The following is a 461,373-nucleotide window of genomic DNA, read 5'->3' on the forward strand; positions in this document are numbered from 1 at the left end:
ATATCAATTACCAGACGACGCTGAAATATTTAGCTTTATGGTTGCACTTGATGATGAGGTGGGCACTGCAGATGTTCAGTTTTCGGTATGGGGTGATGGAAAATTACTCTGGCAATCTAATCCTATTTACGGTTATGAACGAAACATACCGACCCAAAAAATCGACATTAGTGGAGTACAGATGTTGAATTTAAAAGTTGCGCCACTGAAAGATGACAAGTGGGATCATGCCAACTGGGTAAATACAGTTATTCACTTAAAAGAAGCAGATACAGAATAAAATATTAGCTTTTGTAGCATCAAAAATAAACGTTACTAATTAGAGTAACCACATTAAAACCTTATTAGCAGCGACATAGATAGGAATAAAAATAAATGAAACAGCAGATTTTATGTATGTTTAGATCAAAAACTGTTTATTTTTTAATACTTATAGCTGCACTTTTTTTATCAATAATAAAAACTATTCAGCCTGACTTAACAAATTTTTCAATAACCACGCCATCAGGAAAAACCCAACAACTGGAGCGCCCAAGCTTTATACAATCTACCGAAAGTGGCATCTATCGTTTATCAGGCAACCTCGATATGGGAAAGTATTCCAGCCCAATTCTACGGATAATACCTGATGATGAAATTTTATCCCTAAGTGTTAATGACAAACCCATCAATTTGAACAGTATTCCGCACCACCTACGCAAAGATTACAACCGCGGCTTCACTTATGATCTACGCGATTACCTGAAGGAAGGTAACAATAAAATTGAAATCGTGTACTCAGACCAAGGCGGTTTAATGGGGATTGTTATCAGCGGCGAAGCGGAAGGCTACACAATCGTATTGTTATATTTACTAGGCAGCATTTTTGCTCTCATCATTTCGCTCAAGGCGCTAAGTACACTTAGAGTATCGACACCCATTAAGTTTTTGTTTATCGGCGCTTTACTAATTCGTATTTTCTATTTTTCAGTAACACCTGCCGATATTCGCGATCATGATCTGGGCGATCATATAGGTTACAGCGAATACTTAAGCACAAGATGGATGCCGCCGCCTGTGGATTATGCTACTGGTGGTGCCTTTTTTCACCCCCCTCTTTACTACTACACAGGCGCCTTGGTTTATCGTGCCACTCAATGGTTTGAACCAGATAATAAAGTAACCATCTATCGTACACAGCAACTACTCAGCCTTACTTACTCTATGGGATTTGTATTGTTTGGATTGTTGATTTTGAATGAACTTTTAAACAAGTATCACCATGGGCGCAATCAAGATCTTGAAACAAAAAGCCACGGTGTTTACATAAATCATCAATCTGAGCAGCCATCTGCCATTACTACCACGCAATCATCACTCTTTTGGTTAATAGGTTCGCTCTTTGCATTCTGGCCGGTATCGATCATTCACTCAGTGCGGATTGGAAACGATCCGATGCTCTATTTTTTATTTACTGCCAGCTTGTATTTTATTATTCGCTGGTATCGTCAAGATCAAAAACGTCACTTAATGCTGGCAAGTATTCTTGGCGCCGCTGCAATATTGACCAAAGCGAACGGAGAAATATTGATTGTAGTTTTGGGAATCATTGGTTTGATAAAGATGATAAAAAGTCGGGACTGGCCACATTACTTAAAAATAGCGATAGCACCATGCTTAATCATGTTGGTGGCAACAGCAATTACTGTGGGCCCAGGATTAATTCTGAAGCTGGAGGGTAAACGCGACAAACTCTACATCGATAATATTGACGGACTTTCAAAAGCCAATTTGGTGGGCAATACCGCATCTAACTATTTTTGGTTTGACGCAAAAATTTTTATCACCGAACCATTCACAGACCCCTACGATGATCGAATGGGGCGTCAATTCTTCTGGAATTATCTCGGTAAAACAGGGTTATTTGGAGAGTTTAAATACCCCAGCCCTCTTTCGGTAAATATGGCAGTAATTTGCAGCTTCTTTGCCGTACTCATGCTGATTTATTGTATTGCTGGCTTGTACCGCATGAGCAGGGATGATCTCAAATTTATGGCTCCTATTTTACTCTCGGGATTCTTTCTCTGGGCTGGTGTAACCTATATGCGCATGACTTTTCCAGCTAATATTGATTTCCGCTACATAGTGCCAATTTTAATTACATTCTGTGGCTTTTATGCCGCAAGTATTTTGAGCTTTGAACGTCACGGAATTAAACGCATGGCGACTATAGGCAAAGCTATGGCTTGGATGTTTACTGCATCCGGGATTCTATTTATTTTAGGTATTTCGTAAATTGGTCTTTGTTATGCAGCGCGCGCTTCGCGCGCTGCAATTCCAGTATGCATCCATTTCCCCTGCTTCCAGCGCCAACCTTTTATTAGAGCACGCAATAACTCATCAAGTATGGCTGCTATTAATAATCCATAAAGCCCAAACCCCAAGGGTATAGCCAATGCATAAGCAAGCGGGACAGAGAACAACCAAATTACTGCAATACTGGAAACCGACGTAAAGGTTGCATCACCCGCACAGCGCAAGGCACCTCCCACAACAATATTTACCGTACGCCATGGCTCGGCCAAAAAACTCAATGCAAATGCCCATACACCGATCGCAATAACCTCTGGGTCATTGCTAAACATTTTCAAAATAGATTGATTGAATACCAACCACATAAGCGCCAAGGTTGTTGTGCCTATAAGTGCTATTTTCAAACTCTGTTTTAGTTGCTTATCAACCAAATCGAATTCTTTGCGCCCTACTCGCTGAGCAATAATGGCTTCGGTCGCCATGCCTAGTGCAATGGAAATCATTAAACAAAAGAGAAATGTATTGTAGGCATAGACTTTTACTTTTAACGCGAGATCGCCCACCTCCGCTGCAATCCAGTTGAGTGCAATCATATAAGCCTGAAATGACATAGGTTCAAGTACAGAGGGGGCGGCAATCATAAGTACAGGAGCCATTAGTACTGAAAAGTTTTTCCAGCCCTCATGTAGCGGGATATGAATACGCAACTTGAAATGCACAATCACAACGACAAATAATAAACTCGCCCCTGCTGCAACAATACTGGCAATAGCAACACCCACAACACCGCTAGGCGGAATCCCCATAAACCCATACACCGCAATCGCATTGCCGATTATATTCACTCCAAATAAAATAATATTGCTGTAGGTGTTCCATTGCGGCTCACCATATATATTCAAAATTGTTTGATAGATAACACGGCAACCCCACAGCGCCACCATCCACCCGATAATCGACAAGTAGGTGCGCGCGTGCTGCTCGACCTCACCGCTTAATGACATAGCAGAGGCAACCCATGGGCCGCCATGGTTCACCGCTAATGCGGCGATTAAGGCAAGTACCACAACAAAAATTGCATAGGCAGCGATAGTGGCATTACCGCGAAGGTAATCATTCGCTCCGATACGCTGGCTTGCGATGCTAGCACCAGCAAACGCGCTCACAATTAAAAAAGCATTAGCCACAAACACCAGAGGCGTGATTGCACCAACAGCCGCCGCTGCACTATCTGAAATACGACTTAGAAAATACATATCGATCAGCGGAATCGTGTAAGTCACTGCCTGATCGAGAAACATAGGGCGACTCATGCCCCAAATGCCTTTATCTAATACTCGGCTTTGCGGCATGGGTTTATGTGCAGGTTTCATAGTGATTAACTACAAGAGATGTACGTAAATAGCTAAACCCGGCGCACCGGGTTTAGAGTTGAAGTAACTATTGTATGACGCGCGTTGTTGCAGAGTATTACTAGAAAACAATCATTACGCCGCTTCGCGCAAAACAACTGCCGGTGGTGTTGTAACTGTGTGGCGGCAACAGATATAGCCCAATGCTGAAACAAATACCGCGCCACTCAGCGGCGATATCAACCAGTAAATATAGTGGGGCTGCATCGGAGTTTCCAGAACGAAAGTCTGCAGGCTAATTAATAATATTTCGGTACCAATAATAGCAATCAGCCCTGCCAGAAAACCGAGTATGGCGAACTCCGCACAAATACTGCCCACAATCATACTCCGGGGGCTACCCAAGGCTCGCAACAATCCTGCCTGCTGTTTACGCGCAGCAATACTCCCCATCACTGCCGCGAGCAATACCAAACAGCCGCCGATCAGCGTTAACCAGAGCACCAGTAAAACACCATCACTTACCTGATTAATGATACTGCGGATTTGGCCAATAATGCGATCCAACTCCATTACCAAAATAGTAGGATGATCCAACAACAACTTGTTAATGACCGATTTCTGATCAGCCGGCAAATAAATACTGGTGATAAACGTTGGTGAATAGGCATCTAATGACCCTGGCTCAAAGATGAAAAAGAAATTGGGCCTCATGCTGCGCCAATCCAAACTACGAAAACTGGCAACTTCTGCGTCGAGCAATAATCCACCAAATGAAAACTGTAATTTATCGCCGATGTTTAGCCCTATTTCTTTAGCGGTATCTACCTCTACTGACACACCCGGCAAATTAGCTGCACTGCGCTGCCATTTATCCCACCACAAACCAGTGATAATTTTATTATCCTCTGCCAAAGTGTCTGACCAAGTGACATTTAATTCACGCCGCAATGCGTTTGCAACCGAGCGCTGCTCCTCTGTTGTTTCTACGCCGTTGATATGAGTCAAGCGCGCACGCATCATTGGGTAAAGTGGTTCGGGGCGAACCTGATTTTCAGCCAGAATCGCTTGCACATCTTGCAATTCAGAAGGGGGAATATTGACGAGAAAATGATTGGGCGCTTCATCTGGTACTTGCACCTTCCACTCCTCAATCAAGGAGGTGCGTACAATCGTTAGTGTAAACAACAGCATAATCGCAATAGAAAACACCAAAATCTGTACCAGGCTTTGGCCACGCTGACGCTGTAAATTGGCAAATGCCAAACGCCAGAAACCACCCAAGCGCAATACCATTTTTTTACTCAGCAACAACAACCCATAAGCCGCGGCAATGGTAACAAGAATCACGGCCAGCAATGCGCCGCTAATACTTAATGCCAACTCGATATCACGACTAAATAAAATTACCAACACCAATACAGCCAACAGTGCAAGCAATGCTTGCAACCAAACCTGCGGCATGTTGACCGCCAATTCACGGCGAAGAATTTTGAGCGGCGGGATAGTTGGTAAATGCCAGAGCGCAGGCAATGCAAAAAAAATCAAACACAATATTCCGCTAAAAAAACTCAACCCATAGGGATAAAAACTTGCCGCACCCAAGCGTATTTGATAAACCTGCTGTAGGCTGACAGCCACAGAGCGTTGCAAAAACTCGCCAATAAATAAACCAATCAGCGACGCGATAATGCCAAGAAAAATAAGCTGCGATACATAAAGTGAACGAATACGACCGGCACTCGCACCGAGACTTTTCATAAGCGCCACTTGATCAGTATGGCGCGCCGAAAACTGACGCGCGGTTATTGCAATCGCAACTCCCGCCAGCAATACCGCAATAACCGCCGATAGTAATAAAAATTGGCGGCTAGTATCTAATGTACGCCCCACCCGTTCTTGAGCGGAGTTAATATCCACCAGTCGTTGATGTTTACTTAGCTGCGGCTTTAAATCATCAATAAAACTTTTTAAGCGATTGTTATCATCCGAGGCAACCAACCATTGATAGTCAACCCGGCTTCCCGGCTGCACAACTTGAGTTTTTTCCAAATCGGCAATGTTCATTATCAGCCGCGCACCAGTCATGCTAAATGGATTGGCACTGTCAGGCTCACGAATCAAAACACGGGTAATACGCAATTCGTATTCGCCTACCGCAACCTTATCGCCCAATTCAATTTTTAATAGTGGTAACAATCGTGAGTCAACCCAGGCTTCACCGGGTTGTGGAATTGCAGTAGCAATTTCAATATCAGTAGCATTCATCGCAAACGGAATTTTGCTAACTTCAAATTGACCGCGCAGTGGGTAACCTTGGTCTACCGCTTTTACCGAAGCAAGATGCATTTCATCGCCAGCAAATACCATAGACGAAAACAATGCCGAACGAGTGTGTTTAATCTCCGCCTGCTCCGCAACTGTATTCCAAGCGTTGTCGTGTGGTTTAGAACCACGCACAATGTAATCTGCACCCAGCACACTATTGCTTTCACTGATCAGGGTGGTTTCCAGCCTGTCAGTAAAAATAGCGATGCCGCTCAAGACCGCAACGGCGAGCATTAATGAAAACCCTAAGAGTTTTAATTCGCCGCTACGCCAGTTGCGTCGTAATAAATTAATTGCCAATTTCATCGTTATTACTCCCGCCCGGAAACCAAAGCACCGGCCGCCAACTCAATACGGCTTTGACACAACTGCGCCAAACGCTCCTCATGGGTGATAAAAACCAGCGTCGTTCCCTGCGCCTTATTCAAGTCAAATAAAAGTTCAATAATGCGTGCGCCAGTTGCGCTGTCCAAATTTCCGGTTGGCTCATCGGCAAATAACACTTTAGGCTCACTCGCAAAAGCACGGGCAATTGCCACCCGCTGCTGCTCACCACCCGACAACTGTTGCGGGTAATGTTGCAAGCGCTGCTCCAGACCAACACGCTGCAAGAACTCGCGTGCTTTACTGCTCGCCGCTTTATCGCCGCGCAGCTCCAGCGGCAGCATTACATTTTCATGAGCACTTAATCCGGGCAATAACTGAAATGATTGAAATATAAATCCCACGTTGCCGGCACGAACTTTTGCACGCCCTTCCTCGTCTAACAGAGAGAGGTTGTGCCCATTAAGAATTACTTCACCTGTACTCGGCACATCCAAACCGGCAAGGATGCCCAATAAAGTTGACTTGCCAGAACCTGAGGCACCGGTTATCGCCAGCGATTCACCAGCATTTACAGTAATTGAGATGGGATGAAGAATCCTTAAGGTTCCTTCTTGCGTATTAACTTCTTTGGTAACTGAATTTGCTTGAACCATAGCAACAGCAGACATAATTAAGTAACCTTTATCCGATGAGTAGTCTGGATGGTTGTTTAACCCAGATGAGAGAACGTTCAGAAACACCAATAAGTCCATTCTATGGGCATAGGATTTTGATAACCATGAACAAACTGAAGATTTACCTGTTTTTACTCCTGACAATTGTCATCAGTGATGCATATGCGCAACACCCGACTAAAGTTTTGGTCATGGGTGACAGCTTAAGTGCGGGTTATGGCATAGACATTGAGAAAAGCTGGGTCAGCTTGCTAGAGAAAGAACTAACGAAAAAAAATGATGTACAGATCATTAATGCCAGTGTGAGTGGCGAAACAAGTTCTGGCGGTAACAGTCGCTTAGCCGCGCTGCTAAATGAACATCAACCTGACATAGTTATTTTAGAGCTGGGAGGCAATGATGCGCTACGTGGTCAACCACTAAAACTGCTCGAAAAGAATTTACAATCCATGATTGATTCCAGTAAAAAAAATAATGCAGAAGTATTACTGACTGGCATGCAAATTCCCCCTAACTACGGAGCGCGCTACAGTAATCATTTTAAAGAGCTTTACCCGAAACTGGCGGAGAAAAATAACATCGCACTGGTGCCATTTTTGCTTGAAGGTATTGGCGGTAGACCAGAGCTGATGCAGCGAGATGGCATTCATCCCACCGCTGAAGCACAACCCATTATCGTAAATAATGTAAAACCAGCACTGGAAAAAATGTTGCAGTAGCTGCTATTCAGCTAGCATAGCTTTCAATTCTTTTTATGGTGCAATAGGCTCAAGATAATCGACCAGCAACTGCAAATTGGATTTACCGCGAAACTCATTGATATCCAATTTAAACGCCGCCCGTACTTTTTGTAGATGGGTATTGGGCCAAAGCGCTGGATCAATATTAAAGGCGATAGCATCAATCAGTTGTTGCCCCTGTGCGTCAACCGCAAGCGTCATTTTTAAGTGATTGGCGCCCACCAATTTTTGTTGCAGCAGATAAAACTCACCATCAAAGGTTGGCTCAGGGAAATGCTGCCCCCATGGGCCAGCGTCGCGCAACTGACCAGCCAATTGCAGTGAAAAGTCTGGTGCGGTCAATTCACCGTCACTCATAACAATTGCTTGTAAATCGTCATCATCCAAGTGGCGACGAACTTCCGCATCAAACGCTTGGGCAAAATCATCAAAGTGTTCACGCAACAAACTCATACCTGCCGCCATTGCGTGACCACCAAATTTTTGCAACAAATGAGGATGGCGAGCAGCGACTGCATCCAATGCATCACGAATATGAAAACCGGGCACCGAGCGCGCAGAACCTTTAATTTGACCGTCACCAACATCGGCAAAAACAATTGTGGGGCGATGGTATTTATCTTTGATACGCGACGCCAAAATACCAATAACACCTTGATGCCAAGTCTCATCAAATAAACACAAACCCCAAGGTAAACTCGCCGCATCCGCCTGCAAGATTTTTTGCAGCATAGTCATCGCTTCTTGCTGCATACCTGTTTCAATTGCTTTGCGATCGCGGTTCAATTCATCCAATTGCGCCGCCATTTCACGCGCGAGATTTTCGCTCTCACACATCAAACACTGAATACCGAGCGACATATCATCCAAGCGCCCCGCCGCATTTAAGCGCGGCCCTAACGCGAAACCAAAATCACTCGCAACCAATTTATGCGCTTGTTTACCCGCGACTTCCAACATAGCTTTTATCCCGGGGCGACAAACTCCGGCGCGAATACGCTGCAAGCCCTGAGCGACCAGAATGCGGTTGTTGTAATCCAATGGCACTACATCCGCGACAGTACCCAGTGCGACCAAATCCAAAAAACTCGCCATATTAGGTTCTGTAAAGCCACTTTCTTCAAACCAACCCATTTGCCGTAACTCGCCTCGCAAGGCATTCATTACATAAAAAATAACGCCAACACCGGCAAGATTTTTACTGGGAAACTCACAACCGGGCTGATTGGGATTCACAATCGCATCGGCATCAGGCAACTCAGCCCCAGGCAAATGGTGATCAGTAACGATTACGGCAATCCCCAATTCACGCGCGGCATTTACACCATCGATACTGGAAATGCCGTTATCCACCGTGATAATAATATCCGGCTGCTGCGCAGCCGCAACGGCAACAATTTCTGGCGTCAAGCCGTAACCATATTCAAAACGATTGGGCACCAGAAAATCCACATCCGGCAAGCCCATGGCTTTTAATGCCAACACCGCCAGCGCACTGCTGGTAGCGCCGTCCGCATCAAAGTCACCCACAATGATTATTTTGGCTTGTGCCACAACGGCATCGGCCAAAATACTTACCGCCTCAGGTAAACCTTTGAAATTAGGCTTATGTAAATTCAACAAGGGATATTGCAGCTCGCGCTCACTCAGTACTCCGCGCGCCGCATAAATACGTTGCAACAAAGGATGTACTGCTGCAGTAAATTCAATAGTGGGCGACAGCTCTCGACGACGGATAGCTTTTTGCATAAGTACTTTTTTAACTCAGATAATTAATTAAAGTTTGATTCGCAACAATAAAAAAACGCCGCAGAGACTGCTCCCTGCGGCGTTTGTTAGCACGATAAATAAAAATTATTTGCGCACATTGGCAGCAACAAACTCTTGCACTTTGGCAAGATCTTGCGGCAATACCGTGTAGCGCTCTTCGCGCTCAAATAAATCTTGCATATGGTGAGGCAATACCGGATCTGCGCCCTGCCCTGCTTTACGTACCGCTTCCGGGAATTTTGCCGGATGTGCTGTAGCCAAAATAACCATCGGAATATCCTGACGACGACGGGTTTTACGCGCCGCATCAACACCAATCGCAGTGTGTGGATCGAGCAAATATTCGGTGCGGTCAAACACCGAGCGAATCACATCGATAGTGACTTCATCGGTCACACCATGGCTGGTGAACAATTCGCGCGCGCGCGCCAATGCTGATTCTTTCAGGGTCATGCTGCCGGATTTAAAATCTTCCATCAGCTGACGAATTGCATTGCCATCGCGGTCATACAAATCAAACAACATACGCTCGAAGTTGCTCGACACCATAATGTCCATACTCGGCGACAAGGTGTGTTGCAATTGGTTTTTGCTGTGATCATTACTGCTAATGCAACGATGCAAAATATCATTGCTGTTAGTCGCAATCACTAACTGATCAATTGGCAGCCCCATTTGTTTCGCGAGATAACCAGCAAAAATATCGCCAAAGTTACCCGTGGGAACTGAAAATGCGATGGGACGATGCGGTGCACCCAATGCCAAGCCTGCATAAAAGTAATACACGATTTGCGCCATGATACGCGCCCAGTTAATCGAGTTTACGGCAACCAGTTGGCGGCCTTCAGACAGGAATGATTGATCGCCGAAACTGGCTTTCACCATATTCTGGCAATCATCAAAATTACCTTCGAGCGCGATGTTAAATACATTCGGCGCAAGCACGGTGGTCATTTGGCGACGCTGGACGTTCGATACTCTATTGTTCGGGTGCATAATGAAAATATCGATGTTGTCGCAACGGCGGCAGCCTTCGATTGCGGCCGAACCGGTATCACCGGAGGTTGCGCCCATCACCACTACTTTTTGGTTGCGCTTTTTCAACAAATGATCGAGCAAGTGACCTAAAAACTGTAACGCAAAATCTTTAAACGCAAGTGTTGGCCCCTGGAACAATTCCAGAATCCACTCGTTGTGACCGGTTTGTACCAGCGGTGCAATCGCATCGTGGCGGAACGTTGCGTAAGAATCCGCGATAATTTTTTTGAAATCTTCATCGCTAACAGCACCAGCAATAAATGGTTTCATCACGTTAAACGCGAGTTCTTGATAAGACAAACCTGCCCAGGAAGCAATTTCTTCTTTGGTAAATTTTGGCAGGGTTTCGGGCACATACAAACCGCCATCAGGTGCGAGGCCGGTGAGTACCACTTCTTCAAAACTGAGTGCGGGCGCTAGGCCGCGGGTGCTTATGTATTTCAAGATTAGGCCCCTTAATTATTTCAATGCTTCAACACGGATGCGCTGTACCGCACCACTAATTGAGTCCAGCGCTTCAATGCCGCGAATCGCTGCTGTGAGCTTTTTGTCTTGCACTTTATTAGTGAGCAAGATGAGCGGCACAGTAGACTCGCCCTCTGTTGCCTCACGCTGAATCATCGCTTCAATACTGATACCGGAATCACTCAAAATGGTCGCAATCTTTGACAGTACGCCAGGCTTATCCTGCGCCGACATGCGCAGATAATTAGCAGTCTCCACCTCTTCAATAGGCAGAATTGGCTGTGCAGACACAAATTCTGCACCGAAGCCTAAATAGGGAACACGGTGTTCCGGGGATGCAGTCAAGGTGCGCGCCACATCGACAATATCACCGACAATTGATGAACCGGTTGGCTCTGCGCCAGCACCGGCCCCGTAATACAAGGTAGCCCCCACTGCATCCCCCTTGACCAATACCGCATTCATCACACCATCAACATTGGCAATCAAACGCTTTTCGGGAATCAGCGTGGGATGAACACGCAACTCAATACCTTTATCAGTACGACGAGCAATACCAAGGTTTTTAATGCGATATCCCAACTCTTCTGCGTAAGTTACGTCTTCGGTGGCAATCTTGGTGATGCCCTCGGTGAATACCTTGTTAATTTCCAAAGGAATACCAAACGCGAGCGACGCCAGAATCACCAACTTATGTGCCGCATCGATCCCCTCAACATCAAAGGTAGGATCAGCTTCGGCATAACCCAATGCCTGGGCTTCAGCAAGCACATCTTCAAAGGAGCGACCTTTGTCACGCATCTCTGTAAGAATGAAGTTTCCGGTGCCATTGATGATGCCGGCCAACCATTCGATATTGTTAGCTGCCAAGCCTTCGCGGATTGCTTTGATGATGGGAATACCACCAGCAACAGCCGCCTCAAATGCAACCGTTACACCTTTGGCTTTTGCGGCCGCAAAAATTTCATTGCCATGATGGGCGATGAGCGCCTTGTTGGCAGTGATGATGTGCTTACCGTTTTCAATCGCTTTAAGAATCAAATCCTTAGCAACCGTAGTACCCCCCATGACCTCAACCAGAACATCAACATCCGGGTTGTTGGCCACATCAAATACATCACGTGTCACATTGTATTTTGAGGTATCACAGTTTGGATTATCGCGGCGCGCACCAATTTGTACGATGGTAATGTCGCAACCGGCACGGGCATCAATCAGCGCTTTATTGCGCGTGAGAATATTTACTGTACCACTGCCCACGGTGCCCAGACCGCAGATGCCAATTCTTACCGGTTTCAAGGTGAATTCCTCGTCAAATGCTAGTGAAAATTACGCCAATACTAAAAAAGACGGCCACCATACTCATGGTGGCCGTCAGTGTCAATTGCGCGGTGAAGGCCGGGTAAAAGAAGTCCCGACCGACCTTCAAAATCTCCGCAAGCGCTTATATACCCAAGGTTTTTGCCAACTCCTCTGGCGGCAAATAGCCAGGCATTAACTTACCATCTGGTAAAAATAATGCCGGTGTTCCGTTAACACCTAATTGGCCACCCAACTGGAATTGTTTTGCAACTGGATTATCACAAGTTGCGTTAGCTACCGTCTGACCTGCCTTCAGTTTTGTCATAGCATCCAGCTTGTCTTTCGCACACCAGGTTGAAACCAACTTATCTGCCGATGGACTGGGAATTCCTGCACGAGGATAAGCCAAGTAACGTATCTCTATACCCAGATCGTTGTACCCTGGTTTTTCCTGACCACCCTCATTATAAGTATGCATTTGACTGTGCAATTTACGGCAATAACCACAATCAATATCCGTAAAAACATAAACAACTGCTTTGGCCTTACCTTTTGGTTTGAAGTTAATACTGTCTTTTGAACTTAAACTTGCCAGCGCTTTTTTACGCTCCTCAATGACATAAGGATCTTCAATTTTCGAAAAACCTGTCGCATCAATCCCAAAAATCTCACCTGCTATAAACTTGTCACCTTCAGGTGTCACAAACAACAACGGACCACCGGGAACTTGTACTTGATAAAGCCCTTTAATAACAGCAGGACGTGGCTCGCCAAAATTAATGTCGGGACGCGCTTGGCGCAGTTTTTCCAGAATGGTTTCCTCTGTGGTTTTGCGCTTTAAGAGGTCACCTTGAGCAGACGCTAAAGGTATTGCAACAAATGCACCCAGCGAAAAACCAGCCAAGGCGATAAAACCGAGTTTTTTTAATATTTTTATCATCTATATATCTCTTAAAAAAGTGAAAATAATATGAGGTTAAACCACACCTATTATCAGTCAACCGCGCGGATGGTGCTCAGCATGCTGCTGCTTCATACGAACCTTTGCGATATGGGTATAAATTTGGGTCGTTGATAGATCACTATGACCGAGCAGCAACTGTACCACACGCAAATCCGCCCCGTGATTCAATAAATGTGTCGCAAAAGCATGGCGCAGGGTATGAGGGGACAAATCTTTTTGAATTCCAGCCATCATCGCCCAATGCTTGATGCGATACCAAAAGGTCTGACGCGTCATAGGCTGCGCGCGCGTACTAGGGAATACTATCTCATCAGGCACATTATTCAGTAACACAGGTCGCGCTTCTCGTAAATAGCGAGCCAACCATGCAGAAGCTTCCTCCCCCATCGGGATTAATCGCTCCTTGCTACCCTTACCCAATACCCTAATCACATTTTGGCGAAGGTTAATCTGTGACATGGTCAAATCTACCAGTTCACTAACACGCAAACCACACGCATAAAGCACTTCAAGCATAGTGCGGTCGCGCAGACCAACAGGGTCACCAAGGTCAGGCGCAGCCAGCAATGCTTCGACATCAGCTTCACTCAAAGATTTCGGCAAAGAACGCGATAATTTAGGATTATCAATAAGCGTTAATGGATTTTCTGCCACTTTATTTTCGCGCAACAAATAGCGATAAAACCCACGCACACAAGATAGAAAACGAGCCGCTGTACGACTGGATAAATTCGCCTGTAAGCGCTCACCCAAATACTGCTGCACTAACATGGTATTTACACCGACCAGATCAGCCCCCACGTTTGATAACCAAGAAGCAAATTGCTCAAGATCGCGTCGGTACGATTCCTGAGTATTGCCACTCAATCCTTTTTCCATCCAAATAGCATCTAGATACTCCGCTATCAATTGAGTATCTGCCCCAGATATTTCTGCTTTAACTCCATCACTCATATTCCGACACCACACACCGAAGCACTTTCTTAAAGGACTGTAACGGTTTAAATGATCTCCAGCAACGAATAACATGCCCATAAAAATGCAAAAAGCCGGAGCAGTTTCCTGTCCGGCTTTTTACGTACGATGTATTTAACCCACAGGCTAAGTGCACCGAAATAAATCTTATACCAGCTTCTCTTTGATACGAGCAGCCTTACCAGTAAGGTCACGCAGGTAGTAAAGTTTGGCTTGACGCACATCACCACGACGCTTCAGGGTTACGCTGTCGATCATCGGGCTGTGAGTTTGGAAGGTACGCTCAACACCTACACCGTGAGAAATTTTACGCACAGTGAATGCAGAGTTAAGACCACGGTTACGAATGGCAATTACAACACCTTCGTAAGCCTGTACACGTTCGCGATCACCTTCTTTTACTTTCACGTTTACAACAACAGTGTCGCCTGGTGAAAACTCGGTGAGATTTGCTTTCAGTTGTTCGTTTTCCAACGCCTGAATAATTGGGTTACTCATTGATATTCTCCTAAGAGTCTATAGCTTCACAGCTAGAGTTTGTCGTATCAAGGTCACGACGATATTCCGTCAACAGCTTTTGCTGCTCCTCGGTTAAATTTATTGCACGCAATAAATCGGGCCTTCTCAGCCACGTTCGCCCTAACGCTTGTTTCAAGCGCCAGCGCCGAATCAGTTCGTGATTACCGGATACCAACACCTCCGGCACACGCATTCCTTCAAAATCTTCCGGACGGGTGTAATGGGGGCAATCCAATAAACCATCCGTAAATGAATCTTGCTCTGCTGAAAGTGCGTGCCCAAGAGCACCTGGAATCAGCCGTGTTACTGCATCGATCAGCACCATTGCTGGCAGCTCACCACCACTTAACACGTAATCACCGATGGACCATTCTTCATCGATAACTGTTTGTATCAATCGCTCATCGATACCTTCGTAACGCCCCGCCACCAACACCATATTGCTGTAGCTTGCCAACTCAGCTACACCAGATTGATCCAGCGTGCGCCCCTGGGGTGAGAGATAGATGACTTTTGCATCATCACCTGCCCAAGTTTTGGCGGCAGCTATAGCATCGCGCAGTGGCTGCACCATCATCACCATACCGGGACCGCCGCCAAAGGGGCGATCGTCTACCGTTGAATGACGATCATGCGCAAAATCACGCGGAGTTAGTGTTTTTAACTCCACTAAACCTTGCTTGATTGCGCGGCTGGTTATCCCAAAACCGGCAATCGCGTTAAACATGTCAGGAAAAATGGAAACAACCGCAATTTTAAGCAATTGACGATTACTCCTCTCGCCTTACAGCGTTTACGCCAAAATTTTGAGTTTTAAGATAATTTAAAACTCAGGATCCCAATCCACCAGCATTTCGCCAGCATCGAGATCAACAGCCAAAACAAACTGTTCGGGCACGTAAGGTATCAAACGCTCGCGCTGATCAATACTCTGTGCATCTGCCGCAACAACTAATACATCGTTTGCGCCAGTTTCCATTAATTTGGAAATTACCCCGAGACGCTGACGCTCACCACTAAACCGGGTAAACACTACCAAACCCTCAAGCTGGCTCCAGTAATACTCACCATCATCTAACTCAGGTAAGAGGTCACGCTCTACTGCAATATCGACTGCAGTGTACTGTGCTGCTAAATCACGATCATCAATACCGACAATATGAGCGACATACGCGTCACCATGAGGTCGGGCCTCATCGATCTCAATTTTTTTAACACCGTGCTTGGTTTTTAAAAACCAGGGCTGGTACTCAAATAAATTATCTTGCGGCTCAGTGTAAGAGTGGATTTTCACCCACCCCTTTACACCATAAACAGCGGTAATTCGCCCAACATTAACTAAATTAGATTCCGCAGACATCAGGCGCCTTCAACTATTTATTTGGCGAGGCAATTAAGCCGCTTTTTTGCTTTCTTTAACCAGCTGTTCAGCGCGTTCAGAGAATTGTGCGCCTTGACCAACCCAGTATTGCAAACGATCCGCATCAATACGCAGACGCTCTTCTTGACCACGGGCAACCGGGTTGAAGAAACCAATGCGCTCAATGAAACGACCATTACGGGCGCTGCGGCTGTTGGTTACGGTCAGATGATAAAAAGGGCGCTTTTTAGAGCCACCACGAGACAGACGAATAGTTACCATTGAGGTCTTCTTCCTGTGTTTACTGGTAAGGGAAAGGCAAGCTTTCCGGTTAAAAATCGTTAGTCGCACAATAAGCTATGCGAAAGGCGCGGCATTTTAAGGGAAAGATATTACTTTGTATAGGGCAATAAACTAATCCAGAGAATTAACCCACCCCATTAGCTATGGGGCGGCAGTAATTCAACCACTAGATCTAGACAAACATATCCGCAAAACGATTAGTGAAAGACAAATCAATCGGCTGGGCAAACCCGGGCAAACACAGCTTATCCAGATCCACAGTAATCAGCGACTCATCAATTAAACCTTCACCAAAATGGTAGATGGTCGCAAAATCACCCTTAAGCGCAGCGGCGTCGTAGGCGACCGAGGCCGCACGCACTGATGCGCGCTTGAGCTGATATTCAGCGAACTTTTCCGCCCCATAACGACAAGCCAGCATCGACTCCACAACGTGAGGCGCAAACACGCTGGCGGTAGCATTATTACCACCAAAGCCTTTTGAGTTCAGAAAAGCAACATCAACCGGCTCATTACGCACCACATCGACCGTCGAAATAGCGAGACGATCCGCAAAAACATCATCAGCAACCTTATCGATAGTCTTAATACCAGGAACAATGCCGTACTTAAAAACACCCAAACTAGTGATCAGCTGCTCACCACTGGCTGCCGATAACGAGTGCCCAACGTAAGCCTTTACCGCAGCCACAGGCCACTTGGTAATGCCAAACACTTGTGCAATCTGATCAAAAATTTGCGATTCGGTCACACGGTTCTGCGGTGTACTCGACCCATGCGCCTGCACCAAAGAGCGTTTTTGAACAGCCTCATCACCAAGAATTGCGCGCACCGATGCCACCGCTTTGGCCATGGTGATGTAATTGCCTGGACCAGGCGCTGAGATAGACTTTTTAAAACCATCCGCATTGATAAACACATCACCCACGGCGCCGTGCACATCAGCCCCCAACTCCATTACCAATGCATCATCCATCAAGACAACATATTGGCTCGCCTCTGCCATAGTAAAACCAGCATTTTCACCAAACGGGCGACTGGTACGACGAGGATCTACCTCATCAACACCGTCCAATTTCTTGAGCTTATCTTCGCTTGCCAGTGCACCCATAGTGGCATAACCGTCGATAATCTCGGCAACAATAGGGGCTTCGGCACAACCAACCAGCGCAACGCGGCATTTACCCGAAGCAATATCATCCGCCGCCGCTTGCAGGTTGTAGAGGAAAGAGGCGCAAGCACCAGTAATGGCGCCGGTCTGCCCTACACTTCCCAGAATGTAGGCGTTCACAAAATCCGCCGGCATAGTATTTAAACCGAGCGGACACTGCTTGGCACTGACACGCCCCCCCTTGAGCCGTGATTGCAATAAACCACCAAAACCATTTTCATCCATCTGACTCATAACATTGCTGGCATAGACACCAACCTGGTCAGGTTTTACCGAATCGATAATTACCTGCCAATCCAAACCGGTTGACTGCAGAGCATCGGAGGCACCAATCACAGCAAGCTGCAGCGCACGCGGATGATAATGGGAGTTGTAGAGTGCGCCAGGATTAAAACCGCGAGGCATTTGACCGGCCGACTTAACCGGTAAATCCCGGTAGCTGTCAAATTTAACACTCAACCCAGTTGGAGAAGTAACGCGAACACGATCAGCGTCAACCTCCTCCACCAACCAATCTGCAGGAACAGGTTCTGGCAGATCGCGCTTACGCATCTCAACGATGAGTGGCGCATCGCCCGCCCCCAAGGTGGCAGACTTCTGCCAATGGGCAGCATCAACATCAAAAAAAGTCTTGTCGATACGGCGAATTAAAGTGCCATCGAGAATTTCTGCGCCAAAACGTGACTCTATGGTAGCAAGATCAATTGGTTCATCGTTTTGGTCGCGATAGCTGCCTTCTACAAAACTAATCAGCCCCATCATGACGGCTAAACCAGCCAGAGTTTCCTGCCGCTCATGAGCATCAAGACTCTCTATTACCATGCGACGATAGGCGTGATGCCCCGAACTGCGACCCGCAGCATTAAATCCACCAAACCCCACAATAATCGGTAGGCGCGCAAGAGACATACAAACTCCAATATCCACAATCAAGAAATTAGCGAGAAGTGTATGGTGATCCCTATACAAGATCACCTTCTTATTTAGTCATTTTTACTGCTAAATTAGCCATGCATACACAAACCCATTCAGATATAGCGGTACCCCAAGCCTTATGAACAATATCCCACCAATAAAAATTCACTTTTTGCTGTGCGAACACATGCTTGCCACCAGCAGTACCCTACCCATGGAGATGCTGTTAGCAGCAGAAAGCGCTGTACGAACCATGTTGGAACCGGAGCAACGGCGAGATATTGAGATACACACCCTCGCGATCACCAATGAACCCATACTGACGCGAACCGGAATGCACTGGCGACCAGACCTGACCATCAATCAGGTTTCACAGAGCGATTTAATTTACATTCCAGGCTTATGGCGCAACCCACGCCCCATTATCAAAAAAAATGCTGCGATAGTGGCATGGCTGCAACAGCAGCATCAAAACGGCGCCATCATTAGCGCAGTAGGCACTGGCTGCTGCTTTCTCGCCGAGGCAGGTTTACTCGACGGCAAAGCAGCCACAACCCATTGGCATTATTTTGACCAGTTTCAAAAGGACTACCCGCAAGTTCAACTCAAACGACAATATTTTATTACTCAAGCGGGCAGTCTCTACTGTGCTGCAAGTGTCAACTCTCTTGCCGACTTGACCATTCACTTTATCCAACGTTTTTTTGGAAAGGAAATAGCCAGCCATGTTGAGCGCCACTTTTCCCATGAGATCAGAAAGTCTTACGAGAGTAGCGGTTTTTTTGAGGCCAACAAAAATCCGCACCCAGATGAACAAATCACCCAGATACAAATCTGGCTTGAAGACAATTATTATCGTGAAATTTTATTTCCGCAGGTATGCGAACGTTTTGGTATGAGCGTGCGTACACTTAACCGCCGCTTCAAAAATGCACTGGGGCAAACACCACTTGAATATCTTCAAAATATTCGCATCAATACCGCCATAGATTTACTAAAAACCAGCAATTTATCAATAGCAGAAATCGCTGATAAAGTCGGCTATCAAGACACCAATTACTTCACCACTTTATTTAAAAAACATCTTGCAACAACACCCAATGCCTATCGCGAAACAGTGCGGGCAAAATTATTCCGCACATAAAAAAACCTCGCCATCGATGGATAGCGAGGTTTTTACTCTTAATTATAAAACTATTTAGACCAAAGAAAAATCAAGCCGCACTCACAGTTGCATCCTCGGGAATACCAGATCCAGCCTGCACAACAGTAAGCTTATCTGCTTCGCGAACACCAATAGGAATAGTGCGTGGCTTCATAGACTCAGGAATAACGCGCTGCAAATCTATGTGCAAAAGCCCATTCTCGTAGTGCGCCGACTTTACTTGCACATGGTCAGCCAACTGGAAGCGACGCTCAAAACTACGCGCAGCTATTCCTTGATGCAAATAAGTACGCTGCTGCTCATCACCCGCCTTGTTTGCAGATATTGTCAGGTTATTTTGATTCACTTCTATGGTTAATTCAGCCTGATCAAAACCGGCAACTGCCATAGTAATTCGGTACTTATCCTCCCCCGTTAATTCAATATTATAGGGAGGGTAACTGGGCTGGTTTTGTTCTGCGCGAGAAAGATTGTCCAGCAGATTCGCCATGCGATCAAAACCAATTGCTGAACGATAAAGTGGGGTGAAGTCAAAATTACGCATATCCGATATCCTCAAATGAGCAATACAAATGTAGCGGCTTATCTATGATCAAGCCATTTCAAAATAGTGATTCTCTATCATCGAGCCATCACGTAACTGAAATGAGGATGTAGAAACAATTTTCAAGGCAACCAATAAATTATTTTCCAAAAATTTTTTCAAATGCCGTTTGTAGCCGAGGATATTCAAATGAGAAACCTGACTGCAGAATTCGCTCAGGCATTACTCGCTGGCTTGCCAACAACAGAGCATCCGCCATTTCGCCAAATAATAACCGCAGCAGCATCGCAGGCATAGGTAACAACGCGGGACGATTTAACTGCTCCGCCAAACGCGCCGTAAACTCACTGTTAGTGACAGGCTCTGGGGCGACAGCATTGTATACGCCGGATGCATCACCATGCTCCAGCAAATAAATAAACAAGCGAATCAAATCATGGCGAGAAATCCACGACATATAATGCTCGCCAGCTCCCATCCACCCCCCAAATCCCCATCTGAACGCAGGCAGCATTTGTTTTAGCGCACCGCCATGACTATCGAGCACGACACCAATTCGGACTATACAAAGACGGGTAAAGTTAGACGCAAACTGCCGTGCAGCCAACTCCCAATCACGACACAACTGAGCAGCAAAACCATCACCAACGGCTGCCGATTCATTCAAGATGGAGCTTCCCGCATCACCATAAATACCTATGGCACTAGCATTAATCACTACAGCAGGGAAAAGCTGCTGATCTGCAAAAAAACGGTACAGTGTGTTCGTAAAATCTATTCTGCTCTGCCGGAATAGTTGCTTTGATTGCTCATTCCAGCGCCTGCCTCCCAGCGACTCCCCCGCCAAATTAATTAAGGCCACAAATGCCACACCTGCAAGTTCGCTTAAGCCACTTACAAGACGAACCTGTTTATTCAAATAACGCGACGCACGCGGCACGTCACGGGTCAGCACCCAAACTTCATATCCATGATCGATGAGCTCAAGACACAGCGCACCACCAATAAATCCACTCCCGCCGGTCACCAATACACGACCCTTATCCAATGAATCATTTTTCATAACAAAGCCTCCACTGCATATCACCCTAATTTAAGCCTTAAGCCTTTGATTTTTATTACCTCAAAACAAATCAAAACGATCACCCTACGCCACCATCTTAAGCACTATATGGCACTAAGATCACAAAGCTCTATAAGAGAGACCAAAATGTTATTAAGAAAATGAGCAGAAAACTTGATATTTATATCAGGATGATCAATATAAGAAGTGAGGGCAACTGAAACCTGCCTAGGCAGTAACAAACCCTCTCAACATAAACGTTAAGGAGCTTTACGATGAAACCTGCTGTCGACGTTGTATATCGTGATTTGGATTCTTCTGCTGCACTCAACGACATCATTACCAAGAAACTCGAAAAACTCAGCCGCTACACCGACCAAATAATTCACAGCCGCGTCGTCCTGGATGCCCCACACCAACACAAACACAAAGGAAAACAATACCGAGCCTCCATTGAGCTCGATATCAAAGGCCATCCTGTGGCGATTACTCAGGATGATGAATCGATTCATGTTGCTGTACGTGATGCTTTTTCCAGCGCTGAACGCAAAGTTAAACAACTTGCCGCACGCCACCGCGATCGCTGAAAAAACAAGCTGAGCCACTGGAACTTTATCTACCTGAAATAAAAAAGGCCGAAATCAATTAAGATTTCGGCCTTTCAGAAAACCTACAAATTATTATTTTGTGGCTTCAAGTTGTGCAGATTTTTTGCCGATCAACACATTCAAGTTGGATAAAGACTGGATGTGACTGTAGATCAATTCCAAGCCATCCTTTTTGAACAAATCCAAAGCATCTGCATCACTAAGTGCTTTAAGCTTTTCACGCTTAACCACATAAAAACCCATTAGGTTCATATTGGCATCTTCACGCCCCTTAAAGGTAATATTGGCTTGCATAGGCTCAAGTAAATCGAGTTCATGCAGACGCTTACAAAATACCTTGGTCATTTCAGCGCGATATTGATAATCCTTAAGGAACTCCACAACCTCTTTCAAATGCGCGCTTTGCTCACCATTCTCTTCAAACAGCTTACGTCCCTTGCTGCCGTCTTTGATCACTGTTGCGCTATCCGCATCAATGCAAAGCGCCATAGTATCAGCTGCTTTATCGCCCCCCAATACAAATGGATAGCGACGAATGAATGCAGGAATGTAGCGAGAAGTAAATTGATTCTTTTCATTTAGAACCAGATTTTCGCCCTCTTTCAGCCCCATAATAGCTAGAGGAATATACTCACCTTCATTGGCGGTTGCCGAAAAAACAATAGGGAATTCAGCGGCAGCAAAAGGAATTTCTGTGGCCAGAACCGGCACAGAAATCATGTGCGATACAAAAGAATAATCTTCAACTTGTACCGACCAGTTACGATGAACTTCAGATGACAGTGGTTGAATGTTGTCATAAATCATTAATTGCTTTGCCACGAGAATACCTCTATTTATTTTCTATGCAGGGAGTTAGCGATAAACAATACGAGAATGCATGTTAGCACTTTGAGGAAAGACTGCCACTAGAATTGGCACAGTGAAGCACGGCTATAACAGGAGAAGAAAATTCTGACAATAAAAAAGCCGCTTATAAGCGGCTTTTTTATAAAACTAATTGGTCGGAACGGCGGGATTTGAACCCACGACCCCTACACCCCCAGTATAGTGCGCTACCTGACTGCGCTACGCTCCGATATTTTCTGTCGCCCCAGCAGTTCAAGCCGTCACGAAGAGGATCGGCATAATACCCGAATTTATTACCAATGCAATCGTAGTTTTAATAATTAGCATTGGCATTGGTGAAATCAGATATTTCACAATCAAAACGATTATGAATTCACCAAATAGATAAGTTTGAAGTACTTTATTTAACCTTCAATAAATCAAGCAAGTGCTCCAAATCATCGATCATGCGCACTACTAACTGATTGAGCTGGCCAGAGCTGGAGCCATTATCCTCATTAGTCATCTGCAGCCGGGCACCACCAATAGTAAAACCCTGATCATATAAAAGACTGCGAATTTGGCGGATAGTTAATACGTCCTGCCGTTGATAATAGCGACGATTACCGCGCCGTTTAACCGGATTTAATTGCGGGAACTCTTGCTCCCAGTATCTTAAAACATGCGGTTTAACTGCACATAACTCACTGACTTCACCAATAGTGAAGTAGCGCTTACCGGGTATTACGGGAAGTTCGTCGTTATGACTCGGTTCCAACATAAGCTTCTACTCGTGCCTTAAGTTTTTGTCCTGGGCGGAAAGTGACCACACGCCGAGCGCTAATAGGAATTTCCTCGCCCGTCTTGGGGTTCCTACCAGGACGCTGACTTTTATCGCGCAATTCAAAATTGCCGAAGCCAGAAAGTTTGACCTGCTCGTTATTTTCCAAAGCATGGCGGATCTCTTCAAAGAAGAGCTCCACCAATTCTTTGGCTTCACGCTTATTGAGTCCGAGATCCTCATAAAGTTTCTCGGCCAAGTCTGCTTTGGTCAGAGCACCGTCCGACATAGTTATTATTCCCTATCTGAGGGTGGCGGAAAAATTCGCCCCCAGATACTGAACAATCGAGTCAATGGAGGCGTTGATCTCATCTTCATTAAGAGTGCGTGAAGGATGCTGAAAGGTCAACCCCATAGCGACACTTTTTCTATGTGGATCAATACCTTTGCCCATATATACGTCAAAAACCTTTAAGTCGATAAGGTGTTCACCCGCCTGCTCTTTAACCGCCGCCAAGAGCTTGTCAGCAGCCAAATCGCGATCGACCAACAGCGCCAGATCGCGGCGCACCTCAGGGAACTTGGACAGGGAAGTAAAGGCCGGGATTCGCGCCTTTAACAACGAACTGAGACGCACTTCAAACAAATACACCGACTGAGGTATATCCAGCTGCCGCTGCAAGCTTGGATGCAATGCCCCGACTACCCCCTGCCACTCGCCATCGCGATAAATCGCTGCCGTCTGGCCAGGGTGTAATGCGGAATGATTGCCCGGCTTAACAGTGAATGCTGATTCATCACCTGTTAGTGCCAGCAGTGATTCAAGATCCCCCTTGAGATCAAAGAAATCCACTAGCTCGGCAGCATTAGACCAGGACTCAGGCGCGCGACTGCCATAGATCAAACCAGCAAGCATAGCCTCCTGTTTAAGACCATCTGCTGACGGAACAAAACGCAACCCCGATTCAAACAAACGCACACGGTTCTGTTGGCGATTGAGGTTGTTGCGCAACACGCTGACCAAACCTGGCATCAAACTGGTGCGCATTGCTGCCATATCAGCGCTGATGGGGTTACGCAACACAACCGGTGACGTTTCCGGATCAAACAATGCGGATAACTTCGGCTCGATAAAGCTGTAGGTAATCGCCTCTTGATAACCGCGTGCGATCAGCTGATTGCGCAGAGCTGGCAACCCCATTTTCGCTTCGGGGTGAGGTTCGATATCCAGAGGTGCAGCAAGGCTTCTTGTTGGCAAACGGTTGTAGCCATATACGCGCGCCAGCTCTTCAAGCAAATCTGCTTCGATGGAAATATCAAAGCGGTAGCTGGGAACAGCAAACACCCAGCCTTCTGCGTTTTGCAACAGCAAAGTCAAACCTAACCGGGCAAGAATATCGACGACCTCGTTGTCCGCCATCTCCAGACTCAGGCCACTAAAAATGCGGGCTTTACGTAAGGTGACCTGGCGCTCTTGTGGCAAATGCTCGTTGGTGACATGAACAACAGGACCCGCTTCACCACCAACAATTTCCAGCAGCAAAGCGGTGGCACGCTCAATAGCATCCAACTGCAAGCTGTAATCCACACCGCGCTCAAAGCGATGCGAGGAATCGGTGTGCAAACCGTAAGAACGAGCACGGCCAGCTATCGCCAGCGGATTAAAGAAGGCACTTTCCAAAAAGATATCGCGCGTAGTTCCTCCTACCGCACTTTGCTTACCACCCATAATGCCAGCAATAGCCAAGGCTTTTTGTTGGTCGGCGATAACCATGGTATCGGCATTGAGTTTGATCTCCTGCCCATCCAATAATTGAATCGATTCACCCTGCTGCGCCAACCGCACATGAATGGCACTGCCGAGTTTGGATAAATCAAATGCGTGCATAGGCTGGCCCAATTCGAGCAGCACATAGTTGGTCACATCAACCACGGCGTCGATACTGCGCAACCCTGAGCGAAACAACTTATCTTGCAGCCAAGCCGGACTTGGGCGAGTGATATCAATATTGCGGATGACACGGCCGACGTAGCGGCTACAAGCGAACCCCGCTTCAAGATGCACGGGGAAACTGTCGGTAATGGATGCAGCTACAGCAGGGATTGCCGGCGCAGTGACGGGAGCGCGATTCAATACACCAACCTCGCGTGCAACACCTTTAACACTCAAGCAATCGCTGCGATTGGGAGTCAAATCGACTTCGATCAGTTTGTCATCAAGATTTAAGTACTCGCGCAGGTTAACGCCCACAGGAGCATCGGGAGCCAACTCCCACAAACCGGTGTCATCATCACCCGCTTTAAGTTCGGTTTGACCGCAGAGCATGCCAAAGGATTCAACGCCGCGCAGCTTCGCCTTCTTAATCTGGAAGTCGCCCGGTAATTGCGCACCTATAATGGCAAAAGGGACTTTGATTCCGACGCGCGCATTAGCCGCACCGCATACAACTTGACTCAGACCATCGGGCAGACCGGCCACTTGGCAAACCCGCAATTTGTCGGCATCAGGATGCTGTTCGCAGCCAACAATCTCACCCACTATTACGCCGGTAAAATCGCCAGCAACGGATTCAACAGCATCCACCTCAAGCCCAGCCATGGTCAGTTGGGCGACTAATTCATCGGTACCTATGGCTGGATTAACCCACTCGCGCAGCCAGGATTCACTGATTTTCATATCTTTATCTCTGTAGCCCGTATGGAGCGCAACGCAATACGGGACTTAACTCTGGTTAAACTGTTACTCCCGCATTCCGCTTTGCTTCATAACGGGCTACGGCTAGATACAAATTTAGAATTGCTTTAAGAAACGCAGGTCGTTTTCAAAGAACAAACGTAGGTCATTGACCCCGTAGCGCAACATAGCCAAACGCTCTACCCCCATACCAAAGGCAAAACCGGTATAGGTTTCAGGATCGACACCGCTGGACTTAAACACTTCAGGATGCACCATGCCGCAGCCCCCCACTTCCAACCACCCAGTGTTTTTGCACATGCGGCAGCCTTTGCCACGGCATTGGGTGCACTGGATGTCCATCTCAGCCGATGGCTCGGTAAAGGGAAAATAAGATGGGCGAAAACGCACCGGAACATCGGCCTCAAAGAAGGCTTTCAGGAATTGGTCCATGGTGCCTTTAAGATCGGCAAAACTGATATTTTTATCGACCACCAAACCCTCGACCTGATGGAACATCGGTGAGTGAGTCACATCGGAATCGCAGCGATAAACACGACCAGGGCAGATCACCCGGATCGGTGGCTGCTTGTTTTCCATGGTACGCACTTGCACTGGAGAGGTGTGGGTGCGCAGTACGTGGGTATCATCCACGTAAAAGGTATCGTGCATCGCCCGCGCGGGGTGATGGGAAGGAATATTGAGCGCTTCGAAGTTATGGTAGTCATCTTCAATTTCAGGACCCACTTCAACGCTATAACCGACAGCCGCAAAGATCTCTTCGATGCGCTGCAATGTACGGGTTACTGGATGCAAACCACCGGTGTGCTGACCACGGCCAGGCAGGGTTACATCAACCACTTCGCTAGCAAGCTTGGCGTTAATCGCCGCTTGCTCAAGTAATTCTTTGCGCACATTAAGTGCGTCTTGTACCGCATCTTTGGCTTTATTGATTTCAGCACCGGCAGCGGGACGCTCCTCTGCCGATAATTTACCCAACGTTTTCATCAACGCGGTGATGCTGCCATTTTTGCCGAGATAGTTCACACGTACTGCATCAAGTGCAGTCAGATCTTGGGCATCGGCGACGAGTTTGAGCGCTTCTTGGGTAAGCGCAGCGAGATTTTCCATCTGCTTTTCCAGTTCGAATCGTTAACTATCAATAAATACAGCCATAAAAAAAAGGGAAGAACCCTAAAGCCCTTCCCCTTTTCATCGCGTTCACACAAGCCCTTGCGAGCCTGAGGTTGTTGGACGATTAAGCAGCCAGAGCTGATTTAGCCTTCGCAACAACAGCAGCAAAAGCTGCTTTGTCGTATACAGCCAGATCAGCCAGCACACGACGGTCGAGAACGATGCTCGCCTTTTTCAAGCCAGCAATCAATTGACTGTAGGACATGCCTTCAGCGCGTGATTGAGCATTGATACGAGTGATCCACAAAGCACGGAAATTACGCTTTTTAACGCGACGATCGCGGTAAGCATATTGACCAGCTTTGATAACCGCTTGTTTGGCAACACGGAATGTACGCGAACGTGCACCGTAGTAACCTTTAGCAGCTTTTAATACTTTCTTGTGACGACGACGCGCCTCTACACCACGCTTAACACGGGCCATATTACAATCCTCTCAAAATTAATAAGCACTATTAGATAGCACGGAACAAACGTTTTACGCGTGGTACATCGGCTGCATCAACGATGCTAGTGCCGCGCAATTGGCGCTTACGCTTGGTCGTCATTTTGGTCAGGATGTGGCTCTTGTTAGCGTGCTTGAATTTGAAGCCAGCGCCGGTTTTTTTGAAGCGCTTTGACGCGCCGCTATGTACTTTAGCTTTGGTTGCCATGTGATAGAACTCCACACATATAGGTAAATAATATAAATAATCAAGGCAGCTAAAAGCCCGACTATTTTCTCTTTTTGGGGGCGATCACCATGGTGAGCTGCTTACCTTCCATTTTGGCAGCCTGCTCTACGGTGCCCATTTCAGCCAAGTCGGTCTCGATGCGTTGCATCATTTCCATCCCCAGCTCTTGGTGGGCGAGTTCGCGACCGCGGAACTTTAAAGTTACCTTGGCCTTGTCCCCATGCTCAAGGAAGCGCATCAAAGCCTTTAATTTGACTTGATAATCCGCTTCCTCCGTCCCTGGGCGAAATTTCATTTCCTTCACCAGCTGCTGCTTTTGTTTCTTTTTCGCAGCGGCTTTGGTTTTCTTGATTTCAAACAGATGCTTGCCGTAATCCATAATCTTACAGACTATTGGATCGCTATCAGCAACGATCTCCACCAAGTCAAGGGTAGCGGCTTGCGCCTGCGCCAGTGCATCGCTCAATGCGACGATACCGACCTGCTCACCCTCTGCGTTGATTAAACGAACCTGCTTGGCTTCGATCTGATCGTTGATCCGCGCTTTCTTAGAATTGCCTTTGGCCGCGGGAGCGTTATCTCGTTTGATAGTTGTATCTCCAGTAAATTAATAGAAATAAATCTTTTTTCGCTTTCGCCGTCTTTTAGTCAAAAAACTTTCTTTTAAGCAGAAATATTTCGACCTCGACGCGCTATATCGGCGGTCAAGTGCGCGATGAAAGCATCCAGATTCATTACACCCAAATCTTGTCCGTCCCTTGTGCGAATCGCAAGTGATTGATTTTCAACCTCTTTATCGCCAATGACGAGCAGGTAGGGAACCCGCTGAATTGTGTGCTCGCGGATTTTAAAGCCGATCTTCTCATTTCTCAAGTCCGGAATGACGCGGAAGCCCTTTTCACGTAAGACTTTTTCGATCATTTTGACGTAATCGGCCTGATTATCGGTGATATTCATGACCGCCACCTGAGCTGGTGCCAACCAGGTTGGGAAGGAGCCTTCATAGTGCTCGATCAAAATCCCCAGAAATCGTTCGAAAGAACCGAGAATAGCGCGATGTAACATCACCGGACGTTTACGCTGATTGTCTTCTGCGACATATTCCGCATCCAGACGCTCGGGCAATACATAATCGAGCTGGATAGTGCCGCACTGCCATGAACGGCCAAGTGCATCTTTGATCTGATATTCGATCTTCGGACCATAGAAAGCACCTTCACCCGGTAACTCCTCCCATTCCAGACCAGCAGCGCGCAACGCCGTGCGCAACCCCTCTTCCGCCTTATTCCAGGTTTCCAAAGTACCGGCGTACTTTTCGGGACGAAGGGACAGTTTCACCGCGATATCGGTAAAACCAAAATCGTCATAGATGGACTTGAGCATCTGGTTAAAAGAGGCAACCTCAGAGACGACTTGCTCTTCAGTGCAGAAGATATGCGCATCATCCTGCACAAAACCGCGCACACGCATAATGCCGTGCAATGCACCCGAAGCTTCATTGCGATGGCAAGAACCAAACTCTGCCAGACGCAGTGGCAAGTCTTTGTGTGAACGCAAGCCGTGGTTGAAGATCTGGATATGACCGGGACAGTTCATCGGCTTAACCGCAAAATCGCGCTTTTCCGATTCAGTGGTAAACATGTTGTCGCGATAGTTTTCCCAGTGGCCGGATTTCTCCCACAGGGTGCGATCCATAATCATTGGGGTTTTTACTTCCTGATAACCCCAATCATTTTGTTTGGTGCGCATGTACTGTTCGATTTGCTGCCACAGAGTCCAGCCCTTGGGGTGCCAAAACACCATGCCCGGTGCTTCATCTTGCAGATGGAACAGATCAAATTTCTTTGCCAGTTTGCGGTGATCGCGTTTGGCTGCTTCTTCGAGCAAGTTCAAATAGGCTTTTAATTGTTTGGCATCGGCAAATGCAGTTCCGTAGATGCGCTGCAACATTTTGTTGTTGGAGTCGCCGCGCCAGTAAGCGCCGGAGGTGCGCATCAATTTAAAGTTCAGGCAGAAACGCATGTTGGGCACGTGGGGGCCACGGCACATATCAACGTATTCTTCGTGGTGATACAAACCCGGCGTTGCATCTTTAGGCACGTCGCGGTCCAGGATCTCAAGCTTGTAAGTCTCGCCACGCGCTGAGAAAACATCATAGGCTTCTTGCCAGCTGACTTTCTTTTTCACTACGTCGTATTCGGTTTTAGCCAATTCCAGCATGCGCGCTTCCAGACGGGCAATATCCTCGTCGGTCAGCTTCTGCTCAAGGTCGATGTCGTAATAAAAACCGCTGTCGATGGTTGGGCCGATGGCCATTTTCACATCGGGAAACAGTTGCTTGATTGCATGACCAAGCAAGTGCGCGCAAGAGTGACGAATAATTTCCAAACCGTCTTCGTCTTTCGGGGTGAAAATCACCAGATCCGCATCTTCAGTGATCAAGTCATGGGCATCGACACGCTGACCATTCACACGGCCACCGAGTGTGGCTTTAGCCAGACCAGCGCCGATAGAAGCAGCAACTTCATAAACAGAGACGGGATTATCGAAAGGACGTTTGGAACCGTCGGGGAGAGTAATTACAGGCATGGTAGATCCTTGTCAGTGGTGGCCCCTACGAAAGGTCACGTGATTTTAAGAAAGTAAAAAGTAGGCAAAAACTAAACCCCGCACCTACGATTGTGCGGGGCGACGAGTATAGGGGAGCTTAAGGAGCAGAGGCAACCTCAGCGGGATGACAAGACCAGCCAGCGATTGCGCCATTTAAGTGCTGCAACGCATAGTGTGAACAGTAAGCAGGCAGCCAAGGCGATAAGCACTTCGCGCAGATGCGGTGAAAAAATCACCGTATAGCCCTGCCCTTTGATAAGCGATGAAAAACTGGATACTGCAAAAGGCATCCAGAATAGACGAAATGTTTGCCACGGATTGGCGAGCGGCGATTGGCCATTGCTGACACTCAACATCAACGCAATACCAATCACCACACTGATTCCCAACGCATTAATCCAGATTTTGGGATTGGGATCAAAATGGAAATAGACGGTAACGAAATACCAGATGAGGTAATACCAAAGCACCATTTTCCCGAACGGTAAACGAGAAAAATAACACAATAACGCCGACATATGCCCAATAACCTCCTCTGGATTTATAGCTGCTATTCGTAGCACCTAAAAATACCAGCAGAAAAAGTGCCAGTTCATCCTTAAATTAAAGATTCCAACCACCACCAAGGGATTTATACAATTCCACTGCGGCATTTAAACGGGACAATCGCTGTTGCACCAGAGAATCCTGTGCCTGAAACAAACTGCGCTGAGCCTCAAGAAGTGATAGCAAATCATCTGTTCCTGCACGGTAACGTGCTTCAGACAAACGCAAACTGCGTGCGGCATTGGTGACTATTTCCTGCTGGCTGACCTCCTGCCTGGCACTGATATCAGTGGAAACCAAAGCGTTATCTACCTCTTGCAATGCAACTAAAATCGCTTTGTGGTACTGCAAAACCAACTCCGCGCGACGAGCTTCGCTCAAACGCCTTTGATTGACCAAGCGCCCCCCGTTAAAAATAGTTTGCGCTAGCGACAGCGTCCATCCAGAGGCTTGTGTTGCCGGGTTAAGCGCAAATAATTCACTCGCTGATTTACTCGCACTGACACTAAAACTAATACCTGGCAATAGCGCTGCACGTGCCGCATGAATATCTGCATCAGCCGCTGCCAAATCAGCTTCGCGCGCGGCCAAATCCGGGCGACGCGCAATCAACTCTGCCGGTGTACCGGGTGTAATTTGCGGCACAGCTACTGCGAGTAAATTTTCTGCAATCAGCACAAATTCTTGTGGCGTTTTTCCCAACAAAATTGCAAGGGCTGATTGCGTTTGCCGCGCTTGCAATTCAAGCGGAAAAAGTGCTGCTCGCTGCGTTAACAGGTTGTTTTTTTGTTGCGCCACATCAGCAGCAGTGGCTGCACCATTGCGAAAACGTGCATCAACTATGCGCTGCACACGCTCGGCAATAACGATATTTTTTTGCGCCGTCACGATCCGCTCCTGCAAGGCCAACCATTGAAACCAACCGCTGGCGATAGCCGCTTTTATGCTCAGCGCAGCCGCATCCTGATCATAACGTGTTGCGTCAAAACCCGCTTTAACAGCAGACCTATTGGCAGCCAACCCACCCCATAAATCCACCTCGTAATTCACACCAATACTGGCACGTGTGGATTCACCACGTTCACTTCCCTGCCCATCCGCTTTAGTGCGCGACTCACCGGAAGATGCAGTGGCAGTTAATGACGGAAACAAAGTCGCGTTGGCAATGCGCATTTGCAATTCAGCTTGACGCACACGCTCGGCAGAGATCAGTAAGTCGGGGCTTTGTTGCTGCGCAAGCTGGATTAATTCATTTAGTGTTGGCGATGCAAATGCCTGCCACCAATCACTGTCGCCTTGGATTGCGGCGGCATTATTAAGGGTTGCAGAATAAGCATTAGCATAATTAATGACTGGCTTTTCTGATGGGGCAGCACTGCATGCTGACAACAGAATCATGCAGGAAGCCAGTGCAATTTTTTTACTGAACAAGTACATAAACTACTCCGAAGCCAAAGCGGTAACAGGATCAAGCCGAGCCGCTTTCCGCGCAGGTAAATAGCCGAACAGCAAACCAGTTAAAAAAGCACAGCTAAATGCCATCACAATCGGTGTCAATGAATAGGCAACGGTTGTACCCAAATAACTTACCAACATGGCCACACCCAAGCCCAGTGCCACACCCAGCACTCCACCAAGCGCAGACACCACCAATGCTTCAATTAAAAATTGTTGCATTATGTGGCGGGTGCGCGCACCGGTGGCCATGCGAATACCAATTTCGCGAGTACGCTCGGTTACACTAACTAGCATGATATTCATTACACCAATGCCACCTACCAGCAGTGAAATAGCGGCGATAGAACCCAACAAAACTGTCATGGTATTTTGTGTTTCAGAGACCATATCAATCAGCGATGACATACTGCGAATTTGGAAATCTTCAGTGCCGTGCCGTTCCATCAATAACGCATGTACACGAGTTTGCACAGCCTCCATATTTTTCTCATCATCAACCGAGATTGTTATGTTGCGCAAAAAGCGCTGACCAATCACCCTTAAGCTACCGGTTTTAAACGGCACAAAAACCTTATCATCCTGATCCTGGCCACCAGGATCAGCGCCACGCTCACTCATAACACCTATGACTTGAAATAACACATTATTGATAATAATAAATTTGCCAATCGCATCTTGTTGTGGAAATAATTTAGTAGCTACTGTTTTTCCCAACACCACCACTGTCGCATAATTTCTATCATCTTCTTCGCTAAAGAAAGTTCCTTGGGCAACATCCCATTTTCGCGCGTGAGGGAATTGTGCCGCCGTAGCATTTACTTCTGTGGTGTGATCCACATTGCCATAACGCAAGGTAAACTGACCGTTTAGCTCAGGCAATGCAGCGGCAATATTAGGCAGTGCTGCAATCGCATCCACATCTTCCGGCACCAAGGTTACCGAGTCCCAGCGGAAACGTTGTGTCGGCCCACCCGGCCTCACCAATAACAAATTGCTACCCATTGCGCTAATACTGTCTACCACGGATTTTTTAGCACCATCACCAATGGCCATCAAAGTAATTACCGAGGCAACGCCAATTACAATGCCTAGCAGAGTTAACACGGTGCGAAAAATATTGCTGTGCAGGGAGCGAAATGCCGTTTTAGTTGCCTCAAACAATTCATTGCGCAGGCTGGATTCACCGCGCAACGCATGCTCTTCCAGTGGTGGTTGCGATGGAATTTTTGGTCCGGCATCAGCAATAATTTCGCCATCGCGGATTTCAATCAAGCGCTGGGCATGATGTGCCACTTCCGCATCGTGGGTAATTAAAATAATAGTGTGACCTTGCGCCGATAATTCTTTCAGCAAGCGCATTACTTCTTTGCCGCTGTGACTATCCAACGCGCCGGTTGGCTCATCCGCTAAAATTATCTGGCCACCATTCATCAGTGCACGTGCGATAGATACACGCTGCTGTTGCCCGCCGGACAACTGACCAGGGCGATGATGCAAACGTTCGTGCAACCCGAGTGAACCTAATAATGCAGTTGCCCGTGTGCGGCGCGCAGTAGGCGACAAGCCCGAATAGGTTGCAGGCATTTCCACATTTTCACAGGCGGTTGCACCGGCCAACAAATTGTAACTTTGAAACACAAAACCGAAGGCTTCGCGCCGCAACTGGGCAAGGTCATCAGTACCCAACTCGTTAATATTTTTTCCATCAAAAAAATAATCGCCAGTGGTTGCCCGGTCCAGGCAACCGAGAATATTCATGAGAGTGGATTTGCCCGAACCCGATTGCCCCATGATGGCAACAAATTCACCGGGGTAAATTTCCAGGTCTATGCCGTGCAATACTTGCGTAGCAAGCTCGCCATTGCGAAAAGTTTTGGTGATACCCGTTAATTTAATCAGCGGTTGAATAGCATTAGGCGTTGTCATTAACGTCTACCCATGCCCATACCAGGGCCACCCATGCGCATACCAGCTGCCGCTTTTGGTTGTGAGGGGCGCGAGCTGCCACTGACCACTTGCTCGCCCTCCGCAACACCTTCAATAATTTCTGCCTGCACACGATTGGTAACACCGACTAACACCTTGCGCTCTTCAAGGCTGCCGTCGCTTTTCATAATATTCACCAGCGCCGGGCGCGGAGAATGCACCGCCTTATCGGTATTTTGGCTTCTCTTATCGATGCTTTCTTTTATTTCAGCACGACGTTTTTTCCACTCGGCTTTTTGTTGTTCCGTGGGCTCAGGGCGATTGGCAGTTTGCGCTTGTGGGCGATCGCCCCGCGGCGATATAAAACTCACTGCCGACATAGGTACTAACAACACATCTTTTGCTTGGGATTCAATAAAAAATACCTGCGTACTCATTTGTGTCATCAGCAAACGATTTTCGTTGGGCACATCAAACAGTGCGTTATACAACACCACGTTATTGAGAATTTCCGGCGTCGGTTGAATGCGATCCAACTTGCTATACCAGCGGCGCCCCTGACTGCCGAGTGTGGTGAAATAAACCGGCATAGTTTTACGCAGTTTGCCGATGTCTGCTTCCGACACCTGCGTCTGCACGGTCATGGTTGAGAGATCGGCGATACGCATAATGGTGGGCGCCATTTGATTGGTATTCAATGTCTGCCCTTGGCGCGAGGTAATTGACACCACGGTGCCATCGATAGGTGCGTAAATGGTGGCATAAGTTAAATTAGCGGCTTCTACACGCAAGGTAGATTCCGTTTGTTCAATTTGCGCTTGTAAGGCTTTTAGTTGCGCCTGCGCCGATTTCAAATTGGCTTCTGCCGTTTGCAACGACTCGTTGGTGGTCGCATCTTCTTTGAAAAGATTTTTTTCGCGCTGGTATTTTATATTTGCCAGCGTTAATTGCGCTTCGCGATCCAACAATTGCGCCTGCTGGGTGCGCAGCGAAGCGCGGGTTGCATCCACGCGCGCGGCATAAACCGTTGCATCGATTTCCGCCAATAGATCGCCGGCTTTTACTTCCGAGCCCACATCAACATGCAATTTCTCCAACTGACCGGATACCTGCGCACCAACATCAACATAATCCTGCGGCTGCAAAGTACCTGTAGCAGTGACCAGGTTTTCAATATCCCCGCGCGTTACCGCCTCTGTTGTATAAATGACCGCCTCGTCGTCGCTTGCCCACAGGCTACGCCACAAGCCAAAAACCACTAGCAATATCAGTAAAAGTGCAACGGCAATATTGCGCCAGGAGTTAAATACTTTTTTAATTGAGGTTTTAACAAGGGAAGGTTTAGCCATGGAAAACAGCATCCGTTAAATGAGTAAGCGGCTTTATTGGTATGAAAACAAAAGGAAAAGGCGTGTAAAAATAAAAGAAAATTATAACCTGCACGCGCCGACAGAATAGCCGGCAAAGGGAGGGTTTAACAGTTGTTCCACAATCGTCACGGGTGATCGAACATGTTGTGAACAGTTGTTAATAAACGTCGCGACAGTAGCGCTGTTGATCTGCAAGCTGCTCTACTTGCGCGGCCCCCAGAATAGCCACCAAGGCATCATCTACTGCTTGTGCCATGCCTTGTAAGCTGCCGCACACATAAATAGCTGCGCCCGCTGCAACCCACTCACGGATTGCCTCGGCATGATAGGGCAATAAATCTTGCACGTAACGCGCCTCACCAGACGCTGCGTCACGTGAAAAAACTTTGTTAACCCGGGTCAATAAACCGGTTTCCAACCAATGTTGAATGTCCGCGCTGAAAAAATCATCGGCAAAGTGGCTGCGCTCACCAAAAAACAACCAGTGTTTACCTGTCGCGCGCGCCGGGTTGGCCAAATGCGAACGCAACCCGGCAATACCCGTTCCGTTACCAATTAAAATTAGTGGCACCTGTGCTGGCGGCGAATGAAAATGGGGATTAGAGCGCACACGTAAATGGATGATGCTATTTAATTCCGTCTGGGCGGTTAACCAACCCGACCCCAAACCTAACTCGCCACCGGGCGCACGTACCTGACGCACCAATAAATCGAGTGAGCCCTCACTGGGCACGGAAGCGATAGAATATTCGCGATGAGGCAAATCGGAAGAATTGCGCGGGCCTATCTCCACAATATCTCCCGCACACCATAAAGCAGCACCGGATTGCGGTTGTGTCAACACAACTCCATTGGTAGGTTGTAATTGTAAATGATAGGCAGGCGCACCGGGGCTTGCAGGATTTATACATTCGCGCGCGATTAATCGCCATTCTTCGTAGGCCGGTTTACTCCAATCGCTAAAATAAGAATTGCCGGAAATTTGCCCCAAATAATATTGCCAATGGCGCAGTGCGCTTTCATCCAGCTTATCCACGCTAATCATGTCTGCCATTGCGTGGGCACCACAATGGTGGAGTGCATTATGCAGCTGCTGCGCAAAACCACAAAAATGCAGGTAACTGGAATCACCCAAGCCTAGGACCAGATATTCCAGTGAACTGAGCGCAGTGGGATTTAACGATTCAAGTGTGCGCGCTATAAACCGATTGCCGTTATCGGGCGCTTCACCTTCACCGTAAGTGCTGGCAATAATTAATAGCTGACGGGTTCGCGTTAAGTGTTCAGTATTGAGATTATTGAGCGTAATTAATTGAGTGTTTTTACCAGAAGCATTTAATTGCTGCGCCGTTTGCCGGGCGATACGCGCAGCGTTTCCGGTTTGGCTGGCGTAGGCAATTAGAATTACTGCATCATCGGACGAAGGAACAGCAAGCACCTGTTGTTGCTGTAGCTGACGGCGATGTTTTTGCCAGCAAAACCAACAGAACAACAGGTAAATAAAAACTAACGCACTTGCTGCTAAATAACGCACAACTTATTCCGGCAATACTTCAAAAGTAGCAACGTAACTGCCAGCGCGAACGGTGGCTGGTTTTTTAGCTTTATCATCGCGATAGCTGGCGCTTAACCAGTACATTCCCGCCTGCGGCCAGGTTACAGAAATATTGCCTTTTTTATCGGATTCCACGTCGATGGCGGCTTGATCATTGCGATAGCGCATACCACCAGGGATGATGGTGGCTTTTACACCAGCAACGGGTTTGCCATCCATTTGAAATTGAAAGGTCGCCACTTCACCAGCAAACAAATCATTCGGGTGGGTTACTGGCACCAATTCCAAACCTTGCTTGGTCGCTTTTAATACTGACTCAGTTGGTGAGCCGGCGGTAACAAACGTTTCCATGCGCCGCGAGAATTGCGACACTTCCAAGTTCTTGGCTTTTTTAGGCACCATTTTGTCAAAATCGGCGGGATTAGCGCGCTCACCACGACCTGGCCACATTTTGCGCTCACCGGTTTCTGTTTCCCAACGCGCCATTAAACCGCTGGATGCCACTGCAATTTTATAAGTACCTTTTTGCGGTAATTGCACATCAAACGTGCTGCGGTATTTTCCGGTCATCGCATTTTGTACTTGCAGTGTGGCGCCATCTGGTGCAGTAACCACAACACTTTCTGCACGCATAGGTGCGTGATCGGCATGGAAAATATCGTTAGATACCGCGGCATCAATACTCACCCAGGCGTCATCACTGGAAAGCACAGTAGCGCTTGGCAATAACCATGCACGATGGGCTTGTGCTGATATCGGTAAGCAGAGAACGAGCGCAGTACAGAGCGTGGTTTTTAGTAAACTATTCATCATTATTCCTCTTAAAAAATCCAGTTAATAAAGTCTCTGATACAAAAACACTCAGAGTGAAGGCGTGATTTTTACTTCACCCAATTCTTTTTTTCCGGCAGCCGTTTGCACGCCAGCAATCGGCCAAGTGAAAGGCACTTTTACCAATTCACGACCACCCACTTCACGCGCTGCTTCCACCATAAGCACATAATTACCGGGTTTTAATGTGCCCAGAGGTGCGCTGCCTTCAGTAAAAGTCACTGAATGTTTTCCCGGCGCGCGGGTTGCGCCACTGACACCATCAACGGGCATGTCGGTATCGCGACCAATACGACGCCACCACTGGCGCATATCTTTAAGCCACTCTTCACCCTTATCACTTTTTTCGCCGCGCGATTCCAACTGATACCACACCGCCAAATTAGTGCTCTCGCCTTTTTCATTCTCCAACCAAAGCGCCACATAGGGTTTGTGATACTCGGCAACGTCGAGTGCGGGAATCTCTACCGACACATTTAAATCTGCAGCCATGGCGGAGGAAATACTGACTACTGACAACAGCGAACTTAGTGCATAACGCAAACGCATAATTAACTCCCTCACTTCACATCATTTTTAATGGATAAATAATAAAATCAGCACCCAAGGTGCTACCAAACCCAAGCCCACCATCGGCCAGGTTGCGGGGCGGCCACTCGCGTAGCGTTTTAACAACAGCAAACCTGTTATACAAAAAATAATGCAGGCAATTGCAAAAAAATCGAGGAACCAGCTCCATATCACTGGCGTATTTCGCCCTTTGTGTAAATCGTTGAAATAGGAAACCCAACCGCGATCGGTAAGTTCATACAACAATTCACCGCTGGTTAAATCCATACTCAACCAAGCATCACCACCGGGGCGCGGTAGCGAGAGATAAATTTCGTCCTCACTCCACTCTGCTAATTGATTGCGAACTTCAATTTTCTGCGTATCCGCCAACCAAGCGCGCAGCGTTTCTGGCAAGGGTGCTTTTTCTGCGTCCGGCACAGAAATAGCATCCAGTATTTCTGCCGGCAGCTGCGCTTCTTTGGTGATAATTTCTGGTGTGGCTTTAATATCCGCCGCGTGATTCAACGTAATGCCGGTAATCGCAAATAGCAGCATGCCGATTAAACAAATCGCCGAGCTGATCCAATGCCATTCGCGCACACTACCCACATATTTTTTCATGCTGACTATTTTTGCCTTTCAACAATTGTGCTATTCACGGTTTATCTTTTTAAAAGAGACACCACCTACCCTCGCTGCAACGAGGGCACTGGTGAAGTGAATAACGGATTAAAATTTGACGTTCACACCCAGCCAAATGTTGCGCGCTTTGTCTTTGTTGTTGTAATGATCCAGCACCGTTGCCAAATAACCGTCCGCATCACCTGCAGCGACGATACAGTTGGTATCACCCGCAACACATTCAGTAAACGTAACATCGTAATCGGTAAAGTCACGATCAAATAAGTTGTTGATACGCGCATTAAAAGTGACTGCCGGGCTTGCGCGGAAGGATGCACCCAAGTGAAAAATTTCATAGCTCTTGTAATACAGCGCCTCATCAGTATTCACATCCCATGAGCGATAACGATCCGAGTTCAGTTGCGCGGTAAAGAACACATTTAAGTCTGCCGTTACATCCCAATCCAGCGTGGCATTCGCCATATGTTTGGCAGGGCTTTGACTGCTATCACCTACCGGGCGACCTTTATTCACGCCACTTTTTTGCTCGCTATCGGTGTAAGTGTAATTGGTGCGCAATGCTAAACCGGGCACTAGTTGAATGCGCCCTGCCAACTCCAGACCTTGAATAACCGCTTTATCGATATTGACGGTTTTGCTGCTGGTGGCATAACCCAAATCAGCGTACTCACCGGTTTCTGCACAGCTAATATTGGTGGTAGCACCGCAGGGTTGGGAGGCTAACTTATCGTCAAAATCGTTGTGGAAAATCGTCGCGTTAAAATTGTGGCCAGCGGCGTGTTGCCAATAAACCGCAAACTCTGTGCTAGTCGTGGTTTCGGGTTTCAGATCGGGGTTGCCGTACATGGGTGAAGTCCCCTGCCCGCCAAAACCAACCACACCATCATACAACTGGGTGGTTTTCGGGGTTTTAAAACCAGTGCTCACGCCACCTTTAAAAGTCCATTGTTCGCTTAGCGTGTATACGCCATATAAGCGTGGGCTCACCTGATCGCCAAACACCTCATGATCGTCATAACGCAAACCAGCGGTAATCGCCAAGGGGCTGATGACATACCAGGTATCTTCAGCAAACAAGGAGTACATATTGTGTTCTTGCACACCACCGGGCGTGCCGCTTTCCATGCCAAATACACCGTCCTCCAATTCACCTTGAATAACTTGGGCACCTACGACGGTCACATGCTGCTGGCCAGCCAATTCAAAAGGCATGTCCAGTTTGGCGTCCAGGGTGTATTGGTTACTGGATAAGGTGCGTTTTCCGCGCGGCAGGAAAGTGCTAGCCGCCAGTGCTTTCCGTTCGGCTTCACTCATCCCGGCATAAGCGCCAGTACCGTCGAACATCGCCAATAGTTGTTCACGTTCAGCCACGGTGAACGGCAAGGTGCGGCCTTCGTTATTAGTATCCACATACGCCAGGGACACAAAGCTATTGCCGATATCCCATTTTCCTTCGTGGGTTAACGACCAGGTGTCGCGGGTGAATTCCTGGATGGCGCTGTAGCCGACACGCGGGTTGGCGCGGCGCGACCAAGTGCCCCCATTGGCAACACACACATTTTCGCGGGTGCCTGCTGCGTCTTTACAGTAATTGGCCGCACTCCAAATACTGTCGATTCCATCCACCGTACCCACCGGATATTCCTGTACGCCGGAGTCATTGATGCGCGGGGAGTTATCGTATTGCTGCTGCGAGGTTTCGATATCAAACGCGATACTTTGATTGTCGGTTGGCGTCCAGGAAAGACGCGCCCCCAGGACTTCGTTTTCGTTATCCACGGTTTTACCGCCGCCACCGAAACCCAAGGGGCGATTACGCACTTCACCATTGGGGTAAACGATATCCGCATAGGTGGGGTTTGAAGCCAAACGGTTGTAAGAACTGCCACGAACAGCCAGACCCAATTTGCCAGGAATGAGGGGCCCCATCACGTTGAAGTCGGTGGTGATATCTTCACCAAAGCTGTCGTCTGTCTGTTGGGTACGGCTATGGCTTACCGACCCCTGCCACTTATCGGTCACTTTTTTAGTGATGATGTTAATCACACCACCCATGGCATCCGAACCGTACAAAGTAGAGGCTGGGCCGCGAATCACTTCGATACGCTCGATGGCATCCAGCGGCGGCATATGGCCAAACTGGTTGCCACCAAAACTGTTGGGGTAAATATCACCGTGATTGTTTTGACGTTTTCCATCCACCAGAATCAGGGTGTAATCCGAGCCCATCCCCCGCATAGAGATGGTGCCCTGCCCGGTTTTATCGCGGGTTTCGCCAATATCCACACCTTCCAGATCGCGCACGGCGTCCAACAGTGTGGTGTAGGGGCGTTTACTCAATTCTTCCGCAGTGACTACAGAAATACTGGCGGGTGCATCGGTAATTTTCTGTTCAAAACCAGCTGCAGAAACCACAACTTTTTGCAATACGGGTGCCGCTGATGTGGCGGTTTGTGCTGTCGTGCTGGCTTGGGCAAAGGCATGGGTGGATGCCATAAATGCACCCAGCACCACCATTGATGATGCGGTTAACGGAAGAGAAAAACGGCCAGCCCTGTTGTTTTTTGGGTACATCTGCAATCACCTTATCAATAAAAATACGCAAAAAGTAATAATGCGCGCATGTTATCGATAAGTATTTACATTTACAATGATAACAATTCCTATTTACATAAATTAAATCGGATTACTCAGACATCAGCCCACTGGCGCAACAGGTTGTGATAATGGCCTGTCAAACCCAATATTTCGGCGCTATCACCCAGCCTTTGGCGCAGGGACTGGATATTGCAATCCAACTCGTGGAGCAAATTGCGCTGCCAATCGTCGCGTACCATGCTTTGCGTCCAGAAGAAACTGCACACTCGCTCGCCTTGGGTGACGGGAGCTACCTGGTGCAAGCTGGTGGAGGGATACAAAATCAAATCGCCTGCGGGCAATTTCACTTCGTGACTGCCGTAGGTGTCTTGCACGATTAACTCGCCACCCTCGTACTCGTCTGGCTCGGATAAAAACAAGGTGGATGACACATCGGTACGCAAGCTGAGGTTAGTGCCCGGCACTAAACGAATCGCACCATCCACATGAAAACCGTAATGTTCGCCACCGGCGTATGCATTAAATAGTGGTGGCACGATTCGCAATGGCAACGCGGCCGACATAAACAGTGGGTTGGCGTAAAGCGCCGTTAAAATCATTTCGCCCAACGCGCGCGCGACGGGGCCATCCACCGGCAATTGGCGATTGCGTTTAACCTGAGCCCCCTGCTGCCCTACTGTGGCTTTGCCATCCACCCACTGCGCCTCCTGTAAGCGGGCGCGGCACTCGGCAACTTGTTGTTTGGTTAATACTTCTGGAATGTGGATTAGCATCATATCCCCCGCATGCGCGCAATAAATAAAGGGCGCGATAAATCGCGCCCTTACAAATGACCAAACAATTAATTAGAAGCTGAAATTCACACCCAACCGTGCCGACAAAGGCGCCCCAGGATAATAGCGTGAACCACCATTATTCAGGCTGGCCACATAATCCTCATCGGTAATATTGAGCAGATTAAGTTGCACACTCAGGTTTTGGTTAATCGGATAGGACGCCATAGCATCAAATACCCAATAATCACCAAATTCGTACATAGAGCGGGTGCTCAGGGCAGTTGTATTCACCACACTGGAGCTGACCATAGTATCCACGTAGCGTGCACCGCCACCAATCAACAAGCCGCTGTCAAAGGTATAGCTGTTCCAGAGGGTAAATGTAGTTTTTGGCGACCATTGGATAGCACCACCCTCGTTATTGCCAGAGGCTTCATTGGCCGGGGTATTCGGGTTATCCACCGTGCGGTTACCGCGCGTGATTTCGTTGTCCATAAACGCAAGACCAGCGCTGATTTGCCACTTGTCGGTCAATGAACCCACCGCACCAAACTCCACACCTTCCACTTGCTTTTCACCCAAAGCAACGGAAGAGCCGTCGGGGTTAGTGGCGATTTCGTTTTCATTGGTACTGCGGAACAGGGCTGCCGTCAGGAACAGTTTGTTATCCAGCACATTCCATTTAGTGCCCAGCTCGGCGTTAGTACCCTTTTGTGGATCGAGATTAGGGTTATTAATGTTGTTCGCAGCATTGGTAGTGTTGAGCGCAAAGTTCGCTCCACCCGGTGGCAACTCGGACGTGGCGTAGCTGACATACACAGAGCCATTAGCCGCGGGCTTATACACGCCACCCAATTTCCAGCCAAACAATTCATCGGTGAGATGCGCATCGCTCGCAAGCAATGTACCCACTGGAACAGTTTGCACCGCTGGTGCAGTCACTGCCGCCTGACGGGTGATAACGTCAGTCTTGGTATGGAAGCGATCTGCGCGAACACCGGCGCTTAACTCCCATTGATCATTCAGCGTCACTGTGTCCTGCGCATAGAAGGCGTAGGTAGTGGTTTCACCATCGGTTTTAGCACCGGTGCGCAACACCGGCTGGAACACATCGCCCGTGCTTGGATTGTAGAGGTTGGCATTAGCCTGCTGCACAGTGGTCGATGAAGTCGAAGCGGTAAATGGAAGGCCCAAGGTGTAGTTCAGCTGACTCTCATAGGTGAATTCAACACCGGATACCAAATCGTGTTTGATACCACCCGCCTCAAATGAGGCAGACAAATTAGTCTGATTGGTGAGGATCTGGTTAGTTTGATCCTTACCCTGACGCGAGCGGGAAATTGTCCAGGACGCTGGCTCACTCGGGGTTGTAAAAGTGACCGCATTCACCCCCGTCAAGAGTTGATCCTGATTGGTTCGACCATAGCGCGAGGTATTGCGCAAGGTAACACCCTCGGCCAAATCCTGTTCGATGCGCACTGTCACCATACTGGCTTTGACATCGTTAAAGTCATTGGTGGAGCCGTAGAAATTTTCAGTATCAACACGTTCGGGAGTTTGACCGGCCAGTACACCAGTCGCAAAAATCGCGTTGTAATAACCATCCAATCCGATAGTAGACACACCACCATCCGGCACACCGGATTGCTCCGCTGCAAGAACATTAATGTAGGTGCGAGTATCGGTTCCCAACCCCAACCCGAGAGAGGCGGCAAAACCTTGGGCATTGTTTTCAACCTGGTCACGGCCATCAACACCGGCGTCTTGCTTCATCAGGTTAACGCGTAACGCTGAAGTCGTAGACAGGGTTTTATTCACATCGACAGTTGCACGTTTGTAATCACCGGTACCGCCAGTCACGCTGCCGCTGATGGCATCCTCCTGATTGGCCAGCTTACTGCTGAGGTTTACATAACCGGACGCTGCACCACGGCCGTTATCCACCCCTGCCGGGCCTTTCGCAATTTCCACTTGTTCGGTATTAAAGGTATCGCGGCTGATGCTACCTAAATCGCGGATACCATCCACAAAAATACTGCCCTGGGTATCAAACCCGCGCATAAAAATAGAATCGCCGGTAGAGGTATTACCGTTTTCACCCATCAACATAGTGATACCGGGCGTATTGCGCAGTGCTTCACTTAGGGTGGTCGCGGCCTGTTGCTGGAACAATTCCTTTTTTACTACCGCGATGGTTTGTGGAGTATCCACCAATGGCTGGGTAAATTTAGGGGAGCTTACCTGCTCGGCCTTGTAGCTCTCTATCGCCTCTGCTTCAACTCTTACGGTATTCAACTTCTTGGTTGTTTTTGCTGCCTCTTGCGCCACAACCCCAGACGAAGCCAGCAGCAATGCAGAAGACAGTGCCGTTGCCCCAAGCTGTAACGCCTTCACGTGCTTTTTGGACACTATAGGTAAGTGAGTAGATTTTCCGATGGTCATGACAAGCCCTTGTAATAGAAATAAACGGAGCGCCTAGCGCTCGCGCATACTAACGAGAATCATTATCGATAACAATGATAATAATTCTTGTTTCTTTTTGTTAATTTTACTTATTACGGCTTTTTTACACGCCACTCAGGAGGGAGGTCATTTGACTTATTGACATATAACTAAAAGCGATTAATCTTCATTATCTATATTACAATATGCACCAATATTGGAGCTATTAACCCATGCACGTCCCCTCTCGCCCCGTCTTGCTCGTGTTGTATTGCCTGACCGCGTTATTGGTCGGGGCGAGCAGCGGGAGCAATGCGGAACAAAAGGCCCCGGTGACAGAGGCAGCGGGTGCAGCCGCATCCGTGGATGGTGTACACCTACGCCTCGGCGCCGAAAACTCCTGGCCACCTTATAGTGATGAACAGGGGCAAGGCATTTCTACCGATCTCATCAAAGCCGCCTTTGCCAATCGTGGAGTAGTACTCAGCTTCCAGGTACTTCCCTATGCGCGCGTCCTGCACGATTTGGCCTCCGGTAAAATTGATGGCGGTTTTAACGTAAGTCGCCAAGCCACCACCGAAAACAAATATATTTTTGGTGAGGTGCCGCTACTCAGCGTCAAGGCTTATTGGTTTTTTATGGCAGGCACTCACAGCAACATCAAATCTTTTAATGATCTGCCGGATAATTTTCGCGTTGGCGTAATCCGCGACTACGAATACGGGGATGATTACGAAATTCATCGCCACCGGTTTAACGAGATACGAGTATCCCAACAGTCGCAAATTATTCGCATGCTAAAACAAGGGCGTATCGATGCAGGAATCATGTTTGAACGCGAAGCCGAATTTGCCATGCGACAAATGCAACTCAAAAGCAGCGTGTTTGATAAACGTTTTTTAAATCACGAGGGCGATGTATACGTCGCCTTCTCACACAAAAGCCCCAGGGCACGGTGGATGGCACAAGAGTTGGACAAAGGGCTGTTGATGCTCAAGGAGACGGGGGAGTATGATCGCATGCTCTCAGACACCAGCAAGGAGCCATGATGCAAAAAGCCATTCACTTACTCACTAGCATTCTGCTAATGCTAATAACCGCTTGTTCCACACCACCTCAGCCTGAGTCAACGATAATCGAACACCCCAATTCAAGCGATTTGCTAGAGCCGATAATGCTCGGCAACAACACCACAGTAATCAAATTCACTATACCCATGTATGCCGAAGCAAATTTTCGGTTACTCGATACAAAGCATTACCGCCACAAATTTGATTATGTAGCGAATATAAATTTTAACGATAAGGATTGTATAAATGGCCATAATGCTGCACTGGAATACAAACAAAACCTCAACGATCATTACGCCAGATATTTTGATAATCCCGCCAAATGGAATCAGCAGAACATCCTTTTACTCAAGCTAAGCCAAAATAAAAAAGAGCTAACCGCAACACTCAACAATGAAACGATCACGATTAACACAATCAAACCTATCCGTTTTTTACATATCACGAGTGAACCGGAGCACCTAAAACTCCAAAGCGTTCAGGTACTTAACAACAAGGAATAACGTTTATGCCTAAAAAAAATATAACCCTCTATTTGTTAATTCTACTTACATCAATAGCAACTCATTTCGCACATGCTGATTTCAATAAAGGAATGGATCATTATGTAAAGGGCGAGTATGAGTTTGCATTCAAGGAGTTTATGAGTGTTGCTCAATACGGTGATCATGATGCCCAACAAAATATTGGCGCCATGTACTTCCGTGGTGAGCATGTTGAAAAAAATACCATCGAAGCCTACGCATGGTTCGCGTTAGCAGCACAAGACCCGACAATTAACCAGAACAAAATCCATTTAAAAATCCTGAAACAACTTAATGAAACACAACAATCGGCAGCAAAAAAACGTTATGAGTCGTTACTGGATGAATATGCGAATGATGTAGTTATTGCTAAATTAACGCCAAAATTTATTGGTAAAAATGCCGGTTTTAAAGAGCGTCGTGCAATTAAAAAAGTGGCGCCCCAATACCCTACTGACATGTTGCGACAAGGAAAAGCGGGATTTGTTGATGTGATTTTTACTGTTGATAAATACGGCTTCACCAGAGATCACATGGTTTATTACTCGCCTTCACAATCATTTACTGATGCCGCAATAGCAGCCTTGCGAAAATTCCAATATGAGCCGGCAAAAATCGATGGAAAGCCTATAGATATCAACGGCTATAAAACAAGACATAATTTCTATATTGATGGACACAGAATAAATAACGAAAAACTTGGCAATATTGTTGATGATTTACGTAAAAAAGCAAAAGTGGGAAATTCCAGCGATCAACTTGCTTATGCTTATTTTTTAGAGGCCATCCCCTCATTCACTAGTGACTTCGAATTAACTGACAACCCAAATGAATGGTATATGCAATCCGCCAAAAATGGTAATGGCGCTGCAAGCTACTTTTTAGGGCGCAATATTTTGTATGGAAATATGTGCGAACAAGATACCAATCAAAGCATGGCATGGCTGTTGAAAGCTGCAAAGCAAGGAATACCCGAAGCGCAGTACATGCTCGCACTGGAGTCATTCAGCGGTGCTCACTTTGCGAAGGACGAAAAAAAGGGCTTTTACTGGCTGGAACAAGCGGCAGCTCGGAATAACCAGGCAAAAGTGAGATTGGCCTGGATACTGGCAACTCATCCGGATGCCACAAAGCGCAACGGTAAAGTTGGCGAGAGTCATGTCAATCAGGTACCCGATGACTACTTAGATAAACAGAATTATTTCCAAACGAAAGCGGCAATCGCTGCTGAGAATGGCGATTTTAAATCGGCAATTAAATGGCAGAAAAAGGCTGTAAAAGATGCTAAAAAACTGGAACTACCGCTGGAGATAATCGAACAACGGCTTGCAAGTTATTCCACGAAAAAGCCGTGGCGAGAAGAAATTTAATCGCTAATAAATCAATTACACAGAGAATAAAAAAATCCCGCTCCGGAACACCGCAGCGGGATTTTTTATGCCCTTAACAATACGCAATGAATTACATATACGCGTTGGAGCGATCCGTATGGTCAGTCACATCGCGAATGCCTTTCAACTCGGGCAACTTGTCCATCAACTGCACTTCAATGCCCTGCTTGAGGGTAATTGCCACTGAGCCACAACCCTGACAACCGCCACCAAACTTTAATACGGCAATCATATCTTCAGTGATTTCCACCAAGCTCACGTTGCCGCCGTGGGAAGCGAGACTGGGGTTTACATCGTTGTAAAGCACGTAGTTGATACGGTCTTCCAGCGGGCTATCGTCGGTAACACGCGGCATTTTGGAATTGGGAGCACGAATAGTGAGCTGGCCACCCATGCGATCAGGGGAGTAGTCCACCTTGGCATCTTCCAAAAATGGCAAGCTGCGCTCTTCAAAGTGAGCGTTAAAACCCTTGAGCGGCACAATCACATCACCTTCTTTTTCCTCGCCGGGGCGACAATAAGCAATGCAAGTTTCCGCATTGGGTGTACCCGGGTTGGCCACAAACATACGAATGCCTATGCCGTCGTTGTCTTTTTGCTTGTCGAGCAGTTCTTTCAAGTAGTCTTGAGCGGATTCGGTGATATCGACGTTGACCATATAAACCTTTCTACAGAATCTGTGGGAGTCACCACTACATACGCTTAAACGTATATAAAAGGACAAATAATACCCGATTAAATTACTCAGGTATTCTACTGCAAAGTCGCGGCACAGGCACTAGCCAAGCCTGAAAAGAAGCCGCTAAATTTTTATCGGCGCCATAGCCAAACCCTACAACACCCCCTAATGCCGCACACAAGCAGGCCAAAACGGGCGCCCTTTGGCTGCTTTTCTGCTAGAATTCGCGCCAATTTTCTATATCAATCTTTTTTGATATTGCTTCAGCAATTCTTATTCTATTCAAGCCTTTTAGCGAAAGGTTTCACATGACAGACAGGTTTCCCATGACTGCACCAGCCGCCCTGCAAGCCCGCATTGACTCACTGCACACCGCCATTAAAGAACGCATCCTGATTCTGGATGGCGGCATGGGCACCATGATCCAAAGCTATAAGCTGCAGGAGACGGATTATCGCGGCGCGCGTTTTGCCGATTACCACATGGATATCGCGGGCAACAACGATTTGCTCAGCATTACCAAACCAGAAGTGATCCGCGAGATCCAGCGCGCCTACCTTGAAGCCGGCGCCGACATTCTGGAAACCAACACCTTTAACTCCACGCGCATCTCCATGGCCGACTACGACATGGAAGATCTGAGCCATGAACTCAATTTCGCCTCTGCGCGTTTGGCGAGAGAACTGTGCGATGAAATGACCGCGCAGAATCCGGCCAAGCCGCGTTTTGTTGCCGGTGTGCTCGGGCCAACCAGTCGCACCTGTTCTATTTCGCCGGATGTAAATGACCCTGGCGCGCGCAACGTGACCTTTGATCAGCTGGTAGAAAACTATCTGGAATCAATGGATGGTTTGGTCAAAGGCGGCGCCGATATTATTTTAATCGAAACTATTTTCGATACGCTCAACGCCAAAGCTGCGGTTTTCGCGGTAAAACAATATTTTGACAATGTCGGTTTTGAATTACCGATTATGATTTCCGGCACCATTACCGATGCCTCTGGTCGCACGCTGTCCGGCCAAACGACTGAAGCATTTTACAATTCACTCGCACACGCCCGCCCACTCAGCATGGGTTTGAACTGCGCACTGGGCGCCAAAGAATTGCGCCAGTACGTGCAAGAACTTTCACGTGTCGCCAACTGTTTTGTGAGCGCGCATCCCAACGCCGGTTTGCCAAATGAATTTGGTGAATACGATCAAACCGCGCAAGAGATGGTCGATATTGTTGAAGAATTTGCCGCAAGCGGATTTTTAAATATTATCGGCGGCTGCTGCGGTACTACGCCCGCGCATATCAAAGCTCTCGCTGATGTAATGAGCAAATATGCTCCGCGCAAAATTCCTGATATCGAACCAGCTTGCCGTCTCTCCGGTTTAGAGCCGTTCAACATCACCAAAGATTCGTTATTTGTAAACGTCGGCGAGCGCTGTAACGTTACCGGTTCTGCGCGCTTTAAAAAATTAATTGTGGAAGAAGATTATTCCACTGCACTGGAAGTTGCTTTAGAGCAAGTTGAAAATGGTGCGCAGGTAATCGACATCAACATGGATGAAGGCATGCTCGATGCTGAAAAAGCCATGGTGCGCTTTTTGAATTTAATTGCTGGCGAACCGGATATCGCCCGTGTACCAATTATGGTGGACTCATCCAAATGGGATGTTATCGAAGCCGGTTTGAAATGTATTCAAGGCAAACCGATTGTAAACTCCATCAGTTTGAAAGAAGGCGAAGAAGAGTTTTTACAAAAAGCCAAACTCTGCATGCGCTACGGTGCTGCTGTAGTCGTAATGGCATTTGATGAAACCGGCCAAGCCGATACCATGGCGCGCAAAAAAGAAATTTGCGAGCGCTCTTATCGCACATTGGTAGATAAACTGAATTGCCCACCGGAAGATATTATTTTCGATCCAAACATTTTTGCGGTCGCAACCGGCATTGAAGAACACAACAATTACGCGGTAGATTTTATTGAAGCCACACGCTGGATTCGCACCAACCTGCCTCACGCTGGCGTCAGCGGCGGCGTATCCAACGTGTCCTTCTCCTTCCGTGGCAACAACCCGGTGCGTGAAGCAATCCACTCAGTATTTTTGTACCACGCGATTAAAGCCGGTATGAATATGGGCATCGTTAACGCCAGCCAATTGGCGGTGTACGACGATTTACCGCAAGAATTAAAAGACAAAGTTGAAGATGTTATTCTCAACCGTCACAGCGGCGGCACTGAAGCGTTGCTTGATATCGCTGAAAAATATCGCGGTGATGGCTCGACGGGTGAAGTCAAAGAAGACGCTGAATGGCGCTCACTGCCGATTGCAAAACGTATTGAACACTCGCTGGTAAAAGGTATTTCAACCCATATCGTCGAAGATACCGAAGAAGCACGCCAACATTATCCTCGCCCGCTCGATGTAATCGAAGGCCCACTCATGGACGGCATGAATGTGGTGGGTGATTTATTCGGTGCCGGTAAAATGTTTTTGCCGCAAGTAGTTAAATCCGCGCGCGTAATGAAACAATCAGTAGCCTATTTGCAACCGTTTATTGAAGCCGAGAAAACCGAAGCTTCAAAACCCAATGGCAAAATCCTGATGGCGACCGTAAAAGGCGATGTACACGACATCGGCAAAAATATTGTCGGCGTGGTATTGCAGTGCAATAACTTTGAAGTGGTTGACCTTGGGGTAATGGTGCCCTGCGATAAAATTATCGACACCGCCATCGAGCAAAACTGCGACATTATCGGACTCTCGGGTTTGATCACACCGTCGCTGGATGAAATGGTGTTTGTCGGCCGCGAAATGGAACGCCGTGGTATTAATAAGCCGCTGATGATCGGCGGCGCAACCACCTCCAAAGCGCATACCGCGGTAAAAATTGATCCGGTGTTTAAACTCAATCAAGTGGTTTACGTTGCCGATGCCTCGCGCGCCGTAGGTGTCGCCAGCACACTACTGTCCGACGAATTGCGCCCCAAATTTGTGGAAGACCTCAGACAAGAATATATAGATGTACGCGAGCGCAACGCCAACCGCAAACCACGCGGCACCGTGCGCTCCTACCCCGAAGCTATCGCCAAAGGTTTAAAACTGGATTGGGATAATTACACCCCACCAGCGCCCGCATTTACCGGTGTAAAAGTATTTGAAGATTACGATTTAAATACGCTAGTTGATTTTATTGACTGGACACCTTTCTTTATCAGCTGGGATCTCGCCGGAAAATATCCAAAAATTCTGGAAGATGAAATCGTCGGTGAAGCAGCACGCAATTTATTTGCCGATGCACAACAGATGCTGCATAAATTGATCGATGAAAAACTTATCCGCGCCAACGGCGTGATCGGCTTCTGGCCAGCGAATACGGTCAACAGCGATGACATCGCCGTATATGATGCGGATGGAAAGCAAATAAATACTTTGCACCACATCCGCCAGCAGCATTTAAAACAAGGCATGGAATCGCGCCCGCATTATTCACTCGCGGATTTTGTTGCACCGAAAGAAACCGGCAAACAGGATTACATCGGCGGCTTTGCGGTCACTACCGGCATAGGCGCAGAAGAACTCGCCAAGCAATATCAAGACGCGGGCGATGACTACAACAGCATCATGGTAAAAGCCCTCGCCGACCGTTTGGCTGAAGCCTTTGCAGAACACATGCATCAACGCGTGCGCAAAGAATTCTGGGGTTACGACCGCGATGAAAATCTATCCAACGAAGATTTAATCAAAGAACAATACAAAGGCATCCGCCCTGCTCCCGGTTATCCAGCCTGCCCCGATCACACTGAAAAAACTCAGTTATTTGCGTTGTTAGATGGCGAGAAAAATACTGGTATCACGCTGACCGAACATTTTGCGATGTTGCCAACTGCTGCGGTTTCCGGCTGGTATTTTGCACATCCGCAAGCGGAGTATTTTAATACTGGGAAGATTGAGAAAGATCAGGTGGAGAGTTTGGCGCAGCGCAAGGGGGTTAGTGTGCAGGAGATTGAAAGATGGATGAGTCCGGTGTTGGCGTATGAGCCTGGGGTTGTTGCTGAGTAAGTTTGGAATTTTGTAGGGCGGGTTCGCGGAGCAACTCGCCGCAATCATAAACCAACCATATGAAATATTACCTACTTCAATTCCTTCAAATAAGTGGACTTGACTATGGATAACCTTTTATACAAATACAGAAGTGTTGATAAGAATGGCCTAGATATTCTAATTAATAGTGCATTATATTTCCCAACGACGAGTACATTCAATGATCCATTTGATGGCCAATTGCTACCAGTGGACTTTGAAAATGAACTTAAAGATCTGGGGCTCCATCCAGGCCCCATCAAATTATCATCTGCAAATGAGCATATAAAAGAAGAAATTAATAGAGTAGGCGTATTTTGTCTATGTAAAACACCTGACGATATATTAATGTGGTCGCACTATGCAGATTCACACCAAGGTTTTTGTCTTGGTTTTAAACCAGATTTAAAACGCAAAATTGAAACCAACGGGATACCTATAAACCAATACCCTATAGCTTACGAAGCAGATCATCCTTTTAAAGAAATATACGAAAACTACCCAGATATTAATTCTTTTGAAGATTTTATTAACCTTTGTGAAAATTTTAAAAAAGCTGCCTTAACTGTAAAACATGAGCACTGGCGTTACGAAGCAGAAGAAAGATTAATATCTAGAGAATCCGGTTTATATTTATTTCAGCCCGAGGCATTGGATTGTGTGATCTTAGGGATGAACATCTCCAACAAAGATACATTTACAATTAAAAACCTATTAAATCGCGCAGAATGGAAACACGTTCGTTTATTAAAGGCTTTCCGAGGAAAGGCAGCCTTAAAACTTGAAATCAGAGAAGAGACAAAGTTTCAGCCGATATAACGCTAAACACCACATCAACAAATAATCACCCATGTTGGGCATAACTGCCCAACCTACCGAACGATAAATAATTTAATTATTTTGCTGCCCTGAGAAACCGCTGTTGCGGTTCGTTCCTCACCAGCAACCTACAGATATGGAGAACGCCATGAGCGATGCAACAAATGACGAGCTGATTCAAGCGTTAAAAATTGCCTTTTGTTATATGCCAAAAGCTATAGAGGTGAACAAGTACGAATACGGTGATAGATACCAAACCGTGCTCGACCATATTCAAACGGTGCGAGAGACTTTACTCATTAATGAGATAGACCCGGAAGAAGTGTATGGTGAGATTAATCCCGACAGCACACCGAACTCTTCTTATTAAGCGTTGCGTAAAAACAATACGCAGCCGGTTAAATAACCACCTATGAAAATGATTGGACTTGGATCGCACCACAGTAGCATCAAATTTTATATCGCCAATCGCCCACCGATTGATGATTATCCGGTAATGGATGAATTGCATGGCTTGGCTTGGCGATGGGGGAGCTTACACATATTGTGAAACACACCAGTAACCACTGGCGAAAAGTGTTTAATGTGTACGCCAAGTTATTATTTGATTGGTATCAATTGCAGCAACTGAAAAATTTACCCGATACCTGGCAAGCTTATCGTGACCTTGAATTATTTCAGGCACACTCACAAGAGGTACTGTTGTTTAGTGCACCGCAGTTTGAATCGGATGGAAACGCCATCCATATCATTGCCGGTAAAACCTACGCGGCGCAGCTAGCATTACCACCACTGGTTTGGCTGGATGCTTATTTTGCGGTTAATAAAGAACAGCGCGTGATTGTTGCACCTTACCCGGATTATCGTCAGCTTTCCAATGAGCGAATTGCGCGCCTGCTTGAGCTGATGCGATTCAGTTGAAATATAGAGCGAAATTCCCACCTCCCCCATATCATGCTTTTCAATCACTCTGTTAAATCAAGCACCTTTTCGATTTTAAGTTAATCTTTTGAATCTGAATGTACGCTAAATAACATAATAAAAAATATAAATTTCACCAAAAAACCATGGTTGTAAATTTTACTTTTTTTGTAAAAAAATAATTACAAATTAATAAAAATTAATTTTATTAATTCAAGAAAATCGCTTAAAAGCTACGCAACAACTCACCTTAAGCTGATTGGCACAAGCATTGCTCCACTTACTCTGTAGGTTCAGTCAATCACAGAAAATGGAGATTTAATTATGTTTACTAAAACATCTGCCATCCTAAGTATTGCTATGATTTCATCAGCAGCCGTAGCGCAATCAGACAACCAGGAAAACAACAACTGGCGCTTGCATCCGGAATTTTCTATTGGTGCTGGCTACGGCTTTACCAAATTAAAAGATGATGAATTTAAAGAAGATGAGGCCGCTAAAAAAATATTTGCCTTGGTAAAATTTAATGAATACATCGGAGTGGAGGCCTCTTATATTGACTTTGATGAAGCCGGAAATGATGTATTAACTCTGGATGCGGACGGTAGATCACTAGCCGTTATTTTTGAAGCCCCGCTCAGCGAATCATTTTCTCTTTACGCCAAGGGCGGGCAATTATGGTGGGATGCAGATGCTGCAATAACATCAATTAATGCCAGCGACAATTACGATGGCGATGAGGCGTTTTGGGGTGGTGGTGCAAAAATTCGCTTATCTGAAAACCTTGATTTGCGCATCGAATATGAACGCTTTGATTTCAATATCTCGCGGGACGAAATCGATGTATTGCAACAAGACGACATTGATATGGATGTGGATTTTGCCAGTGTAAATCTGCAGTTTACTTTTTAACGCATCACTTCTCCGCTAAACGCAAACCTTATTAGCGGGAGCCTTGTGCTCTCGCTACTATGCCTGCTCTATCCAGTCCCCTTTTACCAGCAAACGAACACCAACCTCAGCACCAAAAACTCTGTTTATAACGTAATATGGCCGTCATTTACGCCACCATTACATTATTATCAGGGACACAAAATGCGCCAAACCCCATTATCACTGCTGGTATTTATGCTTATCGCCACAGGCATAGCTTTAATCGCCTCCGGCTGGCAGCCCTATGACCGCGCCACCTGGTTAATGGAGGTGATGCCGGTATTAATCGCGATTCCAATTTTGTGGGCAACATACAAAAAATTCCCGCTTACTACACTGCTCTACTGGTGTATTTTTTTGCACGGTTTGATTTTAATTCTGGGCGGGGCTTACACCTATGCGCGGGTTCCAGTGGGTTTTATGGTGCAAGACTGGTTTGAATTGTCACGCAACCCTTACGACAAACTTGGCCACTTTTTTCAGGGCTTTGCCCCCGCATTAATTGCGCGGGAAATTCTTATCCGCCACCAGATTGTCAAAGGCGCAAAAATGCTCGCCTTTATTATCGTGTGTATTGTGCTGGCAATTAGTGCCACTTATGAGCTGATCGAGTGGGCCGCTGCGCTGATTATGGGGCAAGGCGCGGATGAGTTTTTGGGCACCCAGGGCGACCAGTGGGATACCCAATCGGATATGTTTTTTGCCTTTATCGGAGCAATCAGTGCCTTGCTACTACTATCGCGCTGGCACGACATCCAACTTCAAAAGATTAAAGGGTATTAAAATACCTATAAAAATAAAAAATCGCATTAAAAGATATTTATTTACCTGAAATTTGCAAAATAACATTAATGAGTATAAATTTACTCTTAATTGATTATTTTCACCTATTAGGGGTAGATAAATATCTATTATGAACTATCACTCAATGACCAATAGCGCCATTGCTACCGAGCTGGGCGAACGCCTTGAACGTTTGCGGCTGGCGCAAAACCTGACCCAACAAATGCTGGCAGATGAAATAGGCATTACTGCCAAAAGTTATCGCCAATTGGTGGCGGGCGGCGGCAAGCTGGAAAATATGATTGCCGCCTTACGCGCGCTCAATGCCTTGGAGCAACTGGATAACTTCCTACCCGATACGCCACCCAGCCCACTCGAACAATTAAAACTGCGCGGTAAACAGCGCCAGCGCGCACGGACTAGTAACTATAAAGCAGCCGAGGCGCGCACTTCCGAGAGCATAAAAGAACCGGGGTTGGACTGGTAATGCTAAACCTCGCTGAAGTGTGGCTATGGGACAAATTGGTCGGCGCCCTTGCCTGGGCACCCGACACCGCAACCGCGACCTTTGAATATACGCCCGAATGGATAAAAACCGGGGTGCAAATCGCCCCACTGCACATGCCTAGCCACGCAGACGGCACACATATTTTTCATTTCCCCCAACTCAACCGCGACACCTATAAAGGGCTGCCCGCGTGTTTTGCAGATACCTTGCCGGATGATTTTGGCAACGCGGTAATCAATGCCTGGCTCGCACGCAACGGCCGGGACGCGCAGAGTTTTAACCCACTCGAACGCCTGCTTTACAGCGGCAACCGCGGTATGGGGGCGCTGGAATACGCCCCTGCCCTGCGGCAAACTCAACAGACCAATAGCAAGCTGGAGCTGGAATCGCTGATCGCTATGGCGCAACAAGTACTGGATCAACGTGCCGGCCTAAACGGTTCGCTCCAACACAGGGGGAATGACGATCTCACAGCGATACTGCAAGTGGGTACATCCGCTGGTGGCGCGCGCGCCAAGGCCTTGGTTGCGCTCAATAAAACGCGCACTGAAATCCGCTCAGGGCAAGTAGATGCACCTGAGGGCTTTGAACATTATCTGTTGAAATTTGATGGAGTCATTGAACAGGGTAATAGCCGCGAAACCTTTGGCGACCCACAGGGTTTTGGCCGTATGGAATACGCCTATTATTTAATGGCAAAAGCGGCGGGCATTCGTATGGCGCCTTGCGAATTATTAATGGATGGTGAGCGCGCGCATTTTCTGACGCAGCGCTTTGATCGCATTGGCAATCACAAGGTGCACTATCAATCACTTTGTGCCATGGATCACGCCGATTTCAAAAAGCCGGGCTATTACAGCTATGAGCAACTATTTGCCGTAGCGCGCCAACTGCGTTTAACGCGCGCTGAAGCGGTGGAAATTTATCGCCGCATGGTGTTTAACATAGTGGCGCGCAACCATGACGATCACAGTAAAAATATCGGTTTTATTCTGCCCGGCCCGCGTATGCAGTGGCAATTAGCGCCCGCGTTTGATATAGCCTACAGCTACAAACCCGGCTCACCCTGGGTGAATTCGCACCAACTGAATTTAAATGGTAAACGCGATAATTTTACCCGCCGTGATTTATTAAGTGCTGCAACCTTAATTAGTAATTTCACCAAAGAAGCAAAACTGATTATTGAAGAGGTGCTTGATGTTGTCGGCCAGTGGCCAACCTATGCAAGCACGGCGGGTGTATCGCCGGAGTTTACACGCGAGATAAATAACAACTTACGCCTTTCGCTTTAAACACTGAGTTACCAACAGTCGATAGCCAAACAAGTCACCACAACTTTTATTGAATAAGGAATTGGCAATGCAAATCACCACCCTGGTATTTTTTGCGCTACTTATTTTTTTCACCTGGCGCGGTTATCAAAAAGGGTTTATTGGCTCTATTACGCGCATTTTGAGTTGGATAGTCGCCTACCCTGCCGCACTTATTTTTACTCCAACAGTTGCCACGCTGTTAATGCAACACACGGCATTAACGGGTTTGATTGTTTATTTTATTGCCGGTGCAGGGATTTTTTTGCTGGTCAGTTTTATTGTTTCATTATTGCTAAGCAGTGTTGGAAAATTGGTACCGGAAAACCATGCTACTAATACCGGCTCAAAAATAGGCGGTGCAGGTGTGGGTGTACTGATAGGTGCACTGGCCGGTTTACTCGCGGTTTATGTGTTAGGGCTAGTCTTAACACCGAAGCAAAATACCATCACCGAAAACCTCACTACCGACACAACAACCAACGCTCCGCTCACCCATACCCCTGCTAACAGTTCAACGAATCCCCCCGTTCCAACGCTACGCAATTTACAAAGCGCTAACGATTCATTTATTGAAGCAAGCGCTAAAAAATTAATGGGTGCCGCCGCCGCAACCGCGGTGGATTTGGCGGTGGAAGATAAAACCGCCAGCCAGGTAGCCAAAGCCTTTGTACAAGACCCACAAACCATGCTTGGCCATGTGCAGCAGATGACCAACAGCGGCCAAATGCAAACGCTGATGGCCGATGAAAAAATCCAATCGCTACTCACCACGGGCGATACCCACGCACTAATGCGCGACCCGGAATTTAAAGCCTTAATTGATAACCCAAGCATGCAGGCGCTAATGGCGCAAGCTGATGTGAACACCGATGCGGGCGCGAAGGCAGCGGCAGAAAAAATGGTTTTTGCGTGGAATCGGGTGCAGATAATTAAACATGACCCGCGGGTGATTGCGATAGTGACCGACCCGGAGTTTCAACAGCAATTAAATTCACCCAATAAATTGCCACTGATGCTGAACCCAAAATTAAACCAGCTCACGCAGATTATTTTTAGTCAGGAAACTATCGCGGCAAATGGTACGAATAATTACGAGGTGATAGAGGTAAAACAAAACAATACCGGCAGCCAAACAACGGAGGAAACACCGAGAACACCTACCCAAATTTATCGCTGGACCGATGAAAATGGGCAAGTGCATTATTCTGACCAGCCAACAAACCCGGCTGCAAAACCTCAGTAAACTTTTGCCAAGCCCTCGGGCCGCGTTTTGAAACGCGGCTGGGCCCACAAATACTGCTCCGGTGCTTTTAGGATTTCCTGCTCTACAAATTCATTTACCCGGCGCGCATCAGCCAGCTCATCCCCTGTGGGGTAGTTTTCAAAGGGCGGGTGAACCACCACATCATAACCACTGCCATCGGCACGGCGGTATTGGGAGAAAGGAATAATTTTAGCGCGCCCCATGCGAGCAAATGTTGCCGTGGCAGTCACGGTCGCGGCGGGCACACCAAAAAAAGGCACAAATACTGACACTTTTGCACCCAGGTCGCGGTCAGGGGCATACCAAATCATTCGCCCTTTGCGCAGCTGTGTCACCATTCCGCGCACGTTGTCACGGCTAAGGGCAATACCTTCTTTTACATAGGCTTCACGACGCTTTTTTTGCACATAATCAAACACTTTGTTTTTATGCGGGCTGTACATCCCATCATAATTTATACACGCCCCCAGCATCGCACTGCCTATATCCAGTGTGGTGAAATGTAAACTAAGCAAGAGCGCGCCCTCGCCATCTGCCTTGGCTTTTTCAATGTGCTCAAGCCCGGTGATGGAGAATAATTTACGCAACCGCGGTTTTGACCAAAAATAACCAATCCCGGTCTCAAAAGCTGCCATCGCAGTGGATTGCAAATTGGCATTTAATAATTGGTCAATTTCCGCGGTTGTTTTTTCCGGAAAACAAAGTTGCAAATTAGTGCGCGCCATTTTCACCCGCTTTTTATTCAGGTGAAGCAAAGGTGCCGCGCGGCGAGCCAACGCCATCTGCCAGGAATAAGGTAATTGCGCAATCAAAAACCAAACCCCAAAACCAATCCAGGTAGGCCAATGACGAGGAGCCAGTAAAGCACGATCAAATTGCGATGAAGCCATAGTGATAAATAATCTAGATTGAATTAGCCAATATCGGCAATAACTTAAAAACTATAAACCAGATTGATAAAGGTGGTGGTGTCGGTTTTTTCTTTACCGTCTGCCACATCCGAGTCATTCGCAATTGCCACGCCCACTTTCATTTTCATGTGCGCATTAATACTTGTTGCCAGCGAGGTTTCGCTTTGGGTACGAGTATTGTCTGCACCGGATTCAACGCTAATTAATTGTTTGAAGGTGGCGTTGTCGCTAATTTTCCATTCCAGTGCGGTAGCTGCACGCAACATCGCACCACTTTCATCGGTGATGGTATCCGGCAACAAAGGATCAGTGCTTTCGGTCACTTTTTCACCTTCAAAATAACCAGGACCCGCTTCTATAAACCAGTTAAACGTAGGGCTGTAGTACAACCAGTTACCATAACCCAAAGCCAGGGTTGCATAAGTACGATAAGCACCAAACTTATCTTCGGTGTAGGAGCCATAACTAAATAGATAAGACTCTTCCACTCCAATCAAATAGGCAAACTTGGCAGAACCAAAATATTTTTCCGCCGTTTTCTCTCTCTGACTGGTGTTGTCGTCTTGTTTGACACTGTCCTCTTTGAACAGTGAATTAAAAATGTATTGGTTTTCCCATTTCTCCAAATTCTGCTTGGCATCCACTTTAAATTGGAGACTGGTAGTGTCGGTATTACCCGAAGTAGCGATAGCACCTATATCCACTTCTACTTCCCAAGGTTTTTTTGCATCCTCGGCAAAACTGGCAGTGGCACATGTGGTGAGAACAAAAGCAGCGGTCAATTTATACATAGTCAATCCTGTTACCTCTATCTAGGGAGGTGGAACCATAACATAGAAAAGCTGACTCCCAAATGAAAACGACCGGCCAATGGCCGGTCGTTTCTGTTAGGGGTGATAAGCGCTTAGTCGCGCAACAAACAGTTCAGCTCATCCACAACTTCAGCCCAATCAGAGTACTCCTGTCGAGCCTCACGCAGGAATGCCGCTTGTTCGGCAGTCCAAAAGGTGGCGCTCGCCAAGGGTTCGGCTTGCGGTAGCGGGCGATGCTTTTCAATAAAAGCCTCTATCGCGGCGGGAGAGTTGGGTAGACCTAATTTGGCAAAAAGATCATTCAGCGTGTAGAACATGCGGCCCTCCTGTCGATGTTATGGAACAATTCCACTCAAATATTCCACCACTAGGATAGCGGCAAGACAAGCAGTCTCCTAGCTTAATTTTCTATCGCCTTTTTTCCTCGGCCATCATTGCATGCAGTAGCTCGTCTTTTTCCTGCCAGAGTTGGTTGACCCAGAGCTGAAAACGCGCACGAAACGCAGCATCCTCACTGTAGTCCCCAATAAGTTCAGGTGGGATGGGCAATTGGCGAATGTGTACACAAATACGCTTCACCCGCCCACAGGCGTATTCCCAGTAAGTGGGAATCCCCTCCGGGTAATAGATGGTGACGTCCAACAAGCGATGCAACTGCCCACCCATGGCAGCGAGCGTAAAGGCCAAACCACCGGCTTTAGGCGGCAATAAGTGGCGATAAGGCGACTGCAACTGGGTATGTTTGGTCTCTGTAAAACGCGTGCCTTCCAGAAAATTAATAATCGTGACCGGGTGATGGCGAAAACGCTCGCAGGCCTTGCGCGTCTGCTCTATATCCTTCCCCTTGAGTTCAGGGTGTCGCTCAAGCTTGGCTTTGGAGTAGCGACGCATGGAGGGGAAATCCAGCCCCCAGAGCGCCAACCCCAATACCGGCACCCATAACAAGCTGCGCTTGAAAAAGAACTTTACCCCGGGAATACGCGCATTAAAGGCACGCACCAATACCAGAATATCGGGCCAGGACTGATGGTTGGCAATCAACATATACCACTCAGCACGGCTCAAATTGCCCAGCCCTTCCACTTCCACCTGAGTGGGCAAGGTATGCTCTTGCTGCCAGGTATTAAAGGTAATCCACAGGTTGGAGGCCGAATCCAACAGACGGTCAATCGCGCGCCGCAAGGCGGTTACAGGAATCAATAATTTCACCAGCCCCAGCACCACTACCGGAACAGAAATCATAATAATGGTGATGGAGAAAATCGCAGTGACTAGCACCGCACGCAGATGATTGAATAATTGCATATTACCAACCTGTGAACTTGCCTGAGACCCTAGTGTCATAAAAGCTGCGCATTTTTGTGCATTACCCACACAGGATCAAGAGAGGGACAATGAATGAAACGTTTTTGGATGGAAAACCGTTCACTGTTTATATTTTTAGCACTGATGTTTTGCTTCCGCAGTGCTGTCGCTGATTGGAATCATGTACCCAGCGGTTCAATGAAACCCACAATTATTGAAGGCGATCGCATAGGCCTGAATAAGATGGCTTACGATCTACGCGTCCCTTTCACCCATATTTCACTTTATAAAATAACTGATCCACAACGCGGTGACATTGCAATATTTGATTCAAAGGTCGCCAATAAACGCTTGGTTAAACGCGTGATTGGCATACCCGGTGATACAGTCGCAATGCAGAACAATCGCCTTTATATCAATGGCGAGGCAATTACCTACACGCCCGCTGCTAATGGCGACTGGTTGGAGCACTTACAGGGCAAAAACCATATAGTTCGAATTGACCCGAATACAAAAACCTATGCGAATTTTGCCCCGGTAAAAGTACCCGCAGACCATTATTTGATGCTTGGCGATAACCGCGATAATAGCGCCGACTCGCGCGTAATAGGTTTTGTGCCACGTAGCGAATTTGTCGGCCGTTCCCGCAGCGTTATTATGTCCTTCGATTATGAAGACAATTTTTTACCGCGCGCAGACCGTTTTTTTCATAGCCTTGAATAGCCACTGAACGCTAGCGCACTTATTGCCACAAGAAATTAGCGTAAAAAATAATTGCGCACATCCAACCAATCATTCATACGCACCGCTGCAGCCTCTTCCATATTATGCGCTGCAGAAAACAGTAGGCCCTGCCCCACAAAACCTTCAAAGTGACGCGAGCTGTCATCAATTAAATAATCTGCTTGCACCACATTTTTCTTACCGCAAAAAATAAAATTCATGGGCGACAAAAATGGCAAATGTTTTACCAACCACTGGTATTTGGGTGTAAAGGATGTGGGATGCTCCATAGCGGCGGTGGCGATGACTATTTCATAGTGTTCATGCAACTCCCGAATCACCTCGATTGCATTTTCATAAGGAGGGATATCCTCAAAAAACGCCGGAATATCAGGGTAAGCTCTCACTCGCGCGACATGGGCTTCAGGCACAGCCTTATAAATCTTGGTTGCATATAAATCAGCCTTGGTTAGCTTTTGCTGAAACTCGCTGTTGTACCAATCAAGGTGACGGGCCAAGGTGTCGCAGATGGTTTCATCCATATCAATGGCAATACGTTTACGCATTTTTGCTCCCGAAACAATAGACCTACAAAACAATATACCGAAAACAATAGCTTGATAAAAAAATCCCCCGCCAAGGCGAGGGATTTTAGTGCAATCAACCTTAGAAGTTAGTTGGCACTAGAGGTGTCGTTTCTGCATCGTAGTCCACACCGTCGATACCGAAACCAAACAGACGCAAGAACTCGGCCTTGTAGCCTTCAAAGTCAGTCAGTTCAAACAGGTTTTCTTCAGTGACTAAATCCCACAGCTCTTCCACTTTGGTTTGCACCGATGGGTCTAATTCCAACTCGTCAACGCGGTAACGATTGGCATCGTCCAGACGCGGTGTGGCGGAGTACAAACACTCTTTGAATAAACGTTGGATCTGCTCGATACAACCTTCGTGGGTACCCTGTGCCTTCATCACTTTAAACAGGATTGCCAAATACAGCGGCATTACTGGAATCGCGGAGCTCGCTTGGGTCACAACGGCTTTTAATACGGCAACGCGTGCATTGCCACCGTGTTTTGCGCTCAGGGTTTTTGCCGCGCGATCCAAATCTTCTTTGGCTTTACCAATAGTCGCTTTACCATAAATTGGCCAGGTTAATTTGTCGCCAAGGTAGGTGTAGGCAACGGTTTGGAAATTGTCAGCGAGCAGATCTGCGCCTTTGAGTGCATCGATCCACATTTCCCAGTCTTCACCGCCCATTACCTTAACGGTATTGGCGATCTCTTCGTCGGAGGCCGGCTCGATAGTGACATCAGAAATTTTCAGCGTGTCAGTATTGAGGTTTTTAGAGGTGTACTCCTTACCGATGGGTTTTAAGACCGAGTTAAACACTTCGCCTGTTTTAGGGTCGGTACGGCGTGGTGACGCAAGGCTGTAAATCACCAAATCCACTTTGCCCATGCTGTTTTTCAGCTCAGCAATAACTTTGTCTTTACAGGCATCGGAAAAGGCATCGCCATTAATAGTGTGGGCGTACAAACCTTCGGCTTTGGCTGCATCGTGAAATGCAGAGGTGTTGTAATAACCAGCGGTTGCCGTTTTAGCTTCCGACGGCTCTTTCTCAAAACACACACCCAAGGTATCTGCACCACCGCCAAAGGCGGCAGTAATCCGTGAAGCCAAACCAAAACCGGTTGAACAACCCAGCACCAGCACCTTTTTTGGCGCACCGGCAACGGGGCCTTTGGCTTTGGTGAAAGCGATTTGCTCTTGAACATTGGCAGCACAACCCTGTGGATGCGCATTGGTACAAATAAAACCGCGGACTTTTGGCTTGATAATCATGAATCTACCTTGTGGTGATGTTTATGAATTAGCGGGTGAATCAAACGGAAATGAGCACCAGAGGTGGCTCGCAAAGGCCGCCATTATAGTGCCAGAAAGCGCGAATGTCCCCTGCGCCCGCTGCAACTCATCAGCAAGTCCACAGCTACTCGCTCAAGCCGCAACAAATCTGCACAGGATTTGAACTATAGTTGAATCAATTCCCCACAGGATCAAGGAGCAATTTCATGATTTACCCCATGTTCGCCATGGTTCTACTGACTTTTTTGGTCGCCTTTCGCTTGCTTTTTTTGCGCCTCAAGGCGATTAAAACAGGCAGCGTTAAGCTGAGCCAATTTCGCCTGAATACCGGTGAGATGCCCGATGAAATAGCCCAAACCGCACGTAACTACAGCAATCTATTTGAAATACCCGTACTTTTTTACGCAGCGGGCGCCACCGCGATCGCCATGGGAACAGAAAGTACAGCCATGATGGTCGCCGCCTGGTTGTTTGTGTTCGCGCGCACAGCCCATAGCATCATCCACTTAACGATCAACGATGTAATCAACCGCTTTCGTACCTATGCCTTCGGTAATCTCTGTGTATTGGCGATTTGGGGTATATTGCTAATTGATCATGCCACTCACTATGTGGGGTAAATTGCACCAATAGCAGCACTTTTGTGTCGCCATATGCGCTGGCGCACCGAATTAACACCATCGAGAGGCTAAGCTAAACGCTGTTTTACTACCCAGAGGTACTACATTGTGAACAAAAAATTTATCGCCAGTTTATTACTCAGCTTGAGTGCCCTGCCGGGCTTGCCCGCCATGGCCGACGATCTGGGCATTAATGTGATATTGGAAGGTGAAGTTGCCCCCGGCGTTTATGGCCGGGTCGAATTGGGCAATGACTCGCGCCCGGACATTTACTACCGCGAGCCCATGATCATCGTCAGCGATTCAAAATATGCACGCAGCCGACCTGTGTATTTACATGTCCCGCCGGGCCATGCAAAAAATTGGGGTAAACACTGCAGTAAATATCGTGCATGCGACCGTCCGGTGTATTTTGTGCGTTCAGCAGAATATGACGAGCACTACACTGACGATCATGGTCATGATGAACACAAGCATGAAAAAAATGATCGCCCAGGCAAGGGCAAGGGACAAGGAAACGGCAAAGGAAAAGGCAACAATCACTAAACACTGTGTTTTCGCCACCCAGACAATTGCAGCACAACCTTTGCGCTGCTTGATCCCCGCCAGCGTGCGGGGATTTTTTTATCTACTGCAAAAAAACCAGCCACCTTTCTTTACACTCCCGCCACACGGATTTACTGCTTTTCAGGTAAAATCCGGTAATAAATTTAATGCTTATCGGTTTCACTCTCCAACACTACACATTCGGCAGGAATACGCATGATTACCCACGAACCCAATCCGCTTTACGTTGCCCACCCCGATCGTTACAAAACCATGAAATATCAACGCTGCGGCAAAAGCGGCCTGCGCTTATCGCGCTTATCGCTGGGTTTATGGCAAAACTTCGGCGCGGTGGATTCACAAGCCAACGCGCGTAACATGCTGCGCCGTGCGTTTGATTTAGGTATTACCCATTTTGATTTGGCAAATAATTACGGCCCCAATTTCGGCTCGGCGGAATCCACTTTTGGCAATATTTTTAAACAGGATTTTGCGCACTACCGCGATGAATTAATTATCTCCAGCAAAGCGGGTTACGACATGTGGCCAGGCCCTTATGGCATTGGTGGTTCACGCAAATATTTGGTGAGCAGTTGCGATCAAAGCCTGAAACGTACCGGTTTGGATTATTTTGATATTTTTTATCATCACTGCATGGACCCGGAAACACCGCTGGAAGAAACCATGCAAGCGCTGGATTATATTGTGCGTTCAGGTCGCGCACTTTATGTTGGTATTTCCAATTACCAACCCGAGCAGACCAAAGAAGCTGCGCGTATTTTGCGCGCATTGGGCACACCACTACTCATTCATCAACCGCGTTACAACATGTTTGATCGCTGGATTGAAAATGGTTTAACCGACGTTTTAAAAGAGGAAGGTATTGGCTCGATCGTATTCTCCCCACTTGCACAAGGTGTGTTAACCAACAAATATTTGAATGGTATTCCCGCCGATTCACGCGCAGCGCGCCCCGAATTAATCTACCTGAACAACAAAGACATCACGCCGGAAAAATTACAAAAAGTACAAGCCTTGAATGCGATTGCAGAATCACGCGGTCAATCACTGGCACAAATGGCCATCGCCTGGACTTTGCATAATGATGCGGTGACCACCTGTTTGATTGGCGCCAGCCGCCCCGCGCAAATTGATGACTCGGTTGCTGCCTTAAACAACCTTGATTTCAGTGCAGATGAGCTTGCAAAAATTGAAACCATTTTAAAATAAACCACACCGTAGGTTGGGTTAGAGGCGAGCAGCGCGAGCCTCGTAACCCAACAGCAGTGTCGCCGCCCACCGAATGTTGGGTTACGGGACTCGTTAAACTCGCCGCTAACCCAACCTACGATTTAACAACCAACATTCCATTTATGCTATCAACTAATAACCCGCGCATAATTCTCCTTCAATTGTTTCTGCGGATACTTCAACGCATAAACCTCTGCCCCCATCAACAACACCACAGCAAACAAAATTATCCGCGCTCGCCAGCCCCGACTCCACAAACAATAAGTGAATAACACTGCTAACAATACGGGCAGCCCCACAATCAAAAACGATGCAATAAGCTCAATCATTTTAGTGTTCCTTCACTGTCGCACTGGCGGCTTTACTACTAGCGCCCAATGAATACCAATCCACCTTGCGTGTAAGCAACATAAATGCGCCAAGCACAACAAACAATAACAATGCGCCCATTAACAATGCGTAATCCTCCGCGCTTAACAGGCCATATAACAACAGGTATAAAAACCCCAAGCCCAAGCTAAATCCCGCACCGCGTATAAAACTTTGCAGCACATAGGACACGTAAAAACCAATCAGCACCACGCAGGCAAATGAGGAAATAGCGTAAGCCGCAACAAAAGCGATATGTTCAGATAACGCCAGCAGCAATAAGTAGAAAAATGCCAATGCCAACCCCACCAAACCGTATTGAACCGGGTGAACCTGCAAGCGTTTTAACACTTCAAATAAAAAGAAACTGGCAAAGGTGAGCGCAATAAATAACAACGCATATTTAATCGCCCGATCACTTTTTACATACAAATTGACCGGCTCAACCAAGCTCACACCAAATTGCCGCTGTTGGTATTGATCACACTGTGTGGTGCGAATACAGGCAGTAAAATATTCTGCAAAATTGGTGGAAAAATAGGATGTCTGCCAACGCGCAGTAAATCCGGTGTTATCAATACTGCGCTCCGCCGGTAAAAAATCGCCCAGAAAACGCGGGTGCGGCCAATCGGAGTGCAATTCAACATGGGTTTCCTTACCCAAGGGCGCTATATTGAATTGCTCCGTGCCTTGCAACATCAACTTGAAAGAAAAAGGTACTGACTGCGCTTGTGAATGGATATCTGAAAAAACAGTTGGCGATAACCGTGCATGCACACCATCACCCAGAATTTTTAATTGCGAGCCAGGTTCAAAGTCATAGGTTTGGTGATTCAGCTGTAACTGGAGGGAATTTTTAATGCCGCGGATATCGCTAATACCCACCGCCACAAAGGGACTGTTAAAGGTGTAATCGGCCAGATTGGTTTTAATGCCGTAATTGAGCGGCAAGGTAAAGTGCCCGTCGATACTATTGTCTGCATGGTAAAGCCGCGCAGTGTAAATACCCAACTGGCGCGACTCGGTAGTCATATCACCACTCAAACGAAAGCGGTCAGGTAAAAAGTAGAGATTGTCTTCAATTACCCGCTCATGAAATACTTTTTCCTTAGCCTCATTCAGCGTCCAATAGCGCTCCTTTTTAGAATATGGGACAACTAATACGGGGCCCACCAGAGTTTGGCTATAGGCTGAGCTGCGCGCTATATCGCGCACAACTTGCTCGCTATAGTCGCGACGCTCATCAATGGAGTTGCCAATCATTACCAGTGGAATAAGTAACAACAACATTAAACAGCCAATAGCTAAAAATTTGAACAATAGTGAACGATTCATGGTGATCTCCTTGGATTAATTAGGGATCACTATGCCGATGCTACATGGATTCTTTATGGAGAGTTGGCGGTGCTGTATGGAGATTATGTGAATTTTTCGAGGAGATTGTGCGAAGCTGACGAGCGCCCTGCCACTTTGCGCAACTGCAGAGCGCTCGTAGTAACAGTAAACTACCGGCGGTTAAATACCACCTGATTTTTACTCGGGAAGATAGTGCGGAACTTTTTCATAAATTCATCATTAAACTTGCGCATCCGTTTGGATAATAGCAAATTACCCGAGGTAAAACTGGCAGCACAAAGCTCCAAAGTCTGGCTACACAGGTTTTTAGTATTCATTGGCGATGCAAAAAAATAATCCGCAAAGTGTTGTTCAAATTTGTCCATCTGCGCGGGTGATACACGTAAATTCTCATTGTTGACTGCGGCACCAAACAGCATATACACCGGAGTTTCAGAGTTCACGACAGGACGCCCGTTAATCCGCACACTGACTAAATCAACATTAAATACCATGCGCTGTTTAAAGTAAGACACCACAAAACGCCCTTCCGTTTTTTTGGCTTCTTCCGTGTAACGAAAGCTATACCAGCCCTGATTACCCGCCTTGGTAATGCTTAACTGCTTGCTGCCATCTTCACTTAACCAGTCACCGGCTACTGGGCGGGGAGTATCCGGCACATTGGCGCTAGCAAGTGGTTTGGACAAAAGATCTTTACAGGCAGTGAGCGACAAGAGAACAACACAACACAAAAGCTTGAGCGGCGACAACATTCTTTTAACTCCAGCGACAATCGGTATTTTAGTAGGCACTTACAGAGCCATTTTTTAAAACCCGGAGCTTATTTTTTTACCGTCGCCAGAGCTGTAAATAATTGTACTTTCATGCAGCCTTTCACACACTAGGGAATTCCAATATCACACTTACACCAGTTGTGGCTAGCGATTGCGCAAGCGGGACATTGGGGGATAAATCCTGAAGCTGGGTGTTCATAATCGATAATTTTCCAGCGTGTAAATCCATTACCTCCTGCACAAAACTCAACCCCAATCCGGTACTTTTTTTGCCCGTTTGCGGGCGTGGCAGTGAGAAGAATCGCTCGGTTAAACGCGCAAAAGCAAATTCGGGGATTGACTCACCCTGATTGAAAATAGATACCTGTAAATGTTCGCCTTGTTTAATTGTCTGCACAAAAATAATGCCCCCACGGGGCGTAAAATCAAGTGCGTTTTCAAGCAAGTTATTGAGTGCTTGATGCAATAAAAACACTTCACCAACCACCACTGCAGAGGGCGTATAGTCTTTGTGGATTTGAATCGACTGTTGGGCAATACGCGCCATCTGGTTATCCAGCAACTCATCGCACAGTCTATTAAGATCGATAGATTTTGGATCATGCAGGCTCTGCTGCTGTTCAACCAAAGCAAGGTTCAATAATCGCTCGATTAGATGTTGCAAACGCAGACTTTCAGTATCGATATTGACGATAAAGCGCTGCCGCTGTTGCTGGTTTTCAAGTGTTTGCAACAGCGGTGTCTGCAATAATTCAGCGGCTGCACGAATACCCGCCAGCGGGCTTTTTAATTCGTGTGCCAATGTTTGCACATAGCGCTCAATATAGGCTTTACCATCCAATTCACTACGCATGGACTCCAACGCCTGCGCAAGTTGGCGCAATTCACCGCTGGCAATTTTGCTTTCAGGAATTATTGCTCGCTCGCCCTGGCTAACACTCACCGCATACTCGCGCAACTTGCGCAGTTCGCGGCTCAACCACCAGGAAAATACTGCACCGCTGAGCAAGCCCAGCAAAATTAAACTGCCCCCCAAAATACCCAAACGCTGTTGGGTGCGATCAATAAAGGGTTGCACACTGCGGTTCGGTTTGGCTACCGACACCACACCGATAATGTCATCGCCATTTTTAATGGGCGCGGCCACATACATAATGCTGGAACTTTCATCGCCCTCCTGCTCATGGGAAGAGCGCGCACCGTACTTACCTTGCAAGGTTAAATACACGTCATTCCAGCGCGAGTAATCTTGCCCTACCGCAATATTATTGGAGTCCAACAACACAATGCCATTGCGGTCAGTAACATAAATACGGTGGTTAACCGCAAATTTATTCACGCCCCAAATATTGGCATTGGGCGTTCGCTGACCATAGGCACGAAAAATATCCGCATAAAAATCTTTGTTGATTTGATTATTTAACATTGGTTCGCGCAAGAATTCCGCCAGCAAATTGGCAGTATCAACCAGTGTTTCCTCGGTTGATTGACGCACGCCTGGGCGAATTTCTTCCATCACCGTGCGCAATACAAAGTAACTGCACAACGCCACAAACAGCATGTAAATAATAAATATGCGTAAACTCAGCGACATCAATGAGCATCCGGTTGATAGCAATAACCAAAACCACGTTGGGTTTTAATAGGCTCTGCAGCAGGGTTTACACTGCGTAATTTGGCGCGCAGGCTTTTTATATGGCTATCGATGCTGCGATCGTAACCTGCATCCACCGTAACCCCCACCGCTGTGAGCAACTGTTCGCGGCTAAATACCCGCCCCGGCTGCGCCAACAGGGTTTCCAACAAACAAAATTCAAAGCGGGTTAGTTGCAACAATTGTTGGTGGTAGTGAATAGTTTTACGTTCATGATCTATCGTGAATTCAGCTGAAGTCGAGGTGCGGGCCGAACTAACCGCAACCGTCGGCACCTCCTGCTGCGGCACGCGTGTGCGCTTTAAAATAGCTTTAACGCGGGCAGCCACTTCCCGCGGGCTGAAAGGTTTTACCACATAATCATCTGCACCAATTTCAAGCCCCACTACCCGATCCAGTTCATCGCCACGGGCGGTTAAAAACATCACCGGAACTTCGGAAAATTTTCGCAGTTGCTTGCAGGCTTCAAAACCGGTCATGTCGGGCAGCCCCACATCCATAATAATCAGATCGACCGGTTGCTCCTTAGCGTGAACCAATGCCTTGCTCGCCAGACTTTCCCAATGGGTGGTAAAGCTCTCTGCCTGCAATACAAATACCAGGCTTTCAGCGATGCTGGGCTCGTCCTCAAGAATCAAAATATGGGGCATGAAGTCAATCCGTAAATAGATAAGGGCTGGGGCGATTCTACAAGAAAGCCGTGATTTAACGTATTGCAATAGCGAGAAAACCGCCCTACCCTCCAAACATATTCCCGTTTCCGGTCAGAGATTATGTCTTCACACAATTCAACACCTGCCGAGCCTATTAGCATTGTAGGCGGCGGCCCTAAAAAAGTGCTCTACACCTTAAAAACCGTGGCGCGTATCGGCCTGCTTAACTCAGCTAAAGCGCTCAATAGCAAAAACACCTGCAAAGCCTGCGGATTGGGCATGGGCGGCCAACGCGGCGGTATGACCAATGAAAAGGACGAATTTCCCTCGGTGTGCAACAAAAGTATTCAAGCGCAATCCACCGACATTCAAGCGCCCATCCCCGAGGATTTATTTACTCACACGCTGGACGATTTCAAACAATTGAGCGCCTACGAAATTGAACATTTGGGGCGGTTAAATACCCCGCTGTTTAAATCTGCCGATGGCAATAAATACACGCCAGTAAGTTGGGAATTTGCACTGGATAAAATGGCACGCAGTTTTGCAGCCACCCACGCGGAGCGCACATTTTTTTATTCATCGGGCCGCTCCTCCAACGAAGCGGGTTTTGTGCTGCAATTACTCGCGCGTTTGTACGGCACCAATAACGTCAACAACTGCTCCTTCTACTGCCATCAAGCTACCGGCGTTGGTTTATACAATGTAATCGGCACAAGTACAGCGACAGTGTCATTAGAAGATGTGGGCAACTGCGATTGTATTTTTGTGATAGGTGCAAACCCATCCTCCAATCATCCACGCTTCGTGCATCAATTAAAAAATTGTCGCGAACGCGGCGGACAAGTGATTGTTATCAATCCGGCTAAAGAACCGGGTTTAGTACGTTTTGCGGTACCCAAGAGCGCTAAATCCATGTTCAGCGGCGGAACCTGGATTGCATCAGAATATGTGCAACCCAAAATCGGCAGCGACCTTGCGTTACTCAAAGGTATCGCCAAAGCATTGTTGGAAGCGCAACACATCGATGAACAATTTATCGCACAGCACACCGATAATTTTTTAGTGTTTAAACAGGATATTGATAATACGTCGTGGCAAACCATCACCACTCATTGCGGTATTGATCAGGAAGTAATTCAACAGCTCGCACAGGCATACGCCAAAGCAGAGCGCGCTATTTTTGCCTGGGGCATGGGCATTACCCATCATTTACACGGTGTTGAAAATGTGGAGGCGATTGCCAACCTTGCGTTGCTGCGCGGCATGTTAGGCAAGCCCGCCGCCGGCTTATTACCGCTGCGCGGTCACAGCAATGTGCAGGGCATTGGCACCGTGGGTGTTAAACCCATTTTAGCGGAAGATGTTTTATTACAACTGGAAAAACACACCGGTGCACAATTACCGCGTAGCGCAGGCATGGATACCCTTGCCTGTTTGACTGCAGCACACGAAGGAAAAATAGATGCTGCAATGGTTATGGGCGGCAATTTATTTGCCGCAACACCGAATAGCCACTGGGCGCAACAAGCGCTGGATAAAATCCCCTTTAAAGTGTACTTGACCACTACACTCAACCTGGGTCACGTGACTGGCATGGAAACCAGTGAAGCATTAATTTTACCGGTCACCGCGCGGGATGAAGAGTGGCAACCCACCACCCAGGAATCCATGTTTAATTATGTGCGTTTAAGTGATGGAGGTATAAATCGCTTGCACAATGTAAAACCGGAAGTAGAAATTCTGTGCGAATTAGGCAAACGCTTATTACCTGAATGCCCACTCGATTTTAATCAACTGAAACAACACGACTCTATTCGCGCGGCGATTGCCGCGACCATTCCCGGCTTGAGTGAATTAAAAGATATCGCACACACCAAACAAGAATTCACGATTCAAAATCGCTTACTGAGCACACCGGAATTTGCCACGAAAAACGGCAAAGCCCAATTTCAAACCAACGTATTACCCGAGACTATCACCAACAATGATTTCCCGTTTGTATTAGCGAGTATTCGCAGCGAAGGTCAATTTAATTCGATTATTTACGAAGAGACGGACTCTTATCGCGGGACTAATACCCGCTGGTCGGTATTGATGAACAAGGAAGATATTCAAGCGCTGGGAGTTGCCGCCGGTGACGCCGTAACCTTGCGTTCGGCGCAAGGTGAAATGAAAGCCGTCACTGTTTTTGCGTTTGATGTGCCGCGCGGTAATGTCCTGGCTTATTACCCGGAAGCCAATGTCCTGATTGCCACCACTTACGACCCGCGCAGTAAAACACCGGCCTTTAAATCGGTGCCAGTACAAGTGACTCCATGCAAATAGTTTGTTAGATAGAAATATTGATGGTGGTTTTCGGGGCTTTGCGGCGGTCGCGCCCTGCGCGGGTTTCAACAATGGTCTGGTCTGCTTTATGGCGACGATCCTGCTTGCGACGCTCAACTCCACCGGGTGGACCTATAGCATCCAGGCCAGCAGAACGCTGTTGCTGCTGATTTTCATTGGCATAGGGGCTCACCGCCGTAGTCGCTGAAGGACGACTGGGCGCTTTAACCGATACCGGTCGAGGCTGGATTGGTCCAAGGTAAACCATGATTGCACCTGAATTCGCAAGTTACAGTCAATTTATCGGCAGCATTCAATCGCCCTTTAACCTTAAGTGCCCAAGATACGTAAAACTGACACCAAGGTCACATTTTAACCAAAAACTCGGTCAGATTTCCGCCTAAAGAAACACTTGACCATCCATTTCAGTCTTTTATACTCGCTTTACGAAGGGGAGTAGTTATTACCGCGCAGGTCGTCAATACGAGTCAAAGCTCCGGTCGCGCGGGCAAGGTAATACCTTGTAAACGAGACCTTTGTCGCAATGACAAAGGCTTTCGTATATCTCCAATTTGCCCGTCATTGCGTCATTTAACCGACTTTGACGGAGCCTTTCATGCTAAACATCCTTTCTTTTTCATCGCTACCAAGCGCCGAAACCGGGCAGCTTGCTGCAGCAATCCAAACTGCAAATGACACAACGACATCTCTCCAATCTATTGGCACCTGGTGGATGTGGCTGGCTTTTTTCACAATTGTGCTTGTAGTACTCGCTATTGATTTGATTTTTGTTGGTGGCGGAAAACAACACCGCGTTTCACTTAAAGAAGCAGGCAGTTGGTCACTGGTGTGGGTTAGCCTTGCATTAAGTTTTGGGGCAGGCTTATGGTTTTATCTGGACGCCCACTACACCCGTGAATTTGCAAACACCAAAACTATGGAGTATTTGACCGGTTATCTGATTGAAAAATCATTGGCCGTGGACAATGTGTTTGTTTGGTTAATGCTATTTAACTTTTTTGCCATACCGCTCGAATTACAAAAACGAGTGTTAACCTATGGAGTGCTCGGCGCAATTATTCTGCGCACTATTATGATTTTTGCTGGAGTTTGGTTAATCGCACATTTCCATTGGTTACTGTATGTATTTGGTGCGTTTTTATTACTGACTGGTATAAAAATGTGGTGGATGGCAGACAAACAAATAGACCTTAACAATAACCCTCTACTTAACTGGTTTAAGCGGCATTTTGCCATTAGCGATCACTTGGAAGGCGAGCGCTTTTTTGTTGTCGTCAATGGTGTGAAACTCATGACACCATTATTTTTGGCATTAATTATGGTGGAAATCTCGGATATTATTTTTGCAGTGGATTCGATTCCGGCTATTTTCGCGATTACTTCTGATCCATTTATCGTACTCACATCCAATATCTTTGCAATTCTTGGTCTGCGTGCCATGTATTTTTTGCTGGCTGATATTGCAGATCGCTTCGCTTACATTAAATATGGTTTAGCCTTGGTGCTCATTTTTATTGGAGTAAAAATGTTGTTGATCGACATTTATAAAATTCCAATTGGCGTATCACTTACCACTGTTGCTTTATTAATTGGGGGATCAGTGCTGATTTCCTGGATAAAAACCAAGCCCGCAGCTTCGGGAACCGAGTAACAAAAACGCCTCCCTCGCATGTAGCAAGGGAGGCGTTTACTGGTTTATCACGCCGGATTAAACCATTTTAAACTATCATGCAATTTTACTACTTCACCCACAATAAACAGGGTTGGAGCATGCACATCATTTGCTGCCACTACATCGGCAATCGACTGTAAGTCGGCAATCAAAACACGCTGCTCCTGAGTCGTACCTTTTTCAATCAAAGCAACCGGTGTTTGTGGTGAACGACCATGACTGATGAGCGATTCACAAATCTCTTTTAATCCAACCAAACCCATATAAAAAACCAACGTCTGTGTTGGGTTGGCCAACTCCGGCCATTGCAAATTGGTATTGTCGGACTTTAAGTGCCCTGTTACAAAACGCACCGATTGGGCGTAATCGCGATGTGTCAGTGGAATCCCTGCATAGGCAGAACAACCCGATGCCGCAGTAATACCCGGCACCACTTGAAATGGAATATTGTTTTGCGCAAGTAATTCAATTTCTTCACCGCCACGCCCAAAAATAAACGGATCGCCCCCTTTCAAGCGCAACACCCGCTTACCTTCTTTGGCTAAATCAACCAACAGCTGATTGATATTTTCCTGCTCCATTGCATGTTCGCTGCGACGTTTGCCCACATAAATCCGCTCGGCATCGCGGCGCACTAGCTCCATTACACCATCTGATACCAAACGATCGTAAAGCACCACATCGGCTTGTTGCATTAAACGTAGCGCGCGCAAGGTTAATAACTCTGGATCGCCAGGGCCGCCACCGACCAAATAAACTTCGCCTTGAGTAATGGTCTGATCTTCTTTGGCAATTTCAGTGGCGATAATATTTTCTGCCGCTGTTTCCTGACCATTCAAGGCTAACTCCGCTGCCGGGCCTTGCAGAATTTTCTCCCAAAAGCGACGCCGACTATCACCATCATCAAAACGCGCCTTAACACGGTCGCGCCAACTGCTCGCTATTTGCGCGAGGCGACCGTAGCTAGTGGGAATCAGTGTTTCAAGCTTCGCGCGAATTAAACGCGCCAATACCGGCGATTCACCACCACTGGAAATTGCAATCACCAAGGGAGAGCGGTCAATAATTGCAGGAGTGATGTAAGTGCAAAGCGCAGGGCTGTCCACCACATTCACCGGTAAGTTACGCGCTTGGGCATCCGCGGAAATCTGCTCATTGAGTGTTTCGATATCCGTCGCGGCAATGGCAATGACACAATCATTTAAATCACTGGTTTGATATTCACGCTCATGCAACTCGCCATTATTTTGCGCAACCAGTTCGCGTAATTCGCTGGAAATTTCCGGCGCAACCACCCTCAAACGCGCCCCCGCCTTGGAGAGCAATCGCCCTTTGCGCGTTGCAATATCGCCACCACCGACTAACAGGCAGAGGCGGTTCTTTAAATCGAGAAAGACGGGAAAATATTCCATAAATTACTGCTTAATACCTAAGGCAAAAAAATAGGGTTCAAAACTTTTTTCAACCACTTCAATTATCAACTCAATAAAAGGCTGGTAATCGCCTTTTACATGCGCATTATCTAACGCTTGGTAATATCTCAGCCGCTGCTCAACTGGAATCACAACGGGAGGGAAACCCGCTTTCATTAGCTCCAAATTCATCAACAACCGCGAAGTGCGGCCATTGCCATCCACAAACGGGTGAATACCCACAAAATCCACATGCACCCGTGCAGCATATTCAACCGGATGTAAATCAGGATTTAATGAAGCGACAAAACGAGCCATTTGCTCTGGCACAAGAACATGATCTGGCGGAGTATGGGTTGCACCGGAAATTAACACGTTCAGGTTGCGATAACGCCCGGCATTTTGTTCATCAATATTTTTAAGAATTAATTGGTGAATATTGCGAATCTGCCATTCAGATAAAACCTCGCGTTGCTGCACCAATTCTTCCACAAACATAATCGCATCGCGATGATTAATCGCTTCAAAATGTTCGCGAAGGCTTTTACCGCCCACCGTAATACCTTCCAGCACCACTTTGGTTTCCATCAAGGTAAGGGTATTGCCTTCGATGGCGTTGGAGTTATACGTCCAGCGCAACACCAGATCTTCATGCAGGTTTTTGACAACTGTTTCCGGCAAGGGGCGATGGGCATCGAGAGTTGCTTTTAGGTGATCGATTTTTGTGAACATCTAATTATCCTTCTCTCAAAAACAAAAGGTGGGTATCGCTTGCGCTCCACCCACCCTACAAATCCACACGAGTGAATATTGCAATTACTTTTTGACGGGCAACAACACTTCTTGCCCACCCATATAAGGGCGTAATACTTCAGGAATAATTACACTACCATCTTCTTGCTGATAATTTTCTAACACAGCTAACAAGGTGCGGCCAATGGCCAAACCGGAACCGTTGAGGGTGTGCAGCAGTTCAGGTTTGCCGCTTTCTTTGTTGCGGTAGCGCGCCATCATGCGGCGGGCCTGGAAATCGCGGAAGCTGCTACAGGAAGAAATTTCGCGATACTTATCCTGTGAAGGCACCCATACTTCTATGTCGTAAGTTTTGGCAGAGGAAAAACCGATATCACCACCGCACAAAATAACGGTGCGATGGGGCAAGCCGAGTTGTTGCAAAATCGTTTCTGCATGGCCAACCAAGGCTTCCAGCGCTGCATCGGATTCTTCCGGGCGCACAAACTTAACCAGTTCCACTTTTTCAAACTGGTGTTGACGAATCATGCCGCGGGTATCACGACCATAGCTGCCCGCCTCTGAGCGGAAGCAGGGAGAGTGGCAAACCAATTTGATCGGCAGCTGGGTTTCGTCAACAATTTCATCGCGGTAAATATTAGTGACTGGCACTTCGGCAGTGGGAATTAAATAAAATTCACGGTCGTCGGTCAGTTTAAACAAGTCTTCTTCAAACTTGGGTAATTGGCCTGTGCCAAACAGTGAATCGCGATTCACAATAAACGGCACGTTAACTTCTTCGTAGCCGTGTTGATTGATGTGAGTATCCAACATAAATTGCGCAAGAGCGCGATGCAAACGCGCTACGCCGCCACGCAAAACCGCAAAACGAGTGCCGGTAATTTTGGTGGCCACTTCAAAATCCAAACCGCCTAATTCTGCCCCCAGATCAACGTGATCCTTGATGGGAAAATGGAAACTACGCGGCATACCCCAGCGGCGAACTTCAACGTTATCCTCTTCACTTTTACCATTGGGCACTTCATCGGCAGGAATATTGGGAATTGCCTTTACAAAATCATCCCACTCAGCTTGTACTTTTGCCAATTCAGCTTCGGCGCCTACCAATTCCTGTTTGATGTTTTCTACTGCTTGCATCATAGGTGCAACATCTTCACCGGCTTGTTTGGCTTTGCCAATGCCCTTGGAAATAGAGTTGCGTTCACTTTGCAAATTTTCCGTTTTTATTTGAATCGCTTTGCGGGTTTCTTCCAGAGCCTGAATTTTAGCAACATCTAACTCATAGCCACGTTTGGCCAAACCCTGGGCAACTTGTTCGGTAGCGGTGCGAAGTAACTTTGAATCTAACATGATGAGTAATTTTCTATTTGAAGTTGAAGAACATGAATAATTAATAACTAAAATATTTTTTGGGTTAATGCCATACCAACAAAGGCCATTAATAAACCCAGAATCACCGAGCTGCTGGCATACACAAGCGCGTTTAACACGTGCCCTTCTTGCCACAGCTGTAAAATTTCCAGCGAAAAAGCTGAGAAGGTGGTGAAGCCCCCTAAAATTCCGGTGATAAAAAATAAACGCCATTCGACAGGCAAGGTGGTTTTTTCTACCAGCAGTACATAAGCCACGCCAATCAAAAATGACCCGACAATATTCACCACAAAGGTGCCGAGTGGAAACCGGTAATTCAATAGCGGCGTTAAATAACCGACGGCAGCGAATCTAAGCACTGAGCCAAGAGCACCACCTAATGCGATTGCTAACCACTGCATATTATTTTCCGGGCGATTTTTTGTAGCGTTTCTTTTTACTTTGCTTATCCAACTCGCGTAGATGGGCAAGCTTTTCCTGAATTTTTAATTCCAAACCACGTTCGACCGGTTGGTAGTAACGCGCTTGGGCGATCTCTTCCGGCAAATAATTTTCACCTGCCGCATAGGCGCCGGGTTCGTCGTGGGCGTAGCGATATTCCGCACCGTAATCCATGCTTTTCATCAGCTTGGTCGGTGCATTGCGTAAATGCATGGGAACATCAAATGCGGGTTGGGAGCGAACATCAGCCATGACCTGATTGAACGCATTATACACAGCATTACTTTTGGGTGCGCAGGCCAAATACACCACGGCTTGGGCGATGGCCAACTGCCCTTCCGGGCTACCTAAACGTTCCTGTACATCCCATGCGGATAAACAGAGCGGCAACGCGCGTGGGTCAGCATTCCCTATATCCTCACTTGCCATACGCACCACCCGGCGGGCGATATAAAGTGGATCGCAGCCACCATCAAGCATTCTGGCAAGCCAGTAAAGTGCGCCGTCGGGCGATGAGCCGCGCACGGATTTATGCAGGGCGGAGATTTGCTCGTAGAAAATATCGCCGCCCTTATCGAAGCGACGCACATCGGACGCCAAGACTTCAGCAATCACTTGTTCATTGATGATTTTGTGATCGCCGGCGTCTTCGGCGAGATCAGCGGAAATTTCCAGCAAGTTAAGCGCTTTGCGTGCATCGCCATCGGCGGCTTGCGCGAGAGTCATTAGCGTATCCTTATCGATACGAATGTCCTGCCCGCCCAGGCCGCGTTCATTATCGTCGAGCGCCTGCTGTAATACGTCTTTTAATTGCTCGGGCTGCAGACCGCGCAGCACATACACACGGCACCGTGAGAGCAGTGCGTTGTTTAATTCAAACGAGGGATTTTCAGTGGTTGCACCGATAAAAATAAAAGTGCCGTCTTCCACATAAGGCAGAAATGCATCCTGTTGGGATTTGTTGAAGCGATGTACTTCATCGACAAATAAAATGGTTTTGCGACGACTGGAGATGCGCTCTTGCTGCGCGGTTGCGACAGCGGCACGAATTTCTTTTACGCCGGACAAAACCGCTGACAAGGATTCAAACCGCGCATCTGCCTGCTCGGCGAATAATTTGGCAAGCGAGGTTTTACCCACACCAGGTGGGCCCCACAAAATCATCGAGTGCAGTTGACCGCGAGTGATAGCTTCGCGCAGCGGTTTGCCCACACTGAGCAGGTGCTCCTGACCAATATAATCATCCAGATTGCGCGGGCGCATGCGCGCAGCAAGCGGTTGATATGCAGGGGCACTGCTGGCAAAAAGATCCATGGGCTTACATCTTTATAGGGTTAGATCCGATCAGTGTTTAATCCCTCAGGATCTCAACACCTTCGGGCGGCACAAAGAAAAAGTTTTCTTCCGGCAGTGCTTTGTTGCGCTGCACATTGCTCAATACACAGCGGGTCAACTGGCCCAGGCTGTCTTGAATCGCAAACTCGCTCAGCTGTCCGCTTTTAAACACCAGAATTAAATGCTGGAACATGCCCTCAGTCACCTTGGGTGTGAGGGTATATTTTTCTGCACTGCCATCCTGTTGATCGCGTGCGACAGAAAAGTTTTTACGCAACTGTTCGATGTCCGCACTCAACAATAATGCAGGCGTTTCGCGCAGGTCATCGGTAAATTCGCGGATATTCACCGTTTCCAAATCCGGATCGTAGAGCCAAATAGTTTTATTGTTGGATACCAACAGCTGCGGCATAGGCTCCAGGGTTTTCCAATAAAATTTACCTGGGCGCATCAACATAAAATTGCCGCTACTGGATTCTTGCTCGACGCCAGCCTTGTCGTAAGTGGTCTGTACAAAATCACCTTGCAAGGTGTTCATGGCATCGAGTTGTTTGCGGAGCTGTGCAGCCGCCTGATCGTCAGCCGCATGAGCGGTAACCGACAACACCAACAGCAAACCAGTAAAAATGCGTGCAAAAACGTTCATATAAATTCCAACAAGAGTATTAAGTTACTGACACCGGAATCCTATCGGGTGCAGATGAACCTGAGATAAATCAATCGCGCCCGCCCGGCACCAAAACTTCACGGTTTCCGTTGTGACCCGCCGCGGAAACAACACCCGCCATTTCCATGGTTTCAATTAGACGTGCGGCACGGTTATAACCGATGCGCAATTTTCGCTGTACCGAGGAAATGGAAGCCTTGCGCGATTCGATCACAAAAGCCACGGCTTCATCGTACAGCGCATCACTTTCATTATCGCCGCCCTCTTCACCACCTTCGCTCGGCATGCCTGGCACTGGAATCGAATTATTGCTGTCATCGGTAATGCCATCGATATAGTTGGGTTCACCACGTTTTTTCCAATCGGCCACCACGCGGTGAACCTCGTGGTCATCCACAAAAGCGCCATGGACACGGACTGGCACGCTGGTGCCGGGTGGCAAATAAAGCATATCGCCATGCCCCAGTAACTGCTCTGCCCCGCCCTGGTCGAGAATGGTACGCGAATCGATTTTGGACGAAACCTGGAACGCCATACGCGTCGGGACATTGGCCTTAATCAAGCCGGTGATTACATCTACCGATGGGCGCTGGGTAGCCAAAATCAGGTGGATACCCGCTGCACGGGCTTTTTGCGCAATACGGGCGATGAGCTGCTCTACCTTTTTGCCGACAATCATCATCATATCGGCAAATTCGTCGATCACGACCACAACGGCTGGCAGGGTTTCCAGATCGGGCGCAGTGGCCACTTCAGCACCGGGCTCAAAGTTCTCTTCCGGTTTGAATAGTGGGTCTTTAATTGGCTCACCGGCTTTGATGGCATCGTCCACCTTGCGGTTAAAACCAGCGAGGTTACGTACCCCCATGGCGGCCATGAGCTTATAGCGACGCTCCATTTCCCCCACACACCAGCGCAGCCCGTTGGCCGCGTCTTTCATGTCAGTAATAACCGGCGTAAGCAAATGTGGGATACCTTCGTAAACCGACAACTCCAGCATTTTCGGGTCGACCAACATCAAGCGCACTTCTTTGGGCGTGGATTTATACAGCAGGCTGAGCAACATCACGTTTACACCCACAGACTTACCAGAGCCGGTAGTACCTGCGACCAACAAGTGCGGCATTTTGGCAAGATCAGCCACCACCGGCTCCCCGGAGATGTCGTGACCCAACGCCATGGTAAGCACTGATTTAGAGTTCTCGTAGAGTTCAGATGAAATCACTTCCGACAGGCGCACCATTTCGCGGTGTGCGTTCGGGATTTCAATCCCCATCACTGATTTGCCGGGAATAACCTCTACCACCCGCACTGAGACTACCGCCAGCGAACGCGCCAGGTCTTTGGCAAGCCCGGAAATACGGCTGGCTTTAATACCTGGCGCAGGTTGGATCTCAAACCGGGTCACCACCGGGCCGGGCTGTACCGACACCACCTCAATCTCGATACCAAAGTCTTTGAGTTTGAGTTCCAGCATGCGCGACATGGCTTCCAACGACTCTTTGGAATAGCCTTTGTCACTGCGCTTATCGGCAGGATCAAGCAAGTTCAATGGCGGTAAAGTACCCACAGCCGGCTCGATAGATTCAAAGAGCGACGGCTGCTTTTCCTTTTCAATGCGCGGACTGGGCGCAGGCTTCTTTTTGGGTGGCTCGGTGATAATTACCGGGGCCACGCGCTTGGCTTCCTGTTTAACGTGCTGCTCCACCACTTCGCGGCGATGCTCCTGCGCTTTTACGGCGATTTGCTTTTCCGCCCGCTCACGCTGGTAAACCTGCCATTTTTCCAGCCCACGATTGACGCCGATGCTAATCCATCGCCCAATATCCTCAGCGAGCTTAAGCCAGGAGAGATCGGTAAAAATTGTCATGCCCACCAAAAACATACTGAGCATCAACAATGTGCCGCCGGTGTAGTTGAACGCGTCAAAAATACCGTCAGAGACAGCAGCACCTAACAAGCCACCATTGGAATAAGGTAATACCGAGGCACCGTCGCTGTAATGCATGGCAGCGATGCCAGTACCGGCAACCATAACCAATACCAACCCCACCGCACGTAAACCAAAAAACAACCAATCGATAGCATCCTGACGGGTGCGATCCTTGAGCACTAACCAGGCTCGATAGGCAATCATCACCGGAAACAAATATGCGAGGTAACCAAACAGCGAGAAAAATACATCGGCAATCCAGGCGCCGAAGGAGCCACCCGCATTTTGTACCTGGGTATTTTCGCCCGTTTTGGACCAACCCGGATCCAGAGGGTCATAGCTGACCATGGCGATCAATAGGTACAGACAGATCGCGCCCAAACCAATGAGCGCCCCCTCTTTCAGCAGGCGAACGAGCAAGCTGGAAGCTTGTTCAGATGCAGGAGTACGGCGTTGCGGAGTTACTGATTTCAATGGAAATGTCCCGATTGAGATACAAAGGCACTAATTAATAAACGAGGGCTATTGTAATTACTGGCGGCAGATTTACCACCGGCAAGATCACTCTGCGGGGAAATGAATGAAAAAACCCGCACAAGTGCGGGTATTCATGGTTGTTTTGCGAGCAACCAAGGGAATTTAATGCTGCGTTTCAGCAATCAGGCTTTCCATACCGGGTGCCCAACGAGTCACCTGATTGCGCCCATGTTGTTTGGAGTAATAAAGAGCCTCGTCTGCCTGCTGGATGAGCTGACTGGAACTTATCGCCCCCATACGCATGGAGGTCACACCAAAACTGCCGGTTACGCTGACACCGTTGGTGACTTGTGAAGCGATTTTTTCGCGGCAGCGCTCCGCAATCATCTGCGCTTGTTCAATAGGGGCACCGGGTAAAATCACACAGAATTCTTCACCGCCAAAACGCGCTACCATATCCATATCGCGCACTACTTCGCGCAAACTGTTAGCAGCCATTTTAATCACTTCATCGCCCACGGCATGACCATAGGTATCATTCACTTTTTTGAAAAAATCGATATCAGCCATGATGCAACTAAACTCGGCATCGGAAGCGCGTGCACCGTCAAATTTACCATTGAGATGTTCGTAGAGCGCGCGGCGATTAAAACAATTAGTCAGTGGATCCCGTGTTGCGAGGTAGGTAAGCTCTTTATTTTTGGTTTCAATCGCTGCCTGGCTCGCGGCCAGTTGCTGCACCATATCCTCCAACAAACGGTTTTTCCCCTCCAGCTCTGTAATATCCTCAAATACCGCAATAGTGCCTTGTATTGCGCCTTTGGCATCCAGAATTGGCACGGCATTTACATGAAAGATTTTTTCGCCATCATCGCCCATAGGTAATAAAACGCGAACCCCGGTTTGTTTGATGCCCTCAGCGATAGCACGCATCCAGGGGTATTCGTTATCAACACTCTTGGGATCGACAAACCAACCCAAGTTACTGGCTTTTTTGCCTAGCAAAAATTCCTCCGTGCGGCGCAAATTTTCTAGTAAAGCAGTATTAGCCAGAACTATCTGTTCGCGCCGATCCAAAATTAACACGCCCTCCGCCAAAATATTTAATGCATTGCGCACTCGCGCTGGCACCACTGCACTCGGGTCCAAATGTTTGAGTGCACGTTTGATGTAAAACCAAAACCCCACAAAACCACTGAGTGAAATAAAAATAATCAGCAGTACAAAAGTAGGCACACCAAAAATAGGGTGTCGGTCATGCAACAATGGCTCAAAACTAATTTCAAATTCGGCACGTTTTGCGCCATTGGTCATTACCGGGAAACGAATATGCGTGGGTGTGGATTCATGTTCTTTTGCATCAGCCCAAAATTTTTCATGCGCATTGGTTTTCGCCACCAGGTTTCCATTATTGTGCCTGACGGCTACCGATAAGATCTCCGGATTGCGCTCCACAGAGGACTCAAGTAAATACTGTAGCAATAACTCATCGCCCCGCATAATCGCCACGCTGACTTGGGACGCCAGAGTTTCAGCTAAACGTTTGCGCACATCCAACTGCTGACGCTCAGCACCGGGCGCCAAACCAATCGCTTGCGCGAGAATCAATAAAGAGACGGTGAGAATCACCAACCCCACACTCAACCTCACGGCAGGTGTAATAGTAAACATTCAAATTCCTTAACAGCGTTGAGTAGAAAAATAATTACACATCTTTGGTTTTTTGTTGGGCGTGATCAAAAAGATACCCCACTTCTTTAGCATTTTTATCTTCATGTTTACGATCTTTGCGCTGTTGCTCCAATTCTTTTTTGCGCTTATTCACTTCATCAAGAATAGGCAGCGGATCCAAGCCGCGCCACAGAGGCAGCATAGAAACCATTGCCAGCAATAAACTGCTGGCACGCAGCGACCAAATCAACAAACCGGTAGTCAATGAAAAACTAATGCCAGCAATCAGTGCTTTACGATCATGCTCTTCCTCTAGTGCCTCATCCATTTGCGCACGAATACGCCGCACTTCACTATCAAACTCCGCGGCTTCCCATGGCGCAAAACCGGCATCGGGTACAATCAAACTGACCAGCGATGTGGACGCCGTTAAGCTAGACACCTGCAGTGCATTAGAATTAAGTAGTTGCACTACACGTTCATAATCCTGTGCAGATTTATCCTCCACCACATTGTATGGAGAGTCATACTCATCCCCATTCACCAGTAGCTCCTGGTCAACCACTTCGCTTGTAATATCGGGTTCATCCGGCAAAGCAGGCGAAAGTGTTGACTCGTCTCCATGTGTTGGCGGAATAACGCCGGGATTTTGAGTTTCAGGCAACACAACAACAGGAGGAATAATGGGATCAGGGATTGTCGGCGGTGTAGTTTCATCAACATCCGGAGTAATAATAGGCGGGGCGACAATCACGGGCGGAATAATTACTGGAGGCGCAACTGGCGGCTCTTTAGCAGACACAGTGACTTTAAAACTGGACTCGACCCACGCGCCATCAGAATCAATTGCTCGCAAGCGAATAATTGATTCACCCGCATTCTCGGATGACACCACAATCGTCATCATCCCGGTATTCTGATCCATCTGGACATCAATTACCGCGTCAGGATTACTATTCCCCATTAATTCAAAATTAAGCGTTACTACATCTTCGATATCAAAAAATTTATTTCGCAAATCAATTTGTTGCGGTGCTTCACCTGCAACCATCGTCATATTATTAATTGTAATTGCCGTGGGCGCATCATTCACATTTACGACAGTAATCATAAACGTATCAGTCACTGCGCTATTACCATCATTGGCAATAACATCAATCAATATGGCCCCAACATCACCATTCGTTGGTGTACCGCTAAAAGTCCGAGTAACAGGATCAAAACTCAGCCATGCAGGTAATGCTCCCCCGCCAGCTAATTGCGCGGTGTAAGTTAAAGTGTCGCCAACATCAGAATCCGCAAATGTATTACTGTTGAACTGGAAATTAAACGCAGAATCTTCCGTCGCGTTTTGATCAGGAATAACATTCGCGACAGTGGGTGCATCGTTAGTATTAGCGACAACAATATTGAACGTGTCCGTCGCTGTACCACCATTACCATCATCAGCAATAACATCAATTGATACCGTTCCAATATCACCATTCGTTGGTATACCACTGAAAGTACGGGTTACTGGATCATAACTCAGCCATGCAGGTAATGCTCCGCCGCCAGCTAATTGCGCGGTGTAAGTTAAAGTGTCGCCAACATCAGAATCCGCAAATGTATTACTGTTGAATTGGAAATTAAACGCAGAGTCTTCCGTCGCGTTTTGATCAGGAATTACATTCGCGACAGCGGGTGCATCGTTAGTATTAGCGACACTAATATTGAACGTGTCCGTTACGATACCGCCATTGCCATCATCAGCAATAACATCAATTGATACCGTTCCAACATCGCCATTTGCGGGTGTGCCGCTGAAGGTGCGAGTAACGGGATCAAAACTCAGCCATGCAGGTAATGCTCCGCCGCCAGCTAACTGAGCGGTGTAAGTTAAAGTGTCGCCAACATCGGCATCTGCAAATGTATTACTGTTGAACTGGAAATTAAACGCAGAATCTTCGGCTGTGTTTTGATTGGGGATGGTATTCGCAACTATAGGGGCATCGTTAGTATTAGCGACAACAACATTGAACGTGTCCGTTACAGTACCGCCATTGCCATCATCAGCAATAACATCAATCGATACCGCTCCAACATCGCCATTTGCGGGTGTGCCGCTAAAAGTGCGAGTAAGGGGATCAAAATTCAGCCATGCAGGTAATGCTCCGCCGCCAGCTAATTGCGCGGTGTAAGTTAAAGTATCTCCAACATCGGCATCTGCAAATGTATTACTGTTGAACTGGAAATTAAACGCAGAATCTTCCGTCGCGTTTTGATCAGGAATCACATTCGCGACAGTGGGTGCATCGTTAGTATTAGCGACAACAATATTGAACGTATCCGTCGCTGTACCGCCATTACCATCATTAGTAATAACATCAATTGATACCGTTCCAACATCGCCATTTGCAGGAGTTCCACTGAAGGTACGAGTAACAGGATCAAAACTCAACCATGCAGGTAATGCTCCGCCGCCAGCTAACTGCGCGGTATAAGTTAAAGTGTCGCCAACATCAGAATCCGCAAATGTATTGATATTGAATTGGAAGTTAAACGTAGAATCTTCGGCTGTGTTTTGATTGGGGATGGTATTCGCAACTATAGGGGCATCGTTAGTATTAGCGACAACAATATTGAACGTGTCCGTTACAGTACCGCCATTACCATCATCGGCAATAACATCAATCGATACCGTTCCAACATCGCCATTTGCAGGTGTGCCGCTAAAAGTGCGAGTAAGGGGATCAAAATTCAGCCATGCAGGTAATGCTCCGCCGCCAGCTAATTGCGCGGTGTAAGTTAAAGTGTCGCCAACATCAGAATCCGCAAACGTATTGCTGTTGAATTGGAAATTAAACGCAGAATCTTCGGCTGTGTTTTGATTGGGGACAGTATTCGCAACTGTGGGGGCATCATTTACGGCGGTGATAGTGATATTAACTATGTCGCTGTCTATCAAAACTCCACCGCTACCACTATTACCTAAATCGCTTGTAGTAATTGCTAATACCGCAGTGCCGTTGTAACCCGTTGTTGGGTTAAATGTCAGAATTGAAAGTGCATTATTAATATCAGTTTTAGTGCCACTAAATACCAGACTGCTATCGTTGGTGCCATCGCCAGTGGTAAAAATTAAACCTGTAGTACCACCAAGTGTTAATGTGCCATTCGTTACCGAAAGAGTAACCTGTAAATTACCCGCACCAACATCCAGATCATCTATTTGAATTCTATTGCCATTTACTGAGCTGAAAACCAGTGATGTATCTTCACTCGTGACTTGTCCACCGGGCACAGTATTTTCAGGTGCATCATTCAGCGCGGTTATATTTATCGTGGCTGTGTCACTGCCCGACAAACTGCCATCATTGGCGCTAATGGTAAGCATGCGTGTTACAACAGGGGTATCGCCTGAAAGGCGATACGTAAGTGTGCTACCGCCATTGCCTGCAAACAAATCGTTGAGTTGTGCAGCGGTACCTGTGAGTACCAACGTATTCGTATTCACGCCCGATACAATTACCACACCTGTAGTGCCAACTGTTGCAGCAAGATTACTATTGCTACCCTCAGCGGTCAGCGTGATTGTTAATGCATCGCCATCTACATCAGCAACACTAATTCCAGTTCCGTGCAAATCAATCGGGGTTTGTTCATCTGCAAAATAATCAGTGGCAGTAATGGTGACGCTGGGGGCGTCATTAGTGTTTGCAACCGTAATAGTAAATGTATCCGTTACACTACCGCCGTTGCCGTCATCGGCAATTACCTCGATAGATACAGTACCAACATGCGCATTCAGCGGCGTGCCACTAAAGGTGCGCGTAACGGGGTCAAAACTCAACCACGCAGGTAAGGCACTGCCGCCAGCTAACTGCGCGCTGTAGGTCAATGTATCGCTCACATCCACATCGGAAAAGGTATTGCTGTTAAATTGGAAATTAAATGCAGAATCTTCCGTTGCATTTTGATTGGGAATTGCGTTGGCAAGGATAGGCACATCGTTAGTGTTAGCAACAGTGATAGAAAAAGTATCTGTGACTGTGCCACCATTTCCATCATTGGCAATCACATCAATAGATATAGCACCCACATGAGCATTCGTAGGCGTGCCACTAAAAGTTCGCGTAGCTCCGTCAAAATTCAACCATACCGGTAATGCACCGCCACCGCCAGTTTGTGCGCTGTAGGTGAGTGCATTACCTACATCCTGGTCCGCGAATGTATTTGCTGCAAAAGTAAAATTAAATGCAGCATCTTCGGTTGCGTTTGCATTGGGGATTGGATTGGCAACAGTTGGAGCATCGTTAGTGTTGGCAACAACTAAATCAAAAGTATCTGTTGCGGGTGTCCCACCGTTACCATCATCAGCGGTCACTCTAATTGAAATTGTACCCACATCAGCATTGGCTGGTGTGCCTGAAAAAGTACGTGTAACCGCATCAAAACTTAGCCATGCTGGCAGTGCACTTCCATCCGCCATAGTGGCAGTATAAGTTAGCGTATCGCCAGCATCCGGATCATCAAAGGTTGCATTATCAAACTGAAAATTAAATGCAGCATCTTCAGTTGCATTTTGATTGGGGATGGGCGTAATTAAAAAAGGGAAATTGTCTACATTGCCGATAACTACATCAAATGTATCTGACACAGTCGCTTCGCCATCATCGGCAGTTACGCTAATACTAATTGTGCCCACGTCACCATTGGATGGAGTACCACTGAAAGTACGCGTCGCTGAATCAAAACTCAACCATCCCGGTAGTGCACCGCCACCTGCCAAGGTGGCCGAATAAGTCAGACTATCACCAAGGTCCTGATCACTGAAAGCGTTAATTGGAAAGGTGTAGTTAAACAGTGCACTTTCGGTGGCCGTTTGATTTCCAATAGGATTCGCCACTGTGGGCGCATCATTGGTATTGGCAATTACAACATCAAAAACATCGTTAGCGGTTCCGCCTGCACCATCATTTGCAATTAATTTAACTGAAATAGTTCCTACATCACTGTTAGTAGGTGTACCACTAAAAGTACGTGTTGCCGAATCAAAATTTAACCACGCAGGTAATGCACCACCATCAGCCAATTCTGCAGTGTAGCTAAAGGTCGCGCCCACATCGCCGTCACCAAAGGTATTGGCGGGAAAGATATAAGTGAACACAGAATCTTCTGTGGCGTTTTGATTGGGAACGGGAATATTGACGAAAGGATCGTCGTTGACGCCGTTAATCGTAATATCAAAGGTATCATCTGCTGTTGAACCATTTCCGTCATTAGCCGTGACTTTAACGCTAATAAAACCTACATCCCCATCGTCAGGAACTCCACTAAACGTGCGTGTGCCTGCATTAAAATGCAACCATGCGGGAAGCGCATCGCCATTTGCTAAAGTAGCAGTGTAAGTGAGTAGATCCCCATCAACATCAGCGAAAGTATCTGCGGCAAAAGTGAAACTAAATAGTGATTCCTCGGTAGCAATTTGATTGACGATTGGATTCGCAAGTGTAACGGGGTCATTAATCGCAGTGATATTAATTAATGCCGAATCATTTGCACTCAAGCTTCCATCGCTGGCAGAAATGGTTAGCTGTTGCGTTGCCGAAGGTGTATCTCCAGCCAAGCGATAAGTCAGCGTGCCGCCATTATTACCGGCAAACAAATTATTCAATTGTGTTGATGTGCCAGTGAGGGTTAATACATTGGTAGTATTGCCAGATGAAATAATCACGCCCGTAGTGCCAACTAGCGCAGTGAGTTGACTATAAGTTGATGGCGCTTCGACAGTCACAGTTAACGTATCACCATCCGAATCATTGATCACTATGCCGGTACCATGCAAATCTAATAGTGCCTGCTCATCAACAGCATAACTAGTTTCAGCAATAACAACTGTTGGGGCATCATTAACATTATTAATAGTGATTGCAATATTATCTGTGTCTTGTAAGCCACCGCTTAACCCCAGATCTTTTGTCGTAATACTAAAAGTATCGCCACCAACAAAATTATTTACCGGTGTATAAGTAATGGTGGATAAGGCCGCATTAATTTCAGCTACTGAGCCACGGAATAACATATAAAAATCATTGGTGCCATCACCACCAATGAATGTTAAGCCTGTGGTTTGTGCAAGGCTGAACGAACCCTGCGCCGCATTGAGAGTCACTTCAAGATCGTTGGGGAATGCATCGGCATCGGCTACTTGAATTTGATTGCCGTAAATTGAGCTAAAAATTAACGGCGTATTTTGATTGGTAGATTGCGCACCCGGCACGGTATTCACCGGAGCCTGATTACTGCCATTATTGTATGAAAGCAAAAAATTCAAATCGGCACTGCTATTACCTGTGCCGTTTACAATCATTTCCGAGTTATTCCAGGCATCGCTTTTGTAGGCGACAGAAACTTTCCCATCGGCATTATTGGTAGTTATTTTGATAATGTAGGTTTGATTATCGTTAAGTACAACATCACCAAAATTAAAGGTTTTCCAACCAAAAGTGCTGTCTAACTGATCGGAATTAATCGTTTGTGTAGCCAGCGGTGATGCATCATTCCACCCGCCATCCAATAATTGAATCGTGATGTCCTGATTGGCAGCACCAGATTCCACACGCAGCTGCACACTGATCTGGTTAACGGTATAAGTTGCACCGGGGCTATCATAAAGAAAAGATTGACCTACACCACTAACCGACGACACTGATTGAACGCTAGTTCCCCCTTGAATATTAATATAATGAGTAGACGCTAAAACGCCAAGCCACGCCTCTTGCACCGCCGTACTTACAACAACAGTTTGTTCAATATTACCTACTGAAAACTCTAAATCCCAATCACCACTTAATGTGTTATGGCCCGTTGCATCATCACTTGCAGCGACATCTGCGTCGGTTAGCGCTGCAAGTTCTGCAATAAATTCGCGCCCCTGCACAGTCGCGGCCACATCGCAGCCGTAAATTAAAATATCGGCATTTTCACCCAATGCAGTGCGCCAAGCGATCAACTCATCTTCATACTCAAACAGATTATTGGTGCTGAGCAATGTACTGCCCAGTGCAACAGAACCATTCGCGCCGTGAGAAATTATGTGCAGCGAATCAAGCTGGGAAAATTGTGTCAGCTGTTGAGCAATTTGAACGACGCCATCACTGTTGGCATCAAGGTAAACAATTTCCAAATCACCTGTCGAATGTTGTTGGCGAATATCCTCCACTAACTGCTTATAATTTTCGACAGCAGTATCCACAACCACCAAGCTCGTGATTCGTTGGGCAGCGGTTTGTTCATCCAATAACGAATCTGCAGGTGGCAGATAGATGGCGGTCAAATCGAGTTTGGCAGCAGCTTCCGATAACTGCGTTATATCTGCACTGCCATCGTCAAATACGGCGATATCGGCAGTTGCAGAAAATAGCAACCGGGGTTCAAGCGTTTCAATCAGGGGGCGCTTGTGGCGCGACAACTTGGACATGAGCAGTATCGAGTCTTGTTATTTGTACCCGCCTCTTGCATAGGTACAAACAGGGTTAAGGTGTGGTTCTCACCAACTTGCATCCCTGTGGCAGAGCGATGGATTCCAAGCCATGGAAAACATCAACTATTACCATCGTAAAACTATCGTCAGCTCTTCTAGAAACGGAGTGCGTTTTCGCACTTTTATAATATTTATCTTCTTGAATTTTTTTCTTATGTAGTTTGAGGATCAATCATGGCACATATTTTTAAAAATCACCCTGCTCACAACTAAATAATATAAGGAAAGCAAAAATTAAAAAATTTAACCTTAATCGAAACATCGTTTACGTGATTCACGGCAAGCTTTGGGTATCCAATAAATTTAACGTGACGCCTTCAAAGGTAACACGGCATTTTAAACCACTGGGTAAACGGTTACCCGGATTGGGAAATGCCAAGCGAATACCAAAAGTATTACTCGGCCCATCAATCACTTGATCCACCAGAATCACTTTAGCGTCATAACTTTTAGTGGATGCACCCAGCTCTGGTACCACTGTAGCCGTCATACCTGCTTGTACCTTGCCGTAAAGGCTTGCAGGCGCAAATACTTCCACACGCAGTGGATCAAGCTGGGCAAGTTTAAGCACTGGTTCAAAATCAATGTGTTCACCGGGCTGTTTGTAACGCTCTACCACCACCCCATCAATAGGGCTCGCCAATGTGCGACGCTTGAGATCAGCCAGCGCACGATTGTGTTCAAGTTCGGCTTGGCGTTTGCGATCGAGCGCCTGCTGTAATTGTTGTTGGGCAATTGCATATTCAGTTTTGAGTTTATCCAGCTCTGAAAAAGAAGCGGCTTTTTTCTCGTAAAGATCGGTAACACGCTCCAGCGAGCGTTTGCTAAATTCAACTGCCAGCTGCTGGGCTTGTACATCGCTTATCAATTCCGCTTGCACACGACGCAATTCAGCGGTGGCCATTTCCAAACCGGCATCCAGGCGGGCCACTACCTCCCCTTTTTTTACTGAATCGTTTTTATCCACTAATACTTCACTGATTACGCCCTCAACCGCGCTGCTCATTTCCACTACTACCGAAGGTTCAATCCGGCAATTTAATTGTGCCGGCTCAGAGGTTTGCGCGCTGGCGTAGCTACTCACAACACTGCATAACGCCAGTAGAGGCAAGCAACCAGAACCACTAGTGCGAACGGACATATTTAGGATAGATCTGAACATAGTTGACTCGTTATAAAAAATTATTTGTATATAAATATAGTTCAAAAGAACATTAAGAGAAATGACGAATGAATACTTGTTGCAAAGTACTGTACCACTGCGCTAACAAGGGCCGTGCCGGGTGTGAAAACTTCACATAGGTACGCTCACCATAATGTCCCATTTGCTGAAAATCATGCAGCACTATATCCAACAAAAATACTTGCTCAGTCACACGGGTTCCGCTGGGTTGCTGCGCATCTACCGCAAGCCTGCCTCCGCCCTGTGCCCCCAGCACTTGACTCGGCAATTCGAAAGTGGCGATTGGCAGTTGCTGCAAAAGCTCACCATGAATATGGCGTGAAGGGTTACTCGCTAAACGAACTGAAACATGACGTGTGGCCTGACGCACCAAACCTATCTCTTCTTGTAACAAGGCAGTGCGCACGCGCACCTTGTCTGCGCGCTCAATAATCGCCAGTTCATCGCCTTGTGTAAAAAAGCTGCCCGGCAAATGGTGCTGACGCAATAGGCGTACTGTTCCGGCGGTGGGGCTACGCACCACCAGACTGTTCACTCGCGATTGCAACAATTCGATTTCAGCACTGATGGCATCGATATCCTGCTGTAGTAATTGCGCCTGGGTGCGATCACTGACCCATGCCTGTTGATAACGCGCTTCAAATTCGCGGAGATGCGCTTGCTGCACTGCTAAATTGGTAGTGAGCGCAGGATTGTGTAAACGCACCAGCACCTGCCCCTGCGTAACCTGATCGCCGTTATTAACCAACACCTCCTGCACTTCCCCGCTGGATTCCACTTTTACCCGCGCCTCTTCCGGCAACCAGATAACAGCTTCAACAGAAGTCGATTCCGGCATAGGAACCCACAAGAGAAAAGAGAAAAAAGCCAACACAAAGGCACCGGTGATTGTCACCGCGCGCTGACGCACCGCCAATAATTGTTTATCAGCCATTAAAAAACGTATCGCTTTTATTAGCGGCCAACACAATTGAAAGAAAATCAGCCAAGCGCCAACAATCAAACCCGCCAGGGGGAAATAACTCGCCACCAATAAAATAATAAAAAACAAAATAAACAGGCGATAACCAAATGCGGCAATGCTGTAGCACGTGAGCACCGCTGCTTCACGATTTGTCTGTGCCGGGGAGAAAATCTCGCTTACACCATAGGCATAGCGGCGCAACAAATAACTCACTTGTTGATTGGCGCGGGTAGCAAGGTTAGGTAAATCAAATGCATCAGTGAGCAGGTGGTAACCGTCAAAACGCATGAGCGGATTGCCATTAAAAAACAATGTGGACACGCTGCCGATAATAATGATGTTGTATAAAAAATCACTGAAAAAACCGGAGGGAACTTGGATCCACAATAACAGTGCAAGCGACGCTAAAAATATTTCCACCGCCATACCAGCGGCGCCCACCATTAGTCGCTGGCGTTTGGATTGAAATCCGGTCGCGGCACTCGCATCCACGTAGGGTAAGGGTGTACCCACCACAAATACCACCCCGCAATCATTCACCTGGCCACCCCATACTTTGGTAAATAATCCGTGACCCAACTCATGCAGCACTTTAAAAAATGGATAGGTAAGCCAGAGCAACAACAAATTTCCCGGCGACAGCAAACGCTGCAACTGCCCTTGCGTGAGTTCACTCCAATGATTACCGGCCTGCAATAATGCGTAAGCCACTACAACCAACCACGAGATTCCCATGGTCCTGCTCGCCGACAATCGCGCTAGGGGCATGAGCTTATTGAGCAAGCGATCCGGGTTGCCGAGTGGTAGGTGCCAGGTGAGCGGGTTCATTAATAAGCGCAGCCAGCGCTGCTGCTTTTTTTGTTCTTGTCGTGCAAATAATTCGCGCGTGCTGGGCGGTAAATCGCACACCAATAAATCGGCCACATGCAAATATTGCAACAGGTGAATTAAATCATCCTGCGTGGGCACATCCTCCGCACAGGTATAAAACTCTGGTTTGGCAGCAGCGGATAAAACCTGCGTTAAATTATTTCGCCCATCCATCGCGCTAATTAAACGCCACGCTGGTGGGCTCAAGCGATGAAAGCGACCATTACTTTTATCTTGCAATAAATACCAGCGCTCACCGTTGTAATCGCGGCGTTGGATATGGATATGTCGCGGCAGTGAGGGACGTAATGATTCGAGCCGCTGCCACGCAGGATTAATATCATGTGATTGGGCGTCATTCATAATGTCACCACCATAAACTTAAACGCAGCCAGTGCCAGAGATCGTGAAACCAAATCCAGCCCAGCGCGCGCTTACCAACAGTAATTTTGCCTGAGCCGGTCATGCCGGGGCGCAGCAGATTTTTTATACTGTCGTCATCACTTGCTGCATCAGCCATCAACAACAATTCCACGCGAAAGTAATTGCGCCCTTCTCGCACTTCACTGATCGGCGTAATGGTTTTTACAAGCGCAGAGAAAAGTTGATTAGGTAAACTAGACAATTTCACTTGGCCTTCCTGACCGGGCACAAGCGCTGCGATATCGCGCTCATCCACGAAAAGCTGCACGATAAAATCGTTCGCCGCCGCCAACTCAAATAACACATCACCCTGTTTTACCGGGGCCCCCTGTTTTTGCGAAATATCATCTGACACGATAATGCCGTCGATAGGCGCAAGCAGCTGGGTGCGCTGCAATTGTTGCTCGATTAAACGCAATTGAATGGCCGCCTGATCCATTTGTGCGTTGGCAATTGCCGCTTCAACACGATCAGAATTCGCCAGAGCCGCATCATAGGCTTGGCGATAGCGCTGTACCTGACTCGCCAGTTTGCGTCGCTCCAGCAGTAAATCCTCATCCTTTAAGGATGCGAGCAACGCTGCTTTAGTCACACTGTCGCCGGGGCGCACCAATACCTCGCCCAAATAACCGTCCTGTGGGGATACCACCAGATATTTTTCGCTGGTCTGTAACCTGGCATCAGCAGTAATGCGATAGCTGATCGGCACAAATAACCCCATCAGTAACAGCAGTGCAGCGGCTAATGCCACACGACTGCGCCAAGCATCTACCCCAAACCAGCGCTGCATACGTTGGCCAATACTGCGTGCCACCAGTTGTTTAAACCCGGCGCCCGCATCCTGCCGTAACGCGATAAGACCGCCAGCAAAATGCAGCGCCGCCTGAATAAACAACTGTTGTGTCTGACTAAGTTTTGTCTGTTTATCCAACTCGATTGTAAGCACGCCCAGCAGGCGATCACCTTTACGAATTGGAAAGCTGGAAACCGATTGCAATTGTTGTGATTGTTGCAATTGCTGATGAGCGCGAGTAATCGCCACCGCCAATGTCTCGTCCGCAGGTTCCACCGGGGAGTAGCTAATCCTAAGCCCCTGCTCCAGCGCTTCATTCATCGCTTCAGTCACTGCCTGCATTGCTTGGGTGCGCGGATCAAAGTGTGCCGAGTAAGACACCGCTTGCAGGCGCAGTGTTTGTTTGTGCAATAAACCCAAACTCACGCGCGTAGCCCCCAACTGCGACGCAACCATATTGACCAAACTAATCGCCACTTCTTGCAGGGAATTTTCTTTTAATAAAATGGTGCCCAGCTGTAAGGCGGCGAGTTGATAGTCAGCAGCTGGTGTGGTTGCTGGCACCTCTTGCACTTCCCGTTCCAGTGCGGGCGAATCACTCTGCTGATGCAACAAAAATTGCAACCAGAACTGCCCCAACTTGAGTTCTTTGAGCATTCCGGTGAGTGCTTTTTTATCGGCGACACTCACTTCCAATGCCACCACTCCCCAAAAGTTACCATCGATAATTAACGGATGCGCAAGGCGGTAATGATGCTCATCCACCTGCTCCAACTGTAAGCGCTGTTTTATCACCACCTGTGCCAATAGCATGCGCAGCGGCTCGCTTATCGCGTCCGCACCCGGCCACCTGGCAAGTAAATGTTGGGTTCCATTATTGACCTGAACCAGCATGGCGGCACTGACGCCACCGAGCATTTGGCATTGGGTTGCCAGCCAGGTTTTGAGCTTATTGTTGAACGATTGCATGGAGTTAACTGCTTTATCGATCCTGCGGTGCAGGAACCACTGTGTTTTTGTTATTAACTGTTTTACTGAATGGGCAGCTGAAATCGATACAGTGAGAATTAACCATAACAACAAAAACCACACTTGTCGTCAATTTCAACATTAAAAGCGAAGATTAAGTCCTTAAATTTCACTACTTCCCAAGCTTATACCAACTTATTGCAGTTTGATTGAAAACAACTGCCAGATTGTTATTAAGCTGAGAAAAATATCTCTTTTTTATCGCTACAAAATATATAAAACGATAAATACTAATTATTTTTTTATGCTCACAACTTTCGAGAGTATTTCTCATTACCTGAACTAGACTCTAGCCTTATAGCTGGAGGTTTTTTCACTTGTCATCGTATTAAACATACAAGTTGGGGAATTTTTAAAGAGTAACGGACTAAGCAACCATGTACGGAATTTTTAACCTTTTGAAGGAGCGCCCGGTGGTAATGCTGGGCTCAGCAAGCCTACTAATACTTGTGGGAGTAACCGTGCTCGCCACCTGGCACGCCCCTCGCCTGCTGGATGCAATTCACCCCTTTGCCACGCTGATGGCATACAACACTGCATTGGGATTTATCGCCTGCGGCTTGGGCTTACTCGCTATTGTTAAAAAATGGCAGCGAACTTTGGTGTACAGCGTTGTTGTGCTGTGGGGCATTGGGTTACTCACCCTGCTCGATTTACTCACTAGCATGGAGTTACACACTACTGATTGGTTTGAGATTTTTCTGAGTGACTCACCCATTCACCACCAGCCCATATCACCCACCACCAGCAGCGCATTTTTATTAGCCGGCGCCGCATTGTTATTAGGGCGCGCGACGGATGGTATTGCAACGTTAATTGCCACGTTGATTTGCTTGTTATTAATTTTAATTGCCACTGCCGCAGTACTCGGACAGGGTTTTGGCTTGTTACCCAATTACGTATGGCTGGGAATTAAATTAGCGCCTCACACAGTTATTGGGTTAATTGCATTTGCATTGGCAATTATTACGCTGCGCTATTCAGCAGCAATCAATGCATTTAACCGGCTTAATTTTTTTAACCGGTTAGTGACCGGTTTTATTTTTATGAGCCTGTTATTTGTCGCTATAGGCTCTATTGCCATGCTGCAAATAAATAGTGTGGCGACTATTTCGCAACAACTTTATTCCGGGCCAGTGCAAGTAAACAATGCAATGTTGCGCATCAAAGCCCATGTGAGCAAGCTGAATCGTGGCATCAAAGATGTAGCGGTAGCGCCAGAGTTAATGGAAGAACGTAATTTGCCTGATTTTATAACTAGCTCCGGGCAAAAAATTGTGGCTGAACTGGTACAGCTTGAACAACAACCGCAGCACCTAATTGCCAGCGCACAACTGCGCAGCACATTAAAGGATTGGCAAGAGTTATTACTGGATACTTATCAACAATTGGCCGCAGGCAATGTCGACTATTATCGCAAAATTGCTCTGGAAGACAGCCAAGCCCACACCCAGAAAATTGAAAATTTATGTGATGAAATCATTGCGCAGGCGCAGACCGAAATGCATGCGTTAAACGATCAGGCACTGCTCACCAAGCAACATGCAGGCAATTTAATGCTGGTAGTTATGCTAGGCTTTTTGTTAGCGGGAGTTTTGGTCGCCGCACTTATTACCCGCAGTTTAAGCTGGCAGCTGCAAAAAATTCGCGTTGCTATGCTCGAGCTGGCACAGGGCAATGCCAACATTCAGATTCCCTTTCTGGATCACCCCCGAGATGTTGGTGACATGGCCAGAACACTCAAAGTATTCGCACAAAATATTGACGAGCGCAACAAATCAACAGCACTACTGGCCAGTCACCAAAAAATACTGGAGAAAATCAATTTACAACTTGCACAGACAAATAAAGAACTTGAAACATTTGCCTATGTTGCTTCACACGATTTGAAATCGCCGCTGCGGGGCATTGCCCAATTATCCACCTGGATTGAAGAAGATCTTGAGGAAAAACAATTTTCCGAGGTGAATAAACACACCACCATGTTGCGCAATCGCATTCAGCGCATGGAAAAACTACTGGATGATTTGCTCACCTTTTATCGCGCAGGCAAAACCGATGGCAATCTGGCTGAGGTAGATGTTGCGCAAATGGCCAGGGAGTTATTTGACATCCAAAACACCAAAGCCGGGCTGCGCCTTGAATTGGCAGAGAACCTGCCCTGTTTCAGCACTTTGAGCACGCCCTTTGAACAAGTGCTACGCAATTTATTTTCCAATGCAATTAAACATCACGATCGCGATGAAGGTGTTATTCGTATCAATTACCAACTACTGCCTAATCAATATTATGAATTCAGTGTATGTGATGATGGCCCCGGCATCCCCGAGAAATTTCAGCAGCGAGTATTTGGTATGTTTCAAACGCTGAAACCACGCGATGAATTGGAAGGTAGCGGCATGGGCCTCGCACTGATAAAAAAAATTGTCGCCACCTACGGCGGTCACATCAAACTTGTGTCAGAAGGACGTGGCTGCTGTTTTTATTTCAGCTGGCCGCAACACATAGACAAAGGCGTAAAAGATGACTGATAACTTCTATCCGAATTTAAACCCAAGCCAGTTTAAAACTGTCAGTCTTCTTATCATCGACGACGATGATATAGACGCAACGGCGTTGCGGCGTGCATTACATAAACTGAAATTGCTTAACCCGCTCTACCGTGCCAAAGATGGTGTGGAGGCCCTTGAAATGTTGCGTAATGGCAATGTGCCAAGCCCTTACATTATTCTGTTGGATATCAATATGCCGCGCATGAACGGTATTGAATTTTTGGAGGTATTACGCGCCGATCCGGAACTAACCCATGCGATCGTTTTTGTACTGACCACCTCCAAATCGGACGAAGATATTTTGGCAGCCTACCGTGAACATGTGGCCGGCTATTTACTTAAACAGCGTATGGACAGCGATTTTATGCAGGTGATTGGGTTGCTTGATCACTATTGGCGTGTGATTGAGCTACCACATCCCGAACAATAGCCCCCTAGCTTTAGCACCAGGGTTTAATAACGGGCATTAAGAATAGGAGACCTAATCTGCATGAAGCTATTACTGATTGATGACAACGAATTGGATCGCCTGGCGATCATTCGAACGTTTAAAAAAACCGAGTGGGATATCACTATTGCTCAGGCCTGCTCCGCGAGCGAGGGCCTCGCGCAATTTGATAGCGAAGATTTTGACGCTGTCCTGCTTGACTATCGCCTGCCCGATATCGACGGTATGGAAGTGCTGCAACTTCTCGCCAAACACCCCAATCACCACGCTGCCGTAATTATCCTCACCGGCGCCAGCGCCGACGAAGATCTGGAGCGCGAATTTATTGAGGCCGGTGCCCAGGACGTACTGTTCAAATCGGAGATTGCTCACAAACACCTGACCCGCGCCATCACCCATGCACGCACACGTCATGAATTGGAACATCAGTTACAAGAGAGTCACCAGCGCCTGCGTGCGCTGGCCGAGAATGACTCACTCACCGGGCTTGCCAATCGCTACTATTTTGATGAGAGCCTGCGTGCTGCAATTCAGCGCACCAAACGCCAGCAAGATCAACTTGCCCTGCTCTTTCTGGATTTGGATAACTTCAAATTTATCAATGACGGCCTAGGCCATTTAATTGGTGATCAGGTTTTGATGGAAGTGGCTAAACGTTTGGTTGATGTGGTGCGCGCGGGCGATGTGGTGTGCCGTTTGGGTGGCGATGAATTTGCGATTTTAGCGCATAACTTTGAAACCCACGAAGCCATCAGCCAGCTTGCGCAACGCATTTTAGAGGACCTGCGCCGCCCCATTATTGTGGGCAATTATGAGCACAGCATCTCCTCCAGTATTGGCATTGCCACCTACCCGGAAGCCGGTGACAGCGCCAGCGATCTGCTCAAAGCCGCGGATATGGCCATGTATCGCGCCAAGCAAGACGGGCGCGACAATTACCAATTTTTTTCACCGGCGATGCAAGCGCAAATGCAGGAGCGCATTCACCTCGAAAAAGAATTACGCGCACTGATTCCTACCGATCACTTTATTTTGTTCTACCAACCCATTGTCGATGCGCAAACCTTTGAAGTTTGCGGCGCCGAAGGCCTGATTCGCTGGGATCACCCCGAGCGCGGCATACTGCCACCAAGCGAATTCATCACCCTCGCTGAGGAGATTGGCCTGATTGGTGAAATTGACTCCCGCAGCCGTTTAAATGCCTGCAAACAACTGGCGAAATGGCGCAAAGACGGATTGGTGGATGAGCAGTTCAACATGAAATTTAATGTCTGCGCCCAACTGCTGACTGACGATGATCTCTATCGCGCTATTATTGCAGACCTTACTGCTACCGGCCTGCCCGGACATTGCGTCAGCCTGGAGATTACCGAATCAATCCTGATTGAAAACCTGGGGCGCACCGCAGAAAAACTGCAGATGATTCGCGACTACGGCATCGATATCGCGGTAGATGATTTTGGCACCGGCTATTCCTCCATCGCCTACCTGAAAGAATTACCCGCACGCACCCTGAAGATTGATCGCAAGTTTGTGCAGGACGTGCCCACTAATCTGGCTGATTGCCGGATTCTGCGCGCCATGATTGTGTTTGCCAAAAGCCTGGATCTGATTGTGGTCGTGGAAGGCGTAGAAACCCGCGAGCAGGCGCGTCTTTGCCGCGATTATGGTGCCGACTTACTGCAGGGATATTTATTCTCCAAACCCCTTCCACCCGCCGCATTTGAGCAATTCTTACGCGATCACAATGCAGCCGAGTGGAATAAGCGTCTCTCGGTATTGGGCGCACTCACCGGCTAAGGGTGCGCTGCTCCGGCGGCGCACCACTCAACAACAGCCAAGCACAGCCCCACCTGACCTGGTCAACAGACAGTCAGCTCCAGCAAATAGCCAAACCCAATACGACAGATTGAACCAGACAATTTTGCGCCGCCATTGCGATTCGCCTATCATGCCCCCACATTGCAAAGACCCTTTGGTTTGACCTCCTGTTTTGTTTTAATTTCAAGGATTACCTATGAGTGACGTACAACACCACCGTTTAATTATTCTCGGCTCCGGCCCTGCCGGTTACACCGCTGCTATTTACGCCGCCCGTGCGAACCTCAAACCCGTTGTGATCACTGGCATGCAACAAGGTGGTCAATTAACTACCACCACTGAGGTGGAAAACTGGCCCGGCGGTGTTCACGACCTGCAAGGCCCGGATTTGATGGTGCAAATGCAGCAACACGCCGAGCGTTTTGACACCCAAATAGTATTCGACCACATTCACGAAACTATTCTGACCGAGCGCCCATTCAAACTGATCGGTTCCAATACCTACACCTGTGATGCGCTGATTATCTCTACCGGCGCTTCAGCTCAATACCTCGGCTTGCCTTCCGAAGAAGCCTTTATGGGCAAAGGTGTGAGCGCCTGTGCCACCTGTGATGGTTTCTTCTATCGCGGTCAAAAAGTTGCCGTGGTCGGTGGTGGTAATACCGCCGTGGAAGAAGCGCTGTATTTGTCTAACATCGCCAGTGAAGTAACGCTGATTCACCGTCGCGACAAACTGAAATCAGAAAAAATTCTGCAAGACAAGCTGATGGCCAAAGTCGCTAATGGCAACATCAAAGTGATTTGGAATCATCAACTGGAAGAAGTTTTGGGTAACGACTCCGGCGTGACCGGTCTGCGCTTGAAGAGCACTCAAGACGGCGCAACGCAAGAGATTGATGTCGCTGGTGTATTCATCGCCATTGGCCACAAACCCAACACTGACATCTTTGAAGGCCAATTGGATATGCACAATGGCTACATCAAGGTAAAAAGTGGCCTGGAAGGTAATGCGACATCAACCAATATTCCCGGTGTATTTGCTGCCGGCGATGTGGCTGACCACATTTACCGTCAGGCGATTACTTCCTCTGGGGCTGGCTGTATGGCTGCGCTGGATGCCGAGAAGTATCTGGACGATCTGTAACAGCCGGCACGTAGCATCGGCAGCTAAATAAAAAGGGGAAGGTCAGCGATGACCTTCCCCTTTTTAATTGCCCGTGTGGTTTATTTAGCAGCCAGACGATCCAACTCAGTGCGCAAATTGCGCAGCCATTGGTTAAACGCCAGACGGATCTGAACATTATTAGTCACGCGATTGTTCTCCTCCCAAATACGTCCCAAATCGCGACGATCAGTAATAATCGCCAGCACATCGCCTGACACTGAATCCACCAGTGTCAGCTCCAACGTCATAGTCCCCATGCCTTCGCTGTACACTTTCATCATCGTCGGGCGACCTTTGGAGTCGTCTTTACTCGCCAATGGCGCAATCTCCAGCACTTTTGCTTTTACTTGCAATACATCCGCGCCCGTCTGTAAGGATGTCGCAAAACGGCCATCGACAATCAGGTTCGTCATTAACGCCTCGGTATAACGCTCCTGATAATAGCGGCGATCGGCATCGCTCAGCTCCCACGGCGTGTCGTTAATCTTGTCCGTGGACTGCTTGCGGATTTTGACCTCACTCAAATCCAACTGCTCGACCAATAATTTACTGTATTGCGCAAATTGCGCATTGGGCGCAACAAAGGTGCCATCAAAACGGCTGTCTTCCACCGCACTCAACCCCGCTTGATCTGCTTTCAGCGCCGCGTCTTTTTCATGGGGCTTAGTCATTGAACAACCACCAATCACACCAGTAGCCAGTGCAATTAGCACCAGTTTGACACTGAGATTTTTCATTAAACGTTTCATCACATTACCTGCCTGTAGTTCGGGGGACTGAAACTGTATGCTAGCCGCGGCAGTCACAGTCATTGGTTGTACCGCATGTTTATAAGACGTTATTCGCAATCAAGGGTTCATTGGTTGCATAACCCGCAACCTTATTGGTGGCATAAGGCCAAACTGCCCAGTGACTCCAAGTTATTGAAGCACAAAAGCAAACCGGGAAGCAGAGGCCTCCCGGTCAAGTTTGTAATATTTTGTAGTTTGACAGCAACCCTACTGGATTACCAAGGCTGTAACAAGGTTACCTTCGACCATTCAACATCCAACCGATTGGCGTCCAACGCACCAGCACCAAATAACTCGCCATGCCCACCACAAAAGTTGCTGCCAGCGTCAGCCCATACTCCGCCCACACACCCCAATTTTTATCCATCAAAGGGTACTGCAGGGCAAAAATAATCGGCAAATGAATGATGTAAATCCAGTAAGAGCTATCGGCGATAAGCCGCATCCAACGGTGATGGGAATCCAGAAATTGTCTAGCATAAATTAAACACACCAATGTCATCCACAGCGCAATATAAACTTCACACACTGCCAGAAGTAATTTCTTCCACAACGCTAAAGGGGGAGCCATCAAATCCATCTGCACGGGTAAGTGATAATAATAAAGCGCAAATAACGCAGTGCTGGCAAGAAGAATCCTGAAGGCATAAACATTGAAGCGCGCAATAAAATTTTCCTGAGTGAAAATCCAATAACCCAACACAAAAAATAATCCGAAAAAGCCAAAAGACCATAATTGGGGTATAAAACTTTCCGGGGCGGGCTTGGGCGAAGCAATCAACAATGCACCGGGCAATAGTACCAAGGGTATGATTAAGAGAAATAACCCGGGTGTTAAACGAGCCAAAAAATTGCTCGCCCACTGCCAGTTAACAATGCGCAACAACCACACCAATACACAAAAATAAATCAGGTTATATAAAAACCACAAATGCATCGTAGTGGGTGGTGGGCGCGGGGCATCTGGGTTTTGCATTGCCTCCAGAATCATCAGCATAATTGCTGACTTATTTTCAACCTCATTGGTAGCCGTTAACAAAGGAATGAAAGTGGCGACCATACACAGCGGCAGAAAAATAATAAACGGCAATAAAATTCGCAGCGCGCGATTTTTTAACATACCAACCACCCCGCGCCGCGCCACTAAATAAGCCACAAAAAAACCGGCGATCAGAAAAAACAAAGGCATTCTGAATAGATGTGAAAACCAGGAAAACCAATCCAGCAGCAATGATTGCTCAGTATTTGCCGCTGGCCAGAGTGCCTGTAATTTGGGGCTATAGGCCAACGCCGCATGAAAAAATACACCCGTCAACATCGCCAGTGCGCGCAGGTTATCCATATAATAAAGCCGTGTAGTTACCATCGCTTTCACCTCCCTTTTTAATTATCGCTATTCATTACAGCTATTTATAAAAACGTTTCCTTGCGCGCTTGCCACACAAATGCAACCAGCAATGCAACTGCTAAAAAGGACAACTGCACAGCAATAATACCCAGTGCCTCACTACTCCATACCGCCTGCGAACTAAATAAGTGTGTGCGAATACTCTCTATCCGGGCAACCATATAAATCATCGGACCAATCATGCAGTTTAAAAAAATCATTACAAATAACACCATGCCATCCGACTCACTAATCATCCCCGTAGCCCACGTCAGGCAGTAACTCAATAAAAAATACAACGCCAAAATTAAACACAGTGGTAGCAATCCATCGGGTATTGGGCTAGCACTAAATACAAATATGGTCGCAGCTACAATCAACAACCAAGGAAAAACAAACAGCGTCATACAGGCAATTAATTTAGCCAGTGCGTAGTCAACGGGTGTAACAGGTAAACTCATAATAAAAGGCAGGGTATGTTCCTTTCGCTCATTAATAATAGTGCTGCTAATTTGATGATTCCCCATGCCAATAACAGCGCTCATTAACAAAGTGGAGCCCATTACGAACTGCCACTCGCCAAGGCTGATAAAACTCAACGCAGCGATGCCAGCCAAGGTATACAACACGATAAATTTCCGCTGCAGATACCAATCCTTGGCAACTAATTGTTTAACCACCGGTAAGTTCAGTGTGTAACTCATGAATTCACTCCTGCTTTTACTGTAGCGACAAAAATTTTCTCCAGCGTCATAGGCTCTACACTGGTTACATTGACACCTTGCGCACTCAAATGGGCAAGCGTGGATTCTGTAAATTGATTAACAATAATTTCTTGCAAGGAACCGTTATGTTTGACGCGCACCAAACCTGATAATTCGAGACCGGTAGGATCCATACTGCTGGTACAAAGAATTCTTCGCCAGCGCTCCAGATAGGTCTCTTTATCTTGCGAGTCCAGCAACTTCCCTTTGTGCACAAAACTAATCGAATCAGAAAGCTGTTCTATATCTTGCGTATTGTGTGATGAAAACAAAACGCTGCGATCTTCATCGCGCAGAATAGCGGCAAGCTCCGTTAATACTTCTTCACGGGCAACGGGATCAAGCCCAGTTGTAGGCTCATCCAAGACCACAAGTTTGGGGCGCCGCGCCAGCACCAGTAGCAAGCCCGCTTTAACACGCTGCCCGTGTGAAAAACCTTTCATTTTTTGGTCCACACGCAAATCAAATATTTTTAATAAATGGGCTGCGTATGTTGGATCCCATGAGGGATAAATTGACTGGATGAACTGCATGTGCCAGCGCAGGGTTTCACTTTTGTAAAGCCGCATATCATCAGAAGCAAAACCGATTTGCTGTTTTACCGCTACCTGCTGCTCCGGTAACTTCTGGCCCAAGACATGCACGCTGCCACTGTCTGGCTGAATCAATCCCATGACTAAACGCAAAGTAGTAGATTTGCCGGCGCCATTAACCCCCACCAACCCCATCACCTGCCCGACCGGTAATTGCAGACTCAGATTATCCAAATAAAAATCCGGATAACGCTTGCACACATTTTGAAGTTCAATTGCATTTTCCATAATCAGACCTTTTAAAAACCCTCGCCTAAAAAATCACAGTCATTTATTAACTTATTTGCGTGCCGCTATAGCCTGCTGAATAAGTGCAATAATTCCTGCTTCATCCAAACCCAGTGCAAGAGCATTGTTTACCAGCTCATTAATTTGCAGCGTTAATTCATGCTGCGCTAATACACCGGGCAAATCAGCCTGCGCGGCAACAAAAGATCCCCGTCCCGGCTGGGTGACTATCACCCGCTCCATTTCAAGTTCGCTGTAAGCGCGCTTGACCGTAATTACACTTACTTTGGTTTGCGCACTCAGTTCACGAATAGACGGCAATGGGTGCCCTGCAGGCCAATCGCCCACACGGATTTTTTGTTTAATCTGCGCCATGATTTGCAAGTACATGGGGCGACTATCGTTTTGCGAGAGAAACAGCTCCTCAGTCACGCACACCTCTATCTGTATATATTTGATATACACAGTATATGCACAGATATACACAGACAGCAAGCGAGAAAAGAGAAAAGAGAAAAGAGAAAAGAGAAAAGAGAAAAGAGAAAAGAGAAAAGAGTTTTTCAGGAAGGGAAATAAAAATAACGCCATCAGAAATGACAAAGGAGGCCGAAGCCCCCTTTGTTTTTTTGCAGCAGTGGAAATTAGCCCACAAACACCCGTGCATTGCGGAACAGACGCAACCAGGCGCCATCGTCTTGCCAATCGTCCGGTTTCCAGGAGTTGGTGACGGAACGGAATACCCGCTCCGGGTGCGGCATCATAATCGTCACGCGACCATCCTTACTGGCCACACTGGTGATACCCAGCGGTGAACCGTTGGGGTTGGCCGGATAGGTTTCGGTGGCGTTTAAGTGGTTGTCGATAAAACGCATCGCCACTGTGCCACTCTCGTTGCAACGTTTGAGTGCGTCAGCGTTGGCAAATTCGGCATAGCCTTCACCGTGCGCCACAGCGACCGGCATATGGGAACCCGCCATACCCTTAAACAATACCGAAGACGACTCCTGCACCTGCACTAAGCTAAAACGCGCTTCAAATTGTTCAGAAAGGTTGCGCACAAAACGCGGCCAATGATCGGCACCGGGAATCAGATTTTTCAAATTCGACATCATCTGGCAACCGTTACACACACCTAAGCTGAAAGTGTCATTGCGGTGGAAGAAAGACTCGAACTCATCACGTACTTTGTTGTTGAACAAAATGGTTTTGGACCAACCTTCGCCAGCACCCAGTACGTCGCCGTAAGAGAAACCACCGCAAGCCACCAAACCTTTGAACGCTGCAAGCGATACCCGGCCAGAAAGTAAATCACTCATGTGTACATCAACGGCGTTGAAACCAGCGCGATCAAACGCCGCAGCCATTTCCACATGACCGTTTACGCCCTGCTCACGCAGTACCGCAATGCTGGGGCGCACGCCAGTGTTGATAAAAGGTGCGGCAACGTCTTCGTTTTGATCGAAACTGAGTTTTACGCTTAGACCGGGATCTGACTTGAGGATGCCGTCGAATTCAGATTGCGCGCAGGCAGGGTTATCGCGCAGCGCTTGAATGCGGTAGCTGGTTTCCGCCCAGAGGCTTTGCAGTGCAGCGCGAGCCTGATCAAAAATCACCGCGTTGTTGGCACTGATACGCAATGTATCTTCGTCGTTTAATTGGCCAATCACACGCACATGGCTGATGCCGGCGGCGGTAAAACGCGCTTGTACCGCGGCGGATTTATCCCGTGCCACTTGCAACACAGCGCCCGCCTCTTCGCTGAACAGAACGGCGAGTGCATCATCGCCCAGACCATCCAGTGAAATATCCACACCGGTATGACCGGCAAAAGCCATTTCCGCCACAGTGGCAAACAAACCGCCATCACTGCGATCGTGGTACGCGAGGATTTCATTGGCGGCAAGGCTCGCTTGCATCGCATTAAAGAAACCTTTGAGCTGGGCACCGGAATCCAGGTCAGCGGCTACATCACCCATTTGGTTGTAAACCTGCGTCAGGATCGAACCACCCAAGCGGTTTTTGCCATTACCCAGGTCAACCAGAATTAGGTCGGTAGCGCCCTTGTCGGTACGCAGCTGGGGCGTGAGGGTTTGACGTACATCCACCACCGGCGCAAACGCCGAAATCACCAGCGAGAGCGGAGCGGTAACAGCTTTGTCTTGACTACCGTCTTTCCACGCGGTGCGCATGGACATGGAGTCTTTACCTACCGGGATAGTAATACCCAGCTCAGGGCAGAGCTCCATTCCCACGGCTTGTACAGTGCGATAGAGTTTTTCGTCTTCACCTTTATGGCCCGCCGCACACATCCAGTTGGCTGACAACTTCACATCAGAAAGTTTTTCAATGCGAGTCGCAGCGATATTGGTAATGGCTTCGGCAATTGCCATACGGCCAGACGCAGGCGCATCAAGCAGTGCCAGCGGGGTGCGCTCGCCCATGCTCATGGCTTCGCCTTTGATGCTGTCGTAACTCACGGTAGTCACGGCGCAGTCAGCTACCGGAACCTGCCAGGGGCCAACCATTTGATCGCGCACCACCATGCCGGTAACCGAGCGGTCGCCGATGGTAATCAGGAAGTTTTTGCTCGCCACAGCCGGGTGTTTAAGTACACGTTCGGCGGCGTCGTTGATATTGATATCTTCAGTCGAGAAAGGCGCTACAGCGGCGCTATGGGAGTGCGCCGTGCGGTGCATTTTGGGCGGCTTGCCAAACAACACAGACATAGGCAGATCGACGGGTTTGGCGTCGAAGTGTTTGTCGTTGACCAGCAGGTGTTTCTCATCGGTCGCCTCGCCCACTACGGCGTAGGGTGCGCGCTCGCGTTGACAAATGGTTTCAAAACGCGCCAGATCCTGCGGTTTAATCGCCAATACATAGCGCTCTTGCGATTCGTTACACCAGATCGCCAGCGGGCTCATGCCCGGTTCGTCATTAGGCACATTGCGCAGCTCAAATTTGCCGCCGGTGCCGCCGTCTTTTACCAGCTCAGGGAAAGCGTTGGATAAACCACCCGCACCCACATCGTGAATAAAGGCGATAGGGTTGTTGTCGCCCTGTTGCCAGCAGGCGTCGATCACTTCCTGACAGCGGCGTTCGATTTCGGGGTTTTGGCGTTGCACCGAGGCGAAATCCAGATCTTCCGAGGAAGAGCCAGATGCCATGGAAGATGCCGCTCCACCACCCAAACCAATTAGCATCGCCGGGCCGCCGAGCACCACCAATTTTGAACCCGCGGCAAAGGGCGGTTTTTCGATATGTTCAGCCTTGATGTTGCCATAGCCGCCCGCCAACATGATGGGCTTGTGGTAACCGCGACGCTCGCCGTCGAAGTCTTCTTCAAAGGTGCGGAAGTAGCCGCAAATATTCGGGCGACCAAACTCGTTGTTAAACGCCGCACCACCGAGTGGGCCGTCAATCATGATATCCAGCGCAGTCACGATGCGACCGGGTTTGCCGTAGTTCTGTTCCCACGGTTGCTCAAAACCGGGGATCTGCAGGTTGGATACAGTGAAACCATTCAAACCCACTTTGGGTTTGGAGCCGCGGCCTACCGCACCTTCATCGCGAATCTCACCGCCGGAGCCAGTACCGGCGCCCGAGAAAGGCGAAATCGCCGTGGGGTGATTGTGAGTCTCCACCTTCATTAATAGATGAATAGGTTCTTGATGGTATTCGTAGGCTTTGGTAGCTGGATTGGGGTAGAAGCGCCCTGCTTCGTGACCAACCACTACCGCGGCGTTATCGGCATAGGCCGAGAGCACATCTTCACCACCCACTTCATTGGTGTTTTTGATCATCTTGAACAGGCTGCGCTCCTGCTCAACACCGTCGATAGTCCAGGAGGCATTAAAGATTTTGTGGCGGCAGTGTTCGGAGTTTGCCTGTGCAAACATCATCAACTCTACATCGACGGGGTTGCGGCCGAGGGTATTAAAGGCATCAACCAGATAATCAATTTCGTCATCGGCGAGAGCCAAACCGAGTGATTTATTGGCAGCAACCAAAGCGTCGCGCCCACCGCCAAGAATATCCACGCTGGTTTGTGGTGCAGGCTGTTGCGCGGTAAAAATTTGCTCTGCGGCTTCCAGGCTAGCAAACACGGTTTCCACCATACGATCGTGCAGTACCGCAATAATGGCGGCGCGATCAGACGGCGAAATAGCGCCCTGCACATAATAGGCAACACCGCGTTCAACCCGCTTTACGGTATCCAGACCGGTATTTTTGGCGATATCGGTCGCCTTGGAAGCCCAAGGTGAAATAGTACCCAAGCGCGGCACTACCAAAAATAACTCACCTTCGTGATTCACTTCCCCTTCGACTTTCGGGCCGTAGGTTAATAGTTGCTGCAATACCTGCAATTGCTCCGCACTCAACGGCGCAGATAGGTTGGCGAAGTGCACAAATTCGGAGCTGACACCAGTGACTGCAGGCACGCGCTGTTGCAGGGTGGTCAGGAGTTTTTGTGTACGGAAACTGGAAAGAGCGGGAGCGCCACGCAGAATCAGCATAGTGGGAAGAGCCTCAGCATCGGGGGATGGGAAAAAAGGCCGCCATTGTACTGGATTTAGCAGTAAATCAGACAGGTTTTTCATCCCGGCTATCAGGCTTGGGTAAGCAAGCAATATAGGGGCATCCACTAGCGCCGTCGTAAAGCATATATATAGAAGGATGAACAGGGCACCTGAAATCCCGGTAAGTCCCTTAACGGTACAAAAATGATCTCGCAGAAAGCACTTAAGACGCCAAAAAAAACCAAGCGAAATAAGAGCCTTATAACTAAAAAATCTGATTTTTGAAGATTATTTGCGCAGATTTTTAACAAAAATTTACGACTACAAGCCTATTTGTGCGCTGCCCAAGAGCAAAAATGGCATCCAAAACACCATTTTTGTGCTTTTTTTTCGCCGCTCGTCGGCTTTTACACAGCGCCTTAAATCCGCCAGAACCCTTGTCAACAGAGGAATTGAGGCAAAATAGGTCAAATTATCGCCAGCGAGCTAACCTATGTATGATCAAAAAACAAGCTAGGCACACCTAAAAACTGGCTATACCATGGTCGGGTATTTGCACGGGTCATTAATGGATTTGGATTCGGCATGAATGCGCACACACGAAATAGAACACCCTTTCGGGCGATGCAGTTCAGAAACCGGAGTAACCCCCTTATGGAAATTCGCAAACCTTTTGTGTTAGTGATTAAGTCCATGGTGACGAGCCTGATCATCGGTTCGTTACTGATTGCCGGCAGTTTTGTGCTGGTTCGTAGTACCCCACCTACTCAGTTGGAGCAGGTTCTTGAAGCAGGCGAATTGCGCGTAGTATCGAGCAACGGCCCTACTACCTATTATGAAGGCCCTAATGGCCTTACCGGCTTTGAATACAGCTTGGTGAAAGGCTTCGCCGATTCACTCGGTGTACGCTTGGTTATTGAAGACGAATCCAATCTGGAACTCATGCTCACCGGCGTTGAAAGTAAAAAATATCACTTTGCTGCGGCGGGTTTGACGGCGCTGGAAAGTCGCCACAAAAACCTGAGCTTTGCCGACCCATTTATGCAGATCACACAGCAGCTGGTTTATAACAGCCGCTTGCGCCAGCCCTCCAGTATTGAAGCATTGAGGGGGAAAGAAGTTCTGGTGATTGCCAACTCATCGCACACCAAGCGTTTAGATGCACTACGGGCCCAATATCCGGATTTGCTGTGGCGTGAAGTAGATGCCGAAATGATCGACCTACTAGAGCTGGTCAATAAAGGGGAAGCGGATTACGCCGTAGTGGATTCGAGCGCTTATGACCTGAATCGCTACTCTTACCCCAAAGCCAAATTAGCCTTTGACGTCAGTGACCCGCAGGATTTGGCGTGGGCTTTCCCTGCCCTGCAGGATGACACGCTGTTTTCGGTTGCCCAGCGTTATTTAAGCAGTATCAAAACAGATGGCACCCTGGCAAAAGTCACTGAAGAGTTTTTTGATCGTCACATCCAGGAAGTCACCACAGGCGAAGCCATGGCGCTTACCTACAGACTGGAACAACGTTTGCCGCAATGGTTGGAAGACATGAAGGCTTCCGCTGCCGAATTTGATTTGGACTGGCAATTATTGGCGGCAATTAGTTATCAGGAATCGCACTGGAAGGCTGATGCCCGCTCTCACACGGGTGTACGCGGCTTGATGATGCTGACCAAAAATACGGCTAAAGCCATGGGCATTAAGGATCGCGAAGATCCACAACAAAGCATTTATGGTGGCGCCAAATATCTGCGCCTCTTGCTTGATCGCCTGCCGCAACGGATTGAGAGTGATGAGCGCTTATATTTCGCCTTGGCCGCCTACAATCAGGGCCTAGGTCATTTGGAAGATGCACGTGTACTCACCGAGCGCATGGGGGGCAACCCAAGTAAATGGGACGATGTGCGCAAACACATGCCACTGCTCTCCAAACACCAGTATTACAGCCGTGCGAAACACGGCTATATGCGCGGTTGGGAGCCGGTGAAGTTTGTAGACAACGTGCTCAACTACCACAAGATTATCGCTTGGCACCAACAACAGGAAGAATTCCGCATAGCTACGACGGGTGCAGGCAATCGCATATCGCTGAATACCCCCTCCAAGAGCGATGACAGCAAAGACAACCAGACAGATAACGGGGCACGCAACCTCTCTGTACTCTGATCGATATTGTTTAACGCACCTCTCCTGACACTGCCGCTATTGCGGCAGTGTTTATTTTTGCCCATCACTTCTTGCATTCCCCCTACCGGCTACTGCTGCCGATTGAGAGCGATTCTTCAGGCTACAACGTATCAAGGGCAGCGTTCAATAACAGGGACTTTGCGCAGGCAAGGGAGTAGAATGCCGCCCCATGATTAGCTGCTGATTGATGATCACTCCATGATTCCACGTATAGACCAAACCTCACCCGTTCAAGCCCTGTATTTGAGTTTTATCAACGCCCTGCGCGACAGGGGTTTCACCGGTGACCTGAGCCCGGACTACGCCAATCGCACCGTCCTGGCGACGGATAACTCCATTTATCAAGTGCTGCCCCAAGGGGTGCTCTACCCGCGTGATACGGCCGACCTGGTACGCATTGCCAAGCTCAGTCAGGAGCCCCAATTCCAAGGCATAGTTCTCAGCCCTCGTGGCGGCGGCACCGGCACCAATGGTCAATCACTCACTGATGGTTTGGTGGTAGACACGTCCAAGTACATGAACCAGATTCTGGAGATCAACGCCGAAGAGCGCTGGGTGCGTGTGCAATGTGGCGTAGTGAAGGATCAACTCAATGTAGCGATTAAACCACACGGTCTATTTTTTGCTCCGGAACTCTCCACCAGTAACCGCGCCACCATTGGCGGCATGATTAATACCGATGCCTCCGGCCAAGGCTCCTGCCGCTATGGCAAAACCCGCGATCATGTATTGGAATTAACCACGGTACTGCTCGATGGCAGTGAGTGGACATCCGCCGCGATAAGCGAAGACGAGCTGGAAAATCTGTGGAAGCGCGAAGACCGTGTCGGCGATATTCATCGCGTTATTGATGCGATTCAACGCGAGCATCACGCCTTGATCGATAGCAAATTTCCCAAGCTAAACCGCTGCCTGACCGGCTACGACCTGGCGCATATTCGCGATGAACAAGGCCGTTTTAATCTCAACAATATTTTGTGTGGCAGTGAAGGTACGCTGGGTTTCATCACCGAAGCCAAAATCAGCTTACTGTCCATTCCAAAATGCAGTGCGCTCATTAACGTGAATTATCGCGACTTTAACGTCGCCCTGCGCGATGCCACCCAATTGATGAAGGCTGAGCCAACTTCCATCGAAACCGTCGATTCCAAAGTGTTGAACCTGGCGATGAACGATATTGTCTGGCACAGCGTGGCCGAGTTTTTCCCTGCGCCGCAAAGCGGTGAAAAAATCCAGGGGATTAATCTGGTGGAATACACGGCTGATTCGGAAGACGATTTAAAAGCAGATGTAAAAAAACTGACAGACATGCTGGATAAGGCCGCACAAGATACCACCACAGGCCGCATAAGCTATTCCATCGCCTGGGGCAGCGATGCGGTGAATAAAATTTGGGGCATGCGCAAAAAAGCCGTGGGTTTGCTCGGCAACGTGGAAGGTGAAATTCGCCCGGTGCCTTTTGTAGAGGACACCGCCGTGCCGCCGGAAAACCTCGCCGATTTTATCGCCGAATTCCGTGCCGTTTTGGATGAATACAAACTTACCTACGGCATGTTTGGTCATGTAGATGCCGGTGTATTGCACGTGCGCCCAGCTCTGGACATGAAAGATCCCGCGCAAGAAAAAATGGTGCGTATCATCACTGATCGCGTTGTTGCACTGACACAAAAGTATAACGGTCTATTATGGGGCGAACATGGCAAAGGCGTGCGCTCCGAATATGCGCCAGCATTTTTTGGCGAGCTGTACCCACAAATCCAGCGCATTAAAGCGGTGTTTGATCCCCGCAACCAATTAAACCCCGGCAAAATCGCCACGCCAGCGGCGGACATTCCATTATTAAAAATTGATGGTGTCACAACTCGCGGGCAACAAGACCGAAAAATCCCAGTACAAGTATGGGAAGGTTATAGCGAAGGCATGCACTGCAACGGCAATGGTTTGTGTTACAGCTGGAACCCTAACGATGCCATGTGCCCCAGCTGGAAAGGTACGCGCGAACGCAAGCACTCGCCCAAAGGTCGCGCTTCCTTAATGCGTGAATGGCTCAAACAAATGAGCGAGCGTGGCGTGAATGCAGTCGAGGAAAGTAAAAAAATAAAACGCGCAAGTTTTCTATTTAATTTACCCGGCCGCGTCATTAACACTATAGGTAAACGCAAAGGCGACTATGATTTTTCACACGAAGTGCATGAGTCCATGGTTGGCTGTCTCGCTTGCAAATCCTGCGTTGCGCAATGTCCGATTAAAGTAGATGTACCCGAATTTCGTGCGAAATTTTTAGAGTTGTACTACAGCCGTTACCTGCGCCCGCTCAAGGATTATTTTATTGGCGGTTTGGAATTTATGATTCCAACCCTTGCCAAAATGCCCTGGGCTTACAACTTGGCAATGAAACCGAAATTCATGCAGAAATTTATGGCGCGTGCCATTGGCATGGTGGACAGCCCGTTGTTAACTGGCATTAACCTACACAAAGCCGCCGAAAAACTCGGCGTGAATTACGCCACGCTGGAAAATATCGCACAGCTCACGCCAGCCGAAAAAAACAAGGCTGTGATTTTGGTGCAGGATGCTTTCACCAGTTATTTTGAAACACCACTGGTGATAGACACCCTCAAACTGCTTAAAAAATTGGGCTTTGTGCCCTTGCTAGCACCGTTCAAACCCAACGGAAAACCGCTGCAGGTACACGGATTTTTGCAAGCCTTCGCCAAGGCTGCCGATGCCAACGCCACACAATTAAATGGCATTGCCTCGTCCGGTATCGCCCTCATTGGTATTGAGCCCGCAATGACCTTGGCCTATCGCGCGGAATATAAAAAAGTGCTGGGCGATAACGCACCAAAAGTGCAATTGCTGCAAGAGTGGCTCGCCAAACAAGCCGAAGCCCTGGAAAGCAACAACAAGCAATTTAAAGCAGCAGATTTTTCGCTGTTGGCACACTGCACCGAAAAAACCAATGCGGTCAGCTCAGTCAAAGATTGGCAAACTGTATTTGGCAAACTCGGCCAACAACTGAAAGTCATTGAGACTGGATGCTGCGGCATGGCGGGCACCTATGGCCATGAAACCAGCAACCTTGAAACCTCTAAAAAAATCTATGCGCTCTCTTGGGCACAAGTGGTAAATAATCCGGTTAACACCGGCAAGTTGACTGCAACGGGTTATTCCTGCCGCAGCCAAACCAAACGGATCGACAATGTTAAATTGCCGCATCCAGTACAAGTTTTGTTGCAACAATCTATTTAAAGCGTGTCGCAACAATACCTGACACAGCGGCACGCAGCGCTGTGTCACTAACCTACCAATTCACTGACTGACGAAATCACGATTATGAAACTATTACGCAAACTGTTTGGTGCAAAAAATAAAGTAGAACCCATCAAGGCCGCCCCCATAGTAGTTGCCGAAGTAAAACCACCCAAGCCAGTTATTACCCTGGATGTGGTTGAGCAAACCAATGATGAAAACGAATTATTAAAACTTGCCAGCGATGGCACCACCAGCCCTTTACGCCAAGCCGCTGCTGAAAAAATTCATAGCCGTGAACTACTCGAACAACTGGCTAAAACCGCCAAAACCAAAGACAAAAATGTCTTTAAAATTGTTAAAGCCAAACTCGATGTATTTAAAGCGGAAGATGCCAAATTAGCTGAGCTGGAAATTAGCGCCGCACGTATTTGCGAAAAACTTGAACGCCATGTTCACCAGGAAGCAGACGCACTGTTCAAAGCCAAATTAAGCGTACTGGAAAGTGAATGGGCGGCACTGGGTCAAGTATCCACCGACATTCAAAACCGCTACCAAGTAGCTCTCAACGCTTGTGAAAATAAAATGGCCGCGCGCGCGCAAGCTATCGCCGATGAAGAGGAAAAAATCACGCTTGACCAGCAAGCACTACAGCTCGCGCAGGAGGCTTACAATAATCTTAAAGCCATGGCGCAAGATATTTATCGCGCCGCGCATATCGACGATTTAGTCAATGCAAATTATGAAGCAAAAATTCAGGAACTGGGCAACGCTATACGTCTGGCTGCCAATCGCCAATTACCGCTGGAAAACCTCACCAAAGAATTCGAACAGCGCAAGCAGCAAACACTGAATTTAATCGACCAAATTAAGACCTCCGGCACCGCACAACAAATTGCCGATATGCTGCAACAAGCGGAAGACAGTGAAACGATTAAAAATGCCCAGCAAAAGTTACAGCAATTTGCTAAATCTGCCCGTGAGCTGGGTGAAGAACTACCGGAAACCTTACACGCTGCCAAAGCAAAACTAGATGCAATCTGGGCGGAGCGCCATCAAGCAGAACAAGCGGCTAAAAATAGTTTGCGTGAATTTAGTGAACTGGCACGCAAAGGTTTGTGGGCGGCTGAACAGGGCTTCGTGCGGAAAGCACGCGCCATTCAAAAAGAACTGGAAGAAAAACGTGTGCAATTGGTAGCTGCCACCCAGGAATTACCCAAAGGAATTCAAGCCAAACTGGACGACTTTGAAGCGCAACTTGCAAAACTGGGCGACTGGCATGAATTTGCAGTAACCCCCAAAAAAGAAGCGCTTATCAGCCAAATGCAAGCTCTGGCCAGCAGCAGTATCGACCCTGAAGTTCTCGCCACAAAAATTCACGAATTACAGGATAGCTGGAAAGAGGTAAGCAAAGGCGCACAACAGCAAGACGATGATCTCTGGCAACAATTCCAGCAAGCATCGGCTGTAGCCTATGCTCCTTGCAAAGAGTTTTTTGAAGCGCAAAGTGCCGCACGCGAGGCGAATTTAACCAAACGCCGTGAATTGGTTAATCAGCTGACAGCCTATTTAAACGGTTACGATTTTACTAACGCGGTGTGGAAAGACGTAGAGCAAACCTTAAAAACTGCGCGTGCAGAATGGCAAACTTACTGGCCGGTTCCACGCAAAGCTGGCAACGAACTACAAAAAGAGTTTGAAACCTTAATGGAACAACTCTTTGGCAAAATCACCCAGGAGTATGAAAACAACAAAGCCGCCAAACAACAGCTGATTGAACAAGCGCAAACCTTATTGGATAACGCTGACCTGCGCGCTGCGACAGAATCGGTGAAACAACTACAAGCTCAATGGAAAACGATTGGCAAGAGTTGGCACAAAGAGGATCAACAACTCTGGCAAGAATTTCGCAAACACTGCGATGCCATTTTTGCTCGCCGCAGCGAAGCGTTCGAAGCTGCCAAGGCCGCACGCGATGCTGTGGTACAACAGGCCGACGCCTTAATTACACAACTCGCTGATTTTGCTACTCGCTCAGTGGAAGAGCTAAAAGCTGCAAAAACTGAGATAGAAGCAATTCAAGCGAGCTTTTTGGCACTGGATCTTCCCAAGGAAGCGGCTAAATCTTTACAGCAAAAGTTCGCCGCCGGCCTCAGCGCAATCGCCACCAAGCGCGACAGCGCCCGTGCACAAGCGGCAGAACAAAGCTGGAAGGATTTATTCAATGCGCTGGATGCTATACGCAATTATGAGTTGGCAGTGATCGCGCAAAAGCCCGCTGAACAATTGGCGACTGAAAAAGATGCACTGGAAACACTTATCGCCAATACCCCACGCTGGCCAAACGGTTGCTTCAACAGTTTGCAGCTCCGTTTGGCAAAAGCAGACGCCATTACAGCGGCGGATCAAACCACAAATACCCAAGCCATGAAAATACTGACCATTCGCGCCGAAATTCTGGCGGGACAAGAAAGCCCTGCCAGTGATAAACAAGCACGTATGGCTTATCAAGTACAACTCATGCAACAAGGTTTTGGACAGCGTGATACCAGCTTTGAACCGCTGTTGACCGAGTGGATTTTGTTGTCAGGTGTCAGTAATGCAGATTACGCCACTCTGCTCGCTCGTTTTAACCACTGCCGAGAACAAATGATGGCTTAATGCAGCAGGCAATTCGGACCGCAAAATCCGGCTAAAGGTATATTGATAAAGGGCAGATTTTTCTGCCCTTTTTTTATAGATAAAAATATAGATGGAAAATTGATAAATAAAAAATCACAGGTAAAAAAAAGCAGCAAGCCTAAGGATTGCTGCTCAATGGGAGAGGTCAAAAAAATCGGAACAAGTGATACCCAACGGTTGTGGAAAAAACTGGCAGACGCAGTTTGCATCTGCCAGAAAAAGGTCAAACACAACCCCTGTCCAGTATCTCCCGACGAGAAAACACTGAACATTGATGCTATCCTATACCTTGTATACTAGTGGGTCAACCTTTTTGTCACATTGACTTTATCATAAATTTGCACTTTTCATATTTGCATAGAGTTTTATCCTTAAAGTAAACTCTGCGGCTAAATCAACATAAGGAGACACCCGTGGCTAAACAGCCTGTGATAAGCATGCGTACCGATGCCAAAGGCTTGTCTTATGACCGCCCGGCCGCCAGCCAAATATTCGGATTTATTCGCGATGCGATTATTAGCATGGAACTATTACCCGGCCAGATGATTTCCGAAACCGCTCTTGCGCAACAATTCGGGGTGAGCAGAACCCCCGTGCGCGAAGCGCTGATTCAATTGTCCAATATTGGATTTGTAGAGGTGTTGCCCCAACGTGGCACTTATGTATCCAAATTCAGCATGGATAAAATTCTGGAAGCGCGTTTTATTCGCGAAGCGCTGGAAGTTGCGGTAGTGAGCCACCTCGCCACCAATACTGATGATGCCACCCGTTTGGAGGCCGTAGCCACCTGCGAAAAAATTATCGCCGACCAGAAGGTCGCCGCCGCAGACGATGACGCCCTCGCCTTTCAAACGCTGGATGACAACTTTCACCAGACATTGGCAGGGTTCACCCATTACGCCCGTGTAGCTGCTTTTATCGAGGCAGAAAAAGCCCACATGGACAGAGTTCGCTGCCTTAGCCTGCACGTCAGCGGTCAGTACAAACGTATCCTCAGCCAGCACTCGGGTATTATTAAAGCGATCAAGTCCGGCTCAGCGGAAAAATCGGCGGCAGCCATGAGCGTTCACTTAAAAGATGTTTACAATATTTTGGAAGTGATTCCGCAGGAACATCCGGAATATTTTGAATAGAAACTTTACGTACCGGCGCTAACAAAAAAGCAGCTTAGGCTGCTTTTTTGTTAGCGGAAGGCATACGCATCACATCAATGCGAACGCTTTAATACCGCAATCACACCTTGCGGAGCCCCCATGAAAATCGCCGGGCAAATGCTCACCAACTCCCAGCCATCGCGCCCCAATGCATTAATTTCCTGATTCAATTCATCTGTATCCAAAGAACCTGAAAAAAAACTACGCTTTTTAAATTTGATCGTTTTATATTCCCAACGCATTTGTTTTATTCCTCTTGAGGGTCATCCGATTGCAGCAACTCCACATCAGTTACTACTTTCTGGGTTAGCTTGACGCGTCCACTTTTTACTAACGCTTCACGCAGCACGAATTCAATTTGCGCATTTAAACTGCGCAAATCATCATCAGCCCAGCGCTGCATGGCAGCGATAACCTGTTCATTGATTCGCAGCGGAAATGATTTTTTCGTCACTATTAATGGCCTGCAGTTATCGACATAAATTGCGATATTGGTTAGGAATAAATAGTGCCAGTATTAATCACCGGTTTAGCCTGCTGATCACCGCAGAGCACCACCAGCAAATTACTGACCATAGCTGCCTTGCGCTCACCATCCAACTCCACTACACCTTGTAGCTTTAATTGTTCGATAGCATCAGCCACCATGCCCACCGCACCCTGCACAATTATCTTGCGCGCGGCCAACACTGCACTCGCCTGCTGCCGCTGCAACATTGCTTGTGCAATTTCCGGTGAATAAGCCAGGTGACTCAAGCGCGCTTCCAAGACTTCTACACCCGCTTTTTGCAATCGGTCCTGCACTTCACTTTTTAATTTCAACGCGATGGTATTTGCATCGCTGCGCAGCGATAAACGCTCGTCATCCTGATCATGCTCATAAGGGTAAGTGGTCGCCAAATTACGCAGCGCTGCTTCGCTTTGAATGGTGACATAGTTTTCGTAATCATCGACTTCAAAAACCGCCTCTGCCGTATCCACCACTCGCCATACCACTACCGCCGCAATTTCAATAGGGTTACCGTTGGAATCGTTAACCTTCAAACGACCCGATTCAAAATTGCGCACCCGCAGACTGACCGACTTTTTACTGTAGAGCGGATTCGCCCAACGCAAACCAGTGGTGCGATCAGTTCCCGCATATTGACCGAATAACTGCAGCACTTTGCCTTGATTAGGCTGCACCATGTAAAAACCGAACCAGCAAATAAAAACCAATAAGGCAACAAGCCCTAACAGCACTTTTAGCAACAGCGGCATAAATACTACTCCCGCCACCGTTGCTACCTGCAACACCAGCAAAACCACCAGTAACAAATACCCTGAACCGCTGCGGGCTTCCACTTCTTGAACCATGATGTGCTCCTTGATTGATCGATTAAAAAATTATTTTGATATCATATTGATATCAAAATAACACACAAAAACCCAACTGACAATTGTCATTGCGCACTAATGACTTTCACAGCTGGCACAAATTTGTCGCAACAAGCAAACTGATCGTTGACAATAAAGAGCAACTATCGCGCGTATTTTGGTTAATCACCCTATCGGACAATTGGCTCACCATGCACAAACCTAGTAACGATTGCGGCGGCTCCGTCTACTCAGCCAAGTCATGGGTCTGGCTTTTTTTTAGCCTGTATTATTTTGTCCCCCTCTACTACATGCCATTTGAGGGGCTGCAACTGCTCATTTTGATTGGTGTTTACTGCGTATTTGTCGGCTTATACCTCTGGGCAATCACCCTCAGTGCGGCGCAAGCATGGAAAGCTATTCTCGCGCTCAGCCTTTTATCCATAACCACCACCGCCTATACCCCTGGCGCCAGCACTTTTTTCTCTTATGTCGGTTTTTTGATTGGCTTTTCCTACCGCACCAAAATTTGGCTGAATTTGCTGGCGCTCCATGCGATGGTAATTGTGGCAATGCACTACACCTTCAATTATCCGGTGCCATTTTTTGCACTACCGGCACTTTCAGGGTTAATCACCATCAGCATTATTGGCTACGTGGAACGCGTGCGTCTTGAAGCGCGTATTAGCCAACAGAAGAGCCATGAGGAAATAGAGCAATTGGCGGTGATTGCCGAGCGCGAACGTATCGCCCGCGACCTTCACGACATTCTCGGCCACACCCTCTCCAGCATTGCATTGAAAGCCGAATTGGCCGAGAAGTTACTGGCACAGGACAAGCAGGATCGCGCCAGGGAGCAAGTATCCGAACTGCATCAAATTGCACGCAATACCCTGAGTCTGGTCCGCCAAACGGTGTCCGGCTATAAACATCGCGGGCTTTCCGGTGAAGTGATGGAGCTCTGCGAAAAATTGCGGCAAAACGGCTTCGTGGTTGAACTCATGGGGGAAATTCCGCAATTAAGCGCCCGCGCCGAGACTGCACTTATTCTGGCACTCACCGAATTGACGACCAATGTCCTACGCCACAGTAATGGCAATCACTGCCAAATTGAATTTCGCCACAGCTGCGACAAAATCGTGGTGAGTATGCGCGACAACGGCAGAGTGAGCGCACTAATGCCTGGCAATGGCTTGCAGGGCATTCAAGAGCGCCTCAATGCATTGGCGGGCGACATGCAATCGTCCATTCATAAAGGCTGCGAGTTTGTTATTTCACTGCCGCGCCGCGAACTACACCAGTAATTCGGCATATCCAAACGAGAATGTAATAGCGATGAAAATTTTGTTAGCGGAAGATCAATCCATGGTGCGCGGCGCGTTAGCTGCCCTGCTCGGCATGGAAGATGGCTTTGAGATTACTCAGGCAGAAGATGGCGACCGCGCCTGGCTGCTGATGAAACAACACAGCTACGATATTTTGCTTACCGATATTGAAATGCCCGGCCGCTCAGGTTTGGAGTTGGCACAATGGGTGTTGCAACAAAAAATCCCTACAAAAACCATCATCATCACCACCTTTGGTCGCGCCGGTTATATCCGTCGTGCAATCGATATGGGCGTAGCCGGTTTTCTTTTAAAAGATGCGCCCTCTGAACAATTAATTGAATCCATCTACAAAGTAATGGATGGCAAGCGCGTCATTGACGGCGAGCTTGCCATGATGGCACTGGGCGAGGCAGATCCGCTTAACGATAAAGAACGTCGAGCATTGCGCCTTGCAGCCGAAGGTAAAACTACCGCCGAAATTGCCACCGTACTCTGCTTATCGGAAGGCACTGTGCGCAATTATCTCTCCGAAGCGATTGCCAAATTACATGCCGCCAATCGTGTGGACGCCGCGCGTATCGCTCGCCAAAAAGGCTGGATTTAACCCGCAACGGAATTAGATCAAGTTTAGTAATTTAATCCCTCCAACTGTTTCTGAATGGTCAGAATGACTGTTAGAATCCCGCTGCGCCTGCGGCTGCTCAGCCGCTAGGCACGTAAAAACTACAACAATATCAACACGATCAAATAGCATCACCGCTACTAATAACCAACAAAAACACGGAAACCCAGCTAATGCATACTGATACTATCCGGCAGCTGCCGGAGTACGCGGCCCTGACCCGCGCGCGCAAAAGAATTATGTGGCCTCTCTCACTGGCCACAATCCTCGCTTATTTCGCACTTATCCTGACTATTGCGTTTAACCCCGGTGCATTGGGTGAGCCCATTGGTGAGGGTGTTACCTCTATAGGTATGGTGCTCGGCCTGGGTGTCATTCTATTTTGCATGGTAGTCACCGGAATTTACGTGTATTACGCCAACCGCGTGCTGGAACCGCTTACTCGCGCCATCGTCAATAAAGCAGGAGCAAAATAATGAAAGTTCATGCTCCACTCGCCGTATTACTTTCCGCTATGGCCACCTGCGCCTGGGCACAAGCATCCAGCAGTTCCGCCATCAATGTCACCGCGGTGGCGATGTTTCTAGCCTTCGTATTAATCACGCTCGGCATCACCTACTGGGCCGCCGGTCGCACCAAAACTGCCAGCGACTTTTACGCCGCAGGCGGTGGTATTAGCGGCTTCCAAAATGGCTTAGCAATTGCGGGCGATTACATGTCTGCCGCCTCCTTCCTGGGTATTGCCGGCTTGGTATACACCTCGGGTTTTGATGGCTTGATTTACGCCATCGGCTTTTTGGTGGGTTGGCCGATTGTATTGGTACTGATCGCCGAGCCACTGCGCAATTTGGGTAAATACACCTTTGCCGATGTTGCCTCGTTTCGCTTGCAACAAAAACCCATTCGCATCCTCGCCGCCAGTGGTTCGCTGGTAACAGTAATTTTTTATCTGATCGCACAGATGGTGGGCGCGGGTAAATTAATTGAACTGTTGTTTGGCCTACCCTACGAAGCCGCTGTGGTCATTGTTGGTGTGTTGATGACACTCTACGTCACCTTTGGCGGCATGATTGCAACTACGTGGGTACAGCTCATCAAAGCCGTTTTATTGCTCTCTGGTGCATCACTCATGGCGTTTTTAGTGATGATGCAATTTGGTTTCAGTTTTGAAAATTTATTTGCCGAAGCAGTGAAAGTTCACACCAAAGCCAACGCCATCATGGCACCGGGCACCTTAGTGAGCGATCCGATCTCTGCCATTTCGCTCGGTATCGCGCTCATGTTTGGTACCGCAGGTTTGCCACATATCTTGATGCGCTTTTTTACCGTGAAAGATGCCGTACAAGCGCGTCGCTCGGTATTTTATGCAACCGGATTTATCGGTTATTTCTACATCCTCACCTTTATTATTGGTTTTGGCGCCATCATTTTATTGCTGAAAAATCCGGCCTATTTCACCGATGGTGCGTTGATTGGCGGCGCCAATATGGCCGCGATTCATTTATCCCAAGCCTTGGGTGGTGACATTTTATTAGGTTTTATTTCAGCAGTCGCTTTCGCCACGATTCTCGCCGTGGTATCAGGTTTAACACTCGCAGGTTCCAGTGCCATCTCCCACGACCTTTACGCCACGCTGGTATTAAAAGGTAACCGCGATGAGAAAAAAGAAATTCGCGCATCGCGCATCGCTACGGTGTGCTTGGGAGTGATTGCGGTATTGCTCGGCATAGTGTTTGAAAAACAAAACGTGGCGTTTATGGTTGGGCTCGCATTTTGTGTAGCGGCCAGCGCCAACTTCCCGATTTTGTTGCTGAGTATGTACTGGCGCAAACTCACCACTCGCGGTGCAGTAATGGGCGGTGGATTGGGCTTATTTACCGCGGTGATTTTAGTGGTGATTGGCCCCACGGTATGGGTGGATGCGTTTGGTTTTGAGCAGGCGATTTTTCCCTACAAATATCCCGCAATTTTCTCCGTGAGCGCTGCGTTTATTGGTATCTGGTTTTTCTCAATTACGGATAAATCAGCCTCGGCAGCAAAAGAACAAGCCGCGTTTGATGCACAGTTCGTTCGCTCACAAACCGGTATTGGCGCCTCGGAGGCAGCGAAGCACTAAGAAGCTTCAAAACCGATTTGAAAGCCCATGCAAATTAGTTATTTGCGTGGGCTTTTATTTATAAGCCCAAAGGACAGGTAAGCCTATGCAAAGATTCACTGCAAAAATATATAGCACTTTATTGCTAACACTCTTGTTTTTATCTGCCCCAGTAATCGCAAATAAAGAGGAAGAATTTGACTACAGGCAATCTGTCGCTCTAATTTTGCAAACAAAAAATGGCGGGCACATACTGCAACGCCCTGATTATGACGAACCAAAAAATGTATTTCGCATTGCATTTGGTGCCATTGATAATTATTTGGGGGAAATGCACCGCAAACACTCGGGGCTTGAGCTTGACATCAGCTCTCTGGTGGCTGAATACAGTTTTATCTTAGTGAACCATGAAAATACTAAATTGTTTTATCTCGGAGATCACTGGCTGGGTGATGGGAGCAGTTTTGCAATAATGGATCATGAAGATTATGTAACAATTAAAGATGTTTTTGATTCAACAAACCGACACAGAAACGATGAAACCCCTAAAAACTTTTTGGATAATTATATAAAAAATATTCAGCAACTCTGGCAACAGGATACAGAAGAGTACTTTCGCGAATATCATTTTCCAGAACGAGGGAATACATCGCCTGTTGATTCAATTCCTAGCAACAAACCCATCATAAGAACCAATAAAAGTACTAATTTTTCTTCCAATCAAACATCTAACAATGAACCATTAAGACTCATATTGGAATCGAAACGTCAAAAAACAACTGAAAGCAAAACACCAATTGTCTCAAATTCATTAATGAAAGAAACATTATCTGACAATTCGTTTAATACTGAAAATACTGAGAAAGACTTGAACGCTGAGCAAACTGCAAGCATCAAGACCACACACTGGTTTTGGACTATAGGGTTGATCGTATTATTGTTAATCGGATATTTGTGGTGGAAAGGCAGGACATAAACCTCACTAACAGTGGTAACCGACCGAACCCTATTCACTTGCATCAGTTTGATACCACACTTACACGTTCGAAGAGTCTAATTCCCCGGAGAATTAGACGCCATCAAAAAACCATTTTTCAACTTGCGCATCCTTGCGCTCAAGCCGTAATAACAGCCGATTAAAGCCCGCAGGGCGATGGCAGAGCCGGGTTTTGCTCTTTCACATCATCCACGTATTCCACTCCGGTAGTCTGTAAATGAGTAACTTGCCCTTCAAGTTCAGCAGGCGTCAGCGCAACACCTTCCTGGAAAAATACCCAATCAATATCTTGCTGATACTCGCGCAACTCCGGTGAATCAACCGGCCCGATTGAACCGTCAGCACCCTTGGGCATAAACCACAGATTAAAGTTAATCGACATAAAATCTTCGGGGTAGACCGCACTGCTGTGCTCCGAAAATAATTTGCCATCGACGTAGTAGGTCAGCTTGTTATCGGTGATGGTCAACATCAAGGTGCGCCAACCTGCATAGCTGCCCTCTACGCGGGTATTTTCATTAACCTTAGTCCAAGGCTCTAACTGAAAAGTATCCCAACTGGTTGTCCACATCGCCGGTTTTGCATTTGCGCCCCAACCGCCATTAGGCAGGTATTCAAAATCTGCCTCGCTGTAATCCTTATCCATAGGCGCCTTAAGCGGGCTGATGGTGTAAAAGGTTTGGATCACTTCATCACCGTCCGGACCATAGGTTGGTTCATCGCGGAAGAATACCCGTGCGGCATAGGTACCCTCGCGGTATTTGCGGGCATGACAAAACTGGGTGTGACGGGTGTTCTCGCCCTGCCCGGCCGTTACCGAACTCATACGCACAGCGCCAGCGTGAGTTGCAGGGATATCTTGATGGAAACTGATGCCCTCCGCTGACCAACTCGCCCCTTTAATACCCGGATGGCCAGTTTCAGTTCTCACCCGCCAGCCGTTGCGATTAAAGTCCTCTAGCGAGCTGTAATTAAAATCATCAAAGAAAACAGCGGGAGCCGAAACCTCGCTCGGCGGTGCAGAGACACTGTGCTGTACCGCATTGACTGCACTGGTTGCTACTGTTGGTGATGTTGTTGTTTCATTTTTTGCACCGCATGCAACAAGCAAAGATGTTGCCGCGATGGTGCCAATAAAAACTAACTCTTTGTGTTTCATTGTTGTTATCCGTGGTGGTTGATTGAAAGCTCACTCTCGTTAATTGGGACAACGTTGTCAATAATTGATAGGTGCAGAAATCGCTAGATTAACCCCTGTTAACAAAAGTTGATGCAAAGTGAAATTGTCTTTAACACTCTATGGGTGCTAGCACACCTGAAACTTAAAAAGGTGGCGCGACGTCGATGAATACCGGTTCAGTGGTATGCGGATGCAAAAAAGCCAGATCCGTTGCATGCAATAACAAACGATTGGCGGCGCTCGCCCACTCGCCCCCATAAAACTCACAGCCCAGAATCGGGTGGCCTATGGTCTGCAAATGCAAGCGCAACTGATGGGAACGACCGGTGATAGGGTGCAGCAAAACCCTTGTGGTACACGCCTGTTCATCGCGCGCCAACACCTGGTATTCAGTGACCGAGGGCTTACCGGTCTGCTGACAAATTTTATACTTTGGCCCTGTATCCGCTGCGATGGGCAAATCGATAATACCTTCATCCTGCGCCATCAACCCAGCCACTACAGCGGTGTAGTGTTTACTGACACTGCGCGCCTGAAACTGTTTACTGATGTTCGACAAGGCCGCCTTATTGAGCGGCACCACCATCACACCCGAGGTATCAAAATCCAGACGATGCACAATAGTTGCGCTCGGGTACTCCACTTGCAGGCGACTAATCACAGAATCGCGATTCTGTGGGTGGCGACCCGGTACACTGAGCAGGCGAGTGGGTTTGTTAATCAGCAGAAAATCCCTATCCACCTGCACTATCTGCAGGTTTTCGGTACAGGCGGGCAGGATAAACAAATCGTCGATAGGCGCAGACATAGGCGTAAGATAGAGGCTGTGGGCAAGGGCTGCCATCATAACCAGATGGAACAAGCTTAGCGATAAACAGTCGTTCACTTCCCTGCCCTCGCCTGCTAAGGTGCCGGCGCTTATTTAGTGCAAAAATTCACCAGAAGGATCTCACACCGAGGTCGCCGAAATGCCGCTTTTCCTGTATCCTGCGCGCCTCTATTTTTCGCCCTAATGCCATTTTTATGGCCTTTATCCTGATGCCATTTGTGATGGCTTTTATCCTGGTAATAGGTATCTAGCTACATGTATATCTACGATGAGTACGACAACAGCATTCTGCGCCAGCGTATCGCCCAGTTTCGCGACCAGACCGAACGCTTCCTCGCCGGTGACTTGAAACCCGAACAGTTCCTGCCCCTGCGTTTGCAGAATGGCCTGTATGTACAGCGCTTGGCGCCCATGCTGCGTATCAACGTGCCCTACGGCATGGTGAACTCCACGCAACTGCGCAAGCTGGCCCATATCGCCCGTCATTACGATAAAGGCTACTGCCACGTCAGTACCCGTCAGAATATCCAATACAACTGGCCAGACCTGACCGAAGTGCCGGACATTCTCGCCGAACTGGCTGAGGTGGGCATGCACGGCACCCAATCCAGTGGTAACTGCATCCGCAATACCACCTCTGACCAGTTCGCCGGTGTTGCCCCCGACGAAATGATTGACCCGCGCCCCTACTGTGAAATTATTCGCCAGTGGTCCAGCTTCCACCCTGAATTTGCGTTTTTACCGCGCAAATTCAAAATCGCTGTCACCGGTTCAACGCAAGATCGCGCCGCCGTACAAGTGCACGATATCGGCCTGCAATTGGTGCATAACGCACAAGGCGACGTGGGCTTTAAAGTTTACGTGGGCGGCGGTTTGGGCCGCACCCCGGTTATAGGCGTGGCGATTCGCGACTTCCTGCCCGAAGAAGATTTGCTGTCGTACCTGGAAGCTATTTTGCGGGTGTACAACCTTTTTGGTCGTCGCGACAACAAATACAAAGCGCGGATCAAAATTTTAGTGCGCGCCTTAACCCCTGAAGTCTTTGCCCAAAAAGTGGAAGACGAATGGCAGCATTTGAAAGACGGATATAACAAGCTGACGCAAGAAGAGATCGCCCGCGCCAAAGGTTTCTTCACCGCTCCGGCTTACGAAACCATTGATAACGCAGCGGCGCAAGCAAAGCTTGATGCACAAGCTGCCGAGAGCATTGCTTTTGGTAAGTGGTTGCAGCGCAATGTGCGCGAACACAAAATTGCCGGTTACGCCTCAGTGACACTCTCGCTCAAGCCAACCGGTGTTGCACCAGGCGATATCACCGACAGCCAACTGGAAGTGATTGCCGATCTCGCCGATAAATACAGTTTTGGCGAAGCGCGCACTACGCATGAACAAAATATTGTGTTGGCCGATGTGAAAAAAGCCGATCTGTTTGCACTCTGGCAGGAATGTAAAACCGCCGGTTTTGCCACGCCCAACATCGGCACCATTACCGACATTATTTGCTGCCCCGGCGGCGACTTCTGTTCACTCGCCAATGCCAAATCCATTCCGATTGCTGAAGCTATCCAGCGTCAGTTTGAAGACCTGGATTACGTTTATGATCTGGGTGACATCGACCTGAACATTTCCGGTTGTATGAATGCCTGTGGTCACCACCATGTGGGTCACATTGGTATTCTGGGCGTGGATAAATCCGGCAAAGAATTTTATCAAGTGCAACTCGGTGGCAGCGCCAGTAACGATGCTTCGCTCGGCGATGTACTTGGCCCCTCTTTCGGCGCCGATGACATGCCCGCCGTGATTCAAAAAATCGTCGATGTGTATGTTGCCAATCGCACCGATGAAGAATTGTTTATCGACACCTATCGCCGTATAGGCGCAGCTCCCTTCAAGGAGAAAGTTTATGCAAAAGCTCATTAAAGACGGCCAGATTGTAGAAAATACCTGGACGCTCATCGCCAAAACTGAAGGTGATGCGGCAGCAGTGGAAGTCCCTGCCGGTCAGGTAATTATTCCGCTAGCAGTATGGAATGCGCAAAAAGACACATTGCAAAACCGCACTGATATTGGTGTGTGGTTGGACAGCGATGAAGGTGCAGAACTGATTGGTGCAGACGTCAATCGTTTTGCTGTGATTGGTGTTAACTTCCCGCTGTTTATGGATGGCCGCGCATTTTCTACTGCGCGTCTGCTGCGCGAGCGCTATGGTTTTACCGGTGAGTTGCGCGCCGTAGGTAACTTTATGCGCGACCAACTCTGCTACTTGCGCCGCTGCGGTGTTAATGCGTTTGCGTTTGCCGATGCAGAAGCCAATTTGGAAGAGGCGGTAAAATCCCTCAGCGATTTACAGGAATATTATCAAGCCGCGGTTGATCAACCCCTGCCGTTATTCCGCCGCCGCGCTTAATAGTTTCAAGCTAACCAATAAAAAAACGCCGCAACGATCCACTCATTGCGGCGTTTTTTATTGGTCAAATTTTATAATTGCGCTGTCGTAAAAAACCGTAGAATATCCTCCGACTGCAACAAAGTATCTTTACGCCCAAGCTCCATGAGCTCATTAATAAATTCATTAGAAAAAAGCAGATAACTCGCAGCCGTCGCGCCCCCACCTTTTGCGGTAGAACCTGTCGCACGCATAAAAAAGCGCAAGCTTTTAGGTAGATAACGCACGTTGCGCCCCGCTATACCATCGATGGGGTAACTGGGTGAGATCACCATATTATTGACGGGTCGCAATTGGATTCCTTGCTGATTACGAACATCCTCGGGAATCAACTTCAACAGCTCATTCATGCGTTGCATATGCTCCAAATCCCCCTCGAGGGCATCCACGAATGCACTGTTAAACAAATGACCAACGATCTGCCCCATGGAGGGCGAATGACGATGGGGCACGCGACGATTTGCCTTGGCAGCCGTGCGGTTGCCACTCACCCCGATAACAAACAATGACTCTGCACCCAGATGTAACGCCGGACTAATCGGTGCCAGCTGGCGCAGAGCGCCATCACCAAAATATTCGCGATTAATTCGCACGGCGGGAAATACCGTTGGAATTGCCGAAGACGCCAACAAGTGTTCCAAGCGCAGCTCAGTAGCAACGCCACTGCGTCTATGCCGGTTCCAACTTTGCAGGTCGGGATGTCCCTGAAAAAAACTCACCGTATGACCAGAGGTATACCCCATGGCCGATACACTCACCGCATGAAGCTTGCCTTTATCAATCGCGTGGCTAATATTTTCAAAATGGATGACTGACCCCAACAAATTCCACAGAGGGGAATTATCCAATAATGACAGCGGACGACGATGGCCCATACCTTCATTAAACAAAGACAAACCTAATAAACTCAGACCTTTAAAAAGATCCCACCAGCCGTGCAAATACACCTGACCTATATCCAGGTTTTGCCAGACATAAGCCAAAGCGTTTACCGCTGATTTAAAATTACCCTTATGCGCCGCCAGTGCCAGTGCGTTAATTGCTCCGGCAGATGTACCACAAATTATAGGAAAGGGGTTTTCAATATCATCAGGCAGAATTTCAACCAGCGCCTGCAATACACCCACTTGATATGCCGCGCGAGCGCCACCACCAGAAAGAACCAAAGCTGTTTTCATAAATTGTTCTAATGAAGTAATAGTGCTTATAGATGCGAATCACTATTCACAAAGCAACAATTAAAATTTAGTTATCGTTTTTAGACTAGCAGCTATTAATAGCAGTGACACGGATTATTGTTTTTAGAATGAATAACAGCATCCGGTAACGGATGCTGCCGATAAAAATAAATATTACTCAGCTTGCACTAACAATAGAGAACCGTCGACCGCCAACACCCGTACGTGCATTCCAACCGGCACTGGCTCAACGGCTTCTTTTAACCGCACTTGCCATTCCGTACCCGAATAACTAACCGCACCTTGATCGCGAGTCACGAGCTGCGTCACGGGTAGAACCCTACCAATCATATCGCTACTGGTATCTGGCACTACGGCAGCATTTTGAAAACGCTTAAACGGTTTCCACAATATCAGCGCACTTATCGCAGTCAGTAAACCGAGTGACAATATCGCCATTTCCCAACCATTAATTACGCCAAGGGAAATCATCACACCAGTCAATAGCGACCCCAAGGCGACAAATAATAATGGGCCACTCATGCCCAATACGCCTAACTCTAATATCAGGCACAGACCGGTAAGCGTGTAAAAAAGATGCGCAGGATTTTGTACAAAATAATCAACGATATTTGTCACCATTAATCCCTCTTAGGCATTGCGTGGGTGATGCGACAAATTAATTGCCGATGACACTGCCATAGCCTGCGCTACCGTACTCACAATGTTATCGCTGGTTTTACCATCTGAAAGCACAACTGTGCCCTCATGAGCGATGGCTTTGTGCGCAGCAATAGCACCTTGTGCCAAGTTCAGTGCGATTGCTTTTTGGCCTTCGTCAGTTGCTGCTGACTTACCGATAGTTGTCAGCGCTTCTGCTTCAGCAATCGCCACCAAACGAATAGCTTCAGCCTTACCTGTAGCCTCCAAAATTTGTGCTTCTTTGCTTGCCTCTGCGGCTAATACTTGCTCTGCCTTGGCTGCTTCCGCATCCAACACACGCGCTTGTTTTTGCCCCTCGGCGGTGGTAATTGCCGCAATTTTTTCACCCTCGGCGGTTAAAATTGCCGAGCGTTTCTGCCGCTCTGCGGTCATTTGTTTTTCCATGTCTTCTTTAATCGACGGTGGAATAGCAATTTCCAGTAATTCAAAACGCAACACAATCAAACCCCAAGGCTGGGTAGCCAGCAACATTGCCTCTTGAATTTTGGCATTGATGGCAGAGCGATTTTGAAAACAATCGTCCAGCTCCATTGAGCCGATCGCATTACGCATAGAAGTCATGGCCAATTGGGTACAGGCCAGTTTGTAGTCAGTGATATTGTTAGTTGCTGCCGCTGCGTCGATTACTTTAATAAACAACACTCCATCAATCATGATCGCAATATTGTCCTTGGTAATTGCTGACTGCTGCGGAATAACCAAGGTCTGCTCTTTCAAATTGCGGTCTGCCTCAACCGACTCGACAAAGGGAACAATAAAATTCAAACCGGAACTTAATGTTTTTGTATATTTCCCAAAACGATAAATCACATAACCCCTATTTTGCGGCACAAAATGAATACCTTTTTTAAGGGTATAAAGCAGTACCAATGCAATCCAAAATGCCGGGCTTGTTACGATTGAAAAAAGCGAATCCATATTATTTTCCTATTTGGTTAAGTTATTCCTGCACAAGTTAACACTCGAGCCTGGTTTTATTTTTTAATATCCTGATCACGCAATTCACGACGCAAAATTTTACCCACGTTAGTTTTTGGCAACTCTTTGCGAAACTCGATTTGATGCGGCACTTTATAAGCAGTGAGTGTTTGCTTGGCAAATTTTCGCAACTCTTCTACGGTCAAATTTTCATTGGCGCTCACAATAAAGGCCTTAACTATTTCACTTCCCTCGCCATCAGGCACACCCACAACTGCAGCCTCAATAACATCGGGATGACTACTCAGCACATCCTCCACTTCGTTAGGGAACACTTTAAAACCACTGACATTAATCATGTCTTTTTTGCGGTCGACAATCTTGATAAAACCATCAGGTTGGATAATGGCAATATCTCCGGTTTTAAACCAACCCTCATCATCCATTACTTCTGCGGTAGCATCGGGGCGCTGCCAGTAACCTTTCATCACCTGCGGACCGCGTACACAAAGCTCGCCCGCTTCGCCGCTGGGTAAATTCTTATTGTGTTCATCAATGACTTTGCATTCGGTATCGGGCAAGGGCAAACCTACAGTCCCCATTTGCACATTATCAATGGGGTTATTGGACACTACCGGCGAAGTTTCGGTTAATCCATAACCTTCACTAATAGGCGCCTTGGTTAATTCCAACCAGTGTTTTGTAGTTTCTGCAGTAAGCGCCATTCCACCTGAGCAGGTGAGACGCAAATGACTAAAATCCAAATTGCAGAAATCGGGGTTGCGCATTAATGCATTAAACAAGGTGTTTAAACCGACAAAAAAAGTAAAGGGAACACCCTGTAAGGTTTTAACAAAACCAGGAATATCGCGTGGATTGGGAATTAATAAACTGTGATTACCAAGCGCCACCGCCGAGGTGCAATGAATGGTAAAAGAGTAAATGTGATAAAGCGGTAGCGGCGCGACATAGAGCTCCTGCGCAGGACGAAACACATCCTTCATGCGCTCATTAAGTTGCATCATATTGGCAACCAGGTTGCGGTGCGTCAGCATCGCCCCTTTGGCAACACCTGTAGTACCACCGGTGTATTGTAAAACTGCTACATCTTCTGGCACTTGGGTTACCGGCTGCCAAGGTAGTGATGCCGCAGCCAATGCTTGGTTAAAGCCTATCTGATTTGGAAAAGAAAATGGCGGCACCATTTTTTTGACGTATTTCACTACTGCGTTAATTAGCGTACGCTTGAAAAACGGATGCAAATCGGCAAGTTCGGTTACTATTACCTGCTCCACGCTCGTTTCTTGAATAATGGAGGCTGCATTTTTGGCGATATTCGCTAACACCACCAATGCCTTTGCACCGGAATCGTTAAGTTGGTGTTTTATTTCATGAGCCGTGTAAAGCGGGTTGGTATTGACTATCACCAACCCTGCGCGCAACGCACCGAATATAACAACGGGATACTGCAGAACATTCGGCAATTGAACCGCAATTCTATCGCCTGGCTTCAGCGATGTTTTCTGCTGTAAATAAGCTGCAAACTGCCCGGCAAGATGATCGAGTTCCGAATAGGTAAGCGATTGCCCCATACAGCTAAACGCTTTTTTGTCAGCAAACTTTTTACAGGAATCCGAGAAAACCTCTGCAAGCGTTCTGTTGTATTGCAACGACATCTGACATTCTCCATATTTGTTATTGTGCAAAATTGAAACAGCAAGAAAACCGGCAAGGTATTCCTGATTAATATCCTGATTGTAGCCAATTACACCACGCTACGCGTTGTTAGCGAAGTGCACGGTCGATCAATAATAACAACTGAGCAGTAATGGCAGCGGTAAAGCCCCATATCTCATAACCTTGGTAATGATATACAGGCACACGCAAGGTACGGCCATGCCGCACAAAACAGTCCTCACGCACCTGCAATCCGGATCTGAAATCCGCAATCGGCACCATAAAAATACCGTCCAATTCATCCGGCGAAGGCTGTAATGGGGTGGCCGCATCAAAATGAGCAACAAACGGGGTTACTGCAGTACCGGCACGCGTATGCGATTGAGGCAGAGAGCCTAACAACTGAATATGACGAGCAGGTAAACCAATTTCTTCACGAACCTCCCGCTGGGCGGTAACCAAAAGATTGTCATCGCCCGGCTCCCACATACCACCGGGAAAACAGACCTCACCGGGGTGCTGACGTAAATGTGCAGCACGCTTGGTAAATAAAATGGAGGGATTGTCGCCGCGGCTAATCAGCACCAGCACCGCTGCTTGAGGCGTATTGACTGGATCCAGAGGAGTATTTGTCAGTTGTTGCGCAAGCCCGTCAAATAGCCAGGAAGTCACTGAAAATCCTCGGGGTTAACTAAGAGGGACAGATCAAATGCGGGCTCTTGGTAAGGGTGAGCGGCGCGCAACGCTGTAATAGTGGCTTGAATATACTCATCAGCACAAACCATTTCAACACGATATTCCGGCAGGCATTCAAGCTCACCGATTTTACCAATATAGGGTTTAGCGTCAGCGAGGGGCCGAAACTGGCCTTGCCCCAACACCTGCCAACAACATTGATCATAATTGCCAAGCTTGCCGGCACCCGCGGCAAACACCGCGGTTTTGACTTGTTCAAGATGAGACACGGGAACAAAGAAGACCAATTTATACATCGACTTTGCCCCCAGTAGCTCAGGTTTGTTAAATCACCCGCACCGCAATCACGTGTTCCACTTTGGCCAGCGCATCAATCACTGCCGCTGAAGGTGCCGCTTCAACATCGATAATGTTGTAGGCCACATCGCCGCGGCTTTTGTTGACCATATCTACCACGTTGACTTTGTGGTCAGCCAATACCGAGAGCACATGCCCCAAAACCCCAGAGACATTCTGGTTGGAGAAGGTGATACGCGCACCAATGCCGGGGTTGCGGTCCATAGACACAGCGGGAAAATTCACCGAGTTTTTGATATTGCCATTTTCAAGATAATCGACCAGCTGATCGGCCGCCATAATGGCGCAATTCTCTTCCGCCTCTTCGGTGCTGGCGCCAATGTGCGGCATAGCATAGACATCCTTGCGATTGAGCAGGATCGGCTCGGGGAAATCGCAAATGTATTTACCCAAATGACCGGCATCCAGGCTCTCCACTACCGCATGGGCATCCACAATCGCCTCGCGCGCAAAGTTGAGCAGGGTTGCACCCTTTTTGGTGACTTTCAGGGTGTCAGCATTAATCAGGTGTTTGGTCTGCGGAATGGCCGGCACATGCAGGGTGATATAGTCAGAGCGCGCCAGCAGCGATTGCAGGTTTTCCATACGGCCCACCTGACTGGGCAAACGCCATGCGGCTTCTACCGACAGCGCCGGGTCAAAACCAACCACATTCATACCCAGCGCCAGAGCGGCGTCGGCTATGAGCGAGCCAATGGCGCCCAAACCGACAATACCCAGGGTTTTACCGGCCAGCTCAAAACCAGCAAAGTTGGATTTTTCTTTTTCCAACAATTTGGACATCTCATCGGCATCGGTCATGTGGGTCAAGGTGCTCACGTACTCCATGCCCGGCAGAATGCCGCGCGAGCCGAGCAGCATACCGGCCAGCACCAATTCTTTTACCGCGTTGGCGTTGGCGCCGGGTGAGTTAAACACCACTACGCCTTTTTTGGTGTACTCCTCCACCGGCACATTGTTAGTGCCTGCACCGGCGCGGGCCACGGCTTTTACCGACTCAGGCAACGGCTCACCCTGCAGTTTATGGCTGCGCAATATATAGGCGTCAGGGTGGCCTATGTCGCTGGCGACTTCGTAGTTTTCGCGCGGAAAACGATTCAAGCCTTTGACTGAAATGGCATTGTAGGTTTTGATTTTGAACATGGTTGTTATTCCTCAAATCGGCTAACAAAAAGGCCGTGTAAAAACACGGCCTTAAGAACATTAATTGGCAAATCAGGCCGCGGTCGCTTGCTCGTAAGCCCAGCTCAACCAGGGCAGCAAGGCCTCCAGGTCAACCGCGCTCACAGTGGCGCCACACCAGATACGCAGGCCGGGTGGTGCATCACGGTAAGCGCCAATGTCGTAAGCAACACCTTCTTTATCGAGCAACTTGATCATGGCTTTTACCTGATCGGGGGTGGCCTTCAGGGTGAAGCACACGCTGGTATTGGACAGGGTTTCAGGGGTCTTCGCCAGGAAATCAATCCAATCATTAGCCGCTACAAATTTTTTCAATACGTCGAGATTGGCGTTGGAGCGGGCGATAGTTTCTTTCACGCCGCCGATTGCACGCACCCAATCCAGCGCGTCTAAATAATCGGCAACTGCCAACATGGATGGGGTATTGATGGTATCGCCCTTGAAGATGCCCTCGACCAGTTTGCCGCCGCTGGTCATACGGAACAGTTTGGGCATAGGCCAGCTGGGTTTGTAAGTTTCCAAACGCTCAACCGCGCGCGGGCTTAGGATCAACATACCGTGGGCGCCCTCACCGCCGAGCACTTTTTGCCAGCTGTAGGTGATCACGTCGAGTTTGTCCCAGGGCATATCCATCGCAAATACCGCCGAGGTAGCATCACAAATGGTCAAGCCTTTACGGTCGGCTGGAATCCAGTCGCCATTGGGCACTTTTACTCCAGAAGTGGTGCCGTTCCAAGTGAAGATTACATCGTTGTCAAAGTTCACTTTGGATAAATCCGGCAGCAGGCCGTAATCCGCCTCATGAGCGTTAACCGTCAATTTCAACTCTTTGGTGGCATCGCTCAGCCAGCCTTTACCAAAGGATTCCCACTGCAGAATATCCACACCGCGCGCCCCGAGCAGCGACCACATGGCCATTTCTACCGCACCGGTATCTGAACCTGGCACCACACCAACACGGTAGCCTTCCGGCAGACCCAGCAATTCAGCGGTGTCTTCACAGGCCCGCTGTAACGCAGCCTTACCAATGGTTGAACGGTGTGAGCGGCCCAGAGTGGAGATATCCAACTGCTCCAAACTGTAACCCGGGCGCTTGCTGCAGGGGCCAGATGAAAAATTGGGGTTATTGGGTTTTACTGCTGGCTTCATGGTAATCCTCTAGCTGACAGGAACAGTGCGCCTTGCGATAAGTACTCAGTTGCGATAGGTATCGCCAAAACGCACCAAAGAGGGCTCGCCCTTGAGCAACGATAATCGGGCAAACCCGTAAAATTCGGGGCGTCGATTATGCCAGCTCGCTTGCAAATAACCTAGCCAGAGAGGTGGCGATGAAAGGTCAAAATGAAACTTCAGGCAAAAAAAAGCCCTCTAAAACTCAGAGGGCGCAGGGAGACGTCGATGCATCAACCAGACATCGACGGTGAGAGAACCTAAATGCTCGAAACCAACAGCGCAGCTCCTTCGCCAACCAAGCATTTCAATTAACTGGCTCTACTTTATGGGCAAATGACAGCGCTGTCAACAATAATTTAACTGCATCACGTGAATCAACCCACAAGTTCAGCATTGTTCACAGAAAGTAGCGTTGAGGAATAAGGAGGGAGCAAGCAAATCAGTAGCCATAGACTACTGATTTGCCAATACTTGATTCAGAGGGAACAAACCAGAGAAAAATAAAACAACTAAATCAATGGCATTCCATGCTTCATGACATGGTCTATCAGTGCGCGGTTAGAGGGCAAGCCAGACAAATACTTGCGGGTCTTCTCCACCGTCTCACGAATACGCGCTGTCGCCATAGGTAAATTATCAGAAGTACGCGGCAACCTGGATGCATCCATGCTAAAGCCCATACCATAGAGCACGTATTGATAACTGGCGGACGGAAAAATCTCCTCTACCTGAATAAAATCGCTGCGATGTGGTGGGCGATGTTTCCACAGCAATAATAATTCGCGTAGATGCTCAGGCAGCGCCTCTGGCGCTGACATATCGCGCCAATAATCGGAGTCGTTCCGCTCAGTCAGCGCATAATGCAATTTTAAAAAATCAATAATGCGATCCCAGCGGTAACTAAACACTTCATTGAAACGTTTCGCCACAATTTTCATTGCAACTTTATCTGCGGGAAACTCTTCGCAAATCATATTCATCGATAACTCAACCAAAGCTAACGCTGACGCCTCCAGTGGCTCGATGAATCCGGCAGACATGCCAACAGCAACACAATTCCTATGCCAAAACTCTTGCCTATGCCCCGCCCTGATCGATAGTTTTTTGCTGCTTAAAGAATTCGCTACGGATTGCCCAACACTTTTGGCGATATGAGCACGCAACTCCATTTCTGCTTTTTCTTCAGAGAGATAACTGCTGGAAAATACATAACCCACACCACGACGCGAAGACAAGCCTATATCCCAAGTCCAGCCAGCAGACTGAGCCGTGGCAACAGTACAAGATTCAATTGGGCTGGACTGCTCGGGATAAGGCACTTGCATTGCAAGCGCAGTGTCGTTTAATGACAAGTGCTTTTTATCTACAAAAGGCACACCAAAGTGCTGCCCCAGCAATAGACAACTTAGACCGGAACAATCGACAAAAAGATCACCGTAAATTACACCTGATGCCTTGGTATCAACCCCGGCAATATCGCCGCTATCGTCGGCAACAACTTGAGTCACATGATCCAGAATATGAATGACCCCCAGTGCTGTTGTGCAATGCCGCTGCAATAATGCAGCAAATTTCCCGGCATCGAGGTGATACCCGTAATTAAGCACGCCGGCATATTCCGGTGTTGTTATTTGTTTTGGCGCGCAGCCCTGCTCCGCCACGACAAATTGCGATGAAACAACTTCAGCAAAGGGGCGATCCGCAAATTGCGCTTGCCACGCAGCAGCTAAATTACATTCAGCATAACCATGCGGAATACTGAACGGATGATGGTAAATATCGTCAGCCGCCCCCGTTTTCCAACCGACAAATTTTGACCCTTGTTTAAAAGACGCAAAACACTCACGAATCAAATCTGTTTCGGAAATACCAATCTTGCGCAGGGTCGCCCGCATGGATGGCCAAGTACCTTCACCAACCCCAATCGTATTCACATCAGGCGACTCAATCAGGGTAATACTGACCCCCGCCTCATTGTGCCTGAACTCTGCCGCTAACAACCCCGCCGCCAGCCAACCAGCAGTACCGCCACCAACAATGATTATTTTTTTTATGGATTCGCTCATAGTGATTTTCTTTTAGTAATGATCTATTAAACACGGCTATCGGTTCCTATCCTAGTTACCGCACGATTCAGCGCGAAAACCAAAACAGCACCGCTTGATGGGTGCCGAGTATATTACTTGGCTTAATAGCAAGTCGATCATGTTTAACTGACATCAAATCACTTTTCCATAGCGCAGTACTGGGCAATAAATTGCTCATGGCTTGGCAACAACGCGAGATTCCTTGATATGTGATCACGAAATCCAGTCATATACTGGCTAAACTCAGTATTTGACATATTATCTACAATAGGCTGGTAATTGGCAGGCGCAAAACCCTGACCAATCAAGACCTGTGTCCAACCATTGGTTCTGAATAATTCATCTCCCCCCAGAAATACCATGCCGCTTTGGGTGAACATATCCATACGATGACGCAAGGTATCTGGTATTTGCATGGTTCGTACGTAATTCCAGAACTCCGTATCACTACGACGTGTTGCGTGATAATGAAGGATAATAAAGTCGCGAATACTTTCAGCCTCCTCCTTAGATTGGCGGTTATATTCATCTACCAACACTGGCTGAACACCGCGCAGAGGAAATAAGCGCAAAAAGCGAATCAAGCCAGAAGTTACCATGTGAATACTGGTCGACTCCAAAGGCTCAAGAAAACCCGATGCCAGCCCCAATGCTATACAGTTTTTATTCCAACCGAACTTACGCCGCCCAGTGGTAAATTGTATTAGGCGCGGGTTATTTAACATCGTACCTTCGACATTATTGGTTAATGTTTTTTCCGCCCAGGTTTGATCCGTAAATTGACTGGAATAAACGAGGCCATTACCCGTGCGATTTTGTAGCGGGATTCGCCACTGCCAACCAAATTCACGCGCAGTAGAAGTCGTGTAAGGAGTGGCAGGTTTCACCTTGGCTGTTTGTACTGCCAGTGCGGAATCGCAAGGTAACCAATGCTGCCAATTCTCATAACCGGTTTGTAATGCTTGCTCAATCAGCAAACCGCGAAAACCACTACAATCAATAAAAAAATCTGCCTCAATCTTCATGCCGCCATGAAGATGTAAACACTCAATAAAACCAGTATCAGGGTTTAGTTCGACATGCTCGATTTTTCCCTCGTGACGAACCACTCCCAACCCTTCGCTAAACTGACGTAAAAATTTTGCGTAAAGTCCAGCATCAAAATGAAAGGCATAGTTCAGTGCAGGGCTTTCGCTAATCCCAAATCGCTCTGCCCGTGCGGCTTCATGCTCAAGACAATAGGCACCAAAAGGAATATCCAACCCTAATGCTTTTGCACGCGCCCAAAAATGCTGAAATTCTCCAGCCCAAAAAATACGACCAACTTGACCAAATGCATGAATGTAATCCTCACCAATTTCCCCCCAATTCTTAAAATTTATTCCCAACTTAAATGTTGCATGGGTGGCTCGCATCATGTCCGCTTCATTAATACCGATTAATTTATGAAACGCCAGCATAGTGGGTATTGTTGCTTCGCCAACGCCGACCACACCAATCTCTTCGGATTCGACCAACGTTACATTTACTTTTCCCTGATATATCTTTCCAATCGCCGCCGCAGCCAACCACCCTGCCGTTCCACCACCAACAATTACAAGATTTTTAACCAGCCGCATGCTCAGCCCTCCTATCTTTATAGACTTGGAAAATCATCTTAGTCGCGTGAAAGTTGAGTATTTTTAAGATCTACCAACGATTGGATATTAGTAAATGATCCGATGATTAAATAGGCATATCGCAATAAGCCAGTGCGATGCAAATTGGCAACCTCTGCATCAGGCAGTGATAATAAACGTGCCTTATTAATGGTTGCATAACTGCTATTTTTATACTTTTTCCCATTTGAAAAATCGATTTCAATCGTGACTTTCTCAATTAAATCCAACCTTTCAAATTCTGCCATCATCCACTCCGCCTCAGCTACACCTTCGTGTAGAACGGATAAAACGTTGGTCATCCTTTCCAAAAAAGGTGAATTTCCCCCATGAGGTAAAAAAAGTAACTCTCCTTGCTGCTCAAAAGAAACACGCGGGCTATCCAAATCAATATTAACAACAGCCTCAACATTACCATTGGTGTGCTCTTGCATCCCGATTACAAAAGGCTCTCGCTCGATCACCGCGGGAACATAGGGAACACGCCACGAATCTCCAGTCAAAAACAGATTTTCATTCGCATCAAAACCAAATAATGCAATTGTCAGCCAGCGATCACTCTCCATTTGCTGAAATAGAATGGGGTAGTATTTTTGGACTTCGTTAAATTCACTCGGATATACCGCGCAGCCGGCAACTGCATCGCCAAACTCTGATCCACGCTGTGTAATAACACGTAGGTTTTTGTGGGCAATATTATTAAGCACTTCATATTTCGCCATTTATTTTTCCTTCTCAAAACTTACAAAAAAACAAAGCCGCTGTCTCCAGCGGCTTTGTTTATTGGTTGCCAATAACGCTATAACTTAAAAAGTATAACGCAAGCCAACCTGGTAACGAGCCCCCAAATCTTCCAGGGATAACAACTGAGCCTTTGAGCGACCATGAGTTCGATAGTTTTCACCAGTTACGTTGATACCTTCAGCTGTGACGCTCAAGTTATCATTGATTTCGTAACCAATAGAGACATCGATTTGTGCATAGTCCTCAACATATTCAGGTTGATTGCCGCCGCCTGCAGTCCGACTTTCAAGGAAGCTGTCACGCCAGTTGTAAGCAACGCGTACTTGCCATGCATCGCGATCGAAGAAACCAACGAAGTTAGCAGTATCTGACAAGCCTGTCATAGCAAACTGACCTTCGGTAGTCAGGTTATCAAACTCCACATCCGCATCAACCATAGTGTAGTTTGCTTGTACCCCAAAACCTGAATCACCAAACCAGTGTTGTACTGCGAATTCAAGACCATCAATCACTGTAGCCTTGTCATTAACAGGTTTGTTGACTTTCCACATCAGTAGCGGATCATCTCCATCAGCGCGAACCCAACGTCCATTGTCAGAAATAAAGGCCGAATCAGAATTTTCCAACACATAAGTGTGCAATGCTAATTCGTTAGCTTGTGGTATTCCGCTACCTACAGCCAATTGACCTAAACGCACGTCACGCAATCCGTAAGCAGACTCTTCAACAATTTGCGTACCAATGAAGTTATCAACGTCCTTGCGGAAATAACCCAAGGATACATAACTATCCTCGGTATAATACCATTCAGCAGAAACATCGGTATTAAAGGACTCCATTGGCTTCAAGTTTGGCACACCAGCGTTCGCAGTGCGGTTATACAAATCGTTCAAACCAACATCTGGACGCAAATCAACATAACTTGGACGACCAATAGTTTCGCTTAAAGAAAGACGCAATTTCAACGAATCAGTTGGGCTAATATCGAAGTCAATATTTGGCAACAAATAGTCATAAGAGCCTGAACCGGTTTGTAATGTTTTTTCACTTTCATAACGTACAGACCAGTCGTTGTCACCTTCCCACCAAAGTATTTCAGGCTCATTTACCAATGAGCGAGAGCTTACGTCGGTTTCTTCGTAGCGAACACCAACAAGTACATTTGATTCCATGCCGCCAAGTTCAAAATTAGAGTTAAATTGAACGTAAGCTGATTTAGATTCTTCTTCAATAGTACGATTAGTGGTGTAAATATTGTTCCATTGGATTTTGCCATTTACGAAATCATAGAAATCCGCTGGATAGGCTCCACTTGCATTAATTGCTTCGGCAGTTTCTATAATTTTTGGCAAATTAGCATCAACACCGATAAAAAATAATGGGTCATTGGTGGTTGAACCGTAATCGGGGAAGTCTTTACCAAAATCGCGCAACTCAAAATACTGGTCAGGATATGCAGCTGGATCTATACCATCCCAGTTACCAACACCTTGACGGTTATCACCTGACGCAAGACTTTCATTTGAGTCCTTACGCTGCTCAATACCAAATCTAAGTGCTGCATTTTCAAAGAAGCCGGAACCATTAAATTGAAATTCACCAGACAATTGCGTCTGTTCAATTTCAGTGCGGTTGCGCGAGCGTGGGTTATTGGTCATAGCGCCGCTAACATCGCCACCATCAAGTACGCCATTACAGTTACCACTACGGTATGGATCTCGCGGGGCGCGATTACGTAAAATACAATCATCAAAAGTCACACTCATCAAAGGCATGCTTTTGGACCAATCAACGTATTCACCAGTAACAACGTTGGCATTCATGCCAACATCAACACCATCACTAGCATTTTTTGCGCTAGAGCTGTGATGATCAAGTGCCAATGAGAATTGATCATTCACTTCAAATGCAAGATTGAGACCGACTGAATTATTATCGGTGTAAGATTCAACATGAGCACCAGCGAAGGACACATCTTTCAAGCGACTAACGCCGTTAGTAAGATAGGACTCACGGTAAATAACCGGAGTGCGAACAGCGCCATTGTCGAAGGTTAATTCTGAAATTGCATCGACATTAAACCAAACTGATTGTTGTGAGCGATCTGAAGTACGATCCAAACCGGAGTATGTGTAATCCAGAGTCGCAGTCAAACGCTCAGTTGGTTTGAATTGAAATACTGCTTGAGCATTGGTGCGCTCGCGCTCATTGTCTTGGACTTCATAACGCAAATCGGTTGGCAAGGCGTACAAATCGCCGTGATTTGGAGCATTATTGATTACTACACCATCTTTGAAGCGTTCCACTGAGCGCTTGGTAAGATCTGGATTAGTTGAATCCCAAGTATTAATGTTTGCCCAGTTGTTTACAAAGTTGTTCGCGTTTGAATTGTCCCGGCGCTGATAAGAACCGGTAATAGCAACACCAAAGGTATCGTCATCGTTAACCCAGGAATACAACCCTGAAATTTCTGGTGTAATTTCATCACCTACACCCGAGCGCACAGTTTCATCTTGCGTTGCTTTCACGCCAATACTAGCGCGACTACCTGCTTCCAGCGGGCGAAGTGTTTTGATATTGATGGTGGCGCCAAGCCCACCTGTAGCTATATCCGCGCGGCCGGTTTTGTAAACCTCAACACCGAATACTGATTCTGATGCAAGATTGGCAAAATCATAGGCACGAGTTGATGAGTCGCCAGTATTGTTATTAGCAACTGCAGGCATTACGCGACCATTTAAGGTCACCATGTTCAACTCAGCACCAATACCACGAGCAGTTACTTGCGAGCCCTCACCATCAGAGCGATTGATGGATAAACCAGTGATACGCTGCAAAGACTCTGCGAGGTTTGTATCGGGCATTTTACCGATATCTTCTGCAGAAATTGCATCCACAACACCCACTGCATTGCGCTTGGTATCCATCGACTGCATTACCGATGCACGAATACCAGTAACCATCACCTCTTCGAGTTGACTGTCCTGTTGCGCCAACGCCATTCCGCTTACCCCAGCCGCCACTGAAGCAACTGCTGTGGTTAAAAGTTTCTTCTTAAAGCTTATTGTTTTGTACATGGAGCCCTCTCCTTTATTATCGTCGGGATTATATTTCCGGTACTGCTATGCCTGAAGCACGGCCCAAAAAAAGGCAACGCCTCAAGCATTTTCGCTCCAAACCCTGCAAGCGAATTCGCTCTCGCCTATCGCTGTCGTTATTAAAACGATTGCATGACTTTAGCCGAGATAATTAAACATAAACGTTAGAGTCGATATCTTTTTCTTGCCAAACACTCAGAATGAAAAGTCAGGTGCCACTGATTTATTTTTTTGTTAACTGGAGCCAAAATTACCCCCATGTGACAGCGCTGTCAATCGATTAAAAATTAACTTTACACATATTATTTAACGAGACATGCAGAACACCTTATTGTCAAAAAGACACAAATAAGGAGTTTTCAGCTACTACAACTGCCAATCAATAGGAGATTTTCCTTGGGAGTGTAAGTAGTGATTTGCTTGGGAAAAATGTCCGCAGCCGATGAAACCGCGGTGTGCAGATAAGGGAGATGGGTGTGGTGCCTTGAGTACTAAATGCTTTTGTGGGTCAATAAAGGCAGCTTTTTTCTGGGCGTAACTTCCCCATAAGAGGAAAACAACACCAGCACATTGCTGATTTACCAGCTGAATCGCCTTGTCAGTAAATTGTTCCCAGCCCCGCCCTTGATGCGAACCGGCGGCAGCCTGTTGGACAGTCAATGTGGCATTGAGCATGAGCACACCTTGATTAGCCCATGCTTGTAAACATCCATGTCCTGGATGCTTAAAACCTATATCGCGCTGCAGCTCCTTAAACATATTTTGCAACGACGGCGGCACTTGAACACCCTGTTGCACCGAGAAGCATAGGCCATGAGCTTGATTGGGGCCGTGATAAGGATCTTGCCCAAGGATTACAACTTTGACCTGATCTAACGGCGTACTGTTGAATGCATTGAAAATATTCCTGGACTCCGGATAAATAACTTTACCCAGTTGCTTTTCCGCCAGCAGAAAGGCTTTTAACTGCTGCATGTAAGGCTGCTCAAACTCTGGCGCCAAATGAAGTAACCAGCTGGGATGAATATCTATCTTTTTAGCAGTCGCCATGATTTAACAGCCTCAGAATACTTACAAAAACACACAAGCAGAACTTTCAGGCAATAAAAAGCCCGACACCAGGCCGGGCTTTTTACAAGACTTACTGTGAAAAGTAAAACTTAGAGCTTGTCGCCGTGCTCAGCCAGATATTTAGCAACACCTGCTGGCGATGCGTCCATACCTGCGTCACCTTCTTTCCAGCCCGCAGGGCATACTTCGCCGTGTTGCTCATGGAAAATCAATGCATCAACAGTGCGAATGGTATCGTCAATGTTACGGCCAATTGGCAAGTCGTTAACGATTTGAGAGCGTACTACACCCGCTTCGTCGATGATGAAAGTACCACGGAAAGCTACACCATCAGCAGACTCTACATCGAATGCTTTAGCAATTGAGTGCGTAATGTCAGCAACCAGAGTGTAACGAACTGGACCAATACCACCTTCGTTTACTGGAGTATTACGCCATGCGTTGTGGGTGAATTGTGAATCGATAGAAACACCAATCACTTCTACATTGCGCTTTTTGAACTCTTCTACGCGGTGATCAAATGCCAACAGCTCTGATGGACATACAAAGGTGAAGTCCAATGGATAGAAAAATACAACAGCTTTTTTGCCTTTGGTGGCTTCAGCAAAGTTGTAACCGTCTACGATTTCACCATTTGCCAATACGGCTGATGCGGTGAAGTCAGGTGCTTTTTTACCAACTAATACGCCCATGTTTAATCTCCTGATAGTTAAGACTGAGGGTTGAGGTTCAAAAATAAGGACAACAGCAATCGGATACCAAATCTATTCACTGAATGTGATGATTGGATGGTCAGTTATTGATTGCCTATTCTTCGTCGATAGTGCGTGGCTATCATACACAGGCCTAGCCCTATGTCCCATTGATTTTCTATATGACAATTCCAAAACTAAGACTATTGGCCAACAACTGGCACCAAAATATGTAAACAAGTTATAAGAAATAATAGCAATGCATTCCAAATAAGAATTTATCTCACAACTTGTTGACATAACTTCTCATTAGACTTAGAGTTTCATTCGTAATCATATTGAAGCCGCCTCTGCGACTTTGAGATCATTTCCTGAACAATCTGTGGAACTGTGCTATGTACGTTTGTGTATGCAAAGGCATAACTGATAGACAAATCAAAGCCGCTATTGATGATGGCGCCAATTCCTTGGGGCAGCTGCGCAAAGCATTGGGTGTTGCTAGCCAATGCGGTAAATGTTCAGTAATGACGCGCGAAATTCTGAATGAAGCGGTCAACGATACCCCTATGATCAACGGCTTACCGCAATTCTACGCCCTAGCCTAACTCCTGCTGCACCGAATCAAGCACTAAAAAGAATCTAAATCATTTCGATTTTTAGTGCTTTTTCCTTCTCCATCAAATACTTAGATAAAATCCTCCGCTTGACACTGAGCCGTTCGGCGACCAGACTCTCCTTTTGTTATTTGACGCATTAAGGAGAACTCCATGAAAGGCGATCCACAAGTCATCGCAGTATTGAACAAGGTTCTGGGCAACGAGCTGGTTGCGATTAATCAATACTTCTTGCACGCACGCATGTACAAAGACTGGGGCTTAAAAGAGCTGGCCGATCACGAATATCACGAATCTATTGATGAAATGAAACACGCGGATGCATTGGTCGAGCGTATTCTGTTTTTAGAAGGGCTTCCCAACTTGCAAGACCTGGGTAAATTGCACATTGGTGAAGATACGCCGGAAATGCTCAAGTCTGACTTAAAACTCGAATTGAAAGCGATTCCTGACCTGCGCGACGGCATCATCATCTGCGAAGGTGTGCGTGATTTTGTAAGCCGCGACCTGTTAAAAAGTATCCTCGAATCCGAGGAAGAGCATGTTGATTGGCTGGAGACCCAGCTGTCATTGATTGATACTGTCGGTCTGCAGAATTATCTGCAGTCCAAAATGGGCTCAACCACTTGATTCTGAATAGCTGCCTGGAAAGGTATTAAAAGATAGTAAAAAGGAGCCTGCTGGCTCCTTTTTACTGTTGTGCTCGCGAGGGTTAAACCCACCCATTCCCTAATCTACATATTGATCCAACCATTTAATGCCCGCAATTTGAATACCCGGTCACCATGTTTTAGTACTACACCATCGACCAAAATATCCTGCACCACAAATTGACCGGTAGCGACTATATTGCCCACACCCAAGGTCTGCCCGTTGATAACCACGCTGCTAATGCCACCGGCCAGATAATCATGACGCTGGTAGCTGATGGTCGGCATCTTCTGTTTGGTATTCCAGGGCAGCTCGTTAAAGTCCTGGACATGAGTCATGGAGTCAAAGGTGCGCGCAGGCTCACGCACAACCTCTGCAGGTGGCAACGCCGCTTGGGCCACTGAAGGACTAGCAAAAGGATCTACTACCGATTCCGAACCCGTCGCTTCTTCAGGGGCATAGAGTTGACTTACATCAGCCTCCATTGTTGGTTCTGGCGCAGCATCTTCCGCATAGAGATCTTTTATATCAGTCGCAGCAACTCCACTGCTATCCGGCCGGACAGCAACAGCACTCGCCAAGCTGGCGGCAGATTGAGAGGGCAACGGTTGCTGCGGTTGGACTGGAGTCACTACCGCCGGTGTTACAGGTTGACTAACCGGAGGTTGCACCTTGGCGGGCGCGGGCTGAACGGGCGAAATAGCAGTTGCTGTCGGCGAGGTATTGGTTGTTTGCCAGCGCCAGATAATGACCGCCACTAGTACAATAATTAGCGCAGCCGCAACCCACCAATACCATGCACGGGAAGACTGCTCCGGTTCCAGCGCCAATGGCCGATGTTGGGTATTCAAATCCGGTACCGGTGTTTGATTTTTACGCTCGGTATCGGCGCGATTGAGGGCATCCAAAATTAACGACATAGAACTACAGCCCTTGTGCTTCTGAGCCCTGCACATTTAAAAGCGCAGGTATTTTTTGTTCATCCAACTGGACCAGTGGTTTATCCACCCCCAGCACTTCATTGAGGCGACGCAAGGTTTGAGCGCCTATAACACCATCCGGCAGAATGTTTTGCGTGCGCTGAAAAAGCTCTACCCGTTTTTTAAGTTTTTCAGTGTAAAACTGGCGCGTCAGGGGTGCAGGTTGCTGATCAAGCTGGGCAAACTGTTCTGCCACCCAAGTGACCAAATCGTTTTTATCGCCCAGCTGCAAACTTTTTTCGAACCCTTGCGGGCGCGACCAGACATAATAAAAGTCGCCCGTCCACAGTGGCGCTATATCGCGCCAAGGGATAATCCGCTCCACCCCATTTTCGATAATAAGCACATAGTTTTCACTCAACCCGGCCAACAACAGATAAACCCACTTTTTATCGCTGGTCGCCAAGGTCATCAAACCTGGGCGATTGATATCCTTTAATTCATCCCAGGAAGCGAGGCGCACTTTTTCGCAACTGTAGTTCACCGCAACCGACGCAAGGCACGGGTTGGTGCTATCGCCTACTGCAAGGGAAAGATGATCAAACAGTACCAATTGCGCCGCTACTAAATCCCTTGTCGCCATCGCAATCAGTGGTGATTGTTCGTTCACGACACTGGCTGACGCTGCACTACTTGAACTTGCGAATAATGAAGAGGATTGCGTTGACCCATTTACCGCTCCCGCATTGGCCAAAGGTGCAGAGCCGGTTGAGAGCTCATCCGGCAACAAAAACCATACTGCCACCATCACCGCTGCAACAACTGCAACCAATAAGGCATGCCAGGAGGTGCGGGCAGCAGCAACTTTCTCCTCCTGGTGGGTAGCCGTACCCGCGACTTCTTTGGCGGCAGAAGCAAAAATCTGTTTATCGATGTTGTGCTGATTTTGCGCATAGGCGCCAAGCAATAAACGCTCGCAGAGCACGTTGATTAAGCGTGGAATGCCACCGCTAAACTCGTGAATTTTTTTAATGATGGCATCGCTAAACGGGCGCTGATGATCGGGTAAACCAGCAACTTTCAGGCGGTGATGGATGTATGCTTTGGTTTCAGCCGGCGTAAGTGCTTCCAGATGAAAGCGGGCGGTAATACGCTGGGATAATTGCCGCAATGCAGGGCGCGCTAATAGTTTTTTCAGCTCAGGCTGCCCCACCAGCATAATTTGCAGCAGCTTTTCAGTGGTAGTTTCAAGGTTGGTAAGCAGGCGAATCTGCTCTAGCACCGGAACTTTTAACAGCTGCGCCTCATCTATCAGCAATACGGTTTTACGACCTTTGCGATGATTATCCAGCAGGAACTCATTGAGCGCGTCAGTCAGGTTTTTAACCGTTAACTCGTCGCTGATGTAACTCACCCCCAGCTCATCACAAATTGTGCAGAGCAGCTCGGGCGCATTGGCCGTGGGGTTAAGGATAATCGCGATATCGGTATTTTCCGGCAGCTGCTCCAGCAGACAGCGAATAATCGTAGTTTTACCCGTGCCCACCTCGCCGGTGAGCATTACAAAACCACCGTTTTGGATGCCGTATAACAGGTGCGCCAACGCTTCCCGATGCTGATCGCTCATAAAGAGATAGCGCGGGTTAACGGCGATAGAAAAAGCTGGCTCTTTTAGCCCAAAAAATTCGTGATACATAGACGCAGCGGGACACAGTTATTATGAATGGCTAGGCAGGCCGGAATCATAACAGGCCGTGTCGGATACAGGCAGCCTCTTATTAGGTTGACGCACGCAAGCAACACCAGAATTGCCTAACACCGATCTCAAAAATGCACCCCCGCACCACGAGTAGCAACTACCGCTTCAATTTGATGCTGACTCCACAGGGCTTTGGCCAAAGCTTGCAGAGCATCCGGCTCGCCGTGTACTAAATAAAAGCGCGGGCTATCCACAAAACCGACGGCCCAATCCAGCAATTGCTGCTGCCCGGCATGGGCGGAAAAACCGCCCAAGGTGTGAACTTTGGCGCGCACCATAATCTCCTGGCCAAAGAGTTTTATCTTCTTCACCCCATTTACCAGAATGCGCCCCAATGTGCCTTGGGCTTGGAAGCCCACAAACACTAGATGAGTGTTTTTCTGCCAGAGGCGATGTTTGAAGTGATGGCGAATACGCCCGCCGGTACACATTCCGCTGCCCGCAATAATGATCGCCCCCGCTTTGACATGATTGAGCGCCATGGATTCCTCCACACTGGCAGTAATAGTCAGACAAGGCAGAAACTCACTCAATGTGCGGCTGCGATACTCACTCATCACGGCGCGATCTTTGGCGTGCCAGTCATGGCGCATCTGCTCATAGACCTCAGTCACCGCGCCGCCCATGGGGCTATCCAGATAAACCCGCCAACCCTGCAACTTCCCTTGGTGATACATCACCCCTAACTGGAATAGCAGTTCCTGGGTGCGGCCGATAGCAAATGCAGGAATCAAAATATTGCCGTTATCTGCCGAAGCTGCCGCCAGCACCTCCTCAAATTCAGCGATAGTGTCATCAAATGAGCGATGGTTACGGTCGCCATAAGTGCCCTCCATCAACACTACGTCGGCATGACGCAGTTGCGTGGGCTCAGGCATTAAGGAGGTGTCGGGATTACCCAAATCGCCGGAAAAAACCAGTGTTTTAGTGCTTTCTCCCGCCCCCAAATGCAACTCAACAATCGCGGAACCAAGGATATGTCCTGCATCGTGAAACACCAGATTCACGTCAGCCCCGATTGCCTGAAGCACACCATAGGTGGAGGGTTCACAGAGAGCGAGGGCACGCTCCACATCCAAATCATCATATTCCGGCCGCAGCAATTCCTTGCCGGCACGTTCACGGCGCAGGTTTTCGTAATCCAGATCGCGCAGATATAAACTCAGGGCATCTTTTAGCAAGATGGGCAATAAGCGTGCGGTGCCCTCGGTGCAGTGAATACTGCCGCGAAAGCCACCGCGCACTAATCGCGGCAAGCGGCCACTATGATCCAAATGCACATGGGACAAAATTACTGCATCAATAGCTGCCGGATCAAAGCTGAATGCCTGCTCTTCGCTGCCCTCTCCTTGCAGAATTCCACAATCAAGCAGGTAGCGTTTGCCGGCCGTTTCCAACAAATGACAGGAGCCGGTGACTTCCTGAGCCGCCCCCAAAAAAATGAGTTGATGCGCTTTGGCGTTATTCATACCGACTCCTTTATTGTTTTGACTTTTGTGTGCTCTCTATGGAGCTTAGCAGCTAAAGCGCCGCGCCGACTTGTCAGCTGGCGTTCCATTTTTCTGCACCTATCCCATGTTTAAAAGCCGCCTCAAACTGGCACACATTTCACCTTATGCTGTGCAACTATAGGTGGGTAGTTACTGCTGTCGGGACAATAAAGAGACCAGAGGAATTTATGATAAAAACCCTAACCACCAAACACCTCCCAATACTGCCAGCTGGTTTGGTATTACTAGCGAGCTATCACGCACAGAGTGAGAATGCGTTAATCGCCTACCCCGGTTACACCGGCGAATATCCAGGTTACACCCTGAAAGTCGATGAGCGTTTTGATCGTCTGGATAACATGCTATGGCGAGTAGGCGACGGCGCGGTGGGTCATGAGTCGGCGTGCCGTTTTACGCCACAAGGTGCGCAAGTAGAAAAGGGCTTACTGCATTTAATCGTCAACCAGGAAAAAGTACCCGCCAGCTGGTCAGAGGATCATCAACAGGAAAAGCGACCCTATGAGTATTCCTGCGGCGAATTGCGTACCGCACCCACTAAAACCATCAAATACGGGCGTTTTGAAACACGTATGAAAGCCCCTGCTCGTAGCGCTGCCAGCGGTTATATCTCTTCTTTGTTCACCTATACCAATAGCGGTTCACCGCGCGAGTGGGAGGAGATTGATGTGGAGCTGGAAGGCGGCCGCCCTGACAAGTTCCAAGCCAATTTGATTTATGGTTTGGATACCCCCAATTGGGTTGCTACCCGCGAATGGGGTGCATGGGAAGATAAAATTGAAGTAGGCCCGGTTGATGACTGGCGGGTATTTGCCATCGAGTGGGCACCCACTTTTATCAAATGGTATGTAGACGGCAAACTGGTCAAAACACTCGATCAGAGCCAGCTGGACTGCAAACCCGAATGTGCGCCCGGGCAGAAAAAGCCAACACCGATTCCCGATAACCTGACATCACTCATGATGAACTTCTGGATCCCCAACGATGAGATTCAGGATGTATTTGGCGGCAACAAAAAGCACAACACCTACCCCATGGTGACTCAATACGACTGGATCAGAATCTACCAGTTGGATTCAGCACCACTCGCGAATTATTGATGGCGGTTTTTTATCTCCCGCCAAACGCATCTGCTCGACCACCCATTCCCCTCCAGCCGACTGCTCCAAGGTCGGCTTTTTTACGTATAAGTGCTGGCTTCTGGTGCAAAGCGCGGCAGGTTAGATTGCCCGCCAAGCCCCAAATTGATACCATTGCGGCCTTTTTAAGCAGGGGCCCTTTTTTTACAGGCAACTCCTGGTAAGCAGCCCCCCTCGGCCGCAACCCTCTCCCGCCTTTATTATTGATTTCCTTACACAGAGAGTTTCTATGTCAGTTGATTTTCGTTCAGCTCCGCTATCCGCTTTGGCCAATCACGACGAGTTTGTACAGCGTCATATCGGCCCGGATGCCCAACAAACTGCCGCTATGCTGGCAACCCTGGGCGTCAGCTCAGTCAAGGAGCTGATCGACAAAACGGTGCCGGACAATATCCGCCTGAAAAACGAACTCAATCTGGGCGATGCGGTCAGCGAAGCCAATGCACTGGCCCAACTCAAAGCCATCGCCAGTAAGAACAAGATCTTCAAAAACTACATCGGCATGGGCTACCACGACACCCACGTGCCACTGGTGGTTCTGCGCAACGTATTGGAAAACCCGGGTTGGTACACGGCTTACACGCCCTACCAACCCGAAATCGCCCAAGGCCGTTTGGAGGCATTGCTCAACTACCAGCAAATGATCATCGACCTGACCGGGATGGAAATGGCCAACGCTTCGGTATTGGATGAAGGTACCGCCGCCGCTGAAGCCATGGCGATGTGTAAGCGTCAAAACAAGAAAAGTAAATCCGACGTGTTTTTTGTGGATGCAGATACTCACCCGCAAACCATCGCTGTGGTGAAAACCCGCGCCGAACATTTCGGTTTTGAAGTTTTTGTCGCCAAGGCCGATGAACTTATCAATGGCGACTACTTCGGCGCCCTGCTCTCTTACCCAGGCTCTAGCGGTCAGGTACGCGATTTAACCGCGCTAATTGAAACCGCCCATAACAACAATGCACTGGTAACAGTTGCATCGGACTTAATGGCGTTGATGCTACTCAAATCTCCCGGCGCTATGGGCGCCGATGTGGTGGTCGGCACCAGCCAACGCTTCGGTGTGCCTATGGGTTTTGGCGGCCCGCACGCCGGCTTCTTCGCTTTCCGCGATGCTTACAAACGCTCCGCTCCCGGCCGCATTATTGGTGTGTCAATTGACGCGCGCGGCAAACAAGCACTGCGTATGGCGATGCAAACCCGCGAGCAACATATCCGTCGCGAAAAAGCCAACTCCAATATTTGTACCTCGCAGGTATTGCTCGCGGTGATGAGCGTGTTCTACGCGATTTACCACGGCCCCGACGGCCTGAAACGTATCGCCAACCGCATTCACCGCTTGACCGCGATTGCTGCAGCTGCATTAAAAGCCAAAGGTTTCGGCATTACCAACAACCAGTTCTTCGACACTATTACCGTCAATGTTGGCGACAATCAAAAAGCGATTTATCAAGCCGCATTAAACGCCGAAATTAATTTGCGTTTGGTGGGCAGCGATTCATTGGGCATCAGCCTGAATGAAACAACGTCTGCTGCTGATCTGGAGGCATTGCTTGCTGTATTTGGCGTAACCGGAATTGAACTGACGTCATTTGATGAGCAAGTGCTTGCCGGAAAAAATATCACCGCCAACAACGCGATCCCGGCCGATTTGTTGCGTAGCGATGCGGTATTGTCCCATCCGATATTCAATACCTATCACAGCGAAACCGAAATGCTGCGCTATTTAAAGCGCCTGGAATCAAGAGACATCGCGCTCAATAACGCGATGATTCCACTCGGCTCTTGCACCATGAAATTAAATGCAACTGCCGAGATGATTCCCGTCACCTGGCCGGAATTTGGCAAGTTGCATCCCTTTGCGCCGGTTGACCAAGCCGAAGGCTACAAAGAATTATTCGAAGAGTTACAAGAGATGCTCAAAGCCTGCACCGGCTACGATGCCATCAGCTTGCAACCTAACGCTGGCTCACAAGGCGAGTACGCCGGCCTTGTTGCGATCAAAAAATATTTTGAAAGCAAAGGTGAAACCCAGCGCGATATTTGTTTGATTCCCGCGTCTGCCCACGGCACCAATCCCGCATCAGCACAAATGGTGAGTTACAAAGTAGTCGTAGTTGCCTGTGATAACAAAGGCAACGTCGATCTTGCTGACCTCGCAGAGAAAATCGCCACTTACAATAATCAAATCGCCTGCATCATGGTGACTTACCCATCCACGCACGGTGTATTTGAAGAAGGCATTACGCAATTGTGCGATATGGTTCATGCAGTAGGCGGCCAGGTCTATATCGACGGCGCCAACATGAACGCACTCGTCGGCGTTGCCGCACCCGGTAAATTCGGTGGCGATGTGTCGCATTTGAATTTGCACAAAACTTTCTGTATTCCACATGGCGGCGGCGGCCCGGGCATGGGGCCCATCGGCGTTGGCAAACATTTGGAGCCCTTCCTCGCGGCGCATCCCGTGCAAGCAGTTCCGGGCACCGATGTAAACAACGGCACTATTTCTGCTGCACCTTGGGGTTCCGCCAGTATCCTGCCAATCAGCTGGATGTACATCAAAATGATGGGCGCTGTGGGTATGCGCCAGGCGACTGAATTTGCGATGCTGAATGCAAACTACGTAGCGAAAAAATTGGAAGCCGCTTATCCGATTTTGTACAAAGGCACCAACGGTTTTGTTGCGCACGAATGCTTATTGGATTTGCGTCCCTTAAAAGAAGCCAGCGGCATCAGCGAAGAAGACATCGCCAAACGTTTGATGGACTTCGGTTTCCACGCGCCAACCATGTCGTTCCCGGTTGCGGGCACATTGATGATCGAACCAACCGAATCCGAATCCAAAATCGAATTGGATAAATTCATCGAAGCGATGCTGATTATCCGCAATGAAATCGATCAGGTCATCAACGGTGAAATTGCCGCTGAAGCCAGTGCCCTGCACAATGCACCCCATACCCAGGACGATGTACTGGAAGAAAACTGGACACGCGCCTACTCACGTGAAGTTGCCGGCCGCCCTGCCAGCTGGTTGAAAAACCACAAGGTATGGCCAACGGTAAACCGTATCGACAACGTGTATGGGGATCGGAATTTGGTTTGCTCATGCCCGAGTATCGACAGCTATATGGAGTAATAACAGCGCACGCACCATTATTTTTGACTCAAAATTGTAAAAGGAGCTGGTTAAGCTCCTTTTTCTTTGGGCATTTTTGGATAACTTCCTGTATATTACGCCGCTATTTTCCAACCCTGCATTTTCTAACCTTGCATAACATTAAGAGAGTCCTATGGCTGACTTATCCCTTTACAGAAACATCGGTATCTTCGCTCACGTGGACGCCGGTAAAACCACTACCACCGAGCGTATCCTCAAGCTCACTGGCCGTATCCACAAGCTTGGTGAAGTTCACGAAGGTGAATCCACTACTGACTTTATGGAACAGGAAGCTGAGCGCGGTATTACCATTCAGTCAGCAGCGGTAAGCTGTTTCTGGAAGGGTCACCGCTTCAACGTTATCGATACCCCCGGACACGTTGACTTCACTGTGGAAGTATATCGTTCATTGAAAGTACTCGATGGCGGTATCGGCGTATTCTGTGGCTCAGGCGGCGTAGAGCCTCAGTCTGAAACCAACTGGCGCTATGCCAACGACGCCAAAGTATCGCGTCTGATTTTTGTTAACAAACTTGACCGTATCGGCGCTGACTTCCTGCGCGTTACCGATCAAGTGAAAAAAGTTCTGGGCGCCAAGCCTTTGATCATGACGTTGCCAATCGGCCGCGAAGATACCTTCGTTGGTGTTGTAGATTTGTTGACTCGCAAAGCTTACGTATGGGATGAATCTGGCCAACCAGAAAACTACACCATTACCGACGTACCAGCCGATATGGTTGACGACGTAGAAATGTACCGCGACCAAATGGTTGAAAATGCGGTAGAAATGGACGACGACCTGTTGATGGCCTACATGGAAGGTGAACAACCTTCGGTGGAAGACATCAAACGTTGCATCCGTAAGGGTACTCGCGACCTGGCTTTCTTCCCCACTTTCTGTGGTTCAGCCTTTAAAAACAAAGGCATGCAGCTGGTACTGGATGCGGTAGTTGATTACCTGCCAGCACCACAAGAAGTTAACCCGCAGCCTTTGACTGACGAAGAAGGTAATCCAAACGGTCAATTCGCCCTCGTGGATGCGAATGAGCCGTTCCGCGCGCTGGCGTTCAAAATCATGGACGACCGTTTCGGCGCCCTGACTTTCGTGCGTATCTACTCAGGCGTACTGAACAAAGGCGATACCATCCTTAACTCTTTCACTGGCAAAAGTGAACGTGTTGGCCGGATGGTTGAAATGCAAGCGAACGAGCGTACCGATCTGACCACCGCGCAAGCCGGTGACATTATTGCGCTAGTAGGCTTGAAGAACGTACAAACCGGTCACACCCTGTGTGATCCAAAGCACCCTTGTACCCTTGAACCCATGATCTTCCCTGAGCCAGTAATCTCGATTTCTGTTACTCCGAAAGACAAAGCCGGCGTAGAGAAAATGGGTATTGCGATCGGTAAGATGGTTGCAGAAGATCCTACATTCCGCGTTGAAACGGATCAGGATTCAGGCGAAACCATCCTGAAAGGTATGGGTGAATTGCACCTGGATATTAAAGTAGACATCCTGAAGCGTACTTACGGTGTTGAGCTGATCGTTGGCCAACCACAGGTTGCCTACCGCGAAACCATTACCCGTGAGATCGAAGACAGCTACACCCACAAGAAGCAATCAGGCGGTTCTGGTCAATACGGTAAGATCGACTACCGCATCAAGCCGGGCGAGCCAAACACCGGCTTTGTATTCAAAACCTCATGTGTTGGCGGTAGCGTTCCAAAAGAATTCTACCCAGCGATCGAAAAAGGCTTCAAGTCAATGATGGACACCGGTCCATTAGCTGGCTTCCCGGTATTGGACGTTGAAGTTGACCTGTTCGACGGTGCGTTCCACGCCGTTGACTCCTCGGCAATTGCGTTTGAAATCGCTGCAAAAGGCGCTTTCCGTCAATCTATGCCAAAAGCAGGTCCACAACTGCTTGAGCCAATCATGAAAGTTGACGTTTACGCTCCCGAAGATCACGTAGGTGATGTTATCGGCGACCTGAACCGTCGTCGCGGCATGATCTCTGGCCAAGAAGCCAACGTGACTGGCGTGCGTATCAAGGCTGACGTACCCCTTTCAGAAATGTTTGGTTACATCAGCACCCTGCGTACCATGACTTCAGGTCGCGGTCAGTTCTCTATGGAATTCTCTCACTACTCCGCATGCCCTGCGAACGTAGCTGAAGCAGTAATTGCCAAAGAGAAAGAAAAGAAAGCTGCCGCTGCTAAAAACTAAGGTTTAAGCAAACGCAAATAAGAAAGCCCCGCCAGTGCAAGTTGGCGGGGCTTTTTTATGCAGTGAATTATTGTTTTGAAAAATTAGATTGGTCGCCGCAAGATTCGGGTCGCACTAACCAACATGCTTATTCATACTAAGAGCGACCATCCGGCAAATCCCCTTGGCGAGCTTAATTGTGATGCAACAACACGATATTGATTATGCCCGTATTGCAGCGGCCATTAATTTTATTAAAGATCATTTACAAGATCAGCCATCGCTGGATGAAATTGCGACTGCAGTGGAACTAAGTCCATTCCATTTTCAAAAGCTGTTTACCGAATGGGCTGGTGTAAGCCCCAAAAAATTCATGCAATATTTGACCTTGGAATACGCCAAATCCCTGCTCAGAAACGCTGATGCCACTCTGCTTGATACAGCACATGCAACCGGGCTATCGGGCACAAGTAGGCTACACGATCTATTCATTAGCCTTGAGGGAATGACACCGGGTGAATTTAAAAATGGTGGCACAGGGCTACAAATTAATTACCATTTTGCAGAAAGTCCGTTCGGGCAACTGATAGTAGCCTCTACCCACAAAGGTATCTGTCATTTGTTTTTTGTAACGGATAAACAACAAGCTATCGATAATTTAATTGCACGCTTTCCTAAAGCGTCGTTTAAGAACACAACGGATAAACTCCAACAAGATGCACTTAGCTTTTTTCAGAAAGATTGGCACCAACCGGATAAAATTAAACTCCACTTATCCGGCAGCCCCTTTCAACTAAAAGTATGGGAAAGTTTGCTCAAGATTCCGATGGGAGCATTGGTAACTTATGGCACTATCGCAAAAAACATCGATAAACCCAGCGCCACCAGAGCGGTGGGTACAGCGATTGGAAGTAACCCAATCGCATTTTTAATCCCCTGCCATCGCGTGATTCAAAATACAGGGCGGCTGGGTGGATATATGTGGGGAGAGACGCGAAAATCAGCCATTATTGGCTGGGAAGCCGCACAGAAAAATAGTTAAGCGAAGAGCAGCAGTATGGATCTTTTTGAACACCTGAATAGTGAACCGCACAATTTATTGCCCTACAACGGCGAGGTTTTTTACTACGGAAAAATCCTGACACAGGAACAAGCTAATTATTATTTTCACGCGCTCATGGAAAAAATAGCTTGGGAGAATGATAAGGCGATGATCATAGGCAAAGAAATTATCACCAGGCGCAAAGTGGCATGGTATGGCGATACCCCCTTCAGCTATACCTATTCCGGCACAACTAAAACCGCCCTGCCCTGGATCAATGAACTACTGGAACTCAAACAACTGGCCGAAACCGAAAGTAAAGAGTCATACAACTCCTGTCTGCTCAACCTGTATCACACTGGCGAAGAAGGTATGACATGGCACAGCGATGCTGAAATCGCCCTGAAGAAAAATGGGGCTATAGGTTCATTCAGCTTGGGCGCTGAACGAAAATTTTCTTTCAAACATAAAAAAACCAAACACCCTGTGGCAGTTATACTCGAGCACGGCAGCCTATTGGTTATGAAGGGCGAAACCCAAGCCCATTGGCTGCACAGTTTACCCACCACAAAAAAAGTATTTACACCGCGCATCAACCTCACCTTTCGCTGTATCGTCCAACCTTGACGCACTAACCTTATTGAATGCTTTCTGTTGCCGATCAAATACGCCAATTGCCTGTGCCCAACAGACCGTAATTTGTATGCAAAGCAATAATATCCAAATCGCAAACTTCTGCACGGTGAAGTACATTTGTCACCTCCTCCCTATAGATTGATTACTGAAACTCCCATGTTATTAATAAAGGTGACAGAATATGGCACCAAATAATGGGAATTCAGTATGGGCAAAAATAATCGCTATTCACAAATAGACCGCCACGACCAATTGCTCGGATTACTGCGATCAGCTGACAGCCATAAGGTGGATGATCTTGCCTTCTCACTCACGGTCAGTCGGCGCACACTATTGCGGGATTTGGATTTACTCAAACAGCGTGGTTATCCCATCGAAACCGAAGCGGGTCGCGGTGGCGGTGTGCGACTGTATAAACACTGGGGAATTGGGCGGCTACAATTAAACTATCAGGAAGTAATAGACCTTCTACTTTCAATATCCATTATGGAAAAACTGAACTCACCTATTTTTCTCACCCACTTAAACAGCGTCAAAAATAAGCTCTTTGCCAGTTTCCCTACAGAACAGCAAGCGCGCATTAAAAAAGTCAGGGAGCGTTTATTGATTGGCGAACTAGCGTCTGATTTTGTCACTAGCAGTTACCAAACCATTTCCAGCAACGCCACCACACAACAAATAAGCACCGCATTCTTCGAACAAAAATCGCTCTATATAGAATATTGCGATGAAAAGAAAAACCACAGCAAGCGCCGCATAGAACCGCATTATCTATTTTTGAATTGGCCCGTCTGGTACATACTGGCATGGGATACTGATAAAGATGCTTCGCGTTGTTTCAGACTGGATCGCGTTCAAAAAGCAACAGCGGAAAAAGAAGGGTTTCGCTTGAAAAAGGCGAATATATTAATGGAAGAAGCCGAGAAATATGCGAAAAAACTTTAGCGTGAAAATAATATAAATAAAGGAGATTATTAATCTCGCGGTTGCCACACCTCATTTACTATCGCCCAACGCTCGTGATCCTTCCACTCAACCCCACCAATTCGCAAATAATTGCGAGAAAATCCCTCTTTTACAAACCCCGCTTTCGCAACTAACGCAATTGATGCAGCATTTTCCGGTTGAACATTGGCTTCCAGGCGATGTAAATTCAACACCTCAAATGCCTCTTTCAATAATAAAGCCAAGCCGCTGCGCATATGGCCTCTACCATGATGTGGATGAAATACTTCATATCCCAAATAGGCAGACTGAAAGTTGCCACGAATAATACCGGAGATATTAAAGGTACCAATAATTTCATTAGTACCACGTTTACACAAAAAATAACGTCCTTCCTGCTGCAGGTAGGAGTTAAAATCGCTCGGCGCACACACCCAAGGGTGATGGATAGATAAACTACGCGCATAAGCGAGCCTTATTTCGTGCAAATCACCAAGTGCAGGCTTTCTTAAATAGACCATAAAAAACTCCTGAAAACCGTGCCCTCAATTACACCCTTAGCAAACCACGAAAACCTCTGACAGCATAATAGGACTCAGCGCCGTTATGGTAGACAAATACCTGGTTGTAACGGCGATCACAAAAAAGTGCGCCACCAAGCTCGCGGATAGACTCAGGGGTTTTCACCCAGTTTGAAGATTTCTTATCAAATTCTCCAAGCATTTGTAACTCGCGATATTGCTGTTCCGAGAGCAACTCAATACCCATAGACTCCGCCATTTCAACCGCGCTGCCATCAGGCTTGTGCTGTTTGCGCGATTCAAGTGCTTTACGGTCATAACAAATACTGCGCCGCCCAGTGGGGCTTTCTATTGAGCAATCGCAAAAAATAAATTCGCCCGTCGCATTATCACAGCCAATAACATCTGGCTCACCACCCGTGCGCTCCATTTCAAAAAGCACAGACAATTTTTCCACGTTTACCACTAATTTCGCCGCCACCGCCGCCCAATCAATCCCCACATGGCGACGAGTATTTTTCTCAAATCGAGTTTTAAGAACATGTATAAGTTCATTTATCTGTGTATCTTGCATAAGCTCCCTCCAGTCGTTAACTAAGCATAATTGTTATAGTGCAATAACCGTGCAGTACAATAAAATAACATATGAAAATATTAGTAAGCCATAGATGGCAACTCATACCGGGAAACCAATAAGTGCGATTAGGCAAGCGATTAACACAAATTGAGTCCTTGGTGGGCGCAGGCTACACCCACATATGGGACTGCTGCTGCGACCATGGTTTGTTGGGCGCCGCACTGCTATCACGTCAGGCAGCAGCACATATCCATTTCGTCGATATAGTGCCTGAGTTAATGCACGAGCTGAAAAATAAATTGCAACGGTTTTTTCCCGCCGATGCCTTAACCGCGAATAAAAGTACAAATTCCCGGTGGCATATTCACTGCTTGGATGTGGCATTGCTGCCATTAGATCACGTCGTTGGTAAGCAGTTAGTGATTATTGCGGGAGTGGGCGGTGATTTAATGACTGACTTCATCGAGGCAATCTGCAAGCGTCACCCGACACTTGCAATAGATTTTTTACTCTGCCCAGTACACCATAACTTCACGCTTAGGCAGCAATTGATAAACCATGGTTTTGATTTACAACGCGAAGTATTAATAGAAGAGAACCAGCGGTTTTACGAGATTTTATTAGTCACCAGAAATCCACACAGAAAAGCACTATGTTGTCCCGTGAACCCTGTCGGCGATCAGCTGTGGCATTGCGCTGACACCGAACAAATCACTATTGTCCATCAGTATTTGCAGAAAACCATCGCCCATTATCAACGTATGCAACTGCGACCGAATGTAGATGTGCAGCATATAATTGATGCTTACAATGCAGTCAATGTGACTAGCGATTGAAACACTAAAAATACTTAACCCAGCGCCAACTGCTTTTACGCTTGAGCAACGCAAATTGTTTAGTTGGCCAATATAAAAGCACCGCGAGCACCACTGCAATTAGCCACACCCACCCCATATGCGCTACGCCAAAATAACCGCCGTGATTTTTTCCGTACAGCAATACGCACACCTCATAAATAACCAATAACACGTATAGGTGTAACAGGTAAAAGAACATGGGCGCTGCGCCATAGTGAGCGAGAAGATTACTGATTTTTTTCATTCGCCCTGCTTCTAACCAGCGCAGCAGAAAAAACATCACACCCAAGGTCAATAATAAAAAATCCAGCGAGGGTGGATATTTGGTGAGGTTTAAAAATGACATTACCGTTTGCAGCGGGTTTTGCATCACCTGCCAAGGCAAGGTTTCTCCATAACAATTGGTGACGCGAAGTAACATAAATGCCGCCAGACACACACCACCCAAGCCGATTAACTTCGTAGCACGTTGGCTGCTGGAAAAAATATGGGCGTAGAGTGGCCCCGCCAAATAGCCAAGAATAATTACACCAATCCAGGGCAATACCGGGTAACTGGCTTTGAGTCGCACTGGACCTTCAGCGATTAAAAAGTTACGGTCATGCAATATAGTCCAGAGGGAATAACCCCATTCGCCGGGAGAAAATTGTATCGGCCCGAGAGCATTGTGGCCACAGACTATTAACAATCCTAATGCGAGTAACACGTATTTGTGCCAATGGGCGATTAACCCCAGCACTACCATACTCACGCCTATGGCCCAGATAACCTGCAACCAAATAGTGTGGTAGCTGCCCATCCATGAAAATGTGACCAGCGTAAATTCCAGCGCAATTAAAATCAGGCCACGCGTGATTAAAAACTCGCGCACTGGCCGCTGGCTGCCATCGTTTTTGTGTTGATAAAGCCATGCCGATAAACCTGTTAAAAACACAAAGGTTGGTGCACATAAATGCGCCAACAAGCGGCTAAAAAAAAGTACCGGCGACGTTGTTTCTACATCCATGGGGTCACTAATTTGATGATGATAAAATACGCGCTCACGCACATGATCCAACAACATAATTAGCATCACCAAGCCGCGCATCGCATCGATACTATTAATACGTACAGAGAGATTCATCGCGGCTAGCGGCCCGGTTTTATTCAGCATGGTTAACAACGTCCGTTAAAAATCGTACCGAAGGCTCACGCGCACACTGCGCGGCTCACCCGGCTGCGTCCAAAGCGGCGAATAGGAATTGAGTACATAATTTTCATCAAATAAATTATCTACCACCGCCTCCACTTGCCAGCGCGGAGTAATGGCAAAGGAACCAAATACCGACATCAATGTATAGGCAGGCAGTTGATAATTTGGGTTGACGGTATCGCCCAAACGCTCGCTGATATAGCGCACCCGCACACCAATATTGGCATCGCGATTATAAATACGCAGCTGTTGCTTAAGCATTGCGCTCACACTGTGATCCGGCACATTGGAGATCGGACTACCAGCAGGCACTAACACACCCCACTCTATATTGACTGAATCAACTGCTGTGCCTGTATCCAAATAAGTATAAGAAATTTGTGCCTCAAGGCTGTCAGTGAGTGCACCACTTACATCGATTTCAATACCGCGACTATTTACCGCACCGAGGGTTGCAGAGAAGCCGGCATTCACGGGATCAGTGGTGAGCATATTGGTTTTTTCTGCATCAAAAAGTGCGATGGTTAACGCCCAGTCCGCAAGATTTATTTTGGTACCGACTTCAATCGATTCACTCAATTCCGGCTTAAAAGCATTGCCAGCATAATTAGTGCCGCTGAGCGGCACAAAACCTTCGGAATAACTCGAATAAATCGTCATGGCGGGATTCACCACAAACACCACACCAATGCGTGGCGACACCTGGGTATCATCCGCGTGCGACACAACATTTTTTAATTGCTCATGAATTTCCTGATCATAAGTATCCACTCGCCCCCCCACAAGCGCGCGCCAGCGATCGGTTAATTCAATTTGATCTTGCAGATAAACACCAGTTGCCTGCTGGTGTTCCAAATTGGCATAAAGGGTTGCCGGTGTTCCCGCAACCGCTACTCCATACACGGGGTCATTGATATTGATTGCGTAACTGCCTTTGGCACCACGATAGCGTCCGAGCAATGTAAATAATTCGTAATCATAAGCATCGGCGCCGATTAATAAATTATGTGTCATCCCCGCCAGCGAAAGCTCACCGCTGAATTCAGCGCGTAGGGTTGTGTCTTTTGAATAATAATCGCGATAGCGACGCTGCCGCGTGAGCGTGACACCATCGTCGTAGAGTGATTGTCGGCCTGCGGCTAATTCTGCATCCGACGAGAAACCATTTAACTCGGATTCGCGATAACCCACACCAGTGTTAAATGACCAATCGCTCGACAATTGTTGTTGATAGGTTAACTGATGCCCTGTGGATTCAATCGTCGTCGGGCCATCACCCGGCTCACCCAAATAACGGCTGCGTGGCACCGTTTTAAAATCGTTATTCAACACCACATAACCGCGATCAAATAATTGCTCCTGCTTTAAATATTCAAACTCATACAGAAGCGATGCGTCGTCGTTCAGCTTATAAAGCAATGAAGGTGTGATGACCTGTTTATCGCTCGTCACGTAATCGCGGAAACTACCATAATCTTGCACGGCACCATTGACCCGCAGTGCGAGCTGATCACTAATAGCTTGTGTGTAATCGCCTTCTACACGCTGCTGCTCAAAACTACCGCGGGTTACTTTTACATAACCCTCACTCGTGAATTGCGGTTTGCGTGTGACGATATTGATGGTGCCGCCGGGCTCGGAGCGACCGTAAAGTGCTGAGCCGGGGCCTTTTAGAATTTCAATTTGTTCGATATTGGAAACATCGCGGTGGCCACTAAAACCGCGCCCGCCATTAAACCCATTAATCAAATAGCTGGAGGGCATATTTTCATTGCCGGGAAATCCGCGCAGCGAAAAACTATCCCATAAACCGCCACCATCGTTCTGACGCGCGATGCTGGCAGAGAAATCCAGTACATCCTGAAAACGCGTAAGCGCCAGATCCTGAAAGGTCGATTTTTCGATAACTTGAATTGCTTGCGGCAACTCGGCACGGGGAATATTGCCGCGATAGGCTTGGTGTTGATGAGTAACCAACACCTGCTCAATTACCTCACCGCCCCTACTTTCTTGCCCGTCTACCGCAAGAGAAAAGCCACTCCACGACAAAATAAATCCTAACAAATTGATTTTAAAAGATTTTCTCATAGCAAACAGCTTCACATACCAATAAAACGTTATAATATAACATTATCTGTATGGCATACAAATCATTCAGCTTGAGCTCACCTGATAATGAGGTACAGAGAGCCGCGCAACAGGAACAAAGCGGATCAACAAAAAAGGAGCCAATTACTGGCTCCTTTTTCGACACGTTTGTTGTGAAGCGTAAATATTAAGGTTGGGGATTCCACCCGCTGCCATTACCAAAATTACTGAAAATAGCGGCGCGGCTGCTGTAATCGCTCATCACCTCCTCCTCAGTCAACGAGTAAAAATGTGTCCAGCCACTTATGTCTAACGGCGAACCACTCAGTGTTTGTGTATTGAACTGACGCAACCCGGAGTTTGCCGAACCCACAACCGAAGGTGTATCGGTAAACGCATTACTTTTAATGTGCGCATCCACTTTGCAGTTAATTAACGCGATGCTGTCGAAACTGCTGCTACCACCGGTGCGCCCAATCACAGATTGCCCATCGGGAATGTTGTGCCCAAGTGGGCCGGGGCCACGAGTAAAGTTGGAGTTTAAAAACACATAACCTTTATCGTTTACCGTAGGTGTGCGCGCTTGTAGTACATACCCTCCGCCACCATTGCCACGGGAATCACCGAGTGAACGAATTTCGCTTTCTTCAAACAGCGACACACGATTACCACCCCAAATAAAATCCACATTGCCAGCAATTAATGAACGATAGAACCAGTTATAACCTTTGAGCGAAATTGTGTCCTGCTCGCTGATTAAACTGATGTACTTGCCAATTAAACGCCCTTGGTCGCTATTAAAATAAATAGTTTCCGCTTGGCCGCCCTCACCAATCAACGTGGTGTTAGTGAGCGTGAAATGTTCAAGCACTAAATTATCCACCGATTCAATTAACCAAACCGCGCGGCCACCCAAAGCGCCGTCGGCAGTGCCGGTACCACCCGCACCTGGGTTGAGTGTATTGTTATTTTTATAGCGGATTTGTACACCCTGTTGCGATTCACCGCTAATCGTCAGGTTGTTTTTATTGCGCAGCAATAACGGCTCTTCATAGATTCCATTTTTAATGTGGATTTGCGTTTCAGTATTGATTGGAATATTTGCCATTACATAATTCAGCGCGCCTTGCAGCGTGCTGAAATCGGCAGGTGCATCATCATCCACCGTGATCACCGTACCGCTGGGTGCGTTTGGTTTGGTGGTAAAAATCCAACCGGCGGCTTTGCCCAAGCCATCAAATACGAGACCACCAATCGCTGCATTAGTAATTGCACCCGGGCTGATACTGACGTAATAACTGGTGCCGTAATCCAGTGTTTTGTGGGGAGTGATATAAAGGCTGTTGCCCTCCACTTCCACCAACGGCGCATTGATGGTACGCAAGCGGGTTGGATCTGAACCTATATAGAGCTTTTCATCCACCAACTTGATGGTATCCACTACCGAGTCATCACTGAGCTTATAAATACGAATCGAACCTGCAGATGCAAGAGTTGGCGGCGAATCAAAGGTGATGCGCAATTTTCCATCCACCTGCGATTCCACGGCATTCACCGCAGGTTGTGTTAAACCATTCAAGTTATACACAGTGGGCGATTGCACAAATTGCGGCGCAATACTGGCAATAATACTGCGTGTTAAATTTGGTTCACTGTTACTGATAAAAGTAATAGTTGCACTACCCGCACCTACCGGCACCAAATTTACCTGATTGCCCGAGCGATTAATTGCTACTACGTTAGTATCGCTACTCACTACCGAAAATTCATCTTCACTCAGGTCTGGCTTTTTGGCGCTCACCATGACCACATAGGGCGCGTTGTTTACTTCGCTGGCATAACTGACCGCGGCGGGAGAAATATTTAATTGCGGTGGTTTGTCATTGGCATTACCGATTTTTATATCGTCAATTTCAAAGGATTTATTTTTGGTATACAAACCTATAAAACCTTTTCCGCTATAGGTAGCGTCGGTAAAGTTGCTACCGACTTTTTCGCCATTTAAATAAATTACATGCTGATTGCCGGTCAATTCATAACGCACGGTGTACCACTGGCCACCGCAATTACTGCCACAAGAATCAAAACGAATTGCCTGTTCAATAGGGGTGTTAAACCGCGTCATTTGCGTGACAGCACCATTAATGCGTTTGGCATTTTCCACACGGGTGCTGGTAGTAGCATTTTGTACATTTAAACCGCCGCCGTACCAATTGTTATCATCCACATACCGCGCCAACATATACAGATGCTTATCACTGGTGGTGCTGTTGGTACGTGGGCGAATTTTTGCCTCGATAAAATAATCTGCCGAGGGAATGCTATTCATTACTGATTGATTCAACAGCAACAAAACACCACCGCTACTGCTAGCGGTAAAACGTAGACTTTTATTGCCCTGCTCTTCATAAATATCGAACACACCATTGGCTTGAGGCGCGACATTATTTGCAGCAGCTTTCACATCCCAGTTAGCAGTATTTAATCCACCGGAAAAATCATCGCAAAAATAAAGGCCAGTTGCCGGGCAGCTAAACACTGTGGCAATACTGGATTGTGCGCTGCTGCTGGCAACACTGCTGGACGATGAACTCACGGGCACTATCACAGCGCTGCTTGCGCTACTGGAAGAAAGCGATGCAAGTGAAGATAAAAACTCTGCACTGGAAGCAATAGATGAACTCGATGAACTGGAAGGAATATAAACCGCCGCCTCCACGCCAGCACCAGGAATGTGTTTTACCAGGCTATACCAATAAACTTCGGCATTGCTGTACAAACCCTTTACTTCGGGATACAGCCCGTGCAAGTCAGTAAACATTTCCCAATTGTCGGCAGCACTGTGCGGATTTAATCCATTCGCTAATTCCCACGCATCCGGCATACCATCAAGGTCGGTATCCAAAGGCGCAGCTGCAGAATTTAACGTGGGGTAACCGCCAACATCATTTGGTGAATCAATAATGCCGTTGCCCGATGCACCATTAGTGCCGGTACCATTAACAACATCACTTACCACACGGCTGTCGATAGCATCGCGACGCAGACTCGCACCGGAGGATTGCACCACCAGACCAAACGCATCATCCGGCGAATGGGTATTTACCTTGGCGTGATCTGCCATCACAAAGGCGGTGGATTGAATGATTAACTCTTTTAAACTTGCATCATCGTAACGCACACCGTCTACATTGTTGGTAGTGACCTGCGGATTACCCTGTAAGAAATTGCCCTCCACAAAAACACGCCCAACCGGTTTTGCTACCGCACCATTTACCAGAAATTTCGGATCGAGTGTGCCTGCTGCTAATTGTGCATTGTAATCATTCAAGGTGGCGGTGCGATCTTCTTCATACAGTGGGCGACGGCCGCTCGCTAATACAATAAAATTTTTCACGCCGGACGCAACCGTCGCCGGGCCCGGCTTGTAATAGTTATTAATAAATTGCACATCGCGCCCTTCAGCGCCGTAAGGAGGATATTGCACATTGTTATAGATAATATTGTTGCGAATGTCCGCTACGCCATCCACACTCGGAATCGTTTTATTCGCAGTCCATTTATCCAAAATACCATCGATACGTGGATTACGGCTTTTATGATGAGCTAACATATTGTGGTGAAAACTGGTATTCACACCGCCCCAGTTACCACCATAACCATGTGACCCTTTTTCATGCCCGGAATTATTTAAACTTTCGCTCACAATATTCCATTGAAAGGTCACATTGTTGCTGGCATAAAGCGATGCAGTTTCATCTATTGCCCAACTGAAACTGCTGTGATCTACGATAATATTATTCAAATAACGCCCATCCAGCGCATCCACTTCTTGCGGCACCTGACCGGGGCGCGAGCGGATAAAACGAATCACCACATTATTAGTACCTTCTTTAATCCGGAGTGCTGCACCGCGCAACGTAATGCCATCCCCCGGCGCAGTTTGCCCGAGAATACTCACATCCCCATTGACGATTTCCAAATTTTTAGTGAGCTGAATATAACCACTTACCGCAAATAAAATAGTGCGCTTACCGGTTCTGTTTACGGCATAGCGCAAAGTGCCGGGGGTATCGGTATCCGCCAAACTTGTCACGTAATAAATATCGCCGCCGCGCCCACCCGTTGTTTTTGCACCAAATCCTTCCGCACCAGGAAACGCACGCGCAATTGTATTGAGGCTATAAAAAACTTCGCCGCTCGCCTGCCAAACCATTGATGATTGATTAAAAGGATGACTGCGATTGTGCCTGATGGTGATGGTATCGCTACTGGTGATGGTTTGATGCGGTGTTAAGTTGCCGATTGCAACGTCGCCATCAATAATTTGAGTGCCCTGCCCCGCTGCTATTAATTTTTGCGCCGCGTTTTTTAATGGCACTTCACCATTGCTCAGTGCGAGCTTAAACACATAATCGTATTCAGTACGATTGATGCGGGTTTCGCTCACTTTTATTAGCGACGTAACATTGATATCAACCACTTCACTGGCACTAACTGATCCAGTAGCGGCGAGCACGACACCAAAAATCGCTGCCCATACATACCTGAAAATAGAACTACAAATAATTTTATTAAACATTTTCATCAGAATTTCCTCACACATTATTGTTTATTGTTGAAGGCCATAAGCTAAACAATGACTGTCGCTAGCTGCTTACTTTTTCTGGTAAGCGCTAATGCCATACAACCGAGCAATAACAACATCAAAGTGGAGGATTCAGGAACAGCCTGGGTCACAACGCGTGTTTGGCCTTCGCCAAGCGGACTAAAATCAGCGTCATAGACTAAAAAATCGAGCGCTCCGGGTGCGTCAAAGCCTGCGTAACTAAACGCAATTTTGAAACCGGACAGTGCATCGCCAAATGCTAGACCGGTGAATGAATAACTATCCAAAAAACCATCACCCAATAGCGCATCTGGCTGCACCACCAAACTATCCCAAGTGAAAGGGCTGGCAACAATTGTCAGATCGGCAAAAAGCTCGGGGGCAAAAAATACCGTGAATTCATGAATGAATTGATCGGGCTGATCATTGTGAATCGTTAAATCCATCGTCCACAGATTGCTATCCACTTGTTCATAACGTGTATCAATCACGACCGCATTGCTCTGCATAGCCAACAAGATCACACACAGCGCGAACAGATATTTACAGGGATTATTAATAGTCATTTTCCTTACCTCAAAGTTAACGTTGTTATTAGTCGCACCGGAAATTTGAAAAAAACCTGACCCTCAAGCGCTGATTGGCCTGATTAACATGCCGGCCTACTGCTGCCGGGTTGAGGGAAACTGGCTTTTATCAGCCTGATGGTGCCATTGGGGCGGTTGATCCCTCACCTGAGGTGCGGAAACAGCCAGGTAATACCGAAAATAACCTTTGCCTAACTCAAAACTGCTTATTGTTTTTATCTCTCACCACATATGGTTAGTTAAACCATATGACATTATGGTAATTGTGACCATAATTTATATCTAGTATGCTAAGTCGAAATAGCAAGGGATTTTGTCGTCAGATTCATCAAAAGACCCGAAATAATAGAGAGGGCAACAACCAACACTTTTACATACGGATAATGTTTTTATCGGCAAAAAAAATCCCAAAGATAAAACCACAAAAGGTAAACCGATGAACAAATCGCTTATTCAGCGCCTCGCTTTTTATACCAGTTGCCTGTTAACGGCTGGCCTGCTCGGCTGCAACACAACCGCTACCAACACTCTGACCTCTGCAGCCAACTCGCCCTGGCAGGCGGATTTAGGCAATGGTTTTTACAAAAATCCGCTGATTCATGCCGATTATTCCGACCCTGATGTGATTCGGGTCGGCAAGCGCTATTACATGACCTCCTCCAGCTTTAACAACTCTCCGGGGCTGCCACTACTGCAATCGGAGGACATGGTGAATTGGGAGTTGGTGGGCCACGCGCTGCCCCAACAAGTGCCAGCCGAGGTATTTGCCAAACCACAACATGGCAAAGGCGTGTGGGCGCCCTGTTTGCGTTATCACAACAATAAATTCTGGATTTTTTACCCAGATCCGGATTTTGGTATTTACGTCATGACTGCGGAGAATTTTGCAGGCCCCTGGAGCGCACCGCATTTGTTGTTGGCAGGCAAAGGGGTTATCGACCCCACCCCACTCTGGGACGAGGATGGCAATGCCTACCTGATGCATGCCTGGGCTAAAAGTCGTGCAGGCATTAACAATATGCTGACACTGCGCAAAATGTCACCCGATGGAAAAACCTTGTTGGATGACAAAGGTGAAGTGGTGATTGATGGCAATAAAATTCCCGGCTACATAACGCTGGAGGGACCAAAACTGTATAAACACAATGGCTACTACTATGTGTTTGCGCCATCAGGTGGTGTGGAGCATGGCTGGCAATCCGTATTTCGCGCAAAAAATATTAATGGCCCCTATGAACACAGAACCGTATTGGAACAGGGTTATACCTCAGTGAATGGCCCTCACCAGGGCGCTTGGGTACAAACGCCAGAAGGTAGCGATTGGTTTTTTCATTTTCAGGAACTGCGCGTCTATGGTCGCATAGTGCACTTACAACCCATGCACTGGGTAAACGATTGGCCGGTAATTGGCAAAGATGCGGATAACAACGGCACCGGCATGCCGGTACTGCGCCATAAAAAGCCCATCGCCGGAAACTTTGCGATTAAAAACCCCGCAACTACCGATGAATTTTCCAGTGAGCAACTCGGGTTTCAGTGGCAATGGAACGCTAACTGGAAAAGTGATTGGTATTCATTAAGCGCCAACAAAGGTTCCTTGCGTTTATACGCCGTAAATGATGAAGGCTACAGGCAGCAGCAAAACCTGTGGCATACACCATCACTCTTGTTACAAAAATTACCCGCCGATGAATTTGTAGTTGAAACCAAACTTGCATTGGAAAATTTAGCCGTTGGCGATACTGCCGGTTTGATTGTTTATGGTTTTGATTACCAGTGGCTTGGTATTAAAAAAACAGAAGCAGGACAAGAACTCATCTTAATGAACTGCACCAACGCCGAAGCTAATTGCAAAGAAACTCTGCTATCCCGCACCACTTACAAATCAGCGAAAATTTACTTGCGTATGACGCTTGAGCGCGGTGGTGTAGTGCAATTTTCCTACGGGGAAACTGCTAACTCCATAAAAAATATAGGCGAAACCTTTACCGCCATCCGCGGCCGCTGGGTAGGTGCACAAATGGGCCTGTTTACCTTAGGAAAAGCTAAGAGCTCGTTTGTGGATGTGGATTATTTCAGGGTGAAAGCGTTGTAGGTTCGTTAATTTTTACACCATAAAAAACGCCATTAAAGAGAAGCTTTGATGGCGTTTTTTATGATGAAAAAGAAAGATTAATCTGGCTGATAAATACTAATGGCATCGCGTCCGCTGGCTTTGCTCATATACAGCGCTTCGTCGGCGAAACGAATTAACTCTTCTCCAGCTCCGTGACGCGAACAGGCGATACCGATACTGAGCGAACAGGCGCGCTGTAATTTATTACTGTGAAGTTTTACGTAACCACTCAAACGCTCTGCCAATAACTTTAACCCATCGCTGTCGGTATTCAGGGCGGCAAGAATAAATTCATCACCGCCGACACGACAAGGGATGTCAGTGCTGCGCGCGATATGTTTAAGCCCGTCACTGACGATTTTGATAATCGTATCGCCAGTTTCGTGGCCAAACTCATCGTTGAATTGTTTAAAGTCGTCGATATCAATCATCATTACCGACAAGGGTTGTTTGTTGCGTCGACTGAGTTTGATGGCAAATTCGTAGCGATGCTGGAACGCGCGGCGATTGAGCAACCCCGTTAAGGGATCGGTATTGGCAAGCGTGGCAAGGTTTTCAATTTGATCGCGCAGCGAATCCACTTTTGCTTCGGCGTTGCGCGCATCTAGCATGAGTTTTAGTTGTAGCGCGAGGGCGTCGGCAATATAACTGAGGCTTTCTATTTGATGGTTGCTCAGTTCAACTTTGTCATCGCTGGCACCGCACAGCGTACCAATCATTTGGTCGGCAATTTTAATCGGGAGCACCACAAAACTTTGCATCCCCAGAAGCGCTCCACCACTTTCGGGGAACCGTACTTGCACTTCCGCCGTTGCGGTAAGCTGTTCAGAGAGCATGAGCTGGCACATAGAGTCAGTCCAGGCTACCTGCGAACCTGACTCTACTTGCAAACTGCCCGTATTTTGGGCGAGCACCACAGTTTGCTGCTGCGCCTGCCAGTCAATGGTGGTTACAAAAGATGTTTTAAGCCCGGTGATATGGGTAATCAATTTCAGTAACGGGGTTGCCGCACTGATAAACGCATCTTGCTCTATTACTTCCAAACTGTTCATTAGTGGTGTCTCATAAACTCAACCCACAGTGTAGTGTAACTACGGGCAAAGGCAACAAAACACCACTGCTCACACTGGATTAAAAATGCTTATTTTGCCAGCCAGATTTCATCCAATTTTTTGCGCGACGAAGGAACCTCTTTTGCACGCAACGGTTCGGGTAAAGCGTCTGTATTTCCGTGTTTGCCAATCACAAAAGCCATAATCACTTCCTCGCTGTTGTCATCCAACGTAAAGAATGTTCTTGCGGCGTCTTTGTGGATGCCTGCCATACCATGGCAATGCAAACCTTCCTGTTGGGCTTGCAATACCATACTCATCCACGCCGCACCCGAATCAAAAGCGCTATGGGCATTAGGTTTGCCGTTATGTTCAAAATTCTTTTTGGCAGCCAGAAAACCAATCACCGCTGCATCTTTAGCCCAGACTTGGTTGGCATCAACCAGCAAGGCCAGATAATCGGCAAACGTCGAGTCGTTAGACGTGTAAAAGCGCCAGGGTTGAGCATTAAAACAGGAAGGGGCAAAACGCGCAGCATCAATAATGCGCGCAAGCACTTCAGGTTCGATACTGGTCTTGGTAAAAGCGCGTGGCGACCAGCGGTGTGAAAGCTGCTCCATAACCCCGGGTAGTGGATCGCGTAAGGAAAAATCAGTCGACATATAACATCCTCCCAGATTGAACACAGTGAATTAAACCAGAAGCTACGATACACGCAATCGACGATTGACGTATAGCCTTGTGATATACAAACCCGGAATAAGATTCGATTACTAGAAGCACCACCGAGGATAAGAGAAATGCTATGTGCGCGAGCCAACAGAAAAAAAATCCTCACAATGATAAAAATACCTCATGCCTCCAATTAAATAGAAACATAGCCAACCAACTAACACAGGTCTCAGCATTGCGATGCAGCCTATTGAACCGAAATTATCCTCTGCGGAAAAACACCTAACCGAACTAATGCAAACCAAACCTGCTATACAAAAATTGCGCATTCTCACACTGAATATGCATAAAGGATTTACGCCTTTTAACCGATTTATTTTGCCGGAGTTACGTGAGGCGATACGCTCGCTATCCACTGAAATTGTATTTCTCCAGGAAGTGCACGGTAGTCATAAACAACAAGCAAAGCGCCACGCTACTTGGCCCGAGACATCACAATATGAATATCTAGCAGACACTATTTGGCCAGAGTTTTCTTACGGACGTAACGCGGTATACCCGCATGGAGATCACGGCAACGCAATACTTAGCAAGTATCCAATTATTCGCTTCCAGAATCTGGATGTTTCAGTAGGCAAAATCGAGCAACGCGGGATTTTACATACAGTGTTGAAAGTTCCGGGCCACGATGAAGTGCATGCAATTTGTGTACACATGGGGCTGCGCGAACACTACCGCACACAACAGTTACAGATGTTATGCAATTTGATTGAGCGTATCCCACCAACGGCACCTATAATTATCGCTGGCGATTTTAATGATTGGCGCAAGCGTGCCGATAAAATTCTGGCGCGGTGCAACTTGTATGAAGCCTTCGTTAGTGAATATCAGCAACCCGCAAAAAGTTTTCCCGCAAGTTGGCCGTTACTTTGCTTGGATAGGATTTATGTACGCAATGTCACCACAAAAAATGCCCAGGTTCTATTTCAACGCCCCTGGTCTCACCTTTCCGACCATGCGCCTTTGACGGTGGACATTCAGCTATGAAAAATAATTGGCGTGATGGTAATGACCTTACACTGCTTATTAATGGTGAGGAGTTTTTCCCGCGCGTCTTTGAAAGTCTACGAAACGCTCACACAGAAATTTTGCTAGAAACTTTTATTATCAAAGATGACTGTATAGGCCAAACGCTTCAACGGGAATTAATAGCGGCTGCGCAACGGGGAGTGAAAGTCAATATCACGATAGACGGTTATGGCAGTGGCGATTTAACTGAGGATTTTACAGCGGCACTGATGGCGGCCGGGGTGCGGTTACATATATTTAATCCGCAACCAAAACGCTGGGGAGTGCACCTGAACGTGTTCAGACGCTTGCATCGTAAACTCATCGTCATTGATCAGAAACTGGCATTTATTGGTGGAATCAATTTTTGTTTTGATCACATTAGCAACTCCGGCCCCGATGCCAAACAGGATTATGCCGTTGCAGTACAAGGCCCGGTAGTCGCAGACATTCACCAAACCTGTATGCATCTGTTAGTCACTGCCGCGGGCTACAACGAAAAAAACAACCCTATTCAACACACCACGACCACCGAGTCACCCGCTGCCGGTAGCCTACGTGCAATTGCTGCCGGTAGCGTCCGTGCAATTGTAGTACAGCGTGATAATGCTCAACACCGCCGGGACATAGAACGGCAATATTTATTGGCTGCACGCACCGCGCAAAAGCGCCTGGTTATTGCCAATGCGTATTTTTTTCCCGGCTATAGATTATTGCGAGAATTGCGCCGGGCGGCGCGGCGCAAAGTAGAAGTGATTTTAATTTTGCAGGGCCAATCCGACGTTCCCTTGGCCTGTGCGTTGTCGCGTTTACTTTACAATTATTTACTGCGTGCAGACATCACAATCTATGAGTACTGCAAACGACAATTCCATGGCAAAGTAGCCGTTATGGATGAACACTGGGCTACGATTGGATCGAGCAATTTGGACCCGTTGAGCTTGTCATTAAATTTGGAAGCAAATCTTGTTATCGAAGATGAAGCGTTTAATCAACAGCTTTACCAAAACCTCATTACCCTCGCTGAACACAGTTGTGAAAAGTTAACACTAAAAAACACCTTGCGTGGCTTGTGGTGGCGAGCACCACTGATTTTTTTGAGCTTTCATTTCTTGCGTAAATTTCCCACTATCCTGGGCTGGCTACCGGGGCACGCGCATCATTTACAACTCGCGACACGCGCCGAACCAAATCCTTGAGGGTAGCCTAGAACTTTAAGGCCAGTTTAGAATTTTAAGGATAGTTCAGAACTTTTTTAATGTGCTGGATATTCTCACCTACCCACACCGGATTCACAGCGCCCCAACTCTGAATAGAATAAACACCGTGGGTATTTTGCAGTTGAATATCCAATTCATGAATCGCGGCGAAGGTATCTTGCGCGGTGCGCCGAGGCATACCGGTAGCCGCGATAATGTTGGGAACAGTGTTAATACCCTGTTCCACCAGATAAGCAACGTAAATCCGGCGATAAAAGCTGGTTTTGGTTTTGCTGTGTTCACTCATCATATTAAGCAATGTTAAAACTCCTGAAAAATTCAAAAGAACCCACCTGATGCAGGCTCTTTTGATTTGATTACCTATATCAATCAGCCATCGTCGGGTAATCAGTATAACCGACAGCATCGGCGGTATAAAAAGTAGATGAGTCAGGTGCATTGAGCGATGCGCCCAGTTTAAAGCGGGCAGGTAAATCCGGATTCGCAAGAAACGGAACGCCGAATGCAATTGCATCTACTTTTCCCGCAGCAATGGCCGCCGCGGCTTCGTCGGCTGAATAGCCCATATTGCCTACTAACACCCCTTTATAATGCTCACGCGCCGGTGTCATAACATCACCTTGCTGCGCCTGAAAAAAATCACCGCGCATCATATGCAAATACCCGAGATTAAAATCATTCAAACGTTTTGCCAACCAGGTGGTAAGTGCGATGGGATCGCTGTCGATCATGCTGTTGTAACTATTGAGGGGCGACAAACGCAAACCAACCTGCTTGCTATCCCACACTTCGCATACAGCGGCAATCACTTCCAGCAGCAAACGTGCCCGATTCTCAATCGGTCCACCATAGGCACCGCTACGCTTGTTCGAACCATCGCGCAGGAATTGATCCAACAGATAGCCATTAGCACCATGCACCTCTACGCCATCAAAACCAGCTGCTTTTGCATTGATCGCCGCTTGTTTAAACCCGGCAACAATCCCCGGCAATTCGTCATCTGTTAAGGCGCGCGGTTCGGTATAGGGTAATTTACCTTCAGGCGTATGCACTTCATCCTCAATCGCAATAGCACTCGGCGCAACGGGTTGTTTTCCATCGTTAAGGGCGGGATGACAAGCGCGACCGCCATGCCATATTTGCAAGAAGATCCTGCCACCTTTGGCGTGAACCGCATCGGTCACTAAACGCCAACCATCAATCTGGGCCTGCGAGTGAACTCCCGGCTCTTGCCAAAAAGCCGAGTTTCCCTCCATCGCCATAGTGGCTTCGGCTATGATTAAACCGGCGCTAGCACGCTGGGCATAATATTCAGCCATCAGTGCATTGGGCTGATGTTCAAGACCGGCGCGGCAGCGAGTAAGGGGTGCCATCCAGACGCGATTAGGAAACTCAAGGCTGCCCATCTTCAAGGGGCGAAAAAGGATTTCGATAGTGCTCATAAAAACTCCGGTTAGCAGGTTGTTGAATAAGTTGTAAGCGATTCGGTACGCTTAAGCTGATTGAAACGATCAACCTGAGAGGGATAAGGTGTTTTATCACTACCTTAACACCCGGTAATCAATTTCACGCATTTTTTACGGAGAATTGCACATGCTCATCAACTGCGTCGCTTATCAAGAGGGGAAAAAGCTTTGCAGTATTCCCGTCGAAGAAATAAGTGATTATGTGAAAAAAACCGACTGTTTTGTATGGGTAGCCTTAAAGGATGCAGAGCCTACGGAATTGCAACAAATGCAGCAGGAATTTTGCTTGCATGAACTAGCAGTAGAAGATGCCCATACAGGTCATCAACGTCCTAAAATTGAAGAGTATGGCGATTCGTTGTTTGCGGTGATGCACACTGTGGAATTTGTTGACGGTGAATTAAATGTTGGCGAAGTGGATGTATTTGTCGGTGAAAATTATGTGCTCTCTACCCGCAACCGTACCCAACAAGGTTTTCTCGGGGTGCGCGCCCGTTGCGAGCGCGAGCAGCATCACCTTGTGCAGGGTTCGGCATTTGTATTTTATGCCTTGATGGATGCCGTAGTAGATCGCTACTTTCCGATAGTCGTCGCATTTGAAACCGAATTGGAAACGATTGAAGACCAAATATTTACCAAAGGCTCCCAACGTACCAACATCGAGCGGCTGTATGAATTAAAACGGAAAGTAACCATTTTAAAACACGCAGTGGCACCACTCATGGAAGCCGTAGGCAAATTGGATGGTGGACGAGTGCCGCCCATTGTTGCCAATACCAAAGATTATTTCCGCGATGTACACGATCACCTTTACCGTATCAATACGTCTATCGATGCCATCCGCGACACTATAGGCACTGCCATTCAGGTGAACTTATCCATGGTGAGCATCGACGAAAGTGAAGTAAATAAACGTCTCGCCGCCTGGGCCGCCATATTTGCAGTAGCCACTGCATTTGTAGGTATCTGGGGGATGAACTTTGAGCACATGCCGGAACTAAAATGGAAATACGGCTATCCGGTGTCATTGGGCATTGTCTCGGTAATTTGTGTGTACTTGTATTACCGGTTTAAAAAATCGGGCTGGCTGTAATAAAAAATCACCGCGCAAGGCGGTGATTTTTTCGACGAACAAGCTCATTTCAGCTTATAGCTTCCTGCAGGTTTTTAATCGCCTCAACGGCAAAGCACTCAATGTACTCACCCTGCGCAATTGCGCCTATGGATTTTTTCAAGGGTACACGACGTGGGGTGAATTCAAATAATTCACTGCGCTCGGCGTAGTGGCGCACGCGCTGGCTCACCAATACCTCGCCCGGTTCAGCCGCAGCTTCCATACGCGCCGCCATGCTCACAGCGACGCCTTCCAAATCGGGAATATCGGTCACTTCGTTGTGCACCACTAACACTTCACCCAACTCAACACCAATGCGCAGCTCAAAACCAGCGGCACGCAATACGTTGCGGATCATGCACGCGCAGGATAGACCGGCGGTGGCATTTTTAAAGGTGACGCGCAATGAGTCCCCCTCCATGTTCGGGTGCCCAGCGGCGAATTTTTTCAGGATGGGTTTTACCAAACCGCGAAACAGCGACAACTTTTCCGAGAGTTCACCATCCGACCATTTGGAAAACCCTTTGAGATCCATAAACAAAATGGTGAGGTTTCGCACCTGCTCGTGTTCATGATCTACCGCCAATTCCAATAAGCGCGGCCAAAATTCTTCGCGAATCGCCGCAACTTTTTCTTTGAGTTGAAAATGTAACTGGGTATTGTTGCGCAACATTAGCTGCGCCAATTGAATACGCTCTGCTTCTGCCTGCAATTGGTTTTTTAATTCCGTGGGGTTGTGACTACCCACCTCCTCCACCACAAATTTAACCAGCGCGCCACCAGCCACATCACTGATGGATTTCAAACGCAAAATAGTACCCCAATGCACTGCCGCCAAATGCTCGATAAAAATAGGCAAGGTGGCCAATTCATGATCCGCCAGGCGATAGGGGTAACGCAATTCAATAGTAATTGCCTCGGCAAAAATACGCTCAAATTCATGGGGCCGATACGTTGTTTTTTGTTTTGCGGATTTATCCCAAAAACTGTGGGTGCAACGAATATTATTAATTACCCAATTGGCCATATTGGCGTTCCAGAGCTTGGCACCACTGAGCTGGGTATTAATTAATTTTGCTTTGGCTAAGTTTGCTTCGCGCAAATCGCAATTACTGAGATCGGCATTAGTAAAATCGACTTTGTTCAAATCCATCCCGCGTAAACTTACGCCGGCTAAATTGACTGATTTACATTGTGCGCCCGTTAAATTGGCATCTTGTAGATCGCAATCCTGTAAACAGGCACCAACCAACAAAGCACCGGATAAATCCGCACCGCGCAAATTGGCACCGGTTAAATCGGTGTTGGTTAAATCCACACGCGCCAACTGTTGGCCTTCCAAATTACTGCCAGCTAACGAAACATCGCGCAGCATTAAACCGCTAATGTCCTGACCGCGAAAATCAATGTGCTCTAAAGTGGCATTTGTGGTGTTCGCAGTGAGTAAATTTGCAAGGCGCAACTGTGAATAACTTAAATCGCAGCGGGTTAAATTGGTCGCAATTAATTTTGCCTGTGAAAAATCATTGTGCTGCAACTGCGAGCTATCACAATTGGCCCAAATTAAGTCCGCCTGTTTAAACACGCAGTGGGTAATAGTGGCATTACGTAACGACACTTTGGAAAGATCGTAATGGCTCAAATCCATTGCTGTTAATTCAACACCGTCTAAATTGATGGTGGCTGGTGCGCCTTTTTTGCGCCACTGGTTCCAGGCGCTCGCGCCCTGTCTCAGTTCATGTAGTATCCGTTCTTGATTCATGTATTCCGTCTGGATCGTCTGTAGATGGTGGATGTTATGGCGCGTTCAGTGTGAAAGCACGAGGCTCACAACAGGCGCTCTGGATTAATTATCAAGTACTGCAGGCTGGGCATTTTACGTTCAATTGCCCTACAGAGTCATGTACTTGTATACACCCACTAACCCAAGGTGTTAGCAACTGTACGACTCCCCCCGCAACCAGCATCCAATCGGGCGTTTTCCGGGGAATGCTTTAACTCGGGGGAGGCTTTCTTTATAGTACGCCCGCTGAAAAAATTCTCCCGTTATTGGCCCTGGCCGATGACTTTTTCTACCGAGGTTTAGCCCCATGGCTCAATACGTATACAGCATGCACCGGCTTGGCAAAGTTGTGCCACCCAAGCGTGAAATTTTGAAAGACATCTCCCTGTCATTTTTCCCCGGCGCCAAAATCGGTGTGCTCGGCCTGAACGGCTCGGGAAAATCTACCCTGCTGCGCATTATGGCGGGTGTGGATCAGGATTTTAACGGCGAAGCCCGCCCTATGCCGGGTATCAAAATCGGCTACTTGCCGCAGGAACCACAGCTAGACCCAGCCAAAGACGTGCTGGGCAACGTGCAGGACGGTGTGCGCGAAGCGGTAGATGCGCTGGCCGAGCTGGATGCCATCTACGCCGCCTACGCCGAACCCGATGCCGACTTTGATGAACTCGCCAAAAAGCAAGCCAAGTGCGAAGACATCATCCAGGCGTGGGATGCGCACAACCTGCAGCACACGTTGGAAGTTGCGGCCGATGCCTTGCGCCTGCCGCCGTGGGATGCAGACGTGACCGTCCTCTCCGGTGGTGAACGTCGCCGTGTGGCGCTCTGCCGCCTCTTGCTGTCGCGCCCCGACATGCTCTTGCTCGACGAACCTACCAACCACCTGGATGCTGAATCCGTTTACTGGTTGGAACAATTCCTTCACAGCTTCGCTGGCACCGTAGTGGCCATTACCCACGACCGCTACTTCCTCGATAACGCCGCCGGTTGGATTCTGGAACTCGACCGCGGCCACGGCATTCCCTACGAGGGCAACTACACCAGCTGGCTGGAACAGAAAGATGCCCGTTTGGAGCAGGAACAACGTGCGGAAGCTGCGCACCAGAAAGCCCTGAAAACCGAATTGGAATGGGTACGCCAAAACCCCAAAGGCCGCCAAGCCAAGAGCAAGGCGCGTCTGGCGCGTTTTGATGAATTGCAATCGCAAGAATTCCAGGCCCGTAACGAAACCAACGAGATCTACATTCCGCCGGGTGAGCGTTTGGGCGACAAAGTCATCGTGCTGGAAAACGTGAGCAAGGGTTATGGCGATCGCTTGTTGATCGACAACTTGTCACTGAGCATCCCTAAAGGTGCTGTGGTGGGTATTGTCGGTGGTAACGGTGCGGGTAAATCTACCCTGTTCCGCATGATTGCAGGCACTGAAAAACCCGATAGCGGTACTGTGACTATTGGCGACACCGTAAAAGTGGCCTACGTAGAACAGAGCCGTGAAAATCTGGACGATAAAAAATCGGTATGGGAAGCGGTATCCGACGGTTTGGATATTTTGAAAATCGGCAACTACGAAGTTAGCTCGCGCTCCTACTTGGGTCGTTTTAACTTCAAGGGTGGCGATCAACAAAAACGTGTGGGTGAACTCTCCGGTGGTGAGCGCGGCCGCTTGCACTTGGCCAACACATTGAAGCAAGGCGCCAACGTACTCCTGCTCGACGAACCGTCAAACGATTTGGATATCGAAACCCTGCGCGCGCTGGAAGATGCGATCCTCGCCTTCCCCGGCTGCGTATTGGTGATCTCGCATGACCGCTGGTTCCTCGATCGTATCGCAACGCATATCCTCGCTTACGAAGGTGATTCCGATATTGTTTTCTTTGAAGGCAACTACACGGAATACCACGAGGATTTCGTCAAACGTAAGGGGCATGATTCACAGCCGAAGCGGATGAAGTACAAACCGCTCAAGGCGTAAAAAGAAAGCAAAAGGCAGCCGTAAAAAGCTGCCTTTTTTTTCGCCTGTGTCACACTCCACCAAACCTGCACGCTCAATAAATACAACGACAATCACCACAACACTTGGGGAGTTTCCATGATCCAACAACGCCTGTTAATGATGCTACTGCTACTTGGCTGGTGCGCTGCGGCCAACGCCGAATCTGCCGGGTTAAACCTGACCAATACCTTTGCGGGCTGGTTCTGTGTGGGGCTCTTTGTAATAGCCTATGCATTTGTGATGCTCGAAGAGAAGTTCCACCTGCGCAAATCCAAACCGGTACTGGCAGCAGCGGGCATCATTTGGGTGATTATTGGTTGGATCTACACCCAACACGAACAGTCTGCCCTGGCTGAAGCCGCGTTTCGACACACCTTGCTGGAATTCGCAGAGTTGATGTTATTTCTGCTGGTAGCCATGACCTACATTAACGCCATGGATGAGCGCGGACTATTTAATGCACTGCGCGGTTGGATGATTAAAAAAGGCTTCACCTACAGACAGCTCTTTTGGATCACCGGCCTAATGGCGTTTTTCATCTCCCCCATTGCCGATAACCTCACCACTGCGTTATTGATGTGTGCAGTAGTATTAAAAATTGCTGAAAACGAAAAAGCGTTTATCAACATGTGCTGCGTCAATATTATTGTCGCCGCCAATGCAGGTGGCGCGTTTAGTCCTTTTGGTGACATAACCACATTGATGGTTTGGCAGGCCGGTAAAGTGGACTTTTTTACCTTCTTTAATTTGTTCATTCCATCGCTGGTAAATTTTATTGTACCCGCAGCGATTATGAGTTTTTTCATTAAAAACAAACCCTCACACAAGGATGCAGAAGATCTATTTTTAGAAACCCTCACTTACAAAGAGGGTGCGTTTCCAATCCTGTTTTTATTCCTTGCCACTATCGCCAGCGCGGTTCTTGGTCATGTAATCATTCACATGCCGCCGGTATTGGGCATGATGTTGGGTTTAGCCTATTTAAAAATCTATGGTTTCTATTTACGCAAAAAAGGCATAGTGGATTTAAAAAATGCCGAACAAATGCATACCGACTTTATGCCCAACAAAGATGAAAACCCCATCACCAAAGTGCCACTGCCGTTTGATGTATTTCAACCTTTGGCGCGTCTGGAGTGGGACACACTGTTATTTTTCTACGGCGTGATTATGTGTGTGGGCGGTTTGGGTTTTATGGGGTATTTAACCTTGCTGTCCGAATCGCTCTACGGCAATTTCAGCCACACCGTATCCAACGTAAGTTTGGGTTTGATCTCAGCGGTTATCGACAATATCCCGGTGATGTACGCCGTATTAACCATGGCACCCGATTTCTCTCAAGGGCAATGGCTATTAATTACCCTCACCACCGGTGTCGGCGGCAGTATGCTATCAATCGGTTCGGCGGCGGGTGTGGCACTCATGGGGCAAGCTCGCGGCTATTACAGCTTCCTCGGCCACCTGAAATGGACACCTGTAGTAGTGCTCGGTTACTTCACCAGCATTTATGTACACATTTGGTTAAATGCTGCGCTGATGTAAATAAACACGCCACACGAAAAAATAAACAACTAACCGCAACGCAGATTAGCATTACTAATCTGCGTTTTTTTATTCGCGCAAATGCGATTTGCCATCTACATTCATCCCGGTGCGGCAATATTTTTGCTGCGCTGCATAAACGATGCACAGTGTCGGCAAATTCAACCGCCAGCATGTACATCCGTAATATCGCGTAATACCCACTGGATTATCACGCCAGATATTATGATCAGTGATTACTCATTGTTTGATTTTTATTATTCAACGAGTAATCGATTCACCGCTAAACAGGGAGTTGATAACTATGCGGAACCTTCTAAAAAAACTTGCAACCAAAATAAGGATTCGTTATGACAAACCTCACACCACCCACCCAAGTATTAATTGATACCGACGCCGATTTTGATGATTACCTGGCGATGTTGTATTTACTCAAACATCCCGCCATTCAAGTTACTGGCATTACCGTCACCGGCACTGGCGACGTGCATTTAACTCCCGGGGTGCGCAATGTCAGCAATATGCTCACCTTGCTTGATGATCCCGCGGCACTAAAAATTCCTGTTGCACGCGGGGCACAAGCGCCGATGATTTACAGCAACACCTTTCCCGGCAGTGACCGCACCGCGGCCAACGAACATTACAACGCCGAATTTCCATCCATTAATTCCACACCCACTATTGATTGCGCACAAACTTTTTTGCGCGAGTATTTTATTAATAGCACTACCCCCACCACGGTATTGTGTATTGGTGGCGGCTCCAATTATGGGAAGCTATTTGAATCAGCCAAAAGCGATCCGCAATTGCGCGCGGCGCTGCAGAAAAATATAACCAGCATTGTGATGATGGGCGGCAATTTATTACCAGAATTTACCCCGCCCGGTTTTGAAGGCGCACAGGGAAACATTCAGGCCACCATGCAACCCACGCCCTACTACACCAACAAAGTAGCGGAGTGGAATATTTTTGTGGATGTACGTGGCGCCGAAGAAATTTTTGCCAGTGGTATTCCCATCACCCTGGTTGCCTTAAATGCAACCCAACAAGTGCCAATTACCGATGCGTTTGTTGCACAAATAAAACAAATCAATAACCCCGCTACCAACTTTCTCTACGCGGTATTAACCAGCAGCACTATTAAAGGCGGTATAGGCAAATACCTGGATTTTTGGGATCCCCTCGCCGCCTGTGTATTAACTACCCCTTCACTAGTCACGACACAAACCTTGTCGCTGCGCGTTGAGCAACAACTCAATGAGGAAGACGATAAGTCCGGCATGATCATTGTAGACAACCAGCGCGGCCATCCGCTTGACGTTGCACTCAGCGCCAATGCCGATGCGGTGTACAACACCTATTTGGAAATTATCGCGCGCTAAAAGTCCTGATCATTCTTATCCAAATATTTTAATGACTAGCGAATATTTTTATTATCAATAAGGACCGTGTTATGAAACGTACTTTATTTGCACTGGCCTGCATTTTTGCAGCCAATATCACTCTCGCCGAAAACGCCAAAACCGAAGCCTATCGCGATGCTGCCATTTCCGCGCCAAAAGACTGGCAAGGCCCTAAATTTAGCCTGAGCCACAATTATCCCAAACAGCAACCTGCTCCTTGTACTGCCACTGAATGCCCCTGGCTTGCGATTGATTTAAATATGCAAACCGATTTTTCCGCCGCCGGGGTGCCCTCCTGGGAAAAAAATTCGGTATATAACCAATACATCATGAGTATTTTAAATTATGTGAAACAAGGTCAAACCCTGGACCTGAATAATGCAGAAGGTTTAAAGACTCAGGTCGATGGCAAAGATAAATGGTTTCACATTCCCTGGATGGCATTTGACCAACACACCGGGCGCGAATTTGTGCACGGCTTAACCAACGAACGCACCGCGGTAATCAGCGATTTTTACGGCGAAGAGCGTCAGGGTTTACACGGGCTGCCCAACGCCAAAACGGGCACTCAAGCCGGTTTTGAAACCTGGGCGGTCGGCATGTACAACAACTATGGCGGCTACACCATCGGCCAAAGTTGGAGCAAAAAAGGCACGCCCAATATCGAAACCATTAATGGCATTACCTCAACCAAAGGCATGCCGTTTATGCAAGGCACTGTGGTGGTGAAATTTTTATTTACCACTGCAACACCAACAGATGTTCCCTATTTGACGGGCAGCCCGACATGGCAGGCGGATCGCCATGTAGAAACCAACCACAAATTTTCCTGTGAACGTAAAGTGCAAGAAGTGCGTTTGGTGCAAGTGGATGTAGCAGTAGTAGATGAACGCTCACCCAGCCGCTGGGTGTATGGCACCTTTGCCTATATCAACGGCCCAGGTAAAACAGTGTGGGACAATTTACAGCCAGTTGGTTTGCAATGGGGTATGGATCCTTGGACATTCCCCGCCGTACCGAAAGCGGAATCCATTGCACCACGCCAGAGTGTGTTGAATGAATCCATTAGCGCCTTTGAACATTTTGGTTGTAATGGTCGCCTCGCTGGCCCAGTAGATAACAAACTCAGTTCCTGCATGTCCTGTCACGGTGGCGCTTTTGCTAACACCGCAGGTAATACTTTTGCCACTGGCGCTTACGGCCCACCTATTTTTGGTTTCCCTGGCATCTGTGAGCAATACAGTCAGGACAATGTGGAATATTTCCAAACCATTCAATTTCCACAGGGTTATACCGGTGGCAATTATCCAGACGCCATGAACCTGGACACCTCACTGCAAATGCAAATCGCACTGCAAGAGTGGTCACTGTTTAAAGCAAAAGGCAAAGCTGCTGCCGCCTGTGAGGTGCAATAATGAAAAAATTATTATTGGCAGTTAGTGTCTTGGCCATTGCCAGTGGCGGCGCAGTTGCGCAAGAAAATATTTATAAAAATCTGCAACCCACCATTAGCGGCACACCACTCAATGAAGTGCCAGCGCAACCTTTTGCCGCCTCGGGTGTAGTGAAGCGCCCCTTCTTTGATTATTTTAATTGGCAAAATTTTATTGCGTTAATGTGGCCAAGCAAGGTGCAATCCCACGGCATTCCCTACAAACCGCAGGATGCAAAAGTCTTTGGTAAATACACGAAAGATTTACAACCAGTGTGGCTGGGGTGGAAATCGGCGTTTGATTTATTCCCGCAAAATGGCGACAAACCTATCGCTTGGGAGCAAAACAACGGCACCGCCGTATGTCGCAATATTAAAGCGGGTGACACACGCCCGGTATTAATTACCGGCTCTAAATTTACCTCAGTAGCAGACGAACTGGATCAAGCCTTTGGCGGCCCGCTGCCAGATCAAACCGGTTTATTTACGCGCTATGAAGTGCGCATGAATAAAGTGGAATACGATTTTGTGCGCAGCAATGGCTATTACAACAAAAGTAACTGGCCAGCCGATGGCATTACCCTGCCCGCTGGCAATGGTGAAGAGGTTGCAGGTGTAATAGAAGTTAAAGCGGCTTGGCGGGATTTACGCAAAGTGGATAAAAAATTCCACTCGCGTTTTTTCACCTTGGAAAATGCACTGGTTTCTATTCCAAACACTTGCACTGACAAACCCAACAGCATGATTGTGTGCGATTGCGAACCGACTACTGTTGGTCTGGTAGGCTTTCACATAGCACAAAAAACACCGGATTTTCCGCAGTGGGTTTGGGCTACCTTTGAACAGGTGGATAATTTGGGCGAGGACGCAAGCACACCCAAGGACATGCAACCCTCTTATTACGATCCGGAGCTTTATAGAAAGTATCCGCATGTATTGCGCGCAAATCCGGCGGCTCACCCGGGTTCCAATCGTGTACCTGATGCTACCGATTTTAATCCTGAGCCAATTAACGTCGTGCGTTTGAGCCAAATTCCCGATACCCCCAAACCCGCCGCCGGTGAACAGGATTACTCCACCACTGGCATGAACAACATGTATCGCGAAATGCTCAAAGGCACTGTGTGGGAGCACTATCAACTGATTGGCAGCCAATGGCCGCAATTGCCTTCTATTTCACCCAAAACCCCTACCGATGGCGATTTTGGTTGTGAGGACGGCACCGAAGTACAAGCCGGTGGCATGCCTTTCCCGCAATGCCAATTGGCGAACGTGACAATGGAAACCTATCACCAATACGACAGCTGCATGAACTGCCACCAAGGTGCACAACGCGCCGGTGCAGATTTCAGCTGGCTACTCGCCACACGTGCTTATATAGAGCCTACCGGCGAACTTAAAAAATAATTTCCCCCGTTAACACACAATACTGACTGCTACTTATGAGTCAGTATTGTGTGGCTTTTAATAAGTATTTGCATAAATAATCCTCACGAGCATGAGGCACTGGTACAGAGTTATAGTTTTGTCTGCCGCTTTGGAAACAAGCTATACCACAAAGGCCAGCACACCAACCAAATTGCTAAAACCCAAAAAATATAGCTAAACCAGTCATCCAGTTGAACGGTTTTTTCTGGCTCATCAACATATAAAATCGCGGCAAGCAGTAAACAAGAAGCAATACCGCCCGCTAAAACGCCCTTAAACCATTGGCGCCATTCATAAAGGGCATAACTCCAACCATACAGCTCAATCTTTTCCCTTTTATTTGTTGATGCAAACCGCCCTGCAGCTAATTCATCCAACCATTTAATGACCCCAGAACCATAAACCACAGTAAACCCGAGATATACAGTAGCAAGCCCATGTGCAAATTCAGCCACAGCCCCATTATGCAGATCAATTGCAGTTGCCAAAAGCAGAATGAGATCAAGCAAAGGAACACAAAGTAAAACTGCCGTTCCGGTTTTTGGGAGTTTTAAAATGTAACGAAAAAATAAACCTAAAAACAGAAATATCCAAAACCCAACTTCACATCCGATAATTAACCACAAAAGCATTTTCAGTAATCCTTACTCTTTGAAACTATAAATGTCACGACCAAGGGTAGTTACTACTTTATTGATTAAAGGTATTGATTTTTTACCACAGTCACTTGTTAGCTTTTTACCTTAAATAGAAAACCACAATGCAAAACCAATTATTGGCAATATAACAAACCCAAGTAAAGCTGGGATAGTGAGACCTGTGGGACCACGGAACATGCTAGCTGCAATACCAGTAGCAATTAGGCAACCTAGCCACAATAGTATGGGATGCCACCAAAGATGTTTATACCCAAGGAATATTAAAAATGCTATGCCGTTAATACGGACTAAAATCAAAAAACCTCGTAAATAAAGACTAACCCAATATATAGACTCAAAGACATTTACTTTAGTGACGAAAGCTAACAGTTTATTAGACGACCACAGCCGTATATCTTTCCGCCGCATATCATTTCTTGTGCGAGTTTGGGGCGACTTATAATTGCATAAATATCAGACAGTTAAAATTGGTTTAGGATTTTAAAAAATTGGTATTTCGGCGGTACCTTATATAACGCCCCTTCAAAACATATCGGTAATTCCCTACCTGTTGGCGGCCGCTTCGCGAGGCAGTCATACAAATCAAAGTTAATTAAAGACTAGTGCAGGATTAAGTACTATCTGGAATTACATCTTATTAATGAGCCGATTAGATGATCCCAATTCGCCATATTGCCTTCATGCCCCAGAGTAATGCGGATCAGCATTAACGACAGCCCAAGCAGAATGCAAAGTACAAGATTCCATGGCAGGTTAACGATGGTGATAAGTTCATCTAGCGAATAAGGTATTTGAATTAACATCGACGCATCAGGTTCTATGGAGCTGATTTCATCAATTTTGTTGGAGGAATTTGGAATGGAAGTGGAAATAGTTGGCGCGATTTTTTTATTTTCCCGTTTCATCGTGTGGCGCATCCACCGGTTTGGATTCGGGAGATCCTTTTTGCCGCAAGTAAATAGAAAAAACACAATGGCAGCCAGCGAAAGAAACTCACTGTGCCAGTTTTAAATGATTAAAACCAAAAACGATTTTCCGCAAAGACTTGCAGATTAGTAAGTTGCGCAACTCCTTCACTATTAACATCTTTCATCGTCCCAAATAGCCATTGCGACACCCGAAAAATCACCATTTGGTTGATCACAATGCCATTTCACGGCAGCTCTCAGAGCATTTTGTACATGCCATTACACAGACGAAACTAAACAATAATTCCAAATTAACGTTTAGTCCGTTCGCTTCCGCACCATAAATATAAATTGGCCTCAATGTGTGTTACCAAACATTCAAATAAAATTTCTACGCTTAGACTGCCCACAGCAGGTTGCAAATTGGCGGCCGCTCATTCACTACGGGAGATAAATGATGCAAACATCAATAAAACTATTGGGACTTGCTCTTGTGCTCAGCAGCGCAACAGCAATGGCGGCGAATAACGTTACTTATAATTCATCATCTATGTCGTCTGCGATGTCATCAGTGATGAAAGGTACAGCAACAAAAAATGCTGACAATACGGATTTGAACGCCCGTGATAAAAGTGGGGCCACCTTAACCCCACAAAATCAATCGAACGCTGAGCCAGATATTGAGGTTTTAGCGGCTGTGCGCAGTGCAATTGTAGAGGACGACGATCTCTCGACTGCGGCTCACAATGTAAAAATTATGGTGGAGGAAGGCGTAGTTACCTTGCGAGGCCCAGTAAAGAATGCAAATGAAAAAAAACGAGTAGAAGTACTCGCGCGCAACGTCGCGGGAGTTGTGAGTATTGATAACCGATTAGATATCGACACCAACTAAACCTTTGGAGATTTATTATGAAAAATGCAGTTTATTGTATTGCTCAAACTCGCGAACAAGCTGAAACCATCGTCGGTGGTTTAAAGAATGCTGGTTTTCTTAACACAGAAATTTCCGTACTTTTTGCCGACAAATCAGGCACGCGGGATTTCGCCCATGAACAAAATACCAAAATGCCTGAAGGTGCCGCTACCGGTGGCATTGCGGGAATGGGCGCAGGTGCTGCACTGGGTTGGCTAGCAGGTATCGGCAGCTTGGCTATTCCGGGTGTGGGCCCATTTATTGCTGCAGGCCCTATAATGGCGGCGCTCGGAGGCGCGGCTGTTGGTGGTGCTACTGGTGGAGTGATCGGTGGTTTAATCGGAATGGGCATACCTGAGTATGAAGCCAAATTGTACGATGGCAAAATTCAAGGTGGTAATTCACTGATCTCTGTTCACACAGACAATTCTGACCAGGTAGACTCGGTGAAAGATATCTATAAACGTGCCGGTGCCGAAGACATTCATTCCACCTCTGAAGGAAGCGCACAGCGCAAAGCGTCTTGAACCTAGTGCGAAGTTATTTAAATGGATTTAAATATTAGTAAATCCAAATAAAAAAGCGCGACGTTAATCGCGCTTTTTTTAACTATCTTTTCCAGAAAAATCTATACACGTCATTTTCGTTTTATAGAAAAGATACAGGTGACCTAAGTGCGCGGGGTAACTCACCTAAGTTATGCACCATATTCTTAGTTACCGCGTGTAAATCAGGGTTGTGTGCTATAGAATCACCTTGTGGCGCAGGTATTAATTTTTTACCACAGTGGCTTGTTATGGCTTTATTTTTTCTTCAACATACAACAACCATTTGTCTTTATTGTGGTAAATTATTTCAAAACTTTTAACGTGGTATGGCTTACCCATAAAAACAAGATACTTAAGACCTACAGAAAATCCAGGATGAATCTCACAGTCAGTCCAACCATATACCCTACCGCCATAGTTGGTCCAAAATTCTTCACTATTGTGATGATCAAAACTCGTTATTTCTTCCTCAAATAACGGATACCCTAGAATTTCGAAAAATTCTATAGGGCTCCCTTTAAGCACCTTGATAGTTTCAAATTTATAATTTACTTCGTTACCGTTTTCGCTAATTGAAGCGCTTACTACCTTAGCCAAGACGATTTGACTAGTTCATGAAATTAGTTCGTCGGGATGTACCGAGTGTATAGTCGGTTGCTCATCGCAAGAAAATGAAAAATGAGAAAATAATGCAAACAATAAAAATAATAGTCGGTTCATTCTATTTCCATAATGTTTAGCACAACGGCAGTTTGTAAGTTGTGGTTTTGGGGGTTACTTTTTCGCAGCAAAACCACAAAGCCGTAAGTCGAGTAAACCAAGGAAAATTACCCGTCAGCCCCTCACAGAACCGTACGTGACACTCTCGAGTCATATGGCTTTTGTTATTCCAATTATCAGTAATTGCTAAGAGATACGCGATAAAACTATTTACTCTTGGCACTCCTTGAAAACTGTTCAGCAGCACAGTGGCTTGTTAGGCGTGCGATAAAAGTTAAGCTGACTGAACATGGCTTGTTGTAACTTCCGCTATTAACTTACCAGATGTGTCAGTAACCGTTGTTTTAACCACACTAACAATACGACCCTTTTTGACATAATTTGATTTTGCCACAAACGCTCCAGCCGTATTATTCCCTAGCAAATTGGCATTAATGTTTATTGCCAAAGGAAAGCCTTTCATACCTTGCTCAGGATTAACACCCTCAAGAACAAGTACAGATGCGTTTACATCAGCGAGCCACAACGTAGCGCCAGCATTAACAGTACCAAAAGGATTCAATATACCTGGTTGTATTGGCATTTCAGATATAACTTCTTCTGATGACCTTTCAATAACCGTAAATTTAATATGACCTTGAACTTCCATGCTTATACCTTAAAAGTAAATTTATATATTATTGACCTAACAGCTTATTCAACGACATAGGCCGTATATCTAGAGAACAGATCTGAACATCCGCTTTGGGCACGAATTCGACCCTCATGATTTCGATTGTCGCAAACCGGCCATTAGCAGGCATCAAGAAACAGCTCAACTAATAGGTTCAATCTGCGCAGATAGAATAATGCAATTCTCCATTTTCAACCGCGCTATAACAGCCAAAACGATCATGCTCACTGCGCTCACATATGGCTGTGGCTGCTGTATTTTCAGGGCTAAAACACATACCCTCACAGTCGCTATCTGACCTACAAGGTTTTCCTCCGTCTTGGTAGTACACCACGCAGGAGGGAATTCCAAATATACCTACTCCTTCAATTTTTCCGACAGATCTTTTACACGCATCAACGTCAATTTTTTTTAGTGCTTCTGCGCGCATTTTCTTCACATCCTTATCCGTTCTCCACTCATCGTATGCTGCACATCCTGAAAAAAGCATTAAATGTAATACTAAAAGTAATAGTTTCATTAGGTGGACTCAATCAACCAGTTACAAGTAAGGATGGGGCAACTTTCGGCCATTAGCGGACCTTGGCGACGGGATACTCAGCAAGAGAAAAGACTGATTTTGATGCCGCACTTACCTAATTTTTACCACAGTCGTTTGTTATGTGAATTTGGTAAAACTACAGGCGATTGCTTTTGGCAAACGACTTTAAAGGTGCACGGTAGACCCAAATGAATATAGGCGCTATAAATAGAAAACAGAATAAAAATACTTTTAGGCCTATCCAATAGCTCCCAAGCTCAAGTCCCTTTACCACACCTAAAAAAATAGACCCAAAAAATGGGAGTGCTAGCACATACCCTAATACTTGAAAGAATTGTTTTTTATACATTCTTGATGCTCATTTCACATTTGGAACACTTTGTTATACTTTTTAAAATTTCGCTTTTACTTTTCTTCTTTATAGCCATATTTATCTGAAACTTCATACAACTGATTAATTGCATCCCGGTATTCATAGTATTCTTCCAGTGCTCTGGTTTGTTCATCCATAAATTCATCAAAAGTTTGCCCATGCTCAGAGGCTTGCTGCTGTAGAAATGTGTAAGCGAATGATGGTTTGTCGTCTTCTATATTCTTTTTATCAAAAGATAGGAGCTGAGCGTATATCTCAGCCATTCCCATTCTGAGTCCTTTACTTATGCCATCAATTTTTGCTTCTAAAACTGCATCATCATTTGAGTTCATTTAGTTTTCCATAAGTGTTTTTGGCACATAACATAACTCGGTTGCCTAACGCAGTGGTGAACGGCATAATTTTAGTTGCGGTTTTGTGGAATACTTTTGCGCAGCAAAACCACAAAACTGCGACTTAAAAACTGTCCAGCCACGAAGTGGCGATGCTTGAGCGATTTGTTAAATTTTTTCCAGAAAGCCAAACGAAGCCAAAATAACCCCACCAATAAAAGCGAACACGGAAATAACAATTAATGTGACCGCTGCATATCCCCACGGCGTGCCAGCTGGCTCGCCGGGCCTTTCAGATTTTAGTTGGTTAAGATGCTTAATTTGCGCTATGTAAGCAAAGACATTACCAAACGCCGCTAAAGCAATACCACCGCACATTAAGAACATGGAAGAGACAAACCAAGCCAAACCCTGCTGGTCTTTCTGGTTTCCCAGGAATGCGAGTAAAGCTATGACTCCACCGCCGTTTATTAGTATCGCGCTTTTCAATGCAGATGCACCTATAGCGATTACGGAGCGGAATTGTTCGAGCTGTGCTTCTTCTTTAAATTCCATTTGAGACCTTCTAGATGATTAGCCAATTTAACGTTTGGTTAAGGGGCGGGCTTTAGCCCGTCCCAGCGAGCGGAGCGAGCGATTTGAACCACTTGTTAGGGCATTAGTTGCCAAGCTTAATAAGCTCATCTAGCTCGGCTTGTAGCCGTGCGGTTCTTTCATTGGTTAGCGATTCTAGCTCTGAGAAATATATCAGGGGATAAATACTGCCATCTCGGTAACTGGCAGCGGCAGCCTCAGCTTGACTTACACTGTAGCGCTCCCACTCTGTTTGACTATTCATGAGTGATTGGCTTTCAAAGTCACCAACTCGACTATCTATTCCAGCAAGTGCTTCCTGCATTTTGAGTTTTGCCTTTTCAAGACTCTGTGCTGCTCGGGAGTTTAACTCTGTCTGAGTTAGGTCTTTCGACTGATTTTCACCTATTAGCGGTGCCGACTCTGATTGCAGAATCATGGCCTTGCTATGAATGGCTGCAGCTTTGCCGGTTAGCTTTGCTTCTAATTCCCGGAGCCCCTCAATATCTATACCTTGCTCATTCATTTGCTTGTGTATATCAAGCAATTTCTTATGTTTGTCGAGGGATTCTATTTGAGGCTTGTTCTCGATTCTTCGCTTAATCAGATAGCCAATGCCGCTAATGATTACGCCAAGTAGTATTAATCCAATTTTCTCGATCATAAGTATGGCTTCGATTTTTGGCCTTGCCCTAACAGTTTATTAAATTGCACCAACTATATAACCCACAGAACCTTATTCCAACTAATTTGGTGGGGTGCTGTATAACTCCAAAAGTAGATGAATCTTCATTCGATTTAGTTCGCGCCAAATCAAAGGGTTAACAGTCACTCCGAATTAATTATGGAGTTATACAGCACAAACAATCTCAATTAGTTACTGCGCTCATTTGGCTTAATTTCCGCTTTGGGCACGTTACTGCCCTTAAAAGCCGTTGCGGTTCGTAAACTCATTAGCAACCTACCTTGATTATGCCATTGGTTAAAAATGGGTACTGATCCGCTAACCCCAAAGGCCAAGTAAAGACTATTACACAACCCTGCGCCAACAATAATTACAGCTTATTACCGCCCTACTCATTTATGACTGAAAAAATTCCAAAAAAAAGCCCAGCATATAGCTGGGCAAAGGTGGGGTTTACGACTAACAGCGGGTTTAAAATTGGCTGATAAATCTCCAAGCTTCTTGTGGAATCCAACTTTCGGGTTGGCCTGCGTCGTGTTGTGATGGCCAGTGGCCGCCGCATTTTTTTCAAATCATTTTTGAAACATTTTGATCTGAAATTCTAAAGCCCAGCCATACCGCAGCCACTAAACCGAGACGCCTCACGGCAATTAGAACCGATTAAAGAAGTTCCATGCTCCAGAGCTATAGAATGAAGGCTGCGAATGCCCACCATTGAACGAACACCAGACAACAGGTTTACCTGCTGAACAGTTTTGGTACTCCACACAGGGAGATGGCTGCACCGGCACAGTCGTGTTAGAGCAACCGTTAGCTCTGAGATAAGCATCACGAGCTTGAGCGCCAGAGCTCTGGCTTACCACAGTGTCGTTATTGCCGTGCGCAATCCAGGCCGCAGTAGCTGAACCGCTATCCACATGAGGCGTCAAGAATGCACCTGATACAGGCGCGATAGCACGGAAGGTGGTTGGCAACTCGCGGCCCACTGCAAATGACATCATGCCACCGTAACTCCAACCGGTAGAGAAAATACGGCTTTCGTCGATACACAGGGATGACTTCAGTTGGGTTAGCATCGACTGCAAGAAAGCTATGTCGCGGCCATTGGCATTTGTCCATCCGTCGGTGCCGGCGGCACGATCAGGCGCCACGAAAATCGCAGTGTTATTAGAGAGGCTTTTCATACCGTAGTAGCCTTGACCTACAACATCGTTCGCACTACCACCACGCCAATGCCAACCAAAGACCAACTTGTAGGGATTGTTCTGGTTGTAGTTGCTTGGTATATCCAATACGTATTCGCGGTTCAATCCGTTAACGTTAATGGTACGACGGCCATTGGTTAATTTTGCCGGGGCACCACAGCCAGCGGAACCGACACCAGTACCACCAGCTGATGACGAACTGCTGGAGACCGAAGAACTGCTTGAACGAGGCTCGCCAGTGACGCTACCGAAATTGATGTAACCTTCGCAATGCAACCATTCGCTGGGCGCACCGCCACCGCAACGGTTATTCCCCCAAGCTCCAGTATTTTCTGTTTGCACTTCTGCTTGACGGGTTACGCCATTGACGTTGACGTAATCGATACGTACATCGGCATTGCCGCCATCATCATTAGTAAATGCAACAATTACATCGCCAACCAGAGCCGTTTCTACCGTGTAATTGTTCATGACGGTGCTCAAGGTCCAGGACTGCACTTCAGTACCACCTACGCTGAGAGTGATGGACTCGGTCGCTGTTGTGCCAAGTGCACGCACGGTAATAGCGTTACGAGCACCTGTCGGAATAGATGAAGCAGCGCGTGATGATGAACCCAATGCAACGGATGAGCTGGAGCGCGAAGAACTCACCACCGCTGTGCTGCTTGCCGCAGAACTTGCCGGTGCGGCTGAACAAAGAGTGCCATTAATTTGCGGGCGCTCGGCGGTAGCGCCATTTTTTACCCCTTGAAAACCGAATGACACAGTCTGCCCTGCGGCAATGTTGCCATTCCAGGAGACGTTGGATGCGGTGTAAGGATTGCTGCCTGTGAGATTTGCATTCCAACTATTGGTCACACGGTTATTGGCGTACTGCCAATTCACACTCCAATTATTGACTGAAGCCGCTGTGTCATTTTTTATTTGGATACTGGCGACGAAACCATTGCTCCATTCGTTATCGATTTGATAGGTACAAGCAGCTGATGCAGTCTGTGCCGCTGCAGCCATTGCAGTTGCCATACCGAGAAATACAAGTGGTCGTTTTAAATGTTGCAGCCGCTGATATGCGCTGGATTTACATGCGTTCATGGTTTTATTCCTTCATAAAAGGTACTAGAAAATCGCGAGTGCCGAACAATAATTCGCGATACCGAAGTAGGGTTGGCTGACGATAGTAAATTTTTATTTTTTTATTCTGATCGTTATTGTTGTTCGTTGATGAATACTAAAAAACACAGTCATTGTCGGTATTTGTGGGAACCGAACCCCCGCTTTGGGGTTTACCAAAGCGGGGAAAAACTTACCGGGTAGCCGCAAACATTATTTCTTTAAGCGTAACAAACCGAGTTTGTATGGAATGGTGTTGTAATTGCCGTCTGGGCTAGGACCTGCTTCGCCTTGATAAAGGAATTCTAAATTACAAGGATCAACAGTCAGACGCTCGTCGTAACCTGAACGAATCAACTCGCCATGGCTAATACCGTTAGCCCATTTTCCAGTCGGCCATTCCACATTGTTGTTGCCCGCAAATGGATTGGCATCGGTATCCGCCAGTGGTGTCCAGGGGCCATCCAAACTGGTAGATGTCCAGGAACGGAACATGCGTGGGCCGCTCGGCCAAGCTTCCACTAATAATAAATATTTGTTTTGTCCATCCAACTTGTACACGTTGGGTGCTTCAAATAAATATTGGTTGCCATTGCCGCGATGATCCTCCATCACAATTGAATAACCGGAGAAGTTGGGGAAATTGGCGATAGTGGTTTTGGACATGTACAACACACCGTCGTCACGCGAGAAATACAAATAGCAGTGTGTCGCGTTACAAATCACCCAGAAATCCAATGATCCCGCTGGCTCACCTTGCAACAATTTCCGCTTGGCAGTCCAATTAGGCCTACTAATATCGTCGGTAGTTGAATAAGCACCAGCCCACTGGGTAATCAAATACCATTTATTGTGCGGACGGAAATAAAATACTTGCGGTGCAACAGCATTACCTACCGTAGTTCCATTCATTGAAATATGCGGAGCTTGTTGCGCCGTGTTCCAATCGGTAAAGCTGGTGTACATGGATTTATAAGAGGTGTCGTAGTAAGTCGCGTACACATGGTATGTGCCGTTGTATTTCACTACCGACGGATCTTTAATGGATTTCCAATTTGCGTTTTTCGGGCTAATTAATGGCCCGGTAGAAGTCCAGCGAAGCGGCGCTTTTAATTCACAAGTTTGTGCCGAGCTACTACTTGAACTACTGCTCGAACTGCTGGGTATTTGTGTCACCTGCCCGGCCACTGAAAAATCATCGGCGTAATAACTGATGCTGGTGTCCGTTGCTTCAATAATAAAATGTTGGAAAGCGGTCGCACCTAACTGGGTGTAATAACCTTGCAGCAAACGCCACTCACTGGATGACGCAGTAATGGTTGCAACATGGGTATACTCGTTGTAGGTGGATGTGTCCGAGTCATCCAAACGTTTTGCAGTAAGAGTGATTACTGAATCCGGTGTACCGGGTGCGAGTTTTACCCACACGGCAGCGTCGTACTGATTGCCGCTGGTAAGTGAACCCACGGCAAAGGTCAAGCCATGCCATGCGGCGGTGCGGCCGGAAATTAATGCACTGGCCGAACCGCTGCGTTTATCTGCCGTTGAACGAGTGACAGTGGCGGCAGTAGTTCCCCAATTGGTCAAGCCAGATTCCACACCACCATTTTGTGCAAAATTATTGGCGGGAGCTGACGAAACGGCAGCGCTGCTGGAAGGTGAACTGCTTGCAGGTATTGAACTGGGTGCAACACTTGCGCGCGATGATGAACTGGCTACCGCACCACCACACAAGCTGCCATTGATGGTTGGGCGCTCGGCGCTGCCACCATTTTTATTCACCTGAAACCCGAAGGAAACCGATTGCCCAGCGGCAATATTTCCATTCCAACTCATATTGGTGGCAGTGTAAGGATTACTGCCAGAGAGATTGGCGTTCCAACTATTCGTTATGCGATTGCTACCGTACTGCCAGTTCACACTCCAATTGTTCACCGCTGCATTAGTATCATTTTTTACGGTGATGCTGGCGGTATAACCCGTTGACCATTCATTGTCCACTGTGTATGTACAGGCAGCGGAGGCCAGATTAGTCATCGCGAGCAGGCTTGCGCCCAAACCAATTACACCGCAACTTTTGCGCAATAATTGCGACAAGGTTGGCGGCAATAAATGGACGGAGTTATTTTGCTTATTCATCATTAGTCTCCATTGATTAATAAAGTTCTTTTGAGCATTCTTTGTTAAAAAGTGCTTTGTTAATAAGTGCTTTGGTAAAAGCACCGTGTTAAACAGCATTTCTGATTGTGATCAGATATTTTTTGATTGACCGAGCCGATATTTCTATAATTTGATTGGATAAGTTTATAAATTGATTAAATGGCTTTATGGATTAATTCGATAATAATCAAAATCCACATAACCCCCGGTAGCTTGGGTGGCATAATTAAATAACGCAAAGCGATAGCCCATAAAATGCTTGAGGTCGTAAGTCATGCGTAGGGTGTTGCCGATTACCGTCCAGTTATTGCCATCCAGGCTGTAATAAAATTTCGCCTGATCTGTTTGATTGCGAAAATCCATGTCGATACGGAAATAAACACGATCCTGATACAAACCAATACGCGTAATTTCCTGTGGTGTACCTGACGTGGTATCCACCATCACAATGGATTTATTGCCGTTGGATTTATTCACACCCACAAAACCATAACGCGCTTGCAGTGCACCCAAGCCTGCGTAATCGCCATCTTTCATCGCTGCCGTTTCCAGTGCGATACGCGCGGAACTCTGTGGGCCGAAAGTGCGCTGCGTAAGCGTGTTGCGTGTAAACTCAAAAGTGGAATCCAGACGCTTATTGGTGATGCGCAAAAAACCCGGGCGCGCGAGCAGTGACCAAGCGGAATTATCCGGGTTGTGATTCCATTGCCATTGCAGTGGCAATGTTGCTGAACCCTGCGAGCCCTGATTGAACTCATCGCTGGTTACAATGCCGTTTAGGGCTTTATTTTCGACAGTGAAGCCCAACTTTTGCGGCACTTTTCCACTCACACCTATTACCGGCCAACCGTCTTGCCAGCTCACGGGCACCAAATAAGGAATACGCCCTACTGCGCCGCTATCGCGAAATAAATAGGCGTACCAATTACCAGTAGGAGTGTCGATTAACCCACCCTGCGCCACACCTTGATCCTGTAAGGCGACACGCCCTTCATAAGGCCCGGTTAAATTTGTGGCACGGAAAATTAATTGTGTGCGCGATTTTCCCGAGGGCCAGGTGATTAATGAAATGTAATAGCGGCCATTGATTTTTTGCAGGTGCGTACCTTCGGGGCGCACAATAAAATTGGTTCCTGCCACCGCAGAGGATTTAGCAATAATGGTTTGATTTAAACCGCCTGTTTTAATTGCCGAAGCATCCGCCGTGAGTTCAATAATTTTTATATCATCAATACCGTAAGCCAAAAATGCGCGACCATTTTCAAAAAATAACGAGGCGTCGTGATACACACCATTCAAGGCGGAAACCGACCAAGGGCCGCGTTCAATATTATTGGTTTTGTAGATATAGGTTTTATTGGTGGTATAAGAAAAGGTGCTCACATAATAAATGCCGTTCACGTAGCGGATACTGCTTGCCCATGAACCCTTGCTGTAGGCGTTTTGGCCATTTTCCAAATTGAGCGCGCTGGTGTTATCCAATGTGGTGTAGGCGTAATTTACCAATGACCAATTCACCAGATCAGTGGATTTCATAATCGGTACACCAGGGCTCATGTGCATGGTGGTACTGCTCATGTAATAGGTATTACCGACACGAATTACCGATGGATCGGGAATATCGGCCCAAATATTCGGATTGCTCGCTTCAATCAAACTAATAGCGGAATACGAACTGCTAGTGACCACCGACGAGAGTGTGGATGATGCAACAGAAGTGACAACTGAAGAATTTACTGATGAGCGCAGTGACGATATTGCAGAGGAAGCAGCGGATGACACTGGTACAGAATTGCCACAGAGCGCTCCGCTAACCTGCGGAATTTCTGCGGCCGCCGAACCCTTGGTGCCTTGAAAACCAAACTCTACGGTTTGATTCGGTTGAATACTGCTGTTCCAACTTAACTGTGTTGCTGAATAAGGGTTACTGCCCGAGACATTGGCATTCCAACTGTTACTGATGCGGTTATCACCAGCGTATTGCCAATTCACTGCCCAGCCATTGATAGCAGCTGTCGTATTATTGGTAATTTTTATCGCCGCTGTAAAACCGTTGTTCCATTGATTGGTAACTTGGTATTGGCAGCTTGCGTTTGCATTCCACGCAAAAAATAATGCACATAAACTGCTAGAAATTTTTGCAAATTGCGCCGCATGGCGAACACTTGCCTTGATAGTAGTAAACATGGGAATTCACCCTGATTATTGTTAAATGGGCGTGGTTTAACCAAGGGTGTGATCCACAAAATCCATTTTATGGATCACAGCAAAGCTGGTTTACTTGTTAGCCTGGTTATTTATTAATGTAATTGTTTAGCAACCAGGTCATTGCAGGGCGTGGCGTACCGTTTTCGGAAATCAAGCCGGAGCCTTCAATCCAGGTTCTGCCGTTGACATAGCCCCAAATGGTGATGCCCTTAACCTGTGGGTGATCCCAAAATACCGGGAAGTGCGCCTGGAAGTTCTGCAGCTGAACCTGGTCATTGGTATCGCCAATATCGTATTCAGAAATATAAATAGGCTTACCTACTTGATTCCAAATATTGTCGATTGCCGTTTTCACTTGCGCGGCGGTCATCCCCTTCAATTCGTGCGCTTGCAGGCCGACTGCATCTATGTAGTTGCCTTGCGCTTTGGCGAGCGCAATAAACTCATTGTGCTGCCAGCGAATATTGTTGTAGTCGTTGAGGATAAGAATGGAGTTGGGGCAATATTGGCGCGCTAATTGGAATACACGTTGAATCCAGTTATTGCCATACGCCCGCTGTGCATAACCCGCTGGTTGATGGCCGGGCACTGCTTCGTTCACCACATCGATCATTGCGGTATCCGGGTAGCGGGCGCAGTAATCGCGAATCCACTCTTCAATTTCTGCAGCAGTTTCCGTCGCACTCAAATTGTTGAGCCATGAAGGCGACTGCGCACCCCATATAAAGGTGTGTGCTTTTACTGGGATATTGTGTTGGCGTGCGTAGGCATAAATGCGATCAACCGGCGCCCAGTTGTACACATCGCGGGTACCTTCCACTGAGCCCCACTTGCCTTCATTTTCGCCGGTAATTTGATTCCAGTAATTAATGAAGTCAGAGCGAACTGCACCTGAGGTGGTGATATTGCCGATAAATTTGCGTGTGGTGCCGCCCGTTGAGCTGCTGCTGGAACTGCTACTGGACGAAGCCGCTTGCCCACCGATGGAGAAATCATCCGCGTAGTAACTTACCGTGGTGCTTTCGCCTTCAATAATAAAATGTTGGAACCCGGTGGTGCCGCTTTGGGTGTAATAACCTTGCAACAAACGCCACTCAGTGGATGATGCCGTCACGGTAGAGACACGGGTGTATTCGTTGTAGGTTGTGCTGTCGCTATCATCCAGACGTTTGCCGGTGAGGTGGATAACACTGTCAGGTGTGCCCGGTGCCAATTTCACCCACACCGCTACATCGTACTGGTTGCCACTGACCAATGAACCCACATTGAAGGTAATGCCGTGCCAGTTGGCAGTGCGGCCGGAAATTAACGCACTCGCAGCACCGCTGCGTTTGTCTTGTGTGCTGCGCGTAACTGTTGCTGCGGTACTGCCCCAATTGGTCAAATTATTTTCCACACCGCCATTTTGCGCAAAATTGTTCGCAGGAACGGTATAACCACCGGATGAAGATGAACTGCTGGAAGTGCCTGGCATAGAACTGGGCACTGAGCTTGAAGACGGCGGCACTGAGCTGGGTGCTGAACTTGCCGATGAAGTTGTTGCACCACCACAGGCGGCGCCATTTACACTGGGGCGCTCGGCAGGTGCACCATTTTTATTACCCTGAAAACCGAAGGTGACAGATTGGCCCACGGCGATGCTGCCGTTCCATGCCATGTTGGTTGCTGAATAAGGGTTGGAGCCAGAAAAATTGGCATTCCAGCCACTGGCCATACGGTTGTTCACATATTGCCAATTCACATTCCAATTATTAATGGGCGCACCCGTATCATTTTTAATAGTGATGTTGGCAACAAAACCGGTATTCCATTCACTTTCAATGGCGTAGGTACATGCCGCCATACTGGTTTGCGACAGCGCCGCAAGTGCGACACCAGCACCAATCAGCGCACAGGAGCGCTTGACTGTGTGGGTAATAAAGTTTGTTTTGTACATAGTGTTAATCTCCGCTTTTTATTAGTCGAATACCCGGTGCACATGTAAAAAAACCTGCGCAAAAAAACAGGCTGTGCACTAGCTCCTTGATGTTAATCACAATGAGTAAAATAGAGCTGCTCAGCAGTAACCCAAGGCTATTGCTGAAGCGCGAGAATAGGTAAGCGGAGCAGAAAAAAATGGAATTATTGAAAGATTTTTTAAGAAATGTAAAAAGTTGAAGGTTTGCTGTAATTATTTTAATGTAAATTTAAACGACAAATTGCAAAATGATAACTAGTTTGTAGTGCATTTCCTTGCTGTGAAACGACGCATCTGTTACAGCTGTCTGTTACAGAATATTTATAAAAAATATCGAAAAAAATAAAACCAACATCACATCAACGTGAAACTAATATCAAGACAGCTCTTTAATGGGATACAAGGCTTTAAAGGTTTTAGGCACACAACCATATTCCGCTTTAAATAATTTATTGAAATAAGACACATTGTTGTAACCCACCAAATACGCAATTTCCGATACGTTCGCCTCTTCATTTTCCGACAGCAAGCGCGCCGCCTCGGTCAAACGTAATTTATTTAAATAAGCGGTGAAGGTAAGCCCCAACTCCTCTTTTAAAATGTCATTAATTTTGGTGCGGTTGGTTCCCAGCGTGGTTGCCGCGATTTCCAAACTCAACTCAGGGTTGGCGTATTCCGTTGCCATAAACCGCAACACTGCACTTTTTTCTTTATCTTTTTGTGGCGCTATAGATAGTTTTTTATACGCCATCAAGGGCTGATCCAACCTGACCCTTTCGCGAATATCCACGGTTAATACCGCCACATAGCGACGCAATAAAACAATCAAGAACACAACCCACAACAGCACTACCAGCGCTATCGCTACATAGAGATAGGTAAAATTATTACCGAGCAACTGCACATCGGTTATTTTTACGTAGGAAGGAGTATTGAGCGGGCTTTGCAGCGAATTTACCCAGGCGAACCCCATGGTTTTATCCAAGCGGTAGCCGGTATCACTGTGCTCAAAGCCATAGCGCCCCAACCACCAATAAGGAGTGTCCAATTCATCAAATTGGATATTGATGGTGGCCCAATCATGACTGCATGAGAAAGCCGTAGAGGACACGCGGCGGGTTATGGGTTTATTAATATCGGTGACTTTGTCATCAAAACTAAACAGGGCAAATAGCAGCACATTTTTGGGGTCGCACAACACCTTAAACGACACGCTGCTGAATTGTGTAAGGTCAACCACTTTTTGGGGCTGTGCAGAATCCATAAACGCAATGGTGTAATGGGTATAGGGAAAGGGTTTGTGCGGGTCAAGAAAAAACTCGTATTCAACAGTCCCTACTTCATTCTTAAGGGAGAGACGGGTTTTGCCATCGGGGACTTTGGGCTCCACTGCGGAATGCCATAAATAATTGCCATCGCGCGCGGGAAACAGTGATGCCGTCAACTGTGATTTGGAGGCGCCCAGCTGCAACAACGCAGCCGAAAGCAGAAGCAGTGCAATAAAAGCGGCGAGTGCATTTTTATAAAACGTCAACATGATTAAAAGTGGCCATTAAGTTTATGCAAAATACCCCAGCGCTATTTCCATAGCTGCTGCAAACAGTGGGTGCGCGCCTCACCCATTACCACAACCCACAGCCAGCTACTGTGATAACACAGGCCAGCAGCGACAGGCGGTAATAAATTGTTATGGGAATCAATGCAATTAAACGAAAACTTTTATTATGTTGACCGAATAAAAACCAGCCGAATTTACCTATGAAAGAATTACTTTGCCTATAAAAAGAATGAACCGCGTATAGGCAACTGCGCAGGCAGGAGTGCATAGGATTTTATCGCGAGGCAAAGGTACCACCGATACCAGAGCAAATGCACCCACTGGGTAAATATTTTTTAACTAACAAAAATCACCGGAGCGACTTACTGCACTTGGGACAATACTTTTTCCACATCAACACCAAAAATCATTACCCCCAATGGTTCAAATTTTTGGATGGTGTAAAGCGGCACACTCAGCTGTAATTGGAAGCGCTTGGTGGATTCATCGTAACTAATATCGCCAAAAATAAGGCTGTTGGCCGGCTTGTTGTAAGCGCGAATAAATTTCTCTTCATCGCCCTGCCAGTAATCCGAGGTCATATCGCTAATCGCCACATTAAGGCCGCGCTTGTCGGTCACTATGACCTCGGTGATCATATCCGGCGCCTGTTTTTTCATTTCGCGCAGCTCCGCAGAGAGCGGTTGATTGACCAATTCAATAGAGTAGGCAAAATCATTTTCTGCGAAAGCGTGTATCCATTGTTTATCGCGCGCATTAATTTCCTGCTGGCTCAATTTCGCGCTGGTTTTATTCGCCGCAACCAGCGCAGGCTCCAAACTGGGCAAGCGTTTCCAGCGCTCAATTTTTCGCCCGAGTAATTCTTTTATTTGTAACTGCTCGTAATCGGTTACTACAAAATTAACCGATGAGCAGCGCGTGATATGGCGATTGAATTCCACCAAAAAGCCTGGGTTCTGGTTTAAAAACTGTTCATTAAAGTAAACACCGAGCGGCACATAGCGAAAGAAGCGCGACTGGAAGTGATTCACATCCATATTCAGCTCTTTGCTCGCCTGTATAAAATGTTCACGGTCAGCAAGAATCACATCAATACGTTTGGACTGTAGCATTTTGATGAGCTGGGGCAGATTATTGCCACTCATCTCCACCTTGTAACCCGCCTCGGCGAGCCAGGTCTCCTGCTGGCTGCCCAAAATGGAACCCAGCCTGTACCCCTCACGCCAGGATTCGGGAGCGATAGTGTCATTGCGCCAAAACCAGTACCAATTTTCCAATACCAAAGGCGATGACAATACCGCATAAGGGTCAATTTGACGCATGGGAATGGCGGTGAAAAAGCCATCAATACGGTTGCTTTTTACATCCTGATAGGCGCGCCGCCAGGGCATGATTTGTACCGCATATTCGCGCTGCATATGGTTAAAAATACACTGTAAGTGTGGCAGCAGGTTCTGCTCATAACCCGTGGCCGAGTCAGCACTAAAGGCAGAGGAGATATTAGTGGCTAAATTAATAACCGCGTCGGGTTTTCCGGGAGAGTCCAGCGGGGTATCGGCGGCAATACTTGATTCAGCCAATGCACCACCTGCCCACAGGGAAATCGCGATGAATACCAACAACAGTGACCGCATAACAAAGCTCCCGCCCATTCTGTCGCCATCCGCACAGTAATGATAATACCCAGAGAAAAGATTATAGATTGGATGTGCCGCTATGCCATTCTGATGACTGGCGCAACTAGGGGACAGAAGAGAACTGCTGCAAAAAGTCGCTGCGCAGTGCCGTTTCGGTGGCGCTCGCAAGGCGGGCGATGGAGTCCTCGCGCTGCTGATTGATGTCCAACCTGGTTGCAGATTCTGCACCAGCCCACGCCAGCAGTTTCTGCAGTGCAGCGGGCTGATCAAATAATCCGTGCAAGTAGGTGCCCATAATCGCACCGTCGTCACTGAAAGCACCATCGGGTACTTGTTTGTCGGCGCCATCATTAGAGCAATTGAAATAACACGCCGGTTGCAATAACGCGGCACCGCGACTGATGCCAGTGTGAATTTCATAACCGGCGAGCACAGTGTGTTTGTCCCACAATACACCGGTGCGCTGTTGCAATATTTTTTCTTCGGTCAGTTCAGTGCTGAGCGCCAAATACCCCAACCCGAGGGATGTACCCGGTGCAGATTCCACACCTTTGGGGTCGGCAATCGTTTCGCCCAGCATTTGAAAACCACCGCAAATACCGATTAGCTTTCCGCCATAACGCAGGTGTTTTTGAAGTTGTACATCCCAACCTTGCGCGCGCAAAAACTGCAAATCGGCACGGGTATTTTTGCTGCCGGGAATAATTACCAAGTCGCACGCAGGAATGGGTTGATTGGGCCCAACCCAGTGAAAATTAATCTGTGGGTGCAAACGCAGTGCGTCAAAATCGGTGTGATTGGAAATACGCGGCAACGCGAGCACTGCTACCTTTAATTGCGCCGCGGTTTTAGGGGCAGATGCGGTGAGCGCGTCCTCCGCATCCAAATACAAACCCTGCAAATAAGGGATCACCCCTAATACCGGTTTACCGGTTTTTTGCTCCAGCCAATCCAACCCGGATTGCAATAAACCTAAATCGCCGCGAAAGCGATTAATTACAAAACCTATCACTCGTGCTCGCTCGGATTCACTTAATAATTCCAGTGTGCCGACCAAATGCGCAAACACACCGCCACGATCGATATCCGCAATTAAAATCACCGGGCAATCCACCGCTTCGGCAAAACCCATATTGGCAATATCGCGGTCGCGCAAATTAATTTCCGCCGGGCTGCCCGCACCTTCTACCAAAATCACATCGTATTGCTGCTGCAAGCGTGCGTAGGAATCCAATACATAACCCATCGCCTCGGTTTTGTAATCGTGATAAACCGCCGCTTCCATATCGGTGACTGCTTTTCCCTGCACGATTATTTGCGCACGGGTATCACTGGTGGGTTTGATTAAAATCGGGTTCATATCCGTATGCGGTTCAAGCCCCGCCGCTTGCGCTTGCAGCGCTTGCGCACGGCCAATCTCACCACCATCAGTTGTGACAGCGGAATTGAGAGCCATATTTTGCGGTTTAAATGGCACTACCGAAATGCCGCGATTTTTTAAAATACGACACAAAGCCGCCACCAACGTGGTTTTACCCGCATCGGAGGTGGTGCCTTGCACCATTAAGGTCTTAGCGCCTTGGATCATTAGGGTTTTGCTAGAGAGGCTTACCACTCAATACCCTTCTGTGCTTTTACGCCGGCGTTAAAGGCGTGTTTGATGGCTTTGACTTCGCTAAAAGTATCAGCCAAGTCTTCCAGATATTTTTTAGCACCGCGCCCGGTGATGATTACGTTTTGGTTGCGCGGGCGATTTTGAATTGCAGCAATGACTTTATCTTTATCCAGATATTTGTAGTTGAGCATGTAGGTTAATTCATCCAGCAATACCAAATGAATATCCGGATCGCGGAATACATGTTCACATTCTTCCCAGACTTTTTCGGCAGCGGCTTTATCTTGTTCGGCGCTTTGGGTTTCCCAAGTAAAACCGGTGCCCATCACAAAATATTCCAACTGCGCATTCTCGCCGCGAAAAATACTTTCAGTTAAAAAGTTTTTTTCGCCACATTCCCAAGTGCCTTTAATAAATTGCACGATTGCCACTTTGTAGCCGTGCCCTAAACAGCGTAGCGCGGTACCAAAACCAGACGAGCTTTTCCCCTTACCGTCACCGGTTAATACAATGACTACACCGCGCTCCTCATCGGCACGGGCGATAGCGGCATCAACAATTTCTTTGCGCTGCTGCATACGTTCTTGATGGCGTTTGGCTTTGTCGTCGCTTTGGTTATGGTCGTCGGTCATGATGCGGCTCGCTAGTAAGTTAAGTGGCGGATATTTAGCGTCATACCCGCACATGCGGGTATCCAGAGTTTTAAACTTTGGACTCCTGCTTGCGCAGGAGTGACGAAGATTAAATTCCTCCCGTTACAGGAGGAATGGGTTTAATTAAACCATTAAAAACGATAAGTGATGCTAGCTTCGTAATTGCGTTCTGGTTGTGGGTACTGCCCCCAGCTTGCTTGCAGGCCAGCATAACGCTCGTTCGTCAGGTTTTTAATGCGGCCAGCCAACTCCAATTGTTTGTATTCCCAAATTACATTCAAGTTAAACAACTGCAGTGCACTGACTTTTTCCATCGCGTTGGCGTCATCGTCATTTAAATAACGTGTACCGAGGTAAATGGATTCCAGGTTTACGATAAGCGATTCCGTCGGCACAAAGTTAATAGCAAAGTTCAGGGTATTTTCGCTCACATAGGGTACAGCATTGCCTTTATTAACACCTTCGCTCAGCTCTGCATCAGTGTAGGTGTAATTAGCGCGCAGGCCAATTTCGTCACTCAGCTGCAATTGCCCTTCAAAAATAAAACCTTGACGCTCGGAATCAGGCAAGTTGATGTTTGCATAAGCAAAACTGTCAAAGGTGATTTCGTCATTCAAGGCCATATGGTAAAGCGAGTAAGTCACACTGGCTTTTTCGCCCGCCCATGCAGCACCAGCCTCGTAGGATTGACTGGTTTGCACCTCCAAAAATTCAACACCGGGTAACACCGCACCATTTTCATCTGCATTGGCGAAACGGAAACCGTCTGCATAGCGGGCAAAGAGTCGCCACTGGGGATCAATTTGGTAATTCAAACCCAATTCACTCGCGTTGACTTTATCGTCGTGTGCGGTTCCCAGTGCAAAATTTTCATCATCCACTGTGCTGTAGCGTACGCCAGTGGAAACGTTGAGTTTTTCCGTAATGGGATAAACCAACTGCGCATAGACACCTTCTACTTTTTGCGCAATATTGGTAAAGCCATCTTTAGTGGTGTAATCCGCATCCGTGTGATCGTAGCCCATAGTAACCACCGCCACACCATTGCTGGTTGCAATATTGCCTACTACACGCGGAGTAATATTTTTTACTCGCAAATTACTGTCAGAACGCCAAGGCGAGTAGCCGTCCACCAAATAGTAATCATCATAAAAGGCGATACTGTCTTCATCGCGGTCAGCATATTCAGCAAGGAATTGCCAAGCCTCGGTAATATCTATACCGGTACCAACACGGATTAAATCGGTTTGCTGATCACCGTAGTTATTCGGCGAGTAGGTAACGCGAGCATCCACCGCCGCTTGCGCATTACTAATCGCACCAGGTAAACGCAGCTCATCATCAATCGCCTGCCCTTCAACAAACACAAAGCCTTTTGCAAAATCGTAACGCACATTTCCCAGTACGTTTTCATAGGCATTTTGGTTGTTATCGCGGTAGTTATCTGCATTGCGCTTTTGTGCGGAGACACTGTAACTCAAACCATTTTCAAAACCCTGACGCACACTGGCGGTGTAGTCTTCCAAATTATCGGTGCCACTGGTGGCGCTAATGGTGCCGTCGGTTTCGCCGACTGCTGCACGTTTGGTAATGATGTTGATTACACCACCGACTGCCTGATCGCCGTACAACACACCCGCACTACCCTGCACAATTTCAATGCGCTCTACATCTTTTAACGAGACAGTGTTTAATGCCGGTGCTGCGAGGCTTGGGTTATTTAATTTGCGGCCATCCACCAATACCAACACGTTGTTGGCGCCTGACAAACCGCGCATTGATGCAGTGACATTACGCGCGCCGCTACCATCTGAATCGGTGAGTTGAATACCCGCTTGGGTACGCAGTACTTCCGACAATAATTTTGCGCCGCTCACGCGAATTTCTTCTTCGCTAATGACTTTGATTTGCGTCGCAACCGGCATGGTTGCGGTTTCGCTGCGGGTTGCACTCACATACACGGTATCTAGTTTTTTCTCGGCGGCGATAGACACCGGCGCGACAATAGAAATAATCGCGGCACTGAGGCCACTCAGTAAAAACACGGTTGATTTGCTAGACATGAGATTCCTCAATCCAAAATGGGATGAGGGAGGGAAAGCGGAAAAAGAGGTATGAGCCATAGCCCAAAACGCACACAGATTTCCACCGATGTTGCCCTCCGCGACATCGTGAACAAAAAGGAGCAAATGCTCCGGTTTGAGGCTGGTATCGGACTCATTCACGCGGGATTAACACAGCGCAAATACACCGTTGCGGGGGCAGTGTCGGGATTGCATCGCCGTTAATAACGCAGGCGATACGCACCGACTTCCCATTGACTCTGATCCTGGCTTGCTCTGGTTAAAGAGCGATTACCCATCAGACACCTCGGGCGCGCAAGGTAAAGGCGCGCGCCATGCAAGTCAATCAATTCCTGCCAGCGGTACATCATGTAAATCACTACCCTTTAAAACAATATTACAATTGATATTATTTATCATTTGAGAATAAAATGGCGTCATTTACATCAGCCCCGAGAGCCAGACACCATGACCCACACCAAAACCCTGCTTGCCAGTGTTATCGCCAGCCTGTTATTGGCACCTGCTACCAGTTTTGCTGCAGAGCAACCGGGCAAACTCAAAACCGTAAAAGTGGAAGCCGACGCACTGGGCAATACCACGGAACAGACCGACGCCTATACCACCGGCAGCATGAGCACCGCGACCAAACTGGATTTGAGCATCCGCGAGACACCGCAATCGGTGTCGGTGATTACCAGCCAACAAATTGAAGACTTGAACATCACCACTATTAATGAAGCTCTCGATACCGCAACCGGTGTGAGCGTGAAGCGTTCGGAAACCGACCGCACCTACTTTGAAGCGCGCGGCTTTAACATCAACAACTTCCAAATGGATGGCGTAGGCATTCCCTTGCACTGGGGTTTGCTGGAAGGCGATATCGATATGGCCACCTATGACCGCGTGGAAATAGTGCGCGGCGCCAGTGGTTTGATGAGCGGTTTAGGCAGCCCCGCAGCCACCGTCAACCTGATCCGTAAACGCCCTACGGCGGAAACCCAAGCCAGTGCCAGCCTGACCCAGGCGCGCTGGGATGACACCCGCCTGCAAGCCGATGTGTCCGGCCAGGTAGCAGAACCCATTCGCGCCCGTGTGGTGGTAAGCGAACAGAGCCGCGACTCCTATTTGCAGGATTACCACAAAGACCTGAGCAGCACCTATGGTGTGGTGGAGGCCGATTTGGGCCTGAACACCCTGCTCACCGCCGGTATCAGCCGCCAAAAAAGCGAAGCCGACAGCCCTATGTGGGGCGCCCTCACCCTGACTTATCTGGCCGATGATGGCAGCAGTCGCCCCACCAACTTCCGTCGCTCTATGAACAGCTCGGCCGACTGGGCTTATTGGGATGTAAAAGACACCCGCAGTTTTGTGGAGCTGGACCACACCTGGGCCAACGGCTGGAATACCAAAGCCACCTACAACCGCACCAAAACCCAGGGCGCACAAGAGCTGCTTTATGTATACGGCACACTCAATGAAGATATGTCTGGCCTGGGTGGCTGGGCGGGCAAATTTGACCGCGAAACTGACATCAAACTCTTTGATGTCGCCACCAGCGGCGAATTTAAAACCGGTGACTTAACCCACAAATTGGTAGTGGGTTTCAATCAAGCCGACAACGAGGTGGATGAGTACGCTCTATATGACTACACCACCGGCAACGGTTTTCCGGCCATTACCAATATGGCCGAATGGACGGGCGATACCCCATACCCCACCTTTGCCGACATGCCCAATGGTGAAATCACCAGCGACAAACAAACCGGTGTTTACGTGGCGGGCCAGTTCAGTTTGAGCGACGACTTGAAACTGCTAACCGGCGCCCGTTCAGCGCGCTATGAAAGCGACAGCGTCAGCTACGGCGCCAATCTGAGTAAAAAAGATGATGTAGTGGTGCCCTACGCTGGCCTGACTTACGACCTGAGCAAACAACTCACGCTCTACACCAGCTACACCGAAACTTTTACCCCGCAAAGCGAGAGCAAGCTGTCCGGCGAGCGCCTTGATCCGGTGACAGGTGTAAATAAAGAAGTGGGTTTAAAAGGCGAATTCTTTGAAGGCAAACTCAACACCAGTTTCGCGGTGTTTGAAACGGCGCAAGAAGGTTTGGCGACAGTTGCCGGTTTTAATACCGACCCCACCCAGGGTGAAACCGGTAATTATTACGAGGGCGATAACTATGAATCGCGCGGTTTTGAATTTGAAATCGCCGGTGAACTGACCGAGCAAATCAACCTGGTGCTGGGTTACACCAACCTCACTATCGACGATAACAAGGGCGAAGTCTCGCGCACCTTTACGCCCAAACAATCCGCCAAATTTACCGTCAATTACTACCCGCAATTTGCGCCAGGTTTGAAGTTGGGAAGTTTTGTGGAATACCGTTCAGATACCTATCTGCGCGGCACAGTGATCGAGCAGGATGCATTGACGTTGGTGGATCTCTTTGCCAGCTACGAATTCAACGACAACTGGTCGGCATCACTCAACCTGAGCAATATCACCGACGAAACCTACCTGACCAGCTTCGAATACAGTCAGGCTTACTACGCCGAACCACGCAACATCAGCGCGACGATTCGTTGGCAATACTAATAAAAAATCCCGCCGGGCCAGTTCCGGCGTTAGACCCGGCGGGATTTTTGTTTTTTTAGATCACATTCGTTTTTAACTTCCGATCTTCCCTCATCGCCTCATTCACTGACCTAACTTACTGCCCCAACTCACTAGCCGTATAGGGTTGGTTGCGGTTTGCGGTTTGTGCACGAACCTTGGCGACTTCATCAGCGCTGATTGCCTGTGCGGCATTGCCCCAGTTGTTGCGAATGTAGGTGGCTATGTCGGCAGTGTCCTGATCGCTGAAATTTGGATTAGCGCCCAAGCCCGGCATCATCATCGGTAATTGGTAATGCACACCATTTACGGTAATCGGGCCATTTAAACCGTGCAGTAATATTTTGATTAACCGCTCCGGCTCACCGGTAACCCATTCACTCTGTGCCAGTGGCGGTGCCATGCCGTCCATTCCCTGCCCTTGTTTGCCGTGGCAACCAAAACAGGCTGCGCCACCGTCAAATAACGCCTGACCACGGTAGTATTGGTTTTGCTGCTGGGTAACAAGTTTGTTGAAATTACTTTCGATAATTTTTTGTTTGCCCACCAAATCCAACAACGCAATTAATTCCTGACTGGCATCAGCGCCTAACAATGTTTTTAACGCTTGTTCGCGACCCGCGATACCACTGACTACCGCCTGATTGATCAACGGCTGATCGCCATAATTCGCCAACAGGGTTTTGATCAGCGCCAAACTGGAATCGATTTTTAATTCACCGGCGCTAAGTGCAATTTGCAGGGCGACTTCATAGTCGCTCTTGGCCAGCTCTGTCAAACGCGGGGCAAATTGTTGCTGCTCGGCTTTGGACAAATGCATTAGCAACGCGATTGCTGAAATTTGAACCTTGGGGTGAGAAGAATGCAAGCCGGCGCGGATGCTGTTGGCATTAACAGCATTTAATCCCTCCAGCGTCCAGAGTGCATTGATTTGTGCGCGGTGATCGCGGCTTTGTTGCACAAGGCGACTAATCGCCTCAGTCACACTTTTATCGTTCTGTTGGATGATCAAGCGTCTGGCGGTATCGCGATACCAACCATTGGCGTGCGCCAAATAGGGAACAAATTGCGCAGTGGTTTTACCCTCCAATTGTGGCTTGGGAGCCAAAGGGTTAGTAGCCCAACGCAGGCGATAAATGCGCCCCAGCGTGCTGTTATGTTTATGGAGTTGCCGGCTTTCTGATTGCTCACGCAAATAGCTGGTTAAATATTCTTTATGCTGGATAACACCGTGGTACATATCGAGAATATAAAGTGAACCATCGGGTGCGGTGTATAAATTTACCGGGCGGAATCGTTCATCGGTGGAGGCAAGAATTTCACCTTGCGGATAAATCTCCTCGCCGCGAAATTGCCCTTGCTCCTCGATAATACGTCTGGCCGAGATTAAATTGGCCGCTGGTTCCGGGGTAAAAGCAACGCCATAAAATTCAGCGGGAAATTGATCCCCGCGATAAACCACACTGCCGCTTGCCGCAGTGAAATTAATTAATTTGCCTTTATTTGGCCCTGTAGCAACCAGGGTCTCCGGCAGATAAGCGCGGTTCACGCCCGGGTTAATTCGCGCTGGATATATTTGGTTGCCACCAATGCTCTGCGCTTTTATTTCCTGCACCAAACCGGGGTTTTTATTCAATGAATTAGGGCGCAAATATTCGCCCTGCGCTGGCGCACTGTTCCAGGTGTGAAACAGGCGGCCATAGTCATCCATGCTCATGCCCCACTGGCCGCGATATTCAGTCGTGGCGCTCGCCATTTTCCAGTAACGGTTGCGATAAATTTCTTCCGCACCCGCAGGCAATTCACTATCGAGTGGCAATATTTTGTAACGGCGATCACTTTTGGCGTTGTAGTACCAATTGTCCAACCCAAACAACATGCCATTGGCTTTGTGCTCAACACTGCCGCCTTGGGCATAGGTTGGATCAACCACTTCACGCACGCCCAATTTATCACCTGCCAGAACTTCGGCAAAATACAATTGAGTTTGATCCGCGTAGAGAATACCGCCTTTAACCAACACAATGGTGCGCGGTAAAATCAAATCATTTAAAAATACTTTGCGCTTATCAACTTTACCGTCGCCGTTTGTATCCTCAAGGATGGCGATATTACCTTTAGGGATTTCTTCATTATTGCCATCTAAATCCGGCATAAAGGTATTCATCTCCGCCACCCACATACGCCCGTTGCCATCAAAACTCATGGCTACCGGGCTAAAAACATGGGGTTCGGCAGCAACATTTTCTATGACAAAACCAGGCTGCAACTGCATGGATTGCAATGCTTGTGGCACCGCTAAAACCGGCGCGGGAGGAATTTCATCTGCCGCAATCGGTGGCGTCATATCCTCGCCATTGCGATCACCGAGATTTCTTACCGGCGTGCTTTTTGTTGCATCAGGTTTTGTTGCTTCGTTTTTTTGGGCATCAGGCGCGGCGCTTTTTTCTGAATGTAAATTATCTGTACTGCAGCTGACTATTGATAAACCCAGCAGTGCACAAATCAACAGATGTGCGTTTGATTTTTTGAAATTTATTCTTGGTTTTTTGAAATCTATTGACGTAGACAAAATTTATTCCAGTTCAGTGATAAATACATTGCGAAAGCGAACGATGTTATTGGTGGTGCCTGTGGTTTTCAGCAATTCACTGCCGTGGTGCTGCAAGCCAATAAAACCCTGGGTGTCTTTGTTATCTTTGACGTGAGTAGTGAGCACACCGTTGAGATAAATTTTAATATCACTACCGCGGCATTCAATGCGGTACTGGTTCCACTGCAAATGGCGATAGGCATTTGCCATTTCAGTAGTCCATGCGCCCAGGTAACTTTTTTCAAAATCAGCATCGGGGAACGAGCGTGTTGCATGTACGGGATGCAACCATTCACGCCGCGCCTGATCATACAAACCGCCGCTCCACTTGCGCTCGCTCGGGTCCACTTCGGCCTGATAACCCATCGCTTGCTGACGATTGTTATCGGTTTTGATCTGACCGCGAAACATGATGCCGGAATTACTGTATTCACTCACATCCGGCATCAAGACTTCAGCCGTCAGAATAAAATTCTTATAGGTTTTTTTGGTGGTTAAAAACCAATTGTCGGTAGAGTTAAGAATCAACTCACCCGCTTTGACCTGGGCACTGCCATAGTCATAAATATTGTTAAATTGACTTAATTTATCGTCAATCAAATTAACCGGTTGGGGCTCTTGTGGCCCTGCACAGGCAGTAATAGGCATGAGTAACAAAAGGGAAATTATTGTATTTTTTAGCATGGCAAATGAGACTCAAGGGAACAATGAGAAAATCTTAGGGCGCTTTTTTAAATCGAACATAATACAAATAAGACTTAAATGACACTTGGTTTGCATAAGTTTAAATTTACTTTTGATGTAAATAGTTCCTGTTTGCTATAGTGCCGCATCTGAAAAATAATGCTTTGCGTATTTGATTGCCATAATCACTTGCCGTGAAGCACATATACCATTGCAACCCACTGTTAACCGAAGGAACTTCACATGCGTCACTCTGCTCTGCCTGCTGCACACGCAGTCAAATTTTTACCAAAACCATTGGCCATGGGTATCGCGCTGGCCTTGAGTGGCGGTGCTTTTATGTCATTGCCTGCTATTGCTGAAACCAAAGCCCTGCCGAAAGTGGTAGTGGTAGGAACGGAATTGGGCGATGCCGAGCGTCAACCCGGTTCGGTAGGGATTGTCACCGAAGAAGAATTAGAGCTGCGCCAACCCCGCTCGACCGAAGAAGCGCTCCGCTCCGTACCCGGTGTGGCGATTAAACCCGAAGAAGAAAGCGCGATTGTGGCCAATATTGGTATTCGCGGCTTAAGCTCTGCCGATTACAAAACCCTGATCCTGGAAGACGGCGTGCCCATCGCACCCGGCCTGTTTGTGGGCAATGGCCGCTACTACAACCCGCGTATCCAGCGCATGGAAACCATTGAAGTATTAAAAGGCGCTGCTTCATTGCGCTACGGCCCCAGCACCATCGGTGGCGTGATCAACTACATCACCAAACAACCGGAAGACGGCGTGCAGTTAGAAGCCCGCGCTGGCTCCTTTAATAGCCGCGAAGCGACTCTGGAAGTGGGTGGCTCCAGCCCATCACAAGAGGCCCAGTTTGGCGCGTTCATTACCCATGCCAGCAGCGATGGTTTTATGGACAAAGGCTATGACATGACCGATGTGATGATCAAAACCGGCATGGCAATAGGCGATAACCAATGGCTGGGAGTGAAAATCAGCGATTACGATAGCGAAGCTAATATTTCCTATCGCGGGGTGTTCCTGCAGCAATATAAGGATGGCGTGGACGAAAACCCGGCACCGGACGACTACTTCATCAGCGGCCGCCGTGGTGTAGATATCAACCACGAGTGGGATATCAACGCCACCACAAAACTCACCACCTTGGTATTTGGCAGCGAAACCTATCGCGATTACTGGCGTTACAACACGGACAACACCGCTTCTGCCGCTGCTGGTCAGTGGGTTTATCTGGACACACTCAACGGCAACAACCGCAGCTTTGAACGTTTTGGTGTAGATAGCCGCCTCAAGCTGCAACACCAATTGTTTGGCATCGCCAACGAAGCCGAATTTGGTGTGCGTTTGATGAATGAATCCATGGATGACGTGACTGTCGCCGCTATTCGCGCTACCCCGCGCACCGGCACCATCAACAAAGACCAGGTTGAATCTGCCGATAGCCTGGCGCTGTATGCGCAAAACCGTTTTGTGGTTACTGAACGGTTAGCGGTTACTGCTGGTCTGCGCGTGGAAAGTTACGAGCAAACCACTAAAAACAAACGCGCCGCGACCAACAACGAAGCGGACACCTCCAACACCGAAGTGCTGCCCGGTTTAGGTGCCACCTACCAAATCAACAGCGCCTTGCAAGGTTTCGCCAGTGTTTATGAGGCCTTCTCACCCGCACTGAATGGCGATGCATTGAATGGTTTGGAAGACCAGAAGTTGGATGCCGAGCGCTCAGTCAACGTTGAGGCTGGCCTGCGCGGCGCGCGCGACAAGGTGAACTACGAGTTAACCTTCTTCCGCATGGATTTCGACAACCAGATCATCCCCGCCAACTCCAACAGCCAGTTCCAACGCACCAATGGCGGTGAAACTCTGCACCAAGGTCTTGAAGCGGCACTGGGCTGGGATTTGGGTGCTGGTTTTAGCCTGAACTCAAGCGCCACCTATATCCCGGATGCAGAATTTGTCGGCGCACGCCGCGATGCCAACGGCAATATCACCACCCCCGATGGCAACCGTGTGACCTATGTTCCTGAGTGGGTAACCAACCTGAGCCTGGAATACAAAACCGGCAAACTGCGCACCGCAATCAGCTTGCACCACACCGGTGAGCAATACACCGACGTGCAAAATACCAAGCCGATCACCGAAAGCACCTCAGGTTTCTTCACCGGCCAAATCGACAGCTACACCTTGGTGGATTTGAATGCTATCTATGAATTCAGCAAAGACCTGAGCATCAGCGCCAGCGCCAAAAACCTGACCGATGAAAACTACATCGCCAGCCTGCGCCAAGGTATCTACGTGGGTACTGAACGCACTATCGATGTGGGAGTGAAGTTTAAGTTCTAACATCAGCACTGCTGCAGTAAATAAAACCAAAAAGCCACCCTCGCGGTGGCTTTTTGGTTTTATGGCTACGCACAAAAGGTTGCCTCATCAAATTGTTATAGTATAACATCACCCAAAATTTGAGAGACTCGGTATATCGCGCTGGGTTGATGGCTTTCTGATGTTGGTGAGGATGTTATGACGATGAACAAATCCCTTTTGTGGTTGGCGCTGGCGGCGGCGAGTGGTTCGGCCTTAGCGCAAGTTGAAGGTGTGGTGCGTGACCCGGCGGGGATGCCGATTGCGGGGGCGACGATTGAGGTGGTGGGTACCAAAATCCGTACTACCGCGAATGAGCGCGGTGAGTTTCAGTTGCCGCAGGTGAAGGATAAACACGTCGAGCTGCATGTGCGTGCGCCCGACTACACCCACAGAACCTTGCATGTGCATGAAGGCGATGGCCCGGTGGAGCTGGTACTCACCAGCACCACGCTGGAAATTGTGAATGTGGTGGGCCTGCCTTGGCATGCGTCCAATATGGAATCGGCCCAGCCGGTGAATGTGCTCGGCGGCGAGACGTTGCGCGAGCGTCAGGCATCTACTCTGGGTGAAACCCTGAAGCATGAAGTGGGTGTGCATTCCAGCTATTACGGCCCGGTGGCAAGCAGCCCGATTATTCGCGGCTTGGAAGGCCCACGGGTATTAGTCACCCAAAATGGTTTGGATGCGGGCGATGCCTCCCGTGTTGGCCCCGACCATGCAGTCGCGGCGGAAGCCTCTACCGCGCGCCAAATTGAAATTCTGCGCGGCCCGGCGACGTTGTTTTACGGCAGTGGCGCGATCGGCGGGGTAGTGAATGTGGTGGATGACCGCGTTCCGCAAAGCACCGATACCTTTGGTGAGTGGCGCTTGCAACAGGATTCCGTCGCCGATGACCAACTCGTCTCTGCCAGTGGTAATACCGGCATGGGCAGTATGGGTTTGCATTTGGATGGTTTCTGGCGCGAGGCGGATAACTACAAAATCCCCGGTGCTGCAGAAGTAGAAACCCACGAAGAGCATGAAGAAGAAGGCCACGACGAGCACAGCGATGATCGCCTTGCCAACTCCTGGAGCGAAGCCAAGGGTTTTAATGCTGGTGTCAGTCAGGTAATGGATGAAGGATTTGTTGGCCTGTCCTACGGTTTGTTGGATCGCCAATACGGCATTCCCGGTCATGGCCACGGTGGCGACGAAGAAGTGGACGTGTACGCCGATGTGAAACAACATCGCCTGCAGTTTTTGAGCGAGTTGAATCTGGATCACGAATTTTTTAGCGCCAGCAATACACGTTTTGGTTTTACCGATTACGAGCACAGCGAAATCGAAAACGGTGAAGTGGGAACAACCTTCCGCAATGAAACCGCTGAAGCGCGCTGGGAATTATTCCATCACCCGATTGCCGAATGGCGCGGCGCATTGAGCCTGCATTACAAACACAGCGATTTTGAAGCGATTGGTGAAGAGGCATTCACACCGCCGAGCGAAACCGGAACGCTCGCGCTCGGTTTGATGGAAGAGCGTCACTTTGGCGATGTGTTAGTGCAGCTCGGTGCACGTATCGAGCAGGTAAAAATTACGGCGGATAATTTGCAGGTTGATCTGAATGAACACGATCACGCCGATGAAGATGAGGACGCTGAAGAATACCTGCGCGTATTTTCCATCAACCAGGAAGCAACGCCTTTTAGTGCATCAGCGGGTGTGGTATGGGATTTCACTCCCGGTTACAACATCGGTGTTTCTTATACTCACGCCGAACGCACGCCCTCTGCTGCCGAATTATTATCCTTCGGCCCACATATTGGTTCCGGTTTGTACGAAGTGGGTGCGCTGTTGCAATTAGTGAATGATGAAGACGGCGAATTCCATTTTGATTTAGCGCGCTCCGATTTGGAATTGGAAACCTCTAACAATATCGATATTTCCCTGCGCAAATTTGAAGGCGATTTTGGTTTTATCCTCAACGCCTTTTACAACCGCATCGGCGATTATTATTACCTCGCCGACACCGGTTTAACCCGTGAAAGTGGTGATGCGCACGATCATGGCGCGGAAGATGAGCACGATCACAGCAGCGAATTACCGGTGTTTATTTATCAAGCGCGCGATGCCGAACTCTACGGTTTTGAAACCGAATTTGTGTGGCAATTAGCCGCGCCGTTAAAGCTCAGCCTCACTAGCGATTACATTCGCGCGCAATTAGTGGACGGCGGCGATTTACCGCGCATTCCACCGCTGCGTGTGGGCGTGCGTGCAGAATATGAGGTAGGTAACTGGCGCGCGGAATTAAGCAGCCAACATTATTTTGAGCAGGACAACATCGATTCATTTGAAACCACTACCGACGCTTACACCCTGGTGGATATGCAAGTGAGTTATGCGCTGAGTGACGGCTTAAAAATTTATGTGAAAGGTAACAACCTCACCGACGAATACGCGCGCGTCCATGCGTCATTCCTTAAAGACAAAGCTCCCCTGCCCGCACGCTCCTTTGCGCTGGGTGTGAGCGGTAGTTTTTAGCGCTCACGCTTCCTAAACCACTGGCTTGAACTCAAGCATGCCCGCTAATGCGGGCGTGACGGGACAGCTTTTACCATTAGTTTTTATTTACAGATGAATATTTAAAAGGGCAATTTAAATGATGAAAAAGAACGCCGTTTCCAGCCTAACGCTAATCATGATCGCCGCCTTGTTGGGCGGCTGTGGTGGCAGCGACACTAAAATAGTTGAGCGCGAACCCGTGCCCATCGAAGACGATCATGACCATGACGACGACCATGATCACGACGATGAGCTGACGCAAGGCCGTTTGCTGATCAGCGCAAAAGACCAAGCCAAAGTCAGCATCATCGACATTAAAGAAAAACAATTGCTGGAGGAATTTACCTTCACCGAAGCGCCCAGTGCGATTTACGCCAGCCCAAGTTATCGCTACGGTTATGTTATTCAACGCACAGCGGATTTGGTGAATGTGATTGACAGCGGCTTGTCGCAAGAAGATCACGGCGACCATAAAGACGACGTGATTGAAGCACCGATGCAAATGAGTTTTAACGCGAATGGTTCGCGCCCAACCCACTTCACCGGCAACCACACCCAATCGGTTATTTTTTACGATGGCAATGCCACCACTGCCACACCAGCGAGCGTTGCTGTGTATACCGAAAGCGATATCGCCAACAACACGGCGGGCACGCGTTTGCAATACACCACTCACATGCACGGTGCTGCACAAGGGCGCGGTGATTATTTAATTTCCACGGTGCGCGATGCCGCAACAGAAAGCACACTGCCCGATCGCGTTGCAGTTTATAAAGCAGAAGCAGGTGTATTTACTGAGCAAGAAATATTTACCGAAACCTGCCCCGGTTTGCACGGCAGCGCACAAAATGAAAATCAAATCGCCTTTGGTTGCACTGACGGTGTGTTAGTTATCACCCAAAATGGCGACAACTTTACTGCCGCAAAAATTACCAACCCCACCAGTTTTACCGGCACTACCCGCATTGGCACAGTGCTGGGCGATGAAGCGCTAGAGCAGTTTGTGGGCATAGCAGCAGGGCAATTTTTTGCACTGGATACAACGGCCGCCAGCATCACCGCCATTAACTGGTTGGACACCAGCCTTGCTACACCACCCACTGCACTGGCCTATGGTTTTGCCGATGCCGGTGAACTGTTTGTGATTTTGGACAACCAAGGCGGCCTGACCGTTATTCACACCCATGATTGGGTCGTGGTGGATCGCCTGCAAGTGATCACCAGCAACATCGCCGCCCTGCCCACGGGCAGCCGCTTTGAACTGGCAATCACACCGGGCCACCATATTTATGTGAGCGATCCAATCGCCAACCAAATTAAACAGGTGGATCTGGATTCATTAAATGTGACAGATAGCATCCAGTTGGATTTTGTACCCAACAAATTTACCTGGCTGGGTATCGCCGAACCCGAGGGTAATCACCACTAACGTGAACCACGCCTAACCCCTCAGGGGTTCACGCCTTGCAGCGGTGCCTTTTGGCACCGCTTTTTTTTGCCCACGCACAGCCACAATCCCCAGAGTTTTTCAGCCGGTTTCATTGCAGTAAGTTAATTTTCATCCACACTCAACTTTTAGAGGGCGGGCGACGTGCTGACACTGAATGTGCGATAACACCGCCGCAACACAGGAACATCATCTGAGTGCCGTTGGAATGAAAGGAGTTTGGCTATGATCGGTCGCACCAACAAAACCTTTAAACGCCATGTGCTGGTGGTTGAAGATCAGCTGGCTAATTTGGATAGCACGCGCGGCCGTGCCTTGCATGATTTGGTGAGCGAATTCCAACAGCGGCAAGTAGAGCTGGTGCAAGCGCGCTCCTATGATGACGGCCATGCAGCCATTATTTCGGATGCGGGTTTTCACTGCATTTTTGTGGATTGGACCCTGGGCGACAACGAAGCGGAGAGCCATGCTGAAGTGATGGAGCTACTGCGCACCATTCGCCAACGCAACGCCAATGTGCCCATCTTTTTAATGGCGGATCGCGCCGCTAAACAAACTCTGACCGTGGAAGCCATGGAGCTGGCCGATGAATTTGTATGGACACTGGAGGACACTGCCCCCTTTATCGTGGGCCGTGCGCTGGCTGCAGTGGATCGCTACCTGGATAACCTCTTACCGCCCTTTACCGACGCCCTGTTGCGCTACAGCCAAAAAGACGAACACTCCTGGGCAGCGCCCGGCCACCAAGGCGGCATTGCTTTTACCAAGTCAGCAGTAGGCCGGGTATTTTTTGATTTTTTTGGCGAGAATTTATTTCGCACCGATGGCGGCATAGAGCGCGGCAGCCTCGGTTCGGTGCTCGACCATACCGGCCCGGTAGAGGCATCGGAAAAATTTGCCGCACGGGTATTTGGTGCCCATGAATCCTACGCGGTACTCAATGGCACCTCCGGCTCCAATCGCGCCATTTTTATGGCCTGCGTCGGTGAAAACCAGTTTGCCCTGTGCGATCGCAATTGCCACAAATCTATTGAGCAGGGGCTGGTATTGTCAGGCGGTATTCCGGTGTATTTCACCCCCACCCGCAATCGCTACGGCATCATTGGGCCAATCCCGGCCGATAGGTTCAACCCCCATGCCGTAGCCCAAGCGATTCAGCAGCACCCGCTGCACGCGCAGGCCAGCAGCGACAAACCCGTCTACGCCGTAGTCACCAACTGTACCTACGACGGCATGTGCCTGGATGCCGCTCGCGCCGAGGCGGTGCTCGCGCAGTCGGTAGACCGTATTCATTTTGATGAAGCCTGGTATGGCTATGCGCGCTTCAACCCTATGTACGAAGGCCGCTATGCCATGCGTGGCGACCCGCGCGACCACACCGAACCGGCGCCCACTGTTTTTGCCACCCACTCCACTCACAAGCTGCTCGCGGCGCTGTCGCAATCCTCCTATATTCATGTGCGCAATGGCCGCAACCCTATCGAACACAGCCGTTTTAATGAATCGTTTGTGATTCAGGCGACAACATCGCCGCTCTATACGCTGTTTGCCTCTAATGAAATTGGCGCCGCGATGATGGAGGGCAGCAGCGGCTATAGCCTGACGCAGGATGTAATTCGCGAAGCAGTGGATTTCCGTCAGGCGCTGGCACGGGCGCACCGGGAGTTTGCGCAAAAAGGCGATTGGTTTTTTCAGCCCTGGAACTCACCGGAAATTCGCGACGCACAAAGCGGAAAATGGGTTGCTTTTGCCGATGCCGACCCGGAACAACTGGCCACTGACCCAAGCTGCTGGGTACTGGAACCAGGCGCGGCCTGGCACGGTTTTGGCGGTCTGGAAAAACACTGGTGCCTACTCGACCCGATGAAAGCCGGCATTATGGTGCCGGGCATGGGGCTGGATGGGCAGATGGAAGCGGTGGGCATTCCCGCCCCCGTGTTAAGCGCGTTTCTTTATCGCAACAATATTATTCCCTCGCGCACCACCGATTTTATGGTGCTCTGCCTGTTCAGCATCGGCATTACCAAAGGCAAGTGGGGCACCTTGATCAACGTGCTGCTCGCCTTCAAACGCCACTACGACAACAACACTCTGCTGGAGCAGGTATTACCAGACTTGGTGGATTTAGCCCCCGCCCGCTACCGCGCCATGGGTTTACAAGACTTGGCCACCGAAATGTTCAACTACATGCGCACCAGCCACATGGATGCATTACAGGCCGAAGCATTTAGCAACTTGCCACAAATTGCCTGCACGCCGCGCAAAGCGTTTCAACAACTGCAAGCGGGTGCGGCGGAGTTACTGCCGCTGGTACAAACGGCCAACCGCGTTACCGGTGTGGGCATCATGCCCTATCCACCGGGTATTCCCATTGTCATGCCCGGTGAAAACCTCGGCCCACTCGACGGCCCTTGGCTGAGTTACATCACCGCCCTGCAGGATTGGAGCAAACGCTTTCCGGGCTTTGAAAAAGAAGTTGAAGGCGCAGTACACAAAGACGACGGCTATCATTTTTGGTGTTTGAAATAAAACGTTCAATAGATGCTCGCCATACTGGGTGAGTACCGAAATATCCCCCTAACAAGAGACGGAGTTTATGCTGAAAACAAGACCCACACTTTCATTTATCCAGTCACCTACCGAACCTCGCCGCACCACTTACCTGCGGCGCACAACCCTCGCCCGGCTGATGGGGGCAGTGCTACTGGGGTGCATTGCCCTGCCCGCGGCCGCGAGTAACTTCGGCTTTATGAAAAACACCCTGCCCAGCCAATTGTCTGACAGCGACATGCAGCAATTGAAAGTGGAAATTAGTACCGTACTGGAGCAAACGCCCGACAAAAAAAATCACCCAATGGCAAGCACCGCAATCCAAACTCAGCGTAAAAATCCTGCCTAAACTCAGTTACACCGAAGCGGGAATTCCCTGTCGTCGCACGCTGTTAAATTTCTCTTCTGCGCCCAAAAACACTGAAACCTATGGCTTCACCATTTGCAAAAATGCACAAGGTCAATGGCAGATTAGCCAATCGCGCCTGCAAACCCTGGGCAACGAGGATTTGGCCCTGATCGAAACTCACGCCCTGCAAGCGCTGAATGACAATAACATCGGCACCCCTATCACCTGGTTTAACCCCAATTCCAAAATCAACGGCACAGTGGTGCTGGTGAGTGCAGCGCAAAAAAATCAACAGCCCTGTAAAACCCTCGCCATCAGTTTATTTGATGCCGAAGGTGTATCGCTCGAAGGGCAGTATTTGTTGTGCAACGGCGCAGAGGGTTGGAAGCGCGCCAGTTTCTAAGATTGTTAAGCGTTGCGTTTTTATCAAAATCTATCGATCAATATTGTGCTTAGTCCTATGGAGAAAATGGCAATGATTGTTCGCAACAGCTACACCAAAACCGACATTAAAACCAAAATCGATTTCATTTTTTTAAAAGGTTTGAGCCTGGCGATACCGTTAATAATTAGCAGTGTTTTTTTCACTGGTTCTGCCGCCGCACAAACTCCGTCACCAACCACCGTGTTATTTGAAAATGTGAAAGTGTTCGACGGCAAAAGCAGCAAACTTTCTGCACCCACCAATGTATTGGTCCGCGGCAATAAAATAGAAAGTATTTCTGCTACACCTATCCCCGTAAATAAACGTGCAGACACGCTGATTATTAATGGCGAGGGGCGCACCCTCATGCCGGGGTTAATTGATGCGCACTTTCACATGATGATGACAGCAACACCCCTGCAGGTGGCGCTAAACGGTGAGCCGGGGTATTTGAATTTAATTGCTGCGCGCGAAGCAAAAAAAACATTGCTGCGTGGTTTTACCAGTGTGCGCGATTTGGCCGGGCCAGTGTTCAGCATCAAACGGGCGATAGATGAAAGTTTGATTGAAGGGCCGCGCATTTGGCCTTCGGGGGCGATGATTTCGCAAACCAGTGGCCACGCGGATTATCGCAGCCTGAATGAATTACCGCGCACCGCCAACAGCCATTTACATCATTCAGAAGTCACCGGTGGTGCCGCGATTGCCGATGGCGCCGACGAAGTTTTACGCCGCACCCGCGAACAATTAATGCTCGGCGCATCGCAAATAAAATTAGCGGCAGGCGGTGGTGTTTCCTCCAATTACGACCCACTGGATGTTGCGCAATATACCGAAGCGGAATTTCGCGCAGCGGTGGATGCTGCAGAAAATTGGGGTACATATGTCACCGTGCATGCCTACACACCGCGCGCTATTCAAACTGCCATTAATGCGGGCGTAAAAGTGATAGACCACGCGCAATTAATTGATGAAGCCACCGCAAAACTCGCGGCAAAAAAAGGCGTGTGGCTCAGCTTACAACCCTTTCTGGATGATGAAGATGCCAACCCGCAACCAGAAGGTTCCGCCAATCGGGCGAAACAATTGCAAGTCACCCAGGGTACCGACACTGCATTTGCCTTGGCAAAAAAATACAACATCAAGGTCGCTTGGGGCACCGACAGTTTATTCGACGCCAAACTCACCGCACGCCAGGGTGCGCAGCTCGCCAAAATGATCCGCTGGTACACACCCGCCGAGGTATTAATGATGGCCACCAGTGGCAATGCCGAACTGCTGGCGCTCTCCGGCCCACGCAACCCCTACCCCGGTAAATTAGGGGTAATCGAACCGGGAGCATTGGCAGACCTGTTACTGGTTGATGGCGACCCGCTGGCCGATATCAATTTGGTGGCAGACCCGGAGAAAAATTTTCTGGTGATTATGAAAGACGGAAAAATTGCGAAACAAATAATGCGCTAATCCCTAGCCAGAACTATCGCCCACCACCTCAAAAGGATCGCCGCCATGCAGACCCGTGCTCTTATTGCTGCCGTGTTTTGTTTAGCTTTAGTTGGTTGTGACAAACCCGCTCCGGCGGGCCCAAGCCCGGTGCAAGTCAGTGCTCAACAACCGGAGCGACGTGCGATAGAAATTGAGCGGGATTTTATCGGCGAGGTAGCGGCCGTTGAGGAGGCGGAAATTCGCTCCAAAGTGAATGGCCGTGTGCTTTCGGTAGAGTTTGAGGAAGGCAGTTTGGTGCAGCAGGGGCAGCCGCTGTTTCGTATCGACAGCGACAGTTTACTCGCGGCCCTGAACGAGGCCAAAGCCAATGTGAGCAAGGCGCAAGCCGACCAAACCAAGGTGCTGGCCGATCAAACGCGCTATAAAACCCTGGTGGAGAAAGGCACTATTTCCCGCCAGGCTTACGACGACATTATCAACAAAGTCGCGCAAGCCAAAGCCGCACTGGACGCAGCGCAGGCACAATTAAATCAGGCACAAACCATGATGCAGGAGTCCGCGATTGTGTCGCCCTACAATGGTCGCATCGGGCGGGCACAAGTCAAAATTGGCGAATTGGTGACGGCCAACCAAACGCTGATGGCGACGGTATCCACCACCGAAAGTGTGCGCGTGGATTTCGCCCTGAGCGAGCGCGATTATCTGCAACTGGTGCGCCCGATTCTGGAATCCAACCAACCCCGCCCGCTGCTTCCGGTCAAACTTCTTTTGGCCGACGGCAGCCTCTACCCCGAGAGCGGTTTAATCACCTTTTCTGACCGCACCATCTCCAGCGATACCGGCACTTTTGCCGTGGCCGCCACCTTCCCCAACCCGCAGGAAGTATTACGCCCGGGCATGTTTGGGCGCATTCGCGCCGTGGTAAAACAAATTGATGACGCCCTGTTAATTCCCAACCGCGCCGTGCAGGAAGTGCTGGATAGAAATTTTATTAGCCTGGTGGATAGCAGCGGCACGGTAGAACAGCGGGAAGTCAAACTGGGTGCCCAGGCCAATGGTTTTGTGCAAATCATCAGTGGCCTGAGTGAAGGTGAACAGGTGATTGTGGATGGTCACCATAAAGCGCGCCCCGGCATGCAGGTTAAGGCCATCGCCATCGATAGCGCAGCTGTTATTGAGAGCCACACTGTTATTGAGAGCGCCGGCCCCGACGCTGCAGTCAACGCTGCACAGGGGGATTAACCATGGCGCACTTTTTTATTGATCGCCCCGTGTTTGCAATTGTGCTGTCGCTGTTTATTTCACTCTGCGGCGCATTGGCGCTGATTGTGTTGCCCATTGCCCAATACCCGCAAATCACCTTGCCCACCATCAACGTCAGTACCGCTTATGTGGGCGCCAATGCCGAGGTAGTGCAGGAAAGTGTGGCGCAGGTGATTGAGGATAAGGTCAACGGTGTGGAGGGCATGCTGTATATGGATTCGCAATCCAACGGCAGTGGGCTCTATTCACTCAACGTCACTTTTGGGCTGGAACGCAACGCCGATATGGCCGCGGTACTCACCCAAAACCGTGCCGCTACCGCCAACCCGAGTTTGCCCGGCGAAGTGACTCAAGCGGGCGTCACCATTCGCAAACAGACACCCGATGTACTCATGTACTACGCCCTGCATTCCCCCAAGGGCAGTTACGACCAGTTGTTCCTGAAAAACTACGGCAGCATCTACATTACCGATGTGCTCAAACGTATTCCCGGTGTAGGTAACGTGAATGAATACGGCGCCGATTTTGGCATGCGTATTTGGCTCGAGCCCACTCAAATGGCCAAACACGGGGTGACCGCCAACGATGTAAGCCAAGCCCTGCGCGAACAAAATACCCAGGTGCCAGCCGGAACCTTTGGCCAATACCCGGCGCCCGCCACCCAAAGTTCACAATACTCAGCGCTGGTACAAGGGCGATTGGTGCAACCAGAAGAATTCTGTGCGGTGATCCTGAAAAGCAACAGCAAAGGCGATTTTGTGCGCTTGGGCGATGTCGCCCGCTGTGAATTAACCGCAAAAGATTTCCTCTACTTCGGCTCCTTCAAAGGCAATCCGGCCGCTATTTACGCCATCAACCTCACACCGGATGCCAATGCACTGGACGTTGCCGAGCAAATCCGCGCGGAACTGGCCCGCGTGCAAGGCGATTTCCCGCCCGATCTGGCGCTGGATATAGTCACCGACAACACCATTTTTGTGACTGAATCCATGCGCGAGGTACTCAAAACCTTTGTGGAGGCCATGCTATTGGTGCTGGTGGTCGTCACGTTATTTTTGCAAAGCTGGCGCGCCACGCTGATTCCCATGCTCGCCGTACCGGTGAGCCTGATTGGTACTCTGGCGGTATTTGTGGCCTTGGGTTTTTCCATCAATACCCTCACCCTGTTTGCGCTGGTATTGGCGATAGGCATAGTGGTGGACGATGCCATCGTCGTGGTGGAAGCGGTTGAACATCACATGGAACACAATCGCTTAACCGCACGGGACGCTACTGTCCGCGCCATGCGCGAAGTCTCGGGACCGGTGATTGCCATCGCCCTGGTGCTCTGTGCGGTGTTTGTGCCGGTGGCACTGTTGGGGGGAATATCGGGTGTGATGTTTCGCCAGTTTGGTTTGACGGTCGCGGTCGCGGTGTTGATCTCGGCGCTGGTCGCCCTGACCCTCACCCCCGCCCTGTGCGCCATGCTGTTACGCCACAAAGACCCCAAAGATAACAGCCTGATCCAACGCTTTTTTGCCGGATTCAACCGCCAGTTTGACGCCATCACCACCCGCTATGGGCGCGGTGTAGCGCTGGGTATTCGCCGCAGTACCCTCGCATTGCTGCTACTGGTTGGGCTGGTGATCGCCACCGGCGGGTTATTCAAACAAGTGCCCACCACCTTTGTGCCGGATGAAGATCAGGGTTACTTTTTAGCCGCTGTCACCCTGCCGGAAGCGGCCACCTTGGCGCGCACGCAAGAAACCATGCGCCGGGTGGAAGCCCTGGCACTGCAAATTCCGGGGGTGGATAAAACCATTGGCGTCAGTGGTGTGAACCTGTTGGTCGGGGCGCCGCAATCCAACGCGGGGTTATTGGTGATCCGGCTTAAGGATTGGTCAGAGCGCACCACGGCGGAGACCTCACTGCGCGCGATTATCGGCAGTTTCTACGCCCAGGCGCAGGCGATTACCGAGGCACAGGTACTGCCGTTTAACCCACCGGCCATTCCCGGGCTATCAGCCACCGGCGGCTTTAGCATGATGCTGCAGGATAAATCCGGTAAAGGTGCCAAAGCGCTGGAAGAGGTCGCCAATAATTTTGTGGCAGCGGCGCAACAGCGGCCGGAAATTGGCTCGGTATTCTCCAAACTGCAAACCTCCACCCCGGCCATTCGTATTCATGTGGATCGCGAAAAAGCAAAAAAACTGGGCGTTCCGCTCTCGGAAGTGTTCTCCACCCTGCAGGCCATGCTCGGCGGTTTACAGGTGAACGACTTCTCGCAGTTTGGTCGCACCTATAAGGTCACCTTGCAAGCCGACAGCGCCTTTCGCGACAACACCGAAGCACTGGGGTTGCTATTTGTGCGCAGCAACCAAGGCCATATGGTGCCGCTCTCCACGCTGGTGAGCACCGAAAAAACCGGCACGCCGTTTGTGCTGAAACGCTTTAACGGTTACACCGCCGCCGAGATTGGCGGGAAGCCAGCTACAGGTTTCAGCTCTGGAGAAACCCTGGCAGCACTGGCCGCCGTAGCGGCGGAAACCCTACCCGAGGGCTATGGTTTTGAATGGGCGGGGCTGTCGCGGCAAGAGCAGGAAAGTGCGGGGCAAACCGCACCTATTTTGGCCCTGGCGCTGGTGGTGGTATTTCTGTTCCTCGCGGCACTCTATGAGAGCTGGGCGATTCCCTTTGCAGTGCTCTTGTCCCTACCCTTCGGAATTTTTGGTGCCATGTTTACCCTGTGGATTACCGGCGCGCCGGGGTCGGTTTACACCCAAATCGGTTTGGTATTGGTGATTGGCCTCGCCGCCAAGAACGCCATTTTGATTGTGGAGTTTGCCAAAATGAAATACGAACAAGGCCAAGCCCTGCGTGATGCGGCACTGGAAGCAGCACTGCTGCGCCTGCGTCCAATACTTATGACCTCCTTCGCATTTATCCTCGGGGTAGTGCCTTTGGTTCTGGCCTCCGGTGCCGGTGCTGGCGCGCGGGTAACATTGGGGTTAACAGTATTTGGTGGGATGTTGGTTGCGACCCTGCTGGCGATTTTTATGGTGCCCCTGCTCTACTGCCTGGTGCAGGGACTGGCAGAAAAAATCAGCGGAAAACCGAGGTTAGCTAAATCCGCGACAGCGGAGCATTAAAGAATAAGCGCGCCGCGCAGATGAAAAAATCCGCGCGGCGCACATGAATCGCTGAAAACCTTTTAGAAATTATCGCCCGCTGTTTTGTTCAATCACCCGCGGTTCGGCCACGGGAATTAATTTGCCATCGCGCAATTCAATCGCCTGTGAAGCACCCATGCGCGACCAGACTTTCAGGTTGTGGCCTTTTTCCTGCAACGCTTCCTGTACCGGTTGCGGCATGCGCGCTTCCACAAATAATTGATTCGGGTTCCACTGCTGGTGAATACGTGGCTGTGCCATGGCTTCCGCCAGTGGCATATTGTCCTGCAGGCGATACAGCAGCGTTTGCACTACTTGCGAGATAATCGTGGGCCCACCCGCCGCGCCGAGCGTCATCACCGGTTGGTCGCCTTTAAATACCAGCGTCGGGCTCATGCTGGACAATGGGCGTTTTTTTGCAGCAACTGCGTTCGCATCTGACCCCACCAAACCAAACGCATTGGCTGCACCCACCTGCGCAGAAAAATCATCCATTTGGTTGTTGAGCACCACACCGGTACCGGGAATAACGACCTTGCTACCAAAACTGGTGTTTACCGTTGAGGTAATGGCAACCCAATTGCCGTGCAAATCCGCCGCCGCAATATGGGTGGTGTGTTTGTTCATCAGGTGCTGGATATCCACTTCAGGATTGCCGTGGGTAATCGCGGCCGTGGTTTTTTCCAAACTGATTTTTTGGGCAATGCTGCGCGCGTAATTTTTATCGGTAAGGCCGCGCGGCACACGGGTGAAATCCGCATCGCCCAACCAATGGGCGCGATCGGCAAAGGCAAATTTCATCGCCTCGGCAATCAGGTGATAACGCTCGCTGGTGGTGGTTTTTTCCAAATCAAATTGTTCAAGAATATTCAGGATTTGCGCCACATGGGTGCCGCCGGAACTGGGTAGCGGAAAACCATAAAGGGTGTAACCGGCAAATTCGGAAACGATTGGTTTGCGCATTTTGATTTGGTAATTGGAAAAATCTTTGCGGGTGATCAAACCACCATTTTGCTGCATCCAGCGCTCGGTTTTGCGCGCAAAATCGCCCTGATAAAAATAGGCTGACCCTTGTTTCGCAATAGAGCGATAAGTATCTGCCAAATCTTTCTGACGCAGCTCACTGCCAGCCACCCAAGGCTGTTGTTTAGCGTCCAGATAAATCGCGGCGCTGGCAGGGAATTTCGCCAAATTAGGTGCGGTTGCCGCCAATCGCTCCGCAAGGCTATGGGACACCACAAACCCCTCATCCGCCAATTCGGCGGAGGGCAAAATTAAATCCCGCCAGCGCAACGCAGCACCCAATTGCCGCAACTTATCCAGCGCCAATACCGAACCGGGAACTCCCACTGCCAACGCACCGGTGCGGCTCAACTCCGCATCGGCCTTGCCATCCATCAAAAACATATCGCGTGTTGCCGCCGCTGGCGCCATCTCACGCCCATCAATCGCAAGCACCCGCCCATCGGCCAAACGCACCAGAATAAAACAGCCACCACCAATGCCCGAGTTATGGCCATCCACCACACCCAGTGCAAAGGTTGCTGCAATCGCCGCATCCAACGCATTACCACCGCGCGCCACCGTATCCATCGCAATCTGCGTGGCATAGGGGTTCACCGTCGCCACCGCCACCTTGCCGTCAGCACTGACGCGGGCGTAGTCATTTTCCGTAGAGTGTGATGGTAATTTTGTTTCAGCGGTACTTGCGGCTGCCGCAGAGGCGTAAATCAGACAACTCAGGGCAGCAAAGGTAAATAGCCAGTTCTTCATCATTATTTCCTGGGCAATAACAAACAATCAGAGGTGAAAAGCCGACCCAGCATACAAGCATGCCAACAACGACGGCAAATAAGAAAAGTTAATACCAAGAAATACCGCGCAATAAACAACGGTAACGCGTAGAAGTGAGGCAGGAAAGAAAAATATAAGGTAGGCGAAATAACTCGGTCTAAACAACTGGATCTAAACCATTCAATCTAAACAATTCAACCTAAACAACGCAGCCTAAACAACAAGCGCAGAATTTTTTTTATGAATTCTGCGCCCGAGAAAAAATTAAAAAATCAACGCCTCCGCCGGTTGTAAGGTAATGCGTTCAGTCAGGTTGATTTCTTTACCGCTGAGTTTTTCGGTGCGTGCACCTTGCAGTGCGTTGGGGATTTGTACTTCGGCGGCTGTGCTTGAATTTAAATTAATCACTACCCACAGGCTGCCGGTCTCGCCAATTTTTTCTACCAGCCAAACATCCTGATTATCCACCGGGTAATAACGGATTTCGTCCGGTTGTTTGAGGGTTGGGTTGTTGTTGCGCACGGCGATTAAACGTTTGTAGTGATTGAGCAGGGAATTTGCGTCGGCACTTTGCGCCGCGACTGATAAGCCTTTGCCTTGCAGCCCTTGCCAATAATTGGCAAACCAGCCTTCGTGGTTTTGCACCCAGGGGAACCACTTGCCTTGATCCAACCAAAAATTGGCGGTGCTATTAAAACCGGCGGAGGGCTCGTCGTTCCATTGCATAATCGCGCGGCGGTATTGATCATCGCCGGTTTTGTATTGCGACATACCAATTTCTTCGCCGTAATACAGGTACAAAGTGCCAGGAGTTGTCATTAATAAACTCGCGGCAATTTTTGCTTTGTTCATATCGCCGTTGAGCGACAACATGATGCGGTTTTGATCGTGATTGGTGAGGAAGGGTGAAAAATAATTCATCGGTGCGGCCGCTTTGCGCGCTTGCAAATTGGCCCACAGGTTTTCGCGATTTTGTTGCATTGTATTGTTGCCGAGGGTGCCGAAATCTGCGCTTTGTTTAACCGCGGGGTTGAGGATATCAACCACCATGGTGCCAAAATCAAAATCAAAAGCGGAGTCCAAACCTTTGCCGTTATCGCGGTATTTGCCGATGGTATTTAGATCCGCCCAAGCTTCGGCGACTAACATGGCATCCGGTTTTATGGATTTCACGTGTTGGGTAAAAATAGTCCAGTAGTCGATTGTGCCTTGGGTATCCGCTTGTAATGGATAACCGCCCTCTTCCACCGCATAACGCACTGCATCCAAACGGAAACCATCCACACCTTTTTCTAACCAGAAAGTGGCGAGTTTATTTAATTCATCGATCACGACTTGTTTGGTGAGATTTAAATCCGGCTGGCTGCCACCGAAGGCGCCGTAATAATAGGCTTTGCGTGTTTCATTCCAATGCCATACCGCCGCAGGGTTGGATTCGCTCGACCAGGGCTGGCCCCAACCGCTTTCGGGGCGGTCGTCGCGCCAAATAAAATAATCCTCGTAACCCGCTTCTTTATTGGCAGATTTAATAAACCAATCGTGTTTATCGGAGATGTGATTGAGCACTAAATCCAGAATCACTTTGATGTCGCGCTTGTGGGCTTCGGCGATAAAGTTTTCAAACTCTGCCATGGTGCCGTAGTCGGATTCGACGTTGTAAAAATCCTGAAAGTCGTAACCGTGATAAGAAGGCGCTTCAAACACCGGCGTCAGCCAAATACCGTTCACCCCCAACCCTTTCAGGTAATCCAGCTTGCTGGTCATGCCGTTGAAATCACCGCTGCCATCGCCGTCGGCGTCCTGAAAAGAGCGCGGCCAGATCTCGTAAATAATGGCGTTATGCCACCAGGCATTGGCATCTTCATTAATCACAAGGGATTGATAAGCCGCACTGCTGGCATTTGCACTGGTGGGCGTTTGGTTGAGAAGTTGGTTTTGATTGGGGGGAGTGGAAGTACCGGATTCGGAACAACCAGCGAGCAGGCTCGCAGCAATAAACAGGGAAAGCAGGCGTTTCATGAAGTGGGCTCCATTGGGTATTAGCATTATGAGAATGAACTTTGTGAGTAAAGCCCATTCATAACACCAGTGCCAAGCCCTGCTTTGCCCCTGCGCCCATGAATACGTATGCGTCAGCTTAATTATCGTCTTCCTGATCGATTTTACAGGCGAGCACCTTGTCGATGCGGCGGCCATCCATATCCACAATTTCCAGCTGCCAGCCTTGCAATTGGGCTTTGTCGCCCGTAGCGGGCATGCGCCCAATCAGCAACATCATCAGCCCGTTAAGGGTTTGGTAATCACCCTCGTCCGGCAGTTCGGCAAGCTCAAGGCAGTCTTTAATATCCAGCACTGGCAGCATGCCATCGAGCAGGAAGGAGCCGTCATCGCGGCGAATAATAAACGCATCCTGATCATCTTCACTGATAAATTCACCGGTGAGTGCTTCCAGCAAATCCTGCAAGGTGACTATGCCTTTCATATCGCCATATTCATCCACGACAAACACCATTTGGCTGCGCGAGGAACGGAAGAACTCCAATAACTCCATCGCCGTGAGCGATTCCGGCACTACCTGGCAGGGTTGCGCCATAGTCGCCAAATCCACTTGATTGCCGCGAATGGCTTCAGCCAATAACTCTTTGGCGTTGATGATGCCAATCACATTGTCATTTTGTTTGGTGCACACCGGAAACCGCGTATGGGGCGATTGCATAACACGCGCATAGTTGTCCTCCAGCGACAAAGCAGTATCCAGATAGATGACATCCGCGCGCGGCACCATCAGTGACACAATGCTGCGCGCTTCAAGACGCAGTACATTTTTCACCATGGTGTGCTCTTGCTCCTCCAATATGCCCGAGCTTGAGCCCTCATCCAGCATCGCGTGAATATCCTCTTCAGTAACCTGATGCCCCTGCATTTGGTGAAAACCCATAATGCGCATTAAATAACGGGTGGACATAGAAAGCAGCGCGACAAAGGGTTTGGTGAGGATCGCCAATAACTGCATGGGTCTTGCCATCACGCAGGCGATGCGCTCGGCACTGAGTTGACCGATACGCTTGGGCACTAACTCGCCCACCACAATGGATAAATAAGTGACCACCACTACCACCAAAATGGTGGCGAAATTATCGCTAATATTGGTGGGCACACCGAGGGTTTGCAGCCACAGGGCAAAGGGTTCGGCGAATACAGACTCCCCAAAAATACCGTTCATGATACCGATAGAGGTAATACCGATCTGGACAGTGGAGAGGAACTGGGTGGGCTCTTCCGCGAGTTTTAATGCAGCCGCCGCCGATTGGCTGCCCTTAGCCGCCAGAGCAGTAAGGCGGGACTTTTTTGCCGTCACTATGGCAATTTCCGACATGGCAAATACGCCGTTAAGCACAATAAGACCCAGCAGTACAAAAAATTCCATAAATGCCTACTAAAATATTCATAAATAGTGGAGCCTTTGGCGCCACTCTGTTACAAGAGCGGGCGAGTATAGCACTCATCAATTTAATCGATGCAGTGCTACGCTGTAGCCATTTCCCGTTGATTCACTATTCCCGTGCCAAGGATTTTATGAAGACGCAAGCATTGCCCAGCCAGCCGTTAGAGCCGCAAGCTACCCCTACAGACACAAGTGCACCAATCACCAATAAAAACCCCGCCGGAGCGATTGACCGCGAAGATGCCATGGCAATTGCCAAGCACTTCTCGCAGTACCTAACGCCACAATTGGCGCTGAGCGAGACCCTGAAGCACGAGGTTTATCAATTGCGCCACAAAGTCTATTGCGAAGAGTTGCATTTCGAGGACACCAAACCCGAACAAATCGAGCAGGATGAATTTGACCAGCGCTCGGTTCACTGCGCCATTCGCCATATCAAAAGCGAACAACTGGCAGGTACAGTGCGTGTCATCACCACCAAAAGCAGCGATGATTTACTGCCACTGCAAAAATACTGTGCACAGGCTGTAACCCACGAAAGCCTTGCCCCCCACAACTTTTTACCTCATCAAATTTGTGAGTTGTCGCGCCTGGCCGTGCCCGCGCTGTTTCGCAAACGCCAATCCGACCAGCAGGAAGGTGCAGCGACCGGGGTAATCAATGAAGAGACTTTCTCCGCCCACGAAATGCGCGCGTTTCCCTACATTGCGGTGAGCCTGTACTTATCTGCCATGGCGCTGTGTCACAAAACCCGCCGGGTGCATATTTATTTGATGATGGAGCCGCGCCTGGCGCGCAGCCTCAAATTTGTAGGGATTCACTGCACCCAGCTGGGGCCGGTGGTGGAATATCACGGTCAGCGTGCCGCCTATTATGTGGATGTACGCGAAGCGCGCCGCACACTAAACCCCGGCTACCGTAAACTGCTCAGTTTTATCGAAGCCGAGCTGTTTAATCACACACTGGTTAACACCTGAATATTTTAGGAAGAACAGCGACACAACCGTATCAACCAGCGCTCCATCCGCTCAAATGCGGTTGGGTGATATACCACCCAACCGCCAATCAGCCCCAGCAAACTACCCAAGACAATATCCAACAAGCGCGCCCGCAATAGCACCTCAGGCACCCAATTCACAGCAGTCGCCTCTGCAAAGAGTACGGTCAACGGCGTGATAAAAATCACCGCGAGGCCGTAATTGCGCATCACTAAAAACTCCACAACAAAGGTCAACAGCATTATTAAGAGTGCAATAGCTACAGGGGTAAGTGGCAGCGTGAATAACAGTGCAGCCAAAACCAGCCCGAGCGCCGTTCCAAACACCCGATGCAGCTTGCGCTGCACCACCATGCGGAAACTGGCACCCTGCATAACTGCAGCACAGGAAATAGGTACCCAATAGGGGTTATCCAGCGACAAGGCAATTGCAATCACATACGAAGTGGCGACAAAAAAGGCGATGACACCCGCTTCCAGTATCAGCGCAAAAGGGCGCACCACAGTGGCTGCAGCGGGAGCCTCCTGCGGCGGATAAGCGCGCGGAAGAAGGCTGTAAAGCAACGCCAAAAAGCAGGAAAACCCCGCACCGGCAGCGACCAACCCCGCGCGCAGAGGCAACTGGGCAACCCCTAAGGGTTGAATAATGCCAATCACCGTCACCAGGATAAAAAAGAAACTACCCGGCGGTGCTACAGCGTAAAACCGGGTGATAAGTGTGGCGCCAAACACCGCCACAAAAAGCGCCGCTGTCCCCGTATAAACGCTAAAACTGGCACCGAGCCCCAAGGCAAAACAGGCAACTAATCCCAGAGAACACCAAAATAAGCGACGCATGCGTTGCAACAATGGCAGCGGTTGGATATACAAAAACACCATGGCCCCCATCGCCGCCAAAATAGCCAGATCCACGCGCCCAAGCAGTGCCCCAACCAGCGCAGGAACACCCGCCCCCAGCGCGACCATAAACGGAATATGCCAAGGGCGATTGGCGGTTTTTATCTGGATCAAGGTTTGCAGCTGGGAGGGGAAACCGGGCACATAAACTCCTTAGTCGAGGAAGCTGGGCACCTTTTGCAGGTGGGCGGGCAGCAGCGGGTTGTGCAGCACAAAGTAGTCCCCCTGCTGCTGTTTGATCAAGGCGATTTCAGCGGCAAAGGTGCGCGTAAACAACTCATCAAATGAACCATCGGACTGGGCAATGCGCAACCCCTCCTCCAGGCGCTGGGCCAATTCCGACTCATGAATGCTCACATAAAACACAAAAGGCAAAGGAAAATAGAGCAAAGGGCGCTGTGCCACTACCATCTTGTAGCCCCGTTCAGCCTGACTCTCCAGTAGCAGTGGCGCCTCCACAATACTCATGGGGACATAGTCATAGCGCTTGGCGTTTAACATCGCCAGTACATTGCTGATATTGGAGCTGTCTTGCACCTGATAGCCATTGGCGCGATAAACATCCGTATCCACCCAGCCACGCACTTGCCCCGCCACGAGACGTTTTAAGGCAGATACCTGGGTGATGGCGGCAAAACGAGCCTGATCCTCGCTCCGGACAATCAAGTGACGATAGCCCAGCAAGCCTTTATAAAGCGGGATATCAATCCGGATAGCAGGATCAGCGCTTCGCCCCACCGACTGACTCACCCGCCGCCAAGGGCCAACCTGCACATTGATTATTTTCCCCCGGCTCAGCTCGCGTCGCACACGGGGCGTGGAGAATTCGGCTTTTACGCGCAGGATTTTGAATGCACCATGACTGCTACGGGTTTTATCCAGCGCCAGCCGTAACAGCTGCACCTGATAATCATCGCGCTTGGGGGTTACTCCCCAATCCCAATAGCGGTATTCCATGGTTTCTTTGGTGCCCGGCTCGGTATTCGGCTGGGCGCTGACCAAGGGCGCGCCCAGTGCCAACAGCACTAACAGGCCGTAGCCGACAAGGGCATGGTTAGAGAAAAAATGCTCTCGATTGATTTGACTCATAACGGCAAACACAATTTTTTATTAGCTTTATATACAAACACAGGGGGCAAGCACTGATCGCGACTGCTGGGTAGGTTAACACCCGCAGGCCGCATTTACCCTTGGCTGGATGGTTTTTTATTTCTTAAAAATCCCGCTAAATCAAGCTTTTAGGAATAAGAACAGCCAGAGCCTTCACCGGTAACCCAGCCAATTGTTCAGGCAATCGCTCGCTTTCTTTGACTAAACAGGAGTTTATATTGCCTTTACATTTGAGAAGAATTATCATTAACACTGTTTTGTTATTTAACCCTTGCCAAGGCTAGTGCTTCGTTGATGTCGTCCAAACACAGCTCACTGATTTCTCTTCTGCTCGTTGCTGGTGTGCATCTGGGAGCATTAGCGGCAATCGTTTTGTCCGCGCCTGAACCCGCGCCGGTGGAGATAGTTCAACCCACTATTCAAGGTGTGATTGTGATGGCGGAACCAGAGCCAACGCCACCACCGCCCGAACCGCTCCCGCCACCACCACCCCCGGAAAAAAAGCCGGAACCAACGCCCAAGCCAAAACCCAAACCGCTGCCCAAAGCACCGCCGTCCGAGCGGGCAGTAAAGGCACCCGAACCAGAACCACTACCGACTCCACCGGTCGCACAACCGGCTGAACCCAAACCGGCAGCACCTGCACCCGTAGTGCCACCGCGCGCCGATGCCGGGCAAATCAGCAACCCCGCACCAGCCTACCCCAGCCTCTCGCGGCGTTTACGGGAAGAAGGGCTGGTGGTGCTTGAAATTCTCATTCGCGCCGACGGCAGCGTCGGCGAGATAAAACTGAAAGCCAGCAGTGGTTTCAAACGGCTGGATGAAGCGGCGATCAATGCTGTGAAACGTTGGCGTTACCAACCCGCCACCCAGGGCGGCCAAGCCATCGATTTCTGGTACGAACAGCCACTCGAATTTAATTTGCACTGATTGTTTTACTCGGATTGCCACAACTGATTTTTACTTCTACCGCTACAACGAGGTTTTTATGGATTCACCTTACGGCATAGCTTCCATCTGGGCACAGGGCGACGCACTGATCAAAGGTGTCGCAATTATTTTGCTCGTCATGTCCATCGCCAGCTGGTGGGTAATTGTGGTGCGCGCCTGGGGCCTGTGGCGCCTGCGCAGCTCGGCTCAGGGCTTAAACGATTTCTGGCACGCCCAAAGTTTTGCCGAGGGTTTGCGCACCTTGGGGGAAGATCGCACCACTCCATTTCGCCATTTAGCCGAAGAAGGTCAGGCGGCGCTGGATCACCACAGCAACCACAAAGATGACTTGCACGGTCACTTGCCGCTCGCCGAATGGCTCACTGCCTGCTTGCGTGGTTCTATCGATGAAAGCGCCGAACGTTTACAGCGTGGTTTGGCGGTGTTGGCGTCAGTGGGATCTACCGCGCCGTTTGTAGGTTTGTTTGGCACCGTGTGGGGTATTTACCATGCGTTGGTTGGCATTGGTGTATCGGGTCAGGCGAGTATCGACAAAGTAGCCGGCCCGGTAGGTGAAGCATTGATCATGACCGCCTTTGGTTTGGCCGTCGCCATTCCAGCGGTGCTGGGCTACAACGCCTTAAACCGCGCCAATAAAGGTGTACTCAACAAGCTCAACCGTTTTGCCCATCAGCTGCACGCTTATTTCATCACCGGCAGCCCAATGCAAAACAAAGGCACCATCACCAAACTTACTCCGCGCAAAGAGGGTTAAGCCATGGCATTTGGTGGAGGTCTCGACGACGATAGCGAAGTCATGAGCGAAATCAACATGACGCCCTTGGTGGATGTCATGTTGGTATTGCTGATTATTTTTATTATCACCGTGCCGGTATTAACCCATTCGGTAAAAGTGGATTTACCGCGTGCCGACAATACCCCCAATGAATTAAAACCGGAAACTATCAGCCTTGCCGTCAATGCCGACGGGGCGATTTTCTGGAACGAAACCCAAGTCAGTTTTGAGGATTTGGAAGCCCGCCTCACCGCTGAAGCAAGCAAACAACCGCAACCGGAAATTCACATTCGCGGCGATAAAGCGGCGGCCTACGAACATGTGATACAAACCATGGCGGCGGTGCAGCGAGCGGGTATTTTAAAATTAGGATTTGTCACCGAACCCGGCAATTAGCCGGGTTTTTTATTTTTAGCGGGCTTAATGCTGTGCGGGGCTAATGCGGTGCGGGTTTTGGCTGTCCATCGTCACGCCAGGGTTTGCCATCGCAAGTGGCATAGTGCGGGCAAGTGTCCATACAACCCCGGCAGGGCAAATGCACCGGGGTATTATTTTCGGTGGGGCTGACTGGCTGCGACATATTCTCTCCATTATCTATTTAGGTGGGTTATCCGGTTATACGCAAGTCGCCGCCTTTTAGGCGCATATCCATGCAGTTATTCTTCGCCCAACTGATATATTCACTCGACTCCCTATCAATAACTCACCATCCCGTTGAATAACTTCTTACCCAATGAATAACACCACCACTTCAGATCACCCACAGCCAGCCCCGCTGGTTAATACCCGTCACAGCGCGATTATTCGCTTGGCGATTCCGATTATTCTCGCCAATGCCGCCGTGCCCTTGCTCGGTTTGGTGGATACCGCCGTGATCGGCCACAGCGGCACCGCTGCAGATTTGGGCGCAATTGCGCTGGGTTCGCTGATTTTCAGTTTTCTCTTCTGGGGTTTTGGTTTTTTGCGCATGGGCACCAGCGGTTTTACCGCCCAGGCGGCGGGCGCCGGTGATTACCGCGAAGTGCGCACGGCTTATGGACGAGCGCTGCTGCTGGGCGTTGCAATTGGGTTGCTACTGATCTTGCTGCAGTACCCGTTAAATCTGCTCGCGTTTTGGTTGTTGGATGGCAGTGTTGCCGTTGAGCAAGCCGCGCAGGTTTATATGCATACGCGCATTTGGGGCGCACCAGCCACACTCGCCACCTACGCGATTATGGGCACGCTGATTGGCCTTGGGCACACCCGGCAATTACTCTGGTTACAACTACTGCTGAATGGCGTGAACTTAATTCTGGATGTGGTTTTTGTTGTGGGGTTTGACTGGGGGGTGCGCGGCATAGCGTTAGGTACGGTTATCGCCGAATGGACTTGTGTGCTAGTGGGCGCGCGGGTTCTTTATCGGCTGCTACGCAAACCGCAGGCGGAATCTTTTTTTATTTGGTCCCATATTTTTCAGCGCAGCGCATTAGTCAGTACCTTAAAAACCAATAGTGACATCATGTGGCGCACGCTGTTTATGCTCACCGGTTTTGGCTGGTTCGCTAATCAAGGGGCGCAATTTGGCGATACGGTGCTCGCGGCCAACCATATCCTGTTACAGTTTTTGTCCTTTGCGGCGTTTTTTCTGGATGGTTTTGCTTTTGCGTTGGAGTCGCTGGTAGGTAAAGCCATAGGTGCGCGCAATCGCCAGTTGTTTGATCGCGTGATTGTGGTCTCCACCCAAATTGCTGCTGCCTGTGCCGCCGGATTAATGCTTTTATTGTTGCTGTTTGGACCGCTGGCGATTAACGCATTGAACCCGCATCCAGCCATCCAACTGCAAGCGCAAACTTACCTGCCCTATGCCGCTACTTATGTGTTGTTGTCATTTATGGCATTTCAGCTGGACGGGATTTTTATTGGCGCCACCGCCAGCCGCGCCATGCGTAACGCGGCGCTGGTATCGCTGCTGATATTCCTCGCTGCCGCGTGGCTGCTCGTTGAATGGGCGGGCAACCAGGGTCTGTGGTTGGCATTTATTCTCTACGTTATCGCCCGCGCACTTGCGCTCGGGGCTTATTTACCGGCGTTGCGTCGGCAGTTGCCACCCACCGCAAGCACCGGCTAACGAGCCCGACTAACAAACTCGGTTAACGATCTCGACTAAAAAGTTACGCTTTATAAAAAATACGCATCAACTACTGACTTGATGCTTTTGCAGGTGTTTCTCCAACAACTGCATAAAGCGCGGCTCGGGGCCGATATCCTCATACAGCGGATCACCCATTTCATCGGTGGCGATCACTCGATTGCCCTGCACATAGGGAAAACTTTCCTCCACCATATTTAACGCGGCGGATAAAAGTTCACGAATTAATTGCTCCTTGGTGCGTTTGGGGTACATCTCCGCCAAAGCATCAATACGCGCCGCATCTTCAATGGTGAGATGCACATTGTAGGTATCCTTGGTCAGAATCCCCTGCGCCTGTTTTTCCCACTCGCTAACCAAACCTTTTAACGACATATATCTGCTCCTTTTACTGCAATTAAGAGAGAAACAATTGTTCGCTGCCCAGACTGAACGGTAAATGAACTGTGAGGCGCAATGTGAGGTGTACCCTGCGTTGTGTCATGTATTGAGTGTAGTCCACCGATTGTCATTAACGCCCTGCGCACGTAAAAAATCCTTACAAATATTCACATTAGCCCAGTGACAAAATGGCAACCTACCGTAGCAAATTCAACCTACAGCAGCTATGGTTAGCAACACAAAAACAATAATCGCCATCCGTTAAATAGGTTCAGCCGCACCCACAAAAACAATCACCTTAGAAACATTCACAATAGAAACAACAGAGACAAAAACAATGACGAAAAAAATAATTCCTTTAGTTGTCAGTCTGGGGCTGGCTTTCGGCAGCCAACTCACTCTCGCGGCAGACAAAACTTTCAAATGGCCAAACGGTGCCAAGGCGGCAATAAACCTGGCCTATGACGATGCCCTACCCTCGCAGTTGGATAACGCGATCCCGGCGCTGGACAAATACGGCTTAAAAGGTAGTTTTTATTTAACGCTGGGGGCAGACACAGTTGCTACGCGCATGGCTGACTGGCGCAAAGCAGCGGTGAATGGCCATGAGCTTGCCAACCACACACTGTTTCACCAGTGCTCACGTAAAGGTGCCGGGCGCGAATGGGTTCATCCGGAAAATGATTTGGACAAGGTCAGCGCTACCCAACTCGCCGCACAAATTCGCGTAGGCAATATTATGCTGCATGCGATTGATGGCAAAACCGAGCGTACTTTCACGACTCCCTGCGGCGATTTAAACGCAGCCGGCACGCCCTATTTACCCTTGGTAAAAAGTGAATTTGTTGCGGCCAAAGCCGCGTTTGGTACTGTGGTGCCGGACATGAAAACCCTTGACCCCTACGCGGTAGTAGTGGCTACCCCGGCCGAGGTAAGTGGTAAGGAATTAATTGCACTGGTAAAAGAAGCGGCTGCAAAAGGCACCATGATGAATTTCACCCTTCATGGTATTGGCGGCGATCACCTGAGTATTTCTAATGAGGCGCACGAAGAATTGTTAAAGTATCTCGCGGACAATAAAGATATTTATTGGACCGATACTTTTATCAATATTATGAAGTACGTGAAAGAACAACAGAAAACCCTGAATTAAATTCTATCATCCACCACATCCGCTACAGCGAAATCGCGCACACCAAACAGATTGACTCTACTGGTGTTCGCGACTGAAAAAACACACTTACTTCATCGTCCTACCCGCGAACGCGGGTATCCATAAAAATCAAGAGCTTAATTAAACTTCCAAAAATAACTTTTCTTTGCTGGCAATTAATAATTCATGCACCGCGCTGCGTTGATTATTGGCATTGAGCTTTTTCATCAACTCGGCATATTCCTGTAAGCGCCTGTCACCATATTCATAAGCTTCACGCTCAACTAATTTATAATTTTCAAACTGCTGACGCTCGGTTTCTTTATTGACTTCTTGTTCCATCCAGAGATTATTCACCCGGTCACCCGTCATGGATAAAATGCGGCTATTATCTGCAGTTTTACGCTCATGCACATAGGTGTAATTAGCACCCAACATATCCAGCGAGTCATTAGGGGTATGTTCAAATTTGCTGTAACTAAAGTCGTAACGGGTATTTTGTTTTATCAACAAATTATCACCGTTTTGCTCGGTACGAGTCTGTTGCTCCAGTGTCAAACTCATCGCGGCCACTTGTGAGTAATAACCCGGGTTGTGATACACCGGAGAGCGAAAGCTGGCCGTAAAATCCGGCATGCCGGAATCAAATGCGGCGATGGCTTCTTGCGCAGCATCACTCTCCGTATCCCCTTCAGCAATAACAGATTTTAAAAAACTGCCAAACACTGAATTAAACGCATCCAACATAAACCGCTTGGAAGCATTGGGAGCTGCACTTTCGTCGCTTGCCTGCGCGATTAAATCCAGGTATTGCTGTAGCACATCGCGTTCAAGGTTTGGTGTGCCCGCCAAACTTTGCAACTGGCTGGTGATATTGACGCTATAACCCTTTACATCCTCTGCGCGCAGGGTTTGGGTTTGCGCGACCTCATCCACACTGAATTCATAACTGTGTTCAACGTAGGTATCCGTCGCAGGATTGAAGCGCTGCAAGGTGAAATTGAACCCGGTAATAAATTGGGTATCAACATCTTTTAAGCCGCGCAGTTGGGTAGTGTCGGCGCGAAAAAATTCATCGCCCATAGCCCCCAATTTTTCCATTAAGGCGGCCAGCGCTTTTTGTTCGCCTTCTGACAAATCGCCATCCACAACCAATGAAAACTCCATCACTGAAGTGCCATCGCGAATATTATTGCGGCTGAATTGGATATTGATGCTATCGCCATCTTTCGTGCGCAGATTCAAAAATACTGACTCAATGCGCTTGCCTTTCGCGGCGGAGAAATCCGGGGAAAACTTATCGACAGCTACCTTGGGTGGTACGCGAAATTGACGAACCTCATTGCGATATTCACTGGTTTCGCGGCTCAGTGCCGCAACCTGACTAAACAGGCTGCTCACGGAAAATTTGGCTTTGTTGTCTTTGATTTGCGCCAGTGAATTCACCAGCGCCTGGTTCGCGGCCTGGGCGGCAGCACCGGTGTGGGATTTGTCGCGTACATAGGTCGCAACTACCATGGGCTCGGAATAAACCGGCGGTGGGTCAATCACCGGATTAATGGTGACAATCGCAGCGGGCGAGCCTACCGCTTCAGGTGAGACAGGCGCCGGGGTTGGGGCCAATGGCGCCGTGGTAACGGGGCTGTTACGGGATATAGCATCAGTCAGATTCAGGACAGAAATTTCCATGGGATAGCATCTCCATTAATTCCCTATGCTTATCGGCAGATATCCCAAAAACTTTTGCCTTATTCCGCCAACAATGCCAATAACACGCCATTCGTCCAGCCAAAACCGTCCTGCAACTCGTATTCGCCGCCGCCGCCGGGTAGGTGAATATCGTAAACGTTATATTTCTCTACCAACTTACCGGTAGTGTGGTAGACCTCGCGATTTAAATTTACCCAGCGGGATTTAACCTGATCCGCAGTGTCGTAGTGTTGGTAATGACGCAGACCTTGAATCGCCAACCACTGCAGGGGTGCCCAGCCGTTGGGGGCGTCCCACTGCTGACCGGTGTTGGCCAGTGTGGTGGTGAGGCCACCGGCTTGTAAAAAATCCTGCGCGATTTTTTGTGCAACTTGATCGGCCATGGACTGATCCACCATGCCGAAATACAGTGGAAAAATGGCTGCGAGCGACAGCACTGGCGTTTGTTGTTGCGCGCTAACATCGTAGTCGTGAAAGAAACCGGTTGTTTCATTCCAAAAATATTTCAATACAGCCTGCTGACGCTGCCCAGCCAAACGCAAAAATTTATCGGCTTCAGCGCGATTACCTTCCAATGCATAAATGTGCGCTAACATTTTTTCCATATTAAACAGCAGCGCATTGAGATCCACCGGGACTATGTCAGTGGTGTGAATAGTTTTCATGTCCGCAGGATTTTTAAACCAGCGGCTGCTGAAATCCCACCCGGATTCCGCTGCCGCGCGCACATGGCGATAAAGCTCTGCTTTGTTCGCACCCGCCCCTTCCGCCAGTTCATAGTCTTCTTTGAATGATTCCGGCCGCGGTGCGGCTATATCGTCCCAGTAGCGATTCAATACACTGCCATCGGCCATTCGCACCACGCGGCGATGAGCAGGTGCCGCTGCCGTTAATTGCAACGCTCCGCTCATCCAGAATTCATATTCTTTAACAAGCGATGGCAAATACTGCGCATAGATTTTTTCGCCTTTATGCTGCGCCAATAACTCGACCATCAATGCAAAAAAGGGTGGTTGTGAACGGCCTTCGTAGTATGTGCGGTTGCCATTGGGAATAAACCCACGGCTATTAATCAGGTAAGAAAAGTTATTCACCATGCCTTCAATTAAATCCCAGCGACCAGAAACCTGCAGGCCAAGCATAGTGAAATAACTATCCCAATAATAAACTTCGCGAAAGCGCCCACCGGGCACCACATAGGCATTGGGTAGGGGAATTAAACTGCCATTGGTATTCACGGCAGTATGGGGTTGGCGCGTCAGCAAATCCCAGAGCTGGCTAATATGCTGTTCCACCGGTTGATGGATATCACTTTTAAAATCAGCGGCAACCCCATGGGGTAATTCAAAATGTTCACGCACGAATTTTTCCAAATCAAAATCCGGTTGTGTTTTTTGAGTTTGGTACAGCGCCGCAATTTGCACCATGGGCTGATGGGGAATGCTATCCACAAAGGTTTTGGAGTCGGGAAACAAATTGGATAGCTGAATTTCTTTAAACATAATTGCTTGGTTGCCATCGACAGAAGTGAAAAGAATGGACGATGTGGCGCTTGTCTGCTGGGTAGAATTTTGCGCTGATGGGATTTCATTGTTGTCACTACAGGCCATCAGCAATAGTGCCAGTAGCAAGCCGATAATTGCTGGTTTCATCGACCACTCCGTGAAGTCAAAAAGGGAGCCGGCCTTGGGCGCGGCTCCAAAGGCTATAGCGCGGATTAGAAGTTGTAACCCAGGCTCAGCTTCACATTGCGCGGCAGAATGTAACGGCCATTAGCCGATGCACCAGTCGCACGAGGGTCACTTTCGGTCAGCGCCAACTCATCGGTGGCATTGTCTACCGCTAACTGGATATTCAGGTTGTCGATATTCACTTGCACACCGAGATCCAATTTAGTGTAGCTGTCCAACGTATTGGTGTTGGCATTATCACCATAGCGATCACTGATCACACTGTAAGTCGCGTAGAGCGATGTCTCCACATTGCCGCCCAACGTGAGGTTATAGCTCGGGGTTAAGCGCATCATGTGGGTTGGCTGACGCAATACTTGATTGCCCGCCAGTGGTCCGTTGTCGATCTCTGGTTCTTGTACCGTCGCGTTTAAATCCAGCGTGAAATCTCCCAAGTACAATTTACCATCCAGCTCCACACCAATCGCTTTGGTTTCCAAACGAGTACAGCTGGCCGCGCCCACATCACAGAAAGGTTGGCCTTTGGTTTTGTTGGAAAAACCGGTGGCATAAAGTGAGTAGTTATCGCGCGACAATTTGTAACCCAACTCCAACTGACTGACATCAATAATCAAATCCGAGCCGTTGTTAAAATCGCCACGGAAATCGCGGTAGGCATCAAAGTCCGGATATTTAAAACCGTCGTTGATACGCACAAACACGCCCATGTCATCGCGGAAATTCCAGTTGGCGGCGGCGGTATAAGCGGTGTTACTTTCATCGGCATCGACAAAAAAATCATCGCGGCCATCCAGCGCGCCGTCATCTACCGCGTAACTGGTTTTGCGATTCGCAAGGCGCACACCGGCGTCCAACGTTACATCGCCAATGTAGGTTTCACCGGCGATATAAAACGCATTTTCACGGGCGTCGCCGCGGGCATCCACATCGTATTTCCAACCACAGGTGGCAACATCAGCCCCCTGGCAGGGATCACTAATACTCGCCGCACTGACTTGCTCGCCGTTGTGACCCAGTTGATACCATTTTTGGTTGCCGATGGACCATTGCTCACTGACATCCCACGCGGAACTGTAATAACCTAGGGTGAGTTTAAAATCGTCCCAGCGTTTGCCCAGGCTTAAATCGTTGTTAAACGCACTGATATCTTTTTTCACCACCCAGGGGCCAAATTGTTGCACCAGTTGGTTGGCTGCAAGGGGTGCACCGGTCACCGTCTCACCCGCTACGCCGCCGTTCAAACTGCCCAAGGTCACTGCTGCGCCCTGAGGCACAAAACCAAAAGTATCGGCATCACCTTTGGTCAAACTGAAGCGATCGATAAAGGTCCAGTCGTTGGCCAGGTTTAATTCCAGCGAGCCGCCGGTCACACTGCCATCCCAACCGCGCCCTTCGCCCATATCCATGGATTCCCAATTGATCGCCGAACCGCCGTTGCCATCCGCGCCAGACATAGGCACTAATACGTGGCGATTACGTTGGCCGACCTGGGTGTAACCCGCATCCAACCCGGTTTCAACACCGTTTACATCCAGCGCCACCGGCAAATACCAGGTGCCGTGGTCGTCGGTGCTGCGATGGAACAGATTGGCTTTGCCGTTATCGAGGATTTTGGTGAGGTTGACGGTGAACTGATGACCCTCTTCCGCATTAAAACCGGCATCGCGCACACCGGGCGATGAGCTGACATAACCGCCGATCATGTAATACAAATCATCGTCCAATTTGCCGCTGACCATACCGTCGATGCGCTGCAAATCGTAATCCGAGGTGGTGTAACGCAGCGCGCCTTCCGTTTCTTCACCACCCTCTTTCAAAATAAAGTTAGTGGTTAAACCGACCTGGCCGTTGGAGTACACGGGGTTGGGGCCACCGCGCAAACCCTCCAGCCGCTCAATGGTTTCATCCACCCGGAACAGGGTGGAGTTCTCCATAAACGACAAAGTCGGTGCAGGGAAAATTGCCAGGCCATTAATCGCTACGGTGACAAAATCCGCATCGCCACCACTGGGCAGGCCACGCACAAAAATATTGGCGCCGGACACACCGCCCGAACTCTCCACCCACACACCGGGGATGGTTTTTAACAAATCGGCAGTACTGGCCGGCGATACTTGTTTGATCTCTGCATCGTCCACCGTGGAAATCGCGAAGCTGGCATCAAAGCGCTTCACGCTGGCGCCGCCCGGTGTACCGGTAACGATCAACTCTTCAATTGTGTCACCGCCGTCCTGCGCCATAACCGGCGCCTGCACCAAACCCAGCGCAACCGCACCAAGGGCAAGGTTCAGGCAGGATTTACGGTGATGATTAACCTTAATAATGGCTCGTGTAAGTAGATTGATTTTCATGGGTTCTCCCCTGTCGTGGGCTAGTTATTGTTGGATTGCTATCGTTCTGTGTTGATTGTGTTGCCTCTTGCCGCAGGAAATTCACCCTTACAAAGCCCCTGTCCAAATAATATTAGAACCCAAAAAAACAAATTGCAATCGTTTGCAATATATTTTGCAAACGATTGCGAAAAAATCTGCAAACGATTGCCAAAGGAAAAATAGGTGATTAGACTCATTTCTCGGGCGATACTTAACGCCGTTAATAACAATGGCGCGACAAAAAACACAATAACGAGAACAGTGTTATGGCAATCACCAACCGACACCTGATGATTCTGGTGCTCATGTGCAACTACTTCCTGTTCGGCTTACTGCTGAACAGCGTCGGCATAGTCATCTTGCAATCCATCAACAGCTTTGGCGTAAGCAAAGAAAACGCAGCGCTGCTGGAAGGTTTTAAGGATTTACCCATCGCCATAGTGTCGTTTTTTGTCGCCTCGCTCCTGCCTCGTCTCGGCTACCGCAAGGCAATGCTGATTGCTGTATCACTGGTATTGTTGGCCTGCCTCGCCATGCCGGTGATTGCCAGTTTTTGGGCGACTAAATTATTTTTTCTCTGCGTAGGCTCGGCATTTGCGCTGATTAAAGTCTCGGTCTATGCCAGTGTCGGGCTGCTCACTAACAGCAAACAAAACCATGCCAGCCTGCTCAATAGCATTGAAGGGATTTTTATGTGCGGGGTGTTATCGGGCTATTGGATTTTCAGTGCGTTTATCGATGACCAGAACCCGGCCAGCAGCGCGTGGCTTAATGTGTATTGGCTGATTTCCGGGCTCTGCGCCTTCAACCTGTTGCTTATGTTCGCGGTTAAATTTGATGATCGCCCAGCTACTGATTCCACAACTGAACTCACTACCGAACCCACTAGCAAACTCACTACCAACACCAACCCAGCATCACCGGTAACCAGTCCCTTTGAAGACTTTATTGCCATGCTCAAGTTGGTATTGCGGCCCTTGGTATACAGCTTTATGGGCGCGATGTTTTTGTACGTACTGATCGAACAAGGCATAGGTACCTGGCTTCCCACTTTTAACAGTGAAGTGCTCAGACTACCCGCGAGTATCGCCGTGCAGATCACCAGTTTATTTGCGCTCAGCCTGGCTTTGGGGCGTTTGGGTGCGGGCTGGCTGCTGCGTTTTATTCCCTGGCACCTGTTTCTCGCCGGCTGTATTTTGGCTATGGCAACGCTGGTTATTCTCACCCTGCCCCTCGCCCACAATGTGGAAGCCAAGGCCGACAGCCACTGGTTTAACCTGCCGTTGGCGGCTTATATTTTCCCGCTGATTGGTTTGTTTATGGCGCCCATCTACCCGCTGCTTAATTCGCTGGTGCTCAGCTCCCTGCCCCAGCGCCAACAATCATCCATGACGGGTTTGATTATTATTTTCTCCGCTTTGGGCGGCACGACCGGCTCGATTATCACCGGCACGGTGTTTAATCAGTTCAGCGGTCAAACCGCGTTTTACTTGGCGCTGGTGCCTATGGCTTGTATTTTTCTGCTTATTTTTCATTTAAAACGCATAAGCAAATAACGTAAACCGGCGCGCGGTTGTATAAAACAAACGACTTACATACCATGCACCCAACAGAATCAGGGTGTTGTTATCTCATGAGTAAAATGTCATCGCCGCCAGTCTCCATTGCCGACATCGCACGACGCGCCGGAGTGGCGGAATCTACCGTCTCCCGCGCACTGAATAACAACCCGATTATCAACGAACAAACGCGGGAAAAAATTCAGGCGCTCGCGCGCGAAATGAATTACAAACTCAACACCGGCGCCCGCAATTTACGCCTGCAACGCAGCCATGCAATCTCTGTCGTAATTAACGCCCAAACCCACGACGGCCAAAAATTTTCTGACCCGTTTATGATGGATATGATCGGCGCAATTGCCGATGAATTACATCAGCATAATTACAGCTTATTGTTTTCCAGCCCCGCCATTACCAGCGACGATTGGCATTCCCATCTGCTCAGCTCCAAACGTTCCGATGGCATTATTGTGATAGGCACAGGGCGCGACGATACGCCGCTGCAAAAACTGCACGCTATGGGTGATGCACTGGTGGTATGGGGCGCCGCAACACCGGATACGCAATATTGCGTGGTGGGCAGCGATAATTATCAGGGCGGCCAAATTGCGGCGCAGCATTTACTCCAACGCGGCTGTAAACGTTTGGTTTTTTTAGGCGATATTGCCCACCCGGAAATTAACCAGCGCTTTCAAGGTTATTTTGATGTACTCAAAAAAGCGGGATTAGCAACTCAGGAGCGCCACGTGCAAGCGGCGTTTTCCATTGAATCCGGTTTTAATCACGTGAATGAATTACTGCAAGGCGAATTGGATTTTGATGGCATTTTTGCCGCAAGCGACAACATCGCCATGGGTGCGATTAACGCTCTGCAACAACAAGGTTATCGCGTACCAGAGGATGTTTCAGTCGTAGGTTTTGACGATATTCCTATCGCCCCGTTCTTTAGCCCACCGCTGACAACCATTCGCCAGAATATTCACGCGGGCGGAAAATTATTGGTAGAAAAAATTCTTAAACAAATTAACGGCGATGAAACCGTGAGCTCGCAAATGCTCGCCACGGAATTAGTCGTACGCAGCTCTTAATATTGAAAATAATCTTGGGACTGATACCGAGAATGAAGCTGAACTTGATGGGCAACGCGTAATGCGTAATGCGCATCAAGATTTGATTACCCTTTAAATCCCTTACCCACCACATACACTTCGCGCGAACGTGGGCGCGATGCATCGGGCTTACGAATCACCACTTTTTCAAATGAAGTACGCACTTCTTTCACGTAATCATCGTAGCCTTCACCGTGAAAAACCTTGGCGACAAAATCCCCTTTAGGTTTTAACACGCTGCGCGCCATATCCAACGCAAGCTCAACCAAGTACATGGACGATGCCTGATCCACCGCATCCACCCCGCTGATGTTGGGCGCCATATCGGAGATCACCACATCAGCGCGGTTACCGCCGAGCTTCTCCATGATTTGATTAAACACCACCTCTTCCGTGAAATCACCCTGAATAAAATCCACGTGCTCCAATGAATCCATCGGCAAAATATCCGACGCGATCACCCGCCCTTTTACCCCGACCAAACGCCCAGCGATTTGCGACCAGCTACCCGGAGCCGACCCCAAATCCACCACCATCATAGCGGGGCGAATCAGCTTATCTTTTTCATTCAACTCCAGCAGCTTATAAGCCGCGCGCGCTCGATAGCCATCCACTTGCGCCTTTTTAACATAGGGATCGTTGACGTGTTCTTCCAACCAACGGTTACTGCTTTTGGATCGAGCCATAAATATCACAAGTGTTCTGGAGAGATGGGCGTAGGCTCAAAGAAAATGAGCCCAAAAGGGTTGCTATTGTATGCCCTAAGGAACGATAAAACAAAAGCACTCAGCTACAGCCAGTGACGCATCGGTAGAAACCAGCGTAAAATACGCGCCACTCCATTGCTCTATTATTCTTTTACCTATCCCTTTGCCGGAAAGTTACCGGCCAGGAGCCATTATGATTCGCATTACCGAACTCCAACTGCCGTTGGACCACCCTACCGAAGCCCTGCGCACTGCCATCGTTAAACGCCTGAAAATCAAAGACGCAGATTTACTTGATTTCACCGTATTTAAACGCAGTTACGATGCGCGCAAAAAAAATAGCGAGATCATGTTTGTTTACATCATCGATTTGAATGTAACCAACGAAGAGAAAATTCTCAGCCGTTTTGCCGACGACAAAAATATTCGCCCCGCGCCGGACACTAATTACTACCCCGTTGCGGAAGCGCCCACCGATTTAAGCGAGCGCCCGCTGGTGATAGGTTTTGGCCCCTGCGGTTTATTCGCCGCACTCACTCTTGCGCAAATGGGTTTTAAACCGATTGTGTTGGAGCGCGGTAAAGATGTGCGCAGCCGCACCAAGGACACCTGGGCGCTGTGGCGCAACAAGGTACTAACACCCGAATCCAACGTACAGTTCGGTGAAGGTGGTGCCGGTTTATTTTCTGACGGAAAACTCTATAGCCAAATTAAAGATCCAAAATTTTACGGTCGCAAAGTGATGCACGAATTTGTGCGCGCCGGTGCGCCGGAAGAAATTATGTATGTGAGCAAACCGCACATAGGTACTTTCCGTTTGACCGGCGTAGTTGCCGCGATGCGCGAAGAAATTAAAAGCCTCGGCGGTGAAGTGCGCTTTGAAAGTAGAGTCACTGATTTTCTGATCGAAAATGGCCGCATTGAAGGGGTAACACTGGCCGATGGTGAAACACTGCGCAGCCGTTATGTAGTACTCGCACTCGGCCACAGCTCACGCGATACTTTTCGCAAATTACATGAACGCGGTGTGTATGTAGAAGCAAAACCGTTTGCGGTTGGCTTTCGTATCGAACACCCACAATCATTAATTGATGAGGCGCGTTTGGGCAAATACGCAGGCCACCCTGAACTCGGCGCCGCCGATTATAAAGTTGTCCATCACGCTAAAAATGGCCGCGCGGTGTACAGTTTTTGTATGTGCCCCGGTGGAACCGTGGTAGCCGCCACTTCGGAACCCAATCGCGTTGTTACCAACGGCATGAGCCAATATTCGCGCAACGAGCGCAATGCAAACTCAGGCATAGTCGTGGGTATTAATCCCGCAGAAGATTTCCCCGGTGGTCCACTCGCTGGTGTCGAGTTGCAAGAAAAATTGGAATCACACGCATTTGAATTGGGCGGAAAAGATTACTGCGCACCTGGGCAATTGGTCGGCGATTTTATTCGCGGCAAAGCGTCAACTGAATTCGGTGAAGTTGAACCGTCCTACAAACCCGGCGTGCTACTGGGCGACCTCGCCTCTTCACTGCCTGATTATGTTATCGAAGCGATCCGCGAAGCCCTGCCCGCATTTGGCAAACAAATTCGCGGCTTTGATCGTGACGATGCCATTCTCACCGGCATTGAAACCCGCACCTCATCACCTGTGCGTATTACCCGTGAGCATGAATCGCTACAAAGTTTAAACACTCGCGGTTTATACCCCGCCGGAGAAGGTGCTGGTTATGCTGGTGGTATTTTGTCGGCAGGTGTCGATGGTATTAAAGTTGCCGAAGCCGTTGCTAAAGCCATGCTCGCCGATTTACAAGGTGAATAACATGCATTTAAAAATCGACGATGCAAAAAAACTCCATCAAAAAAAATATCGCACGGAATTCGGCTATTTTTTGGTGGAAGGTGAGCACCTGATTTTGGAACTGGAGAAAGCTGCAGAAACAAACGCAGCTTTGCAAGACTGTGAATTATTTGTAACTGAAAACTATCAACACTTTGCCAGCCGGTTTAAAAAGAATCTGGTCAGCGAAAAAAATATGGCACAGCTATCGGACACCAAAACTCCGCAAGGTATTATCGCCGTCGCACCGCTGTTGCCATCTGCAAAAACCAGCAACCAAAACGAACGTGCGATTTACCTGCATGAAGTGCAAGACCCGGGCAACCTCGGGACTATTTTGCGCAGCCTCGCCTGGTTCGGCAATTTTCGCTGCCTGCTAAGCCCTGGCTCGGTAGACCCCTACAATCCCAAAGTGGTTCGTTCCAGTATGGGCGCGATTTTTCATGTACCAACGGAATTGGATGTAACGCTAGAGTCTATCGCGTCGCGCTTTCAATCCATCGCCACCCTAGACATGAACGGCAAATCGCTCGGCGATAACAGCTTCAAACATTTTGATTGTTACGTGTTTGGCAACGAAGCACGCGGTATACCGCGTGAAGATTTGCAGACCATGAATGCACAGCCATTTACGATTTCTGGTTGCGGTGCAATTGAATCGCTGAATTTAGCGTCTGCGGTAAATATGTGTGTATATGAGCTGATGCGTTAACAACACAAGGCGCAACGCAAATGTGTTGCGTACCTTATTTCCCCCTGACATCTACTTTTTAAGCGGGATTGCCGCCATCAAACCACGAGATAATAATCCGGGAAATACACTGTGATGATTTTCTCCTTTTATAATTTCAACCTGCAAATCCAGCCCGGCATAATTACGCGAGCGCAAGACTTTTTCAAAAGCCAATACATCATCAGCCATTTGTTTATTATTCAAGCTGCTATCATTTTGATCAGCATAAATCATTGCATGTGCACTTAAGGATTTATTTTTTTCTGCGTATCGCTTCTCCATCTCAAAAATCACTTTGTTGTCATACCACAATGAAGGACTGCCAATAATATAGTGATCAAATATCTCAGGCCTGTTGACCAAAATATAGCAACCTAACAAGCCACTAAATGAATGACCAACGAAAATTTTATTATTAGCATCGACACGATAAGAATTTTTCAATAACGGAATAACCTGATCAGCAAGAAAAACAGTGTACTCTTTCGCATGACCAGAGGCTTTACGTGCTGCTGATGAATGACCCTTAGACTCCTCAGGGGAATAGGTTGGAGTATAATCCCGCGTACGACTGATCGTGCGATCATCACCCTTTGAATAAGAAACACCTACAACAATAGCCTCTTTTACTACATTCCCACCCATTAGAGCCATAGCACCATTGGTAATCGGAAAGCCCCAACTAGTGTCATTAACGATGATTAGCGGATAAGCAGTTTTAGTGTCCCAATAAGACTTTGGCAGCTGTATATAAAGCTCATAATCCTTATTATTACTATTTGCATGAATACTTCTTGTTTCATACGCAGGATAACCAAAAGGCGGTATTTCGCTGGCATAAACATTAGTTGCAAAACTATTAGCTCCTAAAATGCAGGACAACAAAAACACCTTCTTGAATGACATTTAATTTCCTTAGTTATTGGTGATTAGCAATTATTGATTGGTTATTTCGATTTACTGACTAGAGATCAACAAGCACACCCGCTTTCGCAAAAGCCTGATCAAGATACTGTTCATTTTCCGATGGATGACGCAATTCAGACTCAGGAACACCTTTGCTATTGGCGATAGCAGCAACTCGACCCTGCTTGTGAAATACAGTATTGGGAAAGTTACGGGCGATAGGATCCTCATAGGCTTTTTGAGGAGCAATAATTTTCCAACCTTTAGCGCGCAAATGCGCAATAAGATCACCGACAAACAATGCTGCCGCATCGTTTTCGTGTAAAAGCATTACATGCCGTGGCGAACGCCCGAGAGTTTTTTTAGCGATTGCGTCATAAAACTCGATGGATTCATACAGCGTATCCACATAAAATTTTCGCGCGTTATCGTAATTGAGTGTTTTTTTATCTTCTGCGGCTTTAGTTAGCAGCGAACTAATGTACCAATCAAAATTATCAATAGTAACGTAACCATCTTTATACCCCAGATCAGTAAGCGACTGCTGCAAAGCAATGATAGCCGCCAAGTCTTTACCGTAATGCAAGTACGGAAAACGATGGTAAGGTAAAACATTTCTTTGTGACTTCAATAATAAATGCGCTTTATAAACATCGGCAGGGTAATCCAGCAATCCCAGCTCACTGGCTGATTGATGGCTATAGCTGTGATTGGCAAGATGGAAACCAGCAGCGGCGTACTGTTCCAAACGTTGTTGCGTATCTTTATTTATGTAGTCCGCTTTCACGAAAAATAATGTATCTGGAACTTTGGCTTTCACCAATATATCGATCAGCTTTCGGGTTCGCTCGGCGCCGGTCATTAATGCTGAATCGGGTGTTGGCGCATCGTCAAAGGTAAGGGCGATTTCACGAGCATGGCAAAGTGAGCTAGCAAACAGCAGCACGAGGGCTGTTAGGAGAAAATAGTTCATCGCTGATCCAGATTATTATTGGTTATTCCAAAAAGGCACGAGTAACTGACACGAACAGTAATAATAAGTTCCATTACAGCGAAATTCAGGTTTTAGCCTTTAAAACACCGTAGAATGATGTTCTCGCCAAGCGCCCCAGTCTTTCGCATGAGTTGCTTTGTATCACTTTTTATAGGCAAATCATGACAACCCTTCGCGTTCGCTACCAAACCCTTGAGTTTGGCACCACTGATATCCATATTCGTAGCCTGCGTGATAATCAGGAATTTTCTGATGATGAGGGTGCTGCCGCTGCCTTGGGTATTTCGTCGGCATCCTGGCCGATATTTGGCATTGTATGGCCATCGGGTGAAGTGTTGGCGCATTTAATGGCGGAATTTGATTTCGCAGGAAAACGAATTTTAGAAGTGGGCTGTGGCATCGCGCTGGCGAGTTTAATCCTTAATCATCGCCGTGCCGATATTACGGCTACAGATTATCACCCTGGCGCGGCAGATTTTCTCAACAAAAATACCCAGCTAAATAAAGATCGTTTGATTCCATTTGTACGCACAGGTTGGAGTGATGCGCTGAGCGACCTGGGCTTGTTTGATGTGATTATTGGCAGCGATTTGCTCTATGAAGCAGAGCATGTTGAATTGCTGGCAGGATTTATCAATCAACATGCAGCAGCCCAATGCGAAGTTATTCTGATTGATCCAGGTCGCGGCCATCACGCCAAATTCAGTAAAAAAATGCTCTCACTGGGTTACTCACACAGCCAAAACAAGGTGCAGGTACACACTCAAGAAGGGCGCCAAAACTTTAGCGGTCAAATTCTTCGCTACCAGCGCATTTGAATCAATTTCCCTAGTCAGGTTTTTGCAGCGGACAGTGATAACTTTGTTTTATCTCACCACCATCCACCGAATGCAAATGCACATCAAACCCCCACAAACGGTGCAAATGTTTTAGCACTTCATGGGTTGAGCCAGCCAATGGACGGCGATTATGCATGTAGTGATGTAGGGTCAACGACCTGTCGCCGCGCACATCAACACTGTAAACCTGGATATTGGGTTCTCGATTACCTAAATTGTATTGTCCCGCCAAATTTTCGCGCAGCTTCTTAAAGCCTTTTTCGTTGTGGATTGCATCCACCCGGATTTTTTCTTGTTCGTCATCATCGACAATACTGAACAGTTTCAAATCACGCATTACTTTGGGCGACAGAAATTGCAAAATAAAACTTTCATCTTTGAAATTTTTCATCGCAAACTGCAATGTCTCTTTCCAATTGGAGCCGGCAATTTCCGGGAACCAGTGCCTGTCTTCGTCCGTAGGATTTTCGCAGATGCGGCGAATATCGCTCATCATCGCAAAACCCAGTGCGTAAGGATTAATCCCACTGAAATAAGGATGATCATAAGCAGGCTGGGCCACTACACTGGTATGGGATTGTAAAAACTCCAGAATAAACCCATCAGTTACATAACCGCGCGTATAAAGTTCATTCAATAAAGTGTAATGCCAAAAGGTTGCCCAGCCTTCATTCATGACCTGAGTTTGCCGTTGGGGGTAAAAATACTGGGCAATTTTACGCACTATGCGGATAATTTCCCGCTGCCATGGCTCAAGTAGCGGTGAATTTTTTTCCAGAAAATATAAAATATTCTCTTGGGGTTCAGGGGGGTACCGTGGTACGCTTTTTTCAGGATCTTGCACGGCCGACTTGGGAATGGTGCGCCACAAATCATTGACATGTTTTTGTAAATACTCCTCACGTTCACTTTGGCGGCGCTCCTCTTCATGTGCCGAAATGGGCGATGGACGTTTATAGCGATCGACCCCATAATTCATAAGCGCATGACACGAGTCCAGAATATTTTCCACTTCACTAACACCATAACGCTCTTCACACTTACTGATATAATTTTTAGCAAACACTAGATAATCAATAATCGAGCTGGCATCAGTCCAGGTACGAAATAAATAGTTTCCCTTAAAAAAAGAATTGTGCCCATAACAGGCATGAGCAATGACCAGTGTCTGCATGGTCATGGTATTTTCTTCCATTAAATAGGCAATGCAGGGGTTGGAGTTAATCACAATCTCATAAGCCAGCCCCATTTGACCACGTTTATAGGAGTGCTCCGTACTTAACAGTTGTTTACCATAGGACCAATGGTGGTAGCCAATTGGCATACCTACCGATGAATAGGCATCCATCATTTGCTCAGAGCTAATCACTTCAATTTGATTGGGGTAAGTATCCAAACCAAATTCGGCAGCCAGCTCACTCAGCACTGCATCGACATCCCGAATTAAATCAAAACTCCATTCTGATGTGGTAAACAGTGGTTTACTCATGCGACCTTCTTATGAAAAAGTTCACGAAACACCGGGTAGATATCACTCGCATCGCGAATATGCTGCAGCGCAAAACGCTCAGGATATTCTGCATGAATGGTATCGTAGGTTTCCCAGAGCGCTTGATGTTGGTTTTGAGTAATTTCTATGTAGGAAAAATATTGGCAATTGGGCAATAACTCATCAATCAAAATATCGCGGCAAAGATCTGAATCCTCTCCCCAGTTATCACCATCTGACGCTTGTGCGCCATAAATATTCCAAATTTCGGGAGAGTAACGATCCTGAATAATTTCCTGCATTAAACGCAGTGCGCTGGATACGACTGTGCCGCCTGTTTCACGCGAATGGAAAAAATCGTCTTCATTAACTTCTTTGGCAATGGTGTGATGGCGGATAAAAACTATTTCAGTTTTTTCGTAATTTCGCTGCAAAAATAAATACAACAAAATAAAAAAACGTTTTGCAATATCTTTGGTGCCTTGATCCATGGAGCCAGATACATCCATCAAACAAAACATCACAGCTTTGGAACGTGGAATAGGCTGTTTGATATGCAAGTTGTATTTGAGGTCAAAGGTATCCAACCAGGGAATACGGCCAATCGCCTTTTCTAGCTTGGCAACAGCTTCCAATAATTCACTCATGCGGGCTTTTTTTGCAGGGGAATCGGGTTGTTTATCCAGAGCGACCAACTCAGCATGCAATTCATCTAACTGGCGCCGCTTGCCCGCGGTTAAGGCGATACGGCGCATGTTCGCCGAGCGTAAAGAGCGCACAATATTAATACGCCCCGGCTGGCCTTCATTGGCGATACCAGCGCGCACGGTTTTAAATTCTTCAAGACCAGACAACTGGCGCTTAACCAGATTAGGTAATTCCAGTCCTTCAAACATAAAGTCCAGAAACTCCTCTTGCGATAAGGTAAACGAAAAGTCGTCCTCCCCCTCACCGGAGTCGCTGGCTTGGCCGCCGCTGCCCTGCCCTTCACCACCCTGCGGGCGCGCAATTTTATCGCCTTCGGAATACTGCTTATTGCCTGGCAATACGCGCTCGTTATACCCACCTTGACCGTGATAAATAGTGGGCTCATTGATATCCCGTGTGGGAATACTAACCTTGCCCCCCTTATCTATGTCGGTAATGGAGCGTTGATTAACCGCATCAGACACGGCTTTTTGAATTTGTTGGCGATAGCGCTGTAAAAATCGCTGACGATTTACCGCGCTTTTATTTTTGGCATTGAGGCGTCGATCAATAATGTAACTCATATTTCAACCTTAAGGTTTACTCACCCACTCCGGCGGCTATTGATGCGAAAACACACATCAATAACCGCCCGATAATCAGTTACTGGGATTTTCTTACTCTCAAATACCACTCAGATAGCAAGCGCACTTGTTTTTCGGTATAGCCGCGCTCCACCATGCGCTGTACAAAGTCCTGATGTTTTTTCTTGTCCTGCACCGAGGCTTTGGCATTGAAAGAAATAACCGGCAGTAGATCCTCGGTATTGGAGAACATTTTTTTCTCAATCACTATGCGCAATTTTTCATAGCTACGCCAATCCGGGTTTTTACCGGCGTTATTGGCTTTGGCACGCAACACAAAATTGACAATTTCGTTGCGGAAATCCTTGGGGTTACTAATGCCCGCTGGTTTTTCAATTTTCTCCAGCTCGTCGTTTAATGAAGCGCGATTAAGAATTTCACCGGTTTCATGATCGCGATACTCTTGATCCTGAATCCAGAAATCCGCATAGGTAACATAGCGATCAAAAATATTTTGCCCATACTCCGCGTAGGACTCCAGATAGGCGGTTTGAATCTCTTTACCGATAAAGTCCACGTACTTGGGCGAAATGTATTCTTTTAAGGCATTGAGATATTTGTCTTGCACCTCTTTGGGGAATTGTTCCTGTTCAATTTGCTGCTCCAACACATACATTAAATGTACTGGGTTAGCGGCAATTTCTGTTGGATCAAAATTAAACACTTTGGATAAAATCTTAAACGCAAAGCGGGTAGACAAACCTGTCATACCTTCGTCCACACCAGCAGCGTCTTTGTACTCCTGCAAAGATTTTGCGCGCGGATCTGTATCCTTTAAATTTTCCCCGTCATAAATTCGCATTTTGGAGAAAATATTGGAGTTCTCCGGTTCTTTAATACGAGACAACACCGTAAATTGCGCAAGCATACGCAAGGTATCAGGAGCACAGGGCGCTTTGGAGAGCGAACTGTTTTGCAACAATTTCTCGTAAATTTTCATCTCCTCCGTCACACGCAAACAATAAGGCACTTTGACGATATAAACCCGATCGATAAAGGCCTCATTGTTTTTGTTGTTGCGGAAGTTTTGCCACTCGGATTCGTTGGAGTGCGCCAGAATAATGCCATCAAATGGAATAGCGCCCAGCCCTTCGGTACTATTGAAGTTACCCTCTTGCGTTGCGGTTAAAAGTGGATGCAAGACCTTGATGGGTGCCTTGAACATTTCCACAAATTCCATCAAACCTTGATTGGCGCGACACAAGCCGCCGCTGAAGCTGTAGGCATCCGGATCGTTCTGCGGAAATTCTTCGAGCTGACGAATATCCACCTTACCTACGAGCGATGAAATATCCTGATTGTTTTCATCGCCTGGTTCGGTTTTAGTAATCGCAATTTGTTCAAGAATAGAGGGGTAAACCTTCACTACTTTGAATTGGGTAATATCGCCATTAAACTCCCGCAGCCGTTTGGCGGCCCAAGGCGACATAATAGTTTTTAAATAGCGCCGCTGGATACCGTAATCCTCTTGCAGGATTTTTCCATCCTCATCGGCGTTAAACAAACCTAAGGGCGATTCAAAAACCGGCGAACCCTTGATGCAATAGATGGGCATTTTTTCCATTAAGGATTTAAGCATTTCTGCCAGCGAGGATTTACCGCCGCCCACCGGACCAAGCAAATACAAAATTTGCTTTTTCTCCTCCAAACCTTGTGCAGCGTGCTTGAAAAACGAGACTATCTGCTGAATAGCCTCTTCCATACCGTAGAATTCATTAAAGACCTTATACCGCTTCATTATCTTGTTAGAAAAAATTCGACTGAGACGCGGGTCTTGTGAGGTGTCAACCATCTCGGGTTCACCGATGGCCATTAACATACGCTCCGCAGCGGACGCGTAGACACTGGGGTCTTTTTTGCAGAGCTCCAAATATTCCTGAATTGATAATTCTTCCTGCTGTGTCGTTTCGAAACGCTCGCGGTAATGACTAAAAATACTCATGATCTACCTCGGGTTAGCAACTTAAGCGGCAAAAGACAGACAATCAAACCATTAACAAAATTCCACCCTAAAACGCATTTAAATATTAGGTTCATTCATACTACTAAGCATAGCCCTAAAATTTACAAGCACTCAATGCAATAACAATTTATTGACTCGTATCTCACTGGAAATTTACACTCAAAAAACGCGCCAACTACGGATAAAAATGCGCGATTATTTTTATCCGAGCGTGACTTGAACACACTTATTGATATAGCCACCGCTTATCTATAAACCTATTCATATATACGTAAGTTTTTCAAAATAGGATTGCATGACTTCACTTAGCTGGTTAGATACTAACAACCTCTGGTTTCCCGACCCGTCGCAAGCATTAGAAGATCCGGATGGCCTAGTCGCTGCTGGGGGCGATCTATCACCCGAACGGATTTTGGCGGCTTATCGCAAAGGAATATTTCCCTGGTTTAATCCCGGCGATCCTATTCTTTGGTGGAGCCCCAACCCGCGCACGGTCATCTTTCCCGAACAATTGCACCTATCCAAAAGCTTGAGCAAAACCCTGCGCAAGGGAATATACCGGGTGACTTTTGATCATTGTTTTGAAGCGGTAATGCGCGCCTGCGCTGCGCCGCGCAGTTATGCCGACGGCACCTGGATCAGCGAAGAGATTATTGCGGGCTATTGCGCGTTACATAAACGGGGTTTTGCTCACTCGGTGGAAGTTTGGCAGAACAATGAATTAGTAGGCGGGTTGTATGGCATTGCTTTAGGACGGGTATTTTTTGGGGAATCCATGTTCAGCCGTGCCGATAATGCATCAAAAGTAGGCTTTGCTCATTTGGTGCGGCAGTTACGCCATTGGGATTTTCAATTAATCGACTGCCAAGTGGCTAACGATCATTTATTTAGTTTGGGGGCAATTGAAATCCCGCGTGAAGAATTTCAGCAAATACTGATAAACTTTACTCAGGAACCTGCAGTGTATTCTTTGCCTTGGTCAAGCCTTACGATTGAACCCTGGGCATAACACGGATCTGCGCGAGGCAATCATGTCCGATCTATCTACCCTCAAGTTATTTGCCACCCAACCTCACCCCTGTAGCTATTTGGATGGGCAAGAGGCAACGACGGTTTTTGTGGATCCGGCAGCCGAAATAGACCCTTCGCTTTATACCCAATTGTCACAACTTGGCTTTCGTCGTAGCGGCGCACATTTGTATCGTCCGCAATGCCTGCGTTGTCAGGCTTGCGTGTCCTGCCGTATTCCAGTCAGGTTATTTAAACCTAATCGTTCACAGCGCCGCTGTTTACAGCAGAACAGCGATATTTCACTAAATATAACTAACAACATAAATACCGAAGAACACTACAGCCTCTATGCGCGCTACATCGAAAACCGCCACCAAAGCGGTGATATGTATCCGCCCTCGGAAGAGCAATACAAGGCATTTTTAACCAGTGAATGGGGAATCACCCAGTTTATTGAGCTGCGGTTAGGTGAAAAACTTATTGGGGTTTGTGTTTGCGACCAACTGGGGGACGGATTGTCAGCGGTTTACACCTTCTACGAGGCTGGGCTTGATCAGCGCAGCTTGGGCAAGTTCGCCATACTGGCGCAGATTGAAAAAGCACGCAGCATGAATCTGGATTATGTCTATTTGGGTTATTGGATAAAGGAATGCGACAAGATGAAATACAAGATCCAATACCGCCCGCTGGAACTATTGGTCAACCGCCGCTGGATGCGACTTAACTAGACCATTACCGCAGCCGCACAGATCACCGCACGATCTGTGCTCATATTTGCAGCGAAGTTACTGCATAATTCACTCAAAAACTGCCTTTTATGGGCTTTCCCCTTGGCGCCGCTGGTTAATTAAGGCACAATTCACGCCTATTTTTTTACCCCCTCCTGTCGCACCCTGCAACAGGCAAGAACTATTGAAAACCTGAGGAAACTGCCGCATGGCAAAAGACGATTGCATTGAATTTGAAGGCGAAGTGGTTGATACACTGCCCAACACTACCTTCCGCGTAAAATTGGAAAATGGACATGTGGTTATCGCACACATCTCCGGCAAGATGCGCAAAAACTATATCCGTATTCTTACTGGCGACAAGGTCAAGGTTGAGATGACTCCCTATGACCTGACTAAAGGTCGTATTACTTACCGCGCTCGTTAATCCCCCAAGCCCTGTTGAAATAGCAGGACTGATAGACAAATACCGCGAGTAAGCAACAAAAAAGCCGCAATTAGCGGCTTTTTTGTTTTTTCCCTTTTTCGAATCAGAGCAGATCAAGCTGGTTGTGCGTGCTTGGCATTAACCTCAATAGTGAGCTTATCTTCCACCGCATCCACATCCACCGTGACCGTTCCACCACCGTGAGATAGAGAACCAAACAGTATCTCCTCTGCCATTGGTTTTTTCAGTTTGTCCTGAATCAAACGCGCCATAGGGCGAGCCCCCATTTTTACGTCGTAACCGTGAATTGCCAGCCACTCACGCGCCGCATCACTAATGTCGAGTGTTACGTGCTTATCGTCCAACTGGGTTTGCAATTCCATCAAGAACTTATCAACTACCGTTTTGATGGTATTCAAGGTTAGCGATGCAAACTGCACAATCGCATCCAGGCGGTTGCGGAACTCCGGCGTAAACATCTTTTTAATCGCTTCCATACCATCGCTGGTGTGGTCTTGATGGGTAAAGCCGATGGAGGCCCGGCTCATCACTTCAGCACCCGCGTTGGTGGTCATAATCAAAATGACATTGCGGAAATCTGCTTTGCGCCCATTGTTATCGGTCAGACTACCGTGATCCATAACCTGCAACAGTAAGTTAAAGACTTCTGGATGCGCCTTTTCAATTTCATCTAACAACAACACGCAATGGGGTTGTTTGGTGATGGCATCCGTCAACAAACCACCCTGATCAAAACCGACATAACCCGGTGGGGCACCAATCAAACGCGATACTGTATGGCGCTCCATATATTCGGACATATCGAAGCGAATTAACTCCATACCCATACATTGCGCCAACTGGCGGCAGACTTCGGTTTTACCTACCCCGGTGGGGCCTGCAAACAGGAAGGAACCAATAGGTTTCTCCGCTGAACCCAAACCGGCGCGCGACAGCTTAATCGCGGTGGACAAGGTATCGATGGCCTCATCCTGACCAAATACGGTCATCTTCAGATTCTGATCCAGCTTACGCAGCTGTTCTTTATCAGAAGACGACACACTTTTTGGAGGAATGCGCGCAATTTTGGCCACCACGTTTTCCACATCGGTAACACCGATGGTTTTTTTGCGTTTGCTAGGCGTTTGCAATTGTTGATATGCACCGGCTTCATCAATTACATCGATTGCCTTATCAGGCAGGAAGCGATCGTTAATATAACGCTCTGCCAACTCAGCCGCCGCGCGTAAGGCTGCATCGGTGTAACGCAAGTTGTGATGCTTCTCGAAACGGCTCTTTAACCCTTTCAATATTTGGTATGTTTCGTCGACAGTCGGCTCATTAACGTCCACTTTTTGGAAACGACGGGAAAGCGCGCGATCCTTATCAAAAATACCGCGGTATTCCTGATAAGTGGTTGAGCCCATGCAGCGGATTTCGCCGGATGACAATAGTGGCTTAAGCAAATTGGAAGCATCCATTACCCCGCCCGATGCAGCGCCTGCACCGATAATGGTGTGAATTTCATCGATAAACAAAATAGAGTTCTTTTGCTTTTTTAGTTCATTCAGCAAACTTTTGAAGCGCTTTTCAAAATCACCGCGATATTTGGTACCGGCCAATAAAGCACCCAAGTCCAGCGAATAGACAACACTATCCGCCAAGGTCTCGGGCACATCACCATCCACAATGCGCTTTGCCAAACCTTCTGCAATAGCGGTTTTACCCACACCGGATTCACCCACCAACAGGGGGTTATTTTTGCGGCGACGAGCGAGAATTTGACAGACACGCTCCACTTCAAATTCACGACCAACCAACGGGTCGATGCGCCCCTGCATTGCGGCTTCGTTTAAATTACTGGCGAAATTTTCCAGTGGGCTTTGTGAACTTGATTCGCCACTAACGGATTCTTCATCCTGATTTTCTTGCGGAGCTTGATGATCGTGGCTGTGATCGCTACTGCCACTTACTTTGTGAATACCATGGGTGATGTAATTCACCACATCGATACGCGCAATGCTTTGTTGTTTGAGGTAGTAAACAGCCTGGCTTTCCTGTTCACTGAAAATCGCAACCAGCACATTCGCGCCAGTAACTTCTTGTTTGCCAGAAGACTGCACATGAAACACGGCGCGTTGTAATACACGCTGAAAACCGAGCGTAGGTTGGGTTTCCCGCTCAGAGTCGTGTTCGGGGATTAAAGGGGTGGTGGAATCGACAAATTCGATCAGCTCTTTACGTAAACTGATTAAGTCTGCCCCACACGCACGCAACACATTCGCAGCCGAATCATTATCGATGAGCGCCAGAAGTAAATGCTCAACAGTCATAAATTCGTGACGCTTGGAGCGCGCACCTTTGAAAGCAAGATTTAAGGTTACTTCCAGATCTTTACTTAACATTGCGCATACCCTCTTCTAACCAACAAATTTAAAATCTCTTCGCACTGCAGTGACCTTATCTAAACCGTCAACAGCTGAACAACATCTGAACAATCCCATAAGCAATCGATATTACAGCCCTAAAAAGATTGTCAAACTGCTTTAGTCACTATCTTCTACCGCTTCTATTTCACACAGCAGCGGGTGCTGATTCTCTCTTGCATATTGATTCACTTGCGCGGCTTTAGTTTCAGCTATATCCCGAGTATAGATGCCACAAACCGCTTTGCCGTGAACATGTACCGTTAACATCACATGTGTTGCTTTCTCGCGCGACATGGAAAAAAACACTTCCAATATTTCCACCACAAAATCCATTGGGGTGTAATCGTCATTTAGCAACATCACCTTGTACATAGGTGGTCGTTTTAGCTTCGGCTTTTCCGTTAGAACAGCAAGGCCGCCATCCGACTCATCAGCAGAATGATCATCGTCTTTAGCTAAGGTTAGTTGAAGGTTTTGGAGATTGCCCATAGAGATTCAATACAAAATAAAAATGATTGGTCGACAAGCCGCATTGTACCCCATTGGCATAACAAGCCCTAATGGGCGTTGATACGGATGAATGCTTGACTTTGGGTCAAATGTTGGATAAAAAAAGACCGCCGACGTACACAAATACGTCATATTGTGCAGATTGCGCCTAAATCGTTTTAGTAGGCCGCACAATGAGCATGCTTCACCTGGAGTAGAGCACCAAGTCCATACCCCCGAGTTGTTATAACACTTGGGAAAATAATAACGATAGCGATACCAATTTTTCCTGGTATCGCGCGGACAAAAGGATTCAATCATGCCTACAGGCACAGTTAAGTGGTTCAATAACGCAAAAGGTTATGGCTTTATTCTGGCGGACGAAGGTGGCGAAGATCTATTTGCACACTATTCGGCCATCGCGATGGAAGGTTATAAAACCTTGAAAGCCGGACAGGCCGTTAGCTTTGAGATTACCAAGGGCGACAAAGGCTTGCATGCCGTCGAGATCAAAGTACCTGAAACCACCGCACAGCCAATTAGCCATCACACCAAGGCTGTCCCTGCCTAGCTAATAAAAAAGGCATCAAGAAAAAAGCCCCCCGTATCACTACGGAGGGCTTTTCGCGTTGTTCAAACTTAATGCAACGCTTGAGAGCTATTACACCAAGCTGGCCAATACCGCATTAAAGGTTGCACTTGGGCGCAAAGCCGCAGAGGCTTTGGCCACATCGGGACGGTAGTAACCACCCAAATCAACCGGCTTGCCAGAAGCAGCTTTGAGTTCATCCACAATCTTGGCTTCGTTTTCAGTCAAGGTTTTGGCTACCGGTGCAAATTGCGCTTGCAATGCAGCATCTTCAGTTTGGGCAGCCAAGGCTTGCGCCCAATAGAGCGCCAGGTAGAAGTGACTGCCACGGTTATCCAATTCACCCGCCGCACGGCCAGGAGACTTGTTTTCATCGAGGAACTTGCCGTTAGCTTGATCCAAGGTCTTGGCGAATACTTTGGCTTTGGCGTTGTGAGTCACATTGCCAAAGTGATCCAGCGACTCAGCCAGAGCCAGGAACTCACCCAGTGAATCCCAGCGCAGATGGCCTTCCTCTACAAACTGTTGCACGTGCTTCGGTGCGGAACCACCAGCGCCAGTTTCAAACAGACCGCCGCCGTTCATTAAGGGAACAATCGACAACATTTTTGCAGATGTGCCCAGTTCCATAATCGGGAACAGATCGGTGAGGTAATCGCGTAATACGTTACCAGTCACAGAGATGGTGTCTTTACCGGCACGGATACGGTCGAGCGAGTATTGAATCGCCTCTTCCGGGGTTTTGATGTAAATCTCAAGTCCGTTGGTATCGTGGTCTTTCAGGTAGGTAGTTACCTTGGCGATCAGTTGGGCGTCGTGCGCGCGTTTTGGATCCAACCAGAACACCGCTGGAGTGCCTGATGCGCGGGCGCGATTAACGGCCAGTTTTACCCAATCCTGGATGGGTGCATCTTTCACTTGGCACATACGGAAGATATCGCCCTGCTCAACCGCTTGTTCAATCAACACTTTGCCCGCTGCATCTACTACACGTATAACACCGTCAGCAGCGATTTGGAAAGTTTTGTCATGTGAACCGTATTCCTCAGCGGCTTGCGCCATCAGGCCTACGTTAGGCACGCTGCCCATAGTGGTTGGGCTAAACGCACCGTGTTTTTTACAATCGTCGATAACCACTTGGTAGATACCGGCGTAGCAGCGATCAGGAATACAGGCTTTGGTATCTTGCAGTTTGCCTTCGGTATTCCACATTTTGCCGGAATCGCGAATCATCGCTGGCATGGAGGCATCTACAATCACGTCGCTCGGTACGTGCAGGTTGGTGATGCCCTTGTCGGAATTCACCATCGCCAATGCGGGGCGAGTGGCGTACAGCGCTTTAATGTCGCCTTCAATTTCCGCTTGTTTATCCGCTGGCAGGGATTTGATTTTAGCGTAGAGATCGCCCAAACCGTTGTTCAGGTCTACGCCCAACTCGCTCAATACCGCCGCGTGTTTTTCCAACACTGGCGCGTAGAACACCGAGACAAAGTGACCGAAGATAATCGGGTCAGACACTTTCATCATGGTGGCTTTCAGGTGTACAGAGAGCAATACACCTTGGTTTTTAGCGTCTTCGATTTGCGCGGCGATATAGCTGCGCAGTGCTTTTTTGCTCAGTACCGAGGCATCAATAATTTCGCCAGCGAGAACTTTTACTGTCTCTTTCAATACTTTAGTGCTGCCATCGTTGGCAACCAATTCGATTTTTACACTGCCCGCCTCAGCGATCAGCGCTGACTTTTCGCTGCCGTAGAAATCACCCGCCGTCATGTGCGCCACGTGAGATTTGGAGTCAGCCGCCCAAGCACCCATTTTGTGCGGGTTTTTGCGCGCGTAGTTTTTTACTGACAGTGGTGCACGGCGATCCGAGTTACCTTCACGCAATACCGGGTTTACCGCAGAACCTTTAATTTTGTCGTAACGCGCTTTGGCGTCTTTTTCATCGTCATTCGATGGCACTTCAGGGTAATCAGGCAGGTTGTAACCCTGTGATTGTAATTCTTTAATCGCGGCCTTCAGCTGCGGAATAGACGCACTGATGTTCGGCAGCTTGATAATGTTGGCTTCCGGCGTAGTCGCCAGTGTGCCGAGCTCAGCCAGGTGATCGCCAATACGCTGGGCTTCGGTCAAACGCTCGGGGAATGCAGCAATGATGCGGCCAGAGAGCGAAATGTCGCGAGTCTCGATGGCAATGCCGGCGGTTTTGGTGAAGGATTGGACTATGGGGAGTAAAGAGTAAGTTGCTAGGGCTGGGGCTTCGTCAGTTTGGGTATAGATAATTTTTGAATCAGTCATTTACAGATGGCTCCATCAATTCATGCGGCTCGGCCTTGTGAGCTCTACCATTAACAGTATGAAAATTTAGAAAAAGAGCCCCGCCACAGGGAACTCCCCCTTGCCAGAGCGCGGCGATTCTACACCTCCGCCGCTTTTTATGCATGGATTAGTTGCTATGGCAGTGGGCGCGATCTCGGATAGAATCGCGTTTTTGGTTGATGCCCCGCTCGTTCCCTGTCAATTGTGTAGTGATTTATGGCCACCCTGATTCTGTTCAATAAGCCCTTTGGCGTGCTCTCGCAATTCACCGATGGTGAAGGCCGCGCCACACTCAAAGACTATATCAACGTACCTCAGGTCTATCCCGCCGGGCGGCTCGACCATGATTCCGAGGGCTTGCTACTGCTCACCGACGATGGCGATTTGCAGCACTACATTAGCCACCCCACCCACAAACAGCCCAAAACCTACTGGGTGCAAGTCGAGGGAGCGCCCAACAGCTATGCCCTGACTAAACTGCGCCAGGGTGTTGAACTGAACGATGGCATGACCCAACCCGCCGAAGTGCGCTTGATTGCCACCCCCAAGCTCTGGGAGCGTGTTCCGCCGATCCGCACACGGGTAAATATTCCCACCCAATGGTTGGAAATTGTGATCACTGAAGGGCGCAATCGCCAAGTGCGACGTATGACAGCCGCGGTCGGTCACCCTACCCTGCGTTTGGTGCGGGTAAAAATTGGCAACTGGACACTGGAGGGAATCGAACAAGGTAAATACAAGACTGAAACCGTCAATGTGCCCGCATCGGCGATTAAATCCATTGGGCGAGCAGTGCCGCGCAACAAATCGCAGCGCCCTGCGCACAATAAACCAGCGGGCAACCAACAGCGGCCAGAAGCTAATCACCGGAGTGATAAACCCGCTCGCTCGAGCACCAAAACTGGCGCGGGCAAGAATCCCAGCAGTAAACTGGCCGGACAAAAACCCGCCACCCCCAAACCGGCGGTTAAAACTCTAGTGATCCAAAAACCCAAGCGCAAATTGGATACAGACCAATAACGAAAACACCAACAAAAAAGGCGCCAGAGAGGCGCCTTTTTTGTTACTAATCTAACTACCGCTTTGTGCCGCGAACCGCAGCTACTGCTGTTTTGCCTCATCCCAGAGCAGATTCATTTCATCAATCGTCGCGTCGGTTAAGGGTTTGGGCGAATGCGTTTCGATATAGTGAAAACGCTGCTCAAACTTGTGATTGGCGCGACGCAATGCCTGTTCCGGGTCGATTTTTTGGTAGCGGGCAATGTTTACTACCGCAAACAATAAATCACCCAGCTCTTCTTCCAGCGCCTGTTGATCACCCGAGTCCAACTCGGCTTCCACTTCCAGCAATTCTTCACGCACTTTCGCGATGGGGCCGTACACATCATCCCAATCAAAACCCACACTCGCGGCGCGTTTTTGCAGTTTGGCCGCACGGCTCAGCGAGGGAAGATTTAACGGCACATCGGCCAGTAAACCCTGCGCACCTTTGGCAGCACGCTCCTGCTGTTTGATTGCCTCCCAGCGCGCTTTGACATCGACCGGCAAGGTATGGCGATTGTCTACGCGGCTGTGCAAGGTTCCATCGGGAAAGACATGTGGGTGGCGACGAATCAGTTTGGCGACCAAATCCGATACTACGCTCGCAAACTCAAAACGCTGCTCCTCTTTGCCCAACTGACTGTAGAAAATTACCTGAAACAGTAAATCACCCAACTCTTCTTTTAAGTGGACAAAATCCTGCTTTTCAATCGCATCAACCACTTCATAGGCCTCTTCCAACGTGGAGGGGGCGATGCTGGCGTAGTCCTGTTTGATATCCCAGGGGCAGCCGGCTTCAGGGTCGCGCAGGCGCGCCATTAAATAGAGCAAATCGTCGATGCTGTATTGACTCACAAGTTATTCCTGATGTTTGCAGCGCGCCTAGTGTTTACGGCGCGCGGAGGCGATGTTGGGCAGCTGATTGAGTTTGGTGAGTATGCGACTCAACTCATCAAAGCCGCGAATCTCCACGGTCACCTGCATATCCACGGTATTTTTGCGTTTATCCGACAAGGTTTGCATAGCAACAATATTGATGCGCTCGGTATCCAGCAACACGGTGATGTCTTTGAGCAGACCATAGCGGTCGTAAGCTTCAATCACTATATCCACCGAGTAGAGGCTCTGCGGTGTTTCGCCCCACTCCACTTTGATAATGCGCTGGGGTTCATCGGCCTGCAGCTGCAGAATGTTGTTGCAATCCTGACGGTGAATGGACACACCTTTGCCCAGGGTGATGTAGCCAGTGATGGCATCACCCGGCACCGGATTACAACAGTTGGCGATTTGGGTAAGCAAGTTGCCCACACCTTCGATGTAAAAATCCGAATCCTTTTTCTGGCGCGTCGCCTTACTGCTTTTAAACGGAATCAGCGGCTGCTGCGGATTGGCGTCATCCAGTTGTTTTTGCGCGGCATTTAATACCTGACCGACACCAATATCGCTGGCGCCAACGGCGGCGTACAGGTCATCAAGGCTATTGAAATGCAGCTTTTGCGCCAGCGCTTCGAAGTCCAAATCCAGCAGCGCCAGACGTTTGAATTCGCGATCCAGCAGCGCCTGACCTTCGGCGATGTTTTTATCGCGCGCCTGCTGTTTAAACCAATGCTGGATTTTGGCGCGGGCGCGCCCCGTATTCACATAACCCAAGGCCATGTTGAGCCAGTCGCGGCTGGGCGATTCCAGCTTACCGGTAAGAATTTCCACCTGATCGGCATTGGTGAGCTGGTAATTAAGCGGCACTATGCGGTTGTTGACCTTGGCGCCGCGGCAGCGATGGCCGACATCGGTGTGGATTTTGTAAGCAAAATCGAGCGGCGTGGCGGTGCGCGGTAAATCCACCACATGGCCTTCCGGCGTAAAGACGTAGATACGATCCTGATTCACCGCGCGCAGGTCGTCCTGCAGATGGGATGGATCGCCCCCCAGCTCCTCGTGCCACTCCAGAACTTGGCGCAGCCAGGCGATTTTCTGCTCGTAGCCATCCTGGGTCGCTTTGGTGTCGGTGCCCTTATAGCGCCAGTGAGCGCACACCCCGAGTTCAGATTCCTCGTGCATTTCCTGGGTGCGGATCTGGATTTCCAACACCTTGTTTTCCGGCCCCCACACGGCGGTATGCAGCGAGCGGTAGCCGTTCTCTTTGGGCGAAGCGATGTAGTCGTCAAACTCGTGGGGAATATTGCGCCAGAGGCTATGAACTATACCCAGCACGGCGTAACAATCGCGCACTGTCGGCACCAAAATACGCACCGCGCGAATATCGTACACCTGTGAAAAGGGAATGCCCTTGCGCTGCATTTTGCGCCAGATGCTGTAAATGTGTTTGGCCCGCCCGCCCACCGAACCTTCAATACCGGCTTTTTTCAACTCGCTGCGCAGCCGCTCCAACAGCTTGTCGATATATTCCTGGCGCGCTAACCGGCGCTCGTCCAACAACTTGGCGATGCGTTTGTAATCTTCGGGTTGCAGGTAGCGGAAGGACAAATCCTCCAGCTCCCATTTGATATGACCAATACCCAAGCGATGGGCGAGCGGCGCATAAATATCCGCCACTTCACGCGCCACCTGGCGACGGCGGTCTGCTTCAGCGTTTTTCACCGAGCGGATGGCACAAGTGCGCTCGGCCAATTTGATCAGCGCAACACGCACATCATCCACCATGGACACCAGCATTTTGCGGATCTTTTCCGCCTGCTCGACTGCCTGTGAACCTAATACCCGGTCTTCGTGTTCATTGCGCTGATAACTGATGGCCGCCATACGCAGCACACCTTTCACCAGCTTGGCCACGGTTTCACCAAAGCGGTTTTGCAATTCCACCAGCGTAATTTTGTGTTCGCGCACGGCGCGGTAGAGAATCGCGGCCACCAGAGCATCTTGATCCAGCTGTAAATCCGCGAGGATTTCCGCCATCTCCAAGCCGATGCGAAAACAGGAGAAATCCTCGCCCCAGTTGTGATCGTCTTCGGCGTGGATGTCCACCAGCGATAAACTGAGCTCCGCCGCACGGCGCAGCTCGGCGCGACTGGTATCGGATTGCAGGGAGGATTTATTCAAGCGGTCGATCCAGGCATCTATGTCCACCTGGCCATCGGCGGCTATAGGGTGATCTGCTCTGACTTTAACCATGAGGTTCGCCTTACTTATTCTTGCGTGCCACCGGCCGCGCAGGCCGGTCAACACTTAAATTCAATCGAGGTTTGCATGCCCTTCGCTAACAACAGGCGAATGGGTAGTTTTATTTCTTCAGCAAGAACAGCGCCATAGACTCAACATGACTGGTGTGCGGGAACATATCCAGCACACCCACCGCATCCAGCGCATAACCCACCTCGGCGAGCAGCGCTGAATCCCGCGCCAAAGTCGCCGGGTTGCAACTGACGTAGACAATTCGCTTGGGTGAAAGTTGCTTACCTATTACCCAGCGCTGAATGCTGGTAATAATGTCTTTTGCACCATCGCGGGGCGGGTCTAACAAGAGCGCATTAATGTTGCCCCCCAAGCGCTGCAATTGAGTATGGGTCATATCCGTCAGGTTCGCGGCGATAAATTTTGCGTTGCCGATATGCAAGGCCTCCGCATTTTCGCGCCCACGCAACACCATGGATTCGACCGCCTCAATGCCCACTACCTCCGCGCACTGGCGCGCCATGGGCAGGGTGAAGTTACCTATGCCGCAGAAGAGATCGAGCGCGCGGTCGTCCGGTTTCAGTGCCAATAATTCCAGCGCTTGGGCAACCATCAACTGGTTAACGTGCGGGTTAACCTGGGTGAAATCCTGCGGGTGATAGGCGAGCTCCAGGCCCGCCACTTCATAATGCAAACGTGGGTCGCAGCTATTGCCCTGCAGATCCGTGAGCCCCAGATTGCCATTCGGCTCAAGCCAGACAGTCACCTGCTGTTGCGCCGCCAGCTGTGCCAGCGAGTGCAGATCCGCCTCGGCCAGTTTTTTAGTGTGACGAATAATAATCGCGCTATTACTGAGCGCATCATCGGCCTGCCCTTTAACCAGTTCGACATGGGTGACCGCTTTGGCCGCGCGCAATTGGGTGAGCCACACACGCAGTGGCGCGAGCAATTGGTTCAACTCGGGCGCCAATACCAAACACTGATCGACCTGGGTAATTTGGTTGCTGTAGTGCTGACGAAAGCCAAGGCTCACACTGCCATCATCTTCATACCAAACGCCCAAACGCGCACGGCTGCGATAACCGGTATCCGCCAAGGTAATCGGCGCAAGCACACGTTTCGGTTCTACCCCGCCCCAGCGTTTTAATTGCTGCAGCAACGAATCCTGTTTCATTAGCAACTGCTGGGCCGGTTGCATATGTTGCAACTGACAGCCGCCGCACTGTGCGTAATGCACGCAAGGTGGCGCAACCCGCTCAGGCGATGCCTCAATCAGCTGATCAACCCGTGCATCGATAAAACGCGCATGTTCTTCAACCAAGCGTGCACTGACTTTTTCATTCACCAATGCACCGGCGATAAAAATGGTTTTTCCGTCCAGATCGGCCACACCTCGACCATCGTGACTTAAACGGTCGATAGTGAATTCACCCAGGCGTTTATTAAATTGTGGCAACACCTTTTCCGCCGCGCGCGGTTGATTGCGGCGCGGTGCGTCATCGCGCACATAGACTTTGCCATCCGCTTTTTTGGGACGCGGCTTTTTGCCTAATAAACTAGCGCCTTTTTTAGGCGTACCGCCTTTGGATGAGCTGCTATTTTTACCACTGCGATTGGACATTAAAAATTCCCGGTATTACAGAAAGTGACGGGGCGTTGTGCACCGTCGACATAATTACTGACTGAATTGTTCATCAATCCATTCATAACGCTCTCGCTGCCAGCGAATCAACTCATTGACTTCAGTCTCATAGCTGCCCGTGGCGCGAGAGGGATGCATAATCCACGACTCAAAATCAGTGATATCCCAGATTGAATAGTTTTTCTCTTGTGGCTTATCCAACCAGGTCGCACGGGCTTGTGCGTACTGAAAAATTTCTTCCAGCTTGCCTTGGGTTTTTAACAACTGCCATTGCGCTTTGACTTTTGCTTCAAATGCGGGGTCTTGAAATAAACGGTTAAACCAGGGAGCCGGACGGATATGCCAGCCCTCGGTTTTATCAACATTGTCATAACCGGCGTTGCCCATGGCTAAATCGAAATCCCAAATCGGGCCAAAAAATAATTTGCCGTTGCGCTTTTTATACAGATAAAAACTCGCCACAGCGCCATCGGGATTTTTAAACAATTCGTTCACTAAAAAATACTGAATAGCAGAATCGACATCGATATAAGCCGCATAGCCAGTATTCGGGTCAGCAAAATTATCACCAAATAATGCAGTTTCAGTATCAGTGATGTATTGCTCAATATAATTGCGCTGTGCAGCCCACGCTGGCTCCAGCAAAGCTTCCGGTGTATCAAGGCAGAAAGGATTCATGCCATGAGCCGAATCCACACAGAAGGTTTCTTCACGCGCTAAATTAACGCCATTTACGCAGTAGCTTTCCCAGAATGCGGTTTGGCAATAATCCCTATGCATACGGAAATCCACTTCCAACAAGTAGCCGCCGGTAATATTGGGAGTCGCTGTATCGCTGTCTTTTAATTCAACAATATTCACGCGATCCCTGGCGACGCGAATATGCTCAGTCAGTTGATAAATACCTTGATACTGACCATTCAAATGCAATTCAACATATTGATTACGCGGGCTGTACTCCATACCCAAACTACGCCCAAAACGAAAGGCAATATCATTGCGCATCAGTGTTTTGTCGGCGTAGTTCGCTAACAAGACCCAGTGCCTGCTCGCCGGCATTCCCAATAATTGGGCGGAGCTGGTTAATTTGAGTCGATAAGGCTTTTTAACCCATGACCAGGTGGAATTACCGCGCCCGCGAATTTCCAACTCACCACTCAGGGTATTTTGTTCATCGCCCGAGAGCGAAAAATTACCAGTGAGGTAATTCTCTTTGGACACAATTGGCGCAGCTCCTGTGGTGGTAATGTCCAAGACCGGCAAGGCCTCCGCTGTCCCCACCGGAAAGTCAGTCGGAATACTGGACTGACTGGCGCTGCTCGTTGACTCAACGGATGACACCGATGCCGAAGTCGCCGCCGAGCTGGTTTGCTCGCTGCTCGACGATGCCAGACTGATCGACAAACTACTGGAGGACAGCACCACACTGCTCTGCTGACTACTTGATGAGAGCGTCGCAGTACTACTTTGCTGGCTGCTAGTGGCTACCGGCGCAGTTGATCCGGAACCGCCACCGCATGCTTGCAACACACACATAAAAATACTGAGTGAAACCCAACGCATTACCGTCGTCATTGCCGTCATAGTTTTATCCTGATTTATTATTGTTTAACAAATGTATGATTATTTAACGAATGACATCCGGGTGCATTCCATGTGTTGCGATCAGCTACCAACCACATCCATATCACTGATTAAACAATCCGGACGATAAATAACGGTCACCGCGATCACAAATAATCGCGACTATCACGGCATTTTCCACCTGTTGGCTCAGTTCCAATGCCGCCGCCACTGAGCCACCGGATGACACGCCGCAAAAAATACCTTCTTTGCGCGCCAGCTCGCGCATGGTTTGCTCTGCCAAGGCTTGGGGCATATTTACAATGCCATCCACGCGGTCGCGCTCGTAAATTTTGGGCAGATAGGCTTCTGGCCAGCGGCGAATGCCAGGAATTTGCGCCCCTTCAGACGGCTGCAAACCAATAATCTGAATAGCCGGATTTTTTTCTTTGAGAAAACGCGAGGTCCCCATAATAGTACCGGTGGTGCCCATGGAGCTGACAAAATGGGTGATGGTGCCACCGGTCTGTTGCCACAATTCCGGGCCAGTAGTGGTGTAGTGGGCAAGCGGATTATCGGCGTTACCAAATTGATCGAGCACCTTGCCCTTACCCTCTGCTTGCATTTTTAGGGCGAGATCACGCGCGCCTTCCATGCCCGCTTCTTTGCTGACTAAAATTAGCTCCGCACCATAAGCCAACATGGAGGCCTTGCGCTCCGCAGTGGAATTGTCGGGCATGATTAAAATCATGCGGTAGCCTTTGATCGCCGCCACCATCGCCAGGGCGATGCCGGTATTGCCGCTGGTTGCTTCAATTAAGGTATCGCCTGGCTTGATGTCGCCGCGCAATTCGGCGCGACTGATCATGGACAGTGCGGGACGATCTTTTACCGAGCCCGCTGGATTATTGCCCTCCAGCTTCACCAGCAAGGTATTGCTGGTCACACCGGGCAGGCGCTGCAAGCGCACCAGCGGAGTATTACCAACAAATGCTTCAATGGTGGGGAATTCCATACTGACCTCGGAGTGGTTAAATCAGGTTACAAGCCGGCTTTTATTTCGCGGAAGGAGCTATGCTTTTCCACGCTACCGTTGCGCAGCCGCGCGGGAGGCGGCTATTCTACCCGCGATCACCCTGCCTGCGAACACTTGGTGTTAAAACTTACTGCTCGCCACTGGACTATTAGCCAATTTCCGGATTACCACAAAAATAAGGCCCGCGTTGTTATGAATCCTGTCAGCAAAAATAAACACAGCAATATTAAATCTGATGTCTGGCGCCTGATTTTTATCCCCTCGTTTATCATCATTATTCTCATCGCCACCAGCCTGACCTATTTGTGTATCTCGCAAATTAATAAATTTATCGATTTACGCGGGAGCTTGCTTGCACAAAAGACTGCGCACCTGCTGCACAAACCCATCCTTGAAAACAATGCCGAATTAATCCAGCACATTTTGGATGCCTCGATTGAAGAACCTTATATACGTGCAATACGCGCTTACCATGCAGATGCCAAACAACATTTTCATAGCGGCCCACAATTTATGGGGGGCGATGATGCAAGTGCCCCGAGTATGGATGCTCCCACCGAATACCGTACCTATCGCACCCTGCGTTTTTCTCACCCACTGGTCAGTCGCGACAATACCAATCCCATCGGCTGGGTTGAGCTGGAATTATTAACCGCACCGTTTGCGGTGGTGCGCTACGAAGCCATCGTACTCACTATTGCCATCACTATTTTATGTTTGATTATCGGCGCTTACTTTGCGATCTCACTCTACTACCGTATTACTGAACCATTGGAACACATCAATAATGTGGTGCAGGGCTTGGCGCGCGGTCGACTCAATGAGCGGGTTGAGCAACAACACTCGCGCGAGTTTTTAGGGCTTGCTGAATCAATCAATACCATGGCGGATTACATGGAAGCGGCGCAAGCGGATATGCAATCGCATATCGACCACGCGATTGAAGACCTGCGCGAAACATTGGAAACCATTGAAATTCAAAACGTGGAATTGGACCTTGCGCGCAAAGAAGCCTTGGAAGCCAGCCGAGTGAAATCCGAATTCCTTGCCAATACCAGCCATGAAATTCGCACGCCGCTCAATGGCATTTTAGGGTTTATCAACCTTGCGTTAAAAACGGACCTTAATGAACAGCAGCGCGAATATATGGAAACGATTCGCGACTCTGCGCAAAACCTGTTGACTGTGATTAACGGTATTCTCGATTTCTCCAAGATTGAGTCCGGTAAGCTCACACTGGATTACGCACCGCTGCCGATTCGCCACTCCATCGATGAAGTGCTACATATTTTTGCACCGGATGCCCACGATAAAAATTTGGAATTGATAAATTATGTAGAGCGCTGCATCCCTAAAAACTTATTGGGTGATGCATTACGCTTTAAACAAGTGCTATCCAATTTGGTGAGCAATGCTATCAAATACAGTACGTCAGGTAACATCATCATTGATGTCAGTATTTTGCAGCGTCAGGAAACACAAATCACGCTCAAGATCTGTGTAAGCGATGAAGGCATAGGGCTGTCGCGCGAAGAGCAGGAGCAATTGTTTAGCCCCTTTATTCAAGCCGATTCCTCCAGCAGTCGCGAGCACGAAGGCACCGGACTTGGCCTCGCGATTTGCAAAGGTTTGGTAGAGCGCATGAACGGCGAAATAGGCGTAGTGAGCGAGCCAGATAAGGGTTCCACCTTTTGGTTTACGGCACGCCTTGGCATAGACAAACGCCAACCTGCCCCCAATCAATTGGCCAACCTGAGCGAATATCGCATTTTGTTGTGTGGCGAAAATCCCGCATCCATCAAACAATTAAATAACTTATTGCACGAGTGGAATGCCAATACGCAGAGCATTCCCGCCATACATGACTGCTTCCCTATGCTGCGCAGTGCCCGCGATGAACATAAAAGTTTTGATTTGTTGATTTTGGATATCCCACCCAACGAGCGCAAAATCCCACCCATTTTATTAAATAATCTCGCTGAGCAACTGCATACTGAATTTAACTGCACACTCATTGCCTGCTGCACCACAGCGCATCAACGATTGTTCCGCTCCTATGCAGAAAAATCCCGCGTATTATTTATTAACAAACCTACATCCTATGATGCACTGCTGCAAACGCTCGGGCGACAACTGGATTTGCACATTAAAGATCTGCGCGAGCAGGATGACGAAGAAGCGCTGCGCCCTAGCGCCAGCGTGTTATTGGTGGATGATAATCCGGCCAATTTGCAGTTGGCTTCAGAATTATTGCGCGGCTTAAATACTCAGGTAGTGCAAGCAAACAGCGGCAAGCAAGCGATTGAAGCCTGCAGCGAACACGAATTCGATGTGATTTTTATGGACATCCAAATGCCCGGCATGGATGGCATGGAAGCGACACGCCATATTCGCGCACTCGAACAAGGTAAACGTCGCACGCCAATTATTGCGCTAACAGCACATACCATTACTGAGCAAAAAGCGGAACTATTAATTGCGGGCATGGATGACTGCATCAGTAAACCCGTCAACGAATCACAACTGGCGCACATTATTAATCGCTGGGCCACGCTTACCGGCAAAAAAGAAGTCGTCATCCAGATCGAAGAAAAAAGCACTAACAAACCAGGAATTCCCACAGAGGATCACACTGGCTCAGTAGATATAAACCTGTGCTTAAAACTCGCCAACAATAAACCGGCGCTGGCACGCGACATGTTAAGTATGCTGTTGGCGGGATTAGAAAGTGAAAAACAACAAATTAATGATGCTCTTAACAACGGTGATTTTGATGAGGCTGGGGAATTGATTCACCGTCTCTATGGCAGTAGCTGTTATTGCGGCGTGCCCCGGTTAAAGCACATCAGTGGTCTACTGGATAAATTATTTCAAAGCACACAATACGAACAGGCACGCGATGCAATTCCCGCACTGAATCACGCATTGGATGATTTAATTCGCTGGGGAACCAATAAAGATATAGACGCGCTTTTTGGTTTGGAGAAAACACTCGCCTGATCAATTCAGACAGCATTCTGACCTGTAGTCACCTGACCGCTACGCGGTTTTACTCTGTAGGCTTGTGCTGAACAAATAATTCGCGACTATTGAGTGGACGACTACCAAGCAGTGGTTTGAGTAAGCGTCGCGCTAGTTGTTTGGCAGTAAGGCGAGTGATAGAGCTGGAATAGTCACCGACAGCAATTGCCAATAGCGCTTCACCTTTTAGTAAAAAGTGTTCAGGAATATCAGGAGCCGCACTAAAAAAACCCTCTTGAATATGACACTCATACCACCCTTCCGGCACTATAGCGCAATGGTTACGTGCATCCTGGGTGAAATCCAAGCCATAACCCAACTCCTCCAGCAATCTAAATTCAAAGGCACGCAACAAGGGCTCTATATCCTCACCCATTTGGAGCGCCTGCAAACTATGCTCATAAGCATGATAAATGCCATTATGGCTATCCATCTCTGGCAACAAACGCACCAGTAATTCATTCAGGTAAAAACCCGAATACAAGTGATTCGCCGTGAGTGAGAGGAAAAGGTTGTCCGATTCAAAACTAGTCAGCAACTTCATATCCGTTTTGCCCTGCCATGATACGAGCAGACGGCTAAAAGGATTGAGCAGTTGACGCTTGGGGGTTTTATTTTTACGCACACCACGCGCTACAGCGGTGACACGCCCATAATCGGGCGTGAGCAAATCGATAAGCAAACTGGTATCGCGATAGGGACGCGTGTGAAGGATATATGCGAGCTGCAGATCAACACGCATAAGCAGGCGTTAAAACTCGTTATAACCGAGACTGCGCAAGGCGCGCTCATCATCTGACCAACCGGATTTTACCTTGACCCACAATTTGAGCATGACTTTCATCTCAAATAGCTTTTCCATATCAACACGCGCTTCGGTGCCGATTAATTTGATACGTGCACCCTTATCGCCAATCAGAATTTTTTTCTGGCCGTCGCGCTCCACCAAAATAAGCGCAGAGATATTGAGCAAATTACCTTCTTGTTTGAACTCTTCAATCTCAACTGCCATTTCATAGGGCAATTCATCGCCCAATTGACGGGTAATTTTTTCACGCACAATTTCTGCCGCCATAAAGCGCGAGCTGCGATCGGTAATCTGGTCATCCGGGTACATATGCACACCTTCGGGCAAACGCTCGGTGATCAGCGCCTGCAAACGATCCAAATTGGTATTGCGCAGCGCAGACATGGGTACAATTTCCGCGACGTTGAGTTTTTCTGACAGGGTTTGCAAGTGAGGAAGAAGGCTTTCTTTGTCTTCAATTTGATCCACTTTGTTAACGGCCAAAATAATCGGGCAAGGCAAGTGCTGCAATTTTTCAGCAACCGCTTCATCCTCTTCCGTCCAGATAAAACGATCCACAACAAACACCACTACATCGACATCTTTTATCGCGCTGGTGGCCGCTTTGTTCATGTAACGGTTAATCGCTTTCTGTTGCCCAAGGTGCATGCCAGGAGTATCGACAAAAATAATCTGTACATCGCCTTCGGTTTTAATTCCCACCACCGCATTACGCGTTGTTTGTGGTTTGCGCGAGGTAATACTGATTTTTTGCCCAAGTATATGATTGAGCAATGTCGACTTACCCACATTAGGACGACCGACAATGGCGACATAACCGCAGCGACTGGCCGATGAATGTTCTGTATCTGAAGTGAAGGTCATAGAATTACTAAATAAGGGGTTAGTTGTAAAAAAGCGCGTAGGTGAACAGGAAGAATCAATGGATTTTTAATTGCGCTAACATTAACGCAGCTGCTTGTTTTTCGGCTTCACGGCGGTTTGATGCTATAGCGCGGGTCGGTTGTTTAGCGAGCACAACGCGGCATTCAATAGTAAACACCTGAGCATGTCCTTCACCACCTACTTCAGCAACTACGTATTCAGGCAAGGGTTGGCGCTGTGACTGCAAATATTCCTGCAAACGGGATTTGGAGTCTTTAGCGCTGGTATTTGCGCTCAACTCATTGAGCCGTGGAGCAAACCAGGTGAGCACTCGCTCGCGGCAAAGATCCAGACCGCTCTCCAAATAGATTGCACCAATAATAGCTTCTACACTATCGGCCAAAATGGAATCGCGGCTCTTGCCACCGGACTTAAGTTCACCTTCACCTAAAATCAGGCAATCACCCAACTCAAACTCTCGCGCCAATAAGGCAAGTGTATCGCCCTTTACAATTTGTGAGCGCAAGCGACTTAACTGACCTTCACGCGCCTCGGGCAAACGTGTAAATAAAGCTTCACCAATAATAAAATTCAGAATGGAGTCGCCCAGGAATTCAAGGCGTTCATTATTGGTAGCGCCGTAACTGCGATGGGTTAGCGCCAGCTGTAACTGGCGCTGGTCTTTAAAAGAGTAGCCGAGACGTTGTTCAAGGCGTTGGTATTTAAGTGTTAACACAAGTTATTTGGTCGCTGTAGCAGGCTTACAACATTGACCGGGACGGGAGCTGTCCAGATGATTTTGGAAACTCAACACCAAATCAATATTATAAAAAAGAGGAACACGGGTTTCGTAGTCAATTGTAATCAGCAGGTCTTCACTACGACGGTCAATTTTGATGTTTTTGGTCGGACCTTCACTGCGTACATTGTTGATCATATAAAAATTACCGAGCTTCTTTTTAATTTCAGCATCGGTCATTTGTTCTACTTTTTCGCCACCCGTTTCCAGCGAACGTAAGGCGGATTCAACGTAACGATTCTCCGCGTAGAGCGGGACCACTTTAAATGCAAACAACAAAAAGAAACCAGCAACCGCAATCACCAGCGCCCACTGCAACATACCTAAACCGCGCTGGCGTTTAATCGTTTTATATTGATTGGCTCGCATCAGGTTTAACTCCGGAGTTGAAAGGATAATAAATTATTGAATTACGCCCGCACGATCAAACGAGGGAATACTGAAGAACGAATCCCAATGCATCCAGACTGCAAAGGCTTTACCCACAATCGCGTCTTCCGACACCATACCCCATTCACGACTATCCAAGCTGTTATCGCGATTATCACCCATCATAAAGTAGTGCCCCGCCGGTACTACCCATGAACCCTGCATGCTTAACCGGCTGGGCCTTAGATATTTATGGGTGGTGAATGTCTTATCGTCAATTTTTTCGCTCGTCATTTTCAACACTGGTGCGCCGGCAGGCAACTGAGCGATGAGCTTTTCTTCCACAACCGTGCCATTAATAGTTAGCTGATGATTGTTGTAAGTGATGTGATCCCCGGGGATACCGATCACCCGCTTAATATAGTATGTCTCTGGCGCATGGGGAGGAAAGAACACCATCACATCGCCACGCTGCGGTTTACCGATGGGGATTATTTCTTTATTTAATACCGGTGCGCGCACGCCATAAGCGAATTTATTCACCAGAATAAAATCGCCTACTTCCAAGGTCGGAATCATGGAGCCGGAGGGAATTTGAAAAGGCTCAACCAAAAACGAACGCAGAAAGAAAACAATAAACAGTACCGGAAAAAACGATTTGGAATACTCAACCAGCATCGGCTCTTTGGCAGCAACCGCTTTGGCCTCCTCGTAAGCAGTTTTTTGCTGCTCGGATTCCAACACCATACCGCCAAATTGTTTTTCAACAGCCGCCACTTTTTGCTTGCGCGGGCGAGATAACACCAAGGCATCAAACAACCACACCAGACCAGTAATCAATACCGCGAGCGTGAGGATCAGAGGAAGGTTAATACTGCTCATCAAGTTTCCTTAGTGGGTTATTGGTCTGCGATGACTATTATCGATATTTACTAGCTATCAATTTTCAGTACAGCAAAGAAAGCGGCTTGCGGAATTTCAACACTGCCCACTTGCTTCATGCGCTTCTTACCGGCTTTTTGTTTTTCCAACAGCTTTTTCTTACGCGTAGCATCGCCACCGTAACACTTGGCGGTTACATCTTTACGCAAGGCTTTCACCGTTGAACGCGCAACGATTTGTCCACCAATAGCGGCCTGGATCGCAACGTCATACATCTGACGCGGAATCAGCTCTTTCATTTTCTCGGTGAGTGAACGGCCCATACTGTGGGCTTTATCGCGATGCACAATAATCGCCAAAGCATCAACTTTTTCACTGTTGATCAATACGTCCAAACGCACGAGACTCGCGGCCTGGAAGCGAATAAAACTATAATCCAACGAGGCATAACCACGACTCACTGATTTCAGTCGGTCAAAGAAATCGGTGACCACTTCATTCATCGGCAACTCATAGCGCACGCGCACTTGGGAACCGGTGAACTGTAAATCTTTCTGCACGCCGCGCTTTTCGATACACAGGGTGATCACGTTACCCAAATGTTCTTGCGGCACGAGGATGTTGGCTTCAACAATCGGCTCACGCATTTCTTCGATAGAACCCGGATCCGGCAATTTGGATGGGTTATCAACAAAGATCACTTCGCCACCACGCTTCACCACCTCAAATACTACCGTTGGCGCGGTAGTAATCAGGTCGAGATCGTATTCACGCTCCAAACGCTCCTGAATGATCTCCATGTGCAACATGCCCAGGAAGCCAACACGGAAACCAAAACCCAGCGCATCTGAACTTTCGGGTTCGTAAAACAAGGAAGCATCGTTCAATGTCAGCTTAGCCAAGGCTTCGCGGAAGTCTTCGAAGTCGTCGGAGCTGATCGGGAACATACCGGCATAAACTTGCGGCTTGATCTTCTGGAAACCTTCCAGTGCTTCAACGTCAGGAGTTTGCGCATGAGTGATGGTATCGCCTACAGGTGCGCCATGAATGTCTTTGATACCAGCAACCACAAAGCCTACTTCACCGGCTTTAAGTTCTTTTAACTGGGTAGGTTTGGGGCTGAATACGCCCACACCGTCAACAATCTGCGCTTTGCCGATGGTTTTGGTAATGATTTTGTCTTTCAGGCGCAGGGTGCCCTGCTTTACGCGTACCAATGAGACAACGCCTAGGTAGTTGTCGAACCAGGAATCGATAATCAATGCTTGCAGCGGTGCATCCACATCGCCAACCGGTGGCGGGACCAAGCGCACCAACTCTTCCAGCACGTCTTCCATGCCTAAGCCGGACTTGGCCGAGCAGCGCACGGCTTCTGTGGCATCAATGCCGATAATGTCTTCAATTTCCTGAGCAACGCGGTCTGGCTCTGCCTGCGGCAAATCCATTTTGTTCAAGACCGGAATTACTTCCAGGCCCTGCTCGATGGCGGTGTAGCAGTTGGCAACTGACTGGGCTTCTACACCCTGCCCGGCATCCACAACCAGCAACGCACCTTCACAAGCCGCCAACGAGCGGGATACTTCATAGGTGAAGTCCACATGGCCGGGGGTATCAATGAAGTTGAGCTGGTAGGTTTTGCCATCGCGCGCACTGTAGTAAAGCGTCACGCTGTGGGCTTTGATAGTGATACCACGTTCGCGCTCCAAGTCCATGGAATCAAGCACTTGCGCTTCCATTTCACGGTCACTCAGGCCACCGCACATCTGGATGAAGCGGTCGGCGATGGTGGATTTTCCGTGGTCAATGTGGGCGATGATGGAAAAGTTACGGATATGGCTCAGGTCAGTCACAGGCGCTTAACTACTTTAAGATGATTAAAAAGATGAACCCCAACCAGGTTGGGACATGAAAAGAATGGGCGGCATTCTAGCCTATTTGCAGGGTGGGTGCTACGCGACCACTGGACGAGCCGTGACTTATGTTAAACCGCTGCCGGGCGCCGTTATTCGCCCGACAGAGGTAGGCAACCGCCAAGGTTTATTTGATGATAATTGACCTGAATACCGGGCGATTTTCGCGATAGAAGCGAATCGCTTGCGGTTCATTTTTAGGCAAACCTTTAACAATTTTGGCGTAATCACCCGTGGATTTGATATCGCTAAATGCCAACTGGGTAATGATATCCCCAACCTGCAATCCGGCTTCTGCCGCAGGGCTGCCCGCTTTTACCTGCTGCACCACTACCCCGGCCTCAGCGCCACGGCGCTGGGTACGATCCAAAGGTGCAACAATCAAGCCCAAACTATCCACTGTATTTTGGACAGGTGCTGATGCAGGGCGGCTCGCGGCTTCCTGAGGCGATACCGGCAAAATACCCACAGTAACGTTAAGTGACTGCTGTTTACCCTTGCGCATAATTACCACTGGCACTTTGGATTTTGGCGCAGTGCGCCCGACCAAATAGGGCAAATCGCTGGATGTATTTACCGCCTGGCCGTTGAATTTAATGATCAGGTCACCGGCTTCCAAGCCCGATTTGGCCGCGGGACCGTCGGGGTCAACCTCACTGATGAGGGCACCTATCGGCTTGTCCATCCCCAGCGAACTGGCGAGGTTTTTATCCACATCCTGAATCATCACCCCCAACCAACCGCGATCCACCCGGCCTTTATCTTTCAACTGGGCAACCACATCGATAGCCAATGACGCCGGAATCGCAAAGGACAAACCGACCGAACCACCACTGGGTGAGTAGATCTGGGAGTTAATACCCACTACCTCGCCATCCATATTAAATAGCGGGCCACCGGAGTTGCCGGGGTTGATGGCAACATCCGTTTGGATAAACGGCACATAATTGCTCTCGCTATGCGCCGAGGGAATGCTGCGCCCGATAGCACTGACAATGCCAGCGCTGGCCGAGTAGTCCAAACCAAAAGGCGAACCAATCGCCACCACCCACTGACCTACTTTCAAGGTTTCGTCTTTTGCCAAGGCCAGGGTCGGTAAATTTTTAGCATCGATTTTAAGTAGCGCCAAATCCGAGCGTTCGTCGCTACCGACCAACGTCGCGCTGTACTCGCGCTGGTCATTTAGGATCACGGTGATACTGTCCATTTTGTCGACCACATGGTCATTGGTCAGCACATAGCCATCGGCAGAAATAATAAAACCAGACCCCAATGAACCGCGATCACGCGGCGCTTGGCGGCGCTCCAACAGTTCGCGGAAAATATCTGGCAAGCCTTGCATATCAGGTGGTAAGGCGCGCTGGGGTTCAACAGCCAGACCTTTAGACACAGCGGTAATTTTTACCACCGCCGGTGAATGCTGCTCAATAAGCTGGGTGAAATCCGGCAACTCCGCCGCCTGACTCACCAACGAAACAACACTGATACTCGCGATTGCAATAACTGTTTTGATGCCGGACGCCCATTTGGCAGTCAATGTGTGCATGGATGGCTCCTTAGATAAAATGAATTCAGGTCGCAAAGACACTGGCTCGCACATTGAGACTAATGGCAGATAAAATAATTCCAACCCGATCCTGAAAACCGGGTTAAGAATGATTTGGGAATTGTGGTTAAAAAATGCAAGTCCGCGCGCAGCGAGGTGAGGAAAAATTACAGATCAGGCTGTTTGCCGTTATTGAGGTTTTGCTGCTCCACCAACTCTTCCAGCTGACTGGTAGTGACGGACGACGCCCCACTCGCCGCTTGTTTTTCCGCCTCCGCTGCCGCTTTTGCTGCCTGTTCTGCAGCGGCTTTTTCCTCCGCTGCTTTTCGTGCAGCAACACGACGCTCTATGTCCTTGCGGGTAGATTCATTTTCAAGGCGCAGGGTGATGCGGCGATTTTTCGCTTGACCTGCCTTGTGTTGATTATCGGCAATTGGAAACTGATCGCCGTGCCAGCGTGTGGTGATGGATGCGGCGGGCAAGCCTTTATCAATTAAATAATCCGTCACTAATTCCGCTTGCTGTTGCGACAACTGCTCTGCCGCTTCAGCAGTTTCACGCCTGTCGCTATGCGCATCCACCAAAATACCCAGAACTTTATTGTCGGCTTTAGTGTAACGCACAATTTTGTCCAATTGAGCTTTGGCTGCAGAGCTTAAGGTTGATGCATCGCCCGCGTAATAAATTACCGTACGCGACAGCTGACCAAAAGTATAAGGAATTAAATTGGCAAGGCAGCGCTTATAAGTGGTGTAGCTGGCGGCAAAATTGCGCGCATCAACTATCACCCGCACACTGGTGCCATCCTCATTGGTGCCGGCGCTGCTGAATACCAGATTGGTACCACTTTCGAGTGAAGCAACCATAGTCTTGAGCTGCTCCGCATTTAATCGTACTGGCGTTGTTTGCACGGTAAACAGGGTTTGCGGTGCAACATCGCTACGCCACAAGGGTGGCACTGATTCCAGTTTTACTGCACCCGCAGGAAAGCCTTTTTTAACGCCACGAAACTCAAAAAAACCGGCTGACCCGGCGTTTTGGCCAAAATAAGCGGTGCCAAAAGCGGGAATGTCATGACTGAGACTGCAAGCAAAGGGACCTGACTTGGTACTCCACTCGGCATCCGCAAAGCCAGAGGCATAAGTCTGCGCCTGGCTGAAAGCTGCAGCCAAGGAAGACAAAACGACAAAAACAGCGAGGGTCGTGCATCTGGAGAACAAAAACATGCAATCTCAGCTCAAGCAAAGGGACAGTGTTTGCAGTATAGCCAGCAAGCTACCAATTGCCGATCAGAATTAGGGCTGCGGAGATATGCCGTTTTTGGTAGCATGCGGCCACTTTTCTGCTGTTTATTGCTCACCGCTAGGGAATCACCACTCATGACCCAAACACTGACGCTCACCCGCCCCGACGATTGGCACATTCACTTGCGCGATGGCGCTGCACTGGGCCGCACAGTAGGCGATGCCGCCGGGCAATTTGCGCGGGCGATAGTGATGCCCAATCTGGTGCCACCGGTAATGAATGCGGAGCAAGCGCTGGATTACAAAGCGCGTATTTTGGCAGCACGCCCAGCCGGGAGTCATTTTGAGCCGCTGATGGTGCTCTACCTCACCGACAATACTGACCCAGCCGAAATCGCGCGCGCCAAAGCGGCGGGCGTAAAAGCCTGCAAACTCTACCCTGCTGGCGCCACCACCAATTCGGCCTCGGGTGTGACGGATTTAAACAAGATTTACCCGGTGCTGGAGGCCATGCAAAAAGAAGGTATGCACTTTTTATTGCACGGCGAAGTGACCGACAGTGCGATTGATATTTTTGATCGCGAAAAAGTATTTTTGGATCGCACTTTTAGCCAGGTAGTGCGCGACTTTCCTGCGTTGAAGATGGTGCTGGAGCACATTACCACCGCCGATGCTGCGGAATTTGTTGCCGCCGCCCCCGCCAATGTTGCGGCGACCATCACCGCACATCACTTGCTCTACAATCGCAACCACATGCTCGCCGGTGGTATTCGCCCGCATTATTACTGTCTGCCGATTTTGAAACGCGGCACCCACCAGCAAGCGCTGATCAAAGCCGCTACCGGTGGCAGCCCGAAATTCTTTTTGGGAACCGATTCGGCTCCGCACGCCAAAGACAAAAAAGAAGCCGCCTGTGGTTGCGCCGGCAGCTACACCGCGTTTGCCGCGATCGAACTTTATGCCGAAGCCTTTGAAGATGCAGGCGCACTCGACAAACTGGAAGGTTTTGCCAGCCATTTTGGCGCAGACTTTTACAACTTGCCGCGCAACAGCGACAAGATCACGCTGGCAAAACAAGACTGGCAAGTACCCGATAGCCTGATCATGGGCGACCAACCACTGGTGCCGCTGCGCGCCGGTGAAACCCTGCGCTGGAAACTCCAATCCGGCACGACTACCAGCCAGTTGCACACGGCTTAAGGCGATACAGTGAATCCACCTGAAAACTCTCGCGACCCCGACTCTCCACTGGCACAGCGCTTTCGCGGCTTTTTGCCCGTGATTGTGGATGTAGAAACCGGCGGTTTTAACGCCCAGAGCGATGCCCTGCTGGAAATTGCTGCTGTCACTATCCGTATGGATCAGGATGGTTTTTTACATCGCCACGAAACTTTCTCTTTCCATGTTGAGCCCTTTGAAGGTGCCAACATTGAGCAGGCGGCGCTGGATTTTACCGGCATTGATCTGGACAGCCCCGACCGCATGGCAGAACCGGAATTAATGGTGATGACCGACTTGCTTGCCGCCGTGCGCCGTGCAGTCAAAGAAAACGGTTGCACCCGCGCCGTGATTGTCGGCCACAACGCGCATTTTGATTTGAACTTTGTAAATGCCGCGGTGGATCGTTGTCACATAAAACGCAGCCCATTCCACCCTTTCTCGGTGTTCGACACAGCTACCCTTGCCGGTCTCGCCTTTGGCCAAACCGTTCTGGCCAAGGCCTGTAAAGCAGCGGGATTAGAATTCAGTAACAGCGCCGCTCATTCCGCTGCGTACGATGCCGAAAAAACTGCTGATTTATTTTGCTTGATAGCAAACCGTTGGAAAGAGCTGGGAGGTTGGAACCCGGGACTGGATGAGGAGGATGAATAGTCGCAAATCGCGCAGATATTGCCCCCGGTAGGTAAAGAAAATTAAACACACTGGCCTCACCTGATCGAGGCCAGCTAGTGTCGCGTAATGAGCACATGCCATCACTAACGCTGGAAACCTGCCTATGTACAACCGCTCAAATCACTTCGCACGCCTCACCAATCAACACTGCAATCACCTACTAGTCAGCACCCTTATCGCCCTGAGTGCGGGTACGGCCTTTGCCGCGGAACCGGCCACCGCACCGGCCACTGTAGGGCCGCAAGAGCTGATCCAAACATTTGAGGCAGTTTCAGGCGTTCACAAAGGCGTGAGGCGAGGTCATGCCAAGGGCTTTTGTGCAAAAGGCGCTTTTACGGGGTTAGCGGGAGCAAATACATACTCCACATCGCCGATTTTTAATGGCAAAACACATCCCGTGACAGTGCGCTTCTCTCTGGGCGGTGGCAACCCCGCCGCCAGTGACTCTGCCCGTGGCCCTAGGGGTATGGCACTGCAAATCAAATTACCTGATGGCCAATTGCACAATATGGCCATGCTAAGCACCCCCATGTTTCCAGCCAAAAACCCTGCAGTATTTAACGGCCTGCTGCAAACCTTTATCCCTGACCCCAAAACTGGCAAACCTGACCCGGCCAAAACCGCAGCCTATCGCGCGGCAAACCCGGATACCCAGGCCCAAGCTGCATGGCTTGCAAGCCACAACCCCTCGTGGAGCTATGGATCAACCAGTTATTACGGTATTCACACCTTCTTTTTTACTGGTAGCGACTCACAGCGCCACAAAGTGCGCTGGCAATTTACGCCAACAGCAGGTGAAAGATTGCTGAGTGATGACGCGCTCGCCAGCGCAGACACTGACTTTTTGATGAACAACCTGCGCGAACAACTCACGCAGGGCGCCGTCGGCTGGGAAATGGAGATCAGTTTGGGAGAGGCAAGCGATAGCGAAGTTGATCCCTCGCAAACCTGGCCCGACACGCGCACCAAAGTCAAAGTGGCGCGATTGGAGATCAGCGCTGCTGATGTCAATGATAGAGATTGTGATGGCGTAAACTTTGACCCCAACCGGGTGACCGCAGGGGCAGGGGTATCGCCGAGTGCAGATCCAGTGCTGCAAATGCGCTCGGCAGCCTATGCCATTTCATTTGGAAAACGCCTGAGCGGTCAATAAAACCGGCAAAAGCCTGTCGAGGTCGGATAATCAAGTGCTTAGCTGAATCTCCGGTATATACCCTGGCGCCAGCGATTGCTTTAACGCTGGCGCTATGACTTCGGCAACACCCTTGGCGATTAATTTTCCGTCCTGATTGTGCGCCTCGCAGTCCAGCGTCACTAACTTAATCTTTTCTTTTATTTCCGCTACCGTCAAAGTTACCGTCACCGTATCGCCAATTTTTACCGGGTGTTTAAAGCTCAAACTTTGGCTGCGATACACGGAACCAGGGCCAGGCAAGCGGGTTGCAATGGCTGCAGAAACCAAGGCACCCGTCCACATTCCATGGCCAATTGGCTCACCAAACTGGGTGGTCGCAGCATAGGTTTTATCCAGATGCACAGGATTTACATCACCGGAACAGGCGGCGAACAGGATTACATCGCGCTCCGTTAAGGTCTTGCTATAGGTCGCTGTCTGGCCAATAGCGATCGCATCGATTGGGTGGTTTTCAAGCAAATTCATAGTCTTATCCAAAGCGCCGTGTAAAAAAGGCGTACAGTTTAATCCATATCAACTTTATTTAACCGCTATCGCCTGTAGCAGGTGGCTTTCGCGCTGTAAAAACCCCATGGGGGTTGCTATGCTAGCCCCAACGAAAAAATAACAACCTAACTTTTTAGGGAACCAGTAGGAGCCAGTATGTCAAAGTCACAAAAGCTGTTTGTTGTTGTTGACCCCAACGACACCCATCACATCGCACTTGAGCGCGCCATTATTGTTTCTTCCTTAATCCAAGGCACCAAGCCCAAGGTTCACGCCTTTGTCGCTGTGGATGGCGATGCGGTAGATACTCGCTCCGTTAACGATAACCTGTTCCGCGACCTGACCTGGTTCGAACAAAACATCAAGAGCCCGCTGGCCAATGCCGGTATCGAGTACACATTGGAAGTCTCATGGTCGAGCGAGTGGCAAAAATCCATCATGGAATCCGCCAAACGTTTTGATGCCGATTTGATTTACCTGCCAGTACACGCCAAAACCAACAACAGCCGCTTCAGTTTCTCTGAATCCAAGTGGGAACTGTTAAAAGGCGCTTACTGCCCTGTGGTATTGATCCGTCCGGGCGCAAAAGCACAGCGTAAAGTGATTCTTGCTGCCGTGAATATGCAAGCACAGCGCGATGTACAAATTGAGCTGAACAAAAAAATCATTGAACAAGCCAAATTCTATGCGGATACCTACGGCGCCGATTTGCACGTCATCAATGGTTATCTGGACTCGCTGAGCTACCCGGATCGCGGCCGTCTGGTTGCACTGACTGGTTTGCCCAACGACAAGATCCATGTGGAAAATGGCTATACCTCTGATGTAGTGTCTGCCCTGGCAGAAGAAATCAGCGCTGACCTGATTGTAATGGGTACTCTGGGTCAAAATGGTATGACCAAAACCCGTCGCGGTAATACCGCCGAGCGCTTGATCGCCGCTGTTGATACCGATGTGATGGTTATCAACCACGGCTAAGTTTTATCCGCTTAATAAAAAACCCGATTATCAAAAGATAATCGGGTTTTTTATTGGCCAGAGATAATCACACTATGATTATTTTAGCCTCATAAAAGTGGCGACCACACCGGCCGCCATTTTTTCAATTACATGGACTCGATCAGGATTAGTGCATTGATTCGCCAATCACATTGATCAATTCACCATTACTGGTATCACCACTTAATTCCCAGAAGAAAGTACCGCCCAGGTTTTGTTGATGTACATAGTCCATTTTACCGACCATGGTTTGCGGGGTGTCGTAACTCCACCAATTGCCACCACAGAAAGCGTATGCGGTGCCACCAACAATTCCCGTCGCCGGGCAGGTATTTTTCAATACTTTGTAGTCTTCAATGCCCGCCTCATAACTACCGGTTGCCGCACCAGTCGCTGCACCACCGGGAGCTGCCTGGGTTACACCGGACCAGCCGCGGCCATAAAAACCTACACCCAACAGAATCTTACTGGCAGGAATACCTTTGGCTTTCAGCAATTGTACTGCCGCGTCCGAGTAGAACTCCGCGGCGGGAATACCAGAGTAACCATAGAGCGCTGAATGCGGGGCAGTTGGCCCTTTAGCCGCAAATGCGCCGAAATAGTCATAGGTCATGGGCATGATGAAATCCAGGTATTGCGCAGCACCGGCATAATCAGCGGCGTTGATTTTTGAAGGCGCTGCCCCAATTGCGGAGGTGACCAGTGCATTGGCACCAAACCGGGTACGCAGTGCCTGAATCAGGTTTTTGTAGGCCGAGAAACCGCTGGTATCGCAGGTCAGACCGCAGTCATTGGGGTATTCCCAATCTATGTCGATACCATCAAATACATCGGCCCAACGTGGATCTTCCACCAAGTTGTAGCAAGAATTGGCGAATGCAGTTGGGTTAGCGGCTGCTTGACCAAAACCACCAGACCAGGTCCAACCACCGAATGACCAGATAACCTTAATGTTGGGATAGGCTTTTTTCAGTTTACGCAGCTGGTTGAAGCTACCGCGCAAGGGTTGGTCCCAGGTATCCGCAACACCATCAACACTCAAATTGGCGTCGTAGGCGCGCTCATAATCCGCGTAAGCGTCACCAATTACGCACTGGCCATTCTGCACATTACCGAACGCGTACAGAATATGGGTGAGTTGTGCCGCTGAACCACTAGTCGCAATATTTTTCACATGGTAGTTCCGGGCATAAGTCCCCCACTGTGCAAAATAGCCCACTACTTTTTTACCGCCCTCTGAGCCTACTGAACTGCTTGAAACGCTGGATGCAATAGAGCTAGCCACAGAGCTGGAGGATGACGTAGTGATTGAACTTGCTACAGACGAGCTACCCACAGAACTGGTCACCGACGAGGCAGAAGACGTTGAGCACTGACCTTTGTTTGCCCATACACCATCCGCTGAGGAATTTGTTACAGGGTCCTGGCCTTGAGTCCACCACTTGGCTTGATACTTGACGCCATTGCGCGATACCTCGTTGCCACCGGTATAAACCGCCGTGCTATTCCAGGCAGATAAACCCGCACAACCGGCAACCGACGTTACTGATGAGGCAACCGAGGACACCTGACTCACTGCAGAGCTGGCGACTGAACTTGGCGCCACGCTGGATACCGATGAAGAGCTTTCAGTACCACCAGAACAAGCACCCAGACCGCTCCAGGCATTTGTCCATGCCCAACCAGTTCCCGGGGCATAGGGGCCACCGACCGTACACCAACCACCAACAGTACACGAATATGCACTGCCACCATTTTGTACTACAGCACCCGTTGCGTAGGTACTGCCCGCTTGATAAGGCGCCACACCTGCGCAGTTATACGCCTGTGCCTGAGCAGCAAACAGACCTGCGGTTGATAGCAACCCGACAGTTGATAATAGTTTTAATACCTTAGGGGATTTCATTGACACTTTCCTCAGCATAATTTTTTATTACGCCGTTTGGTAATTACTGCCCTACCAAACGGACGCCCGATATACCCTCACAGTGATGCGCTCAACACTTATTGCGATGCACACTAAAAACCACATCAGCAAAAAGTCGCGCTCCTTGTAGTATTTTTTTCGTCCGCTAACCGCATCCTGCACACCCTCGTCCGCACCAATTTCACTCACAAAAAACGCCTTAAAATGCGCTTTTTATGGGCAAAACAATTCCTTCAGGCGATAACAAGCCCTGAGCAAAATCTCAAAAACAGAAAATAAAATTTGGAGAAAAACGCGCCCAACCCTGTAAAAAACAGAGCAAAAAAAAGCACAGAAACAGCAAAAAACAAACGAACTACAGCTGAAAATAACAGCAGATTTTTTAAAACCTGTGTTTTTTATCGATCCCTGGTTTTCTACCTCATTGTTATCGTTGTTATAGCAATAGCAAAACCAACATACGCTCGAAAAATACACCCAACAGGACAACGTTGTCAACAGGTTGTCATAAAGTTGTTTTATGAATCACAGTTTTATTGGCTACAGCATTTTGAATGGAAGACTAGGCAGAATGCAGCGATTATCACTGCTTATAATTTTTGCGCGGAATGAATCACAAAAATAACGGTTACATCCCACAAGAGGCTATAACCGTTTGCAAAGGAATAGAAAATTACTGGCGGGATTTTTTAATCAGATCGTAAGCAGCTTGTATTTCCTGGGAGCGCTCGGTAGCGGCTTTGATCATATCTTCAGGCATGCCCTGCCCGATAAGTTTGTCGGGGTGGTACTCACTCATTAATTTACGATAGGCTTTTTTTAATTCCGCATCACTCGCGCTTTTATCAACTCCCAAGGCTTGATACGCGAGCGTTAGCTCATCGCCACGCACTGCTTCACCGTAGCTGCCACGTTCGCGATTAAATGCATCCTGCGCATTTAACATTCTCAATAATTGTTCAAAAGCAAAACGCGAAAAACCAATGCGCTCGGCTAATTGACGTAACACCTGCACTTCTTGTTCATCAAGCACACCATCCGCCATGGCCAAATTCACCAAATTGACCAATAACATGTTATTCAAGTTAGGGCTTACACCGCAGACCTGTTTAAATTCGGCAACTGTCGCAGCAAAATCAAAACCGGCTGCGGCCCCCTGTTTAAATAAACGAATGGCTTCGCGACGATGCTCCGGCGTCAGGCCCATTTTTACCATCAACGCTTCTGTTAGTTGCACTTCCGTTTCACTGACTCGACCATCCGATTTGGCAAGGTGACCGAGCAGTAAAAAGACACTATTAAAAAAAGTGGTTTGAATGTGTTCGCGTTGCTGCGCAGTGAGGTTCGGTGTACTTTTATAGCGCCGCCACAACAGAAATACTGCACCGAACACAGCGCCCAGTAATACCCCAACCAAACCAACTAGCAGCAAAATGCCGCGTAACACTATGCGCAACACCGCGCCTAATACTTTAATCATGTTTCTCTCGCGAGGGTTAAAAGGAATTATATAAATAGGGAGTTTGCAGTGCGGCTTTTTGAATTGCAGTGTTACGAACTGCAAGACAGCATGGAACAACCGGCCTTGTGCCGCGCCCACTCAGGTCGCTTGGCATAATAGGATTCAAATTCAGGCTGCTCAGCGTAGGGGTTGCGCAACAGCTGTAACAATCGCTCAATTTCAGAGGCATCACCAAGGGTCGCCTTATCGATTGCCTGCTGTGCCAAATAATTGCGCAACACATATTTGGGATTTGTGCGATTCATGAGCGCGCGCCGCGCTTCGTCCGACACATTATGTAACACCGCATCCTGCTGTAAACGCTGCCCATACGCACGCAACCAACTGATCATCGTGCTTTTGGCATCCCCAGTCGGCTCTTGATAATAGGCGAATGCCACTTTATCAAACCATTGTTGATCGCTGTACTGATCAATGTCATCCACTGAATATTGCGCAAGCTGGCGATAAAAAATTGTCATATCAATTTCTACGGTTTGCAGCGCGAGCAATAAATTGTCTGTTAGAGTTTCGTCCTGTGCGGGGTCAAATTGATATAAACCTAATTTGCTCGCCATGTCGCGCTGGGCACAGCGCTCATACTCAATACGGTATTGCTCTAATGCAATTTGCAAAGGTTCGACAGCATTGATGAGCGGATAAATAGCATTGGCCAATTGCGTTAAATTCCACAGCGCAATCCGCGGTTGATTGCCAAAGCGATAACGGCGACCTTGCGCATCGGTAGTATTGGGAGTCCAATCGGGGTCATAACCTTCCAGCCAACCGTAAGGGCCGTAATCAATCGTCAATCCAAGAATCGACATATTGTCTGTATTCATCACACCATGAACAAAACCAACGCGCATCCAGTGCGCGATTAATTGCGCTGTAGCAATACAGACTTCAGTAAACCACTGCACATATATATCGACACCAATGTCATTATTTTTGGCAGACAATAAATGCGGAAAATCGGTGCGGATGGTGAAATCTGCCAAACGTTTTAATAATTGATTGTCACCGCGCGAGGATAAAATTTCAAAATTACCAAAGCGGGTAAAACTGGGCGCAACACGGCATACAATCGCACCTGGCTCAAATTCAGGGTTGCCGTCGTAAAACATATCGCGCCTGACTTTTTCACCAGTAGTCACCAAACTGAGTGCACGGGTGGTGGGAACACCCAAGTGAAACATAGCTTCACTGCATAAAAATTCGCGCACCGATGAGCGTAATACTGCCAAGCCATCCGCACTGCGCGAGTAAGGAGTGGGGCCGGCGCCTTTTAATTGCAGTGTCCAGTGCTCGCCTTTGCTATTGATCACTTCACCCAAATTAATCGCGCGCCCATCGCCCAACTGCCCTGCCCAATTCCCAAATTGATGACCACCGTAGCAACAGGCGTGAGGCTCCATCCCAGCGAGCAATTGATTGCCCGCAAATACCTGCGCGAATTCCGCTTGTTGAAATATAGCGGCAGGCAAATCTACTAACGCTGCCACTTCTGCTGCGCCCGCCAGAAGTTGCGGATTAGTTACCGATGTAGGATTTACTCGCGAATAAATGGCGCCAACAACCTGACGACGAAAATTTTCAGTTTCCGGATCAGCGGGTAATTGATGCACCAGACGATTATCGAACAGTAGATCATGCAGGGAAGATTTCATAAGGGTTTACGCAAGAAGCGCCCGGCTCCAGACAAGTATTAATTTAAAAAATGAGATTAAAACCGAAGCGAAACTTGATGTAGCGAGTGATAAAAAAATAATTACTTTATGCCAAGTAATTCAATTTTGTAGCCATCCGGGTCTTCAACAAACGCGAGGATTGTTGTGCCGTGCATCATGGGGCCCGGTTCACGCACAATTTTTCCACCGCTCGCACGGATTTTGTCGCAAGTGGCATAAACATCATCGCACCCTAAAGCAATATGACCATAGCCCTTACCCAGATCATAACTTTCCACACCATAGTTATAGGTTAGCTCGATCACGCTATTGTTTGCTTCATCGCCATAACCAACAAACGCAAGGGTAAATTTTCCTTCCGGATAATCATGCTGACGCAATAATTTCATGCCCAACACTTGAGTATAAAAGTCGATTGATTTTTGCAAGTTACCCACTCGCAACATGGTGTGAAGAATACGCATCAGATTACCTTTTCATAAACGACATAAAAATGTTAAAAGCGTTGCTTCGCACCGATGGTAATTTGATATTTGCCCAAACCTTCGCGCGCGGTAGTGGGGGTCGCCACATCAATATGCACAACGTTCCCAATACGCACTTTGCTGGAACTTAAACGCAGACCAAAACCGACATTGCTCAGCAGCGGGCTGTAACCATATTGTTCAATGCCCCACGCCTTGCCCATATCAAAAAACACCACGGTGCCGACCCGCATCAGGTTGAAAATGTGGAGATCTGAGAAGTAGCGATGCTCCACGGTAAACACATAGCTTTCATTGCCGCGCTGGTAATCGGTGGGATAGCCGCGCAAGCCCGTAATATCACCCAAGGTTATCTCTTCGTATTGGGCGAGATCCTGCCCCAAATCGTAACGAAGGCCCATGTACCAACGGCGCTTTTCATCCTGAAAGTAGTTGTAGTTAACATTGAAGCTGACAATGGTGGTATTGACGTCATCCAAACTCGAATAGTGGCGACCGTCCAGAGTAAGGCCAGCTTCCAGAATGTGATGTTTACTCACCTCCATCACGTTGGTGTAAGTGCCTATATAGCGAATGACATCAGCACTATTGTCTAGTGTGCGGCCGCCATAACCTACACGCATGGTCATATTTTGCCCGAGCGCAATATCTTCCGGGCGCTGGATTTGGTTTACGTTTTTGAAGACACCGAAACGATTTTCCAGAAATTGGTATTCAACCCAGGGGTAAACCGCTTTGCGTTGTTCGGGAATAGTCTGCAGGGTTTCAGGCGAGGGATAAAAGTTATCTTCCTCGTTAGAAAAACCCACCAACCAGCGCTGGGTATAGTTGGTGCTTATATCACTCGCAATACCAAAATAAACCTGATTGTTCATGGTTTGGTGTTGGAATTCGTTGATCTCGACATCCATATGTCGGATGGTTTCTTCGAGTGTTACATCCTGGGTATAAAAACCAGCAGACCACGGACTCTTCAGTGAATAGAAAGGGCGAGAGACATCGATAATCATATCGCTGCCATCACTGGTATCGGCGTAATAAAACTTGACTGCAATTTGGGAATTGAAGATATGCGGGTTGCGGAAGTCGTAATTCACTAAATTTCGCTGGGCGTTTTCTTCATAGCCCACAGTCAGGCTATTGCCCGACCCCAGAATGTTGCCGTCGGAAATAGCAAAACCCGAGTTAGTTCCCTCGGACTCCTTACTGACCGAAAATTGCGGCTCTAATGCCCAGGCGTCTTGAGTGACGACCACCAAATCGACCTGCTCATCGCACACACTGAGCGGCAAAATATAGGCATTGGTTAAGTAGGGGCGCTTGCGCAGAATACGCTCGCTCTCTTGTACCTGCGATACATCCAAAGGCTGCCCCTCTTCAAAGAGCAGCTGCGCTTCAATTACATGAGGGCGTGTATTGACGTGTAGTTTATTCAGGAAGAGATAGAGGCTGTTATTTTCACGCGGGTCATCCTTATCAAAAATCGACAGGCTGTTGTATTGAATATGGCGAATCCGCTTGCCTTCCATGCCGGCAAATACATTCGTTTCGACACGGGCATGGGCATCGGTAATAGCAAGTTTTTTAGCGCGACTTGAATCAAATGGTACACAGCTGGAATCATCTGCCATAGCAGGCTTATCCGCTTCTGCACTGGCAGCCACTGATAAGGTGGCCAATACCGCCAAGCACCAACATCCAGTTGTACTCAATAACCCTTTACCCGGGGTTTTGCTCATCATAGTGTCTCAGACGCTCGCTTTAGATGACGACAGACAGGTAAACCTTGGACTCAGCAATCACTAGTTAAGTTCAGGATAACAGGCGCGCACCTTAGCATAGGGTAATTCAGGCGCCTAGCAACGCGCTGTAAAGGCTTGTTAGTGATGGTGATGTTCGTGCGTGTCAGTGTCTTCTGCGGCAGATGATGACTGCTGGTGATGTTCATGGGATGGTGAATCGGTAGCCGCAGGTTCCTGGTGGTTGTGATGGTGCCCATGCCCTCCGGCGCCCCAGAGCGTCCAGAGACCAAAGAGGATAATCATAATCGCCATAGCCCAACGCAGATGACGCAGTTGCAGCAGCCTATTAAGCTGTTGGGCTGCCAACCCCGCGAGCAGTAAACTCGGCAAGGTTCCAGCGCCAAATGCCAACATGGTGAAGCCACTCAGTGCCCAGTGCCCCTGCGCCATGCTGTAAGCCAGTGCGGAGTAAACCAAACCACACGGCAACCACCCCCAAAGCGCGCCGAGCAATAAGCCTTTGCCGGGATGATTAACAGGCATCAGTCTTTTACCAATAGGCTGCAGATAAGCCCATAGATAGCGGCCAGCAGACTCCAGATAGGTTAATCCATGCCACCAGTTGGCTAAATACAGCCCCATGGCAATCAATAATAACCCTGCCAGCCAACGCAACCACGCAGCACCTCCCGAGGCGGTAATTTGCTGGGCAAACACACCGACCAAAACCCCCATCAGTACATAACTCAGCAGGCGGCCAATATTGTAGGAGCAGAGGATAATAAAACGACGTCGCGACTCTTGTGCAGGCACCGCCATACTCAAAGCGCCCATGATGCCGCCACACATACCAATGCAATGGGCACTGCTAAACAGCCCCAATAAAAATGCAGTGACCATGACCGACCAATCAATACTCATTCCGCTGTTTTCTCTGCGTCAGTTTTGGCAGAGTCATCTTTTTTAGGCTGTTCAGCATCAAACAGTATGCGATGAGCTTCGGTATCCAGATTGTCGTACTGGCCATTATTGATCGCCCAAAACAGCGCTTTTACCGCCAGCGCGATAAATACAAGCGCACAGGGAACCAAAAAATACAGACTTTCCATCAATAGACCCAGAGTAAAGACACTCGTTTTAAAGGACGTTAATCCATCAAACGCAGTGCGTTGAAAATCACCACTAGCGAACTGGCAGTCATGCCAATTGCTGCCAACCAGGGCGGAATCATACCCGCCGCGGCCAAGGGTAACGCGAGCAGATTATAGACAAGCGAGTAGCGCAAATTCTGGCGAATAATACCTTTAGTGCGCCGCGCTATATCCAAAGCCTCGGCCAACACCGCCAGACGATCATTGAGCAATACCGCATCGGCACGGGTTTGCGCCAAATCCGACGCGGAAGCCATAGCGACCGACACATCGGCCCCGGATAACACCGGTATATCGTTGATGCCATCGCCAATCATCAGCACTTTATCACCTGCCGCTTGACGCTGGCTCAAGTGCGACAATTTGTCGCCCGGTTTGGCACCCGCCATAAACTCATCAATACCGAGATTCCGTGCAAGCTGGGCAACAGCGCCGCTCTGGTCACCGCTGAGCAACTCCACCGCAATCCCACGCGACTTGAGGCTGGTGATAAGCGCCGCTGCATCGGGCCGCACTTCATCGACCAAACCTATCCAGGCCAAGGGTTGTTGTTCGCTGGCAAGCAACAACCAAAGATGTTGATCGTCAGGTAAGGCCAATGGGGGCGTCCCTACAGCAGAACCAAACTGACCGGCAAACTCAATAGTACCCAAGCGATAACCCACACCATCAATTTGCCCTTCCACGCCAGCCGCGGTGGTTTGTTTCACCGCTGTTGCGGTGTAGACATCTTGCCAAGGCATAAACGCCGCCGCCAGCGGATGGTTAGAGCCGGCCTCCAATGCCGCTGCTATGCCAAGTAATCTATCGCGCGGCAGCGCCACTGATTCAAATATCCGCACCTCCGCCAAGGTAAACTGGCCTTTGGTGAGGGTGCCGGTTTTATCAAAAATAACGCGATTCACACTGTTCAGCGTTTCTATAACGTGGCCGCGCGCTACCAAAAACCCGCGTTTACGCAGGTTAGCAGTTGCTGCCGATAGTGCGGCGGGCATCGCCAAAGCCAAAGCACAGGGGCAAGTCACCACCAATACCGATAGTGTCACCCAAAGGGCATGCTCGGGGCGATACCAGAGCCAAAACGCAAATACGGCGGCACACACCACCAATAAGCGGGCAATAAAAAAGCGCGCGATACGGTCAGCACTCAGCACTTGCAGTGGTTTATCGTCAGCGGCCTGGCTGGCCAAGCGCTCAATGGCCGACAACTGGGTCGCAGCACCAAGCGCAGTTACTTCAACTTTCAATGGACTGTGATTATTCAAGGTGCCAGCAATCACCGAATCACCCGGTTTTTTAGTGACGGGCTGGGACTCACCGGTAAGTAACGCCTCAACTACTGCACTTTCACCGGCAACCACCCGGCCATCGCAGGGAAACGTGTCACCCGCTTTAACTAAAATAAGGTCGCCCAACTGCAGGGTTTTGATGGGCATTGACTCTTCAATTTCACAGCCATTTTCCGTGCGCAAACAGCAGGCGGTTAACGGCATGAGTTGGGCGAGATTGCCAAACGCCAACCGGTTGCGATGACGCGCGCGCAACTCCACATAACGCCCCACCAACAAAAACAGGGTGAACATGGATACCGATTCAAAATACACCTCGCCGGTGCTGGTGACGGTGGCCCAAACACTCGCCAGATAGGCAAGGCCAATCGCCAGCGCGACCGGTACATCCATCACTAAATGACACATTTGGATGCTGCGCCAAGCCGCTTGAAAAAAAGGCCAAGCCGAGAAAAACACCACAGGCGTGGCCACTAACATGGACAGCCAGCGCAAAAAATCCAACCAGAAATCCGTCGCGCCGGTGTACATACCCACCGCCACCATCATCGCCTGCATGGTGCCAAAACCGGCGACACCAATACGGAACAAGGCGATGCGGTTTTCTTTTTTAATTAATTGTTGCTGTTGGTCGTCCGTTGCCGGGCGCGGCACATAACCAATGGCATGGAGCGCAGCGAAGATCTCGCTCAAAGGCGCCTGTTCATCCCAAATCACCATGCAGCGATGTGTAGTGAGGTTCACCGTAACTGATTTAACCGCCGGATTTAGTTTGAGATGGGTTTCGATTAACCAGCTACAGGCCGCACAGGTTATACCTTCCAGCAGCAAGTTAGCCTGTTTGAGGCCGCCCGCTAACGGCAGCACAAACTCGGATTGCACTTCAGGTAAGTCATAAATTTCCCAGCGCTGGGCTACCCCTTGTGGTGATTCGCCGAAGGCTTCCGGGCGCTCACTGGTGGAAGTCCGAAACTGATAAAAACTATCCAAACCGCCATCCACAATCGCCATCGCCACCGCCTGACAGCCGGGACAACACATGAGGCGTGTCTCACCTTGAATTTGTACGGGATAATAACTGGCAGCAGGAACCGGCAAGCCGCAGTGATAGCAAGCCTGAGCAGAAGTCGCTGAGGAGGCTGGTGACGCCATGAATGACTCGACTATTTGACGCGTGGCGCCAACCCGGTTTTGTCACTAATACGAAAATCAATTTCTCCACTGAGGGTCCAGGGAGCTTCTTTACGCAGGGCAATATCGCCGATGGGATAAAGCGTCAGATACCAGGAATACTGGGGCTCAGTAGCCAAGGTGCCACGATATTGGCCTGGCGCAATGGCCTTGAGGTGGATAATTTGATCCTTTTCCTCCTTAACCGGATGTCCCATCATTAGCAGGATAGTATCTGGCAAGGACGCAGTATCGCCAACAGCACGGGTAAGGCTAATCATCACATCGCCACTGGTGCGATCAAAACGCAAATCCGCGAGCAACTCTAAATCCCGTGCGCGCTGATCCTGCTCCAGTGCCTGGTTGATCATGCGCCCTTCCTTGTAGTAATTATCGATAATCACATCGTCTGCCCCCTTGAGGGCAATGGTAACGGTGATGCTGCACATGATGATGATGTAAATCAGCGGGCTGAATACAAACCAAAACCAAAACTCCCGATACCAGGGCTTGGCATTTTCTGCGACTAATTCACTCATAACAAAATACCTGTTAAATCTGGTTAAAGGCCGCTGCCCAATAAGGGATTAAGGCCCAATAAAAGTAGTGGTGTTAATGGCCGTAAGCTCGGGGTTCTCACGTGCACGCACGCGGAAACGAATTTCGCTTTTTCGCGTTTTTAATTCAGATTTGGGAATAGTGACACGTACCGGTACGGTTAGCACCTCCCCTTCCAGCGCAGGCATTGCCCGATACCCCTCAATCACAAAAGGATAATCACCCTCAACTTCCAGGTCGTAAGTATGGGTACTGCGATCCATATTACTGATTTTGATGGTGTAGACGTTCTGGATATCGCTACCCACTACTCGATACATGCGCACACCGCGATCACGTTGGGCTTCAAGCCCGACCGGCACGCGGGTTGCAATCGAATAAACAAAAAGCGAGATCATGATGGTTAACATCAAACCATAGCCCAGCAGCCGCGGCCGGAAGACTTTGGTTTTGCCATTTTGAATTGCATCCTCGGTGGTGAAACTGATCAGACCGCGCGGATAATCCATCTTATCCATCACGCTGTTACAGGCGTCCACGCAGAGGCCGCAATCGATACATTCAGCCTGCAGACCATCGCGAATATCGATATCTACTGGGCACACCTGCACACACCAGGAACAGTCAATACAATCGCCCAATCCCTGCGCCTTATAGTCATCACCCACTTTACGGGGGCCGCGCTTTTCTCCACGCAGCGGATTGTAGGAAACAGTGAGGGTATCCTGATCGTACATGACCGCTTGAAAACGCGCATAGGGGCAGATGTATTTACAAAACTGCTCGCGCATAAAACCGGCGTTCATATAGGTAGCACCAACAAATAATGCAACCCAGAAAAAAGGGACCAGATCCAAATTAAAGGTGAAGAAACTCACTACAAGCTCGCGAATTGGAGTGAAGTAGCCCACAAATGTCAGGGAAGTGATAATGCTAATCGCGATCCAAATAAATTGTTTGGCGCCCTTGCGCCACAACTTCTCAAAACCCCAGGGCTTGGCATCCAGTTTGATGCGCTTGTTACGATCGCCCTCGCAGACAAATTCCGCCCAGATAAACATTTGGGTCCATACCGTTTGTGGGCAGGTAAAACCACACCATACACGCCCCACCAGCACGGTTACCGTAAACAATAAAAAGGCGGCGATTACCAGTAGCCAAGCGAGATACATCGCATCCTGCGGCCAAAATGTCAGCCACAAAATGTGGAACTTGCGCTCAGGCAAATCAAATAACATGGCCGGGCGACCATCAATCACCAACCAGGGTAATAACAAGAAACCCAGCATCAGGGGTACGCCTGTGTAACGGCGCAGGCGCTGGTAAAAACCGGTGATACGGCGCATGTAAATTTTGTCATCCGCCTCGTAGAGATTTACATAGCGGATAACTGGCTCGGACGGCTTATTGTCAGGGGAATTGCTGGCAGGTTTTTCACTCAAGGGAACCACCTCATTGGCTAGCCTCCCGGATAATCCGGGCGAGCTAAACAGATATCAAAAAAAACAGGGCGAAAAAAAAGGCAGGCCTGGGCCCGCCTTCCTTGTATAACAACCAGTTCGCCGGAATCTAGTTGTTGTCTTCTAACGACAAGCTGTACACATAGGCCGCTAGCAAATGGATACGGTCTTCTTTCAGCAGATCTTTCTGCGCCGGCATTACACCATTGCGGCCATGGCGCAAGGTCTGGCGGATAGTGGCAGGCTCGCCACCGTAAAGCCAAATATCATCCGTCAGGTTGGGAGCACCCAGCAATTGGTTGCCCTTACCATCCAGACCATGGCAAGCCGCACAATTCACATCAAAGTGCTTTTTACCTGCATCCGCTTTGGTTGCATCATGCTCAGCACCGGACAAACTCAATACATATTCAGTGGTTTCCGCGATGCCTTTTTCACCCAACAAGGCAGACCATGCAGGCATTGCTGCTTTACGGCCATGATTCAAGGTTTCCAGAATTTTGTCTGGTGTGCCGCCATAGAGCCAGTCTTTATCAGTCAAATTCGGAAAGCCTGGGTTGCCACCACCGTCTGAACCGTGGCAAACAGCACAGTTATTAACAAACAAACGGAAGCCCATTTTGAGCGCATCAGGGTTTCTGGCGAGTTCTTCAATCGGCATTTTTGAGTAGACGCCATACGTTTCGGCATAGACTTTTTCCGCCTCAGCCTGATCCCCACGCAACTCCCCTACTGAGGTCCAAGCTCCGGTATCTTTCCACTCTATACCTTTATAAGAACCCAAGCCTGGGTAAATAACCAAATAGACAGCACTGAATATAAATGTCAGCAAGAACATATAGAACCACCACCGAGGCAGAGGGTTGTCATACTCCTCAATACCATCGTATTCGTGGCCGGTAGTTTTTGCTTCCGTGCTCTCTTCACCCACCACCGCGCGCTTGCGATTGGCAAAAAGAATCCATAACAGCAACACCAGATTGGTGACTGTCAGGATAATGATCCAAAGACTCCAAAAAGTACTCATAGTTAAATCCGCCCTAATCGATGATTACTTGTGATCATCAGTCTGCTTGTTGTCTGGCTGCTTGGTGTTAGGCTCATCGTCCGCAAAAGGTAACTTTGCATCCTCTTCAAAGCGCTTTTTGAGCTTGGGCGAAAAAGCCCAAAAGCACACGCCGAAGAAGGCGATGGTAACTAACACGGTTGAAATAGCACCAAGTGTACCCGTATCCATTAACGCTTCTCTTTGAGCAAAATGCCCAGGTTCTGTAAGTAAGCAACCAATGCATCCATCTCAGTCACGCCTTTAACTGCAGCTTCAGCACCAGCAATATCTTCCTCTGTATAAGGAACTCCCACTGAGGCTAAAGCACGCATTTTGGCGGCAGTATGTTTGCCATCGAGCTTGTTGTCATACAGCCAAGGGTAAGCAGGCATGATCGACTCAGGCACAACAATACGTGGGTTAAACAAATGCACTTTATGCCAGTCATCGGAATAACGGCCACCTACGCGCGCCAAATCCGGACCGGTTCTCTTGGAACCCCACAGGAACGGGTGCTCGTACACAGACTCACCGGCGACCGAATAGTGGCCATAACGCTCAACTTCAGCGCGTAGCGGACGTACCATCTGGGTGTGGCAAACGTGGCAACCCTCACGAATGTAGATATCACGACCTTCCAACTGCACGGCGGTGTAAGGCTTCAAACCTTCGATCGGGGTGGTAGTCTCTTTCAAGAAGAACTGCGGAACAATCTCCACCAAACCACCGAAGCTAATAGCGACGACCATAAATACAGTCATCAAACCAATATTTTTCTCAACTATTTCATGACCTTTCATGGCATTCCCCTTAAACAGCTGGTGCCTGAACAGGCTGGGTAGCATTTGCAGCTGCTTCTTTTTTGGAAGCGCTTACAGTGCGATAAGTGTTGTAGGCCATCACGAGCATACCGGTCAGGAAGAAAGCACCACCAATAAGACGCATGATGTAACCCCCTTTACTGAACACGACGGTTTCAATAAAGCTGTAGGTCAAAGAACCATCGGGGTTGAATGCACGCCACATCAAACCTTGACCGATACCGTTAATCCACATAGCCACTACATAAAGAACAGTACCCACAGTGGCCAACCAGAAGTGCATATTGATCAATTTAACGCTGTGCATTTCTTCACGATTAAAGAGTTTCGGAATCATGTGGTACAGGGCACCGATAGAAATCATTGCCACCCAACCGAGTGCGCCAGAGTGAACGTGACCCACAGTCCAGTCAGTGTTGTGAGAGAGTGCGTTTACGTTTTTAATGGCCATCATTGGGCCTTCGAAGGTAGACATACCGTAAAAGGACAAAGCAACAACGAGGAAGCGCAGGGTTGGGTCAGTGCGCAGCTTATGCCAAGCGCCAGACAGGGTCATAATACCGTTGATCATACCGCCCCAGCTTGGTGCCAACAGAATCAATGACATCACCATACCTAATGATTGAGTCCAATCCGGTAAAGCAGAGTAATGCAAATGGTGAGAACCAGCCCATATGTAAAGGGAGATCAACGCCCAGAAATGCACGATAGACAACTGATATGAGTAAACAGGGCGACCCGCTTGTTTGGGTACAAAGTAGTACATCATGCCAAGGAAGCCAGCGGTCAAGAAGAAACCTACTGCGTTGTGACCGTACCACCATTGGACCATAGCATCGGCAGCACCGGCATAGGCAGAGTAAGATTTGGTCAGAGTTACTGGCACTGCAGCACTGTTGACAATATGCAGCACGGCAACGGTAAGAATGAAGCCGCCGTAGAACCAGTTAGCTACATAAATATGGGAAGTTTTACGCTTAACAATGGTGCCGAAGAACACAATCGCATAAGAAATCCAAACGAGTGCAATAAGAATATCAATTGGCCATTCCAGCTCCGCATACTCTTTAGAGGAGGTCATGCCCAGCGGCAAAGTAATTACGGCCAATACAATAACGGCTTGCCAACCCCAGAAAGTAAATGGCACTAACCAACCACCAAACAAACTGGTCTGACAGGTACGTTGCACAACGTAGTAAGAAGTCGCAAACAGCGCACAGCCACCAAACGCAAAAATTACTGCATTAGTGTGCAGGGGGCGCAAACGGCCGAAATGTGTGTAGGGTTGCAGCAAGTCATTCAAACCTGGCCACACCAATTGTGATGCGATAAGCACACCAACGCCCATACCCACTATGCCCCATACAATGGTCATAATGGAGAACTTGCGTACTATATCGAAGTCGTATACTGGAGGATCCCCAGCTACAGTCGCATGACTACCCATAGGACTTTCCTGTTACTTAAAGAGAAATGAAAACTTGTTTGTCTCTGGCCGTGCAACTTACCGCACGGAGCTTCACGGCAATCATCAAGCCTATAACCCTACTGAAGGTGCGGCATTTTGCCTCATGTGTGGCATTTTGTCCCACGCAAGTAGTTACAGGATTGATATTTATCAAATTATTTATACGGAATTAACCCGAACACTTTATTTACCCAGGTAAATAAAGTACCTGCGCTCACAGGAGCGCAGGTTAAAAAGGAAATTACTTCAGCATACGGCCCTTGTTAGCAGCAATACGCATACGCAGTGCATTCAGTTTAATGAAACCTTCTGCATCTTTTTGGTTGTATGCACCAGCATCATCTTCAAAAGTCGCTATTTTTTCATCAAACAAGCTGTCGGGAGAACGACGTCCAACAACACTCACTGAGCCTTTGTAAAGCTTCACGCGTACATCACCGTTTACATGAGCTTGTGACTGATCGATCATCGCCTGCATCATCAGACGCTCAGGACTCCACCAGTAACCGTTGTAAATCATGTCCGCATACTTGGGAATCAAGCTGTCCTTCAAATGGGCAACTTCGCGATCCAGAGTAATAGATTCAATTGCACGGTGCGCACGCATCATGATGGTGCCACCAGGGGTTTCATAGCAGCCGCGAGATTTCATACCCACATAGCGGTTTTCCACGATATCCAGACGACCAACACCGTTCTCACCACCAACCTTATTCAGGTAAGCCAGTACGGTAGCCGGAGACATTGGCTTGCCATCAATAGCAACTATGTCGCCTTTCTCGTAGGTCAACTCAAGGTAAGTCGGTTTATCAGGAGCGGCTTCAGGGGCAACAGTCCAGCGCCACATATCTTCTTCGGCTTCAGTCCACGGGTTCTCCAGAACCTTGCCTTCGTAAGAGATATGCAGCAGGTTGGCATCCATAGAGTAAGGTGATTTTTTCTTCTTGGAGTAATCAACCGGAATATTGTGCTTCTCGCAATACGCCATCAAGGTTTCGCGGGAGGTCAAATCCCACTCGCGCCATGGGGCGATTACTTTGATACCTGGTTTCAATGCATAGGCACCCAATTCAAAACGCACCTGGTCGTTACCTTTACCGGTAGCGCCGTGGGAAATGGCATCTGCACCTACTTCATTGGCGATTTCAATCAAACGCTTGGCAATCAAAGGGCGGGCAATAGAGGTGCCGAGCAGGTACTCACCTTCATAGATGGTATTAGCGCGGAACATAGGGAATACGAAATCGCGGACAAACTCTTCGCGCAGATCGTCAATGTAAATTTGCTTAACGCCTAGCGCCTCAGCTTTAGCGCGGGCCGGCTCAACTTCTTCGCCCTGACCAATGTCAGCGGTAAAGGTGATCACTTCACAGTTGTAGTTTTCCTGCAACCACTTAACGATTACAGACGTGTCAAGGCCACCGGAATAGGCCAACACTACTTTTTTGATAGATGACATGGGGACTCCCGCTAACACTCGTTGACAATTCACAGGGCACGATCACGAGTCGCAATCCGCAGACCGGTACCTTCTTGGGCGCGGGATTGTACTCGCAAGCAGACCAAATTCCCACACTTGCGGCCGTTAAAACCCTGTGCAAAGTCAAATTGAACCCTGTTTTACCCAGCTGCCATCAACTGCTTGCCATACGCGGCTAATTGCTGCAAAAGCAGACGCTGCTCAGCACTGGTGGACTCCGCCTCACTGAGCGTTTTTATCCGCAGATCAAACTCCATCAAGGTCAGAGAAGATTGCGCCTCAGGTGAAGTCAGCCGCCAACGGCAGAATTCCCGCCAGCGCTGCAGCTCTTCGGCACTGAGGCTGGCAGGAAAATTGCGGGCGCGATAGCGAAACAACATTTCCCCCAACCGCGGGTCATTGAATGGAAAGGCGGTATTAGCCAATGTTTCAGGATCAGCATTGCGCACGCGGGTCATTAAACGCTTGTCGTGATCATCAAAAAAACCGCTGTAAAGCAGTTGCTCAGGATCTGTTTTTTCCGCAAAAGAGTTGCTCGAATACAATTGATATAAACGCTGCAGCAAGGATTCGCGCTCACTTAACGTCAGATTGCGCAGAACTTGCCAATGCGCCTCGCAGCGCTGCTTATCAATGTGCAAACGCTGGGCAGTGGCATCATCCAGCATCGCTGCCGGTAGTAGCATCGGGGTTTTATTCATGTGCACTTCTTTGAGCGCCAAGCGCTCTACCCCTTCGGGTAAATCCTCGGTGCGGGTATAAAGCCGCAGCTGTAATTCCTCGACCGGCAAACTGAGCAAGGCTTGCGGATCGGCGCTCAGATTGTAAGCGATCACCGAATTCTTATTGGTGGGGTGCATAGCTAAAGGCACAATCAACGCCGCGTTGCCGTTCTCACCGGGAAAACGGGAGGAAATGTGCAGCAGCGGTTTGGCAGCATCGATATCAATCATACTTGCGGCAAAACGTTTGTCGCGCAGACGATAAGCGTAATCATAGAGTTTAGGCTGGCGGGTTTTAATCAGCTTGGCCACAGCGATGGTGGCATAGACGTCTGAGAGCGCATCATGTGCAGCCTCGTGTTTGAGATTGTTCGCCTGGCTCAGCATTTCCAGCTTGAAGCAAGGACGACCATCCTCATAATTAGGCCATTCGATCCCTTCCGGTCGCAACGCACGGGTCATACGCACCATATCGATAATGTCCCAGCGCGAATTACCGTTGCGCCACTCGCGCTCATATGGATCATAAAAGTTGCGATAGAGAGTATAACGCGTTACTTCATCATCAAAACGGATCGAGTTATACCCCACACCGCAAGTCCCCGGACGCGCGAGCTGACGATGAATAGCGGCAATAAATTCGCACTCTGGCAAGCCCTTGCTCTGGGCGACTTGCGGCAACAGTCCTGTAATTAAACAAGCTTCCGGTTTTGGCAATACATCAGGCGCTGGCTGACAATAAATCATTAAAGGCTCGTCGATCACATTGAGCGACTCATCCGTGCGCACACCGGCAAACTGCGAAGGGCGATCAATCGCCGGCACCTCGCCCCAGGTTTCGTAATCGTGCCAATAGAGACTAACTGACGATTCATTCTTCATATTATTTATTCCACAATTTTGCCAGACACTCACAGCACCTCACTGCACCAACAGCGGGCAATCTAACACCTCCCAAGCAGTTTCCCCTATACTGCCGCCTGATTTTTGTGACCGGATTTTTTTAATTACAAAACCTGTTTTTGATCTGAAATCCCGTCTTTCATTTAACCGCAAAGTCCCGCCTTGGAGCCACTATGAGTGATTTAGATAGCCTGTTTGCCAGCAATGTAAAATGGGCCGAAGATATCAAACGCAAAGAGCCTGACTTTTTTTCCAACCTGGCCAAACAGCAAGCGCCAGAGTATTTATGGATAGGCTGCTCGGATAGCCGCGTACCCGCCAACCAAATTGTTGACCTCGCCCCCGGTGAATTATTTGTACACCGCAATGTGGCCAACGTGGTCATTCACACCGACCTCAACTGCATGACTGTACTTAATTACGCCGTTGAGTTTCTCAAAGTAAAACATGTAATGGTAACCGGCCACTATGGCTGCGGCGGTGTAAAAGCAGCACTGGAAAATCGCAAACTGGGGCTAATTGATTACTGGTTGCGCAATATTCGCGATGTTTATTACAACAACAAAGAAATCATGGATCAAATCAGTGATCCCGATGAACGAGTCAACCGCTTGTGCGAGTTAAATGTAGTGCAACAAGTAGAAAATATTGCGCGCAGCAACATAGTCCAAAATGCCTGGGCGCGCGGTCAGGAACTGAGCATTCACGGTTGGATTTACGATATTCACGACGGCATTCTGCACAAACTGATGCCGCCGGTTGATTCAGTAGAACAAATTCCCGAGCAGTATCGCCTCTACTAAATAGTAAAGACGCCCGTCTTTACTGAGCACTACCTGCATCACTGTGTTTAGCGGCGATGCAGTAATCCCCCGTAATACCCTGCCATAAAACCTATTGTTAGAATCTTTTCCATCGCCCTAGAAAGCCTTGGGTGCTGATCTATACTTGAACCGACTACCACCTCACCCGCAACTGACGAGATAAGCGATGCCCGACGATTCACTGCCCTCCGGCCATCAAAACTCAGCCACACATGTTGTCCGGGAGTCTTCGCCCTATTCATTTGAACGCGAACACCTTGAACCGGAACAGGTGCGCCAACTCTACAAAGGTTTTCCACTTTCGCTGATCGCCTCTTTGGTTATAGCGCTTATGCTCAGCGTATCCCAGTGGAAAGTAATCGCCCACGCCGACATTATTTTGTGGAATCTGATTTTGAGTAGCGTGTTATTAGCACGCCTCGTGCTCTGGCTCAGCTGGAATAATCTGCATCAGCTCTATTCGACACGTTTTTGGTTAAACAGCTTTCGTGTGGGCGCTTGGCTTACCGGTCTGGCATGGGGTTCAGCCGCTTTTTTATTATTTGCGACCGAAGCCAGTATTTATCAGGCGCTACTAGCATTTACGCTTGCAGGTATTGCAACCGGCTCTATTACTTCACTCACTGTCGACAAATATTGCAGCATCGGTTTTGTGATACTGGCTATCAGCCCACTCAGCGTGGTGATGTTATTACAAGACGGCCCCACGGCCTTTTTCATGTCAGGCATGACGGTCATTTTTATATTTTTTGTCATTGCTGGCACAGCGCGCACTCGCAACACAATGATTGACCAACTCACCAAACAATTTGATTTGCTACGCCTAAGCGAAGCACTGGACAAAAAACAACGGCTCGATCAAATTGTTAACAGCGCACAATCTATCTTTATCAATGAAAATAAAATTCAGGCCGCACTGGAAAATTTATTGCGTGATACGCTGCCATTATGCGATAGCAAACTCGGCTTTATAGGTCAGGTAAATAAAGATGAACAAGGGCAGCCCTATATGCGGGCACTGGTATTTTCCAGCAGCAAAAGCAACGACCTACAGCTGAGTTTGTTTCGTGAAAAAAACCTGCCCACAAATGGAGAGTATCGCAATCTCACCACCATGTTTGGCAGCATAATGCTATCGGGAAAACCGCTGATTACCAGTCACTTGGGGCGCGACTTGCGTGCAGCAGTTCTCCCCCCCGGTCACCCTGCTATTGAAAGTTTTATTGGCATTCCCATTTTTAATGGCAAAGAACAGGTTGCCATGCTCGGGCTGGCCAACGCCCCTGCGGGCTACAGCAGCGACACCATTACCGATCTTGAGCCCATTCTGAAAAGTATCGCCCAATTTGTGCAAACGCTTAATCACCAACAACAGCATGAACAAGATCAAGCCGCACTGGAGGCGAGCAACCAACAGCATCAAACCATTTTGAATGACATTGCAGATGGTGTAGTTATCATTAATAAATTGGGCATTATTGAAAGTTTTAATCACGCTGCGGAAACCATCTTTGGTTATCGCGCCCCGCAAATTATTGGAAAAAATGTCAGCGTGCTCATGCCCGAACCCTATCAATCCATGCACGATGGCTATTTAAAAAATCACCTGCATACCGGCAAGAAAAATATTATTGGTATTGGCCGTGAAGTACGGGGGCTACGTCGCAACGGCCAGGAGTTTCCGATGGATCTCATGGTGTCGCGGGTCTATCAACAAGGCGAACCGGTATTTATCGGAATTGTTCGCGATATTACTGAAAAAAAACGTATCGACGATTTACGCACTCAATTTATCAGCGCTGCCAGCCGCGAAATTCTTGGGCCGCTCAACCTTATTAGCGAAGCTATTACACTATTACGCAAACGCGCCGTAGAGGAATTGCCCGAACACATTGCCAACCTCACTGAAATCGCACAAACCAATAGCTATCAACTGCAAAAGCTTATGGGTGATTTGATTGAAATGCAGAATCTTTCCCGTGGAGATATGCCCTTTAATTTAAGCCATCAAGCAGCTTTGCCATTAGTTCGCGCAGCGATAAGCCAGCAGCAGACCTTTAGTGATATTTACCAGAGTAAAGCGATTATTACCGAAAACCTGAACAATCCAATGATCCACACCGATGCGCACCGTTTTGAGCAAGCAATTGGTCATATATTGCAATTCTTGTTAAAAGTATCAGGTCGCCATGGTGTGGTGCCGATTGCGCTGTCGGAAGAGCGCGGGCATATAAAAATAGAAATGCGAAGTAATAATCACAAACTGGATACAGATGCGCGCAGCAATCTGCAACAACAACTGGGCAAACGCCCAGGCATTACCCACAGCAATTACAACAACGGCAGCGAATTAGGCCTAACAATAGCCAAAGAAATTATTGAAAAAATGCACGGAAAAATCGAATTGCAGGATTCAGCAGAGGTATTAAATTTCGCGCTAACCTTCCCTCAAGCACCGCAATCCTATTAAAGGCGGTTGCCACTGCCCATGGTTTTTATTTTCTCCAGCAATAGTGCACCCATTTTATCCAAGGCAACTACCTGATCCACACCACCAATTTGCACGGCTTCTTTCGGCATACCATAAACCACACAGCTCGCCTCATCCTGTGCGAGCGTATAACCACCCTGCTGACGAATCGCCAACATACCCTTGGCACCGTCTTTGCCCATACCAGTCAGTAAAACTCCCACTACATTTTTACCGCCCGCGAGCGCTACCGATTCCATCATTACATCCACCGCCGGGCGATGGCGGTGTACCGGCTCTGCATCAGAAAGTTTGACCACATAATCAGCTCCAGAACGCGCCACAATTAAATGATGCCCACCGGGTGCAAGAAACGCATGCCCCGGCAAAATGCGCTCACCGCCCTTGGCCTCAACAACATGCAACCGTGTCAGCTTATTTAATCGCTCGGCAAAAGTGCGTGTAAATCCCGGCGGCATATGTTGGGTCATCACAATACCGGACATAGCAGCAGGCAACTGCATTAATAAATCCTTAATCGCTTCGGTGCCGCCAGTCGAAGCACCAATTGCGATTATTTTTTCCGTGCTTTGCAAACGTCCGGCAATAGCTATTTTCTGTTCCGGCTTGACGTTGGGGCTTGCATCGCCCTTAAACGGTTTAACTTTTATGGTGGCAGCCGTTTTAATCTTTTCTACAATCAGCTCGGCATATTCACGAATACCACTGGCGATTCCCAATTTTGGCTTGGGAATAAAATCCACTGCTCCCAACTCCAACGCCTGTAAGGTCGCCTCTGCACCGACTTCAGTTAAGGTGGAAATCATAATCACCGGTGTCGGGCGCGCCCGCATCAGCTTTTCCAAAAAACTCAATCCATCCATGCGTGGCATTTCTATATCAAGCGTAATCACATCGGGCACAAACTGCTTTACCATATCCCGTGCAACATAAGCATCGGGTGCCAAACCAACCAACTCAAGACCAGGCGCGGCGCGAATAATTTCCGCCAGCAAACTGCGCACTAGTGCGGAGTCGTCAACAACAAGTACCTTTATCGCCAAAACTATCACCCCATAAAAAAACACTAGGTAAACAATTCGACATCACCGCTTTTGGGTGTGTATTTAACGCGCATACGGTATTCACTTTCACGATCAAGAATAGTGGAGTTGTGAATAGATTTAATTTTCTTAATAAGCACTTTTCCGGTCTGTGGGAAAAAATATACTTTGCGTGGATAAGGCCCAAGCAGGTCCTGCGCCACGATTGGAATACCTTCGTTATGCAAATAATCCAATACAAACTCCGCATTGCGTTCGCCCACATTATTAATTGTTAGGCCGCGCAGCACATTTCCCCCGCCAAATACTTTGGCCTCAAGCCTATTGCGATTGGCGCCAATTTTAAGCAAATGGTTAATTAACAACTCCATAGCGTAACTGCCATAGCGAGCCGACTCAGTTAGCAGGCCGGTTTGGTTACTCTCATCATTCGGCAATAAAAAATGATTCATGCCCCCTGACCCCGAGTAGCGATCACGCAAACAAACGGCGACACAGGAGCCCAGCACAGTAACAATCATTTTATTGGCGGCAGTCACACAATATTCGCCAGGTAAAATTTTTACCGCGTCGCAATCGAAATAACGGTCGTAATAGACATTGGGAGCGAAATGGACATTCTGTTCAAAGTTCATGCCCAACACCTTCAGCCATAGTCCTTGCTGGCTGATAGGTGGTTTTATTCACCAATTTCACCAAGTGACTAGCCTGCGCAAAACTTTCAGAGTGCCCGGCAATATACAAACCATTCGGTCGCAGTAAGCGAACCATACGTTCCAGCAAACTTAGCTGGGTCGGTTTATCAAAATAAATCATTACATTGCGGCAAAAAATAACATCAAACACACCCTGTAATGGCCAATGCCGCTCGAGTAAATTAATTTTTTTAAATTCAACCAAACGCCGCAAAGGCTCAATAACTTTAGCCTTGCCAGCATTGCCACCTTTACCGCGAAGAAAAAACTGTTTTTTTTGCTGTAGCGATAAAGAGTCAATGCGATCCATGGAATAAATTCCACGACTCGCTTCAGCCAATACATTGCTATCTATATCTGAGGCGATAATTTCAACCGGAGGATCGTAACGGCCAAATGCCTCAACCAGCGTAATCGCAATGGAATAAGGTTCTTCACCGGTACTGGATGCAGCACACCACACCCGCAATTTGGGTGAACCACTGCGATGTGTTTTGGCATAATCAGCCAGTATATTGAAATGATGGGATTCGCGAAAAAATGCCGTCAGGTTTGTTGTCAGTGCATTAACAAACTCTTCCTGCTCGGCAGGTGTTTGCTCTAGATGATTTAAATAAACGGCAAAATCAACCAGCCCCAACACCCGCAAACGACGCGCCAAACGGCTATAGACCAACTGTTTTTTGCTATCCCCCAAATGAATGCCAGCCTTACGATAAATAATCGCTTTGATTCGCTCAAAATCAGCGTCGCGATAATTAAACTCGCGGTCACGCATTAAAACTCTTCCCATTCATCTTCCTGAGCTGCTTTGGGCGGTGCGAGTTTTCTTGCAGGAGCAGCTTTAACAGGTTTCTTACCGGGCGCACTTAACCGTTTTTTTGGCGCAGGCTCTACAGCGCTATCTACTGCAAGATGAAACTGTGCAACACTTTGGGTTAACTGATCCGCTTGTGCTTGCAAGCTTTCGGCTGCCGCTGCTGCCTGTTCCACTAGCGCCGCATTCTGCTGAGTCATTTCATCCATTTGTGATACAGCAGTAGAAACCTCCTCAATACCAGTGGACTGCTCAGCCGAAGCAGCGGCAATCTCAGCCATAATGTCATTCACACGTTTTATCGCATTCACAATTTCTTTCATGGTATCGCCGGATTTTCCAACCAACTGATTACCACTATCAATTTTTTGTACTGAATCCGATATCAGCGCTTTAATATCTTTTGCTGCATTAGCCGAGCGCTGCGCCAGGGTTCGCACCTCGGATGCAACCACTGCAAAACCACGCCCCTGATCGCCGGCACGCGCCGCCTCTACCGCTGCATTGAGCGCAAGAATGTTAGTCTGGAACGCGATACCATCAATAACACCAATAATGTCAGAGATTTTCCGCGCCGATTCATTAATTGCATTCATGGTGGTGACAACTTGCTGAATCAAAGTACCGCCATCTGTCGCAACTGCCGATGCCTGTTCCGCCAGTACGTTAGCCTGTTTGGCGTTATCGGCATTTAATTTAACGGTGGAGGTTAATTCTTCCATAGAGGAAGCCGTCTCTTCCAAATTTGCCGCTTGCTGTTCAGTGCGGCTGGAAAGATCGGCATTGCCTTGGGCAATTTCACTGGAGGCAGTGAAAATAGTATCCGCTGCCATACGAATTTCACCGAGCATACTGGTGAGACTGGAGGTTGTTTCATTACAATAATTTTTCAAATCGCCAAAGGTGCCCGAATAATCAGCATCAATAGTCTCGGTAAGATTGCCCTGTGCAATCGCGCCCAACACCCGAGCTACGTCTTTCAGGCCTTTATCAGCAGTGGTGACCAAACTATTTAGCCCTTCCGCCAGCTTGAGGAAAAAACCATTTTTACCTTCGGTTTTCAGTCGCACACTAAAATCGCCTGCAGCCGCAGCTTCAACCAAATGATTAACTTCCTGCTCAACCGCAACTTCTTCAGTGCGATCCAACCATTCAACGACAGATCCGAGGCGCGCACCATCTTTGGAAAAAATGGGGTTGGCAACCAACCGAAATGAACGCTTGCCAACAACAATATTGCCGGTGTACGTAGTGGTTAAATTTTCTAGCAACTTCATTTGATGTGCGGGGTTTTTATGGAATATATCCATATTACTACCAACGATTTTATCCACAGAAAAATGCGGTAACACGGACTTAATATCTGCCTCTGCAATACGCAGCATCATCTCCACCGATTTATTCATGTAAATAATTTTTCGTTCCGGGTCGGCGATCATCACATTGGTAGTCGTGGTTTCAAGCGCACCAAGAATCCGGCTCATTTCATGCTCGGCAGCCACCTCTTTGGTTCTGTCTATCCATTCCACAACGGAACCCAAACGCTCGCCAGAATCCGAAAAGATAGGATTGGCAATCAAGCGAAAACTGCAGCCAGCCACTACTATATTACCCACATAGGTATCACGGAGATTGGCGAGCAATTGACTTTGATGTGCAGGGTTGCGATGAAAAATATCCATATTACTGCCCAGCACTTTATCCACCGAAAAATGTGGCAATGCTTTGCGTAATTCGTTTTCTACTGCGCGCAACATTTTTTCGACAGCCTTGTTCATGTAAATAATAGTGCGATCATTATCAGCAACCATGACATTGGAAGAGGTTGAATCAAGCGCACTTAAAATACGATCCATCTCGCGCTGCGCATTGACATTCTTAATAGCGTTTTGGGTGATATCAGTCGCGTATTTCACAACCTTAATCACTCGCCCATCGGTATCAAGGATTGGATTGTAACTAGCCTGAATCCATACTTCTTTGCCGCCCTTGCCGATGCGTTTATATTGGCCAGCCTCAAAATCGCCGCGCGCCAAACATTCCCAAAACTTTCGGTAGGCATCACTCGCACGATATTCAGAATCTACAAACATACTGTGATGGCGACCTTTAACTTCATCCAAACTATATCCGGTTAACGCCAGAAAATTTTGATTGGCATTGAGGATGGTGCCATCCAATGCAAATTCAATAACCGCTTGCACGCGATGAATCGCCGCCAATTGGCCGCGAACATTCTCCAATTCTTGTGCGTTGACTTTAATCAGATCTTTATCGCCAGCAAATAATTCAAATAGTTTCATGGGTAATTTTCCTTAGTTTTTTGTCGCCGGTGCGTCTGCTGTATCGAATAATCCCAACTCTTCGCTGGATATAAGTTCGTTAATATCAACCAAAATAATCATCTGCTCATTAACACTTGCCAGCCCCAACAAATAACGGCTGTTAAACGCCACGCCAAAATCGGGTGGCGGTCGCAACTGTTCCTTACTCAAACCGACAACATCTGATACGCCGTCTACCACAATGCCCACAATGCGGCTGCGAATATGCAGCACTATCACAATCGTAAATTCGTCGTAAGTTACCTGTCCTACGTTGAATTTAATGCGCAAATCAACAATTGGAACTATATCGCCACGCAGATTAATCACCCCCTTAATAAAGGGCGGTGCATTAGCAATTTTTGTTACCGACTCATAACCGCGAATTTCTTTTACGGTCAGAATATCAATTGCATAATTTTCATCACCCAAACTAAAAGTGAGGAATTCCTGCACGGTACTCGCAGAAATTGATTGCGACAGTTGATCCATACACACGCACTCCCAAACAGAGGTATTGCTAAAGTTTAGCTAGCAGCAGCCAAATGCACCGATTGATTAATCGATAGCGCCAGGGATTCCACATCCAAAATCAATGCAACACTGCCATCGCCTAAAATGGTGGCACCGGCAACACCCTCAACGCGTTTGTAATGCTGCTCCAGGCTTTTAATGACCACTTGCTGTTGGCCAACCAAGGCATCCACAAACAATGCAAACCGATGTTTCGCAGTTTCAACCAATACCACAATGCCTTTGGAAACTTCGCTAAAAACAGGCTCCAATTGCATAATGCTGTGCAGCCGTAAGATGGGCCAATATTCATTGCGCACCTGCAGTAACTGATCGTTACTACCCAAGGTTTTAATGTCCTTTTGCGCTGGTTGAATGGATTCCACAATAGAAACCAGTGGAATAATAAATGTTTGATCGCCAACAGATACGCACATGCCATCCACAATGGCCAAGGTCAATGGCAAATGAATAGTAAAACTGGAACCCTGTCCCGCGCGGGATTCAATGTGAATGCGCCCACCTAAACTTTGCACATTGCGCTTCACCACATCCATTCCCACTCCGCGCCCGGAAATATCAGTCACAGCGGCAGCAGTTGAAAAACCTGGCGCAAAAATTAATTGCCATACCTCTTCATCTTTTGGGTTGTCACTAACAGGGATATTATTTTCATAGGCTTTTTCCAGAATGCGCTCGCGATTCAAACCGCCACCATCATCGCTGATACTGATAACAATATTACCGCCCTGCTGCGCGGCGCGAAGCGTCACCTTACCTGCCGGATCTTTACCGCGTTCGCGGCGCACCTCGGGTGATTCAATGCCGTGATCAATACTATTGCGCACCAAATGCGTCAGTGGGTCCACTAACTTTTCGGTTAGGCCTTTATCCAATTCGGTATCGCCGCCCTCGATAATTAACTCAATTTGTTTTCCCAACTTACCGGCAAGGTCGCGCACAACACGCGGGAAACGATTAAACACAAAGGATACTGGCAACATGCGGATTGACATAACCGCTTCCTGAATTTCCCGCGTGTTACGCTCCAATTCACTGGCAACTGCTTGAAATTTTTCAGCAATCGCCCCCTCAAGGCTTTGCCCTAACAAGTTCATCATGGATTGGGTGATAACAATTTCACCCACGAGATTAATGAGCTGATCAACCTTGGCAACATCTACACGAATGGATGAACTCTCTACCGCCACCGATTCTGCGGTTTTATGTTTTACCGGTTTGTGAGAGAGTTCAGTATTTTTTTCTGCAACAGGAATTGCAGCAGATCCTGGCGCTATCACTGGTGGTATTGCAGGAACTACTATTGGCGCCGCCGGGACGGATGGAATTTCGTCAAAAAAACCAAAACCTTCATCATCACTAGCAGCCAACAAGCTATCAACAAAACCAAACACCGTATCTTTGTTTTCTGGCACTGATGACTCATCAAAAAAACCAAAGGATTCATCGTCGGAAACGGTCGCCGACTCTTCAAAAAAACCATAAGCTTCACTTTCGGACGCAGGAGAGGTTTCGGTAAAAAAACCATAGGCGGGGTTTTCATTTACCGAAGGGTTTGGAAGTGTAGCAGCGCCCGAGGTCACTACTTCAAGCTGTTCAGTGAGTTGATGTACGCCAGCCCAATCGATTGCGTCACCATGGCGATAAGCGAGCAGAATTTCTTTTAGTTTATCGACAGCCTGTAAAAATAAATCAACCATGGCTGCAGTAATGGCGAGATTGCCTTTGCGGATTTTATCCAGCAACCCTTCCATAATATGTGTTGCACTGGTTAGCGCATCAAAACCAAAAATTCCACTACCGCCTTTTATCGAGTGAGCGGCACGAAAGATGCTGTTAAGCATTTCAGCGTCAGGGCTTGTGATATCAAGCTCCAACAGCAGCTGCTCCATCTCATCCAAGTGCTCTTGGCTCTCGTCAAAAAAGACAGTGTGAAATTGTTTCATGTCTATCGACATTTCTCACATCCTTCGCAATACCTTCAGTATTTCCGTAAAGGCGCCGTTTGCTGCGCCCTGGTTATTCACCGCAATAGTGCCCCTACCCCATCACTTTTTTAGCAATTTCCAACAATTTATTGGGATCAAAAGGTTTTACCATCCAACCTGTTGCGCCAGCGGCTCGCCCTTGTGCTTTCATGGCATCGCTAGCTTCAGTGGTGAGCACGACAATCGGTGTGCGGATGTGAGCAGGTAAGGTACGTAAGGATTTAATCAGCGTTAAACCATCCATATTCGGCATGTTCTGATCGGTTAACACAAAGTCATAGCTTTTTGTTTTGCACAAATTCAACGCTTCCAAACCATCTTTCGCAGCAGTAACCGTATAACCGGCGGATTTTAATGTTGCCTCTACCATTTGCCTTACCGATACTGAATCATCGACGATCAACACATGTTTACTCATAGCGCTAGCCCCAAATACATTTCCATTAAAAAGAACTAATTACTGCCCGAATCAAATTACCGGGCGGCACAATCTCCACTGATTGCGCCAAGCCGCGAATTAAGTACAAACCGCGCCCGGAAAGTTGATCATCATTATTTTTATCTAACACGGCGGGATCATAACCAACCCCGGTGTCTTTTACGGTGATCATCAAGCTCGGGGTGATGGCATCTTTTAGCCATTCAAGCGATAAGGAAATCGTATCTTTTTCGGTTAATCGCTTTAACCGGCGCTCGCGCTCCTGAAAATAAAACTCAAAGCCATCGGCATTTTCTTTAAACTCAGAGTCAAGCCGTAAAATGCCATGATCAATTGCATTGCTAACCATTTCACTCACAATTAAAAATACTATCTGGCAGACATTTTGATCGACACCCAAATATTGCAGAAACTTATTTACAAGTGGAGGAATTTCACATTCTGCAATCTTGCGCCCGGACAGCTCCACCGCCCAGGAAAAATGGCCAATTCCCGGCTCAATTCGTCGATGCAAAATACCGTCTGTGAGTAGCCGCGAACTGCCCAGGAGCATTGCTGCAGGTGTTAAAGTGCACATGGAGACATCATCACTGTAAGTCGCACATCCTGTGTGGGCATGTAGCGCTGCCACCAATTGCGCATGCAAATCAGCAGGTTCAGACTCGATAACATCCACCACCCGCTGCATGGAAAAACAATCTCCAGCCGGGTTTCTCTCTTCTAGCAAACCGTCGGTACAGGCGAAAAAAAATCCGCTTTTAGGAAAACGATAGGTTTCAACAGTTGCTTCAAACTGGTCATCATCAAGAATACCCAACGCCATGTGACGCGAGCGAAAAGTTTGCTGAATTACACCATCGCTAACCCAGTGCGCAGTTGGCATTCCACCATTCCACACGTGGAGTTCACCTTGATCTTTTTGTACCTGCACAATAATGGCAGCAACAAATCGATCAGGAGGGGTATCGCGGCAGAGTTTTTTATTGAGTTCAGTCACTATGGGTTGCAGATGAAACCCCTTGGCCACCATGCTATTAAAGATGGATACCGCTGGCATTATAGTAATTGCCGCCGAGAGACCATGACCGGTCGCATCTGCCAGCATAAAATATAAATCGCCACCGGGAGAGGTGCGCGCCATTGCGATATCGCCACTGAATGAAGCAGAGGATTGCAACCAGGTTTCAACACCTTGAACTTTTTGACTGTTTTGCCCGAGCAAATATTCATAAATGAATTTAGCAATTGCCTCTTCGCGCTCAGCTTCTTTTTTAAACCGCGCCAATTCGGCATTTTGCAAGCTGATGAGTTTTTGCATGGACACCGAATTAATAAGTGCCCTTACTTTTAAAGCCAACAACGACAAATTGATGGGCTTGATAATGTAATCGGCAATACCGCACGCAAAACAATTTTGCAGAAAATCCGGATCCTCATTGACACTAATCATAATGACCGGTGGTATTGAAATATTTTCATTGGCCAGATCGCGCATCAAATTCAGGCCAGTACCATCACCCAACTCGTAATCCAGCAATACCAAATCGATTACAGAGTTATTACTTAGCTCGCGCTTGGCATCGGAAAAGCTGAACGCAGAATGGGTTTGCAGATCCTTACTGTGCAAAAATTCGCATAGCAGTTCATTTAGCAGTTGATCATCGTCAACAACTAAAATACGCAGCGTTTTGTCCGACAGTAATTCAGTCATAAGCTTCCAGTGCAGGCAACCATAAAAACAGTAACAACACCAAGTGTTGAGTGAGCAAAATCTACGGCAAGAACACTATATGTAGTCGAAAATGCGCTGCATGTTGGCCATCGCTAATATTTGTGCAGTAGCTCCCTTTGCACCCTTGATATACATTTTCTTATTAGAGGCCGCAGCGCGACGCTGCCACATCATCATCATGCCCAAGGCAGCACTATCTAAATACTCGACGGCACCAAAGTCGAACACAATTTTGGTGATTCCATTGCCTTCCAGACACTCGGTACACTTTCGTTGGAATTCTTTGTGATAGCCGTAATCAAAACGATTAGGTAGTATCACAACAGCTTGATCAGTCATAACTACTCCAGTTAAAAGCGCCAAATAAATAAATTAATCAATATCAATAATTTTTTGAATATTTGCCAACCCAAGAATCTCTTTGGGTGCTGATTTCAGATTTTGCATAATTAGCTTGGCATTTTTTGCCTGTACTTTTTTATGCGACATAACCAGCAAGCCAATGCCTGCACTGTCGATATACTCCATTTCAATACAGTCCAATGTCACATTGCCACCAAAATCCAGGGCAGCAGCAATAGCAGCGTTGAATTCACTGCTGGATGAATAATCAAAACGTTTTGGCATGCGAATTACAGCGGCTGACTGAGTCATTGTTAACTCCCGGATAATTTAAAAAAGATCTACAGAACCGCTTTCTATCGAGGAAGCAGATACTGGATTGTGTTTTTGGCGCGCACCGCTATTCCTGTAGTTAGCAACTTCTTTTTCAAGCCGCTCAGGAAAATTTGCTGCTTGTGTTAACTGTGCAACCAGAGGTTTCAGATCATTTAATTGCGAAATACTGTAATCGATGTTTTGTCGCGACATATCTTCAAATTGCAAGGCACGGGTTGCATTGTTCAACGCCACAACCAATTGCGCCAAAATGCCTTCCATTTGATGTGTTATCGCTTGATCCGCATCCGCCTTTTGGATTAATTGGGAGCTGATTCTTTGCATTTCTGCCTTGGCCAGTAACACATAGGTCATGTCCTGGGAGGCAACTTGCCCAACCACTTGATCAAGCTCTGCAATTGCCGTAGCAATAGCTCTTAGCTGTTGCTGTATATCGCGACTGAAACCTGCTGAGCGATTGGAAAGTGCGCGTACTTCGTCGGCAACCACGGCAAAGCCACGCCCGGCTTCACCGGCACGCGCAGCCTCAATCGCAGCATTAAGTGCCAGCAAATTAGTTTGGGAGGCTATTTGATCTATGTCTTTTAGCGCACGGATAACGGTAGGCATTTGCTCGGCAATGGCGCCCACTTTTTCCACTAGTTCCATAGACGAAGCGCTAATTTCAACCGTGGTATCTACAAAGCGGTTGAGCAGATCATAGGTATTTTCTGCAAACAAACTCATGCGCGCTGAAATGGTATTTTTATCCGTTTCATTATCATAAAGCAGGTTATGGATATGGTTTTGCTGTTCATCCAGCAAGGTTTTAATGGCATCAAAAGACTGGACTAACAAGCCAATTGCGTCGGCTTGAATCGCAATTTGTGCGTGTAAACTTTTCTGGGTTTCTGCAACAACCTCGCCCATTATCAGGCTGGCATCCTGCAGGGGGGCGGCGTTGTCTTGCCGTTGGGTGTGGCTGTCGCCACCGCCAACCAATTCAGGCCTGGCATATGAATTGAGCGACAAAACCAATACCACCATAACCAAGGTACTAAATACTGCCGCTAATAAAGGATGAACCCAAACTCCAAGTGCTCCACCGCCAACAAAGGCTGCAGCAATAACGATAATCTGCTTGGTTGGCATAACGGTGGAGATCCCCTGCTTGCTTGCAAAAGAAATGGCGACAGCCGCTGTCACCCCGGTCAATATGATTTAAAAGTAGCAGGTTTATTTTTAGATGCGCGATTCAGCAAGAAACTGAAACAAAATTAATAACGCAAACGATGAGATGGGTAATTCAATACAAGATAAAAACTTAAAAAATATTATTTATATAGCGAAAAACAATTTAAACAGTAGCTCTAAAAAAAACGGCAACTTGATAGCTGCCGTTTTTTCATTTGAGAAGTAATTGCACTTGGGATAATTATTGAACCGCAAGTACACCTTCTTCAATTTTGGCCTTCCAGATTTTCGGCCCGGTGTTATGTACCGATTCTCCGCGCGAATCCACCGCGACAGTTACCGGCATATCTTTTACGTCGAACTCATAAATGGCTTCCATCCCCAACTCAGGAAAGCCGAGCACCTTGGCAGACTTAATCGCCTGGGCTACTAAATAGGCGGCGCCGCCCACGGCCATCAAGTACACCGACTTGTTATCGCGGATTGCTTCTATCGCCGCCGGGCCGCGCTCGGATTTACCGATCATGCCAAGCAAACCAGTTTGTTCGAGCATGGTGCGAGTGAATTTATCCATACGCGTGGCGGTGGTGGGGCCTGCCGGGCCAACCACTTCATCGCGGATTGGATCAACCGGGCCGACGTAATAAATGAAGCGGCCTTTCATGCTCACCGGTAATTCTTCACCCTTGGCGAGCATATCGGTCATTTTCTTGTGCGCGGCATCGCGGCCAGTGAGCATCTTGCCGGAGAGCAAAATCGTCTCACCGGTTTTCCAATCCAACACGTCTTCTGGCTTCACTGTATCCAGATTTACGCGGCGCACGCTGTCGCCCACTTCCCAGGTGATATCTGGATAGTCTTCCAACGCTGGTGGCGTTTGGAAGGCGGGGCCGGAGCCATCCAGTACAAAGTGGGCGTGACGGGTTGCCGCGCAGTTGGGAATAATAGCGATGGCTTTGTTGGCCGCGTGGGTTGGATAGTCTTTGACTTTAATGTCCACTACGGTGGTCAAGCCACCCAGGCCTTGTGCACCAATCCCCAGGCGATTCACTTTGTCGTACAGCTCAATGCGCAATTCTTCCGCGCGATTACTCGCCCCGCGCGCTTGCAACTCTTGGATATCCACTGGCTCCAGCAAAGCTTCTTTCGCCAGCAGCATGGCTTTTTCGGCAGTACCGCCAATGCCGATACCCAACATGCCCGGTGGGCACCAACCAGCCCCCATTTCCGGCACGACTTTTAATACCCAGTCCACTACTGAATCAGACGGGTTCAACATGGCAAATTTGGTTTTGGCTTCTGAACCACCACCCTTGGCGGCCACATGCACATCAACTGTATTACCGGGAACGATGTTGTAGTGAATTATCGCAGGCGTGTTATCGCCAGTATTTTTACGGGCACCATCCGGGTCGGCGAGAATTGAAGCGCGCAGCACGTTATCGGGGTTCATATAAGCGCGGCGCACGCCTTCGTTGACCATATCGGTCAGGCTCATTTGCGCGTCCCATTGCACATCCATACCCACGGTGACAAACACGGTAACTATGCCGGTGTCCTGGCAAATGGGGCGATGGCCCATGGCACACATGCGCGAGTTAATCAGGATTTGCGCCATCGCATCTTTAGCGGCTTTGCTCTCTTCGCGCTCGTAGGCTTTGTGGATGGCCTGGATGAAATCAACGGGATGGTAGTAGGAAATAAATTGCAGCGCATCGGCGACGCTGTCGATCAGATCTTGCTGGCGAATCACGGTTGGCATAAGCGCATCTCTTGTTGTAGATAAAAAAGTGGCGCCAATTCTACACCATCAACTCCACAACAGGCGCTCGGGTAAATGACTTTATCAGCTTAAAAATTGTGCAATTTGCCAACTAACAACTAGGCTGAATTTAGCGCCACCCTTTAAGGAAGCACCACCTATGAATGCCCTATCACTCCGTTTCAAGCTCAGCCTGAGTATTGCGCTGATCCTCGCATTTAGCATGGGCACCTTGAGTTTCGTCGCCTGGCGTTCGATGTCGAACAACGCGCAAGAATCCATTGCGCGCAGCGCGGAATCCATGAAGGCGACTATTGATAACCGCCTGTTGGAAATCGCCCAGGTGAGCGCGCTGGAAACCAGCTCACTGCTCAATCGCAACTTTGATGTGGCACTGCACCTGGCCAGTATTTTGAGTGGCACCGCCCACGGCAGTGGCACACCCTACACGCGTGTACAAGTTAAAAAAATGACTTATGACATGTTGGTTGCCACACCGTCGGCATCATCCATTTACGCCCAGTTTGATAGCAACGGCTACGACAACCTCGACAGTGAATTTTTGGGCGATGCCGAGTACAGCTCGGAAACAGGCAGCCTGGGAATTTACTGGGTCGCAAACCCCCAAGGCCCAGTCTCCAGCCAAGTCAGTTACGCCGATCAATACGATGCCACCATTGACACCAATGGCCTGCGTAAAGCCGAGTGGTATTTATGCAGCCGCGACACACGTAAACCCTGCCTAATGGAACCTTATCTTTACGAGGTAACTCCGGGCAATAAAGTTTTACTTACCTCACTGGTTGCACCGGTTTTAGTGAACAATGAATTTCGCGGTGTTGCCGGTATCGATATAGACCTGCCGGTGTTACAAAAAAATATTCTCGCGCAATCTGCCAATTTATATGACGGCAAAACCAGTATGTATTTACTGAGCGAACGCAATAATGTGGTAGCCAGCAGTATGCACCCTGAGTTTGTTGGCAAAGCACTTGTGGCCAGTGATAAAGACTTATTTGATGCACTCGCCGCCAGTAACAAAAACCAATTTATTTACAAGGATCAAATTATCACTGTACAACCCATTAAAGCCGATGCTGTGCGTAGCGAGTGGAAAATGGTGATAGTTACGCCCTCCGTTATCGCGTACGACGTGGTGGATGAACTGAGCCAATCACTGCAGGAAAGTAGCTTATCTACGGCAACCAATATGATTGGTCTGGCGTTAATTCTGCTGGTAGTTTTTGTTGGTGTGGTGTCGCTGTGGATTAAACAATCGACCAAACCTATCGTCAACATGAGCAATATGATGCGCGAGCTCGCCAGTTCCGACGGTGATTTAACACGCAAATTAATTCCCTCGAATGACAAGGAATTAATTGATATGGCAGATGGCTTTAATAACTTCACTGAAAAATTACGCGCAATGATTCTCGCCTTAAAACAGGATTCCATTCGCCTCAAAGAGCAAAGTAACAGCCTGACCGGAACCTCCAAAAATACACGCTCGGCAACGGAAATACAGGTGGAGCAAATTCAAAATATTATGACGGCGATTCACCAAATGTCAGCTACCGCCAATGAAGTTGCCAAACTCGCCAGTAATACTTCCAGCGATTCACAAGCTTCAGTAAAAGAGATCAATAACGCGCGGGATTTATTCCAACGCACCGTAGAAGAATTTAAAGGCGTAGCGACCGACTTCTCCAACTCCAGTCAAAAAATTCAGCTGGTAGCCGAAAGTAGCAATAAAATCAGTGGCATTACCGATGTTATTCAAAGCATTGCCGCACAAACCAATCTACTCGCATTAAATGCAGCGATTGAAGCGGCGCGCGCCGGTGAACAAGGGCGTGGTTTTGCGGTAGTAGCCGATGAAGTGCGTTCACTCGCGGCGCGCACTCAACAATCCACCGAGGAAATTAAAAATTTAATTCAGGGTTTACAACAACAAGTTGATCAAACCGTTGTGCAAATAAACCAAAACACCCAGCGGGTTGGTGACACGCTCGTGGAAGCGGAACATGCCTACGAGCGCCTGACGACAGCTACTCAAGGTATTAATTCGATTACTGATAGCGCCTATCAAGTCGCGGCCGCCGCGGAAGAGCAAAATCAGGTTACAGAAGAAATTAATCGCAACATCTCCGCCATTGGCGATGCAACGCAAGAACTTGAACGCTTGTCGCACAGCGTATTTTCCGCGAGTGGCAATGTGGACAAAATCACGCAGGATATTGACGGGCATTTGTCGCAACTACGCTGCTAGCAATAGCTATTGCCGTGCATTAAATAAATCACCACCGGACAGGAGATTGACCGTGAAGCTTATTGGTACTTATCAGCTGGCGGCATTGTGTTTAGCAACCGTAAATCTGGCGGCACCAGTGCAAGCAGAGGTATCAGGCAAAGTCTCGTTTGTTAGCAATTATCTCTCCTATGGTTTATCACAAACACAGGATGACCCGGCACTGCAATTCACCACCACCTGGTCGGGCGAATCAGGTTTATATCTAAGCGGTTGGGCATCACAAGTAGATTTTGGAGAGGAGACCGATACCGAAATCGGCGTCTATGCCGGGTACTACAACACATTTTCCGACACACTATCGCTTGACGCAGGCATCGCCCAATTTTTGTATGAGGGCGCAGATATCAGTGACGATTACAGCTACAACGAAGTTTATGCCACCTTACACACTTCACTATTAAGCCTCGGGTTTCATTACGCATGGGATTATTTTGGTAGCGGAGCCGAGTACACCGTAGTGCAAGTTTCCAAACAATTTCCGCTTAACGATTGGTTCAACTTAACTCTGGGAGCTGACTATGCAGTCACGGGCGATGAAAATAAATATTCAATTCTGGGGGAATCTGATTATTTGCATTATTTTCTTCGTGCAGAAAAAGACTGGCTTGGTTTGCAGTGGAGTTTGAGCGTACATGAAACCACTATGCCTGAAACAGAAACCGATGAGGCGCGCGCAGTTGCAGGTATTGGTTGGGCTTTTTAAAGAAAAATAGCGAAGAAAATAAGCAAAGTAAAAGCGCCCCGGTAAAAAACCCGGGGCACTGGTGTGGGTGTTTAGGGCTTGGCGGTTAGCTGTTGTTTAATCTGCAACAGCTCGCGATTGGTGCTGCGACGGAAGTCATCAATAGCCGCAATCGCCTCATCATGATTGCGGATACGTGTCGCCAAGCTATCCAACGCTGTCATTTCCAGCGACATTTTGTCCAACTGCTCTTTCAGCTGCTGAACACTTTGGGTTTGCTGGCTAACACTGGTAGCCATGCCATCAATTTTTGCAGCCGCGCCATCGGCAACAGTTTTATTAGCCGCTAGCTCTTGCTTGAGGGAGGCCGCCGTTGTTTTTGCATCTGTTGCGGTTTTTTGTGCATTGGCAGCATCTCGCCCCACCGCCGTCGTTTTTTCTGTATTGGCAGCGATTGCTTTGCGATTGGTTTCAACCAAACCAGCGATACGACGCACTTCACCGTCTATTTTCTTCAAGTTGGACTGCAGCGTCACTACCGATGCACTGGACTCCTCAGACGTCATACTCAACTGCTGTTCCAAGCCCTGGATACGTGCATCCGCCTGTTTCAACATGGCTTGCGCTTGAAATAGCTGCCACCCTAAAAAACCTGCACCCGCTGCCGCAACCAACGCAATAACCAGAGCAACGGCTGGCAAACTGCTGGATGGCGCTTGAGTGTAAACCGGGGCCGATGCCGCTTTACGTGCAGGGCGAGCAGATGCAGGCTCGTCATCATGATCGCGAAGCGGCGCTTGCGGGCGACGCGATGTAGATTCCGCTGGTTCAGACACAGCGCCAGTGGACAATGTGGGTTCTCTGCGTTCCATAACAACAGCTACCTTAACGATGAGTCAGTGAAATAAATGGGTAATAAGTGCGCGCATTTTATAGCAGCAGCCCGCACAAACATAGGCTGCGATTTTTATTTCACGCAATAAAAAAACGGGCCCGCAGGCCCGTTTCCAGTGCAAACAACTAATTACTTGGCGTAGTTAGCGTTCACAAATTCCCAGTTCACCAACGCCCAGAAAGCGTTCATGTAGGTTGGGCGCGCATTGCGGTAGTCGATGTAGTAAGCGTGTTCCCACAAATCCACAGTCAGAATGGGGGTCACAGACGCGTCAGTCAATGGAGTAGCTGCGTTGCTAGTGTTAACAATAGCTACTGAACCATCGGCTTTTTTCACCAACCAGGTCCAGCTTGAACCGAAATTGTTGATGGCAGAGTTAGTGAACTCTTCTTTAAATTTGTCGAATGAACCAAAGGCTGCATTGATTGCATCTGCTACTGCGCCAGTTGCTGCGCCGCCACCGTTGGGGCTCAGGCAGTGCCAGTAGAAGGTGTGGTTCCAAATTTGCGCAGCATTATTGAATACACCGCCAGAAGAAGTTTTGATCACATCTTCCAGGCTTTTGCCTTCAAATTCGGTGCCGGGAACCAAACCGTTCAACTTATCAACATAAGTTTTATGGTGCTTGCCGTGGTGAAATTCCAGAGTTTCTTTAGAAATGTGAGGAGCCAGAGCGTCAATTGCGTAAGGCAATGCGGGTAATTCAAAAGCCATGATGTTTCTCCTAATTCACGGTTGTGTAAATTTAGCGTTGTTCAAAATCCGGGGCAAATAATACCAACTAAATGATTTTGGCATTATTAAAAATTTGCTATCGCTATTTAAAAAAGAGTAGAGGCCGAAAACAATTGCGGCCCACTAGGGGCCGCAACTATCGATGGGTCGATTTACATCATACCGCCCATACCACCCATACCGCCCATGTCTGGTGCAGCAGGTTTATCTTCTGGCAAATCAGCAACCATTGCTTCGGTAGTGATCATCAAACCAGCGATAGAACCAGCAGCTTGCAAGGCTGAACGGGTTACTTTGGCTGGGTCGAGAATACCCATTTCCAGCATATCGCCGTATACACCAGTCGCGGCGTTGTAACCGTAGTTACCAGTACCTTTCTTCACCTGGTCGGCAACAACAGACGGCTCATCACCGGCGTTGGCAACGATTTGACGCAGTGGAGCTTCCATTGCACGACGAGCAATACCGATACCGGCATTTTGATCTTCGTTGTCACCTTTCAGGTCAGCGATAGCCGCAACAGCACGGATCAGTGCAGTACCACCGCCGGGAACCACGCCTTCTTCTACCGCTGCACGAGTTGCATGCAGAGCATCTTCAACGCGTGCTTTTTTCTCTTTCATTTCAACTTCAGTCGCTGCGCCCACTTTAATTACCGCAACACCGCCAGCCAATTTTGCTACGCGCTCTTGCAGTTTTTCACGGTCGTAGTCAGAAGAAGTTTCTTCGATTTGTACGCGAATTTGTTGAACGCGTGATTTGATTTCATCCGCGTTACCAGCACCGTCAACAATTACGGTGTTGTCTTTGTTCATGGTTACGCGTTTTGCAGTACCCAAGTGCTCGATGGTAGCGCTTTCCAAATCCAGACCAACTTCTTCTGAAATCACAGTACCGCCGGTCAATACAGCGATGTCTTGCAACATAGCTTTACGGCGGTCACCGAAACCAGGTGCCTTAACAGCAGCTACTTTCACGATACCGCGAATGTTGTTCACGACTAAAGTTGCCAACGCTTCGCCTTCAACGTCTTCAGCAACGATTACCAGTGGCTTGCCTGACTTGGCAACGCCTTCCAGCACGGGCAGCAATTCGCGGATGTTGGAGATTTTTTTGTCAACCAACAGGATGAACGGATGATCGTGCTCAACGCTCATGTTGTCCTGGTTGTTGATGAAGTAAGGAGACAAGTAGCCACGGTCAAACTGCATACCTTCTACTACGTCCAACTCGTTGTCGAGGCTGGTGCCTTCTTCAACGGTGATCACACCTTCTTTACCTACTTTTTCCATTGCTTCAGCAATCAACTCACCCACAGAAGTATCGCTGTTAGCAGAGATGCTACCGACTTGAGAGATAGACTTGGTATCAACGCATGGCTGGGCGATAGATTTAACGTGAGCAACTGCAGCAGTGATTGCTTTGTCGATCCCGCGCTTCAAATCCATTGGGTTCATACCCGCCGCAACAGATTTCAAACCTTCGTTCACAATAGCTTGTGCCAATACAGTAGCGGTGGTGGTACCGTCACCGGCGTCGTCAGAAGCGCGAGAAGCTACTTCTTTCAACATTTGTGCACCCATATTTTCAAACTTGTCTTTCAGGCTGATTTCTTTGGCAACTGATACGCCGTCTTTAGTGATGGTGGGAGCACCGAAGGACTTCTCCAACACCACGTTGCGGCCTTTAGGGCCAAGCGTCGCTTTAACTGCATCGGCCAGAATGTTTACACCGGCCAACATGCGTTGACGTGCGTTATCACCAAATTTCACTTCTTTAGCTGACATATTTTCAATTCCTACAAACTTTTGTTAACCCAAGGAGATCGACGCAATGCGACCTCACCTTACATTTTTGCAGCGTCTGGTTTACACCAATACGGCTTTGATATCTGACTCGTTGAGGATAACCAACTCTTCGCCATCAATAGTGATAGTGTCGCTACCGGCATATTTACCGAATACCACTACGTCACCTACTTTTACATCCAATGGGCGCAGCTCACCGCTCGCCAGTACGCGGCCATTACCTACAGCAACCACTTCGCCTTGATTAGGCTTTTCTTTCGCAGCGCCAGACAAAATGATGCCACCGGCAGTTTTGGTTTCTTCTTCTTTGCGACGAATAACAACGCGATCGTGTAACGGACGAATTTTCATGAACATTTGTCTCCTAAACAAACAGGTTAAACGAGCGAAGAGCCAGACTCTTGATCACAAGAGCGCATGGCTCAGGCTTGATGACATATAGGGATGGTCTTGAAGGTTTCAAGGCCCATCAGTAAGGCCACCGATCTACAGGATCAACCCGGAAACCGGTAGCCAATAAAGCGGTGAAACCTATGTGGGGTTAGCAATGGGGATTTCAACCTGAGGGGGCAAAAAATCTTGCAATAAAAGTGGTTTCTTTCATTTACGGCAGAAATCAGGGCATCTTTGGCCCTATTGAGCGAAAGGTTATTTAGCAGGGAGCTGTATTAGTTAGAGGGACGCTTATCGTCAGGTGATGCTTCGGCTGGCTGATCGATCAATAGACCTTGGTGTTTGGGGTCGCTCTCATCATCGCGGGCAGCAGGCCCTTGATGCTCATAGACAGTGCCCCGCCCAGCAGCAGTGGCGTCACGCTTAAAACCTGCCGAGGTAAAACCCGCCGTGTAAAAGCCACTTGCCGAGGCGCGCATCGCCATTTTGGCCAACCAACGTTTTAACAGCAACTGCCGAACCAGCGGAATAAAACAGAGCACCGCCAAAAGATCGGTGAGGAAACCAGGGATTATCAACAGCACTGCACCCACCGCTTTAAACAGATTGCCGGCCAACGCCTGCGCGGGCAACTCGCCCTCCATTCGCATGTTTTGCGCGGTGCGCAGCATGCTGGAGGCTCCCAGGTAGCGAAGCAGGTTCACACCAAGTACGATCATCAATGCCAACCAGCCAATCACTGCCAAAGCGCCCACTTCACTGCCGATTTCAATCATCAACCAGAGTTCGATAATGGGCAGTAACAGAATTAGCAGTGGCAGACGCATAACAGATTTCCAATACACAAGGCCGGGCAGTTTACCACTTGTAACTCACCCCCAGCGACATTCGCGTGTCCTTGTCCTGACGGGTGGGTTGCGGATCGGTATCCAACCAGTAATCAATTTTAAATTCAGAATAAATCCGCTCAAGAATCTTGGAACTTAGGCCGGTCGAGGTTTTTAACTGTAGGTTAGGGTCTTGTTCGGTCGACTGCAGCAGTTCGTTATTGTGAAAAAAACCAACCCCCCAAGGAAGGTTGTAACGAAAATCCAGCGCCATGCCCAAGGCCATAAAGTCATCCTCAAGGGCATAGTCGCCCACCAAATCGGCAGGTAATTGGTAGGATTCCTGATGCAACGCTAAACCCGACCTCAGTGATAACGCCATCGTTTTGTTATCAAAGAACTGATAGCCCGTGCCAGAACCAAAGCGCTGGTAGGTACGCATGCCCCGCTGTGGGTCGGCACCGGCAAGCACACTGTTGTACCAAAACCAATGCTCCCCAAAAAACCAATCCAGGGCGTAACGGCTATTCCAGCGCTTTTGGGGGCGCGAGTAGTTCCATGAGGCCCGCGAGAACTCGCCGCCAAACAGGTGGCGAAAATCGTTGCGGCGCAGACTGAATTCCCCTTGGGCATTCCATTCATCTCGCACTTCATTACCGCGCGAGTATGCCCCCCACAGGTTGATCCGCCCCTGATGGGTATAGCTGCCTTTTTTAAACTCTTCATAAGGCATGAGTGTTTTTATGCGTAGCAGAGATGCACGCTTGATGCGGTTGGGATCACCACAGTGATAACGCAAAAACTCCGCATCCATTGGTTGCAAATGACAAGGTAACTTGTTGCCATTGATTTTTAATGCAACGTCGCTCTGGATATTTTTGATATTGGTCTTTTTAATCTGCTGCTCGCCAAAGTTGGTGGAACGCCACAGCAGATGCTCCTCATCAATACTCACTAACTCGCCTTCCAATCGGTCGCCGTTGAGTAGCTCAACAACGCCGGCAAGGGCAACATCAACCTGCAGCAACAACAGCAAAACAATAAGTGATGTGGTTTTTTTCACAGCGAGACCTTTTACAAGGAATGGTTTATTGGACGGCTAATTATCATTAAAGTGACGCCACACCAGCACTGCAATGCCAGAAATGTTAATAGTGTTAACTTAAGTTTCCTCGGGTTTATTGATGTAAATTCAATATTCACTTGAGCAAAATAGCGAGCCAACTACGCCCCATGAGTAATTCCAGCCAACACAAGGAAGCCATCTACCTTGCATTAATGACCATTCCCGCCGGAAAAGTGGTGACTTATGGCGAATTGGCCAGGCTCGCAGGCTTGCCTGGCGCCGCTCGTCTTGCAGGTACACTCATGGCAGGTTTGAGCGAGAACACCGCCCTGCCCTGGCACAGGGTTATAAATGCCCAGGGGCGAATTTCACTACCGGAAAATTCCCCCGCACGAAACATGCAACAGACGCGGTTAGAAGCAGAGGGCGTGATATTTGAGCGAGGGAAAATTAATCTGCGGATTTACAGTTACAATGCTGAGCCAACCCGCTCAAACACTCACAAAAAATGAACACCCGCCCTATGAATTCACCCCAACAAAGCAGTTCCAGTAATACCAATTACAAAGGCTGGCGCGGTATCAAACGCGCCTTTGCTACGCCCTCGGCACTCACTATGCTGTTTTTGGGTTTTGGCTCGGGCTTACCGTTTTTATTGGTGGGCGCCACGCTCTCCACCTGGTTGCGCGATACGGGTGTAGCACTGAGTGTGATTGGCCTGATCAGTTATGCCAGTTTTTTTTACGTGCTGAAATTTTTGTGGGCCCCCTTGGTTGACCGCTACCCGCTGCCATTTTTAGGGCGCCGAAAAGGTTGGCTCGCGCTGTCGCAATTACTGCTAATGGGTGCGCTCGCGGGCATGGCACTAATGGGCCCGCAATCGTCGCTACTATTATTTGTTGTACTGGCGGGACTAGTTGCGTTTGCCGGCGCTACACAAGACATAGTGGTTGATGCTTATCGCATTGAAGTAGCTCCGGTGGAATCGCAAGCGGCGCTCGCGGCAACCTATATTTTGGGCTATCGCTTCGGGTTGATTTTATCAGGCGCCATCGCATTGTATTTAGCAGAACTCACTGGTTGGACGGTTGCTTATTTAATAATGGCCGCCTGTGTTTTGCTGCCGCTCTTTGCAGGGCTTTTATCCAAAGAACCGGCTGCACAGGAATTAATTGTGCGCGAAATTCGTTTGTGGGATGCATTTATAAAACCGTTTCAGGAGTTTTTCTCGCGCAACGGAATTTGGCTCGGATTGGCTTTATTAGCGTTCGTCGGGCTATTCAAACTACCGGATCAAATGATTGGCGTCTTGGCCGGGCCATTTTATTTAGACTCGGGCTACACCAAAGCCGATATAGCGACAGTCTCAAAAATTTACGGTGTTTGGATTGGTATCGCAGGCGCATTTCTGGGTGGGATTTGTATAGCCGCATTTAGTTTGCGCTCAATGCTAGTGGTAGCGGCACTTGCGGTATCTATTTCTAACATCACTTATCTATTGATGGCTTACAACCCCGGCCAAAGCTGGGCTTTCTTTGCCACGATCAGTGCCGACAATTTATCGCAAGGCTTTGCGGGTGTTGTGTTAGTCGCGTTTATGTCGAGCCTCACAAATCGCAACTTCACGGCAACGCAGTATGCGTTACTCGTTTCTCTCGCACATTTACCGGGTAAATTTATTGGCGGTTTGTCAGGCTATATCGTGGAAGCCAGCAGCTATTCCGCCTTTTTTATCCTGAGTACTTTTTCGGTCGTACCTACCCTGCTACTGCTTGCGTGGATATGGCATCGCATCAAAGACGATAACCAGCAGTAAATCAGGGCATACAGCAATAAAAAGGCCGCCGGATTTCTCCGGCGGCCTTTCAGTTTACAAACAATGTTTTTCGAAAACATTTTAGTTCTATGAAGCTAGTCCCTGAAGTTTTCAAACTGCAATGGCATATCTATATCTTCTGCAGCACGCAACATGGCTATTGCCTCTTGCAGGTCGTCGCGCTTCTTGCCGGTAATACGCACTTGATCGCCCTGAATAGAAGCCTGCACTTTTAGCTTGCCATCTTTAACCATGCGCACAATTTTTTTCGCCAATTCAGTTTCCACGCCAGTGCGCACCACAATATCTTTTTTTACTTGCTTGCCTGAGGTTTTAACCGGCTTAACTTCCAAACATGAAACCCCGATACCATTTTTGTGCAAAGCACTGCGCAGAGAATCCAACATTGCATCAAGCTGATATTCATTATCCGCCGTAATCGTAATTTCATATTCTTTGCGATCAAACTTGGCATCGACACCCTTGAAATCATAGCGACTAGTAATCACTTTACTTGCCTGATCCACCGCGTTGGTAAGCGCATGTTTATCAACTTCGGAAACCACATCAAATGACGGCATAACTAACCTCTTCCATACAAAATTAAATCATTAATAAACCAACAACGGTCACACAACCAGCGTTGCAAACGCAATCGCACAAATCCAGAACAATAGCGAACGCGAATAGAGCGGTAAGCTCGATTTCACCAAGGCAAAAGAATAAGCGGGCTCGGTATGGGTGGTGATTACGTCGCCAGTAAGATCCTCGATAATATCCTGCGTCTCTTCCGCCATTTCCTCTTCCATTTCGGCTTTTTCTTCACTGTTCATTTGTGCCATAGCCGCTGTTGAGCAGTCCGTTGGGGCACCCAGTGCACCGCGCAAACATTCATTCAAGACATAGTCGGATGGACTTTGGGTATCCAATAAATTTTTGCGCAAAGGGCAGGTTTCAAAATTACCAACAAACGCCCAGGTTACGCCCATTAAACGTACCGCCGGCAGTTCAAGTAACCACAACCACTTGCTCGCTGTACCGAAAGCATCACTTTCCAGTGGCGAAAAATCGCGATAGAGCACACTTAAACGATAGAGCAAAGCACCAAATGGTCCCGCGATAAAAAACCAGAAAAGTACAGCAAAACTGCGCTCAAACCCGCGATAGGCAATGACCTTCAATGCCTCCGTATGCAATTCGCGCCAATCTGAAACTTCAGCGCTGTTATGATCCGCCGGAGTATTGCCGCGTAGACGATCAATCAACTGCGCCGCCGCCACACCATCACCCCGTGTTGCAAGTGCAATATATTCGCGTGCATCAACCAAAATGTTGCCGCGCCCCAAGCTATACAACAACACCGGCACATAGAGGAAAAACAACCAGTGTTTACCTGCAAATTCATTGATCAGCAAGAAAATAAATATCAACGCTACCAATGGAATTAGCAGCGCCAAGAGTAGCGGAGGAATGGGCGATGCGGAAAATCCGGGGATTTTTTGCAGGCGGTTGATTAGCCATTTAAACCAGCCATCGTAATGAATGAAGCTGGCAGAGCCGAGCCAGTAAACGATTGCAAGAACAACAACCAAGCTGAGAAAAATCATTGTGTTTTATCACTCATCGGTCAATAAATGTGAAGCGAGGGCTTTATTCAAGCGCTCTGCGAAAACGCTGCCAATCAAAGGCGGGGCCCGGGTCGGTCTTGCGTCCGGGCGCTATATGCTCATGACCAGTGATGCGCTCAGGCGTTAGTTTAGGATAAGTCAGCATCAACTGGCGAGTAACTTTCTCCAGCGCGCGATATTGGGCATCGCTGTAAGGCAGCTCATCGGTGCCCTCCAGCTCTATGCCAATACTGTAATCATTACAGTTGGGAACCCCGTCAAAACTGGAGGCACCCGCGTGCCAGGCGCGCGCAGTAAATGGGGCAAATTGGGTAATTGCACCATCGCGCTCAATAAATAAATGTGCAGAAACCGCTAAACCAGCAATAGTCGAAAAATAAGGATGTTCATTCGCATCGAGCTTATTTTGAAAAAATGCCTGCACATAACCACCCCCAAATTCACCCGGCGGCAAACTGATATTGTGCACCACGAGCAAACTGATATCCGCCGTCTCCGGTCGCTCATTAATATTGGGCGATGGACAAATGCGGGCACCACTTAGCCAACCATCGCAAATCTCAAAAGCATTATTTATCGTCATGATGCACCTGTTTATGCGGGAATGGTGCGATCTTCCGCCCAGCGCCGCAATTGTGAAATCTGCTCAGCCATGACCACCGACAAGGGGCTAGTAGCCGCGATTTCACCTAACAAAATATCAGTGGTCAGCGCCCGCGCTTCTGCGGCTGCAGAATAAAGCGCCGCGATAATCGCCTGCTCAATTTCTGAACCGGAGAAACCGTCACTCGCATCCGCCAAACGCAGCAAATCAAATTGCTGTGGGTCGCAGCCGCGTTTGCGCAAGTGAATAGAAAAAATATCCTGCCGCACGGCTGCCTCTGGCAAATCCACGAAAAAGATTTCATCCAACCGACCTTTGCGGATCAACTCCGGCGGTAAACGCGAAATATCATTACTGGTGGCAACAATAAACACCCGCGAACGACGCTCTGCCATCCAGGTCAATAATGTGCCCAATAAACGTTGCGACACGCCATTATCGTTGCCGTCTTGCGCCATGCCTTTTTCAATTTCATCCAACCAGAGCACACAGGGCGACATGGCATCCGCCAATTTGAGCGCCTCGCGTAGGTTGCGCTCGGTTTCTCCGTGAAATTTATTGTAGAGCGCACCAACATCCATACGCATTAATGGCAACCCCCAAAGCCCCGCTACAGCTTTGGCGGCGAGACTTTTACCACCACCCTGTATACCGAGTAGCAAAATGCCCTTAGGGCGATCAAGTTTGGAATCTTCATCATTAAAGGCGCCGCGTCGCGTGAGTAGCCAGCGCTTTAGGTTCTGTAAACCGCCGACATTGGAGAAATCCTCCGTCTGCTGCTCAAAGCTGACCACGCCCTCCATATCCAGTAGCGCAAATTTGGATTTATTGATTTTGGGCAAGTCGTCTTCATTGAGCGAACCATCATTCCAAATCGCGCTGCGCACGAGACGACGCACATCACTGATACTCATGCCCTGCAGATTGTTCACCACTTTTTTGAGGGTGATATTATCGGTTTTCACCCGCGCACCCGCGTGGCGATCCGACCAGTCTTTGGCTTCCTCTCGAATGATCTCCATAATTTTGTCGTCACTCGGCAACGTCAATGCATAGGACGCACTGTAGCGTGACAACTCCGGCGGCAAGCGCAGTTGATAGCTCAGCAGTACCAGCGTATGGGGCACCGCAAAATGATTGAGCGCGATATCTTTTAGCAGGCGCACCACTTGCGCGTTATCCGCCAGAAATGGATGCAAATCGCACAAGGCGAACATAGCGGGCTGGTGCAATTGCTTGATATGACGCAGCATTTCCTCAGGGTCATTTAACGCGCTGGCCTTGGGCACCAACTGCGGGCCAAAACTCAAACGAGCCAAACCATCGGTGAGCGACCAGCGATGCAAATCTTTGCCCTGGGTATTTGCTACTTTCAGCAATACATCCAGTGCTTTTTTCTCTTCGAAGGTTTCTATCACTACCAATGGGATACGGGCATCCAACAGCAGTTTTATTTCGTTTACATCTTGCACGCTTGTCTCCTTCGAGCAGGAAATGAATTCAAGGCGCAAGCATGCAGTGCGACATGCCGGCTTGCAATGGTTTGATGCAACGCAAACAAATGCACCAAGGCATAAGTGCCGAGCCGGACGATTTCTGTTTAAATAGCCTTATTATTGTTTCAAGGTGACGCACCATGCCCCAGATTAGACACAGTTTCATCGACAACCTGATTATTAATGCCGACCGCGCCCTACGCACTCTCGCAGCCGGAAGTGACATGTCATGCGAGCGCCCATCACCGGCACAACCCCTGAATGAAGCGGCGCTATCAGAGGCCGAGCGAAAAAAATCTGCAGCACTGATGCGCGTAAATCACACCGGTGAAGTCTGCGCCCAAGCGCTCTATCAAGGGCAAGCTCTCACCGCCAAGCTGCCCCATGTGCGCGCTGAAATGGAGCATGCTGCCGCCGAGGAAATTGATCATTTAGTCTGGTGCCAGCAACGTATCGACGCTTTAGGTAGCCATACCAGTTATTTAAATCCAGTATGGTACGGCCTCTCATTCATGATTGGCGCAGGTGCAGGTTTGGTCAGCGACAAGGTGAGTTTAGGCTTTGTCGCCGCAACGGAAGATCAGGTTTGTAAGCATCTGCAACATCACTTAGCCGAGCTACCGCAGGAAGATCTGCGCAGCCGAGCAGTAGTAGAACAAATGCTGGAAGATGAAGCGCGCCATGCCGATATGGCACTCAGCGCTGGCGGTTATCGTTTCCCGGCGCCGGTAAAAGGAGTGATGACACTGGTATCCAAACTGATGACCAGCACCAGCTATCGCATTTAGCTGCCTATCAAACAAAGCTCCTCTACCACCCTGTCAAAAACAACAATGCCCGCACTAAGCGGGCATTGTTGTTTTTTGATTTCAGAGCCGCAGTGCGGAAGAAAATCAGGCCTCACGAATCTCATAGGAATGGGTAATTTCCACGCCCCCCGCTTCCAACATGATAGAAGCAGAGCAATATTTGGTCGCCGATAACTCAACCGCACGTTTCACTTGCGCTTCTTTAAGCTCTTTTCCTGTCACCAAAAACTTCATATGAATTTTGGTAAAGGGTGAAGGAACGCCCTCAGCACGCTCGGCTTCCAGTTCACAACGGCAGTCGGTGACTTGCTGACGCGCTTTGGTGAGAATACTCATCACATCGAACGAAGAGCAGCCACCCAAGCCAATCAACAACATTTCCATTGGGCGCACACCGGTATTACGTCCACCGTGATCGGGAGGACCATCCATTAATACTGCGTGACCACTACCTGACTCACCTAAAAATTGAGCACCATCTACCCACTTAACTACTGCTTGCATAGGATTGTACCGCCAGAAAAATCGTGTTTAAAAATAGGCGCTTAGCGTAACACAGCGACCATAGAAATCGAAAATGTCACGAAAATCAACGTACAGCACAGATTTAGCGTTTTTTTGTAGACAATTCATTTGTCTGAGCTTATAACTGCATCACAAATTTTAAGGTTGTTTTGGCATATCTCTAGCTGTACTTTAAGCCTGTGTCATAATAAATTTTATATCCGAAATAGTGATATAAATACTAACTAATTATTACCTTTTATCATTGGAGCCACACCTTGGTCGCTGTCTCACTCACACCGCACATTAAGAATGTGGAAGAATTTCTGGTTCATTGTCATCGCCGTCGTTATCCAGCCAAGAGTACTATTATCTACGCCGGCGACAAAAGCGACTCGCTCTACTACATAGTCAAAGGTTCAGTGACCGTACTGATTGAAGACGATGAGGGCCACGAAATGATCGTTGCCTATCTCAATGACGGTGACTTTTTTGGCGAAATGGGGTTGTTCGATGACAAAGACTCCCGCAGCGCTTGGGTGCGTGCAAAATCGGAATGTGAAGTCGCTGAAATCAGCTATGCCAAATTTCAGGAGATTTCTGAAGACCATCCTGAGTTTTTGTTTGCACTTGGCAGCCAAATGGCGCGCCGCTTGCGCGCAACTACGCGTAAAGTGGGCGATTTAGCATTTTTGGATGTAACCGGTCGCGTTGCACGTACGCTGCTGGAGCTGTGTAAGGAACCAGACGCAATGACCCACCCCGACGGCATGCAAATTAAAATCACGCGTCAGGAAATTGGTCGCATAGTGGGCTGTTCGCGCGAAATGGTTGGCCGCGTACTCAAGACCTTAGAAGAACAAGGCTTGGTGATGGTGAAAGGCAAAACCATGGTGGTTTACGGTACTCGCTAATACTTTTGCTTAGCTAAAAAACAAAGCCCGCTGAATGCGGGCTTTGTTTTTTCTACTACCGGAAAATCGGCCAATCAATGTAATGCAGTTAAGCGAAAAACTCCGCAAGTGCTACACCCGGCTCATCCGCACGCATAAATGCCTCACCCACCAAAAATGCATTTACATTCTTGCAGCGCATAGCCTGTACATCGGCTGGAGCGAGAATTCCGCTTTCTGTTACCACGATACGGTCGCTACCGATTTTATCCAGCAACTTATATGTCGTTTCCAGTGTTACATCAAAGGTATGCAAATTGCGGTTGTTAATACCGATTAATTTATTCGGCAATTCCAGCGCGACATCCAGCTCGGCTTCATCGTGGACTTCCACCAAGACATCCAACCCGATTGATTGTGCCAGCGTATTAAGCTCTGTTAACTTCTCAGGAGTGAGCGCTGCAACAATCAACAATACGCAATCTGCACCCATGGCTCTGGCTTCGTAGATCTGGTACTCATCCACCAGGAAGTCTTTACGAATCACGGGCAAACTCACTGCAGCGCGAGCTTGTTGCAAATATTCATCAGCCCCTTGGAAAAAATCCACATCGGTTAAGATCGACAAACAGGCAGCACCGCCCTGCTCATAGGAACGAGCGAGTTCGGCGGGCACAAAGTGCTCGCGAATCACACCTTTACTAGGTGATGCTTTTTTAATTTCTGCAATCACACCGGCTTTGCCTTGTGCGATTTTGCTTTCGATCGCTTTTACAAAACCACGCGCAGGCGCTTGTAATGCAGCCTTTGCCTTTAATTGCTCCAGTGAAACCTGCGCTTTGCGCTCCGCAATTTCTTCCCACTTTCGCGCAATAATTTTACGTAGTACGGTTGGTGTGTCGGACATGAATAATTTCCAGAGACAATCGATAAGGTTATTGCAAATATTGGGTAAAAGCAGCGAGCTCACGGATCTTTTCGCCAGCCAAACTGCTGCCAATCGCATCGCGCGCCATTTCCACGCCATCCGACAAGCTGCTCGCCACACCGCTAACATAAATCGCCGCGCCGGCATTGAGCGCAATGATATCCGCCGCTTTTTCAGCATATTGGCCGCGCCGATTACCCAGCGCATCGCGGATCAACAGGAGTGAATCTTCAGCATTGCTCACACTTAAGCCAATCAAACTTTTGGACTGCATACCAAAATCTTCCGGCTTAATAATGTACTCACGAATCTCGCCATTTTTTAATTCGGCGATTTGGGTTTCGGTAGCAAGGCTAATCTCATCCAAGCCATCTTTAGCATGCACCACCATCACATGCTCGCTGCCTAAACGACCCAACACTTCCGCCATAGGTTTGCAAAGCTCGCCATTGAATACACCAATTACCTGACGCTTTACATTGGCAGGATTTGTCATTGGGCCGAGCATATTAAAAATAGTGCGCATTCCCAGTTCTTTGCGCGGACCAATGGCATGACGCATTGCGCTGTGATGAGCAGGCGCGAACATAAAACCCACACCAATTTCACGCACGCAGCGCGCAACTTGCTCGGCAGTAATATCCAATTTAATGCCTGCTGCCTCCAATACATCAGCACTACCGGTGGAGCTGGATACCGAACGATTGCCATGCTTAGCCACGCGACCACCCGCTGCCGCCACTACAAATGCACTCGCGGTTGAGACGTTGAATAAATTGGCTCCATCACCGCCAGTGCCACAGGTATCAACCAGGAAATCGACATTAATATCTACCGGTGTTGCCAACTCGCGCATAACCATAGCCGCGCCGGTGATTTCATCCAGGGTTTCACCCTTCATACGCAGGGCAACCAAAAAACCACCAATTTGGGCGGGCGTGGCTCCGCCAGTCATCACAATACGCATCACGGAAATCATTTCTTCCGTGGTCAAATCGATTCGCGCCACCAGTTTTGTTAAGGCTTGTTTGATATCCATTGCCATTACCCCTTTTAGAATGAGCACAGACTTAAAGAATGCGCTGTTTTTGTAGTCAGTAAGTCAGGAGCGATAAATTCAATTTTAATATGCCGTTAAAAAATTGCGCAGCATATCGTGACCATGTTCGGTCAAGATGGATTCAGGGTGAAACTGTACCCCTTCCACAGCCAGAGTTTTATGTTTAACACCCATAATTTCCGCGATGCTGCCGTCATCGTTTTGGGTCCAGGCGGTAATTTCCAAACAATCGGGCAGCGATTCTTTTTCAATAACCAACGAGTGATAACGCGTTGCTTGAAATGGATTACTCAAACCCTTAAAAACGCCGATATTGCTGTGGTACACAGGCGAAGTTTTGCCATGCATCACATAGGGCGCACGGATTACCTTGCCGCCAAACGCCTGGCCAATGCTCTGGTGCCCAAGACAAACACCCAATAAGGGAATTTTACCCGCAAAAGTTTTTATGGTTTCAACCGATATCCCAGCCTCAGTGGGTGTGCAAGGGCCGGGAGAAATGACGATTTTTTCTGGCGCTAAAACAGCTATCTCGGCTACGGTAATTTCATCATTGCGCACCACTTTGATATCAGCACCAAGCTCACCAAAATATTGCACCAGGTTGTAGGTAAAGGAGTCGTAGTTATCAATCATCAAAATCATTTTGTTTCACCTTTCACCGCAGACTCACCCACCATATCAACAGCTTTAAATATAGCACGCGCTTTGTTCATGGTTTCTTTCCACTCCAGTGCCGGCACCGAGTCAGCGACTACACCCGCCCCTGCCTGCACATAGAGCTTGCCGCTTTTAATCACGGCCGTGCGGATAGCAATCGCAGTATCCATATTGCCGTTCCAGGAGATATAACCTACTGCGCCACCATAAATACCGCGCTTTTCAGTTTCCAATTCGTCGATAATTTCCATCGCGCGGATTTTGGGGGCGCCACTCAATGTGCCTGCTGGTAGTGCCGCACGCAATACATCCATTGCCCGCAATCCGTCTTTCAGTTTTCCAGTAACGTTAGAAGTGATGTGCATTACATGGGAATAGCGCTCCACTACCATCTTATCGGTTAGTTTCACACTGCCGATTTTCGCTACACGGCCCACATCATTGCGCCCCAAATCAATCAGCATTAAATGCTCAGCAATTTCTTTGGGGTCATTGACCAATTCAATTTCCAGCGCTTTATCTTCTTCCAGCGTGCGACCGCGGCGACGGGTTCCGGCAATGGGGCGCACAGTCACTTCACCGTCTTCAAGACGGGCGAGAATTTCCGGACTGGAGCCAACAACATGATGATCACCCAAATCCATAAAATACATGTAGGGCGACGGATTCAAATTACGCAGCGCACGGTAGAGATTGATTGGCTCGCCTGCAAAATCAATCGACATACGCTGGGATACAACCACCTGCATGGTGTCGCCCGCCAAAATATAGTCTTTAATTTTATTGACGTGATTGTGAAAGTTTTCTTCGCCACAATTAGAAGTGAACAGCGGCTCGCTATTGCGATTATTACCGAGCGATAAATCAGGCGTCACTGGAATTTCGCCGCGCAGTTTTTGCTCCAACTCATCTAACCGCGCACTTGCTTTTACAAACGCATTTTCCACTTCGGGATTGGCATGAATCACAAAAATTAATTTGCCTGCCAGATTATCGAACACCAGCACTTCATCGGACACGCTCAATAAAATATCCGGTGTACCTATGACATCTTTGGGCGAACTCGCTTTTAAATGCGGTTCCACATAACGCACGCAATCATAAGCAAAGTAACCGACCAAACCACCGGTGAACCGTGGTAAGCCAGGCAGTTCCGGTGCTCGATAACGCTCTTTAAAGGCTTCCACAAAAGCAAGTGCATCGGCGCACTCATGGATTTCAATGACTTGGCCATCACGCTCGACCGTAATCTTATCGCCCAGCGCTTTCAATACCGTGCGCGCTGGCAAACCGATCATGGAGTAACGCCCCCACTTTTCGCCACCTTGTACAGATTCGAATAAATAAGAGTATGGGCCAGCTGCGAGTTTGAGGTAAGACGAGAGTGGTGTATCCAAATCGGCAAGGACTTCGCGCATCACCGGAATACGGTTGTAACCTTGCGCAGCTAATTGAGCAAACTGTTCGGAGTTCATGGGATTACCTTTTGCTTGTCACCCAAGCGAGGACAAGACTTTATCGTTATCGGAAATTCGATTTTTTACTGAGCGCTTAGCTCCATTAACAGGAGCTCGTTACGCAAACAGAGAGAAGGCAGGCCGTAAATCAGCAAAAATGACATACGACTAGATGAACTAGCGGCGCCATCGGGCGGCAAGGTAGGTAGCGCACTCTGTAATGAAGAAAGTAGCGTTGTTCACGAGGATGATTCCTGTTGATCGTGAGGGCAAGTGTACTGAATTAATCTGCACGTGCCTACCCTCATTCCACGCAAGAATCTGGAAATTAAACCTGCGCTAATTGCGCGCGCATCTCGGTAATCACCGCATGGTAGTCAGGGGCGTTAAAGATCGCAGATCCAGCCACAAAAGTATCTGCACCCGCCTCCGCCACCTCACGAATATTGGTAAGTCCAACACCACCATCCACTTCTAACCGAATCGGGTACCCGCTGGCATCGATTAATGAACGCGCCGCGCGCAGCTTATCAAGCACATAGGGAATAAACTTCTGCCCGCCAAAACCGGGGTTTACCGACATCAGCAACAACATATCCAGCTTATCCATCACATAATGAAGCTGCTCAAGAGAACTGGCAGGATTAAGTACTAAACCCGCCTTGCAGCCCTTGTCTTTAATTAACTGCAATGAGCGATCCACATGGCGGGATGCTTCAGGATGAAAGGTAATATATGTCGCACCTGCATCAGCAAACTGTACGATAAGGTCATCAACAGGCTCGACCATTAAATGCACATCAATCGGCGCTGTTACACCATAGTTACGCAGTGCCTTACACACCATGGGGCCAACTGTTAAATTGGGCACATAGTGGTTATCCATCACGTCAAAATGGATAAAGTCAGCGCCTGCTTCAAGCACAGCATCAACCTCTGCCCCTAAACGCGCAAAGTCAGCCGAGAGAATTGAAGGTGCAATTTTGTAATCCCGTTTAAAGTTCTGCATAAATATCCCGATATGAATCAATAGCGGACGACATTCTAGGCGAAAAGCCTGACAACCTACAGCATGCAAGGTCAAACCATGCCATTAGCACGGAATCAAAAACCAATTAGTTTTGCCAATCACAGTGGCTGGCTGCTCATCACGCTGATATTTATGATAACGAATGTCTATAGCCAAGAACCCGAGAGCGACAAACAGCAAATCAATGAACAACAAGTCGAAGCACAGGCCAGCAACTCCTCAGTGGAAGCAGCGCCTTATGCATCGCGTGCCATACGCGACAAGACCCTCATTGCAAATGCCCTGCAAGACGAAAGCATATGGCTAGACACCGAATACGGAAAAATACTGGCATTGCATCGAATCACAGAGGCAAAGTCGACCTTTGGCGTATTGATATTGCTCCATGCAGCAGAAGATCCACAGCACTGGCCACCCGCCCTGGAAAATTTACGCGCAAACCTGCCACGCTACGGATGGGAAACATTGGCACTGGCAATGCCACCACAAATACCTATGTCAATTCCCGCAAGACCATCTTCTTCATCGTCGAGTGAGTACAACAATGAAAATATCGACAGCACAACGAATGATAACGACAAGCCAAACCAAACAGCTGAAAACAACTCCGTACCAAGCGCATCAAGCTCAAGCTCAAGCTCAAGCTCAGCAAGTATTTCCCGCGAACTTTTGATCTCTGCCTACATAGATGCCGCCATTACGTATTTATCGCAGAAGAACCAATTCAATGTGGTTGTACTTACTGACAACAGCAGTGCCTATTACAGCTTGGGCAAGTTACTGCCGATGATTAAGGACAACCCAAAAGATCCAAATACCATTGATGGCCCACTTCAGGCTCTCATAATTGCCAACCTGCAACAGCAGGAACCGCTAACCAAAACCGAGCTGGAAAGTATATTTAACAACGCTCAACTACCGGTAATGGATATATTTTTTGCGGCCGACTATTCAGAACAACAAACAGCACGCAATCTTCACCGGGCGGTTGCTATGCGCCAAAAACTAAACGACTACCAACAACTGAAACTTAACAATCAGCCAACCGTTACCGAAACAGATTTTCAAAGTTTTTTATTGGGGCGAGTGCGCGGCTTTATGCAGAAAAAGGCTAGTGGCGTAGAACTGAAAAAAGAAGAAGATTGATTGGAATGACAAAGAAATACCGCGAAATAAAAAAGCGGTATCAGCATACGCCAATACCGCCTTTCATTACTCACTCGATAGCGAACATCCTGTCCACATCGAGTAATTCCCTCTCCCTACTCATTGAGTGAGTGCTCGCATTAGGCGCTTCCCTTGACCCTGCTTGGCCAACCTACCTTCCCTGACGACCTCCTTGTTAGATGCCATTGTCCAGCAAGCAACCATTTCAGAACAGTCGCAAAGTTCACTGTTTTTTGTAGGATATTGCCGCCAATGGTTAGCCGCCATTAGCGCTTTTTTGCGCGATATTAGCACCACACATTATCGGTAATTCAGCATACGCAGATGTAACTCACCGATAATCGGGGGCTGTGTCGCACGAGTTGCCAGATAATGGAGGTTAAATAACTGAAAATAATCAATTAGTGCATCTGCCACACGTGGTTCGCGCGCCATTTGCAAACATAGACCCGCCGCCTCAGCAGTTGACAAATAATGCTCCTGATGTGACTTGCGCACCGCATAACCTCGCACCAGAACATCCGGCAACTGGACACAGGGCACAGCATCCAACCAACGACTGAGATGAAACATTCTGCCACTTTGCTTCCAGGTGCCATCCAACAGAATAAACGTTGTAATTTTGCCATCCTCAGGCAACGTATAAATTACCTCATGGGGCTTGGAAGCAGAACTTGCCGCCTCCGCTGGAAATACCAAAACACAACGCCGACGCTCATCATTCAACAGCGCCAACAAGTCTTCAGCAGGCTCAGTTCTGCTCCAACAAAACACATGGGTTTGACCCGGCAAAATATCTGCAATAAGCCGCCCGGTATTAGTAGGTTTGAAAATTTCATCACTGTGCATCAGGAGCAAAAACTCACAATTTGTTGACATAGTCGGGCGCCATGGACAAATACAAGCAAATTGCGCCAACTGACATGACTCACAGCGCAAAACAGATTTTCCTCTGGCGAGAAATTCACGGGTTGACCGCGCCAATCGCTGTGCACGCAAATGCAAATATTGATTCGCATATTCACTCACCATATCATCCACTCCAACCAAGTTAAATCAAAACTCTGGCATTACCCAAAAAATAACAGACGAAAAAAAAGCGCTCAATAAGAGCGCTTTTTTGTTTGGTGCCCTGGGCCGGACTCGAACCGGCACAGCTTTCGCCACTACGACCTCAACATAGCGTGTCTACCAATTCCACCACCGGGGCAAATACGTTAATTACTCTTTTTCTCTTCAACCTGATTAGTACTTGGAGCAGCTTCATTTTGTACTGCAGGCACATCAGAAGGAGCAGGTGCTACGGGAATCTCGCTAGCAGGAACATCAGATGCTGCAGGGATATCTTGCTGCTGTACTGTAGCCGGAACAACCAAACCTTGGGTTGCGACTTGTGACTGATTTTTTGCAATAACTGCCAAACCAAAGCTTGTGCAAAAGAAAATTGTTGCGATTATTGCTGTAGCACGCGTAAAAAAGTTACCACTACCTTCACTTCCAAAAACTGTTTGTGAAGCACCAGCACCAAATGATGCACCAGCGGCAGCCCCTTTACCTTGTTGCAACAAAATCAGACCAATGATTGCAATTGCAGCAAGTGAATGAATAATAAGTACTAATTTTTCCATTGCAAAGCTCTCTTGAGCGTTTGATGTAAAGCAACTATTCAGCAGCTTTACAGATTGCTAAAAACTCGTCGGCATCAAGTGAAGCGCCGCCAAGCAAGGCACCGTCAATATCAGCTAATGCGAATAAATCTTTTGCATTGTGCGCTTTGACGCTACCACCATACAGAATTCTTACTTCTTGGCCTATCTCACCAAGCTGCTTACGTATAAAACGATGAACCTCTTCAGCTTGACAAGGCGTAGCTGTTTTACCTGTACCTACAGCCCACACAGGCTCGTATGCTACTACTGCATTACAAAAAACTGACCTATCTACAAGATCAAATACAGCATTAAGCTGTCGACCTATAGTTTGAAGATACAAACCATTATCACGATCTTCAGTTGATTCGCCAACGCATAGTATTGGGATCAACCCCGCGCTTTGGCATTGAACAAATTTTTCTGCAATTTCACGATCTGACTCGCGCTGCATTCGGCGGCGCTCATTGTGACCAATTATTACAAATTTGCAATCCAAATCTGCAAGCATTAAAGCAGAAACTTCACCCGTGTATGCGCCTTTTTCATACTCGCTTACTGTTTGTGCACCGGTCATAATTTCAGAACCAGAGAGCAAATTCGCAGTGTGCGCGAGATACGGGAAAGGAGGGCAAATTACAACATCGGCGCTGTGCTTACCTTGCCATTCGCTCGCAATTGCTTTCAGCAACAGTCCATTTGCATTCAAGTTACCGTTCATTTTCCAGTTGCCAACCACAAGTTGGCGGCGCTTGGCGTTACTTGCTTTAGTCAACAGCAATACCTCCCCCAAAGCGGGCGCTAATGTTAGCCAAGATGATTTCAACATACAACAAAATCTTGGCTTAACATCTGATTTTTATCTGTTTTTTTGTTTTACTGGAGGAAAAATTTTACCACTGAATACAACTCAAGCTGACTGAGCGTATTTTGCACGCCCATAATAGAGTGCAACCTCCGCCCATCAGCAGCCATCAGTTCAATTCGGCTTCGACAGTAGCCGCCAATTCCTGCGCCAATTCTTTTACTTGTTTCTTATCTTCACCTTCCACCATTACACGCACTACCGGCTCAGTACCTGATGGACGCAACAAAACACGCCCGGTACCTGCAAGCTTGTCTTCAGTAAGTTTAACTGCGGCTAGAACGCTGGGATTGCTACTTAAGTCAACACGCTTAGTCATATGTACATTGATCATCACTTGCGGCAACTTGGTCATGGATTTTTTAATGCGGTGAAGCGGCTCACCTACAGTGGTAACCGCAAGCAACACCTGAAGTGCCGCAATAATCCCATCACCGGTAGTGGTTACATTGCTACATACGATATGGCCTGAGTTCTCGCCACCCAAGCGCCAACCGTTTTGACGCATCAATTCAATCACATAGCGATCACCCACTTTAGCGCGGGCGAAGGGGACATTGAGTTTTTTAAGGCCCAACTCAAAACCAAAATTACTCATGAGTGTGCCCACAACACCATCACAACCACCAGCGTATTCATGCTGATAAGCTGCAATGATGTAAAGCAATTCATCACCATCAATCAATTCACCTTTGTGATCAACAAAGACCACACGATCACCATCACCATCAAATGCGATCCCCAAATCAGCACCCAACTCAACGACTTTTTCCTGCAAGGCTTCTGGCTTGGTAGAACCGCAACTGCGGTTGATATTTGTACCATTAGGCTCAACAAACAAAGAGGTAATTCGCGCACCCAACTCAGTGAACACATCGGGTGCAATGTTATAAGTCGCGCCATTAGCGCAATCCAAAACAATATGCATACCCTTCAGGTTAAACCCCCAAGGCATAGTACCTTTACAAAATTCGATGTAGCGCCCTGACGCATCCGCAATGCGACGTGCCTTGCCCAGTTTTTCTGCAGTCGACATTTGTCGCTCGAGCTGATCCTCGATGAGGTTTTCCAGCTCATCCGGTAATTTACTGCCATTACCGCCAAAAAATTTGATGCCATTGTCGACATAGCTATTGTGTGAGGCACTGATCACTATACCCGCCTGTGCTTTGAAGGTTCGCGTCAAATAAGCAACCCCTGGGGTTGGCATTGGCCCTAACAAACCAACATCAACACCTGCATTGATTAATCCAGCTTGCAGTGCAGACTCAAACATATAGCCAGAAATACGCGTGTCTTTCCCGATCAAAATCATATTCTGACCATCAAAGCGATCCTTCAACACACAACCGGCAGCCCAACCCAGCTTGAGCATAAAATCCGGGGTTATGGGAAACTCCCCTACCAAACCACGAATACCATCAGTACCAAAATACTTACGAGACATACTTCCTTACTCCGCTAACAATGAGTTACTGCACCCAGCTATTGGTTTACAGCAGCAAGAACCTTTAAGACATCGACCGTTTCGGCGACATCATGAACCCGAATAATCGCAGCACCTCTCTCGGCGGCAAGCATTGCCAACGCAAGACTACCGGCCAATCGCTGCTCTACTGGCCGACCGAGTAACTGCGCAACCATGGACTTCCGCGACATTCCAACCAATAACGGCAATCCAAATCGCGCGAACTCTGGCAGGTGCTTTAAAAGCGCGAGATTATGCGCGAGTGTTTTGCCAAAGCCAAACCCTGGATCGAGCAGGATTTGTTCGCGAGCAATTCCAGCGGCCTGACAAACCGCAAGGCGAGCCTCCAAAAAGCCAAACACCTGCTCAACCACATCACTGTAATTTGGGTTTTGCTGCATAGTGTCCGGTTCACCCTGCATGTGCATCAAACAGACAGGCAACCCCGTCTCCGCAGCTGCCGCAACCGCACCCTCACGCTGGAGGGCTCGCACATCATTAATCAAACTTGCGCCGCGACTAGCAGACTCGCGAATAACCGATGCCGAGCTTGTATCAACCGACACCAGCGCGCCCAATTGCCCGACCACAGCTTCCACCACCGGAATAACGCGATCCAGCTCTTCCTGTACCGAGACAATCGGAGCGCCAGGGCGGGTTGACTCCCCACCAACATCAATTATTTGTGCCCCATCCAACAACATTTGTTCGGCACCACGCAGAGCAAGATCCAATGAGAGCCGGTGATTTTTGTAGTAGCTCCCACCATCGGAAAAAGAGTCGGGCGTGGCATTTAAAATACCCATCACCACAGGGCGGGTCAGATCTAATAAATGCTTACCGCAACACAAACTTGTGACAGAGGGGAAAATTGGTTTCATAGAAGGTGATTATTGAAAGTAGGCAGTTATTCTAAAACAAGAACCCCGAGCAAGCTCGGGGTTCTTGTTTGCCACGCGAAGAGATCAATGAGTATTGGCAGGGCCACCGATAGGACCGGCCGGGTTATCGCCTGAACTCCCCTTTTCTTTTTCGTCTTTTTCTCGTAAATGACTATTGAAATCATCGTCATTCCAATCACGTGGTGGACGCACTTTTCGGCGAGCCATCAAATCATCAACTTGATCAGCATCAATAGTTTCATACTCCATCAGTGCATCTTTCATTGCCTCAAGGATATCGCGATTATCTTCAAGAATCTTTTGCGCGCGCGCGTAACAATCCTCAATGATGCGTCGAACCTCTTCATCAATATGCTTTGAAGTATCATCAGAATATTGCTGGCTAGCCATGCCGGGGTACATACCCTCCTCTTCACCATAGTGAAGAGGACCCAATTTGGATGACAAGCCCCATTTGGTCACCATGTTGCGCGCAATCGCGGTTGCACGTTCAATGTCGTTCGACGCACCAGTAGTGATGCCATCTTCACCAAGGGTCATCAATTCGGCAATACGGCCACCAAACAAAGTACATATACTGGATTCCAGCGCACGGCGGCTCATGCTGTATTTGTCTGCTTCTGGCAGGAATTGGGTAACACCCAGAGCACGCCCACGCGGAATAATAGTAACTTTGTGGACTGGATCGTGCTCCGGAACTATGCGACCAACGATGGCATGACCAGCTTCATGATAGGCAGTGTTTTCTTTTTCCTTCTCACTCATCACCATGGTACGGCGTTCAGCCCCCATCATAATTTTGTCACGTGCCTTCTCAAAATCCTCCATGGTAACCAGACGTTTATTACCGCGAGCAGCCATCAGAGCGGCTTCGTTTACCAGGTTTGCAAGCTCCGCCCCTGAAAAGCCTGGAGTGCCACGAGCGATGATAGACGCGCTGATACGCTCATCCAATGGAACCTTGCGCATGTGAACTTTCAAAATTTGCTCGCGCCCACGGATATCAGGCAGACCAACATAAACTTGACGATCGAAGCGACCTGGACGCAACAACGCTTTATCGAGCACGTCAGCACGGTTGGTTGCAGCGATAATAATTACGCCATCGTTGCCCTCAAAGCCGTCCATCTCTACCAGTAATTGGTTCAAGGTTTGTTCACGCTCATCGTGACCACCGCCGTGACCACCGCCACGATGGCGACCAACCGCATCAATTTCATCGATAAAAATAATACATGGCGCCTGCTTCTTGGCCTGCTCGAACATGTCGCGCACACGGCTTGCGCCGACACCCACAAACATCTCAACAAAGTCAGAACCGGAGATTGAAAAGAAAGGCACTTTGGCTTCGCCCGCAATTGCTTTAGCCAGTAGGGTTTTACCGGTACCGGGTGGGCCAACCATCAGCACACCACGTGGAATTTGGCCCCCTAACCGCTGGAACTTAGAAGGGTCACGCAGGTACTGCACTAGCTCCTGCACTTCTTCTTTAGCCTCATCCACACCGGCAACATCAGCAAAGGTAGTTTTAATTTGGTCTTCACCGAGCAAGCGCGCCTTGCTTTTGCCAAAACTCATAGGGCCGCCCTTACCGCCAGCACCGCCTTGCATCTGGCGCATAAAAAACCAGAAAACCGCGATAATAATAAGTATAGGGAAGCTTGCCACCAACAATTGATTCAAGAGACTCGGTTGCTCAACCTCGCGCCCTTTAATAGTAACGTTGTGGTTATACAGATCATCAATAAGCTTGGGATCCTGCACCTGAGGACGTATCGTTTTAAATGTCGTGCTATCTCTATTTATCCCTTCGATAACCAGACCATCTATAGTTACCTCTTTTACCCGATCTTCGCGTACGCTGGCGATAAAATCTGAGTAATTCAACGTGTTACTCGCTGACTGCTTATTGAAGCCCTCAAATACACTAAACAGGACTACGGCGATTACCAGCCAGAGCACGAGATTCTTGGTTATATCGTTCAAGGAAAAATCCTCACAGTTACATCATTTTGGTGAAAGCATCAAACCCCAGCATAGCTCCACAACTTGCGAAACCCCAATGGAATTAGCTAATTCTTACACATCTGCGACATGAAATCGCCGATTTTTCCAAGAATACTCTTGGATATATACCTCCAATTCTATTTCATGAAGGCTTTGATATTGAGTGAATGATTGGGGCCCTAGGAGACGAAAACAAGGTCAAAATAAAATTATCCCAGTGAAAGCACCCACTTTCACCAAAACAGTTCCCCCTAAAAACAAGCCTTGCCCAATGGAATGAAGTAGAATACGCGCCATTATTTCATTATTACTTCAGGTACATTTATGCCGATCAGCCCAGAGCGCAAAAAACAGTTTCGCACCATTGGCCACAAACTAAACCCTATAGTCACCATCGCCGGCAATGGCCTGAGTGATGGCGTAGTAGCAGAGCTTAATCGTGCACTGGATGATCACGAACTGATTAAAGTGAAACTGGCGTTGGCTGAACGCGAAGAGCGCAAGGAAGTAGTCACCAAACTCTTAAACCTGCCTAATGTTGAGCTGATTCAGGAGATTGGCAAAGTAGTTTTACTTTATCGCCACAATAAAAAAGCCAACCCCAAATTATCCAATCTACATCGTTAATAAAAAACCGCCCAACGGCGGTTTTTTTATGACCTGAATTCAACAGCCTAGATGTGCTCAACCTTGTCAATTTCGTAGTCGACATCACCACCTGGTGTTTTTACTACCACCACATCTCCCTCCTCTTTACCTATCAGCGCGCGCGCAATAGGTGAGTTAACGGAAATTTTGTTGGATTTAACATCCGCCTCGTCGTCACCCACAATCTGGTAGGTCATAGACTGCTCAGTATCCAGATTGATCATAGTGACAGTAGTGCCAAACAATACTTTGCCGCTGTGGGGGATTTTAGTTACATCAATAATTTGGGCATTGGAAAGCTTGCCTTCAATTTCATTAATACGCCCCTCACAGAAGCTCTGCTGCTCGCGCGCGGCAGAGTATTCGGCATTTTCTTTTAAATCGCCGTGGGCACGAGCCTCGGCAATGGCGTTAACTATGCGCGGGCGCTGAACTTTTTTCAGGTCTTCCAGCTCAAGGCGCAGTTTTTCTGCGCCCTGTTCTGTCATCGGAAATTTAGTGCTCATGCCTAATCCTTTTAAACGATTCGACTGTGCAAGTCTTGCAGACGGCGCACTTCGATCTCTTTAACTTCTTTAAGTGCCATACACACCGCCAAACCAGCTGCCAGGGTAGTGTTGTAGTACACACGATGGTTTTCTGCGCTGCGGCGAATCGATGATGAATCACGGGTAGCTTGACGCCCTTCAACCGTGTTGATGATCAAATCAATTTCATCGTTTTTGATCATATCAACAATGTGTGGGCGACCCTCCTGTACTTTATTAACAACCTGTACAGTCAAGCCAGCTTGCTCCAACACAGTGGCAGTACCGCGTGTTGCCACGAGTTTAAAACCGAGCTCAGCCAGATCCTGGCCAACACTGACAATGCCAGCTTTATCCATGTCGCGCACGCTAATAAACGCAGTACCCGAAGTGGGAATGCGGTTGTTGGCGCCCAATTGCGATTTACCATAGGCTTCACCGAAACTGTTACCTACACCCATCACTTCACCGGTGGACTTCATTTCTGGCCCGAGAATAGGGTCGACCGCCGGGAACTTGTTAAAGGGGAATACCGCCTCTTTAACACTGAAATAGTCAGGAATAATCTCTTTGGTGAACCCCTGCTCCGCCAATGACGTGCCCGCTTGACAGCGCGCAGCCACTTTTGCCAGTGACACCCCAATACACTTGGATACAAAAGGTACAGTGCGCGAGGCGCGAGGATTCACCTCAATCACGTAAATCTTGCCGTCTTGATAGGCCAGCTGGGTATTCATCAGGCCGATTACACCCAACTCAATCGCCATTTGTTTTACTTGTTCACGCATAGCGTCCTGCACATCAGCAGGTAGTGAGTAAGGTGGCAATGAACAGGCTGAGTCACCGGAGTGGACACCGCATTGCTCGATATGTTGCATGATGCCGCCAATGACCACTTGTTTACCGTCAGATACCGAATCTATATCCACTTCGATGGCATTATTCAGGAAGTGATCGAGCAACACCGGTGCATCTTCTGACACTTGTACCGCAGTGCGCATATAGGTGCGTAACTCATCTTCTTTGTAGACAATTTCCATCGCGCGGCCGCCCAATACATAGGACGGACGAACTACCAATGGATAGCCAACTTTATCAGCAGCAAGTAAAGCTTCTTCCAGCGAACGAACAATCGCATTTGGCGGCTGCAACAGACCCAACTTGTGGATCATCTGCTGGAAGCGCTCGCGGTCTTCGGCTTTATCAATAGCATCGGGGCTGGTACCGATAATGGGTACGCCTTCCGCTTCCAATGCACGCGCTAATTTCAGCGGCGTCTGGCCACCGAATTGCACAATCACACCAACCGGTTTTTCTTTATGAACGATTTCAAGTACATCTTCCAATGTCACTGGTTCAAAGAACAAACGATCAGAGGTGTCGTAATCGGTAGATACAGTTTCCGGGTTACAGTTAACCATAATGGTTTCGTAACCGTCTTCGCGCATCGCGAGTGCCGCGTGTACGCAGCAGTAATCAAACTCGATACCCTGACCGATACGGTTAGGACCGCCGCCAATAACCAAAATCTTTTTCTTATCGCTCGGATTCGCTTCGCACTCTTCTTCATAGGTTGAGTACATGTACGCAGTCGAGGTGGAAAATTCAGCCGCGCAAGTATCAACACGCTTGTATGCCGGGCGAATATTCAAACCTTGACGGTAGTGGCGCACCGCCTTTTCGCTAGCCCCAAGGAGCAACGCCAAACGTTTGTCGGAGAAGCCTTTACGCTTGAGCTTGAACAGCTGATCTGCATCCAAATCATTCAGTGACTTACCGCGCAGTGACTGCTCTATATCGATAAGCTCTTTGACTTGTACGAGGAACCAGGGGTCAATTTTTGACAGGTTGAAAGCATCGTTAACGCTCATACCCATACGGAAAGCATCACCCACATACCAGATACGCTCGGCACCAGCAGTGGTCAATTCGCGGCGAACTTTGGCAGCGCCCTCTTCGGTGGTGTAATCCACTTTAGATTCAAAACCGGCCGAACCAACCTCCAAACCGCGCAGGGCTTTTTGCAGCGATTCCTGGAAAGTGCGGCCAATCGCCATCACTTCGCCCACTGATTTCATCTGGGTAGTCAGGCGTGCATCCGCCTCACCGAATTTTTCAAAGGTAAAGCGCGGCACTTTAGTAACGACATAATCGATTGATGGTTCAAATGAAGCAGGAGTTGCACCACCGGTAATTTCGTTTTGCAATTCGTCAAGGGTATAACCAATCGCCAATTTGGCAGCAATTTTTGCAATCGGGAAACCCGTGGCTTTGGATGCAAGTGCAGATGAACGCGATACACGCGGATTCATCTCGATCACTACCATGCGGCCATCAACCGGATTCACCGCAAATTGCACGTTGGAACCGCCAGTTTCCACACCGATTTCACGCAATACCGCAATCGATGCATTACGCATGATTTGGTATTCCTTATCGGTGAGAGTTTGCGCCGGTGCAACGGTAATTGAGTCGCCGGTGTGCACGCCCATCGGATCAAAGTTTTCAATCGAGCAGACGATGATGCAGTTATCGTTTTTGTCACGCACTACTTCCATCTCGTACTCTTTCCAACCGAGCAGCGATTCGTCGATCAACAATTCATTGGTCGGTGACAAATCCAAACCGCGCGTACAAATTTCCTCAAACTCGTCCCAGTTGTACGCAATACCGCCACCTGAACCACCCATGGTAAATGACGGGCGAATGATGCATGGGAAACCGAATTCTTTCGGTGCTTCTTTTGCTTCTTCCAAGGTATGAACGATTTTCGCGCGGGCGCATGAAAGGCCAATGCGCTTCATGGCTTGGTCGAACAAGTTGCGATCTTCTGCCATATTGATGGCTTCTTCTTTCGCGCCAATCAACTCAACATTGTATTTTTCCAACACGCCGTGTTTAGCAAGCGCCAACGCACAGTTGAGCGCGGTTTGGCCGCCCATGGTGGGCAGGATTACATCGGGGCGTTCTTTTTCAATAATTTTTTCTACGGTTTGCCATTCAATCGGCTCGATGTAGGTTGCATCCGCCATCGCCGGGTCGGTCATGATGGTGGCTGGATTGGAGTTCACCAAAATAACGCGGTAACCCTCTTCACGCAGGGCTTTACAGGCTTGCGCGCCTGAGTAGTCAAATTCACACGCCTGGCCGATTACGATCGGGCCAGCGCCGAGAATCAATACACTGTTTATGTCTGTACGTTTTGGCATGTCTGCTCCGATTAGGACGCCTTGCGCGCTTGCATCAATTCAATAAAGTGGTCGAATAAGGTATCGGCATCGTGTGGGCCGGGGCTGGCTTCAGGGTGACCCTGGAAGCTGAACGCGGCCTTATCGGTGCGATGAATACCTTGCAAGGAACCATCGAATAAGGATTTATGTGTCGCCCTGAGGTTTGCGGGCAAGCTGGATTCTTCCACCGCAAAACCGTGGTTCTGCGCGGTGATCATCACGCGTTTGGATTCAAGATCCTGTACCGGATGGTTGCCGCCGTGATGGCCAAATTTCATCTTGATGGTTTTGGCACCCGAGGCCAGCGCCAATAATTGGTGACCAAGGCAGATACCAAATACTGGGGTATCGGTTTCCAGAATATTTTTAATCGCTTCGATGGCGTAAGTGCATGGCTCAGGGTCGCCAGGGCCGTTGGACAGGAAAACACCGTCCGGATTCATTGCCAGTACTTCCGCAGCCGTGGTTTTGGCTGGAACAACAATCAGTTCGCAATCGCGATCCGCGAGCATGCGCAGGATATTGCGCTTAACACCATAGTCGTACGCGACTACTTTAAATTTCTTGGCTCCAGTCAGGGCTTTATGGCCCTCGCCCAACGTCCAACTACTCTCATTCCAGGTGTATGACTCACTCACGGTCACTTCTTTGGCGAGATCCAAGCCCTTCAAACCGCCGAAGGCTTTGGCAGCAGCCAGTGCTTTGGCTTCATCAATGTCATCTCCTGCCATCAGGCAGCCGTTCTGGGCACCTTTGTCGCGTAGGATACGGGTCAAGCGACGGGTATCGATATCGGCGATACCGATCACATTGCGCGCTTTGAGATAGTCAGAAAGGTTTTCTTGATTACGGAAGTTGCTGGCTAACAAAGGCAAATCGCGAATCACCAGACCAGTAGCCCAAATGCGCTCGCACTCTTCGTCTTCGCTGTTGGTACCGGTATTGCCGATATGGGGATAAGTGAGGGTAACAATTTGCTGGGCATAGGATGGATCGGTAAGGATTTCCTGATAACCGGTAATTGCGGTATTAAATACCACCTCACCAACAGACAAACCTTCAGCACCAATTGCGGTACCACGGAACACACTACCGTCGGCGAGGACCAAAATGGCCTTCTTCGGGGCAGCAAGGGATTCCTGAGTAGTCAAAACAACCTCCTGAGCTGGTTGGGTTTTGGCTTGGAGAACACCAGCAGTTACAAACCCTGCGGGATACCCTTAAAGCAAGCTAATAAATCGTTGTAGGTTCGTCATCCAAATTGCACAGACGTTCAGTTTTTTCAGGCTCAAAAAGTCAGTCGCATTGGCACTTAAAAAGTGAACATCGCGATAAGTTATTGAGTCAAAAGGCAAAATTGATCTGGCTATAAAACGTCTGGTTGTAAAAAAGCGAGATGAAACTCTGATCTCATCTCGCTTTTTTATGTTCTTGTGCGAACCGTTTTGTATTCTTTTGTTGCCCGATATCTGGTCGGGCACAATCTGGCTGCGAATTCTACGGGACTCGCCAGCGGCTGTCCACGGGAATCTGCCCTCAATCAGGTCAGTATCAGCGTTTGCGGAACAATTTTCCGATTAGACTCACCGCAGCTAATACCAGCGCACCAATCACCACCCCGGCAACACCATTCAATAGCGATGAAGTGAGCCAACCCACTGGTTCAGTCGCAGTGGCTGCATGCTCAATCCAATGATGAATCACGGGAATACTGTGCGTCACGATCCCACCACCCACCATAAACATGGCGGCCGTGCCCAGTACGGATAAGAGTTTCATCAGGCGCGGTGCGGCGGCTAATAAAAAGTTACCGCAAACCTGTGCGACAGGATTCGACTTTTTACACAGGTGCATACCTATATCGTCCAGCTTCACAATCAACGCAACAAAACCGTAGACACCCACCGTCATCAACACAGCAATACTCACGACTACGGCAGCTTGTTTGGCAAATGTCGCCGCGGCCACCGACCCCAAGGCGATAACAATAATTTCAGCGGAGAGGATAAAGTCCGTGCGCACAGCGCCTTTGATTTTGTCTTTTTCGAAGGCAACCATATCCACTTCCGGGTTGGCAACCGCTTCGATCAACTCTCGATGGTGCTGGACTTCCTCTTGTTTGGAGTGCAGATATTTGTGCGCAAGCTTTTCAAATCCTTCAAAACACAAATAAGCGCCGCCAATCATTAACAGCGGGACGATCAACCAAGGGACAAATGCGCTAATGAATAACGCGGCAGGCACCAGAATCGCTTTATTGAGTGCCGAGCCTTTGGCGACTGCCCATACAACAGGTAACTCACGCTCAGCGCGCACACCGGACACTTGCTGCGCATTGAGCGCCAGATCATCGCCTAACACCCCAGCGGTTTTTTTCGCGGCGACTTTGGTCATTACCGCCACGTCATCAAGCACAGTGGCGATATCATCGAGCAACATTAATAAACTGGAACCGGCCATTCTTTAATTCCCTGTGCGATGTTTTACAAAATGGATTTAAGACTTTACCGCGCGACCGATCATAAAAACTATCGCAGGCCCAATACATCCTGCATATCAAACAAACCGGACTTTTGCTGTTGCAACCAAACGGCCGCACGCACCGCACCATTGGCAAAAGCTAAACGGCTGGAAGCTTTGTGGGTAATTTCTACGCGCTCGCCATCGGCCATAAACATCACCGTGTGATCGCCCACCACATCGCCGCCGCGCACTGTGGCAAAACCTATAGTGTCGCGCGGGCGCGGACCAATTTGACCTTCGCGACCATAGACGGCAACTTTATCCAGATCGCGCTCCAATGCATTGGCCAGCACTTCCCCCATACGCATGGCGGTGCCTGAAGGTGAATCCACTTTATGGCGGTGATGCGCTTCGTAGACTTCCACATCGTATTCATCGCCCAGCACCCGTGCCGCCAAATCGAGCAATTTAAAACACAGGTTTACACCGGTGGAAAAATTGGCCGAGAGCAGCAAAGGAATTTGTGTTTGATAAGAAAGCAGCTCGGCTTTTTCTGCGGCACTAAAACCAGTGGAGCCAATAACAATTGGTTTGTTGTGCGCCGCGCAAATTTTTACATGATCGAGTGTTGCGAGCGGCGAACTAAAATCAATTAATACATCAAACTGATCGACCACAGCGGCGAGATTATCCACTAAGGTTACGCCCAACTTTCCAACATTGCCCAGCTCACCGGCATCAACACCGACCAATGAACTACCCGCACGTACAGTTGCGGTACCCAGTGTAGTTTGTGAATTTTTCTGGGTGGCTTCAATCAGCGCTTTTCCCATACGACCTGCCGCACCGGCGATTGCAATTCGTGTCATTGCGTTACTCTCAGTAAAAAGTGATTTCAAAAATTATTCGTCGTCAGCGGCGTTAAATAAATGCCCGAGCTTACCCTGTTTGGTTTCCAGGTATTTAGCGTTATGGGGATTGCGCCCGGTTTGATGGGGCAAACGCTCTACAATATTCACACCCATTTCCTGCAGGGCTTTTACCTTGCGCGGATTATTGGTGAGCAATTTGATTGATTTAATCTGCAGGTGTTCAATCATCGGTTTGAGAATAGAGTAGTCGCGCATGTCAGCACCAAAACCTAATTGCTCATTGGCTTCAACTGTGTCCGCGCCCTGATCCTGCAAATGGTAGGCACGGATTTTATTGAGCAAACCAATACCGCGCCCCTCCTGACGCAGATAAAAAATCACCCCGCGCCCTGCTAGAGCAATTTTGTGCATGGCCGCCTGTAATTGCGGGCCGCAGTCGCAGCGCATGCTAAACAGTGCATCGCCGGTTAAACATTCGGAATGAACGCGCGCCAGAACCGGTTCGTCGCTGCTGACATCCCCCATGGTGAGCACCACATGCTCTTTATCATTTTCGGCATCACAAAAACCGTGCATCACAAAAATGCCCCAGGGGGTTGGCAACTTGGATGATTCCACAAAACGAACAGTCACAGAAACCTCACAGAATAGGCGATGAGTTGCAGCACAAGCAGTGCGTAAATTCCGGCCAATACATCATCGATCATAATGCCGAAACCACCGTGAACTTTTTTATCCAGCCAACTAATTGGCCAGGGTTTGATAATGTCAAAAAAACGAAACAGTACAAATCCAATGACTATCCAGATCCAACCGGCGGGCGCCATAAACATGGTGATCCAGAAACCGACAAATTCATCCCACACTATACCGCCGTGATCGTGTACGCCGAGCGCTTTGGATGAACGATCACACCACAGAACCCCTAATGCAAAAGTCACCAACAGCCAACTCAAATAAATCGGCCAGGATAAATCTTGCAGCAATATAAAAAATGGAATCGCTGCCAAAGTGCCAAATGTGCCGGGGGCCTTGGGTGCCAAGCCACTGCCAAAACCGAAAGCAAATAAATGATTCGGGTTTTCCAGCAATTGTTTGAAGCTGGGTGTATGAAGCGCTGCTTTCGCCATAAAAAATCTAATTAAAAGTGTTGGTATCCGGTGCGAACCATCGTGTAGGGCTCGCCATTTAATTCACACACAACCTTGCCGCCTGCAATCATTTCACCAATGACTGTCGCGTGTAATTTGCCCTGCGCGATTAACATAGCAAGTTCAGGCATATTTTCAGGGGCGATACTAAAACACAGCTCGTAGTCATCACCACCGCTAAGCGCCCATTGGCGTGCTTGTGTCACATCATCCAAGGATTGCAGCGCGGGTGACAGTGGTAAATCCTCCACATAAATCACCGCACCCAAATCGCTGGCATCACAAATATGCTGCAAGTCAGCCACCAAGCCATCGGAAATATCCAGGGCGCTGCTGGCGATTGCACGAATCAATGTCGATTCCGATAAGCGCGGTGTCGGGCGATAAAAACGCTGCTGCAAATACGCTGCGTGCTCAACGTTAAATTTATGGGTGTTTTGGATTGCAGCCAAGGCGGCGGCGCCGTCACCCACAAAGTTGGTCACTACAATAAAATCGCCGATATTGGCACCATCGCGCCGCAAGGTCTGTTGCGGTTGGGTCGCGCCCATCACTTGAATCGTAATCGACAGCGGGCCAGAGGTTGTATCGCCACCAACCAAGGCAATGCCAAATTCGCGCGCGCACGCGAATAAGCCACGACTAAAACGACGCAACCAGTCTTCGTTTGCTGCAGGTAGTGTCAGTGCGAGGGTAAACCACAGCGGGTCAGCGCCCATGGCGGCGAGGTCACTTAAATTGGTTCTTAAGGCGCGCTCGGCGATTAACCCTGGATCTGCATCCGCCGGGAAATGTACATCAGCGACCAGTGTATCCACTGATACCGCCAATTGTTTTCCCGAGGGAATTTGCAGCAGTGCGCAATCATCGCCAATCCCCAGCAATACCCCTTCGGCAGGCTGTTCAGCTTGCTCGCGCTGGAAAAACTGCTGGATTAACTGAAATTCACTGGGCACTGTTTTACGCCGGAAATGAATAAGACGGGGAGAAAAAGGTGAGCACTGCCCACCTTGGAAATGAATACAAACTAGCGGCTGTTGCGCTCAGCGTTAACTTCTAACGCCCGCACCACCGCAGCGGTTTTATCCAACACACCATTAATAAATTTGTGACTGTCTTCCGCGCCGAATTTTTTAGCCAGGGCTACTGCCTCATTAATCACGACTTTGTAGGGCACATCGATGCGGAATTTAAATTCGTAGGTTGCCATACGCAGCAGTGCGCGGGTAATTGCATCCAGCTCCGCCAGTGAACGGTCAACCAAAAAGGGCGTAAACAGCGCTTCAAGCTCACTGAGATGTTCAGGCACGGCGTGCAAAATTTCGTGGAAATACTCCACATCCACTTTGCTCATATCGTTGTCGGTGCGAAATTCCGCTTCAATGGCATTGATGCTGGAACCTGCCATCTGCCATTGGTAAAGCGCCTGCATAGCGTAGTGGCGCGCCATACGGCGAGTAGCAGCGGTGTGGCCTTTTTGCTGGCCGGAAGAAGTGCTCATGAACAATTACCTGATAAAGAACTTGAATGCAGAATTTGAATAACCGGTGCGATGGTTAACAATTAACTCTTGCCGAGCTTAAATTTTTCCAAACAGGGAAACCATTTCCAACGCAGTGGATGCCGCCTCTACACCTTTGTTACCTGCTTTAGTGCCAGAGCGTTCAATGGCCTGCTCGATGGAGTCTACCGTCAACACACCAAAGGTCACCGGTACGCCGTATTGCAGTGACACCTGCGCCAACCCTTTGGTGCATTCACCGGCAACATAATCAAAGTGCGGAGTACCGCCGCGAATTACCGCACCCAAGGCGATGATTGCGTCGAACTCATTTTTGGCGGCGATTTTCTGTGCCGTCAGCGGGAATTCAAATGCGCCCGGAGCGTAATAAATAGTGACGTTTTCATCTTTGATGCCGTGACGACGCAGGGTATCGAGCGCGCCATCTTTCAAACTTTCCACGACAAAACTATTCCAACGGCTAACGATTAATGCATATTTGCCAGCAGATGCAGAAAAATCACCTTCAACAACTTTGATATTGCTCATACTCTTTTCTCTTTAAATTTTCCAATTTTTAAATTCGTTTACCTCCTCCCAACTTCCCCCCTTTTTAAAGGGAGGACTGGGAAGAGGTTACTCGTCTTCAGGGCAAACCTTTCAGTCACCCTCCGGGCAAACATAGTCAACCACTTCCAAATCAAAACCGGAGAGCGCGGAGTAACGCATTGGTGCAGACATCACACGCATTTTACGCACACCCAAGTCGCGCAGGATTTGCGAGCCGGTGCCCACTTGTTTGTAGAGGACTTCCGAGCTGCGGCGCATTTGTTTGCCAGAGATCAGCCAATCGATGCTGTCCTCTACTTCTTTGGTGGATTCATCGTGGCAGATTAACAGCACGACCCCCTTGCCCTCTTCACTGACTTTTTGCAGTGCATCCTGATAGGTCCAGCTTTTACCGCCAGCAACCGAAGTGCGTTTGAGGCTGAGCACATCGCGCGCTATATCCATCACATGCACCCGCACCAAGGTTGGCTCAGCGTCTATCTCGCCTTTGGTCATCACAAAGTGCAAATCGCCGCGCGCGGTATCGCGGTAGGTGTGCAAATCAAACTCGCCGTAAAGGGTATCCACTTTGCGGCTGTTGATGCACTCCACGGTTTTTTCTTTGGTGGCGCGGTAGTGAATCAGGTCGGCAATGGTACCGATTTTCAGGTGATGTTGCTCAGCAAATTGCTCAAGATCCGCCCGACGCGCCATAGTGCCATCGGGGTTCATCACCTCCACTATGACCGCTGCTGGCTCAAAGCCGGCCAGGCGCGCCAGGTCGCAACCGGCCTCGGTATGACCGGCACGGCTCATTACACCACCCGGCTGCGACATCAGCGGAAAGATATGGCCCGGTTGAACTATATCCGTTGCTTTGGCATTGGCTTTTACCGCCGCACGTATTGTTAAGGCGCGATCAGCAGCGGAAATACCGGTGCTAACACCTTCGGCCGCTTCAATCGAGACAGTAAAATTGGTGGTGTGCTGGGATTTGTTGTCGCTCACCATCAGCGGCAAATCTAGTTGTTTGCAGCGCTCGGCGGTGAGCGTGAGGCAAATCAAGCCGCGTGCGTGGGTTGCCATAAAGTTGATATCTTCCGGGCGCACCTGTTCGGCGACCATAATCAAATCGCCTTCATTTTCACGGTCTTCGTCATCCATCAGGATAACCATCTTGCCGTGACGTAAGTCTTCGATCAGTTCTTCAATGGTGTTGAGTTGCATAGAGAATCCCGAGTTACCAATTCCTATTAGGAAATGCCGATTACATAAAACCGTTTTTTGCCAAAAACTCCAGGGTGATGCCCTGCCCTTCGCCTTCAGCGGCTTTTTCGCCCAACATCAACCGCTCCAGATAGCGCGCGAGCACATCCACTTCCAGATTGATTTTGCTGCCCGCTTGATAGGATTCCATGATCGTCCACTTGAGTGTGTGAGGCACAATATTAAGTTCAAACTCGGCGCCATCCACTTTATTAACGGTAAGACTAGTACCATCCACCGTAATTGACCCTTTGTGGGCGATATATTTCGCTAACTCTTTCGGCGCGCGAATGCGAAAACGCTCGGAGCGTGCATCCGGGTGGCGGCTGACTACCTCGCCCACACCATCCACATGGCCACTAACGATATGGCCACCGAGGCGGGTTTGCGGGGTGAGTGCTTTTTCCAGATTCACTCGCTGTCCAATTTTCCAACCGGGTAAAGTGGTGTTATCCAGGGTTTCGCGCGAGACATCGGCCCAGTAGCCATCGCCGGGTAAATCAACAACGGTGAGGCAGACGCCGTTGGTGGCAATCGAATCGCCCAAATGCACGTCAGCCAAGTTCAAATTGTTCGTTTTGATACGCAGGCGCAGGTCGCCATTTTTAGGCTGCAACGCCACCACTTCGCCAATGGCTTCAATAATACCGGTGAACATAACTGAGCTCCGAATCTGCGCCGTAAATAACAGCGCTGTAAACATCAGCGCCGCACATAAAGGGCTTATGTAAAGTGGCTTATACGATGATGCTGGTAGGTTTGGTCTGGCTGTGAGTGACGGGAATTTTCAGATCAATCACTTTAGTTTTAGCGAGGTGATCGTGAATGCAGCGTTTGTCTTCACGGAAAATCGCCAGTACATCCGCCAAGCGCAGCAAAATGCCGATGACCGGCACCATACCCATCAACCACTGGGACACATAGCGCTGCAGAATCAAAAACAAAAATGCAGGCTTTTGGTTATCCATAGTGACTATCGCAATACCAATAATACGTTTACCAATGGTTTGTCCGTATTGATGCAATAAAAAGCCGTGCAACACAAAAAACATCATCAACTGAAATAACACCAACTTCAACGCCAGCTCCGGCGGAATGGTGCCCTGCTTTTCGGCGATCTCCATCAAACCCTGACTTTGCGCAAAGGGAAAGATACAGACCATCATAATTACCACGTCGATAACCATGGCCTGAAAACGTTTACCCAATGAAGCGGTATTGTCTATAACCGGGCCAGAAGGCGGTGGCATAAACGGGGAAGATTGTTGTTCATCACTCACAAGCAAAAACCTTTAGGGGAAATTGGGTTTACAGAAAAGCCTTAATATTCGGTATCGGGCGCGGCGGTAATGCGCCAGTCACGGCCCACGGCGCGAATATCTTTGATTTTTAATGCCAGCGATGACGACATAGTATCCAGCGGCAAATCAAAGATGGGGCGCGCATTGCTGCCCAGCAGTTTGGGCGCCATATAAATAATGATTTCATCGAGCAGGCCACGACGTAAAAAACTGCCCGCCAGAGTCGCGCCGGTTTCTACCAACACCTCGTTGCACTGGCGCTTCGCTAACTCGCGCAACAGCGCAGTTAAATCGATACGGTCATCTTTCGCGGGCAGAGCTAACAGTTCGACAAACTCCGGCCAGCCATCACATTGAGCCGCATCTACCGAGCCGTTATGAACCAGCAAGATGGGGCTGGGTTGTTTGAATAACAAGGCGTTGCGCGACAAACGCAGGGTTGAATCCAGAATCACGCGTAGCGGTTGTTTGGCGGCTGCCTCTTGCGCATTGGGCAAATCCAATTCGTCTACACGCACAGTCAGGGAGGAATTATCCTGCAGAATCGAATCGACACCGGAAATAATTGCACAGGAACGCGCGCGCAAGCGCTGAACATCAGCACGCGCTTTGGGGCCAGTAATCCATTTGCTTTCACCGGATTCCATCGCTGTGCGACCATCGAGACTCATGGCCAATTTGCAGCGCACAAAGGGCAACTTGCGCTCCATGCGTTTGATATAGCCGGGATTCAATGCGCGTGCATCGTCTTCTAATAAAGAGCCATCCACCTGCACACCCGCGGCGCGCAACATGGCGATGCCATCACCAGACACTAATGGGTTAGGGTCTTCCATCGCATAAACTACGCGCGCCACACCTGCGTCAATCAGCGCTTGTGAACAGGGGCCGGTACGGCCGGTATGACTGCAAGGTTCAAGGCTGACATAAGCCGTAGCACCGCGCGCATCTTCTCCCGCTGCACGCAATGCATTGACCTCAGCGTGAGCTTCACCGGCGCGAATATGCCAGCCCTCGGCAATAATCTGCCCATCTTTTACCAGCACACAACCTACGCGCGGATTGGGCATGGTGGTATAGAGGCCGCGCTCCGCCAAACGGAACGCCTGCGCCATAAAATCAAAATCGACTGGAGTAATAGCCATTAGGGGATTATTCGCGTCCGCTTACTGTTCGTGTTCGGGTTGCTGTTCAAGGCGATCAATTTCCTGACGGAATTCGTTTAAATCTTTAAAGCGGCGATAAACAGAGGCAAAACGCACATAGGCGACCTCATCCAGTTTCTGCAATTGCTCCATCACTTTTTCACCGACCAATAAGGCTTTTACTTCACGTTCGCCCGTGGCCTGCAAAAAGTGTTTGATATGGTTAATGGCAGACTCAATCGCCTCAATACTCACAGGGCGTTTTTCCAGCGCACGCAGTAAACCGGCGCGCAGTTTGTTTTCGTCGAAGGGTTCGCGGGTGCCGTTTTGTTTGATGATGCGCGGCATCACCAATTCAGCCACTTCAAAAGTGGTGAAGCGCTCATGGCAGGATAAACACTCGCGGCGGCGGCGCACTTGATCGCCCTCGGCCACCAAACGGGAATCGATAACTTTCGTATCTTCCGCACTACAAAACGGACAATGCATAATCATTAGCCCCAGCGATTAAAAACTGGCGCGCAGTCTAGCACAAAAACCGGTGAATCTTGCCGTCGTAACAGCCACCACCAGCACACGTCGGAGCGCAAAAAAAGAAGCGCTTGCAGCTCGCCCTTTCGCACGCGCTTTGTTCGCTGGCGCACCGCACTCGTCAAGCTTACTGCCTATACTCCTCCCAAATTAAACGAAAGACGACTTGCCTGAGGTGTTGGTAGATCCAAGCAGCGCTTCACTTTTCTACTGTAATTATATTTTTATTACGCGGAAAAATAACTGCTCTACATTTCCTCGCAAAACGAATCTTGTTTACTTGTCTGCGCTGTCCTAAAGGCTCTCTCGCCTTAAAACTGCCGTTAACTCACACTCACAGAAAAGGCACCTTATGAAACACTCACTTCTTTTATTAACCTTAATTGGCGCGATTGGCCTTGCTGCGTGCGAACGCCAAACAGACACAGTAGTAGTTGCAGTCCCTGGCCCGGCCGGCGAAAAGGGTGCCACCGGCGATACAGGTAACACCGGAAATACCGGCAACAAAGGCGCAACGGGCAACGAAGGTGTACAAGGCGCGACGGGAAATACTGGTGACACTGGCGCAACCGGTGATACAGGTAGCACGGGCGATACCGGTGCAACCGGAAACACAGGAAATACCGGGAACACAGGCGCAACCGGAGATACGGGTTCGGCTGGCTCTGCAGGTTCAACTGGCAACACCGTGATTGTAGTGCCCCAGTAACCAAAAATTTGATTGATATTGGCAAAGGAAATTAATGCCAAAAACAAAAAGGCAGCCACAGAGGCTGCCTTTTTGTGATCAAGGAAAACCCCCGTATACAGATAGCGAGGGTTCCTTAGAGGGGCTATTACTCAGCGTAAACGGGGAACTGCTTGCACAGCGCAGATACCTTGGCTTTCACCTCGGCAATCACTGCATCAGCATTACCGGCCTCCAGTGCAGCAAAAATATCGCAAATCCAGTTAGTCAATTGCACGCACTCAGCCTCTTTGAAACCACGGGTAGTCACCGCCGGAGTACCAACACGGATACCGGAGGTCACAAAGGGTGAGCGTGGGTCATTAGGTACGGCGTTTTTGTTCACGGTGATGTGCGCTTTGCCCAAGGCTTCATCCGCATCTTTACCGCTGTAGGATTTGCCAATCAAATCAACCAGCATCAAGTGGTTTTCAGTACCACCAGAAACAATATTAATGCCGCGCTCAATAAAGGTTTTGGCCATCGCCTTGGCGTTTACTACTACTTGTTTCTGATAAGCCTTGTACTCGGGGGTCATGGCTTCTTTGAAGCTGATCGCTTTGGCAGCGATAACATGCATCAAGGGGCCACCTTGGCCACCTGGGAATACTGCAGAATTGAGTTTTTTCTCAATTTCTTCGTTGGCTTTGGCCAGAATCAAACCACCGCGAGGGCCACGCAGGGTTTTGTGTGTGGTGGTGGTGGTGACATCAGCAATTTGCACCGGGTTAGGGTACAGGCCAGCTGCAACCAGACCGGCAACGTGCGCCATATCCACAAACAAATAAGCACCCACTTTGTCGGCGATGTCGCGGAAACGCTGCCAATCCACTACCTGTGAATAGGCGGAGAAACCTGCTACTACCACTTTTGGCTTGTGTTCCAGGGCCAGACGCTCTACTTCGTCATAATCGATCAAACCGGTTTCGGGGTTCAGGCCGTACTGGATGGCGTTGTAATACTTGCCCGATGAACTGACCTTGGCTCCGTGAGTCAAGTGACCACCGTGCGCGAGGCTCATGCCCAAAATAGTATCGCCCGGGCTACACAGCGCCGCGTAAACCGCTTGGTTAGCTTGTGAGCCGGCATGTGGCTGCACGTTCGCGTAGTCGGCACCGAACAGCTCTTTGGCGCGCGAAATAGCTAATGCTTCAGTCACATCGACGTATTCACAACCACCGTAATAGCGCTTACCTGGATAGCCTTCAGCATATTTGTTGGTCAGCTTGGTGCCTTGCGCCACCATCACCATGGGACTGGTGTAGTTTTCCGAGGCGATCAACTCGATGTGCTCTTCCTGACGTTGACCTTCGCTCTGGATAGAAGCCCAAATTTCGGGATCAAAAGAAGCAATAGTTTGGTTTTTATCAAACATAAATAGTTCCTGTGGAAAGTTCCTGAGTTAACCGCGCGCCATGAGATGGGCGGGGATGTGGATGGGAAGGTGAAAAAGGGAGGCGCGCATTGTACACCAAGCACCCAAAGCCCTTCCACGCAAAAAACTCATCCACAGCGTTAAATAGATTCATGTAGCTTTTGCACTAAATCCTGCCCTTCGGGCACCGTCGCACCAAAAAGATACAAAAATTAATTTCCTATTTACAAAAATGACTCTGGGAAATTTCATCATTTCGCCATCAAAACCAAGAAGAATCATTCATCTGACACGAAAGCCCGCTTTATTTATGCCTTGGTCTGCATTTTTGTGATTTTTTTATATCAATTGTATGAGTGGGCCTCGCTTTTGCAGGAGCAAAGCTAGATATCGTTTTATTCCCCGAACTTCGGTGGATAGATCATTAAGGACAGTTGAAATGATTCGTTGTTATCCCGTTGGTCGTTCCGGTCACTACCTCACCGCAGCTGTTTTATTGCTGTTCAGTACGCTGGTATGGGCAGAGTCGTCAATCGCACCGCGCAGTTATCTGATCGGGAGCGGTGATGAAGTGCGCATCACTGTATATGGTCAACAAGAACTCGCCGCCGACGCCCAAGTCAGCGCGACAGGCACAGTGCAAGTCCCCTTGCTGGGTACCATGATCGTCGCCGGTAAAACCAGTGCCGAAGCGGCACGAATGATTGCTGAACGGTATGAGGCCGGCAATTTTCTCAAAAATGCCCAAGTTAACCTATTGGTTACCAAGTATCGCAGCCAAGTGGTCGCCATTCTGGGGCGAGTTAATAGCCCCGGAAAACTGGTACTGGAAGGTCCCACCAGCCTGACCCAAGCGTTAGCGTGGGCCGGCGGCATAGCCCCTACTGGCAGCGAAAGGTTAATTCTTACCCGCACCCTCGCTAACGGTCGCCAGGAGCGCACCGAATATGACCTGCAGCAAATGCTCAACCACGCTGCGGAACAACAGCCAACGGTGTGGCTTAAAGATGGCGACACAATATATGTGCCAAATGCGGGCCGTTTTTATATTAATGGTGAAGTTCATTCACCAGGAATGTACCCCCTTGATCGCCCTTTAAATATCCGTCAGGCACTCAGTGCCGGTGGCGGCCCCACCGCGCGCGCCAGCGACAGCAAGGTAAAGGTGTTTCGTGAAGCTGCCGACGGTTCAGTACAGGAATTAATTGCCAAACCCGATGATCGAGTGATGGACGGAGATGTGTTGGTGGTGAGAGAAAGCCTGTTCTAGCCGCCCCTGAAAAGTAGGAACTGACGTATGAATCTGAATACACTGATGGGCATCTTACTGGCGCGGAAGTGGGCGATTATCGCCAGCTGTGCCTTGGCTCTGCTGGCAGCAGCGATACTTATTTTGCTAACCCCCAAGTCTTACACCGCCTCCATCGACCTATTGGTGGATAGCCGTGGGCTCGATCCGATCAGCGGCCAATCACAACCAGCTCGAATGACGGGCGCCTATCTCGCAACCCAGAGCGATATCATTCGCAGTCGCAATGTGGCCGGCAAAGTGATTGATCAGCTGGCACTGGGTAGCTCTCCTGCCATGATCAAAGCGGCCAAACTCACCGGTGAACCCGAGCGCGATCAGCGCCGCATGCTCAGCTTCCTCGCAAAGGGTTTAATTGTGGTGCCCAAACGGGATAGCAGTGTGTTGAGCATCGCCTTCAAGGCTCAAGACCCACAGCTTGCCGCGCAAATCGCCGATGCCTACGCAGAGGCATATATGTACACCAACCTCGAACTGCGTATTGAACCCGCCAAACAAACTACCCAGTGGTACAACCAGCAATTAACCGGAATGCGGCAGGAGCTGATCGAGAAGCAGGATGCACTTTCCAGTTATCAAGAGGAACACGGTATTCTCGTGTCTTCTGACCGATTGGATCTTGAATCCAACAAGCTCGCCGAGCTGTCGTCTATGTTGATCGCCGTGCAGAACGAACGCCTGAACTCCCAAAGCCGCAGTGACCAGATTGCCAATACCAAGCGCGGCCAGCTGGAAACCCGCGCGTTGGATAACCCTCAAGTACAAAAGCTGGCAACGGATCTGGCGCAAGCCCAGGCACGGCTGGCCGAGCTGGCTACCCAAGTCGGTGAAAACCACCCCCAATACCGCCAGGCACGCAGTGAAGTGGGCGCACTCAAACAACAAATGAACCGCATGTTGGAGCTGATCAGTGGCAGCCTGCAGTCTTCTGTAGAACTGTCGCAAACCCGCGAAGACCAGCTCAAAGCCGAGCTAACACGGCAAAAAGAACTGGTGCTACAACTCAGCCGTAATCGCAATGAACTCAACCTGCTCAAGCAGGAAGTGGATAACGCCCAAGCCGCTTACGACGCCGCACTCGCCCGTTCGGTACAAACCCGGTTGGAAAGCCAGATTGCCGCCACCGATATCGCGGTACTCAACAGCGCACTGGTACCTACAAGCCCAACATCCCCCAAACCCGCCCTGATCATCCTGCTCGCTGCCATGGCCGGCCTGCTATCCGGTATTGCTATCGCACTCTGTTGGGAATGGTTGGATCAACGTATTCGCAGCGTTTTGGATCTTGAACAAGGGTTGGGTTTGCCAGTGCTGGCCCATATTCCGCGCTGACCGCCAGACGCAGACTTAGATATAGCAGGAGCTCGCACCATGAATGATCGTTTGCAAATACTGGATCGCGAACAGGCGCTTGCCCAGGCAATGCAGCTCGGCCAGTCATCCCGGATGGGACCAATGCTGGTGGCAATGGGTAAGCTCAGCCCCAAAGACCTGAACACCATTCTGGCGACCCAAAAGAAACAGGGGCTGCGCTTTGGCGATGCCGCGCTGAAATTGGGGCTGGTCAGCGCCGATGACATTAACGCCATTCTGGCTGAGCAGTTTGCTTACACCCAGACACCTGCGGCATCGAGCAAACTTGACCGCCGCCTGAGCGCACTCTTTCAACCGGACAGCACCCAGGCAGAAGCACTGCGTAGCCTGCGCAGCGAGTTGATGTTGCGCTACTTCAACCCCCAACCACACCATGCGCTGGCGATAGTCAGCGCCGAAAATGCGACGACCACAGCAATCACTGCCGCCAACCTGGCGATCAGTTTTGCGCAACTCGGCCTGCGCACCCTGCTGATCGACAGCAACCTGCGTACGCCACAACTCAACGCCCTGTTTAACCTGCAGGAGCACGCACCCGGTTTGTCCGACTGGATTGCCGAGCGCACCTCGGTGGCCCCCACGGCCATAGAGCAAGTGCGCTCACTATGGGTGTTACCTGCCGGCACCCGCGCGCCCAACCCTCAGGAATTGCTCGCCAGCAAACACTATCAGGAGCGGGTGAACCCGCTGATCCAGCACTTTGATATCACCCTGATCAGTACCGCACCGATGGACTCAAATCGCGATGCACAACTGGTCGCCGCACAGGCGGGAGCAGCCCTGTTAATTGCGCAACAACATGTCACTCACACCAAAGCGCTGGTTGCCATTGGCAACCGCTTGCGCGAATTAGGTGTGCGCCTGTTGGGCACAACCCTGCTCGGCTAGTGGCGGTTGCAGACGATACACACGAGGTAAGGATGAACTACCCGCAGGCCTGCCCGACTATTCCCCCCCTGCCCGCCAGTGCGCATCTGGTGCGGGAGCAACGCTGGCTTAACGATCAGCGACTGGTCACTTTTATCATTGTCGCCAGTGTCGGCTACCAGGCGGTGTTGTGCCTGCTCAATACCCTCGTCCTGCCTATGTCGCGCTCGCTCGTGGGTTTGGCCGAGGCAATTATCCTGATGGCATGTGTGCCGCTATTGGTACGGCGGCTATTGCCGGGGGTGGTCATTCTCGCCTGTCTCGCCGCTGCCATGCTGTGTTTGCTGAGCATCATCAACAACCAGGTTAACGTCAAAGCCTTTCGCGATATTGCCATCCCCCTGTGCTACTTCTGGCTGGGATGTAACATCGGGCGGCTGGAGCTGGCTGATCGCGCGCTTAAAGTGGCGATTTGCATGGTCTTGGCGATGGGCATGTTTGAGTTGCTGCTACTTGATAGCTACACCCGCTGGTTTGATATTTTCAGCTACTACGTCAGCATCGGCTCTATTGATCCTGCGATGGACTTTGTCCGGGAAGACCGCCTGCAAGCCAATGGTATGCGCCCCGAAGGTATAGGCCGTACCCTGCTCCCTGGCCTGCTTGGCCCGCATCGGGTCTCCTCGGTTTTCCTCGAACCGGTATCGCTCGGCAACTTTGCCAGCCTTTGCGCCGCTTGGGGGCTTGCCCGCACACACTGGCGCGATGGGATATTTTTTGTAGTGGCCGCGGTGATAATGATGGTGCTGTGCGATTCGCGATTCGCGCTGATGACCGTGAGTAGCTTTGTCGTGCTGCGCCTGCTGGTGCACGGCAGCCTGCTTAATTTTTGTATCTTCGCCCCTATCGCCGCCATCCTCCTGCTCTTGGTAATTGGCTACACAACCCCCAACGAAACCGGGCGGATTCTCAATGACGACTTGCAAGGGCGCCTCGCCTACAGCGGTTGGTCGCTACTGCAATTTGACGCCCTCAAACTACTCGGTATAGGTCACACCAAGGTTTATTACGATGAGGGCTACGCCCATACCCTGGCCACGTTTGGGCTACCAATGGCGCTGGTGTTTTGGTGCAGCTTCTGGCTATTACCCATCAGCTCCGCTACCAGCCAGCGTTTTCGGGCGATGGTATCGCTCTACATCGCGCTGATTCTCTGTATCAGTGGCTTTTCATTTTTTGCACTCAAAAGCGCCGGCTTACTCTGGTTTTTAGTGGGTTGCAGCCTGCAAAAGCCTGCACCTACTCCCGGGCAACCCAGCTATACCGGAGGAAAAGATGCCAGTTAGCTCCCCCATTAAAGTCACCCACATAGTGCGCCAATACCTGCCGTCCATTGGCGGGATGGAAGAAGTGGTGCGCAATATTGCTCGCCACCAGTTACATCAAGGCCAAGGCGCCACGCGGATCATTACCCTCAATCGCCTGTTTCGCAACTCCAGTGAGTTGTTGCCCCAGCAAGAGACGATTGAGGGAATTGAAGTCATCCGCCTGCCCTACATGGGTTCCAGCCGCTACCCCTTGTGCCCCGGCGTTTTTAAATACCTGAAGGATGCCGATGTAATACATGTGCATGGCGTGGACTTTTTTTACGACTTCCTCGCTGCCACCAAATGGCTACATCGTCGCCCGCTGGTGCTATCCACCCATGGAGGGTTCTTCCATACCCGCTTTGCCTCGCGCGCCAAACAGGCGTATTTCCACAGTGTTACGCGCCTCTCCGCCAATGCTTACAACCGGGTGGTTGCCACCAGTGCCAATGACGGCGACTTGTTTGGACAAATCATGGATCAGCACAAACTGCAGGTCATTGAGAATGGGGTGGATGTGGAAAAGTATGCAGGTAGCGCCGCACCACAACTCACACCAACGCTGATGTATTTTGGCCGCTGGTCATCCAATAAAGGGCTTATTCCTGCATTGGAATTGTTCGCTGAACTGCTGCGGCAGCGCCCCGAATGGCGCTTGATTATCGCCGGGCGCGAATACGATCACAGCCTCGCCGAGCTGCAAGCAGCCACGCAATCCTTGGGTATTAGCCATGCAGTGACCTTGGCCGCTAACCCCAGCGACGAGGAAATCAAACACCTGCTCAACCAAGCCAGCTATTTCATCTGCCTGTCGGATCACGAAGGTTTTGGTATAGCGCCGATAGAAGCAATGAGTGCCGGGCTCACACCCATTCTCAGTGCGATTCCACCCTTTCGGCGGCTGCATGGGGAATCTGGCTTGGGGTTCTGTTTTGAGCCGGCAACGCAACAGCACGCGGCAATCGCCCAGCTGCTGGAACTTCACGATCAAGGCGAGCACGCTTACCAGCAGCGCATGAAAGCCGCGCAGGCGTTTGCGATTCGCTATGCCTGGCCGCAAGTGGCTGATCGCTACCTCGCGCTTTACGATCAATTGCGGAAGGCATCATGAATATTCTCCGGTGTCCTCGCCCCCTGAAGCGCGCCCTGGGCTTATTGAGCCTGATGTTGGCGATGGTTGGCTCACCTTCACAGGCGGGTTGTTTGGATCAAGCGCGGCTGACCGGCGTCAATCTCGCCGGGGCGGAGTTCAATACCAAAGCCTTGCCGGGCATCGTCTATAAAAATTACACCTATCCCAGCACCGCGGAATTGAATTACATCGCCGCCCAGGGCGCCAATATGATTCGCCTGCCCTTTCGCTGGGAGCGCCTGCAACAAACAGTTAATGGCCCACTCGACCCGGCCGAGCTGGGGCGTTTGCACACTACAGTCAATAACGCCAGCGCCGCTGGGTTATGTGTACTGCTGGACGTACACAACTATGCCAAATACTACCAATACAAACTGGGCGACCCACTGCCTACACCTTCGCCCGAAGGCACCACCTTAACCACTATGTTTATCGCCTTTTGGCTGGCGCTGGCCGCCGAATTTCCGGACGCCAATAAAGTCGCCTTCGGGTTGATGAACGAACCGGCCAATATTCCGTTGAACAGCTGGGCAGTTATCGCCAAACAAACCCTCGCCGAACTGCGCGCGGCAGATGCGACCAATCTGGTCTTTGTCAGCGGTGGCCGCTGGAGTGGCCTGCACGATTGGTTTTCCGGCCTGGAATACAGCAACGCCAGCGAATTTAGTGACCTGCATGACCCGCTCAACCGCGCCATTATCGAAGTCCACCAGTACACCGACAGTGACTACTCAGGCACCCACACCACCAGCACCGGCAAGGGGTGCCGGCCCGCTGATCAATTTAATGCGAAATTCGAGCGCATTACCGAGTGGGCCAAAACCCATCAGCAAACGCTGTTTTTAGGGGAGTTTGGTGTGCCGCGCAGCAGCGAATGCCTGCTCACGCTCACTCGCTTTCTGGAGTTGATGGACAACAACACTTGGCGCGGATGGAGTTACTGGGCAGCTGGTAGTTGGTGGGGTAGCTACCCACTTGCCCTAAGCGGTGCTAACCAGGCACCTGCACCGCAATGGGAACCGTTGAAAGCCTTTTTCTTTCGCGACGGGGAAGATGAAACCAGTCCACCGCAACCACCCGTTCCTCACCCAGCGAATCCCTAATGCTGTGAATGAAGGCCTTAATGCAGTAACCGAAGGAGAGCATCGTGACCGCACCAGAAATACTTACCCACACAGATGAATCATCCCTGACCAGCGCTACCCCGGCGCCGCAACAGAAATACCTGCTGCTCTCCGCGCACGACTATCGCTCGCCGCGCAAAGCGGGCATTCACTTTGTGGCGAGTGAATTAGCCAAAATGGGGCCGACACGCTTCTTCTCGCTGCGTTACAGCTTTTTATCGCGCTATAAACACGACCCGCGTCTGTCGCTGGACGATCAGGCAAACAAAATAGTGAACCATCAGGGTGTTGATTGTTATTTGTGGAAAACCTTGATCCACCCTATTCGCATTCGCCCGTTTGAATCACTGATGTATCACCTTTACAGCTTCGGCTTTAACGCGGTGTTACGCCGTTGGATAAAAGAATCGGATGTGATTATTTTGGAGAGCGGTGTTGCACCGATTTTTTTCGATTTAATTAAAAAATTAAATGCGCGCGCAAAAATACTTTACCGCGCCTCCGATGCACTGGACACGATTGACGCCGCAGACTATATCCGCAACACCTTTGCCCGCATCGCCAAAGAGATAGACACCATAGTCATGCCCTCCAAAGCGCTGGCCGACTCCATGCCGTCAACGCATAATCTCGCATTTGTACCGCAGGGAATTGATTATTCTGTTAATGAAAAGGCCAACCCATCGCCCTATGGCGAAGGCATACATGCGGTATCGGTTGGCTCCATGTTGTTTGATCCACAATTTTTTATTCTTGCGGGCAAGCGCTTTCCACATATTCATTTTCATATTATTGGTTCCTGCCAACCGCGCCACCCGGAGTACGGTGAAAATATCAGCGTGTACGGTGAAATGCCGTTTGATAAAACCCTGCCCTACATCAAACACGCCACACTCGGTATTGCACCTTACGCCAGCGTGAACCTGCCCGCTTATTTACGCGATACCTCACTTAAACTCACGCAATATGAATTTTTTGGTTTACCCGCGATTTGCCCACATTTTATCGCCGCCGATTACCCCACCCGTTTTGGTTATGACATTGGCGATGAAAATTCCATTGCTCAAGCGATTTCACGTGCACTAAACCCAGCGCAACCGCTCACCAAACGCACAGTACTGGATTGGGCGCAAGTGACCGAACGCATGCTCGCGCCCAAAAAATTCAGCGACACAGAGATATTTGCATAATGACTACAGACACAATTAATGCAATTTCACCGGATGACATTATCCCCCTTGGCGGATTCCCTATAATGCGCACCACCAGCGCCGCATTAATTCCACTTTTGCAAGAAAAAATGCAGCAGCAACAAATCGCTTTATTATTTGCCAACACTAATTTTATTGTGAAATGCCAAGCCGAAAAGACCGCTCTGGCAGGCAGTGACACAATTATTGTCAACGACGGTATTGGGCTGGACATTGCCACGTGGCTCGTGCATCGCCGTCGCTTTATTGAAAATTTAAATGGTACTGATTTCACCCCGCAGTTTTTACAACAACTGGGCGCAAGTGCACGAGTTTTTTTGCTCGGCGCCAAACCCGGTATTGCACAGCGCGCCGCGCAAACACTGACAACTCAATATCAGGTTAAGGTAGTCGGTGTACGCAACGGTTACGACGAAGCGCGCAACAGCGAAGAACTTATTGCCGCGATTAATGCCAGCAATGCGAATGTAGTGTTGGTCGCCATGGGCAACCCTTATCAAGAACAATGGATTTTAAAACATCGCCGCCAATTAAATGCGCCAGTGTTGATGGGGGTTGGCGCGCTACTGGATTTTCTGGCAGGCGACAAAACCCGCGCGCCCGCGTTGGTGCAACGTTTGCGATTGGAATGGTTTTATCGCTTATGCCTTGAACCTTCGCGTTTATTGCGGCGCTACACAGTGGATATCGTACAGTTCCTCTTACTCTGCTTGCGCAGCGGTAATCGCATAGATCACCTGCGTCACTCGGAAGGATAAGACTATGAAAATTTTTGCGGCACCCGCCTTTAGCAATGAAAAGGTTAACCCCTACAACGCATTGCTCTATCGCGAAGTACAACAACTCAATGCAAACGTTGAAGAATATCGCCACAGCAAAGCCCTGCGCACGCACTCTGACATAGTGCATTTTCATTGGCCGGACGGTGATATTAATCGCCCCAGCCTTGGCAAAAGCATACAGCGCATGCTGCTCCTGGCAGTCACTGTGTGTGCATTAAAATTAAAAGGTACCAAAATCGTATGGACAGTGCACAACACAGCACCTCACGATGCGCGCCGCCCGCGGTTATCAAACGCATTTATGCAGTGGTTTGCACGGCGCTGCGACGGTTTTATTTTTATGAGCGAAGCTAATCGCGCAGCGTTTTATCAGTTGTACAAAACCTCACCCACCAGCCAATACACGATCATTCCCCACGGTCACTATCGCGGCTGTTATCCCCCGGCGATTGATCAACAGGTTGCAAAAACCCAATTGGGATTAGATCCAGCCAAAAAAGTATTATTGTTTGTCGGGATGATAAAACCCTACAAAAATATCGACGGCTTAATGCAAGCATTTAATCAAGCTGAACTTGCGGATTATCAATTGGTTGTAGCAGGCACTGCAGACACGGCACCTACCGAGTTGCGTAGCAGCATGGAAACGCTAAAAAATGCCAACACCCATTTATTCCTGCGTTTTATTCCCGACAGTGAATTGGCACTGTTTATGAGCGCAGCCGATGTAGTGATTTTGCCCTACAAAGCGATTCTCAATTCCGGGGCATTATTATTGGCGCTCTCTTACAACCGCCCGGTGATTGCACCGCATATGGGTGCCGTTGCCGAACTGCAAAAAAAACTGGGGTTGCATTGGATTTACGGTTACGCCAGTGACTTGACACCGGCAAGCCTGCAACATGCTTTACTTGCCCTCGAGCACAGCAGCCGCCCGCAAGTATGCCCGCTAGATAATTACAACTGGGATAAACTCGCGGCACAAACTCTGGATTTTTATGGTCAACTAGGCACATCGGCACACACAGCGGCCGCCTTGTCTGATTCCAAAAAAATACCCTGACTCCAATAGTGTTTGTATGAGCATTCAAAACCTATGAAAAATCTCGCGCGTCATATTTACCGCCGCATTCGTGCGCAGCTATTGCAGCGTATGATTCCCAAAAGCGACGCGCCGCTCCCCCTTAACATCGCCGAGTTGCGCATAGAAGTGATTGGGTTTTTCCACAGTATTTCCGGCATTGGCGAATCTGCCCGCTTGTGTGCGCAACAATTAGCGGCAGACGGTTATCAGGTGCAATGCACCAGTGTAGAAAAGTTTTTTCACAAACCCGAAGAACTAGCATGGGACTGGCCGGCACAAAAGCCTAATCCCAGCGGGCCAACTGCTATTAATTGTCGAATCTATCACTTGAACCCACCCATGTTGCCGCCGGTGATTTTCCAAATGGGAATCGCCAATTTTAAAAAAACCTACAACATCGGTTATTGGGCATGGGAGTTGGAGGCCATACCCAACGAATGGGTTAATGCTATTCGCTATATGAATGCGATTATCACACCCTCGCGTTTTACGACTGATGTTATCCAGCGCTACACAGATTACCCGGTACTGACGGCGACCCACCCGGTTACGCGCGGTGAAGCTACCCAAGGTATGCGTGGCAAATTAAACATCCCCGAGCAGGCATTTTTGGTATCCAGCATTTTTAGTTTTGGCAGCGCGATGGAACGCAAGAATCCCCTCGCATTAGTCGCTGCGTTTAAACAAGCATTTGCTCATACGCCCGATGCTTATTTAGTGCTAAAAGCGAATACCGGTGGCGATTCACCTGAAAAGCAGCAACTGCTTGATGCTATCGCCGGGCACCCCAATATCTGTTTAATCGATCAACATTGGAGTCGCGCCGATGTGCTCGGTTTAATTCAGAGTTCCGATCTCTATGCGTCACTGCACCGCTCGGAAGGTTTTGGTTTAACCCTTGCCGAAGCGATGTTGTTAGACACCCCCGTACTCGCAACCGCTTGGTCAGGGAATATGGATTTTTGTACGGCAGAAAATAGTTTTTTAGTGCCCTGCACACCCATTGCGGTTAACTCCAAGCACCCGGAGTTTCAGGAAGTTGATAACATCACTTGGGCCGATGCCGACAGTCAAGCAGCAACACAAATGCTGGGCGACATTTATCGCGATCGCACATTACTCGCCAAGAGAAAATCCTGCTGTGCACAGCAAATGCAAAACTGTATCGATAGCAACAAATATGAACATGCCTTGCAGCAGTTAGTTAACGCACGAATCAATCCTCTATGAGCCTGAAAAAGAATTTTGGTAAAAGCAGTGTGTGGATGAGTACCGCTGCGAGCGGTAATAGCCTCATCAGCCTGGTGATTTTTATTATTCTTTCCCGCTTGTTGGCGCCGGAAGAAATTGGCTTGGTCGCCTTTGCATTAATTGTGGTTGAGTTGGGTAGAGTCATTGTCAATGCCGGCTTCTCACAAGCCATCGTGCGCCACCCCGAATGGGATGAACACTACGCAGCCACTGGTTTTTATCTCAACCTGTTATTGGCATTGGTGGTTACTGCGGTTGCATTTTGGGTAGTAGCGCCACTGGTCGCTTTTTACTACGACCCACGCGCCGAATTGTTAGTGCAGGTACTTTCCGTGATCTTTTTTTTGGAGGGCGCCAAAGCAGTACATGAAGGCAAACTCAAACGAGAGTTTAATTTTCGTGCGATTGCGCTGCGCACTGTCATTGCAAGCTTGGTATCCGGCATCGCGGGGGTAGCACTGGCCTTTTTGGGCTACGGTGTTTGGGCGTTGGTATGGCAACAATTAATTAACCAGATATTCATGACCCTGCTCACCTGGAAAAGCGCACACTGGTTTCCCAGTTTGCATTTTTCTTTCCTACACACACGATCACTATTAGGTTTTTCTGCGCCGCTGACACTTGCACAACTGGTGAGTAATCTCGCGAGTAAAATATACGAATTATTGATAGGCCTCTTAATTGGCCCCGCTGCATTAGGGTTTTTCCGCGTGGGTGGGCGCGTGCTATTTATCATGCAAGAAATTGTAATAAAGCCTTTCGAGCAGGCGCTGCTACCGGCATTATCGCGATTGAACGAGCGAGACGCACGCGCGCAGGCCACAATGCGCGTAATGCGCATCAGTGCTTATTTTACTTTCCCGATTTTTTTTGGCGCTGCGGCGCTAGGGCCTGAGTTTATTGAACTCGCCTTTACCGATAAATGGGCACAAAGCGGCCAGGTAATGACCATGTTGGCACTGGGGATTGCCCCCATGGTAATTAGTGCACAAGTGAATTCCGCACTGACCGCGAGCGGCCATACGAACTACGTTATGCTACTGGCAGTTATCACATTTGTACTGAATTGCCTGCTCGGTTTTCTGCTAGTACCTTTCGGTATCGTAGTGGCTGCGGCGGGTTATGCATTGCGCGCGTATCTGAGCATTATTTTCAATATGTTATTTTTCAAAAACATATTTAAGGTGGGCGTACTGCAACAGTTGCGCATTATCGCGCCCACGTTCACCGCAGCCTTAATCATGTTTACGCTAGTACAACTAACAAAATTTGTGTTGCCTGCTGACTGGGCGCTTGGTGTACGTTTACTGCTGCTCGCCGGTTTTGGTGGGCTGATTTATATTTTTATCATGTCGTGCATTTTTCGCGAGGAAACGAAACACTTTTTAGGCGAGAGTGCGGCCATGGCGCCCGCCAAAGCAAAACCTGCTATAGAGTTTTTGCAGCGGTTGTTACGCCTGGCCTAAATCGATAGCTAAAAAATTTAATTCCATAAGTGGAGCGGAAACGCATCCAACAGCGATTGATGATCAAAACGCAACCCCGGCATGCCGCCCATTTCTTGACCTTCAGCAATTGAATTGGCAAATTGAAATTCAGATTCCAACCGCCCTGAGCCAAAATAATAGTCTTTGTATTTAAACAAGTCTTCGGTTTGCGATAAGCGCACATAGCGCGCTGGAATACCATATGCCTCCGCAATGACCAACCCGTGGAGTGAACTCGCCAGTACCAATTTAGCTTCCAGAATTTGTTCAATCACGCGGTTCCACCCTTGCAAAGGTGAAATAACATTCGGTGTCTTGGGTGGCAATATAGATAGATCGTGTAGATTGGGTACAAATACATAATCGCGGCAGGGATTGGGCGTAAAACGTCCTTTAAATAAATGCGGCATCAGCAGTGCAGGATCACCATAAACTTTCGGTACGGTAAAACCACGGCTGCGCAAAAACTCACGGGTCAATGGGCCACGCACTGCATGCAGGTTCAAGCGTTTGGATTTGAACATGATCTCGGGTACTTTGCCATTCCAACCTGTACCCCAGATATGGTCATCGTTTGCACTGTATTGCAAGATTGAACCAATGGCTAACAAGCGCGCACTTTTTGAAACTTCCTGATCCAGACTTAATCCCTGTAGTGCCAACAATTGGCGTGTAACAATTTCTGAAAGATGGTCACCAAAATTTACCCGCCCGTCACCTGGCGCCCAGTTATATAAATCCACATAAGGAAAAGGTAAACGCGGTTTCAGTTCAGTAGGGGTTTCCCAATAAGCAGCCAGACGTTTAAACATGAATATTCCACTCATATAAGTTAAGCGTTAAAAAATTATTTTTAAAATACCAGCGCGACGCCAAGGCTTGCCTGAGCATAATCATAATCGCGATACTCTAATGGCGATTCGCGATCCACCCACTGGCTACTGAGGCGAAACTTGAGCATTTCAGAGAATTGATAAGTAAGTGCGATAGGGCTGAGTGTCGTGATGTGTTCGTCGCGGGCGGGTTCGGTTAACCGCTGCACATAAGCCTGAGTGCTGTAACCCGCCGCCATGGAGAGCGACCATTTAGCCGACGGCTCCCACCCCAGGCTAATTCTGCTGGCGCGAACATCAGCCGGCGAGTCAGAGGTTTCACCCACCGCGGGTTCGCTTTGGCTGTAACTCAAGGACAGTGTGAGTTTTTCACTCACGGCCCAATCCAAATCCACTACGGCTTGGGTACCTGTACCGGCATTAATCTCCCCTTCGCGCTTGAAGCGCCCCAGGGTAAATCCCAGTTGCGTTTTGCGGGTCAACGCCCAGGAACTTTCCACTTCCAGTTGGCGATAATCAAAATCCAATGAGGTAAGCGCATCAAGCAAAGGGTTTTCATAAACTCGCTCACCTTCACGCAAACGCAAACTCAAAAACGATTTATTTGCCGTAGTGTAAGTACTGGCAACAAACCATTCATCATCATCAAAATCCAGACTTTCGCGCAGCTCATTGGAATGCGTTTGTGCTATTTGCCGCGCGCCAATAGTAAATCCAAGGCGCTGCCCTACCCCCATAGTCAATTGGCCCGCAAAGTTATCGCGCGCAACAACATCTTTATCGGCAAATTCCAAGCGATCCACCGCATAGGCATCACGCACCCAGGTAAAATCTGTTTTTACCCGTGTGCTCCAGTCACTGCGCCAACGTGCATTGCCTTCATAAAAACTTACGTCCAAATCATCACGCTCAGCATAAGCATAATGGTTGCCACTTACACCCAATGAAAAATCCTGCTTACTCAGGCGCTCATTAAGTGCAACTGAAATAACCGAGTGAGTGTAATGCTCGGAATCCACATATGCACTGCGCGCAAAATTGCTGTCCCAGTGTTCATTCGCGCCCAACGACAAAGTAAAGCGATCCATCGCATAAGCAGTTGAGTTGGTCAGCCCAGCGAACAGAATTAACGCCATACCCCACTTAACGCTGACAGGTATGGTGTTCATTTTTTTCGCGCAGCATTTAATTTCATCTGGATTAATAAACATTCTCGCCAACAAAACCTTTAAAGATTGTTTTCCATAAAATTTTTATGTCCAACAAAATTGACCAGTTACGAATATATTCCAAGTCATACGCGATGCGTCCGGACATCTTATCCAGCGTTTCCGTTTCACCACGAAAACCATTCACCTGCGCCAATCCAGTAATGCCTGGTTTTACTTTATGGCGCAACATGTAGCCTTTGATTTGCCCGCGATAAAATTCATTGTGCGCAACGGCGTGGGGGCGCGGGCCTACCAGCGACATACTGCCGGACAATACATTGAATAGCTGGGGCAATTCATCAAGCGACGTGCGGCGTAAAAAATTGCCAAACGGCGTGATGCGTGGATCGGCGCGTTTGGCTTGGGCAACACTATTGCCATCCTCACACACGGTCATGGAGCGAAATTTCCACACTTTTATTTTTTCACCCCCCATGCCATAACGCGTTTGTTTAAAAAACACGGGACCAGGCGATGTCACTTTCACACCAATCGCCACGGCTAACATAGGGATTGCCAATAAAAGTAAAATTCCAGCACCCAACACCACATCTTCCAAACGCTTCACCCAACCGTTATCAACCAGTGGCGAATCGTAAATACTCAGTGCGGGAATGCCTTGTAAACACGTGAGGCGCGAATGCAACAAATCAAAACTAAATACATCGGGTATAACATAGGGCGATACTGTAGTATCCGCCAAGCGATCAATCACAGTACGCATGCGCATTTCAGCGCGCATTGGTAAACCGACAAAAACCATATCCAATTTGCCATCATGGGCATCTTGATAAAGCTGCTCAAGCCCACCTTTTACTTCAATATTGTCGCCAATCAAACGCCGCCCCACTTCATGGGAGGGTGAGCGATCGTCGTAAAAGCCAATCACTTTGTAGCCCAACCATGGCATTACTTTCATGGAATTGATTAACCGTAAACCCAATTCATTGGCACCGACAATCGCTACACGGCGCGGCTCGGTTGGATGAGAGCGCAATTTGGCAAGCAACAAACGCCGCCCAATATGCATACCCGTCATTAATACCGGCGTTGCAACCAACCAGCAGACAAACGCCAATAATTCCATGGATTTAAATGGATAAATCACTAGCGCCGCAAGAATGATAAAAATAGCCGTTACCAGCCAGGCAAATAATATTCGACCAGCCAAATCCAGCATGGAATGACCGCGCCATAAATAATAAACTTCATTGCCCTCGGCAAAAAAACCAAAAACAATAACGGCGGTAATTGCAAAGGTAGTGTAAAGATTTGTCCACTCAAGCCCTAGCATGTTAAGCCCGAGCCAAAGTATGGATACGATCAGCGCGCTATCAATCGCACGAAATAGCGCGAGGATTTTTGAATGGTGAAGCCGTATAACCGGCGGTTCATTTGATAAGGTTACAGGGCTAACAAGCGCCCGATTGACCGATAGATTGCTCATACTCCCTCCACGCAATGTACTTCATCATGCCATCAGCATTTGTTTACTAGCAGGATATAGAAGGCATTAATCAGGCCATAAAGAATGCAACATCACGATTACGTGACGAAGTTTTAAAAAAATCGATATTTGTCGCCAAATCAACTAAAATTGACGCCAAAAGCAGCAATCATCAATCCGCTTTTGATAAAAATATTTGTAATTTTTATAATTTTTCTGCACCAGCAAAACGCACTGTTTTTTTAAAAGCACTGAACCAACGCAAAAACATTTTTCTTTATGAACACTAACTGAATAATCAATCTAAAAATTAATTAAGACGCCATGACAGCACTGAAATATTTAACCGGCTACTCCGCCGATACACTGCAAAAAGTGAAAACGCTTATTGAAGAGAAAAAGCTGGCTGAGGTATTACTAAAACGCTACCCAAATGTTCATCAAGTGCGCACTGATGGTGCGCTATATCAATATACGCAACAAATTAAAGCGGATTTTATGGGCAAGACCCAACCTTTGAACCGGGTCAGTTATGACAGCAAAATAAAAGTGATCCAACATGCACTGGGGCAACACCACTACATTAGCCGTATTCACGGTGGGAAACTTAAAACCGTGAACGAGATCAAAATTGCCAGTGTATTCAGAACCGCACCAGAAGCATTTTTAAAAATGATTGTCGTACATGAGCTGGCACATTTTAAAGAGAAGGAGCACAACAAAGCGTTTTATCAACTCTGCTGCCATATGGAACCACAGTATCACCAATATGAATTTGATCTGCGTCTGTACTTAACCCAACTGGATTTATTTGGGGATATATATACCTAAATTATTACCGCCCTATTACCTTGCTTAACATGAGCCAGAAAAAAACATGAAAGACCTAATGCACACCGCCTTGAATTATCTTGGTATTCCAAACAACGAATATGCTTATCTCGCGGCCGTTATTCTTGTCATCTTATTTACGTCACTTGTTATTCATTGGCTCTTGCATAAAGTGGTGATGGGTTTATTGCGTGCCAATGCCAAAAGCGCAGAACAGTTGTGGAAACGTTCATTTTATAAAAATAGATTGCTTACCCGCGTCGCCCTTACCTTGCAAGGTTTGATTATTTTTATGCAAGCACGCCTCTGGCTGGATGCGGATGATAGCGCCCTGCCAGTCATCGCCGTTATTACCAGTTTATGGGTACTACTCTACGGGCTGCTGTCAGTTTATTCGCTGCTGGATACGCTGGAAGATATTTCAAACACTAACCCTGCAGGACGTCGCCTGCCGCTACGTGGAATTTTCCAAAGCATCAAATTAATTGGCGCAACAGTGGCAATTATTTTTGCGCTGGCGTTATTGATTGGTAAATCGCCCGTGATTTTATTTAGCGGTCTTGGCGCCATGACTGCAATTTTATTATTGGTATTTAAGGATCCTATTCTCGGCTTGGTAGCAGGCATTCAACTTTCCGCCAATAAAATGTTGGCGGTGGGCGATTGGCTGGAAATGCCAAAATACGGAGCGGATGGTGAAGTGACGGACATTAACCTCACCACAGTCAAAGTCCGCAACTGGGATAAAACCATTACAACGATTCCCACTTATGCACTGATTGCTGACTCATTTAAAAATTGGCGAGGCATGGCGGAAGCGGGTGGTCGCCGTATAAAACGCGCCATCAATATCGATGCAACCAGCGTTCACTTTCTTAGCGAGGAGGATGTAATGCGTTTGCGTAAAGCAAAATTACTGACTGACTATATTGAACAAAAAGCCAAGGAAATCACCGACTACAATACACAACATCAAGTTGATACCAGCTGCCCGGTCAATGGTCGTCGCTTGACGAATTTAGGAACCTTTCGCGCTTATTTGACCGCTTACATCAAAGCCAATCCTCATATTCATTTGGGTATGACGCATATGGTGCGACAACTTAGCCCCGGCGCTGAAGGCATTCCCATTGAGGTGTACGCGTTTACCAATAACACGGAATGGTTGGCTTACGAAAATATTCAGTCAGATATTTTTGATCATATTTTTGCAGTGCTGGCAGAATTTGATTTGCGGATTTATCAAGCACCCAGCGGCTATGACATGCGCCAAATCATCACTGGCAGCACTCAAAGCCACTGAGCATCCTCACAAACTTTTAATATATTCCACTAATGCCCAACGCTCTTCATCACTCAATGCCGTGCCATATTCATGGCCGGCATTGGAATTGCCCGGCAGACCTGTATCAAAAAAGCTGGTATCGGGAGCCGCACTGGAAACATGGCCAACTTTGATTACATCCAATTCAATATTACCCACATAAAATTGCGACGGGCGCTGTGCCGCGGGCAACAGTAAATCGTAAATCGTTGGCACCGAGCCATTGTGCAAATAAGGTGCAGAGGCCCATATGCCATTGATTGGGCGTGCCTTATAGCTATCGACACTGGGGGTATCGGCAGAAAGATTGGAATGATACTCACGCACAATAGTTTTGAGGGTTTGCCAGGGTTTGTTTAATAAAGTCCCCATAGCCGCATGAGTGACCAGATCAAGTGAACTGGCTTCTGCAGTAAACTTTTTCCCAACCAACACCATGCTGCGCTCGCCTTCCAGCACCCCGGTTTTTACTTTGCGCTGACTGAAATTATGCGCCATCAATGGATCCGTCCCCACCTCCGCAACCGGCGTTAGTACCGCCCGCAGTTTGCGTTTTTTATCTGCTGCATCGACATGTGTATGGCACTCCACACAGTGCTGTTGATAAAGTTTTTCACCGGCAACTAATTTGGTTTCATCCAACTTCCCAGCAAATTCTTGCGGCCATCGCGGTGCAGTTAATTGATAAAAGGCTTTTTGAAGATCGGCAAGGTGATTAATACGAATCGAGGATGAATAGGTTAAGTGTTCTTTTTTAATTTCAATCGTGCCATAAACCGCTAGTGCAGTGATTGCATTTTGAAACAACGGGCCAGGTTCTTTATTGGGTGCTGAGGCATTCCATTGCACCAAATCCAGATGGGATGCATCCCACATCACCGGATAACTGGTGGGTGCATTAGGTGAATGAATATTTTCTGGCATATTTAACGCTTCAACTGCAATCGCATTAAAAATTTGCCCAAAGGCGTCCAAGCGACCATGACCATAAGGCACATCGGTTTTGTTATTTTCCAATCGCTGTTGCAACTGCTGCAATCGCCCATGCATTTGGACTTGTAGAGCTTGGGTAGTAAGTGAGGCTGAAGCGATGGCGCTGACCGACGGCGCTGTGCGCACATTGGAATAAAAGCGCGCAAATTTTTCGGTATCCTCCAGCGTAGCCTGCAATGCAGCTACCAGTGCTGTTTCAAACCCGGTGAAATCGATCAGCGCTTGGCCGCCATCAATTCGAATACGCTGGCCGTTAATCATTACTTGACCGGTATGACAAGCCGCGCAAGTCAGGCCAACATAATCACCATGTTTTTTATCCTTATCGCGTACCACACCAATGGGTAAGCCATCCGGATTATATTTATCGGCGGCAGCAACGATAAAACCCAGCGCCGACATATGCGCCGGATCGCGAAATAGCGCTGGATTATTCGCTTGCTCCAACACGATAAACCAGTCATAGGGAATAAGCCGCGAACCAAAAGAGGTAAATGACAGTTGCTGGCGAGTTTCATGCTCCCAGCCCTGCGCAAGGTAATGGGTATCCTGCATGCTGGATACAGTGGTCGAGGCAGGTGCTGCAGTGCTACACAAGGCAAGCCACGCAAACCCGATATAACACTGGAAATGACTAACGCGAGCCAGTACTGAACCGATTTTTTTACTGTGTTTTTTGTTGTTTTTCATGCTGCATCCTCAACATTTTTATACTGCCCCTATCCGGGGCAGAAGCACACATTAAAAAATGACTCCTTTCACTATAAGCCTCTTATTAGTCTCCTTCTATTACACTAGGTAACAAACTACCCCCAACCAATACCGACAAAACACCACGCGTAATTTAACGTCGCCCTCCCAACAGAGAACCAAGAATCCCGCGTACAATTTGACGGCCCAAATTACTACCAATTGCACGCGCCGCACTTTTTGCCAGCGCTTCAGTGGCCGATTCACGTCGGCTCTCAGCACGCTGTGCTTGCTGCTGGGCTTTTAGCTGTTCTTTTTGCCAGCGCTCTTGCTGTTTTTGCTGCTCTTTAGCGATGCGTTCTTGTTCGGCGCGCTGCTGTGCATTTAATTTTTCTTGCTCTGCCTGAAGCTGCTCCTGCTGCACAATCTGTGCCTGCTGGTTAACGCGCTGTTTTAAAATTTCATACGCCGACTCGCGATCCACCAGTTGCGAGTAAATGGCTTTATAAGGGGAGCGCGCCATCACTTCTGCACGCTCCTCTGCTGTTAACGGCCCAATACGTGATGCTGGCGGAGCAACCATCACCCGCTCAACCGGTGTGGGCGAGCCTTTTTCATCCAACACCGATACCAGCGCTTCTCCAATACCCAATTCAGTAATTACCACCTCGGTAGAAAATGCCGGATTGGGGCGAAAAGTTTGCGCAGCAATTTTTACCGCCTGCTGATCTTTAGGAGTGTAGGCGCGCAATGCATGTTGAATACGATTGCCCAATTGCCCTAATACGGTATCAGGAATATCCGCAGGGCTTTGTGAGATAAAATAAATCCCTACACCTTTGGAGCGAATCAAGCGCACCACTTGTTCGATTTTATCCACCAATAATTTGGGTGCGCCATCGAACAACAAATGTGCTTCATCAAAAAAGAATACCAGTTTGGGTTTATCGGCATCGCCCTGTTCAGGCAAATTCTCAAATAATTCGGAAATTAACCAAAGTAAAAAAATTGCATAAAGTTTTGGCTGATTAACCAAGGTGGTGGCATCGAGAATATTAATCACACCCGTGCCTTCCAAAGTGACTTGCATCAGGTGATTAAGGTCCAGCGCTGGCTCACCAAAAAATTCATCCGCCCCCTCCTGTTCCAACATCATCAAGCGGCGCTGAATAGCGGCAATGCTTGCCTCACTTAAACCGCCGTATTCGTCTTCCAGATTTTTGCGCTCATCCTTCATCCAATTGAGCATGGCTTGTAAATCTTTTAAATCCAGCAACAACATGCCTTGGTCATCGGCAATTTTAAACGCGGCATAGAGCACGCCGGTTTGGGTTTCATTCAAATCAAAAAAGTTGGCGAGCAATAGCGGGCCAAAATCAGAAATAGTGGCGCGCACCGGATGGCCTTGTTTGGCATACAAATCCCAGAATACACAGGGAAATAACCGCTGCTGGTAATCGCTGATATTCATCAGCTGCACTCGCTCATCCACTTTAGGGTGAGGTTTGCCCGCTTTGGCAAGGCCAGAGAGGTCGCCCTTGATATCCGCCATAAATACCGGCACGCCGGCCTTGGCAAAACCTTCGGCGAGCACCTGTAAACTCACCGTTTTGCCCGTGCCCGTGGCACCGGCAATCAAACCGTGGCGATTTGCCATACGCAGATTTAAATGCACCGACTGGGTGCCGTTGCCGCCAATAAGATAATGTTGGGTCATAAATTCTCCGTCACTCTGCACGAAATCAATTTATTAGTGTTGCGCGTAAAGTTTACGCAATTGATGTTTGGGCGTTTTTGTTAGTTGGTGCATAAAACCAAAGGATAGATCATTGAGCCCCTGCTGCGCACGCAGCTCCTCCAATAAACTCAACCACAAATGCGCGGTGACCTCTGCATCAGCCAAAGCGCGGTGATAGACACCCTCGGTCGGTAAGTTTTTATAGGCAGCCAAAGTAGCTAATTGATGATTGGGCGCCTGTTGAAATATTCGGCGCGCCGCCAATAAACTGCAGGCAATACCTGACGAAAAGTATTTTTTGATCCGCTTGAATTCGGCGCGTAGAAACCGCTCGTCAAAACTGGCGTTGTGCGCAACCAGATTGTGACCGGCGATAAAATCGTAAAAATCGCTCATTACCTCGGCATTATTGCGCGCCTCTTTTACCATCGCATTGGTGATACCGGTGAGATTTTCAATAAACAGTGGAATACGCACACCAGGATTCATCACCTGCTGGAAGCGATCAGTGATACGCCCATGCTCAATTAATACTGCACCAATTTCTATCGTGCGATCGCCCATATCAGGCGACAAGCCGGTAGTTTCAAAGTCGAAAACTATTACACTGGCAGCGGAACGCCGTTGAAAATCCAATGTTGTCATTTAATAACCCAGCAATTACCCGATAATTTTTACTTTATAAACAAAAAAGGGACGCGCTTACACAGCGCGTCCCTTTTTTATTGGCTGCAGAATCACACTGCACACGGTTTAATCCGGCAGTGTGATGTTCAATTCCAACACCGAACAGTTGTCAGAATTGTCGAGGTTCACAGTCACCTGATCGGATTCGATGTGAATGTATTTGCGAATTACCGCAATAATTTCCTGCTGCATTTGCGGCAGGAAATCCGGCTGGTGCAAGTTGCGTTTAGTACGCTCATGCGCCACGATAATTTGCAAACGTTCCTTTGCTACAGATGCCGATGACGGCGCGCGCTTCTTGCGCAAGTAATCAAAAATGCTCACGGCTTATACCCCCAGCAAACGCTTAAGGAAACTTTTCTTTTCCGCTTCCAGGAAACGGTGAGGAATATCTTTACCCAGCAGGCGATCCACTGCGTCGTTGTAGGCCTGACCTGCAGCAGTTGCGTCGTCGAGAATCACCGGAGTACCCTGATTCGACGCTTTTAATACCGCTTCTGATTCGGGAATTACACCCAGCAGCGGAATGGCAAGAATTTCTTCTACATCGCTAACACTTAACATTTCACCCGCCTCTACGCGCACCGGGTTGTAGCGAGTGAGTAGCAAATGCTCTTTGATTGGCTCCAGATTTTGCTCAGCGCGACGCGACTTGCTTTGCAGAATACCGAGAATACGATCCGAGTCACGCACGGAAGATACTTCCGGGTTGGTGACTACAATCGCGATATCGGCGAAATACAATGCCATCAAAGCGCCCTGTTCAATACCGGCAGGGGAATCACACACTATGTATTCAAAATCTTTAGACAATTCATTAATAACAGTTTCCACACCCTCGCGGGTGAGTGCGTCTTTATCGCGAGTTTGCGAGGCAGGCAGAACGTACAAACCTTCTGTGCGTTTATCTTTGATTAACGCTTGATTCAATGTCGATTCGCCTTTCACAACATTTACGAAGTCGTAAACAACGCGGCGTTCACAACCCATAATCAGATCGAGGTTACGCAAACCCACGTCAAAATCGATAACCACGGTTTTATGGCCGCGCATCGCCAAGCCGGTGCTGATTGCTGCGCTGGAGGTGGTTTTGCCCACTCCGCCTTTACCTGATGTAACAACGATAATCTTGGCCAAGGGAGGCTCCTTTAAATAACAAAACTGGCTAAATAAAAAATAATGGATAGATAACAAATCATGGATAGTTAAACAAAATCCGGAAATATCAAATGGGCATGCACATCTAGCTATTTACCAATGCGTCCACAACCACTTTTTCGCCCTGCAGTGATACCTGCACAGGCTTTTTGAATAATTCTTTTGGCAGGGAATCCTGCAATACAAAATTACCTGCCACCGAAACTAATTCCGCCTCCATTTGCTGGCAGAAAATGCGCGCCGTTTCATCGCCTTTTACACCGGCAAGTGCACGGCCGCGCAGGGTGCCGTAAATATGGATATGGCCATCAGCCAAGACTTCCGCACCTTCACTGACTTGCGCCAGAACAATCAAATCCGCGCCTTCCGCGTAAATCTGTTGGCCTGAGCGCACCGGGCGAGTAATGACTTTGCTCTGGCGCTGCACCAGTCGCTCTTCAATCACAGTTTCAACAACGGTTTCCACAACACGCTCAACCACCGTTTCTACCGCAGCAGGTGTATCTTGTTTGGGGAGTTTAAGCGCGCGCTCACTGGGGGTTGGCAATATGGCCAGACCGGTCTTGTTGACTGGCGCTAACAATACCTCAGGTACGCCGCTAAAACCTAGTGGTTGTAAATCCAGTTCGCGGCAAATAGTCAGTAAATCCGCTATTTTTTTCAGGCTTTCCGGATTTTCAAGACGATCCAGATTAATCAATACCGGGGAGTTCACAAAGAACTGCGGCGCTTGGGTAATTTTCTCTTTCAGTTCGTCTATCAAACTCTTGGGTTCGTAGCGAATAATCGCTAATACCACTACGGTAATAGCACTACCTTTTAATTGAAAATTCACATCAATCATGCGCGGCTCTCGGCGTTCGGCTCTGGGTTTTCGGGTATGAGGGGCAATACTGCAGTTTGTATTACAGCGGTGCGCCATTATCGGGGCGCTTGTTGATTAGTCAAGCAACAGCGTAAGCAGTACAGATAAGTAGTGAAGACCGAGGGAGCTATAACCGGGAGCAAAGCGGTGATAAACAGTTCAGCCAGCATTAAGCCCCGTGCGCCTATAAATGAACCATGAGCGCCAATCCGCCCTCTAATGGGTGCTTGGGTTGATAAATGCGTGATAACAGTGAGAAGCATCATGACTAGCCAGCTACTGCAACGCCCCGGAAAACTAGCGTTAACACTCAGCCTGCTGTTGCCGTTACTGGTGGGTTGTACCACCACTAACGCCGTGGAGCCTCCAGCCTATCGCGGTGCCGCGACGCAAGCGAGCTTTAGTGAAGCGCAGTTGGATTCACTGCTCGCCCCTGTCGCCCTCTACCCCGACACGGTTTTATCCCATGTGCTGATCGCATCCACCTACCCGCTTGAAGTGGTGGAGGCAGACCGCTGGGCGCGCAATAACCCGCGCTATAAAGGGGAAGATGCCGTTAATGCAGTAGACAATCAGGATTGGGACCCCAGCGTAAAAGCCTTGGTCGCCTTCCCTGAAATTTTAAAGCGCATGAGCGATGACTTGGATTGGACCCAGCAGTTGGGTGACGCCTTTCTCGCCAATGAAGAGCGGGTGATGGACAGTATCCAGAACCTGCGTAACCGCGCGTATGATTCGGGTAATTTGGACAAAGTTGAACATGTGCGAGTGATTCGCGAAGAGCGAACCATTGTAATTGAACCCTCGGTTGAGCGAGTGGTGTATGTACCCGCTTACGATACCCGCGTGGTGTATGGCAGCTGGTGGTGGCCGGACTACCCACCGGTGTATTGGCACTACCCCAGCAGCTATGTCTTTGTATCCGGTTTCTACTGGGGCCCCCGCGTTTACCTCGGCCCCCGCTTTTATTTCAGCGCGGTACATTGGCATCACCGCCGTGTGGTAGTGGTAGATCACCACCACCATCACCGCTTTTACAACAGCCGGAGTATTGTGCGTCACAGCAATGCCCGTCATTGGCACCACAACCCCGTGCATAGACGCGGCGTGGCCTATTACGACAATCACACCCGCGAACGCTTCAATAGCCCACGCGAAAGCTATCGGGATACCCGCGAGTACCGTAGCAATCTGCGCGACAACAACATCGCACCTAACCGCGCACGGGATCAACGCCAGGGGCGCGACGAGCAATTCCAGCAACGTCTGGAGCGCCGCCAGGCTGGCCCTATTGGCGGTAACGATGCGCGTGCAAGGATCTACGGTGGCGATGAACAGCGCAATCCCGCCCGTGCCGAGCAACTGCGCGAGCGTATGAATAATCGTGCCGAACACAATCGCCCGGAGCAACAGTCACCGCGTATTCGTCAGGGCGAGGAACAGCCGCGGGTGCGCAATTTCCAAACAGAGCGGGAAAACAACCAGGTAGAGCGTCAGAGTCGGCAACTGGAACGTCGCGATAATGCTGTGCAACAGCCTGCAGCCAGAACCCAACAACCGGAATATCGGGTACAGCCCAGTCCAAACACAAACCAGGAACGGCAGCGCATTTATCGCACCGAGCAACCCAGCAGGCAGATAGAACCGAGCCGCATGGAGCGGATCCAAACCCAGCGCCCGCAGCCAGTGGAGCGCGCCCAATCCCGTTTCCAGACTAACGAGCGCCGCGAAACGCCCCGTGTAGATCGCGGCAGTGACAACCGCGCCGGTATGCGCGGTGAACGCGAACGCTAAGATCATTGGCCCCGCAGCTCATGCGGGGCCCTCACTTTCCGCCTCCTGAAAAAGCACAGCGCTGTGCAATCAATCAACTAACTTTTATACTACTGCAACATTGGTGGATCACACTCGCTTCACCCTCTAGCACAACAGAGCATTTCTTTCCCATGCAGAAAATCGCACAACTTTTTCGTTTACTGATACTGATTGCATTCACTTCAACATTACTGGCCTGTAGCACCCATCGCTCTGCGCAAGACACCTGGCCAGACGCCATGCCTTCCCGCGCGTATTTTGTAAAAGTGTATGAGGCAGACAAAATCAATAAGCAAATCCAGACAAGAGATGAATACCTCACCTGGATTCTGCGTTTTTATAATGGCTGGGAGTTGTATCGCCGCGGCTGGATCAAAATGACCGATGAGCTGGTTGCCCAGGTACAAGATCCGCAACAAGTCACTGAAATCCGCTACAAAATCGACCGCATAGGGCGTTTGGTATCGGGCGAATGGGCTAAAAAGTCGGATACGCGCACTATTTATCTGCGCCATGTATCCATCTGGGGTAACGCGTTGTTGGAATCACTTGATCGCGACCAAGCCCTGCCCTTGATCAATCAAGTAAATCAGGATGTGGATGACCTGCTGGCACACAGAATCAAACCCGAGGTGATTACCGCCGACCGCTATTTCCCTGCCGATGAAGATGATCCTTTTTTGTAAGTAGTTCAGATCTCACCGCCCCAAAAACAAAAAATCCCCAACTGGGGATTTTTGCGTTAAGCGAACCAGATTAAACAACAACCTAAGAAGCCAGTACCTTAATTGCAATCTCGGAACCCGGCAGTTCATCGGCGGCGATCAATAAAATCATACCGATAAACATCGCCACTACGGCTAAATACCACAGTACTGAAAACCAGATGCCGTAGCGTGTTAAAGGGGGAATATCCTCCGCTAAACCTACGCGCCAACCAGCAAGAATATCAATTACTCCCAGCACAATAAAAAAGGTGATGAAATACAAACCCAACTTCCACGCCAATACAAAACACAGCGCGGAAATAATGAGCAAAGCCACCAATGCCAGATAATTGCGCCCGGAAAACACCAGCGATTTAACCACGCGCCCACCATCCAGCGGATGTACAGGAATCAGGTTAAACAAGTTCAACAGCGCACTGGTGGATGCCACCAAACCGGCAAAATGGCTTCCGGTAATCAGATACACGATATAAAAGGCTACCGTCAGGATCAGGCCAAATACCGGCCCCATCATGGAAATATACACATCCTGCCAGCGGGTTTTAGGCATATCACCCACCGCCAAACCACCCACAAACGGAATCAAATACATACCCTTGGTGGGCAGACCACATTTTTTCATCGCCCGTAAATGACCATATTCGTGAAATACCAATACGCCAATTAACGCCAGCGCAAATTCCAGGGTAAACATCACGCTGTACACGGCAACCGACGCGGCCATCAAGGCGACCTTTACCACTTGTGCGGCTTTTAAAAACTTGAAGGCGATTAACCCAATCGATAACCAGGAGTTACTCTTACCGGGAGCAGGCGCCGCACCTGGATTTACCCCATCGGCCAAGGTTTGCTGTTGCGCTGCAAACGCCTGGGCGGCAACCTGCTGCTCGGTAGAAACCGGCGCACGGCCTTCAATGACGCACTGCGTGTTGAGCCACAATTCGTAGTTCACGTCCCCTGCACGCAAGTTGAGTACATAAACCAATTTCATCGCCCCCAGTGCCGGCACGACAAACTCGTGGGTGCTAGTGATCCCAAAATTGCGGCTGCTGGACATCAACTGCCCATCAACCACGACTTGTTCTTCTCCCGTTGCCGGTGTCGCTGCGACCATAAATTCGTGGCCGGCATAGTCAAACGAAAATAACTGCATAAATTACAACTCAACATTCATCAATAAAATTTCACAACCCAAACACACCAAACATACACCCCGCCGGAGTTTTGCTGGCCTTAACCCCACCTTGCTAATAAACTGTGCGCTATTCGCGCACAGCGCTCAATCTGCAACGTCTTTCACTGAGTCAAGTATGTTACGTATAGGTCAGCAAAACCGCTTAAAAATCATCAAACACACCGATTTCGGCATTTTTCTTGATGGTGGCAAGTTTGGCAACATCTTATTACCCAAACGCTACGTGGCAGCTGATATGAAAATCGGCGAAGAGTTGGATGTATTTATTTATCTGGACTCAGACGACTGCATCATCGCCACCACCCTTACCCCTAAAGCCATGGTGGGTGAATGTGCGTTTTTGGAAGTGAAAGAAGTGAACAACGTGGGGGCATTTTTGGATTGGGGTCTACCCAAAGATTTACTGGTGCCTTACAGCGAGCAGCACAAACCCATGGAAGTGGGCCGCTCTTATGTGGTGTGTATTTATCAAGATGAATACACCGGCCGCATTACCGCGTCCTCGCGGTTAAACCGCCATTTGGAAGAGCGCGCCAGTGGTTTGCGCGCGCAGCAAGCCGTAGATTTAATTATTTGCGGCCGCAGCGATATGGGTTACAAAGCCGTTGTAAATCACACTCACCTGGGGCTTATTTTCCGCGACGATGCATTCCGTACCCTGCTCTACGGCGAAAAAGTAAAAGGTTATATCAAAGCAATTCGCGCTGATCGAAAAATTGATTTGAGTTTGCAAAAACACGCACGCGACACCAAAGAAGATTTAGCCGAAAAAATTCTCAGCGATCTGGAACAAAAAGGCGGCGTCTCCTACTTGACCGACAAAAGCGACCCGGATGCTATTCATAAAGCGTTTAACGTAAGCAAAGGCAATTACAAAAATGCCCTGAGCTTGCTTTATAAACAACGCAAAATTTTGATCGAAAAAGATAAAATTACTCTCGTATAAAAATTCACACTGGCACCACACAATATGAACAAGAACAAAACAATCCGCTGGGGCATTATTGGTGTTGGCAGTGTGTGCGAAGTAAAAAGTGGCCCGGGGTTTTACAAAAACCCCAACTCGCAATTGCTTGCGGTGATGCGTCGTGATCTTGAAAAAGCCAAAGACTATGCGCTACGCCATGAAGTCCCACGCTGGTATGACAATGCCGAAGCGCTGTTCAGCAATCCAGATATAGATGCCATTTATATCGCAACTCCACCCGCGCAACACAAAAACTACGCACTGGCAGCACTGGCCGCAGGCAAAGATGTCTATATCGAAAAACCCGTCACTCTCAATGCAGACGAATGCAAACAACTGATTGCTGCCGCCGAACAAAGTAGCAACAAAGTGTGTGTCGCGCACTACCGCCGCGCAATGCCCTGCTTTGTAAAAATTAAAGAGCTGTTGCGCACCGGTGCCATAGGCACACCACTACTGGCACAGATTGATATGTTGCGCCCCGCGCCTACAACACCGCCAAACGAAAATAATTGGCGACTTGACCCCGCCATTTCCGGCGGCGGTTTGTTTCACGATTTAGCACCGCATCAATTGGATTTAATGCTGCACTGGTTTGGCGGCGTAAACGCAGCCAAGGGGTTTTCACTTAACCAACGTCAATTGAGTGCAGCAGATGATCTGGTACAAGGTTGGGCGCAATTGGAATCCGGTGTTGTACTGCAAGGCCGTTGGCACTTTACCCTGGCGCCAATGTATAAGCGCGATCACTGTGAAATTATCGGGACACAAGGCAGTATCAGTTTCAGCTTTTTTGATGACACCGAGTTTCACGTCATTAATGGCGATGGTAAACACAGCATCAAGATGAATTATCCGCCGCATGTGCAACAGCCATTAATTGCACAGGTAAACGACTATTTCCGCGGCGAAGGTGACAACCCTTGCAGCTTGCAGGATGCATTGGCCGTGATGGAATTAATGGATTGTTTTAGCGCCATTTGAATAAATGTTTTATTACACGCCAATAAAATTAAAAAAATAAAATTAAAAAACCGCACCAAATTATTGCCTGACCATTTTGATTGCACCGCACCAACACATCACCTTGTCGTCTAAAATTTTATTAATTATTTTTTCACTCTGAATTGCGCATTAGTTGTGCGCAACATCACACACTTTTACCCGTTTTTGCGCGGCAAGCTTTTTGCTTATTACTAGAATGTAAAAAGTTATACATCCACCAAACAATTCAGACTGCATGGGCGTGCACATTCGCGTGCAATAGACCAACAACTCTGAATGCACTCTTCGTAATTCAATCTAACCCGAAAAACGCAAGGAGTTGTGATGTTTACTAAAAATGCTTTGCACTTGGCCATAACCACTACCAAAGTCTCGCTAACCAAATATCTGTTGCCGCTTGGCAGCACATTATTATTGTTAAGCCCCTCTGCATTAAGCCAAACCGGCAATCCAAATACCGCCAGTGAAATTGAAGAGTTGGTGGTAGTGGGTTCGCGCATTCGCCAAACCAATTTAAAAACAATATCACCAACCCAAATGATTACCCGCGAAAGTGCTGCCACCGCAGGGTTAAATTCCACGGTTGATTTATTGCAATCCAATGCCCTCACCGGTGGTGCATCACAAATCAATAATGCCTACGGTGGTTATGTCACCAATGGCGGCCCGGGTGCCAATACCATTTCCCTGCGCGGCTTGGGTGCAAGCCGCACACTGGTACTGATTAACGGCAGGCGTGTCGCTCCCTCCGGCACCCAAGGTGCAGTCGGCACGGCGGACTTAAATGTTTTACCCACCGCCATGATCGAACGTGTCGAAGTATTGCGCGATGGTGCCTCATCTATTTACGGTTCAGATGCAGTAAGCGGGGTTATTAACGTCATCACCAGAGAAGAGGTGGAAGGCTGGGCCATTGAAGGAGATTTTAATTACCCCACCGAAGGGGACGGTGAACAAATTCGTTTATCACTTTCCGGTGGCATGAACGAGGAACGTTTTTCACTTTCCGGTTCTTTTGATTATTACGAACGTAAACCACTCACCCTGGGTGACAGAAAGTGGACGCGCTGCAATCAGGATAAGCTGCGCGATCCGCAAACCGGAGAATCGGCAGATTTTATTGACCCTAATACGGGCAAATCAAAATGCTACCCCATCACCACTACGGGTTCGAATGGTGTAACCATTAATACCATTGGCACCCAGGGCGTCACAGCAGATAACTGGGATACTCTTGGCTTGAATGGCCCGGTCGTGGGCGGGCCCGGTTCATCCGGAACTACCTTTACCCGCTTTCGCCCTAACGCTTCAGTGACAACCGGCGTGATTGGCTACGAGGGAGTCGGCGGTGGCACTAATGACTTGAATGTGCGCGACACATTTGAACAACGCATGCTGAATGAAGATTTAATTTCCCCGGCAAAAACCTATACCGGTTTTTTACAAAGTAAATACGATTTGCAAACACTGGGGGACGCGCAATTATATGCCGAGCTGCTAGCGTCGCGGCGCGAGTCCAACCAAACCAGTTATCGTCAACTGTCCATGGATTACCGGCGCGGCAGCCCATTAATTCCCACTGAACTTGCCTACGGCGATTTTGCGGCCGACCAGGGAACCAGCGATGGAGAGCGGGTTGGTGTGCGCGCGTTTGTGGGTTTCGGCAACGACAGCAGCGTACAGGATATCGATTTTTACAAACCCACAATTGGTATACGCGGCGACCTGACATTTTTACCTGACTGGCGCTACGACATTTATGCCAGCTATGCCAAGTCGGATGCCAGCTATGAAAGGGATTCTTTCCTGATTGATAAACTCACCTACGCCAGCGACGCGATTAGTGCGCCCGCCGGTGTAGATCCAACACTGATTCGCGACGGTCTCACCTGTGAAATTAATATCACCAATCCCGATGAAAAATGCATTCCCTACCCGCATCTAACCGCTGCTGTGGTCGGGGGCGAATTACCACAAGACTTTAAAGATTATATTTTTCGCAATACCCAAGGCTCTACCGAATATGAAGAGTCCATTTTCAGCGCAATTATCGATGGCCCGCTATTTAATGTTCCCGCAGGTTCAGTGCAAGGCGTGTTTGGTATTGAACATCGCCGCATGGAAATTAATGATCAACCCGATGCAAACAGCATCGCTGGAAACCTTTTTAATTTGAGTAGTGCAACCCCCACAATTGGCGATGACAATGTCAACGAAATCTATACCGAAATTCAAATTCCGATTTTACTCGGGGCGAGATTTGCAGAAGAATTAACCCTTAACGGATCAATTCGTTATACCGATTATGATTCCTACGGCTCAGACGACACTTACAAAGTTGGTTTTATTTATTCACCCACGGATTGGATTTCACTGCGTGCATCGCGCGGTACTTCATTTCGCGCACCGGCGCTATTTGAACAATTTCAAGGCCCAACCAGCGGCTTTCGCTCTGCATCGCTTGACCCTTGTAACGAATACGGAGCAGACGGAATCAACCCAAATCGCGCGGCAAACTGCGCACTGGAATTGCCAGGGCAACCTGAGTTTCTGGCCACCAATGGCGTTGAAGTGTTTAGTTTGGGCGGCGCTGACGCAGGTTTATTTGCAGAGACATCCGACAACACCACCTACGGTATTATTTTCACCCCCACCCTTGGCGACAGCACGGATTTGAGCATCAGCATCGATTATTTTGATATTCAAATTAATAACGGCGTACAAAAAGCCGGGGAAGATGAAATTTTGGATCGCTGCTACGATTCCGCAGATTTTGCAGCCGACAAAGGTCTGTGCCGATTAGTGCGCCGCGACCCAATCACCAAACAATTAACAGTGAATGATACTTACACGAATCTCGCTACAGAAATTGTGCGTGGGTTGGACATCAATACCACACTTTCACAGGAGCTGGGGGCGGGCACAGTGTCGCTCAATTTAAGTTTGACACGATATTACGAACAGTCGTCCAAACTTTTCAGCGACGACCCGCTGGAAGAATTTAACGGCAGTTTGGAAAGCCCGGAGTTTGGCGGTTCAGGTGAAATAGGTTACGCAATCGACAGCTGGAAATTTACCTATGGCGTGGATTGGATTAGCAGCATGGATGGTTACGCGGAAGCTGATGAAGACCCCGCCGAAAGTTTTTCTGACTACAGGGTGCCAAGCTATCTTGAACACCGACTTTCCGCTCGCTACCAGGCAGACAATTGGAAAACCACAGTGGGTGTGCGCAACCTGACTAACGAAACACCACCAGAAATTTCTGCAGGCTACTACAACCGCGTTGGCAACTCACCGCTGTATAGTGGCTATGACTATGTTGGCAGAGAAGTATTTATCAGCTTTCAGGTTCAGTACTAATTAACAATATCTGGCGCTAGCAAAGGAATGCACTGCCAGGCTAAACACTCTTGCAATCAGATTCCGCGAAAGAGATACGGAAACAACTCCTGCTTTTCTTCCGCTGTTAATTTTTCCACCCGCGCTTTATTTATTTCTGGCACCGCTTCCACATCAGGAAAAAACTGCAGCGCCTTTTCCAAACTGGCTTCACGAATAATATGCAGGATTGGATAGGGCGCGCGATTGGTTAGGTTCTCGGCGTCGTCCGGTTCAGCGCCAGCAAAACAATAATCCGGGTGAAAGGTGGCCAACTGATAAACACCTGTCCAGCGATTGCGTTTAAGCAGCTGATCGGCCCAATTTAAAAATTGGTTGTAATCAAAAAAGTCCTGCAAGTGTTGCGGAATAATTAGCAGTGTTGTTTCTATTTCACTGGCAGGGGTTGCATCGAGCAATTCCAGTTCGCGCTGTAAATCCTGCAATAGCAGTTCATCGTCAGTGGCATTACTCACCACCATCCGCACGCGGTTTTCTCCTGTGGGTTTTGCGGCGAAGGGGCAAAGGTTTAAACCAATCACCACTGCATTTAGCCAGCGTGCCACAGCCACACGGGCAGCGGTATTTTGCTCCATAACTTAGGCCCCTGCCTGGCGCTGTTGCAGCAACAATCCCAACCCTTCAATAAAATCCAGCACCAACTCATCGTCGCAGGCTTTGAAATGCACATGACCTGGTTTGCGGAATAAGGCCGCAAGATCCGATTTAGTCAACTCAATGGTTGCCAACTTTAGTGCATCGCGCACTTGCTGTTCATGCAAGTTGTAGGCGATACGCAATTTTTTTAGCACATCGTTGTTAGAGATTTTGGCGTGTTTCTCAATCACCTCTTGTTCAGCGTCGTTTTTTTTGCCGCGTTGTTGTTCAATCAGGTTATTGAGGAAAATCAGCAACACATAATCCGGCATGGGTTCAAAGCCGGGCTGATAATCGGTTTTCAATAGGTTGGCGATTTCTTTATCGTTCAGGTCGATCGCAGACAGCGCAAATAACTGTTGGATTTGTAAGTTGCCCAGCGTAAGTGACTGGGTAATTTTGCGAAAAATATCGTTGGTTCTCATGGGGCTTGCTCTATGATTACAGCTGGATTTCACGCCATTCTACCGCAAATACCCCTTACCAGAGAGTCAAACTATGAACCCGTTTGTTGAGGTCGACCCCTTCGCACCAGAATTGGTAGCCGCGCGCAAACGCGCCAAACAACTCTGTCAGCAATTGAACGCCCTGCGCGCCGACCAAACCAAAGCGCGCAAACCGCTGTATCAAGAATTGTTCGGTCAGGTGTCGCGCGCCTATATTGAGCCCAGTTTTTTTTGCGATTATGGCAGCAACATTTTTTTGGGTGACGGCTTTTATGCCAACCATAACTGCGTGATTTTGGATGTAGCCGAAGTGCGCATTGGCAACAATGTAATGTTCGGCCCCAATGTACAAATCTACGCCACAACTCACCCACTCGACCCGCAGGAGCGTGCGACTGGAAAAGAGTTTTGCGCAGCCGTCACCATCGGCGATGACTGTTGGATTGGCGGTGGGGCGATTATTTTGGCAGGTGTGACTATTGGCAAAGGTTCGGTAATCGGTGCTGGCAGCCTGGTGAATAAAGATATTCCCGAAGGTGTAGTAACCGCAGGCAACCCTTGCAAGGTGATTAAAACGGTAACTGCCAATCAGCCCTAGCTGGAGTGGGGCGATTGTTGTCGGTAATGTTGTTTTTTAGCGGAATACATACGTTCATCAGCCAGCATCAACAAATTTTTAAGTGAATCTTTGTCGGTACTGGCAAACCCCATACTGAAGCTGATGGGAAGTGTTTCGCCTGCAATGTTCATGTGCAAATCACCACACTGTGCCTTCAGTCGCTCGGCAAAACCTTCACATACAGATTCAGTTGCCTGCTCCAGCAGCAAATAAAATTCGTCGCCGCCCACCCGCGCCACTGTGTCGTTTGCTCGCGCTGCTTTTTTAAGGGCGCGCGCTACTTCAACCAGCATTTGATCACCGTATTGGTGACCATAATGATCATTTACATATTTCAGCCCATTCACATCCACCACAAACACGCCGAAGTGGGCGGATTGATCTGTGGTCGGAAAGGCGGCAATTTTGTCGTTGTAACGGGCATTAAACAGATGACGATTAGGCAGCCCAGTAACTGAATCCAAATGGGCCAGTTGATGCAGCTGGGCATTGAGGCGGTGCTGGCGCAGCGCCGAGGAGAGCATGCTACACAACACCATAAGCGCCTCCTCTGCCAGTTTGCTGCGGTCACTGCGTGCGGTGATTAAAAACCCCTGATAATCCACCCCCTCACCACCAATCGCAAACAGGTGCGGCTAACAATCACCTCGTCACCGGCTAGCAGGCGCAATAAGGCTGGCTGACGCTGGTGAGGGTCCACACCCGCCTGCACCAACTTTTCCGCATTAACTACAACCAGCAGCAGGCCATCCACTTGAAACGGTTGGGACAGGGAACTACTGGCCGTGAGTATCGGCCGGATAAAAATCAGCGTTCGCGGCTTCTCCGGCAAACTGGGCGAAATAAACAATCGCGGGCGTGGATCACTGATGGATTCAGGCGATGAAACGACCTGCGCCATGTAGGGCTCGTAGGCCGAAATATCCTCTGTGAGCGCCCAGGTGGGGATAACCTGTATAGGGAAAAACTCTTTATCGATCAGCATTACCGTTTCAGCTGCCGGATTAGTGCCAAGATAAGCTTCGATTTTTTGCACGGAAATGGGCGACAAAATGGGCATGGAGAGCGAGCGAATAACCGAGCCATCGCTGGCGATGCGATCCAGATCCCCCATTAACTGCAGCATGGCCTGCGTCAACTGAAACGAAAAACGCTCGGTTTCATGCACCAACTCGCGCTGGTAGCTGGCAACTTGCCGCTCATAGTCGGCGAGCAATTGATAAATACACAAAATTATTAGCGGCACTGCAATGACAGCCCACACCAGCAGTAAGACTGTGCGACGAAAACTCGGAACGGCCTGCTGGGTCAAGATCGGCTCCTCAGGGGTTAGCAGTAGCTGGCGTCACCATGCGCTGGGCATTGCGAATATGACGCTCGGCCAACTGCTGCATATATTTTGCGGCGGCCTGTCCATCCAGTGCGCCTTCGCGGTGACGTAAAAAGCCTTTGCCCATCGCATCCCAAATGAAGGTCATCTCTTTATCTGCCGGCAGGGGTTTGGTTTCCGCCATGAGTTCAATGGTTTTTTTAAGGTAGCCACGTGCATTTTTCTGCGCGTGCTCAAATGCCGCCTGTTCAACGGGAATTGCGCCCATCGCCAGCCAGAAATGCTTTTGCACTGCGGTGCTTTGCAGGTAATTGGCGAGTTTAAGCAACTGCGCGCGTTTACTGCCCGTCAGGCTTTGGTTGGGGAAGGACAATACATGGGAGCTGAAGGTGGGTACCATTTTGCGCCCATCGGCGGTAGGAATAGCACTGACGCCCAGATCTTCCCCCAGAGCGGCATGAAACTCCTTGCCAATCCAGTCACCATTGATGGTGTAAGCCACTGCCCCGCTTTTAAACAGATCGACCGCACACTGGTAACTGCACCCTGGATAGGACAATTCACGTTGGCGTAGCGTTTTATAAAAATCGAGAACTCTTCCAGAATTGCGCCGAAAGAATCTTTGGCATAGGTGTAGATAATCGATAGGCCATCATTGGCCCGTGAAGGTTGCACACAGCAGAGCAGCGCTATAGCCACGAAAGCGCGAATTTTTATCGGTATCAACCGCCATTCCCCGTTTTTAAATTGCCGATGACAGCAAGAATAGACCAACCTTGCAGGATTTGATGGGCGCACGATCCATCCCAATAACCAGCCATTCGCAGCCAAGTGTATGTTTTTGCTTGCCCAATGGCGCCAATTTTTTTAAGGTGTCCCACCCCGGGCTTACCTGAACCAGCGTATACCCTCTTTGATCGACAGCGCTACACCCTGAAAGCATCACCATAATAAACGCGCGATTTTCCTGGCGATCCCGCAAATCCCTACGCCAATAACGGCATGCTTCATCGCCGATAAGTACCACGAGGAGTCTGTTTTTATGCAAATGACACTGTTTGAGCAAGCGCTCGACTTACTGATTTTTGGCATGGGCACGGTCTTTGTGTTCCTCGCCCTATTGGTTGTCGCGGTCAATATGATGTCGCGTTTTATCGATACCTACTTCCCGGAGGCGGTGGTAGAAGAAGCGCCGGCACCTAAACGCAAAACGACTTCCGACGCGATTGACCCCACTACCCTCGCCGTTATTCAGGCAGCCATTCGTCAACATCGCGACAAACAATCGCGCGGCTGATTCAGGAGTTTTTACCATGATGAACAACAATAACCCTCTGGGAATTACCGATGTAGTGCTGCGCGACGCGCACCAGTCATTGTTTGCCACCCGCCTGCGTTTGGATGACATGCTGCCGATTGCCGAAAAGCTGGACAGGGTAGGCTTTTGGTCGCTCGAATCCTGGGGCGGCGCCACCTTTGATGCCTGCATTCGTTATTTGGGTGAAGACCCTTGGGATCGCATTCGCGAACTCAAAAAAGCCATGCCCAAAACCCCGCAGCAAATGTTGCTGCGCGGCCAGAACCTGCTGGGCTATCGCCACTATGCCGACGATGTTGTTGAGAGTTTTGTGGAGCGCGCAGCGGTCAGCGGTGTCGATGTATTCCGCGTATTTGATGCGATGAACGATATGCGCAATATCGAAATTGCCATGAAAGCGGTAAAACGCCACGGCAAACATGCGCAGGGCACACTCTCTTACACCCTGAGCCCGGTACACAATCTGGATGGCTGGGTTGCCCAAGCCAAACAAATCGAAGACATGGGCGCCGACTCGATTTGTATCAAAGACATGGCCGGCCTGCTCAAACCCTACGACGGTTTTAAACTGGTCAAACGCCTCAAAGCCGAGTGCGACATTCCCATTCATATGCAGTGCCATGCCACCACCGGCTTGGCGCACGCGACTATTTTGAAGTGCGTGGAAGCGGGCATCGACAATGTGGATACCGCTATTTCCTCCATGTCCATGACCTACGGCCACAGCCCAACTGAAACTCTGGTCGCCACCCTTGAGGGCACCAATCGCGACACCGGATTGGATTTGGTACTGCTGGAAGAAATCGCCACCTACTTCCGTGAAATTCGCAAAAAATACGCGAAGTTTGAAGGCTCATTAAAAGGTGTGGATGCGCGCATCCTCATCGCCCAGGTTCCCGGTGGCATGTTGACCAATATGGAAAGCCAACTGCGCGAGCAAGGCGCCATCGACCGTTTTGATGAAGTGCTGGGCGAGATCCCGCGCGTGCGTGAAGATTTGGGCTTTATCCCGCTTGTAACCCCCACCTCGCAAATCGTTGGCACCCAAGCGGTGTTGAATGTGCTGAGCGGCGAACGCTATAAAAATATCTCCAAAGAAACTGCCGGTGTATTGCGCGGTGAATATGGCGCAACGCCCGCACCCATGAACGCCGAACTGCAGGCAAAAGTATTGCAAGACGGCGAACTGCCCATTACCTGCCGCCCGGCGGATAACCTCGCACCGGAACTGGCGCAACTGACATCGGCGCTGGAAAAAGAAGCGGCACTGCGCAATATCACCCTGAGAACCGGTGAAAACGCACTGGATGATGTACTCACCTACGCGCTCTTTCCACAGATCGGCCTGCGCTTTTTGGAGCATCGCAACAACCCAACCGCATTTGAGCCGGCACCTACTGGTAAAGAGTCATCGCTAGTGACCAATGACGCGGGTGAAGAAATTTATACCGTGGAAGTGGAAGGCAAAAAATATACGGTAAGCGTCAATAACGGGGGCGACCTGACCGGTATCAAGCCCCTGCACACGGGAACCAGTACCTCGGCCAGCAAACCGGCCGCCGATGTACAAGCGCGCCCAGTCAATGCACCTCTGGCAGGCAATATCATCAAAATTGCGGTTAATGTTGGCGATGAAGTGCAGGAAGGCGATCTATTACTGCTGCTGGAAGCCATGAAAATGGAAACCCAGATCAGTGCGCCCTGCAGCGGTACTGTCACCAGTATCGATGTCAAAACCGGCGATTCTGTCGTGGTTGGCAAAACCCTGCTTGCGATTGCGGGGGAATAATTGATGGATACCCTGTTACGACTCTGGCAATCCACCGGCATTTACCACATGCAGTCCGGTCAGATGATCATGATCGGCATTTGCCTGCTACTGCTGTTCCTCGCCATCCGCAAAGGTTTTGAGCCAATGCTGTTGGTGCCTATTGGTTTTGGCGGCCTGCTGGCCAACCTGCCTGCGGCGGGCCTCGCGTTTTCGGCGGTGGAACACGCACTGCACAACGGGACGCCCGAAATAGGTATCGTCCTGGCCCAACTTGCAGGCCTGAGCGCTGACACGGCGGATGCCGTAATCTATAAAGCGCTCAGTAACGGCAGCCCGGAACTCTACCAAACAGCACTGCACACCGCGCAGGCAGCTGGCTATAACGACGGTATGCTCTACACCTTTTACAAGGTGGCGATTGCCAGCGGTATCGCGCCACTGGTAATTTTTATCGGTGTCGGCGCCATGACCGACTTTGGCCCCCTGCTCGCCAACCCCAAAACCCTGCTACTTGGAGCTGCCGCACAGTTTGGTATTTTTGCGACAGTATTGGGGGCAATTGGATTAAGTTATTTCGGCCTGGACTTCTCTATCGCCGACGCCGCAGCCATTGGCATTATTGGTGGCGCCGATGGCCCAACGGCGATCTATGTCGCCAGCAAGTTGGCCCCTGACTTACTGGGCGCCATCGCGGTCGCGGCCTACAGTTACATGGCACTGGTACCGCTGATCCAACCTCCCATCATGCGCCTGCTCACCACCCAGGCTGAACGCGGCATTGTGATGCAGCAGCTGCGCACCGTGAGCAAACGCGAAAAAATCATTTTCCCGATTGTGATGCTGGCATTGGTCGGCCTGATTCTGCCGGATGCCACTCCGCTGCTCGGCGCTTTCTGTTTGGGCAACCTGATGCGTGAATCGGGCGTGGTGGATCGCCTGTCTGATACCGCGCAAAACGCGCTAATCAATATCACCACCATCTTCCTCGGCTTGGCAGTGGGTTCAAAACTGGCGGCGGATAAATTCCTCGATCCCAAAACCCTGGGCATTCTGGCACTGGGTATTGTGGCCTTTGGTATTGGCACTGCCGCCGGCGTGCTAATGGCCAAAGCCATGAACCTGTTCTGCAAACACAAAATCAATCCACTGATTGGCTCTGCCGGTGTCTCGGCAGTACCTATGGCAGCGCGTGTGTCCAACAAACTTGGCCTACAAGCCAACCCACAGAACTACTTGTTGATGCATGCGATGGGGCCAAATGTAGCCGGGGTTATAGGCTCAGCCATTGCAGCGGGCGTGATGATTACCATTGTGTCCAACTTGCCAGCGGGTTAATCACACAATCGCAAAACAACTGCAAAAAAACAAAAAGGGGCTGCAAACAAACGTTTGCAGCCCCTTTTTTATTGCCGTCATTGAGCCCTTTGCTAACCACTCAATCCAAAATAATATGCGGTAAAAAACGCGATGTATCTTTGGTGATCAAGGTTGCATCCTCGCGGATGCAAATTCCCGCAGCGCTGTCGCCCACTACCCAACTACCAAGCATGGCGTAGGTGTCGGCGTTGCGATATTCGTCGCGGAATTTTGGCAGTGCATGTAAGGCTTGGCGCACGTAGCGGCCGTCGGCATAGGGGCCTGCGGCGGAAATTTTTTCACCACTGCTGGTGATTAAATCCACGTTGGCACCTTCACGCGACAACAGCGGTTTACGCACCCATCCCGCACCCAGTGGCTCGCTGCTTGCCGTTTCAAAAAACGCGGGCAACAAATTGGGGTGATTGGGGTAGCGAGTCCACAGCAGCGGCAAAATACCTTTATTGGATAACAACATTTTCCACGCTGGTTCGAGCATTTGGGTGTTGGCGGCCATGATGGTTTTGGCAAAATCTTCCTGCACCATAAATTCCCAAGGGTACAACTTGAACAGGCCTTTTATCGGTTGATTATCCAAATCGACAAATTGCTCTTGCAGCTCGCCAATATCCTCCAGCGGGATATAGCGCACATCCACACCCGCTTGCGCCGCCATGTCCATTAGATAATTTACGGTGCCCAAGTCCTCCAAATTATCGCGCACGCTGGCGAAATAAAAGGGCTGGGGTAAATTAAGCTGCGCAAAAGCGGCTTCGATTTTGTCGTGTAGGGAATTGAATTGGTCGGCACTTTCCGGCAACACACCATTTTTGATTTGATCTTCCAACCAGACCCATTGGAAAAATCCGGTTTCAAATAATGATGTTGGTGTGTCGTAATTTAATTCCAACAATTTGGCGGGGCCAAAACCGTTGTAAACCAAATCCATCCGCCCATACAAATGGGGTTCGCCTTTGTTCCAGGAATTCCAGATATAACTCCAGAAATCGCGCGGGATATTCAGCAGCGTGAGCATTTCTTCGCTGCGAGTAATATCGCCCACCATATCCATCACCATCTGGTGCAACTCTTCGGTGGGCGCTTCCAAATCCTCTTCAATTTGGCGCAAGTTGAATTGGTAATACGCGGTTTCATCCCAATAGGGTTCGCCGTCAAACGTGTGAAAATTAAATCCAACTTCTTCGGCGTAAGCGCGCCAATTCGCGCGCTCGGCAACACTGATGCGTTTCATGCATTAACCACCAAAACTATTGCGTGCAGCCGCTTGCTGGCCAAAACCACCGCGACGAACTACCTGGCCGACTTGCGGTTTTACTTGCGAAGGTTTGAGGGTGATAGGGCCAATGCCTTTGGCAACCGGCGTATTGGTCGCGGTGCGGAAAGTGCCGCGGTCATCGCGCGATTTGTACAGCGGTTGTGTCGGAACTTTTGAGCCAGCACCCGCCGCTGCGGGCTGTTGCAAATTACTGCCGCCGCGATTCATCATCTGCCCCGCGAGAAAACCCATCATCATCGGCATAAATACACTGCCACCCTGTGCAGTTTGCTGCGGCGCGGTTTCACATTGGCCAGCACCAAAGTCGGTTTCACATTCTTCTTTGTTCAAATACTTGGGCGCCACTTGCGGGTGCAAGGCTTGGGCAGCAGCGTAATCCGCATTGCATTGTGTTGTGTCATTCAACCCGGCTGCACTGCACTCGCTCGGGTCGCTGAATACCATCGCCTGCTCGCTCTCCTCACCACACCCGGCGAGCAACAGGGTTGCCACAGGAACCATCAATACCAATGCGGCTTTTTTACTGCGTTTCATTACTGCTCGTTTAGTCTGTTTCATAATTTAATGGCCTGCAAAAGATTAATAAGTCATACACGCGGCGTTGATCAAACCTACAGCAATGGCACTCGCTGCCACAAAACTGCCGGTTGCTACTTCGCCTTGGTTAATGCGTTCCGGCAATTGTTTGATGGCCACACGCAGCACCACAAAGGTTAATACCTGCACCACTAGGGCGACGGCACCCCATACTGCACAATCCAGCAGCGACATAGAGTTGGTAATGGCGCTAGCCAGTGGCAGCGCAAAGCCAATTAGCGCGCCGCCAAATGCCAATGCGGCAGCGACATTATTAGCGCGGATTAACGCCAGCTCATCCTGTGGCGTCACCCAGGTATAGATACGAATAAATAACAGCAATAGCACAATTGCCATCGCAAAATACGCCAGAAAAGCGGGCAAGCCGTTAAGTGATGACAAGGTAGTTTCAAGCATGAATAGTTCCTTTGTTGGCAGGGTGATAAATGGAAAACTGGCGGGATTCTGACATAAAAGTCCACATGGCTCTATCGGCAGATTCTATCCTTCAATATAAGCGCACAAGGCGCGGGAGTTTTGCCCATGATTACACGCTATTTCTGGCACACTCAGTGAATTCTATTGCCAAGTATTTTTCGGTACTTCGATGAACATCAGGAACAGCCGCCTTATGAACAAGCGCCTTATCAACAAAAGCATCAGGAAAATGTTGATGCCAAGCCTACTGCTCGCACTCGCTGCACAACTCACGGCCTGCAGCGACCACAACGCCAATCTCGCACTCGGCACCCTGGAGCGCGACCGCATAGTGCTCAAAGCCACCGCTGCCGAAATTATCACCCAACTGCCTATTGCCGAGGGCAGCGATGTCAAAGCGGGCGATTTATTGCTGCAACTGGATGATCGCCGCCAGCAGGCACTGGTTGCCAAAGCCGATGCCAATCTCGCCAGCGCGCAAGCCAATCTCACCAAATTACAAAACGGCGCGCGGACGGAAGATATAGCCGCTGCGCGCTCGCAAGTAAAAGGCGCAGAAGCGCAGTTAGTTGAAGCGCAAAAAACCTTTGCCCGCGCTGAAACATTGGTGAGCAAAAAACTAGCCGGTGCCGCCGAGTTGGACAGTGCGCGCGCCAAACGCGATTCAGCGCAAGCCAACCTCGATAAATCCCACGAGAATCTGTTGTTACTTACCAACGGCACCCGCGAAGAAGATTTGCAGCAAGCCGAAGCGCAAGTCGCACTCGCCAAGGCTGCGTTGGAGTTGGAGCAGTACAATTTGGGCGAGCTAAGTATTCGCGCCACCAGTGATGCGCGGTTGGATCATTTGCCCAAACATCTGGGCGAGCGCACCAGCATCGGCGAAGCAGTGGCGACTTTGCTTGATAAAAATGCGCCCTACGCGCGGATTTATGTTCCCGAAACACATCGCCTGAACGTCAACGCAGGACAAGAATTGGTGATCCATATTGATGGCCTAGAGCAGCCCCAAACCGGCAAGCTGCGCTGGGTTTCACAAGACCCGGCCTTTACGCCCTACTTCGCACTTAACTCCACCGATCGCGCGCGCCTTGTGTATTTAGCCGAAGTGCAATTGCCCGCGTCCGCCGCCAATTTACCGAGCGGTTTGCCGGTACAGGTTGAGCTGCCCCATGATTGATTTAAAAGAGCCGAGCACTCAAGACTGGGCGATAGAAACCATCGGCATGACCCGTCGCTTTGGCGATTTTGTCGCCGTAGACCAGCTGGATCTACGTATCCCCCACAAAACCATTTACGGTTTCCTCGGTCCGAATGGCTGCGGCAAATCCACCAGCATGCGTTTGATCACTGGCCTGCTCACGCCGAGTGCAGGCAGCGTGCGTGTGCTGGGCATGGATATTCCGGAGCAAGCGGAATTGCTGCGCCGTCGCCTCGGTTATATGACGCAAAAGTTTTCGCTCTACGACGATTTAACCGTGCAGGAAAACCTGCGGTTTATGGCGCAGATCTACAACCTGGAAAGCCGCAGCGTAAAACAACTGATCGACAGCCAGCTCAGCCGCTATCAGCTGGATGAACGCAAAACCCGTCTTGCCGGTGCACTCAGCGGCGGGCAACGCCAGAGGCTGGCACTTGCGGCAGCTACCTTACATCAACCGGAATTGCTGATTCTGGACGAACCCACCTCCGCCGTAGATCCGGAAAACCGGCGCGATTTTTGGGAAAAATTGTTCGACCTCTGCGATAGCGGCACTACCATTCTGGTCTCTACCCACTACATGGACGAAGCTGAGCGCTGCCACGGCTTGGCAATTATGGAAAGCGGCGTGAAACGCGCCGATGGTGCACCTGCGCAACTAATGCGCGAGCTGGGCGCCCGGGTGGTTGAAATCGATGGCGAGAATTTGCGTCTGCTCAAACAACAACTGGGCGAGCTGCCGGAAGTCGTCTCGATTGCACAACAGGGCACACATTTGCGCGTGCTTATCAAAGAATCCATTGATGAGCCGGAAAGCTGGCTGCGCACCACACATCCCGCATTGGTCGCCAATCGCCAGATACATGCGGTACGCCCGAGTCTGGAAGACGTGTTTGTCCATTGCACTGGCAGTAATGCAGCTGACGGACAAGGAGCACGGCAATGAACGCCTTCAGCCAGAGTTTGCAACGTATAGGCGCAATTGTGTTTAAAGAGCTACGCCAGTTGACGCGCGACCGCCCCACCTTCGGCATGATTGTGATGGTGCCTTTGATCCAACTGTTGTTATTTGGTTTTGCGATCAACACCAATGTGCGCGATTTACCCGTGGGCGTGGTGGACTTGAGCCATACCCAAACCGCGCGCGCGTTAATTAGCGACCTTACCGCCACCCAAGTCGTGAGTTTTACCGAAACCTATCAAACCCCCAAGCAAGCGGAAGACGCAATTCGCCGTGGCCATGTGCACGCAGTGTTGGTGATCCCCGAGGATTTTGGCCAACGGCTGCAAGACCAACGCCCGATCGCCCAATGGCTGATCGACGGTTCCGATACCATGGTCGGAAATGCCCTGCTCGCATTACAACAAATGCCTTTCGCCAGTGGTTTTGAGGCACAGCCCATCGCGCGCAAAAACACATTTGAAGTCGCACTCTTTTTTAATCCCGAGCGGCGCTCAGCCATTAATATCGTGCCCGGGCTGGTGGCGATTGTGCTTACCATGACCATGGTGATGTTCACCTCGGCAGCACTAGTACGCGAGCGCGAGCGCGGTAACCTGGAATTGCTGATCACTACGCCGGTGCGCTCCAGCGAAATTATGATCGGTAAAATCGTGCCCTATATTTTTGTCGGCCTGATTCAGGTGTCGATTATTCTCGGCCTCGGGCATTTGATTTTTGATGTGCCAATCAACGGCCGGTTGGATCAGTTGGTGCTCGGCGTCTTCGCCTTTATCAGCGCTAGCCTGACGCTTGGCCTGCTGGTATCCACCATCGCCAAAACCCAATTACAGGCGATGCAGCTCACGGTGTTTCTGCTAATTCCATCGATATTACTTTCCGGCTTTATGTTCCCCTACGAGGGAATGCCAGAAGCGGCGCAGTGGATTGCCGAGGCGCTGCCTGCGACTCACTTTATCCGCATGGTGCGCGCCATAGTCTTACGCGGCGCAACGCTGGAAGATTTGCAGCCGGATTTATGGTGGCTGATCGGGTTTACCGTGCTTGGGGTGATAGCGGCGGCAAGTCGCTTTAAGAAACGCCTGGACTAGGCGTAGAATCAATGCTGGCTTATTTACTCACGAGGGAACCTTATGAAATTCGATAATATTCTGCAGACTATTGGCAATACTCCACACGTTCGCATCAACCATTTATTTCGCAGCGACATCGAAGTCTGGATGAAGGTCGAACGTTTCAACCCTGGCAGTAGCATCAAGGATCGTATCGCCTTATCGATGATTGAAGATGCTGAAGCAACAGGCATAATCAACAAAAATACCGTCATCATCGAACCCACCTCAGGCAATACCGGTATTGGTTTGGCGCTGGTGTGCGCGGTAAAAGGTTACAAATTAATTCTCACCATGCCGGAATCCATGTCGGTCGAGCGCCGCAAATATATGAAGGCACTGGGGGCAGAATTAGTACTCACGCCCAAAGAACTGGGCATGGGCGGCTGCATTGCCAAAGCAAATGAAATACTCGCGGAAACACCCAACAGCTGGATGCCACAACAATTCAATAACCCGGCAAATGTGGAGATTCACCGCACCACCACCGCTCGCGAAATTCTTGCCGACTTTCCCGATGGCCTCGACTACATGATTACCGGTGTCGGCACCGGCGGACACATTACCGGCTGCAGTGAAATACTCAAACAAGCTTACCCGCACTTCCAAACCTTCGCGGTAGAGCCGGAAAAATCCCCGGTGATTAGCGGTGGTCAAAAAGGTTTGCACCGTCTGCAAGGTATTGGCGCCGGTTTTATTCCCCAAGTATTAAACAAAGAAACACTCGACGGCACCATTCTGGTGAGTGAAGAAGCAGCGTTTGATATGACTCGCCAGTGCGCATTAAAAGAGGGGATTTTTGTTGGCATTTCCTCCGGCGCCACCCTCGCCGCCGTTGCCCAAAAACAAGCAGAGATGAAAGCCGGCAGCCGCGTACTTATTTTTAGTTACGATACCGGCGAGCGTTATTTATCAATTGAGGATTTGTTTTAATTTATTGTGCATAACACCGCGACAAATTCGATCAGGGCGCAATTGATTGCGCCCTTTTTGTGCGCGACCAAAATGTCAACGCCGCTGTGTTAAAGTCCCGTCATTACCCTATTTCTACCGCACCAACACATCATCATTACGGCCCTCTCACAAGGAAACAACAATGAGCAATATCCATTTTATCGGCGGCGAAAAAGGCGGCGTGGGCAAGTCCATGACGTCGCGTTTGCTAGCACAATATTTCATCGATGCCGATGCGCCATTCATAGGGCTGGATTCAGACCAATCGCACGGCACGTTTTCACGCTTTTATCGCGAATTTGCTTCGCCATTGATTGTCGATGACTACGACAGTCTGGATCAGTTAGTGTTGCTCGCGCAGGAAAACCCGGACAGCGATTTAATTGTCGACTTGGCCGCACAGACATCTACCCGCTTAGGCAAATGGATTGATGAGAGCGATGCATTAGCCTTACTGCAAGAATTAGGCTGCCAACCTTATCTGTGGCATGTGATGGATGACGGCGCCGACTCGGTGAACTTACTCAACAACTTACTTGATCGCTACCCGCAAGATTTTATTAAATTTGTGGTGGTGAATAATTTAGGTCGCGGCGAATGTTTTGAACATTTTGAACAATCACCAACCTACCAAAAAGCCAAAGCGCGCGGCGCGATTTTTATCACTCTGGAAAAACTTCAACCGCAGCTCGCCGCGCGCATCGACTTCAGCAACAGCAGTTTCTGGGCAGCCGCTAACAATACCGAAGTAATGAATATTATCGAGCGCGCACGGGTGCGGGTGTGGCTGAAAAACAATTACCTTCAGTTTGCCAAGTTAAGCACCTAATCATTTTTTATCGAAAAGTAAAAACTGGCGCAATAAAAAAAGGGGCGCAATGACTGCGCCCCTTTTTTACATACGGTTTTAATATTAAAAATTATTCCACCGCCACCACAATAACCGCTTTGGCAGGAACTTCTATCGCCAACTTGCCATTGGTCGCTTGCGCAGCAAAAGGTGCTGGCTTGATGTTCTCTGGTGCCGCAAAAGTATTGTGGGTATCCATTGCCGCTGCAGTCAGAATTTCACCCTTAACAGCATTCAAATTAATACCTGCAAGATTAATATCAACAGTCTCTGCCTGATTAGGATTGGCGTTGACCAGGGCGATATAAATTTTGCCATCTTTAGCGCGCGCGGCTGTTGCACTCACCGCCGGGATTGAGGATTTACCCAGCTTGTAGCGCGCTACGTTTTTCAGCTCAATTGGCAGTGAAGTTGCATCCTGAAATGGTTTGTACATTTTGAACACGTGATATGTCGGAGTGAGGATCATTTTTTCCTTGTCCGTCAAAATCATCGCCTGCAATACGTTAACCATTTGCGCAATGATACTCATGTGCACACGGTCAGCATGTTTGTGGAAAATATTGAAGTTGAGCGCAGCTACAATCGCATCGCGCAGGCTGTTTTGTTGGTAGAGGAAACCTGGGTCATCATCGCCAGTTACGTCGTACCATGTGCCCCACTCATCCACATAAAAACCAACTTTTTTCTCCGGGTCGTTTTTGTCCATCACTTTTTTGTTGTTGATAATGAATTGATCCATCTTCAGGGTGTTCACCATAGTGGACATCCATTCACTTTCGGGGAAACCCGTCGCAGCACCTTTTTTCACCCAATCGCCAGTCGGCAAGGTGTAGTAGTGGAAACTCACAGCATCCATACGCAATGCCCAATTGGGTTTCACGTTGGCAGTCAGGTGATCCGCCCAGCTGGTGTCTTCAGTGTGGCCGCCGCTCGCAATTAAAACAGGCGTATTGTCTTTTGGTGTTTTGAGGAAGCTGGCGTATTGCTTGTAAAGGTGGGTATAGAACTCGGGGGTCATATTGCCGCCACAACCCCATGCCTCGTTACCAATCGCAAAATAATGCACACGGAAGGGTTTATCGCGGCCGTTTTTGCGGCGCAGCTCGGCCAGTGTGGATTTACTGTCCGAGGTCATGTACTCCAGCCACTCTGCCATTTCCTGTGGGGTGCCGGTTCCCAGGTTGCCGTTTACGTAAGCTTCCGCGCCAAGCATTTCAACCAGATCAAAGAACTCATGGGTACCTACAGCGTTATCTTCTATTACGCCGCCCCAGTTGGTATTCACACGTGCCGGACGCTGCTCGCGCGGGCCGATTCCCTCGCGCCAGTGATATTCATCGGCAAAACACCCGCCAGGCCAGCGGATCAGCGGCACCTGCAATTCTTTCAGGGCGCCAACCACGTCATTGCGCCAACCCTTGGTGTTGGGAATGGTAGATTCGGGACCAACCCACAGGCCTTCATAAATCCCCCGGCCCAAATGCTCGGCGAATTGACTGTAGATGTTTTTATTGATGACCGGACCGGTTTTGGTGGTATCGATTTTGACTTGGGTGTCGGCCAGAGCAGCAATGCTCATGCCCAACCCGAGGGCCATTACCAATGGTTTTATCATTCTCATAGATGTCTCCTATTTGTTGTTATCTATCTAACGCCGCCGTCTGTTGAACATCGGTTAGTAGCGAGCATAAAGGCAAAAAGGTCTTATTGTCATACAAGTTAACCTAAATTTACGACATCGCATTTCAATGAAAATAGATTCATAAGTGAAAATAGATGACAGGCACCAAATACTGTATTTAAATACAGCCATCTTATTAACTATGCCTCTACTGCTGCCTTTTCACCATGCGCAAAATCATTCACTGCGATGCCGATTGTTTTTTTGCCGCGATAGAAATGCGCGATGACCCAAGCTTGGCCCGTCGCCCGATTGCCGTGGGTGGTAGCAGCGATCGGCGCGGGGTTATCTCCACCTGCAATTACGAGGCGCGCCGCTTTGGTGTGCACTCCGCCATGCCCTCCAGTACCGCGATGCGCCTCTGCCCGGATTTATTGATCCTGCCGCACCGTATGGATGCTTATCGCGAAGCTTCGCAGCAAATGCGCAACATTTTTTACGACTACACCGATTTAATCGAGCCACTCTCGCTGGACGAAGCATTTCTGGATGTCAGCGACTGCAAGCACCACCAGGGTAGTGCAACCCGTATCGCCCAGGAAATTCGCGCGCGCATTCAACGGGAAATTGGCATCACGGTTTCGGCGGGCATAGCGCCCAATAAGTTTCTCGCCAAAATCGCCAGCGATTGGAACAAACCCAATGGCCAGTTTGTGATTACTCCTGCACAAGTAGATAGCTTTGTGGCGCAACTGCCAGTGAAAAAGATTTTTGGCGTGGGCAAAGCCATGGCAAGTAAATTAGCAGAACTCAGTATTTTTACCTGCGCCGACTTACAAAAACTGTCGGTGTTTGAATTGTCGCAGCGCTTTGGTCAAATGGGTTCCCGCCTTTACAAATTAAGCCGCGGGATAGATGAGCGGGAATTAACGGTAGACCGACGCCGCAAATCACTCAGCGTAGAAAATACTTTCGCAAAAGATTTACAAAACCTACCGCAGTGCTTGCATGAACTACCAGCACTCAGCCAACAACTGGCAATACGTTTACGTCGGGTGGATGATGATTACAAAATCATAAAACTGTTCGTAAAAATAAAATTCTCTGATTTCAGCACCACCACCATTGAACGCAGCGCAACCGGCATTCAACCAGATGAATTTATCGCATTGTGCAGCGAAGCCTATCACCGTAAAGAACAACCGGTACGCTTGCTGGGCGTGGGAGTGAGGTTTATTGATTTACGCGAGCACAATCATTTTGTGCAATTGGAGCTGTTTAATCGGTCGGCATAACAGCGGCCTCATTGCGAGGCCGCCAAGAACCAGTTATTTAGCAACCGTTTTAATAGTATAAACCCCGGATATATCGCGATTAAACGCGGTGAAGTCATCGCGATAAAATTCGCGGAAATCTTCCAGGGTACCGTTTTGAATATTCTCCTCGCGGTTGGCAGGCACCCAGTAATGGGGAACATTTTTACCATCTGGCCCTGGTACACCTTCCGGTGCGTTGCGCCAGGTGAGCAGGAAAGAAATATTACGCGCATCCTTATCCGCTTTTAGACCTGCAATTAATTTCCGATACCATTGATTGTCGTATTTACCGGCTTCGATATCCGGAGCGCGAATACCAATCTCGGAAATCACCGGAATTTTCCCACGCGCATCAGCCATGCGTGCTACCAGAGCGGCATTATCCACTACATTCTTAAACCAGTTTTCATTGTTCTCCACTTCGCCATAGGTATCAAAACCCAGCACATCTACATAGGCATCACCAGGGTAGCGCAGCAAATAATTTTCTTCCGTCACTTCCCAAAAATTATTGGGTGAGTAGGCGTATAAAAAATTGTGTACGCCTTTGGTATCGCGCAGGTATTCCACGGTGTACTGATACAGTTTTTTATATTGCTCGGGGGTGGATTGCTCCTCGCCCCACCAAAACCAGCTGCCGGTATTTTCGTGCAGGATGCGGAAAATCACTGGAATCAACACGCCGTTTTCATCCTTCAAATTATTCGCCCATTCGGCTAATTGATCCAGGTAACCGTTATAAACGGCGTTGGCTTCACCGCCCGGTAAGGCGGCAACTACCGCAGGGGTTTTATCCCAGGAAGTACCCACCGGCCACTCGCCTTTTTGTTGATCGGTAAGGGGATTATCGAAATGCGAACTCACGGTGATAATGCCACCGCGCGCGTAAGCTTTTTTGACTTGTTCTACCACATCGCCTTCCATTTTGGGGCTGACGATAGAAAGCGTATCCCACCCGTAAACGGCCGCAAAATCGCCAACTGCATTAAAGGTATCGGATTGTGTACCGTCTGTTGTAGTGATGGTTAAACCCTGGGTGGTATCGTGCTGGTGACCAAACATAATCGACTGCTTACGTTGCGTTTGCATAAACGCGAACAGCGAACGGGTTTCCGCCGTTGCCTGTTTATCTACCAGCGATACTTCCACTGCCGCTACTTCTTGTACCGCAGCAACACTGCTGACACTTTGCAAAGCAGTAGTAGGATTTTCCGCAGGCTTGCAGCCTATTAATGTCGCCAGCGCCAGCATGGCAATAGCGAGCCTTGCAGCGAATGGCCGCACTAAAAACGTTTCTTTCATTGTTGTTGTCCTCTGACTAAATCTCTTTGTAATGGCGTTTTTTATCAATGCTATCGACAAAGAAAATGAATCGTTTCAATTAATCGGGTTAGCTATTTTTTTATAAATGCTTTTTATAAATATATTTTTATAGGTCACTTTGGATAAGTCACTTTCTATATATAAAGGATCGGCTGTTGTGAATTACTAATGCAATCGGGTGATTGGCTGGCTACAAACCATCCAATCACCCGATTACAAAAAGATCTGTTGCGCTAAAGTAAAACAATCGCTCTAGCGAGCGTTGTAACGCACGCGTATACCTATATCGTAAGAGAGCCGCAATTCTTCGGCGCTAATTTCGCGCGGAAAAAACGCGCCGGAAAAATGTGCCTGACAAAAACTCGCGCCCTCTAATTGGGTATTGCGAAAATCTACCCCGCGGACATCCGCTCCCCGGAAATAAGCATCGCGCAAGTCCAGGCCATCTGCGTCCAGCTCACGTAAATCCAAACCGCGAAAATCGCCGCCGCGCAACATGCCCTCTTTTACTTCGCCGCGTGCTTTGCGTTGATTAAATTCCGCAACCCGCTCCGTTTTTAATAATTGATAGAGAGGGTTCTGATGAATAATGGGTTTACTCATAATGGGCTCCGTGAACTACGCTGTTTTTTGAAAACGCAACGATAACATTGCTGCTCTCACCGCACTTTGACTATAGCCCAAGATGCCAATCCTGCTTAACCGATTACCAGCTTCGCAGCATTATAATGTAAACGATTACACCCGTGTTTAAGAAGTGTAATGCCAGCATTAAACTCTTATGCTGCAGGTTGGTATTTTAAACGGCAAGCGTTACACTTATCGGCAAGCTGCAACATAGCGGCGCAACCCAACCAATAACAAATCCATGTTGGGTATTCATCTAGCCTTTTGGCAGGCAATCCTCGGTCAAACTTATCCCCTCGGGCGCAACCCGATGGAATAAAAATCTTCAACCAGTCTCCCTACACACAGGTTGGCCGCTCAGTGTTTGAGCAGGGCCATCAGAGGCGTTGAGCGTAAAAATTATCTTGCCATCGCACAGCCTCACGCAGGATTGCTGTCGCTTCGGCATTATTGAGGAATTGTGAGAATGAGCTTTATCCACGACGACTTTTTGCTCGACACCGAGCAGGCCAAAGTACTCTTTCATGAGTACGCCAAAAACATGCCGATCATTGATTACCACTGCCACCTTCCCCCCGAGCAAGTAGGTCAAAATAAGCAATTCAAAAACCTTACTGAAGTCTGGCTGGCAGGCGACCATTACAAATGGCGCGCGATGCGCTCCAACGGTGTGAATGAACGATTCTGTACTGGCGATGCTAGCGATTGGGAAAAGTTTGAGCAGTGGTGTGCAACCGTGCCTTACACCTTGCGCAACCCGCTTTACCATTGGACGCATTTGGAGTTGCGTAAACCCTTTGGCATTACCGATCGCCTGCTCGATAGCAGCACCGCCAAACGCACTTGGGATGAATGTAACGAACTGCTCGCCACCCCGGAATTCAGCGCACGCGGTTTGATGACGCAAGCTAATGTGAAATTGGTATGCACCACCGACGATCCAATCCACGATCTGGCACACCACAAAAGTGTTGCCGCCGACAGCTCGTTTAAATCGGCGATGTTGCCCACCTGGCGCCCCGATCGCGCGATGATGGTGGAAGACACCGAAGCCTATAACAAATATCTGGATCGCCTGGCGATTGCTGCCGATGTCAACATCAATACCTTTGACGATTTGATCAACGCGCTGGATATTCGCCACGATTACTTCCACGCGAACGGCTGCCGTTTGTCGGATCACGGTTTGGAAACTGTCTATGCTGCGGACTACACCGAAGCAGAAATCAAAACTATTTTCCTGAAAATTCGCAGCCATAAAAATCTCGATGCAGTGGAAATTGAAAAGTTCCAATCAGCGATGATGGTGGAATTTGCGTTGCAGGATCATAAAAAAGGTTGGGTGCAACAATTCCACATTGGTGCGATTCGCAACAACAACCCACGCTTGTTCCGCACCTTGGGGGCAGATACCGGTTTTGATTCTATTGGCGATCACAATTACGCTAAACCACTGGCGAAATTTTTAGGCCGGTTGGACGATCAAAACAAACTCGCCAAAACCATTATTTACAATTTGAACCCGCGCGATAACGAAATGATCGGCACCATGATTGGCAACTTCCAGGACGGCTCTGCCGCTGGCAAGATCCAATTCGGCAGCGGTTGGTGGTTCCTGGATCAAATGGATGGCATGACCCGCCAGATTGAAGCCCTGAGCCAATTAGGTTTGCTGAGCCGTTTTGTGGGCATGCTGACCGACAGCCGCAGCTTCCTCAGCTATTCACGCCACGAGTATTTCCGCCGTATTCTGTGTGGCATGTTGGGCCGCGATATGGCCAAAGGTCTGGTGCCTAACGACACCAAGATGGTTGGCAAAATGATTCAGGACATCAGCTTTAATAACGCGAAAAATTATTTCCCGTTTGTAGTACCTGAATAAGCACCGGAATAAACTGTTACTGAGTAAAGCACTCTGCAAAACCGTTTGTCGTTGTCATCTTTGTTTCGAAAACGCATAAATACCCGCAAGCGGGACCTGCCAGCAATAAATTGCTGGCGTTCCGCGCGCGCAAAACATGTTTTGCTTTAATGCGCGCTACACCCCTGTAGCTCCGTCAAGTCGTCCCTGACTTGACGGTTTCGAAACAAAGATGACAACAACAAACTCACATCATCTAAAATCCCCGAGACTTGTCTGTTTATCTTCTCGAATCGGGAAATTACATTGCTCACTAACGCCCTCACAACATTTTCCTTTGCCTTCGGCATCACCGCGCCCATTTTTGTGGTGCTGTTTCTCGGTGTGCTGCTAAAAAAACGCGGCATGATTGACGATGCCTTTATCAAAAGTGCGTCCGGCCTCGTTTATAACATCGGCCTGCCGGTCATGTTGTTCACCACCAGCGCCAGCGCCGACTTTAACCATATGGCCGATGCAGGTGTATTAATTGCATTTGGGGTGATGACCTTGCTGGTATTTGCGAGCAGCTTGCTTACCGCCCATTGGTTTACTCAGGAACCACGCGACCATGGTGTGATTATCCAGGGTGCGTTTCGCGGCAATTTGGTGATTTTGGGGCTAGCCTTTTGCGCCAATGCTTACGGTGAACGTGGTTTGGCTACAGCCGCTTTGCCAGTCGCAATGACCGTGGTGCTTTACAACGTCCTGTCCATTTATGTGTTGAATCGCAGCTTGCAGCGCAGCAGTAACTCCTTCAAAGCCACACTCAAAGACATTGTTAAAAACCCGCTTATGCTGGCGATAGTCGCTGGGCTTTTGTTCAACGCCAGCGGATTAAAAATGCCTGTTATTTTGCTCGACAGCGGCAAATACCTAAGCCAAATGGTGTTACCACTGGCACTGATTTGTATTGGCGGTGCGTTGGATTTATCGCAACTAAAACGCGTGGACGCAGCAACTCTTAGTGCGACACTATGGAAACTAGTGATATCGCCACTGCTGGCTTGCGGCATAGCGATTGGCTTGGGTGTGCGCGGTGAAAACCTCGCCATTTTGTTTGTACTGGCCGCGTCCCCCAGCGCCACCGTCAGTTTTGTGATGGTGCAGGCGATGAAAGGCAACGCTGTGCTCGCAGCGAATATTGTGGTGCAGACAACGCTCTGGTCGCTGTTCAGCGTGACCCTGGGTTTGTGGTTATTGGAGATATTGAATTTTATTTAACGCGAGAATCAACCAAACCAATTTTCTGTTAAACCGGTAAAGGGTGTAGCAAAAATAAATAAATTGCCCGCTTGTGGTTGCTGTTTCAAAGCTTCATCACTCAAGCCGACGCGCGCACTGGTTACGGCCAATACATTTAATTGCTCACCACCAAATGCCACACAGGTTGGTTGCGCAACGGGTAAATCCAATACCAGATTTTTACTACCGTCCGGCGCATAGCGCACCACTTGGCTGCCGCCCCATTGCGCGTTCCACACATAGCCTTCTGCATCGACACAGGCACCATCCGGCTCTACCCCCAGTGCAGTGTGGGCAAAAATTTCCGGGTTAGATAATTCGCCCGTCTGCGCATCAAAATCATAAACCCGCAATGAGTGTGTGGGCGAATCGGCGTGATAAAGCTTACGCGAATCCGGGCTCCAGCAGAGCGCATTGGAAATCATCAAACCGCTGAAATGCTGCGTGACGGAAAAATCCGTATCCAAACAATAAAGGCCCGCACTTTGTTCTTCACTGGTGCGATTCTCCACTATCGAACCCATCCAGAAGCGCCCTTGCCGATCACAGCGGCCATCGTTGGAACGATTGCCGTTAATATTTGCTTCTGGTTTCGCAATCCATTCGACTGCACTGGTTGTAATATCAAACCAGGCAAATCCTGATTCAAATGCAGCGAGCAGACGCGCATCGTTTTTCGCAAAGGCAAAACAACATAAGCGTTCAGGCAAATCAAAATGCGTCAGTTTTTTAGTGGCTAACGCATAGCGATAGAGTTTTTTACTGTGAATATCCGTCCAATAAAAGCAGCCATCCTGATGATTCCATTGCACGCCCTCACCTAACTGATTAGCACAGGGAACGGTATCGATAAGTGTCAGTGATGTCATGGTCAGCTCTTGGTAATCCAGTGAGGGCAAAAAAATAATAAGCCGTAAAAAAAACGCCCCAAGCGGGGCGTTTTTCAGGTTGCGCAAGTGATACGCAGCTTACCACCAGGTAGCGTAGATCGCGATCAGGATTAGGATGACTCCCATCGCTGCAACATTAAACCCGCCAGTGGTTTTGAAGCTAACATCGTGCAAATCAATCGCATTGGCCTGCTCTTTAGTGCCGCTGAGCAAAGTGATAGCCGCTGCAACAATACAGCAAAGTATAAACACTACGCCCACACGATCCATAAACGGAAATTCAGGTAGGAATTTGTAGAACAGCGCAGAGAAAACCACTGAACCAATTGCCGCTGCCAGCGCAGAGTTAGCGCTGGCTTTTTTCCAGAAGAAACCAAACAGGAAAATCACCACAATACCTGGCGTAAAGAAGCCCGTAAATTCCTGAATAAATTGGAATGCCTGCTGAGATTGCCCAACTAATGGCTTGGCCAGCAAAATCGCAACAACCATGGCGATCAATGCCGTCATACGCCCTACAAATACCAGTTTGTGTTCGCTCGCTGCCGGATTCACCAACTTCTTGTAAACATCCATGGTGAAAATAGTAGAGATACTATTGCTCATAGAACTGAGTGAAGAAGCAATCGCGGCGACCAGTGCAGCAAACGCAATTCCCAACAAACCATGTGGCAATAATTTCATCATTTCCGGATAGGCTTGGTCAGCTTTAGCCAGATCCGGGGCCAGCACTACGGCGCATATGCCAGGCAATACCACAATAATTGGCACAAATAATTTTACGTAGGCAGCAAACGCCATACCTTTTTGCGCTTCCTGCAAACTTTTTGCCGCCAGTGCACGCTGGATAATGTATTGGTTAAAGCCCCAGTAGCTGATGTTCATAATCCACAGACCACCAATCAATACTGAAATACCGGGCAAGCTGATGTAGTTGGGGTTATCTTTCGACAAAATCATGTCGAATTTTTCCGGGGCTTTTTCCATCAGGGTGGTAAAGCCTTGAATAACACCGTTGTCGCCCGAGATTTGGTTCAGCGCCAAATAGCTTACGAATAAACCGCCCAACACCAACATAATCACCTGCACTATGTCTGTCATGGCAACCGCTTTAAGACCGCCATAAACCGAGTAAGCCATAGAGAAAAGCACCAGGAAGATCATTCCGTAAATCATGTCTACGCCGATAAATTGTGAGATTGCCAAAGACCCCAAATAGAGCACAGAGGTCAGATTCACAAAGGTATAGAGCGCCAGCCAGAAAATCGCCATGATGGTGCGCACGCGGCCATCGTAACGGTTCTCCAAAAATTGCGGCATGGTGTAAATGCCCTTGGCGAGGAAAATCGGCAGGAAATATTTTGCGATCACAATCAAGGTTATTGCTGCCATCAGTTCGTAAGCGGCGATCCCCATACCAATCACAAACCCCGAACCAGACATACCGATGATTTGTTCAGCGGAGATGTTGGCGGCGATTAAGGATGCACCGATCGCCCACCAAGGCAGGGATTTGCTGGCAAGAAAATAATCGTTAGCGTTTTTTTCGTGGCCTTTTTCGTCACGCGACACCCAATAGGCAACAAAGAGCAGAATCAGGGTGTAGGCAACCAATACCCCGATATCGAGTCCGTTTAAAATCATATTGACCTCTGTGTAGTGATGCTGTGGTTGGAGAGCATCTTGTTATTAAAAAATTTTGTTTTTATTGGCGCTTATCAACCCGATAAAAATTGAACAGCCCCTTAAACAAGAAGCATTCATCAGGATCACTAATGAATGCTTCCAGGTTGTCTTGCTGCACCACTTAACCGCAGTGCTTAAATCCGGCCACCGTCCACAATAAATTCTTGAGAGGTGATCATGGCGGAGTCATCCGCCGCGAGAAAGAGTGCCAGGTTCGCCACGTCGTGCGCGCCCAAACGTTTCTTGAGACACACGCGTTTCATTAATTCTTCTTCCTCTTCCGGCGATAACCATTTTTCCAACTGCTTGGGTGTTGCCACCCAGCCGGGCAAAATGGAGTTCACACGAATATTGTCTTGACCATAGTCCGTGGCCAGCGCTTTGGAGATTCCTAAAATTCCGGCTTTCGCCGTGATGTAACTAGCCAAATTTGGCGGACCAAATTGCACGTTGATGGAGCTGATATTGATAATCGAACCGCCACCTTGTAACGCCATCATCGGCTGTACCGCCTGCGCCGCAAAAAACGCCGGATGCAGGTTAATCGCCAAACTGCGATGCCAACGCTCTTCGGTCATCGCGCGGGTGTCATAACGCTGATCGTTAGCGGCGTTGTTAATCAGCACACTAATATCACCATTCACGACGCATGCATCCGCGATACTTTGCTGTAACGCCTTGATGTCACTCACATCGCAAATTTCAAACCAGGGGCGGGCATAACCCTGCCGCTCGATTGCATCACACAGTTCAATGGCGCCCTCGGCATCTATATCGACAAAGGCAACCCGTGCGCCCTGCGCCGCAAAGGCTTCAACCAACGCGGCACCGATACCGGTTGAACCGCCGGTAATAAATACACTGCGCCCCTGCAGGCTGGCGTAGCGGGTATACCCTGTATGGGCTGAGTAGCTATACATGTTGATCTCTCTCCGGATTCACGCGGCGTTAGGCTGTTATGAGCTTAGGCAGAATCAATCAACCTGAACAGGTATTTTTGATCACTGCACTCATGCAGGTTTAACCAGAGATAAATTAATCAATTGCATTACTTCTTGCAGCAACACTTTTACTGCCCTGCTCGCCTCCTCCTGATCACCCGCACAAATGGCGTCATAAATGCGTTTGTGATCATCGTAGTCAGCGGTCAGTACACCTTTAAGCTGGTTGGTACTGGCGATACTCACACGCAGCGCAACCTGGATGAAATCGCGCAATTGAAAAAAGAAGCGGTTGTTGCCTGCCGCGAGAATGGCGCAGTGAAACTCAATATCGGCCGTGAGCGGATCATCTAATCCTTCATCGGCACGCTTCATACGCGCCAGCGCATCGCCAATCGCTTTGATACGCGCGGTGTCCTTGTTGTTTTCAGCAGCCAATACCGCTGCTTCCGGTTCAATCGCCATACGCAGTTGGGTAAATTCACGCAGCAGCTCCAGCGAGGGGCGCGCATTGAGTGTCCAACCCAGCACATCGGCATCAAACATATTCCAGTGGCTGCTCGGCATGACCCGAATGCCCTGGCGTGGCCGCGAGGCAATCAAACCTTTAGCCGTCAGCATTTTTACCGCTTCGCGCGTGACGCTGCGGCTGATATTAAATTGTTGCGATAACTCCGCTTCCGTCGGGAAGGATTTATCAATCGCATATTGACCTTGAACAATTGCCGCACCCAATTGATGGGTTAACTGGTGTGTAAGATTACGCCCTGTGTCCAGCATAGTTAATTAGCCTATTTATATTATATATTTGTTGGGTATCCGACAAGCATTTCCTGGTGGTTGAAACGCCAAAAAATGCATTTTTAATATCAGAAGCCACTTTTATGTTGACCCTAAAAACAAAAACCCGCGCCTTAACGCAGACGCGGGTTATTTAACAAGAGGCAGTGGCTTTAGTCACGCAAAAAATGCGGCGCGCGCCAAATGACGGGCTTATTCGTCTTTGGCGTTCACATTTTCGGTGATCTGCTCCAGATTGGCGTGGCGAACGTCCTCACCATTAACCAAATAGATGACGTATTGCGCCAGGTTGCGTGCGTGATCGCCAATGCGCTCCAACGCCCGCAGTGACCACATGATGTTGAGTACCCGCGTAATACTGCGCGGATCTTCAATCATAAAAGTGACCAGCTCGCGCATCGCCGTGCTGTATTCCATATCTACCTGTTTATCGGTTTGCACTACCGTGAGCGCCAACTGCATATCCAGACGGGCAAATGCGTCCAACGCATCTTGCAACATGTGCGACACATGACCACCAATATGGCGCACCTCAATATAACCGCGTGGCGCCAAACCATCTTTATTCATGGCGATAGCTTGACGGGCGATTTTAGTCGCTTCATCGCCGATACGCTCAAGGTCGGTAATCGCTTTGGTAACGGCGATAACCAAACGCAAATCGCTCGCGGCCGGTTGACGACGGGCGAGAATACGCACGCACTCTTCGTCGATTGTCACTTCCATGGAGTTGACTTTGGTATCCGAGCGCACCACTTGCTCGGCGCGCTCCACATCGGCATCAATCAGCGCTTGAATGGCATCGTTCACCTGACGCTGAGCCATACCGCCCATTTCCGACAGATGAGTACGAATCGCCTCCAGTTCTATGTTGTACTGTTGGGAGATGTGGTGAGTGTGACTTGTAATATCCATAACCATGATGCGCCTCCGCATTAACCGTAACGGCCAGTGATGTAATCTTCGGTTTGTTTTTTACTCGGGTTGGTAAAGAGCGTATCTGTCAGATCGTGCTCAATCAAATCCCCCATATACATAAATGCCGTATAGTCAGACACCCGCGCCGCCTGCTGCATATTGTGCGTCACAATAACAATGGTGTACTGATGTTTTAATTCGTTAATCAGCTCTTCAATCTTCAAGGTTGAAATTGGATCAAGCGCCGAGGCGGGCTCATCCAACAAAATCACTTCCGGCTCAATTGCAATCGCACGCGCGATCACCAAACGCTGTTGCTGCCCGCCTGATAAACCAAATGCATTGTCGTGCAGTCGATCCTTTACTTCATCCCACAGCGCAGCACCTTTAAGTGATTTCTCTACCACTTCATCGAGCACACGCTTGGATTTAACACCCTGCAAACGCAAACCATAGGCCACATTTTCATAAATCGATTTAGGAAAGGGGTTGGGCTTTTGAAACACCATACCCACTTGACGGCGCAACTCAGCAACATCGACACTTTTTTCGTAAATGTTATCGCCGTCGAGCAAAATCTCGCCTTCAACACGACAGGAGTCAACCAAATCGTTCATGCGATTAAAACAACGCAATAGAGTTGATTTACCACAACCAGACGGACCGATAAACGCGGTTACCTTTTTCTCTGGAATTTTCATGCTAACGCTATTCAGCGCGCGCTTCTGACCATAAAACAAGTCCAGATTTTTTACTTCCAGCTTGGTGGGCTCTGCTAATAAAGTCGGGCTCATAAAAATTGCCTGTATAAAATTCAAATAAATCGATGTGTGTACTATTTATCAACTCACAAGCGCAGTGCGATTAATCCGACGCACTGCGGTATTTCTCACGCAAATCATTGCGAATTTTTATCGCAGTAATATTCAAGGCGATGATCAACAAAATCAGCGTCAGGGAAGTTGCATAAACCAATGGCCGCGCAGCTTCCACATTCGGGCTTTGGAAGCCGACATCGTAAATATGAAAGCCCAAGTGCATAATTTTTTGATCCAGGTGCAAATAGGGATAATTGCCATCAATTGGCAGTGCAGGTGCCAATTTCACCACCCCCACCAACATCAGTGGCGCCACCTCACCTGCCGCACGGGCAATCGCCAAAATTAATCCAGTCATCATTGCCGGTGTTGCCAGAGGTACAACTACCTTCCACAGTGTTTCTGCTTTAGTTGCTCCCAGAGCCAAACTGCCTTGACGAATAGTACTGGGGATGCGCGATAAACCTTCTTCGGTAGAAACGATAACAATTGGCAAGGTCAAGAGTGCAAGCGTGAGCGATGCCCAGAATAAACCTGGTGTACCAAAGGTTGGGGCCGGCAGTGATTCCGGATAAAACAACTGATCGATATTGCCACCGAGAATATATACAAAAAATCCCAAACCAAATACGCCGTACACAATCGATGGCACGCCCGCAAGGTTGTATACCGAAATGCGGATAATTTTTAGCAGCGTGCCTTGCTTTGCATATTCACGCAGATAAATAGCGGCGAGAATACCCAGCGGCGTAACCATAATTGACATGACAATCACCATAGTAATGGTGCCAAAAATAGCCGGGAAAATACCCCCTTCGGTATTCGCCTCGCGCGGCTCATCGCTCAAAAATTCCCACACACGTTCGGCGTACTGACCCAGTTTTTGTACCGGGTTCATTACATTGGGGCGAGTGACACGTACTATATGATCAAAAGCGATAACGGTTTCTTTGCCATCAGCAGTGCGCACCAATAATTTATCGCGGGTCGCTTGTGCCAATATGTCATCACGCGTTTTTTTAATAATCGCATACTCAGCTTCAAGCGCGGCGCGGCGCTCGGAAAAATTCACATCGGCAGTGGCCAACGCTGTGCCGGTTACACCATCCAATTCCAAACCGCGACGCTCAAGGCGCAAATCATCCATGCGCTTGTTGATACGACCTATATCGACTTTTTCAATGCGATGAATTTGCGCATGTAAATCCAATGCGCGCGCCAAGCGCTGATCCAATTGCTCCCAAAAATCCTTGCTGCCCAACTCACTGACCAGTGTGTTGCCCTCTTTAATCGCAACCGGATAACCGTAAAAATTACCCCACTCGCGCCGTTCAATGGAGACTGCATTTTCCGGGTACTCCCATGGTTTCATGCCAATATCCAGATACCACACAAAATCGCGCCCACTAATATCGCGATTACCCATTTTAAAAAGGTGGCGAGTAATTAATTCAACGTCTGATTCAATTTGATAACCACCATCGCGCGCAACGGCAGCGGGAATCACTTCATCGCGTACAGCTTCGCCCATAATGATGTGTGTTTGGCCACTGCGATCAACAATACTGGTTTGCAAAATATCAGCCGGCCAAAAATGACCAAATCCGCGCACTGCAATCAAACCAAGCAGCCCAACAACCATGATCATACACAGAGCAACAGCACCGCCGTTGAGCCATATCCAGGGCGATCCACTGCTAAACCAGGAACTATTTTTACGCGTTAATTTTTTCATCGGATTCACCATCAATTACAGATTGCTATAGCGTTGACGCAGTCGCTGACGAATAACTTCAGCAAGCGTGTTCACCACAAAGGTCAATGCCAATAGCACCAAAGCTGCAAGAAATAAAACGCGGAAATGGGTGCTGGCAACCGCCGTCTCCGGCAACTCCACCGCGATGTTGGCCGAGAGTGTGCGCATGCCTTCAAAGATGTTGAAATTCACCACAGGACTATTGCCAGTAGCCATAAGCACAATCATGGTTTCACCAACAGCGCGACCAAACCCCATCATCACCGCGGAAAAAATTCCAGGACTGGCCGTAGGCAACACCACACCAACAACTGTCTGCCAGCGTGTTGCGCCAAGCGCCAATGAGCCCTGTGTTAAATGGCGGGGCACACTGAACACCGCATCTTCAGCAATGGAAAAAATTGTTGGGATAACAGCAAAGCCCATTACTATGCCGACCACCAAAGCATTGCGCTGGCTGTAGCTAATACCGTTTTCAGTAAACCACTGACGCATACTGCCATCAAAAAACCAGATCTCCGCTAAAGGGCTGGCGGCGATACAAGCCCACACGGTGAGAATAATCGGCAGCACTAGAATGACAGCTTCCCAACCCTCAGGTACGCGGTTGCGCAGCGAATCCGGACACCGGCTCCAGAGATAGCCCGTAATTAGCATAATAATCGGCAATAAAATCAAAATACTGAATATTGCTGGCAAATGATTTTCGATAAACGGTGCGAGCCACAAACCTGCGAGGAAACCTAAAATAACAGTGGGCAATGCAGCCATAATTTCGATAGTGGGTTTAACAATGCCGCGCAATTTGGGCGTCATAAAATAGGCGGTATAAATTGCCCCCATCACCCCCAAAGGTACCGCAAACAGAATCGCGAAAAATGCAGCTTTCAACGTGCCGATAGAAAGCGGAACAAAACTCATTTTAGGTTCAAAATTATCGCTGCCCGATGATGCCTGCCAAATGTATTCCGGTGCATCGCGCCCTTCGTACCACACTTTTTTCCAGAGCGAGCTGAAAGAAACCTCGGGGTGTTTGTTCCAGACATCGGCCACACTCAGGTTATTAGCGTCATCCAACCACAAGCTGCGATTGTGAATGGGAGAAATAGCAAGCTGCTGAATAGGTTTATCACTCACCGACTCAATTAATAAGGTGCGCTGGGAGGTAGCGTAGTAAATACCGATATTGCCTTTGTCGTCGCCAGCCCAGAAACCGCGACGCGCATGCTCAGGTGTGATACGGGTGATGGCGCCATCCAACGCCTCAAAACCACGTACATATTTCAATTCATAAATGTTGTCGGGGTTGCGAACCAGAAACCATTGGCTGAGGGCTCCCTTGTCGGTGCCAATAATGAGCGAGGCAGTTCCCACCAAAAACTCCATACGGGTCACTTTGCCATCAGCAATAGCCACTGGTGCCTGAACTTTTATAGCGCTAGGGTTGATGATGCTGTAGAGCAATAATTGCGACTGATCTGTAGCAATCACTAAATGCTGGGCACCGCTATCAATCTGCATAGATACGGGCTTACTGCCATTTGGAAGCGAGGGAAGCGCTATCACTTCCTGACTGATACTGACTTCCCCGGTAATCATATTTTGACTGCTGCTAAAAATAGCGAGCAGTAGACGCTCATCTGCCGTCATGGCCGCTAATAAAATACCGCTGGAAGTCTCTTGTACGGCTAGCTGGGTAAGCGCTGCGCCTTGGTCATCCAGGGTTAAGGGAGAATCACCCAAGGGATACACCAAACTCGGTGTGATTTGGCGTTTATCGTTTGGATAACTGAGCGCGTAATTGGCTTTGGTTATTGATACCTGGCCATTGCTGTAACCATAAGCAACCAGACCGTAATCAGGCGTACTGGTCGCCATACTGGTAAAACTCACATCAGCGGCGCGCGATATCTGGGCATTAAGCACTTGGCTGCCATCGCTGACATTAAAAAAATGCACTGCGCCGCTACGCTTGAAACTGGCGCCAATTTCTTCGTAGCGTTCCAGCGTGAGGTATTCAGTCGGGTCGGAGGCCTGCTGTTGCAACTGGGCGGGCGTGTAGCTGTGCAAGGGTTCAACCGAGGCACCACGAAACAAGGGAGCAATTTCGGAGAATAGATAAAAGAAAATTAAACCGAGTGAAAATACTACCGCGAGTCCGGCAGACATCACCCCGTAGCGCGATAGCTGGTCTTTAAATTTGCGAATGTTGCGCAACTTGCTGCGCTGCTCGCGATTGGGCATCAGGCTCTGGATTGGCTTTGCCGCTGTAATGGGTTCGGACATGGTCTACTCACCTGTTTTATCGTCTGGCGCAAGAATCCTAACAATCAAAGATGACACTTTTGTTACAAAAACCCGAAACTGTCATCTGACTGTCATATTTACCCTGGCTCTGTCTATAAAAAAACGCCGAACAAGTCGGCGTTTTTATGGGTAACACAAGAAAATCCAGGCGCGCGCTGATTACTTCTGCAATTCAGCCAGTGCTTTGTTGGCCATTGACGCAGGCAGTGGGATATAACCATCGCGCACTACGGTTTCCTGGCCTTGCTTGGAAAGAATCAACTTCACAAACTCTAACTGAATCGCATCCAGCGGGCGGTTCGGATGCTTGTTGATATACATGAACAACACACGTGACAGCGGATAGGTTCCATCCAGCGCGTGAGTTGCATCGGCAGTAACGTAAGGCTGCCCATCTTTCTTGGACAGAGGCACGGCGCGCACACCTGAAGTGATGTAGCCAATACCTGAGTAACCAATACCGTTGATCGATTCAGACACACCCTGGACTACAGATGCAGAACCTGGTTGCTCGAGAATGTTGGATTTAAAATCACCTTTACACAGGGCTTCATCTTTGAAGTAACCATAAGTACCAGAAACGGCATTGCGGCTGTACATGGTGAAATCACGATTTGCCCATGCACCGGTCAACCCCACATCACCCCAACGAGTCAGGTCTTTGGCACCACCACATTTGCGGGTTGCCGAGAAAATGGCATCAACTTGAGGAATACTTAAACCTTCGATCGGGTTGTCTTTGTTTACGTAAACTGCAAGTACGTCAATCGCTACCGGTACAGCGGTGGGTTTGTAGCCATGCTTGGCTTCAAACGCCTGGATTTCCTCGGTTTTCATCGCGCGGCTCATAGGCCCGAAGTTAGCAGTACCTTCGGTTAAGGCCGGTGGTGCAGTTGAAGAACCAGCACCTTGAATCTGGATATTGACGTTGGGATACCACTTTTTGAAATCTTCAGCCCAAAGGGTCATCAGGTTGTTGAGTGTGTCAGAACCGATTGAGTTGACGTTACCTGATACGCCAGTGGTCGCCTTGTACTCTGGCAGCGCTGGATCAATTGCAGCCTGCAATGCAGTAGCACAAACCATAGAGCCGGCAAGAACCAACCCCTTCATAATTTTCATAGCGTTCATAGAGCGCTCCATCTGTGATTACATGAGTAATAAATAGTGTGTCTACCTGTGAAGAGTTGTCCCTTCAGTGAGACTTACTTTACCCAGCAAATATGACAGTTATGTGACCGGAGGAAATTTTTGTCACAAATGTGTCGCACAAATGTCATACAGCCAAACCAGGGTTATACCGCCACCCAAAACAAAAACACCAGCCGAAGCTGGTGTTTGTGAACATCAAAAACGAGACGATTTATTTAACCACGCGCAAGCCCGGTCGTTTGGCGGGAGGAGTGTCCCCCGAGGGTACAGAACCGCCTCCCGTCGACACAGGAGTCGGCCCACTGGGTGGCGGCGGTGCAGGATTAACTTCCGGCTCGAACATCATACCCTGCCCATTTTCACGAGCATAAATTCCTAAAATTGCACCACAGGGAATATAGAGATTATTGACCACCCCACTAAAGCGCGCATTAAACGATACGGCAGTATTATCCATAAAAAAATCTTTAATCGCCGAAGGGGAGATATTCAGAATAATTTGTCCCTCCTTGTTAACGTGTTGCTGCGGTACTTGGGTACCGGTCACATGCGCATCAACCAAAATATGTGGCGTGCAGTTGTTATCTAAAATCCATTCATAGACGGCACGTAAAAAATAAGGGCGACTGGACGTCATGGACATAAGTGTTTCCTTGGTCTGATCAGGGCTAAACAAATTGCAATTTACCTTGTTTTGCCAAGAGCTCAAACAAAAAGGGCGACCTAAGTCGCCCTTTCCGCTGTTATTTACTGCGATCAGTGAATCTCTCTCCAGAACTCGCGGTTCAGGAAGTAAACAAAGATAAACAGAATAATCAGAAAACCTAATACGTAATAACCAATCGCTTCGCGCTTAACTGCCGCAGGCTCAGCTACATACTCGAGGAAATTCACCAGATCATACATCGCTTGATCAAACTCGGCAGTAGTCATAGTACCCTTTACCTTGCCCTCGACCAATGCACCGCAATGCTCATCCATTTCCACTTCACCCAAGTCGTTACGCGCCGCGCCACCATGGTGATTCAGTTTAGGACCGGCACCGCATTCCAGCAGCCCTTGCGGACCAATGAGCACGTGCGGCATACCAACATTAGGAAATACGCGGTTGTTGACACCCCAAGGACGGGTATCATCCTTGTAGAAGTTGCGCAGGTAAGTGTACAACCACTCTGGCGAACGCGAGCGCGCTACCAGTGTCAAATCCGGCGGTGCCACACCAAACCAGACTTTGGATTGCTGTGGCTTCATCGCAATTTCCATCAGCTGACCGATACGCTGACCACTGAAAATGAGATTTTCTTCCATCAAGTTGTGCGGAATATCCAAGTCATCCGCAACACGCTCGTAACGTGAAAACTTGGCAGAATGGCAGCCCATGCAGTAGTTGATGAAGTATTTGGCACCACTTTGCAAGGATTCTTTGTTATGCAAATCCGGCTCCATCTTGTCGCAAGGTATGGCACCGCAGGCAAATGCCCCACCTGCTGCGACCGCTTTGATGGGCACAATCATCAGAATCAGGAACAGCGCAAAACCACCAAGCACAACAATCGCAGGCAAACCTTTCGCTTGGGTACGGGTCGGTTCAACCAAGTCTTTATCGCGTGCTGCCAGTAAAGGCAATACTGCAAAAATTGCTGCTAATGCGAAGCAGAGAACCAACAATAATGCAGGCACATCCCCACCAATGTAATCAACTCCCATCCAGGCGAAGATGACGGCAAAAACACCGCACACAATCCATGACGCCATGGACTTGGCTTTTTCCGGGCTAGTAGTTGTCCAAACTGGCATAGTCAGAAAGTAAGCGAAATAGAAGGTAGTAGCGATTTGCGACAACAAGGTTCTGCCGTCGGTAGGTGCCTTAACCCCCAGATAACCCAAGATCACGAACATAGCTGCGAAAGCAATTAACATCACACGCGGAATATGACCGCGGTAGCGCATGGATTTAACCTTGCTGCGATCAAACCAGGGCAATACAAACAGGAGTGCAATCGCTGCGCCCATCGCCACAAAACCAAGCAGTTTTGCCGTCAATACCATTGGCCCAAGTTCGATTTGCAAAGTCACTGCACGCAACACCGCGTAGAAAGGTGTGAAGTACCAGACGGGTGCAATGTGGGTCGGTGTTTTCAGGTTATTCGCTTCTTCAAAGTTGGCATACTCCAGGAAGAAGCCACCCATTTCCGGCATGAAGAACATGATGAAACAGAAAGCAAACAAGAAAACAGTGATACCAACCAAATCATGCACTGTGTAGAAAGGATGGAAAGGGACGCCGTCGCGCGGGATGCCGTTTTCATCTTTGTTCTTTTTAATTTCAACACCATCGGGGTTATTTGAACCCACCTCGTGCAGCGCCAGGATATGCATCACTACCAGTGCCAGCAATACAATCGGCAACGCCACAACGTGCAACGCGAAGAAACGGTTCAGGGTAATACCAGAAATAAGGTAGTCGCCGCGGATCCACTCCACCAATCCTTCACCGACGACAGGAATTGCACCAAACAAGGATACGATTACCTGTGCACCCCAGTATGACATTTGACCCCAGGGTAATACGTAACCCATAAAGGCCTCTGCCATCAGCACCAGATAAATAGTCATACCAAAAATCCACACTAATTCACGCGGTGCTTTGTATGAACCGTACATCATGCCGCGGAACATATGCAGATAAACAACAACAAAGAATGCCGAGGCACCGGTAGAGTGCATGTAGCGAAGAATCCAACCGTAATCCACGTCGCGCATAATGTATTCAACAGAAGCAAATGCACCTTCTGCAGATGGGTTGTAGCTCATAGTCAACCAGATGCCGGTCACCAATTGGTTAACCAATACCAGCAGTGACAGAACACCAAAGAAATACCAGAAGTTGAAATTCTTAGGCGCATAGTACTTACCCATGTGGGTATCCCACGCGCGCTGTACCGGCAGACGCTTATCAACCCACTGCCACAAACCTGTTAACCAATTCATATCAAGCCTCCTGATCTTCGCCAATCACAACTACTGAGTCGCTCTCATAACGGTGAGGAGGAACTTCCAGGTTGAGAGGAGCGGGCACACCGGAATAAACACGACCAGCAAGGTCATATTTGGAACCATGACAAGGGCAAAAGAAACCACCCTGCCACTTATCGCCACCTAGATCAGCAGCTCCCACATCCGGGCGGAACATAGGTGCACAACCAAGGTGAGTACAAATGCCCAACAAGATAGCGAATTCTTTGTTAATCGCTCGCTCAGGGTTTTGTGCATAACTTGGTTGCATGGTTTCTTTGGATTCTGGATCCAGCAGTACACCCTGCTCTTCCACTGTTTTCAGGCTATCTAATGCAGCCTGGGTGCGGCGCACAATAAATACCGGTTTGCCACGCCACTCTACAGTGACCATCGCGCCCGGCTCTATTTTGCTAATGTTGTATTTAACCGGTGCACCAGCAGCTTTTGCTTTGGCACTGGGACTCCAGGAGCCCACGAATGGAATTGCTGCACCCACCACGCCGACCGCACCCACTGCACAAGTGGCACCGATCAACACGCGACGGCGTGTTTTATTTACTGCGTCATTACTCATGACGAATTCTCCCCTAACAGCTTTAACGGCTAGCAAATCGCCTCACATCGCCCCACAACCTGATACTAAGGCTTATACGAAGTCTGGCGACAAAGGATTATTGGGTGACTCAAGAAAAGGCGGGCAATCTTAATGAATTAACACGCGGCTTACAAGAATAACCACACTTATATAGTGGGTTATAGGGGTGCAATTTTAGACATAAAAAAACGCCCAAGCCAGCAAAGACTTGGGCGTTTTTGATGATCATCAACCAGCAGCACAAAAAGCTGCTGGAGAAAACCATTAACGCTTGGAGAATTGTGGCTTCTTACGCGCTTTACGCAGACCCACTTTCTTACGTTCAACTTCGCGTGAGTCGCGAGTTACGTAGCCAGCTTTACGCAACTCACCGCGCAGGCTCTCGTCATACTCCATCAGAGCACGAGTCAGACCATGGCGAATAGCGCCCGCTTGACCAAAGCTACCACCGCCAACTACGGTGACATTTACATCAAACTTTTCAACCAAACCAACCAACTCCAGCGGCTGACGCACTACCATGCGTGCTACTGGACGACCGAAATATTCATCCAAAGGACGATCATTTACAGTGATGGTACCTGAACCAGCGGTGATGAACACGCGCGCGGTAGAGGTTTTGCGACGGCCGGTGCCGTAAAATTGTGCAGACATGTCAGCTCCCCTTAGATGTTCAGTTCTTTAGGTTGCTGAGCAGCATGTGGATGCTCATTACCTGCATAAACTTTCAGTTTTTTGAACATAGCACGACCCAGTGGACCCTTCGGCAACATACCTTTAACGGCAGTTTGAATGGTGCGCTCTGGCGCTTTCTCAATCAACTTTTGGAAGCTGATAGATTTAATACCACCCACAAAACCAGTGTGCGAGTAGTAAATCTTGTCAGTTGCTTTACGGCCAGTCACGCGCACTTGAGCAGCGTTGATTACAACGATGTAATCGCCGGTATCAACGTGTGGAGTGAATTCTGGCTTATGCTTGCCACGCAAACGCGAGGCGATTTCCGCAGATAAACGGCCGAGTGTTTTTCCCGCCGCATCCACGATGAACCAGTCTTGAGAGACAGATTCTGCTTTGGCAATATAGGTCTTCATGTTATTCCTGCCTAATCGGATGTGGATACTAAATAGATGTACATAAAAATCCCCTAAAACAGGGAGGCGGCATACTACACAGCCAATGCTTGTATTTCAACCGATATTTATGCTTATTCTGGCCGATGCGGACGAGCCAAGTAGTCATGACTCTGCATTTCCAACAGGCGACTAACCGTGCGCTGGAATTCAAAATCCAGCTTTCCAGTAGAATAAAGGCTAGCCAAAGGCTGTTCGGCCGAAATCACCAACTTCACCTGACGGTCATAAAATTCGTCCACCAAATTCACAAACCGACGCGCCTGATCGTCATTGGCACGCCCAAGACCCGGCACATTACTAAGGATAACTGTGTGCAACTCACGCGCCAGCTCGATGTAATCATTTTGCGAGCGAGGCCCATCGCACAGCTCGACAAAATCAAACCAGGCAATACCTTCGCCGAGATGACGCGCGCGGATCATGCGCCCTTCAATCTCCAACTCTACATCATCCTGCAACACTGCACTGGCAGGTAACAAGCTCTTGAAACTACACATCAGGCTTTTATCGGCAGCAGCATCAAGTGGCGAGTGATACAACTCCGCCTGTTCCAGAGCGCGCAACCGATAATCCACACCCCCATCAACATTCACTACCAAGGTGTGCTGATTTAACAAGGCAATAGCAGGCAGAAAACGCGCACGCTGCAAACCGTCTTTATATAAGCCATCCGGAACTATATTGGAGGTCGCAACCAACGTTACGCCGCGCGCGAACAGCTCCTCCATCAAAGTGCCAAGAATCATTGCGTCGGTAATATCCGAGACAAAAAATTCATCAAAACAGATAACACGCGCCTCGCTCGCAATAATATCGGCGACTTTTTTAAGCGGGTTCTTTTGCCCATCCAACTTTTTAAGCTCCGCATGTACCCGTCGCATAAAACGATGAAAGTGCGCGCGTAATTTTTGTTCAAAAGGCAAGCTCTCGAAAAAATTATCCATTAGATAGGTTTTACCGCGCCCTACCCCACCCCAAAAGTACAGACCACGCACCAGCTTGCGTGAATCACCACCCTTGAGCCGTTTTAGAAAACGGCCCAGCGCCGATTGCTGCTGCTCTTCACGCCAAGTTACCAGCAACTCCTCATAGAGATGCTGCAGATGCTGAACAGCCAGCTCCTGTGCAGGGTCATGGCGAAAATCTGGCCGAGTTAAATCGCGCTGGTAGCGCGCCATAGGTGATAGGGAAACTGAAGAATCCATCATGGCGATTGTCATACTATGCTTACCCATTGCCGCTCAATCACCACACTCAAATCCGCCTTGAGTGCTGTTAAATATCCATGGAAAAAATGCCCGGCCTGCGGGTAGCGAATCAGCTGAACCATACCCTGCAATGCACCAACCCATTGATAGACCCCCTCAGCAATAACACGCTCATCTGCATCACCCTGCACAACACACACCGGACAGCCGAAGCGCCCATCACGCGCGTAGGGATACCGTTCCACCGGCGGGGCAATCAAGGTTAGGTGCTGCAATTTTGGGACTAGATAACTAACCTGCGCCGCAACAGAAGAACCAAATGAAAATCCAGCCAGAAGTAAGGGTGCACTGGGGAACTGCTGATTTACCCACGCAACAACCGCCAACAGATCCTCTTGCTCACCGATCGCATTATCAAAATCACCTTCGCTTTCCC

The 461,373-nt window shown here is 48.6% G+C and carries 386 protein-coding genes, 2 tRNA genes, 1 pseudogene and 1 riboswitch (2 of these 390 cut by a window edge); of the genes and pseudogenes, 131 read left to right on the forward strand and 258 right to left on the reverse strand.

Annotated elements, in window-relative coordinates; genetic code table 11:
* Together D0B88_RS15520 and D0B88_RS15525 are read left to right on the forward strand one after the other, a co-directional pair.
* A protein-coding gene (locus D0B88_RS15520) for an NPCBM/NEW2 domain-containing protein (RefSeq protein WP_151058297.1) crosses the window boundary here: on the forward strand, nucleotides 1-280 show its 3' portion. Its footprint begins 1,577 nt before the window's first position; 280 of the gene's 1,857 nt are visible here — the last part of the coding sequence; the start codon falls outside the window, past its left edge; its stop codon occupies nucleotides 278-280.
* Nucleotides 281-375: 95 nt separating this feature from the next.
* Nucleotides 376-2,274, forward strand: a complete 1,899-nt coding sequence (locus tag D0B88_RS15525; RefSeq protein WP_151058299.1) for a glycosyltransferase family 39 protein — start codon at nucleotides 376-378, stop codon at nucleotides 2,272-2,274.
* Nucleotides 2,275-2,285: 11 nt separating this feature from the next.
* Here the strand turns inward: D0B88_RS15525 and D0B88_RS15530 are convergent, their stop codons facing one another.
* From D0B88_RS15530 to D0B88_RS15540, 3 genes are all read right to left on the reverse strand, one after another.
* Entirely contained in the window at nucleotides 2,286-3,665 is a 1,380-nt protein-coding gene (locus D0B88_RS15530) for an MATE family efflux transporter (protein ID WP_151058301.1), read from the reverse strand.
* A 114-nt stretch (nucleotides 3,666-3,779) separates the two neighbouring features.
* Complete coding sequence (locus tag D0B88_RS15535; protein ID WP_151058303.1) at nucleotides 3,780-6,278, reverse strand: ABC transporter permease; 2,499 nt, start codon at nucleotides 6,276-6,278, stop codon at nucleotides 3,780-3,782.
* A 5-nt stretch (nucleotides 6,279-6,283) separates the two neighbouring features.
* The gene (locus tag D0B88_RS15540; RefSeq protein WP_151058305.1) at nucleotides 6,284-6,967 is read right to left on the reverse strand and encodes an ABC transporter ATP-binding protein; all 684 of its coding nucleotides are present in this window, start codon (nucleotides 6,965-6,967) and stop codon (nucleotides 6,284-6,286) included.
* 50 nt (nucleotides 6,968-7,017) lie between these two features.
* Here D0B88_RS15540 and D0B88_RS15545 point away from each other — a divergent pair, with 50 nt between their 5' ends.
* Complete coding sequence (locus D0B88_RS15545) at nucleotides 7,018-7,692, forward strand: arylesterase (RefSeq protein WP_225318402.1); 675 nt, start codon at nucleotides 7,018-7,020, stop codon at nucleotides 7,690-7,692.
* A 33-nt stretch (nucleotides 7,693-7,725) separates the two neighbouring features.
* On the opposite strand, the gene recJ is transcribed toward D0B88_RS15545, so the two are convergent.
* The 10 genes from recJ to D0B88_RS15595 form a co-directional block, all read right to left on the reverse strand.
* A complete protein-coding gene (gene recJ, locus D0B88_RS15550) occupies nucleotides 7,726-9,462 on the reverse strand; it encodes a single-stranded-DNA-specific exonuclease RecJ (protein WP_151058307.1) in 1,737 nt (578 codons plus the stop codon).
* 105 nt (nucleotides 9,463-9,567) lie between these two features.
* On the reverse strand, nucleotides 9,568-10,965 hold the full coding sequence (gene thrC, locus D0B88_RS15555) for a threonine synthase (protein ID WP_151058309.1): 1,398 nt from the start codon (nucleotides 10,963-10,965) through the stop codon (nucleotides 9,568-9,570).
* A 15-nt stretch (nucleotides 10,966-10,980) separates the two neighbouring features.
* On the reverse strand, nucleotides 10,981-12,285 hold the full coding sequence (locus D0B88_RS15560; protein ID WP_151058311.1) for a homoserine dehydrogenase: 1,305 nt from the start codon (nucleotides 12,283-12,285) through the stop codon (nucleotides 10,981-10,983).
* A 145-nt stretch (nucleotides 12,286-12,430) separates the two neighbouring features.
* Complete coding sequence (locus D0B88_RS15565) at nucleotides 12,431-13,228, reverse strand: DsbC family protein (RefSeq protein WP_151058313.1); 798 nt, start codon at nucleotides 13,226-13,228, stop codon at nucleotides 12,431-12,433.
* Between the two features lie 57 nt (nucleotides 13,229-13,285).
* Nucleotides 13,286-14,182: a site-specific tyrosine recombinase XerD gene (gene xerD, locus D0B88_RS15570; protein WP_370452502.1), complete on the reverse strand. Its 897-nt coding sequence runs from the start codon at nucleotides 14,180-14,182 to the stop codon at nucleotides 13,286-13,288.
* A 192-nt stretch (nucleotides 14,183-14,374) separates the two neighbouring features.
* Entirely contained in the window at nucleotides 14,375-14,725 is a 351-nt protein-coding gene (gene rplS / locus D0B88_RS15575; protein ID WP_007642187.1) for a 50S ribosomal protein L19, read from the reverse strand.
* Nucleotides 14,726-14,735: 10 nt separating this feature from the next.
* On the reverse strand, nucleotides 14,736-15,509 hold the full coding sequence (trmD, locus tag D0B88_RS15580; RefSeq protein WP_225318403.1) for a tRNA (guanosine(37)-N1)-methyltransferase TrmD: 774 nt from the start codon (nucleotides 15,507-15,509) through the stop codon (nucleotides 14,736-14,738).
* 60 nt (nucleotides 15,510-15,569) lie between these two features.
* Nucleotides 15,570-16,106, reverse strand: a complete 537-nt coding sequence (gene rimM / locus D0B88_RS15585) for a ribosome maturation factor RimM (RefSeq protein WP_151058316.1) — start codon at nucleotides 16,104-16,106, stop codon at nucleotides 15,570-15,572.
* Nucleotides 16,107-16,139: 33 nt separating this feature from the next.
* Nucleotides 16,140-16,388, reverse strand: coding sequence for a 30S ribosomal protein S16 (gene rpsP, locus D0B88_RS15590; protein WP_007642190.1), 249 nt, complete (start codon nucleotides 16,386-16,388; stop codon nucleotides 16,140-16,142).
* A 193-nt stretch (nucleotides 16,389-16,581) separates the two neighbouring features.
* Nucleotides 16,582-18,489 (reverse strand): beta-ketoacyl synthase, encoded by a 1,908-nt coding sequence (locus D0B88_RS15595; protein WP_007642193.1) that lies wholly within the window; start codon nucleotides 18,487-18,489, stop codon nucleotides 16,582-16,584.
* 145 nt (nucleotides 18,490-18,634) lie between these two features.
* On the opposite strand from D0B88_RS15595, the gene D0B88_RS15600 reads away from it, so the two are divergent.
* A complete protein-coding gene (locus tag D0B88_RS15600) occupies nucleotides 18,635-19,639 on the forward strand; it encodes a GlxA family transcriptional regulator (protein ID WP_007642195.1) in 1,005 nt (334 codons plus the stop codon).
* 70 nt (nucleotides 19,640-19,709) lie between these two features.
* Here the strand turns inward: D0B88_RS15600 and D0B88_RS15605 are convergent, their stop codons facing one another.
* On the reverse strand, nucleotides 19,710-20,204 hold the full coding sequence (locus D0B88_RS15605; protein WP_007642197.1) for an Hsp20 family protein: 495 nt from the start codon (nucleotides 20,202-20,204) through the stop codon (nucleotides 19,710-19,712).
* Between the two features lie 139 nt (nucleotides 20,205-20,343).
* Nucleotides 20,344-21,267, reverse strand: a complete 924-nt coding sequence (locus D0B88_RS15610; RefSeq protein WP_007642199.1) for a TIGR01777 family oxidoreductase — start codon at nucleotides 21,265-21,267, stop codon at nucleotides 20,344-20,346.
* Nucleotides 21,268-21,542: 275 nt separating this feature from the next.
* On the opposite strand from D0B88_RS15610, the gene D0B88_RS15615 reads away from it, so the two are divergent.
* Nucleotides 21,543-21,854 (forward strand): HPF/RaiA family ribosome-associated protein, encoded by a 312-nt coding sequence (locus tag D0B88_RS15615; RefSeq protein WP_007642201.1) that lies wholly within the window; start codon nucleotides 21,543-21,545, stop codon nucleotides 21,852-21,854.
* 93 nt (nucleotides 21,855-21,947) lie between these two features.
* On the opposite strand, the gene D0B88_RS15620 is transcribed toward D0B88_RS15615, so the two are convergent.
* From D0B88_RS15620 to D0B88_RS15720, 21 genes are all read right to left on the reverse strand, one after another.
* Nucleotides 21,948-22,697, reverse strand: coding sequence for a SapC family protein (locus D0B88_RS15620; protein ID WP_007642203.1), 750 nt, complete (start codon nucleotides 22,695-22,697; stop codon nucleotides 21,948-21,950).
* A 179-nt stretch (nucleotides 22,698-22,876) separates the two neighbouring features.
* Nucleotides 22,877-22,953 (reverse strand) — tRNA-Pro (locus D0B88_RS15625).
* 171 nt (nucleotides 22,954-23,124) lie between these two features.
* Nucleotides 23,125-23,484 carry a MerR family transcriptional regulator gene (locus tag D0B88_RS15630; protein WP_007642204.1) on the reverse strand — a complete coding sequence of 120 codons (360 nt, stop codon included), beginning with the start codon at nucleotides 23,482-23,484 and terminating at the stop codon, nucleotides 23,125-23,127.
* Nucleotides 23,465-23,773, reverse strand: a complete 309-nt coding sequence (gene ihfA, locus D0B88_RS15635) for an integration host factor subunit alpha (protein WP_007642205.1) — start codon at nucleotides 23,771-23,773, stop codon at nucleotides 23,465-23,467. The genes D0B88_RS15630 and ihfA overlap by 20 nt, the downstream gene beginning before the upstream one ends.
* A 12-nt stretch (nucleotides 23,774-23,785) precedes the next feature.
* Entirely contained in the window at nucleotides 23,786-26,161 is a 2,376-nt protein-coding gene (gene pheT / locus D0B88_RS15640; protein WP_151058318.1) for a phenylalanine--tRNA ligase subunit beta, read from the reverse strand.
* A 114-nt stretch (nucleotides 26,162-26,275) separates the two neighbouring features.
* Nucleotides 26,276-27,289, reverse strand: coding sequence for a phenylalanine--tRNA ligase subunit alpha (pheS, locus tag D0B88_RS15645; RefSeq protein WP_151058320.1), 1,014 nt, complete (start codon nucleotides 27,287-27,289; stop codon nucleotides 26,276-26,278).
* Between the two features lie 127 nt (nucleotides 27,290-27,416).
* The gene (gene rplT / locus D0B88_RS15650; protein ID WP_007642208.1) at nucleotides 27,417-27,776 is read right to left on the reverse strand and encodes a 50S ribosomal protein L20; all 360 of its coding nucleotides are present in this window, start codon (nucleotides 27,774-27,776) and stop codon (nucleotides 27,417-27,419) included.
* Between the two features lie 31 nt (nucleotides 27,777-27,807).
* Nucleotides 27,808-28,005: a 50S ribosomal protein L35 gene (gene rpmI / locus D0B88_RS15655; RefSeq protein WP_007642209.1), complete on the reverse strand. Its 198-nt coding sequence runs from the start codon at nucleotides 28,003-28,005 to the stop codon at nucleotides 27,808-27,810.
* Between the two features lie 61 nt (nucleotides 28,006-28,066).
* Complete coding sequence (gene infC / locus D0B88_RS15660) at nucleotides 28,067-28,615, reverse strand: translation initiation factor IF-3 (RefSeq protein WP_081489679.1); 549 nt, start codon at nucleotides 28,613-28,615, stop codon at nucleotides 28,067-28,069.
* Between the two features lie 74 nt (nucleotides 28,616-28,689).
* Nucleotides 28,690-30,615, reverse strand: coding sequence for a threonine--tRNA ligase (gene thrS, locus D0B88_RS15665; RefSeq protein ID WP_151058322.1), 1,926 nt, complete (start codon nucleotides 30,613-30,615; stop codon nucleotides 28,690-28,692).
* Nucleotides 30,616-30,752: 137 nt separating this feature from the next.
* Nucleotides 30,753-31,154, reverse strand: a complete 402-nt coding sequence (locus D0B88_RS15670) for a hypothetical protein (protein ID WP_225318404.1) — start codon at nucleotides 31,152-31,154, stop codon at nucleotides 30,753-30,755.
* An 85-nt stretch (nucleotides 31,155-31,239) separates the two neighbouring features.
* Nucleotides 31,240-32,619 (reverse strand): efflux transporter outer membrane subunit, encoded by a 1,380-nt coding sequence (locus tag D0B88_RS15675; RefSeq protein ID WP_151058324.1) that lies wholly within the window; start codon nucleotides 32,617-32,619, stop codon nucleotides 31,240-31,242.
* A gap of 3 nt (nucleotides 32,620-32,622) precedes the next feature.
* The gene (locus tag D0B88_RS15680) at nucleotides 32,623-34,566 is read right to left on the reverse strand and encodes a MacB family efflux pump subunit (protein ID WP_151058326.1); all 1,944 of its coding nucleotides are present in this window, start codon (nucleotides 34,564-34,566) and stop codon (nucleotides 32,623-32,625) included.
* Nucleotides 34,566-35,915 carry an efflux RND transporter periplasmic adaptor subunit gene (locus D0B88_RS15685; RefSeq protein WP_225318405.1) on the reverse strand — a complete coding sequence of 450 codons (1,350 nt, stop codon included), beginning with the start codon at nucleotides 35,913-35,915 and terminating at the stop codon, nucleotides 34,566-34,568. The genes D0B88_RS15680 and D0B88_RS15685 overlap by 1 nt, the downstream gene beginning before the upstream one ends.
* Before the next feature lie 178 nt (nucleotides 35,916-36,093).
* Nucleotides 36,094-37,470 carry a sulfite reductase subunit alpha gene (locus tag D0B88_RS15690; protein WP_151058329.1) on the reverse strand — a complete coding sequence of 459 codons (1,377 nt, stop codon included), beginning with the start codon at nucleotides 37,468-37,470 and terminating at the stop codon, nucleotides 36,094-36,096.
* Nucleotides 37,471-37,473: 3 nt separating this feature from the next.
* Nucleotides 37,474-38,301 carry a DUF4198 domain-containing protein gene (locus tag D0B88_RS15695; RefSeq protein ID WP_151058331.1) on the reverse strand — a complete coding sequence of 276 codons (828 nt, stop codon included), beginning with the start codon at nucleotides 38,299-38,301 and terminating at the stop codon, nucleotides 37,474-37,476.
* 51 nt (nucleotides 38,302-38,352) lie between these two features.
* Entirely contained in the window at nucleotides 38,353-38,871 is a 519-nt protein-coding gene (locus D0B88_RS15700; protein WP_151058333.1) for a DUF2271 domain-containing protein, read from the reverse strand.
* Between the two features lie 27 nt (nucleotides 38,872-38,898).
* Nucleotides 38,899-39,495 carry a PepSY-associated TM helix domain-containing protein gene (locus tag D0B88_RS15705; protein WP_151058335.1) on the reverse strand — a complete coding sequence of 199 codons (597 nt, stop codon included), beginning with the start codon at nucleotides 39,493-39,495 and terminating at the stop codon, nucleotides 38,899-38,901.
* Between the two features lie 108 nt (nucleotides 39,496-39,603).
* Nucleotides 39,604-42,090 (reverse strand): TonB-dependent receptor domain-containing protein, encoded by a 2,487-nt coding sequence (locus D0B88_RS15710; protein WP_225318406.1) that lies wholly within the window; start codon nucleotides 42,088-42,090, stop codon nucleotides 39,604-39,606.
* A gap of 116 nt (nucleotides 42,091-42,206) precedes the next feature.
* Nucleotides 42,207-42,890, reverse strand: a complete 684-nt coding sequence (locus D0B88_RS15715; protein ID WP_255477814.1) for a Fe2+-dependent dioxygenase — start codon at nucleotides 42,888-42,890, stop codon at nucleotides 42,207-42,209.
* A gap of 69 nt (nucleotides 42,891-42,959) precedes the next feature.
* Nucleotides 42,960-45,332 (reverse strand): catecholate siderophore receptor Fiu, encoded by a 2,373-nt coding sequence (locus D0B88_RS15720; RefSeq protein ID WP_151058337.1) that lies wholly within the window; start codon nucleotides 45,330-45,332, stop codon nucleotides 42,960-42,962.
* A 233-nt stretch (nucleotides 45,333-45,565) separates the two neighbouring features.
* On the opposite strand from D0B88_RS15720, the gene D0B88_RS15725 reads away from it, so the two are divergent.
* Genes D0B88_RS15725 through D0B88_RS15735 form a run of 3 tightly spaced genes read left to right on the forward strand, consistent with a single transcriptional unit; the run spans nucleotide 45,566 to nucleotide 48,296 of the window.
* Nucleotides 45,566-46,381: an ABC transporter substrate-binding protein gene (locus D0B88_RS15725; protein ID WP_225318407.1), complete on the forward strand. Its 816-nt coding sequence runs from the start codon at nucleotides 45,566-45,568 to the stop codon at nucleotides 46,379-46,381.
* Entirely contained in the window at nucleotides 46,378-46,905 is a 528-nt protein-coding gene (locus tag D0B88_RS15730) for a hypothetical protein (protein WP_151058339.1), read from the forward strand. Before D0B88_RS15725 ends, D0B88_RS15730 begins: the two co-directional genes overlap by 4 nt.
* Nucleotides 46,906-46,910: 5 nt before the next feature.
* Nucleotides 46,911-48,296, forward strand: coding sequence for an energy transducer TonB (locus tag D0B88_RS15735; protein ID WP_151058341.1), 1,386 nt, complete (start codon nucleotides 46,911-46,913; stop codon nucleotides 48,294-48,296).
* Nucleotides 48,297-48,387: 91 nt separating this feature from the next.
* On the opposite strand, the gene nfuA is transcribed toward D0B88_RS15735, so the two are convergent.
* Complete coding sequence (nfuA, locus tag D0B88_RS15740) at nucleotides 48,388-48,975, reverse strand: Fe-S biogenesis protein NfuA (protein ID WP_007642242.1); 588 nt, start codon at nucleotides 48,973-48,975, stop codon at nucleotides 48,388-48,390.
* A gap of 347 nt (nucleotides 48,976-49,322) precedes the next feature.
* On the opposite strand from nfuA, the gene metH reads away from it, so the two are divergent.
* The 9 genes from metH to D0B88_RS15785 all read left to right on the forward strand — a co-directional run bounded on the left by metH (nucleotide 49,323) and on the right by D0B88_RS15785 (nucleotide 59,589).
* The gene (metH, locus tag D0B88_RS15745; protein ID WP_151059481.1) at nucleotides 49,323-53,048 is read left to right on the forward strand and encodes a methionine synthase; all 3,726 of its coding nucleotides are present in this window, start codon (nucleotides 49,323-49,325) and stop codon (nucleotides 53,046-53,048) included.
* Nucleotides 53,049-53,153: 105 nt separating this feature from the next.
* Nucleotides 53,154-53,888, forward strand: a complete 735-nt coding sequence (locus D0B88_RS15750; RefSeq protein ID WP_151058343.1) for a DUF2971 domain-containing protein — start codon at nucleotides 53,154-53,156, stop codon at nucleotides 53,886-53,888.
* Between the two features lie 103 nt (nucleotides 53,889-53,991).
* Nucleotides 53,992-54,258 (forward strand): penicillin-binding protein, encoded by a 267-nt coding sequence (locus tag D0B88_RS15755; RefSeq protein WP_370452459.1) that lies wholly within the window; start codon nucleotides 53,992-53,994, stop codon nucleotides 54,256-54,258.
* 176 nt (nucleotides 54,259-54,434) lie between these two features.
* Nucleotides 54,435-54,809 carry a hypothetical protein gene (locus tag D0B88_RS15760; RefSeq protein WP_225318408.1) on the forward strand — a complete coding sequence of 125 codons (375 nt, stop codon included), beginning with the start codon at nucleotides 54,435-54,437 and terminating at the stop codon, nucleotides 54,807-54,809.
* 324 nt (nucleotides 54,810-55,133) lie between these two features.
* Nucleotides 55,134-55,721 (forward strand): porin family protein, encoded by a 588-nt coding sequence (locus tag D0B88_RS15765; RefSeq protein WP_225318409.1) that lies wholly within the window; start codon nucleotides 55,134-55,136, stop codon nucleotides 55,719-55,721.
* Nucleotides 55,722-55,904: 183 nt separating this feature from the next.
* Nucleotides 55,905-56,525 (forward strand): DUF2238 domain-containing protein, encoded by a 621-nt coding sequence (locus tag D0B88_RS15770; RefSeq protein ID WP_151058345.1) that lies wholly within the window; start codon nucleotides 55,905-55,907, stop codon nucleotides 56,523-56,525.
* A gap of 130 nt (nucleotides 56,526-56,655) precedes the next feature.
* The gene (locus tag D0B88_RS15775) at nucleotides 56,656-57,012 is read left to right on the forward strand and encodes a helix-turn-helix transcriptional regulator (RefSeq protein WP_225318410.1); all 357 of its coding nucleotides are present in this window, start codon (nucleotides 56,656-56,658) and stop codon (nucleotides 57,010-57,012) included.
* Nucleotides 57,012-58,325, forward strand: coding sequence for a type II toxin-antitoxin system HipA family toxin (locus D0B88_RS15780; RefSeq protein WP_151058347.1), 1,314 nt, complete (start codon nucleotides 57,012-57,014; stop codon nucleotides 58,323-58,325). Before D0B88_RS15775 ends, D0B88_RS15780 begins: the two co-directional genes overlap by 1 nt.
* A 67-nt stretch (nucleotides 58,326-58,392) precedes the next feature.
* Nucleotides 58,393-59,589 carry a CvpA family protein gene (locus tag D0B88_RS15785; protein WP_151058349.1) on the forward strand — a complete coding sequence of 399 codons (1,197 nt, stop codon included), beginning with the start codon at nucleotides 58,393-58,395 and terminating at the stop codon, nucleotides 59,587-59,589.
* Here the strand turns inward: D0B88_RS15785 and lpxL are convergent.
* From lpxL to D0B88_RS15805, 4 genes are all read right to left on the reverse strand, one after another.
* Complete coding sequence (gene lpxL, locus D0B88_RS15790; RefSeq protein WP_007642263.1) at nucleotides 59,583-60,500, reverse strand: LpxL/LpxP family Kdo(2)-lipid IV(A) lauroyl/palmitoleoyl acyltransferase; 918 nt, start codon at nucleotides 60,498-60,500, stop codon at nucleotides 59,583-59,585. The two genes, D0B88_RS15785 and lpxL, sit on opposite strands and share 7 nt — an antisense overlap.
* A gap of 44 nt (nucleotides 60,501-60,544) precedes the next feature.
* On the reverse strand, nucleotides 60,545-61,312 hold the full coding sequence (locus tag D0B88_RS15795) for a YdiY family protein (protein WP_007642265.1): 768 nt from the start codon (nucleotides 61,310-61,312) through the stop codon (nucleotides 60,545-60,547).
* Nucleotides 61,313-61,425: 113 nt separating this feature from the next.
* Nucleotides 61,426-61,650 (reverse strand): DUF2789 domain-containing protein, encoded by a 225-nt coding sequence (locus D0B88_RS15800; protein ID WP_007642266.1) that lies wholly within the window; start codon nucleotides 61,648-61,650, stop codon nucleotides 61,426-61,428.
* Nucleotides 61,651-61,741: 91 nt separating this feature from the next.
* Nucleotides 61,742-62,638, reverse strand: coding sequence for an acyltransferase (locus D0B88_RS15805; RefSeq protein ID WP_151058350.1), 897 nt, complete (start codon nucleotides 62,636-62,638; stop codon nucleotides 61,742-61,744).
* A gap of 93 nt (nucleotides 62,639-62,731) precedes the next feature.
* Here D0B88_RS15805 and lepB (D0B88_RS15810) point away from each other — a divergent pair, with 93 nt between their 5' ends.
* The gene (gene lepB / locus D0B88_RS15810) at nucleotides 62,732-63,361 is read left to right on the forward strand and encodes a signal peptidase I (protein ID WP_151058351.1); all 630 of its coding nucleotides are present in this window, start codon (nucleotides 62,732-62,734) and stop codon (nucleotides 63,359-63,361) included.
* Nucleotides 63,362-63,396: 35 nt separating this feature from the next.
* Here lepB (D0B88_RS15810) and D0B88_RS15815 read toward each other — a convergent pair whose 3' ends face one another.
* Both D0B88_RS15815 and fabV read right to left on the reverse strand, forming a co-directional pair.
* Nucleotides 63,397-63,927 carry a 5'-3'-deoxyribonucleotidase gene (locus D0B88_RS15815; protein WP_007642269.1) on the reverse strand — a complete coding sequence of 177 codons (531 nt, stop codon included), beginning with the start codon at nucleotides 63,925-63,927 and terminating at the stop codon, nucleotides 63,397-63,399.
* A 100-nt stretch (nucleotides 63,928-64,027) separates the two neighbouring features.
* On the reverse strand, nucleotides 64,028-65,203 hold the full coding sequence (gene fabV, locus D0B88_RS15820) for an enoyl-ACP reductase FabV (RefSeq protein WP_007642270.1): 1,176 nt from the start codon (nucleotides 65,201-65,203) through the stop codon (nucleotides 64,028-64,030).
* 227 nt (nucleotides 65,204-65,430) lie between these two features.
* Between fabV and D0B88_RS15825 the strand changes: the two genes are divergently transcribed.
* The 3 genes from D0B88_RS15825 to mgrA all read left to right on the forward strand — a co-directional run bounded on the left by D0B88_RS15825 (nucleotide 65,431) and on the right by mgrA (nucleotide 67,620).
* Nucleotides 65,431-65,844, forward strand: a complete 414-nt coding sequence (locus D0B88_RS15825; RefSeq protein WP_007642271.1) for an MAPEG family protein — start codon at nucleotides 65,431-65,433, stop codon at nucleotides 65,842-65,844.
* Between the two features lie 108 nt (nucleotides 65,845-65,952).
* Nucleotides 65,953-66,390 (forward strand): hypothetical protein, encoded by a 438-nt coding sequence (locus D0B88_RS15830; protein ID WP_225318411.1) that lies wholly within the window; start codon nucleotides 65,953-65,955, stop codon nucleotides 66,388-66,390.
* Between the two features lie 216 nt (nucleotides 66,391-66,606).
* Nucleotides 66,607-67,620: an L-glyceraldehyde 3-phosphate reductase gene (mgrA, locus tag D0B88_RS15835; RefSeq protein ID WP_007642275.1), complete on the forward strand. Its 1,014-nt coding sequence runs from the start codon at nucleotides 66,607-66,609 to the stop codon at nucleotides 67,618-67,620.
* 149 nt (nucleotides 67,621-67,769) lie between these two features.
* On the opposite strand, the gene D0B88_RS15840 is transcribed toward mgrA, so the two are convergent.
* The 5 genes from D0B88_RS15840 to creB all read right to left on the reverse strand — a co-directional run bounded on the left by D0B88_RS15840 (nucleotide 67,770) and on the right by creB (nucleotide 72,443).
* The gene (locus D0B88_RS15840; protein WP_151058352.1) at nucleotides 67,770-67,970 is read right to left on the reverse strand and encodes a hypothetical protein; all 201 of its coding nucleotides are present in this window, start codon (nucleotides 67,968-67,970) and stop codon (nucleotides 67,770-67,772) included.
* 1 nt (nucleotide 67,971) lies between these two features.
* Nucleotides 67,972-69,345, reverse strand: a complete 1,374-nt coding sequence (creD, locus tag D0B88_RS15845; protein WP_151058354.1) for a cell envelope integrity protein CreD — start codon at nucleotides 69,343-69,345, stop codon at nucleotides 67,972-67,974.
* A gap of 170 nt (nucleotides 69,346-69,515) precedes the next feature.
* Nucleotides 69,516-70,052, reverse strand: coding sequence for a hypothetical protein (locus D0B88_RS15850; RefSeq protein ID WP_151058356.1), 537 nt, complete (start codon nucleotides 70,050-70,052; stop codon nucleotides 69,516-69,518).
* Between the two features lie 187 nt (nucleotides 70,053-70,239).
* On the reverse strand, nucleotides 70,240-71,733 hold the full coding sequence (gene creC / locus D0B88_RS15855; protein ID WP_151058358.1) for a two-component system sensor histidine kinase CreC: 1,494 nt from the start codon (nucleotides 71,731-71,733) through the stop codon (nucleotides 70,240-70,242).
* Nucleotides 71,733-72,443: a two-component system response regulator CreB gene (gene creB / locus D0B88_RS15860; protein ID WP_151058360.1), complete on the reverse strand. Its 711-nt coding sequence runs from the start codon at nucleotides 72,441-72,443 to the stop codon at nucleotides 71,733-71,735. The genes creC and creB overlap by 1 nt, the downstream gene beginning before the upstream one ends.
* A gap of 123 nt (nucleotides 72,444-72,566) precedes the next feature.
* Here creB and D0B88_RS15865 point away from each other — a divergent pair, with 123 nt between their 5' ends.
* A complete protein-coding gene (locus tag D0B88_RS15865) occupies nucleotides 72,567-74,774 on the forward strand; it encodes an FdhF/YdeP family oxidoreductase (protein WP_151058362.1) in 2,208 nt (735 codons plus the stop codon).
* Nucleotides 74,775-74,778: 4 nt separating this feature from the next.
* Here the strand turns inward: D0B88_RS15865 and D0B88_RS15870 are convergent, their stop codons facing one another.
* Nucleotides 74,779-75,042: a hypothetical protein gene (locus tag D0B88_RS15870; protein ID WP_151058364.1), complete on the reverse strand. Its 264-nt coding sequence runs from the start codon at nucleotides 75,040-75,042 to the stop codon at nucleotides 74,779-74,781.
* A gap of 348 nt (nucleotides 75,043-75,390) precedes the next feature.
* On the opposite strand from D0B88_RS15870, the gene D0B88_RS15875 reads away from it, so the two are divergent.
* Nucleotides 75,391-76,446 carry a TerC family protein gene (locus tag D0B88_RS15875; RefSeq protein ID WP_151058366.1) on the forward strand — a complete coding sequence of 352 codons (1,056 nt, stop codon included), beginning with the start codon at nucleotides 75,391-75,393 and terminating at the stop codon, nucleotides 76,444-76,446.
* A 47-nt stretch (nucleotides 76,447-76,493) separates the two neighbouring features.
* On the opposite strand, the gene cysG is transcribed toward D0B88_RS15875, so the two are convergent.
* The 12 genes from cysG to D0B88_RS15935 form a co-directional block, all read right to left on the reverse strand.
* Nucleotides 76,494-77,879, reverse strand: coding sequence for a siroheme synthase CysG (gene cysG / locus D0B88_RS15880; RefSeq protein ID WP_151058368.1), 1,386 nt, complete (start codon nucleotides 77,877-77,879; stop codon nucleotides 76,494-76,496).
* 3 nt (nucleotides 77,880-77,882) lie between these two features.
* Nucleotides 77,883-78,611, reverse strand: a complete 729-nt coding sequence (locus D0B88_RS15885) for a Fic family protein (RefSeq protein WP_151058370.1) — start codon at nucleotides 78,609-78,611, stop codon at nucleotides 77,883-77,885.
* Between the two features lie 84 nt (nucleotides 78,612-78,695).
* Entirely contained in the window at nucleotides 78,696-79,982 is a 1,287-nt protein-coding gene (serS, locus tag D0B88_RS15890; protein ID WP_151058372.1) for a serine--tRNA ligase, read from the reverse strand.
* Nucleotides 79,983-80,029: 47 nt separating this feature from the next.
* Nucleotides 80,030-80,404, reverse strand: a complete 375-nt coding sequence (gene crcB / locus D0B88_RS15895) for a fluoride efflux transporter CrcB (RefSeq protein ID WP_151058374.1) — start codon at nucleotides 80,402-80,404, stop codon at nucleotides 80,030-80,032.
* A 1-nt stretch (nucleotide 80,405) separates the two neighbouring features.
* Complete coding sequence (locus D0B88_RS15900) at nucleotides 80,406-81,758, reverse strand: replication-associated recombination protein A (RefSeq protein ID WP_151058376.1); 1,353 nt, start codon at nucleotides 81,756-81,758, stop codon at nucleotides 80,406-80,408.
* A 37-nt stretch (nucleotides 81,759-81,795) separates the two neighbouring features.
* Nucleotides 81,796-82,425, reverse strand: coding sequence for an outer membrane lipoprotein chaperone LolA (lolA, locus tag D0B88_RS15905; protein WP_151058378.1), 630 nt, complete (start codon nucleotides 82,423-82,425; stop codon nucleotides 81,796-81,798).
* A 70-nt stretch (nucleotides 82,426-82,495) separates the two neighbouring features.
* Nucleotides 82,496-84,853, reverse strand: a complete 2,358-nt coding sequence (locus tag D0B88_RS15910) for a DNA translocase FtsK (RefSeq protein WP_007642301.1) — start codon at nucleotides 84,851-84,853, stop codon at nucleotides 82,496-82,498.
* A 165-nt stretch (nucleotides 84,854-85,018) separates the two neighbouring features.
* On the reverse strand, nucleotides 85,019-86,527 hold the full coding sequence (locus tag D0B88_RS15915; RefSeq protein WP_151058379.1) for a sensor domain-containing diguanylate cyclase: 1,509 nt from the start codon (nucleotides 86,525-86,527) through the stop codon (nucleotides 85,019-85,021).
* A 34-nt stretch (nucleotides 86,528-86,561) separates the two neighbouring features.
* Nucleotides 86,562-93,989 (reverse strand): putative Ig domain-containing protein, encoded by a 7,428-nt coding sequence (locus D0B88_RS15920; RefSeq protein WP_151058381.1) that lies wholly within the window; start codon nucleotides 93,987-93,989, stop codon nucleotides 86,562-86,564.
* A 337-nt stretch (nucleotides 93,990-94,326) separates the two neighbouring features.
* Nucleotides 94,327-95,214, reverse strand: a complete 888-nt coding sequence (locus D0B88_RS15925) for an efflux RND transporter periplasmic adaptor subunit (protein ID WP_151058383.1) — start codon at nucleotides 95,212-95,214, stop codon at nucleotides 94,327-94,329.
* Nucleotides 95,215-95,266: 52 nt separating this feature from the next.
* Nucleotides 95,267-97,432 (reverse strand): efflux RND transporter periplasmic adaptor subunit, encoded by a 2,166-nt coding sequence (locus D0B88_RS15930; RefSeq protein WP_151058385.1) that lies wholly within the window; start codon nucleotides 97,430-97,432, stop codon nucleotides 95,267-95,269.
* Nucleotides 97,433-97,436: 4 nt separating this feature from the next.
* Nucleotides 97,437-99,254 (reverse strand): efflux RND transporter periplasmic adaptor subunit, encoded by a 1,818-nt coding sequence (locus tag D0B88_RS15935; RefSeq protein WP_151058387.1) that lies wholly within the window; start codon nucleotides 99,252-99,254, stop codon nucleotides 97,437-97,439.
* 437 nt (nucleotides 99,255-99,691) lie between these two features.
* On the opposite strand from D0B88_RS15935, the gene D0B88_RS15940 reads away from it, so the two are divergent.
* From D0B88_RS15940 to trxB, 4 genes are all read left to right on the forward strand, one after another.
* On the forward strand, nucleotides 99,692-101,845 hold the full coding sequence (locus D0B88_RS15940) for an ATP-binding protein (RefSeq protein ID WP_151058388.1): 2,154 nt from the start codon (nucleotides 99,692-99,694) through the stop codon (nucleotides 101,843-101,845).
* On the forward strand, nucleotides 101,838-102,296 hold the full coding sequence (locus D0B88_RS15945; protein WP_007643577.1) for a response regulator: 459 nt from the start codon (nucleotides 101,838-101,840) through the stop codon (nucleotides 102,294-102,296). Before D0B88_RS15940 ends, D0B88_RS15945 begins: the two co-directional genes overlap by 8 nt.
* Nucleotides 102,297-102,356: 60 nt before the next feature.
* Nucleotides 102,357-104,114: a bifunctional diguanylate cyclase/phosphodiesterase gene (locus tag D0B88_RS15950; protein ID WP_007643579.1), complete on the forward strand. Its 1,758-nt coding sequence runs from the start codon at nucleotides 102,357-102,359 to the stop codon at nucleotides 104,112-104,114.
* A gap of 217 nt (nucleotides 104,115-104,331) precedes the next feature.
* A complete protein-coding gene (gene trxB / locus D0B88_RS15955; RefSeq protein WP_007643580.1) occupies nucleotides 104,332-105,279 on the forward strand; it encodes a thioredoxin-disulfide reductase in 948 nt (315 codons plus the stop codon).
* Between the two features lie 80 nt (nucleotides 105,280-105,359).
* Here trxB and D0B88_RS15960 read toward each other — a convergent pair whose 3' ends face one another.
* The 6 genes from D0B88_RS15960 to purL form a co-directional block, all read right to left on the reverse strand.
* Nucleotides 105,360-106,049 (reverse strand): DUF3313 family protein, encoded by a 690-nt coding sequence (locus D0B88_RS15960; protein ID WP_151058390.1) that lies wholly within the window; start codon nucleotides 106,047-106,049, stop codon nucleotides 105,360-105,362.
* Nucleotides 106,050-106,326: 277 nt separating this feature from the next.
* Complete coding sequence (locus D0B88_RS15965; protein ID WP_151058392.1) at nucleotides 106,327-107,457, reverse strand: acyltransferase family protein; 1,131 nt, start codon at nucleotides 107,455-107,457, stop codon at nucleotides 106,327-106,329.
* A gap of 44 nt (nucleotides 107,458-107,501) precedes the next feature.
* A complete protein-coding gene (locus D0B88_RS15970; protein ID WP_007643583.1) occupies nucleotides 107,502-108,182 on the reverse strand; it encodes an ABC transporter permease in 681 nt (226 codons plus the stop codon).
* A complete protein-coding gene (locus tag D0B88_RS15975; protein WP_007643584.1) occupies nucleotides 108,179-109,063 on the reverse strand; it encodes an ABC transporter ATP-binding protein in 885 nt (294 codons plus the stop codon). Before D0B88_RS15975 ends, D0B88_RS15970 begins: the two co-directional genes overlap by 4 nt.
* Before the next feature lie 51 nt (nucleotides 109,064-109,114).
* Nucleotides 109,115-109,495, reverse strand: a complete 381-nt coding sequence (locus D0B88_RS15980; protein ID WP_198284807.1) for a GntR family transcriptional regulator — start codon at nucleotides 109,493-109,495, stop codon at nucleotides 109,115-109,117.
* A gap of 209 nt (nucleotides 109,496-109,704) precedes the next feature.
* Nucleotides 109,705-113,577: a phosphoribosylformylglycinamidine synthase gene (purL, locus tag D0B88_RS15985; protein ID WP_151058394.1), complete on the reverse strand. Its 3,873-nt coding sequence runs from the start codon at nucleotides 113,575-113,577 to the stop codon at nucleotides 109,705-109,707.
* Between the two features lie 657 nt (nucleotides 113,578-114,234).
* Between purL and mltF the strand changes: the two genes are divergently transcribed.
* The 3 genes from mltF (at nucleotide 114,235) to D0B88_RS16000 (ending at nucleotide 121,677) form a co-directional block, all read left to right on the forward strand.
* The gene (gene mltF / locus D0B88_RS15990) at nucleotides 114,235-115,743 is read left to right on the forward strand and encodes a membrane-bound lytic murein transglycosylase MltF (protein ID WP_151058396.1); all 1,509 of its coding nucleotides are present in this window, start codon (nucleotides 114,235-114,237) and stop codon (nucleotides 115,741-115,743) included.
* A 219-nt stretch (nucleotides 115,744-115,962) separates the two neighbouring features.
* Complete coding sequence (locus D0B88_RS15995) at nucleotides 115,963-119,016, forward strand: FAD-binding and (Fe-S)-binding domain-containing protein (RefSeq protein ID WP_151058398.1); 3,054 nt, start codon at nucleotides 115,963-115,965, stop codon at nucleotides 119,014-119,016.
* A gap of 84 nt (nucleotides 119,017-119,100) precedes the next feature.
* The gene (locus D0B88_RS16000) at nucleotides 119,101-121,677 is read left to right on the forward strand and encodes a DUF349 domain-containing protein (RefSeq protein ID WP_151058400.1); all 2,577 of its coding nucleotides are present in this window, start codon (nucleotides 119,101-119,103) and stop codon (nucleotides 121,675-121,677) included.
* On the opposite strand, the gene D0B88_RS16005 is transcribed toward D0B88_RS16000, so the two are convergent.
* Entirely contained in the window at nucleotides 121,674-121,970 is a 297-nt protein-coding gene (locus D0B88_RS16005) for a hypothetical protein (RefSeq protein ID WP_151058402.1), read from the reverse strand. The genes D0B88_RS16000 and D0B88_RS16005 overlap by 4 nt on opposite strands.
* A gap of 141 nt (nucleotides 121,971-122,111) precedes the next feature.
* Here D0B88_RS16005 and D0B88_RS16010 point away from each other — a divergent pair, with 141 nt between their 5' ends.
* On the forward strand, nucleotides 122,112-122,831 hold the full coding sequence (locus tag D0B88_RS16010; RefSeq protein WP_225318412.1) for a GntR family transcriptional regulator: 720 nt from the start codon (nucleotides 122,112-122,114) through the stop codon (nucleotides 122,829-122,831).
* Nucleotides 122,832-122,905: 74 nt separating this feature from the next.
* On the opposite strand, the gene D0B88_RS16015 is transcribed toward D0B88_RS16010, so the two are convergent.
* The 3 genes from D0B88_RS16015 to D0B88_RS16025 are packed head-to-tail and all read right to left on the reverse strand — an operon-like array spanning nucleotide 122,906 to nucleotide 124,208.
* Nucleotides 122,906-123,094, reverse strand: coding sequence for a DUF4177 domain-containing protein (locus D0B88_RS16015; RefSeq protein WP_007643604.1), 189 nt, complete (start codon nucleotides 123,092-123,094; stop codon nucleotides 122,906-122,908).
* Nucleotides 123,095-123,099: 5 nt separating this feature from the next.
* Complete coding sequence (locus tag D0B88_RS16020) at nucleotides 123,100-123,306, reverse strand: hypothetical protein (protein ID WP_007643606.1); 207 nt, start codon at nucleotides 123,304-123,306, stop codon at nucleotides 123,100-123,102.
* 41 nt (nucleotides 123,307-123,347) lie between these two features.
* Nucleotides 123,348-124,208, reverse strand: coding sequence for an SPFH domain-containing protein (locus D0B88_RS16025; protein WP_151058404.1), 861 nt, complete (start codon nucleotides 124,206-124,208; stop codon nucleotides 123,348-123,350).
* Nucleotides 124,209-124,420: 212 nt separating this feature from the next.
* Between D0B88_RS16025 and D0B88_RS16030 the strand changes: the two genes are divergently transcribed.
* The 5 genes from D0B88_RS16030 (at nucleotide 124,421) to D0B88_RS16050 (ending at nucleotide 129,229) form a co-directional block, all read left to right on the forward strand.
* Nucleotides 124,421-125,512, forward strand: a complete 1,092-nt coding sequence (locus D0B88_RS16030) for a sensor histidine kinase (protein ID WP_225318413.1) — start codon at nucleotides 124,421-124,423, stop codon at nucleotides 125,510-125,512.
* Nucleotides 125,513-125,543: 31 nt separating this feature from the next.
* On the forward strand, nucleotides 125,544-126,140 hold the full coding sequence (locus tag D0B88_RS16035) for a DNA-binding response regulator (RefSeq protein ID WP_007643611.1): 597 nt from the start codon (nucleotides 125,544-125,546) through the stop codon (nucleotides 126,138-126,140).
* Between the two features lie 191 nt (nucleotides 126,141-126,331).
* The gene (locus D0B88_RS16040) at nucleotides 126,332-126,634 is read left to right on the forward strand and encodes a DUF485 domain-containing protein (protein WP_040392683.1); all 303 of its coding nucleotides are present in this window, start codon (nucleotides 126,332-126,334) and stop codon (nucleotides 126,632-126,634) included.
* The gene (locus D0B88_RS16045; RefSeq protein WP_151058406.1) at nucleotides 126,634-128,274 is read left to right on the forward strand and encodes a cation acetate symporter; all 1,641 of its coding nucleotides are present in this window, start codon (nucleotides 126,634-126,636) and stop codon (nucleotides 128,272-128,274) included. The genes D0B88_RS16040 and D0B88_RS16045 overlap by 1 nt, the downstream gene beginning before the upstream one ends.
* Before the next feature lie 85 nt (nucleotides 128,275-128,359).
* Nucleotides 128,360-129,229: a hypothetical protein gene (locus D0B88_RS16050; RefSeq protein WP_151058408.1), complete on the forward strand. Its 870-nt coding sequence runs from the start codon at nucleotides 128,360-128,362 to the stop codon at nucleotides 129,227-129,229.
* Nucleotides 129,230-129,389: 160 nt separating this feature from the next.
* Here the strand turns inward: D0B88_RS16050 and D0B88_RS16055 are convergent, their stop codons facing one another.
* Together D0B88_RS16055 and D0B88_RS16060 are read right to left on the reverse strand one after the other, a co-directional pair.
* Nucleotides 129,390-130,409, reverse strand: a complete 1,020-nt coding sequence (locus D0B88_RS16055) for a glycoside hydrolase family 16 protein (RefSeq protein WP_151058410.1) — start codon at nucleotides 130,407-130,409, stop codon at nucleotides 129,390-129,392.
* A gap of 163 nt (nucleotides 130,410-130,572) precedes the next feature.
* A complete protein-coding gene (locus D0B88_RS16060; RefSeq protein WP_151059487.1) occupies nucleotides 130,573-131,277 on the reverse strand; it encodes an RluA family pseudouridine synthase in 705 nt (234 codons plus the stop codon).
* A 237-nt stretch (nucleotides 131,278-131,514) separates the two neighbouring features.
* Here D0B88_RS16060 and D0B88_RS16065 point away from each other — a divergent pair, with 237 nt between their 5' ends.
* Both D0B88_RS16065 and D0B88_RS16070 read left to right on the forward strand, forming a co-directional pair.
* Nucleotides 131,515-133,179, forward strand: a complete 1,665-nt coding sequence (locus D0B88_RS16065; RefSeq protein ID WP_007643627.1) for a nitrite/sulfite reductase — start codon at nucleotides 131,515-131,517, stop codon at nucleotides 133,177-133,179.
* On the forward strand, nucleotides 133,163-133,666 hold the full coding sequence (locus tag D0B88_RS16070; RefSeq protein WP_151058412.1) for a DUF934 domain-containing protein: 504 nt from the start codon (nucleotides 133,163-133,165) through the stop codon (nucleotides 133,664-133,666). The genes D0B88_RS16065 and D0B88_RS16070 overlap by 17 nt, the downstream gene beginning before the upstream one ends.
* A 71-nt stretch (nucleotides 133,667-133,737) precedes the next feature.
* Here the strand turns inward: D0B88_RS16070 and D0B88_RS16075 are convergent, their stop codons facing one another.
* The 14 genes from D0B88_RS16075 to D0B88_RS16140 form a co-directional block, all read right to left on the reverse strand.
* Nucleotides 133,738-134,883 carry a patatin-like phospholipase family protein gene (locus D0B88_RS16075; protein ID WP_151058414.1) on the reverse strand — a complete coding sequence of 382 codons (1,146 nt, stop codon included), beginning with the start codon at nucleotides 134,881-134,883 and terminating at the stop codon, nucleotides 133,738-133,740.
* Between the two features lie 174 nt (nucleotides 134,884-135,057).
* The gene (locus D0B88_RS16080) at nucleotides 135,058-135,525 is read right to left on the reverse strand and encodes an NfeD family protein (protein ID WP_007643641.1); all 468 of its coding nucleotides are present in this window, start codon (nucleotides 135,523-135,525) and stop codon (nucleotides 135,058-135,060) included.
* Between the two features lie 9 nt (nucleotides 135,526-135,534).
* Complete coding sequence (locus D0B88_RS16085) at nucleotides 135,535-136,524, reverse strand: SPFH domain-containing protein (protein WP_007643643.1); 990 nt, start codon at nucleotides 136,522-136,524, stop codon at nucleotides 135,535-135,537.
* Between the two features lie 56 nt (nucleotides 136,525-136,580).
* The gene (locus D0B88_RS16090) at nucleotides 136,581-138,200 is read right to left on the reverse strand and encodes an AMP-binding protein (protein WP_007643644.1); all 1,620 of its coding nucleotides are present in this window, start codon (nucleotides 138,198-138,200) and stop codon (nucleotides 136,581-136,583) included.
* A gap of 109 nt (nucleotides 138,201-138,309) precedes the next feature.
* On the reverse strand, nucleotides 138,310-138,873 hold the full coding sequence (locus D0B88_RS16095) for a CoA pyrophosphatase (RefSeq protein WP_007643645.1): 564 nt from the start codon (nucleotides 138,871-138,873) through the stop codon (nucleotides 138,310-138,312).
* A complete protein-coding gene (locus tag D0B88_RS16100) occupies nucleotides 138,870-139,193 on the reverse strand; it encodes a YqfO family protein (protein ID WP_151058416.1) in 324 nt (107 codons plus the stop codon). Before D0B88_RS16100 ends, D0B88_RS16095 begins: the two co-directional genes overlap by 4 nt.
* Before the next feature lie 28 nt (nucleotides 139,194-139,221).
* Nucleotides 139,222-140,397, reverse strand: a complete 1,176-nt coding sequence (locus D0B88_RS16105) for a phosphoglycerate dehydrogenase (protein ID WP_007643647.1) — start codon at nucleotides 140,395-140,397, stop codon at nucleotides 139,222-139,224.
* 72 nt (nucleotides 140,398-140,469) lie between these two features.
* Nucleotides 140,470-141,585 carry a phosphoserine transaminase gene (locus tag D0B88_RS16110; RefSeq protein WP_151058418.1) on the reverse strand — a complete coding sequence of 372 codons (1,116 nt, stop codon included), beginning with the start codon at nucleotides 141,583-141,585 and terminating at the stop codon, nucleotides 140,470-140,472.
* 533 nt (nucleotides 141,586-142,118) lie between these two features.
* The gene (locus D0B88_RS16115; protein ID WP_151058420.1) at nucleotides 142,119-143,675 is read right to left on the reverse strand and encodes a tryptophan halogenase family protein; all 1,557 of its coding nucleotides are present in this window, start codon (nucleotides 143,673-143,675) and stop codon (nucleotides 142,119-142,121) included.
* Nucleotides 143,676-143,833: 158 nt separating this feature from the next.
* Nucleotides 143,834-145,315 (reverse strand): tryptophan halogenase family protein, encoded by a 1,482-nt coding sequence (locus D0B88_RS16120; RefSeq protein WP_007643653.1) that lies wholly within the window; start codon nucleotides 145,313-145,315, stop codon nucleotides 143,834-143,836.
* A 38-nt stretch (nucleotides 145,316-145,353) separates the two neighbouring features.
* Nucleotides 145,354-146,076, reverse strand: a complete 723-nt coding sequence (locus D0B88_RS16125; protein ID WP_007643655.1) for a SapC family protein — start codon at nucleotides 146,074-146,076, stop codon at nucleotides 145,354-145,356.
* Between the two features lie 84 nt (nucleotides 146,077-146,160).
* Nucleotides 146,161-149,175 (reverse strand): TonB-dependent receptor, encoded by a 3,015-nt coding sequence (locus tag D0B88_RS16130; RefSeq protein WP_040392693.1) that lies wholly within the window; start codon nucleotides 149,173-149,175, stop codon nucleotides 146,161-146,163.
* A gap of 387 nt (nucleotides 149,176-149,562) precedes the next feature.
* Nucleotides 149,563-150,246: a uracil-DNA glycosylase gene (gene ung / locus D0B88_RS16135; RefSeq protein WP_007643659.1), complete on the reverse strand. Its 684-nt coding sequence runs from the start codon at nucleotides 150,244-150,246 to the stop codon at nucleotides 149,563-149,565.
* A 110-nt stretch (nucleotides 150,247-150,356) separates the two neighbouring features.
* Nucleotides 150,357-150,959: a peroxiredoxin gene (locus D0B88_RS16140; protein WP_007643661.1), complete on the reverse strand. Its 603-nt coding sequence runs from the start codon at nucleotides 150,957-150,959 to the stop codon at nucleotides 150,357-150,359.
* Nucleotides 150,960-151,354: 395 nt separating this feature from the next.
* On the opposite strand from D0B88_RS16140, the gene D0B88_RS16145 reads away from it, so the two are divergent.
* Entirely contained in the window at nucleotides 151,355-151,564 is a 210-nt protein-coding gene (locus D0B88_RS16145; protein WP_151058422.1) for a bacterioferritin-associated ferredoxin, read from the forward strand.
* 162 nt (nucleotides 151,565-151,726) lie between these two features.
* The gene (gene bfr, locus D0B88_RS16150) at nucleotides 151,727-152,203 is read left to right on the forward strand and encodes a bacterioferritin (RefSeq protein WP_151058424.1); all 477 of its coding nucleotides are present in this window, start codon (nucleotides 151,727-151,729) and stop codon (nucleotides 152,201-152,203) included.
* 104 nt (nucleotides 152,204-152,307) lie between these two features.
* On the opposite strand, the gene D0B88_RS16155 is transcribed toward bfr, so the two are convergent.
* The 3 genes from D0B88_RS16155 to D0B88_RS16165 all read right to left on the reverse strand — a co-directional run bounded on the left by D0B88_RS16155 (nucleotide 152,308) and on the right by D0B88_RS16165 (nucleotide 156,372).
* Nucleotides 152,308-153,144 (reverse strand): general secretion pathway protein GspB, encoded by an 837-nt coding sequence (locus tag D0B88_RS16155; RefSeq protein WP_191966456.1) that lies wholly within the window; start codon nucleotides 153,142-153,144, stop codon nucleotides 152,308-152,310.
* A 4-nt stretch (nucleotides 153,145-153,148) separates the two neighbouring features.
* Nucleotides 153,149-154,840 carry an ExeA family protein gene (locus tag D0B88_RS16160; protein WP_151058428.1) on the reverse strand — a complete coding sequence of 564 codons (1,692 nt, stop codon included), beginning with the start codon at nucleotides 154,838-154,840 and terminating at the stop codon, nucleotides 153,149-153,151.
* A gap of 128 nt (nucleotides 154,841-154,968) precedes the next feature.
* A complete protein-coding gene (locus tag D0B88_RS16165) occupies nucleotides 154,969-156,372 on the reverse strand; it encodes an MBL fold metallo-hydrolase RNA specificity domain-containing protein (protein ID WP_151058430.1) in 1,404 nt (467 codons plus the stop codon).
* Between the two features lie 209 nt (nucleotides 156,373-156,581).
* Here D0B88_RS16165 and D0B88_RS16170 point away from each other — a divergent pair, with 209 nt between their 5' ends.
* From D0B88_RS16170 to D0B88_RS16195, 6 genes are all read left to right on the forward strand, one after another.
* Nucleotides 156,582-157,511 (forward strand): family 16 glycosylhydrolase, encoded by a 930-nt coding sequence (locus tag D0B88_RS16170; protein WP_007643669.1) that lies wholly within the window; start codon nucleotides 156,582-156,584, stop codon nucleotides 157,509-157,511.
* A gap of 268 nt (nucleotides 157,512-157,779) precedes the next feature.
* Nucleotides 157,780-160,689 carry an aminomethyl-transferring glycine dehydrogenase gene (gcvP, locus tag D0B88_RS16175; RefSeq protein ID WP_151058432.1) on the forward strand — a complete coding sequence of 970 codons (2,910 nt, stop codon included), beginning with the start codon at nucleotides 157,780-157,782 and terminating at the stop codon, nucleotides 160,687-160,689.
* A 154-nt stretch (nucleotides 160,690-160,843) separates the two neighbouring features.
* Nucleotides 160,844-162,937, forward strand: a complete 2,094-nt coding sequence (gene fusA, locus D0B88_RS16180) for an elongation factor G (RefSeq protein WP_040392698.1) — start codon at nucleotides 160,844-160,846, stop codon at nucleotides 162,935-162,937.
* Between the two features lie 163 nt (nucleotides 162,938-163,100).
* Nucleotides 163,101-163,958 carry a methylated-DNA--[protein]-cysteine S-methyltransferase gene (locus tag D0B88_RS16185; RefSeq protein ID WP_225318414.1) on the forward strand — a complete coding sequence of 286 codons (858 nt, stop codon included), beginning with the start codon at nucleotides 163,101-163,103 and terminating at the stop codon, nucleotides 163,956-163,958.
* Nucleotides 163,959-163,973: 15 nt separating this feature from the next.
* Nucleotides 163,974-164,585 carry an alpha-ketoglutarate-dependent dioxygenase AlkB gene (locus D0B88_RS16190; RefSeq protein ID WP_151058434.1) on the forward strand — a complete coding sequence of 204 codons (612 nt, stop codon included), beginning with the start codon at nucleotides 163,974-163,976 and terminating at the stop codon, nucleotides 164,583-164,585.
* Between the two features lie 216 nt (nucleotides 164,586-164,801).
* Nucleotides 164,802-165,539, forward strand: coding sequence for a YafY family protein (locus D0B88_RS16195; RefSeq protein ID WP_151058436.1), 738 nt, complete (start codon nucleotides 164,802-164,804; stop codon nucleotides 165,537-165,539).
* Between the two features lie 29 nt (nucleotides 165,540-165,568).
* Here D0B88_RS16195 and D0B88_RS16200 read toward each other — a convergent pair whose 3' ends face one another.
* Nucleotides 165,569-166,060 (reverse strand): GNAT family N-acetyltransferase, encoded by a 492-nt coding sequence (locus D0B88_RS16200; RefSeq protein WP_151058438.1) that lies wholly within the window; start codon nucleotides 166,058-166,060, stop codon nucleotides 165,569-165,571.
* Between the two features lie 28 nt (nucleotides 166,061-166,088).
* Complete coding sequence (locus tag D0B88_RS16205) at nucleotides 166,089-166,634, reverse strand: DUF4256 domain-containing protein (RefSeq protein ID WP_151058440.1); 546 nt, start codon at nucleotides 166,632-166,634, stop codon at nucleotides 166,089-166,091.
* A gap of 122 nt (nucleotides 166,635-166,756) precedes the next feature.
* Here D0B88_RS16205 and D0B88_RS16210 point away from each other — a divergent pair, with 122 nt between their 5' ends.
* Nucleotides 166,757-167,473 (forward strand): tRNA (adenine(22)-N(1))-methyltransferase TrmK, encoded by a 717-nt coding sequence (locus tag D0B88_RS16210; protein ID WP_151058442.1) that lies wholly within the window; start codon nucleotides 166,757-166,759, stop codon nucleotides 167,471-167,473.
* Nucleotides 167,474-167,477: 4 nt separating this feature from the next.
* Here D0B88_RS16210 and D0B88_RS16215 read toward each other — a convergent pair whose 3' ends face one another.
* The 4 genes from D0B88_RS16215 to D0B88_RS16230 all read right to left on the reverse strand — a co-directional run bounded on the left by D0B88_RS16215 (nucleotide 167,478) and on the right by D0B88_RS16230 (nucleotide 175,949).
* The gene (locus D0B88_RS16215; protein ID WP_151058444.1) at nucleotides 167,478-168,647 is read right to left on the reverse strand and encodes a DUF1624 domain-containing protein; all 1,170 of its coding nucleotides are present in this window, start codon (nucleotides 168,645-168,647) and stop codon (nucleotides 167,478-167,480) included.
* 15 nt (nucleotides 168,648-168,662) lie between these two features.
* Complete coding sequence (locus tag D0B88_RS16220; RefSeq protein WP_225318415.1) at nucleotides 168,663-170,774, reverse strand: TonB-dependent siderophore receptor; 2,112 nt, start codon at nucleotides 170,772-170,774, stop codon at nucleotides 168,663-168,665.
* Nucleotides 170,775-170,961: 187 nt separating this feature from the next.
* On the reverse strand, nucleotides 170,962-175,362 hold the full coding sequence (locus D0B88_RS16225; protein WP_151058448.1) for a pectinesterase family protein: 4,401 nt from the start codon (nucleotides 175,360-175,362) through the stop codon (nucleotides 170,962-170,964).
* A gap of 44 nt (nucleotides 175,363-175,406) precedes the next feature.
* Nucleotides 175,407-175,949: a PEP-CTERM sorting domain-containing protein gene (locus D0B88_RS16230; RefSeq protein WP_151058450.1), complete on the reverse strand. Its 543-nt coding sequence runs from the start codon at nucleotides 175,947-175,949 to the stop codon at nucleotides 175,407-175,409.
* Nucleotides 175,950-176,406: 457 nt separating this feature from the next.
* Between D0B88_RS16230 and D0B88_RS16235 the strand changes: the two genes are divergently transcribed.
* Nucleotides 176,407-178,065, forward strand: a complete 1,659-nt coding sequence (locus D0B88_RS16235; protein ID WP_151058452.1) for a glycoside hydrolase 43 family protein — start codon at nucleotides 176,407-176,409, stop codon at nucleotides 178,063-178,065.
* A gap of 77 nt (nucleotides 178,066-178,142) precedes the next feature.
* Here the strand turns inward: D0B88_RS16235 and D0B88_RS16240 are convergent, their stop codons facing one another.
* Both D0B88_RS16240 and D0B88_RS16245 read right to left on the reverse strand, forming a co-directional pair.
* Nucleotides 178,143-179,138: a sensor domain-containing diguanylate cyclase gene (locus tag D0B88_RS16240; protein ID WP_151058454.1), complete on the reverse strand. Its 996-nt coding sequence runs from the start codon at nucleotides 179,136-179,138 to the stop codon at nucleotides 178,143-178,145.
* Between the two features lie 89 nt (nucleotides 179,139-179,227).
* On the reverse strand, nucleotides 179,228-179,800 hold the full coding sequence (locus tag D0B88_RS16245; RefSeq protein ID WP_151058456.1) for a nitroreductase family protein: 573 nt from the start codon (nucleotides 179,798-179,800) through the stop codon (nucleotides 179,228-179,230).
* Between the two features lie 352 nt (nucleotides 179,801-180,152).
* Here D0B88_RS16245 and D0B88_RS16250 point away from each other — a divergent pair, with 352 nt between their 5' ends.
* Together D0B88_RS16250 and clsB are read left to right on the forward strand one after the other, a co-directional pair.
* Nucleotides 180,153-180,857, forward strand: a complete 705-nt coding sequence (locus D0B88_RS16250; RefSeq protein WP_370452460.1) for an endonuclease/exonuclease/phosphatase family protein — start codon at nucleotides 180,153-180,155, stop codon at nucleotides 180,855-180,857.
* Nucleotides 180,854-182,077, forward strand: a complete 1,224-nt coding sequence (gene clsB / locus D0B88_RS16255; RefSeq protein ID WP_151058458.1) for a cardiolipin synthase ClsB — start codon at nucleotides 180,854-180,856, stop codon at nucleotides 182,075-182,077. The genes D0B88_RS16250 and clsB overlap by 4 nt, the downstream gene beginning before the upstream one ends.
* A 34-nt stretch (nucleotides 182,078-182,111) precedes the next feature.
* Here the strand turns inward: clsB and D0B88_RS16260 are convergent, their stop codons facing one another.
* Nucleotides 182,112-182,387 (reverse strand): helix-turn-helix domain-containing protein, encoded by a 276-nt coding sequence (locus D0B88_RS16260; RefSeq protein ID WP_007643708.1) that lies wholly within the window; start codon nucleotides 182,385-182,387, stop codon nucleotides 182,112-182,114.
* A gap of 76 nt (nucleotides 182,388-182,463) precedes the next feature.
* Entirely contained in the window at nucleotides 182,464-183,540 is a 1,077-nt protein-coding gene (locus D0B88_RS16265) for an alkene reductase (RefSeq protein ID WP_225318416.1), read from the reverse strand.
* A gap of 151 nt (nucleotides 183,541-183,691) precedes the next feature.
* Between D0B88_RS16265 and corA the strand changes: the two genes are divergently transcribed.
* Nucleotides 183,692-184,657 carry a magnesium/cobalt transporter CorA gene (gene corA, locus D0B88_RS16270; RefSeq protein WP_007643712.1) on the forward strand — a complete coding sequence of 322 codons (966 nt, stop codon included), beginning with the start codon at nucleotides 183,692-183,694 and terminating at the stop codon, nucleotides 184,655-184,657.
* A 49-nt stretch (nucleotides 184,658-184,706) separates the two neighbouring features.
* On the opposite strand, the gene D0B88_RS16275 is transcribed toward corA, so the two are convergent.
* Nucleotides 184,707-186,440, reverse strand: a complete 1,734-nt coding sequence (locus D0B88_RS16275) for a pentapeptide repeat-containing protein (RefSeq protein WP_151058460.1) — start codon at nucleotides 186,438-186,440, stop codon at nucleotides 184,707-184,709.
* A gap of 328 nt (nucleotides 186,441-186,768) precedes the next feature.
* On the opposite strand from D0B88_RS16275, the gene ettA reads away from it, so the two are divergent.
* From ettA to D0B88_RS16300, 5 genes are all read left to right on the forward strand, one after another.
* Nucleotides 186,769-188,433, forward strand: coding sequence for an energy-dependent translational throttle protein EttA (ettA, locus tag D0B88_RS16280; RefSeq protein WP_040392715.1), 1,665 nt, complete (start codon nucleotides 186,769-186,771; stop codon nucleotides 188,431-188,433).
* A 117-nt stretch (nucleotides 188,434-188,550) separates the two neighbouring features.
* Nucleotides 188,551-189,996 carry a sodium:proton antiporter NhaD gene (gene nhaD / locus D0B88_RS16285; protein ID WP_007643716.1) on the forward strand — a complete coding sequence of 482 codons (1,446 nt, stop codon included), beginning with the start codon at nucleotides 188,551-188,553 and terminating at the stop codon, nucleotides 189,994-189,996.
* A gap of 350 nt (nucleotides 189,997-190,346) precedes the next feature.
* On the forward strand, nucleotides 190,347-191,378 hold the full coding sequence (locus D0B88_RS16290; protein WP_151058461.1) for a nucleoside hydrolase: 1,032 nt from the start codon (nucleotides 190,347-190,349) through the stop codon (nucleotides 191,376-191,378).
* Between the two features lie 71 nt (nucleotides 191,379-191,449).
* Nucleotides 191,450-192,814: a hypothetical protein gene (locus D0B88_RS16295; RefSeq protein ID WP_151058463.1), complete on the forward strand. Its 1,365-nt coding sequence runs from the start codon at nucleotides 191,450-191,452 to the stop codon at nucleotides 192,812-192,814.
* Nucleotides 192,814-194,238 (forward strand): hypothetical protein, encoded by a 1,425-nt coding sequence (locus D0B88_RS16300; RefSeq protein WP_151058465.1) that lies wholly within the window; start codon nucleotides 192,814-192,816, stop codon nucleotides 194,236-194,238. The genes D0B88_RS16295 and D0B88_RS16300 overlap by 1 nt, the downstream gene beginning before the upstream one ends.
* A gap of 110 nt (nucleotides 194,239-194,348) precedes the next feature.
* Here D0B88_RS16300 and D0B88_RS16305 read toward each other — a convergent pair whose 3' ends face one another.
* The 3 genes from D0B88_RS16305 to D0B88_RS19295 all read right to left on the reverse strand — a co-directional run bounded on the left by D0B88_RS16305 (nucleotide 194,349) and on the right by D0B88_RS19295 (nucleotide 195,872).
* Nucleotides 194,349-194,891, reverse strand: coding sequence for a hypothetical protein (locus D0B88_RS16305; RefSeq protein WP_151058467.1), 543 nt, complete (start codon nucleotides 194,889-194,891; stop codon nucleotides 194,349-194,351).
* Between the two features lie 644 nt (nucleotides 194,892-195,535).
* Complete coding sequence (locus D0B88_RS16310) at nucleotides 195,536-195,823, reverse strand: hypothetical protein (protein WP_151058469.1); 288 nt, start codon at nucleotides 195,821-195,823, stop codon at nucleotides 195,536-195,538.
* The gene (locus tag D0B88_RS19295; RefSeq protein ID WP_369728749.1) at nucleotides 195,807-195,872 is read right to left on the reverse strand and encodes a DUF6766 family protein; all 66 of its coding nucleotides are present in this window, start codon (nucleotides 195,870-195,872) and stop codon (nucleotides 195,807-195,809) included. Before D0B88_RS19295 ends, D0B88_RS16310 begins: the two co-directional genes overlap by 17 nt.
* A 408-nt stretch (nucleotides 195,873-196,280) precedes the next feature.
* Between D0B88_RS19295 and D0B88_RS16315 the strand changes: the two genes are divergently transcribed.
* Entirely contained in the window at nucleotides 196,281-196,718 is a 438-nt protein-coding gene (locus D0B88_RS16315; protein ID WP_225318417.1) for a BON domain-containing protein, read from the forward strand.
* A gap of 17 nt (nucleotides 196,719-196,735) precedes the next feature.
* Nucleotides 196,736-197,266: a hypothetical protein gene (locus D0B88_RS16320; protein ID WP_007643738.1), complete on the forward strand. Its 531-nt coding sequence runs from the start codon at nucleotides 196,736-196,738 to the stop codon at nucleotides 197,264-197,266.
* Nucleotides 197,267-197,533: 267 nt separating this feature from the next.
* Here the strand turns inward: D0B88_RS16320 and D0B88_RS16325 are convergent, their stop codons facing one another.
* The 15 genes from D0B88_RS16325 to D0B88_RS16395 all read right to left on the reverse strand — a co-directional run bounded on the left by D0B88_RS16325 (nucleotide 197,534) and on the right by D0B88_RS16395 (nucleotide 217,350).
* Entirely contained in the window at nucleotides 197,534-197,884 is a 351-nt protein-coding gene (locus tag D0B88_RS16325; protein ID WP_151058471.1) for a hypothetical protein, read from the reverse strand.
* Nucleotides 197,885-198,281: 397 nt separating this feature from the next.
* Nucleotides 198,282-198,656, reverse strand: a complete 375-nt coding sequence (locus D0B88_RS16330; RefSeq protein ID WP_151058473.1) for a PaaI family thioesterase — start codon at nucleotides 198,654-198,656, stop codon at nucleotides 198,282-198,284.
* Between the two features lie 178 nt (nucleotides 198,657-198,834).
* Nucleotides 198,835-199,200 carry a hypothetical protein gene (locus D0B88_RS16335; protein ID WP_151058475.1) on the reverse strand — a complete coding sequence of 122 codons (366 nt, stop codon included), beginning with the start codon at nucleotides 199,198-199,200 and terminating at the stop codon, nucleotides 198,835-198,837.
* A 426-nt stretch (nucleotides 199,201-199,626) separates the two neighbouring features.
* On the reverse strand, nucleotides 199,627-199,926 hold the full coding sequence (locus tag D0B88_RS16340) for a hypothetical protein (RefSeq protein WP_040392724.1): 300 nt from the start codon (nucleotides 199,924-199,926) through the stop codon (nucleotides 199,627-199,629).
* Nucleotides 199,927-200,094: 168 nt separating this feature from the next.
* A complete protein-coding gene (locus tag D0B88_RS16345; RefSeq protein WP_007643744.1) occupies nucleotides 200,095-200,481 on the reverse strand; it encodes a hypothetical protein in 387 nt (128 codons plus the stop codon).
* Nucleotides 200,482-200,584: 103 nt separating this feature from the next.
* Nucleotides 200,585-201,163 (reverse strand): lysozyme inhibitor LprI family protein, encoded by a 579-nt coding sequence (locus D0B88_RS16350; protein WP_007643746.1) that lies wholly within the window; start codon nucleotides 201,161-201,163, stop codon nucleotides 200,585-200,587.
* Nucleotides 201,164-201,834: 671 nt separating this feature from the next.
* Entirely contained in the window at nucleotides 201,835-203,481 is a 1,647-nt protein-coding gene (locus D0B88_RS16355; RefSeq protein ID WP_151058477.1) for a cellulose binding domain-containing protein, read from the reverse strand.
* Between the two features lie 231 nt (nucleotides 203,482-203,712).
* Nucleotides 203,713-205,641 (reverse strand): non-reducing end alpha-L-arabinofuranosidase family hydrolase, encoded by a 1,929-nt coding sequence (locus D0B88_RS16360; protein ID WP_151058479.1) that lies wholly within the window; start codon nucleotides 205,639-205,641, stop codon nucleotides 203,713-203,715.
* A gap of 183 nt (nucleotides 205,642-205,824) precedes the next feature.
* Nucleotides 205,825-207,846, reverse strand: a complete 2,022-nt coding sequence (locus D0B88_RS16365; protein WP_151058481.1) for a family 43 glycosylhydrolase — start codon at nucleotides 207,844-207,846, stop codon at nucleotides 205,825-205,827.
* Between the two features lie 106 nt (nucleotides 207,847-207,952).
* Complete coding sequence (locus tag D0B88_RS16370; protein ID WP_007643754.1) at nucleotides 207,953-209,803, reverse strand: endo-1,4-beta-xylanase; 1,851 nt, start codon at nucleotides 209,801-209,803, stop codon at nucleotides 207,953-207,955.
* Nucleotides 209,804-210,200: 397 nt separating this feature from the next.
* Entirely contained in the window at nucleotides 210,201-211,361 is a 1,161-nt protein-coding gene (locus D0B88_RS16375) for an AraC family transcriptional regulator (protein ID WP_007643757.1), read from the reverse strand.
* Nucleotides 211,362-211,744: 383 nt separating this feature from the next.
* On the reverse strand, nucleotides 211,745-213,016 hold the full coding sequence (locus D0B88_RS16380) for an ABC transporter substrate-binding protein (protein WP_151058483.1): 1,272 nt from the start codon (nucleotides 213,014-213,016) through the stop codon (nucleotides 211,745-211,747).
* A gap of 106 nt (nucleotides 213,017-213,122) precedes the next feature.
* Nucleotides 213,123-214,607, reverse strand: a complete 1,485-nt coding sequence (locus D0B88_RS16385; RefSeq protein WP_225318418.1) for a cobyric acid synthase — start codon at nucleotides 214,605-214,607, stop codon at nucleotides 213,123-213,125.
* Between the two features lie 20 nt (nucleotides 214,608-214,627).
* Nucleotides 214,628-215,266: a cob(I)yrinic acid a,c-diamide adenosyltransferase gene (gene cobO, locus D0B88_RS16390; RefSeq protein ID WP_151058485.1), complete on the reverse strand. Its 639-nt coding sequence runs from the start codon at nucleotides 215,264-215,266 to the stop codon at nucleotides 214,628-214,630.
* A gap of 152 nt (nucleotides 215,267-215,418) precedes the next feature.
* A complete protein-coding gene (locus D0B88_RS16395; RefSeq protein WP_191966457.1) occupies nucleotides 215,419-217,350 on the reverse strand; it encodes a TonB-dependent receptor in 1,932 nt (643 codons plus the stop codon).
* Nucleotides 217,351-217,472: 122 nt separating this feature from the next.
* Nucleotides 217,473-217,675: riboswitch (cobalamin riboswitch) on the reverse strand.
* Between the two features lie 143 nt (nucleotides 217,676-217,818).
* Here D0B88_RS16395 and D0B88_RS16400 point away from each other — a divergent pair.
* Nucleotides 217,819-219,948, forward strand: a complete 2,130-nt coding sequence (locus D0B88_RS16400) for a TonB-dependent siderophore receptor (protein ID WP_151058489.1) — start codon at nucleotides 217,819-217,821, stop codon at nucleotides 219,946-219,948.
* 115 nt (nucleotides 219,949-220,063) lie between these two features.
* Here the strand turns inward: D0B88_RS16400 and D0B88_RS16405 are convergent, their stop codons facing one another.
* A complete protein-coding gene (locus D0B88_RS16405) occupies nucleotides 220,064-222,313 on the reverse strand; it encodes a PVC-type heme-binding CxxCH protein (protein ID WP_225318419.1) in 2,250 nt (749 codons plus the stop codon).
* 228 nt (nucleotides 222,314-222,541) lie between these two features.
* Nucleotides 222,542-223,207 (reverse strand): DUF1080 domain-containing protein, encoded by a 666-nt coding sequence (locus tag D0B88_RS16410; protein ID WP_225318420.1) that lies wholly within the window; start codon nucleotides 223,205-223,207, stop codon nucleotides 222,542-222,544.
* Between the two features lie 279 nt (nucleotides 223,208-223,486).
* On the opposite strand from D0B88_RS16410, the gene D0B88_RS16415 reads away from it, so the two are divergent.
* From D0B88_RS16415 to D0B88_RS16450, 9 genes are all read left to right on the forward strand, one after another.
* Complete coding sequence (locus tag D0B88_RS16415) at nucleotides 223,487-225,595, forward strand: TonB-dependent receptor domain-containing protein (RefSeq protein ID WP_151058493.1); 2,109 nt, start codon at nucleotides 223,487-223,489, stop codon at nucleotides 225,593-225,595.
* Between the two features lie 183 nt (nucleotides 225,596-225,778).
* A complete protein-coding gene (locus tag D0B88_RS16420) occupies nucleotides 225,779-228,136 on the forward strand; it encodes a TonB-dependent receptor (RefSeq protein WP_151058495.1) in 2,358 nt (785 codons plus the stop codon).
* Between the two features lie 118 nt (nucleotides 228,137-228,254).
* Complete coding sequence (locus tag D0B88_RS16425; RefSeq protein ID WP_151058497.1) at nucleotides 228,255-229,586, forward strand: 5-methyltetrahydrofolate--homocysteine methyltransferase; 1,332 nt, start codon at nucleotides 228,255-228,257, stop codon at nucleotides 229,584-229,586.
* A 243-nt stretch (nucleotides 229,587-229,829) separates the two neighbouring features.
* Nucleotides 229,830-232,133 carry an Orn/Lys/Arg decarboxylase N-terminal domain-containing protein gene (locus D0B88_RS16430; RefSeq protein ID WP_151058499.1) on the forward strand — a complete coding sequence of 768 codons (2,304 nt, stop codon included), beginning with the start codon at nucleotides 229,830-229,832 and terminating at the stop codon, nucleotides 232,131-232,133.
* Between the two features lie 67 nt (nucleotides 232,134-232,200).
* Nucleotides 232,201-232,503, forward strand: a complete 303-nt coding sequence (locus tag D0B88_RS19175; RefSeq protein WP_225318421.1) for a hypothetical protein — start codon at nucleotides 232,201-232,203, stop codon at nucleotides 232,501-232,503.
* A 160-nt stretch (nucleotides 232,504-232,663) separates the two neighbouring features.
* Nucleotides 232,664-232,906 (forward strand): hypothetical protein, encoded by a 243-nt coding sequence (locus D0B88_RS19180; protein ID WP_225318422.1) that lies wholly within the window; start codon nucleotides 232,664-232,666, stop codon nucleotides 232,904-232,906.
* A 66-nt stretch (nucleotides 232,907-232,972) separates the two neighbouring features.
* The gene (locus tag D0B88_RS16440; protein ID WP_225318423.1) at nucleotides 232,973-234,391 is read left to right on the forward strand and encodes an amidohydrolase family protein; all 1,419 of its coding nucleotides are present in this window, start codon (nucleotides 232,973-232,975) and stop codon (nucleotides 234,389-234,391) included.
* 45 nt (nucleotides 234,392-234,436) lie between these two features.
* Nucleotides 234,437-235,615, forward strand: coding sequence for an efflux RND transporter periplasmic adaptor subunit (locus tag D0B88_RS16445; RefSeq protein WP_151058503.1), 1,179 nt, complete (start codon nucleotides 234,437-234,439; stop codon nucleotides 235,613-235,615).
* A 2-nt stretch (nucleotides 235,616-235,617) separates the two neighbouring features.
* The gene (locus D0B88_RS16450) at nucleotides 235,618-238,764 is read left to right on the forward strand and encodes an efflux RND transporter permease subunit (RefSeq protein ID WP_151058505.1); all 3,147 of its coding nucleotides are present in this window, start codon (nucleotides 235,618-235,620) and stop codon (nucleotides 238,762-238,764) included.
* Nucleotides 238,765-238,833: 69 nt separating this feature from the next.
* Here the strand turns inward: D0B88_RS16450 and ggt are convergent, their stop codons facing one another.
* From ggt to D0B88_RS16465, 3 genes are all read right to left on the reverse strand, one after another.
* Nucleotides 238,834-240,561, reverse strand: coding sequence for a gamma-glutamyltransferase (ggt, locus tag D0B88_RS16455; RefSeq protein ID WP_225318424.1), 1,728 nt, complete (start codon nucleotides 240,559-240,561; stop codon nucleotides 238,834-238,836).
* A gap of 282 nt (nucleotides 240,562-240,843) precedes the next feature.
* Nucleotides 240,844-242,598: an alpha-amylase family glycosyl hydrolase gene (locus tag D0B88_RS16460; protein ID WP_151058509.1), complete on the reverse strand. Its 1,755-nt coding sequence runs from the start codon at nucleotides 242,596-242,598 to the stop codon at nucleotides 240,844-240,846.
* Nucleotides 242,599-242,716: 118 nt separating this feature from the next.
* Complete coding sequence (locus D0B88_RS16465; RefSeq protein WP_007643785.1) at nucleotides 242,717-244,006, reverse strand: hemolysin family protein; 1,290 nt, start codon at nucleotides 244,004-244,006, stop codon at nucleotides 242,717-242,719.
* Between the two features lie 149 nt (nucleotides 244,007-244,155).
* On the opposite strand from D0B88_RS16465, the gene D0B88_RS16470 reads away from it, so the two are divergent.
* Entirely contained in the window at nucleotides 244,156-245,001 is an 846-nt protein-coding gene (locus D0B88_RS16470) for a PEP-CTERM/exosortase system-associated acyltransferase (protein WP_050977075.1), read from the forward strand.
* 5 nt (nucleotides 245,002-245,006) lie between these two features.
* Here D0B88_RS16470 and D0B88_RS16475 read toward each other — a convergent pair whose 3' ends face one another.
* Both D0B88_RS16475 and D0B88_RS16480 read right to left on the reverse strand, forming a co-directional pair.
* Nucleotides 245,007-246,062 carry an FUSC family protein gene (locus D0B88_RS16475; RefSeq protein WP_151058511.1) on the reverse strand — a complete coding sequence of 352 codons (1,056 nt, stop codon included), beginning with the start codon at nucleotides 246,060-246,062 and terminating at the stop codon, nucleotides 245,007-245,009.
* A 9-nt stretch (nucleotides 246,063-246,071) separates the two neighbouring features.
* Entirely contained in the window at nucleotides 246,072-247,007 is a 936-nt protein-coding gene (locus tag D0B88_RS16480; protein ID WP_050977076.1) for a transporter substrate-binding domain-containing protein, read from the reverse strand.
* Between the two features lie 315 nt (nucleotides 247,008-247,322).
* Here D0B88_RS16480 and D0B88_RS16485 point away from each other — a divergent pair, with 315 nt between their 5' ends.
* Genes D0B88_RS16485 through D0B88_RS16495 form a run of 3 tightly spaced genes read left to right on the forward strand, consistent with a single transcriptional unit; the run spans nucleotide 247,323 to nucleotide 249,150 of the window.
* The gene (locus tag D0B88_RS16485) at nucleotides 247,323-247,958 is read left to right on the forward strand and encodes an energy transducer TonB (RefSeq protein ID WP_007643792.1); all 636 of its coding nucleotides are present in this window, start codon (nucleotides 247,323-247,325) and stop codon (nucleotides 247,956-247,958) included.
* A gap of 58 nt (nucleotides 247,959-248,016) precedes the next feature.
* On the forward strand, nucleotides 248,017-248,733 hold the full coding sequence (locus D0B88_RS16490; RefSeq protein WP_007643794.1) for a MotA/TolQ/ExbB proton channel family protein: 717 nt from the start codon (nucleotides 248,017-248,019) through the stop codon (nucleotides 248,731-248,733).
* Between the two features lie 3 nt (nucleotides 248,734-248,736).
* Nucleotides 248,737-249,150, forward strand: coding sequence for a biopolymer transporter ExbD (locus tag D0B88_RS16495; protein WP_007643796.1), 414 nt, complete (start codon nucleotides 248,737-248,739; stop codon nucleotides 249,148-249,150).
* A 40-nt stretch (nucleotides 249,151-249,190) separates the two neighbouring features.
* Here D0B88_RS16495 and D0B88_RS19025 read toward each other — a convergent pair whose 3' ends face one another.
* Nucleotides 249,191-249,334, reverse strand: coding sequence for a hypothetical protein (locus D0B88_RS19025; protein WP_007643798.1), 144 nt, complete (start codon nucleotides 249,332-249,334; stop codon nucleotides 249,191-249,193).
* A gap of 153 nt (nucleotides 249,335-249,487) precedes the next feature.
* Between D0B88_RS19025 and D0B88_RS16500 the strand changes: the two genes are divergently transcribed.
* Nucleotides 249,488-250,861: an MATE family efflux transporter gene (locus D0B88_RS16500; protein WP_151058513.1), complete on the forward strand. Its 1,374-nt coding sequence runs from the start codon at nucleotides 249,488-249,490 to the stop codon at nucleotides 250,859-250,861.
* Nucleotides 250,862-250,927: 66 nt separating this feature from the next.
* On the opposite strand, the gene D0B88_RS16505 is transcribed toward D0B88_RS16500, so the two are convergent.
* The gene (locus tag D0B88_RS16505) at nucleotides 250,928-251,257 is read right to left on the reverse strand and encodes a hypothetical protein (protein ID WP_007643802.1); all 330 of its coding nucleotides are present in this window, start codon (nucleotides 251,255-251,257) and stop codon (nucleotides 250,928-250,930) included.
* 343 nt (nucleotides 251,258-251,600) lie between these two features.
* Here D0B88_RS16505 and D0B88_RS16510 point away from each other — a divergent pair, with 343 nt between their 5' ends.
* Nucleotides 251,601-252,416, forward strand: a complete 816-nt coding sequence (locus tag D0B88_RS16510; protein WP_007643804.1) for a polysaccharide deacetylase family protein — start codon at nucleotides 251,601-251,603, stop codon at nucleotides 252,414-252,416.
* 141 nt (nucleotides 252,417-252,557) lie between these two features.
* Here the strand turns inward: D0B88_RS16510 and D0B88_RS16515 are convergent, their stop codons facing one another.
* The 3 genes from D0B88_RS16515 to D0B88_RS16525 all read right to left on the reverse strand — a co-directional run bounded on the left by D0B88_RS16515 (nucleotide 252,558) and on the right by D0B88_RS16525 (nucleotide 258,168).
* Complete coding sequence (locus D0B88_RS16515; RefSeq protein WP_151058515.1) at nucleotides 252,558-254,105, reverse strand: hypothetical protein; 1,548 nt, start codon at nucleotides 254,103-254,105, stop codon at nucleotides 252,558-252,560.
* A 59-nt stretch (nucleotides 254,106-254,164) separates the two neighbouring features.
* Entirely contained in the window at nucleotides 254,165-255,778 is a 1,614-nt protein-coding gene (gene treA / locus D0B88_RS16520) for an alpha,alpha-trehalase TreA (protein WP_151058518.1), read from the reverse strand.
* A gap of 65 nt (nucleotides 255,779-255,843) precedes the next feature.
* A complete protein-coding gene (locus tag D0B88_RS16525; RefSeq protein ID WP_151058520.1) occupies nucleotides 255,844-258,168 on the reverse strand; it encodes a TonB-dependent receptor in 2,325 nt (774 codons plus the stop codon).
* A 287-nt stretch (nucleotides 258,169-258,455) separates the two neighbouring features.
* Between D0B88_RS16525 and D0B88_RS16530 the strand changes: the two genes are divergently transcribed.
* On the forward strand, nucleotides 258,456-259,745 hold the full coding sequence (locus tag D0B88_RS16530) for a sugar MFS transporter (protein WP_151058522.1): 1,290 nt from the start codon (nucleotides 258,456-258,458) through the stop codon (nucleotides 259,743-259,745).
* A 77-nt stretch (nucleotides 259,746-259,822) separates the two neighbouring features.
* Nucleotides 259,823-260,836, forward strand: a complete 1,014-nt coding sequence (locus D0B88_RS16535; protein WP_007643817.1) for a LacI family DNA-binding transcriptional regulator — start codon at nucleotides 259,823-259,825, stop codon at nucleotides 260,834-260,836.
* Between the two features lie 86 nt (nucleotides 260,837-260,922).
* On the opposite strand, the gene rlmE is transcribed toward D0B88_RS16535, so the two are convergent.
* Complete coding sequence (rlmE, locus tag D0B88_RS16540) at nucleotides 260,923-261,543, reverse strand: 23S rRNA (uridine(2552)-2'-O)-methyltransferase RlmE (RefSeq protein ID WP_007643818.1); 621 nt, start codon at nucleotides 261,541-261,543, stop codon at nucleotides 260,923-260,925.
* 214 nt (nucleotides 261,544-261,757) lie between these two features.
* On the opposite strand from rlmE, the gene D0B88_RS16545 reads away from it, so the two are divergent.
* A complete protein-coding gene (locus D0B88_RS16545) occupies nucleotides 261,758-263,380 on the forward strand; it encodes an NAD(P)/FAD-dependent oxidoreductase (RefSeq protein ID WP_151058524.1) in 1,623 nt (540 codons plus the stop codon).
* 1 nt (nucleotide 263,381) lies between these two features.
* Nucleotides 263,382-264,110 carry an RNA methyltransferase gene (locus tag D0B88_RS16550; RefSeq protein ID WP_151058526.1) on the forward strand — a complete coding sequence of 243 codons (729 nt, stop codon included), beginning with the start codon at nucleotides 263,382-263,384 and terminating at the stop codon, nucleotides 264,108-264,110.
* 51 nt (nucleotides 264,111-264,161) lie between these two features.
* On the opposite strand, the gene D0B88_RS16555 is transcribed toward D0B88_RS16550, so the two are convergent.
* A complete protein-coding gene (locus D0B88_RS16555) occupies nucleotides 264,162-265,037 on the reverse strand; it encodes an alpha/beta hydrolase (protein WP_151058528.1) in 876 nt (291 codons plus the stop codon).
* A 58-nt stretch (nucleotides 265,038-265,095) separates the two neighbouring features.
* Entirely contained in the window at nucleotides 265,096-266,010 is a 915-nt protein-coding gene (locus D0B88_RS16560; RefSeq protein WP_225318425.1) for a polysaccharide deacetylase family protein, read from the reverse strand.
* Between the two features lie 182 nt (nucleotides 266,011-266,192).
* Here D0B88_RS16560 and D0B88_RS16565 point away from each other — a divergent pair, with 182 nt between their 5' ends.
* A complete protein-coding gene (locus tag D0B88_RS16565; RefSeq protein ID WP_151058530.1) occupies nucleotides 266,193-266,849 on the forward strand; it encodes a methyltransferase in 657 nt (218 codons plus the stop codon).
* A gap of 10 nt (nucleotides 266,850-266,859) precedes the next feature.
* Here D0B88_RS16565 and D0B88_RS16570 read toward each other — a convergent pair whose 3' ends face one another.
* The 3 genes from D0B88_RS16570 to D0B88_RS16580 all read right to left on the reverse strand — a co-directional run bounded on the left by D0B88_RS16570 (nucleotide 266,860) and on the right by D0B88_RS16580 (nucleotide 271,632).
* The gene (locus D0B88_RS16570) at nucleotides 266,860-268,359 is read right to left on the reverse strand and encodes a SpoVR family protein (protein WP_151058532.1); all 1,500 of its coding nucleotides are present in this window, start codon (nucleotides 268,357-268,359) and stop codon (nucleotides 266,860-266,862) included.
* The gene (locus tag D0B88_RS16575) at nucleotides 268,356-269,630 is read right to left on the reverse strand and encodes a YeaH/YhbH family protein (RefSeq protein WP_151058534.1); all 1,275 of its coding nucleotides are present in this window, start codon (nucleotides 269,628-269,630) and stop codon (nucleotides 268,356-268,358) included. The genes D0B88_RS16570 and D0B88_RS16575 overlap by 4 nt, the downstream gene beginning before the upstream one ends.
* A gap of 79 nt (nucleotides 269,631-269,709) precedes the next feature.
* Nucleotides 269,710-271,632 carry a PrkA family serine protein kinase gene (locus tag D0B88_RS16580; RefSeq protein ID WP_007643838.1) on the reverse strand — a complete coding sequence of 641 codons (1,923 nt, stop codon included), beginning with the start codon at nucleotides 271,630-271,632 and terminating at the stop codon, nucleotides 269,710-269,712.
* Between the two features lie 316 nt (nucleotides 271,633-271,948).
* Here D0B88_RS16580 and aat point away from each other — a divergent pair, with 316 nt between their 5' ends.
* The 3 genes from aat to infA all read left to right on the forward strand — a co-directional run bounded on the left by aat (nucleotide 271,949) and on the right by infA (nucleotide 273,819).
* Nucleotides 271,949-272,662 carry a leucyl/phenylalanyl-tRNA--protein transferase gene (gene aat / locus D0B88_RS16585; RefSeq protein ID WP_151058536.1) on the forward strand — a complete coding sequence of 238 codons (714 nt, stop codon included), beginning with the start codon at nucleotides 271,949-271,951 and terminating at the stop codon, nucleotides 272,660-272,662.
* 22 nt (nucleotides 272,663-272,684) lie between these two features.
* A complete protein-coding gene (locus D0B88_RS16590) occupies nucleotides 272,685-273,392 on the forward strand; it encodes an arginyltransferase (RefSeq protein WP_007643840.1) in 708 nt (235 codons plus the stop codon).
* A gap of 208 nt (nucleotides 273,393-273,600) precedes the next feature.
* Entirely contained in the window at nucleotides 273,601-273,819 is a 219-nt protein-coding gene (gene infA / locus D0B88_RS16595; RefSeq protein WP_007643841.1) for a translation initiation factor IF-1, read from the forward strand.
* A gap of 113 nt (nucleotides 273,820-273,932) precedes the next feature.
* On the opposite strand, the gene clpA is transcribed toward infA, so the two are convergent.
* Both clpA and clpS read right to left on the reverse strand, forming a co-directional pair.
* The gene (gene clpA, locus D0B88_RS16600) at nucleotides 273,933-276,224 is read right to left on the reverse strand and encodes an ATP-dependent Clp protease ATP-binding subunit ClpA (RefSeq protein ID WP_151058538.1); all 2,292 of its coding nucleotides are present in this window, start codon (nucleotides 276,222-276,224) and stop codon (nucleotides 273,933-273,935) included.
* Between the two features lie 141 nt (nucleotides 276,225-276,365).
* A complete protein-coding gene (gene clpS / locus D0B88_RS16605) occupies nucleotides 276,366-276,737 on the reverse strand; it encodes an ATP-dependent Clp protease adapter ClpS (protein WP_151058540.1) in 372 nt (123 codons plus the stop codon).
* A 319-nt stretch (nucleotides 276,738-277,056) separates the two neighbouring features.
* On the opposite strand from clpS, the gene cspD reads away from it, so the two are divergent.
* A complete protein-coding gene (gene cspD / locus D0B88_RS16610; protein WP_151058542.1) occupies nucleotides 277,057-277,308 on the forward strand; it encodes a cold shock domain-containing protein CspD in 252 nt (83 codons plus the stop codon).
* Nucleotides 277,309-277,398: 90 nt separating this feature from the next.
* On the opposite strand, the gene D0B88_RS16615 is transcribed toward cspD, so the two are convergent.
* A complete protein-coding gene (locus tag D0B88_RS16615; RefSeq protein ID WP_151058544.1) occupies nucleotides 277,399-279,624 on the reverse strand; it encodes an NADP-dependent isocitrate dehydrogenase in 2,226 nt (741 codons plus the stop codon).
* 237 nt (nucleotides 279,625-279,861) lie between these two features.
* On the opposite strand from D0B88_RS16615, the pseudogene D0B88_RS16620 reads away from it, so the two are divergent.
* A pseudogene (locus D0B88_RS16620) lies at nucleotides 279,862-280,461 on the forward strand (pseudouridine synthase); the annotation flags it as partial.
* Nucleotides 280,462-280,746: 285 nt separating this feature from the next.
* Here D0B88_RS16620 and mazG read toward each other — a convergent pair.
* The 5 genes from mazG to cysM all read right to left on the reverse strand — a co-directional run bounded on the left by mazG (nucleotide 280,747) and on the right by cysM (nucleotide 288,035).
* Entirely contained in the window at nucleotides 280,747-281,541 is a 795-nt protein-coding gene (gene mazG, locus D0B88_RS16625; RefSeq protein ID WP_007643850.1) for a nucleoside triphosphate pyrophosphohydrolase, read from the reverse strand.
* A 27-nt stretch (nucleotides 281,542-281,568) separates the two neighbouring features.
* A complete protein-coding gene (gene relA, locus D0B88_RS16630) occupies nucleotides 281,569-283,815 on the reverse strand; it encodes a GTP diphosphokinase (protein WP_007643852.1) in 2,247 nt (748 codons plus the stop codon).
* Between the two features lie 109 nt (nucleotides 283,816-283,924).
* Nucleotides 283,925-285,436 (reverse strand): 23S rRNA (uracil(1939)-C(5))-methyltransferase RlmD, encoded by a 1,512-nt coding sequence (gene rlmD / locus D0B88_RS16635; RefSeq protein WP_151058548.1) that lies wholly within the window; start codon nucleotides 285,434-285,436, stop codon nucleotides 283,925-283,927.
* A 54-nt stretch (nucleotides 285,437-285,490) separates the two neighbouring features.
* Nucleotides 285,491-287,041 (reverse strand): CotH kinase family protein, encoded by a 1,551-nt coding sequence (locus tag D0B88_RS16640; protein WP_151058550.1) that lies wholly within the window; start codon nucleotides 287,039-287,041, stop codon nucleotides 285,491-285,493.
* Between the two features lie 103 nt (nucleotides 287,042-287,144).
* On the reverse strand, nucleotides 287,145-288,035 hold the full coding sequence (gene cysM, locus D0B88_RS16645) for a cysteine synthase CysM (RefSeq protein WP_007643865.1): 891 nt from the start codon (nucleotides 288,033-288,035) through the stop codon (nucleotides 287,145-287,147).
* Nucleotides 288,036-288,248: 213 nt separating this feature from the next.
* Between cysM and D0B88_RS16650 the strand changes: the two genes are divergently transcribed.
* On the forward strand, nucleotides 288,249-291,056 hold the full coding sequence (locus D0B88_RS16650) for a response regulator (RefSeq protein ID WP_225318426.1): 2,808 nt from the start codon (nucleotides 288,249-288,251) through the stop codon (nucleotides 291,054-291,056).
* Nucleotides 291,057-291,105: 49 nt separating this feature from the next.
* On the opposite strand, the gene recO is transcribed toward D0B88_RS16650, so the two are convergent.
* The 6 genes from recO to lepA are packed head-to-tail and all read right to left on the reverse strand — an operon-like array spanning nucleotide 291,106 to nucleotide 296,649.
* Nucleotides 291,106-291,819 carry a DNA repair protein RecO gene (gene recO, locus D0B88_RS16655; RefSeq protein WP_007643873.1) on the reverse strand — a complete coding sequence of 238 codons (714 nt, stop codon included), beginning with the start codon at nucleotides 291,817-291,819 and terminating at the stop codon, nucleotides 291,106-291,108.
* 9 nt (nucleotides 291,820-291,828) lie between these two features.
* Nucleotides 291,829-292,749 (reverse strand): GTPase Era, encoded by a 921-nt coding sequence (gene era / locus D0B88_RS16660; protein ID WP_151058554.1) that lies wholly within the window; start codon nucleotides 292,747-292,749, stop codon nucleotides 291,829-291,831.
* A gap of 55 nt (nucleotides 292,750-292,804) precedes the next feature.
* Nucleotides 292,805-293,485, reverse strand: coding sequence for a ribonuclease III (gene rnc, locus D0B88_RS16665; RefSeq protein ID WP_151058556.1), 681 nt, complete (start codon nucleotides 293,483-293,485; stop codon nucleotides 292,805-292,807).
* Between the two features lie 3 nt (nucleotides 293,486-293,488).
* Nucleotides 293,489-293,917, reverse strand: a complete 429-nt coding sequence (locus tag D0B88_RS16670; RefSeq protein WP_151058558.1) for a DUF4845 domain-containing protein — start codon at nucleotides 293,915-293,917, stop codon at nucleotides 293,489-293,491.
* Nucleotides 293,918-293,950: 33 nt separating this feature from the next.
* Nucleotides 293,951-294,799 carry a signal peptidase I gene (gene lepB, locus D0B88_RS16675; protein WP_007643881.1) on the reverse strand — a complete coding sequence of 283 codons (849 nt, stop codon included), beginning with the start codon at nucleotides 294,797-294,799 and terminating at the stop codon, nucleotides 293,951-293,953.
* Nucleotides 294,800-294,849: 50 nt separating this feature from the next.
* Nucleotides 294,850-296,649: a translation elongation factor 4 gene (gene lepA / locus D0B88_RS16680; RefSeq protein ID WP_151058560.1), complete on the reverse strand. Its 1,800-nt coding sequence runs from the start codon at nucleotides 296,647-296,649 to the stop codon at nucleotides 294,850-294,852.
* A gap of 55 nt (nucleotides 296,650-296,704) precedes the next feature.
* On the opposite strand from lepA, the gene D0B88_RS19030 reads away from it, so the two are divergent.
* A complete protein-coding gene (locus D0B88_RS19030) occupies nucleotides 296,705-296,854 on the forward strand; it encodes a hypothetical protein (protein ID WP_191966458.1) in 150 nt (49 codons plus the stop codon).
* Here D0B88_RS19030 and D0B88_RS16685 read toward each other — a convergent pair.
* Both D0B88_RS16685 and D0B88_RS16690 read right to left on the reverse strand, forming a co-directional pair.
* The gene (locus D0B88_RS16685) at nucleotides 296,837-298,255 is read right to left on the reverse strand and encodes a Do family serine endopeptidase (protein ID WP_151058562.1); all 1,419 of its coding nucleotides are present in this window, start codon (nucleotides 298,253-298,255) and stop codon (nucleotides 296,837-296,839) included. The two genes, D0B88_RS19030 and D0B88_RS16685, sit on opposite strands and share 18 nt — an antisense overlap.
* Before the next feature lie 167 nt (nucleotides 298,256-298,422).
* Nucleotides 298,423-299,436 (reverse strand): OmpA family protein, encoded by a 1,014-nt coding sequence (locus D0B88_RS16690; RefSeq protein ID WP_191966459.1) that lies wholly within the window; start codon nucleotides 299,434-299,436, stop codon nucleotides 298,423-298,425.
* Between the two features lie 198 nt (nucleotides 299,437-299,634).
* Here D0B88_RS16690 and pyrC point away from each other — a divergent pair, with 198 nt between their 5' ends.
* The 3 genes from pyrC (at nucleotide 299,635) to D0B88_RS16705 (ending at nucleotide 302,545) form a co-directional block, all read left to right on the forward strand.
* Complete coding sequence (gene pyrC, locus D0B88_RS16695) at nucleotides 299,635-300,699, forward strand: dihydroorotase (RefSeq protein WP_151058566.1); 1,065 nt, start codon at nucleotides 299,635-299,637, stop codon at nucleotides 300,697-300,699.
* A gap of 9 nt (nucleotides 300,700-300,708) precedes the next feature.
* The gene (gene rnt, locus D0B88_RS16700; protein ID WP_007643888.1) at nucleotides 300,709-301,371 is read left to right on the forward strand and encodes a ribonuclease T; all 663 of its coding nucleotides are present in this window, start codon (nucleotides 300,709-300,711) and stop codon (nucleotides 301,369-301,371) included.
* Between the two features lie 124 nt (nucleotides 301,372-301,495).
* Nucleotides 301,496-302,545 carry a catalase family peroxidase gene (locus D0B88_RS16705; protein ID WP_151058568.1) on the forward strand — a complete coding sequence of 350 codons (1,050 nt, stop codon included), beginning with the start codon at nucleotides 301,496-301,498 and terminating at the stop codon, nucleotides 302,543-302,545.
* A gap of 30 nt (nucleotides 302,546-302,575) precedes the next feature.
* On the opposite strand, the gene D0B88_RS16710 is transcribed toward D0B88_RS16705, so the two are convergent.
* Nucleotides 302,576-303,052, reverse strand: coding sequence for a MaoC/PaaZ C-terminal domain-containing protein (locus D0B88_RS16710; RefSeq protein WP_151058570.1), 477 nt, complete (start codon nucleotides 303,050-303,052; stop codon nucleotides 302,576-302,578).
* 177 nt (nucleotides 303,053-303,229) lie between these two features.
* On the opposite strand from D0B88_RS16710, the gene D0B88_RS16715 reads away from it, so the two are divergent.
* A complete protein-coding gene (locus D0B88_RS16715; RefSeq protein ID WP_007643891.1) occupies nucleotides 303,230-304,051 on the forward strand; it encodes a universal stress protein in 822 nt (273 codons plus the stop codon).
* Nucleotides 304,052-304,199: 148 nt separating this feature from the next.
* Here the strand turns inward: D0B88_RS16715 and D0B88_RS16720 are convergent, their stop codons facing one another.
* From D0B88_RS16720 to sbcB, 16 genes are all read right to left on the reverse strand, one after another.
* Nucleotides 304,200-305,978, reverse strand: a complete 1,779-nt coding sequence (locus tag D0B88_RS16720; RefSeq protein ID WP_151058572.1) for a glycosyl hydrolase family 18 protein — start codon at nucleotides 305,976-305,978, stop codon at nucleotides 304,200-304,202.
* Between the two features lie 694 nt (nucleotides 305,979-306,672).
* Nucleotides 306,673-307,479, reverse strand: coding sequence for a co-chaperone DjlA (gene djlA, locus D0B88_RS16725; protein ID WP_151058574.1), 807 nt, complete (start codon nucleotides 307,477-307,479; stop codon nucleotides 306,673-306,675).
* Between the two features lie 71 nt (nucleotides 307,480-307,550).
* A complete protein-coding gene (locus tag D0B88_RS16730; protein WP_191966460.1) occupies nucleotides 307,551-309,170 on the reverse strand; it encodes a YdiU family protein in 1,620 nt (539 codons plus the stop codon).
* Nucleotides 309,171-309,271: 101 nt separating this feature from the next.
* Nucleotides 309,272-309,655, reverse strand: a complete 384-nt coding sequence (gloA, locus tag D0B88_RS16735; protein WP_007643897.1) for a lactoylglutathione lyase — start codon at nucleotides 309,653-309,655, stop codon at nucleotides 309,272-309,274.
* A gap of 32 nt (nucleotides 309,656-309,687) precedes the next feature.
* Entirely contained in the window at nucleotides 309,688-311,418 is a 1,731-nt protein-coding gene (locus tag D0B88_RS16740) for a hypothetical protein (protein WP_151058576.1), read from the reverse strand.
* A gap of 138 nt (nucleotides 311,419-311,556) precedes the next feature.
* Entirely contained in the window at nucleotides 311,557-312,339 is a 783-nt protein-coding gene (locus D0B88_RS16745; RefSeq protein WP_151058578.1) for a sulfite exporter TauE/SafE family protein, read from the reverse strand.
* Nucleotides 312,336-312,527, reverse strand: coding sequence for a cbb3-type cytochrome oxidase assembly protein CcoS (gene ccoS, locus D0B88_RS16750; RefSeq protein ID WP_007643900.1), 192 nt, complete (start codon nucleotides 312,525-312,527; stop codon nucleotides 312,336-312,338). Before ccoS ends, D0B88_RS16745 begins: the two co-directional genes overlap by 4 nt.
* Nucleotides 312,528-312,565: 38 nt before the next feature.
* Nucleotides 312,566-315,010 (reverse strand): heavy metal translocating P-type ATPase, encoded by a 2,445-nt coding sequence (locus D0B88_RS16755; RefSeq protein WP_151058580.1) that lies wholly within the window; start codon nucleotides 315,008-315,010, stop codon nucleotides 312,566-312,568.
* An 11-nt stretch (nucleotides 315,011-315,021) separates the two neighbouring features.
* A complete protein-coding gene (locus D0B88_RS16760) occupies nucleotides 315,022-315,567 on the reverse strand; it encodes a FixH family protein (protein WP_151058582.1) in 546 nt (181 codons plus the stop codon).
* 48 nt (nucleotides 315,568-315,615) lie between these two features.
* Nucleotides 315,616-317,028, reverse strand: coding sequence for a cytochrome c oxidase accessory protein CcoG (gene ccoG, locus D0B88_RS16765; RefSeq protein WP_040392739.1), 1,413 nt, complete (start codon nucleotides 317,026-317,028; stop codon nucleotides 315,616-315,618).
* Between the two features lie 127 nt (nucleotides 317,029-317,155).
* Nucleotides 317,156-318,073, reverse strand: a complete 918-nt coding sequence (gene ccoP, locus D0B88_RS16770) for a cytochrome-c oxidase, cbb3-type subunit III (protein ID WP_191966461.1) — start codon at nucleotides 318,071-318,073, stop codon at nucleotides 317,156-317,158.
* Nucleotides 318,074-318,097: 24 nt separating this feature from the next.
* Complete coding sequence (locus tag D0B88_RS16775; protein ID WP_007643907.1) at nucleotides 318,098-318,283, reverse strand: CcoQ/FixQ family Cbb3-type cytochrome c oxidase assembly chaperone; 186 nt, start codon at nucleotides 318,281-318,283, stop codon at nucleotides 318,098-318,100.
* Complete coding sequence (ccoO, locus tag D0B88_RS16780; protein WP_007643908.1) at nucleotides 318,283-318,894, reverse strand: cytochrome-c oxidase, cbb3-type subunit II; 612 nt, start codon at nucleotides 318,892-318,894, stop codon at nucleotides 318,283-318,285. The genes D0B88_RS16775 and ccoO overlap by 1 nt, the downstream gene beginning before the upstream one ends.
* Before the next feature lie 10 nt (nucleotides 318,895-318,904).
* Nucleotides 318,905-320,362: a cytochrome-c oxidase, cbb3-type subunit I gene (gene ccoN / locus D0B88_RS16785; RefSeq protein WP_040392740.1), complete on the reverse strand. Its 1,458-nt coding sequence runs from the start codon at nucleotides 320,360-320,362 to the stop codon at nucleotides 318,905-318,907.
* A 262-nt stretch (nucleotides 320,363-320,624) separates the two neighbouring features.
* Nucleotides 320,625-321,842: an argininosuccinate synthase gene (locus D0B88_RS16790; RefSeq protein WP_151058584.1), complete on the reverse strand. Its 1,218-nt coding sequence runs from the start codon at nucleotides 321,840-321,842 to the stop codon at nucleotides 320,625-320,627.
* A gap of 161 nt (nucleotides 321,843-322,003) precedes the next feature.
* The gene (gene sbcB / locus D0B88_RS16795) at nucleotides 322,004-323,467 is read right to left on the reverse strand and encodes an exodeoxyribonuclease I (RefSeq protein WP_151058586.1); all 1,464 of its coding nucleotides are present in this window, start codon (nucleotides 323,465-323,467) and stop codon (nucleotides 322,004-322,006) included.
* 194 nt (nucleotides 323,468-323,661) lie between these two features.
* On the opposite strand from sbcB, the gene can reads away from it, so the two are divergent.
* Together can and D0B88_RS16805 are read left to right on the forward strand one after the other, a co-directional pair.
* Nucleotides 323,662-324,291 (forward strand): carbonate dehydratase, encoded by a 630-nt coding sequence (gene can / locus D0B88_RS16800; protein ID WP_007643912.1) that lies wholly within the window; start codon nucleotides 323,662-323,664, stop codon nucleotides 324,289-324,291.
* A gap of 187 nt (nucleotides 324,292-324,478) precedes the next feature.
* Entirely contained in the window at nucleotides 324,479-326,782 is a 2,304-nt protein-coding gene (locus tag D0B88_RS16805; RefSeq protein ID WP_151058588.1) for a PAS domain S-box protein, read from the forward strand.
* Here D0B88_RS16805 and D0B88_RS16810 read toward each other — a convergent pair.
* From D0B88_RS16810 to D0B88_RS16865, 12 genes are all read right to left on the reverse strand, one after another.
* Nucleotides 326,779-327,855: a chemotaxis response regulator protein-glutamate methylesterase gene (locus D0B88_RS16810; RefSeq protein WP_304487088.1), complete on the reverse strand. Its 1,077-nt coding sequence runs from the start codon at nucleotides 327,853-327,855 to the stop codon at nucleotides 326,779-326,781. The genes D0B88_RS16805 and D0B88_RS16810 overlap by 4 nt on opposite strands.
* 14 nt (nucleotides 327,856-327,869) lie before the next feature.
* Nucleotides 327,870-328,481, reverse strand: coding sequence for a chemoreceptor glutamine deamidase CheD (gene cheD, locus D0B88_RS16815; RefSeq protein ID WP_007643915.1), 612 nt, complete (start codon nucleotides 328,479-328,481; stop codon nucleotides 327,870-327,872).
* Nucleotides 328,471-329,334 carry a CheR family methyltransferase gene (locus tag D0B88_RS16820; RefSeq protein WP_225318427.1) on the reverse strand — a complete coding sequence of 288 codons (864 nt, stop codon included), beginning with the start codon at nucleotides 329,332-329,334 and terminating at the stop codon, nucleotides 328,471-328,473. The genes cheD and D0B88_RS16820 overlap by 11 nt, the downstream gene beginning before the upstream one ends.
* A complete protein-coding gene (locus D0B88_RS16825; protein ID WP_151058592.1) occupies nucleotides 329,319-331,661 on the reverse strand; it encodes a methyl-accepting chemotaxis protein in 2,343 nt (780 codons plus the stop codon). The genes D0B88_RS16820 and D0B88_RS16825 overlap by 16 nt, the downstream gene beginning before the upstream one ends.
* A 12-nt stretch (nucleotides 331,662-331,673) precedes the next feature.
* The gene (locus D0B88_RS16830) at nucleotides 331,674-332,174 is read right to left on the reverse strand and encodes a chemotaxis protein CheW (RefSeq protein WP_007643919.1); all 501 of its coding nucleotides are present in this window, start codon (nucleotides 332,172-332,174) and stop codon (nucleotides 331,674-331,676) included.
* 35 nt (nucleotides 332,175-332,209) lie between these two features.
* Nucleotides 332,210-334,174, reverse strand: a complete 1,965-nt coding sequence (locus tag D0B88_RS16835; RefSeq protein ID WP_151058594.1) for a chemotaxis protein CheA — start codon at nucleotides 334,172-334,174, stop codon at nucleotides 332,210-332,212.
* A gap of 82 nt (nucleotides 334,175-334,256) precedes the next feature.
* Nucleotides 334,257-334,622 carry a response regulator gene (locus tag D0B88_RS16840; protein ID WP_151058596.1) on the reverse strand — a complete coding sequence of 122 codons (366 nt, stop codon included), beginning with the start codon at nucleotides 334,620-334,622 and terminating at the stop codon, nucleotides 334,257-334,259.
* A 25-nt stretch (nucleotides 334,623-334,647) separates the two neighbouring features.
* Nucleotides 334,648-336,354 carry a SpoIIE family protein phosphatase gene (locus D0B88_RS16845; protein ID WP_151058598.1) on the reverse strand — a complete coding sequence of 569 codons (1,707 nt, stop codon included), beginning with the start codon at nucleotides 336,352-336,354 and terminating at the stop codon, nucleotides 334,648-334,650.
* A 75-nt stretch (nucleotides 336,355-336,429) separates the two neighbouring features.
* Nucleotides 336,430-336,714: an STAS domain-containing protein gene (locus tag D0B88_RS16850; RefSeq protein WP_151058601.1), complete on the reverse strand. Its 285-nt coding sequence runs from the start codon at nucleotides 336,712-336,714 to the stop codon at nucleotides 336,430-336,432.
* Nucleotides 336,715-336,747: 33 nt separating this feature from the next.
* Nucleotides 336,748-337,029, reverse strand: coding sequence for an STAS domain-containing protein (locus D0B88_RS16855; protein WP_007643924.1), 282 nt, complete (start codon nucleotides 337,027-337,029; stop codon nucleotides 336,748-336,750).
* Between the two features lie 18 nt (nucleotides 337,030-337,047).
* Nucleotides 337,048-338,184, reverse strand: a complete 1,137-nt coding sequence (locus tag D0B88_RS16860; protein WP_151058603.1) for a methyl-accepting chemotaxis protein — start codon at nucleotides 338,182-338,184, stop codon at nucleotides 337,048-337,050.
* 283 nt (nucleotides 338,185-338,467) lie between these two features.
* Nucleotides 338,468-339,988 carry a fumarate hydratase gene (locus D0B88_RS16865; protein ID WP_151058605.1) on the reverse strand — a complete coding sequence of 507 codons (1,521 nt, stop codon included), beginning with the start codon at nucleotides 339,986-339,988 and terminating at the stop codon, nucleotides 338,468-338,470.
* Nucleotides 339,989-340,148: 160 nt separating this feature from the next.
* Between D0B88_RS16865 and D0B88_RS16870 the strand changes: the two genes are divergently transcribed.
* The gene (locus D0B88_RS16870; RefSeq protein WP_151058607.1) at nucleotides 340,149-342,257 is read left to right on the forward strand and encodes a methyl-accepting chemotaxis protein; all 2,109 of its coding nucleotides are present in this window, start codon (nucleotides 340,149-340,151) and stop codon (nucleotides 342,255-342,257) included.
* A gap of 52 nt (nucleotides 342,258-342,309) precedes the next feature.
* The gene (locus D0B88_RS16875; protein WP_191966463.1) at nucleotides 342,310-343,002 is read left to right on the forward strand and encodes a TorF family putative porin; all 693 of its coding nucleotides are present in this window, start codon (nucleotides 342,310-342,312) and stop codon (nucleotides 343,000-343,002) included.
* A 71-nt stretch (nucleotides 343,003-343,073) separates the two neighbouring features.
* Here D0B88_RS16875 and D0B88_RS16880 read toward each other — a convergent pair whose 3' ends face one another.
* From D0B88_RS16880 to D0B88_RS16905, 6 genes are all read right to left on the reverse strand, one after another.
* Nucleotides 343,074-343,853: a hypothetical protein gene (locus tag D0B88_RS16880; RefSeq protein ID WP_225318428.1), complete on the reverse strand. Its 780-nt coding sequence runs from the start codon at nucleotides 343,851-343,853 to the stop codon at nucleotides 343,074-343,076.
* 152 nt (nucleotides 343,854-344,005) lie between these two features.
* Nucleotides 344,006-344,590, reverse strand: coding sequence for a Fe-Mn family superoxide dismutase (locus tag D0B88_RS16885; protein WP_007643938.1), 585 nt, complete (start codon nucleotides 344,588-344,590; stop codon nucleotides 344,006-344,008).
* A gap of 173 nt (nucleotides 344,591-344,763) precedes the next feature.
* Nucleotides 344,764-346,398, reverse strand: a complete 1,635-nt coding sequence (gene groL / locus D0B88_RS16890) for a chaperonin GroEL (protein ID WP_151058611.1) — start codon at nucleotides 346,396-346,398, stop codon at nucleotides 344,764-344,766.
* 81 nt (nucleotides 346,399-346,479) lie between these two features.
* Entirely contained in the window at nucleotides 346,480-346,770 is a 291-nt protein-coding gene (locus tag D0B88_RS16895; protein ID WP_007643943.1) for a co-chaperone GroES, read from the reverse strand.
* A gap of 317 nt (nucleotides 346,771-347,087) precedes the next feature.
* Nucleotides 347,088-347,639 (reverse strand): FxsA family protein, encoded by a 552-nt coding sequence (locus D0B88_RS16900; RefSeq protein ID WP_151058613.1) that lies wholly within the window; start codon nucleotides 347,637-347,639, stop codon nucleotides 347,088-347,090.
* A 31-nt stretch (nucleotides 347,640-347,670) separates the two neighbouring features.
* On the reverse strand, nucleotides 347,671-348,702 hold the full coding sequence (locus D0B88_RS16905) for a DUF481 domain-containing protein (RefSeq protein WP_151058615.1): 1,032 nt from the start codon (nucleotides 348,700-348,702) through the stop codon (nucleotides 347,671-347,673).
* Nucleotides 348,703-348,872: 170 nt separating this feature from the next.
* Here D0B88_RS16905 and D0B88_RS16910 point away from each other — a divergent pair, with 170 nt between their 5' ends.
* Both D0B88_RS16910 and D0B88_RS16915 read left to right on the forward strand, forming a co-directional pair.
* Complete coding sequence (locus tag D0B88_RS16910) at nucleotides 348,873-349,217, forward strand: MGMT family protein (RefSeq protein ID WP_007643947.1); 345 nt, start codon at nucleotides 348,873-348,875, stop codon at nucleotides 349,215-349,217.
* A gap of 11 nt (nucleotides 349,218-349,228) precedes the next feature.
* A complete protein-coding gene (locus tag D0B88_RS16915; protein ID WP_225318429.1) occupies nucleotides 349,229-350,521 on the forward strand; it encodes an MFS transporter in 1,293 nt (430 codons plus the stop codon).
* 95 nt (nucleotides 350,522-350,616) lie between these two features.
* On the opposite strand, the gene D0B88_RS16920 is transcribed toward D0B88_RS16915, so the two are convergent.
* The 4 genes from D0B88_RS16920 to D0B88_RS16935 are packed head-to-tail and all read right to left on the reverse strand — an operon-like array spanning nucleotide 350,617 to nucleotide 354,225.
* Complete coding sequence (locus tag D0B88_RS16920) at nucleotides 350,617-351,102, reverse strand: YajQ family cyclic di-GMP-binding protein (RefSeq protein WP_007643951.1); 486 nt, start codon at nucleotides 351,100-351,102, stop codon at nucleotides 350,617-350,619.
* A gap of 48 nt (nucleotides 351,103-351,150) precedes the next feature.
* Nucleotides 351,151-352,128 carry a regulatory signaling modulator protein AmpE gene (gene ampE, locus D0B88_RS16925; RefSeq protein WP_151058619.1) on the reverse strand — a complete coding sequence of 326 codons (978 nt, stop codon included), beginning with the start codon at nucleotides 352,126-352,128 and terminating at the stop codon, nucleotides 351,151-351,153.
* Between the two features lie 43 nt (nucleotides 352,129-352,171).
* Nucleotides 352,172-352,732: a 1,6-anhydro-N-acetylmuramyl-L-alanine amidase AmpD gene (gene ampD, locus D0B88_RS16930; protein ID WP_151058621.1), complete on the reverse strand. Its 561-nt coding sequence runs from the start codon at nucleotides 352,730-352,732 to the stop codon at nucleotides 352,172-352,174.
* 11 nt (nucleotides 352,733-352,743) lie between these two features.
* Nucleotides 352,744-354,225, reverse strand: a complete 1,482-nt coding sequence (locus D0B88_RS16935; protein ID WP_151058623.1) for an AAA family ATPase — start codon at nucleotides 354,223-354,225, stop codon at nucleotides 352,744-352,746.
* Nucleotides 354,226-354,389: 164 nt separating this feature from the next.
* On the opposite strand from D0B88_RS16935, the gene coq7 reads away from it, so the two are divergent.
* A complete protein-coding gene (coq7, locus tag D0B88_RS16940; RefSeq protein WP_151058625.1) occupies nucleotides 354,390-355,037 on the forward strand; it encodes a 2-polyprenyl-3-methyl-6-methoxy-1,4-benzoquinone monooxygenase in 648 nt (215 codons plus the stop codon).
* Nucleotides 355,038-355,142: 105 nt separating this feature from the next.
* Here coq7 and D0B88_RS16945 read toward each other — a convergent pair whose 3' ends face one another.
* Nucleotides 355,143-355,562, reverse strand: coding sequence for an OsmC family protein (locus tag D0B88_RS16945; RefSeq protein WP_007643959.1), 420 nt, complete (start codon nucleotides 355,560-355,562; stop codon nucleotides 355,143-355,145).
* Nucleotides 355,563-355,840: 278 nt separating this feature from the next.
* Between D0B88_RS16945 and crp the strand changes: the two genes are divergently transcribed.
* Nucleotides 355,841-356,476, forward strand: coding sequence for a cAMP-activated global transcriptional regulator CRP (gene crp / locus D0B88_RS16950; RefSeq protein ID WP_007643960.1), 636 nt, complete (start codon nucleotides 355,841-355,843; stop codon nucleotides 356,474-356,476).
* Between the two features lie 88 nt (nucleotides 356,477-356,564).
* Here the strand turns inward: crp and trpC are convergent, their stop codons facing one another.
* The 5 genes from trpC to rpe all read right to left on the reverse strand — a co-directional run bounded on the left by trpC (nucleotide 356,565) and on the right by rpe (nucleotide 361,569).
* A complete protein-coding gene (trpC, locus tag D0B88_RS16955) occupies nucleotides 356,565-357,362 on the reverse strand; it encodes an indole-3-glycerol phosphate synthase TrpC (protein WP_151058627.1) in 798 nt (265 codons plus the stop codon).
* A 28-nt stretch (nucleotides 357,363-357,390) separates the two neighbouring features.
* Complete coding sequence (gene trpD / locus D0B88_RS16960; protein ID WP_040392758.1) at nucleotides 357,391-358,422, reverse strand: anthranilate phosphoribosyltransferase; 1,032 nt, start codon at nucleotides 358,420-358,422, stop codon at nucleotides 357,391-357,393.
* An 84-nt stretch (nucleotides 358,423-358,506) separates the two neighbouring features.
* On the reverse strand, nucleotides 358,507-359,088 hold the full coding sequence (locus tag D0B88_RS16965; RefSeq protein ID WP_151058628.1) for an aminodeoxychorismate/anthranilate synthase component II: 582 nt from the start codon (nucleotides 359,086-359,088) through the stop codon (nucleotides 358,507-358,509).
* Nucleotides 359,085-360,578: an anthranilate synthase component I gene (gene trpE, locus D0B88_RS16970; RefSeq protein ID WP_007643977.1), complete on the reverse strand. Its 1,494-nt coding sequence runs from the start codon at nucleotides 360,576-360,578 to the stop codon at nucleotides 359,085-359,087. The genes D0B88_RS16965 and trpE overlap by 4 nt, the downstream gene beginning before the upstream one ends.
* Before the next feature lie 310 nt (nucleotides 360,579-360,888).
* Nucleotides 360,889-361,569, reverse strand: coding sequence for a ribulose-phosphate 3-epimerase (gene rpe, locus D0B88_RS16975; RefSeq protein ID WP_151058630.1), 681 nt, complete (start codon nucleotides 361,567-361,569; stop codon nucleotides 360,889-360,891).
* A 78-nt stretch (nucleotides 361,570-361,647) separates the two neighbouring features.
* Between rpe and D0B88_RS16980 the strand changes: the two genes are divergently transcribed.
* Entirely contained in the window at nucleotides 361,648-362,736 is a 1,089-nt protein-coding gene (locus tag D0B88_RS16980; protein ID WP_191966464.1) for a DUF3530 family protein, read from the forward strand.
* Between the two features lie 321 nt (nucleotides 362,737-363,057).
* Here D0B88_RS16980 and D0B88_RS16985 read toward each other — a convergent pair whose 3' ends face one another.
* The 7 genes from D0B88_RS16985 to ftsH form a co-directional block, all read right to left on the reverse strand.
* Nucleotides 363,058-363,636: a tRNA-uridine aminocarboxypropyltransferase gene (locus D0B88_RS16985; RefSeq protein WP_370452463.1), complete on the reverse strand. Its 579-nt coding sequence runs from the start codon at nucleotides 363,634-363,636 to the stop codon at nucleotides 363,058-363,060.
* Between the two features lie 246 nt (nucleotides 363,637-363,882).
* Nucleotides 363,883-363,967: transfer RNA gene (locus tag D0B88_RS16990), tRNA-Leu, on the reverse strand.
* Nucleotides 363,968-363,974: 7 nt separating this feature from the next.
* Entirely contained in the window at nucleotides 363,975-364,385 is a 411-nt protein-coding gene (gene secG, locus D0B88_RS16995; RefSeq protein ID WP_151058636.1) for a preprotein translocase subunit SecG, read from the reverse strand.
* Nucleotides 364,386-364,419: 34 nt separating this feature from the next.
* Entirely contained in the window at nucleotides 364,420-365,235 is an 816-nt protein-coding gene (tpiA, locus tag D0B88_RS17000; protein WP_225318430.1) for a triose-phosphate isomerase, read from the reverse strand.
* A gap of 145 nt (nucleotides 365,236-365,380) precedes the next feature.
* Complete coding sequence (gene glmM / locus D0B88_RS17005; protein WP_151058638.1) at nucleotides 365,381-366,718, reverse strand: phosphoglucosamine mutase; 1,338 nt, start codon at nucleotides 366,716-366,718, stop codon at nucleotides 365,381-365,383.
* A 38-nt stretch (nucleotides 366,719-366,756) separates the two neighbouring features.
* On the reverse strand, nucleotides 366,757-367,620 hold the full coding sequence (folP, locus tag D0B88_RS17010; RefSeq protein WP_151058639.1) for a dihydropteroate synthase: 864 nt from the start codon (nucleotides 367,618-367,620) through the stop codon (nucleotides 366,757-366,759).
* 84 nt (nucleotides 367,621-367,704) lie between these two features.
* The gene (ftsH, locus tag D0B88_RS17015; protein WP_151058641.1) at nucleotides 367,705-369,627 is read right to left on the reverse strand and encodes an ATP-dependent zinc metalloprotease FtsH; all 1,923 of its coding nucleotides are present in this window, start codon (nucleotides 369,625-369,627) and stop codon (nucleotides 367,705-367,707) included.
* Between the two features lie 345 nt (nucleotides 369,628-369,972).
* Here ftsH and D0B88_RS17020 point away from each other — a divergent pair, with 345 nt between their 5' ends.
* Nucleotides 369,973-370,275 (forward strand): YhbY family RNA-binding protein, encoded by a 303-nt coding sequence (locus D0B88_RS17020; RefSeq protein ID WP_151058643.1) that lies wholly within the window; start codon nucleotides 369,973-369,975, stop codon nucleotides 370,273-370,275.
* Nucleotides 370,276-370,322: 47 nt separating this feature from the next.
* Here D0B88_RS17020 and greA read toward each other — a convergent pair whose 3' ends face one another.
* The 15 genes from greA to nrdR all read right to left on the reverse strand — a co-directional run bounded on the left by greA (nucleotide 370,323) and on the right by nrdR (nucleotide 384,790).
* Nucleotides 370,323-370,802, reverse strand: a complete 480-nt coding sequence (greA, locus tag D0B88_RS17025; protein WP_007643994.1) for a transcription elongation factor GreA — start codon at nucleotides 370,800-370,802, stop codon at nucleotides 370,323-370,325.
* An 11-nt stretch (nucleotides 370,803-370,813) separates the two neighbouring features.
* Entirely contained in the window at nucleotides 370,814-374,032 is a 3,219-nt protein-coding gene (gene carB, locus D0B88_RS17030; protein ID WP_007643996.1) for a carbamoyl-phosphate synthase large subunit, read from the reverse strand.
* Nucleotides 374,033-374,043: 11 nt separating this feature from the next.
* Nucleotides 374,044-375,204 carry a glutamine-hydrolyzing carbamoyl-phosphate synthase small subunit gene (gene carA, locus D0B88_RS17035; protein WP_151058645.1) on the reverse strand — a complete coding sequence of 387 codons (1,161 nt, stop codon included), beginning with the start codon at nucleotides 375,202-375,204 and terminating at the stop codon, nucleotides 374,044-374,046.
* A 400-nt stretch (nucleotides 375,205-375,604) separates the two neighbouring features.
* Nucleotides 375,605-376,513 carry a DUF808 domain-containing protein gene (locus D0B88_RS17040; RefSeq protein WP_151058647.1) on the reverse strand — a complete coding sequence of 303 codons (909 nt, stop codon included), beginning with the start codon at nucleotides 376,511-376,513 and terminating at the stop codon, nucleotides 375,605-375,607.
* Between the two features lie 68 nt (nucleotides 376,514-376,581).
* Nucleotides 376,582-377,385 carry a 4-hydroxy-tetrahydrodipicolinate reductase gene (gene dapB / locus D0B88_RS17045; RefSeq protein WP_151058649.1) on the reverse strand — a complete coding sequence of 268 codons (804 nt, stop codon included), beginning with the start codon at nucleotides 377,383-377,385 and terminating at the stop codon, nucleotides 376,582-376,584.
* Nucleotides 377,386-377,418: 33 nt separating this feature from the next.
* Nucleotides 377,419-378,021: a GTP cyclohydrolase II gene (gene ribA, locus D0B88_RS17050; RefSeq protein ID WP_151058651.1), complete on the reverse strand. Its 603-nt coding sequence runs from the start codon at nucleotides 378,019-378,021 to the stop codon at nucleotides 377,419-377,421.
* Nucleotides 378,018-378,518, reverse strand: a complete 501-nt coding sequence (locus tag D0B88_RS17055) for a phosphatidylglycerophosphatase A (RefSeq protein ID WP_151058653.1) — start codon at nucleotides 378,516-378,518, stop codon at nucleotides 378,018-378,020. Before D0B88_RS17055 ends, ribA begins: the two co-directional genes overlap by 4 nt.
* 11 nt (nucleotides 378,519-378,529) lie before the next feature.
* The gene (gene thiL, locus D0B88_RS17060) at nucleotides 378,530-379,495 is read right to left on the reverse strand and encodes a thiamine-phosphate kinase (RefSeq protein ID WP_151058655.1); all 966 of its coding nucleotides are present in this window, start codon (nucleotides 379,493-379,495) and stop codon (nucleotides 378,530-378,532) included.
* A gap of 71 nt (nucleotides 379,496-379,566) precedes the next feature.
* Nucleotides 379,567-380,040 carry a transcription antitermination factor NusB gene (gene nusB, locus D0B88_RS17065; protein WP_007644019.1) on the reverse strand — a complete coding sequence of 158 codons (474 nt, stop codon included), beginning with the start codon at nucleotides 380,038-380,040 and terminating at the stop codon, nucleotides 379,567-379,569.
* Nucleotides 380,041-380,118: 78 nt separating this feature from the next.
* Nucleotides 380,119-380,589, reverse strand: coding sequence for a 6,7-dimethyl-8-ribityllumazine synthase (gene ribE, locus D0B88_RS17070; RefSeq protein WP_007644020.1), 471 nt, complete (start codon nucleotides 380,587-380,589; stop codon nucleotides 380,119-380,121).
* A 111-nt stretch (nucleotides 380,590-380,700) separates the two neighbouring features.
* Nucleotides 380,701-381,816: a bifunctional 3,4-dihydroxy-2-butanone-4-phosphate synthase/GTP cyclohydrolase II gene (gene ribBA / locus D0B88_RS17075; protein WP_007644021.1), complete on the reverse strand. Its 1,116-nt coding sequence runs from the start codon at nucleotides 381,814-381,816 to the stop codon at nucleotides 380,701-380,703.
* Nucleotides 381,817-381,856: 40 nt separating this feature from the next.
* Nucleotides 381,857-382,513, reverse strand: coding sequence for a riboflavin synthase (locus tag D0B88_RS17080; RefSeq protein WP_007644022.1), 657 nt, complete (start codon nucleotides 382,511-382,513; stop codon nucleotides 381,857-381,859).
* 79 nt (nucleotides 382,514-382,592) lie between these two features.
* Nucleotides 382,593-383,135 carry an RDD family protein gene (locus D0B88_RS17085; protein ID WP_151058657.1) on the reverse strand — a complete coding sequence of 181 codons (543 nt, stop codon included), beginning with the start codon at nucleotides 383,133-383,135 and terminating at the stop codon, nucleotides 382,593-382,595.
* Nucleotides 383,136-383,176: 41 nt separating this feature from the next.
* On the reverse strand, nucleotides 383,177-384,301 hold the full coding sequence (ribD, locus tag D0B88_RS17090; protein ID WP_151058659.1) for a bifunctional diaminohydroxyphosphoribosylaminopyrimidine deaminase/5-amino-6-(5-phosphoribosylamino)uracil reductase RibD: 1,125 nt from the start codon (nucleotides 384,299-384,301) through the stop codon (nucleotides 383,177-383,179).
* 21 nt (nucleotides 384,302-384,322) lie between these two features.
* A complete protein-coding gene (nrdR, locus tag D0B88_RS17095) occupies nucleotides 384,323-384,790 on the reverse strand; it encodes a transcriptional regulator NrdR (protein WP_040392987.1) in 468 nt (155 codons plus the stop codon).
* A gap of 394 nt (nucleotides 384,791-385,184) precedes the next feature.
* Between nrdR and D0B88_RS17100 the strand changes: the two genes are divergently transcribed.
* On the forward strand, nucleotides 385,185-385,541 hold the full coding sequence (locus D0B88_RS17100) for a collagen-like protein (RefSeq protein ID WP_151058661.1): 357 nt from the start codon (nucleotides 385,185-385,187) through the stop codon (nucleotides 385,539-385,541).
* Nucleotides 385,542-385,668: 127 nt separating this feature from the next.
* Here D0B88_RS17100 and glyA read toward each other — a convergent pair whose 3' ends face one another.
* Nucleotides 385,669-386,934 (reverse strand): serine hydroxymethyltransferase, encoded by a 1,266-nt coding sequence (gene glyA, locus D0B88_RS17105; RefSeq protein WP_007644038.1) that lies wholly within the window; start codon nucleotides 386,932-386,934, stop codon nucleotides 385,669-385,671.
* Between the two features lie 439 nt (nucleotides 386,935-387,373).
* Between glyA and D0B88_RS17110 the strand changes: the two genes are divergently transcribed.
* The 11 genes from D0B88_RS17110 to D0B88_RS17160 are packed head-to-tail and all read left to right on the forward strand — an operon-like array spanning nucleotide 387,374 to nucleotide 399,901.
* Complete coding sequence (locus tag D0B88_RS17110; protein ID WP_151058663.1) at nucleotides 387,374-388,204, forward strand: polysaccharide biosynthesis/export family protein; 831 nt, start codon at nucleotides 387,374-387,376, stop codon at nucleotides 388,202-388,204.
* Between the two features lie 27 nt (nucleotides 388,205-388,231).
* Nucleotides 388,232-389,575 carry a Wzz/FepE/Etk N-terminal domain-containing protein gene (locus D0B88_RS17115; RefSeq protein WP_151058665.1) on the forward strand — a complete coding sequence of 448 codons (1,344 nt, stop codon included), beginning with the start codon at nucleotides 388,232-388,234 and terminating at the stop codon, nucleotides 389,573-389,575.
* 39 nt (nucleotides 389,576-389,614) lie between these two features.
* Nucleotides 389,615-390,505: a polysaccharide biosynthesis tyrosine autokinase gene (locus D0B88_RS17120; protein WP_007644041.1), complete on the forward strand. Its 891-nt coding sequence runs from the start codon at nucleotides 389,615-389,617 to the stop codon at nucleotides 390,503-390,505.
* Nucleotides 390,506-390,537: 32 nt separating this feature from the next.
* Nucleotides 390,538-391,830 (forward strand): polysaccharide biosynthesis protein GumE, encoded by a 1,293-nt coding sequence (locus D0B88_RS17125; RefSeq protein ID WP_151058667.1) that lies wholly within the window; start codon nucleotides 390,538-390,540, stop codon nucleotides 391,828-391,830.
* The gene (locus D0B88_RS17130; protein WP_225318431.1) at nucleotides 391,820-392,962 is read left to right on the forward strand and encodes a glycosyltransferase family 4 protein; all 1,143 of its coding nucleotides are present in this window, start codon (nucleotides 391,820-391,822) and stop codon (nucleotides 392,960-392,962) included. Before D0B88_RS17125 ends, D0B88_RS17130 begins: the two co-directional genes overlap by 11 nt.
* On the forward strand, nucleotides 392,959-394,086 hold the full coding sequence (locus D0B88_RS17135) for a glycoside hydrolase family 5 protein (RefSeq protein ID WP_225318432.1): 1,128 nt from the start codon (nucleotides 392,959-392,961) through the stop codon (nucleotides 394,084-394,086). The genes D0B88_RS17130 and D0B88_RS17135 overlap by 4 nt, the downstream gene beginning before the upstream one ends.
* A gap of 44 nt (nucleotides 394,087-394,130) precedes the next feature.
* The gene (locus tag D0B88_RS17140) at nucleotides 394,131-395,297 is read left to right on the forward strand and encodes a glycosyltransferase (protein WP_151058669.1); all 1,167 of its coding nucleotides are present in this window, start codon (nucleotides 394,131-394,133) and stop codon (nucleotides 395,295-395,297) included.
* The gene (locus D0B88_RS17145; protein ID WP_151058671.1) at nucleotides 395,297-396,076 is read left to right on the forward strand and encodes a WecB/TagA/CpsF family glycosyltransferase; all 780 of its coding nucleotides are present in this window, start codon (nucleotides 395,297-395,299) and stop codon (nucleotides 396,074-396,076) included. The genes D0B88_RS17140 and D0B88_RS17145 overlap by 1 nt, the downstream gene beginning before the upstream one ends.
* 4 nt (nucleotides 396,077-396,080) lie before the next feature.
* Entirely contained in the window at nucleotides 396,081-397,163 is a 1,083-nt protein-coding gene (locus D0B88_RS17150; RefSeq protein WP_151058673.1) for a glycosyltransferase family 4 protein, read from the forward strand.
* Between the two features lie 33 nt (nucleotides 397,164-397,196).
* A complete protein-coding gene (locus tag D0B88_RS17155; RefSeq protein ID WP_151058675.1) occupies nucleotides 397,197-398,414 on the forward strand; it encodes a glycosyltransferase family 4 protein in 1,218 nt (405 codons plus the stop codon).
* Nucleotides 398,411-399,901, forward strand: coding sequence for a lipopolysaccharide biosynthesis protein (locus D0B88_RS17160; RefSeq protein WP_151058677.1), 1,491 nt, complete (start codon nucleotides 398,411-398,413; stop codon nucleotides 399,899-399,901). The genes D0B88_RS17155 and D0B88_RS17160 overlap by 4 nt, the downstream gene beginning before the upstream one ends.
* Before the next feature lie 17 nt (nucleotides 399,902-399,918).
* On the opposite strand, the gene D0B88_RS17165 is transcribed toward D0B88_RS17160, so the two are convergent.
* The 3 genes from D0B88_RS17165 to D0B88_RS17175 are packed head-to-tail and all read right to left on the reverse strand — an operon-like array spanning nucleotide 399,919 to nucleotide 403,413.
* Nucleotides 399,919-400,734 (reverse strand): polysaccharide pyruvyl transferase family protein, encoded by an 816-nt coding sequence (locus D0B88_RS17165; protein WP_007644060.1) that lies wholly within the window; start codon nucleotides 400,732-400,734, stop codon nucleotides 399,919-399,921.
* 41 nt (nucleotides 400,735-400,775) lie between these two features.
* Entirely contained in the window at nucleotides 400,776-401,924 is a 1,149-nt protein-coding gene (locus D0B88_RS17170; protein ID WP_225318433.1) for a hypothetical protein, read from the reverse strand.
* Nucleotides 401,925-401,955: 31 nt separating this feature from the next.
* On the reverse strand, nucleotides 401,956-403,413 hold the full coding sequence (locus D0B88_RS17175) for an undecaprenyl-phosphate glucose phosphotransferase (protein WP_007644062.1): 1,458 nt from the start codon (nucleotides 403,411-403,413) through the stop codon (nucleotides 401,956-401,958).
* 324 nt (nucleotides 403,414-403,737) lie between these two features.
* Here D0B88_RS17175 and D0B88_RS17180 point away from each other — a divergent pair, with 324 nt between their 5' ends.
* Both D0B88_RS17180 and D0B88_RS17185 read left to right on the forward strand, forming a co-directional pair.
* Nucleotides 403,738-404,244, forward strand: a complete 507-nt coding sequence (locus D0B88_RS17180) for a M48 family metallopeptidase (protein ID WP_151058679.1) — start codon at nucleotides 403,738-403,740, stop codon at nucleotides 404,242-404,244.
* A gap of 46 nt (nucleotides 404,245-404,290) precedes the next feature.
* On the forward strand, nucleotides 404,291-405,547 hold the full coding sequence (locus tag D0B88_RS17185; RefSeq protein ID WP_151058681.1) for a mechanosensitive ion channel family protein: 1,257 nt from the start codon (nucleotides 404,291-404,293) through the stop codon (nucleotides 405,545-405,547).
* Between the two features lie 6 nt (nucleotides 405,548-405,553).
* Here the strand turns inward: D0B88_RS17185 and D0B88_RS17190 are convergent, their stop codons facing one another.
* From D0B88_RS17190 to minC, 6 genes are all read right to left on the reverse strand, one after another.
* Entirely contained in the window at nucleotides 405,554-407,251 is a 1,698-nt protein-coding gene (locus D0B88_RS17190) for a cytochrome c (RefSeq protein WP_151058683.1), read from the reverse strand.
* A gap of 154 nt (nucleotides 407,252-407,405) precedes the next feature.
* Nucleotides 407,406-408,968, reverse strand: a complete 1,563-nt coding sequence (locus tag D0B88_RS17195) for a helicase HerA-like domain-containing protein (protein ID WP_151058685.1) — start codon at nucleotides 408,966-408,968, stop codon at nucleotides 407,406-407,408.
* A 33-nt stretch (nucleotides 408,969-409,001) separates the two neighbouring features.
* Nucleotides 409,002-409,634, reverse strand: coding sequence for a PolC-type DNA polymerase III (locus D0B88_RS17200; protein ID WP_151058687.1), 633 nt, complete (start codon nucleotides 409,632-409,634; stop codon nucleotides 409,002-409,004).
* 108 nt (nucleotides 409,635-409,742) lie between these two features.
* Nucleotides 409,743-410,000, reverse strand: a complete 258-nt coding sequence (gene minE / locus D0B88_RS17205) for a cell division topological specificity factor MinE (protein WP_007643089.1) — start codon at nucleotides 409,998-410,000, stop codon at nucleotides 409,743-409,745.
* A gap of 3 nt (nucleotides 410,001-410,003) precedes the next feature.
* Complete coding sequence (gene minD, locus D0B88_RS17210) at nucleotides 410,004-410,813, reverse strand: septum site-determining protein MinD (RefSeq protein ID WP_040392330.1); 810 nt, start codon at nucleotides 410,811-410,813, stop codon at nucleotides 410,004-410,006.
* A 106-nt stretch (nucleotides 410,814-410,919) separates the two neighbouring features.
* Entirely contained in the window at nucleotides 410,920-411,678 is a 759-nt protein-coding gene (gene minC, locus D0B88_RS17215) for a septum site-determining protein MinC (RefSeq protein WP_007643093.1), read from the reverse strand.
* 285 nt (nucleotides 411,679-411,963) lie between these two features.
* Here minC and D0B88_RS17220 point away from each other — a divergent pair, with 285 nt between their 5' ends.
* Nucleotides 411,964-413,493 (forward strand): DUF3300 domain-containing protein, encoded by a 1,530-nt coding sequence (locus D0B88_RS17220; protein WP_151058689.1) that lies wholly within the window; start codon nucleotides 411,964-411,966, stop codon nucleotides 413,491-413,493.
* 152 nt (nucleotides 413,494-413,645) lie between these two features.
* Entirely contained in the window at nucleotides 413,646-414,200 is a 555-nt protein-coding gene (locus tag D0B88_RS17225) for a hypothetical protein (RefSeq protein WP_007643098.1), read from the forward strand.
* 82 nt (nucleotides 414,201-414,282) lie between these two features.
* On the opposite strand, the gene D0B88_RS17230 is transcribed toward D0B88_RS17225, so the two are convergent.
* A complete protein-coding gene (locus tag D0B88_RS17230; RefSeq protein ID WP_151058691.1) occupies nucleotides 414,283-415,395 on the reverse strand; it encodes a site-2 protease family protein in 1,113 nt (370 codons plus the stop codon).
* Between the two features lie 157 nt (nucleotides 415,396-415,552).
* On the opposite strand from D0B88_RS17230, the gene D0B88_RS17235 reads away from it, so the two are divergent.
* The 3 genes from D0B88_RS17235 (at nucleotide 415,553) to D0B88_RS17245 (ending at nucleotide 420,772) form a co-directional block, all read left to right on the forward strand.
* Complete coding sequence (locus tag D0B88_RS17235) at nucleotides 415,553-416,383, forward strand: S1 RNA-binding domain-containing protein (protein ID WP_151058692.1); 831 nt, start codon at nucleotides 415,553-415,555, stop codon at nucleotides 416,381-416,383.
* Nucleotides 416,384-416,407: 24 nt separating this feature from the next.
* Nucleotides 416,408-417,388, forward strand: coding sequence for a Gfo/Idh/MocA family protein (locus D0B88_RS17240; RefSeq protein ID WP_151058694.1), 981 nt, complete (start codon nucleotides 416,408-416,410; stop codon nucleotides 417,386-417,388).
* A gap of 345 nt (nucleotides 417,389-417,733) precedes the next feature.
* Nucleotides 417,734-420,772 (forward strand): TonB-dependent receptor domain-containing protein, encoded by a 3,039-nt coding sequence (locus tag D0B88_RS17245; protein ID WP_151058696.1) that lies wholly within the window; start codon nucleotides 417,734-417,736, stop codon nucleotides 420,770-420,772.
* A 56-nt stretch (nucleotides 420,773-420,828) separates the two neighbouring features.
* Here D0B88_RS17245 and D0B88_RS17250 read toward each other — a convergent pair whose 3' ends face one another.
* Nucleotides 420,829-421,386, reverse strand: coding sequence for a DUF1415 domain-containing protein (locus tag D0B88_RS17250; RefSeq protein WP_151058698.1), 558 nt, complete (start codon nucleotides 421,384-421,386; stop codon nucleotides 420,829-420,831).
* Between the two features lie 3 nt (nucleotides 421,387-421,389).
* Nucleotides 421,390-421,872: a DUF1456 family protein gene (locus D0B88_RS17255; RefSeq protein WP_007643115.1), complete on the reverse strand. Its 483-nt coding sequence runs from the start codon at nucleotides 421,870-421,872 to the stop codon at nucleotides 421,390-421,392.
* A gap of 73 nt (nucleotides 421,873-421,945) precedes the next feature.
* Between D0B88_RS17255 and D0B88_RS17260 the strand changes: the two genes are divergently transcribed.
* Entirely contained in the window at nucleotides 421,946-422,491 is a 546-nt protein-coding gene (locus D0B88_RS17260; protein WP_151058700.1) for a sugar O-acetyltransferase, read from the forward strand.
* Here the strand turns inward: D0B88_RS17260 and D0B88_RS17265 are convergent.
* From D0B88_RS17265 to D0B88_RS17275, 3 genes are read right to left on the reverse strand one after another with little or no spacing between them, the layout of a single operon-like run.
* Nucleotides 422,488-423,051 (reverse strand): GGDEF domain-containing protein, encoded by a 564-nt coding sequence (locus D0B88_RS17265; protein WP_151058702.1) that lies wholly within the window; start codon nucleotides 423,049-423,051, stop codon nucleotides 422,488-422,490. The two genes, D0B88_RS17260 and D0B88_RS17265, sit on opposite strands and share 4 nt — an antisense overlap.
* Nucleotides 423,052-423,095: 44 nt before the next feature.
* A complete protein-coding gene (locus tag D0B88_RS17270) occupies nucleotides 423,096-423,824 on the reverse strand; it encodes a hypothetical protein (RefSeq protein WP_151058704.1) in 729 nt (242 codons plus the stop codon).
* A gap of 10 nt (nucleotides 423,825-423,834) precedes the next feature.
* Entirely contained in the window at nucleotides 423,835-424,488 is a 654-nt protein-coding gene (locus D0B88_RS17275) for an extracellular solute-binding protein (RefSeq protein ID WP_151058706.1), read from the reverse strand.
* A 396-nt stretch (nucleotides 424,489-424,884) separates the two neighbouring features.
* On the opposite strand from D0B88_RS17275, the gene D0B88_RS17280 reads away from it, so the two are divergent.
* The 3 genes from D0B88_RS17280 to D0B88_RS17290 are packed head-to-tail and all read left to right on the forward strand — an operon-like array spanning nucleotide 424,885 to nucleotide 428,266.
* Nucleotides 424,885-425,139 carry an OadG family protein gene (locus D0B88_RS17280; protein WP_151058708.1) on the forward strand — a complete coding sequence of 85 codons (255 nt, stop codon included), beginning with the start codon at nucleotides 424,885-424,887 and terminating at the stop codon, nucleotides 425,137-425,139.
* Between the two features lie 16 nt (nucleotides 425,140-425,155).
* Nucleotides 425,156-426,949, forward strand: a complete 1,794-nt coding sequence (gene oadA, locus D0B88_RS17285) for a sodium-extruding oxaloacetate decarboxylase subunit alpha (RefSeq protein ID WP_151058710.1) — start codon at nucleotides 425,156-425,158, stop codon at nucleotides 426,947-426,949.
* Between the two features lie 3 nt (nucleotides 426,950-426,952).
* A complete protein-coding gene (locus tag D0B88_RS17290; protein ID WP_151058712.1) occupies nucleotides 426,953-428,266 on the forward strand; it encodes a sodium ion-translocating decarboxylase subunit beta in 1,314 nt (437 codons plus the stop codon).
* Between the two features lie 100 nt (nucleotides 428,267-428,366).
* Here D0B88_RS17290 and D0B88_RS17295 read toward each other — a convergent pair whose 3' ends face one another.
* Genes D0B88_RS17295 through D0B88_RS17305 form a run of 3 tightly spaced genes read right to left on the reverse strand, consistent with a single transcriptional unit; the run spans nucleotide 428,367 to nucleotide 430,577 of the window.
* Nucleotides 428,367-429,539, reverse strand: coding sequence for a glutathionylspermidine synthase family protein (locus D0B88_RS17295; protein WP_151058714.1), 1,173 nt, complete (start codon nucleotides 429,537-429,539; stop codon nucleotides 428,367-428,369).
* 3 nt (nucleotides 429,540-429,542) lie between these two features.
* Nucleotides 429,543-430,118 (reverse strand): DUF1190 domain-containing protein, encoded by a 576-nt coding sequence (locus D0B88_RS17300; protein WP_151058716.1) that lies wholly within the window; start codon nucleotides 430,116-430,118, stop codon nucleotides 429,543-429,545.
* A 45-nt stretch (nucleotides 430,119-430,163) separates the two neighbouring features.
* Nucleotides 430,164-430,577, reverse strand: coding sequence for a DUF350 domain-containing protein (locus D0B88_RS17305; protein WP_007643139.1), 414 nt, complete (start codon nucleotides 430,575-430,577; stop codon nucleotides 430,164-430,166).
* A gap of 256 nt (nucleotides 430,578-430,833) precedes the next feature.
* Here D0B88_RS17305 and D0B88_RS17310 point away from each other — a divergent pair, with 256 nt between their 5' ends.
* The 5 genes from D0B88_RS17310 to D0B88_RS17330 all read left to right on the forward strand — a co-directional run bounded on the left by D0B88_RS17310 (nucleotide 430,834) and on the right by D0B88_RS17330 (nucleotide 435,655).
* Complete coding sequence (locus D0B88_RS17310) at nucleotides 430,834-431,778, forward strand: HlyD family secretion protein (protein WP_225318435.1); 945 nt, start codon at nucleotides 430,834-430,836, stop codon at nucleotides 431,776-431,778.
* A complete protein-coding gene (locus D0B88_RS17315) occupies nucleotides 431,771-432,745 on the forward strand; it encodes an ABC transporter ATP-binding protein (protein WP_151058720.1) in 975 nt (324 codons plus the stop codon). The genes D0B88_RS17310 and D0B88_RS17315 overlap by 8 nt, the downstream gene beginning before the upstream one ends.
* On the forward strand, nucleotides 432,742-433,851 hold the full coding sequence (locus tag D0B88_RS17320) for an ABC transporter permease (RefSeq protein ID WP_151058722.1): 1,110 nt from the start codon (nucleotides 432,742-432,744) through the stop codon (nucleotides 433,849-433,851). The genes D0B88_RS17315 and D0B88_RS17320 overlap by 4 nt, the downstream gene beginning before the upstream one ends.
* 42 nt (nucleotides 433,852-433,893) lie before the next feature.
* Nucleotides 433,894-434,805: a cysteine synthase A gene (cysK, locus tag D0B88_RS17325; protein WP_151058724.1), complete on the forward strand. Its 912-nt coding sequence runs from the start codon at nucleotides 433,894-433,896 to the stop codon at nucleotides 434,803-434,805.
* A 163-nt stretch (nucleotides 434,806-434,968) separates the two neighbouring features.
* Nucleotides 434,969-435,655, forward strand: coding sequence for a mobilization protein (locus D0B88_RS17330; protein WP_151058726.1), 687 nt, complete (start codon nucleotides 434,969-434,971; stop codon nucleotides 435,653-435,655).
* 91 nt (nucleotides 435,656-435,746) lie between these two features.
* On the opposite strand, the gene D0B88_RS17335 is transcribed toward D0B88_RS17330, so the two are convergent.
* The gene (locus D0B88_RS17335; protein WP_331354111.1) at nucleotides 435,747-437,294 is read right to left on the reverse strand and encodes an alpha-L-arabinofuranosidase C-terminal domain-containing protein; all 1,548 of its coding nucleotides are present in this window, start codon (nucleotides 437,292-437,294) and stop codon (nucleotides 435,747-435,749) included.
* Nucleotides 437,295-437,527: 233 nt separating this feature from the next.
* Here D0B88_RS17335 and dinB point away from each other — a divergent pair, with 233 nt between their 5' ends.
* Entirely contained in the window at nucleotides 437,528-438,595 is a 1,068-nt protein-coding gene (gene dinB / locus D0B88_RS17340; protein WP_007643149.1) for a DNA polymerase IV, read from the forward strand.
* Nucleotides 438,596-438,628: 33 nt separating this feature from the next.
* Here dinB and D0B88_RS17345 read toward each other — a convergent pair whose 3' ends face one another.
* Together D0B88_RS17345 and D0B88_RS17350 are read right to left on the reverse strand one after the other, a co-directional pair.
* Nucleotides 438,629-439,918 (reverse strand): glycosyl hydrolase, encoded by a 1,290-nt coding sequence (locus tag D0B88_RS17345; protein ID WP_151058730.1) that lies wholly within the window; start codon nucleotides 439,916-439,918, stop codon nucleotides 438,629-438,631.
* 273 nt (nucleotides 439,919-440,191) lie between these two features.
* Complete coding sequence (locus tag D0B88_RS17350; RefSeq protein ID WP_007643153.1) at nucleotides 440,192-440,542, reverse strand: pentapeptide repeat-containing protein; 351 nt, start codon at nucleotides 440,540-440,542, stop codon at nucleotides 440,192-440,194.
* Between the two features lie 490 nt (nucleotides 440,543-441,032).
* Between D0B88_RS17350 and uxaC the strand changes: the two genes are divergently transcribed.
* Entirely contained in the window at nucleotides 441,033-442,448 is a 1,416-nt protein-coding gene (gene uxaC, locus D0B88_RS17355; protein ID WP_007643155.1) for a glucuronate isomerase, read from the forward strand.
* A gap of 285 nt (nucleotides 442,449-442,733) precedes the next feature.
* Nucleotides 442,734-443,690 carry an AEC family transporter gene (locus D0B88_RS17360; protein WP_151058732.1) on the forward strand — a complete coding sequence of 319 codons (957 nt, stop codon included), beginning with the start codon at nucleotides 442,734-442,736 and terminating at the stop codon, nucleotides 443,688-443,690.
* Between the two features lie 8 nt (nucleotides 443,691-443,698).
* Here D0B88_RS17360 and D0B88_RS17365 read toward each other — a convergent pair whose 3' ends face one another.
* From D0B88_RS17365 to D0B88_RS17440, 16 genes are all read right to left on the reverse strand, one after another.
* Nucleotides 443,699-444,580, reverse strand: a complete 882-nt coding sequence (locus tag D0B88_RS17365; RefSeq protein ID WP_225318436.1) for an SMP-30/gluconolactonase/LRE family protein — start codon at nucleotides 444,578-444,580, stop codon at nucleotides 443,699-443,701.
* Nucleotides 444,581-444,679: 99 nt separating this feature from the next.
* Nucleotides 444,680-446,245, reverse strand: a complete 1,566-nt coding sequence (locus tag D0B88_RS17370; protein WP_151058736.1) for a sodium/sugar symporter — start codon at nucleotides 446,243-446,245, stop codon at nucleotides 444,680-444,682.
* Nucleotides 446,246-446,421: 176 nt separating this feature from the next.
* Nucleotides 446,422-447,207, reverse strand: coding sequence for an SDR family NAD(P)-dependent oxidoreductase (locus D0B88_RS17375; protein WP_007643165.1), 786 nt, complete (start codon nucleotides 447,205-447,207; stop codon nucleotides 446,422-446,424).
* 90 nt (nucleotides 447,208-447,297) lie between these two features.
* Nucleotides 447,298-448,008 carry a FadR/GntR family transcriptional regulator gene (locus D0B88_RS17380; protein ID WP_151058738.1) on the reverse strand — a complete coding sequence of 237 codons (711 nt, stop codon included), beginning with the start codon at nucleotides 448,006-448,008 and terminating at the stop codon, nucleotides 447,298-447,300.
* A 213-nt stretch (nucleotides 448,009-448,221) separates the two neighbouring features.
* Nucleotides 448,222-448,944, reverse strand: coding sequence for a phosphate signaling complex protein PhoU (gene phoU / locus D0B88_RS17385; protein WP_081489713.1), 723 nt, complete (start codon nucleotides 448,942-448,944; stop codon nucleotides 448,222-448,224).
* Nucleotides 448,945-448,964: 20 nt separating this feature from the next.
* Nucleotides 448,965-449,741: a phosphate ABC transporter ATP-binding protein PstB gene (pstB, locus tag D0B88_RS17390; RefSeq protein ID WP_007643172.1), complete on the reverse strand. Its 777-nt coding sequence runs from the start codon at nucleotides 449,739-449,741 to the stop codon at nucleotides 448,965-448,967.
* Between the two features lie 70 nt (nucleotides 449,742-449,811).
* Nucleotides 449,812-451,500, reverse strand: coding sequence for a phosphate ABC transporter permease PstA (gene pstA / locus D0B88_RS17395; protein ID WP_225318437.1), 1,689 nt, complete (start codon nucleotides 451,498-451,500; stop codon nucleotides 449,812-449,814).
* Nucleotides 451,501-451,515: 15 nt separating this feature from the next.
* A complete protein-coding gene (locus D0B88_RS17400) occupies nucleotides 451,516-453,807 on the reverse strand; it encodes an ABC transporter permease subunit (protein WP_151058740.1) in 2,292 nt (763 codons plus the stop codon).
* A gap of 180 nt (nucleotides 453,808-453,987) precedes the next feature.
* A complete protein-coding gene (locus D0B88_RS17405) occupies nucleotides 453,988-454,959 on the reverse strand; it encodes a PstS family phosphate ABC transporter substrate-binding protein (protein WP_040392338.1) in 972 nt (323 codons plus the stop codon).
* A gap of 232 nt (nucleotides 454,960-455,191) precedes the next feature.
* Nucleotides 455,192-455,623 carry a ClpXP protease specificity-enhancing factor gene (locus tag D0B88_RS17410; protein WP_007643187.1) on the reverse strand — a complete coding sequence of 144 codons (432 nt, stop codon included), beginning with the start codon at nucleotides 455,621-455,623 and terminating at the stop codon, nucleotides 455,192-455,194.
* 113 nt (nucleotides 455,624-455,736) lie between these two features.
* Nucleotides 455,737-457,971: a ubiquinol-cytochrome c reductase gene (locus D0B88_RS17415; protein ID WP_007643189.1), complete on the reverse strand. Its 2,235-nt coding sequence runs from the start codon at nucleotides 457,969-457,971 to the stop codon at nucleotides 455,737-455,739.
* A gap of 1 nt (nucleotide 457,972) precedes the next feature.
* The gene (gene petA, locus D0B88_RS17420) at nucleotides 457,973-458,572 is read right to left on the reverse strand and encodes a ubiquinol-cytochrome c reductase iron-sulfur subunit (RefSeq protein ID WP_007643191.1); all 600 of its coding nucleotides are present in this window, start codon (nucleotides 458,570-458,572) and stop codon (nucleotides 457,973-457,975) included.
* Between the two features lie 285 nt (nucleotides 458,573-458,857).
* Nucleotides 458,858-459,247 (reverse strand): 30S ribosomal protein S9, encoded by a 390-nt coding sequence (gene rpsI, locus D0B88_RS17425; RefSeq protein ID WP_007643195.1) that lies wholly within the window; start codon nucleotides 459,245-459,247, stop codon nucleotides 458,858-458,860.
* 11 nt (nucleotides 459,248-459,258) lie between these two features.
* Complete coding sequence (gene rplM / locus D0B88_RS17430; protein ID WP_007643196.1) at nucleotides 459,259-459,687, reverse strand: 50S ribosomal protein L13; 429 nt, start codon at nucleotides 459,685-459,687, stop codon at nucleotides 459,259-459,261.
* 113 nt (nucleotides 459,688-459,800) lie between these two features.
* Nucleotides 459,801-460,934 carry a cell division protein ZapE gene (zapE, locus tag D0B88_RS17435; RefSeq protein ID WP_304487089.1) on the reverse strand — a complete coding sequence of 378 codons (1,134 nt, stop codon included), beginning with the start codon at nucleotides 460,932-460,934 and terminating at the stop codon, nucleotides 459,801-459,803.
* An 11-nt stretch (nucleotides 460,935-460,945) separates the two neighbouring features.
* Nucleotides 460,946-461,373, reverse strand: partial view of an alpha/beta hydrolase gene (locus tag D0B88_RS17440; protein WP_151058742.1) — the 3' portion only. The gene runs 241 nt beyond the window's last position; 428 of the gene's 669 nt are visible here — the last part of the coding sequence; its start codon lies beyond the right edge, outside the window; it ends in the stop codon at nucleotides 460,946-460,948.

The sequence above is a fragment of the Cellvibrio sp. KY-YJ-3 genome, from assembly GCF_008806955.1.
Classification (GTDB): Bacteria; Pseudomonadota; Gammaproteobacteria; order Pseudomonadales; family Cellvibrionaceae; genus Cellvibrio.

Bases quoted from the DNA above. Each gene is read 5' to 3' on its own strand.
- D0B88_RS15525 (WP_151058299.1), top strand. From the start codon at position 376: ATGAAACAGCAGATTTTATGTATGTTTAGATCAAAAACTGTTTATTTT.
- D0B88_RS15530 (WP_151058301.1), bottom strand. From the start codon at position 3,665: ATGAAACCTGCACATAAACCCATGCCGCAAAGCCGAGTATTAGATAAA.
- D0B88_RS15535 (WP_151058303.1), bottom strand. From the start codon at position 6,278: ATGAAATTGGCAATTAATTTATTACGACGCAACTGGCGTAGCGGCGAA.
- D0B88_RS15540 (WP_151058305.1), bottom strand. From the start codon at position 6,967: ATGTCTGCTGTTGCTATGGTTCAAGCAAATTCAGTTACCAAAGAAGTT.
- D0B88_RS15545 (WP_225318402.1), top strand. From the start codon at position 7,018: ATGAGAGAACGTTCAGAAACACCAATAAGTCCATTCTATGGGCATAGG.
- recJ (WP_151058307.1), bottom strand. From the start codon at position 9,462: ATGCAAAAAGCTATCCGTCGTCGAGAGCTGTCGCCCACTATTGAATTT.
- D0B88_RS15565 (WP_151058313.1), bottom strand. From the start codon at position 13,228: ATGATAAAAATATTAAAAAAACTCGGTTTTATCGCCTTGGCTGGTTTT.
- rplS (WP_007642187.1), bottom strand. From the start codon at position 14,725: ATGAGTAACCCAATTATTCAGGCGTTGGAAAACGAACAACTGAAAGCA.
- rimM (WP_151058316.1), bottom strand. From the start codon at position 16,106: ATGTCTGCGGAATCTAATTTAGTTAATGTTGGGCGAATTACCGCTGTT.
- rpsP (WP_007642190.1), bottom strand. From the start codon at position 16,388: ATGGTAACTATTCGTCTGTCTCGTGGTGGCTCTAAAAAGCGCCCTTTT.
- D0B88_RS15595 (WP_007642193.1), bottom strand. From the start codon at position 18,489: ATGTCTCTTGCGCGCCTACCGATTATTGTGGGGTTTGGTGGATTTAAT.
- D0B88_RS15600 (WP_007642195.1), top strand. From the start codon at position 18,635: ATGAACAATATCCCACCAATAAAAATTCACTTTTTGCTGTGCGAACAC.
- D0B88_RS15605 (WP_007642197.1), bottom strand. From the start codon at position 20,204: ATGCGTAATTTTGACTTCACCCCACTTTATCGTTCAGCAATTGGTTTT.
- D0B88_RS15610 (WP_007642199.1), bottom strand. From the start codon at position 21,267: ATGAAAAATGATTCATTGGATAAGGGTCGTGTATTGGTGACCGGCGGG.
- D0B88_RS15615 (WP_007642201.1), top strand. From the start codon at position 21,543: ATGAAACCTGCTGTCGACGTTGTATATCGTGATTTGGATTCTTCTGCT.
- D0B88_RS15630 (WP_007642204.1), bottom strand. From the start codon at position 23,484: ATGTTGGAACCGAGTCATAACGACGAACTTCCCGTAATACCCGGTAAG.
- ihfA (WP_007642205.1), bottom strand. From the start codon at position 23,773: ATGTCGGACGGTGCTCTGACCAAAGCAGACTTGGCCGAGAAACTTTAT.
- pheT (WP_151058318.1), bottom strand. From the start codon at position 26,161: ATGAAAATCAGTGAATCCTGGCTGCGCGAGTGGGTTAATCCAGCCATA.
- pheS (WP_151058320.1), bottom strand. From the start codon at position 27,289: ATGGAAAATCTCGCTGCGCTTACCCAAGAAGCGCTCAAACTCGTCGCC.
- rplT (WP_007642208.1), bottom strand. From the start codon at position 27,776: ATGGCCCGTGTTAAGCGTGGTGTAGAGGCGCGTCGTCGTCACAAGAAA.
- rpmI (WP_007642209.1), bottom strand. From the start codon at position 28,005: ATGGCAACCAAAGCTAAAGTACATAGCGGCGCGTCAAAGCGCTTCAAA.
- thrS (WP_151058322.1), bottom strand. From the start codon at position 30,615: ATGCCTGTAATTACTCTCCCCGACGGTTCCAAACGTCCTTTCGATAAT.
- D0B88_RS15670 (WP_225318404.1), bottom strand. From the start codon at position 31,154: ATGTCGGCGTTATTGTGTTATTTTTCTCGTTTACCGTTCGGGAAAATG.
- D0B88_RS15675 (WP_151058324.1), bottom strand. From the start codon at position 32,619: ATGTACTTGTTCAGTAAAAAAATTGCACTGGCTTCCTGCATGATTCTG.
- D0B88_RS15680 (WP_151058326.1), bottom strand. From the start codon at position 34,566: ATGACAACGCCTAATGCTATTCAACCGCTGATTAAATTAACGGGTATC.
- D0B88_RS15685 (WP_225318405.1), bottom strand. From the start codon at position 35,915: ATGGCTAAACCTTCCCTTGTTAAAACCTCAATTAAAAAAGTATTTAAC.
- D0B88_RS15695 (WP_151058331.1), bottom strand. From the start codon at position 38,301: ATGAATAGTTTACTAAAAACCACGCTCTGTACTGCGCTCGTTCTCTGC.
- D0B88_RS15700 (WP_151058333.1), bottom strand. From the start codon at position 38,871: ATGCGTTTGCGTTATGCACTAAGTTCGCTGTTGTCAGTAGTCAGTATT.
- D0B88_RS15705 (WP_151058335.1), bottom strand. From the start codon at position 39,495: ATGAAAAAATATGTGGGTAGTGTGCGCGAATGGCATTGGATCAGCTCG.
- D0B88_RS15710 (WP_225318406.1), bottom strand. From the start codon at position 42,090: ATGTACCCAAAAAACAACAGGGCTGGCCGTTTTTCTCTTCCGTTAACC.
- D0B88_RS15715 (WP_255477814.1), bottom strand. From the start codon at position 42,890: ATGATGCTAATCCACATTCCAGAAGTATTAACCAAACAACAAGTTGCC.
- D0B88_RS15720 (WP_151058337.1), bottom strand. From the start codon at position 45,332: ATGACCATCGGAAAATCTACTCACTTACCTATAGTGTCCAAAAAGCAC.
- D0B88_RS15725 (WP_225318407.1), top strand. From the start codon at position 45,566: ATGCACGTCCCCTCTCGCCCCGTCTTGCTCGTGTTGTATTGCCTGACC.
- D0B88_RS15730 (WP_151058339.1), top strand. From the start codon at position 46,378: ATGATGCAAAAAGCCATTCACTTACTCACTAGCATTCTGCTAATGCTA.
- D0B88_RS15735 (WP_151058341.1), top strand. From the start codon at position 46,911: ATGCCTAAAAAAAATATAACCCTCTATTTGTTAATTCTACTTACATCA.
- nfuA (WP_007642242.1), bottom strand. From the start codon at position 48,975: ATGGTCAACGTCGATATCACCGAATCCGCTCAAGACTACTTGAAAGAA.
- metH (WP_151059481.1), top strand. From the start codon at position 49,323: ATGACTGCACCAGCCGCCCTGCAAGCCCGCATTGACTCACTGCACACC.
- D0B88_RS15750 (WP_151058343.1), top strand. From the start codon at position 53,154: ATGGATAACCTTTTATACAAATACAGAAGTGTTGATAAGAATGGCCTA.
- D0B88_RS15765 (WP_225318409.1), top strand. From the start codon at position 55,134: ATGTTTACTAAAACATCTGCCATCCTAAGTATTGCTATGATTTCATCA.
- D0B88_RS15770 (WP_151058345.1), top strand. From the start codon at position 55,905: ATGCGCCAAACCCCATTATCACTGCTGGTATTTATGCTTATCGCCACA.
- D0B88_RS15775 (WP_225318410.1), top strand. From the start codon at position 56,656: ATGAACTATCACTCAATGACCAATAGCGCCATTGCTACCGAGCTGGGC.
- D0B88_RS15780 (WP_151058347.1), top strand. From the start codon at position 57,012: ATGCTAAACCTCGCTGAAGTGTGGCTATGGGACAAATTGGTCGGCGCC.
- D0B88_RS15785 (WP_151058349.1), top strand. From the start codon at position 58,393: ATGCAAATCACCACCCTGGTATTTTTTGCGCTACTTATTTTTTTCACC.
- lpxL (WP_007642263.1), bottom strand. From the start codon at position 60,500: ATGGCTTCATCGCAATTTGATCGTGCTTTACTGGCTCCTCGTCATTGG.
- D0B88_RS15795 (WP_007642265.1), bottom strand. From the start codon at position 61,312: ATGTATAAATTGACCGCTGCTTTTGTTCTCACCACATGTGCCACTGCC.
- D0B88_RS15800 (WP_007642266.1), bottom strand. From the start codon at position 61,650: ATGTTCTACACGCTGAATGATCTTTTTGCCAAATTAGGTCTACCCAAC.
- D0B88_RS15805 (WP_151058350.1), bottom strand. From the start codon at position 62,638: ATGCAATTATTCAATCATCTGCGTGCGGTGCTAGTCACTGCGATTTTC.
- lepB (WP_151058351.1), top strand. From the start codon at position 62,732: ATGAAACGTTTTTGGATGGAAAACCGTTCACTGTTTATATTTTTAGCA.
- D0B88_RS15815 (WP_007642269.1), bottom strand. From the start codon at position 63,927: ATGCGTAAACGTATTGCCATTGATATGGATGAAACCATCTGCGACACC.
- fabV (WP_007642270.1), bottom strand. From the start codon at position 65,203: ATGATTATCAAGCCAAAAGTCCGCGGTTTTATTTGTACCAATGCGCAT.
- D0B88_RS15825 (WP_007642271.1), top strand. From the start codon at position 65,431: ATGATTTACCCCATGTTCGCCATGGTTCTACTGACTTTTTTGGTCGCC.
- mgrA (WP_007642275.1), top strand. From the start codon at position 66,607: ATGATTACCCACGAACCCAATCCGCTTTACGTTGCCCACCCCGATCGT.
- D0B88_RS15840 (WP_151058352.1), bottom strand. From the start codon at position 67,970: ATGATTGAGCTTATTGCATCGTTTTTGATTGTGGGGCTGCCCGTATTG.
- creD (WP_151058354.1), bottom strand. From the start codon at position 69,345: ATGAATCGTTCACTATTGTTCAAATTTTTAGCTATTGGCTGTTTAATG.
- creC (WP_151058358.1), bottom strand. From the start codon at position 71,733: ATGTCGCTGAGTTTACGCATATTTATTATTTACATGCTGTTTGTGGCG.
- creB (WP_151058360.1), bottom strand. From the start codon at position 72,443: ATGCCCCATATTTTGATTCTTGAGGACGAGCCCAGCATCGCTGAAAGC.
- D0B88_RS15865 (WP_151058362.1), top strand. From the start codon at position 72,567: ATGTCTTCACACAATTCAACACCTGCCGAGCCTATTAGCATTGTAGGC.
- D0B88_RS15870 (WP_151058364.1), bottom strand. From the start codon at position 75,042: ATGGTTTACCTTGGACCAATCCAGCCTCGACCGGTATCGGTTAAAGCG.
- D0B88_RS15875 (WP_151058366.1), top strand. From the start codon at position 75,391: ATGCTAAACATCCTTTCTTTTTCATCGCTACCAAGCGCCGAAACCGGG.
- cysG (WP_151058368.1), bottom strand. From the start codon at position 77,879: ATGGAATATTTTCCCGTCTTTCTCGATTTAAAGAACCGCCTCTGCCTG.
- D0B88_RS15885 (WP_151058370.1), bottom strand. From the start codon at position 78,611: ATGTTCACAAAAATCGATCACCTAAAAGCAACTCTCGATGCCCATCGC.
- serS (WP_151058372.1), bottom strand. From the start codon at position 79,982: ATGTTAGATTCAAAGTTACTTCGCACCGCTACCGAACAAGTTGCCCAG.
- crcB (WP_151058374.1), bottom strand. From the start codon at position 80,404: ATGCAGTGGTTAGCAATCGCATTAGGTGGTGCTCTTGGCTCAGTGCTT.
- D0B88_RS15900 (WP_151058376.1), bottom strand. From the start codon at position 81,758: ATGGATCTTTTTGCCAGCAGTGCCCCTGCATATCAACCGCTTGCTGCG.
- lolA (WP_151058378.1), bottom strand. From the start codon at position 82,425: ATGAACGTTTTTGCACGCATTTTTACTGGTTTGCTGTTGGTGTTGTCG.
- D0B88_RS15915 (WP_151058379.1), bottom strand. From the start codon at position 86,527: ATGTTTACTATTACACCTGCCGTGAGGTTGAGTGTGGGGTTGGTGATT.
- D0B88_RS15920 (WP_151058381.1), bottom strand. From the start codon at position 93,989: ATGTCCAAGTTGTCGCGCCACAAGCGCCCCCTGATTGAAACGCTTGAA.
- D0B88_RS15925 (WP_151058383.1), bottom strand. From the start codon at position 95,214: ATGTTCAGATCTATCCTAAATATGTCCGTTCGCACTAGTGGTTCTGGT.
- D0B88_RS15930 (WP_151058385.1), bottom strand. From the start codon at position 97,432: ATGAATGACGCCCAATCACATGATATTAATCCTGCGTGGCAGCGGCTC.
- D0B88_RS15935 (WP_151058387.1), bottom strand. From the start codon at position 99,254: ATGCAATCGTTCAACAATAAGCTCAAAACCTGGCTGGCAACCCAATGC.
- D0B88_RS15940 (WP_151058388.1), top strand. From the start codon at position 99,692: ATGTACGGAATTTTTAACCTTTTGAAGGAGCGCCCGGTGGTAATGCTG.
- D0B88_RS15945 (WP_007643577.1), top strand. From the start codon at position 101,838: ATGACTGATAACTTCTATCCGAATTTAAACCCAAGCCAGTTTAAAACT.
- D0B88_RS15950 (WP_007643579.1), top strand. From the start codon at position 102,357: ATGAAGCTATTACTGATTGATGACAACGAATTGGATCGCCTGGCGATC.
- trxB (WP_007643580.1), top strand. From the start codon at position 104,332: ATGAGTGACGTACAACACCACCGTTTAATTATTCTCGGCTCCGGCCCT.
- D0B88_RS15960 (WP_151058390.1), bottom strand. From the start codon at position 106,049: ATGAAACGTTTAATGAAAAATCTCAGTGTCAAACTGGTGCTAATTGCA.
- D0B88_RS15965 (WP_151058392.1), bottom strand. From the start codon at position 107,457: ATGGTAACTACACGGCTTTATTATATGGATAACCTGCGCGCACTGGCG.
- D0B88_RS15970 (WP_007643583.1), bottom strand. From the start codon at position 108,182: ATGAGTTACACACTGAACTTACCGGTGGTTAAACAATTAGTTGCCAAG.
- D0B88_RS15975 (WP_007643584.1), bottom strand. From the start codon at position 109,063: ATGGAAAATGCAATTGAACTTCAAAATGTGTGCAAGCGTTATCCGGAT.
- purL (WP_151058394.1), bottom strand. From the start codon at position 113,577: ATGCTGATTCTGCGTGGCGCTCCCGCTCTTTCCAGTTTCCGTACACAA.
- mltF (WP_151058396.1), top strand. From the start codon at position 114,235: ATGGAAATTCGCAAACCTTTTGTGTTAGTGATTAAGTCCATGGTGACG.
- D0B88_RS15995 (WP_151058398.1), top strand. From the start codon at position 115,963: ATGATTCCACGTATAGACCAAACCTCACCCGTTCAAGCCCTGTATTTG.
- D0B88_RS16000 (WP_151058400.1), top strand. From the start codon at position 119,101: ATGAAACTATTACGCAAACTGTTTGGTGCAAAAAATAAAGTAGAACCC.
- D0B88_RS16005 (WP_151058402.1), bottom strand. From the start codon at position 121,970: ATGTTCAGTGTTTTCTCGTCGGGAGATACTGGACAGGGGTTGTGTTTG.
- D0B88_RS16015 (WP_007643604.1), bottom strand. From the start codon at position 123,094: ATGCGTTGGGAATATAAAACGATCAAATTTAAAAAGCGTAGTTTTTTT.
- D0B88_RS16025 (WP_151058404.1), bottom strand. From the start codon at position 124,208: ATGGTTCAAGAAGTGGAAGCCCGCAGCGGTTCAGGGTATTTGTTACTG.
- D0B88_RS16030 (WP_225318413.1), top strand. From the start codon at position 124,421: ATGCACAAACCTAGTAACGATTGCGGCGGCTCCGTCTACTCAGCCAAG.
- D0B88_RS16035 (WP_007643611.1), top strand. From the start codon at position 125,544: ATGAAAATTTTGTTAGCGGAAGATCAATCCATGGTGCGCGGCGCGTTA.
- D0B88_RS16040 (WP_040392683.1), top strand. From the start codon at position 126,332: ATGCATACTGATACTATCCGGCAGCTGCCGGAGTACGCGGCCCTGACC.
- D0B88_RS16045 (WP_151058406.1), top strand. From the start codon at position 126,634: ATGAAAGTTCATGCTCCACTCGCCGTATTACTTTCCGCTATGGCCACC.
- D0B88_RS16050 (WP_151058408.1), top strand. From the start codon at position 128,360: ATGCAAAGATTCACTGCAAAAATATATAGCACTTTATTGCTAACACTC.
- D0B88_RS16055 (WP_151058410.1), bottom strand. From the start codon at position 130,409: ATGAAACACAAAGAGTTAGTTTTTATTGGCACCATCGCGGCAACATCT.
- D0B88_RS16060 (WP_151059487.1), bottom strand. From the start codon at position 131,277: ATGATGGCAGCCCTTGCCCACAGCCTCTATCTTACGCCTATGTCTGCG.
- D0B88_RS16065 (WP_007643627.1), top strand. From the start codon at position 131,515: ATGTATATCTACGATGAGTACGACAACAGCATTCTGCGCCAGCGTATC.
- D0B88_RS16070 (WP_151058412.1), top strand. From the start codon at position 133,163: ATGCAAAAGCTCATTAAAGACGGCCAGATTGTAGAAAATACCTGGACG.
- D0B88_RS16075 (WP_151058414.1), bottom strand. From the start codon at position 134,883: ATGAAAACAGCTTTGGTTCTTTCTGGTGGTGGCGCTCGCGCGGCATAT.
- D0B88_RS16080 (WP_007643641.1), bottom strand. From the start codon at position 135,525: ATGGTGACAAATATCGTTGATTATTTTGTACAAAATCCTGCGCATCTT.
- D0B88_RS16085 (WP_007643643.1), bottom strand. From the start codon at position 136,524: ATGGATTCGCTTTTTTCAATCGTAACAAGCCCGGCATTTTGGATTGCA.
- D0B88_RS16090 (WP_007643644.1), bottom strand. From the start codon at position 138,200: ATGTCGTTGCAATACAACAGAACGCTTGCAGAGGTTTTCTCGGATTCC.
- D0B88_RS16100 (WP_151058416.1), bottom strand. From the start codon at position 139,193: ATGTATAAATTGGTCTTCTTTGTTCCCGTGTCTCATCTTGAACAAGTC.
- D0B88_RS16105 (WP_007643647.1), bottom strand. From the start codon at position 140,397: ATGTTCAAAATCAAAACCTACAATGCCATTTCAGTCAAAGGCTTGAAT.
- D0B88_RS16110 (WP_151058418.1), bottom strand. From the start codon at position 141,585: ATGAAGCCAGCAGTAAAACCCAATAACCCCAATTTTTCATCTGGCCCC.
- D0B88_RS16115 (WP_151058420.1), bottom strand. From the start codon at position 143,675: ATGAGCGAATCCATAAAAAAAATAATCATTGTTGGTGGCGGTACTGCT.
- D0B88_RS16120 (WP_007643653.1), bottom strand. From the start codon at position 145,315: ATGCGGCTGGTTAAAAATCTTGTAATTGTTGGTGGTGGAACGGCAGGG.
- D0B88_RS16125 (WP_007643655.1), bottom strand. From the start codon at position 146,076: ATGGCGAAATATGAAGTGCTTAATAATATTGCCCACAAAAACCTACGT.
- D0B88_RS16130 (WP_040392693.1), bottom strand. From the start codon at position 149,175: ATGTACAAAACAATAAGCTTTAAGAAGAAACTTTTAACCACAGCAGTT.
- ung (WP_007643659.1), bottom strand. From the start codon at position 150,246: ATGGCGACTGCTAAAAAGATAGATATTCATCCCAGCTGGTTACTTCAT.
- D0B88_RS16140 (WP_007643661.1), bottom strand. From the start codon at position 150,959: ATGGGCGTATTAGTTGGTAAAAAAGCACCTGACTTCACCGCATCAGCC.
- D0B88_RS16145 (WP_151058422.1), top strand. From the start codon at position 151,355: ATGTACGTTTGTGTATGCAAAGGCATAACTGATAGACAAATCAAAGCC.
- bfr (WP_151058424.1), top strand. From the start codon at position 151,727: ATGAAAGGCGATCCACAAGTCATCGCAGTATTGAACAAGGTTCTGGGC.
- D0B88_RS16155 (WP_191966456.1), bottom strand. From the start codon at position 153,144: ATGTCGTTAATTTTGGATGCCCTCAATCGCGCCGATACCGAGCGTAAA.
- D0B88_RS16160 (WP_151058428.1), bottom strand. From the start codon at position 154,840: ATGTATCACGAATTTTTTGGGCTAAAAGAGCCAGCTTTTTCTATCGCC.
- D0B88_RS16165 (WP_151058430.1), bottom strand. From the start codon at position 156,372: ATGAATAACGCCAAAGCGCATCAACTCATTTTTTTGGGGGCGGCTCAG.
- D0B88_RS16170 (WP_007643669.1), top strand. From the start codon at position 156,582: ATGATAAAAACCCTAACCACCAAACACCTCCCAATACTGCCAGCTGGT.
- gcvP (WP_151058432.1), top strand. From the start codon at position 157,780: ATGTCAGTTGATTTTCGTTCAGCTCCGCTATCCGCTTTGGCCAATCAC.
- fusA (WP_040392698.1), top strand. From the start codon at position 160,844: ATGGCTGACTTATCCCTTTACAGAAACATCGGTATCTTCGCTCACGTG.
- D0B88_RS16190 (WP_151058434.1), top strand. From the start codon at position 163,974: ATGGATCTTTTTGAACACCTGAATAGTGAACCGCACAATTTATTGCCC.
- D0B88_RS16195 (WP_151058436.1), top strand. From the start codon at position 164,802: ATGGGCAAAAATAATCGCTATTCACAAATAGACCGCCACGACCAATTG.
- D0B88_RS16200 (WP_151058438.1), bottom strand. From the start codon at position 166,060: ATGGTCTATTTAAGAAAGCCTGCACTTGGTGATTTGCACGAAATAAGG.
- D0B88_RS16205 (WP_151058440.1), bottom strand. From the start codon at position 166,634: ATGCAAGATACACAGATAAATGAACTTATACATGTTCTTAAAACTCGA.
- D0B88_RS16215 (WP_151058444.1), bottom strand. From the start codon at position 168,647: ATGCTGAATAAAACCGGGCCGCTAGCCGCGATGAATCTCTCTGTACGT.
- D0B88_RS16220 (WP_225318415.1), bottom strand. From the start codon at position 170,774: ATGAGAAAATCTTTTAAAATCAATTTGTTAGGATTTATTTTGTCGTGG.
- D0B88_RS16225 (WP_151058448.1), bottom strand. From the start codon at position 175,362: ATGAAAATGTTTAATAAAATTATTTGTAGTTCTATTTTCAGGTATGTA.
- D0B88_RS16230 (WP_151058450.1), bottom strand. From the start codon at position 175,949: ATGACTATTAATAATCCCTGTAAATATCTGTTCGCGCTGTGTGTGATC.
- D0B88_RS16235 (WP_151058452.1), top strand. From the start codon at position 176,407: ATGAACAAATCGCTTATTCAGCGCCTCGCTTTTTATACCAGTTGCCTG.
- D0B88_RS16240 (WP_151058454.1), bottom strand. From the start codon at position 179,138: ATGAACAGTTTGGAAGTAATAGAGCAAGATGCGTTTATCAGTGCGGCA.
- D0B88_RS16245 (WP_151058456.1), bottom strand. From the start codon at position 179,800: ATGTCGACTGATTTTTCCTTACGCGATCCACTACCCGGGGTTATGGAG.
- D0B88_RS16250 (WP_370452460.1), top strand. From the start codon at position 180,153: ATGCATAAAGGATTTACGCCTTTTAACCGATTTATTTTGCCGGAGTTA.
- clsB (WP_151058458.1), top strand. From the start codon at position 180,854: ATGAAAAATAATTGGCGTGATGGTAATGACCTTACACTGCTTATTAAT.
- D0B88_RS16260 (WP_007643708.1), bottom strand. From the start codon at position 182,387: ATGATGAGTGAACACAGCAAAACCAAAACCAGCTTTTATCGCCGGATT.
- D0B88_RS16265 (WP_225318416.1), bottom strand. From the start codon at position 183,540: ATGAGCACTATCGAAATCCTTTTTCGCCCCTTGAAGATGGGCAGCCTT.
- corA (WP_007643712.1), top strand. From the start codon at position 183,692: ATGCTCATCAACTGCGTCGCTTATCAAGAGGGGAAAAAGCTTTGCAGT.
- D0B88_RS16275 (WP_151058460.1), bottom strand. From the start codon at position 186,440: ATGAATCAAGAACGGATACTACATGAACTGAGACAGGGCGCGAGCGCC.
- ettA (WP_040392715.1), top strand. From the start codon at position 186,769: ATGGCTCAATACGTATACAGCATGCACCGGCTTGGCAAAGTTGTGCCA.
- nhaD (WP_007643716.1), top strand. From the start codon at position 188,551: ATGATCCAACAACGCCTGTTAATGATGCTACTGCTACTTGGCTGGTGC.
- D0B88_RS16290 (WP_151058461.1), top strand. From the start codon at position 190,347: ATGACAAACCTCACACCACCCACCCAAGTATTAATTGATACCGACGCC.
- D0B88_RS16295 (WP_151058463.1), top strand. From the start codon at position 191,450: ATGAAACGTACTTTATTTGCACTGGCCTGCATTTTTGCAGCCAATATC.
- D0B88_RS16300 (WP_151058465.1), top strand. From the start codon at position 192,814: ATGAAAAAATTATTATTGGCAGTTAGTGTCTTGGCCATTGCCAGTGGC.
- D0B88_RS16305 (WP_151058467.1), bottom strand. From the start codon at position 194,891: ATGCTTTTGTGGTTAATTATCGGATGTGAAGTTGGGTTTTGGATATTT.
- D0B88_RS16310 (WP_151058469.1), bottom strand. From the start codon at position 195,823: ATGAAACGGGAAAATAAAAAAATCGCGCCAACTATTTCCACTTCCATT.
- D0B88_RS16315 (WP_225318417.1), top strand. From the start codon at position 196,281: ATGATGCAAACATCAATAAAACTATTGGGACTTGCTCTTGTGCTCAGC.
- D0B88_RS16320 (WP_007643738.1), top strand. From the start codon at position 196,736: ATGAAAAATGCAGTTTATTGTATTGCTCAAACTCGCGAACAAGCTGAA.
- D0B88_RS16330 (WP_151058473.1), bottom strand. From the start codon at position 198,656: ATGGAAGTTCAAGGTCATATTAAATTTACGGTTATTGAAAGGTCATCA.
- D0B88_RS16335 (WP_151058475.1), bottom strand. From the start codon at position 199,200: ATGAAACTATTACTTTTAGTATTACATTTAATGCTTTTTTCAGGATGT.
- D0B88_RS16340 (WP_040392724.1), bottom strand. From the start codon at position 199,926: ATGAACTCAAATGATGATGCAGTTTTAGAAGCAAAAATTGATGGCATA.
- D0B88_RS16345 (WP_007643744.1), bottom strand. From the start codon at position 200,481: ATGGAATTTAAAGAAGAAGCACAGCTCGAACAATTCCGCTCCGTAATC.
- D0B88_RS16350 (WP_007643746.1), bottom strand. From the start codon at position 201,163: ATGATCGAGAAAATTGGATTAATACTACTTGGCGTAATCATTAGCGGC.
- D0B88_RS16355 (WP_151058477.1), bottom strand. From the start codon at position 203,481: ATGAACGCATGTAAATCCAGCGCATATCAGCGGCTGCAACATTTAAAA.
- D0B88_RS16360 (WP_151058479.1), bottom strand. From the start codon at position 205,641: ATGATGAATAAGCAAAATAACTCCGTCCATTTATTGCCGCCAACCTTG.
- D0B88_RS16365 (WP_151058481.1), bottom strand. From the start codon at position 207,846: ATGTTTACTACTATCAAGGCAAGTGTTCGCCATGCGGCGCAATTTGCA.
- D0B88_RS16370 (WP_007643754.1), bottom strand. From the start codon at position 209,803: ATGTACAAAACAAACTTTATTACCCACACAGTCAAGCGCTCCTGTGCG.
- D0B88_RS16375 (WP_007643757.1), bottom strand. From the start codon at position 211,361: ATGTTGACGTTTTATAAAAATGCACTCGCCGCTTTTATTGCACTGCTT.
- D0B88_RS16380 (WP_151058483.1), bottom strand. From the start codon at position 213,016: ATGCGGTCACTGTTGTTGGTATTCATCGCGATTTCCCTGTGGGCAGGT.
- D0B88_RS16385 (WP_225318418.1), bottom strand. From the start codon at position 214,607: ATGATCCAAGGCGCTAAGACCTTAATGGTGCAAGGCACCACCTCCGAT.
- cobO (WP_151058485.1), bottom strand. From the start codon at position 215,266: ATGACCGACGACCATAACCAAAGCGACGACAAAGCCAAACGCCATCAA.
- D0B88_RS16395 (WP_191966457.1), bottom strand. From the start codon at position 217,350: ATGTCTAGCAAATCAACCGTGTTTTTACTGAGTGGCCTCAGTGCCGCG.
- D0B88_RS16400 (WP_151058489.1), top strand. From the start codon at position 217,819: ATGACCCACACCAAAACCCTGCTTGCCAGTGTTATCGCCAGCCTGTTA.
- D0B88_RS16405 (WP_225318419.1), bottom strand. From the start codon at position 222,313: ATGACGCCACCGATTGCGGCAGATGAAATTCCTCCCGCGCCGGTTTTA.
- D0B88_RS16410 (WP_225318420.1), bottom strand. From the start codon at position 223,207: ATGCCTATTACTGCCTGTGCAGGGCCACAAGAGCCCCAACCGGTTAAT.
- D0B88_RS16415 (WP_151058493.1), top strand. From the start codon at position 223,487: ATGCGTCACTCTGCTCTGCCTGCTGCACACGCAGTCAAATTTTTACCA.
- D0B88_RS16420 (WP_151058495.1), top strand. From the start codon at position 225,779: ATGAACAAATCCCTTTTGTGGTTGGCGCTGGCGGCGGCGAGTGGTTCG.
- D0B88_RS16425 (WP_151058497.1), top strand. From the start codon at position 228,255: ATGATGAAAAAGAACGCCGTTTCCAGCCTAACGCTAATCATGATCGCC.
- D0B88_RS16430 (WP_151058499.1), top strand. From the start codon at position 229,830: ATGATCGGTCGCACCAACAAAACCTTTAAACGCCATGTGCTGGTGGTT.
- D0B88_RS19175 (WP_225318421.1), top strand. From the start codon at position 232,201: ATGCTGAAAACAAGACCCACACTTTCATTTATCCAGTCACCTACCGAA.
- D0B88_RS16440 (WP_225318423.1), top strand. From the start codon at position 232,973: ATGGCAATGATTGTTCGCAACAGCTACACCAAAACCGACATTAAAACC.
- D0B88_RS16445 (WP_151058503.1), top strand. From the start codon at position 234,437: ATGCAGACCCGTGCTCTTATTGCTGCCGTGTTTTGTTTAGCTTTAGTT.
- D0B88_RS16450 (WP_151058505.1), top strand. From the start codon at position 235,618: ATGGCGCACTTTTTTATTGATCGCCCCGTGTTTGCAATTGTGCTGTCG.
- ggt (WP_225318424.1), bottom strand. From the start codon at position 240,561: ATGATGAAGAACTGGCTATTTACCTTTGCTGCCCTGAGTTGTCTGATT.
- D0B88_RS16460 (WP_151058509.1), bottom strand. From the start codon at position 242,598: ATGAAACGCCTGCTTTCCCTGTTTATTGCTGCGAGCCTGCTCGCTGGT.
- D0B88_RS16465 (WP_007643785.1), bottom strand. From the start codon at position 244,006: ATGGAATTTTTTGTACTGCTGGGTCTTATTGTGCTTAACGGCGTATTT.
- D0B88_RS16470 (WP_050977075.1), top strand. From the start codon at position 244,156: ATGAAGACGCAAGCATTGCCCAGCCAGCCGTTAGAGCCGCAAGCTACC.
- D0B88_RS16480 (WP_050977076.1), bottom strand. From the start codon at position 247,007: ATGAGTCAAATCAATCGAGAGCATTTTTTCTCTAACCATGCCCTTGTC.
- D0B88_RS16485 (WP_007643792.1), top strand. From the start codon at position 247,323: ATGTCGTCCAAACACAGCTCACTGATTTCTCTTCTGCTCGTTGCTGGT.
- D0B88_RS16490 (WP_007643794.1), top strand. From the start codon at position 248,017: ATGGATTCACCTTACGGCATAGCTTCCATCTGGGCACAGGGCGACGCA.
- D0B88_RS16495 (WP_007643796.1), top strand. From the start codon at position 248,737: ATGGCATTTGGTGGAGGTCTCGACGACGATAGCGAAGTCATGAGCGAA.
- D0B88_RS19025 (WP_007643798.1), bottom strand. From the start codon at position 249,334: ATGTCGCAGCCAGTCAGCCCCACCGAAAATAATACCCCGGTGCATTTG.
- D0B88_RS16500 (WP_151058513.1), top strand. From the start codon at position 249,488: ATGAATAACACCACCACTTCAGATCACCCACAGCCAGCCCCGCTGGTT.
- D0B88_RS16505 (WP_007643802.1), bottom strand. From the start codon at position 251,257: ATGTCGTTAAAAGGTTTGGTTAGCGAGTGGGAAAAACAGGCGCAGGGG.
- D0B88_RS16510 (WP_007643804.1), top strand. From the start codon at position 251,601: ATGACGAAAAAAATAATTCCTTTAGTTGTCAGTCTGGGGCTGGCTTTC.
- D0B88_RS16515 (WP_151058515.1), bottom strand. From the start codon at position 254,105: ATGGAAATTTCTGTCCTGAATCTGACTGATGCTATATCCCGTAACAGC.
- treA (WP_151058518.1), bottom strand. From the start codon at position 255,778: ATGAAACCAGCAATTATCGGCTTGCTACTGGCACTATTGCTGATGGCC.
- D0B88_RS16525 (WP_151058520.1), bottom strand. From the start codon at position 258,168: ATGAAAATCAATCTACTTACACGAGCCATTATTAAGGTTAATCATCAC.
- D0B88_RS16530 (WP_151058522.1), top strand. From the start codon at position 258,456: ATGGCAATCACCAACCGACACCTGATGATTCTGGTGCTCATGTGCAAC.
- D0B88_RS16535 (WP_007643817.1), top strand. From the start codon at position 259,823: ATGAGTAAAATGTCATCGCCGCCAGTCTCCATTGCCGACATCGCACGA.
- rlmE (WP_007643818.1), bottom strand. From the start codon at position 261,543: ATGGCTCGATCCAAAAGCAGTAACCGTTGGTTGGAAGAACACGTCAAC.
- D0B88_RS16545 (WP_151058524.1), top strand. From the start codon at position 261,758: ATGATTCGCATTACCGAACTCCAACTGCCGTTGGACCACCCTACCGAA.
- D0B88_RS16550 (WP_151058526.1), top strand. From the start codon at position 263,382: ATGCATTTAAAAATCGACGATGCAAAAAAACTCCATCAAAAAAAATAT.
- D0B88_RS16555 (WP_151058528.1), bottom strand. From the start codon at position 265,037: ATGTCATTCAAGAAGGTGTTTTTGTTGTCCTGCATTTTAGGAGCTAAT.
- D0B88_RS16560 (WP_225318425.1), bottom strand. From the start codon at position 266,010: ATGAACTATTTTCTCCTAACAGCCCTCGTGCTGCTGTTTGCTAGCTCA.
- D0B88_RS16565 (WP_151058530.1), top strand. From the start codon at position 266,193: ATGACAACCCTTCGCGTTCGCTACCAAACCCTTGAGTTTGGCACCACT.
- D0B88_RS16570 (WP_151058532.1), bottom strand. From the start codon at position 268,359: ATGAGTAAACCACTGTTTACCACATCAGAATGGAGTTTTGATTTAATT.
- D0B88_RS16575 (WP_151058534.1), bottom strand. From the start codon at position 269,630: ATGAGTTACATTATTGATCGACGCCTCAATGCCAAAAATAAAAGCGCG.
- D0B88_RS16580 (WP_007643838.1), bottom strand. From the start codon at position 271,632: ATGAGTATTTTTAGTCATTACCGCGAGCGTTTCGAAACGACACAGCAG.
- aat (WP_151058536.1), top strand. From the start codon at position 271,949: ATGACTTCACTTAGCTGGTTAGATACTAACAACCTCTGGTTTCCCGAC.
- D0B88_RS16590 (WP_007643840.1), top strand. From the start codon at position 272,685: ATGTCCGATCTATCTACCCTCAAGTTATTTGCCACCCAACCTCACCCC.
- infA (WP_007643841.1), top strand. From the start codon at position 273,601: ATGGCAAAAGACGATTGCATTGAATTTGAAGGCGAAGTGGTTGATACA.
- clpA (WP_151058538.1), bottom strand. From the start codon at position 276,224: ATGTTAAGTAAAGATCTGGAAGTAACCTTAAATCTTGCTTTCAAAGGT.
- clpS (WP_151058540.1), bottom strand. From the start codon at position 276,737: ATGGGCAATCTCCAAAACCTTCAACTAACCTTAGCTAAAGACGATGAT.
- cspD (WP_151058542.1), top strand. From the start codon at position 277,057: ATGCCTACAGGCACAGTTAAGTGGTTCAATAACGCAAAAGGTTATGGC.
- D0B88_RS16615 (WP_151058544.1), bottom strand. From the start codon at position 279,624: ATGACTGATTCAAAAATTATCTATACCCAAACTGACGAAGCCCCAGCC.
- relA (WP_007643852.1), bottom strand. From the start codon at position 283,815: ATGGTTAAAGTCAGAGCAGATCACCCTATAGCCGCCGATGGCCAGGTG.
- rlmD (WP_151058548.1), bottom strand. From the start codon at position 285,436: ATGTCCAATCGCAGTGGTAAAAATAGCAGCTCATCCAAAGGCGGTACG.
- D0B88_RS16640 (WP_151058550.1), bottom strand. From the start codon at position 287,041: ATGACGGCAATGACGACGGTAATGCGTTGGGTTTCACTCAGTATTTTT.
- cysM (WP_007643865.1), bottom strand. From the start codon at position 288,035: ATGGAATTCCCCACCATTGAAGCATTTGTTGGTAATACTCCGCTGGTG.
- D0B88_RS16650 (WP_225318426.1), top strand. From the start codon at position 288,249: ATGAATCCTGTCAGCAAAAATAAACACAGCAATATTAAATCTGATGTC.
- recO (WP_007643873.1), bottom strand. From the start codon at position 291,819: ATGCGTGTTGATCTGCAGCTCGCATATATCCTTCACACGCGTCCCTAT.
- era (WP_151058554.1), bottom strand. From the start codon at position 292,749: ATGACCTTCACTTCAGATACAGAACATTCATCGGCCAGTCGCTGCGGT.
- D0B88_RS16670 (WP_151058558.1), bottom strand. From the start codon at position 293,917: ATGCGAGCCAATCAATATAAAACGATTAAACGCCAGCGCGGTTTAGGT.
- lepB (WP_007643881.1), bottom strand. From the start codon at position 294,799: ATGAGCAGTATTAACCTTCCTCTGATCCTCACGCTCGCGGTATTGATT.
- D0B88_RS19030 (WP_191966458.1), top strand. From the start codon at position 296,705: ATGAAAAGAATGGGCGGCATTCTAGCCTATTTGCAGGGTGGGTGCTAC.
- D0B88_RS16685 (WP_151058562.1), bottom strand. From the start codon at position 298,255: ATGCACACATTGACTGCCAAATGGGCGTCCGGCATCAAAACAGTTATT.
- pyrC (WP_151058566.1), top strand. From the start codon at position 299,635: ATGACCCAAACACTGACGCTCACCCGCCCCGACGATTGGCACATTCAC.
- D0B88_RS16705 (WP_151058568.1), top strand. From the start codon at position 301,496: ATGTACAACCGCTCAAATCACTTCGCACGCCTCACCAATCAACACTGC.
- D0B88_RS16710 (WP_151058570.1), bottom strand. From the start codon at position 303,052: ATGAATTTGCTTGAAAACCACCCAATCGATGCGATCGCTATTGGCCAG.
- D0B88_RS16715 (WP_007643891.1), top strand. From the start codon at position 303,230: ATGTCAAAGTCACAAAAGCTGTTTGTTGTTGTTGACCCCAACGACACC.
- D0B88_RS16720 (WP_151058572.1), bottom strand. From the start codon at position 305,978: ATGAAATCCCCTAAGGTATTAAAACTATTATCAACTGTCGGGTTGCTA.
- djlA (WP_151058574.1), bottom strand. From the start codon at position 307,479: ATGATTAAAGTATTAGGCGCGGTGTTGCGCATAGTGTTACGCGGCATT.
- D0B88_RS16730 (WP_191966460.1), bottom strand. From the start codon at position 309,170: ATGAAATCTTCCCTGCATGATCTACTGTTCGATAATCGTCTGGTGCAT.
- gloA (WP_007643897.1), bottom strand. From the start codon at position 309,655: ATGCGTATTCTTCACACCATGTTGCGAGTGGGTAACTTGCAAAAATCA.
- D0B88_RS16740 (WP_151058576.1), bottom strand. From the start codon at position 311,418: ATGATGAGCAAAACCCCGGGTAAAGGGTTATTGAGTACAACTGGATGT.
- D0B88_RS16745 (WP_151058578.1), bottom strand. From the start codon at position 312,339: ATGAGTATTGATTGGTCGGTCATGGTCACTGCATTTTTATTGGGGCTG.
- ccoS (WP_007643900.1), bottom strand. From the start codon at position 312,527: ATGGAAAGTCTGTATTTTTTGGTTCCCTGTGCGCTTGTATTTATCGCG.
- D0B88_RS16755 (WP_151058580.1), bottom strand. From the start codon at position 315,010: ATGGCGTCACCAGCCTCCTCAGCGACTTCTGCTCAGGCTTGCTATCAC.
- D0B88_RS16760 (WP_151058582.1), bottom strand. From the start codon at position 315,567: ATGAGTGAATTAGTCGCAGAAAATGCCAAGCCCTGGTATCGGGAGTTT.
- ccoP (WP_191966461.1), bottom strand. From the start codon at position 318,073: ATGAGTACTTTTTGGAGTCTTTGGATCATTATCCTGACAGTCACCAAT.
- D0B88_RS16775 (WP_007643907.1), bottom strand. From the start codon at position 318,283: ATGGATACGGGTACACTTGGTGCTATTTCAACCGTGTTAGTTACCATC.
- ccoO (WP_007643908.1), bottom strand. From the start codon at position 318,894: ATGAAAGGTCATGAAATAGTTGAGAAAAATATTGGTTTGATGACTGTA.
- ccoN (WP_040392740.1), bottom strand. From the start codon at position 320,362: ATGGGTAGTCATGCGACTGTAGCTGGGGATCCTCCAGTATACGACTTC.
- D0B88_RS16790 (WP_151058584.1), bottom strand. From the start codon at position 321,842: ATGTCATCTATCAAAAAAGTAGTGTTGGCCTATTCCGGTGGCCTTGAC.
- sbcB (WP_151058586.1), bottom strand. From the start codon at position 323,467: ATGAAGAATGAATCGTCAGTTAGTCTCTATTGGCACGATTACGAAACC.
- can (WP_007643912.1), top strand. From the start codon at position 323,662: ATGAGTGATTTAGATAGCCTGTTTGCCAGCAATGTAAAATGGGCCGAA.
- D0B88_RS16805 (WP_151058588.1), top strand. From the start codon at position 324,479: ATGCCCGACGATTCACTGCCCTCCGGCCATCAAAACTCAGCCACACAT.
- cheD (WP_007643915.1), bottom strand. From the start codon at position 328,481: ATGAACTTTGAACAGAATGTCCATTTCGCTCCCAATGTCTATTACGAC.
- D0B88_RS16820 (WP_225318427.1), bottom strand. From the start codon at position 329,334: ATGGGAAGAGTTTTAATGCGTGACCGCGAGTTTAATTATCGCGACGCT.
- D0B88_RS16825 (WP_151058592.1), bottom strand. From the start codon at position 331,661: ATGAAACTATTTGAATTATTTGCTGGCGATAAAGATCTGATTAAAGTC.
- D0B88_RS16830 (WP_007643919.1), bottom strand. From the start codon at position 332,174: ATGGATCAACTGTCGCAATCAATTTCTGCGAGTACCGTGCAGGAATTC.
- D0B88_RS16835 (WP_151058594.1), bottom strand. From the start codon at position 334,174: ATGTCGATAGACATGAAACAATTTCACACTGTCTTTTTTGACGAGAGC.
- D0B88_RS16840 (WP_151058596.1), bottom strand. From the start codon at position 334,622: ATGAGTAAACATGTGTTGATCGTCGATGATTCAGTATCGGTAAGGCAA.
- D0B88_RS16845 (WP_151058598.1), bottom strand. From the start codon at position 336,354: ATGACTGAATTACTGTCGGACAAAACGCTGCGTATTTTAGTTGTTGAC.
- D0B88_RS16850 (WP_151058601.1), bottom strand. From the start codon at position 336,714: ATGACTGATCAAGCTGTTGTGATACTACCTAATCGTTTTGATTACGGC.
- D0B88_RS16855 (WP_007643924.1), bottom strand. From the start codon at position 337,029: ATGACTCAGTCAGCCGCTGTAATTCGCATGCCAAAACGTTTTGATTAT.
- D0B88_RS16860 (WP_151058603.1), bottom strand. From the start codon at position 338,184: ATGCCAACCAAGCAGATTATCGTTATTGCTGCAGCCTTTGTTGGCGGT.
- D0B88_RS16865 (WP_151058605.1), bottom strand. From the start codon at position 339,988: ATGCCAACCGTGATTCGCCAGCAAGATCTGATCGACAGCGTCGCCGAT.
- D0B88_RS16870 (WP_151058607.1), top strand. From the start codon at position 340,149: ATGAATGCCCTATCACTCCGTTTCAAGCTCAGCCTGAGTATTGCGCTG.
- D0B88_RS16880 (WP_225318428.1), bottom strand. From the start codon at position 343,853: ATGGAACGCAGAGAACCCACATTGTCCACTGGCGCTGTGTCTGAACCA.
- D0B88_RS16885 (WP_007643938.1), bottom strand. From the start codon at position 344,590: ATGGCTTTTGAATTACCCGCATTGCCTTACGCAATTGACGCTCTGGCT.
- groL (WP_151058611.1), bottom strand. From the start codon at position 346,398: ATGTCAGCTAAAGAAGTGAAATTTGGTGATAACGCACGTCAACGCATG.
- D0B88_RS16895 (WP_007643943.1), bottom strand. From the start codon at position 346,770: ATGAAAATTCGTCCGTTACACGATCGCGTTGTTATTCGTCGCAAAGAA.
- D0B88_RS16900 (WP_151058613.1), bottom strand. From the start codon at position 347,639: ATGCGTCTGCCACTGCTAATTCTGTTACTGCCCATTATCGAACTCTGG.
- D0B88_RS16910 (WP_007643947.1), top strand. From the start codon at position 348,873: ATGAGTAATTCCAGCCAACACAAGGAAGCCATCTACCTTGCATTAATG.
- D0B88_RS16915 (WP_225318429.1), top strand. From the start codon at position 349,229: ATGAATTCACCCCAACAAAGCAGTTCCAGTAATACCAATTACAAAGGC.
- D0B88_RS16920 (WP_007643951.1), bottom strand. From the start codon at position 351,102: ATGCCGTCATTTGATGTGGTTTCCGAAGTTGATAAACATGCGCTTACC.
- ampE (WP_151058619.1), bottom strand. From the start codon at position 352,128: ATGATTTTTCTCAGCTTGGTTGTTGTTCTTGCAATCGTTTACTGGCTC.
- ampD (WP_151058621.1), bottom strand. From the start codon at position 352,732: ATGACGATAAATAATGCTTTTGAGATTTGCGATGGTTGGCTAAGTGGT.
- coq7 (WP_151058625.1), top strand. From the start codon at position 354,390: ATGCCCCAGATTAGACACAGTTTCATCGACAACCTGATTATTAATGCC.
- D0B88_RS16945 (WP_007643959.1), bottom strand. From the start codon at position 355,562: ATGCAAGCAGTAGTTAAGTGGGTAGATGGTGCTCAATTTTTAGGTGAG.
- trpC (WP_151058627.1), bottom strand. From the start codon at position 357,362: ATGTCCGACACACCAACCGTACTACGTAAAATTATTGCGCGAAAGTGG.
- trpD (WP_040392758.1), bottom strand. From the start codon at position 358,422: ATGGATATCAAACAAGCCTTAACAAAACTGGTGGCGCGAATCGATTTG.
- D0B88_RS16965 (WP_151058628.1), bottom strand. From the start codon at position 359,088: ATGATTTTGATGATTGATAACTACGACTCCTTTACCTACAACCTGGTG.
- trpE (WP_007643977.1), bottom strand. From the start codon at position 360,578: ATGAACTCCGAACAGTTTGCTCAATTAGCTGCGCAAGGTTACAACCGT.
- rpe (WP_151058630.1), bottom strand. From the start codon at position 361,569: ATGCAGAACTTTAAACGGGATTACAAAATTGCACCTTCAATTCTCTCG.
- D0B88_RS16980 (WP_191966464.1), top strand. From the start codon at position 361,648: ATGCCATTAGCACGGAATCAAAAACCAATTAGTTTTGCCAATCACAGT.
- D0B88_RS16985 (WP_370452463.1), bottom strand. From the start codon at position 363,636: ATGTCAACAAATTGTGAGTTTTTGCTCCTGATGCACAGTGATGAAATT.
- secG (WP_151058636.1), bottom strand. From the start codon at position 364,385: ATGGAAAAATTAGTACTTATTATTCATTCACTTGCTGCAATTGCAATC.
- tpiA (WP_225318430.1), bottom strand. From the start codon at position 365,235: ATGTTGAAATCATCTTGGCTAACATTAGCGCCCGCTTTGGGGGAGGTA.
- glmM (WP_151058638.1), bottom strand. From the start codon at position 366,718: ATGTCTCGTAAGTATTTTGGTACTGATGGTATTCGTGGTTTGGTAGGG.
- folP (WP_151058639.1), bottom strand. From the start codon at position 367,620: ATGAAACCAATTTTCCCCTCTGTCACAAGTTTGTGTTGCGGTAAGCAT.
- D0B88_RS17020 (WP_151058643.1), top strand. From the start codon at position 369,973: ATGCCGATCAGCCCAGAGCGCAAAAAACAGTTTCGCACCATTGGCCAC.
- greA (WP_007643994.1), bottom strand. From the start codon at position 370,802: ATGAGCACTAAATTTCCGATGACAGAACAGGGCGCAGAAAAACTGCGC.
- carB (WP_007643996.1), bottom strand. From the start codon at position 374,032: ATGCCAAAACGTACAGACATAAACAGTGTATTGATTCTCGGCGCTGGC.
- D0B88_RS17040 (WP_151058647.1), bottom strand. From the start codon at position 376,513: ATGGCCGGTTCCAGTTTATTAATGTTGCTCGATGATATCGCCACTGTG.
- dapB (WP_151058649.1), bottom strand. From the start codon at position 377,385: ATGACACGAATTGCAATCGCCGGTGCGGCAGGTCGTATGGGAAAAGCG.
- D0B88_RS17055 (WP_151058653.1), bottom strand. From the start codon at position 378,518: ATGGCGAAAGCAGCGCTTCATACACCCAGCTTCAAACAATTGCTGGAA.
- nusB (WP_007644019.1), bottom strand. From the start codon at position 380,040: ATGAGCACTTCTTCCGGCCAGCAAAAAGGCCACACCGCTGCTACTCGC.
- ribE (WP_007644020.1), bottom strand. From the start codon at position 380,589: ATGAGCAATATCAAAGTTGTTGAAGGTGATTTTTCTGCATCTGCTGGC.
- ribBA (WP_007644021.1), bottom strand. From the start codon at position 381,816: ATGCAACTCAACACCATTGAAGAACTGATCGAAGACTTACGTCACGGC.
- D0B88_RS17080 (WP_007644022.1), bottom strand. From the start codon at position 382,513: ATGTTCACCGGTATTATTGAAGCCATTGGCGAAGTGGTGGCGTTGCAG.
- ribD (WP_151058659.1), bottom strand. From the start codon at position 384,301: ATGGCTATTACTCCAGTCGATTTTGATTTTATGGCGCAGGCGTTCCGT.
- nrdR (WP_040392987.1), bottom strand. From the start codon at position 384,790: ATGCATTGTCCGTTTTGTAGTGCGGAAGATACGAAAGTTATCGATTCC.
- D0B88_RS17100 (WP_151058661.1), top strand. From the start codon at position 385,185: ATGAAACACTCACTTCTTTTATTAACCTTAATTGGCGCGATTGGCCTT.
- glyA (WP_007644038.1), bottom strand. From the start codon at position 386,934: ATGTTTGATAAAAACCAAACTATTGCTTCTTTTGATCCCGAAATTTGG.
- D0B88_RS17110 (WP_151058663.1), top strand. From the start codon at position 387,374: ATGATTCGTTGTTATCCCGTTGGTCGTTCCGGTCACTACCTCACCGCA.
- D0B88_RS17115 (WP_151058665.1), top strand. From the start codon at position 388,232: ATGAATCTGAATACACTGATGGGCATCTTACTGGCGCGGAAGTGGGCG.
- D0B88_RS17120 (WP_007644041.1), top strand. From the start codon at position 389,615: ATGAATGATCGTTTGCAAATACTGGATCGCGAACAGGCGCTTGCCCAG.
- D0B88_RS17125 (WP_151058667.1), top strand. From the start codon at position 390,538: ATGAACTACCCGCAGGCCTGCCCGACTATTCCCCCCCTGCCCGCCAGT.
- D0B88_RS17130 (WP_225318431.1), top strand. From the start codon at position 391,820: ATGCCAGTTAGCTCCCCCATTAAAGTCACCCACATAGTGCGCCAATAC.
- D0B88_RS17135 (WP_225318432.1), top strand. From the start codon at position 392,959: ATGAATATTCTCCGGTGTCCTCGCCCCCTGAAGCGCGCCCTGGGCTTA.
- D0B88_RS17145 (WP_151058671.1), top strand. From the start codon at position 395,297: ATGACTACAGACACAATTAATGCAATTTCACCGGATGACATTATCCCC.
- D0B88_RS17150 (WP_151058673.1), top strand. From the start codon at position 396,081: ATGAAAATTTTTGCGGCACCCGCCTTTAGCAATGAAAAGGTTAACCCC.
- D0B88_RS17155 (WP_151058675.1), top strand. From the start codon at position 397,197: ATGAAAAATCTCGCGCGTCATATTTACCGCCGCATTCGTGCGCAGCTA.
- D0B88_RS17160 (WP_151058677.1), top strand. From the start codon at position 398,411: ATGAGCCTGAAAAAGAATTTTGGTAAAAGCAGTGTGTGGATGAGTACC.
- D0B88_RS17165 (WP_007644060.1), bottom strand. From the start codon at position 400,734: ATGTTTAAACGTCTGGCTGCTTATTGGGAAACCCCTACTGAACTGAAA.
- D0B88_RS17170 (WP_225318433.1), bottom strand. From the start codon at position 401,924: ATGAACACCATACCTGTCAGCGTTAAGTGGGGTATGGCGTTAATTCTG.
- D0B88_RS17175 (WP_007644062.1), bottom strand. From the start codon at position 403,413: ATGAGCAATCTATCGGTCAATCGGGCGCTTGTTAGCCCTGTAACCTTA.
- D0B88_RS17180 (WP_151058679.1), top strand. From the start codon at position 403,738: ATGACAGCACTGAAATATTTAACCGGCTACTCCGCCGATACACTGCAA.
- D0B88_RS17185 (WP_151058681.1), top strand. From the start codon at position 404,291: ATGAAAGACCTAATGCACACCGCCTTGAATTATCTTGGTATTCCAAAC.
- D0B88_RS17190 (WP_151058683.1), bottom strand. From the start codon at position 407,251: ATGAAAAACAACAAAAAACACAGTAAAAAAATCGGTTCAGTACTGGCT.
- D0B88_RS17195 (WP_151058685.1), bottom strand. From the start codon at position 408,968: ATGACCCAACATTATCTTATTGGCGGCAACGGCACCCAGTCGGTGCAT.
- D0B88_RS17200 (WP_151058687.1), bottom strand. From the start codon at position 409,634: ATGACAACATTGGATTTTCAACGGCGTTCCGCTGCCAGTGTAATAGTT.
- minC (WP_007643093.1), bottom strand. From the start codon at position 411,678: ATGATTGATGTGAATTTTCAATTAAAAGGTAGTGCTATTACCGTAGTG.
- D0B88_RS17220 (WP_151058689.1), top strand. From the start codon at position 411,964: ATGACTAGCCAGCTACTGCAACGCCCCGGAAAACTAGCGTTAACACTC.
- D0B88_RS17225 (WP_007643098.1), top strand. From the start codon at position 413,646: ATGCAGAAAATCGCACAACTTTTTCGTTTACTGATACTGATTGCATTC.
- D0B88_RS17230 (WP_151058691.1), bottom strand. From the start codon at position 415,395: ATGCAGTTATTTTCGTTTGACTATGCCGGCCACGAATTTATGGTCGCA.
- D0B88_RS17235 (WP_151058692.1), top strand. From the start codon at position 415,553: ATGTTACGTATAGGTCAGCAAAACCGCTTAAAAATCATCAAACACACC.
- D0B88_RS17240 (WP_151058694.1), top strand. From the start codon at position 416,408: ATGAACAAGAACAAAACAATCCGCTGGGGCATTATTGGTGTTGGCAGT.
- D0B88_RS17245 (WP_151058696.1), top strand. From the start codon at position 417,734: ATGTTTACTAAAAATGCTTTGCACTTGGCCATAACCACTACCAAAGTC.
- D0B88_RS17250 (WP_151058698.1), bottom strand. From the start codon at position 421,386: ATGGAGCAAAATACCGCTGCCCGTGTGGCTGTGGCACGCTGGCTAAAT.
- D0B88_RS17255 (WP_007643115.1), bottom strand. From the start codon at position 421,872: ATGAGAACCAACGATATTTTTCGCAAAATTACCCAGTCACTTACGCTG.
- D0B88_RS17260 (WP_151058700.1), top strand. From the start codon at position 421,946: ATGAACCCGTTTGTTGAGGTCGACCCCTTCGCACCAGAATTGGTAGCC.
- D0B88_RS17265 (WP_151058702.1), bottom strand. From the start codon at position 423,051: ATGGTGTTGTGTAGCATGCTCTCCTCGGCGCTGCGCCAGCACCGCCTC.
- D0B88_RS17280 (WP_151058708.1), top strand. From the start codon at position 424,885: ATGCAAATGACACTGTTTGAGCAAGCGCTCGACTTACTGATTTTTGGC.
- oadA (WP_151058710.1), top strand. From the start codon at position 425,156: ATGATGAACAACAATAACCCTCTGGGAATTACCGATGTAGTGCTGCGC.
- D0B88_RS17290 (WP_151058712.1), top strand. From the start codon at position 426,953: ATGGATACCCTGTTACGACTCTGGCAATCCACCGGCATTTACCACATG.
- D0B88_RS17295 (WP_151058714.1), bottom strand. From the start codon at position 429,539: ATGAAACGCATCAGTGTTGCCGAGCGCGCGAATTGGCGCGCTTACGCC.
- D0B88_RS17300 (WP_151058716.1), bottom strand. From the start codon at position 430,118: ATGAAACGCAGTAAAAAAGCCGCATTGGTATTGATGGTTCCTGTGGCA.
- D0B88_RS17305 (WP_007643139.1), bottom strand. From the start codon at position 430,577: ATGCTTGAAACTACCTTGTCATCACTTAACGGCTTGCCCGCTTTTCTG.
- D0B88_RS17310 (WP_225318435.1), top strand. From the start codon at position 430,834: ATGCCAAGCCTACTGCTCGCACTCGCTGCACAACTCACGGCCTGCAGC.
- D0B88_RS17315 (WP_151058720.1), top strand. From the start codon at position 431,771: ATGATTGATTTAAAAGAGCCGAGCACTCAAGACTGGGCGATAGAAACC.
- D0B88_RS17320 (WP_151058722.1), top strand. From the start codon at position 432,742: ATGAACGCCTTCAGCCAGAGTTTGCAACGTATAGGCGCAATTGTGTTT.
- cysK (WP_151058724.1), top strand. From the start codon at position 433,894: ATGAAATTCGATAATATTCTGCAGACTATTGGCAATACTCCACACGTT.
- D0B88_RS17330 (WP_151058726.1), top strand. From the start codon at position 434,969: ATGAGCAATATCCATTTTATCGGCGGCGAAAAAGGCGGCGTGGGCAAG.
- D0B88_RS17335 (WP_331354111.1), bottom strand. From the start codon at position 437,294: ATGATAAAACCATTGGTAATGGCCCTCGGGTTGGGCATGAGCATTGCT.
- dinB (WP_007643149.1), top strand. From the start codon at position 437,528: ATGCGCAAAATCATTCACTGCGATGCCGATTGTTTTTTTGCCGCGATA.
- D0B88_RS17345 (WP_151058730.1), bottom strand. From the start codon at position 439,918: ATGAAAGAAACGTTTTTAGTGCGGCCATTCGCTGCAAGGCTCGCTATT.
- D0B88_RS17350 (WP_007643153.1), bottom strand. From the start codon at position 440,542: ATGAGTAAACCCATTATTCATCAGAACCCTCTCTATCAATTATTAAAA.
- uxaC (WP_007643155.1), top strand. From the start codon at position 441,033: ATGAGCTTTATCCACGACGACTTTTTGCTCGACACCGAGCAGGCCAAA.
- D0B88_RS17365 (WP_225318436.1), bottom strand. From the start codon at position 444,580: ATGACATCACTGACACTTATCGATACCGTTCCCTGTGCTAATCAGTTA.
- D0B88_RS17370 (WP_151058736.1), bottom strand. From the start codon at position 446,245: ATGATTTTAAACGGACTCGATATCGGGGTATTGGTTGCCTACACCCTG.
- D0B88_RS17375 (WP_007643165.1), bottom strand. From the start codon at position 447,207: ATGTATAGCTACTCAGCCCATACAGGGTATACCCGCTACGCCAGCCTG.
- D0B88_RS17380 (WP_151058738.1), bottom strand. From the start codon at position 448,008: ATGCTGGACACAGGGCGTAATCTTACACACCAGTTAACCCATCAATTG.
- phoU (WP_081489713.1), bottom strand. From the start codon at position 448,944: ATGGATATTACAAGTCACACTCACCACATCTCCCAACAGTACAACATA.
- pstB (WP_007643172.1), bottom strand. From the start codon at position 449,741: ATGAGCCCGACTTTATTAGCAGAGCCCACCAAGCTGGAAGTAAAAAAT.
- pstA (WP_225318437.1), bottom strand. From the start codon at position 451,500: ATGAAAAAATTAACGCGTAAAAATAGTTCCTGGTTTAGCAGTGGATCG.
- D0B88_RS17400 (WP_151058740.1), bottom strand. From the start codon at position 453,807: ATGTCCGAACCCATTACAGCGGCAAAGCCAATCCAGAGCCTGATGCCC.
- D0B88_RS17405 (WP_040392338.1), bottom strand. From the start codon at position 454,959: ATGAACGCTATGAAAATTATGAAGGGGTTGGTTCTTGCCGGCTCTATG.
- D0B88_RS17410 (WP_007643187.1), bottom strand. From the start codon at position 455,623: ATGTCCATGACGTCCAGTCGCCCTTATTTTTTACGTGCCGTCTATGAA.
- D0B88_RS17415 (WP_007643189.1), bottom strand. From the start codon at position 457,971: ATGAATTGGTTAACAGGTTTGTGGCAGTGGGTTGATAAGCGTCTGCCG.
- petA (WP_007643191.1), bottom strand. From the start codon at position 458,572: ATGAGTAATGACGCAGTAAATAAAACACGCCGTCGCGTGTTGATCGGT.
- rpsI (WP_007643195.1), bottom strand. From the start codon at position 459,247: ATGTCTGCACAATTTTACGGCACCGGCCGTCGCAAAACCTCTACCGCG.
- rplM (WP_007643196.1), bottom strand. From the start codon at position 459,687: ATGAAGACCTATATTGCCAAAGCAGAATCTGTCTCTCAAGACTGGTTC.
- zapE (WP_304487089.1), bottom strand. From the start codon at position 460,934: ATGGATTCTTCAGTTTCCCTATCACCTATGGCGCGCTACCAGCGCGAT.